The 457758-nt window shown below is 40.1% G+C and carries 467 protein-coding genes, 6 tRNA genes, 10 pseudogenes and 1 riboswitch (2 of these 484 only partly in view); of the genes and pseudogenes, 234 read left to right on the top strand and 249 right to left on the bottom strand.

The window, feature by feature from the left end:
• Positions 1-876, bottom strand: the 5' portion of a protein-coding gene (locus tag ACE1CA_RS10565) for a Tic22 family protein (protein ID WP_413279018.1). Its footprint begins 6 nt before the window's first position; only the first 876 of its 882 coding nucleotides appear in the window; the start codon lies at positions 874-876; its stop codon lies beyond the left edge, outside the window.
• A 275-nt stretch (positions 877-1151) separates the two neighbouring features.
• Between ACE1CA_RS10565 and ACE1CA_RS10560 the strand changes: the two genes are divergently transcribed.
• Positions 1152-2447, top strand: coding sequence for an ABC transporter substrate-binding protein (locus tag ACE1CA_RS10560; protein ID WP_413279017.1), 1296 nt, complete (start codon positions 1152-1154; stop codon positions 2445-2447).
• Between the two features lie 23 nt (positions 2448-2470).
• Here the strand turns inward: ACE1CA_RS10560 and ACE1CA_RS10555 are convergent.
• Positions 2471-2544: transfer RNA gene (locus tag ACE1CA_RS10555), tRNA-Pro, on the bottom strand.
• 153 nt (positions 2545-2697) lie between these two features.
• Positions 2698-3225, bottom strand: a complete 528-nt coding sequence (locus ACE1CA_RS10550) for a GNAT family N-acetyltransferase (protein ID WP_413279016.1) — start codon at positions 3223-3225, stop codon at positions 2698-2700.
• A 403-nt stretch (positions 3226-3628) separates the two neighbouring features.
• Here ACE1CA_RS10550 and ACE1CA_RS10545 point away from each other — a divergent pair, with 403 nt between their 5' ends.
• The 3 genes from ACE1CA_RS10545 to ACE1CA_RS10535 all read left to right on the top strand — a co-directional run bounded on the left by ACE1CA_RS10545 (position 3629) and on the right by ACE1CA_RS10535 (position 6235).
• Positions 3629-4348 (top strand): hypothetical protein, encoded by a 720-nt coding sequence (locus ACE1CA_RS10545; RefSeq protein ID WP_073593282.1) that lies wholly within the window; start codon positions 3629-3631, stop codon positions 4346-4348.
• Positions 4349-4594: 246 nt separating this feature from the next.
• Positions 4595-5497 (top strand): alpha/beta fold hydrolase, encoded by a 903-nt coding sequence (locus tag ACE1CA_RS10540; protein WP_413279015.1) that lies wholly within the window; start codon positions 4595-4597, stop codon positions 5495-5497.
• 63 nt (positions 5498-5560) lie between these two features.
• Positions 5561-6235 carry a Uma2 family endonuclease gene (locus tag ACE1CA_RS10535; protein ID WP_413279014.1) on the top strand — a complete coding sequence of 225 codons (675 nt, stop codon included), beginning with the start codon at positions 5561-5563 and terminating at the stop codon, positions 6233-6235.
• Positions 6236-6269: 34 nt separating this feature from the next.
• Here the strand turns inward: ACE1CA_RS10535 and ACE1CA_RS10530 are convergent, their stop codons facing one another.
• Both ACE1CA_RS10530 and tsaD read right to left on the bottom strand, forming a co-directional pair.
• Entirely contained in the window at positions 6270-6899 is a 630-nt protein-coding gene (locus tag ACE1CA_RS10530) for a Uma2 family endonuclease (RefSeq protein WP_413279013.1), read from the bottom strand.
• A gap of 169 nt (positions 6900-7068) precedes the next feature.
• Entirely contained in the window at positions 7069-8109 is a 1041-nt protein-coding gene (tsaD, locus tag ACE1CA_RS10525) for a tRNA (adenosine(37)-N6)-threonylcarbamoyltransferase complex transferase subunit TsaD (protein ID WP_413279012.1), read from the bottom strand.
• A 271-nt stretch (positions 8110-8380) separates the two neighbouring features.
• Between tsaD and ACE1CA_RS10520 the strand changes: the two genes are divergently transcribed.
• The 6 genes from ACE1CA_RS10520 to ACE1CA_RS10495 all read left to right on the top strand — a co-directional run bounded on the left by ACE1CA_RS10520 (position 8381) and on the right by ACE1CA_RS10495 (position 11810).
• Positions 8381-8878, top strand: a complete 498-nt coding sequence (locus ACE1CA_RS10520) for a Photosystem I reaction center subunit III (protein ID WP_413279011.1) — start codon at positions 8381-8383, stop codon at positions 8876-8878.
• A gap of 38 nt (positions 8879-8916) precedes the next feature.
• Entirely contained in the window at positions 8917-9045 is a 129-nt protein-coding gene (psaJ, locus tag ACE1CA_RS10515; RefSeq protein WP_413279010.1) for a photosystem I reaction center subunit IX, read from the top strand.
• 199 nt (positions 9046-9244) lie between these two features.
• Entirely contained in the window at positions 9245-9376 is a 132-nt protein-coding gene (locus ACE1CA_RS10510) for a photosystem I reaction center subunit IX (RefSeq protein WP_413279009.1), read from the top strand.
• A 222-nt stretch (positions 9377-9598) separates the two neighbouring features.
• Positions 9599-10135, top strand: a complete 537-nt coding sequence (locus ACE1CA_RS10505) for a photosystem I reaction center subunit XI (protein ID WP_413279008.1) — start codon at positions 9599-9601, stop codon at positions 10133-10135.
• Positions 10136-10270: 135 nt separating this feature from the next.
• Positions 10271-11038: a Uma2 family endonuclease gene (locus ACE1CA_RS10500; protein WP_413279033.1), complete on the top strand. Its 768-nt coding sequence runs from the start codon at positions 10271-10273 to the stop codon at positions 11036-11038.
• A gap of 202 nt (positions 11039-11240) precedes the next feature.
• A complete protein-coding gene (locus ACE1CA_RS10495) occupies positions 11241-11810 on the top strand; it encodes a Uma2 family endonuclease (RefSeq protein WP_413279007.1) in 570 nt (189 codons plus the stop codon).
• Positions 11811-11877: 67 nt separating this feature from the next.
• Here ACE1CA_RS10495 and gmk read toward each other — a convergent pair whose 3' ends face one another.
• Both gmk and remA read right to left on the bottom strand, forming a co-directional pair.
• Positions 11878-12435 (bottom strand): guanylate kinase, encoded by a 558-nt coding sequence (gmk, locus tag ACE1CA_RS10490; RefSeq protein WP_413279006.1) that lies wholly within the window; start codon positions 12433-12435, stop codon positions 11878-11880.
• A gap of 159 nt (positions 12436-12594) precedes the next feature.
• Entirely contained in the window at positions 12595-12861 is a 267-nt protein-coding gene (gene remA / locus ACE1CA_RS10485; protein ID WP_413279005.1) for an extracellular matrix/biofilm regulator RemA, read from the bottom strand.
• Positions 12862-13298: 437 nt separating this feature from the next.
• Between remA and ACE1CA_RS10480 the strand changes: the two genes are divergently transcribed.
• Together ACE1CA_RS10480 and ACE1CA_RS10475 are read left to right on the top strand one after the other, a co-directional pair.
• Complete coding sequence (locus ACE1CA_RS10480; protein WP_413279004.1) at positions 13299-14003, top strand: PEP-CTERM sorting domain-containing protein; 705 nt, start codon at positions 13299-13301, stop codon at positions 14001-14003.
• A 119-nt stretch (positions 14004-14122) separates the two neighbouring features.
• Positions 14123-15844 carry an Rqc2 family fibronectin-binding protein gene (locus ACE1CA_RS10475; RefSeq protein ID WP_413279003.1) on the top strand — a complete coding sequence of 574 codons (1722 nt, stop codon included), beginning with the start codon at positions 14123-14125 and terminating at the stop codon, positions 15842-15844.
• 232 nt (positions 15845-16076) lie between these two features.
• Here the strand turns inward: ACE1CA_RS10475 and ACE1CA_RS10470 are convergent, their stop codons facing one another.
• On the bottom strand, positions 16077-17798 hold the full coding sequence (locus ACE1CA_RS10470) for an iron uptake porin (protein WP_459563645.1): 1722 nt from the start codon (positions 17796-17798) through the stop codon (positions 16077-16079).
• Between the two features lie 212 nt (positions 17799-18010).
• On the opposite strand from ACE1CA_RS10470, the gene ACE1CA_RS10465 reads away from it, so the two are divergent.
• Both ACE1CA_RS10465 and ACE1CA_RS10460 read left to right on the top strand, forming a co-directional pair.
• Positions 18011-18997 carry a metal ABC transporter substrate-binding protein gene (locus ACE1CA_RS10465; RefSeq protein WP_413279001.1) on the top strand — a complete coding sequence of 329 codons (987 nt, stop codon included), beginning with the start codon at positions 18011-18013 and terminating at the stop codon, positions 18995-18997.
• A 71-nt stretch (positions 18998-19068) separates the two neighbouring features.
• A complete protein-coding gene (locus tag ACE1CA_RS10460; RefSeq protein ID WP_413279000.1) occupies positions 19069-19842 on the top strand; it encodes a metal ABC transporter ATP-binding protein in 774 nt (257 codons plus the stop codon).
• 28 nt (positions 19843-19870) lie between these two features.
• On the opposite strand, the gene ACE1CA_RS10455 is transcribed toward ACE1CA_RS10460, so the two are convergent.
• Entirely contained in the window at positions 19871-20287 is a 417-nt protein-coding gene (locus tag ACE1CA_RS10455) for an ArsR/SmtB family transcription factor (protein ID WP_413278999.1), read from the bottom strand.
• A gap of 157 nt (positions 20288-20444) precedes the next feature.
• Here ACE1CA_RS10455 and ACE1CA_RS10450 point away from each other — a divergent pair, with 157 nt between their 5' ends.
• Positions 20445-21230: a metal ABC transporter permease gene (locus tag ACE1CA_RS10450; RefSeq protein ID WP_459563646.1), complete on the top strand. Its 786-nt coding sequence runs from the start codon at positions 20445-20447 to the stop codon at positions 21228-21230.
• 29 nt (positions 21231-21259) lie between these two features.
• Here ACE1CA_RS10450 and ACE1CA_RS10445 read toward each other — a convergent pair whose 3' ends face one another.
• Positions 21260-21424 (bottom strand): metallothionein, encoded by a 165-nt coding sequence (locus ACE1CA_RS10445; RefSeq protein WP_413278997.1) that lies wholly within the window; start codon positions 21422-21424, stop codon positions 21260-21262.
• Positions 21425-21594: 170 nt separating this feature from the next.
• Here ACE1CA_RS10445 and ACE1CA_RS10440 point away from each other — a divergent pair.
• From ACE1CA_RS10440 to ACE1CA_RS10425, 4 genes are all read left to right on the top strand, one after another.
• Positions 21595-21667, top strand: a tRNA-Phe gene (locus ACE1CA_RS10440).
• 149 nt (positions 21668-21816) lie between these two features.
• Complete coding sequence (locus tag ACE1CA_RS10435) at positions 21817-22290, top strand: hypothetical protein (RefSeq protein WP_486517745.1); 474 nt, start codon at positions 21817-21819, stop codon at positions 22288-22290.
• A gap of 2 nt (positions 22291-22292) precedes the next feature.
• The gene (locus ACE1CA_RS10430) at positions 22293-22601 is read left to right on the top strand and encodes a DUF433 domain-containing protein (RefSeq protein WP_486517744.1); all 309 of its coding nucleotides are present in this window, start codon (positions 22293-22295) and stop codon (positions 22599-22601) included.
• Positions 22598-23023, top strand: a complete 426-nt coding sequence (locus ACE1CA_RS10425) for a PIN-like domain-containing protein (RefSeq protein ID WP_413255568.1) — start codon at positions 22598-22600, stop codon at positions 23021-23023. Before ACE1CA_RS10430 ends, ACE1CA_RS10425 begins: the two co-directional genes overlap by 4 nt.
• Positions 23024-23047: 24 nt before the next feature.
• On the opposite strand, the gene ACE1CA_RS10420 is transcribed toward ACE1CA_RS10425, so the two are convergent.
• Positions 23048-23515 (bottom strand): hypothetical protein, encoded by a 468-nt coding sequence (locus ACE1CA_RS10420; protein ID WP_413277437.1) that lies wholly within the window; start codon positions 23513-23515, stop codon positions 23048-23050.
• 239 nt (positions 23516-23754) lie between these two features.
• Here ACE1CA_RS10420 and ACE1CA_RS10415 point away from each other — a divergent pair, with 239 nt between their 5' ends.
• The 4 genes from ACE1CA_RS10415 (at position 23755) to ACE1CA_RS10400 (ending at position 26657) form a co-directional block, all read left to right on the top strand.
• Positions 23755-24579: a TlyA family RNA methyltransferase gene (locus ACE1CA_RS10415; RefSeq protein ID WP_413277436.1), complete on the top strand. Its 825-nt coding sequence runs from the start codon at positions 23755-23757 to the stop codon at positions 24577-24579.
• A gap of 32 nt (positions 24580-24611) precedes the next feature.
• Positions 24612-25469, top strand: a complete 858-nt coding sequence (locus tag ACE1CA_RS10410; protein ID WP_413277435.1) for a hypothetical protein — start codon at positions 24612-24614, stop codon at positions 25467-25469.
• Positions 25466-26347: a polysaccharide deacetylase family protein gene (locus ACE1CA_RS10405; RefSeq protein WP_413277434.1), complete on the top strand. Its 882-nt coding sequence runs from the start codon at positions 25466-25468 to the stop codon at positions 26345-26347. Before ACE1CA_RS10410 ends, ACE1CA_RS10405 begins: the two co-directional genes overlap by 4 nt.
• A gap of 88 nt (positions 26348-26435) precedes the next feature.
• The gene (locus ACE1CA_RS10400; protein ID WP_413277433.1) at positions 26436-26657 is read left to right on the top strand and encodes a hypothetical protein; all 222 of its coding nucleotides are present in this window, start codon (positions 26436-26438) and stop codon (positions 26655-26657) included.
• Here the strand turns inward: ACE1CA_RS10400 and ACE1CA_RS10395 are convergent.
• Entirely contained in the window at positions 26647-27972 is a 1326-nt protein-coding gene (locus ACE1CA_RS10395; RefSeq protein WP_459563598.1) for a GTP-binding protein, read from the bottom strand. The two genes, ACE1CA_RS10400 and ACE1CA_RS10395, sit on opposite strands and share 11 nt — an antisense overlap.
• 185 nt (positions 27973-28157) lie before the next feature.
• Between ACE1CA_RS10395 and ACE1CA_RS10390 the strand changes: the two genes are divergently transcribed.
• Positions 28158-28397 carry a DUF433 domain-containing protein gene (locus tag ACE1CA_RS10390; RefSeq protein ID WP_413277431.1) on the top strand — a complete coding sequence of 80 codons (240 nt, stop codon included), beginning with the start codon at positions 28158-28160 and terminating at the stop codon, positions 28395-28397.
• Between the two features lie 191 nt (positions 28398-28588).
• On the opposite strand, the gene ACE1CA_RS10385 is transcribed toward ACE1CA_RS10390, so the two are convergent.
• From ACE1CA_RS10385 to ACE1CA_RS10365, 5 genes are all read right to left on the bottom strand, one after another.
• The gene (locus ACE1CA_RS10385) at positions 28589-30070 is read right to left on the bottom strand and encodes a slr1306 family protein (RefSeq protein ID WP_413276456.1); all 1482 of its coding nucleotides are present in this window, start codon (positions 30068-30070) and stop codon (positions 28589-28591) included.
• Positions 30071-30661: 591 nt separating this feature from the next.
• Complete coding sequence (locus ACE1CA_RS10380; protein WP_413276455.1) at positions 30662-31615, bottom strand: asparaginase; 954 nt, start codon at positions 31613-31615, stop codon at positions 30662-30664.
• Between the two features lie 102 nt (positions 31616-31717).
• Positions 31718-32215, bottom strand: a complete 498-nt coding sequence (locus ACE1CA_RS10375; RefSeq protein WP_413276464.1) for a CGLD27 family protein — start codon at positions 32213-32215, stop codon at positions 31718-31720.
• Positions 32216-32295: 80 nt separating this feature from the next.
• A complete protein-coding gene (gene rsfS, locus ACE1CA_RS10370) occupies positions 32296-32739 on the bottom strand; it encodes a ribosome silencing factor (protein ID WP_413276454.1) in 444 nt (147 codons plus the stop codon).
• A 342-nt stretch (positions 32740-33081) separates the two neighbouring features.
• Positions 33082-34341 carry a glycosyltransferase family 4 protein gene (locus ACE1CA_RS10365; RefSeq protein ID WP_413276453.1) on the bottom strand — a complete coding sequence of 420 codons (1260 nt, stop codon included), beginning with the start codon at positions 34339-34341 and terminating at the stop codon, positions 33082-33084.
• Between the two features lie 415 nt (positions 34342-34756).
• Between ACE1CA_RS10365 and ACE1CA_RS10360 the strand changes: the two genes are divergently transcribed.
• Positions 34757-35551 carry an ion transporter gene (locus ACE1CA_RS10360; RefSeq protein WP_459563568.1) on the top strand — a complete coding sequence of 265 codons (795 nt, stop codon included), beginning with the start codon at positions 34757-34759 and terminating at the stop codon, positions 35549-35551.
• Positions 35552-35619: 68 nt separating this feature from the next.
• On the opposite strand, the gene ACE1CA_RS10355 is transcribed toward ACE1CA_RS10360, so the two are convergent.
• From ACE1CA_RS10355 to ACE1CA_RS10335, 5 genes are all read right to left on the bottom strand, one after another.
• On the bottom strand, positions 35620-36030 hold the full coding sequence (locus tag ACE1CA_RS10355; protein ID WP_413276451.1) for a type II toxin-antitoxin system VapC family toxin: 411 nt from the start codon (positions 36028-36030) through the stop codon (positions 35620-35622).
• A gap of 5 nt (positions 36031-36035) precedes the next feature.
• A complete protein-coding gene (locus ACE1CA_RS10350; RefSeq protein ID WP_413276450.1) occupies positions 36036-36329 on the bottom strand; it encodes a hypothetical protein in 294 nt (97 codons plus the stop codon).
• Between the two features lie 148 nt (positions 36330-36477).
• On the bottom strand, positions 36478-38490 hold the full coding sequence (gene tkt / locus ACE1CA_RS10345; RefSeq protein WP_413276449.1) for a transketolase: 2013 nt from the start codon (positions 38488-38490) through the stop codon (positions 36478-36480).
• A 332-nt stretch (positions 38491-38822) separates the two neighbouring features.
• The gene (gene fabF / locus ACE1CA_RS10340; protein WP_413276448.1) at positions 38823-40079 is read right to left on the bottom strand and encodes a beta-ketoacyl-ACP synthase II; all 1257 of its coding nucleotides are present in this window, start codon (positions 40077-40079) and stop codon (positions 38823-38825) included.
• A gap of 156 nt (positions 40080-40235) precedes the next feature.
• On the bottom strand, positions 40236-40490 hold the full coding sequence (locus ACE1CA_RS10335) for an acyl carrier protein (RefSeq protein WP_413276447.1): 255 nt from the start codon (positions 40488-40490) through the stop codon (positions 40236-40238).
• Positions 40491-40821: 331 nt separating this feature from the next.
• On the opposite strand from ACE1CA_RS10335, the gene ACE1CA_RS10330 reads away from it, so the two are divergent.
• Positions 40822-41718 (top strand): CoB--CoM heterodisulfide reductase iron-sulfur subunit B family protein, encoded by an 897-nt coding sequence (locus tag ACE1CA_RS10330; RefSeq protein ID WP_413276446.1) that lies wholly within the window; start codon positions 40822-40824, stop codon positions 41716-41718.
• Positions 41719-41878: 160 nt separating this feature from the next.
• On the opposite strand, the gene ACE1CA_RS10325 is transcribed toward ACE1CA_RS10330, so the two are convergent.
• The 5 genes from ACE1CA_RS10325 to ACE1CA_RS10305 form a co-directional block, all read right to left on the bottom strand.
• Positions 41879-42343 carry an Hsp20/alpha crystallin family protein gene (locus ACE1CA_RS10325; protein WP_413276445.1) on the bottom strand — a complete coding sequence of 155 codons (465 nt, stop codon included), beginning with the start codon at positions 42341-42343 and terminating at the stop codon, positions 41879-41881.
• Between the two features lie 194 nt (positions 42344-42537).
• Positions 42538-43578, bottom strand: coding sequence for a UDP-3-O-(3-hydroxymyristoyl)glucosamine N-acyltransferase (gene lpxD / locus ACE1CA_RS10320; protein ID WP_413276444.1), 1041 nt, complete (start codon positions 43576-43578; stop codon positions 42538-42540).
• Positions 43579-43653: 75 nt separating this feature from the next.
• Positions 43654-44895, bottom strand: a complete 1242-nt coding sequence (locus ACE1CA_RS10315; RefSeq protein WP_413276443.1) for a BaiN/RdsA family NAD(P)/FAD-dependent oxidoreductase — start codon at positions 44893-44895, stop codon at positions 43654-43656.
• A gap of 24 nt (positions 44896-44919) precedes the next feature.
• The gene (locus ACE1CA_RS10310) at positions 44920-45075 is read right to left on the bottom strand and encodes a rubredoxin (RefSeq protein ID WP_413276442.1); all 156 of its coding nucleotides are present in this window, start codon (positions 45073-45075) and stop codon (positions 44920-44922) included.
• Between the two features lie 22 nt (positions 45076-45097).
• Positions 45098-45292 (bottom strand): hypothetical protein, encoded by a 195-nt coding sequence (locus ACE1CA_RS10305; RefSeq protein ID WP_413276441.1) that lies wholly within the window; start codon positions 45290-45292, stop codon positions 45098-45100.
• A gap of 386 nt (positions 45293-45678) precedes the next feature.
• Between ACE1CA_RS10305 and ACE1CA_RS10300 the strand changes: the two genes are divergently transcribed.
• A complete protein-coding gene (locus ACE1CA_RS10300; protein ID WP_413276440.1) occupies positions 45679-46251 on the top strand; it encodes an SRPBCC family protein in 573 nt (190 codons plus the stop codon).
• Between the two features lie 113 nt (positions 46252-46364).
• On the opposite strand, the gene prfA is transcribed toward ACE1CA_RS10300, so the two are convergent.
• The 31 genes from prfA to rplC form a co-directional block, all read right to left on the bottom strand.
• Positions 46365-47459, bottom strand: coding sequence for a peptide chain release factor 1 (gene prfA, locus ACE1CA_RS10295; RefSeq protein WP_413276439.1), 1095 nt, complete (start codon positions 47457-47459; stop codon positions 46365-46367).
• 105 nt (positions 47460-47564) lie between these two features.
• Complete coding sequence (gene rpmE / locus ACE1CA_RS10290) at positions 47565-47825, bottom strand: 50S ribosomal protein L31 (RefSeq protein WP_413276438.1); 261 nt, start codon at positions 47823-47825, stop codon at positions 47565-47567.
• Between the two features lie 107 nt (positions 47826-47932).
• Complete coding sequence (gene rpsI, locus ACE1CA_RS10285; protein WP_459563567.1) at positions 47933-48388, bottom strand: 30S ribosomal protein S9; 456 nt, start codon at positions 48386-48388, stop codon at positions 47933-47935.
• The gene (gene rplM, locus ACE1CA_RS10280; RefSeq protein ID WP_413276437.1) at positions 48388-48843 is read right to left on the bottom strand and encodes a 50S ribosomal protein L13; all 456 of its coding nucleotides are present in this window, start codon (positions 48841-48843) and stop codon (positions 48388-48390) included. The genes rpsI and rplM overlap by 1 nt, the downstream gene beginning before the upstream one ends.
• Positions 48844-48857: 14 nt before the next feature.
• On the bottom strand, positions 48858-49766 hold the full coding sequence (gene truA, locus ACE1CA_RS10275) for a tRNA pseudouridine(38-40) synthase TruA (protein ID WP_413276436.1): 909 nt from the start codon (positions 49764-49766) through the stop codon (positions 48858-48860).
• Between the two features lie 34 nt (positions 49767-49800).
• Positions 49801-50151, bottom strand: coding sequence for a 50S ribosomal protein L17 (gene rplQ / locus ACE1CA_RS10270; RefSeq protein ID WP_413276435.1), 351 nt, complete (start codon positions 50149-50151; stop codon positions 49801-49803).
• Positions 50152-50317: 166 nt separating this feature from the next.
• Positions 50318-51268: a DNA-directed RNA polymerase subunit alpha gene (locus ACE1CA_RS10265; RefSeq protein WP_413276434.1), complete on the bottom strand. Its 951-nt coding sequence runs from the start codon at positions 51266-51268 to the stop codon at positions 50318-50320.
• A 228-nt stretch (positions 51269-51496) separates the two neighbouring features.
• Positions 51497-51895 (bottom strand): 30S ribosomal protein S11, encoded by a 399-nt coding sequence (gene rpsK, locus ACE1CA_RS10260; protein WP_413276433.1) that lies wholly within the window; start codon positions 51893-51895, stop codon positions 51497-51499.
• A gap of 136 nt (positions 51896-52031) precedes the next feature.
• Positions 52032-52415: a 30S ribosomal protein S13 gene (gene rpsM / locus ACE1CA_RS10255; RefSeq protein WP_413276432.1), complete on the bottom strand. Its 384-nt coding sequence runs from the start codon at positions 52413-52415 to the stop codon at positions 52032-52034.
• Positions 52416-52494: 79 nt separating this feature from the next.
• The gene (gene rpmJ / locus ACE1CA_RS10250; protein WP_015125759.1) at positions 52495-52608 is read right to left on the bottom strand and encodes a 50S ribosomal protein L36; all 114 of its coding nucleotides are present in this window, start codon (positions 52606-52608) and stop codon (positions 52495-52497) included.
• Between the two features lie 120 nt (positions 52609-52728).
• Positions 52729-52953 (bottom strand): translation initiation factor IF-1, encoded by a 225-nt coding sequence (gene infA / locus ACE1CA_RS10245; RefSeq protein WP_006276978.1) that lies wholly within the window; start codon positions 52951-52953, stop codon positions 52729-52731.
• A 202-nt stretch (positions 52954-53155) separates the two neighbouring features.
• Entirely contained in the window at positions 53156-53722 is a 567-nt protein-coding gene (locus ACE1CA_RS10240) for an adenylate kinase (RefSeq protein WP_413276431.1), read from the bottom strand.
• A complete protein-coding gene (gene secY / locus ACE1CA_RS10235) occupies positions 53722-55026 on the bottom strand; it encodes a preprotein translocase subunit SecY (protein ID WP_413276462.1) in 1305 nt (434 codons plus the stop codon). The genes ACE1CA_RS10240 and secY overlap by 1 nt, the downstream gene beginning before the upstream one ends.
• Positions 55027-55096: 70 nt before the next feature.
• Positions 55097-55561 (bottom strand): 50S ribosomal protein L15, encoded by a 465-nt coding sequence (gene rplO, locus ACE1CA_RS10230; RefSeq protein WP_413276430.1) that lies wholly within the window; start codon positions 55559-55561, stop codon positions 55097-55099.
• Positions 55562-55644: 83 nt separating this feature from the next.
• Complete coding sequence (gene rpsE, locus ACE1CA_RS10225; protein ID WP_413276429.1) at positions 55645-56181, bottom strand: 30S ribosomal protein S5; 537 nt, start codon at positions 56179-56181, stop codon at positions 55645-55647.
• A 92-nt stretch (positions 56182-56273) separates the two neighbouring features.
• A complete protein-coding gene (rplR, locus tag ACE1CA_RS10220; RefSeq protein ID WP_413276428.1) occupies positions 56274-56636 on the bottom strand; it encodes a 50S ribosomal protein L18 in 363 nt (120 codons plus the stop codon).
• Positions 56633-57181 (bottom strand): 50S ribosomal protein L6, encoded by a 549-nt coding sequence (gene rplF, locus ACE1CA_RS10215; protein ID WP_413276427.1) that lies wholly within the window; start codon positions 57179-57181, stop codon positions 56633-56635. Before rplF ends, rplR begins: the two co-directional genes overlap by 4 nt.
• A gap of 139 nt (positions 57182-57320) precedes the next feature.
• Positions 57321-57722: a 30S ribosomal protein S8 gene (gene rpsH, locus ACE1CA_RS10210; RefSeq protein WP_413276426.1), complete on the bottom strand. Its 402-nt coding sequence runs from the start codon at positions 57720-57722 to the stop codon at positions 57321-57323.
• 10 nt (positions 57723-57732) lie between these two features.
• Positions 57733-58278, bottom strand: coding sequence for a 50S ribosomal protein L5 (gene rplE / locus ACE1CA_RS10205; protein ID WP_413276425.1), 546 nt, complete (start codon positions 58276-58278; stop codon positions 57733-57735).
• A 147-nt stretch (positions 58279-58425) separates the two neighbouring features.
• Positions 58426-58779, bottom strand: a complete 354-nt coding sequence (rplX, locus tag ACE1CA_RS10200) for a 50S ribosomal protein L24 (RefSeq protein WP_413276424.1) — start codon at positions 58777-58779, stop codon at positions 58426-58428.
• Positions 58779-59147 carry a 50S ribosomal protein L14 gene (rplN, locus tag ACE1CA_RS10195; protein ID WP_413271178.1) on the bottom strand — a complete coding sequence of 123 codons (369 nt, stop codon included), beginning with the start codon at positions 59145-59147 and terminating at the stop codon, positions 58779-58781. The genes rplX and rplN overlap by 1 nt, the downstream gene beginning before the upstream one ends.
• Before the next feature lie 168 nt (positions 59148-59315).
• Positions 59316-59552, bottom strand: a complete 237-nt coding sequence (gene rpsQ / locus ACE1CA_RS10190) for a 30S ribosomal protein S17 (RefSeq protein WP_413276423.1) — start codon at positions 59550-59552, stop codon at positions 59316-59318.
• A gap of 6 nt (positions 59553-59558) precedes the next feature.
• A complete protein-coding gene (rpmC, locus tag ACE1CA_RS10185; RefSeq protein WP_413276422.1) occupies positions 59559-59792 on the bottom strand; it encodes a 50S ribosomal protein L29 in 234 nt (77 codons plus the stop codon).
• A gap of 2 nt (positions 59793-59794) precedes the next feature.
• The gene (gene rplP, locus ACE1CA_RS10180; protein ID WP_073593369.1) at positions 59795-60214 is read right to left on the bottom strand and encodes a 50S ribosomal protein L16; all 420 of its coding nucleotides are present in this window, start codon (positions 60212-60214) and stop codon (positions 59795-59797) included.
• Between the two features lie 5 nt (positions 60215-60219).
• Positions 60220-60966, bottom strand: a complete 747-nt coding sequence (gene rpsC / locus ACE1CA_RS10175; RefSeq protein WP_413276421.1) for a 30S ribosomal protein S3 — start codon at positions 60964-60966, stop codon at positions 60220-60222.
• Between the two features lie 119 nt (positions 60967-61085).
• Positions 61086-61436, bottom strand: a complete 351-nt coding sequence (rplV, locus tag ACE1CA_RS10170; RefSeq protein WP_459563569.1) for a 50S ribosomal protein L22 — start codon at positions 61434-61436, stop codon at positions 61086-61088.
• Positions 61437-61531: 95 nt separating this feature from the next.
• Complete coding sequence (rpsS, locus tag ACE1CA_RS10165) at positions 61532-61810, bottom strand: 30S ribosomal protein S19 (protein WP_413276419.1); 279 nt, start codon at positions 61808-61810, stop codon at positions 61532-61534.
• A 182-nt stretch (positions 61811-61992) separates the two neighbouring features.
• A complete protein-coding gene (gene rplB / locus ACE1CA_RS10160) occupies positions 61993-62856 on the bottom strand; it encodes a 50S ribosomal protein L2 (RefSeq protein ID WP_413276418.1) in 864 nt (287 codons plus the stop codon).
• Between the two features lie 113 nt (positions 62857-62969).
• Positions 62970-63284 (bottom strand): 50S ribosomal protein L23, encoded by a 315-nt coding sequence (locus ACE1CA_RS10155; protein WP_413276417.1) that lies wholly within the window; start codon positions 63282-63284, stop codon positions 62970-62972.
• Entirely contained in the window at positions 63277-63909 is a 633-nt protein-coding gene (gene rplD, locus ACE1CA_RS10150; RefSeq protein ID WP_413276416.1) for a 50S ribosomal protein L4, read from the bottom strand. The genes ACE1CA_RS10155 and rplD overlap by 8 nt, the downstream gene beginning before the upstream one ends.
• A gap of 131 nt (positions 63910-64040) precedes the next feature.
• Complete coding sequence (gene rplC, locus ACE1CA_RS10145) at positions 64041-64676, bottom strand: 50S ribosomal protein L3 (RefSeq protein ID WP_413276415.1); 636 nt, start codon at positions 64674-64676, stop codon at positions 64041-64043.
• Positions 64677-65415: 739 nt separating this feature from the next.
• Here rplC and ndhN point away from each other — a divergent pair.
• The 12 genes from ndhN to ACE1CA_RS10085 all read left to right on the top strand — a co-directional run bounded on the left by ndhN (position 65416) and on the right by ACE1CA_RS10085 (position 76600).
• A complete protein-coding gene (gene ndhN, locus ACE1CA_RS10140; RefSeq protein WP_413276414.1) occupies positions 65416-65892 on the top strand; it encodes an NAD(P)H-quinone oxidoreductase subunit N in 477 nt (158 codons plus the stop codon).
• Between the two features lie 159 nt (positions 65893-66051).
• Entirely contained in the window at positions 66052-66657 is a 606-nt protein-coding gene (locus ACE1CA_RS10135; RefSeq protein ID WP_413276413.1) for a vWA domain-containing protein, read from the top strand.
• Between the two features lie 58 nt (positions 66658-66715).
• Positions 66716-67159, top strand: a complete 444-nt coding sequence (locus ACE1CA_RS10130; protein ID WP_413276412.1) for a salt stress protein, Slr1339 family — start codon at positions 66716-66718, stop codon at positions 67157-67159.
• Between the two features lie 151 nt (positions 67160-67310).
• A complete protein-coding gene (locus ACE1CA_RS10125) occupies positions 67311-67916 on the top strand; it encodes a vWA domain-containing protein (protein ID WP_413276411.1) in 606 nt (201 codons plus the stop codon).
• 111 nt (positions 67917-68027) lie between these two features.
• Positions 68028-68633, top strand: a complete 606-nt coding sequence (locus ACE1CA_RS10120; RefSeq protein WP_413276410.1) for a vWA domain-containing protein — start codon at positions 68028-68030, stop codon at positions 68631-68633.
• Between the two features lie 111 nt (positions 68634-68744).
• Positions 68745-69953 (top strand): circadian clock protein LdpA, encoded by a 1209-nt coding sequence (gene ldpA / locus ACE1CA_RS10115; protein ID WP_413276409.1) that lies wholly within the window; start codon positions 68745-68747, stop codon positions 69951-69953.
• Between the two features lie 153 nt (positions 69954-70106).
• On the top strand, positions 70107-71936 hold the full coding sequence (locus tag ACE1CA_RS10110) for a R3H domain-containing nucleic acid-binding protein (protein ID WP_413276408.1): 1830 nt from the start codon (positions 70107-70109) through the stop codon (positions 71934-71936).
• A gap of 157 nt (positions 71937-72093) precedes the next feature.
• Positions 72094-72165 (top strand) — tRNA-Gln (locus ACE1CA_RS10105).
• 49 nt (positions 72166-72214) lie between these two features.
• Positions 72215-72997: an HAD family hydrolase gene (locus tag ACE1CA_RS10100; RefSeq protein WP_413276407.1), complete on the top strand. Its 783-nt coding sequence runs from the start codon at positions 72215-72217 to the stop codon at positions 72995-72997.
• A gap of 19 nt (positions 72998-73016) precedes the next feature.
• Positions 73017-73403: a nuclear transport factor 2 family protein gene (locus ACE1CA_RS10095; RefSeq protein ID WP_413276406.1), complete on the top strand. Its 387-nt coding sequence runs from the start codon at positions 73017-73019 to the stop codon at positions 73401-73403.
• A gap of 89 nt (positions 73404-73492) precedes the next feature.
• Positions 73493-75385, top strand: coding sequence for an alpha-amylase family glycosyl hydrolase (locus tag ACE1CA_RS10090; protein WP_413276405.1), 1893 nt, complete (start codon positions 73493-73495; stop codon positions 75383-75385).
• 12 nt (positions 75386-75397) lie between these two features.
• Positions 75398-76600: a DNA double-strand break repair nuclease NurA gene (locus ACE1CA_RS10085; protein ID WP_413276404.1), complete on the top strand. Its 1203-nt coding sequence runs from the start codon at positions 75398-75400 to the stop codon at positions 76598-76600.
• A 79-nt stretch (positions 76601-76679) separates the two neighbouring features.
• Here ACE1CA_RS10085 and xseB read toward each other — a convergent pair whose 3' ends face one another.
• Together xseB and xseA are read right to left on the bottom strand one after the other, a co-directional pair.
• Positions 76680-76931 carry an exodeoxyribonuclease VII small subunit gene (xseB, locus tag ACE1CA_RS10080; protein WP_413276403.1) on the bottom strand — a complete coding sequence of 84 codons (252 nt, stop codon included), beginning with the start codon at positions 76929-76931 and terminating at the stop codon, positions 76680-76682.
• 208 nt (positions 76932-77139) lie between these two features.
• Positions 77140-78408: an exodeoxyribonuclease VII large subunit gene (gene xseA / locus ACE1CA_RS10075; protein WP_413276402.1), complete on the bottom strand. Its 1269-nt coding sequence runs from the start codon at positions 78406-78408 to the stop codon at positions 77140-77142.
• 206 nt (positions 78409-78614) lie between these two features.
• Here xseA and recA point away from each other — a divergent pair, with 206 nt between their 5' ends.
• Positions 78615-79721, top strand: a complete 1107-nt coding sequence (gene recA, locus ACE1CA_RS10070) for a recombinase RecA (RefSeq protein ID WP_413276401.1) — start codon at positions 78615-78617, stop codon at positions 79719-79721.
• A gap of 75 nt (positions 79722-79796) precedes the next feature.
• On the opposite strand, the gene ACE1CA_RS10065 is transcribed toward recA, so the two are convergent.
• From ACE1CA_RS10065 to ACE1CA_RS10045, 5 genes are all read right to left on the bottom strand, one after another.
• Complete coding sequence (locus ACE1CA_RS10065; RefSeq protein ID WP_413276400.1) at positions 79797-80525, bottom strand: FHA domain-containing protein; 729 nt, start codon at positions 80523-80525, stop codon at positions 79797-79799.
• A 469-nt stretch (positions 80526-80994) separates the two neighbouring features.
• Positions 80995-81897, bottom strand: coding sequence for an alpha/beta fold hydrolase (locus tag ACE1CA_RS10060; RefSeq protein WP_413276399.1), 903 nt, complete (start codon positions 81895-81897; stop codon positions 80995-80997).
• A 161-nt stretch (positions 81898-82058) separates the two neighbouring features.
• Complete coding sequence (locus ACE1CA_RS10055; RefSeq protein WP_413276398.1) at positions 82059-82406, bottom strand: DUF1815 family protein; 348 nt, start codon at positions 82404-82406, stop codon at positions 82059-82061.
• A 322-nt stretch (positions 82407-82728) separates the two neighbouring features.
• Complete coding sequence (locus tag ACE1CA_RS10050; protein WP_413276397.1) at positions 82729-82941, bottom strand: DUF2839 domain-containing protein; 213 nt, start codon at positions 82939-82941, stop codon at positions 82729-82731.
• A 90-nt stretch (positions 82942-83031) separates the two neighbouring features.
• The gene (locus ACE1CA_RS10045) at positions 83032-84567 is read right to left on the bottom strand and encodes an ATP-dependent DNA helicase (RefSeq protein ID WP_413276396.1); all 1536 of its coding nucleotides are present in this window, start codon (positions 84565-84567) and stop codon (positions 83032-83034) included.
• A gap of 123 nt (positions 84568-84690) precedes the next feature.
• On the opposite strand from ACE1CA_RS10045, the gene ctpA reads away from it, so the two are divergent.
• Entirely contained in the window at positions 84691-85926 is a 1236-nt protein-coding gene (gene ctpA, locus ACE1CA_RS10040) for a carboxyl-terminal processing protease CtpA (RefSeq protein ID WP_413276395.1), read from the top strand.
• Between the two features lie 106 nt (positions 85927-86032).
• Here ctpA and ACE1CA_RS10035 read toward each other — a convergent pair whose 3' ends face one another.
• The 3 genes from ACE1CA_RS10035 to ACE1CA_RS10025 form a co-directional block, all read right to left on the bottom strand.
• Complete coding sequence (locus ACE1CA_RS10035; RefSeq protein WP_413276394.1) at positions 86033-86185, bottom strand: hypothetical protein; 153 nt, start codon at positions 86183-86185, stop codon at positions 86033-86035.
• A 15-nt stretch (positions 86186-86200) separates the two neighbouring features.
• Complete coding sequence (locus ACE1CA_RS10030) at positions 86201-87112, bottom strand: calcium-binding protein (protein ID WP_413276393.1); 912 nt, start codon at positions 87110-87112, stop codon at positions 86201-86203.
• A gap of 173 nt (positions 87113-87285) precedes the next feature.
• Positions 87286-87663 carry a histidine kinase gene (locus ACE1CA_RS10025; protein ID WP_413276392.1) on the bottom strand — a complete coding sequence of 126 codons (378 nt, stop codon included), beginning with the start codon at positions 87661-87663 and terminating at the stop codon, positions 87286-87288.
• Positions 87664-87885: 222 nt separating this feature from the next.
• Here ACE1CA_RS10025 and gifA point away from each other — a divergent pair, with 222 nt between their 5' ends.
• The 8 genes from gifA (at position 87886) to ACE1CA_RS09985 (ending at position 98713) form a co-directional block, all read left to right on the top strand.
• Positions 87886-88083: a glutamine synthetase inactivation factor IF7A gene (gene gifA, locus ACE1CA_RS10020; RefSeq protein ID WP_413276391.1), complete on the top strand. Its 198-nt coding sequence runs from the start codon at positions 87886-87888 to the stop codon at positions 88081-88083.
• A gap of 198 nt (positions 88084-88281) precedes the next feature.
• On the top strand, positions 88282-88725 hold the full coding sequence (locus tag ACE1CA_RS10015; protein ID WP_413276390.1) for a hypothetical protein: 444 nt from the start codon (positions 88282-88284) through the stop codon (positions 88723-88725).
• Entirely contained in the window at positions 88706-89749 is a 1044-nt protein-coding gene (locus tag ACE1CA_RS10010; protein ID WP_413276389.1) for a pentapeptide repeat-containing protein, read from the top strand. The genes ACE1CA_RS10015 and ACE1CA_RS10010 overlap by 20 nt, the downstream gene beginning before the upstream one ends.
• A gap of 400 nt (positions 89750-90149) precedes the next feature.
• Entirely contained in the window at positions 90150-90302 is a 153-nt protein-coding gene (locus ACE1CA_RS10005) for a hypothetical protein (protein WP_486517736.1), read from the top strand.
• Positions 90303-90467: 165 nt separating this feature from the next.
• Positions 90468-92669, top strand: coding sequence for an SLBB domain-containing protein (locus tag ACE1CA_RS10000; protein ID WP_413276388.1), 2202 nt, complete (start codon positions 90468-90470; stop codon positions 92667-92669).
• A gap of 92 nt (positions 92670-92761) precedes the next feature.
• Entirely contained in the window at positions 92762-95071 is a 2310-nt protein-coding gene (locus ACE1CA_RS09995; RefSeq protein ID WP_413276387.1) for a GumC family protein, read from the top strand.
• Positions 95072-95259: 188 nt separating this feature from the next.
• Entirely contained in the window at positions 95260-97668 is a 2409-nt protein-coding gene (locus ACE1CA_RS09990; protein ID WP_413276386.1) for a GH116 family glycosyl hydrolase, read from the top strand.
• A gap of 106 nt (positions 97669-97774) precedes the next feature.
• On the top strand, positions 97775-98713 hold the full coding sequence (locus tag ACE1CA_RS09985) for an RpnC/YadD family protein (protein ID WP_413276385.1): 939 nt from the start codon (positions 97775-97777) through the stop codon (positions 98711-98713).
• A 178-nt stretch (positions 98714-98891) separates the two neighbouring features.
• On the opposite strand, the gene ACE1CA_RS09980 is transcribed toward ACE1CA_RS09985, so the two are convergent.
• Both ACE1CA_RS09980 and ACE1CA_RS09975 read right to left on the bottom strand, forming a co-directional pair.
• A complete protein-coding gene (locus ACE1CA_RS09980) occupies positions 98892-100421 on the bottom strand; it encodes a M16 family metallopeptidase (RefSeq protein WP_413276461.1) in 1530 nt (509 codons plus the stop codon).
• 47 nt (positions 100422-100468) lie between these two features.
• Entirely contained in the window at positions 100469-101998 is a 1530-nt protein-coding gene (locus ACE1CA_RS09975) for a M16 family metallopeptidase (RefSeq protein WP_413276460.1), read from the bottom strand.
• Between the two features lie 471 nt (positions 101999-102469).
• On the opposite strand from ACE1CA_RS09975, the gene ACE1CA_RS09970 reads away from it, so the two are divergent.
• Positions 102470-103090: a TetR/AcrR family transcriptional regulator gene (locus tag ACE1CA_RS09970; RefSeq protein WP_413276384.1), complete on the top strand. Its 621-nt coding sequence runs from the start codon at positions 102470-102472 to the stop codon at positions 103088-103090.
• Between the two features lie 314 nt (positions 103091-103404).
• Here ACE1CA_RS09970 and ACE1CA_RS09965 read toward each other — a convergent pair whose 3' ends face one another.
• Both ACE1CA_RS09965 and ACE1CA_RS09960 read right to left on the bottom strand, forming a co-directional pair.
• The gene (locus tag ACE1CA_RS09965) at positions 103405-104340 is read right to left on the bottom strand and encodes an ABC transporter permease (RefSeq protein WP_413276383.1); all 936 of its coding nucleotides are present in this window, start codon (positions 104338-104340) and stop codon (positions 103405-103407) included.
• Between the two features lie 142 nt (positions 104341-104482).
• Positions 104483-105556 carry an ABC transporter permease gene (locus ACE1CA_RS09960; protein WP_413276382.1) on the bottom strand — a complete coding sequence of 358 codons (1074 nt, stop codon included), beginning with the start codon at positions 105554-105556 and terminating at the stop codon, positions 104483-104485.
• A gap of 79 nt (positions 105557-105635) precedes the next feature.
• Here ACE1CA_RS09960 and ACE1CA_RS09955 point away from each other — a divergent pair, with 79 nt between their 5' ends.
• Entirely contained in the window at positions 105636-106343 is a 708-nt protein-coding gene (locus tag ACE1CA_RS09955; protein WP_413276381.1) for a hypothetical protein, read from the top strand.
• 10 nt (positions 106344-106353) lie between these two features.
• On the opposite strand, the gene ACE1CA_RS09950 is transcribed toward ACE1CA_RS09955, so the two are convergent.
• Together ACE1CA_RS09950 and ACE1CA_RS09945 are read right to left on the bottom strand one after the other, a co-directional pair.
• A complete protein-coding gene (locus ACE1CA_RS09950; protein ID WP_413276380.1) occupies positions 106354-107829 on the bottom strand; it encodes an ABC transporter ATP-binding protein in 1476 nt (491 codons plus the stop codon).
• Between the two features lie 132 nt (positions 107830-107961).
• Positions 107962-109041 (bottom strand): BMP family protein, encoded by a 1080-nt coding sequence (locus ACE1CA_RS09945; protein WP_413276379.1) that lies wholly within the window; start codon positions 109039-109041, stop codon positions 107962-107964.
• 115 nt (positions 109042-109156) lie between these two features.
• Here ACE1CA_RS09945 and ACE1CA_RS09940 point away from each other — a divergent pair, with 115 nt between their 5' ends.
• Complete coding sequence (locus ACE1CA_RS09940; RefSeq protein WP_413276378.1) at positions 109157-109651, top strand: ureidoglycolate lyase; 495 nt, start codon at positions 109157-109159, stop codon at positions 109649-109651.
• Between the two features lie 75 nt (positions 109652-109726).
• Here the strand turns inward: ACE1CA_RS09940 and ACE1CA_RS09935 are convergent, their stop codons facing one another.
• The 3 genes from ACE1CA_RS09935 to ACE1CA_RS09925 form a co-directional block, all read right to left on the bottom strand.
• The gene (locus tag ACE1CA_RS09935) at positions 109727-109957 is read right to left on the bottom strand and encodes a hypothetical protein (protein WP_413276377.1); all 231 of its coding nucleotides are present in this window, start codon (positions 109955-109957) and stop codon (positions 109727-109729) included.
• Positions 109958-109966: 9 nt separating this feature from the next.
• Positions 109967-111184, bottom strand: a complete 1218-nt coding sequence (locus ACE1CA_RS09930; RefSeq protein ID WP_413276376.1) for a hypothetical protein — start codon at positions 111182-111184, stop codon at positions 109967-109969.
• 212 nt (positions 111185-111396) lie between these two features.
• Complete coding sequence (locus ACE1CA_RS09925; RefSeq protein WP_413276375.1) at positions 111397-112284, bottom strand: hypothetical protein; 888 nt, start codon at positions 112282-112284, stop codon at positions 111397-111399.
• A 246-nt stretch (positions 112285-112530) separates the two neighbouring features.
• Between ACE1CA_RS09925 and ACE1CA_RS09920 the strand changes: the two genes are divergently transcribed.
• The 3 genes and pseudogenes from ACE1CA_RS09920 to ACE1CA_RS09910 all read left to right on the top strand — a co-directional run.
• Positions 112531-112719 (top strand): DUF4089 domain-containing protein, encoded by a 189-nt coding sequence (locus ACE1CA_RS09920; protein ID WP_413276374.1) that lies wholly within the window; start codon positions 112531-112533, stop codon positions 112717-112719.
• Positions 112720-112768: 49 nt separating this feature from the next.
• Positions 112769-114157, top strand: a complete 1389-nt coding sequence (locus ACE1CA_RS09915) for an AtzE family amidohydrolase (protein WP_413276373.1) — start codon at positions 112769-112771, stop codon at positions 114155-114157.
• A 294-nt stretch (positions 114158-114451) separates the two neighbouring features.
• Positions 114452-114682 (top strand): annotated as a pseudogene (locus ACE1CA_RS09910) (hypothetical protein); the annotation flags it as partial.
• Positions 114683-114768: 86 nt separating this feature from the next.
• Here ACE1CA_RS09910 and ACE1CA_RS09905 read toward each other — a convergent pair.
• Together ACE1CA_RS09905 and ACE1CA_RS09900 are read right to left on the bottom strand one after the other, a co-directional pair.
• Positions 114769-115122 (bottom strand): hypothetical protein, encoded by a 354-nt coding sequence (locus tag ACE1CA_RS09905; protein WP_413276372.1) that lies wholly within the window; start codon positions 115120-115122, stop codon positions 114769-114771.
• Between the two features lie 126 nt (positions 115123-115248).
• Complete coding sequence (locus tag ACE1CA_RS09900; protein ID WP_413276371.1) at positions 115249-116658, bottom strand: aminopeptidase P family protein; 1410 nt, start codon at positions 116656-116658, stop codon at positions 115249-115251.
• A 128-nt stretch (positions 116659-116786) separates the two neighbouring features.
• Between ACE1CA_RS09900 and ACE1CA_RS09895 the strand changes: the two genes are divergently transcribed.
• Together ACE1CA_RS09895 and ACE1CA_RS09890 are read left to right on the top strand one after the other, a co-directional pair.
• The gene (locus tag ACE1CA_RS09895; protein ID WP_413276370.1) at positions 116787-117227 is read left to right on the top strand and encodes a DUF4332 domain-containing protein; all 441 of its coding nucleotides are present in this window, start codon (positions 116787-116789) and stop codon (positions 117225-117227) included.
• A 217-nt stretch (positions 117228-117444) separates the two neighbouring features.
• On the top strand, positions 117445-118989 hold the full coding sequence (locus tag ACE1CA_RS09890; protein ID WP_413276369.1) for an RNA-directed DNA polymerase: 1545 nt from the start codon (positions 117445-117447) through the stop codon (positions 118987-118989).
• Positions 118990-119019: 30 nt separating this feature from the next.
• Here ACE1CA_RS09890 and ACE1CA_RS09885 read toward each other — a convergent pair.
• Together ACE1CA_RS09885 and ACE1CA_RS09880 are read right to left on the bottom strand one after the other, a co-directional pair.
• Positions 119020-119106, bottom strand: a pseudogene (locus tag ACE1CA_RS09885) (type II toxin-antitoxin system PemK/MazF family toxin); the annotation flags it as partial.
• A complete protein-coding gene (locus tag ACE1CA_RS09880) occupies positions 119087-119272 on the bottom strand; it encodes a hypothetical protein (protein WP_413276368.1) in 186 nt (61 codons plus the stop codon). The pseudogene ACE1CA_RS09885 and the gene ACE1CA_RS09880, both read right to left, overlap by 20 nt.
• A 171-nt stretch (positions 119273-119443) precedes the next feature.
• Between ACE1CA_RS09880 and ACE1CA_RS09875 the strand changes: the two genes are divergently transcribed.
• The 10 genes from ACE1CA_RS09875 to ACE1CA_RS09830 all read left to right on the top strand — a co-directional run bounded on the left by ACE1CA_RS09875 (position 119444) and on the right by ACE1CA_RS09830 (position 126437).
• Positions 119444-120778, top strand: coding sequence for an adenylosuccinate synthase (locus ACE1CA_RS09875; protein ID WP_413276367.1), 1335 nt, complete (start codon positions 119444-119446; stop codon positions 120776-120778).
• A 79-nt stretch (positions 120779-120857) separates the two neighbouring features.
• A complete protein-coding gene (locus tag ACE1CA_RS09870) occupies positions 120858-121754 on the top strand; it encodes an AAA family ATPase (RefSeq protein WP_413276366.1) in 897 nt (298 codons plus the stop codon).
• Positions 121747-121968: a hypothetical protein gene (locus tag ACE1CA_RS09865; protein ID WP_413276365.1), complete on the top strand. Its 222-nt coding sequence runs from the start codon at positions 121747-121749 to the stop codon at positions 121966-121968. The genes ACE1CA_RS09870 and ACE1CA_RS09865 overlap by 8 nt, the downstream gene beginning before the upstream one ends.
• A gap of 11 nt (positions 121969-121979) precedes the next feature.
• Positions 121980-122186: a hypothetical protein gene (locus ACE1CA_RS09860; RefSeq protein WP_413276364.1), complete on the top strand. Its 207-nt coding sequence runs from the start codon at positions 121980-121982 to the stop codon at positions 122184-122186.
• Between the two features lie 2 nt (positions 122187-122188).
• The gene (locus tag ACE1CA_RS09855) at positions 122189-122554 is read left to right on the top strand and encodes a hypothetical protein (RefSeq protein ID WP_413276363.1); all 366 of its coding nucleotides are present in this window, start codon (positions 122189-122191) and stop codon (positions 122552-122554) included.
• Between the two features lie 48 nt (positions 122555-122602).
• Entirely contained in the window at positions 122603-123187 is a 585-nt protein-coding gene (locus ACE1CA_RS09850) for a 50S ribosomal protein L25/general stress protein Ctc (protein ID WP_413276362.1), read from the top strand.
• Between the two features lie 222 nt (positions 123188-123409).
• Positions 123410-124939: a bifunctional aminoglycoside phosphotransferase/ATP-binding protein gene (locus ACE1CA_RS09845; protein WP_413276361.1), complete on the top strand. Its 1530-nt coding sequence runs from the start codon at positions 123410-123412 to the stop codon at positions 124937-124939.
• 170 nt (positions 124940-125109) lie between these two features.
• Positions 125110-125367: a hypothetical protein gene (locus tag ACE1CA_RS09840; protein ID WP_486517735.1), complete on the top strand. Its 258-nt coding sequence runs from the start codon at positions 125110-125112 to the stop codon at positions 125365-125367.
• 13 nt (positions 125368-125380) lie between these two features.
• Positions 125381-126169, top strand: coding sequence for a YdcF family protein (locus ACE1CA_RS09835; protein ID WP_413276359.1), 789 nt, complete (start codon positions 125381-125383; stop codon positions 126167-126169).
• Positions 126170-126209: 40 nt separating this feature from the next.
• Positions 126210-126437, top strand: a complete 228-nt coding sequence (locus ACE1CA_RS09830) for a hypothetical protein (protein ID WP_413276358.1) — start codon at positions 126210-126212, stop codon at positions 126435-126437.
• Between the two features lie 41 nt (positions 126438-126478).
• Here the strand turns inward: ACE1CA_RS09830 and ACE1CA_RS09825 are convergent, their stop codons facing one another.
• Entirely contained in the window at positions 126479-126703 is a 225-nt protein-coding gene (locus ACE1CA_RS09825; RefSeq protein WP_413276459.1) for a ferredoxin-thioredoxin reductase variable chain, read from the bottom strand.
• Between the two features lie 298 nt (positions 126704-127001).
• Positions 127002-128114 carry a sulfate ABC transporter substrate-binding protein gene (locus ACE1CA_RS09820; protein WP_413276357.1) on the bottom strand — a complete coding sequence of 371 codons (1113 nt, stop codon included), beginning with the start codon at positions 128112-128114 and terminating at the stop codon, positions 127002-127004.
• 197 nt (positions 128115-128311) lie between these two features.
• Here ACE1CA_RS09820 and ACE1CA_RS09815 point away from each other — a divergent pair, with 197 nt between their 5' ends.
• Together ACE1CA_RS09815 and ACE1CA_RS09810 are read left to right on the top strand one after the other, a co-directional pair.
• Positions 128312-129721, top strand: a complete 1410-nt coding sequence (locus ACE1CA_RS09815) for a hypothetical protein (RefSeq protein ID WP_413276356.1) — start codon at positions 128312-128314, stop codon at positions 129719-129721.
• Between the two features lie 441 nt (positions 129722-130162).
• On the top strand, positions 130163-131923 hold the full coding sequence (locus ACE1CA_RS09810; RefSeq protein ID WP_413276355.1) for a glycosyltransferase family 39 protein: 1761 nt from the start codon (positions 130163-130165) through the stop codon (positions 131921-131923).
• Between the two features lie 44 nt (positions 131924-131967).
• On the opposite strand, the gene rsmG is transcribed toward ACE1CA_RS09810, so the two are convergent.
• Entirely contained in the window at positions 131968-132714 is a 747-nt protein-coding gene (gene rsmG, locus ACE1CA_RS09805) for a 16S rRNA (guanine(527)-N(7))-methyltransferase RsmG (protein WP_413276354.1), read from the bottom strand.
• A 3-nt stretch (positions 132715-132717) separates the two neighbouring features.
• Positions 132718-133419, bottom strand: a complete 702-nt coding sequence (locus ACE1CA_RS09800) for an ABC transporter ATP-binding protein (RefSeq protein WP_413276353.1) — start codon at positions 133417-133419, stop codon at positions 132718-132720.
• Positions 133420-133653: 234 nt separating this feature from the next.
• Here ACE1CA_RS09800 and ACE1CA_RS09795 point away from each other — a divergent pair, with 234 nt between their 5' ends.
• From ACE1CA_RS09795 to ACE1CA_RS09780, 4 genes are read left to right on the top strand one after another with little or no spacing between them, the layout of a single operon-like run.
• Positions 133654-134688, top strand: coding sequence for a Sll0314/Alr1548 family TPR repeat-containing protein (locus tag ACE1CA_RS09795; protein WP_413276352.1), 1035 nt, complete (start codon positions 133654-133656; stop codon positions 134686-134688).
• 14 nt (positions 134689-134702) lie between these two features.
• A complete protein-coding gene (locus tag ACE1CA_RS09790) occupies positions 134703-135149 on the top strand; it encodes a DUF3531 family protein (protein WP_413276351.1) in 447 nt (148 codons plus the stop codon).
• An 8-nt stretch (positions 135150-135157) separates the two neighbouring features.
• The gene (locus ACE1CA_RS09785; protein ID WP_413276350.1) at positions 135158-135589 is read left to right on the top strand and encodes an NUDIX hydrolase; all 432 of its coding nucleotides are present in this window, start codon (positions 135158-135160) and stop codon (positions 135587-135589) included.
• Positions 135590-135609: 20 nt separating this feature from the next.
• A complete protein-coding gene (locus ACE1CA_RS09780; RefSeq protein ID WP_413276349.1) occupies positions 135610-136134 on the top strand; it encodes a dual specificity protein phosphatase family protein in 525 nt (174 codons plus the stop codon).
• Positions 136135-136269: 135 nt separating this feature from the next.
• Here the strand turns inward: ACE1CA_RS09780 and ACE1CA_RS09775 are convergent, their stop codons facing one another.
• Complete coding sequence (locus ACE1CA_RS09775; RefSeq protein WP_413276348.1) at positions 136270-136683, bottom strand: response regulator; 414 nt, start codon at positions 136681-136683, stop codon at positions 136270-136272.
• A 481-nt stretch (positions 136684-137164) separates the two neighbouring features.
• Between ACE1CA_RS09775 and ACE1CA_RS09770 the strand changes: the two genes are divergently transcribed.
• On the top strand, positions 137165-140083 hold the full coding sequence (locus ACE1CA_RS09770; protein WP_413276347.1) for a GAF domain-containing protein: 2919 nt from the start codon (positions 137165-137167) through the stop codon (positions 140081-140083).
• Positions 140084-140136: 53 nt separating this feature from the next.
• Here ACE1CA_RS09770 and ACE1CA_RS09765 read toward each other — a convergent pair whose 3' ends face one another.
• The 7 genes from ACE1CA_RS09765 to ACE1CA_RS09735 form a co-directional block, all read right to left on the bottom strand.
• Positions 140137-145173, bottom strand: coding sequence for an esterase-like activity of phytase family protein (locus ACE1CA_RS09765; RefSeq protein ID WP_413276346.1), 5037 nt, complete (start codon positions 145171-145173; stop codon positions 140137-140139).
• 326 nt (positions 145174-145499) lie between these two features.
• A complete protein-coding gene (gene cheB / locus ACE1CA_RS09760; protein WP_459563566.1) occupies positions 145500-146645 on the bottom strand; it encodes a chemotaxis-specific protein-glutamate methyltransferase CheB in 1146 nt (381 codons plus the stop codon).
• Between the two features lie 84 nt (positions 146646-146729).
• The gene (locus tag ACE1CA_RS09755) at positions 146730-149243 is read right to left on the bottom strand and encodes a hybrid sensor histidine kinase/response regulator (RefSeq protein ID WP_413276345.1); all 2514 of its coding nucleotides are present in this window, start codon (positions 149241-149243) and stop codon (positions 146730-146732) included.
• Between the two features lie 155 nt (positions 149244-149398).
• Complete coding sequence (locus ACE1CA_RS09750; protein WP_413276344.1) at positions 149399-150865, bottom strand: methyl-accepting chemotaxis protein; 1467 nt, start codon at positions 150863-150865, stop codon at positions 149399-149401.
• Between the two features lie 4 nt (positions 150866-150869).
• Positions 150870-151916 (bottom strand): chemotaxis protein CheW, encoded by a 1047-nt coding sequence (locus ACE1CA_RS09745; RefSeq protein WP_413276343.1) that lies wholly within the window; start codon positions 151914-151916, stop codon positions 150870-150872.
• Positions 151917-152136: 220 nt separating this feature from the next.
• Positions 152137-153780 carry a CheR family methyltransferase gene (locus tag ACE1CA_RS09740; protein WP_486517734.1) on the bottom strand — a complete coding sequence of 548 codons (1644 nt, stop codon included), beginning with the start codon at positions 153778-153780 and terminating at the stop codon, positions 152137-152139.
• Between the two features lie 184 nt (positions 153781-153964).
• The gene (locus tag ACE1CA_RS09735; RefSeq protein ID WP_413276341.1) at positions 153965-154261 is read right to left on the bottom strand and encodes a hypothetical protein; all 297 of its coding nucleotides are present in this window, start codon (positions 154259-154261) and stop codon (positions 153965-153967) included.
• Between the two features lie 244 nt (positions 154262-154505).
• Between ACE1CA_RS09735 and ACE1CA_RS09730 the strand changes: the two genes are divergently transcribed.
• On the top strand, positions 154506-155087 hold the full coding sequence (locus ACE1CA_RS09730; RefSeq protein ID WP_413276340.1) for a DUF4126 domain-containing protein: 582 nt from the start codon (positions 154506-154508) through the stop codon (positions 155085-155087).
• A 112-nt stretch (positions 155088-155199) separates the two neighbouring features.
• On the opposite strand, the gene ACE1CA_RS09725 is transcribed toward ACE1CA_RS09730, so the two are convergent.
• From ACE1CA_RS09725 to purS, 4 genes are all read right to left on the bottom strand, one after another.
• Positions 155200-155586 (bottom strand): DUF5362 family protein, encoded by a 387-nt coding sequence (locus tag ACE1CA_RS09725; RefSeq protein ID WP_413276339.1) that lies wholly within the window; start codon positions 155584-155586, stop codon positions 155200-155202.
• Between the two features lie 273 nt (positions 155587-155859).
• Positions 155860-156432: a hypothetical protein gene (locus ACE1CA_RS09720; protein ID WP_486517733.1), complete on the bottom strand. Its 573-nt coding sequence runs from the start codon at positions 156430-156432 to the stop codon at positions 155860-155862.
• A gap of 76 nt (positions 156433-156508) precedes the next feature.
• A complete protein-coding gene (gene purQ, locus ACE1CA_RS09715; RefSeq protein ID WP_413276337.1) occupies positions 156509-157180 on the bottom strand; it encodes a phosphoribosylformylglycinamidine synthase subunit PurQ in 672 nt (223 codons plus the stop codon).
• Complete coding sequence (gene purS / locus ACE1CA_RS09710) at positions 157177-157452, bottom strand: phosphoribosylformylglycinamidine synthase subunit PurS (RefSeq protein ID WP_413276336.1); 276 nt, start codon at positions 157450-157452, stop codon at positions 157177-157179. The genes purQ and purS overlap by 4 nt, the downstream gene beginning before the upstream one ends.
• 145 nt (positions 157453-157597) lie before the next feature.
• On the opposite strand from purS, the gene ACE1CA_RS09705 reads away from it, so the two are divergent.
• From ACE1CA_RS09705 to ACE1CA_RS09695, 3 genes are all read left to right on the top strand, one after another.
• Complete coding sequence (locus ACE1CA_RS09705) at positions 157598-158026, top strand: Fur family transcriptional regulator (RefSeq protein WP_413276335.1); 429 nt, start codon at positions 157598-157600, stop codon at positions 158024-158026.
• 89 nt (positions 158027-158115) lie between these two features.
• On the top strand, positions 158116-158661 hold the full coding sequence (locus tag ACE1CA_RS09700) for a Uma2 family endonuclease (protein WP_413276334.1): 546 nt from the start codon (positions 158116-158118) through the stop codon (positions 158659-158661).
• Between the two features lie 92 nt (positions 158662-158753).
• A complete protein-coding gene (locus ACE1CA_RS09695; protein ID WP_413276333.1) occupies positions 158754-159656 on the top strand; it encodes a hypothetical protein in 903 nt (300 codons plus the stop codon).
• Positions 159657-159780: 124 nt separating this feature from the next.
• On the opposite strand, the gene ACE1CA_RS09690 is transcribed toward ACE1CA_RS09695, so the two are convergent.
• Positions 159781-160992, bottom strand: a complete 1212-nt coding sequence (locus tag ACE1CA_RS09690) for an McrC family protein (protein WP_413276332.1) — start codon at positions 160990-160992, stop codon at positions 159781-159783.
• Positions 160958-162967, bottom strand: coding sequence for an AAA family ATPase (locus ACE1CA_RS09685; RefSeq protein WP_413276331.1), 2010 nt, complete (start codon positions 162965-162967; stop codon positions 160958-160960). The genes ACE1CA_RS09690 and ACE1CA_RS09685 overlap by 35 nt, the downstream gene beginning before the upstream one ends.
• A gap of 161 nt (positions 162968-163128) precedes the next feature.
• Here ACE1CA_RS09685 and ACE1CA_RS09680 point away from each other — a divergent pair, with 161 nt between their 5' ends.
• From ACE1CA_RS09680 to ACE1CA_RS09670, 3 genes are read left to right on the top strand one after another with little or no spacing between them, the layout of a single operon-like run.
• On the top strand, positions 163129-163389 hold the full coding sequence (locus ACE1CA_RS09680) for a hypothetical protein (RefSeq protein WP_413276330.1): 261 nt from the start codon (positions 163129-163131) through the stop codon (positions 163387-163389).
• Between the two features lie 54 nt (positions 163390-163443).
• Complete coding sequence (locus ACE1CA_RS09675; RefSeq protein ID WP_413276329.1) at positions 163444-163788, top strand: papain fold toxin domain-containing protein; 345 nt, start codon at positions 163444-163446, stop codon at positions 163786-163788.
• 14 nt (positions 163789-163802) lie between these two features.
• Positions 163803-164189, top strand: coding sequence for a hypothetical protein (locus ACE1CA_RS09670; protein ID WP_413276328.1), 387 nt, complete (start codon positions 163803-163805; stop codon positions 164187-164189).
• Positions 164190-164288: 99 nt separating this feature from the next.
• Here the strand turns inward: ACE1CA_RS09670 and ACE1CA_RS09665 are convergent, their stop codons facing one another.
• The 3 genes from ACE1CA_RS09665 to ACE1CA_RS09655 all read right to left on the bottom strand — a co-directional run bounded on the left by ACE1CA_RS09665 (position 164289) and on the right by ACE1CA_RS09655 (position 166630).
• The gene (locus ACE1CA_RS09665; RefSeq protein ID WP_413276327.1) at positions 164289-164927 is read right to left on the bottom strand and encodes a Uma2 family endonuclease; all 639 of its coding nucleotides are present in this window, start codon (positions 164925-164927) and stop codon (positions 164289-164291) included.
• A gap of 125 nt (positions 164928-165052) precedes the next feature.
• The gene (locus ACE1CA_RS09660; protein WP_413276326.1) at positions 165053-166027 is read right to left on the bottom strand and encodes an SPFH domain-containing protein; all 975 of its coding nucleotides are present in this window, start codon (positions 166025-166027) and stop codon (positions 165053-165055) included.
• Between the two features lie 36 nt (positions 166028-166063).
• Entirely contained in the window at positions 166064-166630 is a 567-nt protein-coding gene (locus ACE1CA_RS09655; RefSeq protein WP_413276325.1) for an NfeD family protein, read from the bottom strand.
• A 150-nt stretch (positions 166631-166780) separates the two neighbouring features.
• Between ACE1CA_RS09655 and ACE1CA_RS09650 the strand changes: the two genes are divergently transcribed.
• The 5 genes from ACE1CA_RS09650 (at position 166781) to ACE1CA_RS09630 (ending at position 171071) form a co-directional block, all read left to right on the top strand.
• On the top strand, positions 166781-168634 hold the full coding sequence (locus tag ACE1CA_RS09650) for a PP2C family protein-serine/threonine phosphatase (protein ID WP_413276324.1): 1854 nt from the start codon (positions 166781-166783) through the stop codon (positions 168632-168634).
• Positions 168635-168688: 54 nt separating this feature from the next.
• Positions 168689-169423 (top strand): Uma2 family endonuclease, encoded by a 735-nt coding sequence (locus ACE1CA_RS09645; protein ID WP_486517732.1) that lies wholly within the window; start codon positions 168689-168691, stop codon positions 169421-169423.
• A gap of 118 nt (positions 169424-169541) precedes the next feature.
• Entirely contained in the window at positions 169542-170336 is a 795-nt protein-coding gene (locus tag ACE1CA_RS09640; RefSeq protein WP_413276322.1) for a Uma2 family endonuclease, read from the top strand.
• A gap of 70 nt (positions 170337-170406) precedes the next feature.
• Positions 170407-170880, top strand: a complete 474-nt coding sequence (locus ACE1CA_RS09635; RefSeq protein ID WP_413276321.1) for a type II toxin-antitoxin system VapC family toxin — start codon at positions 170407-170409, stop codon at positions 170878-170880.
• 2 nt (positions 170881-170882) lie between these two features.
• Entirely contained in the window at positions 170883-171071 is a 189-nt protein-coding gene (locus tag ACE1CA_RS09630; RefSeq protein WP_413273410.1) for a hypothetical protein, read from the top strand.
• Between the two features lie 117 nt (positions 171072-171188).
• Here the strand turns inward: ACE1CA_RS09630 and ACE1CA_RS09625 are convergent, their stop codons facing one another.
• From ACE1CA_RS09625 to ACE1CA_RS09605, 5 genes are all read right to left on the bottom strand, one after another.
• A complete protein-coding gene (locus tag ACE1CA_RS09625; protein WP_413276320.1) occupies positions 171189-171545 on the bottom strand; it encodes a hypothetical protein in 357 nt (118 codons plus the stop codon).
• A 105-nt stretch (positions 171546-171650) separates the two neighbouring features.
• Positions 171651-173096 (bottom strand): hypothetical protein, encoded by a 1446-nt coding sequence (locus tag ACE1CA_RS09620; protein ID WP_413276319.1) that lies wholly within the window; start codon positions 173094-173096, stop codon positions 171651-171653.
• Positions 173097-173159: 63 nt separating this feature from the next.
• On the bottom strand, positions 173160-174014 hold the full coding sequence (locus tag ACE1CA_RS09615; protein ID WP_413276318.1) for a hypothetical protein: 855 nt from the start codon (positions 174012-174014) through the stop codon (positions 173160-173162).
• A gap of 369 nt (positions 174015-174383) precedes the next feature.
• The gene (locus ACE1CA_RS09610) at positions 174384-174671 is read right to left on the bottom strand and encodes a type II toxin-antitoxin system RelE/ParE family toxin (protein ID WP_413276317.1); all 288 of its coding nucleotides are present in this window, start codon (positions 174669-174671) and stop codon (positions 174384-174386) included.
• Positions 174668-174856, bottom strand: coding sequence for a hypothetical protein (locus tag ACE1CA_RS09605; RefSeq protein ID WP_413276316.1), 189 nt, complete (start codon positions 174854-174856; stop codon positions 174668-174670). Before ACE1CA_RS09605 ends, ACE1CA_RS09610 begins: the two co-directional genes overlap by 4 nt.
• 128 nt (positions 174857-174984) lie before the next feature.
• Between ACE1CA_RS09605 and ACE1CA_RS09600 the strand changes: the two genes are divergently transcribed.
• From ACE1CA_RS09600 to ACE1CA_RS09565, 8 genes and pseudogenes are all read left to right on the top strand, one after another.
• Positions 174985-175188, top strand: coding sequence for a type II toxin-antitoxin system HicB family antitoxin (locus ACE1CA_RS09600; RefSeq protein WP_413276315.1), 204 nt, complete (start codon positions 174985-174987; stop codon positions 175186-175188).
• Positions 175185-175379, top strand: a pseudogene (locus ACE1CA_RS09595) (type II toxin-antitoxin system HicA family toxin); the annotation flags it as partial. The gene ACE1CA_RS09600 and the pseudogene ACE1CA_RS09595, both read left to right, overlap by 4 nt.
• Before the next feature lie 229 nt (positions 175380-175608).
• On the top strand, positions 175609-175863 hold the full coding sequence (locus ACE1CA_RS09590) for a DUF6364 family protein (RefSeq protein WP_413276313.1): 255 nt from the start codon (positions 175609-175611) through the stop codon (positions 175861-175863).
• On the top strand, positions 175860-176291 hold the full coding sequence (locus ACE1CA_RS09585) for a PIN domain-containing protein (RefSeq protein ID WP_413276312.1): 432 nt from the start codon (positions 175860-175862) through the stop codon (positions 176289-176291). The genes ACE1CA_RS09590 and ACE1CA_RS09585 overlap by 4 nt, the downstream gene beginning before the upstream one ends.
• 57 nt (positions 176292-176348) lie before the next feature.
• Positions 176349-176525 carry a DUF433 domain-containing protein gene (locus ACE1CA_RS09580; RefSeq protein ID WP_486517973.1) on the top strand — a complete coding sequence of 59 codons (177 nt, stop codon included), beginning with the start codon at positions 176349-176351 and terminating at the stop codon, positions 176523-176525.
• 2 nt (positions 176526-176527) lie between these two features.
• A complete protein-coding gene (locus ACE1CA_RS09575; protein ID WP_413276311.1) occupies positions 176528-176809 on the top strand; it encodes a DUF433 domain-containing protein in 282 nt (93 codons plus the stop codon).
• Positions 176806-177153, top strand: a complete 348-nt coding sequence (locus tag ACE1CA_RS09570) for a DUF5615 family PIN-like protein (protein WP_413276310.1) — start codon at positions 176806-176808, stop codon at positions 177151-177153. Before ACE1CA_RS09575 ends, ACE1CA_RS09570 begins: the two co-directional genes overlap by 4 nt.
• A 97-nt stretch (positions 177154-177250) precedes the next feature.
• Positions 177251-178003, top strand: coding sequence for a Uma2 family endonuclease (locus tag ACE1CA_RS09565; protein WP_413276309.1), 753 nt, complete (start codon positions 177251-177253; stop codon positions 178001-178003).
• A 45-nt stretch (positions 178004-178048) separates the two neighbouring features.
• Here ACE1CA_RS09565 and rpiA read toward each other — a convergent pair whose 3' ends face one another.
• Positions 178049-178762: a ribose-5-phosphate isomerase RpiA gene (rpiA, locus tag ACE1CA_RS09560; protein WP_413276457.1), complete on the bottom strand. Its 714-nt coding sequence runs from the start codon at positions 178760-178762 to the stop codon at positions 178049-178051.
• A gap of 194 nt (positions 178763-178956) precedes the next feature.
• Between rpiA and ACE1CA_RS09555 the strand changes: the two genes are divergently transcribed.
• From ACE1CA_RS09555 to pcrA, 3 genes are all read left to right on the top strand, one after another.
• The gene (locus ACE1CA_RS09555) at positions 178957-181575 is read left to right on the top strand and encodes a tetratricopeptide repeat protein (protein ID WP_413276308.1); all 2619 of its coding nucleotides are present in this window, start codon (positions 178957-178959) and stop codon (positions 181573-181575) included.
• Positions 181575-181856 carry a DUF3288 family protein gene (locus ACE1CA_RS09550; RefSeq protein WP_413276307.1) on the top strand — a complete coding sequence of 94 codons (282 nt, stop codon included), beginning with the start codon at positions 181575-181577 and terminating at the stop codon, positions 181854-181856. The genes ACE1CA_RS09555 and ACE1CA_RS09550 overlap by 1 nt, the downstream gene beginning before the upstream one ends.
• A 286-nt stretch (positions 181857-182142) precedes the next feature.
• Entirely contained in the window at positions 182143-184503 is a 2361-nt protein-coding gene (gene pcrA, locus ACE1CA_RS09545; protein ID WP_413276306.1) for a DNA helicase PcrA, read from the top strand.
• A 45-nt stretch (positions 184504-184548) separates the two neighbouring features.
• Here pcrA and ACE1CA_RS09540 read toward each other — a convergent pair whose 3' ends face one another.
• On the bottom strand, positions 184549-185823 hold the full coding sequence (locus tag ACE1CA_RS09540; protein ID WP_413276305.1) for an FGGY-family carbohydrate kinase: 1275 nt from the start codon (positions 185821-185823) through the stop codon (positions 184549-184551).
• A 99-nt stretch (positions 185824-185922) separates the two neighbouring features.
• On the opposite strand from ACE1CA_RS09540, the gene ACE1CA_RS09535 reads away from it, so the two are divergent.
• The 7 genes and pseudogenes from ACE1CA_RS09535 (at position 185923) to ACE1CA_RS09505 (ending at position 189021) form a co-directional block, all read left to right on the top strand.
• Positions 185923-186270: a hypothetical protein gene (locus ACE1CA_RS09535; RefSeq protein ID WP_413276304.1), complete on the top strand. Its 348-nt coding sequence runs from the start codon at positions 185923-185925 to the stop codon at positions 186268-186270.
• On the top strand, positions 186267-186446 hold the full coding sequence (locus ACE1CA_RS09530; protein WP_413276303.1) for a hypothetical protein: 180 nt from the start codon (positions 186267-186269) through the stop codon (positions 186444-186446). Before ACE1CA_RS09535 ends, ACE1CA_RS09530 begins: the two co-directional genes overlap by 4 nt.
• Positions 186443-186619 carry a hypothetical protein gene (locus ACE1CA_RS09525; protein WP_413276302.1) on the top strand — a complete coding sequence of 59 codons (177 nt, stop codon included), beginning with the start codon at positions 186443-186445 and terminating at the stop codon, positions 186617-186619. The genes ACE1CA_RS09530 and ACE1CA_RS09525 overlap by 4 nt, the downstream gene beginning before the upstream one ends.
• 70 nt (positions 186620-186689) lie before the next feature.
• Positions 186690-186896: a hypothetical protein gene (locus ACE1CA_RS09520; protein ID WP_413276301.1), complete on the top strand. Its 207-nt coding sequence runs from the start codon at positions 186690-186692 to the stop codon at positions 186894-186896.
• Entirely contained in the window at positions 186893-187060 is a 168-nt protein-coding gene (locus tag ACE1CA_RS09515; protein ID WP_413276300.1) for a hypothetical protein, read from the top strand. The genes ACE1CA_RS09520 and ACE1CA_RS09515 overlap by 4 nt, the downstream gene beginning before the upstream one ends.
• 15 nt (positions 187061-187075) lie before the next feature.
• Positions 187076-187246 carry a hypothetical protein gene (locus ACE1CA_RS09510; protein ID WP_413276299.1) on the top strand — a complete coding sequence of 57 codons (171 nt, stop codon included), beginning with the start codon at positions 187076-187078 and terminating at the stop codon, positions 187244-187246.
• A 472-nt stretch (positions 187247-187718) separates the two neighbouring features.
• A pseudogene (locus tag ACE1CA_RS09505) lies at positions 187719-189021 on the top strand (NF041680 family putative transposase).
• A gap of 82 nt (positions 189022-189103) precedes the next feature.
• Here the strand turns inward: ACE1CA_RS09505 and ACE1CA_RS09500 are convergent.
• The 5 genes from ACE1CA_RS09500 to ACE1CA_RS09480 form a co-directional block, all read right to left on the bottom strand.
• The gene (locus ACE1CA_RS09500) at positions 189104-189550 is read right to left on the bottom strand and encodes a hypothetical protein (RefSeq protein ID WP_413276644.1); all 447 of its coding nucleotides are present in this window, start codon (positions 189548-189550) and stop codon (positions 189104-189106) included.
• 49 nt (positions 189551-189599) lie between these two features.
• Positions 189600-190310, bottom strand: coding sequence for a hypothetical protein (locus ACE1CA_RS09495; protein WP_413276643.1), 711 nt, complete (start codon positions 190308-190310; stop codon positions 189600-189602).
• A 1-nt stretch (position 190311) separates the two neighbouring features.
• Entirely contained in the window at positions 190312-190638 is a 327-nt protein-coding gene (locus tag ACE1CA_RS09490) for a hypothetical protein (protein ID WP_413276642.1), read from the bottom strand.
• A 472-nt stretch (positions 190639-191110) separates the two neighbouring features.
• Positions 191111-191560: a tellurite resistance TerB family protein gene (locus ACE1CA_RS09485; RefSeq protein ID WP_413276641.1), complete on the bottom strand. Its 450-nt coding sequence runs from the start codon at positions 191558-191560 to the stop codon at positions 191111-191113.
• Between the two features lie 62 nt (positions 191561-191622).
• On the bottom strand, positions 191623-192540 hold the full coding sequence (locus ACE1CA_RS09480; protein ID WP_413276640.1) for a histone deacetylase family protein: 918 nt from the start codon (positions 192538-192540) through the stop codon (positions 191623-191625).
• A 382-nt stretch (positions 192541-192922) separates the two neighbouring features.
• On the opposite strand from ACE1CA_RS09480, the gene gyrA reads away from it, so the two are divergent.
• Together gyrA and lnt are read left to right on the top strand one after the other, a co-directional pair.
• Positions 192923-195490 carry a DNA gyrase subunit A gene (gene gyrA / locus ACE1CA_RS09475; RefSeq protein ID WP_413276639.1) on the top strand — a complete coding sequence of 856 codons (2568 nt, stop codon included), beginning with the start codon at positions 192923-192925 and terminating at the stop codon, positions 195488-195490.
• Between the two features lie 58 nt (positions 195491-195548).
• Complete coding sequence (lnt, locus tag ACE1CA_RS09470; protein WP_413276638.1) at positions 195549-197132, top strand: apolipoprotein N-acyltransferase; 1584 nt, start codon at positions 195549-195551, stop codon at positions 197130-197132.
• Between the two features lie 69 nt (positions 197133-197201).
• Here lnt and tsaB read toward each other — a convergent pair whose 3' ends face one another.
• Positions 197202-197831, bottom strand: a complete 630-nt coding sequence (gene tsaB / locus ACE1CA_RS09465) for a tRNA (adenosine(37)-N6)-threonylcarbamoyltransferase complex dimerization subunit type 1 TsaB (RefSeq protein WP_486517731.1) — start codon at positions 197829-197831, stop codon at positions 197202-197204.
• A gap of 406 nt (positions 197832-198237) precedes the next feature.
• Here tsaB and ACE1CA_RS09460 point away from each other — a divergent pair, with 406 nt between their 5' ends.
• Positions 198238-199104: an exosortase-dependent surface protein XDP2 gene (locus ACE1CA_RS09460; protein ID WP_413276636.1), complete on the top strand. Its 867-nt coding sequence runs from the start codon at positions 198238-198240 to the stop codon at positions 199102-199104.
• A 160-nt stretch (positions 199105-199264) separates the two neighbouring features.
• On the opposite strand, the gene ACE1CA_RS09455 is transcribed toward ACE1CA_RS09460, so the two are convergent.
• Complete coding sequence (locus ACE1CA_RS09455) at positions 199265-199513, bottom strand: Ycf34 family protein (RefSeq protein ID WP_413276635.1); 249 nt, start codon at positions 199511-199513, stop codon at positions 199265-199267.
• Positions 199514-199613: 100 nt separating this feature from the next.
• Here ACE1CA_RS09455 and ACE1CA_RS09450 point away from each other — a divergent pair, with 100 nt between their 5' ends.
• The 4 genes from ACE1CA_RS09450 (at position 199614) to ACE1CA_RS09435 (ending at position 203467) form a co-directional block, all read left to right on the top strand.
• Positions 199614-200897, top strand: a complete 1284-nt coding sequence (locus tag ACE1CA_RS09450; RefSeq protein WP_413276634.1) for a CCA tRNA nucleotidyltransferase — start codon at positions 199614-199616, stop codon at positions 200895-200897.
• Between the two features lie 37 nt (positions 200898-200934).
• A complete protein-coding gene (locus ACE1CA_RS09445) occupies positions 200935-201681 on the top strand; it encodes a DUF3800 domain-containing protein (protein ID WP_413276633.1) in 747 nt (248 codons plus the stop codon).
• 239 nt (positions 201682-201920) lie between these two features.
• Positions 201921-202523 (top strand): precorrin-6Y C5,15-methyltransferase subunit CbiT, encoded by a 603-nt coding sequence (gene cbiT, locus ACE1CA_RS09440; protein WP_413276632.1) that lies wholly within the window; start codon positions 201921-201923, stop codon positions 202521-202523.
• 74 nt (positions 202524-202597) lie between these two features.
• A complete protein-coding gene (locus ACE1CA_RS09435) occupies positions 202598-203467 on the top strand; it encodes a phosphatidate cytidylyltransferase (protein WP_413276631.1) in 870 nt (289 codons plus the stop codon).
• Between the two features lie 80 nt (positions 203468-203547).
• Here ACE1CA_RS09435 and ACE1CA_RS09430 read toward each other — a convergent pair whose 3' ends face one another.
• Positions 203548-204300 (bottom strand): LmeA family phospholipid-binding protein, encoded by a 753-nt coding sequence (locus ACE1CA_RS09430; protein ID WP_413276630.1) that lies wholly within the window; start codon positions 204298-204300, stop codon positions 203548-203550.
• Between the two features lie 96 nt (positions 204301-204396).
• Between ACE1CA_RS09430 and ACE1CA_RS09425 the strand changes: the two genes are divergently transcribed.
• Together ACE1CA_RS09425 and ACE1CA_RS09420 are read left to right on the top strand one after the other, a co-directional pair.
• A complete protein-coding gene (locus ACE1CA_RS09425) occupies positions 204397-205161 on the top strand; it encodes a pseudouridine synthase (protein ID WP_413276629.1) in 765 nt (254 codons plus the stop codon).
• Between the two features lie 130 nt (positions 205162-205291).
• On the top strand, positions 205292-206077 hold the full coding sequence (locus tag ACE1CA_RS09420) for a helix-turn-helix domain-containing protein (RefSeq protein WP_413276628.1): 786 nt from the start codon (positions 205292-205294) through the stop codon (positions 206075-206077).
• 70 nt (positions 206078-206147) lie between these two features.
• Here the strand turns inward: ACE1CA_RS09420 and malQ are convergent, their stop codons facing one another.
• Positions 206148-207644 (bottom strand): 4-alpha-glucanotransferase, encoded by a 1497-nt coding sequence (malQ, locus tag ACE1CA_RS09415; protein ID WP_413276627.1) that lies wholly within the window; start codon positions 207642-207644, stop codon positions 206148-206150.
• 148 nt (positions 207645-207792) lie between these two features.
• Here malQ and ACE1CA_RS09410 point away from each other — a divergent pair, with 148 nt between their 5' ends.
• The 5 genes from ACE1CA_RS09410 to ACE1CA_RS09390 all read left to right on the top strand — a co-directional run bounded on the left by ACE1CA_RS09410 (position 207793) and on the right by ACE1CA_RS09390 (position 210248).
• Complete coding sequence (locus tag ACE1CA_RS09410; RefSeq protein ID WP_413276626.1) at positions 207793-208224, top strand: NUDIX domain-containing protein; 432 nt, start codon at positions 207793-207795, stop codon at positions 208222-208224.
• Positions 208225-208289: 65 nt separating this feature from the next.
• Positions 208290-208430 (top strand): hypothetical protein, encoded by a 141-nt coding sequence (locus ACE1CA_RS09405; RefSeq protein ID WP_413276625.1) that lies wholly within the window; start codon positions 208290-208292, stop codon positions 208428-208430.
• Complete coding sequence (locus ACE1CA_RS09400; protein ID WP_413276624.1) at positions 208409-209656, top strand: Rid family detoxifying hydrolase; 1248 nt, start codon at positions 208409-208411, stop codon at positions 209654-209656. The genes ACE1CA_RS09405 and ACE1CA_RS09400 overlap by 22 nt, the downstream gene beginning before the upstream one ends.
• A 206-nt stretch (positions 209657-209862) precedes the next feature.
• On the top strand, positions 209863-210054 hold the full coding sequence (locus ACE1CA_RS09395; RefSeq protein WP_413276623.1) for a DUF6888 family protein: 192 nt from the start codon (positions 209863-209865) through the stop codon (positions 210052-210054).
• The gene (locus ACE1CA_RS09390) at positions 210051-210248 is read left to right on the top strand and encodes a DUF6887 family protein (protein WP_413276622.1); all 198 of its coding nucleotides are present in this window, start codon (positions 210051-210053) and stop codon (positions 210246-210248) included. Before ACE1CA_RS09395 ends, ACE1CA_RS09390 begins: the two co-directional genes overlap by 4 nt.
• 48 nt (positions 210249-210296) lie before the next feature.
• On the opposite strand, the gene carB is transcribed toward ACE1CA_RS09390, so the two are convergent.
• The 3 genes from carB to ACE1CA_RS09375 all read right to left on the bottom strand — a co-directional run bounded on the left by carB (position 210297) and on the right by ACE1CA_RS09375 (position 216427).
• Positions 210297-213602 (bottom strand): carbamoyl-phosphate synthase large subunit, encoded by a 3306-nt coding sequence (carB, locus tag ACE1CA_RS09385; protein ID WP_413276621.1) that lies wholly within the window; start codon positions 213600-213602, stop codon positions 210297-210299.
• Positions 213603-213970: 368 nt separating this feature from the next.
• Entirely contained in the window at positions 213971-214975 is a 1005-nt protein-coding gene (cydB, locus tag ACE1CA_RS09380) for a cytochrome d ubiquinol oxidase subunit II (protein WP_413276620.1), read from the bottom strand.
• A gap of 9 nt (positions 214976-214984) precedes the next feature.
• Positions 214985-216427: a cytochrome ubiquinol oxidase subunit I gene (locus ACE1CA_RS09375; RefSeq protein ID WP_413276647.1), complete on the bottom strand. Its 1443-nt coding sequence runs from the start codon at positions 216425-216427 to the stop codon at positions 214985-214987.
• Between the two features lie 218 nt (positions 216428-216645).
• Here ACE1CA_RS09375 and ACE1CA_RS09370 point away from each other — a divergent pair, with 218 nt between their 5' ends.
• Together ACE1CA_RS09370 and ACE1CA_RS09365 are read left to right on the top strand one after the other, a co-directional pair.
• The gene (locus tag ACE1CA_RS09370) at positions 216646-217368 is read left to right on the top strand and encodes a hypothetical protein (protein WP_413276619.1); all 723 of its coding nucleotides are present in this window, start codon (positions 216646-216648) and stop codon (positions 217366-217368) included.
• A gap of 132 nt (positions 217369-217500) precedes the next feature.
• Positions 217501-218487 carry a CHAD domain-containing protein gene (locus tag ACE1CA_RS09365; RefSeq protein ID WP_413276618.1) on the top strand — a complete coding sequence of 329 codons (987 nt, stop codon included), beginning with the start codon at positions 217501-217503 and terminating at the stop codon, positions 218485-218487.
• Between the two features lie 48 nt (positions 218488-218535).
• Here ACE1CA_RS09365 and ACE1CA_RS09360 read toward each other — a convergent pair whose 3' ends face one another.
• The 4 genes from ACE1CA_RS09360 to ACE1CA_RS09345 form a co-directional block, all read right to left on the bottom strand.
• Positions 218536-220452: an AAA-like domain-containing protein gene (locus ACE1CA_RS09360; RefSeq protein WP_413276617.1), complete on the bottom strand. Its 1917-nt coding sequence runs from the start codon at positions 220450-220452 to the stop codon at positions 218536-218538.
• A 311-nt stretch (positions 220453-220763) separates the two neighbouring features.
• Positions 220764-221588: a phosphonate ABC transporter, permease protein PhnE gene (gene phnE / locus ACE1CA_RS09355; protein ID WP_413276616.1), complete on the bottom strand. Its 825-nt coding sequence runs from the start codon at positions 221586-221588 to the stop codon at positions 220764-220766.
• A 16-nt stretch (positions 221589-221604) separates the two neighbouring features.
• Positions 221605-222318 carry a phosphonate ABC transporter ATP-binding protein gene (locus ACE1CA_RS09350; protein WP_459563575.1) on the bottom strand — a complete coding sequence of 238 codons (714 nt, stop codon included), beginning with the start codon at positions 222316-222318 and terminating at the stop codon, positions 221605-221607.
• A 116-nt stretch (positions 222319-222434) separates the two neighbouring features.
• Positions 222435-223406 (bottom strand): phosphate/phosphite/phosphonate ABC transporter substrate-binding protein, encoded by a 972-nt coding sequence (locus ACE1CA_RS09345; protein ID WP_413276614.1) that lies wholly within the window; start codon positions 223404-223406, stop codon positions 222435-222437.
• 283 nt (positions 223407-223689) lie between these two features.
• Between ACE1CA_RS09345 and ACE1CA_RS09340 the strand changes: the two genes are divergently transcribed.
• A complete protein-coding gene (locus ACE1CA_RS09340) occupies positions 223690-225264 on the top strand; it encodes an efflux RND transporter periplasmic adaptor subunit (protein WP_413276613.1) in 1575 nt (524 codons plus the stop codon).
• The gene (locus ACE1CA_RS09335) at positions 225264-228452 is read left to right on the top strand and encodes an efflux RND transporter permease subunit (protein ID WP_459563574.1); all 3189 of its coding nucleotides are present in this window, start codon (positions 225264-225266) and stop codon (positions 228450-228452) included. Before ACE1CA_RS09340 ends, ACE1CA_RS09335 begins: the two co-directional genes overlap by 1 nt.
• 32 nt (positions 228453-228484) lie before the next feature.
• Here ACE1CA_RS09335 and ACE1CA_RS09330 read toward each other — a convergent pair whose 3' ends face one another.
• The 3 genes from ACE1CA_RS09330 to ACE1CA_RS09320 all read right to left on the bottom strand — a co-directional run bounded on the left by ACE1CA_RS09330 (position 228485) and on the right by ACE1CA_RS09320 (position 229495).
• Complete coding sequence (locus tag ACE1CA_RS09330) at positions 228485-228940, bottom strand: HNH endonuclease (RefSeq protein WP_413276611.1); 456 nt, start codon at positions 228938-228940, stop codon at positions 228485-228487.
• Positions 228937-229173 (bottom strand): hypothetical protein, encoded by a 237-nt coding sequence (locus tag ACE1CA_RS09325; protein WP_413276610.1) that lies wholly within the window; start codon positions 229171-229173, stop codon positions 228937-228939. Before ACE1CA_RS09325 ends, ACE1CA_RS09330 begins: the two co-directional genes overlap by 4 nt.
• 82 nt (positions 229174-229255) lie before the next feature.
• Entirely contained in the window at positions 229256-229495 is a 240-nt protein-coding gene (locus tag ACE1CA_RS09320) for a UPF0175 family protein (RefSeq protein ID WP_413276609.1), read from the bottom strand.
• 401 nt (positions 229496-229896) lie between these two features.
• Between ACE1CA_RS09320 and fdxB the strand changes: the two genes are divergently transcribed.
• The 5 genes from fdxB to ACE1CA_RS09295 all read left to right on the top strand — a co-directional run bounded on the left by fdxB (position 229897) and on the right by ACE1CA_RS09295 (position 234967).
• Entirely contained in the window at positions 229897-230193 is a 297-nt protein-coding gene (gene fdxB, locus ACE1CA_RS09315) for a ferredoxin III, nif-specific (RefSeq protein ID WP_413276608.1), read from the top strand.
• Between the two features lie 485 nt (positions 230194-230678).
• Positions 230679-231716, top strand: coding sequence for a cytochrome c oxidase subunit II (locus ACE1CA_RS09310; protein WP_413276607.1), 1038 nt, complete (start codon positions 230679-230681; stop codon positions 231714-231716).
• 175 nt (positions 231717-231891) lie between these two features.
• A complete protein-coding gene (ctaD, locus tag ACE1CA_RS09305; protein ID WP_413276606.1) occupies positions 231892-233568 on the top strand; it encodes a cytochrome c oxidase subunit I in 1677 nt (558 codons plus the stop codon).
• 220 nt (positions 233569-233788) lie between these two features.
• Complete coding sequence (locus ACE1CA_RS09300) at positions 233789-234424, top strand: cytochrome c oxidase subunit 3 (protein ID WP_413276605.1); 636 nt, start codon at positions 233789-233791, stop codon at positions 234422-234424.
• Between the two features lie 60 nt (positions 234425-234484).
• Entirely contained in the window at positions 234485-234967 is a 483-nt protein-coding gene (locus ACE1CA_RS09295; protein WP_413276604.1) for a hypothetical protein, read from the top strand.
• 200 nt (positions 234968-235167) lie between these two features.
• On the opposite strand, the gene ACE1CA_RS09290 is transcribed toward ACE1CA_RS09295, so the two are convergent.
• From ACE1CA_RS09290 to modA, 4 genes are all read right to left on the bottom strand, one after another.
• The gene (locus ACE1CA_RS09290) at positions 235168-235761 is read right to left on the bottom strand and encodes a CBS domain-containing protein (protein ID WP_413276603.1); all 594 of its coding nucleotides are present in this window, start codon (positions 235759-235761) and stop codon (positions 235168-235170) included.
• Positions 235762-236732: 971 nt separating this feature from the next.
• The gene (gene modB, locus ACE1CA_RS09285; protein ID WP_459563572.1) at positions 236733-238550 is read right to left on the bottom strand and encodes a molybdate ABC transporter permease subunit; all 1818 of its coding nucleotides are present in this window, start codon (positions 238548-238550) and stop codon (positions 236733-236735) included.
• A 17-nt stretch (positions 238551-238567) separates the two neighbouring features.
• Positions 238568-239179, bottom strand: coding sequence for a cysteine dioxygenase family protein (locus tag ACE1CA_RS09280; RefSeq protein WP_413276602.1), 612 nt, complete (start codon positions 239177-239179; stop codon positions 238568-238570).
• 13 nt (positions 239180-239192) lie between these two features.
• Positions 239193-239990, bottom strand: a complete 798-nt coding sequence (gene modA / locus ACE1CA_RS09275; RefSeq protein ID WP_413276601.1) for a molybdate ABC transporter substrate-binding protein — start codon at positions 239988-239990, stop codon at positions 239193-239195.
• Positions 239991-240104: 114 nt separating this feature from the next.
• Between modA and ACE1CA_RS09270 the strand changes: the two genes are divergently transcribed.
• A complete protein-coding gene (locus tag ACE1CA_RS09270; protein WP_413276600.1) occupies positions 240105-240527 on the top strand; it encodes a TOBE domain-containing protein in 423 nt (140 codons plus the stop codon).
• Between the two features lie 85 nt (positions 240528-240612).
• Entirely contained in the window at positions 240613-240822 is a 210-nt protein-coding gene (locus ACE1CA_RS09265; protein ID WP_413276599.1) for a TOBE domain-containing protein, read from the top strand.
• An 82-nt stretch (positions 240823-240904) separates the two neighbouring features.
• On the opposite strand, the gene ACE1CA_RS09260 is transcribed toward ACE1CA_RS09265, so the two are convergent.
• The 19 genes from ACE1CA_RS09260 to nifB all read right to left on the bottom strand — a co-directional run bounded on the left by ACE1CA_RS09260 (position 240905) and on the right by nifB (position 257414).
• Positions 240905-241156: a FeoA family protein gene (locus tag ACE1CA_RS09260; RefSeq protein ID WP_413276598.1), complete on the bottom strand. Its 252-nt coding sequence runs from the start codon at positions 241154-241156 to the stop codon at positions 240905-240907.
• Between the two features lie 264 nt (positions 241157-241420).
• Entirely contained in the window at positions 241421-241765 is a 345-nt protein-coding gene (locus tag ACE1CA_RS09255; protein WP_413276597.1) for a hypothetical protein, read from the bottom strand.
• Positions 241766-242181: 416 nt separating this feature from the next.
• A complete protein-coding gene (locus ACE1CA_RS09250) occupies positions 242182-242496 on the bottom strand; it encodes a 2Fe-2S iron-sulfur cluster-binding protein (RefSeq protein ID WP_413276596.1) in 315 nt (104 codons plus the stop codon).
• A 48-nt stretch (positions 242497-242544) separates the two neighbouring features.
• Positions 242545-242919 (bottom strand): HesB/IscA family protein, encoded by a 375-nt coding sequence (locus ACE1CA_RS09245; protein WP_413276595.1) that lies wholly within the window; start codon positions 242917-242919, stop codon positions 242545-242547.
• Positions 242920-243175: 256 nt separating this feature from the next.
• The gene (locus ACE1CA_RS09240) at positions 243176-243925 is read right to left on the bottom strand and encodes a HesA/MoeB/ThiF family protein (protein ID WP_413276594.1); all 750 of its coding nucleotides are present in this window, start codon (positions 243923-243925) and stop codon (positions 243176-243178) included.
• Between the two features lie 15 nt (positions 243926-243940).
• A complete protein-coding gene (nifW, locus tag ACE1CA_RS09235; protein ID WP_413276593.1) occupies positions 243941-244255 on the bottom strand; it encodes a nitrogenase-stabilizing/protective protein NifW in 315 nt (104 codons plus the stop codon).
• Positions 244256-244257: 2 nt separating this feature from the next.
• Complete coding sequence (locus tag ACE1CA_RS09230; protein ID WP_413276592.1) at positions 244258-244485, bottom strand: CCE_0567 family metalloprotein; 228 nt, start codon at positions 244483-244485, stop codon at positions 244258-244260.
• Positions 244486-244536: 51 nt separating this feature from the next.
• Positions 244537-245016: a NifX-associated nitrogen fixation protein gene (locus ACE1CA_RS09225; RefSeq protein WP_413276591.1), complete on the bottom strand. Its 480-nt coding sequence runs from the start codon at positions 245014-245016 to the stop codon at positions 244537-244539.
• A 118-nt stretch (positions 245017-245134) separates the two neighbouring features.
• Positions 245135-245536 (bottom strand): nitrogen fixation protein NifX, encoded by a 402-nt coding sequence (gene nifX / locus ACE1CA_RS09220; RefSeq protein ID WP_413276590.1) that lies wholly within the window; start codon positions 245534-245536, stop codon positions 245135-245137.
• A 46-nt stretch (positions 245537-245582) separates the two neighbouring features.
• Positions 245583-246890, bottom strand: coding sequence for a nitrogenase iron-molybdenum cofactor biosynthesis protein NifN (gene nifN, locus ACE1CA_RS09215; RefSeq protein ID WP_413276589.1), 1308 nt, complete (start codon positions 246888-246890; stop codon positions 245583-245585).
• Between the two features lie 118 nt (positions 246891-247008).
• Positions 247009-248379: a nitrogenase iron-molybdenum cofactor biosynthesis protein NifE gene (gene nifE / locus ACE1CA_RS09210; RefSeq protein WP_413276588.1), complete on the bottom strand. Its 1371-nt coding sequence runs from the start codon at positions 248377-248379 to the stop codon at positions 247009-247011.
• A 119-nt stretch (positions 248380-248498) separates the two neighbouring features.
• Positions 248499-248810, bottom strand: coding sequence for a Mo-dependent nitrogenase C-terminal domain-containing protein (locus tag ACE1CA_RS09205; RefSeq protein WP_413276587.1), 312 nt, complete (start codon positions 248808-248810; stop codon positions 248499-248501).
• Between the two features lie 111 nt (positions 248811-248921).
• A complete protein-coding gene (nifK, locus tag ACE1CA_RS09200) occupies positions 248922-250460 on the bottom strand; it encodes a nitrogenase molybdenum-iron protein subunit beta (protein WP_413276586.1) in 1539 nt (512 codons plus the stop codon).
• Positions 250461-250608: 148 nt separating this feature from the next.
• On the bottom strand, positions 250609-252078 hold the full coding sequence (nifD, locus tag ACE1CA_RS09195) for a nitrogenase molybdenum-iron protein alpha chain (protein ID WP_413276585.1): 1470 nt from the start codon (positions 252076-252078) through the stop codon (positions 250609-250611).
• Between the two features lie 121 nt (positions 252079-252199).
• On the bottom strand, positions 252200-253096 hold the full coding sequence (gene nifH, locus ACE1CA_RS09190) for a nitrogenase iron protein (RefSeq protein ID WP_413276584.1): 897 nt from the start codon (positions 253094-253096) through the stop codon (positions 252200-252202).
• A gap of 161 nt (positions 253097-253257) precedes the next feature.
• Positions 253258-254136, bottom strand: coding sequence for a Fe-S cluster assembly protein NifU (gene nifU, locus ACE1CA_RS09185; protein ID WP_413276583.1), 879 nt, complete (start codon positions 254134-254136; stop codon positions 253258-253260).
• 124 nt (positions 254137-254260) lie between these two features.
• On the bottom strand, positions 254261-255460 hold the full coding sequence (gene nifS / locus ACE1CA_RS09180; RefSeq protein ID WP_459563571.1) for a cysteine desulfurase NifS: 1200 nt from the start codon (positions 255458-255460) through the stop codon (positions 254261-254263).
• A 24-nt stretch (positions 255461-255484) separates the two neighbouring features.
• Positions 255485-255832 carry a 4Fe-4S dicluster domain-containing protein gene (locus ACE1CA_RS09175; RefSeq protein WP_413276582.1) on the bottom strand — a complete coding sequence of 116 codons (348 nt, stop codon included), beginning with the start codon at positions 255830-255832 and terminating at the stop codon, positions 255485-255487.
• Positions 255833-255947: 115 nt separating this feature from the next.
• Positions 255948-257414, bottom strand: coding sequence for a nitrogenase cofactor biosynthesis protein NifB (nifB, locus tag ACE1CA_RS09170; RefSeq protein WP_413276581.1), 1467 nt, complete (start codon positions 257412-257414; stop codon positions 255948-255950).
• Positions 257415-258573: 1159 nt separating this feature from the next.
• Between nifB and cysE the strand changes: the two genes are divergently transcribed.
• The 10 genes from cysE (at position 258574) to ACE1CA_RS09120 (ending at position 265305) form a co-directional block, all read left to right on the top strand.
• Positions 258574-259359 (top strand): serine O-acetyltransferase, encoded by a 786-nt coding sequence (cysE, locus tag ACE1CA_RS09165; RefSeq protein WP_486517730.1) that lies wholly within the window; start codon positions 258574-258576, stop codon positions 259357-259359.
• Positions 259352-259627: an Asr1405/Asl0597 family protein gene (locus tag ACE1CA_RS09160; RefSeq protein ID WP_413276579.1), complete on the top strand. Its 276-nt coding sequence runs from the start codon at positions 259352-259354 to the stop codon at positions 259625-259627. Before cysE ends, ACE1CA_RS09160 begins: the two co-directional genes overlap by 8 nt.
• A 27-nt stretch (positions 259628-259654) precedes the next feature.
• Complete coding sequence (locus tag ACE1CA_RS09155; RefSeq protein WP_413276578.1) at positions 259655-259870, top strand: DUF2949 domain-containing protein; 216 nt, start codon at positions 259655-259657, stop codon at positions 259868-259870.
• A gap of 14 nt (positions 259871-259884) precedes the next feature.
• Positions 259885-261033, top strand: a complete 1149-nt coding sequence (gene nifV, locus ACE1CA_RS09150; protein ID WP_413276577.1) for a homocitrate synthase — start codon at positions 259885-259887, stop codon at positions 261031-261033.
• Positions 261008-261298, top strand: coding sequence for a nitrogen fixation protein NifZ (locus ACE1CA_RS09145; RefSeq protein ID WP_413268172.1), 291 nt, complete (start codon positions 261008-261010; stop codon positions 261296-261298). The genes nifV and ACE1CA_RS09145 overlap by 26 nt, the downstream gene beginning before the upstream one ends.
• Complete coding sequence (gene nifT, locus ACE1CA_RS09140) at positions 261276-261482, top strand: putative nitrogen fixation protein NifT (RefSeq protein WP_413276576.1); 207 nt, start codon at positions 261276-261278, stop codon at positions 261480-261482. The genes ACE1CA_RS09145 and nifT overlap by 23 nt, the downstream gene beginning before the upstream one ends.
• 176 nt (positions 261483-261658) lie before the next feature.
• Positions 261659-262279, top strand: coding sequence for a (2Fe-2S) ferredoxin domain-containing protein (locus ACE1CA_RS09135; protein WP_413276575.1), 621 nt, complete (start codon positions 261659-261661; stop codon positions 262277-262279).
• Between the two features lie 31 nt (positions 262280-262310).
• Positions 262311-262727 carry an ArsC/Spx/MgsR family protein gene (locus ACE1CA_RS09130; protein ID WP_459563573.1) on the top strand — a complete coding sequence of 139 codons (417 nt, stop codon included), beginning with the start codon at positions 262311-262313 and terminating at the stop codon, positions 262725-262727.
• 17 nt (positions 262728-262744) lie between these two features.
• Entirely contained in the window at positions 262745-263113 is a 369-nt protein-coding gene (locus tag ACE1CA_RS09125; RefSeq protein WP_413276573.1) for a hypothetical protein, read from the top strand.
• Positions 263114-263322: 209 nt separating this feature from the next.
• Complete coding sequence (locus tag ACE1CA_RS09120; RefSeq protein ID WP_486517729.1) at positions 263323-265305, top strand: SpoIIE family protein phosphatase; 1983 nt, start codon at positions 263323-263325, stop codon at positions 265303-265305.
• A gap of 10 nt (positions 265306-265315) precedes the next feature.
• Here ACE1CA_RS09120 and ACE1CA_RS09115 read toward each other — a convergent pair whose 3' ends face one another.
• Positions 265316-266242 (bottom strand): PrsW family intramembrane metalloprotease, encoded by a 927-nt coding sequence (locus tag ACE1CA_RS09115; protein ID WP_413276571.1) that lies wholly within the window; start codon positions 266240-266242, stop codon positions 265316-265318.
• A 281-nt stretch (positions 266243-266523) separates the two neighbouring features.
• Here ACE1CA_RS09115 and pgm point away from each other — a divergent pair, with 281 nt between their 5' ends.
• Positions 266524-268185 carry a phosphoglucomutase (alpha-D-glucose-1,6-bisphosphate-dependent) gene (gene pgm / locus ACE1CA_RS09110; protein WP_413276570.1) on the top strand — a complete coding sequence of 554 codons (1662 nt, stop codon included), beginning with the start codon at positions 266524-266526 and terminating at the stop codon, positions 268183-268185.
• A gap of 151 nt (positions 268186-268336) precedes the next feature.
• On the opposite strand, the gene ACE1CA_RS09105 is transcribed toward pgm, so the two are convergent.
• A complete protein-coding gene (locus ACE1CA_RS09105) occupies positions 268337-268510 on the bottom strand; it encodes a hypothetical protein (RefSeq protein ID WP_413276569.1) in 174 nt (57 codons plus the stop codon).
• A 159-nt stretch (positions 268511-268669) separates the two neighbouring features.
• On the opposite strand from ACE1CA_RS09105, the gene ACE1CA_RS09100 reads away from it, so the two are divergent.
• The 7 genes from ACE1CA_RS09100 to ACE1CA_RS09070 all read left to right on the top strand — a co-directional run bounded on the left by ACE1CA_RS09100 (position 268670) and on the right by ACE1CA_RS09070 (position 275333).
• Positions 268670-269947 carry a S41 family peptidase gene (locus tag ACE1CA_RS09100; protein ID WP_413276568.1) on the top strand — a complete coding sequence of 426 codons (1278 nt, stop codon included), beginning with the start codon at positions 268670-268672 and terminating at the stop codon, positions 269945-269947.
• Between the two features lie 53 nt (positions 269948-270000).
• Positions 270001-271512: a DNA phosphorothioation system restriction enzyme gene (locus tag ACE1CA_RS09095; RefSeq protein WP_459563570.1), complete on the top strand. Its 1512-nt coding sequence runs from the start codon at positions 270001-270003 to the stop codon at positions 271510-271512.
• 149 nt (positions 271513-271661) lie between these two features.
• Positions 271662-271835 carry a hypothetical protein gene (locus ACE1CA_RS09090; RefSeq protein WP_178381606.1) on the top strand — a complete coding sequence of 58 codons (174 nt, stop codon included), beginning with the start codon at positions 271662-271664 and terminating at the stop codon, positions 271833-271835.
• The gene (locus ACE1CA_RS09085) at positions 271832-273895 is read left to right on the top strand and encodes an AAA family ATPase (RefSeq protein ID WP_413276567.1); all 2064 of its coding nucleotides are present in this window, start codon (positions 271832-271834) and stop codon (positions 273893-273895) included. Before ACE1CA_RS09090 ends, ACE1CA_RS09085 begins: the two co-directional genes overlap by 4 nt.
• Positions 273885-274526, top strand: a complete 642-nt coding sequence (locus tag ACE1CA_RS09080; RefSeq protein ID WP_413276566.1) for a Uma2 family endonuclease — start codon at positions 273885-273887, stop codon at positions 274524-274526. The genes ACE1CA_RS09085 and ACE1CA_RS09080 overlap by 11 nt, the downstream gene beginning before the upstream one ends.
• A gap of 13 nt (positions 274527-274539) precedes the next feature.
• Complete coding sequence (locus ACE1CA_RS09075; protein WP_413276565.1) at positions 274540-274860, top strand: nucleotide pyrophosphohydrolase; 321 nt, start codon at positions 274540-274542, stop codon at positions 274858-274860.
• Between the two features lie 5 nt (positions 274861-274865).
• Complete coding sequence (locus tag ACE1CA_RS09070; RefSeq protein ID WP_413276564.1) at positions 274866-275333, top strand: DNA phosphorothioation-associated protein 4; 468 nt, start codon at positions 274866-274868, stop codon at positions 275331-275333.
• Positions 275334-275377: 44 nt separating this feature from the next.
• On the opposite strand, the gene ACE1CA_RS09065 is transcribed toward ACE1CA_RS09070, so the two are convergent.
• Positions 275378-276178, bottom strand: coding sequence for a DUF874 family protein (locus tag ACE1CA_RS09065; RefSeq protein ID WP_413276563.1), 801 nt, complete (start codon positions 276176-276178; stop codon positions 275378-275380).
• An 88-nt stretch (positions 276179-276266) separates the two neighbouring features.
• Complete coding sequence (locus ACE1CA_RS09060) at positions 276267-277865, bottom strand: DGQHR domain-containing protein (protein ID WP_413276562.1); 1599 nt, start codon at positions 277863-277865, stop codon at positions 276267-276269.
• A 169-nt stretch (positions 277866-278034) separates the two neighbouring features.
• Here ACE1CA_RS09060 and ACE1CA_RS09055 point away from each other — a divergent pair, with 169 nt between their 5' ends.
• From ACE1CA_RS09055 to dndE, 7 genes are all read left to right on the top strand, one after another.
• The gene (locus ACE1CA_RS09055; protein WP_413276561.1) at positions 278035-278316 is read left to right on the top strand and encodes a hypothetical protein; all 282 of its coding nucleotides are present in this window, start codon (positions 278035-278037) and stop codon (positions 278314-278316) included.
• On the top strand, positions 278309-279358 hold the full coding sequence (gene dndB / locus ACE1CA_RS09050) for a DNA sulfur modification protein DndB (RefSeq protein ID WP_413276560.1): 1050 nt from the start codon (positions 278309-278311) through the stop codon (positions 279356-279358). The genes ACE1CA_RS09055 and dndB overlap by 8 nt, the downstream gene beginning before the upstream one ends.
• A 161-nt stretch (positions 279359-279519) precedes the next feature.
• Positions 279520-280500, top strand: coding sequence for an HNH endonuclease (locus ACE1CA_RS09045; RefSeq protein WP_413276559.1), 981 nt, complete (start codon positions 279520-279522; stop codon positions 280498-280500).
• A 17-nt stretch (positions 280501-280517) separates the two neighbouring features.
• Positions 280518-282188: a DNA phosphorothioation system sulfurtransferase DndC gene (gene dndC, locus ACE1CA_RS09040; RefSeq protein WP_413276558.1), complete on the top strand. Its 1671-nt coding sequence runs from the start codon at positions 280518-280520 to the stop codon at positions 282186-282188.
• A gap of 91 nt (positions 282189-282279) precedes the next feature.
• Positions 282280-284280: a DNA sulfur modification protein DndD gene (gene dndD / locus ACE1CA_RS09035; RefSeq protein WP_486517728.1), complete on the top strand. Its 2001-nt coding sequence runs from the start codon at positions 282280-282282 to the stop codon at positions 284278-284280.
• Between the two features lie 28 nt (positions 284281-284308).
• Entirely contained in the window at positions 284309-284698 is a 390-nt protein-coding gene (locus tag ACE1CA_RS09030; protein ID WP_486517727.1) for a GxxExxY protein, read from the top strand.
• A gap of 128 nt (positions 284699-284826) precedes the next feature.
• Complete coding sequence (gene dndE, locus ACE1CA_RS09025) at positions 284827-285213, top strand: DNA sulfur modification protein DndE (protein WP_486517726.1); 387 nt, start codon at positions 284827-284829, stop codon at positions 285211-285213.
• Between the two features lie 85 nt (positions 285214-285298).
• Here dndE and ACE1CA_RS09020 read toward each other — a convergent pair.
• From ACE1CA_RS09020 to murA, 3 genes are all read right to left on the bottom strand, one after another.
• Positions 285299-285382 (bottom strand) — tRNA-Leu (locus tag ACE1CA_RS09020).
• Positions 285361-286236 (bottom strand): M48 family metallopeptidase, encoded by an 876-nt coding sequence (locus tag ACE1CA_RS09015; protein WP_486517725.1) that lies wholly within the window; start codon positions 286234-286236, stop codon positions 285361-285363. The genes ACE1CA_RS09020 and ACE1CA_RS09015 overlap by 22 nt, the downstream gene beginning before the upstream one ends.
• A gap of 188 nt (positions 286237-286424) precedes the next feature.
• Entirely contained in the window at positions 286425-287798 is a 1374-nt protein-coding gene (gene murA / locus ACE1CA_RS09010) for a UDP-N-acetylglucosamine 1-carboxyvinyltransferase (RefSeq protein ID WP_413275384.1), read from the bottom strand.
• A gap of 355 nt (positions 287799-288153) precedes the next feature.
• Here murA and ACE1CA_RS09005 point away from each other — a divergent pair.
• Positions 288154-288235, top strand: a tRNA-Leu gene (locus ACE1CA_RS09005).
• A 75-nt stretch (positions 288236-288310) separates the two neighbouring features.
• Positions 288311-289102 carry a TrmH family RNA methyltransferase gene (locus ACE1CA_RS09000; protein WP_486517724.1) on the top strand — a complete coding sequence of 264 codons (792 nt, stop codon included), beginning with the start codon at positions 288311-288313 and terminating at the stop codon, positions 289100-289102.
• On the opposite strand, the gene ACE1CA_RS08995 is transcribed toward ACE1CA_RS09000, so the two are convergent.
• The gene (locus ACE1CA_RS08995; protein WP_486517723.1) at positions 289097-289315 is read right to left on the bottom strand and encodes a hypothetical protein; all 219 of its coding nucleotides are present in this window, start codon (positions 289313-289315) and stop codon (positions 289097-289099) included. The two genes, ACE1CA_RS09000 and ACE1CA_RS08995, sit on opposite strands and share 6 nt — an antisense overlap.
• Positions 289316-289485: 170 nt before the next feature.
• On the opposite strand from ACE1CA_RS08995, the gene lpdA reads away from it, so the two are divergent.
• The 4 genes from lpdA (at position 289486) to ACE1CA_RS08975 (ending at position 293659) form a co-directional block, all read left to right on the top strand.
• Positions 289486-290928, top strand: coding sequence for a dihydrolipoyl dehydrogenase (lpdA, locus tag ACE1CA_RS08990; RefSeq protein ID WP_486517722.1), 1443 nt, complete (start codon positions 289486-289488; stop codon positions 290926-290928).
• 183 nt (positions 290929-291111) lie between these two features.
• Positions 291112-292008: an indole-3-glycerol phosphate synthase TrpC gene (gene trpC / locus ACE1CA_RS08985; RefSeq protein WP_413277557.1), complete on the top strand. Its 897-nt coding sequence runs from the start codon at positions 291112-291114 to the stop codon at positions 292006-292008.
• 39 nt (positions 292009-292047) lie between these two features.
• Positions 292048-292329, top strand: a complete 282-nt coding sequence (locus ACE1CA_RS08980) for a DUF5340 domain-containing protein (protein WP_413277556.1) — start codon at positions 292048-292050, stop codon at positions 292327-292329.
• Between the two features lie 178 nt (positions 292330-292507).
• The gene (locus ACE1CA_RS08975; protein ID WP_413277555.1) at positions 292508-293659 is read left to right on the top strand and encodes a pyridoxal-phosphate-dependent aminotransferase family protein; all 1152 of its coding nucleotides are present in this window, start codon (positions 292508-292510) and stop codon (positions 293657-293659) included.
• Positions 293660-293844: 185 nt separating this feature from the next.
• On the opposite strand, the gene ACE1CA_RS08970 is transcribed toward ACE1CA_RS08975, so the two are convergent.
• The 6 genes from ACE1CA_RS08970 to nblR form a co-directional block, all read right to left on the bottom strand.
• Positions 293845-296496, bottom strand: a complete 2652-nt coding sequence (locus ACE1CA_RS08970; RefSeq protein ID WP_413277554.1) for a CHAT domain-containing protein — start codon at positions 296494-296496, stop codon at positions 293845-293847.
• Between the two features lie 108 nt (positions 296497-296604).
• Positions 296605-299757, bottom strand: a complete 3153-nt coding sequence (locus ACE1CA_RS08965) for a two-partner secretion domain-containing protein (RefSeq protein ID WP_413277553.1) — start codon at positions 299755-299757, stop codon at positions 296605-296607.
• 180 nt (positions 299758-299937) lie between these two features.
• A complete protein-coding gene (locus tag ACE1CA_RS08960) occupies positions 299938-300765 on the bottom strand; it encodes a DUF928 domain-containing protein (protein ID WP_413277552.1) in 828 nt (275 codons plus the stop codon).
• A 190-nt stretch (positions 300766-300955) separates the two neighbouring features.
• Positions 300956-301147 (bottom strand): DUF2949 domain-containing protein, encoded by a 192-nt coding sequence (locus ACE1CA_RS08955; RefSeq protein WP_413277551.1) that lies wholly within the window; start codon positions 301145-301147, stop codon positions 300956-300958.
• An 876-nt stretch (positions 301148-302023) separates the two neighbouring features.
• Positions 302024-302659 carry a DUF192 domain-containing protein gene (locus ACE1CA_RS08950; protein WP_413277558.1) on the bottom strand — a complete coding sequence of 212 codons (636 nt, stop codon included), beginning with the start codon at positions 302657-302659 and terminating at the stop codon, positions 302024-302026.
• 24 nt (positions 302660-302683) lie between these two features.
• Entirely contained in the window at positions 302684-303379 is a 696-nt protein-coding gene (nblR, locus tag ACE1CA_RS08945; RefSeq protein ID WP_413277550.1) for a response regulator transcription factor NblR, read from the bottom strand.
• Positions 303380-303687: 308 nt separating this feature from the next.
• Here nblR and ACE1CA_RS08940 point away from each other — a divergent pair, with 308 nt between their 5' ends.
• Positions 303688-304452, top strand: a complete 765-nt coding sequence (locus ACE1CA_RS08940; protein ID WP_413277549.1) for a hypothetical protein — start codon at positions 303688-303690, stop codon at positions 304450-304452.
• 103 nt (positions 304453-304555) lie between these two features.
• On the opposite strand, the gene ACE1CA_RS08935 is transcribed toward ACE1CA_RS08940, so the two are convergent.
• The 3 genes from ACE1CA_RS08935 to petM form a co-directional block, all read right to left on the bottom strand.
• Positions 304556-305473 (bottom strand): NAD(+) kinase, encoded by a 918-nt coding sequence (locus ACE1CA_RS08935; RefSeq protein ID WP_413277548.1) that lies wholly within the window; start codon positions 305471-305473, stop codon positions 304556-304558.
• A gap of 49 nt (positions 305474-305522) precedes the next feature.
• The gene (locus ACE1CA_RS08930; RefSeq protein ID WP_413277547.1) at positions 305523-306497 is read right to left on the bottom strand and encodes an SDR family oxidoreductase; all 975 of its coding nucleotides are present in this window, start codon (positions 306495-306497) and stop codon (positions 305523-305525) included.
• Between the two features lie 173 nt (positions 306498-306670).
• On the bottom strand, positions 306671-306775 hold the full coding sequence (petM, locus tag ACE1CA_RS08925; protein ID WP_413277546.1) for a cytochrome b6-f complex subunit PetM: 105 nt from the start codon (positions 306773-306775) through the stop codon (positions 306671-306673).
• Positions 306776-306882: 107 nt separating this feature from the next.
• On the opposite strand from petM, the gene pdxA reads away from it, so the two are divergent.
• A complete protein-coding gene (pdxA, locus tag ACE1CA_RS08920; protein WP_413277545.1) occupies positions 306883-307968 on the top strand; it encodes a 4-hydroxythreonine-4-phosphate dehydrogenase PdxA in 1086 nt (361 codons plus the stop codon).
• A 13-nt stretch (positions 307969-307981) separates the two neighbouring features.
• Here the strand turns inward: pdxA and upp are convergent, their stop codons facing one another.
• The 3 genes from upp to ACE1CA_RS08905 form a co-directional block, all read right to left on the bottom strand.
• Positions 307982-308614, bottom strand: coding sequence for a uracil phosphoribosyltransferase (upp, locus tag ACE1CA_RS08915; protein ID WP_413277544.1), 633 nt, complete (start codon positions 308612-308614; stop codon positions 307982-307984).
• A 10-nt stretch (positions 308615-308624) separates the two neighbouring features.
• Positions 308625-309842 carry a URC4/urg3 family protein gene (locus ACE1CA_RS08910; RefSeq protein WP_413277543.1) on the bottom strand — a complete coding sequence of 406 codons (1218 nt, stop codon included), beginning with the start codon at positions 309840-309842 and terminating at the stop codon, positions 308625-308627.
• A gap of 77 nt (positions 309843-309919) precedes the next feature.
• The gene (locus ACE1CA_RS08905; RefSeq protein WP_413277542.1) at positions 309920-311185 is read right to left on the bottom strand and encodes a GTP cyclohydrolase II; all 1266 of its coding nucleotides are present in this window, start codon (positions 311183-311185) and stop codon (positions 309920-309922) included.
• 288 nt (positions 311186-311473) lie between these two features.
• Between ACE1CA_RS08905 and ACE1CA_RS08900 the strand changes: the two genes are divergently transcribed.
• Positions 311474-312205, top strand: a complete 732-nt coding sequence (locus ACE1CA_RS08900) for a gamma-glutamyl-gamma-aminobutyrate hydrolase family protein (RefSeq protein ID WP_413277541.1) — start codon at positions 311474-311476, stop codon at positions 312203-312205.
• A gap of 317 nt (positions 312206-312522) precedes the next feature.
• Positions 312523-315285 carry an adenylate/guanylate cyclase domain-containing protein gene (locus ACE1CA_RS08895; protein WP_413277540.1) on the top strand — a complete coding sequence of 921 codons (2763 nt, stop codon included), beginning with the start codon at positions 312523-312525 and terminating at the stop codon, positions 315283-315285.
• A gap of 54 nt (positions 315286-315339) precedes the next feature.
• Here the strand turns inward: ACE1CA_RS08895 and ACE1CA_RS08890 are convergent, their stop codons facing one another.
• From ACE1CA_RS08890 to ACE1CA_RS08880, 3 genes are all read right to left on the bottom strand, one after another.
• On the bottom strand, positions 315340-317757 hold the full coding sequence (locus ACE1CA_RS08890) for a sucrose synthase (protein ID WP_413277539.1): 2418 nt from the start codon (positions 317755-317757) through the stop codon (positions 315340-315342).
• 276 nt (positions 317758-318033) lie between these two features.
• A complete protein-coding gene (locus tag ACE1CA_RS08885; protein WP_413277538.1) occupies positions 318034-319557 on the bottom strand; it encodes a carboxypeptidase M32 in 1524 nt (507 codons plus the stop codon).
• 61 nt (positions 319558-319618) lie between these two features.
• On the bottom strand, positions 319619-319903 hold the full coding sequence (locus ACE1CA_RS08880; RefSeq protein WP_413277537.1) for a GlsB/YeaQ/YmgE family stress response membrane protein: 285 nt from the start codon (positions 319901-319903) through the stop codon (positions 319619-319621).
• Between the two features lie 523 nt (positions 319904-320426).
• Between ACE1CA_RS08880 and ACE1CA_RS08875 the strand changes: the two genes are divergently transcribed.
• A complete protein-coding gene (locus tag ACE1CA_RS08875; RefSeq protein ID WP_413277536.1) occupies positions 320427-321689 on the top strand; it encodes a hypothetical protein in 1263 nt (420 codons plus the stop codon).
• 223 nt (positions 321690-321912) lie between these two features.
• Here ACE1CA_RS08875 and ACE1CA_RS08870 read toward each other — a convergent pair.
• Positions 321913-321984: transfer RNA gene (locus ACE1CA_RS08870), tRNA-Gly, on the bottom strand.
• Positions 321985-322217: 233 nt separating this feature from the next.
• Between ACE1CA_RS08870 and ACE1CA_RS08865 the strand changes: the two genes are divergently transcribed.
• The 4 genes from ACE1CA_RS08865 (at position 322218) to ACE1CA_RS08850 (ending at position 326781) form a co-directional block, all read left to right on the top strand.
• Entirely contained in the window at positions 322218-323090 is an 873-nt protein-coding gene (locus ACE1CA_RS08865) for an Npun_R2479 family HD domain-containing metalloprotein (RefSeq protein ID WP_413279197.1), read from the top strand.
• A 3-nt stretch (positions 323091-323093) separates the two neighbouring features.
• A complete protein-coding gene (locus ACE1CA_RS08860) occupies positions 323094-324209 on the top strand; it encodes an ABC transporter permease (RefSeq protein ID WP_413279196.1) in 1116 nt (371 codons plus the stop codon).
• A gap of 125 nt (positions 324210-324334) precedes the next feature.
• On the top strand, positions 324335-325645 hold the full coding sequence (locus ACE1CA_RS08855) for a pentapeptide repeat-containing protein (protein WP_413279195.1): 1311 nt from the start codon (positions 324335-324337) through the stop codon (positions 325643-325645).
• Positions 325646-325887: 242 nt separating this feature from the next.
• Positions 325888-326781: a succinate--CoA ligase subunit alpha gene (locus ACE1CA_RS08850; protein WP_413279194.1), complete on the top strand. Its 894-nt coding sequence runs from the start codon at positions 325888-325890 to the stop codon at positions 326779-326781.
• A 51-nt stretch (positions 326782-326832) separates the two neighbouring features.
• On the opposite strand, the gene ACE1CA_RS08845 is transcribed toward ACE1CA_RS08850, so the two are convergent.
• The 3 genes from ACE1CA_RS08845 to ACE1CA_RS08835 all read right to left on the bottom strand — a co-directional run bounded on the left by ACE1CA_RS08845 (position 326833) and on the right by ACE1CA_RS08835 (position 331362).
• Complete coding sequence (locus ACE1CA_RS08845; protein ID WP_486517721.1) at positions 326833-328503, bottom strand: ABC transporter permease; 1671 nt, start codon at positions 328501-328503, stop codon at positions 326833-326835.
• Positions 328504-328583: 80 nt separating this feature from the next.
• On the bottom strand, positions 328584-330371 hold the full coding sequence (locus tag ACE1CA_RS08840; protein WP_413279192.1) for an ABC transporter permease: 1788 nt from the start codon (positions 330369-330371) through the stop codon (positions 328584-328586).
• Between the two features lie 40 nt (positions 330372-330411).
• Entirely contained in the window at positions 330412-331362 is a 951-nt protein-coding gene (locus ACE1CA_RS08835) for an ABC transporter ATP-binding protein (protein WP_413279202.1), read from the bottom strand.
• 67 nt (positions 331363-331429) lie between these two features.
• Here ACE1CA_RS08835 and ACE1CA_RS08830 point away from each other — a divergent pair, with 67 nt between their 5' ends.
• Together ACE1CA_RS08830 and ACE1CA_RS08825 are read left to right on the top strand one after the other, a co-directional pair.
• A complete protein-coding gene (locus ACE1CA_RS08830) occupies positions 331430-331645 on the top strand; it encodes a hypothetical protein (RefSeq protein ID WP_413279191.1) in 216 nt (71 codons plus the stop codon).
• Between the two features lie 203 nt (positions 331646-331848).
• Positions 331849-332643 carry an LmeA family phospholipid-binding protein gene (locus ACE1CA_RS08825; protein WP_413279190.1) on the top strand — a complete coding sequence of 265 codons (795 nt, stop codon included), beginning with the start codon at positions 331849-331851 and terminating at the stop codon, positions 332641-332643.
• An 88-nt stretch (positions 332644-332731) separates the two neighbouring features.
• On the opposite strand, the gene ACE1CA_RS08820 is transcribed toward ACE1CA_RS08825, so the two are convergent.
• Entirely contained in the window at positions 332732-332956 is a 225-nt protein-coding gene (locus ACE1CA_RS08820; protein WP_413279189.1) for a DUF6887 family protein, read from the bottom strand.
• Complete coding sequence (locus tag ACE1CA_RS08815) at positions 332956-333132, bottom strand: DUF6888 family protein (RefSeq protein ID WP_413279188.1); 177 nt, start codon at positions 333130-333132, stop codon at positions 332956-332958. Before ACE1CA_RS08815 ends, ACE1CA_RS08820 begins: the two co-directional genes overlap by 1 nt.
• Before the next feature lie 74 nt (positions 333133-333206).
• Here ACE1CA_RS08815 and ACE1CA_RS08810 point away from each other — a divergent pair, with 74 nt between their 5' ends.
• A complete protein-coding gene (locus ACE1CA_RS08810) occupies positions 333207-333437 on the top strand; it encodes a type II toxin-antitoxin system HicB family antitoxin (RefSeq protein WP_413279187.1) in 231 nt (76 codons plus the stop codon).
• A 133-nt stretch (positions 333438-333570) separates the two neighbouring features.
• On the opposite strand, the gene ACE1CA_RS08805 is transcribed toward ACE1CA_RS08810, so the two are convergent.
• The 5 genes from ACE1CA_RS08805 to ACE1CA_RS08785 form a co-directional block, all read right to left on the bottom strand.
• Positions 333571-333819, bottom strand: coding sequence for a YgiT-type zinc finger protein (locus ACE1CA_RS08805; protein WP_413279186.1), 249 nt, complete (start codon positions 333817-333819; stop codon positions 333571-333573).
• Complete coding sequence (locus ACE1CA_RS08800) at positions 333819-334130, bottom strand: DUF4258 domain-containing protein (RefSeq protein ID WP_413279185.1); 312 nt, start codon at positions 334128-334130, stop codon at positions 333819-333821. Before ACE1CA_RS08800 ends, ACE1CA_RS08805 begins: the two co-directional genes overlap by 1 nt.
• Before the next feature lie 333 nt (positions 334131-334463).
• A complete protein-coding gene (locus ACE1CA_RS08795) occupies positions 334464-334619 on the bottom strand; it encodes a hypothetical protein (RefSeq protein WP_413279184.1) in 156 nt (51 codons plus the stop codon).
• A gap of 207 nt (positions 334620-334826) precedes the next feature.
• A complete protein-coding gene (locus tag ACE1CA_RS08790; protein ID WP_413279183.1) occupies positions 334827-335279 on the bottom strand; it encodes a cupin domain-containing protein in 453 nt (150 codons plus the stop codon).
• Positions 335280-335381: 102 nt separating this feature from the next.
• Positions 335382-336152 (bottom strand): cysteine hydrolase family protein, encoded by a 771-nt coding sequence (locus ACE1CA_RS08785; RefSeq protein ID WP_413279182.1) that lies wholly within the window; start codon positions 336150-336152, stop codon positions 335382-335384.
• 130 nt (positions 336153-336282) lie between these two features.
• Between ACE1CA_RS08785 and ACE1CA_RS08780 the strand changes: the two genes are divergently transcribed.
• The gene (locus ACE1CA_RS08780; RefSeq protein ID WP_413279181.1) at positions 336283-337707 is read left to right on the top strand and encodes an amidohydrolase; all 1425 of its coding nucleotides are present in this window, start codon (positions 336283-336285) and stop codon (positions 337705-337707) included.
• A gap of 51 nt (positions 337708-337758) precedes the next feature.
• Complete coding sequence (gene hpxZ, locus ACE1CA_RS08775; RefSeq protein ID WP_413279180.1) at positions 337759-338142, top strand: oxalurate catabolism protein HpxZ; 384 nt, start codon at positions 337759-337761, stop codon at positions 338140-338142.
• A gap of 124 nt (positions 338143-338266) precedes the next feature.
• Here hpxZ and ACE1CA_RS08770 read toward each other — a convergent pair whose 3' ends face one another.
• The 11 genes from ACE1CA_RS08770 to ACE1CA_RS08720 all read right to left on the bottom strand — a co-directional run bounded on the left by ACE1CA_RS08770 (position 338267) and on the right by ACE1CA_RS08720 (position 348675).
• Complete coding sequence (locus ACE1CA_RS08770; protein WP_413279201.1) at positions 338267-339310, bottom strand: S66 peptidase family protein; 1044 nt, start codon at positions 339308-339310, stop codon at positions 338267-338269.
• Complete coding sequence (locus ACE1CA_RS08765) at positions 339307-339669, bottom strand: Lin0512 family protein (protein WP_413279179.1); 363 nt, start codon at positions 339667-339669, stop codon at positions 339307-339309. The genes ACE1CA_RS08770 and ACE1CA_RS08765 overlap by 4 nt, the downstream gene beginning before the upstream one ends.
• 41 nt (positions 339670-339710) lie before the next feature.
• A complete protein-coding gene (locus ACE1CA_RS08760; protein ID WP_413279178.1) occupies positions 339711-341228 on the bottom strand; it encodes a hypothetical protein in 1518 nt (505 codons plus the stop codon).
• Positions 341229-341230: 2 nt separating this feature from the next.
• Positions 341231-342688 (bottom strand): MBOAT family O-acyltransferase, encoded by a 1458-nt coding sequence (locus tag ACE1CA_RS08755; protein WP_413279177.1) that lies wholly within the window; start codon positions 342686-342688, stop codon positions 341231-341233.
• Positions 342689-342795: 107 nt separating this feature from the next.
• Positions 342796-343524: a GDSL-type esterase/lipase family protein gene (locus ACE1CA_RS08750; RefSeq protein WP_486517720.1), complete on the bottom strand. Its 729-nt coding sequence runs from the start codon at positions 343522-343524 to the stop codon at positions 342796-342798.
• 108 nt (positions 343525-343632) lie between these two features.
• Positions 343633-344103, bottom strand: a complete 471-nt coding sequence (locus tag ACE1CA_RS08745; RefSeq protein ID WP_413279175.1) for a tetratricopeptide repeat protein — start codon at positions 344101-344103, stop codon at positions 343633-343635.
• 23 nt (positions 344104-344126) lie between these two features.
• A complete protein-coding gene (glsA, locus tag ACE1CA_RS08740) occupies positions 344127-345047 on the bottom strand; it encodes a glutaminase A (protein ID WP_459563651.1) in 921 nt (306 codons plus the stop codon).
• Positions 345047-346096 (bottom strand): threonine aldolase family protein, encoded by a 1050-nt coding sequence (locus tag ACE1CA_RS08735; RefSeq protein ID WP_413279173.1) that lies wholly within the window; start codon positions 346094-346096, stop codon positions 345047-345049. The genes glsA and ACE1CA_RS08735 overlap by 1 nt, the downstream gene beginning before the upstream one ends.
• 89 nt (positions 346097-346185) lie before the next feature.
• The gene (locus ACE1CA_RS08730; RefSeq protein ID WP_413279172.1) at positions 346186-346902 is read right to left on the bottom strand and encodes an SDR family oxidoreductase; all 717 of its coding nucleotides are present in this window, start codon (positions 346900-346902) and stop codon (positions 346186-346188) included.
• Positions 346903-346979: 77 nt separating this feature from the next.
• The gene (gene puuE, locus ACE1CA_RS08725; RefSeq protein WP_413279171.1) at positions 346980-347891 is read right to left on the bottom strand and encodes an allantoinase PuuE; all 912 of its coding nucleotides are present in this window, start codon (positions 347889-347891) and stop codon (positions 346980-346982) included.
• Between the two features lie 136 nt (positions 347892-348027).
• Positions 348028-348675: a DUF1361 domain-containing protein gene (locus ACE1CA_RS08720; protein ID WP_413279170.1), complete on the bottom strand. Its 648-nt coding sequence runs from the start codon at positions 348673-348675 to the stop codon at positions 348028-348030.
• 185 nt (positions 348676-348860) lie between these two features.
• Here ACE1CA_RS08720 and ACE1CA_RS08715 point away from each other — a divergent pair, with 185 nt between their 5' ends.
• Positions 348861-351395 carry an ATP-binding protein gene (locus tag ACE1CA_RS08715; protein ID WP_413279169.1) on the top strand — a complete coding sequence of 845 codons (2535 nt, stop codon included), beginning with the start codon at positions 348861-348863 and terminating at the stop codon, positions 351393-351395.
• 189 nt (positions 351396-351584) lie between these two features.
• Here the strand turns inward: ACE1CA_RS08715 and ACE1CA_RS08710 are convergent, their stop codons facing one another.
• Complete coding sequence (locus ACE1CA_RS08710) at positions 351585-351710, bottom strand: hypothetical protein (RefSeq protein WP_413279168.1); 126 nt, start codon at positions 351708-351710, stop codon at positions 351585-351587.
• A gap of 31 nt (positions 351711-351741) precedes the next feature.
• On the opposite strand from ACE1CA_RS08710, the gene ACE1CA_RS08705 reads away from it, so the two are divergent.
• From ACE1CA_RS08705 to ACE1CA_RS08665, 9 genes are all read left to right on the top strand, one after another.
• Positions 351742-352659, top strand: a complete 918-nt coding sequence (locus ACE1CA_RS08705; protein ID WP_413279167.1) for a metal-dependent phosphohydrolase — start codon at positions 351742-351744, stop codon at positions 352657-352659.
• Between the two features lie 53 nt (positions 352660-352712).
• Complete coding sequence (locus tag ACE1CA_RS08700; protein WP_413279166.1) at positions 352713-353723, top strand: DUF5357 family protein; 1011 nt, start codon at positions 352713-352715, stop codon at positions 353721-353723.
• A 39-nt stretch (positions 353724-353762) separates the two neighbouring features.
• The gene (locus tag ACE1CA_RS08695; RefSeq protein WP_413279165.1) at positions 353763-354578 is read left to right on the top strand and encodes an ABC transporter permease; all 816 of its coding nucleotides are present in this window, start codon (positions 353763-353765) and stop codon (positions 354576-354578) included.
• Positions 354579-354625: 47 nt separating this feature from the next.
• On the top strand, positions 354626-355111 hold the full coding sequence (locus ACE1CA_RS08690; RefSeq protein WP_413279164.1) for a C40 family peptidase: 486 nt from the start codon (positions 354626-354628) through the stop codon (positions 355109-355111).
• Between the two features lie 184 nt (positions 355112-355295).
• Entirely contained in the window at positions 355296-356459 is a 1164-nt protein-coding gene (locus ACE1CA_RS08685; protein ID WP_413279163.1) for a GuaB3 family IMP dehydrogenase-related protein, read from the top strand.
• A 306-nt stretch (positions 356460-356765) separates the two neighbouring features.
• On the top strand, positions 356766-357089 hold the full coding sequence (trxA, locus tag ACE1CA_RS08680; protein WP_413279162.1) for a thioredoxin: 324 nt from the start codon (positions 356766-356768) through the stop codon (positions 357087-357089).
• 362 nt (positions 357090-357451) lie between these two features.
• The gene (locus ACE1CA_RS08675) at positions 357452-358519 is read left to right on the top strand and encodes an LOG family protein (protein ID WP_413279161.1); all 1068 of its coding nucleotides are present in this window, start codon (positions 357452-357454) and stop codon (positions 358517-358519) included.
• A gap of 926 nt (positions 358520-359445) precedes the next feature.
• Positions 359446-359772, top strand: coding sequence for an ATP-dependent Clp protease adapter ClpS (clpS, locus tag ACE1CA_RS08670; protein ID WP_459563650.1), 327 nt, complete (start codon positions 359446-359448; stop codon positions 359770-359772).
• A gap of 4 nt (positions 359773-359776) precedes the next feature.
• Positions 359777-360067, top strand: a complete 291-nt coding sequence (locus ACE1CA_RS08665; protein ID WP_413279160.1) for a DUF2103 domain-containing protein — start codon at positions 359777-359779, stop codon at positions 360065-360067.
• 63 nt (positions 360068-360130) lie between these two features.
• Here the strand turns inward: ACE1CA_RS08665 and ACE1CA_RS08660 are convergent, their stop codons facing one another.
• From ACE1CA_RS08660 to fraC, 3 genes are all read right to left on the bottom strand, one after another.
• Positions 360131-360496 (bottom strand): hypothetical protein, encoded by a 366-nt coding sequence (locus tag ACE1CA_RS08660; RefSeq protein WP_413279159.1) that lies wholly within the window; start codon positions 360494-360496, stop codon positions 360131-360133.
• 289 nt (positions 360497-360785) lie between these two features.
• Complete coding sequence (locus tag ACE1CA_RS08655; protein ID WP_413279158.1) at positions 360786-361109, bottom strand: hypothetical protein; 324 nt, start codon at positions 361107-361109, stop codon at positions 360786-360788.
• A gap of 157 nt (positions 361110-361266) precedes the next feature.
• The gene (fraC, locus tag ACE1CA_RS08650; protein WP_413279157.1) at positions 361267-361833 is read right to left on the bottom strand and encodes a filament integrity protein FraC; all 567 of its coding nucleotides are present in this window, start codon (positions 361831-361833) and stop codon (positions 361267-361269) included.
• 107 nt (positions 361834-361940) lie between these two features.
• Between fraC and ACE1CA_RS08645 the strand changes: the two genes are divergently transcribed.
• The gene (locus tag ACE1CA_RS08645) at positions 361941-363074 is read left to right on the top strand and encodes a cob(I)yrinic acid a,c-diamide adenosyltransferase (RefSeq protein ID WP_413279156.1); all 1134 of its coding nucleotides are present in this window, start codon (positions 361941-361943) and stop codon (positions 363072-363074) included.
• A gap of 245 nt (positions 363075-363319) precedes the next feature.
• On the opposite strand, the gene ACE1CA_RS08640 is transcribed toward ACE1CA_RS08645, so the two are convergent.
• A complete protein-coding gene (locus ACE1CA_RS08640) occupies positions 363320-364120 on the bottom strand; it encodes a hypothetical protein (protein ID WP_413279155.1) in 801 nt (266 codons plus the stop codon).
• 378 nt (positions 364121-364498) lie between these two features.
• Between ACE1CA_RS08640 and ACE1CA_RS08635 the strand changes: the two genes are divergently transcribed.
• Positions 364499-365407: an ATP adenylyltransferase family protein gene (locus ACE1CA_RS08635; RefSeq protein WP_486517719.1), complete on the top strand. Its 909-nt coding sequence runs from the start codon at positions 364499-364501 to the stop codon at positions 365405-365407.
• A 41-nt stretch (positions 365408-365448) separates the two neighbouring features.
• Here the strand turns inward: ACE1CA_RS08635 and ACE1CA_RS08630 are convergent, their stop codons facing one another.
• Complete coding sequence (locus tag ACE1CA_RS08630) at positions 365449-366141, bottom strand: Coq4 family protein (protein WP_413279153.1); 693 nt, start codon at positions 366139-366141, stop codon at positions 365449-365451.
• A gap of 68 nt (positions 366142-366209) precedes the next feature.
• The gene (locus ACE1CA_RS08625; protein ID WP_413279152.1) at positions 366210-366422 is read right to left on the bottom strand and encodes a hypothetical protein; all 213 of its coding nucleotides are present in this window, start codon (positions 366420-366422) and stop codon (positions 366210-366212) included.
• A 133-nt stretch (positions 366423-366555) separates the two neighbouring features.
• Here ACE1CA_RS08625 and ACE1CA_RS08620 point away from each other — a divergent pair, with 133 nt between their 5' ends.
• The 8 genes from ACE1CA_RS08620 (at position 366556) to ACE1CA_RS08585 (ending at position 374602) form a co-directional block, all read left to right on the top strand.
• Positions 366556-367227, top strand: coding sequence for a TetR/AcrR family transcriptional regulator (locus tag ACE1CA_RS08620; RefSeq protein WP_413279151.1), 672 nt, complete (start codon positions 366556-366558; stop codon positions 367225-367227).
• 17 nt (positions 367228-367244) lie between these two features.
• Positions 367245-367520 carry a hypothetical protein gene (locus tag ACE1CA_RS08615; RefSeq protein WP_413279150.1) on the top strand — a complete coding sequence of 92 codons (276 nt, stop codon included), beginning with the start codon at positions 367245-367247 and terminating at the stop codon, positions 367518-367520.
• A 643-nt stretch (positions 367521-368163) separates the two neighbouring features.
• Positions 368164-368646 carry an Hsp20/alpha crystallin family protein gene (locus tag ACE1CA_RS08610; protein ID WP_413279149.1) on the top strand — a complete coding sequence of 161 codons (483 nt, stop codon included), beginning with the start codon at positions 368164-368166 and terminating at the stop codon, positions 368644-368646.
• 430 nt (positions 368647-369076) lie between these two features.
• Complete coding sequence (gene ccmP / locus ACE1CA_RS08605; RefSeq protein WP_193981257.1) at positions 369077-369715, top strand: beta-carboxysome protein CcmP; 639 nt, start codon at positions 369077-369079, stop codon at positions 369713-369715.
• A 14-nt stretch (positions 369716-369729) separates the two neighbouring features.
• The gene (locus ACE1CA_RS08600; RefSeq protein WP_413279148.1) at positions 369730-370536 is read left to right on the top strand and encodes a pentapeptide repeat-containing protein; all 807 of its coding nucleotides are present in this window, start codon (positions 369730-369732) and stop codon (positions 370534-370536) included.
• A 90-nt stretch (positions 370537-370626) separates the two neighbouring features.
• The gene (locus tag ACE1CA_RS08595) at positions 370627-371538 is read left to right on the top strand and encodes a cation diffusion facilitator family transporter (RefSeq protein ID WP_413279147.1); all 912 of its coding nucleotides are present in this window, start codon (positions 370627-370629) and stop codon (positions 371536-371538) included.
• A 202-nt stretch (positions 371539-371740) separates the two neighbouring features.
• Entirely contained in the window at positions 371741-372649 is a 909-nt protein-coding gene (locus ACE1CA_RS08590) for a hypothetical protein (protein WP_413279146.1), read from the top strand.
• Positions 372650-372673: 24 nt separating this feature from the next.
• On the top strand, positions 372674-374602 hold the full coding sequence (locus tag ACE1CA_RS08585) for an Hsp70 family protein (protein WP_413279145.1): 1929 nt from the start codon (positions 372674-372676) through the stop codon (positions 374600-374602).
• A gap of 218 nt (positions 374603-374820) precedes the next feature.
• Here ACE1CA_RS08585 and ACE1CA_RS08580 read toward each other — a convergent pair.
• From ACE1CA_RS08580 to ACE1CA_RS08560, 5 genes and pseudogenes are all read right to left on the bottom strand, one after another.
• A pseudogene (locus tag ACE1CA_RS08580) lies at positions 374821-375117 on the bottom strand (Uma2 family endonuclease); the annotation flags it as partial.
• 14 nt (positions 375118-375131) lie between these two features.
• Positions 375132-376013 (bottom strand): annotated as a pseudogene (locus ACE1CA_RS08575) (ISL3 family transposase); the annotation flags it as partial.
• Positions 376014-376027: 14 nt separating this feature from the next.
• On the bottom strand, positions 376028-377140 hold the full coding sequence (locus ACE1CA_RS08570; protein ID WP_486517950.1) for an IS630 family transposase: 1113 nt from the start codon (positions 377138-377140) through the stop codon (positions 376028-376030).
• 62 nt (positions 377141-377202) lie between these two features.
• Positions 377203-377541: pseudogene (locus ACE1CA_RS08565) on the bottom strand (transposase family protein); the annotation flags it as partial.
• Positions 377542-377544: 3 nt separating this feature from the next.
• Positions 377545-377691 (bottom strand): hypothetical protein, encoded by a 147-nt coding sequence (locus ACE1CA_RS08560; protein ID WP_413277575.1) that lies wholly within the window; start codon positions 377689-377691, stop codon positions 377545-377547.
• A gap of 190 nt (positions 377692-377881) precedes the next feature.
• Between ACE1CA_RS08560 and ACE1CA_RS08555 the strand changes: the two genes are divergently transcribed.
• Positions 377882-378127, top strand: coding sequence for a MafI2 family immunity protein (locus tag ACE1CA_RS08555; protein ID WP_413277576.1), 246 nt, complete (start codon positions 377882-377884; stop codon positions 378125-378127).
• Positions 378128-378373: 246 nt separating this feature from the next.
• Here ACE1CA_RS08555 and ACE1CA_RS08550 read toward each other — a convergent pair whose 3' ends face one another.
• The 5 genes and pseudogenes from ACE1CA_RS08550 to ACE1CA_RS08530 form a co-directional block, all read right to left on the bottom strand.
• Positions 378374-378994 carry a DUF4276 family protein gene (locus ACE1CA_RS08550; protein ID WP_413277577.1) on the bottom strand — a complete coding sequence of 207 codons (621 nt, stop codon included), beginning with the start codon at positions 378992-378994 and terminating at the stop codon, positions 378374-378376.
• Positions 378988-380166: an AAA family ATPase gene (locus ACE1CA_RS08545; RefSeq protein WP_413277578.1), complete on the bottom strand. Its 1179-nt coding sequence runs from the start codon at positions 380164-380166 to the stop codon at positions 378988-378990. The genes ACE1CA_RS08550 and ACE1CA_RS08545 overlap by 7 nt, the downstream gene beginning before the upstream one ends.
• A 91-nt stretch (positions 380167-380257) precedes the next feature.
• Positions 380258-380602: a hypothetical protein gene (locus tag ACE1CA_RS08540; RefSeq protein ID WP_413277579.1), complete on the bottom strand. Its 345-nt coding sequence runs from the start codon at positions 380600-380602 to the stop codon at positions 380258-380260.
• Between the two features lie 81 nt (positions 380603-380683).
• Positions 380684-383644 (bottom strand): excinuclease ABC subunit UvrA, encoded by a 2961-nt coding sequence (gene uvrA / locus ACE1CA_RS08535; protein ID WP_413277580.1) that lies wholly within the window; start codon positions 383642-383644, stop codon positions 380684-380686.
• Positions 383645-383717: 73 nt separating this feature from the next.
• Positions 383718-383822 (bottom strand): annotated as a pseudogene (locus tag ACE1CA_RS08530) (type II toxin-antitoxin system RelE family toxin); the annotation flags it as partial.
• 83 nt (positions 383823-383905) lie between these two features.
• Here ACE1CA_RS08530 and ACE1CA_RS08525 point away from each other — a divergent pair.
• The 5 genes from ACE1CA_RS08525 (at position 383906) to ACE1CA_RS08505 (ending at position 387039) form a co-directional block, all read left to right on the top strand.
• The gene (locus ACE1CA_RS08525) at positions 383906-385015 is read left to right on the top strand and encodes an AAA family ATPase (protein WP_413277582.1); all 1110 of its coding nucleotides are present in this window, start codon (positions 383906-383908) and stop codon (positions 385013-385015) included.
• On the top strand, positions 385006-385851 hold the full coding sequence (locus ACE1CA_RS08520) for a hypothetical protein (protein ID WP_413277583.1): 846 nt from the start codon (positions 385006-385008) through the stop codon (positions 385849-385851). The genes ACE1CA_RS08525 and ACE1CA_RS08520 overlap by 10 nt, the downstream gene beginning before the upstream one ends.
• Before the next feature lie 146 nt (positions 385852-385997).
• Positions 385998-386168 carry a hypothetical protein gene (locus tag ACE1CA_RS08515; RefSeq protein WP_413277584.1) on the top strand — a complete coding sequence of 57 codons (171 nt, stop codon included), beginning with the start codon at positions 385998-386000 and terminating at the stop codon, positions 386166-386168.
• The gene (locus ACE1CA_RS08510; protein ID WP_413277585.1) at positions 386155-386760 is read left to right on the top strand and encodes a GNAT family N-acetyltransferase; all 606 of its coding nucleotides are present in this window, start codon (positions 386155-386157) and stop codon (positions 386758-386760) included. Before ACE1CA_RS08515 ends, ACE1CA_RS08510 begins: the two co-directional genes overlap by 14 nt.
• Before the next feature lie 42 nt (positions 386761-386802).
• Positions 386803-387039, top strand: a complete 237-nt coding sequence (locus ACE1CA_RS08505) for a hypothetical protein (RefSeq protein WP_413277586.1) — start codon at positions 386803-386805, stop codon at positions 387037-387039.
• 16 nt (positions 387040-387055) lie between these two features.
• Here the strand turns inward: ACE1CA_RS08505 and ACE1CA_RS08500 are convergent, their stop codons facing one another.
• Positions 387056-387301, bottom strand: a complete 246-nt coding sequence (locus ACE1CA_RS08500) for a hypothetical protein (protein WP_413277587.1) — start codon at positions 387299-387301, stop codon at positions 387056-387058.
• Between the two features lie 183 nt (positions 387302-387484).
• Between ACE1CA_RS08500 and ACE1CA_RS08495 the strand changes: the two genes are divergently transcribed.
• From ACE1CA_RS08495 to ACE1CA_RS08480, 4 genes are all read left to right on the top strand, one after another.
• Positions 387485-388405 (top strand): hypothetical protein, encoded by a 921-nt coding sequence (locus tag ACE1CA_RS08495; protein WP_413277588.1) that lies wholly within the window; start codon positions 387485-387487, stop codon positions 388403-388405.
• Positions 388406-388458: 53 nt separating this feature from the next.
• Entirely contained in the window at positions 388459-388905 is a 447-nt protein-coding gene (locus ACE1CA_RS08490; RefSeq protein ID WP_413277589.1) for a hypothetical protein, read from the top strand.
• Between the two features lie 112 nt (positions 388906-389017).
• Positions 389018-389395, top strand: coding sequence for a DUF433 domain-containing protein (locus tag ACE1CA_RS08485; protein WP_413277590.1), 378 nt, complete (start codon positions 389018-389020; stop codon positions 389393-389395).
• Complete coding sequence (locus tag ACE1CA_RS08480) at positions 389392-389784, top strand: DUF5615 family PIN-like protein (protein ID WP_413277591.1); 393 nt, start codon at positions 389392-389394, stop codon at positions 389782-389784. Before ACE1CA_RS08485 ends, ACE1CA_RS08480 begins: the two co-directional genes overlap by 4 nt.
• 217 nt (positions 389785-390001) lie before the next feature.
• On the opposite strand, the gene ACE1CA_RS08475 is transcribed toward ACE1CA_RS08480, so the two are convergent.
• Positions 390002-390220, bottom strand: a complete 219-nt coding sequence (locus tag ACE1CA_RS08475; RefSeq protein WP_413277592.1) for a DUF2283 domain-containing protein — start codon at positions 390218-390220, stop codon at positions 390002-390004.
• Positions 390221-390227: 7 nt separating this feature from the next.
• A complete protein-coding gene (locus ACE1CA_RS08470) occupies positions 390228-390482 on the bottom strand; it encodes a DUF4258 domain-containing protein (protein WP_073596871.1) in 255 nt (84 codons plus the stop codon).
• A gap of 182 nt (positions 390483-390664) precedes the next feature.
• Here ACE1CA_RS08470 and ACE1CA_RS08465 point away from each other — a divergent pair, with 182 nt between their 5' ends.
• The 3 genes from ACE1CA_RS08465 to ACE1CA_RS08455 all read left to right on the top strand — a co-directional run bounded on the left by ACE1CA_RS08465 (position 390665) and on the right by ACE1CA_RS08455 (position 392559).
• The gene (locus tag ACE1CA_RS08465) at positions 390665-391210 is read left to right on the top strand and encodes an isopentenyl transferase family protein (RefSeq protein ID WP_413277593.1); all 546 of its coding nucleotides are present in this window, start codon (positions 390665-390667) and stop codon (positions 391208-391210) included.
• A 56-nt stretch (positions 391211-391266) separates the two neighbouring features.
• Positions 391267-391569: a hypothetical protein gene (locus ACE1CA_RS08460; protein ID WP_413277594.1), complete on the top strand. Its 303-nt coding sequence runs from the start codon at positions 391267-391269 to the stop codon at positions 391567-391569.
• A gap of 120 nt (positions 391570-391689) precedes the next feature.
• On the top strand, positions 391690-392559 hold the full coding sequence (locus tag ACE1CA_RS08455; protein ID WP_413277595.1) for a zinc ribbon domain-containing protein: 870 nt from the start codon (positions 391690-391692) through the stop codon (positions 392557-392559).
• A gap of 10 nt (positions 392560-392569) precedes the next feature.
• Here ACE1CA_RS08455 and ACE1CA_RS08450 read toward each other — a convergent pair whose 3' ends face one another.
• Positions 392570-393460 (bottom strand): Uma2 family endonuclease, encoded by an 891-nt coding sequence (locus ACE1CA_RS08450; protein ID WP_413277596.1) that lies wholly within the window; start codon positions 393458-393460, stop codon positions 392570-392572.
• On the opposite strand from ACE1CA_RS08450, the gene ACE1CA_RS08445 reads away from it, so the two are divergent.
• Positions 393446-393637, top strand: a complete 192-nt coding sequence (locus ACE1CA_RS08445) for a hypothetical protein (RefSeq protein ID WP_413277597.1) — start codon at positions 393446-393448, stop codon at positions 393635-393637. The genes ACE1CA_RS08450 and ACE1CA_RS08445 overlap by 15 nt on opposite strands.
• A gap of 53 nt (positions 393638-393690) precedes the next feature.
• Here the strand turns inward: ACE1CA_RS08445 and ACE1CA_RS08440 are convergent, their stop codons facing one another.
• Both ACE1CA_RS08440 and ACE1CA_RS08435 read right to left on the bottom strand, forming a co-directional pair.
• On the bottom strand, positions 393691-395331 hold the full coding sequence (locus ACE1CA_RS08440) for a pentapeptide repeat-containing protein (protein WP_486517718.1): 1641 nt from the start codon (positions 395329-395331) through the stop codon (positions 393691-393693).
• 164 nt (positions 395332-395495) lie between these two features.
• Entirely contained in the window at positions 395496-396902 is a 1407-nt protein-coding gene (locus tag ACE1CA_RS08435; protein WP_413277599.1) for a CHAT domain-containing protein, read from the bottom strand.
• Positions 396903-397266: 364 nt separating this feature from the next.
• On the opposite strand from ACE1CA_RS08435, the gene ACE1CA_RS08430 reads away from it, so the two are divergent.
• Entirely contained in the window at positions 397267-398517 is a 1251-nt protein-coding gene (locus ACE1CA_RS08430; protein WP_413277600.1) for a protein kinase domain-containing protein, read from the top strand.
• A gap of 116 nt (positions 398518-398633) precedes the next feature.
• Here ACE1CA_RS08430 and codA read toward each other — a convergent pair whose 3' ends face one another.
• Together codA and ACE1CA_RS08420 are read right to left on the bottom strand one after the other, a co-directional pair.
• Positions 398634-399878: a cytosine deaminase gene (gene codA, locus ACE1CA_RS08425; protein ID WP_413277601.1), complete on the bottom strand. Its 1245-nt coding sequence runs from the start codon at positions 399876-399878 to the stop codon at positions 398634-398636.
• Between the two features lie 152 nt (positions 399879-400030).
• Positions 400031-400189 carry a hypothetical protein gene (locus ACE1CA_RS08420; protein WP_413277602.1) on the bottom strand — a complete coding sequence of 53 codons (159 nt, stop codon included), beginning with the start codon at positions 400187-400189 and terminating at the stop codon, positions 400031-400033.
• A 44-nt stretch (positions 400190-400233) separates the two neighbouring features.
• Positions 400234-400319: riboswitch (Glutamine riboswitch) on the bottom strand.
• A 207-nt stretch (positions 400320-400526) separates the two neighbouring features.
• Here ACE1CA_RS08420 and smpB point away from each other — a divergent pair.
• The 7 genes from smpB to ACE1CA_RS08385 all read left to right on the top strand — a co-directional run bounded on the left by smpB (position 400527) and on the right by ACE1CA_RS08385 (position 406705).
• Positions 400527-400994 carry an SsrA-binding protein SmpB gene (gene smpB, locus ACE1CA_RS08415; RefSeq protein WP_413277622.1) on the top strand — a complete coding sequence of 156 codons (468 nt, stop codon included), beginning with the start codon at positions 400527-400529 and terminating at the stop codon, positions 400992-400994.
• A 344-nt stretch (positions 400995-401338) separates the two neighbouring features.
• Positions 401339-401707 (top strand): ferredoxin-thioredoxin reductase catalytic domain-containing protein, encoded by a 369-nt coding sequence (locus tag ACE1CA_RS08410; protein WP_413277603.1) that lies wholly within the window; start codon positions 401339-401341, stop codon positions 401705-401707.
• Positions 401704-402120 carry a DUF309 domain-containing protein gene (locus tag ACE1CA_RS08405; RefSeq protein ID WP_413277604.1) on the top strand — a complete coding sequence of 139 codons (417 nt, stop codon included), beginning with the start codon at positions 401704-401706 and terminating at the stop codon, positions 402118-402120. Before ACE1CA_RS08410 ends, ACE1CA_RS08405 begins: the two co-directional genes overlap by 4 nt.
• Before the next feature lie 639 nt (positions 402121-402759).
• Positions 402760-403287, top strand: a complete 528-nt coding sequence (locus ACE1CA_RS08400; protein WP_413277605.1) for an LptA/OstA family protein — start codon at positions 402760-402762, stop codon at positions 403285-403287.
• 59 nt (positions 403288-403346) lie between these two features.
• Positions 403347-404075: an LPS export ABC transporter ATP-binding protein gene (lptB, locus tag ACE1CA_RS08395; RefSeq protein ID WP_413277606.1), complete on the top strand. Its 729-nt coding sequence runs from the start codon at positions 403347-403349 to the stop codon at positions 404073-404075.
• Between the two features lie 125 nt (positions 404076-404200).
• The gene (locus tag ACE1CA_RS08390) at positions 404201-405313 is read left to right on the top strand and encodes an LptF/LptG family permease (protein WP_413277607.1); all 1113 of its coding nucleotides are present in this window, start codon (positions 404201-404203) and stop codon (positions 405311-405313) included.
• 246 nt (positions 405314-405559) lie between these two features.
• A complete protein-coding gene (locus ACE1CA_RS08385; protein WP_486517717.1) occupies positions 405560-406705 on the top strand; it encodes a hypothetical protein in 1146 nt (381 codons plus the stop codon).
• Between the two features lie 96 nt (positions 406706-406801).
• Here the strand turns inward: ACE1CA_RS08385 and ACE1CA_RS08380 are convergent, their stop codons facing one another.
• Complete coding sequence (locus ACE1CA_RS08380) at positions 406802-408226, bottom strand: NADP-dependent isocitrate dehydrogenase (protein ID WP_413277609.1); 1425 nt, start codon at positions 408224-408226, stop codon at positions 406802-406804.
• 130 nt (positions 408227-408356) lie between these two features.
• On the opposite strand from ACE1CA_RS08380, the pseudogene rfaE2 reads away from it, so the two are divergent.
• The 4 genes and pseudogenes from rfaE2 to ACE1CA_RS08360 all read left to right on the top strand — a co-directional run.
• Positions 408357-408842, top strand: a pseudogene (gene rfaE2, locus ACE1CA_RS08375) (D-glycero-beta-D-manno-heptose 1-phosphate adenylyltransferase); the annotation flags it as partial.
• Positions 408843-409091: 249 nt separating this feature from the next.
• Positions 409092-409541: pseudogene (locus ACE1CA_RS08370) on the top strand (GUN4 domain-containing protein); the annotation flags it as partial.
• A 352-nt stretch (positions 409542-409893) separates the two neighbouring features.
• The gene (locus ACE1CA_RS08365) at positions 409894-411408 is read left to right on the top strand and encodes a GAF domain-containing sensor histidine kinase (protein ID WP_413277610.1); all 1515 of its coding nucleotides are present in this window, start codon (positions 409894-409896) and stop codon (positions 411406-411408) included.
• A 167-nt stretch (positions 411409-411575) separates the two neighbouring features.
• The gene (locus ACE1CA_RS08360) at positions 411576-412979 is read left to right on the top strand and encodes an IctB family putative bicarbonate transporter (protein ID WP_413277611.1); all 1404 of its coding nucleotides are present in this window, start codon (positions 411576-411578) and stop codon (positions 412977-412979) included.
• 114 nt (positions 412980-413093) lie between these two features.
• Here the strand turns inward: ACE1CA_RS08360 and ACE1CA_RS08355 are convergent, their stop codons facing one another.
• A complete protein-coding gene (locus ACE1CA_RS08355) occupies positions 413094-414764 on the bottom strand; it encodes a DUF655 domain-containing protein (RefSeq protein WP_413277612.1) in 1671 nt (556 codons plus the stop codon).
• A gap of 245 nt (positions 414765-415009) precedes the next feature.
• On the opposite strand from ACE1CA_RS08355, the gene ACE1CA_RS08350 reads away from it, so the two are divergent.
• From ACE1CA_RS08350 to ACE1CA_RS08340, 3 genes are all read left to right on the top strand, one after another.
• Positions 415010-416176: a cysteine desulfurase family protein gene (locus tag ACE1CA_RS08350; protein WP_413277613.1), complete on the top strand. Its 1167-nt coding sequence runs from the start codon at positions 415010-415012 to the stop codon at positions 416174-416176.
• Positions 416177-416233: 57 nt separating this feature from the next.
• A complete protein-coding gene (locus ACE1CA_RS08345) occupies positions 416234-416857 on the top strand; it encodes a tetratricopeptide repeat protein (protein WP_413277614.1) in 624 nt (207 codons plus the stop codon).
• Between the two features lie 96 nt (positions 416858-416953).
• Positions 416954-417739 (top strand): DUF1995 family protein, encoded by a 786-nt coding sequence (locus ACE1CA_RS08340; protein ID WP_413277615.1) that lies wholly within the window; start codon positions 416954-416956, stop codon positions 417737-417739.
• A 196-nt stretch (positions 417740-417935) separates the two neighbouring features.
• Here the strand turns inward: ACE1CA_RS08340 and ACE1CA_RS08335 are convergent, their stop codons facing one another.
• Complete coding sequence (locus tag ACE1CA_RS08335) at positions 417936-419216, bottom strand: cyanophycinase (RefSeq protein ID WP_413277616.1); 1281 nt, start codon at positions 419214-419216, stop codon at positions 417936-417938.
• A gap of 111 nt (positions 419217-419327) precedes the next feature.
• Here ACE1CA_RS08335 and ACE1CA_RS08330 point away from each other — a divergent pair, with 111 nt between their 5' ends.
• Positions 419328-419978, top strand: a complete 651-nt coding sequence (locus ACE1CA_RS08330) for a lysophospholipid acyltransferase family protein (protein WP_413277617.1) — start codon at positions 419328-419330, stop codon at positions 419976-419978.
• 129 nt (positions 419979-420107) lie between these two features.
• Here ACE1CA_RS08330 and ACE1CA_RS08325 read toward each other — a convergent pair whose 3' ends face one another.
• Complete coding sequence (locus ACE1CA_RS08325) at positions 420108-421289, bottom strand: TRC40/GET3/ArsA family transport-energizing ATPase (protein WP_413277618.1); 1182 nt, start codon at positions 421287-421289, stop codon at positions 420108-420110.
• 42 nt (positions 421290-421331) lie between these two features.
• Positions 421332-421721, bottom strand: coding sequence for a C6orf136 family protein (locus ACE1CA_RS08320; RefSeq protein WP_413277619.1), 390 nt, complete (start codon positions 421719-421721; stop codon positions 421332-421334).
• 170 nt (positions 421722-421891) lie between these two features.
• Here ACE1CA_RS08320 and ACE1CA_RS08315 point away from each other — a divergent pair, with 170 nt between their 5' ends.
• Positions 421892-422962, top strand: coding sequence for an adenosine deaminase (locus ACE1CA_RS08315; protein ID WP_413277620.1), 1071 nt, complete (start codon positions 421892-421894; stop codon positions 422960-422962).
• A gap of 110 nt (positions 422963-423072) precedes the next feature.
• Here the strand turns inward: ACE1CA_RS08315 and psb27 are convergent, their stop codons facing one another.
• The 5 genes from psb27 to pstS form a co-directional block, all read right to left on the bottom strand.
• The gene (gene psb27 / locus ACE1CA_RS08310) at positions 423073-423468 is read right to left on the bottom strand and encodes a photosystem II protein Psb27 (protein WP_413277621.1); all 396 of its coding nucleotides are present in this window, start codon (positions 423466-423468) and stop codon (positions 423073-423075) included.
• Positions 423469-423648: 180 nt separating this feature from the next.
• Positions 423649-424467 (bottom strand): phosphate ABC transporter ATP-binding protein PstB, encoded by an 819-nt coding sequence (pstB, locus tag ACE1CA_RS08305; RefSeq protein ID WP_413276816.1) that lies wholly within the window; start codon positions 424465-424467, stop codon positions 423649-423651.
• Positions 424468-424796: 329 nt separating this feature from the next.
• Positions 424797-425720, bottom strand: coding sequence for a phosphate ABC transporter permease PstA (gene pstA, locus ACE1CA_RS08300; protein WP_413276812.1), 924 nt, complete (start codon positions 425718-425720; stop codon positions 424797-424799).
• Between the two features lie 79 nt (positions 425721-425799).
• Entirely contained in the window at positions 425800-426768 is a 969-nt protein-coding gene (gene pstC, locus ACE1CA_RS08295; RefSeq protein ID WP_413276811.1) for a phosphate ABC transporter permease subunit PstC, read from the bottom strand.
• Between the two features lie 156 nt (positions 426769-426924).
• Complete coding sequence (gene pstS / locus ACE1CA_RS08290) at positions 426925-428247, bottom strand: phosphate ABC transporter substrate-binding protein PstS (protein ID WP_413276810.1); 1323 nt, start codon at positions 428245-428247, stop codon at positions 426925-426927.
• A gap of 225 nt (positions 428248-428472) precedes the next feature.
• Here pstS and bioB point away from each other — a divergent pair, with 225 nt between their 5' ends.
• The 4 genes from bioB to ACE1CA_RS08270 all read left to right on the top strand — a co-directional run bounded on the left by bioB (position 428473) and on the right by ACE1CA_RS08270 (position 433376).
• Complete coding sequence (bioB, locus tag ACE1CA_RS08285; protein ID WP_413276815.1) at positions 428473-429519, top strand: biotin synthase BioB; 1047 nt, start codon at positions 428473-428475, stop codon at positions 429517-429519.
• A 67-nt stretch (positions 429520-429586) separates the two neighbouring features.
• The gene (locus ACE1CA_RS08280; protein ID WP_413276814.1) at positions 429587-430174 is read left to right on the top strand and encodes a biotin transporter BioY; all 588 of its coding nucleotides are present in this window, start codon (positions 429587-429589) and stop codon (positions 430172-430174) included.
• A gap of 137 nt (positions 430175-430311) precedes the next feature.
• The gene (gene lspA, locus ACE1CA_RS08275; RefSeq protein WP_413276809.1) at positions 430312-430800 is read left to right on the top strand and encodes a signal peptidase II; all 489 of its coding nucleotides are present in this window, start codon (positions 430312-430314) and stop codon (positions 430798-430800) included.
• 311 nt (positions 430801-431111) lie between these two features.
• Complete coding sequence (locus ACE1CA_RS08270; RefSeq protein ID WP_413276808.1) at positions 431112-433376, top strand: transglycosylase domain-containing protein; 2265 nt, start codon at positions 431112-431114, stop codon at positions 433374-433376.
• Positions 433377-433550: 174 nt separating this feature from the next.
• Here ACE1CA_RS08270 and ACE1CA_RS08265 read toward each other — a convergent pair whose 3' ends face one another.
• Together ACE1CA_RS08265 and ACE1CA_RS08260 are read right to left on the bottom strand one after the other, a co-directional pair.
• Positions 433551-434882, bottom strand: a complete 1332-nt coding sequence (locus ACE1CA_RS08265; protein ID WP_413276807.1) for a DUF4335 domain-containing protein — start codon at positions 434880-434882, stop codon at positions 433551-433553.
• Between the two features lie 82 nt (positions 434883-434964).
• Positions 434965-435591: a DUF3038 domain-containing protein gene (locus tag ACE1CA_RS08260; protein ID WP_459563579.1), complete on the bottom strand. Its 627-nt coding sequence runs from the start codon at positions 435589-435591 to the stop codon at positions 434965-434967.
• A 784-nt stretch (positions 435592-436375) separates the two neighbouring features.
• Here ACE1CA_RS08260 and ACE1CA_RS08255 point away from each other — a divergent pair.
• Together ACE1CA_RS08255 and ACE1CA_RS08250 are read left to right on the top strand one after the other, a co-directional pair.
• The gene (locus ACE1CA_RS08255; protein ID WP_413276805.1) at positions 436376-436840 is read left to right on the top strand and encodes a hypothetical protein; all 465 of its coding nucleotides are present in this window, start codon (positions 436376-436378) and stop codon (positions 436838-436840) included.
• Between the two features lie 89 nt (positions 436841-436929).
• Positions 436930-437676: a transposase gene (locus ACE1CA_RS08250; RefSeq protein ID WP_413276804.1), complete on the top strand. Its 747-nt coding sequence runs from the start codon at positions 436930-436932 to the stop codon at positions 437674-437676.
• On the opposite strand, the gene ACE1CA_RS08245 is transcribed toward ACE1CA_RS08250, so the two are convergent.
• Positions 437673-438011 carry a DUF433 domain-containing protein gene (locus ACE1CA_RS08245; RefSeq protein WP_413276803.1) on the bottom strand — a complete coding sequence of 113 codons (339 nt, stop codon included), beginning with the start codon at positions 438009-438011 and terminating at the stop codon, positions 437673-437675. The two genes, ACE1CA_RS08250 and ACE1CA_RS08245, sit on opposite strands and share 4 nt — an antisense overlap.
• Positions 438012-438392: 381 nt before the next feature.
• On the opposite strand from ACE1CA_RS08245, the gene ftsH reads away from it, so the two are divergent.
• On the top strand, positions 438393-440294 hold the full coding sequence (ftsH, locus tag ACE1CA_RS08240) for an ATP-dependent zinc metalloprotease FtsH (protein WP_459563576.1): 1902 nt from the start codon (positions 438393-438395) through the stop codon (positions 440292-440294).
• An 83-nt stretch (positions 440295-440377) separates the two neighbouring features.
• Here ftsH and ACE1CA_RS08235 read toward each other — a convergent pair whose 3' ends face one another.
• The 6 genes from ACE1CA_RS08235 to ACE1CA_RS08210 form a co-directional block, all read right to left on the bottom strand.
• Positions 440378-441211, bottom strand: coding sequence for a Uma2 family endonuclease (locus ACE1CA_RS08235; protein ID WP_413276801.1), 834 nt, complete (start codon positions 441209-441211; stop codon positions 440378-440380).
• Positions 441212-441252: 41 nt separating this feature from the next.
• Positions 441253-442245 carry a glycerophosphodiester phosphodiesterase gene (locus ACE1CA_RS08230; protein WP_413276800.1) on the bottom strand — a complete coding sequence of 331 codons (993 nt, stop codon included), beginning with the start codon at positions 442243-442245 and terminating at the stop codon, positions 441253-441255.
• Positions 442246-442251: 6 nt separating this feature from the next.
• Entirely contained in the window at positions 442252-443982 is a 1731-nt protein-coding gene (locus ACE1CA_RS08225) for a serine/threonine protein kinase (RefSeq protein WP_413276799.1), read from the bottom strand.
• A gap of 84 nt (positions 443983-444066) precedes the next feature.
• The gene (locus ACE1CA_RS08220; RefSeq protein WP_413276798.1) at positions 444067-445674 is read right to left on the bottom strand and encodes a peptide ligase PGM1-related protein; all 1608 of its coding nucleotides are present in this window, start codon (positions 445672-445674) and stop codon (positions 444067-444069) included.
• Positions 445675-446025: 351 nt separating this feature from the next.
• Positions 446026-446580: a DUF421 domain-containing protein gene (locus tag ACE1CA_RS08215; RefSeq protein WP_459563578.1), complete on the bottom strand. Its 555-nt coding sequence runs from the start codon at positions 446578-446580 to the stop codon at positions 446026-446028.
• Between the two features lie 14 nt (positions 446581-446594).
• Positions 446595-447884 carry an aminopeptidase P N-terminal domain-containing protein gene (locus ACE1CA_RS08210; RefSeq protein WP_413276796.1) on the bottom strand — a complete coding sequence of 430 codons (1290 nt, stop codon included), beginning with the start codon at positions 447882-447884 and terminating at the stop codon, positions 446595-446597.
• Positions 447885-448111: 227 nt separating this feature from the next.
• On the opposite strand from ACE1CA_RS08210, the gene ACE1CA_RS08205 reads away from it, so the two are divergent.
• Positions 448112-449293: an acyltransferase family protein gene (locus tag ACE1CA_RS08205; RefSeq protein ID WP_413276795.1), complete on the top strand. Its 1182-nt coding sequence runs from the start codon at positions 448112-448114 to the stop codon at positions 449291-449293.
• A 71-nt stretch (positions 449294-449364) separates the two neighbouring features.
• Here the strand turns inward: ACE1CA_RS08205 and ACE1CA_RS08200 are convergent, their stop codons facing one another.
• From ACE1CA_RS08200 to ACE1CA_RS08170, 7 genes are all read right to left on the bottom strand, one after another.
• Entirely contained in the window at positions 449365-450180 is an 816-nt protein-coding gene (locus tag ACE1CA_RS08200) for an MBL fold metallo-hydrolase (RefSeq protein ID WP_413276794.1), read from the bottom strand.
• A 216-nt stretch (positions 450181-450396) separates the two neighbouring features.
• Positions 450397-450984, bottom strand: a complete 588-nt coding sequence (locus ACE1CA_RS08195) for an anthranilate synthase component II (protein WP_413276793.1) — start codon at positions 450982-450984, stop codon at positions 450397-450399.
• Between the two features lie 122 nt (positions 450985-451106).
• Positions 451107-451577 (bottom strand): diacylglycerol kinase family protein, encoded by a 471-nt coding sequence (locus tag ACE1CA_RS08190; RefSeq protein ID WP_459563577.1) that lies wholly within the window; start codon positions 451575-451577, stop codon positions 451107-451109.
• A gap of 228 nt (positions 451578-451805) precedes the next feature.
• Positions 451806-452297, bottom strand: coding sequence for an rRNA maturation RNase YbeY (ybeY, locus tag ACE1CA_RS08185; RefSeq protein ID WP_413276792.1), 492 nt, complete (start codon positions 452295-452297; stop codon positions 451806-451808).
• 52 nt (positions 452298-452349) lie between these two features.
• Positions 452350-452565 carry a DUF3285 domain-containing protein gene (locus tag ACE1CA_RS08180; RefSeq protein ID WP_413276791.1) on the bottom strand — a complete coding sequence of 72 codons (216 nt, stop codon included), beginning with the start codon at positions 452563-452565 and terminating at the stop codon, positions 452350-452352.
• Positions 452566-452793: 228 nt separating this feature from the next.
• Positions 452794-453919 (bottom strand): peptide chain release factor 2 gene (prfB, locus tag ACE1CA_RS08175; RefSeq protein WP_413276790.1). Its coding sequence is split into 2 segments (ribosomal slippage): positions 452794-453843 and positions 453845-453919, totalling 1125 coding nucleotides; the frame shifts between segments, so codons are not numbered across the junction.
• A 201-nt stretch (positions 453920-454120) separates the two neighbouring features.
• Positions 454121-454849: a Bax inhibitor-1/YccA family protein gene (locus ACE1CA_RS08170; RefSeq protein WP_413276789.1), complete on the bottom strand. Its 729-nt coding sequence runs from the start codon at positions 454847-454849 to the stop codon at positions 454121-454123.
• A 333-nt stretch (positions 454850-455182) separates the two neighbouring features.
• Between ACE1CA_RS08170 and ACE1CA_RS08165 the strand changes: the two genes are divergently transcribed.
• Positions 455183-455968, top strand: a complete 786-nt coding sequence (locus tag ACE1CA_RS08165) for an RNA polymerase sigma factor SigF (RefSeq protein WP_413276788.1) — start codon at positions 455183-455185, stop codon at positions 455966-455968.
• 37 nt (positions 455969-456005) lie between these two features.
• Here the strand turns inward: ACE1CA_RS08165 and ACE1CA_RS08160 are convergent, their stop codons facing one another.
• Both ACE1CA_RS08160 and ACE1CA_RS08155 read right to left on the bottom strand, forming a co-directional pair.
• Positions 456006-457106, bottom strand: a complete 1101-nt coding sequence (locus ACE1CA_RS08160; protein ID WP_413276787.1) for a coiled-coil domain-containing protein — start codon at positions 457104-457106, stop codon at positions 456006-456008.
• A gap of 41 nt (positions 457107-457147) precedes the next feature.
• A protein-coding gene (locus ACE1CA_RS08155) for a coiled-coil domain-containing protein (RefSeq protein WP_413276786.1) crosses the window boundary here: on the bottom strand, positions 457148-457758 show its 3' portion. The gene runs 388 nt beyond the window's last position; the window shows 611 of its 999 coding nt (coding positions 389-999); the start codon falls outside the window, past its right edge — the gene reads right to left on this strand; it ends in the stop codon at positions 457148-457150.

The following is a 457758-nucleotide window of genomic DNA, read 5'->3' as shown; positions in this document are numbered from 1 at the left end:
CCGTTGCTGATTATTAGCCGGAGTATTTGTAGGACGAGATTGATTATTTTGTTGCTGGGTTTGTTGTGGAGTTCTTGTTGGTGCAGCTTGATTTCCTGATGCCGGACGATTTTGATTATTTTGCTGCATCTCAGTTAACAAACTTCGCAATAACTCCCGTGATTCCTTAGCTGGAATTAACTCAATTCTACCCAACCATTCATCTTTACGATTCTTCCAAGCATCTATCACTCCTTCCAAAGGTACAACATCTATTTGCAGAGTGGATGCCAAATCAGGTTGTTGTTTTTTAATTCTTTCTGCTTCCGCTTGGATTTCTTCTTTACTAAAAAAGAAAGGAATAATCTGTTGATCTCCTCGTTGAGCAGCTAAATAACTTTTATTAGGGCCAGCACTAAGGACAAACAAAGGTACGCCATTAAATTCATTTACATTTTGTCCGCTTTGCCGCAACACTGTCAAAGCTGAATCAAGTTGTTGTTGAGTAGGTACATAAGCAAAATTTAGTGCCTCTGGCTTATTTTTATTTGCTTCTTCCAGCTGATAAATTTCTGCTAAAGACCTGGGGACAACCTGCATACTATTTGCTAGTTGGGGATTTTCAGTTTTGATCTTTTCTAAAAAAGCCTGAGCATCCTTTTGACTGAGGAAAATTCCCGCAACTTTCGCTGTGCTATTTTGCTGCTGATTGCGAACTTCTCGAATTAAAGTCTGACCACTTTCATTATTAATGGTAAAAACTAATACAGGTGCTAACTTTTGCAAAATTTGTTCTTGAGTAAGAGCCAGTACCTGTAAAGTACCAATAACCAGAGAGCTTAGTAATGTACCACCAACAATAGCCAGAGATGCGCCTTTGCGAAAAATTGATTTCATATACTTCTCCTAAAAGAATCTCAGAACGAAAAAGTTACACCTTCGGATACCTGACTAAGTATCGTATCTTATAGTTTTCTTGGCGCAATCTGCCACCAGTTTGTTTATCGCACAATATTAATTAACTTCCCCTTTGTCAATAGAACATTTGAAGATATTACAGCATTTCATAGTTTGAATTGTACTGATTCTGACTAGGCTGTAAAGAAAAGAGTTCCATTGAGAGAGTGAAGTTGACTAAGTTGTTAGTATTGCAGGAATTAAAGAAAAATTATATGAATCAGCCAAATAAAACACAACTACAGTTTACCAGAGTAGCAAAGTTGCTAGGTTGCGGCAAAGCCATAGCTCTAATTTTACTTGCTGCTGCTTGTCAAAATAACGCTTCTTCGGGTTCGGGACTCAAAATTGGCACTCTCCTGCCGATAACGGGAGATTTAGCTCAATTTGGCACTTCTATGCAGGATAGCGCTAATCTGTTAGTGAAAAGAGTGAATGAATGTAGTGGCGTTTTAGGTCAACCAGTACAATTAATTTCGGAAAATGACCAAACTAATCCTGCTGCTGGTGCTGCTGCTATGACTAAGTTAGCAGAGGTCGATCGCGTTGGCGGAGTAGTCGGTGCTGCTGGAACTAGTGTTTCTAGTGCTGCTGTGGATATTGCAGTACGAAATCAGGTAGTTCAAATCTCTCCTTCTACCACTGGCCCCATTTTTACAGAAAGAGCGAAAAAAGGTGATTTTCAGGGTTTTTGGTTCCGTACTGCGCCACCAGATAACTTTCAAGGTCAAGCTTTAGCTAAGTTAGCACAGGCTAGGGGTTTTAAAACTGTTTCGGTTTTGGCGCTCAATAATGACTATGGTAGAGGTTTGGTAAATGCTTTTACTTCTGCTTTTACGTCTTTGGGTGGCAAAGTTTTAAATCAGGCAAAACCTACTTACTATCCCCCGGATGCTTCTAGTTTTGAATCAGAGGTAGCGGCAGCTTTTCGAGGAAATCCCGATGCGGTTTTATTAGTTGCTTACCCGGAAACTGGGAGTTTAATCTTAAAAGCTGCTTATCAGCAAGGTTTGTTAGGGAAAAAAACCCAAGTCATGCTGACTGATGGGATGAAAGATTTGAAGATTGCTCAATTGGTGGGCAAAAATTCCCAAGGGGCGTATATTACTACTGGGATGATTGGTACTGCGGCTAGTGCTGGGGGTGTGGCGTTAAAACAGTTTAACGATCGCTACAAAACCGCTTACAATAGTCAACCTGTAGTCTATAGCCCTAACACTTGGGATGCCGCAGCCGTGCTAGTATTAGCCGCAGAAGCCGCCAAATCAACTTCTGGTAGAACCATTAAAGACAAAATTCGGGAAGTAGCTAATCCCCCAGGACAGAAAGTTTCTGATGTTTGCCAAGCACTTTCCCTGATTCGCCAAGGTAAAAAGATCGACTATCAAGGTGCTAGTGGTAATTTAGATTTTGATTCCCAAGGGGATGTGATGGGGAACTATGATATTTGGACGATCGATAAAAATGGACAGCTGAAAGTTGTTAGTACTATCAGTGTCCGGGGTTCTTAAAAGGAGTTACTTGAATTATGCGATCGGGATGAGAGGATTTGAACCTCCGGCATCCTGCTCCCAAAGCAGGCGCGCTACCAAGCTGCGCTACATCCCGGTTAGCAACTTTTTTAGTATACCATTTTCCTAGAAATTTGCTACACATTATCTTGGTGGCAGATGTGGTCATTTCGGGGACGCTGCTGCCAGGTCGATCGCATTCAGGCGAGAATGGTATGAGGAGCTAATTTAGTAGCCTTTCGGTTCGGAGTTAATTGGGATACCAAAACATCCCTTTAATGCCTTCCGGGTCGGAAATAAAACCTAAACCATGATAGAAATCGACCACATGAGGATCGGCAAATAAAGTAATGTTGCTAATATCCTCACTGCGGAGTTTTTTAATCATGTACTTCATCAGTGCTTTGCCGAGACCTTTGCCTTGAAAATCAGGGTGCACTACTACATCCCAGATAGTGGCATTAAAGGCGTGGTCAGATGTAGCTCTAGCAAAACCAATCAGGCGCTTGCGGTTGCCTTTGACTTCCCACATGGAACCCACAAGGAAACTATGTTGAAGAGCCTTTTTGACCTTTCGCAGGGGACGGCGGGACCATCCCACTGCATCGCAGAGTTCTTCTAATTCGTACAAATCAATGTCCCGATCGGTAGAAAAAAATATGCGACCATTACGGTTAGGCGAATCTCCTGTACCTGCGATCGGATATTCTTCTACTTGTTTGCCCCCAGTTGAAGAGGCATTGTCAAAATCGCTAAACCAGCTTTTCCAAAAACCCATGCAGCCGTGGTTATCGTAATAAAAGGAAGTTGGGTAGGCATACTATTGCAAGAAGGCAGAAGGCAGAAGGCAGAAGGCAGAAGGCAGAAGGCAGAAGGCAAAAATCCTTTTATCCCCTTGTCATCTTGTCTCCCCTGCTCCCTGCTTCCCTACCACCCTGCACTAGTTAGTATATCTTTACGTATCCCCCTAGTGTTTGACCTAATTGCGGGATTTAGTCGATGAGTAGGGAAATTTCTCCAAAAATCAACTCATCTGCAATTTTGACTCACTTAGGTGGTAAGTAGTCTTTGGGAGAGGTAGTGGGTCAAACTATTGCCGAGAAATCCCATCGCCTTGAAACATAAAAACAGTTGAACACTAACCAGACTTTGAATCTGGTTTGCTATTGTAATTGCCCATGATGGCCCAGGGTTTAAAATCGTCCACTCTAGAACTTCTAAAACGGTTCAATCGATCGTTCCCGCAATTTTACGAACAGTTTGTCAGTAGCGAGAGTCAATTGCAAAACTTAAGGTTAGCTTATCGACTCTTCAAAACCAAGCGGGCGGTCATTGAAATGAAACCGGAAGGCAATAAAAGTGCCCTCTACTTTGCCTACCGAAATCAATCATTTCTGTTGAGCGACATTTTCGGCGTACTAGCTGCTTATGGCTTAACTATCCATAGCCTCAGTCTGTACGGTCAAATTCGCCCTCCGATGCTGGTGTTTATTAAATTAGTTGTTTCTCGTGGTAGCAAGGCTTTAACAGAGAAAACCTCTGAAAATGTCTGTCGCGCTATTCGGGAAGCACTAGGCGGACGCTTTGAAGTTGAGGAAATGCTGGCGGTGGAATTCAATCTCGATGCTGGCTTAGAACAGGTAGAAACTGATTTCCACGTTGACCAAGTATTTCATTTACCAGCGCTGTTAATTGAAGCGGATAACCAGCCGGGATTGTTTTACAAGGTAATGTATGCGATTTGGCAAGAAGATTTGTTGGTGATTAGCGCCAATCTATTGGTATGGCGGGGACGTACTCGCTTAATACTTTACCTTTTAGGCCCCAATGAAAGCTTGATTCCCGAATATCTGGGACAAAAAATTGCCGAAAGCGTCAAGCTGAGGTTGATGGGTCGTTAATTCCTGCGGTTGATTTGAGATTAAGTTATTTTTGTGACACTCTCGTTGGAAAACCATCAATCACCTAGAAAGGGTGCAGATAACTACCAATGAAATTTTGCTTATTAAACTAAATGGAGGAAAGTAGGACAAAATTGAGTAAATTATTACTTATGGTTGCCAATTAAAGGCAGAACTGGGAAGCGGTCAAACTTCCTCTAAGTTCAGGATGAGCCAGGTAGTTCATCTTCGGGATAGGATCTATGTATGGCAAGCATCAACATCCTGGGTACAACACACGCTTATGAGTTGACGACTCCTACTGCTAGGAGTGAGGTTTTGGTATTCGTTCATGGTTGGTTGTTGAGTCGTCGCTATTGGCATCCTGTAATCGAGCAGTTGGCATCAAGTTATCAGTGCCTTTGTTATGATTTGCGGGGGTTTGGTGATTCCCAAATTGGTGAGAAAGGTCAAATTGAGGTAGATTGTCTGGAAAAGTTGTTGGTTGAAGAAAATACTAACACTGGTGTTTATACTCCGGCTGTCTATGCTAAAGAGTTAGGTTTTTTACTTAAGGAATTAAATATTTCTAATGCTTGGTTGGTTGGTCATTCGCTGGGTGGTACGATCGCACTCTGGGCAGCAGAACAGTTTCCTGAGTCCGTCAAGGGTGTTATTTGTGTCAACGCTGGCGGTGGTATTTATCTCAAGGAAGCTTTTGAGCAATTTCGTTCTGTAGGTCAACAGTTAGTCAAGTTTCGTCCGCGAATTCTCCGCTATTTACCTGGGATTGATTGTATTTTTGCTCGTGATAGTGTGGCACGTCCGGTGCCGCGTTCTTGGGGTCGTCAAAGAGTGATAGATTTTGTCATGGCGCACCCAGAAGCAGCTTTAGGAACTTTACTAGATTCAACGACGGAAGCAGAAGTTAATGTTCTACCAAAAATAGTTTCTCAACTTAAGCAACCTGTTTATTTTATTGCTGGTACTAATGACAAGGTAATGGAACCAAAATATGTGAACCATTTAGCTAGTTTTCATCCTTTATTTGAATGCTGTGGAAATAATGTAATTGAAATTCCTAATTGCGGACATTTGGCAATGATAGAACAGCCGAATGTGGTGGCGAAAGAAATTAGGAGTATTCTGACTCGGTATGAAAGTGAGTGAGCTAATATAAGAAATATTACTGCGATCGCGTAGCGTTGCGTAGCAAATCGCATCATAGCAACTATGGTTAATCAACTGCAATCGACAAATCAAACCGAAATTATTTATCCCGACTCTGACGGAAAGCCAATGGCTAATAATACAGAACAATTCGATTGGATTGTCGTTATTAAGCAAAATTTAGAATGGCTGTTTGCTGCTGATGAAAATGTATTTGTAGCAGGGGATTTATTTTGGTATCCGGTAGAGGGAAAATCCAATATTGTGAATGCTCCTGATGTAATGGTAGTATTGGGTAGACCCAAGGGAAAACGCCTTTCTTATAAACAGTGGGAAGAAGAAAATATTCCTCCGCAAGTAGTCTTTGAAATTCTATCTCCTAGCAATTCTCGTGAGGAAATGGAAGGGAAATTACTATTTTACGATCGTCACGGAGTAGAAGAATATTATATTTACCATCCCGATCGCAATGAGTTGCGCGTTTGGTTACAGGGAGAAGATGGATTAGAAGCAATATCTTTAACCGCTAGTTGGGTGAGTCCAAGGTTAGGTATTCGTTTCGATTTATCGGGTGATAAATTACAGATTTATCGTCCAAATGGTGAAGCATTTGCAACTTATTTAGATATTGAAAGACGCTTGGAAAAAGCAGAAGAAGCTTTACAGCAGGAAAGACGCAAGTCACAACTTTTAGCAGAACGCTTGCGGGAAATGGGAATCAATCCAGATGAATTATAGCGGGTTGCAACTCTTTTATCTCCAAGCAAAGCGATTACCGAAGCAAAATATCATCTAGGCGAATTTGTAAGTTTTTTAGCAGAGGAGAAACGATACGGCTAACGCCACGCTGCGCGATCGCTTCACCTAGACGAAATTGTTGTTGAATGTAATCCTCTTCTATTAGTTGGCAAATCGTAACAGTTGGTTGTTTGGGTTTACCAATAAAAGCTACGCCTCCCAAGCCTAAATAATCCACAATCCAATATTCAGGAATCCCAAAAAGAGCATATTCTTCAACTTTTCGAGCGTAATCTGTTTCCCAGTTGGTACTCACAACTTCTACTACTATTTTGATCGATCGCCCCAAAGTAATCACAGGTTCTCTCTGCCATAAAGGTTCATTACTCAGAGCAGTTTCATCTAAGACAACAATATCAGGACGACGGGCAGTAGCGACATCTGCGAAAGGACGAATTAAACAACTACGAGGAATAAACCAAGGGAGTTTTTCTGCTGTTATGGCAATCCCAATTTGAGTTGCTAGTTTACCGCTAACGGTTTCGTGAAGTCCCGTTGGTTCCATGTCCACTAACTCTCCGTCAGCGAGTTCGTAGCGAGGGTTATCACCATATTGAGCGAGAAATGTTTCAAAGGTTAAGGCTTTTTGCGTAGTGTAAATCATTGTTGATTGTTAATTATTAAGAGGCTAATTACTATAGATCCCCCCTGGCCTTATAAAGGGGGGAACAAGATTCAAAGTCCCCCTTTGTAAGGGGGATTTAGGGGGATCAAAAACGCTTAAACTCATAACTAGCAATTTTAAGTTACTAAGCTACTCCTGCCCCCCTGCTTCACGAATAAAGCTGCATGACTTGGGTGAGGGGAAGGCGCGATCGCACTCCCAAGCTCAAACTCGAAACATGACCCCGATTTAAATGATCGGCAGATGCACAACCGATCATTGCGGCATTGTCAGTACAAAATTTCATCGGGGGAAACATCACTTGTAAATTATGGGCAGCTGCTGCTTCTTGTAAGTGCTTCCGCAGTCCACTGTTCGCTGCTACTCCTCCGCCTACGGCAATAGTGTTTAGTCCATAGTCAAGGGCGCAGGCGATCGCTCTTTTCGTCAAAGCTTTGGCTACTGTATCCTGAAAACTAGCCGCAATGTCCTTGACTGGCAGCGAATGCCCTTCCTGCTCTAATCTTTGAGTTAACCGCAATACCGCAGTTTTTAACCCACTAAAACTAGAATCGTAAGGGTGAAAACCGCCATTTGGTAAAGAAATTTTGCCTTCTGGTAAAGGGAAAGCATTAGGATTGCCTTCTTTTGCCAATTTGTCGATTATTGGCCCCCCAGGATAACCTAATGCCAACAATCGGGCCACTTTATCAAACGCTTCCCCTGCTGCATCGTCGCGAGTTTCGCCTAATGTTTCATAAACTCCACAATCTTTAACATAAATTAAACTTGTGTGACCCCCGGAAACTAGCAGACAAAGGAAAGGTGGCTGTAAATCCGGGGAACTGAGGTAAGAGGCGTAAATATGCCCTTCTAAGTGATGTGTGCCTAAAAATGGCTTTTGATGCAGGATAGCGAGGGTTTTAGCCGCACTTAACCCGACTAATAAAGCGCCGACTAATCCAGGGGCGCAGGTAGCAGCAATGCCGTCAATCTCCGACCAGTTCGCACCTGCTTGTTGAAAAGCTTGGGCAATCCCTTGGTTAATGGTTTCTACGTGCTGACGGGAGGCGACTTCTGGGACAACGCCGCCGTATTGTTGGTGGACGGGGATTTGCGAGGCGATGATACTGCTGTAGACTTGTCGATCGCGCACGATCGCCACCGCAGTTTCATCACAACTGGTTTCTATTGCTAAAATTGTCGCCATTGCTTGCTCTAAGATAATTTTTGAGAACTAGTACTTCATCAGAGAGACGATCGAACAACGCAAAACAGGTAAAAAGCTTGCCTATAAAACCCTTCTTCCCTTCTGCCTGCTGAAACTAGTTTGAGAAACTTTAACTTTTGTTCACTTCAACTTTACTAAAAATACCAAGCAAGAGTATTATTTCTTCCTAGTTCAGCGTTTTCGACTGTACAAATTATCTCGGCTTTTTGTACAACAAACTTATTGTTTTGTAACAAAAGGAAATAATCCAATGCGACGCTTGTTCGCTTTACTTCTCGTAATCAGCCTTTGGTTCAGCTTTGCTCCTGCTGCTTCCGCTGCGGAATCTTCTGTATTAGTGCCTTGCAAGGATTCTCCAGCTTTCCAACAACGCTATAAAGATGCTCGTCCGACAACTGCCGATCCCGAATCTGGGAAAAAGCGTCTCGATCGCTATTCCGAAGCACTCTGCGGTCCAGAAGGACTACCACATCTAATCGTAGATGGTAACTTAGCCCATGCTGGCGACTTCTTAATCCCCAGTATTCTGTTTCTCTACATAGCTGGTTGGATTGGCTGGGTTGGTCGTGCCTATCTCCAAGCTATTAAAAACGATAAATCTCCCGAAGAAAAAGAGATCATCATCGATGTACCGCTGGCTATTTCCAAAATGCTCACAGGCCCATTATGGCCCTTGTTGGCATTAAAAGAATTGACTAGTGGTGAATTAGTAGCTGACGACAGTAAGATCCCTGTTTCACCTCGCTAACTTAGTTGTTTGCTCTGAAAATCTTGGAGGATTTTTTCATGCAATATTTCCTAAAATATCTGTCCACTGCGCCTGTTTTGGCAACAATTTGGCTGGTTATCACTGCGGGTATTTTGATTGAATTTAACCGCTTTTTCCCTGACTTGCTATTCCATCCCATGCCATAAAATATACCTTTTGGTATAGTTTTTAGATGGTTCGTTTATACCTACAGGAGTATGTTGGTTGCCGCTTTTAGCACTAGCATTAAGTAGAACTGGCAACACGCTCCGACAATTTTATCTGATGTTTAAAACTCGCGATCGTTTACAGACGTTGGTGTAGCGTTAAGTAAACAATCGCGAGTTTATTGTTTCTAACCTGGGGATGATTTTTAAATTGACAGCTTATCTTTCTCTGGCACCTGTTCTGTTGTTTGTTTTGCTATCAGTACAGGCAGTAATTTTGATTGTGTTTAACTACTATTTCCCGGACTTATTGTTTCATCCAATGCCATAAAAGAGCTTGTTCAATTCAGTTTTGCAATGCCCAAATCCCCGACTTGTCGAACAAGTCGGGGATTTAGATATCTTTTGGTTAAGCGTATTTTGTATTTTTCAATTACTAAGGTTTATGACTTTTGAGGGATTTTTCATTAGCACAGTTTTATAAAGTTAAGTAAAGAGATTTTTGTTTTGCTCAAAGCATCATCTTGGTAATTTTTTGGCTGAAAATAGAAATATGCAAACGATAGATCGATCGATTAATCAAACAAAAGACAGACCCAGAGATCCCAGAGATCGTGAATTTGTTCACCCAGCTTTTGACGACCCTCAAATAGGTAATTTAGAAACTCCAATAAATGCTTCGGCTTTTACCAAAGCTTTCATTAACAATTTACCAGTTTATCGTCAAGGATTATCACCAATTCGCCGGGGTTTAGAAGTAGGAATGGCTCATGGTTATTGGTTAATTGGCCCCTTTGCCAAATTAGGGCCATTACGTGATTCAGACATTCCTAATTTAGCTGGATTAATTTCTACAGTTGGGTTGTTGGCAATTTCGACGATCGCCATTTCCCTTTATGCTAGTAGCAATCCCCCCAATCCCACTGTAACTGTCACCACACCCAGACCACCACAAGTATTTAATACTTCTGAAGGTTGGAACGAATATGGTAGTGGTTTTCTAATTGGTGGAATTGGCGGCGCTTTGCTTGCTTATGCACTACTAGCTTTAGATTTACCTCATTTCATCAGCACTTACCTCTTCCAATAAATTAGCAAATAGCTAATTTATTCTCTTTCGTAGTAACGACTTCAGTCGCTTACCCGACTAAAGTCGTTACTACGAACTTTATTAAGCAGAAATTATATAATTTAAGCAATGAGAATTTTTACCAAAAATGATATTATGACTTTAGGAATTGACCAAACAGCAATAAATACCGCACTTCCTGACCATACGCAATTACCAGAGTCAGATGGTACTTTTGTGAAGAATTTTCAGGAGCATCCCCAAAGCATTCTGTTAAGCGATTCTATAGAATTAGTATTGCAAAATCTGCATCCTGATGGGCAATATTGTATTGGACAAGATTGTGGAATTTATTGGCGTTTAACTGAACCACCTGAAAGAGGCGCAGAAGCACCAGACTGGTTTTATGTACCCAATGTACCGCCAATGTTAAACGGTCAATTTCGCCGTTCTTATGTATTGTGGCAAGAATTAATTCCGCCATTTATAGTTTTAGAATTTGTCTCAGGAAATGGTTTTGAAGAACGCGATCGAACTCCGTTATTTCGCGTAGGAGAAGGCGAAAAACCTGGAAAATTTTGGATTTATGAACAAATCATCCGTCCAGCATTTTACGGAATTTATGAAGTTAACCGCGCCAGTGTGGAAGTATATTGTTTGGTAGCGGGAGAGTATCAGTTATTGCCAGCAAATGAAAGAGGACATTTTCCAATTTCATCTTTAGGTGTAGAGTTAGGAATTTGGCAAGGTAGGTATCAAAATGCAGAAGCGCCTTGGTTACGTTGGTGGGATGATCGAGGGAATTTATTATTAACGGGATGGGAGAGGGCGGAACAAACTCAATTGGAATTACAACAAGAGCAACAAAAAGTTGAAAGGTTAATGGCACAATTGAGAGCACAGGGAATTGAGCCGGAAGTGTGAGAGCAAGTCCCATCTAAACTTAATCAGAGTATAATTGATTGTTAACGCGATCGCGTTTTCTGCCACTACTCAATGAATAATTTAAAATAATTAGCTATAAATAAAAAAAGAAAATTGCCGATTAATAACATTATTAGAAATTGAGGGTATTAGCAAAACTACTTTGTCGGTGAAGTCAGCACAACAATTGCAGGAGCAAATTATGAGCCAAACTAGGGAGGGAGTGCGCTGGACAGTTTACGATGTAGAAGTGCTACCTGAAAATGAGTGGAGGCGCTATGAAATTATTGATGGAGAACTATTTGTGACTCGCTCTCCTCATCGCCGACATCAACAAGTTTGCGTTAAAATATCTCGACCTCTGGATGCCTGGTCAGATTTAAGCGGTTTAGGAGAAACAATTATTGCACCCGGTATAATTTTTTCAGAAGTGGATAGCGTAATACCAGATGTTGTTTGGGTAAGTAAAGAAAGACTAATTCAAATTGAAGATGAAGCAGGACATTTGACTGGAGCACCAGAATTAGTAGTTGAAGTTTTATCCCCAGGTAAAGAGAACGATCGCCGGGATAAAGAAGCAAAACTTAAACTATATTCAGAACGAGGAGTGCAAGAGTATTGGATCGTCGATCGCTTTACGCAGCAAGTTGAAGTTTATCGACGAGAAAAAGCACGATTAGTATTAGTAGCAACTTTGTTCGCTGGCGATCGAATCAGTTCGCCACTTTTACCAGGATTTAGTTGTTTAGTTAGTTGCTTTTTTCCTCAATAAAGAGAGTTTATGGCAAATTTTGCTTGAAAGTAGAGAAATTCGCCAAAAACTGTCTTGAGAAATTACATTAGCACGGCACAAAAAGTGCTGCTTCCAGATTCGCAAAAGCTTTTTCCAAGTCATCATTAACAATTTGAATATCAAACTCATTAGCAGCGTTAATCTCCTCTTGGGCACGGCGCAAACGTTTGGCGATCGCTTCTTCTGATTCTGTTCCTCGATGGCGAATTCTTTGCTCTAATTCCCGTAGTGAAGGAGGTAAAATAAAAAACTGCAAAGCTTGGGGAAAAGTTCGGCGAATTTGTCTGGCACCTTCGAGTTCAATTTCTAAAATTACCCACTTGCCCTGAGAAATCAGGTCTTCTACTTGTAAGCGAGGTGTACCATAATAATTACCCGCAAATTCTGCCCATTCCAGCAATTCGTCGTCTGCTACCATTTGCTGAAACTTTTCCACATTAACGAAATAATAATCTATTCCGTTGATTTCCCCCGGACGAGGTGGACGGGTAGTTACGGAGGTAGAAAGTACCAATTCTGGATGCTGCGTTAGGAGTTTTCGCAGCAAGGTACCTTTGCCAACTCCACTTGGCCCTGTAAAAATAATCAGTTTGCCTGCTTCCATAAGATTGATTTTAGATTTGAGATTTTAGATTTTAAATTGTCATTTGTAATTTGTCATTGGTTATTACTTAAGAATTTTTTGGTAGTTACTAATGATTCTTTCAGCCTTTGACTAGATGAGCAATCAAAATCTAAAATTTCAAATCAGAAACTGACCAGCTTAGTGTTCGTTAGCCGTAGCCTCTTTGCTAAGGACAAAGCGATTAGCGACTGTTTCCGGTTGAATGGCGGAAAGAATTACATGGCTGGAGTCAGTAATAATTACTGCTCTGGTGCGTCTTCCGTAGGTTGCATCAATCAGTTGCCCTCTATCTCTGGCATCTGTGATGATGCGTTTAATAGGAGCGGATTCTGGACTGACAATGGCGACTACTCGACTTGCAGAGACGATGTTCCCAAAACCAATGTTGATCAGCTGAATATCCATGACAGATTGACGGCCTAGCAGTATGAGGAGCTTTTACGATTATATTTCCATGATAAATCCAAAAATATGGAGTTACAAGGCTAAAAACCAAGAAAACAATTGTTTTTAGTTTTTCTTCCGGTTTTTTCACCTTTTTCGGACTTTGACTTCTGTCTAAAGGTATAGAACCGAAAAACTATTATTAACTTATAATTCAAAAAACTTAAAGAATAGGCGATTTAATAATAGCTACATTTAGCCTTTAGAATTGAGTTTTAATAAATAAATCGATAAGTTAAAGTTTTAATACAAATATTCACAATGCTCTGGGCAGAAAGAGAAGTGTTAGTTTAGTTTAGATTCAAGGTTAGTGAAGTACCTAGAGAAGCTGGAATTTTAATATTAATTGTCTTTCAGGCATCTTACCAAATAAATTTGCGAAGTGGGAATTAATAACAATGATTAACTTACGTAGTGCATTTTTTACTTTTACAGTAGTTAGTTTCGGGGTAATTTCTGTACCTACAGTGGCTAATGCTTTTACTTTAGTCGATCGCACTGGTTTTACAGATACAGAATTTGAAAACCTGCGGACAACGGGACAATTTAGCGAATTGTTCGTTGCCGAAAGTCGCATTGGTAACGCTAGTTTAGACCCCACAGAACGGGAATTTGGGATTAATGATACCATCGGTGTGCCTGTTGCTGAAGGTCAGTTTGCTTGGGGAAACAATCAATCAGTGAATTTTAAACTGGAATACACGGGAAGTTTGGTTAATTATACTGTTGGCAGTAGAACGATCGCTAGTAGTACTTTTAGTGGCCCAGTGACGGATATTTTTCTCCGTACTAAATCGGTTGTTGATAGCACTATGGTACTGAGTAATCTGGTTTTTGAGGGTTTGGGAATTAGCAATCTCTCCTCTTCTGGCGATGATGTAGATTATCTACAAATCAGTAATATAACTACTCCCTTTACTCTTACTGGTAGTTCATTGATGAGTTGGACGGGTGCTCCACCAGTGCGTTCTAATTTGGCATATCAAATTAAGGTTGGTACTACTGCACCAATGGAAAGTGTACCTGAACCTGCTACTTTAGGTGGGTTGCTGGCAGCTGGTGTTCTGTCAGTTGGGTTGAAGAAAAAACAAAAAGTTGCTTAATAAGTTAGCTGTTTAGTAATTTTTCTTGGGTAAGGTGGGGTAATCTCACCTTAATTTTTTGTAATAATGTCTGGGATCTGAGAAGATAAAAGATAGGTATTGAAGAAGAATTAGCTGTTTTGCAACCCGTTGATTTTACTACACTGACAGCTGCTTGTGAGGAATTAAGGGCTGGCTGGCTACCTTCGCGCTTGGAACAAGTATATCAGCGCGATCGCTTCACCATATCTATTGCTCTCCGCACTCTCAAAGGTCGAGGTTGGTTAGATATTTCTTGGCATCCCCAAGCGGCTAGACTCTGCATTGCTGCGCCACCACCCAAAACACCCGATACATTTACTTTTAGTCAACAGTTACGTCATCAACTTGGGGGTTTAGCTTTAATCGCAGTTGCGGAAATCGCACCTTGGGAAAGGGTGTTAGATTTTCAGTTTGGCAAACGTCCGGGAGAACCTGCACTTTGGCATCTTTATGCAGAAATTATGAGTAAGTACAGCAATGTCATTTTGACTGATGCTGACAATATTATTATTACTGCGGCGCACCAAGTCAACGAAAAACAGTCAAGTGTTCGTCCGATTTTGACTGGACAACGTTACGAAGTACCACCTTTGCTTTCTGACCCGATTCCTAATTTAAGCGAATCTCAACAGCGGTGGCAAGAACGAGTGAGTTTAGTACCGGGAAAATTAGGACGTTGTTTGCTGAAAAGTTACCGGGGTTTGAGTTCGGCGTTGGTGCAGTCGATGGTACAAGCTGCTGGTCTTGACTTCGATCGATCTACTGATACTTTAACTCAATCGGATTGGCTGAGTTTGTTTCACAAGTGGCAGGAATGGTTGGTAGTTTTGGAAAAAAGAGACTCGACTTTTATTCCTGGGTGGACTCAACAGGGGTATACTGTGTTGGGTTGGGATGTGGTTGAGCCTGCGAAAGATGTTCATAGTTTGCTCGATCGCTACTACACTAATCAACTAAACCAGCAAGAATTTACTCAACTTCGCCATCAATTAACTCAAAAACTAAATAGTATTTTGGGAAAACTACGGCAAAAGGCGCAAGGTTTTGAGCAAAGATTGCAGCAGTCCGACACAGCCGATCGATACCGTCAACAAGCTGATTTACTGATGGCACATCTGCATGAATGGCAACCAGGAATGAAGTCGATTATATTAGCAGATTTTGACACTGGCGAACCTGTAAAAATTGAGTTAGAACCCGAAAAAAATGCCGTACAAAATGCTCAAGCTCTTTATAAAGTACACCAAAAACTTAAACGTGCCAGGAATGCAGTTGCACCACTATTAGCTGAAGTCAAAGCAGAGATTTATTACCTGGAACAGATAGAAGCGGCTTTAGCACAAACTGAGTTTTATAGTAGTACAGAAGATCTGCAAACTTTAACGGAAATTCGGGAAGAATTGATTCAACAAAAGTATCTGGAAGACCCAGAATATCGTGTTGCTACTAAAGCCGAGTCAGAGTCGCATCCTTACCGATTTGAGACTCCTAGCGGTTTTGAACTGTTAGTTGGACGGAATAACCGCCAAAACGATTATCTCACATTTCGGTTAGCAGGTGATTACGATCTTTGGTTCCATACTCAAGAAATTGCTGGTAGTCATGTTTTAATGCGTTTAGAACCGGGAACGGTGGCTGAGGAAGCGGATTTACAGTATGCTGCTGACTTGGCTGCTTACTATAGTCGTTCTCGACAGAGCGATCGCGTTCCGGTAGTCTACACTGAACCCAAACACATTTATAAACCCAAAGGAGCAAAACCGGGCGTAGCGATCTATAAGCAAGAAAGGATTATCTGGGGTCGTCCACAATTAAGGTAGTGTAACTACGACAAAATTCAGGAGAACTACCGAGAACAAAAATCTACCTTTTGTAATATTATAGTTATTAAGAAAGTTTACCTTCTGCACGCATGGGAACGCGCAGTTGGGATTTCTTCTATAGAACAACAACACATTATTAAATATTAGACCAGGCTTTTAAAGTTCTGGTCTTTTACCCTTAAGTTTTCAAATTCCCGACTTCTTGAAGAAGTCGGGGATCTAGGTAGCCTTAGAATGTAAAAGTGGTGCGGATTGTACCAATAACAATGTCGCTGTTGTTGCTATTATGATCGGGAGCAGTTAACCAAATTACTCCGGGGGTAATGGAAATATTATCGGTTAACTGAAATTGGTAAAAGGCTTCGATGTGAAAAGAAACATCATCATTATCACCACCTAAGCCAGCACGAAGTAAATCTCTGGAAAGGCGAGAACTCGCATCTGCTATTGGTTCTACACCAACTATTATTCCTCCCAAACTTCCTGGTTTTAACAAATCAGGAAAAGCTAAGGTAATTGCTCCATAATAAATGTTTAAACTACCTCGGTTAATTTCTCCTTCTAATGTGGAAAGGGTGCGAGTATTTATGTAGCCACCCCAACCACCAATGACAAATCCGGGATTAATCTGCCAGGAAAAGCCAGCACCGTAAGCATTACTAGAAATGGGTAAGTTGTTGTCATTTTCAAAAGGTTGGAAGGCTTCTAAGGTCGATCGCAAATTCGCCAACCGACTACCAGTAAGTAGACTATTATTGTAGGAGTGGGCGTAAGTTAAACCAAATTTGAAACTTTCACTTGGTTTAAATGTTAATTGGGCTAACGCACCATAAGGCCCATTAAATAAACCTTCGCCTTGTCTAGGAGAAAAAGCTGTACCTGAGTCGGCGCGATACCCTAAACTAACTTCTATACTATCGGTGAATTTGTGTCTAATTCCAATCCCTGTACCTTCAGCAAGGTAATAAATTGCTGGGCGAGTACCAAAGCGAGACAATGCACCACTGCCACCATCACCGTCGAAGTAAGGATTTAGTGTATCGGCAAAGCCATCTGCACCGCTGGCATTAGCAGAAATGATTACTTCTGTGCTTTCACCAATGGGAAAAGTGTAAGACAATTCATCTAAGGCTAGGCTATTATCTGCGGTTTCATAAGGGCTAGCACCAAAGAATAAATCCCCTTCTGGTGTATTAGTGATACTAGAAAAAGCTGGTAAATTACCTGCTTGAAGCCTAGTTAAAAGTGTATCTTTTCCTGTGAAACTAGTAACAAAATTCAGTCGAGCACGATAGCCAAAAATGGGGTTTCTGTCTAATCTGTTTCCAAAAGCATCGTCTCCGGCAAAAATAGAAGCGGGGGCAAAAATCACTTCTCCTTCTAGTTTTGTGGTGGTGGAAAATTGCTGTGCTTCTACTTTGGTGACTCTGGCTTCTAAGTTATCTACTCTACCTCGTAAATTCGCAATTTCGACAGCGAATTCTTCTTGCAATCTTCGCAATCGGTCTAAATCTTCTTTACTTACTCCTTGGGGTAATGTGGCAATTAATTCTTGAATTCTATCCAAACAACTGTTCAATCCAGCGGCAAATTCGTAACGAGTCATAGCTCGATTGCCACGATATGTTCGATCGGGATATCCTTCAATACAACCATATCTTTCCACTAAGGATTGTAATGCTTGAAATGCCCAATCTGTTGGTTGTACGTCGCGCAGTTGGGAAACGGATGTTACTTGTTCTAAGCTGTTTTCTGCGGATGGATTTTCGTTTGTGTATTGGTTGATTTGTTCTAAGGTTGTTTGGGCAAGTTTGGTTTGGGAATTGCTGTTTTCTGGGGTGGTTGGGGGGGTGGTGGCGATCGCACCTGCACCTGCGGATAAAGCCAGACTTGCACTTGCACTAAGCACAGCCGATCCCTTTAGGAATTTATTGCAGAATATTTTCAACATAACTCTTCTTATCCTCACACCAAATTTAATCAAGATCCAAGTATTATAAAGCTTTTTCTGGAAAATACAAGTCTTTTTTGTTTTCTTATTGAAAATATTTAGCAATAAATCTTGCCTGTTTCTTATTAAGAATGAGTTTCATTCTCATTCAAATCATATTATAATTGGATCGATTCTCAAAAAAACTCTGCCTCAATCAAAGGAGAGAAATTGTGCATTACCCTAAATTGCAAAGATTATTTTTAGGTTTGCTGCTGCTAGTGCTACCTGCTACTGGCTGTAACCAGCCTAATTCGGTGTCTACGCCTGTGTCTACGCCTGTGTCTCCGGTAGCGCAAACTTCGCCACAAACGCCAAAACTGAAAGTGGTAACGACGTTTTTGCCGATGTATTGGTTTACCAGGGCGGTGGCTGGAGATTTAGCGCAGGTGGAGGTTTTAGTACCTCCAGGTAGTGAGATCCATGATTATCAAGCTACACCAAATGATGTGCAGGCGATCGCCCAAGCCAATGTGCTGGTAAAAAATGGTTTAGGTTTAGAGGAATTTCTCGAAAGTACAGTAAAAAATGCTCAAAATCCCAAGTTAAAACAGATTGAAGCTAGTCAAGGTATTCAACCTTTACAGGAACTTTCACCTGTGGTAAAACCAGTGGAAAAAAAAGGAGAAGGGCACGATCACGATCATGCAGAAGGTAATCCTCATGTGTGGTTAGATCCAGTTTTAGCGATTAAACAAGTGGAAAATATTCGGGATGGTTTAATTGCAGCAGATCCAGAAAATAAGGATGTTTATCAAGCCAATGCTGCTGCTTATATTAAACAGTTGCAAGCTTTGGACGAACAGTTTCAACAAAGGTTAAAATCATTTAATAACCAATGTACTTTTATTACTTTTCATGATGCTTTTCCTTATTTAGCCCAGCGATATCAACTGAAACAAGTAGCAGTAGTAGAGATTCCTGAAGATCAACTTTCTCCAGATGATATACAGAAGACAATTGCTACAGTGAAGAAGTATAATGTTAAGGCTTTATTTGGTGAACCAGGGACAGACAATAAATTGTTAAGCAGTCTTTCTCAAGATTTGAATTTAACTTTGCGAACTTTAGATCCTTTAGAAACGGGAGATAAAGATCCGCAGTACTACATTACAGGAATGAAATCAAATCTCCAAAGAATTGAAGCTGCTTGTCGCTAATCACAGTGTTGTTTGTTGTAGCGACTTTAGTCGTATACCCAAGAAAAATTTAGAGAGTTGAATAGCCAGCAATGAATTTAACAGAAGTCCCGGTTTTAAAGGTGGAGAATTTGACAGTTTACCGGGGTAATTATTTAGCCGTCAGGGATGTTTCTTTTGAGTTAAAATCGGGAACTGATACAGCAATAATTGGCCCTAATGGTTCGGGTAAAAGTACTCTAGTTCAAGCGATTTTAGATTTATTTCCTAAGAGTTCGGGAAATGTGGAAATTTTTGGTCGTCCAGTGAAAAGATTGGGAAGTAGGCGACATTTTATTGGTTATATTCCCCAGCATTTTATTTTCGATCGCAGTTTCCCCATTTCTGTAAGTGAGTTGGTAGGATTGGGTTGGCAAGAAGAAAAAAGATTCAAGCTACCTAAGTTTTGGCAACGAAATTTGGAGAAGGAAAAAGCGATCGCCAATGCGTTACAAAGAGTCAATGCTTATCATTTGCGACAACAAGCGATCGGCACTTTAAGTGGTGGAGAATTAAAACGAGTTTTACTAGCTTATTGTTTAGTTAGTCCGCGCAAACTTTTAGTTTTAGATGAAGCTTTTGCGGGAGTAGATATTTCGGGAGAAGCTGATTTTTACTATTTGTTAAATGAACTAAAAAATGAGCAAGGTTGGACAGTTTTACAAATTTCTCATGATTTAGATATGGTAAATAGTAATTGCGACGAAGTGATTTGTTTGAATCAAACTATAGTTTGTTCGGGAAAACCAGAAGCTATTCTTTCACCACAAAACCTGTTAGCTACTTATGGGCCAACTTTTAGCCGCTATCAACATCGGCATCAATAAGGAATCCCAGTCCCCAGTCCCCAGAAAATCAACTGTCTTCCTTTTCGTCTAAGTGTTCTGCAACAGCTTGGTAAAGTTCTAAAACATGATGGTCTTGGAGGCGATAAAATACATTACGTCCCCGCTTCCGGTAGCCTACTAGTCGCATCGATCGCAAAACTCGCATTTGATGAGAAACAGCAGATTCAGACATTTCTAAAGCTGCTGCTAAGTCGCAAACGCAAAGTTCTTTTACCGCTAACATAGAAAGAATTCGCAAGCGGTTGGCATCTCCCAAAAGGCTGAAAAATTCTGCCATTCTTTGGGCTTTTTCGGTGAGGAGAATTTGCCCTTGAAGATAATGAACTTCATCTATATTAATGGGATGTGGGCGATCGCAAGTTAGTTTTTCAGAATTAGGTGTCAAATTGCGTTCTATTTGATTAACGGCAGGTTCGACTGACATTTTAAAATTGTAAGTGCTAATTGGTTTTTTGATGCTTTGTTTAAATTAAAGAGGTCTGAAAGTAGTGCTTTGGCTAAATTTACTTTCCCATTACAATTTTAACTTATTAGCTGTGACTAATGTCAGCAATTTTTTGGAATTGTTGCAATTTCCTTTTATGCAGAGGGCGATCGCAGGTGGTATCCTGATGGGATTATTAGGCGGACTACTCGGTAGCTTTGTGACTCTGCGACAATTATCATTTTACAGTCACGCTGTTGGACATTCGGCATTAATCGGAGTTGTTTTAGGTGTATTTTTCCAGTTAAATCCTACTTGGATGTTGTTGCCTTTTACTCTAATTTTTGGTGTAATTGTACTTTATTTAATTGACCAAACTGATTTAGCAAGCGATACGATTCTTAATGTAGTTTTATCAGGAACTTTAGCGATCGGCATTATCCTCAGTAGCTTAATTCGTGGCTACCGAGGCGGGTTGATGAATGTGTTATTTGGGGATATTCTGGCGCTTAGTCAAGTTGATTTGATTCTCACCTGTGTTTTGCTTTTTAGTAGTGCGATTTATCTGCTATCTACTTTAAAAGAACAGGTTTTATTAACTTTGAATTTATCTGTTGCTAAAGTTCAAGGAATTTCCGTTCAGTTACACCGTTATTTGTTTGTGGTATTGCTTTCTTTAACGGTAGCTTTGGCGACGAAGGCGATCGGGATTTTGTTAGTAAATGCTTTTTTGGTGATTCCATCTGCGATCGCTAAATTACTCAGCCAAAAATTTAGCACTTTTCTCACCTTATCAATAATATTAGGTGCTCTCAGCAGTATCATTGGCATACTTTTCTCTGGTCTGTTTAACTGGCCTTCTGGCCCTAGTATTGTTTTAGTACAATTTTCGCTGTTTTTAATAATTGCCGGACTAACTAGGTTGAGAATGGCGATCGAATGATACTGCTGAGATTCTAAGTACTAACTTTCTCAACCGCAATTGCAGCCTTCGTGACCGCACCCTTTTTCTTCCGAGTGTCCATTAGCACAGGCTTGACTGCAATAATACTTACCATCTTTTTGAATAGCATCACCAATGGAAACCACACAGAGGCAAGGTTCACAGGCGCATTTCATTGTGGTAACGGTAGTCATGATTGTTTCCTCATTAGGTCTGAATTTCAGTTTAATATATGAACAGCTATTCAGATATCTTTTTAAGAATTCTTTACAAAAATATCGCCAACTTTTTTCCTAAACACCCTTGCAAAAATCTAAATATGTTTGTTATATTAATAAAGCGTCAAAAACACGCAAAACAGTTCGCCGGGATAGCTCAGTCGGTAGAGCAGAGGACTGAAAATCCTCGTGTCACCAGTTCAAGTCTGGTTCCTGGCATTAAATTTCAACCCTTGAGATGACTTTTTCTTAAGGGTTTTCAGTTTTTTTATATATTTAGTGTTGGAGTAAATTTTGGATATTTTTGGGTGTAAATCAGGATGTAAAGGATCTAGACTAAAAACATAAAATTGTTTAACACTTTTAGGATGAAAGCCACTTACCAAGAGCTAGATTTTCGGAATCTACCTCGGTATTCAATTACTGAGGCAAGTCGCTATTTGCTGATTCCAGTGGGTACACTGCGTTCTTGGATTCATGGGCGTTCTTATCCTACAGTAGGAGGTAAGCGCTACTTTCAACCATTAATTAACCTTCCCGATATGGAAGTAAAACAGCTTTCCTTTATAAATTTGGTAGAAGCTCATGTACTACGAGCAATTCGTAAGGAGATTCGCTTAGATCAAGTTCGTACTGCTTTAAATTATATTGAACAGCGATTTAATGTCCCTCACCCCCTTGCGCGGATTGAGTTTCAAACAGATGGAGTTGATTTATTTGTTAATTTAGTGGGATATCTGGTAAATGGATCGCAGCCTGGTCAAGTAGAGATGCAAAAAGTTATCGAAAATCTACGGGATTTCCCCCATCACCTTGGTATCAGAGAAGTAATATTCAACTGAAGATGCAAACAGTTCTTGAAAATCTACTGAGGCGGATTGAATGGGATGAAAACGGTGTAGCAATTAAGCTTTTTCCCTTTATTCGTTCTACTGAAAGTCTGACGGAAGAATCTCCAAAAACTTTGGTTATCGATCCTAGAATTTCTTTTGGTCGCCCAGTTTTAGTAGGAACAGAAATTCCTACGGCTATGTTGGCACAGCGATATAAAGCAGGGGAATCGATCGATAATTTAGCAGAGGATTATGGCTTCGATCGTTTGCAAGTTGAAGAAGCCATTCGATGTGAATTATCCCTATATCAAGCAGCGTGAGTAAAGCGAAAAAGCCAATTTTTTATATTGATAGAGCTTTGGGAAAGAAATATGTTGCAGATGGACTCCGTAATGCAGGCGCAAATGTAGAAATTCACGACGATCACTTCCCACAGGATGCTCTTGATACAGAATGGTTGCCAGAAGTAAGCCGTAGAGGTTGGATAATACTAACTAAGGATGATGCAATTGGTCGTAATATTTTAGAGCAAATTGCTGTTGCTAGTTCAAATGCAAAAGTTTTTGTTTTAACTTTGGGAAATAGTACTGGCGAAGAAATGGCTAATGCCTTTACACAAGCATTAGAAAAAATGGAAAACTTCGCGCAAAGTAATCAACCGCCATTTATTGCCAAGGTAAATAAGCAGGGACAAGTGAGGATGTGGCAGAAGAGCAAAGATTTACTGAAATTACTACCCTAAGAAAGCTAGCAGTATTGCCAAATTTTACTTGCTAGAACCAATATTTTTTTCTCCTAAAACGCTCCAAGGATGGGGAATATTTAAAATTTCGGGTTGGTTTTGTAATACAGTTAAACTGATGAGGAATGTTGCTCCGGCAAAGGCTAAGGCACCAGAAATAATTCTGACTAATGTAAGTGTTTTTTCTTGGGGCTCTTGGCGATCGCTTTCTACTGATAACATCTGAGTAGGAAGTTGCATTTGTGTACTCAAATCTTGTAGATTCTTCGCTTCCAAAGTAATTTCAGTTTTACTGACTTGAATAAGTTGTAGTTCTTTTAACTTTTGAATAGCTTCGAGGATTTCTATATAATTGTATGGTTTTTCCCGAAATTCGGCTGACCAGGCTTGAAAGTCTTGCAAATCAACAGTCAATTTAGGATTAGCAGAAACTCTGGGCAATAGCCATTGGTAAAGTAAAATTGCACAGTTGGTTAATTTGGTTTCTAACATAACGATCTCCTTATGATTAATATTACTAGGGGCTAATGAAGGAGACTGGGTAGGAACAGCTAATTAATTGCTATTCACAAAACTCTTAGTTCCTACTTAATATTTTTCTCTATTTTTGCTAGTTTCTGTCACCCTAGTCAATGATTTTTTACAGTTTCACTAATAATTGTTACATAAATTACAGTTTTCGATATGCTTTTGTGTACTTACTGCATAAATCTCTACAATTTGATGAAGTCATGACAAAACAACGACTGGATGTATTGTTGGTAGAACTGAATTTAACTTCCTCTCGGCAATTGGCGCAAAGGTTAATTCAGGCGGGGGAAGTGTTGGTAAATCAACAGGTAATTGACAAAGTGGGTACTTTGGTGGATACTGCTGCTCAAATTCAGGTAAAACAACGATCGCCTTTTGTATCCAGGGGTGGCGAAAAACTGGCGAAAGCTTTAAAATGCTTTACGATTTCGATCGCAGGGCGCATTTGCTTAGACGGAGGCATTTCCACAGGCGGTTTTACTGACTGCTTGCTGCAAGCTGGCGCAAAGCTAGTTTACGGCGTGGATGTCGGGTATGGACAAGTTGACTGGAGGATTCGCAACGATTCCAGAGTAATCTTAAAAGAACGCACTAACCTGCGCTATTTGACTCCAAGTGAATTGTACGGAGATGGGGAAATTGCTGATTTAGGGGTGGTAGATGTTTCATTCATCTCTTTGGCAAAAATTCTCCCTAGCTTATGGCATCTGCTTCAATCCCCCCGTGAGGTGATTTTGCTCGTTAAACCGCAGTTTGAAGTAGGAAGAGAACGGGTTGGCAAAAAAGGCGTGGTGCGGGATACTGACGACCAAGCAGACGCGATCGCGCAAGTAATTGCAGCTGCACAAGCGATAGGATGGCAATATTGTGGCTTAACCTGGTCTCCAGTCACAGGTCCTGCTGGTAACATAGAGTATCTTTTGTGGTTGAATATGAACAGCCAAAATTTACCCCCCGATCGGAAAACACTCCAACAGATTAGCAAAAACGCCAAAGAGGAACTTAGTAATACTGCCGATAACTGATTTTTCTAACCACTTAACTAACATTTAATTCAATGCGGCTTTTAAAACTATTGTTCAGATTATTAATCTACATCTTTGTTATTTGTAGCTTAATTGTCTTCACCGTTAGCCTCAAGCTGATAGCAAACTTTGTCGGTGAAGAACTGATTTATAACATTATGATTATTGGTGAATTTATAGCTGTCTTTCAGGTAGTTGAATTTGCCAATATAATTATTTTTGCAGTACTGGGTATGGGCTTTGGTTTAGCCAGCGTCATCTTACCAAAAATTTGCCAGCTTAAAACAAGTGCCATTTTATTAATCATTTTAGTGCCTCTAATTTTTAGTATTACTCCTTTTCTCAAATACAACTCTTGGCTAGAAGAAGTTGCCAGCAATCAGAATCTTACATACCAACAAGCACAAACATTAACTAATTCATTTTTAAAATCTAGAGTTAACTTGGATGGGTTTTTCGGTTTTTATTCGTACAGCGCTCAATTTCCCGTTTTACCCCGCACTAAAAAAGAGATGATTCTCGCTGTAAAATTAGAAAAAAAAGTTAGAACTGAAATCAATAGTCTAACTAGAGCTAAAGATGTTAATCTCAGCCAACAATCAATTTCTATTTTACTAGCCGCTGGTAACTGGGCAATTCGATTTTTCTACTTTTCATTATCATTATTGACAACGATCGCTCATTTTCACATAGGTCGTCAAACAATTGAAAAACAACTGTTAAAATTTCGCGCCCCTATGTTTCCCCCTACACCTCATCGTCATCAAGTGTCTCAGAACAAATCTGTCAGACAACCAGTACCTCAAAGAGGTAAACCTAAAGCACCTCCCATTCCCCATCGTAGTCAACCTGTAAAATCTGAATTCCCTCCACGTAAATTGAGTAAATGAAATCCATTAAACTAAAATTTAAGTCTTTTCCTCTGAGTATTTTCGTTACTACCTTATTAATAATTCTGAGTGGTTGGTTAATTCTAGATATCACATCACCAAAAATTCCTATTTTCGGTTTTCACAGCATTGTTGATACGCAAAATTTCCAGAGAAAAAGTATCAACAAGGAATCGTTAAGAATAGAATATAACAAGCAAGATTTGGAGGAGTTTTTAGAGTATTTAGTAACACATAATTTTTGGTTTATTTCTAGTCAAGAACTCTACAATTATTTTATATCTAACTCCCAAAAAATCCCGCCAGAACATATAGGACAAAGACCGATAATGCTGACATTTGATGATTCTTATAAGACCTTTTATACAAATTTACTGCCAGTTTTGGAAAGTATAGAAATAAAATACAATCAAAAAGTTAAAGTAGTATTGTTTATTAATCCAGGGAGAATGGCAAAAAATGAAAGTAAAACTTCATACAACATAACTTGTAATAACTTGCGAGAAGGATTGGAAAAAGGGTTTTTTGATATTCAATCTCATGGGGAAAATCACAAAAAACTTACTGATTTAAACACTAAAGATTTAATTTATGAATTGGAAACAGCGCAATTACATCTGAGGAAATGTACCGCAGGTTTAGATGCTAATGGAACAGTTGCTTCTCATATAGCTTACCCATTTGGTGCGTCAAATCAGAGAGTAGAGAAATTTGCTGCTAAATATTATAAATCGGGATATTTGTACAATAGTCGATTTTTTTGGCGAGGGTGGTTAGCAAATAAGTACCAAATACCTCGTTTAACTGTTAATCACCAAAAACCTCCCAAAGGACTGATACATATAGCAGAAAAAGCTCTTAAAATTAACAATGATTGATTGTTTAAGTCAATAGGATGTATTTGATTTGTGGAAATTTCACTTAAATCAAAATATACAAGTGAGAAATTCGATCGAGAGTTAAAATATGAGTACTGAAAAACAAGCACGAGAACAAATGGCGCAACAGCGTCTGGAAATGGAACGTCTGCAAGAGTCTATGTTGAATCGTGCAGAAGCAGAAGTTCAGCAAGAAAATCATGCTACAACTGATGATTTAGCAAGACAACAAATGGCACAAGAACGTTTAGAAACAGAACAAACTAATCAGTCAATGTTGACTCGTACAGAAGCGGAAATTAGTGAGTAGATTTGTCAAAGTGTTGCTGTAATTCTGTGCGTAAACGATAGAGAATTGTATTGGATTCTACATGATTTAGTATTTCTTGAATGACGGTATTTGCCCCTAATTCTCCCCAAGTACAGCCTTTTTCTAAGTATACTTGAGCAGCGCGACCGATCGCATAAGCCCCATAACCAGCAATCCCCGCTTGGGCGATCGCAGCACCCGCAAAAGCTGTAATATTAGAAGGGTTTTCTCCCGCAGAAATTGCCGCAGCACTTTTCCCTAATCCCCACAGGAAACTAGTGCCGATTTCTCCTAATAATAAACCACCAGAACTTAAGAGAATTGTTTTTAATAACTTGCCAGCTTCGTAACTAGTCATTGGCAAATTATACAATTTTGCTAAAGCGCGAATTAAAGCTAAATCGGTTAAAGTTCCGCCGATGATATCTAAAAAAGCGATCGGATTTACGGCAATTGCGATCGCCTTATATTTAGTAAACTGCCAAATTAAATCTTCCGCTTCCTTTTCTCGCATTTCTACAGTTTTTCGAGCAATTCTTTCTTCTATATCTCTAGCTTGAACTAAGGCATTGAGGGCGAGTAGCGATCGACCTTCTCGATTTAAAATTTTGAGAATTTTCTGCTTTAACTCACTAATTTGTGCTGGCGGACTTTCCCACTCATAACTTACCTTGCCATCTGGCATTTCTACTCTAACTTGTAAAGGTGCAGGTTCCGCTGCTATCATCACAATTTCATCAGGCGAAAGTAACTCTTTTAAAATTGAATCATCGCCACTAGCAGCACCTAATCTTTGCAAATTTGCGTAAATTGTTTGTCGATCTTGTTCGGGATAAAGGTCGATTTTATTAAATACTAAAATTATCGGTTTTTGCGCCTTTCTTAATTGACAAAGTGCTTCATACTCAGTGCGAGTAATATCTCCAGAAACCACAAATAAAATTAAATCAGCTTGACGCGCCACATCCTGCGCCATTTTCGCCCTAGCTTGACCTTCAATTTCATCTAATCCCGGAGTATCAATTAACTCCACTTGTACCTGACTACTCCCCCCCTTAATAAGGGGGGGTAGGGGGGGGATCGTCCAACGTACAGAACGAGGGTATTGAGTAACGCCGTGAAGTGGCCCAGTTTGTAATATTTTCTGCCCAATTAAAGCATTTAAAACTGCTGATTTTCCCCGACTAACTAAACCAAAAGCAGCGATACAAATTACACCTTGATCCAACTTTTCTAAAGTGCTATTTAAAACTTCAATTTCCGGGCGCAACATCGATCGCACTTTTGCCGAATGTCCAGAAATGGCGCGACGAATACTCGATCGAGCACGGTTAAAGTGTGATTCTTGGCGACTCCGCGCAGGGGAAGGTTCAGTTTCGGGGAATGGTGTGTTACTCAAGGTTAAATCGGGGAAAATGTCTACAGTTCTATTTTGGCTAATATTTAATTAATTGGGTATTTTACACTATATTTATGGTTGATTGTTGGAAGCAAGAAAATATGACGGTTAATTGGAGAGAATTTATAGTTACCACACCAGACATACTGCGTAGTAAACCAAGAATTAAAGGTATTAGAATTCCGGTAAGTTTGATTTTGGGTTATTTTGCAGCTAACCAAAGTCAGGATGAAATTATGCAAGAGTTTCCTGATTTATCAAAAGAACAAATAGCAGCTTGTTTAGATTATACGCAGGGCTGTTTCACGCTAATTTTTTCCAGTTCTCTAACCCTTCCGTAGTGAGGTGTTTAGCGGATAATTTCTAGTAAAAATGCTGAAATTATTCAAAAAGCCTGTTTTGCCCATTGGGAGAGAGTTTGAAAACAAAACGAGCCAAAATTAAACCTTAGCGTGAAACAGCCCTGCTGGGGGCTAGGGGGGATCGAAAGTTTCAGTGTTATACCAACAGATCAATTAATCAATCTCTCTAATCAACCAACTTTCTCCACAGCAGCAAGTTGTAATTGAGGTGAATTAGGCATTAATTTACCCACAACTTGCTGTACAAAAGATTGCAAAAAAACCACTCTTTGATTTTGTTGAAAAACGCTTTGTAATTTCTCTTTTAATCTTTCCACACTGAAAGCATTTTCCCCAGCATCAGCACTAATTTCTTGCTCTTGGAAATACTCAATTAAGCTCAATCCAGCAATTCTGGTTAAATAAGCAGCACTAATTCCCTGAACAACTCCCCCAGCAACAAAGGTAATTACATGACTTTTCAAAAATGAGGTAATTGTTTGGGTAGAAAGTTCCACCAACCCCAATTTTAACATCGCGCTTCCCAGAGTTCCGGCGACAGTTTGCGCTTGTTCTAAGGAGAATTTTTGCTGATAAACATTCGCCAAATCTAACACCATTTGAGCATTAATTGCGCTAGTAGCAACTAAATCTAATGTTGGTACGGGATTAGCAAAAGCAGCAGCAGCGGAAATCCATTGATATTGTTCAATTACTGGCAGAGATCGATCGCGCCTCACCCCATTCAAAACTTCCTTCGCCTCACCTTTCAAAGCAACAGCTTCTCGCCAAGTAGTCGCCCAAACTAACTGTTGACTTTGTTGTGTTAAAATCACATTCAAACGTTCCGTCAAAGCTGAAATCGCCGGAACAGATTCTTCTAACCATTCCTGCATCGATCCATCAGTTTGATATTGGCGAACTTTAATCGCTTTTGGATTAGCTGCGATCGCAATTACATCATCTTTTTCCAATATTCCCTTTGTTCTTTCCCGGATTTGTTGTAAAACAATTTCTCGATCTTCCGGCAAATACTGATCTTCCTTATTAAAAACCAAAATAAACCGCTGATTAGCAGCTTTTAACTGTTGTAAAATTTGCCATTCCGAATCCGTCAAATCGCCATTGACAACAAACAATAAAACATCAGCATTATTGGCAATTTTCAAAGCTTCTGTTTCATCTATTTTTCCAGCTTCATCAGCGACAAATAAAGCAGATGTTTCCTGCAAACTTAAAGTTTTTCCGATTTGAGTCAGCCAACTTTCTGCTAAAAGTTGTCTTAAAGTAGTTTTACCAACAGCTTTTCCACCAGCGATCGCTAAACTTAACTCTTGTCTGTTTAATTTAGTCGTTACTTCGGCAACTTTTTCCCGCAGTTTAGCGATGACATCACCATTAACCGCTTCTACTTCTAACTTATCAATTACTCTTTCAGCTTGCGCGATCGCCTTCTCCACCGTCGCCCTTTCCACCAGCGACAAATCAAAATCCACCTGAGTCTTTTTCCCCTTCTTTTGTCTGAGTAAGAATACGCCACCTAGAGCGATCGCACTCCATACAGCATACTCTCCCAACTGTCCGATCGTATCATCCACACCTTGCCACAGCCAAAGCAAAACCGAAAGCCCAACTCCACCAACTAAAATCGGTTTCCGTAAATTCATGCTCATAATTTTTTTCTATAAATACCTAAATTCCAGCATAAACCAAAAGCTCATGAACATTAGACTCCGATCTTGCACTCCTGAGCGGAGCCTCTATTTCTCGTTCCCAGGTTCAACCTGGGAACGAGTTTTGGGAGGTTCTACCTCCTTTCTGAAGTCAGATTTGACAAAGCAAAACCCCTAAAACATTTTTGTTTCAGGGGTTTTGCTTTTTAATTTGGTGGCGGGAAGTGGATTTGAACCACTGACCTTCGGGTTATGCTTACCACTACAGCTTTCGCTGCCTGGACTTCCAGTTTGGGGTCTGGACTCTCCCTTCACCCTCAGCCTAACTGTTAGGGTGCCTCCCATCGAGTCTCTACACCTTCTCCATTTCTGGAGCTTGGCTCGGGATTACCACGCTAAAGGCTTCCCCGAATTTGAGAGGCGATCGCAAACAAGTTTCCTTGCTTACAGCCCATAACAAAATTAACTTTCAAGCGTTTAGTTAATTTTGCTTTGCGAGCCCGACGAGCTACCAGACTGCTCTATCCCGCGTCGCTTCGTTGCTTTTAATTCACTCTGACTAGTATAACCATAAACTAAATCAAATTGCAACTATAAAAGCGATAATTCTCCGATAACTTCCAGCCGCTTGTAAGTACCCAAGTTCAGATAAGTCTCTGCCAAGGATTCAGCCACCGTCGGAGTAATCCAGCCCATTTGCCGCAACAAGTGAATAGCCACAGCACGTTTAGCACGTTTAGCACCATCTGTCACCTTAATCGCTAAACCCATGCCTTCACCCACACGACCAAGGCACAGAATTCCCTCTGCACCAGCCTTACTGACTATTTCCCCCTGAGTTAGCTTCATCAGTTCCGTGTCAAATTCGCCAGGGCCAGCCACCATATTTGGGTGACTAGTCATAGCCCGGACAATGCGTTCCATATCCAAATTATTTCCAGAAGACAATTGAGCATACAAAGATGCCATTTGCCCCAATTGCATCAAATAGGTAGGAGCGCCACAATCATCATGAGCTTGAATAAACTCTTCTCCCGGCATTCGCAATAACTCAGCGATTTTGCTCAAAATTAGCTGTTGTACCGGATGATTGCGCTGTAAATAACTAACAGGCGACCAGCTGCGTTGCTGACAAACAGCCAACATTCCCGCGTGTTTTCCAGAGCAATTATATTCCAGTGGACTTTGCTTGCCTTCTGGAATCGGACACTGGAGCGCGGAGGGATCGATATCACAACGCCAAAGGACATTAAAAACCTGTCGTACCTGATCGATATTCCCTTGATGGGAACTACAGATAATTGCCAAATCTCGGTCTGACAGACCGAAACGTTCTAAAGTTCCTGTAGTAGTGACTGCCAGTGCTTGGAAAGGCTTGAGTGCTGAACGAGCAAAGGTAGCAGTTTCGGAATTACCTGCTACAGAAAGTACGCGCCCTTTGTCGTCACAAACAGTGGCTTGGACGCGATGTGCTGATTCAATAATGCCTTCCCGCAGCAGTCTAACTTCTAGTTCTGCGGTTTGAGTTCTTTTTCCCCTTGTCATGGGTAAGACTGTATCACTGGAGGGGGTCGATTCGGGAATTTTAGATTTTTAATTTTCGATTTATTCCCATTATTAATTTACAACCAATTAGTAGCCAGGAAGTTAAAGAAAAAACCAAATTAGGCTACCTAAGCAGAAAATCAAGGCTAACAACGCGAAAGTTTTGTTAAGTCGCTGGAGGATTGGTTGGACTTGGTAGGTGACAATTAAGCGATCGCGAGTAATAACTTCCGGTGGTTTACTCCAGCACTGTCCATCGTACCATCCCGATTCTTCGTAAAAGACTATAGGCTTGGTCAAGCGATCGCGCACGTAACACCAACCCAAATACATCTGTACTAGTGCGAAAACCATAAACAAACTCGCGATTGCCCCACCACAAAGCATAAACTGACCCAGAGCTTTTTGGGGCGGAAAACTCGCCGCTGCTACTGGCCCTGCTACCAGCCAACTCCAACCCCAAATCCAAGCCATCTTGCGCGAATAACTTCCCCCATCAAGAGTAGCCCAGCTAAAAAACCAGGAATCCTTTAGTTCCTGGTACTCATTGATGGGTTGCTGTTCAAATGGTACCGGGCACACAGAAACAGAAGACTCCATCATCATGCTATCCACTCTTATTTGTTAAAGCTTGCTGTCAAGCCAGCACATTAAGACATTCGACAATTAAGTAATGTAAATTATTTACTATCTTGTTCTTGAGGCAAATTAACTCGTTCTGCGTGACCCCAGAATGCTTCCAGATTATAAAATTCTCGTTCTTTCGGCATCAAGATATGGACAATTACATCACCATAATCCAGTAGTATCCAATTAGCTTCTGCCTGTCCCTCAATTCTCAGCGGCTTACGGTGCCAATTTTCTTCTACTTGGCCTTGTATCGCTTGGCTGATTGCCCGCACTTGAACTCTGGAAAAGCCCGTGACCAAGACAAAATAATCAGCTAAATAAGATACATCTGACACCCGTAATACAATCAGGTCAGATCCCTTGCGGTCTAATGCTGCTTCTACAATAATGGCAAGCATTCCTTGCTCTGCATCTTGACCTGCTGCTTTATTAGCATTAGTATTTGCTACTGGGGTGGTCAAGGTGGAATTTACGGTTGGGAAATTCTCGGACATTAAACTCCTTAACGCTATGCAATTTTTTCTTGATTGAATTTAGTCTGAATAGAAGGTTCAGACTTTGGATTCGTAACCAAAAAGGGTTTTCTATAGTTTAGCGTTCATGAGAAAAATCTATTTTGCTTTTTTGCCTCTAATGATAACTTGCTTCTGACATTAAAAACACGCTACAACCGAACAAGTGTATACTTGGTCTGTCTAAAGAATGATTCCCGATCGCTCTTCATATTTCTTTATCTTTATCAATAACAAAAAACCCATCTCTAAGAACGATCGCTCTAACGACATACTAAGTAGAGATGGTTTGGTAATTTTAATTATGAGCCCGAAACAGGTGCTTTAATTAGGTAAAGGCTTTACTTTAGAAACTGGTTGCGGCATTAAAGAGCTAAAAAGTTCTTCATAACGATTCAACGCTTGTTCGGACGAGTAAAAATCGATCGCGTGTTGTCTGCCTTGTTTGCCCAATTTTTCCACTTTTTCTGGATTGTAGTATAGTTTTTCGATCGCAGAAGCTAAAGCTATCGGATCTTCTGGAGGTACCACTATTCCACCGCCGCTTTGTTGCACTGCCCTAGCCGCCGTTCCGGTACTTGGTACAGAAGCTACGATCGGGCGACCACTAGCTAATATTACAGGAATTTTAGAAGGTAAATTAAAGGCAATTACATTGTGTTTTTGGGTAACTAAACTCACATCAGCTGCTGCTAACATTTCTGGCAACTTTTCTCTAGGTTGAAATGGTATAAGTTTAACGTTATATGCTCCATACATCTGGCAATAATCGCTCACCCTGGAGAGAGCTTTTTCTTCGCCTACAATCACAAACACGATATTTGGATTCTCTCTCAGACAAGCTGCGGCTTTAATCACAGTTGGTAAATCCTGAGTCAGAGCGATATTTCCCGAATAAAGTACCACAAACTTTCCTTCCAGCTGGTGAGCTTTGCGGAAAGCATTATCCTCCTTGGGTAACGGACGAATAAAATTGACATCAACCCAATTAGGAATCAAGTCTATTTTTTCTCTCGGAACACCTTTACCAACTAAGTTTTCCACAAATCCATCAGCAATTACGCTAATCCTAGTTGCGGCGCGGTTAGCAAATTTTTCTAAAGCTTCAAAAGCACGAATCACAAATTTATTTTTTAGCAATCCCACATGAACCGCAGCTTCATGTTGAATATCTTGAACATTTAACACTACAGGGCAGTCATGCACCCATCCCGTTAAAGTAGCGGATAAGGAAACAGGGAGCGGTGGTACTGTGGTCAAAATTACATCTGGTCTAGGCCCCATTAAAGCTGGGATAAAGCTGGTTAATACAAAACTCCCGTCTAATAGTAATCTATCTAGCAAACTGGGTTTGGGACGAATCCAAATATAAGTGCGCTCAATCTTAACACCGTTTCTTTCTTCGCACTTATAAAATCTACCCCGATACCCTGGATAAATGCGTCGTTGTGGATAGTTCGGCATTCCAGTGACCACCCGAACTTCGTGACCACGTTTAACTAAGCCTTCTGCCAATTCAGTCATTAATGGGGCAATGCCGATCGGCTCAGGATAATAGTTGTAGGAATAGATTAGGATACGCATATTAAAAGTCTATGAAATTTGCTAGAGGAATGGAAAGGAGTAGTCTGTAATTTGCTTAGATAGATTTTTTACCGTGCCGGAGTTGCATGAGTTAATCCCAATGCTTCTGATACTGAGAGGTGTTCTGCTTTGTTTAGCTTTCCACCACATACTTATACCAGATGTCTTTTCCTTAAAATTAGCACATTAGGTAGTAGTAATACATCCCTGATAGTTCTTGGTGAGTCACGTTATCCTTTTGTTTAGATAGTATTAAACAAGTTTCCCATTGCTCACACCTTAACTTAAGATACCCATTGTTCGTCAAGAATTTCGCTCACACTTAAAAAAACTTTTCTTAACTACCCTGACTTGACGAACTCAGTTTTTTAGTCCAAAATGCGCCCCGTGAAAGTAAAAAATCGACCTTTGACTTATGTTGCTCAAAAAAAAGATGTCATTTTATTTGGAAGACATTGAAACGCCAACAGGTAGATCTATTAATTTAATTATTACACTTTTAGTTTTATTATCATCAGTAATTTTCGTCATTGAAACATTTAGTATTTCTCTGGAGTTACGTAACCTACTTAATTGGATTGACTCCGCAATTTTACTGATATTTGCTTTAGAATATTTATTACGTTTTTGGTGTGCAGAGGATAAATACCAATTTGTATTCAGTCTTTACTCTCTAATTGATTTAATTGCTATTTTGCCTTTTTTTATTGGCTGGATAGATATTAGCTTTATCCGTCTGTTTCGTTGGTTGCGTATTTTACGATTATTAAGGTTTTTAGACCCTAAGAATTTACCAGGTCATCTGACTACAGAAGATAGTTTAATTCTGACTCGGATTATTTTTACTTTGTTTGCGATCGTCTTTGTTTACTCAGGCTTAATTTATCAAGTAGAACATCCGATAAATTCAGAGGTTTTCCAAACTTTTTTAGATGCGGCTTATTTTTCTGTAGTAACTATGACGACTGTTGGCTTTGGTGATGTAACACCTATTTCCCAAGCAGGTCGATTTTTGACGATTATGATGATTTTTACGGGAATTGCGCTTATTCCTTGGCAGATTGGAGATTTAATTAAGCGTGTAGTTAAGTCGGCTAATGAAGTAGAAATACCTTGTCATAATTGCGGTTTGTTCTTGCACGATCCAGATGCTAATTTCTGTAAGAATTGTGGAACTAAGTTGGAAAAAGTTGTAGAGGAGCAGAACTGATAATTTTATTATTAATTATAGCCGTAAACTCAGAGGTGATGCTGGGTAGAGAGCGATCGCACTCTATTTTAACTTGACAAATTCATCCAATTCTCTATCGTAATTCCCGGTATTCTTAACATATCAGAATCATTTGAAACCAAAATTAATCCCCTTGTAATTGCCGTCGCTGCTATCAATATATCTGCATCTGGTAAAGGCATTCCCCTTTTAGTTAAGTCTGTATGAATTTCTGCTGCTGCTTCGATAATTTCTAATTCATCTAACAATAAAATTGTCATATCCTGACAAAATTCATTAAAAGTAGTCAGCTTTCGAGTTGCACTGACAGCTAACAGACCTCTTTTTATTTCATAGTATGTAATGCAGCTAATAAATAAGTCTTCGCCCTGTAATTTCAATTTCCCAAATTTAACAGAAATTTTTTGCTCTCTATTAACAATCCCTGACACTATATTAGTATCAAACAGATAACCCAACTTTACTATCTCCCTTCTACTGCGGCATTAAATGTTTCCACTTCTTCAGGAGTTAAACCATCTAATAGATGCGTCATCAATTCAATTGACATAACTCCCTTTACTCTTTTTGTCAAATTTTCATCATCAAGTACCATAAGTTGTTCAGGTAAAATATTATTTAACAAACTGGCAAATTTTTCCATTACTTCATTTTTAGTTAATTCTTCCTGATATACAGGGCGGCTTTGCATTATCCGATCGACAATATCGGATATCCGAGATAATACTGCACTTTGGCGATCGGAAGTTTGTACCATAATTACCTCTAAATGTCTTCTTAGTTGTTGAACTTAAATTAAGTATTATAAATTTTTATGCCCAAATTATACCAAAAAAAGGTGGGCATCTTGCCCACCCTACAAATATTAAAGGCATTTTACCTGCCAAATCTTATTAATCAAACTATTAACCCAACAATGCTTTAGCCTTAGCTAATACATTGTCAACGCTAAAACCGAATTTCTCCATACAAACGGCACCTGGGGCGGAAGCACCAAAGCGATCGATACTAACCATATCGCCTTCCGTACCTACGTATTTATGCCAGCCGAAACTAGCACCAGCTTCCACAGACAAACGCTTGATAACTGCTTTTGGTAAAACAGACTCTTTGTAAGCTGCATCTTGCGCTTCAAATAATTCCCAAGAAGGTAGGGAAACAACCCGAACTTTCTTCCCTTCTGCGCTGAGTTTCTCAGCAGCGGTGACACAAAGGCTGACTTCTGAACCAGTACCGATTAGGATGATGTCAGGTGTACCTTCACTATCAACTAGGATGTAGCCACCTTTTGTTACGCCTTCGATCGAAGTACCTGCTAAATTGGGAACGGCTTGACGGGTGAATGCTAACAGAGTAGGTTCGTTTTTCTTCGCTTTTTCGATCGCTACTTTATAAGCGCCAGAAGTTTCGTTACCGTCAGCAGGACGAATCACTGTTAAGTTAGGAATTGCCCGCAAAGAAGCTAAAGTTTCGATCGGTTGGTGAGTTGGGCCATCTTCACCTTGTCCCACTGAATCGTGAGTCATTACCCAAATCACGCCAGCATCAGACAACGCAGATAGACGAATTGCCGCCCGCATATAATCTGTAAAGATCAAGAAGGTAGCACCGTAAGGAATTAATCCCGATCGATGCAACGCCATCCCGTTACAAATTGCCCCCATTGCGTGTTCCCGCACCCCAAAGTGGATGTTACGGTTTTCGTAATGCCCTTTCTGGAACTCGCCAATGCCTTTGAGTTCAGTCAGGTTGGAGTGAGTCAAGTCAGCAGAACCACCGATTAACTCAGTTAAAACAGGTGCTAATTTGTTCAAGCAGGTTTCTGAATGCTTCCGGGTAGCTACACCTTTATCTTCGGGGGTGTAAGTTGGCAACACTTTATCCCAACCATCAGGCAATGCGCTGCTTAAGAAACGTTCAAATTCTGCTGCTTCTTGAGCATACTTAGCTTTGTATTCCTCAAAAGCCTGGTTCCATTCTGCTTCGTAAGTTGCACCGCGTTCTACGGCTTTGCGGGTACGATTGAGTACGTCTTCGGGAATCTCGAAAGGTTCGTATTGCCAACCCAGATTGTCACGGGTTAGTTTTACTTCGTCTGGCCCCAAAGCTGAACCGTGAACGCCTGCGGTGTTTTGCTTGTTGGGGGAACCGTAACCGATCGTAGTTGTCACCTTGATCATGCTTGGTTTGTCGGTGACAGCTTTAGCTTGTTCAATTGCTTGAGCAATTCCTTCTAAATCGGTGTTACCGTTTTCGACGTGGAGAACGTGCCAACCGTAAGCTTCAAAGCGTTTGGAAACATCTTCGGTGAATGCTACATCTGTAGAACCATCGATCGAGATGTGGTTGTCATCATACAGAGCGATTAGTTTACCTAATCCCAGGTGTCCCGCTAAAGAACAAGCTTCGCCGGAAATCCCTTCCATGTTGCAACCATCACCGAGAATTACATAAGTATAATGGTCAACAATTGTGGCATCGGGTTTGTTGAATTTAGCGGCGAGGTGGGCTTCAGCCATTGCTAACCCAACTCCATTGGCAATGCCTTGTCCGAGTGGCCCAGTAGTGACTTCTACACCTGGGGTAACGAAGTTTTCTGGGTGTCCGGGGGTTTTGGAATGCCACTGACGGAATTGCTTGATGTCCTCAATAGAAACGCTGTCGTAACCCATGAGGTAAAGCAGGGCGTACTGTAACATGGAGCCGTGACCTGCGGAGAGGACGAAGCGATCGCGGTTAAACCAATAAGGATTTTTTGGGTTGTACCGCATAAACCGATCCCAGATCACGAATGCCATTGGTGCAGCACCCATTGGCAGTCCTGGATGACCAGAGTTAGCTTTTTGTACCGCATCTACTGCGAGAAAGCGGATAGCGTTAATACAAAGTTCCTCTAGGGATTGAGTTGCAACAGCCATAATTTTTTCTTCTTAACGACGCTCGGAAATTGGGTAAGTGTATTACAAGTTTTGAGTTTTGAGTTTTGAGTTTTGCATTTTGAGTTAAATAACTTAAAACTTAGAACTTAAAACTCATAACTCGCGTAGCGAAGGCGCTCTGGATCGCCCCAAAACACTATCACCCATCATCCCATTTGCGGGATCGATGGGCAAGTATTTTTGCCTAGTAATTTGGGAATTGGCGAAGGGTTATTAGTTTGTCTCCCCATACCTTACCAATTTACCTGTATGGGTGGGTTTGGTAGAAAAATTTGTAGTCATAGCAAAAGAATTCACAGCAAAACCCGCCCCTACGAAGCAACATACTTTTTAAAGGCTAATGTGACGTTGTGACCCCCGAACCCAAAAGAGTTAGAAAGGGCAACCTCCACTTTTTTCTCGCGACTTTCATTTGGGACATAATCTAAATCGCATTCTGGATCGGGATTTTCCAAATTCATTGTCGGTGGAATCCGATCGTTAGCTACTGCCATTACCGCTGCTACAGCTTCAATGCCACCGGAACCGCCCAGCAAATGACCCGTCATCGATTTTGTGGAACTGATCGCCACTTTGTAAGCACTTTCGCCCAAAGCTGTTTTAATTGCTTTCGTTTCGTTGGAGTCATTAGCGGGTGTGCTGGTGCCGTGAGCATTAATGTAGCTAATTTGGTTTGGAGTTAACCCAGCATCTTTTAAGCATAGCTGGATTGCTCTAGCGGCTCCTTCTCCTCCGGGTACTGGGGAAGTTATATGGTAGGCATCACAAGTCATGCCATAGCCAACGATTTCGGCGTAAATTTTGGCTCCCCGGCTGAGGGCGTGTTCTAGTTCTTCTAGGATCAGGATGCCTGTGCCTTCGCCCATGACGAAACCATCACGATCGCGATCGAACGGACGAGAAGCATGAGCCGGGTCATCATTTCTGGTGGATAATGCCCTAGCTGAGGAAAACCCCGCAAATGATAAAGGCGTAACAGCTGCTTCTGTCCCACCACAGATCATCGCTTGGGCGTAACCTCTTTGTACTAAGCGAAACGCATCTCCGATCGCATTAGAACCCGCAGCACAAGCAGTTACAGAGCAAGAGTTTGGCCCTTTTGCCCCAGTATGAATTGCCGTTAACCCCGCAGCCATGTTCGCAATCATCATCGGAATCATAAACGGGCTACAGCGGTCTGGGCCACGATCTAAGAGAATAGTTTGCTGATCTTCGAGTACTTTCAGACCACCAATCCCCGTACCGATGATTACCCCCACCTGTTCTGCGTTCAGTTCGTTAATGACAAACTGCGCGTCTGCTAAAGCCTGTTTGCTTGCAGAAACCGCAAACTGGGCAAATCTATCCATGCGTTTGGCTTCTTTACGATCCATATAGTCGTGGGGGTCAAATCCTTTTACCTCACCAGCAATACGGCAATCATGTCCAGACGCATCGAATAAAGTAATCGGTTCAATGCCATTGCGTCCGCTCAATAAACCTTCCCAATACTCACTTAAAGTATTGCCGATCGGTGTAATTGCTCCCAGGCCAGTAACAACAACGCGCTTTCGCTCAAAATCTGTCATGATTCATCTATTAACTTGGGTTTCCCTACTCAGAACGCAGAACACAATCAAAAATGGTTAACCTGTGAGCCTTGCCGAAATTAGAAAGGAGCGATCGGGTTACGCATTACAAAAGCGATCGCTTTTCTCCTTCAAAAAGTCTCTCCTAAAGGTTTTTTATGCTGATGCAGCAACTTTTTTGTTGTCGATGTAGTCCACCGCTTGTTGGACGGTCAGAATCTTTTCTGCGGCATCATCGGGAATTTCAATATCAAACTCTTCTTCTAAAGCCATCACTAGTTCCACTGTATCTAGGGAATCTGCTCCTAGATCGTTTTGAAAGTTGGCTTCTGGTTTTACTGCGTCTTCGTCAACGCTTAATTGGTCAACCACAATTTTTTTTACTTTCTCGAAAGTTGTCTGTTCACTCATAGCTCTTCCTTATCGCGGTTGCTAGAACTGCCTTTCCAATCAAGATTGTTCTAAGCATTTTTTAATCTTATCTGATAAGGCGATCCCTCTATCATGTCAATAGCCAATTTTTTGATTGACACCCAAAATATCTTGGTGTAGCCGATCGTTATTCCAGTTGAGGCTGACCTAGTGGCAAGGGGACAAGGAGAAATTTGTAGATTTAGATTAAGTCGCAAAGGAAATTTTTCTGTTTCAGCAAACTCCTGTAATTTCCCAAAATTCCTAAACACGCCATCATATAGGATAGGAACCGCGATCGGGTTCTTAGTTACTTCACAATAATTGACAAATGACTCTTAAATATGCTTATTTCCCTGGTTGTGTTGCCCAAGGTGCTTGCCGGGAATTATACCAATCAACAGCGGCTCTTTCTAAAGCTTTAGGGATTGAATTAGTTGAGCTAAAGAGAGCTTCTTGCTGTGGTTCGGGTACTTTTAAAGAAGAATCTCGCTTGTTGGAAGACACTGTTAATGCCCGGAACATTGCTTTAGCAGAGGAGTTAAACTTACCCTTACTCACCCATTGCAGCACTTGTCAAGGTGTAATCGGTCATGTGGACGATCGATTAAAAGAAGCACAGCAAACTAACCCAGCTTACCTCGAAGAAATTAACGGACTCCTACAAAAAGAAGGTTGTTCTCCTTATCACGGTAATACCACTGTCAAACATCTTCTATGGGCGTTAGTCGGAGATTTTGGCTTAGAGGAACTGCAAAAGCGAGTTGTCCTAAAACTGAGCGGTCTTAAATGCGCTGCTTTTTATGGATGCTACCTACTCAGGGCACAAAAGTCCATACCTTTTGACGATCCTTTCCAGCCGGAATCAATGGAAAATGTATTCCGGGTTTTAGGGGCAACTCCTGTTTATTATCAGGGTAGAACACAATGTTGTGGTTGGCCTCTTTCTAGTTATGCCACTACCCAATCTTTTCAAATGGCAGGAAAACAAATTCAGGATGCCATTGCCGCTGGTGCAGATTGTTTGGTAACTCCTTGTCCTTTGTGTCACTTAAATTTAGATTCCCGTCAACCAGAAGTAGAAAAGGTAATTGAAACAAAATTAGGTTTACCTGTTCTACATTTACCGCAGCTAGTTGCTTTAGCTGTGGGTGTAGAACCCAAACAATTGGGTTTAGATAGACATATTGTTTCTACTCGTCCCATATTAGAAAAGTTAGGCTGGTGATGGGGAAGTTTTGAGTTTTGAGTTAAGAAAATTCACTCAGCAAAATGTTCCCCTTGATTACCCGTAGCAATAAACCCTGAGTATTTGACAAACAATTTGTAAATACTCAGGGTTTAAAATTTAAGTTATGAATTCACTTTTAATGTTTCAATTGCTCAAATTATGAGCCAGAAATTTGCGGTTGTTCGTCAGTGAGGTTGACTTTGAAAACCTTCCGACGTAATTCTTCAGCTTTAGGTAAAGTGAGAGTCAAAATCCCATTCTTAAACTCGGCTTTAGCTTGTTCGTTTTCTACATGAACTGGCAGTTGTACTATGCGTTGAAACTTACCATAACGGAGTTCGGAATGGTATAATCCTTTGTTTTCGGTCTTGGTTTCCGAGTGATGTTCGCCGGAGATGGATACAGCTTCTCTGGTTACTTCAATGTTTAGATCTTTGGCTTCTACACCAGGAATTTCTGCTCTTAAGATTACCTGATTTTCTTCATCTTTGAGTTCTATTGCTGGTGTCCAGTTGATGTTTGCGGGTTGGTGATTAATTTCCAGAAGTTCGTCAAACATTTGATCCATTTGACGACGTAGTGATTCCATGTTAGAGAAGGGTTGCCAACGTACTACTCTCATTGATAACACTCCTTTGGTCAACTTTTAAGGAAATCGGGTTAAATTTCTTTTAAAGTGAGGTTAAAGAGCTAGGTTGAACTTTTGTGGTTGTTCTTTTTGGCATCTTTAACTTACAAATATATGGTGGCTCAATTCAGAGAAATTGTCAGGTCGGGAAACCCTACAAACTTTGTACCTTTTTCCGATAATGGCGGTTAGTTTTCATTACTATGACGCTTCATTTGTCTAAAGAATTGGTACATTTCTGGTAGGCGGCTGTAGATAGCAGAAGCTTTGAGAAAGATTTTGTGAGAAACGGCAGGAATACCGGAGACAATTGTGCCTGGTTCTACATCATTATGAATGCCTGATTTAGCTGTGGCGATCGCCCCATCTCCAATCTGTGCTTGATTGGCAATTCCTACTTGTCCAGCTAATAAAACATTGTTGCCAACTTTCACTCCCCCAGCTAATCCTACTTGTGCTGCTAAGGCGCAATTAGAACCGATTTGGCAACCATGTCCAATTTGTACTAAGTTGTCAATTTTGGTGTTTTGGGCAATGCGAGTTTCTCCGACTGCTGGACGATCGATCGTACTATTACAGCCAATTTCTACCCCGTCTTCTAATACAGCACAACCAGATTGTTCCATTTTGAACCAACCAGATTTGGTGGGTACAAAACCGAACCCTTCGGCACCAATTACTGCGCCACTATGAATCACGCAATTTGCGCCGATTTTACTGCGTTCGTGAATGGTACAATTAGCGTGTAAGGTGGTACGATCGCCAATTTCTGCTCTCGGATAAATCACCACATTGGGATGAATACAAACTTCATTACCGAGTTTTACACCAGCTTGAATTACTACGTTTGGGCCAACATAAATATCTCTACCAATTTGTACCGAAGGATGAATTACTGCTGAGGGATGTATCCCCACATCGGGACGAAAAGGTTTATAAAATAAGGCGATCGCTTTAGCAAATAATAATCTTGGTTCGGCATCAGCTAACCAAGCAATTCCTCGTTCAATAGCTTGTTGCTGCAACTGTTCGTCTGGTGGCAAAATTAAGGCACTAGCGGTAGTTTCATTCACCATTGCCGCAAACTTTCCCCCTTCTATATAACTCAAAGTGCCTGGAGGTGCATCATCGATCGGGGCTAAACCAGTAATTTCTGGATCGAGGTCGCAATTTGATGCCAAGCTATGAAAAGATACGTCTAGTTTTTGGATAACTTCGCTAAATTTCATGGTATTTAAATATTGATTGAACTGCTTCCGGCGTATAGAACACAGAGAAAGAGGAAAGGCGAAAGGCAATAATTCCTAACTTCCCATTGCTTGACCTGCTAACCAAGCGGTTGTCCATGCACTCTGAAAATTAAATCCACCAGTTACACCATCAATATCTAGAATTTCCCCGGCAAAGTAAAGCCCCGGAGAACACTTACTTTCCATCGTTTTAAAATTTACTTCTTTTAAGTCCACGCCACCGCAGGTAACAAATTCTTCCTTAAAAACTCCTTTGCCGCTAATCTGGTATTCACCTTGAGTAATTTCCTGGATTAATTGATTGAGGGTTTTATTAGAAAGTCCCGCCCATCTGTCTTCCGAGGCAATATTTACACGGGCAATTAAATATTCCCACAAACGTCTGGGGAGGAGAAGCGGACAAGTGGTGGAAATTTGCCTTTGTGGTAATTGCGATCGAACTGCTAACAATTGTTTCCGTAAAAATTCGGGGTTAGAATCGGGAATCCAATTAATTATTAATTTTGCTTGGTAGTGATTTTCGTGTAAAATTCTCGCACTCCAAGCGGAAAGTTTTAAAATTGCTGGGCCACTTAAACCCCAGTGAGTAATTAAGATTGCGCCTGGTTGTTCAAAATGGGTTTTACCTGCTATTTGTAAGCGCAATTTGACTTTTTCAACGCTGACTCCAGCTAATTCTGTTAATTGTCGATCGCTAATATTAAAAGTAAATAAAGATGGGACTGGCGATACAATTTGATGACCTAATGTTTTGGCAATTTGATATCCTGAAGGGTTACTACCGGAAGCTAGGAGAAGACGATCGCAAATCATCACCTCGCCATCTTTCAACCGTACTGCAAATTTACTTAATTCTCCGGGTATTTGCCCAACTGAGGAGACTCTGACTTTTGTTCGCAGTTCTATTCCTAAACTTTTCGTGGTTTTGAGTAGACAGTTGGCGATCGTTCCTGAATCATCAGTTACGGGAAACATCCTCCCATCTGACTCAGTTTTGAGTTCCACACCTTGCGCCGCCAACCAAGCAACCATATCCTTTGGTTGAAATCGGCAAAAAGCGCCCCGCAAAGCTTTACCTCCTCTAGGATAATACTGCACTAATTCCCCAGGTTCAAAGCAAGCATGAGTCACGTTACATCTTCCCCCACCGGAAATCCGCACTTTGGTCAAGGGTTCATGACTTGCTTCTAAAATGGTAATTTCTACATCAGGATGAGCTTGAGCGCAGGTAATAGCACCGAAAAATCCTGCCGCCCCACCACCGATAACTACAATTTTTATTGGTTTTACACTCAATTTAGAATCGCTGAACGGATTTAACTACTCTTCAAGTTCTTCAAAAGCGTCTTTAGTCGCCCCACAAACTGGACATACCCAATCATCGGGGAGGTCTTCAAACGCTATACCTTCTCCATCTTGATTGCCTTCTAGTGGGTCGTAAACCCAACCGCAATCGCCACATACGTATGGTTCCATTTTGCTATTTCCTCACAAGGTTTTACCAGACGGTTTCTTGCAAATAGCTGAGGATGCCTGTAATTATACAGAACAGTATTAACACCCAAATTATGCCACCTGGAAGAAAACTGAGGATACCCATGCCTCTGAGTACCCAAACAACTAAGGTAATGCCCAGAATTAACCCAAAAATCGAAATAAATCTCCAATTCCCTGGACTCGGTGTTCTAGCCACGATGTTTTTTCCGAAATTCGTCTTTGATTATGCCACACCGCTTTAACAAGCTGTTTCTATTGTTCTGCTGGTTTATTAAACTGCTAGAGGCTTGAAAATTAGGCAAATACTATAGTACAGGTAGAAAATTTTCGATCGCATCCCAGTTTTCCCACAGAGCGATTTTGAGTTTAAATCGCCGGATTTGGTGATTAATTAGGTAATTTGCCCATCTCATTTTCCTAACAGCCAAAGATTTGGAAAAACTTTATTGTAACTTTGCACTTTCTTCAACTGAGACGGGTATTTTAATAAATAGGCAGGGAAGAACACCTAAGTTTTTAATTTGTTAGGGAACTTCGAGCCTTGGACTGTATTCCCTATTAGTAATAAATTGTTAAGCAATAATGACTACACTTTGTATATCGGAACCTACTGTGAGTGTAAAAGACGTGGTGTGGAATCAACAGCAACAGAAAGCGTTGGTGTCTGGGGAAGTTTTGCTGGAAACAAGAAATCACTCAGCTTGGGGTGGTGCTTGTACCGCTTCGATGTACTTGCCTTGTCAGCGATCGCACGCTTGGCAACAATTAACTGATTATCCCCGCTGGGTACATTACTTCCCAGACTTAATCCGTAGCGAAGTCATCAATAGAGGAGATAGTCTTACTGGTAAAGGCAAGCGCCTTTATCAGATTGGTCGCAAAGCTTTCTTAATGTTCTCTGCGGAAGTAGAAATTTACCTGAAAGTCATAGAAACATTACAGCAGCAAATTCAATTCCGTATGGAAAAAGGCAGTTTTACAGACTTTAATGCTGACTTAAAACTACAAGATTGGAGTAATGGTACTTTGCTGACCTATAGCGTCCAAGCAACCCCAACTATTCCCGTACCTTCACTTTTTATTCAACAAGCAATGCTTTTAGATTTACCAGCTAATATGCGAAAAATGCGTCAAGTTATTTGTGCTGCTACTTAAAAGTTGTTCCGATCGATCGCTTCTCACACAAATTCTGTTTATTTAAACTTAAAAATAGGAATGGGGAAGAGTTAAAAAATAACCCTTCCCCATTCCTATTAGTAATAATTCCCTTATGAACTAGCAGCAGTTAATTCTGCTAAACGTTGCTGTTGATCTTGAGAAATACAAGCTTGGATTGCGTCTTCGATATCCCCTTCCAGAAAGCTGTTTAGAGAAAAGTTATGGTTTAGGCGATGGTCAGTCACCCGGTTATCTTTGTAATTATAGGTGCGAATTTTTTCCGATCGCGAACCAGTACCAACCTGCTTCAAGCGCATCGAAGATACTTCCTCTTGCTGTTTCCGCAGTTCCATCTCATAAAGTCGAGCCCGCAAAATTTGCATCGCCCGTTCCTTATTTTGCAGCTGGCTGCGTTCTTGAGTACAAAAAATCCGAATTCCTGTAGGCTTGTGGAACAAGTCAGCGGCTGTTTCCACCTTGTTCACGTTTTGTCCACCAGCACCACCAGACCTGGCTGTAGTCATTTCAATATCCTTCGGATCGATATGTACTTCCACATCATCCACTTCTGGCATTATCGCAACAGTAGCCGTAGAAGTATGAACTCTCCCACCAGCCTCAGTCACAGGTACTCTTTGGACGCGGTGAACTCCAGCCTCAAATTTCAGCTTACTGTAAACTTGATCGCCCTTGATTTCCAAAACGACTTCTTTAAAACCGCCCATTTCCGCCAAGGACTCACTAAGCACTTGTACTTTCCAGTCTTGAGCTTCTGCGTAGCGGGAATACATCCGCACTAAGTCGCCAGCCCAAATACTAGCTTCATTGCCTCCTGTTCCCGCCCGAATTTCTAACATGATGTTTTTATCATCGTTAGGATCGCGGGGAAGAAGCAGGATCGTCAGTCTTGTTTCCAGTTGTTCAATTTTCTCTTCTAGTTCTTCTACTTCCAAAGCGGCGATCGCTTGTAATTCGGAATCGCCGTTAGCCTCTTTAAGAACTTGTTTAGCACCGACTAACTCTTCTTGAGCAGTTTTCCATCGATCGTAAGTGTCCACCACTTCTTCCAAGGAAGAACGGGCTTTAGCCACTTTTTGATATTCTGTAGGATCGCTTGCCACATCAGGATCTGCCAGTCGTCGGTTTAGTTCGTTGAAAGTTTGTTCAACAGAGTTAAGTTTATCGAGCAGGTAAGTTTCAGCCATAGTCAGTTGCCAGTTGTTGTCAGTTGTTAGTGAATTAAAAGTTAAAGGTAGGTTGTTAGTAGGTAAGGCTACAAACAACGGACTACCGACAATATGACTAGCCTGCTACTTTCTCTTTTTGCCACCGCCTCTTTGAGGTTGTGCTTGTCCTTCTTCGCCTTCCAACATTCCATATTTGCGGCGGAAGCGTTCGACTCGTCCTTCGGTGTCGATAATCTTTTGTGTACCAGTGTAGTAAGGATGGTTCCCTGACCAGACATCAACGTGAAGTTCTGGTTTGGTAGAACCAACGGTCATTACTAATTGACCGTTACAGTAAACTTTAGCCTCTGGATACCAAGTAGGGTGAATATCTGGTTTTGCCATTTTGCTTTTTCCTCAAGATCTTTTTTGTCATTTATTGTTTGTCATTTGTCATTTGTTCACCTCTTTCACTAATGACTAATGACTAATGACCAATGACTAATAACATTCTAACGTTTTGAGTACTGAGGTGCTTTACGAGCTTTGTGTAAGCCGTATTTCTTCCGTTCTTTTGCTCTAGGATCGCGGGTGAGATAACCTTCGGTTTTTAAGGGTTTACGGTTGTCTGGGTCTAGTTGACACAGGGCTCTAGCTATGCCTAACCGGATAGCATCAGCTTGTCCTGCTACTCCGCCGCCTTCAGCTTTCACGATCACGTCGTAATCGTTTTCCAATCCCAAGGTTTCTAGGGGTGCTTTTGCCAGAATCAGGAAAGCGGGGTTGAATTGGAGGTATAAGTCTCCGGGTTTGCCGTTGATGGTCATTTGACCGCTTCCGGGTACTAAACGGACTCTGGCGACGGCAGATTTCCGCCGACCTGTTCCCCAGTACATGACGCGATCGTTGTTGACGGTGCGATCGCGTAGTGTGCCGTTAGGCGTATCGCTCTGTTCTGCTGCCTGCATTATGCTTCTCCTCCGGGAATGGTATTAATCTTAACTTCTTGGGGTTTTTGCGCTTGGTGGGGGTGGTCAGGGCCGGGATAAACTTTTAGCTTGGTAAATAAACTTCTGCCTAAAGAGTTTTTGGGCAACATTCCCCGTACAGCCTCTTCGATAATTCTTTCAGGAATTCGTTGTTGTAATTGAGCGAAAGTCTCAGATTTTAACCCCCCTGGTCTACCAGAGTGGCGATAGTAGATTTTCTGAGTCCGTTTTTTGCCTGTAACTTGCACTTTTTCGGCATTAACCACTACCACAAAACCACCTGTATCCAGATGTGGCGTATATTGTGGCAGATTTTTGCCTCTGAGAATTACAGCAATTTCACTGGCTAATCTTCCCAGACGTTGGTCAGCAGCATCGATCAGATACCACTGGCGGTCTGTGGGATTTTGCGGAGGTAAGTAAGTTTTGTTCATCTGTTTATAATTAGTCAAGAAATTTTAGGATGTTCCCAGAACATAAATTTAGGTTGGTTATCAAACCAAACTTCTGGGGGAAAGGGAAATTCGGGATAACCGACGCGCAGCAAACACAATCCGTTAGGGGGTGCGGCGTATTTTACTTCGTCGCGACGTTGGTTGACCCAAAGTTGGGTAAACTCTGCTGGCGATCGCTCTCCTCTACCCACCTGCACTAGCAGTCCCACCAGTAGCCGCACCATGCCATACAAAAAGCCATTTGCCTGAATTTCTATATGGATAAATGCGCCTTCGCGATCCTTGCTATCGCACACGCTGGCGCGAACGCATTTTGCTGCTTGAACTTCTACCCAAGAGTGAGCGCGACCGGAGTTTGAACGATGGAAAGCTGTCAAATCGTGCTTCCCAATCAAGGGATCGAGGGCGGCTTGCATTTGAGTTGCGTCTAGTGGCGCATAATAATAATGCCAAGCAAAGGGTCTAACAAACAAGTTTGGTTGGCTGTCTGTATATATACTGTACCGATAACGTCGCCAACTAGCTGAGAAGCGAGCGTGCCATCTAGAATTTACTTCGGCTGAAGCCAGTATTAATACATCTTTAGGCAGTTGAGTATTAAGAACCGTTGCCCATTTTTCTGGGGGAATGGAACTTGTGGTTTCAAAGTGAGCTACTTGAGCGGCTGCATGGACACCTGCATCGGTTCTTCCGGCACCGTAAAGGGTGACTGGTCGTTTTTCGATGCAAGCGAGTACTTTTTCGATCTCTTCTTGTACCGTGCGTTGTCCTACTTGTCTTTGCCAACCGTGAAAATGAGTACCCAGGTACTGAATCACCAAGGCAACTCGCCGTGATGATTTGAGATTTTTTAGATTCCCGACTTCTTGAAGAAGTCGGGAATCTAGATCTGGAGTAGTCATAGTCAATCTCAAATCTCAAAAATCCCAAATCAGTTCACACTAGCTCAATAATTGCCATTTCTGCGTTGTCCCCGCGACGGTTTACCGTCCGCAGAATGCGAGTATAGCCACCTTGACGATTGCTGTAGCGTTCTCCGACTTGTTCAAACAAGGCGTGAACTAGCTGTTTGTCGTAAAGATAACCTATTGCTTGACGACGAGCCGCTAAGGAACCATCTTTAGCTAAGGTGATGATCCGATCGGCTTCCGATCGCACCGCCTTTGCTCTAGGAACCGTAGTTTCAATCCGACCATGACGTAACAATTGAGTTGTCAGCGCTCTTAACAGCGCCTTTCGCTGGTCAGCTGGCTTGCTTAATTGTGGGATACGACGACCGTGACGCATAAGTTTTCCTTGTCTATCTTGAAAAAAGTTATGAGTTTTGAGTTTTGAATTTTGAGTTTTGAATTATTGTACGGGCGGGTTTAGTAAACAACTTTTGTCACTCACAGATAATTTCTGAGCAAAACCCGCCCCTACGAACTCATAACTCATAACTTAAAACTATTTATTAAGCGTTAGGTTTGGCAGATTTCTCTTTCGGCAAAGTGATCCCTAAGCGTTTTTGTAAAGCTTCGATCACTTCTTCGGCTGATTTCTGACCAAAGTTTTTGATTTCCAGTAAATCTTCCTGGGTGTAATCCAGTAGGTCTGCTACTGAGTTAATTTGTGCCCGTTTTAAACAGTTATAAGCCCGAACTGAGAGGTGTAGTTCTTCGATCGGAATTTGGCTGGTCGGGTCTTGTTCGTCGGATGGTTCGGGTCCGATCGCATGAGTACTAATATCAGTTAGCGGCTGAAATAAATCCACCAACAGATTAGCCGCTTGGGACAGTGCTTCTTGGGGACTAATGCTACCATTCGTCCAAATTTCCATCAACAGACGGTCTTTCTCCTGAGAACCATCAGCCCGCACTTCTTCAATGCTGTAGTTGACCTTCCGAACTGGCATAAATACTGCGTCGATTTGGAGGAAATCCAAAGCCGCAGATTCGTCATGTCCCCGGTCTACGGAACGATAACCCTTTCCGGTTTCCATCCGAAATTCGATTTCTAATTTGGCTCCTGGTGACAGTGTTGCGACATATTGACTGGGGTCTACTACCTCCACCTCGGAGGGCAAGTCAAATTGGGAGGCAATCACTGTTCCGGGGCCTGTTGCCACTAGACGACCGATTTGCGGGCCAGAAGCGTGACTTTTGAAGACTATTTCTTTCATGTTTAAAAGAATCTCCAGCACGTCTTCCCGCACTCCTGGAATTGTGGCAAACTCGTGATTAACTCCGGCGATGCGGACGGCTGTAACGGCTGTTCCTGGTAAATTGGACAGTAGTACTCGCCTTAATGCGTTGCCAACAGTGGTTCCTTGACCTCTTTCCAGGGCTTCTAGGACAAATTTGCTGTATTGACCCCGATTTTTCTCAATGTTAGACTCGACACATTCAATGTGAAACTGCGCCACTTCGTCTCCCCCGTTCTTCCTAGCTCCATTGCCGATCAGGATTTTTAGGATAAGAGGATTTCATGATTTTAAATTTTTTAATCCTGAAATTCTGAAATCTTTAAATCCTGATACCTATTTGCTTTTAGCTGAATTGTCCAGATGCTTACCCAGCAAAATACTCACCTTGTTTTTAGGGTGAGAAGACCTGATATTCCTCTGCACACACTTTTGGAAACAGTCCCTTTTCTACACTCGGCGACGTTTGGGAGGGCGACAGCCGTTGTGGGGAATGGGAGTAATGTCGCGAATTAGGGTAATTTCTAATCCTGCGCCTTGAAGTGCTCGGATTGCGGTTTCCCGTCCTGCACCGGGACCGCTCACCATGACTTCGATTTGCCGCATTCCTTGATCGATCGCTCGTCTAGCCGCACCTTCCGCCGCTGTTTGCGCCGCAAAAGGGGTGCCTTTTTTCGCTCCCTTAAATCCACTCGAACCTGCGGAAGCCCAAGAGATCACATCGCCATTTTGATCGCTAATGGTAACGATCGTATTGTTAAAAGTTGACTGAATGAAAGCTATCCCATTGGGTACATTACGCTTTTGCTTTTTTGTCCCCGGTTTTCTTGCTGTTTGTTGTCGCGCCATATCGCTCTATCGCTGAGTTTTAACTTAAAACTTGTTGGTTGTAATATTCTGAGATACTTACACGATTCAAAATAGAAAATGCAAAATTCAAAATTAGCCGATTTTTGAACTTTGAATTTTTCATTTTGAATTCTACTTATTTCTTAGCTGGTGCTTTCTTCTTACCTGCCACAGTTAAACGTCTACCACGACGAGTCCGCGCATTAGTCCGAGTTCGTTGACCCCGCACTGGTAATCCGCTCCGATGACGACGACCGCGATAACTAGCAATGTCAATCAGGCGCTTGATGTTCATTGCTTCCCAACGCCTGAGATCGCCTTCTACTTGATAGTTACTTTCGATCGTGGCTCGCAGTGCTGCGACTTCCACATCGCTAAGGTCTTTCACACGAGTGTCGGGATTAATTTCAGTCTCAGCCAGAATTTCTTTTGACCTAGTTAATCCGATTCCATAAATATAGGTCAGACCGATTTCTACCCGCTTGTCACGCGGAAGGTCTACCCCGGCAATTCTAGCCACGCTTGCTTCCCCCTAATCTTTGATGGTTGCTCCAAAAGTTTTCTCGAACTAAAATGCTCTTAAATAGGATCTGCTTTGGTTAACCTTGGCGTTGTTTATGCTTTGGGTTGGTGCAGATGACCATAACTCTACCGCGTCTGCGAATCACGCGGCATTTTTCACAAATTTTGCGAACTGATGCTCTAACTTTCATGCCTCTTTTTGGCTTGGACTACAAACTAAGTATTATATCATTTCCTATTTTATTTGTCAGTCAATTAACGTCTCAAATAGAGTTAACTGATTTTGGCAGAGCAGCTAAATCAATCTACTCTTACTTTTTCCTTAAGCGATATGTAATTCGACCTTTGGTTAAGTCGTAAGGAGTTAGCTCTACTTTGACGCGATCGCCTGGTAAGATTTTGATGTAATTACGACGAATCTTCCCGGAAATGTGGGCTAAAACATTAAACCCATTATCCAGGTCTACTCTGAACATGGCATTAGGTAATGATTCAGTTACGGTTCCTTCCATTTCAATTAAGTCTTGTTTAGACAATGGTTTTTTTCCTCAACTCGACAATTTAGTATGATTTAAACTGTTACCAGATTGTTTTTCCCAGCAATAGAGCCAAGAAGCCCTAAACATTTTAACATAACGGAGCAAATTCTCTGGGCAATCCTCAGCTAAGGATACCTGGGAGAGATTTTTGAATGGGTTAGTTAAGAACCCATTCAATCGATCGGGGAAAAATCATGGTTTAGCAACTCAAATCGACAGCTTTTTGCAATTCTGCTGTAACTTCTTCCATCGATTGATTACCTTGAATAGAGACGAGTAGGTGACGCTCGTTATAGTAATGGATCAAAGGTGCGGTTTGTTCGCGATAAACTTCCAAACGACGAAGAATTACTTCTTCGGTATCATCTTTTCTACCGCGTTTGAGCAACCGATCGACAATGATTTGATCTGGGACTTCTAGGTTAATTACGCGATCGCATTTTTGCTGTAATTTATTGAGCAACTCATCCAAAAATTCAGCCTGAGTCACATTCCGAGGAAAGCCATCTAAAATCCAACCTGACTGAGCATCAGACTCAGACAACCTTTGGCTTACCATATCTAAAATTAATCGATCGGGAACCAGTTCACCCTTATCCTGATATGACTTAGTTTCACGACCCAAATGAGTATTTTTAGCCACCTCATTGCGTAAAATTTCCCCAGTAGAAATATGGGGAATATTACATAACTGAGCTAACTTTTGTGCTTGAGTTCCTTTACCCGCCCCAGGCGCTCCCAGAAAAATCAATCGCGTCGCTGTCACTACTCTTTCACCATTCCTTCATATCGTTGAGAAATTACATAAGTCTGGATTTGTTTTGACGTATCGATCGCCACACCTACCAGAATCAACAGAGAAGTTGCACCCAACCCTCTAAAAGTTCCCACAGTAGCACTTTCTACCGCTGTAGGTACGATCGCCACCACACCCAAGAAAACCGCACCCAAAAAAGTCAAGCGATTGAGAACTCTTTCCACATATTCGCTAGTAGCTTTACCTGGGCGAATACCCGGAATACTAGAACCCATTTTCTTCAAGTTTTGTGCCAAATCTACCGGGTTGACAATCAACGAAGCGTAGAAATAGCTAAAGAAAAGAATCAAAATCAAATAAGTAATCACATAAACTGGACTACCAGGATTCAGATAAGAAGCTGCTACCTTGTTTAAAGTTTCATTTTGGACAAAATTTGCCAAAGAAGCAGGTAAAAACAGCACAGCAGAGGCAAAAATAATCGGCATTACTCCGCCTTGATTCAAACGCAAAGGCAAATAACTGCTTTTTTCTAAATACAATTTGCGTCCTACTTGGCGACGTGCAGAAATAATTGGAATCCGGCGACTACCTTCTTGGACAAAAACAATCCCGACAATCATCACCAAGAATACAACCAAGAGAATAATTACCTTACCGATAATTTCTCTACCGCCTGTTTGAGCCAAATCAATGGTAGCGGCGAAAGACTTTGGTACAACAGAGACAATATTCAGAAAAATCAGCAGAGAAGCTCCATTACCAACCCCGCGTTCTGTAATCAGTTCCGAAACCCACATCACAAACATAGCGCCTGCGGTGAGAGCGATCACCGTTTTGGCATAAAACCAAAATCCGGGATTGCCACCTTCTGCAAATGGACTAACCCAAATAGAAATGCCGATACTTTGAATTACAGCCCAAACTACAGCTACATAGCGCGTCCACTGAGAAATCTTCCGACGACCTGCTTCCCCTTCATTTTTCTGAAGATTTTCCAAAGTAGGAAGGGCAGCGGTGAGTAGCTGCATGATAATCGAAGCATTAATGAAAGGCAGAATACCCAAGGCAAAAATACCCAAAGCAACGATCCCGCCTCCAGAGAACAAATCCAACAAGCCAACTAAGGGGCTATTTTGCACTTGCGCTCTAAATGCTTCCCGATTAATTCCTGGTACTGGTAAGAAAACACCGAATCTTACCAAAATTAACAGTCCTAAAGTGACAAGCAGCCTACCGCGAAGTCCAGCTGCTTGGGCTAATTGAGCGAATGTCTCCTGCGCCGTGGGAGCTTTTTCTCGACTGATCATAATTTCCGGTTTACCTCTTGGCGTTCACCTAGCGTGTGACGAGCATTGTATCCTGGCAATAGCTTGTCTTAGGTTAACCTCTGGCTCTAGTATTCTCTACCACTTCACAAGTGCCACCTGCGGCTTCTATTTTGCTGCGGGCTCCAGCTGTAAAAGCTGCGGCTGTTACTCGCAAAGGTGTGCTTAACTCTCCATCACCCAAAAGTTTGAGTGGCCCATTGTTACCTGTGATGATACCAGCCTCTATGAGGGAATCCAGGGTTACTTCAGTATTAGCTGGGAGGGATGCCAGTTTACTTACATTGATCGTAGTGTACTGGCGAGGGTTGATTACGGTAAAGTGTTTTAATTTGGGTAAACGCCGATACAAGGGTTGTTGTCCACCTTCAAATCCGGGTCTAGTGCTGCCGCCAGAACGAGCTTTTTGACCGCGCATCCCTTTACCAGCGCTGGCACCTTGTCCAGCAGAAACACCTCGACCTAGACGGCGACGGCGTTTTTTTGAGCCTTGTTTAGGCAGAGCATCATTTAGTCTCATAGTCTTTTTTCCTTAGTTCTTTAGTCATTTTTTCAATCGATTTTAGATTTTGGATTTAATCGAAAATCTAAATTGACCAATGACTATCCAAAGATATTTTCTAGTGGAATTCCCCGGTCTTCAGCTACTTCTGTAAAAGTTCTCAGGGTTTCTAGGGCGTTAACGGTAGCTCTGGCGTTGTTTAGTGGGTTGCTGGAGCCGAGTTGTTTGGCTAGAATGTTGCGGACTCCGGCTAATTCCAATACGGTACGGACTGCGCCACCTGCGATTACTCCTGTACCTGGGGCTGCCGGACGCATCATGACTTTGGCTCCGCCGCCTTTGCCTTTGATGGGGTGAGGAATGGAGTTAGACTTGGTGAGGGGAATTTCGACTAGATGTTTTTTCCCGTCAGCTACGCCTTTTCTGACTGCGCCGATTACGTCGCTGGCTTTGCCGACTCCGACTCCGACTTGACCGCGTTCGTTGCCTACGACTACGATCGCACGGAAGCTAAGTTTTTTCCCACCCTTAACTACTTTACTAACCCGACGGATTTGAATCACCCGTTCTTGCCAGGTAGTTTCTTTTTCTTTAGGACGGCTGCCTTTTTTACCGCGACCTTTCTCTTTTTCTGCCATATTTTTTCCTTGATTGTTTGTTATTTGTCATTTGTCAGTTGATTATTTGTCATTTGTTTTTTCTTTCACCAATGACCAATGACTAATCACAATTAAAAATCTAATCCGGCTTCACGGGCTGCGTCAGCTAATGCTTTAATCCGACCGTGATAAATATTACCACCCCGGTCAAAAACTACTTTTTGAATGCCTTTTTCCAGAGAACGTTGGGCGATTAATTTCCCAACTTCCATAGAAGCAGCACAGGTAGATTTTGAATCCAAACTTTCTCTTAAGGATGGCTCCACTGTAGAAGCAGCAACTAAGGTGTGATGTTGAGTATCGTCGATTACCTGAGCATAAATATGCTCGTGGGAACGAAATACTGCCAATCTGGGACGTTCTGGGGTACCAAAAACCTTGCGACGAATCCGACGATGGCGATTTTCTTTTGATTCTCTGCGAGTAAGCTTCATTTCTTCCCTGCCTTACCAGCTTTACCTGCTTTACGTCTGACTACTTCTCCGGCATAGCGAATGCCTTTGCCTTTGTAAACTTCTGGTGGGCGGACGGCACGAATTTTAGCTGCCAGATTACCCACTAGTTCTTTGTCGATGCCACTAACTGTGACGTTTACGTTACCTTCCACTGCCATTTGGATGCCGGGGGGTGGTTCAATTTTGACTTCGTGGCTGTAGCCGACAACTAAAACCAAATTGCCAGCGTCTACTCTAGCCCGATAACCAACCCCTTGAATTTCTAAACGGCGTTGGAATCCATTGGAAACACCTTCTACCATGTTGGCAACTAAGGTGCGAGATAATCCGTGTAGCTGACGGAGGGTGCGGGAGTCGTTTTCCCGCAGTACGTTTAAGGTTTCTCCCTCTTGCTGCACGATGATTCCTTGGGGGAGAACTCTAGATAGTTCTCCTTTTGGCCCTTTGACGGCAATTTTTTGGTCTTCAATTGCCACTGTAACCTTATTAGGTACGCTAATAGGACGCTTACCAATCCGAGACATGGCAAATTTTTCCTCTGTTATTTATCACTTGTCATTTGTCTTATGTCATTTGTCATTTGTATGAGTTCTCCATAACTAGTCGGGAAAGCGAATCTTAGTTAACTATTAACCAATGACTAATGACTTTTGACTTTTGACTTTACCAGACATAGCAAAGCACTTCTCCACCTACATTTTGGCGGCGGGCTTCGCGATCGGTCATAATCCCACTAGAAGTAGAGATGATCGCAATCCCAATTCCACCCAAAACTCTCGGTAAATCTTTGCGATTTGAGTAAACTCGCAATCCAGGTTTACTAACTCTTTTGAGAGCAGTAATAATCGGTTGGCGATTTTTTCCTTTGTATTTTAAAGAGATTACGAGATGTTTTTGTACACCTTCGCCATCCTCAACAAACTCACCAATGAAACCTTCATCTTGTAAAACTTTGGCTATTGAGCGAGTCATTCTGGTTGCGGGAACCTTTGTGGTTTGATGCCGCGCTAAGTTTGCGTTGCGGATGCGCGTTAGCATATCTGCAATTGTGTCGTTTACCGCCATCTTTTCCTCCTTATTGATCGCGGAAAGGCATCCCAAAAGCCTTGAGTAAGGCGCGGCCTTCTTCATCGGTTTTGGCTGTGGTAATAATGGAGATGTCCATGCCACGAATTTGGTCGATTCTGTCGTATTCGATTTCGGGAAATATCAGTTGTTCTCTTACGCCTAAGCTGTAGTTACCACGACCATCGAAGCTTTTGGGGCTGATGCCGCGAAAGTCTCTAATCCGGGGTAGTGCTAGGTTGATTAATCGATCGAGAAAAGCATACATTCGATCGCCCCGTAAAGTCACCATAATTCCCACTGGCATTCCTTCACGAATTTTAAAACCTGCGATCGCTTTTTTCGCTCTAGTAACTACTGGTTTTTGACCAGCAATTAAACCAATTTCAGTCAGTGAAGATTCCAAAGCTTTGGCATTACTAGCCGCTTCTCCTAAACCTCGGTTCAGGGTCACTTTAACGATCTTCGGTACCTGATGAATATTCGTGTAATTGAATTGTTCTTTGAGTTTAGGAACAATTGTTTCTTGGTAAGTGGTTTTTAGTCTTTGTGCCATTGTTTTTACCTGTTTTTCCTGGGCTTGGTCAGGAACTTTTACATTTTCGGTCTGAGATTTTAGAATTAGGATTTTCGATTAATTGTCAATCCGACAAATCAAATAATCAATCCTGTCCATCAAGTAAATCCTTAAATCCCGATCGATCTATTTGTCGATAATTTCCCCAGTTTTTTTTAACATCCGCACTTTTTTACCAGCTTCAGTAAAGGTATAGCAAATGCGACTAGCGACATTTTGCTTAGTGGAATAGTGCATGACATTAGAACTGTGAATTGGTGCTTCAAAAGTAATAATCCGACCAGATTCACCTTCTTGTTGGGGTTTAACGTGCTTAGTTCTGATATTGACACCTTGAACTACTACCTGACTTTCTTCAGGTATTGCCCGAATAATTTCTCCGACTTTACCTTTATCTTTACCGGAGATTATTTGTACGGTGTCGCCTTTTTTAACGTGCATTTTAGTACGTTCTTTTTGGGCTTTTTTAGTTTGAGCCATTACAGCACCTCCGGGGCGAGGGAAACTATTTTGGTGTAGTTTTTGTCACGCAGTTCCCGAGCTACAGGGCCGAAAACGCGAGTGCCTTTGGGGTTGCCATCGGCGTTGATAATGACAGCGGCGTTATCGTCGAAACGAATACTCATGCCGCTTTCGCGACGCAGAGCTTTTTTGGTACGCACGATGACTGCCCGCACTACGTCTGATTTTTTCACTGCCATGTTGGGGATTGCGTCTTTCACGACGGCGATAATCACATCACCCACATGACCATAGCGGCTGTTTCCGGCACCTAAAACCCGGATACACATTAATTGTTTGGCTCCGCTATTATCAGCAACATTGAGGTAGGTTTGGGGTTGAATCATAGCTTTGGGATTGGGGAATTGGAAAAAGCGTGAATTGGGAATTGGTAGTTGGTAGTTGGCAATAGTTTTGAGTTATGAGTTATGAGTTTTAAGTTAATTAATTCAAAACTCAAAACTTAAAACTTAGAACTTAAAATTACTATTTACCGATTACCGATTACCGCCTGACTACTTGAGAATTTCGGCAACTTCCCAGCGTTTGGTACGGCTTAAAGGACGAGTTTCTCTGATACGAACGCGATCGCCTTCGTTACACTTATTTTCCTCATCATGGGCTTTATACTTTTTGGTTCGCACCACGATTTTGCCGTATTTGGGGTGAGGGGAACGGTTTTCGATCGCCACCACCACCGTTTTATCCATCTTGTTACTAACAACTAATCCGACTCTTTCTTTAACAGCCATTACTCTCTACTCCTGTTCTGCTTCTGGTTTCCCTTGAGCAGCTGCTTTTTGACGTTCGCCTTCCACCATCAACAATTGAGCTAAACGATGTTTAGCGTGTCTAAACTGGTGTGGCTTTTCCAACTGGCGAGTTGCTTTTTGTAAACGCAACTTAAACAATTGTTGTTTAACTTCGAGTATTTCCTTGGCTAGTTCTGCGTCAGACAAGTCTCTGGCTTCAGAAATCTTTGATAAAGGCATCTTTACACCTGCTCCTCAGAACGCACAACAAATTTAGTTTTAATTGGCAACTTATTAGCCGCCAAACGCATAGCTTCACGAGCGGTTTCTTCAGGTACACCAGTGATTTCAAACATAATTCTTCCCGGCTTCACCACCGCCACCCAAAACTCAGGCGCACCTTTACCAGAACCCATCCGAGTTTCTGCGGGGCGCATCGTTACAGGTTTGTCAGGAAAAATCCGAATCCAGATTTTGCCACCCCGACGAATGTAGCGAGTCATCGCCCGACGACTAGCCTCAATTTGCCGAGAAGTGATCCAAGCAGGTTCTAGAGCTTGCAGACCAAAATCACCAAAATTAAGGTCACTACCCCGATAAGCCAAACCTGTCATCCGCCCGCGTTGTTGTTTACGGAATTTTGTTCTCTTAGGACTTAACATACTCTTTATCCCTCATTAGAACGGTCTTCAAACTGCTGACGGCGTTTGTTTGGCTGGCGACGGCGATTATTTCCTCCGGGAGCGGGAGCAGCTTCTACTCGTTCTTGTCCAGGAATAATTTCACCTTTAAAAACCCAGACTTTTACGCCCAAAATGCCATAAATGGTTTTAGCGGTCTGATATGCAAAATCGATATCTGCCCGTAAGGTATGCAAAGGTACGCGACCCTCTCTAGTCCATTCAGTCCGAGCAATTTCTGCGCCATTTAAACGACCGCTAACTTGGACTTTAATGCCTTCGATTCCGGCTCTTTGAGCCCGTTGAATCGCTTGGCGAACTACTCTACGGAAGGAAACCCGTTTTTCTAATTGTTGGGCGATGTATTCTGCGATTAAGTTAGCGTCAGCATCAACTTTTGTGACTTCCACAACGTTAACGCGAATCTGACGATTACCGCCAAGGGCTTGTTGTAGCCCTAATCGCAGGGTTTCAATTCCTGTACCGCCTCTTCCTACTACTACGCCCGGTCTAGAAGTACGAATTTCTAAATCGATTTGATCGGCCTTCCGTTCAATTTTGACATCGGAAATGCCAGCTTTTTGCTTTTGATTGAGTTCTCTCTCGACATACTGACGGATTTTATGATCTTCTTCTAAGATCTCCGGGTATCGAGATGGGTTAGCAAACCACCGAGAGCGATGCTCTTGGGTAATGCCTAAACGAAAACCAACTGGATGAATTTTTTGTCCCACTGATACGTCCTCAATGTGATTAAGGCAGAAGGTTGGATAGTTTTGAGTTTTGAGTTTTGAGTTGAATTTATAACTTAAAACTTAGAATTCGTAACTCATAACTAACAAGGCTGCACTAGTTATTCTTCTTCTTCAGCAACGGCAACTGTGATGTGACAAGTTGGCTTGCGAATTTGGTATGCCCGTCCTTGCGCTCTAGGGCGAAACCGTTTTAGCGTCGGGCCACCATCAGCAAAGGCTGTGCTAACGATTAGTTTTGTGGGGTCTAAGCCTGCGTTATGCTCGGCATTGGCAACGGCGGAACGCAATACTTTGAGGACTGGTTCGCAAGCTTTGTAGGGCATGAACTCCAGAATGATTAAAGCATCCCGGTAGGAGCGCCCACGAATTTGATCGAGAACGCGACGTACTTTATACGGTGACATTCGTATGTAACGTGCGGTCGCTTTGATTTCAGTATCGTAAATCATTTTTTTCTCCACTTTGTCTTTTGTCATTTGTTATTTGTCATTTGTCATTTGTTAATCTCTTGACCTATGACCAATGAGCAATGACAAAATAAAAATTATCGACGACCTTTTACATCTTTTTTGGAATGCCCTTTAAAGGTGCGAGTTGGGGCAAATTCGCCTAATTTATGTCCTACCATCTGGTCAGAAATGTAAACTGGTACGTGCTGACGACCGTTGTGTACGGCGATGGTATGACCTACCATTTGTGGCAGGATTGTGGAAGCCCTAGACCAAGTTTTGATTACTTGTTTTTCTTTTTTTTCGTTTAAGGCTTCGATTTTACTCATCAAATGATCGGCTACGAAAAGGCCTTTTTTTAGCGATCGACTCATAGTTTTTGAGTTTTAAGTTTCGAGTTTTAAGTTAGTTTTAAGTTTTAAGTTTTGAGTTTGTAGGGACGGGTTTTGCCCAGAGATTGTCTGTGAGTGACAAAGGTTGTTTACTAAATCCGCCCATCCAGAGTTTTAAGTTCATTTGATAACTCATAACTCTTAACTCATAACTCTTAACTTTCTTAAGCATTCCGACCGCCCCGGCCGCGTTTAGACGATTTGCGGCGACGACGCACGATTAATTTGCTGCTGGGTTTTTTCGGTTTGCGAGTTTTGGCACCCAAGGTTGGTTTACCCCAAGGTGTGACTGGCCCACTTCTACCGATCGGTGCTCTACCCTCACCACCTCCGTGTGGGTGGTCTACGGGGTTCATCACGCTACCTCTAACCTTGGGACGGCGACCTTTCCAACGGTTCCGACCTGCTTTTCCGGTGCTGAGGTTTCTCGCGTCGAGGTTGCCTACTTGACCAATAGTTGCGTAGCATTCCCGGCGAATCATGCGAACTTCGCCTGATGGTAATTTCAGGGTAACGTAGTCCCCTTCTTTAGCTACGACTTGGGCGGTAGCGCCAGCAGCACGAACGATTTGAGCGCCTTTACCTGCTACTAGTTCGACGTTGTGAACGTTGGTACCCAAGGGGATATTACCCAAGGGCAATGCGTTACCAATTTCAAAGGGTGAATCTGGCCCTGAGATTACTTCGGTTCCCACAGCTAAACCGTTGGGATGAAGGATGTAACGCTTTTCGCCGTCTCTGTAGAACAGTAAAGCTAACCTGGCGTTACGGTTGGGGTCGTATTCTATTGCTGCTACTTTGGCGGGGATGTTGTGTTTGTCGCGACGAAAGTCAACGATGCGGTAGAGGCGTTTGTGTCCGCCACCACGACGACGACTGGTGATTACGCCGCGATTGTTGCGGCCTTTTTTGCGATGATTTGATACTGTTAAGGATTTCTCTGGTTCGCTTTTGGTGATTTCGGAGAAATCAGAGATGGTACATTGTCGAGTACCGGGTGTGTATGGCCTAAAGGAACGGGTGCCCATTTTTTTTGCGTCCTCAGTTCTAAGAATAGTTATGAGTTATGAGTTATGAGTTTTAAGTTTTAAATTCAACTCAAAACTTAGAACTCAAAATTCAAAACTATTTAATTGGGGGATTAAACTTCTGGGAACAGGGTTTGTCTAACTTTTTCTACGTCGTCGGGTGCTATGGTGACGATCGCTTTTTTATATCGAGCTTTAAACCCAGTAAATTTGCCAACTCGACGTTGTTTTCTCGGTGGCAAAATGGTGTTTACACTCGTCACTTTGACATCAAACAAATTTTCGATCGCTGCCTTAATTTCCGGTTTAGTCGCTTTGGGAACAACTTCAAAAGTGTACTTATTCTGCTCCATGAGAATAGTTGCTCTTTCAGTTACGATCGGGCGATAAACAATATCGGCAAGATAGCGAGGATCAAACTCACTCACTGTAGACCTCCTGTATTTTTGCCAAAGCGTCGGATGTCGTCACCAACTTATCGGCCCAAAGTAAATCGTAGACATTCAAGCAATCAGCTGAAATTAATTTCAACTTGGCAATATTCCGGGCTGACAAGTAAAGATTTTCGTCTTTTTCGGAAACAATCAACAAAACTTTTGCTTCTGGTTCTACACCCCAACGAGTAAGTGCCGTTACTAACTCTTTGGTTTTGGGTCGAGGAAATTTTTCGGCAAAACTGTCAATTACTATTAAATCCGCATCCCGGCTCATTAACGCTGTTCTCAGAGCTAACCGTCGTTCTTTGCGGTTCATGTTGATGTTAAATTCTCTGGGTTTTGGCCCGAAGATTACACCACCACCACGCCACAATGGAGAACGAATCGAACCTGCTCTAGCGCGTCCGGTGCCTTTTTGTCGCCAAGGTTTGCGACCGCCGCCTCTAACTTCCGATCGAGTTTTGGTGCTGACTGTTCCTTGCCTTGCATTGGTCATTTGCCGTACCAATGCGCGGTGGACAATGTGAGAGGCATTCTCTTCTTTAGCAACTTTCAACTCTAAAGTTGCTTGCCCAACTTCTTGCCCTTCCCAGTTTTTTACTACACAGTTAACCATATTCTTTGTCCTCTGTTATTCGTCATTTGTCATTGGTTATTAATGACTGATGACAACTGTACGGGCGGGTTTAGCAGACAATTTTGCGTAACCCACAGACAATCTCTGGGCAAAACCCGCCCCTACGACTATTATTTGCCGACCTTTTTCTCTGGTGTAATACTGAGCAAAGCACCTGGCTTACCTGGCACTGCTCCCTTGATTAAAATCAAGTTACGTTCGGCATCGATGCTAACTACTGTTAGTTTGCGAATGGTGACTCGCTCTCCGCCTAAACGTCCTGCCATCCGCTTACCGGGATAGACTCTTCCTGGTGTCGTACCAGCACCCGTAGAACCGGGCAATCTATGGTTTTTAGAACCGTGAGCCATTGGCCCCCGTTTAAAGTTGTGGCGTTTTTGATATCCGGCAAAGCCTTTACCAATACTTGTACCTACAACATCCACGATTTGGTCTGGGGCAAATATATCTACTTTAATTTCTTGACCCAGTTGATATTCACTGGGATTTTCTAAACGATATTCGCGCAAATGACGCAGAGGTACACTGTTAGACTTAGCTAGGTGTCCTTTTTCTGGCTTGTTGATTGCCTTGGGACTGGCTTCGCCGAATCCGAGTTGGATGGCAGTATAACCGTCTGTTTCTTTGGTTTTAATCTGCGTTACCGGGCATGGGCCTGCTTGAACTACGGTGACAGGAATCGCTTTTCCTGTTGAGTCAAAGATTTGGGTCATGCCTAATTTGGTGCCGAGGATTCCGATCGCCACAGTACGTGGTTTCTCCTTAATTTATGCACTACAATTCGCCAGATTCCCTTTTGGAGAACCCGTTTTTCGGAATAAACTCTGGTTTAAGCAGAATTTATTTGAACTGTTTAAGATGTTCGGTCTTTTAGCTGGTTTAACCTGAGCTAAATAGCAATCAGAGCATTATTGGACTTACCAGAAGCTCAATTTCTGGAAGTCCGATCTCAGCGTAAACTTGCTATTGGAAGCTGTTTGGTAGGCCAAGCAATCGCCTGGTCATTTTTCGCTGGCACTCGGACTTAAGTAGAGAACTACTCAGTATCCTTGGTTTAGGCCAGATAGAATGTGGCTCATTGGTTTACTTGAGAGCACCGCCCACCTTTTGGTTATCCTTTGGCTCAAGCTGTTGGTGTGACAACTGGCAAAGGTTGACCGATCGCATCTATCCGGTTGGCTCCATTCAACTTTGCTTCCTACTCTTGAGTCAGAGCGAAGTTACTGAAATTTTAGCCACAATTGCTTACTATAAACTAGATTTTAAGAATTGTCTACTGATGGCAAAGATATTTTGGGGGACTGGGGACTGGGGACTGGGAACTGGGAAGAGAGAGCAAGGTTTGGATTGGTAGCCTATTGTGCTTTTGCTATGGGAATGAAAAGTAAGTTCTATTTCTGGATTGGTCGATCAAAGACTAAGATTACAATATTTGAAGCTTCATAAAGCGATCGGGCAGTTAGCCACAGACGATAAGACGAATTTATGGCATTAATTACAACTGGTAATCAACTAATTAAAGATTTGGAAAGTTCTGGGGCACTAGCACTCTATGTGCCACTAGAAGGGGGTTTTGAAGGTCGTTACCAAAGGCGGATCAGAGCAGCGGGCTATACAAGCTTGAACATTTCTGCTAAAGGTTTAGGCGATCTCAGTATGTATCTAACAGGGGTGCATGGGGTACGTCCGCCACATTTGGGGAAGAAAAGCTTAGGTAGTGGTGCAGCTGTGGGGTATGTTTACTATTTGCCACCGATTTTAAGTACTCAATTAGAACATTTACCACCTAAGTCTAAGGGACTATTGCTGTGGATCGTTGAAGGACAAATTCTTTCTCGTCAAGAGATTGAGTATTTAACGATGTTACCAAAGATGGAGCCACGAGTGAAGTTAGCTGTGGAGATGGGTGGCGATCGCTATTTCCGCTGGGAACCTTTGGCAAATACTTTACCTGCTGCGTAAAGGTACGTTGTTGCGCTTCAGCGAAGACAGCGCAACAACGTACCAGAAGCAAGCAGGGGAGAGTTAAACTTTCCTCTGCTTGTTTGCTTTTAGGTGAATGTTGATGAGCGTAAGGTTTTGATACCTTGGAACTAGAACTAATTAACGGAGATAGAATTTATGTTAGAAAATCGAGATTATACATTAATTATTGACAAAAGCGGTAGTATGGCGACAAAAGATCAGCTTGATGGGAAGAGTCGCTGGGCGGCGATGGAAGAGTCTACTATAGCTATTGCGAGTAAGTGTGAAGAATTAGACCCTGATGGGTTGACGGTTTATGTATTTTCGGGAAAATTCAAGCGTTACGATAATGTTACTGCTAGTAGAGTTAAAGATATTTTCCGGGAAAATGAACCTTCGGGACGAACTGATTTAGCAGGTGTTTTGTTAGATGCAACTAATAATTATTTTCGCCGGAAAGCTGCTAGAGAAACTAAACTTAATGGGGAAACAATAGTTGTAGTTACGGATGGGGAACCGGACGATCGCAAAGCGGTAATGCGAGTAATTATTGATGCTTCCCGCCAGATGGATAAAGATGAAGAGTTAGCAATTACTTTTATTCAAGTTGGTACGGATCAACAAGCAACTAAATTCCTAAAAATTTTAGATGATGAGTTGCAAGGTGCGGGGGCAAAATTTGACATTGTAGACACAGTTACGATTGATGATATGGAAGATATGACTCTGACTGAAGTTTTGTTAAATGCAATTATTGATTAATAGTTTTGCTGGGAAGATTCTGCAATTTAGTGATTAGCAGTATGAGGGCTAAATAATTATGGAATCAATAGATGATATATTGGCTCAGTTAAAATCTGAGTATCAAGAGAAGGATAATCCAGGGCAACAGAAAAAGCAACCTTCTGTGAAACGAGAGGATGCGATCGCACCTAAAACACCGCCACCAACATCAAGACAAAAATCTTTCTCTCCTTCCTCTCCTGAAGATGCGTTACTGTCACAAATTCAAGCTGAATTTGCAGAACAGGATAAAGCAGAAGAACTAAAAAGGCAAGAACAAATCAAAGAGGAAAAAATTAGACAAGAAAGAATTAAACAACAGGAGAGACAAGCTTTAACTAAAGAAGCCGAAGCTTGGTTGAAGAAGTTGAATCCGCGATCGTCTGAAGGTCTTTGGTTTGAAGAATTTGCTTATAGTTATTCGTCAAAATTGGAAGCAGCGATCGATTATTTGCAAGCTTTAAAAGAAACTCAATCTTAACTGTTCTAGCAGAATGCTGGTAAATTTATATACTTTGGGGTTGGGTTGAAAGTTTCTTATTGCATCTGCGACGAAGAATTCACAAAGTTAGGATAGGCTAGATAAGGAACGAAAAATTTTTTCGAGTTGTCTTGTATGGGCTGGAGGTTCTATGCTTGAAGAACGCGACTATACATTAATAATTGACAAAAGCGGTAGTATGTCTACTCCCGATCAACAGGGGAATAGAACTCGTTGGCAAGCTGCACAAGAGTCAACTTTAGCATTGGCTAGAAAATGCGAAGAGTTCGATCCAGATGGAATTACGGTTTACTTGTTTTCCGGTCGTTTTAGGCGTTACGATAATGTGACATCTGATAAAGTTGCTCAAATTTTCCAAGAAAATGACCCATCTGGAACTACTGACTTGGCTAGTGTTTTAAAAAATGCTACTGATAGTTATTTAGAGAGGAAAAAATCGGGTAAAACTAAGCCAAATGGTGAGACAATTTTGGTAATTACGGATGGGGAACCGGACGATCGCAAAGCGGTAATGCAAGTAATAATTGAAGCATCGCGCCAGATAGAGAGAGATGAAGAATTAGCAATTTCCTTGATTCAAGTTGGCAAAGATCAAAAGGCTACTGAGTTCCTGAAAGCCTTAGATGATAAGTTGCAAGCTGCGGGGGCACAATTTGACATTGTGGATACAGTCACCTTGGATGATATGGAAGGTTTCACTCTCAGTGAAGTGTTGTTAAATGCGATTAGTGATTAGGTAAAATTAGTAATGGGTAATTGATAATATTTTCTCTTATTGATTATCCATTACTTTGTTATCTAAAAATTCTTTCTCAGTCCCTAGTCCCTATTTCCCAAAGAGGTTATTATGCAAGAAGATCGAGATTATACATTAATAATTGACAAAAGCGGTAGTATGTCTACTCCCGATCAAGTGGGTGGGAGAAGTCGTTGGGAAGCTGCTCAAGAATCTACTTTAGCATTGGCGAGAAAGTGCGAACAATTTGATCCAGATGGGATTACGGTTTACTTATTTTCTAGCCGATTTAAGCGTTACGATAATGTAACTTCTGGCAAAGTTGAGCAAATTTTTAAAGAAAACGATCCTGCTGGTACAACTAATTTGGCTGGGGTTTTAGAGGATGCAGTTAATCAGTATTTTCAACGCAAAGCTGCTGGACAAACTAAAGCGAATGGCGAGACAATTTTAGTAGTTACTGATGGGGAACCGGACGATCGCAAAGGTGTAATGAAAGTAATTATTGAAGCATCTCGTCAAATGGATCGAGATGAAGAGTTAGCAATTTCGATGATTCAAGTAGGTTCAGATGCTACCGCAAGTCGATTTTTAAAAGCGTTAGATGATGAGTTGCAAGGTGCTGGTGCTAAGTTTGATATTTGCGATACTCTGACGATGGATGATATGGCAGATATGAGTTTAACAGAAGTTTTGCTGAATGCAGTTAATGATTAGTTGTTTGTTGTAAGCACTTTAGTGCTTCAGTCTGGAAAAGGTAACGACTGAAGTCGCTACAACGGAATCGACTGAAGTCGTTACAACAGACTTGGTGTTATTATATTAAGTGTGACTAATAATTCCTCTCCTTTACATTCTTTGAGGGAAGGTCACTGGTTTAAACTAATTTGCGGAGCCAGTTTCCAACACCTCCCAGCTGTAAGAAACCTAACATTGGTTTACACCTTAGCAGGTGCGGATTGTATTGATGTGGCTGCCGACCCAGCGGTGATTGCAGCGGCGAAAGAGGCGTTAGAGACGGCGGTGATTTTTGGCGAAGAAGCTCAACGGCGAGGGTTTGGGTTTCAAGGTTTGCCTTTGTTAATGGTGAGTTTGAATGATGGGGAAGATCCCCATTTTCGGAAGGCGGAGTTTGATGCTAATGAGTGTCCAACTCAATGTCCCCGTCCTTGTGAAAGCATTTGTCCGGCGCAAGCTATTGTATTCGATCGCCTTAATAATAATTTTTCTGGAGTTGTGGATCAATTGTGCTACGGGTGTGGTAGATGTATACCAGTTTGCCCTAGCAATTTGATTTTCACTCGTGCTTATGTTTCCACACCGGAAGCTGTAGCACCTTTGGTGTTACAAACATTTGTTGACGCAGTGGAAATACATACTCAAGTTGGTAGGTTAGCAGACTTCCAAAGATTGTGGCGAGCGATCGCACCTTGGCTAAATCAATTAAAAGTCATCGCTATTAGTTGTCCCGACGGAGAAGGACTTATTAACTACCTGTGGTCACTCTACGATTTGATTAAACCTTTGCCTTGTGAGTTAATTTGGCAAACCGATGGTCGTCCCATGAGTGGCGATATCGGTGCGGGAACAACTCATGCGGCAATTAAATTAGGACAAAAGGTTTTAGCCGCAGGTTTACCCGGATATGTTCAATTAGCAGGAGGTACTAATAACCACACAGTTACTAAGCTCAAAGCAGTTGATTTGCTTAATTGTAAATCAGGTGATGAAGCAACTATCTTACTCGAAAATCCTACTCCGCAATATTCCCCAAAAACTGAAACCCAAAACTATATTGCAGGGATTGCTTATGGTAGCTTCGCTCGCGTTCTGTTATCGCCAATTCTCGATCGGCTAGAAACAGCAGGGGCTAAAACCAACTCTTCAAGTGCATCGCTTATCTTACCACAACCAAGAGTTAATTTAGAAGAGCTTCCCGAACTTCTCTGGCAAGCTGTCGCTTTAGCTGATTCCCTAGTGTCCCAAATTAAATCACCCAGAAAAACTAGGCTGACAACCAATGAAATTGAAGTATGATTGTAGTATGAAATATACTCAGAAATTAGGAGTATCAAGGCTGTAAGGTCGAGCTAAGGGCATAATCTGGCATCGTCGGCAAGATTTTTGTATTACAAGCTTGACTACAGAGATTCGTGTCAACAAAACATTTTCCTTTATCGCCAATTGCTCATGCCAATTAAGATGATCGATTCCAACGGTACAAGTCAACTGAATCAACAGGCAAATCCAGAATTAACAGTTAGTGTTAAAGAAGTGACCGTGGGAACCAAACTGATTACAGACGACCTTTATAACTTACTAGAAATTTTGCCAGCAGAGATTAGACTGGCTGTGGAGCAGCACCCATTAAAAAGTACTTTGATAGAAGTAGTATTAGATTTGGGGCGGCGACCTGAAGCGCGTTTTCCTGGCAAAGCAGAATATCTTTCCGAACAGCCTGTGTCGCGGGAAGATTTGAATTATTGCATCAGTCGTGTAGGGCATTTTAGCGGCGATAACCGAGCAGGCATTGAGCAAACCCTACACCGAATTAGTGCGATTCGCAATCGTGCTGGAGAGATTATTGGTTTAACCTGTCGTGTGGGGCGGGCTATTTTTGGTACGATCGGCATGATCCGTGACTTGGTAGAAACTGGCAAATCAATATTGATGCTAGGTCGTCCCGGCGTAGGTAAAACCACCGTTTTACGAGAAATTGCCCGTGTTTTAGCCGATGAATTGGGCAAGCGGGTAGTCATAATCGACACCTCTAACGAAATTGCTGGCGATGGCGATATTCCTCACCCGGCGATTGGAAGGGCGCGACGGATGCAGGTTGCCCGTCCCGAACTGCAACATCAAGTGATGATTGAGGCAGTAGAAAACCATACGCCAGAGGTAATTGTCATTGATGAAATTGGTACAGAATTAGAAGCTTCAGCAGCACGTACTATTGCCGAAAGAGGCGTACAGTTAGTTGGTACTGCTCATGGTAATCGAATTGAAAACTTGATTAAAAACCCTACTTTGTCAGATTTAGTAGGGGGAATTCAAGCTGTTACCTTGGGTGACGAAGAAGCACGGCGCAGGGGTTCGCAAAAGACAGTTTTGGAACGCAAAGCACCGCCAACTTTTGAAATTGCCGTCGAAATGCTGGAACGGGAACGCTGGGTAGTTCACGAAAGTACTGCGGATACAGTAGATAGCTTGCTGCGGGGAAGACAACCGAGTTTGCAAGTGCGGACTGTGAATGATGCTGGGGAAGTAAAAATTACCAGGGAATTACCTACTAATCCAATTTCTACTCATCAACCGCAATCTTCGCCTGCTTGGAAACCAACAGGTTGGCGTGCTTCAGGACAAATGACTCCTGTTTCTGCAAACAAGCCAGAAGTTTTTACGGAAAAACAAAGCTTTGAGCAATTGTTGGATGCTTCTTTCCAGCAACAGGATGCTTTTAAGAGCGATTTTGGTTTCGCTGAAAATGAGTTTATGCCAGGGCCAAATGGGGAAGATTTGCCACTGCATATCTATCCTTATGGTATTAGTCGTCATCAACTGGATCAAGTAATTGATGTGTTGAAGTTGCCAGTGGTTTTGACTAAAGATTTAGATGGGGCGGATGCGGTTTTAGCGCTAAGGTCTCATGTGAAAAATCACTCGAAGTTGCGGCAAATTTCTAAGGCGCGTCATATTCCCATCCACACGATTAAGGCGAGTACGGTAGCGGAAATTACTCACGGTTTGCAGAGGATGTTGCATATCGATGTAGGTGAAGTGCTTGATTTACCGGATTTGCGGCTATTTACTAAGAATGGTAGCAATGACGAGATTGAGGCTTTGGAAGAGGCTAGGTTAGCGGTAGAACAGATTGTGATTCCGAAGGGACAACCTGTGGAGTTGCTTCCTCGTTCGGCGACGGTGCGAAAAATGCAGCATGAGTTGGTGGAACATTACCGCTTGCGTTCTTCTAGCTTTGGGGACGAACCTAATCGACGGTTGCGGATTTATCCAGCTTAAGAATCGGGTTCGTTGCGAATGCTTTAGCGCTACAGCACTGAAGTACTCACGACGAACCTACAATGGACTCAATTCTAGAAAAAAGTTTAAGAAATTTCTACTAAATTTGTTGACAAAACTAGGTAACTGAGTGTTAAGATAAACAAGGTTAACGCAATGGGGTGTCGCCAAGTGGTAAGGCATCTGGTTTTGGTCCAGACATTCCGAGGTTCGAATCCTTGCACCCCAGTTCTTCGCCCTCACTCTAAAATCACACAATTTCTGAGGAGGGTAATTTTATGTCTGAACTTAGTCCTACGATTTTAGCTCTGGATTTTGATGGGGTTGTTTGTGATGGGTTAATTGAGTATTTTCAGACTTCTTGGCGAAGTTATTGTAAAATTTGGCATCCTACTGATGAAAAGCCACCGGAGGGTTTAGCGGAAAATTTTTATCGGTTGCGCCCGGTGATTGAGGTGGGTTGGGAAATGCCTATTTTGTTACGGGCGTTGATTTTGGGTGTTGTTGAGGAGAGGATTTGGGCGGATTGGGTAGGTGTGGTGCAGCGGATTACTAACGAGGAAGGTTTGAAAGCTGCTGAGGTAGGGGCGATTTTGGATGGGGTACGGGATGAGTGGATTAGTAAGGATTTAGCGGGTTGGTTGGGGTTGCATCGGTTTTATCCGGGCGTGGTGGAGAGGTTGCGGAGTGCGATCGCCAATTCGGTTAAAATCTACATTATCACTACGAAAGAGGGGCGTTTTGTTCGTCAGTTGTTGCAAGAACAAAGTGTGGAAATCCCGGAAGAAAGGATTATTGGGAAGGAGTATAAACGCCCGAAGTATGAGATTTTACGGGAATTAATTGGGGCGGGCGGAAGTTCGGTTAATATCTGGTTTGTGGAAGATAGATTGAAGGCGTTGCAGTTGGTAGAACAGGAATCGGATTTAGCTTCGGTAAGGTTATTTTTGGCTGATTGGGGTTACAATACTCAGCAAATACGCGATTCGATCGCAAATGATAACCGAATTAAGTTGTTGTCGCTTGCTCAATTTACGCAAGATTTTGCGGCTTGGGTTTAACTATTAGTTTGTAAAAATAATGACCAATAGCAATGAGGTTTTGGAGGCTAACCAAGCTTTCTATCGCGCTTTTGAAAAGAAAGATATTGAGGCGATGAGTAATGTTTGGTCACAGGGAGTGGTGACTATTTGTGTCCATCCTGGTTGGAATGTTTTGCGGGGTTGGAAAGATATTCGCTATTCTTGGGAACAAATATTTAAAAACACTAGTTACGTTGAGATTGATGTAGAAATTGTTACCAATGAAATTCGGGGGGATTTGGCTTATGTTGTGTTGGTGGAAAATGTATTTCAGATTTTGAGTGGGAGGAGAACTCAGGCGCAGTCTTTAGCAACAAATATTTTTGAACGGATGGGGCAAAAGTGGTATTTAATTAATCATCATGCTAGTCCGATTATGCGTTAGCTTTTGATTGAGTTTTTTTTACTATAGATGTCCGCAGATAAAGATTGATGATAATTAACTGGATATAAACAAAAAGGAGGTTTAATCTGATGGTACAAACTCCTGCTTCTGAGTTAAGAATTGATAGTGCAGCAGCGAAGGCGGCGGCTGGTTTTCATACGGAAGAGGTTATACCGAATAAGTACGCAGATTTTGAGTTTTTGTTTACTCGGGCGATCGAATTTCGGCAAGAAACGATTTATTTTATTATTGTCGATCGCTTTCACGATGGCGATCCTAATAATAGTGTAGGCCCAAATCCTGAACTTTACGATCCAACTAGGCAAAAATGGGGGAAATATTGGGGGGGAGATTTACAAGGGGTTATTGATAAATTAGATTATTTAAAAAATCTAGGTGTAACGGCAATTTGGCTGTCTCCTTTGTTTGAACAAGTGGAGGAATTACAGTTTGAATTTGCAGCAATGCACGGTTATTGGACAAAAGATTTTAAAAGAATTAATCCCCGGTTGGTAAATAGTAATGAGTCTACTTCCCTGTTGGAATGCAATGTTTTTGATAGATTAATTAAGGAGATGCACAAGCGGGGAATGAAGTTAATTTTAGATATTGTTTGTAATCATAGTAGCCCGGATGTTAATGGACATAAGGGAGAACTTTATGATGATGGAGTTTTAATTGCGGATTTTTATAATGATGTGAATAATTGGTATTATCACAATGGAGAGATTACTAATTGGGAAGATGAATGGCAACTTTTATATTGCGAACTTTCGGGATTAGCTACTTTTAATGAGAGTAATATTGATTATCGGAATTATATAAAATCGGCAATTAAACAATGGTTGGATCGAGGGGTTGATGCTTTACGAATAGATACAGTAAAGCACATGACAATTTGGTTTTGGCAAGAGTTTGTTAGCGATATTCAAACTCATAAACCTTCAGTTTTTATCTTTGGTGAATGGGGGTTTGGTAAACCTTGGGATGGCAAATCTGCCAATTTTACTAATAAGTCTGGAATGTCGATTTTAGATTTTGCTTTTTGTGAAGGAGTTCGGGCGGCGTTAGCGAAAAATAGTGAAGGGGGTTTTCATTTAATCCAAAAGGTGTTGGATTTGGATTATTTGTACGATCGCGCTACCGAACTCATAACTTTTATCGATAATCATGATATGCCACGATTTCAAAGTTTGAATCCCGATCCAGAAATTTTGAGATTGGCAATTAATTTAATTATGACATCTCGTGGTATTCCTTGTATTTATTATGGTACGGAACAGTATTTGCATAATAATACAAATGGCGGAAAAGATCCATACAATCGCCCGATGATGGAAAAGTGGGATATGGATACGCAAATTTATAAAGATTTGCAGTTGTTATCGAAATTAAGAAGAATAAATCCGGCGGTTTCTTTGGGAAGTCAGGTACAAAAATATATTACTCCTGATGTTTATTGTTATGTGCGACGCTACAGAGATTCTCGTTGTTTTGTGGCGATGAATAAAGGTAATTATGTGAAGATTGATATTGCTTATATTGATTTGGAAGATGGAGAATATAGGTGTATTTTATCAGGGCGTAAGTTTGAAATTAAAAATGGGCAATTACTGGGGTTAGAACTGAAGAGAAAAGAAATGATTATCCTCAGTTATTTGGGAGAAAGAGTGAAGGGAAAAACTATTGCGAGAGTGCAATTAAACGGAGTGCAAACTAAATTTGGTGAAACAATTGTAGTGACGGGAGATTGTCCTGAGTTAGGGAATTGGGATATTAGTAAAGCTTACCCGTTGGAGTATATTAATCCTAATACTTGGTTTGGGGAAATTTCGTTTAATGAGAGTGCGGGAAAGGCGATCGCATACAAGTACGCCATGTGGCGAGAAAATCAAGAACCTTTGCGGGAAAATTTGGTTAACCGTCGCTGGATTTTAGTGCCTGAAGGTACGGTAAAATGGCAAGATAACTGGGCGTGGTAAGAATTTAGAACTATGCTGGATCTAACAAAGATTGCGCGACAAATGCAAGGTTTAAGCGAACACTTAGCGGCGGAAAGTGTTGCTAGTCGTCAACGGTTAGAGATAGCGCAAAAGTTGATGGTGGAGGCGAGTTATAGACAGGAAGAGTTGGTAGAAATTCAGGAAAAATGGCGCGATCGCTTTATTTTTTCTGTTCCTACTCCAGTGGAACCTTTAAATAGTTGTATTGATATTCCTGTTCCGCCAAAAGTTCACACGGTTATTGCAACAGATGGTTCGCAAATTTCACCGAGTCACCACGAAATTGCTTATTGTTATTTAATAAATATTGGGCGGGTGGTGTTTCATTATGGACAAGGAAGATACCCTTTATTAGATAGTTTACCGGAAGTTTTTTACCGACCGGAAGATTTGTATGTTTCCCGCCAATGGGGGATTCGAGTTGAAGAATGGATGGGGTATCGGCGGACTGTTTCGGAGGCGATCGCTTTAGCAGAATTAGTTACAAGTTGGGTAGAAAGTCAAAAAGAGGGAAATTTTCAAGTTCCGACTTTGGCGTTGGTGGATGGTTCGTTGATTTATTGGTTTTTGGAGGGTTTACCGGGGGATGCTTGCGATCGCATTTTACCGCCAATTTTAGAAGCTTGGGAACAAATTCGGTTAGCAGAAGTTCCGCTTATAGGTTATATTAGTGCGTCTCGAAGTACGGAAAGTTTGAATTTACTTCGCTTACAAGCTTGTCCTCATTCTACTCCAAATTGTGTGGTTAATTGCGGTGATGCGGATGAGAAAAAACCGCCTTGTCAGGTTTTTGATGCTTTGCGAGATCCGCCATTTTGGTTGTCTATTTTAAAACCTGGACAACGTACACCTTTATGGAAAAGTACGATGCGTATTTTAAATTTATATGGGGAAAGTCATCAAATTTATTTTTGTTATGTTCATGTGGGAAGCGAAATTGCTAGAGTAGAATTTCCCGCTTGGGTAGCTGAAAATTCTACTTTATTGAATCAAGCTTTAAGTTTAATGTTAGGACAAATTCAAAAAGGTTATGGTTATCCAATTTCGTTGTCTGAGGCGCATAATCATGCGGTAATTAAGGGGGAAGATCGCGCCCGTTTCTTTGCTTTTTTAGAACAACAAATGATTAAAGCTGGATTGAAAAATGTGGGAATTTCTTACAAGGAAACTCGCAAGCGGGGTAGTATTGCTTAGTCTGATTTCTTTGGCATTTTTAACTACAGATGAACAACAGATGTTAGCATTAACTTTTCTGTTGGGTAATGAAATTGTTTCAAAAAGTTTCTGTTTCATCTTCTAAAGTTTCGATTAGTAAATTGACTTTTTGCTTCTTTTGTGCTAGAAAATTCTGACATTTAAGTAACGCTTCAACTGCGATCGCAAACTCCTCAAACACTTCCCCCAACTCCAACTCTCCCGACTCAATTTCCGCGACTATTTCCTCAACCCTCGCCACAGTTTCCTCATAATTAAAACCCTGTTGCAGCAAAACATCTTCCGACTCTTTCCGAATAGACTTACTCATCAAAAAAACCTCTTTCTTCCTCTTCTCTTCGCGCTCTTCGCGTCTTCGCGGTTCAATAAAATAAAGACTTTGCAAAAATCGCAAATCTTTTTTTTAACGCAGATGAAAGCAGATAAACGCAGATGAACGCAGATGAAATAATTATATACTTCGACCTTTACCAGAGACTTTCATGAACTATAAAAACTACTCTTCTCCAGTCTCCAAATTACCCTCTGCGTCCTCTGCGTCTCTGCGGTTTCAAATCTTTTAAAACCTCTCTCACCTCAACCTTAACCTTTCCCTTTCCCAACTGAATCAATAACTCCTCCCCAACCTGCAAACCTTCACCTGATTTTACAATACATTCCGCCTGATTTCTTACCACAGCATAACCTCTTTGTAAAACCGATTTTGGATCTAAAGTTGCCAACTTTTGCTGTAACAATTGACAACGCTGATTAGCTGTTTCAAACTGCTGATTAGTTGCTTGAATTAACCTTTGCTGTAACCAAGAAAGCGATCGCCCTTTCTCCTCAATATCCCGATCAATCTGCAAACGCCGCAACCGATTTCGTAATAACAAAAGTCTACTTCCCTCCCTTTGAATTTGCTGATTAATCAACGTCTGCAACTGCACAACTCTTTCTTGATGCTCAATAATTAAATCAGCTAATTCAGGAACCACAATTTCTGCTGCTGCTGTGGGAGTGTGGGCGGCAAAATCAGCTGCTAAATCAGCCAAAGATTCATCTCTTTCATGCCCAATTCCTGTGACAATGGGAATGGAAGAAAAAGCGATCGCTCTCACCACTCTTTCATCATTAAAACAAGCCAAATCTTCAACTGAACCACCACCACGCCCCAAAATTATCACCTGGGCTCGACTATCTTTTTCAACTCTGGCGATCGCCGCTACAATCGAATCTGGTGCTTGTTCTCCCTGCACGATCGCTGGAGACAACAACACCTGCAAACCAGGATAACGCTGTTTCAGAGTCTTTTGAATATCTCCCCAAGCAGCTGCTTGCGGCGAAGTCACAACTGCGATCGTTTGGGGATGGGGAGGAAGCGATCGCTTTCTTTCCTCATCAAACAACCCTTCCGCCTGCAAACGGTTTCGCAACTGCTGAAAGCGTAACGCCTGTAAACCTTCCCCAGCTGGCAAAGCTTGCCAAACTCGCAGTTGATATTCTCCCCGCTGCTGAAATACACTCAAACTACCCAAAACCAGCACTTGTTCGCCTTTTTTGGGCATTTGTACCAACTCTTTCACTAAATTACCCCAAACTACGCAGCGAATCGATGCTGTACCTTCCGAGTCTTGCAGGGTGAAAAATAACCCTTTAGGATGTTGACTAGCACTAGAAACTTCTCCGTACACCCAAACCTGCGTGAGATTTGCGTCTTCTTCCAGCAATTCCTTTATGTAGTCGGTGATTCCGTCCACTGATAAGGCTGTTTCTAGTATGAGATTATGGGAAAGGTTTGAACTCATATCGTCTCAAGGCGAACTTAAAAAAGCTTAAAGCACCAGATTCCTCTGGGATGCTAGACTCCCAATTAAATAAACGTCTTAACTATTTAGATTAGTCAAATTTTGGACGTTCTCACTGGGAAATTCTAAACTAGAATAGTATATCTGTTCTAGTCCAGACTTCCAGACCAACAGTTTTTAATCCTCCTAACCCTAGAGGCGCGGTAATGACTATTGCATCAAATGATATCGCTGGCAAGGAAAAAGCCCAAAATATTGCTGGCAAGGAAAAAGCCCTAAACCTAGTACTTAAACAAATAGAGAGTCAATTCGGTAAAGGGGCGATCGTCCGTTTGGGAGATGCCACTCGCATGAGAGTGGAAACCATCCCCAGTGGCTCGTTAACATTAGATTTAGCTTTGGGTGGTGGCTTACCCAAAGGGCGGGTAATAGAAATATATGGCCCAGAAAGTTCGGGGAAAACGACGGTGGCGCTACACGCGATCGCAGAAGTGCAAAGAGCAGGTGGAATTGCTGCCTTCGTAGACGCAGAACACGCCCTAGATCCCACCTACGCGGCAGCGCTAGGCGTGGATATTGAAAATTTACTCGTTTCGCAACCCGATACTGGTGAAGCAGGGTTAGAAATCGTCGATCAGTTAGTGCGATCGGCAGCAGTTGATGTTGTAGTAATAGACTCAGTAGCCGCTTTAGTACCTCGCGCCGAAATTGAAGGCGACATGGGCGATGCTCACGTAGGTTTACAAGCTCGCTTAATGAGCCAAGCTTTGCGGAAAATTACAGGTAATATCGGCAAATCTGGCTGTACCGTCATTTTCCTCAACCAATTGCGGCAAAAAATCGGCGTTACTTACGGTAATCCAGAAACTACTACAGGTGGTAATGCGCTGAAGTTCTACGCTTCCGTCAGACTTGACATTCGGCGGATTCAAACTTTGAAAAAAGGCACCGACGAGTTTGGGATTCGCGTTAAAGTTAAAGTTGCCAAAAACAAAGTTGCGCCTCCGTTCCGCATTGCCGAGTTTGATATTATCTTTGGCAAAGGCATTTCGACAATGGGTTGTATTGTCGATATTGCCGAGGAAACTGGCGTAATTAACCGCAAAGGCGCTTGGTACAGCTACAACGGCGATAATATTGGTCAAGGGCGAGACAATACTATTAAATACTTGGATGAAAATCCTGAGTTGGCTAAAACAATACAGCAAGAAATTCGGGAAAAGCTCGATAAAGGTGCTGTTGTCTCTGCTAATTCAGTGGCACACCCAAGCGATATTGAGGAAGAAGATGAGGTTGTTGATATAGACGACTAATTTAATTAAGTGACTCTCGTCACAGCGTAGGGGTAATTCATGAATTACCCCTATGTTGTAATTTTCTCTAAAATTTTACGCGGAAGTTTGCCGACTAGTGAGAAAGCGATCGAGAATTTCTGCTTGCTGAGTTGAACTTAAATTAAGCACAGTAGATGGCGAAGTTTCTTCCCCAAGAAATGGTTTTTGCCTTTGATGAACTGAAGTATCCTTATCTACATTACACTCAGCTTTGTTCTCTCCCTCGATCTTCGCTGGTGGATTTTCTGGCTTAGGTACTTCGCAATGATTTAATGGCAATTTCATTTGCGCTACTATTTCGGAGGAAATTGGCTCCAACTTTTGCGCTGTTTGCGCTAAGAAAAAGGAAATTGTCAAGCTTCCCAGCCGAATTCGATCGCCGTCTTTGAGTAGCTGAGGATGAAAAACTGGCTCGCCGTTAATAAATGTTCCATTAGTACTATTGAGATCTATTAAGTAGAATCCTTCAGCTTCTACATATTGAATTGCTGCGTGTTGGCGCGAAATCCATCGATCTCTTAATCTTAAGGCTAAACAGCGATCGCGTCCTATAATCCAAATCTTTTGTGGCTGAAACAGAGTTTGCGTGTTCCCGCTCACTAAATTAGTGATCAGGTAAACTTCTTGCTCCTGCACAACACCCTGGATATAAGTTGGAACTCGACTGCTTAAATAAGGAAATGGCAGATTCTCTAATTGGAGAATCTCATCCAGCAGACCACGATTATGTTCATAAATTTTGAGAAACACTTGGTATAGACCAAGGCGTTTTTCTAGTTCCATAATTTAAGTACGTTTAGATTATAGTAAGTGCATCCCTTTTGACATATCCAGATTAACCGTAATTTTCCAGATATTCAATCTGAGATTACATTCAGGACTATTTTATTGTTGCGTTTGCTTGCTTATTTAATGACGGCTACTAAAAGCTTAAGTTAGCGGTTATTGCCAAACCCAGAATTAGCTTCGCTCTATTAACGATCTATTAAAATGCCTCACTTTATAATATAAACCAAGCAACTTCCTGACTCCCTGAGTAGTAACTTAACTTTATAGTTAAAATTTCTACCAGTTGAAGGTAAAGTACGGAGATTTTTTCTGGATATTACTAACTAACAAGAGCTTTACCAAGCAGAACCATGTGAGTAAAAGTTAAAGGCAAATTAATAGCAAACCTCAGATAAATTTTTCGATTTTGACTAAAAAGACTGAGCCAAAGTCTCAGTCTTTCTTAAACTTATTTTTACGAACTTTACCTTTTCTTGATAAACAATTTTTCAGTCGATCGCAGAAATTTCAACAATTCTCTATTTACTGTGTCGGGAGCTTCTTGCTGAATCCAATGTCCGCAATTGGGAATAAATTTGAGTTGAAAGGGTGCGGCAATTAATTGGTCTAAATCTTGGGTAAGTTTGTTGCTTAAGAAAGCATCCTCTTCACCCCAAAGCACCAGAGTAGGAACTGTGATTAGTTTAGTTTGTTCTTCTCGATGCTGTAACCAAGCTTGGGGTGAGAGCATTTGGCGATAATAATTAATTGCAGCTGTTAAAACAAGGGGTTTTGCTAAAGCATTTTGGTAAATATTCATGACTTCAGTCGTGAAGGGTGCTTTGCGAATGGCGTGTTCTCGAAACAGGTTGCGGACAAAAGTTTTCAGATTGTGTTGAATTAACCATTCTGGGAGTGCTGGAATCGGAAATAATAGCAAGAACCAAGTACGACGCAATTGGTCGATGTTACCGATTAAGTTTTTGACGAATTGCTCTGGGTGAGGTGCGTTGAGAATGGCTAATCGATCGATACATTCAGGAAATTTCTGTGCTAAGTGCCAACCGATCGCTCCACCCCAATCATGTCCGACGATGTGAGCGCGAGTTTTGCCAAAACGCTCGATTAAACCGCGAATATCTGCGCTTAGCGTGTCCAAATCATAGCCACTCGCTGGCTTATCTGAGTAGTTGTAGCCTCGCAGGTCTGGAACCACCACTTTAAAGTAACGTCCTAACACAGGAATTTGGTGCCGCCACGAGTACCAAAACTCTGGAAACCCATGCAAAAGAATTACTAATTCTCCTTCACCTTGGGTCACGCAATGCAAGCGAATGTCATTAGTCTCTACAAAATGGTGTTGCCATCCCGAATCAGGAACGCTCATATTAAACAGCAGGCTAAAATTGCCAATTGAACTAACATCTCAATTTTTAGATTAGCAGTTCAGTGAAGCTGAGGGAGTTGTTTCAGCGTCTAACCGATCGCACTAAACTTTAGATGGTGTAAAGTTCTGGCTCACCTGTAGAATCTGCTTCTCGAACCTGCTTAGATGGTTTGTGCTACCGTCGCAGTGTAAGACGAAGTGGATTCGGGTTGATATTTGAGCAAATTGGCGAGTTCTTGTAGCTGAGCGATCGCTTCTGCACCCTCTAGCTTCATCAATTCTCGATCGTCTCGCATCTCCGTCCAAGTGATGCCATAATCTGACACCAAAAATCTAATTAGGTGATTATCTCCCAAACTGACCATAAAAGATGCGCTAGACATCTGATCGCCGCAGGTATAGCAAGAGGCTAAATAACCTCTGCGCTCCAGCACGATCGCCAATGCTTGAAGATTCATCACCAGATCTTGGACAAACTGCGAATGTTGTTTTGCAAGTCTGATAAACACTGTTATCCTCCAGCCACCACACCTAATTTTAAACCTATTTTAGATTTTCTTAACATTTGGTCTATTCTGCTCCAGATCGTGAATTTGAAACAACTTTCCAACCAGGCAACTTGTAGGTTTGCTTTAAAGTTAACTGAACGATTATTTTTTGGTCGTATCAGGAACGACATTCCCAGCTAAGCCACAGTAATCCTAGACGCTTTGAGACCGCATATAGTTCATTCTTGCGAGATACATCGATCTCCGATGTCATGAAAACTTAACTTTGTTTGTTGTCTATAACACTTGTCCCAGATCTAAGAGTCGCAACGCCTATCAGATTCTAGTTAACTTGCCACAAACCCAAAGCAGGGCCAATAAACCGGACGCTTACCCAAACAACAACTAAAAGACCGATCCCAATCCATGAGCCTCGGCTTGTCCACTTAACAAATTGTTGTGCTTGAGTTTTAGTTACAGGAAACCAGGGAGCTATGTTAGCTTCTTTGCCGTATTGTTCCCTTAGAGCTTCCTTACGTCTTTTTGCTTCACCCATAACTGCTCGCTCCAAGAATGCTATGCCTTGGCTTAATGATAACCTTTATTGACTTTGACAAGTTTGTACTTGACAAAACTATAATTATAGCTAACTCTCTGAGGAAAACAAGTTAGGGTCTAAATAGTTGATGCGGGCGAAAGGGCTTAAGGCGGTGAGGACTTGTTGACCGTAACTGCGGTGAATGGTGCGACTGTCGAGTAGAGCTACTACGCCTTGAGTGGTGCGAACAGGTGCGATCGCTCGTTGCAAAACATTCAAAGCAGTTGGCAACAAATACAAGCGAAACCAATCTTGATGCTGTTGTTTATAATTAGCCACTCGACCAGCTACTAAAGGATTTTCCAAAGAAGGAATTGGTAAAGTGGCAATCAACAACAGGTGAGGCGCAGGTAAAACATCTTGGTGTTCCAGCCAAAATTCCCAGCCAGCCACCAAAATTCCATTGTCATCCAAACAAGTTTTTTCTACTTGGACTCGCGAACCAAACTCAGCGGCAATTTCTGCGCCAACTTGAGCTTTTAGCGGCACATCACTAACCAAAAGTACCGTCAATCCTTCTACCACAACACTAACTACTAACAATCTGCGAATTTCTTGTAATAACGCAGCTTGAAACTGGGCTGTATTTGGTAGCGGGAAACTATCTGGCACGTAAAGCTGAATTAGTTCGGTTTGACGATCCAAAGAAAACTTCAAACAAGTTAAATCTCCTAATCCTAACTGCTGGCGATAGATGGGGGAAACCGCTTCCAACTCCAAAGCGCCACCAATTAAAACTACAGGTTGCTCTAGCCAGATAGGTTTTAATGGAGTTGCGACTTCGATCGGACCGCAGTAAACAGTAAATAAACCTTGACTCCGGGCAATTTGCGCCCAATACATTTGTCCAGGGGTAGTAAATATGAGCCAAAATTTCTGCCAATTAGTTGGCAAACTGGAAAATGTAGCAGAATCTTGCTGGTCTAGACTTAAAACAGTAAATAAATAATTTAGAACCTGTTTTTCTTCACTTTCCAACAAATAGCATTCGTAGGGATTAGCAGGATGCTGGAAAATTTCCTTGGTTAGTTGTACCTTAGCATTTCGGATTGCCTCAATGCGATGGGGAAAAGCTTGGATCAAATCTTCCCAATCGCTAGGAGTAATGGTAGCGGTTAACTGTTGGCGCGTCCAAGTTTCCAAATCATCTACACCATCGAGGATAGTGGGGATACCGTGACCGAACTGAGTTTTTGTGGTGAGGCGATCGCTCAACCAAGCTTTCGGCGAAGTAATTAACAACCCAGTAAAGTTACGATCGGGGAGAGCATCACCAACAAAAATTTCCTTTTCCGTAGTTAACCAACCTTGTAATTGGGGAATTTCTACCTTGAGGAGTCGCTGCTGTACTGCTTCCGTCGCTACCACAATTACTGGCCCAGACCACATTAAAGCAGGTGCTAAATAACTTAGACGATAGCGGACATTTGCCGAAGTGGGAGCGCCCACTTGAATCAAAGCACTTCTTTCCAATCGTAAGGCACGAGCCACCAATCTAGCCATAGTTAAATGGTGGGGCCAGTATGTCTCTTTACACTCTCTAAGGAATGCTCGCAATGAATTATGGACTTCTACCTCAATCATGTTAATAGTTTTGAGTTTTGAGTTTTGAGTTTTGAGTTATCACCTTGTCCCCTGGTTCCCTTGTCTTCTTCCTGTGGGTTTTCTCGCTAGATTTTTGTAAAATATTGTTTAAAATTCGTGCCTATGAAAAACCGTTTTTTGCGAATTGTTCTTTCTCTAACTCTCTCAGTTATTTTGGGATTAGGTTGGTGGGTTCCGTCTGCTACGGCTGATACCGAAAACCAAAAGCTGATAGCAGAGGTATGGCGCATTGTCAATCAATCCTACGTGGATGAGACGTTTAACCATCAAAACTGGTGGTTAGTGCGGCAAAACGCCTTGAAACAACGCACCAAGAACCGAGAAGAAGCTTACTCTGTAATTGGCAAGATGTTAGCTAGTTTAGACGATCCTTTTACGCGACATCTTCAGCCTAGCCAATACCGGAATTTACAGGTATCTACTTCTGGAGAACTGACAGGAGTTGGACTACAGATTGCTACGGATGAAGAAACTGGGAATTTGCTGGTAGTAACGCCCATTGCGGGATCGCCAGCCCAAAAAGCTGGGATTAAACCTGGCGATCGGATTTTGAAAATCGATGGCGTTTCCACTACCCAGTTTACTTTAGACGAAGCTGCGACTCGGATGCGTGGGCTAAGGGGTAGCCAAGTAGTTTTGACGGTGAGACGGCAACAGGAAGAAGCCAAAGAAGTTACACTAGTGCGCGATCGCATTGCCCTTAACCCTGTAATTGCCGAATTGCGTACTTCACCCGGAACTGTTCCGGTAGGTTACATTCGCCTAAACCAATTTAATGGTAACGCGGTAACAGAAGTAGCTCACGCGATTTCTAGCCTAGAAAAACAAGGTGCAGATGCCTATATTTTAGATTTGCGGAACAATCCCGGTGGATTATTACAAGCCGGAGTAGAAATTGCTCGTTTCTGGTTGGATCGAGGCACCATTGTTTACACAGTTAATCGTCAAGGCATTATTGGTAGCTTTGAAGCAACAAATGCACCACTAACGACCGATCCTTTAGTAGTTTTAGTCAATCGTGGTACTGCTAGTGCGAGCGAAATTTTGGCTGGTGCTCTACAGGACAATCAACGCGCCCAAATCGTCGGTGAAAAAACTTTTGGTAAAGGTTTAATTCAATCACTGTTTGATTTGTCTGATGGTTCCGGTTTAGCGGTAACTGTCGCCAAATACGAAACGCCTAATCATCATGACATTAACAAGTTAGGGATTACTCCCGATCGCATAGTCAGCTGGGAACCAACTGCATTTGACCAAATTGCTACAGAAGTAGATCAACAATATAAAACTGCTTTCGACTTATTGACGACTGCTTCAGTTGTGGCAAATGCAGGGTAATGGGGATTGGGGACTGGGGACTGGGGACTGGGGACAAGGGGACAAGGGGACTGAGGAAGTTTTGAGTTTTGAGTTTTGAGTTTTGAGTTAAGGAAAAAGTTGTAAGTTAAATTTTCTCCCCACCTCCCCATCTCCCCATCTCCCCATCTCCCCATCTCCCCACCTCCCCACCTCCCCATCTCCCCATCGCCCCACCTCCCCATCTCCCCACCTCCCCATCTCCCCATCGCCCCACTTCCCCATCGCCCCACCTCCCCACCTCCCCTACTCCTAACTAGGGTTCTGTGACGGTAAATAAAGACGCATTGACTTGGACGGCGCTCTGATTGAGGACTATACCTAAAACAGGGCCGTTAGTAGTGAGACTAATTGCTGTACCTTGAATTAGACCGTTAAAGGCAAAGTCATTTAAGTTGATTAAGCCGGATTTTTGTGCTGCTTGTAGTTCAGGGGACAATTGATTGATAAATTCATTAACTCCAACAGGGATAATTTCTTGTAGGGATAGCGATCCAATCCCTCCTTGAAATTTTGAAATGCCAATTTTATCGCCAAGGGAGAAATCTAAGATTAGGTCTGCTTGGGCTAATTTATTGGCTCCCGCATCTCCGCGCAGAACAAATACATCAACGTCCACCACACCTGCATCTGCAACACCTCCAACCAGCGCATCTTGACCAACATCGCCAAATAGGGTATCTGCACCTTGACTACCAATGAGGACATCTGCACCTTTGCCACCACGAATGATGTCGTTGCCTGTACCTCCTACAAGATAGTCGTTGTCTTGATTACCGTTGAGGAAGTCGTTTCCTGCTTGCCCAAAAATGGTGTCGTTACCTTCTCCACCGTAAATTGTGTCGCCTAAATCATCTGGAAATTGGTTGGTGATACCGCCACCGTAGAGTATGTCATTTCCCAGATCGCCGGAAAAGAAGTCTTTGCCTTGCTCTCCAGCAATGGTATCGTTTCCTGCGCCTCCAAAGATGGTGTCGTCGCCTTTTCCTAAGAGTAAGCGATCGTTTCCTTGGTTGCCGTTAACAATGTCTGCTTGGACTGAGCCGATCACTGTGTCGTCTCCAGCTAAGGCTAGTAATCCGCCAGGTAAAGTATTTAGCAATCCTGGGGCGATCGTAAAATTATCTGCCTGGTCTGTTAACACAAAAAATGGCGGCTGGGCGGGCATATTTAACTCCCCTTTATGAAGTGGATTGAGTTCTAAATTAATAATAATGCCAGCTAATTTTTTAGTTATATTTGACTTTTTATGGCAGCAGATTAATCAAAAGTAGCCTTAAGGAGGATGAAAGGCAAATTTCAATATTTAATATTAAAGTTTGCCTTTTAGTTTAATTATATTTAACAGTTTTTTGTAGCAAATTCACGACAGGCTTTGATGCCCAAATTGGGATTGCTGCGATACTCTTCGCTGGGAATCAAAGTATTAAGTTGGCGATTCATCCGTATGAAATAGATGTATTTAGCGTCTGGGGCATAGTTTATTCCTACTCGGAGGTTGGAATAATCGTCTTCGCATATTTCATAACCAAATCTGACGACTATTTGAGCTACTAAACATTCTGCGGTGTCACCGTACTCGCCACAGGTTTCTCTCTCTTCCCAAAATTTTGCTAAGAATGGTTCAAGGAGTGGTAAGACTTTTTCAGGTACACCATTCCTGCTGGCGTAGATGACTACTGGATTGCCTTCAACAACGATATGACAAGGTGTAAGCATTTTCTTTAAATCATGGGTTCCCAATTTAGGGTAACGCCCTCTGATATCTCTGGCATAGAGGGATTTTACAGATCCTTGCTAACAACGAGAAGAATTAGGCGATCCGAAAAATTATTGTAAATTTTTGTGAAAATAACTGATTTCTGTAGCTAAAGTTACAGAATTTCCTGTTATCTTAAATAGTGAAGGTGTAACGAACAAGTTGAACAAGGAGAAAAGGTCATGTCTGCACAAGAACAAGCGCGGTCTTTGATGATGCGGCACCACCACTTGATTAAAAATCGCCAGCAATCTATGCTAGGTCGTGCGGCAGCGGAAATGGGCTTGTCTGTTGATGTGGATAATTGGGTTCATACTCAGGGAAAATTGGAACCTTCTTTCCGAGCAACTTACGATCGCAGCGATGCTTCTTTAAGCTAGAAATTTTAATTCTGACAAGTTTGCCATTCCTTTAAAATATTCACTTACCGATTCAGTCATTCTGTTAACTATTGCTATATTACTTAGGGCGTTCTTGGAAAAAGAGAACGCCTTTAAATTTTTGGTAGTTTTTTTCTGGGTAAGTCTTGAAGGAATTAAAATGCTATTTAGGCAAAGTCTACAATAGCAAATTATTTCATGACACAGCCACCAAATCCTCAGCCTAATCCTAATCCCGCACCGCCACCTACACCTGTTCAATCAAAGACTCGTTTGGGTAGGCGAACAGAGAGGATTTTAATGAATATTTGGGAACCTTTGGATTTGGTGGGTAAAGCTTTGTTGGGGGATTTGTGGAGAACGGTTTATTTATCGGTTCAGGATGCGATCGCACTCAGTATACTTTTACAAGTTCCGGGTTTAATTGGTCAATGGATTATTGGTAAAAGCTTTTCTGATTTTCTTGTTTGTCTGCAAGAAAGTGCTTGGAGTCCTTCAAGATATGCTTGCTTCATCATAGTAACTTCTGATTTTCTACTTTGGATCATTTTAGCGGGGCGCATTATTGGCAGATTTTGGGCAGATTTGCGAAACTTAAGAAAAGGTCAAGGAGGTGGTGGACATGGCTCGAATCAACCATAAAGATATTAGTCTTTATGAAGAGGCTAAAGCGGGATTTAATTCGTTAATTAAGCAAACAGTTCAAGTTGGGACTGGTTTCTTATTAATGCTTTTAGTTACTGGAGGAAAACCGCCAGCTTTTACTGTTGCTTTAAGTGTGGTTGGAGGAATTGCTTTCGTTGCTTGGAGTGAGCAAAAGCGAATGACAAATCCTAAGACTGTTGCCTCTGTTAAAAATCATGTTGCGGAACAATTTCAGAGCCAAAGTCAAGGTATGTTGATTACGCTTAAAGCTGAGGTAAATTCACCTTCAAAAGAAGATACAGAAAATTTATCTGAACTTGTCGAAAAAGAAGGTTTAAATCCGGCTGAAGATTTGGTGGGAATGATTTTAGTTGGCGTGAAAGGTGTTGATTGTGATCTTAGAGGTTTTAACCTCAGTGAGGCTAACTTGTTCCGTGCCAACCTGAGCCGCGCCGACCTGAGCTATGCCAACCTGAGCGGTACCGACCTGAGCGGTGCCAACCTGAGCCGCGCCGACCTGAGCTATGCCAACCTGAGCAGTGCCAACCTGAGCCGCGCCGACCTGAGCTATGCCAACCTGAGCGGTGCCAACCTGAGCGGTTCCTACCTAAGCCTTACCAAAATTAACGAAGAGACAAAACTTGATAGTAAGTGGCGTTTAGTTTGGGAAATAGTTAATCAAGAAGTCGAAGGTCGAGATTTAAGTAATGCCGATTTGAGCAATGCCAATCTTAAATTTGCCAAGTTGAATGGTGCCAGATTAGTTAAAGCTCAGTTGCAGAGTACTGAATTATCAAATACCAAGTTAGCTAAGGCTAATTTAATAGGTGCGGACTTGACAAATGCCCGATTATTGGAAGCCGATTTAACGGATGCTGATTTAAGTGGTACTAAAGTAAAAAATGCTGTATTCGGAGATAATTTAGGAATTTTTGCGACAATGAAGCGTGATTTAATTGAACGTGGAGCAATTTTTGTAGATTCTCCAGGCGAGGAAGCTAATGTTTTAACAGCCGTTTAAAATGTTTGGATATTCTGTTTTTTTATCTTTATTTAAATTGCTGTGTAAAATGTAAAATTTGGTTGTAAAGTCCGATCGCCAAAACCTCGCTTTAACCTATAAAATAAACTTACTGATCTTCTCGCCAAAGTCCCAACCTTAAAATTTTAACTGTAGATGAATGTAAATGAATTTTAGGAGAGCTTTATTGCTTTTTGGGAGTGCGATCGATCCCTGGGAACAATTACCAAGAAATTAAATTCTTTAGATATTTGGGGCAAAATTAGACTACTTTGCTGTAAATGTGGCAGCATATCTAGAGGTATTGGGGTGCTAGTTCCGTAACTTTGTCAGGCAGTATGGTAGGGAAACTATCCTTGGTAATGTGTATTTCTGTAAAGGTCACATAGGCATTCTGCTAATGATCCCAGGTAAAGCAACTTGGCTACGCCACGAAGGGTGCGAACAGCAAAAGTTATTTCTATTATGTCGATCGGCTATAATCTGGTTTGACAAAGAACGGTTGAAGACAAGTTATATTTTTTTTGACAAATGCGCCCAAACTATGTATTAAATGCCCCAGGTAAGAAAAAAGTTACAAAAGTTCGAGAAGTGGCAAATGCCAGGTGATTTCTTAGTTATGAACACTTGTGATTCTGCGGTCTGGAACTTGTGAGACTTAATTTGACTATCTATTACTGACAACCCGTGCAAAATTTTTAGTGACGCTGTTAAAGTAATGTTGAAAAAATCGCTTTCCCGAAAGAACAACTTGCAAGCCAAACATAAAAAAACTATTAAATTGTCTTTGATTAGCCAGAAAAGTTGGGTAATTGCTTTGTCAATGCTGGTGTTGACAATTCCTCAAGTGTCGTGGGCGCAAGCACCGGGAAGAACGCTAAACAATTGTCGTCCAGGGAGCGGTCGTTTTGGGCCGGAACCAGCTTATACTTTGGGTGCGGGCGATCGCATTGGCTTAGATATCTTCAACGTTCCAGAGTATAGTCGAGAGTATCAGGTTTTGGTCAATGGTACAGTGAATTTGGCGCTGATTGGCAGCGTCTCACTTCGAGGTTTGACCTTAGAACAAGCTTCTAATTTAATTTCTTCTCGCTATGCGCGATTTTTGCGAAGACCGATCGTAACTGTTACCTTAGTAGCACCTAGACCTGTACAAGTGGCGATCGCTGGAGAAGTGAATCGTTCCGGCTCTTACATTATTCCTCTATCTAGTGCAGGTGGTACAGGTGGTGCAGGTGGTACAGGTTTTCAATTCCCCACCTTATCACAAGCCATAACTTTAGCCGGGGGGATTACGCAGTCAGCTTCTTTGGGTCAAGTTAGATTGCTAAGACCGGGTTTTGGGACGATTAACTTAAATATTTTAGGATTAGTGACTACAGGGGAACTCTGCGAAGATATCACTTTGCGGGATGGAGATAGCGTATTTATTCCCACAGCAACGACAATTAATTTAACAGCGGCGCAGGATATTGTTAGGTCTAATATTGCTCCAGTACAAAACGTACCTTTGAATATTTTAGTTGCCGGAGAAGTGATTCGTCCTGGCCCTGTGATTGTTCAACCAGACCAAACTGGAGCTTTGCCCACTATATCACGAGCGATTCAAGTGGCTGGGGGCGTGACGCAAGCGGCGGATTTGAGTCGGGTACAACTGCGTCGCTTTACTAGAGGGGGCAGAGAACAGATTATTGGGGTAAATTTAAATCAAGTTTTGCAGGGTGGCGATCGCCGTCAGGATTTGATTTTACAACAGGGCGATACGGTCGTGATTCCCACTACAGCAACAATTAACCCCACGCAAAGTTTTACAATCACCAATAGTACGCTTGCACCATTACAAAATCAGCCGATTAATATAGTTGTGGTAGGAGAAGTGACTCGTCCTGGCCCTTATAGTGTACAACCGACACAAACTGGTTCGCCGCCTACTTTGTCACGGGCATTGCAAGCAGCTGGTGGGATTAACCAAACTGCTGATATTACTAAGGTACAGTTGCGTCGGATTACTCGTGATGGCAGTATTCAAACGATTAGTATAGATTTACAACAGTTGTTGCAGGGTGGCGATCGTCGTCAGGATATCTTTTTGCAAGAAGGAGATTCGATCGTTGTTCCCACTGCAACTGCACCCCTACCCATAGCCCAATCTTTAGAAATTGTATCTTCTAGTATTGCTGCCGATCCTTCCCAACCTTTGAACGTAGCTGTAGTCGGGGAAGTGCTGCGTCCAGGTACCTACTTGATTCAACCATTTAGACCAGCGCAGGGCGTTCAGGGGGCGCTACCTTCTTTTGCGGGATTACCTACATTGTCTCAAGCGATTCAACAGGCGGGGGGGATTACACCGTTGGCGGATATTCGTCGGATTGAAATTCGTCGTAGTACGAGGTTGGGGACACAACAAATTTTATTATCTAATTTTTGGCAATTGTTGCAGTCGGGCGATCGCTCTCAGGATTTAATTTTGCAACAAGGAGATACAATTTTTGTCCCGACAGCGCAGAATGTCGATCCATCAGAAGCGCCGCAAATAGCTTCTTCCAGTCTTTCTCCAGCTACTATCAGGGTGAACGTGGTAGGAGAAGTTGTCCGGGGTGGGATTTTACAAGTACCAGCTAATACTTCTTTAAACCAAGCTTTATTAGCAGCAGGAGGTTTTAATCCAGTCCGTGCCCGCACCTCTTATGTGGAATTGCTCCGCTTAAATCCCAATGGTACAGTAACTAAACGGAATATTACAATTAACTTTTCAAGAGGGATCAATGAAAATGAAAATCCGATTCTTCGGGATAACGATGTGATTGTTGTGAATCGCTCTTTTGCGGCAGAAGTTACAGATGGGTTGAGAATTTGGTTAGATCCGATCAGCAATTTCTTCTCTATCTTTAACTTAATTCGGATCTTTGATTCTCTATAAGTGAAATTGAGATAAGTTTTAAGTTTTGAATTAATAACTTAAAACTTAAAACTCAAAACTCAAAACTTACTGATACAGGAGGTAATGAAGAAATGAAAATTAAACCATACGCTCAACCAATATATTCAAATAATATTAATGGCAAAACTCTTCATTCTTTACCATATATTTATCCAGAGCAGGTAAACGAAGAAGATGCTAATAAGTTAGATTTAAGGCAGGTTTTGGGAATTTTGCGTCGTCGCGCTTTGGTTGTAGCTAGTGTGGCGATCGCTGTAGCAACAGTGATGGGAACAAGGGCTTGGAATACACCACCTTTGTATGAAGGGAAGTTCCGAGTTTTAGTGGAACCAATTACTGCGGAAACTAAAGTAGCGCAAAATTTTGGTGCAATTGTTTATTCTATTTTAGATTATGACACCCAAACTGAAGTGTTACGCAGTCCTAGCGTAATGGATGGAATTATTAAGCAAATAAAGGCGGAATATCCAGATATTAATTATGGTTCTTTAGTACAGAATTTGGTGATTAGTCGTTTGGGACAAACAAAAATTATTGAGGTGCGTTATCAAGATAACGATCCGAAAAAAGCCGAAAGGATTTTACAGATTCTGGCTAATGGATACTTGGATTATAGTCGGCAACAGCGTCAAAGTGATGTGCGCCAAGGCATTGATTTTGTGCAACAACAGTTACCAAATTTGCAAGCAAGAGTAAATACACTACAAGCAAGATTGCAGAGATTTAGGCAAGAATATAATTTTATCGATCCCGAACAGAAGGCGCAAGATTTAGGAACTAGAATTTCGGGAATTGAAGCACAACAAGTGGAAGCCAATACTAAGTTAAATGAGTTGCGATCGCTTTATGTTTTGTTGCAAGGACAGTTAGGATTACAACCAAATGAAGCGATTTTAGCATCGGCTTTAAGCGAAGCTCCCCGATATCAAAAATTACTTTTAGAATTGCAAGATGTAGAAACTAAACTGGCGACCGAATCTGTAAGATTTACAGAAGATAGTCCGATGCTTAGTACGCTCCGGGAAAAAAGACAAAAGCTGTTACCTTTGATTGCTCAAGAAACTCAAAGAGTTATCGGTAATACGCTGTCTCCTGTGACAGTAAATACGCAAAAACTCAGCAATCAAAACTCGATTCGCTTATCTTTGACTAAGCAATTTGTGGAAGCGGCAAATGAAATTAAAGTTTTAGAAGTGCGAAATCAAGCGTTAAAACGCGCTGAGGATTTTTTGGTACAAGAATTTAAACAAATGCCAATTCGCGCTCGTGAATATACAGATTTACAGCGAGAATTAAAGGTGACAACTGAAAGCTTATTGAGGTTTTTATCAACTAGAGAAAACTTAGAAATTGAAGCGGCGCAAAAGGCAACTCCTTGGCAATTAATTGATGCTCCCGATCAAAGTTATCCTATTTCTCCTAACAAATTTCGTAATTTGATGTTGGGAGTAATTGCTGGATTGTTATTAGGTGCTGGGGCTGCTTGGCTAGTAGAAATGCTTGATAATGTATTCCATTCGGCGGAAGATTTGAAAAACCAAACTGGAATGCCTTTATTAGGAGTAATTCCCTTTAGTAAAGTGTTGAAAAAGGTTGGTGGGGAAACTTCTGAGGTGGATGGTTTATTATTACCACAGGCAGAATTGGCGATCGCTAATGACAATAGTAAAGTCCATTCTCGGTATAATGCTTCTCAATTTGTAGAATCTTTCCGTTCTCTTTATACTAATATCCGTCTCCTGACTACGGATATGCCAATCCGAAGTTTAGTAATTAGTTCATCGACTCCCGCAGAAGGTAAAACAGTAATATCTTTAAATTTAGCTCAAGCAGCAGCAGCAATGGGACAACGGGTATTATTAGTTGATGCTGATTTACGCCGTCCCCAAATTCACAAAAGATTAGGTTTACCTAATATGCGGGGATTAACTAATTTGATTGCTGCTGAAGATTTAAATTTTCATGAGGTAATCCAAAATTACCCAGAAGAAGAAAATTTATTTGTTCTGACTTCGGGACAAATTCCTCCTGACCCAACTCGTCTATTATCTTCGGAGAAAATGCAGACATTGATGGCTGATTTTCAGTCAGCTTTCGATTTAGTTATTTATGACACTCCACCGTTAGTTGGTTTTGCTGATGCTAGTATTTTGGCAACTCCTACTGATGGGGTAATTTTAGTTGTGGGATTAGGAAAAGCTGACCGTTATCCGTTAATGCAAGCGTTGGATACGTTGAAGATTTCTGGAACGCCAATTTTAGGCTTAGTTGCTAATGGGGTGAAGAATTATACTACTCGTTGGCATAATGATTACGATCGCTACTATAATCAATCTCCTGTGAATCCAAGAGCTACTGAGCAAATTGCGATCGATCAATAGTTGTTGGTAGTTGGTAGTTGGTAGTTGGTTAGGAATTATCAGATCTGAAAAATGGAAATTGACAACTAACTAAAGACAGATGAGGTATTATCTCTTGTTTGGGGAAATTAGCATAAATTAAATGATTTCGGGCTAAAAACCATGCTATAACAAATAACAAATGACCAATGACTAATGACAAATAACCAATGACCGACGAATTTAAAATCCCTCCTTATACTTGGCAACGTGCTATTGGTTTTGGTTGGGAGAATTACTACAAAGTTCGCTATTCTAGTAATTTAGATGATGGCCCTTGGCATGGTGCGCCGTTAGGTGGGTTTGGTGCGGGTTGTATTGGTCGTTCTTCGCGAGGCGATTTTAATCTTTGGCATTTGGATGCGGGAGAACACACTTTTCAAAATATTCCGGCTTGTCAATTTAGTGTGTTTGAACAGGTAGGAAATGAACCGGGAAAAGCATATACTTTGTGTACAAAAGCGCCGGAAGATGGTAGTTTGTCAGCTTGGAATTGGTATCCAGAAATTAATTCGGGAACTTATCATGCGCTTTATCCGCGCAGTTGGTTTGTTTATGAAAATGTGTTTAAATCGCAGTTAATTTGCGAACAATTTTCGCCTATTTGGGCAGAGAATTATCAAGAAAGTTCTTATCCGATCGCAATTTTTGATTGGAGTATTCATAATCCTACCGACCAGCCAATTACTGTTAGTATTATGATAACTTGGCAAAATATTGTCGGTTGGTTTACTAATTATTTGAAAACTAAAGAAGTGCGGGTAAGAGATGATGGTAGTCCGGTTTATGATTATCAACCAAGGATAGGAGATAGTACTGGTAATTTTAATCAATGGATTGAGGAACAATATCGGGTTGGTTGTTTGTTGGATCGGGTAAGATTGGGTGAGGATGTGCGAGAAGAAGAGGGACAATGGGCGATCGCAACTCTCGCTAATCCAAGTTTAGAAATCTTCCATCACACTCGTTGGAATCCTGCTGGTGATGGCAATGATATTTGGCAAAGTTTTGCTCAAGATGGTTCTTTGCCAGATATAGAAAATGAAATACCCGCAGATCCCAGAGAACAAATTGGCGTAGCAATGGCAATTAGGGTAACAGTTAGACCGGGAAAAACGCGCCAAATTCCGTTTATTTTAGCTTGGGATTTTCCAATTACTGAATTTGCTGATGGCGTAAATTATTATCGACGTTACACAGATTTCTTTGGGCGAAATGGCAAGAATTCTTGGTCAATGATTCGCACTGCTTTGAAGCATTATGACACTTGGAAAGAGAGAATTGTTGATTGGCAAGAACCAATTTTATCGCGGGAAGATTTGCCCAATTGGTTTAAAATGGCGCTGTTTAATGAGTTGTATAATTTGACTAGTGGGGGAACTCTTTGGACTGCTGCTTCGGAAACCGATCCGATCGGTCAATTTGGCATTTTAGAATGTATTGATTATCGTTGGTATGAAAGTTTAGATGTTAGGCTTTATGGTTCTTTTCCAATAGTTATGCTTTGGCCTAAATTGGATAAAGCTGTGTTAGAAGCATATACTAGGGCAATTCCGACTTTTGATGATAAAGAGCGAATTATTGGTTATAATCAAGCGTCAGCTGTGCGGAAAATTGCTGATGCAACTCCCCATGATTTAGGTGCACCTAACGAACATCCTTGGGAGAAAACTAATTACACTAGTTATCAAGATTGTAATTTGTGGAAGGATTTACCCTGCGATTTTGTGTTGCAAGTTTATCGTTATTTTGTGTTTACTGGAAGAAAGGATATTGAGTTTTTAGAGGAAAGTTTTCCGAGTATTGTTAATACTTTGGCTTATTTGAAAACTTTTGATTTAGATGGGGATGGGATACCGGAAAATTCTGGTGCGCCGGATCAAACTTTTGATGATTGGCGGTTGCAGGGTGTGAGTGCTTATTGTGGTGGATTGTGGTTGGCGGCGTTGCAAAGTGCGATCGCAATCTGTGATATCTTAATTCAAAACCGCAGAGGCGCAGAGGACACAGAGAAGAGTTGGGAGAAGCAAAAGCTTATTTATGAGAGTTGGTATCAACAAGCTCAAAAAGTTTATCAAGAAAAATTGTGGAATGGTGAATATTATCGCTTGGATAGTGAGAGTAATTCCGATGTAGTTATGACCGATCAATTATGCGGTCAGTTTTATTGTCGGTTATTAGGATTACCCGATATTGTACCCGGAGAATGTGTTATTAGTGCGCTGAAAAAAGTTTATGATTCCTGTTTCGTAAAATTCAATAATTTACAAGCAAGTAAGCAATTTCCTAATTCACCCCTTGGCGCTGCTAATGGTGTTAAACCTGATGGTTCCCCAGAAAATCCTAAAGCTACCCATCCTTTAGAAATTTGGACAGGTATTAATTTTGGTGTTTCTGCTTTTATGTGGCAAATGGGAATGCAGCAGGAAGCATGGCAAATTACGGAAGCCGTAGTTCAGCAGATTTACCAAAATGGTTTGCAATTTCGTACCCCAGAAGCTATTACTGCTGCGGGTACTTTTCGCGCTAGTTATTATTTGCGTGGGATGGCAATTTGGGCGATTTATGGAGTTATGTAACTCGCAACAAAGACTATAGCAATTTAACGACAAAACCAGGTTTTTTAGATATCTTAATCTAATCTGAAAATGGCGAAGATAAAATCAGAATTTTTTAAATTTAAATATGATGACTAGGTTTCCACACGACCAATTTGCTAAAGAGTACTTAAAAGAATTATTAACCCCTTTAGGACAAGTAGAAACCAGCCGCAACGTTGCTGGAGAAGTGAGAGAAATTGATGTATGGTTTACCCCGTCATCAACATTAAATACAGCATCGGAAACCTTGGGATTATTAGGAAGATTTGCTACAAAACCAGCTATTTTTGAACCATTTCGCAATGCAGTTACTGCTAGCCAAGTTCGCAGTTGCATGAGTAAGTTATTTGATGTTTATGCGGATTTAGAACGTCAAGCAAAACGGTCAAATAGTCGCATCAATGACAGTGAATTACCAAACTTATGGATTCTTACTCCCACCGCCTCACCACTTTTATTAGATGGCTGTCGAGCAATTCCCGATCTAGAAAACTGGCTACCAGGAATTTATTTTATTCCTGAGTATTTTAAAACTGCGATCGTAGCCATCCACCAGTTACCCCCCACAGCAGAAACACTATGGTTAAGAATTCTTGGTAAGGGAAGAACACAAACCCAAGCAATTAATGAACTAGTTGCACTAGCAGAAGATAATCCCTTACGAATTAATGCGCTAGAGTTATTATATAGCCTGCGCGTTACCTTAGAAGCTAATCAAAATTTAGATTCAGAAGATAGGGAGTTAATTATGGAATTATCGCCACTTTATTTAGAAAGGTTGGATGCAGCTGTACAATCAGGCTTGGAGCAAGGTATTGAAAGAGGAATTCAGCAAGGTATTGAAAGAGGAATTCAGCAAGGCGAACGCTTAGTTGTGGAAAATATGCTGCGAGTTCGCTTTGGTGTTTTGGATCAGGAAATGAGGTCAATTATCGAACCTTTGTTAGAATTACCACCAGAAGAATTTACCCGATTGCTGATAGAATTATCGCGAGATGAGTTGTTAGATAGGTTTAGGAGTTGACACTATTTATGCAACTTATACCGATTCTCTGTAATATTGCGCTTAATCATTAGCCCCTCCCTGTTGACGGGGTGGGGTGAATTAAGCGCATCTTCATAGAGAATTGGTATTAGAAAATCAAAAAAATTGGGAGATAAAGCCTTAACTCCTCTCCCAAAATTTTTGATTTTTTGTGAATTTATTGTTTTGATGCAGCCGTTGTAGGTGGTGGAATTGTGATATCTACGTTGGTAACTTCTGCGGCTAAAGTTGTTAGTGGAGGTTGAATTCCAGAGGAATTACCTACTACTAAAGTGGTTAACTTTTCTGGTTGGAGGTATTTCTGGGCGACTCGCTGAACATCAGCTGCGGTGGTTGCTTCGACGTTGCGCTGATAGCGGAAGAGGAAGTCGGGGGGGTAGCCGAAATACTCGTAGCGAATCAACCGGGAGAGTGTTTGGGCGGGTTTTTGGAAGTTAAAGACGAAGGAGTTAAGTACTGAATCTTTGGCGAGGGCGAGTTCTTCTGGGGTGACTGGTTCGGTTTGGATGCGTTTAATTTCTGCGAGGATGGATTTAATGAAGGGTACGGTAGCGTCGGAACGAGTTTGTCCACCTGCGACAAAGACACCTGGGTAGTCAAAGCGGGGACTCCAAGCACCATAAACACTGTAGGCTAAACCTTGGCGCGATCGCACTTGGTTAAACAATCTCCCACCAAAACCATTCAGAACCCCACTCATCACATCTAAAGCCGGATAATCAGGATTATTAAATAAACCGCCTAAATGTCCTATTTGTACATAACTTTGGGTCATTTGAGGCTGGTTTACAAAGAAAATTCCGCCTACTTTTGCTTGGGAAACTTCTGGTAAAGGAGGAACTTTCAACTGATTATTTTTTTGCCAATCACCGAACTTACTTTCAATCAATTGACGCATAACTTTGCTATCAAAATCTCCCACAATGCCTAAAATTATGTTGTTGGGATAGAAATATTGTTGATAGAAACTCTGCAAATCGGCGCGGGAAATATTATTAACGGTGGCATATTCTACAGTCCGGGCGTAAGGGCTTTTTTCCCCATACATGAGCTTTTGAAATTCCCGACCTGCGATCGAATCTGGGTTATCATTACGCCGGGAAATATCACCTTTAACTTGAGTTTTTGCCAATTCTATTTTGTCTTCAGGAAAAGCTGGTTCGCGGAGTATTTCAGCAAACAAACTAAAAACTTCGGGCAAATCTTTACTTAAACAATTAAAACTAGCACTACCACTAACTTCCCCGATCGCAGTTTCTACAGAAGCGGCGCGTTGTTCTAACAATTGATTTAATTCATCAGGTGGATGGGTTTTAGTTCCGCCACTCCGCATTACTGCGCCAGAAATTCCAGCTAAACCGACTTTATCAGCTGGTTCCCAGCGATCGCCAGTGCGAATTGTAGCCGATCCGCTAACCAAAGGCAATTCGCGATCTTCCATCAGATACACGATCATGCCATTGTTTAATTGAAAACGAGTGTAAGCCGGAACTTTAACTGCTGGCAATGGCGGAAATGTCAATTCTGTGTAATGTTTGGCTGGAGTTGCTGCTACCGAAAAATTAAAATTAAAAAGTAAAAAACCCAAAGCAACTACCAAACCAAAAATTCCCACAACCCATTTATAACGTATCTTCAACAAAGAAAAACCTCTCCGTTTCTTAACTTTTAAACCTTTCCGTGACATGAAAAAATTCCCTCTTCGTCCTCTGCGTCTCTGCGGTTCAATCATGATTAACCCTCCTTCGGTAGCAGACGACCAATAGTGCGATTTTCTGGCACAAAAGTTGTATTAGCTACTCGTTGAATATCAGCTGGAGTCACAGCTTCTATAGTTTCCAACTCTTTGAAAAGATTTTTCCAACTACCTGTTTTCACTTCATATTCTACTAACGAAGAAGCCATCCCAGAATTTGAATCTAGCGATCGTAATAACTCTGCCCTAGCCTGAGTTTTCACTCGTTCCAATTCCTTAGCAGAAACAGGCTCAGTTTTCAATCTATTAATTTCTGACTGCAAAGCTTTCGCAACTTCATCAACAGAATGACCGGGTGCTGTTAAAGCATAAAATAACATCATGGAAGGATATTTATCACCTGGGAAACCGCTAAAACCTTGAGCAGTGAGAGCAATTCTTTGTTGTTCCACTAAAGACTTATACAAACGAGAAGTCCGTCCTTCACTTAGCAAACTCCCAATTAATTCATAGATTACATAATCGGGATGATTCATTGCTGGTTGATGATAACCTTCTAAATACCAAGGTTGAGTGGGCAAACGCAAAGTTACTTCCCTAGTTTCTGTTTGTTTTGGTTCAGGTTTTAAAGTACTTTGCGGCTTAGGTTTAGCTGGATAACGACCAAAATAAATTTCGGCAAGTCGCTTTACTTCCGCTGCTTTAACATCACCAACTACTGCCAATGTTAGGTTATTAGGAACATAGTAAGTTTGGAAAAATTCTGCGACATCTTCCCTGCTTAAATTTCGCAAATCGCGATCGTAACCAATTACCGGACGACGATAAGGATGTTCTGTATAAGCTTTATCAATGAAAGCTTCCAACATCATCCCAATTGGCGAATTTTCTACTCGCATTCGGCGTTCTTCTAGGATGACTTCTTTCTCTTTAAAAAACTCGCGAAATACGGGGTCTAAAAATCGTTCCGACTCCAAAGACATCCATAATTCGAGTTTATTAGATGGGAAACTATAGAAATAGCGAGTTGCATCGGTAGAAGTAGTAGCATTTAACCCGACACCGCCAGCTTTTTCGACAATTTGACCTAGTTCATTTTGTTTGACAAGTTCAGATGCTTGGGCTTCAAGTTTCTGAAATTCTGCTTCTAATTTAGCAACTTCTTGTTGTTTACCTGCGGCTTTAGCTGATTGAATTTGTTGCCATAAACTATCTAATTTGTCCAAGATAGGTTTTTCTGCTTTGTAATCTTTGGTGCCGATGCGTGTGGTACCTTTAAAAGCTAAATGTTCTAAAAAGTGTGCCACGCCAGTTTTACCTTCTGGTTCGTTGGCACCTCCGACATCAGCATAAGTGAGAAAAGAAACTACTGGTGCTTGGTTTCTTTCTAAGACGATGAATTTCATGCCATTATCTAACTTAAACTCGGTGATGCGCTGCATAACTCGGTCTAGATATGGCTGAATTGAATCAGCTGTTGCTGGATTTTGGGTGAGTGCCAGGGCGATTTCCGGTGTTATTCCACACCACAGCATCACAGCACATAGAAAGGAGATGAACCTAAGCATGAAAGAGGATAGAGACATTGTTTTCCCAAATCGAACTATGGGGATGCTAGTTTGATAATTGCTCCCCTACGAATGTTTTTTTAGTGACTATCTAGTAATTATGCTGATTTTTTGTGTCAGTAACAACTTAAGGAATTTACAAAATTGAAACTGAGGACGAGGAAATCACATTTTTATTGATTTAAGGAGTTTATAGATAGCATAATTTGGCGAGAAAATAGGTCTGGTTAAGATGTTTTTTCCTAAATAAAAGTAAAGTTTTGTGCGATCGCTCTAGTTTAGAGTTAAAGATTATTTTTACAAAATAGAGGCAATTATGGCAAGGACAGGTTAATATTAAGTAATTATAGCTGAATAAAATGCTAATACTTCATCTATAGGTTATTAGCAACGGGAATTAATGATTTAAGGGTCGAACTCAGCCATATTTAATCAGGTTTCACTTCAAATTAAGATAAACAAATTACTACTATGGGAATTTTGCACAGAAATCCTCAGTCTCAGTCAGAAGATGCGACACGCAACCGAATTATTAAGGCGGCACAAAAGTTATTTGCTCGTCAGGGATATGATGGCACAACGACTCGCGATTTGGCTACGGCAGCGGGAGTAGCTGAAGGAACTGTGTTTAGACATTTTGCCAATAAGAAGGCGATTTTAATTGAAGTAGCGACTCAAGGTTGGGTGGAAATTCTCACGGATTTACTGACAGAATTAAGTGAGATGGGAAGCTATGAAGCTGTAGGACAGGTGATGCGGCGAAGGATGTTGAATTTCCATAAAAATAGCGATTTAATGCGAGTTTGTTTTATGGAAGCGCAGTTTCATGAAGATTTGCGCGATCGAGTTCAGTCGGAAGTAATTGATAAAATGACGAATGTGGCAGAAGCTTTCTTTGAAACGGCGATGGAAAAGGGGATTTATCGAAAGATGAATCCGCGAATTGTGGCGCAGGTATTTGTGGGAATGTTTGCGATCGCAGGTTTCAGCCACAATACAATTATGGAACCGCAAGCTTCACCCCAACAGATGAAAGAAATGGCTGAAGGTATTGCTGATATTTTCTTAAATGGAGTTTTAGCGAAAGGTTAAACTGAATCCGATTCCTGGCTCTCCCCAAAAGTTTGGCTCTCCCGTCTTGTGGTGGAAAACTCTGGTTTTAGGGACTGGGGACTGGGGATTAGGGACTGGGAAACCTTGTGGAGTAAGCATTTGGCTAATTAATTAGGTTTACTTATCACCATGAGTACGGGAGAGCCTGATAATTGACATATAATAATTAGGTTGTTTGTGCGAGCAATCTTTCTCCAAGCAATTTTAGCAAATAAAAAGCCTTACGAACTCTGAAAGCGTTTCACATTTCAAGAATAGATTAAAATGTTAATTGGTGCGATCGCGCAAATTCCTCAACTATCACGACTTTCAGGAACGTAAGGATTACCAAGTGCAGCGGGAGGGGTAGATTTTCCGGCTAATCCTACTAAAGCTAACAAAGCGATTATATAAGGTAACATCACCAAAAATTGATAAGGAATATTCAAATTAAAGGCTTGAATTCGCAATTGTAAAGCTTCAGTTGCGCCGAATAACAAACAAGCTAAAGCAGTGTTGACAGGATGCCATCTGCCAAAAATTAAAGCAGCTAAAGCGATAAAACCTTTACCAGCACTCATGCCTTCGACAAAGAAATTCACATGAACTAAAGTTAAATAAGCTCCCCCTAAACTGGCGAGACAACCGCTAATTATCACGGCTATATAACGCACCAAACTAACAGAAACTCCCGCAGTATCAGCAGCACGAGGATATTCCCCAACCGCCCGCAAAGACAAACCCAAACTAGTGCGAAATAATAGATAGGTGGTGCAGGGAATTAAGAGGAATAATAAATAAATTAACGGGTCTTGATTAAATAGTAAAGAACCGAGAATTGGGATGTTTTTTAATCCGGGAATGGCGATCGCATTAATTCCAGGTAACTTCTGCGCTTGTCCACTATTAAATAATATTCTTGCCCAAAAAGAAGTTAAACCAACAGCAGTGAGATTAATTGCTAATCCTGATACTAATTGATCGACTCTCAAACTAACACATAGGTAAGCGTGTAAAAGTCCGACTATTCCCCCAACGATAATTGCTAATAGTAACCCTAACCAAACATTACCCGTAAAAAATGCTCCGACAGCGCTGGCAAATGCGCCAGATAATAACATTCCTTCCAACGCAATATTAATTACTCCTGAACGTTCCGAAAAAAGTCCTCCTAAAGCAGCAAAAGCTAGAGGAACTGCGAGGCGTAAACTGGCAATTAGGTAATCGGTGAAAAAGTTGAGATTGTCCATAAAATTAAAGAAAATTTAACCGTAGATGAACGCAGATAGAAGAAGAAATAAATGTGAATTTTGCCAAAATTGTAATGCTAAATTTGGGTTGATTACCAAGTTTTATGGATTTTTTTGAACCCTAAACCAATAACTCTTGCAATCATCTGCGTTCATCTGCGTTCATCTGCGGTTTAAAAAATCCCTTAAACCTTCTTTCCAAAGCAAAACTAATCGCAATAAATAACACAGTTAAACCTTGAATTGCATAAACCACAGTCACCGGAACATTTGCGCTGCGTTGCATGACATTTGCGCCGCTGCGAAGTGCGCCAAAAAATAGGGAAGTTGCCACAATTCCCGCAATATTTCCGCGACTCAAAAAAGCGATCGCGATCGCATCATACCCATACCCAGGCGAAAACTGATCGAACAACCGATGTCTCAACCCCAAAACTTCTGAAGAACCTGCTAACCCCGCTAACCCTCCTCCCAACGCCATCACCAGCATAACTGTGCGCGTTACCGACATTCCCGCATATCGCGCCGCTGTGGGGTTCATTCCCACCGCTTCGATTTGGTATCCTAAAGGCGATCGCGCCAACACCACCCACAAAGCGATCGCCGCTATTAACCCGACTAAAATTCCGGCATGGGCTTGAGTCTGCGGTAGTATAATCGGCAACCATGATGTTTTTGTAAGTAAGGGAGAATACGGACTAGGCGCACCGGGTTCTATCAAGGGCTGTTGTACCAAGTAACCTACTAAATTCAAAGCAACATAGTTAAGCAATAAAGTAGTAATTACTTCATTCACACCCCGTACAGCTTTTAAATATCCGGGAATTCCGCCCCAAATTCCCCCAAACAGAAATCCGCCCAATAACGCCAAGGGTAGGTGAATCCACGCAGGTAATCCCGGCAAATATAACCCAACCAAGGTGCTACCGAGTCCACCCATGTAAATTTGCCCTTCTGCGCCAATGTTAAATTGTCCTGCTTTTAAAGCTACCAAAACTCCTAAACCTGCTAATAATAAAGGTGCAGTTTTGGTCAAAGTGCTGCCAAAACCATAATAGTTTGTCAGTGATTCATTGAAGAGGACTGTATAAGCGGTGACAGGATTATTGCCACTTAAAACGATTAGTATTGCACCGACGAGTAAGGCGGATGCGATCGCCGCAATTGGAGATAAAATTGGTAGCAGAATTGGTAAAATTAGCTGTTTTTTTGTCATCGTTAAATTGCGGGAATGGGCAACTTTAGATTGTAGATTTAATTTAATTTATGATAATGCTAGTTACTGGATAAACATTATGAAACGGAAATTTTTAGTTAGCGTCGCCACGATCGCCATTCTGGGATTATCAGTAAGTCCGAGTTTATCTCAAACTGACATCAACGCCGAACTAAATGCCGAATTAAAACAAGCAATTTGCACTCAACAATGGCGAAAAGCAATTCGCATTTTAGACAGCATGAGAGCTAGAGTACCACAACTGGAAAGTCAATTAGTAAGTTATCGTCGCCAAATCCAAACATTAGCTAATTCTAGAGCCAGAATTCAACAAAATTGGCCTCCTGCATATTGTACTGCTAGTGCGACAAATACTCCAGTAGCTACACCCCAAACCACTGCAACTTTCACTCCACCAACGCCAGCAGCAACAGCAACAACTTCTGCAATTACAGGCGAGGTTGCTGTTACTGAAATTAGCAGTGTTTTTCGGGGTAGAACTGTGCGGGGTGTAGTGGTAAATAATACTAATAATCCGGTGACAAATGTCAAAGTAAATTTTGCTATTGTCCGCAATACTACACCCGATGGAGAACCAACAGAAGAACGGGTAATTGAAACAGGTTCGCGGGAAGTTCCTGGTACTATTGCACCTGGAGGAACAGTGAATTTTGAAGGTAGTGTTAATCAAAGAATTAGGGGTAATCCCAAAGTAGTTTCTGTGGAATGGAAAAATACAATTGATGGTTCGGAAGGTTCAAATCCACCGAAACAAAATGCTCAATGATTTGCTAAGACTAATATTTTTGCACCACTCCACCAGTCATTAAATAACCAATTTGTTCTACAGTGGCGTTAGTTGCGTCTAGAATATCAACGAATTTTCCTTCATAGATTACCGCAATGCGATCGCTCATTGCCATGACTTCTTCCAACTCGGTAGAAATATATAAAATTGCTGCGCCTCTTTCCCTTTCTGCTAACAATTTTCCCTGTACATATTCTGTCGCGCCGACATCTAAACCTCTGGTTGGTTGCATGGCAATAATTAAGTCGGGATTTCCTGAAAGTTCCCTCGCCAAAACTACTTTTTGTTGATTTCCTCCTGAAAGTTGGCTAACTTTAATGGCGGGATTTTCGGCGCGAATATCAAAGTTTTCTATTGCTGCATTGGCATGATGATTAATTACCCCATATTGCAGTAACCAACGGCGACAAAAAGGTAATAATTTAAAGACTTTGAGAATTAAATTTTTAGCAATGCTAAAACCCATGACTAACGCCATTTTTTGCCGATCTTCGGGAATGTAAGCTAGGGTTTTCTTGGTAGTTTTTTTGCTAATTGTTCCGGCGGAAATTTGGCGTAAATTAGCGATCGCATCTGCTAATTCTCGCTGTCCATTTCCATCTACTCCCGCTATTCCCAAAATCTCCCCTGAACGCAGTTGAAAAGAGACATCTTTTACTACAGGTAAATCTCTCTCATCGCGTACTTGTAAATTCTGCACTTCTAACACGATATCTCCAAAAGAATGAGGAGGTTTATTTACTTGAAATAACACCTCTCTTCCTACCATTAATCTAGCTAGTTCCTGGGAGTTTGTTTCTTTAATGTTTAAATTTGCTACTACTTTTCCTCGTTGCAAAACTGTTACGGTATCGCAGAGGTTCATCACTTCTTCTAATTTGTGACTGATGAAGACGATCGTGCGATCGCTATCCGCCAATCTCCGCAAAATTCTTGCTAAATTCTTCACCTCTGGCGGAGTTAATACAGCTGTTGGTTCGTCTAAAATTAATAATTTGGCTTGGCGATAAAGTGCTTTTAAAATTTCTACTCTTTGCTGTATCCCTACAGGTAAATCTCCGACTTTCGCTAAAGGATCGATATCTAAATTAAAAGATTTAGCTAATTGGGAAATTTCCTGACTTTTTTCTGGCAAATTTAACCTTAAATCTAGCTTAGTTCCGAGAATTATATTTTCGGTGACAGTGAGTTGGGGTACTAGCATAAAATGTTGGTGAATCATGCCAATTCCCTGCTTAATTGCGATCGCAGGCGAGGAAATTTGTACTGGTTTATTTTCTAAATAAATCTTTCCTGCATCTGGTTGATAAAGTCCGCAAAGGATATTCATTAAAGTAGTTTTGCCAGCACCATTTTCCCCAAGTAAAGCGTGAATACTACCTTGATTAACGGTTAGGTTAATATTATCATTGGCGATAAAATTACCAAAGGATTTAGTAATATTTTCTAGTCGTAAGTAAGTCATTTCATTATGAAACCGCTACAGACGCAGAGAGAAGAAAAAGAGAATTTTATTTAGAAATGGGTATGTTGTTGCGCTTTAGCGCTCTTATTACCACTGGGGTTAGAGCGCTAAAGCGCAACAACGTACCTAAAATTATGCTTGCTTTACACAACGGGTACTTTTACCATTTTCTTGACAAGGTTCAAATATTACTTTTTTGGTTAACATTGCTTGTTTGGTTTGCAGTGCTTTTTGTTGTAAATCTTTAGGAACCATTGTACCAAATTCACCTATATAAAGAATTTCTGGTCTTTCTAAACCAATTGTATAAATTTCGCCTTGGAGACTATTTTTGGTTGCTAAATCAGCTAGATAAGCAATGGCTAAATCAATTCTTTTGACAGCACTAGTTAATACTGCTTTTGGTGCTATGCTTAATTGGTCGGTTGTATTTCCGAAAGTATAAATTCCTTTTTCTGCTGCTGTTTGTAAAACTGCTGGCGAAGCATTATCTAACCACTGATAAATTACATCAACGCCTGATGAAATTAAAGCTAAAGATGCTTCTTTTGCTTTCGCTGCATCATTCCAATCACCTGTGTAACTGGGAGTTATTTGAATGTTTGGTTTAACTGATTTAGCACCTAATTGAAATCCCCGCAATTCTTCATCCGTTGCTTGAAAAGATTGTGCTGATAAATAGGCAAGTTTATTTGATTTTGTCATGTTAGCAGCAATGATGCCGCAAATATAACTTGCTTGTAAATGATCGATTCGCAAAGATGCCATATTTGCACCTTTGATTGCACCATTTACACCGACAAAAAATGTTTTGGGAAATTGGGGTGCTACTTGTTGAATTGCTGCATCAAATTGTCCCCCATGAGCAAATATTAAATTGTAACCGCGTCTGGCAAAATCGGATAAAGCTTCTGTTTGATCTGCTTGCGCTACTTTTTCGACAAAAGCGGTTTCTACTCCTAGTTTATTTTTCGCTGTATTCAACCCTTCAAAACCCGCTTGATTCCATGCTTTGTCAGTAGTAATTCCTGGCAAAACCATCGCTATTTTGAATTTTTTTGTGTCACTAACAGCGCTATTGTTGCTAGTTGTATTACCTGCTGTTGGTGGAGTAGAATTAGGATTGTTAGCACAAGCTTTGAGGAGTAAACTAGTGCCAAAAGTAACAGAAGCGTAGTAGATAAATTGTCGTCTGGGAAGTTTTGGAGACATTTTGCGATCGCCTTATTTACCAACAAACACTAAGTTAGTTATACAAGTAAATCTTTCTGTAATCTTAGACCGTATTCTGAGATACATTAACCATATCATCGATCGAGCTAAAACAATGAATCAATCACTATTATTAAAACAAATTCCTGCACAATCAATCACTGTAAAAAATTTTCGCCCTTTTGGACAAGTAATTTTTCCCAGTCAAGATGGCAAAGGTTTTGATGCAGAGGACGCACAGTTAAATTTACAGAACGGTATTCCTCGATTTTATATTATGCACCTAACTCACAGAGGACGCAAATTTCATAAAATTACTCGTCATGTTCAATGCACTCAATGTCTTGGTTCTTTAGCAGGAAAAGATTGGTTAATTGCCGTAGCTCCTCCTAATAATAACACCGATCGACCAGCGATCGAACAAATTGCCGCTTTTCACATTCCCGGAAATTGTTTCATTAAATTAGAAGCTGGAACTTGGCACGCTGGACCATTTTTTGACCATGATTTTGTAGACTTTTATAATTTAGAACTTGCTGATACAAATGTAGTCGATCATTTCACTCATAACTTTTCCCAAAGTCATCAATTAGAATTCGAGTTTGTTTAAGTTATATCATGTCCGCTTGATTACCCATGCTGTAGAGACGTTGTATGCAATGTCTCTACAGTGGGAGGGCTGTATTTATTCCTTTTCCATCACTTCCCCGTCAACTATTTCATAACCCCAACTTGGATTTTTATTTGCCAAATTTCTCGCTGCGTCATACTCACCCAAGCGACATAATTCTGCCAATAATTGATATCCTTCTTCCTTTTGTTTTTGCCATCTTTCTCGGCGCAGATTCTCTCTTTCTCTACGCGAAAGAGGTTTTCTTCCTAAACTAAACCCGTCAATTCTATCAATTTTTTTCATATTTCTAGCTCAAAAAGGAGTGATATCTACTACTTCTCCATCAACAATGGCATAACCCCATTCTGGATGTTCGGCAATTTGCTTTTCGACTAAAGTTCGACCCATTGGAGTTTTATAAGCTGCTTGTAAAGTTTCTATTCTAGGAGGTTCATTACTAAGGCTTTGGTTTTTATCTTCTCCATTTTCACCATTTGCATTAAGTTCGGTAATTGTTTGGTAACTAGAAGAATTTAAAGAGAATTGTGGTGATAATGCTGCTAATTTACTCATCACGCTTTCTTTGGTAATAGCAGGTTTATCCATAAAAGATGGAGGTAAATAAGGTGTTTTTATTCCAGATTTTTTGGCTTTAATTGCTTCATCAGCTATCCGATCGCATTTCCTCAAAAAACCCTCCCACAAATCTTTTCCTAATACCGGATTTCGCAAATCAGAACGTGCTTGAGATACAGCAACTTCTAAAGGTTCGCCTTTCTGCACATAATATTGGATGCGTTCTTCTTCAAATGCCGGATAAGCTATTCCTGGTTCAATTTCCCAATCTCGCTTGACTTTTTGACTTTCTCCTAACCGAATTCCCTGGACAAATTCATCCCAAAAAGGTGAAACTATACCTTTAGTTATGCCATCAATTGTTTTAAAAACCCATTCCGCCGGATTGTAAAGACCTTTTTCTTTGGCATATTCCAATAAAGCTTTTTGAAACTCGGCAAATTGTTCGGGAGTTTTCCAAGGGCCATTAAATTGGTAATTAGGTGTAACTTTAACAGCAATTGGCGAACGTTGCCAAGGTACAGTTTGCTCATTTTTACTCGCAGGATTCGGTTGAATTACTTCCAAGCGATCGCTAACATTTTCTCCAGAGTTATTATCAACATAATTGTTCTTTAATTCATGTAAAAGCTCATTTAACTTTTCTTCAAAAGCTTCTACATTCAACCAAAACTCTAAAGCGTTACTTTGGCGATCGACTAATCTTTCTTTCAGCAACGACCTTTCAATTAATTCTCTTCTTGCTAACTCCTGTTCCTTTCGATTTAACCCAGTTTCTTGCTCTATTTCTGCCACACTAATTCTTACCCAATCGTAAGGATTACTTAATTGCGATCGCCATTGTAAAAGCTGACAGAAAAATACACAAGATGTCACGCTACCAGTTACTTTTGTTAATTTTGGATAATAAACTGTTGTTTTGCCTAAATTGCTTAAAAATACTCCGATTTTCACTCGCAAATACTCCGCTGATTTTTAATGATTCCTTATAGCATCAAATCTTATTTTAGTTCTTTTCTTAATTGTTTTCCTCTAGTCTGCGAAGGCAGACTTCGTTTGTGTAGAAGCGGTTTCAACCGCCAAGGCAGAGTTTTTCATACTGCTCAGTTAAAGATTTTTTCCTTACCCTTAACCAAGCAGTATTGAGAATCGTAGCCAGGTAAGACTTAAATTTCCGCTACAGCCCGTTCAATCAAACGTCTTGCTATAGTTTGTGTTCCTGTGTGTTCATAGTAATTAGTGGACACATCAAGGAACGCCGCTACATAATCTAATCTGTCATCAGCAATGTCCATATAATTTTGCAAATGATATACCACATTTTCTGGTGTTAAATTATTAACCGCGACAACGCTTGACATCCAACCTGACACTGAATCAAAGCTTTCACCAATGAAGTTTAATTTGCTCCTACTATCATTACCGGGAATTACATCTTGGATACTTTGGTAAGTAGAGTTTTTTTCTAACTCCTGCGGGCTTATCTGACTAATCAATGATGAAACTTTTTTAGTAAAATGTGGGCCAAGAGGTAGCAAACCATCAAAACAAACTAAAGCCACCATACGGATGAGTGATTCCCCACTATACTCACCTAAGGAACCAACAAAATCGCCAATACAATCACTGGGAATACCGTTAAGTTGACAAAAAGCAACTAATTCAGTTACTAATTTCAGGGTTAAGTCAATAGCTTGAGCTTTGTCAGGTTTGGGGGTAACGCGGTTTAGAAAACCTAACAGGGAAACTTTTTCGCCTACTTTGTTAGCTAAAGCTGCTGTACCAAGGGCTTTATCAGTAGTGCCAACGGTTTGATAGAGCCACATAGCCGTTTGATATCCTTGGGATTTGTCGTTGTAAAGATAAACCGCTTTATCACCAATTCGCTGAATTAAGCTTTCGTCAGTTTCGCCTGTGACGGTTTTAATTGTGTTTACAAAACCAACGATATTTTGCCACTGCCCAGGAACAACAAAATCGAGAGAATTTAACAGGGAAACAGTTAAGTTATCGGTTGGTAGATCATCAACTAACTCAAAAATTGGTTTACTCACAAAATTCTCCTGATCTAGGTTCAGTATAATCTATGTCTATATTACTCTTTTAGAGGTAAAAGAGGAAGTAGATATATTTTTCAGAAAATATAACAAATTTGCGATCGGCCTAAATGTTTTCTAAGCAAACAATACTTAATAATTTTGCTAAGACCGGAATAAAGGCAAAGTAAAATGATCATTTAATTGATTTGCCTGATTTGCTGTTAAAATATAAAAATTAAAACTAACTGCAAAAGTAGCGTTATGGCAGAAACAGTACCCACTCCAACTGAGTATGTTGATACAATATCTAAATTAGTAGATTTACCGATCGCCCCCGAACATCGTCCAGGTGTAATTCAAAACTTCGAGCGAATTATGGCGATCGCCAAATTAGTCACAGAGTTTCCCTTACCAGAAAATCTCGAAACTGCACCGATATTTGAACCATAATAAAAGCAATTTTTGTACAATCAATCCACAATCTAAAACCTAAAATCGCATGGCTTACGGTTTTCCTGATGCTACTCAAATCGCTGAAGTAGTTAAACAAAAAGAAGTTTCTGCCAAATCAATTGTCGCAGCATCATTAGCCCGAATTGCTGACCAAAATTACAAGTATAATTGCTTTACTAAGGTCATAGCAGAAAACGCTTTGGCAGATGCAGAAAAAATCGATCGAGCGATTAGTGAAGGTAACGATCCTGGTATTTTAGCAGGAGTTCCTTTCGCAGTTAAAGACCTGTTTGATATTGCTGGAATTACAACTTTAGCTGGGGCAAAAATTAACGCCGAAAATCCCCCAGCTACTCGTGATGCTACCGCAGTTGCTAGGTTGAAAAAAGCAGGTGCAATCCTCGTTGGCGCGTTAAATATGGACGAGTATGCCTACGGTTTTGTGACCGAAAATAGCCACTATGGGCCAACTCGAAATCCGCATAATCTCGATCGCATTGCAGGCGGTTCTTCTGGTGGTTCCGCTGCTGCTGTCGCCGCTGGACTTGTACCCTTTACTTTAGGTTCCGATACCAACGGATCGATTAGAGTACCCGCCGCTTTTTGCGGAATTTTCGGGTTAAAGCCTACTTACGGTCGTTTATCTCGCTCTGGTGCGTTCTTATTCGCTGCCAGCTTCGATCACGTAGGCCATTTTGCGCGATCTGTCAGAGATCTTGCTGCCATTTTTGACGTTTTGCAAGGTGAAGACCCCAGCGATCCAGTTTGCACTAAAAAACCACCCGAACCTTGTTTACCACAATTAAATCAAGGAATTGAAGGTTTAAAAATTGCCATTGCAGGCGAGTATTTTGCCGAAAATGCCGAACCTGAAGTATTAGCAGCTGTTGCCAAAGTTGCTTTAGCTTTAAATACTACGGAAATAGTCACTATTCCCGAACCACATCGGGCAAGGGCAGCGGCATTTATTATTACTGCCAGTGAAGGGGCAAATTTACATTTAAAAAACATCAAATCACGCCCTCAAGATTTTGATATTGCCACACGCGATCGCTTTATTGCCGGGGCATTAATTCCTGCAAATTGGTACATTCAAGCCCAAAGATTTCGGCGTTGGTATCGCGATCGTCTCAGAGAAATTTTCACCAATGTAGATATAATTATTGCCCCAACAACACCTTGCGCCGCCCCCATAATTGGACAAGAAAAAATGGTAATTGCTGGGCAAGAAATGCTAGTTCGTCCTAATTTAGGATTATTTACTCAACCTCTATCTTTTGTCGGTTTACCAATAATTTCTGTACCAGTACAACGTCCCGGCGACTTACCTTTGGGCGTACAAATTATCGGCGCACCTTACAAAGAAGCTTTGGTTTTCCGAGTAGCTAAATATTTAGAAGATCTAGGCATTGTTTCCGCACCAGTCGTACATTAAGGGGACTGGGGACTGGGGACAAGGTGACAAGGAAGTTAATTAAATAAGGATTTACAGTATTTTTGGATTAATCATCCTTTTAGTGCAAAAACCTTGCCTTTTTGCGGGAAATTGTAGGGACACGGCATTCAAAAGATAACGCAGGAGTTGCAAATATTAAAGAATAATAGTAGATGGTGTTTTGTCTTCTTTCTTTGGGAATAATGAATGTGAATAGTTAATGAGTTAAGTTATGGATACTGAAGCGATCGATATCAACATTAAGATCCCTGGCTATCGCATTACTGAGCAATCGATCGCTTAGAAGTCCTCCAACTACTCTCTTCCCAAGCTGCTATCTCTTTAGAAAATGCTATTCTGTATAGCACTTTAGAACAAAAAGTAATAGAACGTACCCAAGAACTTTCTCAAGCTTTGGAAAACTTAAAAGTAACTCAGAAAAAGCTTGTACTTGTAGAATCCGAAAAAATGGCACCTTTAGGTAGCTTAGTAGTGGGAGTGGCACATGAAATTAATACACCAGTATAGCACTTCTCTAATGATTTCGCCTTTATTTTTGAGGTTTTTCCTGAACTAAAAACATGAATTAAAGTCGGGGATTTCGCTTAAGTTTAATTTTCTACTTTACGACTGCGACAAACTCCGATAATAATTTGATCTTGCTGACCAAAACTTATATTGATAATTTCTCCGATTTTTGTCACAATAGTAGCTTGTGTAGGAGAAACAGTAGTAAACAAACCACCTGTTTCATAAGCGCTTCTTTCTGCTTCCGCCCGCTGTCTGCCAATCAGTTGTTGCCAACCACCTAAACGCGGATTTTTATCGTTTTTCCTGGCAGTACAGGCTAACAATTCTTCTTGACTTTGTTCGTTATTGCTGGTTGATGGTTCTTTTTGAGCATAACTAGGAAGAACAGAGGTATTTAAGGTAATAGCAATGGTGATGATGAGGAGTTTTTTCATATTTAGCTTGTTGCTCTAAGTGAATTAAATAAACGATCGCAATCACTCTTAGCAACAATTTTAGATTTTCGATTTTAGATTTTTGATGAAACTCTGAAAATCCAAAATCCAAAATCTAAAATTGATTTAGCTATTAACAAGATGTTCGATCGCATCTGGATGAGTCGGCAATTCACCAGTAATTACCTCATAACCAGAATCCGTAACTAACACATCGTTTTCAATGCGAATTCCCCGCACATCAGAGAATTGCGCCAAGCGATCCCAATCCACAAACTCTTGGAAAGTTTCTCTGCGATCGGGATAATTCAAAAGGGAAGGAACTTGATAGAAACCTGGTTCAATACTTACCAACATTCCCGCTTGCAAAGGACGATCCAAACGGAGGAATTTTAAGCCAAAGCGATCGCTTCTCTTTCGCCCCAACTCATACCCCGCCAAATCGCCCAAATCCTCCATATCATGAACATCTAAACCAATTAAATGCCCAATTCCATGAGGGAAAAATGCCGCATGAACATCATTTTCTACCAACTCTTCCACATCACCTTTTAAGATGCCCAATTGTACCAACCCGTAAGTGAGAGTTTTCGCTGCCTGAAGATGAATATCCTTGTATTCCACTCCCGGCGCAACTTTAGCGATACAAGCATCATGGGCCGATCGTACCACCTCATAAATATCACGTTGCGTCGGGGAAAACTTACCAGAAACAGGCCAAGTGCGAGTCACATCAGAAGCCCACCCCAGCGCCGTTTCCGCACCCACATCCGCCAGCAACAAATCCCCCGGATTTATCGCCCGGTAATGCTGTTCGTTGTGCAGCACTTCCCCATGAACCGTGACAATGCTGTTGTAAGCACAAGTCATCTGCTGGGCTAAAATCACATTTTCCATCGCCGCCCGTACTTGGGCCTCAAACTTAGCGTGACGAGTCGCCGCCATTCCTGCGCGATGCGCCTGTACCGTACAAGCAGCAGCCTTGCGTAACTCAGCCAAAGCCCCAGCATCATGACAAAGGCGTAGTTGGACGATCGCATAAGCTAATTCCCAATCAATCCAACTTAAGGAACTTGCCGAAAACAGCCAACGACGCAGCATATTTGACTGTTGCTGTTGCAGGTAAACATCCTGAACCGGAATCGTAGCGCTACTGTATGCCCTCGACCACAATTCAGACATCGGGAAAGCAATATTTGCCCCAATCAGTTCCGCAACTTCTTCCCTGAGTAAGCTTTTCCCATGCCACAGTTCATCATCTAAACTGGGTTCATCCATGTACAATTCCAGCGTCCCTGGTGGTTCCATGCGAATCGCTACATTTTCCAGGGGTATGCCAGCAAAGTAAAGAAAATGACTGCTGGCGCGAAAAGGTAACTTATTTCCCGGAAAATTCCGAGAACTGCGAACCCCTGACCAGAGGACGACCGGAAACTTAATCATTTTAAAGAGTTTTTGCCGTCTTTTGCGGAGAGTATCAGCAAGAGAAACCCGGCTGCCATTAGTCTCCGCCAAAGAAGCTGTTTGTGTCAGCATAAAAGGAAAATTGTTAATTGACTCCGCTGGCCTTTCGATCGTGAGTTGCATTATCTGAACTAACCCTCCGGGAGCATATCTCTTTGTCAGAATAACAAAAGAGTTAAGTTTGAGAGTAGGACAAAAGAATGACTCCTCAACCCGATGCTGCCCAAAACAACATCAAGTTTAGTGATTGGTCAATTGTACAACTACCCGGATTAAGTGCCCAAGACTGCGCCCAACTCTCGGAATGTGGCATCAATACTACTGTGCAATTGTTGGTAAAAGCAAATACCTCAGAAAAGAAATTAGCCTTAGCCAATCAATTACAGAAACCCCTGCATCACATCCAAAAATGGGTAGCATTAGCAGATTTAGCCCGGATTCCCAGCGTCGGTTGCCAATACTGCGGCTTACTTTTACACGCTGGCATCGCCTCAGTCAACCAACTAGCCCAAAGTTCCGCCCACAAAGTACATCAACAAATCTTGAAATTACAAGTTTCCACCATGCAGCGTCGTGACCTTTGTCCCCCTGTTGAGGAAGTTTCTGGGTGGATTCAACAGGCGAAAACGATCGTTAGGTAGTTGGTAGTCTTTGAAAAAACCTCACATTATGATTTATCGAGTAATTCTTCATTACGCGATCGTTTTCTATTTTTAGCGTTGGGGTATTTATTTAGCTAAAATGCTTAGTTTAGTGTTACGGTGAACTTAGCGATCGGCTTAGTACGTAATACTAAGTACTACTTTTCACCAGAAGATATACTAAGACTATAAAAATAGCTAACCAAGGAATTGTATAGTGAAACTTGATGAACAATCGCTCAGATGGTCACTTAATCATTTGGTGAAGTATGGTGACACAGACTTGTTTCCAAAACTTATAGAATTTGATGTATTGCATGAAATAGAGAATGATACTGTTAATAAGCTAAAAGACATTGACTTAGGAAATTATCAATATGGAGCATCAAGAAGATTCATTGTTCCTAAAGATGAATTATCTTACAGAACAGCTACTCAGATAGATCCTTTAGATAATATTATCTTAACTGCCATACTTCATCAATACGGACACCAGATAGAAGCTCGCCGTGTTCCTATTGTTAATAACAAAGTTTTTGGTTATCGTTTTGCACCACAAGGAGACTGGAGCCTATATGAACCAAATGTTTCCTGGCTAGAATTTTGGCATAAATGTTACGAAAAATCATCGCTTTATAAATGTGCAGTTTATCTTGATATTGCAGATTTTTATAATCAAATTTATCATCATAATATTGAAAATCAATTGATCCAGTCTGGATTCCCAAACCAAATCAAAAAATGGATTATGGGTCTTCTAGAAAATGTAACTGCCAAAGTATCAAGAGGTATACCAGTAGGGCCACATTCAACCCACTTGTTAGGTGAAATGTCGCTTATTCCTGTGGATAATAGTCTTTCTATTAAGGAACTAGATTATTGTAGATATGTTGATGATATTGTTATTTTCTGCAACGATTATAAGCAAGCAAAGATAATTGTTTACCAAATGGCTGAGATACTTGATAAACAGCAAAGATTAATATTGCAAAAACAAAAAACAAAAATTTATCGTGAAATAGAAGAATTTAAAATTCATTGTCGAAGTATGCTTCAAGATAGACCAATCAATGATTTTGAAGAAGATATATTGACAGTTATTCGCTCTCTTTCAAGTCGAAATCCTTATTCTTTTATCAGCTTACAAGCACTTTCAATAGATGAAACTAAAGTATTTGAGCAAAGCCGCGTAGAAGCGATCTTGTCAGATTATCTTAAGGAGAAAGAGCCAAATTTTACACGCCTTAGATGGTTCCTCCGTCGTTTATCTCAGGTACGAGTTCCATCAGCAGTAGACTTTTGTATAAATAATATTGATGTATTGACTCCAAGTATTAGCGATATTTGCCATTACTTGGTATCAGTAAACCATAACTATACAGGAGATTGGAAAGTTTTAGGGAGCAAAGTTATTGATATTTTAAATAACGATCTCGTCAGATCTAATGAATATTTCCAAGTAGCACTACTAAGTTTATTTAGTCGTAACTCTTTGCTAAACAATACTGGAAGCTTAATATCCACTTATCATTCATCACCTCCAAATCTAAGAAGAGAAATTTTGTTGAGTGCTTATACTCTAGAGATGGGAGACTGGATCAGAGAGTTGAAGGAGAATTACCAAGGGCTAGACACTTGGAATAAACGAGCATTCATTATTGCGACTAAGTTGCTCCCTGTTGAAGAAAGAAAGTTTTTTCTAGATTACATTAAAGATGGTAGTATTCTAAATGAATTGTTAATAAAATGGGCTAAAATTTAGAGTCAAGAGTGGTGAATACTCCTAAATATGATCGAAGCGGGATACGATCACAACAGGGCGTTGCTTTGCTACAAGCCCTAAATTAACCAGCCACACTTCACCAGGTTTCGGATTCATCAATTAAATCTAACACTTCTTGTTCTACAATTTTCGATCGCACTAAATCCAACCCACCTTCATCAGCTAATTCAATAACCTCCTTAATGTATAGCCGCACTTGCTGGGCAATATCAGGTTGCCATTGACGCAGTTTCATATCAAGTTCTTGAGTTAAAGCATCCATTACAAACTTTTTTTTGAAAATATGATTTTAGCTTTTTTGGTAATATTTTCGATACTATTTATTAGCTTACCCTCTATCTAAACTGTGCTGTTCGATTATTAACCTTGACAACAGTCCCCATTTCTGGTAATAATAAAAGTTTGTGGAAACTTTAGCAATTTTAATAAACCTTTGGCTAACGTTATTGTAATTGGAGCCCAATGGGGCGATGAAGGAAAGGGCAAAATAACAGATTTACTAAGTAAATCAGCAGATGTAGTAGTACGTTATCAAGGGGGTGTCAACGCTGGACACACCGTTGTAGTTCAGGGACAAACCTTTAAGCTGCATCTGATTCCTTCTGGCATATTGTATCCAGAAACTCAGTGCATTATCGGTTCTGGCACAGTCATCGACCCTAAAGTGTTGATTGGAGAGTTGGATCAGTTAAAAGAACTGAACGTCTCCACCGAAAATTTAATGATCTCTCAGACGGCGCACGTCACGATGCCTTATCATCGCATGATTGACAAAGCATCGGAAGAACGGCGCGGAGAACACAAAATTGGTACTACAGGTCGGGGTATTGGCCCTACTTACGCCGATAAATCCGAGCGAACTGGTATCCGTATTTTAGACTTGATGGAGCCAAAAGCACTGCGGAAACAGTTGGATTGGACAATTACTTACAAAAACGTCATTCTGGAAAAACTATACAATTTGCCGCCTCTTGACCCGGAAGCGGTAATAGAAGAGTATTTAGGCTATGCGGAGCGTTTGCGACCTCATGTAGTCGATTGCTCTTTAAAAATTTACGATGCGGTACAGCGGAAGCGCAATATCCTATTTGAAGGGGCGCAAGGGACGCTTTTAGATTTGGATCACGGTACTTATCCTTACGTTACCTCTTCTAATCCGGTGGCTGGTGGGGCTTGTGTGGGGGCGGGTGTTGGGCCAACGATGATCGATCGCGTCATCGGCGTAGCCAAAGCTTACACCACCAGAGTCGGTGAAGGGCCATTTCCCACCGAATTAGGCGGTACACTAGGAGAGTTGCTGTGCGATCGCGGTGCGGAATTCGGCACAACTACAGGACGAAAACGCCGTTGTGGTTGGTTTGATGCTGTGATTGGTCGCTATGCGGTGCGGATCAATGGCATTGACTGTCTGGCTATTACCAAACTCGACGTTCTCGACGAACTCGACGAAATTAAAGTTTGTGTTGCTTACGAAATTGACGGTCAACGCTGCGAGGATTTTCCTAGCAGTTCCCGTCTGTTTGCCAATTGTCGCCCAATCTATAAAACTTTACCAGGTTGGAAAAAGTCAACGGCAAACTGTCGCACCCTAGAAGACTTACCACTTCAAGCATTGGACTATCTGAAATTCTTGGCTGAATTGATGAAAGTGCCAATTGCGATCGTCTCTTTAGGCGCAAGTCGCGACCAAACTATCATCGTGGAAGATCCCATTCACGGCCCAAAAAGAGGATTATTGCATCCTGACGGCAGACCTGTGAACGCCTGAAGTGTTAATGATGCTCTTAAAATAAGAGTAGAGGATGGTGTCAACGAGTAAAAAGGCTTAGTTTCTTGGGTAATTAACCATGAGCATTATCATTCAAGGCTCAAGCGGTCTATTGCAAATAACACACGCTGAAATTAAGCGCAGAATAGCTCATCAAAAGCTTTTTGGGTTAGAAGAATTGCAGAAATATCTTTTTCGTTTCTGTAAAACTGTATTAACTGCTGATGGAGCTACAATAGAGGGTTTCAGCCTTTACGATCTGGCACCATCCGTTCTACTCTACGGGCCACCAAATACAGGTAAAACTAGTCTTTGCTACTTACTTTTCGATCAAATAAAGCGAGAGGTTACTAATGAAATCAATTTTTATACAGTTGATGTAGGCAGAATGCTAGACCCGGCTTTAGGACAATCTTCACGTAATTTGGAACAGATATTTCAAGATTTAAAAAATATTTGTTCTGATGATGAATCATCTGTATTTTTGTTATTGGATGAACTCGATGCGTTTTGTATGAGTCGTAGTCGCGCCCAAGAGCATGACGGTGTGCGACGAGCAATGACTACACTGATGCTAGAGCTTGACAAACTTCATCCATCTACAACTAATCATCTATTAGTTTTTGGTATTACTAATGTTCCTGAGCTTGTAGATACAGCGGTTGTTCGTAGATTTTCTTTAAAGCATTTTGTTGATGCTAAATTGTCTTGGAATGAATTTAAATTTTATTTAGAATACCTCAATCAACCTCTAAAATACAATCCTCAAGAAGAAGAATTAAATAAGTTATACGAGATTTATAAAGCTCGTGAACTTACCACTGGAGACATTAAAGGTTTTTATAAAGTTTTGATGGTAGATGTGGTTTGTAATGATAATGTTTCGGTAAAAAATAGGCTGATAAACCTTTTTGAAGAAGGATTTTCAACCCGCGCTCACCTCTCACAAACTTATAAGGAGTACTTGAATGACTAAAGATTGGGAAACTGATGAAGACAGAATGATGTACAAGTTGAAGGTACATAAAAAAATGATAGGCTGGGTCATTGACAAGTTAAAAGAAGAAGGCATACTCGCTAAAAGAACTACGGGAAATGATTCCAGTGGTGATATACTAATAATTAATGAAAAGGATGCACCACGAGTTCAAGCAATAATTAAACAAATTCAAATAAAATATAACTCTTAAATATTAAGGATATGGCTTATATTGAAATCAAAACAAAAAAGAATATCTATCCTGGTGAAGCAAAAAAACTTATTGCCAAAGGTAGTGTTATTGGCGTTTTAACTACGGGCAAAATATCTCCAGACGCTAAAAAGCTATTTGATGAAGCAAACATAGCTTGGGCTGAGAATATACCAGAGAAAGAGTTTATGGAGTCTGAGGCTCAGGAGGAGGGTTAATAATGTTGGACATCAGCTTTTATGAAAAGAATGGAGAAGAACCTTACAGTGTAGAAGTTTCCGAAGAAATTTTTAAGTGGTTAGCCAAATCAGAATTTTCCACAATAGGAGAAACTGTTGCCAAGAAAATGGTGATAGAGGGAGAGGAGGTAGAGCTAAAACTCGTTGATTTAGATAAAGTTAATCGCCAAAAGTTAAAAGATTTTTTCCAAAATGCTATAGTTGATGAAGAAAAAAAAAAGCATCATGAACTTGGCGATTCTCCCTCAAAGCAAGAAGAGCAAACTTTGACTTACCGTCTGGAAAAACTTCAAGAGTTGCGGAAGTGTGTGGAAAACGAAAAATATCAGTATCTTCAGCGAGAATGATCCTGAAGATTTGATACTATTTGAATACTAAGGAACCAAAATCGGAAAATGGAACTCACAGTTGAATGTCAAAAGCGAACCGCAGAATCTAAACCTAATACTCTGCGTCGCAACGGTTTAATTCCCGCCGTTTTATACGGTCACAATGGTACAGAATCACTTGCTTTGACCCTGAACGCCAAAGCTGCTGAAACATTAGTCAAAAAAGCTTCTCTGAATAACACGCTGATTAATGTGAACATCCCTGATGCGTCTTGGAGTGGCAAAACTCTGTTGCGGGAAGTCCAAACTCATCCCGCAAAAGGATTCATCTATCACCTGAGCTTTTTTGCTGTAGCGTCACAAAAGAGTTTAGAAGTAGAAGTACCTCTGCATTTTTTGGGTGAAGCAGTTGGTGTAAAAGTAAATGGTGGAATGTTAGATCTTGTAATGACAGCAGTGACAGTACAATGTCCTCCTGAGAGCATTCCTGATGCCATTGAAATTGATGTTTCTACTTTAGATGTGGGAAATGCGCTGCATATCCGCGAAATACCTTTACCCGCAGGCGTTAAAGTAGTTGGAGATCCTGACCAAGTAGTTGTTAGCGTTCTGCGTGCTCAAGGCGGAACAGAAGAAGCATCCGCTGAGTAAATTCGGCACAACTAAAGGTATGATTTGTTTACTAGACCAGGGTTCTATTCCCTGGTTTTTTTCTGTTTGTGACAGCGTAGGGTGCGTCAGACATAAAAACTTTAAATGAACAGAGGGTTTAGCTTTTCTGACGCACCTTATAAAGTTGTAAATATGAATGAATGGTGCGTTACGTTATCACGCTTCGCACAAAGTTTTTGAGTTGTAATTTGTAGGTAAAAAATGACTGAAACTAATCTGTCTCCGGTAATTCAAGAAATGTTAAAGTCTGGATTTTATCCTCATCCAGTACAGGAACCAATTAAGTTAATTCAAACTCATGTTTCTTATGTTTTATTGACGGGAGACTATGCTTATAAAGTGAAAAAAGCTGTTAATTTTGGATTCTTGAATTACTCAACTTTGGAGTTACGAGAGCATTTTTGCCGTCAAGAATTGGCAATGAATAAACGTGGTGCGGCGGAAATTTATCTGGAGGTTTTGCCGATCGCTCAAAAAGAGCAAAACTTTGAATTGGGCGGAAGTGGTGAAGCGGTTGAATATACTTTGAAAATGTGCCAGTTTCCTCAAGATAATCTCTTGATTAACTTGTTTCATCAGGGGAAACTAACGGAAGAAATGGTGGAAGATTTGGGGAGATTGGTGGCACAATTTCATAGTAAATGTCCAACAAATGAATATATTCTTTCTTTTGGAGAAGTTGCTAAAGTTCGTCAGGCTTTTGATGAAAATTACGAACAAACAGCAAAATATATTGGAATAGCACAAACTCAAGAGCAATTTGATGGTACTAAAGAGTTTACAGATAATTTCTTTGCTACTAAACAAGAGCTTTTAACTAATAGAATTAAAAATCGTTGGATTCGGGAATGTCACGGAGATTTACATTTAGGAAATATTTGTTTGTGGCATGACAAAATTCTCTTGTTTGATTGCATTGAATTTAATGAACCGTTCCGATTTGTTGATGTAATGTATGATGTCGCTTTTGGGGTAATGAATTTTTTAGTGGGAAATCGTCCTGATTTGGCTAATGTTTATTTAAATACTTACTTGGAAGAAAGTGGTGATTGGGAAGGTTTACAAGTTTTGCCTTTGTATGTGAGTCGTCAAGCTTATGTTCGGGGGAAAATTACTTCTTTTCTGTTAGACGATCCGGGTGTTCCTGTGGCTGATAAAGAGCAAGCTAAAGTTACTGCTAGTCAGTATTATAAAATGGCTTTGGATTGTACTAAACTGGGGCAGGGAAGTTTAGTTATGATGTCGGGTGTTTCGGGTTCTGGGAAGAGTACAGTTGCGAAAAAAGTTGCTCGACTAAGTAATGCTATTCATATTCGTTCTGATGCGGTAAGAAAACATTTGGCTGGTGTACCTTTGTCGGAAAGAGGAGGGGATGAATTATATAGTCCTGAAATGACGGAAAGAACTTATGATAGATTGTTGGAGTTGGGAATTTTGCTGGCTTCGGCGGGTTATGGGGTGATTTTGGATGCTAAATACGATCGCCAATCCCTCAGAAAACCTGTAATCGCCGCAGCACAAAAACATCACTTACCTTTACAGATTTTACACTGCTCTGCACCGGAGGAAATTTTGCGCGATCGTCTTAACTCCCGCACGGGCGATGTCTCTGATGCTACTGCTAACTTATTAACCAGTCAATTGGCTAGTGCGGAGAGTTTCACAGAAGAAGAAAAAGTTTTTGTGAAAACTTTGGATACTACCCAGGATTTGGCAGCACAATTAAACTAGAGAAATACTTAAAGGGGAAAGGTAAGTTTTAGCTTTTCCCTTTACTTGGGAAATTTTTTTAGTAACCCCAGAGGCGCAAAGGACACAGGGAGAAGAAAGGGAGGAGTTCGATACTAGATAAGATTCCTAAATCTGCACTTAAGATTTCTCTGTTTTTCTTGGTAGCTTTCTTGTTACTGGGAAAACCTTTAATTTGGAGTTTGGCTTTAGCAATTATCGCTGGAATAGCTATAGGTTGGATAATTACAGGATGGGAAAGCAAAGAGTTACCTAACGAACAAAATATTTCTTCTGATTTAGCTGAACTTAAGCGAGATAAAGAGGAAAAGAAAACTAAGAAACGACCAATAAAAAGGTATCGTCGTCAACCTAAAGAAAGCTGGTTTTTCTGGAAAAATCCTCGTCGTCGTCGTAAAAAACGTCGTTAAATTTAAGGTGAAAATGTTTTTATTTCTCTCTAAGTTACTGCCAGTTTTTATTTACCCTTTGGGACTAAGTTGCCTGTTGCTGATTGTAGCTTTCATTATGATTTGGTGGCGATCAAAATGGTCGGCAGGGTTAACTTCTCTAGCGTTGATTATTTTATTTTTCTTCAGTAATGCTTGGGTTTCTGGCGCTTTGATTAGGTCTTTGGAATGGCAAAATATTCCCCAAGGTGAGTTACCAAAAGCAGCAGCTATTGTGGTTTTGGGAGGTGCGGTTATGCCAAAAGTACCCCCCCGTCCTTGGGTGGAAGTTAGCGATGAGGGCGATCGCATCCTCTATGGCGCTAAATTATATCGGGATGGCAAAGCGCCAAAACTGATCTTGAGTGGGGGACGCATTGATTGGAAAAATACAGGCGCTCCTGAGTCTAAAGATATGGCAGAATTGGCTCAATCTATGGGAGTTCCCAAGACAGCAATTCTTGAAGATCCAACTTCTTTAAATACCTATGAAAATGCTGTTAATGTCCGCAAAATTCTCGATTCCCAAGGCATAGAACGGCGGGTTTTGTTGGTGACTTCCGCACTTCATACGCCGCGATCGCTTGCCATTTTTAAACGTCAAGGCATAAATGCCATCCCTGCTCCCACCGATTTTATTACTATAGAAATAGACTCGGAAGAAACTACCTGGCAAAACGTAATACTAAATCTTCTCCCTGATGTAGGAAGATTAGCTTATAGTACTCGTGCTTTAAAAGAGTATATCGGGATTATAATCTACCGACTGCGAGGCTGGTTGTAGCAATTTTAAATTTTAGATTGGAATTTACCCCCTAACCTTTATGTCAGAAGAATTAAGACTTATTATTCCTACTCCGCCACCACCAGCAGACGAAGTGTTTGCTATTCAGCAGGTGAGCGGAGAGTTTTACCGGGAAGTACAATATCGCCAAGAGTTTGAGCGCTACTGTCAATGGTATTACATGACAGCGGAGCGCCACCGACAAGAGTTAGAGCAAATGCGAGGTGAACTATCGATTTTTAGTTGGTTCCTCAGAGGTCGGCGCTAGTGCTAAAAGGCAGAAGGCTCAATGATTTCTGCTCCACTGCGCTATTCTACTAGTTCAACCTCATTTTCGCGGAAATGAGCTTTGAATTTTTTGTCAAATTTGACCTGTATAGGAAGGTTAGCACTCACAGGTCTACCTTGCCACTCATGTATGATCGCGACAATTTCTCCTTCTAAACCCTTGATATCAAAGGCTTCACCCTTATGTTGGGGATGATGGTAAACAATGACTGACTGCTTCACTCGAATGCGATCGCCAATTTTCATAAACTCCTGTGTTTCCTTTTGAGGTACCTTCACCATGACTTTTAGTTAATTAAGCAATCACAGGGTAGCAATGAACCCGATGACAGCTTGAATAAATAACGACTTTGTTAATCTTTGCATAGAAGCGGCATCAGATCGTTCCAGTCTAAATACTCATTGTCATGGTGATACAGGAGTTTAACGCTTACATTATAGTTGTTTACCAAATCAATAATTTTAGTTGGTAGTTATTTTAAGATTGCGGCTGGTACCTGGGTAGTAGGAATGCCACTACCTACTACCAAAAACTTACTTTAGATTATCTCTTTCCGATCGTAGCTTGAATTTGATCGAACAAAGCGCCATCAGCGAAAAACTGAGTTTGGGTGCCATTCCAACCTCCCAGTTGACTAACTGTAAATAAGTTGCCAATTCTAGGGAATTTGCTACTAAATTGTGCGGCTACGTTTGTATTAACTGGTCGAAAACCTACTTGTGCAAAATCTGTTTGAGCTTCGGGAGTAAAAAGGTATTTGACAAACGCTTCTACTACCTTACGATTTTTGTGTTTGTCTACATTTTTATCAACTACAGCTACAGGGTTGTCGATCGAAATGTTGACTTGAGGAATAATGTAAGGTTCGGTTTCACCTTGTTGTTTTGCCAAGAGAATTTCATTTTCATAGTTCAACAACACATCCCCTTGTCCCTGCTTATAAAAAACGTCTGACGCTTCCCGGGCATCTCTGGGCAAAACGGGTACATTCTTATAAACTTGGGTGACAAAGTTACGTGCTGCTTGTTCGTTTCCCCCTGTTTTCACTACTGAACCCCACAAAGCTAGGAAGTTCCAACGCGCTACACCAGAAGTTTTGGGATTAGCAGTAATTACACTCACACCATTTTTGGCTAAATCTTGCCAACCTTTGATGCCTTTAGGATTGCCTGGTTTAGTTACTAATGCTACTACCGATCGGCTGACGATCGAATTATTCGGTAATTCACCTTCCCATCCTGGTTGAATCAAACCTGCTTTTTGAATGCGATCGGTATCTAACGCCAAGGCTAAGTGTACAACATCAGCCTCCAAACCATCAATCACCGCACGAGTTTGCGAACCTGAACCGCCGTAGCTTTGTGTAAAGGTGACATTCTGACCTGTTTCCTTTTTCCACTTGGCGACAAATTTGGGAATGATGCGATCGTATGCAGATTTGGTCACTGCAAAGGAAACTAAGGTAATTTGTGCATTTCCCGATTGTTGACTAACTGCTGGGTGAGACTGCAATACCCAACCTAAACTCAAACCGAAAGCTAACAACAAAGTCAGAATACGGACAAAAGGCAATTGGAACCAACGTCTTAACTTTGTTTGAGTCCCTAATTTACTAAAGCGCCGCCGTACCAACTCTAAAAGACGACTATATCCCATCTATCTAACTCCCTTCTATATAAACTACGGTAAACAAGTAGGAATACAGTATTAAGTAGCATACATAAGAGAATTACACAAAAGTCTCTGTAAAACAAGCAGTAAATTGTCTGAATTCTGCTAAGGTTATTTAGGAAAAGCAAAAAGCAGGTTGAGAGTGCGATACTCTTTAGGTTGGGGATTTTTTAAACTGGGCTATGACTTCTACTCTCACTCTCAAACAATCTCCGCGTCGTTTCCTTTGGTTGCAACGCATTCTTGCCATTGTTGCCTTAGTGAATTTACTTTTGGTTTTTTTCGATCTCAGTTATATTTCTTGGCGTGACTTTTACTTCCATCACTTTCCCGAAGTTACTCAATTTTATGACCCAGTAAAGGGAATTGAACCGCATAGAGATACGCAGAATTACCTTAAAGAAGTAGATCGATTAGAAGCATTGGTAGCAGCGGAAGGTTTGCAGTCGCCGGAAGTGGAAACAACTTTAGCTGAGTTACGGTTGTTGAGTAATCAAGCAATTGAAGATAATCCTTTTGCGATCGCGAATAAAAGTGGTTCTTTGGAGAAGATTAAGAACTTGATGCGCGATCGATTAGCTAAAAATTCTGCTCATCAAGCTTTTAATAGTTTTTGGAGTTCGGCATATTTCTCCCAAGTTGGATGGACATCAGAAATTAACTTTTTTAATTCCTCAATTCGTCCTCTAATTGAAACTAATTATTATCGACATATTGATACTAATAGTAAATTTGTCGATCGATTCTGGAAAATTGACTTACCCTTTATCATTTTATTTGCTTTCGATTACTTAGTACGGATTTTTTCTATTAGCCGTCGCGAACCTAACCTCTCTTGGTTGGAAGCCATGCTCAGGCGTTGGTACGATCTTTTCTTACTTTTACCTTTTTGGCGATGGTTAAGGGTAATTCCCGTATTAGTTCGCCTCAATCAATCAGAATTAGTCAATTTAAAACCTTTTAGGAGACAAATAAACCGAGATTTTATTGCTAATTTTGCTCAAGAAATGACGGAAGTTGTCGGAGTAAGAATGATTGATGGAATGCAAAATTCTATTAACCAAGGTACTGTGGCAAACTGGATGTTTAACTCAGAAAGCCGCCGTCCTTATATTGATATTAATAATACTAATGAAGTGAGAGCGATCGCATCCCGCTTAATTTATGTCAGCGTCTATGACGTACTTCCCCAAGTTCAAACCGATGTCGAAGCCTTACTACAATACATCATTAAAAGCGCCCTAAACCAATCCCCCGTTTACCAACAACTACAAAACATTCCCGGAGTCAATAAATTCCCCAATCAACTAGCAGAAAACATAGCCAAAGACCTCTCCCAAACAAGTTATAAAGTACTCAAAGCCGCCATTGAAGACCCCGAAGTAGCCAAACTCGTCTCCCAGCTATTTACCAACTTTGAAAAAGCTCTAGAAGAAGAATTACAGAAAAAGCATAATCTCCAAGAAATTGAAAAATTACTAATAGATATGCTCGAAGAAATAAAAATCAACTACATTAAAGACATTGAAATAGAAGGCGTAGAAAAAAGCCTAGAAGAGTCTTCTCAGTTGCGCCAAATTTTACAACAGTAATCATTTCATCGATCCGCAGATAGATTCTAACTTTCTTAGCAGAAGCACATTAGTTGTTAGATAAATAATAAGTTAAACGGCTTCCTTAAGAATAAGCGTTTTAAAAATAATAAATTTACCGATCGAGATATTGGTCAACCTTGTTGCACCGTCTTCACTCTTATCCTAAACGATAAATTGCCCTAGTAGCTATTATTTATACCCAAATTTACTCTATAAAAGAGAGCTTACGTATAACTAACTTCGTTCCAGCCTTGATTTAAGTCTTGTTTAAACTTGATTATTCAAATTATAAGGGTTTTTGTAACTTTTGTTACAGTGCTATTTGTTACCAGTAATAATTTTTGTGATTACAAATATTTAGCTATAAATCCGATTTTTGCGGTATAAAAATGTAGTAATTGTTGAATTCATCTACTTTTCTACAAAAGTGAAATGCCAATGGTCAGATCAACCAATACTTTGCCAACAAAGACTATTAAGAAGCCACAAGCGACTTCTTTTAGTCAAAGAAAACAACCGATCGTAAAGTTGATATGTTGGCTGATAGCTATATTACTGGGTGCCGTTCAAGCGTGGGCAAATCGTTTCACTGTTTTCTCAGAAGACAGCATTTCCTATATTGATGTAGCAGATGCCTACTTGCGTGGTGATTGGCAAGCAGCTATCAATGGTAATTGGAGTCCCCTTTATTCTTGGATACTTGGGTTATTTTTCTTCATTTTCAAACCATCCTCTTATTGGGAGTTTCCCACTGTTAAGCTTGCCAATTTTCTAATTTATTTGTTTTCCTTGGCTTGTTTTGAATTTCTGTTATCTACAGTAATCTCTGGCTATAAAGCTAAATCATTGTCCAAATCTTCTCAAGAAACTTTTCTGATTCCTGAATGGGTATGGTTAATTTGGGGATATACTCTATTCATTTGGTCTTCTTTAAGGTGGATTGGTGTAGAATGTGATACGCCAGATATGTTTACAGCCGGAGTTGTTTACTTGGCTGCGGCGATCGTTCTACGGATACACACCAAATCAAGTTCTTGGCGTAATTTCGTCATTTTAGGGGTAGTTCTTGGGATTGGTTATTTATCTAAATCAGTAATGTTTCCCCTAGCTTTTGTCTTTCTTACTATCGCCTTATTTTCTGTGGGAAAGATGCGCCAAGCCATACCTAAAACTTTAGTCGCCCTATTGATTTTCGCCTTAATAACGACTCCTTTTATCAGTGCAATTTCCTTACAAAAAGGTCGCCTGACAATTGGTGAAGCCGGAAAGCTAAGTTACGCTTGGTACATTAGTCCAAAGGCAAAAGATCATTATTGGCGAGGAGATCCACCTAATAGCGGTATACCCAAAAATCCCCCCAGAAAAATCTTTAATAATCCTTCTGTTTATGAGTTTGATAATCACTTAAATGTGACTTACCCAATTTGGTACGATCCTTCATATTGGAATGATGGATTACAACCGAAATTCGACATTTTAAAACAAATAAAAGTTGTTTTTTCTAATCTCAAACATTACTACAACCTGTTTTTAGCTGTTTTGGTGTTTGGATATTTAATCCTCGCTTGTATTGGTGGTTCAATTTCTAGGTCTAGGAAAGATTTAGTAGCAAATTGGAGATTGTTTACTCCCGCAATAGCAGGACTAATGATTTACATGGTAGTAACGGATTTGCCACATCTTAAACCTTTAGATACTCGCTACCTTGCTCCATTCATAGTGCTTTTATTTACTGCTACTTTGTCGAGTATACATCTTCCCAATTCTCAGGAAGTGAAAAGATTGCTAATTGGGATGACTCTGGGAATTTTTATCGTATTTGGTGGCAAGTTTTCCAATCAACTACTAGAAGATTTCAATCATGTTCTCCATCAACCTCAGCATATTTATTGGGAAATTGCTGAAGGTTTAAAAGATTTGGGAATTCAACCGGGCGATAAAGTAGCACATCTAGGATACAAGAAATATTACTGGGCAAGATTAGCCAAGGTGGAAATTGTGGCGGAAATTCCCAAAGCAGAATATTTTTGGCAACAGGATGAAGCTACTCGCGATCGGATTTTCCAAGCTTTACAAAAAACCGGAGCAAAAGCTGTAATCTTAAAAAAAGGAACAAAGCCACCAAACTCTGAATCTGTAACTAATTGGCAAGAATTGAAGAAAACTCAAACTTTTGCTTACCTTTTACCTAATCAGTAAGCAACCTAAATAAAGGGAAAGTTTTTGGTTGGTAGCTGTAATTTTTAAAGCGGTTTTTGTGTTGTGATACCTGTCGGACGTGGAAATTTTGCTGGTGTGGGCGACATTTTTCGCAAATGCAAACAATGACGAATGCTGTTACTAATTGGGGTGGTAAAAGGATCGATTAGTTCGATCGTACCTCCCAAACTCAATAAAGTCGATCGCACATCCGTCGCTTCTTCCTCCGTCCAATTACCACGATAAAGAATTGCCAATCCCCCAACTTTCAAAAATGGCAAAGCATATTCCGCACAAACTAAAGCCGATCCAACTGCACGAATTACAGCAATATCATAAACTTCTCTATATTGAGATTGCTTGCCCAATTCTTCCGCCCGACCCGTTAAAGTTTTAGCATTGTGAATTTCCATTTTTAAGATTAGATTTTCTAAAAAAGTCAATTTCTTCTGAGTAGAATCGAGCAAAGTTACCCGCCAATAAGGTTGAGTAATCGCAATAGGTATTCCCGGAAAACCCGCACCAGTGCCAATATCAATTACTTTAAACTTAGGAATCGGTGTCTTACCCAAAAATTGGGAAATTCCTCGCAAAGAATCCCAAAGATGTTTTTCCCAAAAATCAGTCGGTTCAGTAATTCGCGTTAAATTTAGTTGGCGATTTCCTTGAAGAATTAACTGATAAAGTAATTGAAATTGGCTTAATTCTTGACTGCTAGGTTGCCAATTTAATGTTTTCTGCCAGAGTTCCAACATCTCTGGTAGTTGTGGTGTTTCTATTGAGTTAGTCATTGCTTACTTAACGGTAATTGTTCCGCCTTGTTCCTCGGTACTCCTGCTTTTGGAGTCTCCCGTTCTCAGTGTAGCTGGGTCAACGGGGATTAATTCGCCGTGATTTAATGTCCAGCAGCGATCGGCTATTGTTAACAAATCTCCCGCATCGTGAGTAACAACAAATAAACTTAAATGTTTCTTTAATTTTTCTAACAAATTCACCAATTGACGACGCATCGACCAATCTAACCCAGCTGTCGGTTCATCCAACAATAATAAATGTGGCTGACGAATTAATTGCACTGCTAACGCCAAGCGTCGCTGTTGTCCCCCACTTAAAGAATTTGGGGAAGTACCTAATGATAAATGTGCTAATCCTACTTCTGTCAGTGCTTCCTGAACTCGCTGGGAACCTAATTCTGGATGTCCCAAGCGCAATTCTTCCAAAATAGTACTGCCACAGAAATAGCGTTCGGGAAACTGAAAGACTAATCCAGCCAATTGTTGCAAATGTTCAGGTGTCAATTCCTGATCTCGCCATAATACTCTGCCAGATGTGGTTTCACTTAATCCAGCTAACACTTCTAATAAGGTACTTTTGCCGGAACCACTAGGCCCGATTACTAACCCCATTTGCTGTGGTGCTAATTCCAAGTTAATGGATTTTAAAATCGGTGCTGGGGTAGCTGCGGGATGATAACTAAGTTCTCGAAGATAGAGCATTCAGTAAAAAATATGAACCATTCTGTCATCATTGTGGCATAAGGGGGACTGGGGCAGTTTTGAGTTTTGAGTTTTGAATTTTGAGTTAGGAAGAGTTGGAGAGTTTTAAGTTTTAAATTCTTCTCTGCCCCGAAAGCTCCTCTGCTCACTCGTAGGAACAGTATGATCTAACTTAGCGTCTTGGGTTTGGCATTATCAGAATTATGGTTTAGAGCAAATGAGGTGATGAGAGAGATGTTTTCTACTCCTAAGAAAATTTTTGCTGTGGGCGGGTTATCATCTTGGAAGGGTCGATCGCTCATCGGTTCGTTGACGATCGCTCTCAGTTTATCGGTAAACTTGGCTTTGGCAGGAGACCCTTTCCGCGCCACTAACCCTAAACCGATTGGGGAAAAAACTGAAAAAGCTTTTAATGCCGTGTTTCGTGATGGAAATTACAAAGCAGCAACAGAAATTTATTTGCCGGAAGCAGAAGCGCAAGAACCTAATGAACCTCTGATTTATGCGATGAAAGCTTCTATGGTTTACACTGATTGGCAAGGTGATAAGAAAAATCAGACTTTGTTGGATTCTTTTAAATCTTACGCTGCTAAAACCCGTGAAACTGCGGAGAAACTTAAGGCTACTGACCCCTTACGCGGAAACCTCTACCTAGCTGTTGGTCATGGGTTGGATGCAGCTGCGGTAGTTACGGAGAAGGGAACGCTCAGCGGCGCGACGGAAGCTTTAGGTAAATTACAGGAGGTTTACCGCAATTTAGATGAGGCGGAAAAGATTGCACCGGAGGATAAAGAGTTTAATTTGCTCAAAGGTTGGTTAGATTTACTGATTTCGGTAAATTTACCTTTTTCTAATCCTGAATTGGCAATTCAACGTTTGGAAAAAGCGGCTCCTAGTTATTTAGCTTATCGGGGAATTGCTGTGGGTCGTCGGGATTTAAAACAATATCAGCAAGCACAGGAATATGTCGATCGCGCTTTGCAGGAAACTCCCAACAATCCAGAGTTAAACTATTTAAAGGCACAGATTTTAGTTGATGCCAAGAAAGACAAAGAGGCGCAAAAGTATTTTCAGTCAGCTTTGGCTAATTCGGAACAATTACCTAAAGAAATGGTGGCGCAAATTGTCCGGGAACAATGCAAGAGTCAAAATACGATCGATGGTCGCACCGAACAAAACAAACGTAATTGCAGCGCCATCCGAAATCAAGTCAGAGCCATGACAGGAAAATGGGGGCCAAGTTTGAGTCAATTACCAAAGTTAGATTAGTTGAGATTAAAGCAATGAAAATAGAATTTAGAGAGTTCGATCCTTTTGATTTATGGATTTGGTTAGAGTTTCCTACTGTTCCTAGTCCCAAGGAAAAACAATACATTGAAGAAGTTTTTGATTCCTGGTTTTTGTTGGGAAAATTGGGCGGTTTTAATGCAGAAAATTTGCAAGTTCAAGATACTGGGATAGATATCGGTTATATGGATTATGACCAAAGTGTAGCTGATGAAAGTTTTATGGCTTTGATGCACAATATGAGTGAGGTGGAATATCAGGGAACTTGGGGGCGTTGCTGGTTTGATTTGGGAACTAGTGATGCGATCGCTCTTGATATTTTGCTCAATGCTCTGCAACAATTGAGTAAGGAGTATGTCACGATTGAAACTTTATTTATTGGAGGCGAAAACAAAGATTGGCCTGTCACCAGACAACGGGAAGCTAGTGTTTACGACAACTAACTAAACTTATGCTCAAAGAGGGTGAAATTCGGGTTCTAGCTTTAGGGATAATTTGCGATTCTCGCGATCGGGTTTTTCTGTCTCAAGGCTTTGACCCTGACAAAAAAGAAAACTTCTATCGCGCTATGGGTGGTGGGGTGGAATTCGGCGAAACCAGCGAAGCAGCCTTAAAACGTGAATTTTATGAAGAAATTCAAGCAGAATTAACCAATATCAAATATTTAGGCTGCTTGGAAAGCATTTTTACTTTCAATGGTAAGCAGGGTCATGAAATTTTATTCATCTATGAATGCGATTTTGTTGACCATAAGTTTTATCAATTAGAAAGTATTAATTTTAATGAGAAAAAACGCCAAAAAACTGCTCTTTGGGTAGAAATTAAAAAGTTTAAGTTAGGGGAATTAAAGCTGGTTCCCGAAGAATTTTTAACTTTTTTATAAAAGGAATTTTAGGATAATCAATGATTAATCAATTCAAAAAGTTATTAGGAATTGAATCCCAATCTACTACTGATAATACAACTACTAAAACTAACCCGGTTTCTGTAGATTGGGTGATTCCACGCAAACTAGCAATTGGGAGATTACCTCAAGCAGGTGACGGAGAAAAATTGAGCAAAGCTAATATTAAAACGGTACTTTCCCTTTGTAGCGAACAAGAGGGAGTTTTACCAGAGGAAATTACCCAGAATTTCCAATGTTTTCGGGTGGTTTTGCCCGATCGACATTACACCACAGAAATGACAGCAGAACAACTAGCCGAAGCTGTAGATATTGTTCACCAAAATATCCAGAATAATAGCCCCATTTTCGTCCATTGTTTAGCCGGAATTGAACGTTCCCCAACAGTTTGTATTGCCTATTTATGTAAGTACCATAAAATGGAACTTTGGGAAGCAGCTAACTGGCTAAAACAAGTGCATTCTAGCTCGCTTCCTAATGATTCAGGATTACGCGCTGTTCGGGAATTACTTCAGCAAAAATAGTAGTACCAAGAAATATCTTACCCTTGCCAAAATACAAACTTAACCTGAATAAATTTTGCATTTGATGGAGTATTTAAAAATTTTCCTATTTATCCTAATTTAAGGCAGCTTAATTTGGCTAACTAAATAATCAGATTAAGCTTCTCCTGGTACTTCTGCTGCTACATTTTCATTAATGAACTTTTCCACTAATTGTTGTAATTGATGAGCATCAAATGGTTTAGTTAAATATTCCGTAGCACCTGCTAAACGTCCTTGCACCTTATCAAAAAGCTTGTCTCTTGCCGTTAACATAATTATTGGTAAATCGCGGAATTGCGGCAAATTACGTACTGTTCGGCAAAATTCTAATCCATCGATTCCAGGCATTGAGACATCTAGTAATAATACGGAGATTTTCTCATGGTAAATCAGTGCTAAAGCGTCAACTGCATTACTAGCTACTATTACCCGATAATCTCGCCCCAAAGCTCTTTTAATCATCTCTTGCATGACGACGCTATCATCCACCGTTAGCACTGTGGAAATCTTACCTAAATTTGAAGACATAACCTCTATCTCCCGTCTTCGAGTTGATGGTTATAGCACAACTTTAACTCGTTTCCCAAGCAAACCTTAGTATTATTTATCTACAATTGTAGTTGATTATTTAATATGATTACACTAAACATAAATTATAAAAAGATAAAATATGAAATTTTGTAAAATCACCTAAAGAAAGATTAAATTTAATTTAAAAGTAATAGCAAGATTTATTACAATAAATTTAAGACCACGATATGGTGTTACGGGAATTCTTGACGGGCATGATAATAAATAGATTTAGTTAATTTATGCAAAGGACAAACGTTAAAATTGGTAGTTTAGCTAAAGTTTTACTCCTAAAAAGCTTTGGAGAACCTTATCTAAAATAAATATAAAAAATTTAGTAAGCGGACGATCGAGGTAAGAAAAATAAAAACTCTTTAACATGGATTAGCATACTGAACTATAGATAGGTTAATTTTATACATTAAATGGAGTAGAAAAGATGAAAGCATTGTCAGGGAGTCAGACAGCACTGAAGTATCATTTAACCCTGAACCACTGTGAAACTGACAATAACTCTGAGGCTAATTTTGATGACCTGACTAGTTTAGCAGCTGACATCTGCCAAACTCCAATTGCTGTAATTTGGTTACTCAAAGGTAAAAAATTGTTACTTAAATCAACATTTGGTTTGAGTACGAATGAAGCAGAACAATGTGAAGAGTTTTGTACTTTTACTACCTGTCAAACTGACTTACTAGTGATTTCAGATACCTTGGTCGATCGCAGGTTTGCCAGGGAACGAGCAGTACAGCTAAGTCCCCAAATTAGATTTTATGCTGCGGTTCCCTTAGTGACAACTCAAGGCATAATTTTGGGTACTTTATGTGTAATGGATTATGTACCGCGAGAAATTTCTAGGCAAGTTTATCGCGCATTTCAAGCTTTAGGTCGTCAGGTTGTGAGTATACTTGAGTTACGTAATCAATTATGCGTCCAAGGTAATCAATTAATAAAGGTTAAGTCCATGCCATCACAAGCACCTTGGGATGTACTAAAAATATTTGAAAGCATTACTGATGCTATTATTGCTCTCGATCGCCAGTGGCAAATTACCTATTTAAACTCTAGAGCCGAGCAGATTTTTCTTTACTCTAAAGAAGAGTTATTGGGGAAAATTTTTTGGCGCGAAATTCCTGGGTTAGAAGATTCAAATTTATTGACAGAATGCCAGAGAGTTGTAGCGCAAAAGACAACGGCTCATTTTGAAGAGTTTTACTTACCGCTAGGTATTTGGTTAGAGGTGAGAGTTTGTCCTTATGAGGATGGGTTAATAATTTATTTACGGGATGTGACAGCGAGGAAACAAGCAGAGGCGATGTTAATGGAACGATCGCGCCTCTCTATTTTTAGTGCCCAAATTGGTATTAGTTTAGGGCAAGGTGGTAATTTACTCGACATTCTCAACCGTTGTACGCAAATAATGGTAGACCATCTGGATGCTGCCAGTGCTTGCATTTGGACAGTCAACCCAGGAGCAGAAAATTTGCAATTGCAAGCGGTTGCTTTTGCGGCAAACTGTGCTTTTTCTCAGTCGAATAAACAATGTTTTACTGAAGAAAGGGAAGAACTACAAGCTTGTAATTGGCTACATCCTGATACTTCAATTATTGATTGTATTACTCAAACTCATCAACCTTACTTGAATAATAAAATTCAAACTAAAGACCCTTTGGGTGTGAGATTATGGCTGCAAAAAATGGGGACTTGTAGCTGTTCTTTGCTGAAAGCTTTTGCTGCTTATCCTTTAATTGTGGAGGATCGTTTAGTAGGTGTGATGGCGTTTTCTAATCGCCAAACTATCAGCGAAGAAACAAATACTATGTTGGAGTGGATGGCTAATGCGATCGCTATAGCGATCGACCGCACTTGGGCGCGATCGGAATTACTTTCCCGCCGAGAAAGTTTGCTGTTTAGATTAGCAAGTCAAATTCGGAAATCCTTAGATTTGGATACAATTTTGGGAATTGCGGTGCATGAAATTCGCAGTTTATTGCAAATCGATCGCTGTCATTTTTTATGGTGTTGGCCTCACCCAGAAAAACCAAGTTTAACTGTCACTCATGAGGCTTGTCATCCTGATTTACCTAGTTCTTTGGGTGATTATCCTAGTGAAAAAATTACGAGTTTAGCGAAAAAGATTTTGAATTTAGAAGCAATTCGCATTGACAATATTAATAAAGAAACTAATTTAGACGAGCAAACCCGATCGCTGTTAAATAGTTTTGGTATTACTTCCCAATTATTAATTCCTTTACAAACCCATTCTGGTCAATTAGGTGCAGTGGTATGTAGCCATTGTAGTGGTGCTCGACCTTGGAGTAATAGCGAAGTTGAATTGCTCAAAGCTGTGGTGGATCAGTTAGCGATCGCGATCGATCAAGCCGAACTTTTCGCCCAAACTCGCGCCGCTGCTTTTGCCGCCCAAAGTCAAGCCCAACAACTGAGTCATGCTCTACAAAATCTCAAACAAACAGAAGCCCAATTAGTACATACAGAAAAAATGTCCAGCTTAGGGCAAATGGTAGCAGGTATTGCCCATGAAATTAACAATCCCGTTAACTTTATTTATGGCAATTTAGACCACGCCAATGGTTATATTGCCGACCTTTTAGGATTGTTACGTTTATATCAGCAATATTATCCAAATCCTGTACCGGAAATTACCGAAGAAGCGGAAAATATTGATTTGGAATTTCTAAAAGAAGACTTACCAAAATTATTAGCTTCCATGCAGGTTGGTACAGAACGAATTCGGCAAATCGTCCTATCTTTAAGAAACTTTTCTCGTTTAGATGAAGCAGAAAAGAAACCTGTAAATATTCATGAGGGAATTGATAATACTCTGCTAATTTTACAAAGCCGTTTAAAAGGTGGACAAGGTAAACCAGAAATCCAAGTAATTAAAGAATATGGCGAATTACCTTTAATAGAATGTTACGCTGGACAACTTAATCAAGTGTTCATGAACATTATTAGTAATGCGATCGATGCCTTAGAAAATGTTCCAGAAACAAGAAAAATTACGATCCGCACTTCAGTAGTTAAAAACCATTCTGAAAGTCAGTTGTTAGCAGAGGAAAATGCTTTATCAGATGGTAATTACTTACCAGAAGTTAATAATTTTCACCTAGTAGTAGTGAGTATTAGTGATAACGGCCTGGGAATGAGCGAAGAAGTGAGAAAACGTTTGTTTGACCCATTTTTTACTACTAAACCTGTAGGGAAAGGTACTGGATTAGGGTTATCAATTAGCTATCAGATTGTAGCGGAAAAACATGGTGGTCAATTAAGATGCAATTCTGCACCTGGGAAAGGAGCAGAATTTGTATTAGAAATTCCAGTTTTTATTGGTGAATAGGGAATAGGTAGCGGGTAGATTCTTAATACCCACTACCTATTCCCAGCCTCAATCTAAACGATGAAAATTTGACCAGCAGTTAAAGCAGGTGTACCGGATAAAGTAGCGATCGCGATCGGTGTTTGCGATCCTGTACCATCGGGGTCAAAGCTCAACACACCACTAGTTGTGTTGTATAAAAGACCACCAGCATTCAAGCCATCTAGGAATCCAGCCGCACTCAGATAAATTCGATCGTCGCTACTGAAATCGGTAATTGTATCGCCGCCTTCTGCGGGAGAGATGTAGTAGAAAACATCTACACCGCCTCCACCTGTCAGCGTATCTCTACCATTTCCACCTTCGATCACATTGGAGTTGCTATTACCTACCAATCGATCGTTGAAAGCACTGCCAGTAACATTATTCACATTGCTGATATTGCTTTGTTGGGTGTTGGTAGTAACGATGCCTAAAAGTGGTTTCAGGTTGGAATTGTTGGAGGTTAAAATACCTGTGGTCGGGTTCAAAGTTGCGCCACCGATGCCGAAATCGTTGTCATTGACAACAGCGATCGTATTACCATCAACTAAAGTCAAACCTTCAACTTTGGCATCAGCACCCGGATCGTAACCAGCAGCAATTAAATCAACATACAATTGTTTGCCAACTGGTCGAATTCCGGCTGCGGTTAATTCGCTAAGAGTGGCTGTTTCAATTGTTTTACCCGCAGGTAATCTACTTAAATCTGCGGTACTTAAATTTGTGGCTCCATTCAAGTCAATTTGGTAAACTTTCTTGAAAGCTCCCGCACCCGAAAGATCGTCCCGTTCAACTACTAAGAATTTGCCATTACCTAGAGATACAGCATCGCCAATTTTATCGTTAGTTAGACTTTCGAGCCGATAGAGATATTCAGCAGTTGTAGTCTTAGTATTAGGATCGAATTCCAAAATTCTCAGGTTCAAAGAATTGCGAGAATTGCTGTCATTTGCTACATCAGGATTGTCAATGCCACTTTGGATGAAAGCGTAGACTTTGCCATTTTGGAAAGCAACAGCTTCAAAACCTCGGTTGTTACGACGTTGAGCGTAAACGCTGGGTAATGCTTCTACACCTGTGACTACTCCAGAAGCGTTAGCGCCTCTGGGTACATAACGTTCAATTAACTTGCCATTGCTGTCAAAATTTAAGATAGAAGGACGATATTCTTCCACCATCCAATAAGTGCCATTATCAGCGCGAGTAATTCCTTCTAAATCAACTCCAAATGGGTCGCGATCGAGAGTATTTCCAAACACATCTACAGGTACTTCATCGCTGTTAGCCAGTCCAGATGTACCTTGTAAATTCGGCAATCCTGTGAGAGGTTTACCATCTTTATTAGTCAGACCAATTCGTTGGAAATTGGCGATATTTCCTGTGTTTGGATTTACTTCAAATCGCATCCAACTAGGTTGAAAACTAGGTATGGGGAAAGGACGAACGCTAACGCCGTTAATAGTTGTTGGTTCGGCGTTGGGGCCGCGATCGGTATGAGTAATAAACCTCAAGTTACCGTTAGCAGCTTTTCCTTCATAAGTTAATCCAGAAAATCCACCCAAATTAATAGTTTGTCCGGCAGCTGTTTGTGCCAAAGCAGGCAAATTATCGAAGGAAACTGTTGTAGTTTGGTTTGCTTTAGCAATCCCGGTGGCTAAGTTAACATCTACGCCTCTAGCATTTTCGGTGTAGTCAACTGTATTGGAATTACGTCCTTCTCTGTAACCGACATTTAGATAATATTGAAAGCCGCTGCTGTATCTACCTTGGGAAACCAAAAATGCCACATCTGGGTTATCTCGTAAGTAGCCATTGAATTGAGCATTAGGAATCCGACCTTCACTCAATCCAAACCTAATAAAATGAGTTAACGCACTGCTAATTCTGCCTTGAGAAACTGCATCTGCTACATCCTGATAACGCTGAGCATAATAGTCAGCATTAAAATTACTCAAAATGTTATTGAATTGAGTTAATTGTTCCCTTCCTTCTGTGAGCCCATATTGCATCAAGTGTTGCATTCCACTTCTGAAAGCGCCTTGTCTTACTGCTTGAGCAACATCGAGGTTAGCTGCTAGATAAAATTCGTTAAATGTGGCGTAACTGGCACTAGAAGCACGTCCTTCTGCTAAACCTGCTTTGATGTAATGTTCGAGCGAACTTTTGTATCTCCCTGCTTGAACTTCCGCAGCCACATCCGAATTGTTAGCCAGATAATAACTATCACTAAAAAACTGTTGGAATTCGTTACTAACGCTGCGCTGTTCTTTGTAGCCAAATTGCAGAAAGTGAGCGAATCCACTTTTAAATGTACCGCTAGTAACTGCCCTGGCAATGTCGGGATTTTCTGATAGATAACCCAAGGCAAATAGGGAACTGGGATTGCGTCCTTCGTCGATGCCAAATTGCGCGAAATGATCGAAGGCGCTTTTAAACAAACCTTTAGCTACTCCATCAGCAACATCTGAGTAAGTTGCTAGATAATATTTCGCGTCAAATAGTCCTTGGAAAGATCGATCGGTACTTAATCCCGCTGGTACAGCGCCGATTCCAACTCGCGCATCTACATTCAGAGGTCTATCTAATTGCAGTAGCAAAAATTCGTTTTGATCTGGCGCTGGTGGACGACCAGCACCACCTCTGTAGTTATTGTCATTGGCAACTAAAATCGTATTGCGGTCAACTACCAAAACATCTTCGATCGTGACAAAAGGAAAGCGAAAAGTTCTGCTACCATCGCGATTCAAATCGTTTGGATCTTGGATATTTAGTAAGTCGGCTACTTCTTCTTTAGCTACATAGCCATTTGCATCTTTGCGCGACAGATCGATTTTGTAAATTTTCTTGAGTCGCGCTGCATCTCCTTGATTTTGATCGCGTTCAATGACGAGGTATTCGTTTTCATTAATAACGGTGAAATCTCCGATCGAATTACCTGCCGCTTCCATGCGATAGAATCCGACACTTCCTCGGAATTGATTCTTTTCTAAATCAAAGGAATTAATCCGTAGAGCATCTTGGGGATCGCCAGTTACCGGGCCTTCTAAAAGCGCGTATAATTTAGTTTTTTGGGGATTGATTGCTAATCCTTCGTAACCTCTGGAACGTCCGAGATTAGCTGTTGCTCTGCCAGCTAATACATCAGGATTGTCAGGCGATCGTACTACATCTGTCACTAACAAATCTTGGCGTTCGTTAACCGCAGTATCAGAAAAATCGCTAAATAATCCATCTACACCCAGCCGATAAAACTGGTCGTATTCTGCATCTGGATTACCGTTATAATTTGCTGCTAAATAAACAGGTTCATTGCGGAAAGTGTAAGGATGAACGAGTAAACCTGCGGCATGAGCGTCTTGGACTAAAGTAGTAGGAGGTAATGTCTGATTGTTAGCATCAACTGACACGATCATCCGCTTCCAAGGGCCAATTCCATCGGCATAAGTAGCAATTTCTGCTAATCCTTGTGGAGTTCTTAAATCCCCATAAGTGCGGGGGTCGCCACTGACGACAAAATCGTAAGGTTTGGTTTCAATTAATCTGCCATCTGGCCCAACATCGATCGCGTCAAGTAACTGAACTAAAGGTACTTGAGTTTTCGTTCTCAAGTATTTTAGATTGGCTACTTCAAACGACTGAATATATACAGGTGCATCTGGCCCGATGTAACCGTTTTTGTTGAGAATATCTACTAGGCGGTCTTCTAGAGGCAAGCCAATAGATTGAAAGAAAGTTGGGTGTTTTGTTTCTGGATAAATCCCGATCGTTCTGCCAGTTTCCGCACTCTTGCGTTTAGCTAAATCAATTACTTCTTGAAGTGTGGGAATTTGGAACTGTCCGTTAAAACTTTGGTCGCGGAAAGATAATCTTTCTTTCGCTCTTAAAGTCTTCAATTCTGCCAGGGTAAAATCTTCAGCAAACCAACCTGTTATTGATTGACCATCTACTACTTTTGTGGTTCTCCGATTGGCGAATTCTGGACGATCGGCAACATCGGTAGTCCCAGTAATATCATTTTCATGGCGGGCTATTAAAACACCATCTTTGGTAATCACCAAATCTGGTTCAATATAATCGGCCCCCATGTCAATAGCTAATTCGTAAGCTGCCAAAGTATGCTCTGGACGATAACCGCTTGCGCCTCGGTGTCCGATGACAATTGGTATTTCCCCAGTTAAAGAATTGACTCGCTCAAATTTTGGTGTAGCAATGGGCGCTTCTAATAGTTTGCCAGTGCGATCGAAGTGCAACAAATACGGCCCAAACTCTTCACCGATCCAAATCGTGCCATCTTTGTCAAAAACAAAAGATTCAATATCAAAATCAGCACCAGTTAATAACCGCTGTGGCGTATTTTCATTAACTATTGAGAAGGGAATTTTTCTATCCGGGTCGGAGAGGGAAATAAACTCCTCAACGTTAACCGATCCATTACCATTTCCCACACCCCTAAATCCAGGATCGAGACGATAAATTCGTAATAGATAATCAGGACTATTTGCCTTAGATCCAAAACCATTATCTGGCATAAACCAGTAGGAATCTCGATCGGCAAATTGTACTCCACTAAATCCCTGTACTGGTTGGGCGGCGAAGGGACCTCCTAAACCGGATGCTTGCGCTCCTGATGGTGGGCCACCAGCAAATGTATCGGCGGGTAAAAGTGCAAATCCTTTCAGTTCTGTCATAGTTTTTGGTTGAAGATTAATTGCGTTTCCTTGTACTGTTTCAGTAGAATTCACACCCAACAATTGATTAATTGTGGGTGCAACATCGATATTGCGAACCTGTGACAAATTTAATTTACCAATATCTGGTCCTGCTGCATAAAAAATTGCCTTCATTTCATTTAATGTCGGGTCATAACCATGAGCGCCATAAAAGTTAGGAACCGAGAAAATTGGGTTACTGTTAGCAGGGTCATCTTTACGTTGTACTACTGGTGTTTGAGTTCCATCGAAGTTATATCCTAATTTGAGTAATGCAAAAACATCGCCACTATCTTGACCAATAAATTCGTTATTGGCGTTGATAATGTCTGCGGTTGTAGGATTGGCTTTATTAAGCACGCTTGAATTTAGCTGTTAAAGGTTAAAAAGCACGTACATTTTGTTAAAGATCCGGTTAAGAGATAATTTTTATTCTTTCTAATTACTTTAACTTTTATGAACCGTTTTTTTATTAAAAAATAATTAGATTTATTAATTTATTGTAATTTGCAAATAAAAGGACAAAGTTATGCTATTGGTGAATTGATAAGCTGTTCCGCATTTAAATTGGATTGTTTGGAAACAGAAGAAAATTCGTCTAATTCTCTCCCCTGCCCCCCTGCCCCCCTGCTCCCCTGCAATCTTAATAAGTGATTTAAATGCGTGACAGCTTACTATACCAGTTATTACCAGTTTGTAATTTTCACTTGCTTAAGTAACATTCCGGCAATTTCATTAACTGGGAGAATATGTTTTGCAGCACCTAAAGCGATCGCTTCTTTTGGCATTCCAAACACTACACAACTAGCTTCATTTTGAGCGATAGTTATGCCTCCTGCTTGGGCGATCGCTAACATTCCATCAGCACCATCACGACCCATACCTGTTAACAAAACCGCAATATTTGCTGCGCCATAACATTTAGCTACAGAAGCAAAAGTAACGGTGACTGAAGGACGATGACCAGAAACAGGCGACGAATTAGTACAGAGAAATCTGCCGAAATTATCTAATTCTAAATGTCTACCTTCAGGAGGAAAATAAATGACTCCAGGTTGCGGTATTTCGCCAAACTTAGCAATTTTTACTGGTAGCTGACATTCCGATTCTAACCAATCTACTAAACCCTGCAAAAATCCCTCACTTATATGTTGTACGCAAAGGATTGGTAAGGGAAAATTTATCGGTAATTGAGAGAGAATAGTATTGAGTGCTTGTGGGCCTCCAGTAGAAGCACCAATAGAAACAATTTTAGGTTTTGAACTATGCTTTTGAGATAACAAATTAATTGCTGGAGGTTGAGAATTAGGAAGGTTTGTTTTAGTTTCCGACTTAAATGGTTGACGATTTGTTATTACGGTGCGCGTAGTGCGATCGACTGGTATTGTAAGATTACTATTGCGTCGATATCTAGTAAATACAGTCACACCAGAAAGAATTTTAATTTTGCTAATTAACTCCTGTTTTAGCAATTCATATTCTTCAATCGACGGAGAGCGAGGTTTAGGAAACACATCAACCGCACCTGCATTCAGCATTTTAAAAATAGTTTGAGTATCTTCTGCTTGCACAGAAGCACTAATTACCAAAATTGGTCTAGGAAAGCGCATCATTACTTCTTCAGTAAATTCTAACCCATTCATTTGTGGCATATGGTAATCCGTACAAATGACCTGTGGTTGAAGTTTAGGAATTAATTCTAAAGCTTCTCGACCATGACGAGCAGTTCCGACAACTTCAATATCTGGAGATGCGGCTAAAATGCGTTTTAGGATTACTAAAGCTACGGGCGAATCTTCAACTAATAAAACTCTAATTGGCATTTTGTTCATTTGTCATTTATCATTCGTCATTCATCATTTGTCATTTGTTATTCGTCTTTTTACTCATGACTAATCACCGATGACTAACGACTATTAAACGAGTCTTCTGAGAGTATCTAATAACACCTGTTGGTTAAAAGTGCCTTTGGTAATATAGGCATTAGCACCTGCTTCTGCACCCCTTTTTTTATCTTCATCGCTGGCTAAGGAAGTTACTAAAATAATTGGTATTTCGCTATATTCTTTATGTTGGCGAATTTTAGCGGCAAGCGATAAACCATCTAAATTCGGCATTTGAATGTCAGAGACTATAGCATCATAAGAGCGAGATTTTAATTTACTAAGTGCATCCATGCCATCTACAGCAGTTACGACTTCATAACCTGCTCCTTCTAGGATACGTTTTTCTTGGGTACGAATGGCGATCGAATCTTCTACCAACAAAATTACTTGTTTCCGCTCAGTTGTAGGTAGAGATTTTACAACTCGTCTCGCAACTTTTGACACCGCTTGCTTACGCACAGATTTAATCAAATCTTGAGGATTTAACACCATACAAACTTCCCCAGTACCCAAAATAGTTGCTCCAGAAACATTCCGCACCCGCTTGAGCAATTTACCTTGAGGTTTGAGCATGACATCCTGTTCGTCCAGCAATGCGTCTACAATTAATCCCAAAGTAGCATCTCCTACTTTAATAATGATACAAGGCAAATGTTGTGAATTTGTCGTTGCGTACTGAAGCGGAAGCGTTCCCCATCCCTGCTGATGATTTATTTCTAATAAATCAGCTAAATGAGTCACAGAAATAGGTTGAGAATCTACAACAATTGTATCTTGACCTTCTATAGGAAAAATATCTTCCTGTGTAATTAACCGCGCCATCATCACATATTCCACAGGAATTGCATAAGAAATATTATCGACTGAAACAATTAATACGTGCGCTGTCGCTAAAGTTGTGGGTAACAACATCCGAATTGTACAACCCATGCCGAAATTAGATTCAACTTGGATATTGCCTTTCAAATGTTCTACATTAGTCCGCGCCACATCTAAACCTACACCCCTACCTGAAACTTCAGTAACAAAAGTTCGAGTAGAAAATCCGGGTGTAAAAATTAAAGATTGAATTTGGGATGGTGTCATTGTACTTAGTTCTTCTTCCCGACAAACACGCCGTTTTAATGCTGTTTGTTTGATTTTTTCCAAATCTAATCCGCTACCATCATCGATAACTTCTATTACTACGTTAGTAGTTGTTTGTTTAGCTCGCAATATAATAGTTCCTTGAGGAGACTTACCGAGACGACATCTTTCTTCTACAGTTTCTATTCCGTGATCGACACAATTACGAATCATGTGCATCAAAGGGTCTTTCATTTCTTCAATGATGCGTTTATCGGCTTTAGTTTCGCCTCCTTCAATAATAAAATTAATTTCTTTACCTTGTTGTTTAGCTAAGTCGCGTACCATGCGCGGAAATAAATTAAAAATAGTCGCTAATGGTAACAGTCGCAGAGTTCTAATTCCATCAGAAAGTTCATCAGAAATTACTTCTAATCTTTGGACATCTTCATAAAGGGAACTGCGTAATTTCTTAACTAACGTTCCCAGTCTCTCTAGAAATTTTTCTGTAGATTGAGATAAGTCTTTTCTCAGTACTAAATCAGAACTTTTCGGCAAAGAGAATAGAGAAGCAGCAGAAGAGAAAAATGCTATTGATGCTGATTCTGTTTTGATTGTTATTCTCGAAGTTTGGGAGCGAATGCGACTATATTCTTCACATAAGTTAGCGATTTCTTCAATTTCTGCTAGTCGATGATTAACCCGAATTTTGGTGACTGTAAGTTCACCTGCTTGAGTCATTAGGGAGTCTAAATGGCGAGTTTCTACTCTAACGCTTTCAATTCGGTAAGTTTGTTCGGTGGAGGTTTTGTTAGTTGTTTCTTTTAGTGATTCTGGAGAGTTTTCTGAAATTGAAGAAATGGTAAAATTTATTTTTTTTATTTCTTTGCTGGTAACTGCATCAGATGTAAGATTTGGGGTGTTAACGTTTGGTGGATCTTCTACTTCTGGGTAAATTATTTCTACATCAGTTGCAGTAATTGTAGTTTCTGACTCTGGTAAATTTTCTCTTATTTGCTGTACAGATAAGGGTTCTTCTTCGTTAGTTTCTGCTTCTGATAATGGATGATTTTCTGTTGTATTAGGAGAAGTTTCTGGGCTATTTCCTCCCATCATGTATGCTAAAACATGAAAGGCATCGATGTGCGCTGGAGTACCTTCAACTGCTTCGGCTATTAATTGGCTAATGGCATCTAATCCTTGATAAAGTCGATCGCTAACATCAGGCGATAATTCTGCTTCATCTCGCTTGATTGTACCTAAAATATGCTCTAATTGATGGGCAAGAGTGGAAATATCTTTTAATCCCAACATTCCAGCATCGCCTTTGAGACTATGTGCTTCCCGCATAAGTTCTTCTAAATTTGCGCGATCGTGCGGATTTTTTTCTAATTTTAATAACCCCTCTTCTAATTTTTGTAAATGTTCCTCACTGGCTGATTTAAAAATAATTCTCAGTTCTTCATCATCGATAAACATTATTATTTCTCCTTTGCCATTGCTTGACCCGATCGATTTTAAAACATTAATTGGGTAAAGTATTTCTACTTGTAATTTTGTTCATTTTCCGCCAAATAGTCCGATCGCTTAGTCTAAGTTTAGGATGCCCTTTTTCAGCATAAATGTATCAACTATTAGACAACTGATTTAAGATTTACAGCAACTTCGTTGAGTTTTTGGGTACCTAGTTTAGTTTGGCTGATTCCACTGGCGTTTTGCATCGCAGCTGTACTTAACGAATTCATTGCTGAGGCTACTTGTTGAATGGCTGTAGCTTGCTGTTTGACGTTCAAGGAGATTTGTTGACTACTTTCATAAACGTTGCTGATTTCTGCCATGATGCTAGCAAAAGCATCGGCTGTTTTTTGAGCAATTAATTCTCCTTGTTCGGCGCTTTTAGTGCCTTCTTTAGTAACAATTACTGTGGAGTTAATGGCATTTTTAATATCATTCACTAAACCATTTATTTTTTCAGCAGATTGTTTACTAGCATCGGCTAATTTGCGAATTTCACTAGCCACAACTCCAAAACCTTTACCATGTTCGCCAGCACGCACGGCTTCTACTGCGGCGTTTAAAGCTAACATATTTGTTTGGTTGGCTAATTCGCTAACTAAGGTAGAAATGTTACCTATTTGGTTGGTTTGTTCGCTTAAGTTGAGAATTTGATTGGCGATCGCTTCTACTTTTTGTTTCAAACTTGCCATTTCTTGCAAAGAAAGTTCTACCGCAGAACTTCCTTCTTCAGCTTTTTCTAAAGCTTCTTGTGCGCCTTTGGCTGACATTTCCGCTTGTTCGGCTGATTGACGAGAAGATACGCCTAATTCATCAATAGTGGTGGTAGTTTGATGAACTGCGGAAGCTTGCTGAGAAGCGGCGCGTTCTTGTTCTTCTATGGTGGCAGCAATTTCTGTGGAGGAAGAAGCGATCGCACTAACGCTTTCATTAATTGCTTGAGTAATTCGAGAAGCAATCCATAAACCGATCGGAATACCTAAAGCAATAGATAATAATGTCCCTATAATTACTACTAAATTTAGCGTGTTTAACGCATCTTTAGTTTCTTGATTTTTTTGTTGTTGAATCAATCTTTCATCTTTCACAAATGCTTGTAATTCTTGCTCAATTTCCCGATTTAATTCTTGCCGACTTAAGGAATTATAATTTCGTAATGCTTCTGTTAACCTGCCAGTTCTTGCTAAATCGATCAAGTTTCTATTAAATTCAATTGACTGTTTTCCTAGTGTAATGACTTGTGTTAAACGCTGTCTTTGTTTAGCCACTTCTACTTTTTCTTGCAAGTATTCTGTTGCTTTATTAAATGAGGTTTCTGCTTCCTGAAAGCTGGTAATGTTTTGCGATTCCGGTTTTAATAATTGTCCTCTACCTGCTCTTTGAATCCTCGCTAAACTCAAAGCGAATCCATCTATGTTTCTCACAAGTTCATAACCCAAAACTTCCCTTTTATTTTGTTCCTCTACTTTGGTTACATTGTAGTAAACTAGACCTGCGATCGTAATTGAAAACAGTAAAGGTACAGAATACCCTAAAATAATCCTGTCTTTTAGCTTTAAATTACCAAACATATTGTCAAATTTCATAATCCTACACTTCCTCATTTACAATTAAATCACCTTGCTGAAAAACTTTAGCTAAATCCAAAATACTCATCATTTTTTCACAGTACTTAGCTGTACCTCGTAAATATTCACTATTTGCAGAATGCACCGCTGTCGGTACAGGTAAAATTTGCAACGGTTGCAAATACATCACATCAAACACTTCATCAACTGTCACCCCCGCAATTAAATCTTCAATTTTAATAATCATAACCTTAATATTAGCTTTATTTTCTATTTCTAATATTGGCATATTCAACACAGTACGAATATCAACTAATGTCAAAATTTCCCCTCGTAAATTCATATTACCAATAATATGCGGAGGACAACAGGGAACTGGTGTAACTTGACGAATATCAGTAAATTCTCGCACAATAGCTAAATCAATTCCAAAATATTCATTATTTAATCCCACCACAGCTAAAGGAATTAATCCAGTAAAATCTTCTTTTTGAGTTGGTAGTCTTAAATTATCTGCACGTTCCTTTAAAATAGCTTTTTCTTCGGGTGTTGCTTGTGGACAAAATAGCAATGTTTTTTTGATTAATTTGTCAATTAATTCTCCTTTTTCTAAATTTATTTTTGGTTCAAACTCTGGGAAATAACCAAGTATTTTTTCATGATTCAGTAACATGATAATATCGGCATCTACTTTGCCAATACCAGCTATAAAATGCGAAGCGCTTACATTCAAATCCCGATCGTAGAATAGCTCGATCGCCTTTTCTTGCAGAGAAATATTATGTACTTCCAGGACTTGATTCACAATAATTCCTACACGAGATTCTTGCCATTCTAAAACAATTATACTATCTGTTAAACTATAGTCTAATTGCTCATAGCCAAAGCGAATATTTAAGTCTAATACTGATAGAATATCCCCACGTAAATTCACCACACCAACAGTATCAGCTGGTACTTCAGCTATTGGTGTCAGATTAGGTAAAGAGAAAATTTCTTGTACGCAAAATGCTTCTACTCCATAGAGCGAACTGTTTATTCTAAATATCAGGTAAGGTTTATTAGTCATTGTTAACCTATTTGTATTTTTGCTAAATTTCTGAAATAAAAGTTCGATTTTAAACCCAATATAACTTTACAATTTGCCAACCACAAGAAATAGTTTTCCTAGTAGCTGTTAGTGCAGAAGCTCAACAACTGCTACTTATTTCTATTTCTACTTTAATCAATAATTGAACTTACTTATTATGCCAGCAGATCTCAGCTAATTGATTATTGATTAATTTTTCTTACAATAATTTCTTAACGTATTCTACCAACTCGCCAGCAGTTACGGAACTTTGCTGCTCCACTATAGCTGAGGATGGTAGCTGTTTGAGCAGTTCTAAAGCAGTTGCTAACATTTTTTTGGCTCTATTAGTATTTCCCTCTTTGTCATAAATAGCGGCAAGTTCTAAGTATGCTGAAATAGAAGAAGGTGCTAAATAAATAATTCTTTTGAAAAATAATTTTGCTTTTTCTAGGTCTTGCTTTTCTTCAGCAATTTGCGCTAATAAATAATAGGGTTGTACTGCTAAAGAGTCTATTGCGATCGCTTTCTGACAGTAGTAAACAGCTTGATTATGTTGTCCTAAGTTCGCATAAGCTTGCGCGAGTAAGTAATAAGCTGCAAAATGTTGAGGATGACAAGCAATTATTTGTTCAGCTTTGTTAATTGCTTGCATATAAGCTTCTTCTTGAAAAAGTATTTCTGCTTCTTCGAGCAAATTACTCGATGAATTTTCATTAAGAGAATTAGCTATATTTTTAGTGGCGATTTCTGTTGGTTTTGCGATCGCAGACTCTCCATAACGAAGTTCACCATGAGAAGATTTTGTTTGGTGTAGTAATTCTTTTACTACCGTAGGTTTCTCTGAATCTTTTGCTATTTCACTCTTAAATACTTGACTACGATGAGAACGGTATCGTTTATGTAAATCGGTTTTTCCTACCTCAGACTGCACGAAATTATTTGACTCTAATTGCTTACCTTGTCTTCGTTGATAAATTACTGATTCTGGTAATATATTAACTTGGAATTCTCCCATATCCTGACTATAAAGTTCAGTGTGTGCTGTCATTAAGTAACCACCAGGAACTAAGGTATTGTAAAATTTTTCAACTACTTTTGTAATAGCTTGGTGTTCAAAATAAACAAATACATTTCGACAGAGAATCAAATCCATATCATGAATCTCTGTATTATAGTTGGGGAAATTATCAGTTAATAAATTTCCCTGTTGTAACTTCACCATTTGACGAATGCGATCGTCAATTTGCCATTCGTTTTGTCGCTGTTGAAAATAATCTATTTGTAAATGAGGATCTACTAACCGAAAAGACCAAGGATTATAAATTCCTTGTTTGGCTTTCTCAATAGCTTTATAATTAATATCTGTTCCTATAACTAAGATATTCCAATTATCTAAGTCAGGAATCAATTCTTTAATTAAAATAGCTAAAGAATAAGGTTCTTCGCCTGTAGAACAGCCAGCACTCCAAACCCTAAGAGATTTTTTGTGATTATTTATTTTCTCTGAGCTTTGTTGTTTGGCGGCAATGATTTCTGGTAGAATTTTGGTTCTAAGCAGAGTAAATTGCCCTCGATCGCGAAAAAAGTAACTTTCTCCCGTAGTCAGCAAGCATACTAACTCTTTCCATTCCTGTTCCGCCGACCAATTTCCTACTTTAGTTTGAGAATTTCTAGTCTCTAAAAATAGATAATAGTCTTCAGGATTAGGGATTCGCAATAACTTTATCCTTTGCCAAATTTTCTTAGTTAATGTATTTTTATCCTCCTCCCTAATATGCAAACCTATATTTCTGGAAATTAATTGGATAAAACAATTGATTAACGCCTCATTCATTAAATTTACTCTTGGGGCAGCGAACATGATTTATTTTATACTGTAAATTAGACTAGTATAGTCAAAAATCTGGCAAATCAAATAGCTCTTTTTAAATTATTAACCAAAATAGATGCACTTTCCTATTTTACTATTGATTTCAATTAATGGCTATTACTAAAACTGGGAGATAAAATTGAGTTTAGTTCTCCCAGCTAGAATTGAATAAATTTTAGCGTTCTTCTACATACATCTCCGGCTCGATCGCAAAGTTATCGAGTCGTCCAGATTCATCAATCACATAACCAGCAGCGGTGTCTAAATCACTACCTTCTTCTTGCTCTCTAAATGCTTCTAATTGCTCGATGTTCTGCTCTACATCAACATTAGAAGGTATTTCCGCATCTGGTGGATTAACATTCGTATTTTGTGCAGTTTGTACGCCGTAATGATTGTTACCAGGTGCGCCTCTTCCAGGTTCAGCTTCTTTGGGATCTTCTGGCATTGTAGGATTAGGTTGGTTAGTCATAGATTGTATCCTCTGTTTCATTATTTCTATGAACTTAGCCAATTTAGGATCGCTGTTTACTCTTTCTATTGGATTAAATTATTAAGTAAAAAGGAAGAGATTGCTGCGATCGATTTAGCAGAAACAAAGTAATTTCTTCAATAATTTTCCAGGATAATTCCACCAACAGTTAGATGTAAAGTACCCCTGAATTTTGCCAAATTTAATAAAAGGCGATGGATAATTAATTTTTCAGGAAAAATCTATGGATATTTTGTTAGGAATTTGTTTAGGAATCAGTTTAAGTGCTGCTTGTGGTTTTCGGGTATTTGTGCCACCTTTAGCGATGAGTATTGCTGCTTTGACAGGAGTTTGGACACCTGGATCTGGGTTTGAGTGGATTGGTAGTTATGAAGCTTTAATAGCATTTTTTATTGCTACTTTAATCGAAGTTACTGCCTATTATATTCCTTGGTTAGATCATTTTTTAGATGCTTTAGCAACACCAGTTGCCGTAGCGACAGGGACAATTATTACTGCTTCGATGTTTACTCATTTTGACCCTGTACTTCAGTGGACTGTAGCTGCGATCGCAGGTGGAGGTTCTGCTGCTATTGTAGAAGGAATTACTAATATTACTCGCTTATTTTCCACTACTACAACTGGCGGTTTGGCAAATCCAGTTTTAGCGACATTTGAAACAGCAACTTCGGTAGTTTTGTCAATTTTAGGAATTTTGTTGCCGATATTTACTGCTATTTTGTTAGCTATGTTGTTAGGAGTCGCTGTAAACAAGATTTGGCAAATGCGTGGCATAGAACAGCAAAGTGTGACAACCACAGAGTAAAGTTTTGAGAATTGAAAGTCAGAATCCAGGAAGTTAAAAATTTTCACTATCCGTATTCTGACTTTCAAAAAATACTTGTTTGACCTCATTTCAATTGGTAATTATTAACACGCTATCTACTGACAGTAGCTAGTCCGAAAATCAAAGTAAACACTAATGCGATCGCAATAAACACCAAAGCAATGATTAACAACCAATATTGCAAAGTGTAAAGTTTTCGCAACTCACCCAACGCACCCATCAAATTTTCGATGTCATTTCCAGTAGTTTCAACAATGCGTCGGAAAGCTGAAGCAGCATTGTTAGTCCAAACGCCGATTAAGATGTAAACAATTCCATTGATGATACTACCTACGCCTACTCGCAGGTTGAGTAGTCCGCCAATCACGCCTAGAACACCACCAGCGATCAGAAAGTAAGCTACAAAGCGCATTTTATCAGCTAAATTCTTGATCAGTTCGTTCTGGGAACTACTAAATTCGTATTCGCGAGATTCCATTTCTTACCCCTCAGATAATAATTATCAAAATTTTACGGCATTTTTGGCTGTTAGGGGGTGAGGAGGAGGAATTTAGCGATCGTCAAATTTCTTAATTAAGTTTTTATGCTATTACAAAGGCGGTTAACCCAGCAGTAAAACAAACATCAGTAGAAATTGCTAAGAGATTAATTGATGTAGGGTTAGATGACCAAACTATCAGTCAAACAACAGGATTAAATTTGGAGGAAGTGCGAAATTTAAGAGTTAACTAAATCCTCTAAGATTCTCTTCTTACTTCTGAATTAGGGTAATCTCTGTTCCCACGAGCGTTTCTCGATCGCTATTTTCAATTACAAAAACTCTATATTTAGTACCAGGAGTTTTTGAGGTTTGAAATGAAACATTAACCTCAAAATTACCATCATCGTCAGTCATTGTTTCTGTTTCCAGCAATATCTCATCATCACCAATGGGAATTAAGTTGCCCAACAATTCAAGGTTAGTAGTAATTCTACAATAAATACTAACATTAGGATTTGCTTGACCAACAATTGTGAATTGATTACCAACTATGCGATCGCCATTTTCATGACTGAGGAAAACCGGGCAAGGATAAAGGTAACTTAGATAAGCATTAGCTGTTGTATTAAGGGGATCGAACCAACGTGCTACCAGAAAATCTTTAAATATTGTATCATTATTTTTATCTTCATCTTCGCTTAAACTAAATTTCTGCTCCGCGTGTCGAGCTATTTTAATAGCTTGAATTTGACACAAAATTATTTGCCAAATCATTTTATTTTTTGGTACAGACAAAAACAAAAAGAATGCGAATACTAGCAAAATTATGTTAGGTGGCATCACATTTGATTCCTCAACTTTGAATATTACAATAATTAAATCAAAAACCCAGTTTTTGAGAAAAACCGGGTTTTTAACCTTATACTCCCACCACTACTTTCAACAAACCTTCAAACAACTTAAATCCATCGGTTCCACCTAACATTTTATCCGATGCCCTTTCCGGGTGCGGCATCATTCCCAGCACATTTCCTTTGTCATTGCAAATACCTGCAATATTATTTAAAGAACCGTTGGGATTTTCACCTTCGTAGCGGAACAACACTTGACCGTTATCTTCTAAACGTGCCAAAGTATCGGCATCGGCGTAGTAATTTCCTTCTCCGTGCGCGATCGGCAAAGTAATCACTTCTCCTTTTTGATAAAGTTGTGTCCAAGTTGTATCTGTGCGTTCCACGCGCAAAGGAACGCGATCGCAAATAAAATGCAAATCTCGATTTCTCACCAACGCCCCAGGTAACAAACCCGCCTCAGTTAACACTTGGAAACCATTGCAAATTCCTAAGACTAACTTGCCTTTGTTTGCGTGTTCAACAGTAGCTTGCATTACTGGGGAGAAGCGTGCGATCGCCCCACAACGCAAATAATCCCCGTAGCTGAAACCGCCCGGAATTATCACCACATCTAAATCCGAGATATCCGTTTCTTCATGCCAAACCATTCTCGTTGGTTGTTTGAGCAAATCGCGAGTTACATAGAGGACATCACGATCGCAATTTGAACCCGGAAAAACTAACACCCCAAACTTCATACCTTCGCCTCCGCAGGAGTAGAAACCTCAGTTAACTCAAAGCAATAATTTTCAATCACTACGTTTGCCAATAAGCGATCGCAAATTATATCAAGCTGCTGTTTCGCAGCATCTTCCGACTCAGCAGTGATAGTTAGTTCAATGTACTTTCCGATACGCACCTGTTCCACATTCTCATAACCCAGATGCTTTAACCCCGACTGTACCGCTACACCAGCAGGGTCTAAAACCGACGATCGCAGAGTAACATAGATGCGAGCATGATATTTCATTATCCTATCCTCACCGATAATAGTTAATGTACCAGCTTTTTTATTTTAGAGTGGTACTCGACTCCCGATGGTTAATCAAATAACTAAGGTATTTGAGATAGCGTAGAAAAAAGGTATAGATCTGGTTAAAACTGGGATTATCAGAATGAAAACACAACATACACGCAGCCAAAAAAGAATATTAAATTTTCTCCAAAGTGTCAACCGAGCAATTTCTGCCCAGGATATCTATGTAGAATTGCGAAACCAGAACCAAGGCATGAGCTTGGCTACAGTTTACCGTGCTTTAGAAGCTTTAAAACGAGAAGGCGCACTTCAGGTACGAATGTTATCAAACGGCGAATCGCTTTATAGCTGTGTTCACCAAGACAAACACCATCTCACCTGTTTAGAGTGTGGCACATCTATTTCCTTAGATGAATGTCCAGTTCAACAATTAGAAACTCAATTGCACAACTCTTACAAATTTAAAATTTTCTATCACACATTAGAGTTTTTTGGACTTTGCAACATTTGTCAAGCGGGGCAAGCTAACATCGACAGTGAGAATCATCTCGGTTTAGATCGTGCTTAGGATCGTAAAAACAACATTTACAAGTTGCTACCAAAACAAAAAAGCGGTAGAAAATGTATAGATAAAATTCGATCGCCAAAGGAGTTTCTATGTCCTCTTTAACAATTAAAGACTTAGAGAAACTACAAGCAGAACACCCTGATTATCGCATGGAACTAGTTGACGGGAATATCATTGTTATGAGTCCATCAGGTTATGAATCAGATGAAGTAGCAACCGAGGCAGCAAGACTGCTGGGTAACTGGGTAAAACCGCGCAAGCTAGGGCGAGTAACTGGTTCTAGTGCTGGTTTTAATCTACCTAATTCAGACCTTCGCGCCCCCGATGTGTCTTTTGTTTTAGCAGAAAGATTACGGAAAAGTCCTCGTTCTTTTGCTGAATTAGCTCCTGATTTAATGGTAGAGGTAAAATCTCCTAGCGATCGTCTCAAATCTTTAAGAAAGAAGATCGAAGATTTTCTAAGTTTGGGAACAAGAATTGGCATTTTAATTAATCCAGAAAAGCATATAGTTGAAGTATATCGATTAGGTCAAGATGTGGTAATTTTGGGTGATGGTGATGTTTTAACTATTCCTGATTTATTACCTGGTTGGGAGTTAGCAATATCTGATTTATGGTCGCCGGAATTTGAGTAAGTGTGAAAAAGCAAAGAGTTGGATTAAAAAGGGTAACAGCACATGATAAAATATTTAATAAATAGGGCAGTTTTCCACAAAATCTACACCCAATGACCCGATTTATTCATGACCAATTTGCCAAAGATTACTTAGAGAAATTACTAACACCTTACGGCGTAGTTCAAGCACCTCGCAGAGTAGCTGGAGAAGTCAGAGAAATTGATGTTTGGTTTGCTCCCAGTGAGCAGCAAGACTTACCTCCAGAAGCTTTGGGTTTACTAGGAAGATTGGCAACTAGTATCTCGATTTTTGAGCCATATCGCAACGCAGCAAGCGACGAAGAAATAGGCGATTGTTTGTTAAAAATATTAGAAGTTAGAGGTGAATTGCGCCGAGAAGCGAATCGAAATAACACTCGATTACAGGAATCAGACTTACCAAAATTATGGATTATTACCCCGACAGCATCAAACAATCTGTTATTCCAATTTGGAGCAATTCCTAATCAAAATTGGGTAACAGGGATCTATTTTATGCCATCCTATTTTCGGAGTGCAATTATCGCAGTTCACCAATTACCCCTTACCACAGACACGCTATGGTTAAGAATTCTCGGTAAAGGAAACGTGCAAAAACAGGCAATTGATGACTTAGAAAAACTTACAGTTAATAACCCATATCGTGCAGCGGCGTTAGAATTGTTATACAACTTGCAACGAAACTTGCAAGCAAATCAAGTTCAAGACGAAGAAGATCAAGAGTTAATTATGAGATTAGCACCCCTTTATCAGCAAGAGCGAGAACAAGCAATGCAGCAAGGAATTCAGCAAGGAGAGCGCTTGGTGGTGGAGAACTTGTTGCAAGTACGCTTTGGTTCTTTAGATGCAGAACTTTCATCTGCGATCGATCGCCTATTATCATTACAACCAGAAGAGTTAAGCACAATCTTGCTGCAATTATCTAATTTATCCCGTGAGGAACTTATTGCTAGATTTGCACAAGATAATTCCTAAATTCAAATATCTTATGGCGATTGAAATCGCTACTACACAAACAAAGTCCGCCTACGCGGACTAAAGAATAACGGGCGTATTTAAGCCGGATTTGACATAACACTTAAATAAATCTTTTGCAGAGTTAGGAAAATAACTCTTTTAAAAAGGTTGTACCAGCTTCTTCAAGGTTGCTATTGAGGGAGAATGTTAGGCTACGAACTCGGATATTTCCAATAGTTTCATCTAACAGATAGGTAAGGGAGGTTGGATAAACTAAAATTACTTCTTGGCATTGTTTGGAAACAGCATAAGCGATAACTTGTGCTACATCATTGGGTGCTGGAGAATCGGGAGTTTTGTATTTGGTATCGAGGATGTAGCGTGGGTTTTCTGTTGACTTTTCGTAAAGAGCTATATCTGTTTTAAATGAAATGCGATCGCTAATCTTTACCTGTTCCTGAAATTTGAGAAATAGATGAGATGGCAAATTTTCTTTTAGCCATTCGGCGACAAAAAGTTCATAGAGTTTTGCCATGTCAATTAGAAAGGGTAGCATGGTGCGATCGCCTTTTTCATGACTAGGCCCTGCACCTTCAAGAAAGAATCGGCAAAGTGAATGTAATAATTGATAATCTTGGTTAAGATAATTGTAATTTCTCCCAATACAATCTTCTGGCTGAAATTCCTTGATCGTCACTAATCCTTGTAAAGCGTGATATGCTTGGCGGACTGATGGTGGAACTGGAACTTGTTCTGTCCACAAACTGTTATGAATAATAATATCAAGTGTCCAAGCAAGTATTTGATTATCTTCAATATCAACTGTCTGTTCGTCGTAATGGCATTTCAGCTTAATACTCCAAGGTTTTTGAATAGCATTTTGGATATCTATTCGTCCGCGAACAAAAGTTAAATAATCTGTTTTTGGCACATAAGCGCGGTATAATCCTTGACGTTCTCTGTCTATAATTCGTTTAGCCAATACATTAGCTATCCGGCTGTAAAAACCCTCTATAGTTTGACAATTTATTTCTCCCTCAAGAATCTGAAAGCTATTGAGATTATAAGCATACTCCCACATTTCAAAGATATTTGATACTTTTACTTTCGGTTTTAAGTAGAGGATAATTTCTGGAGTTAATGGTATATAGCCTACCCATCCCTTTGATTTTATTTGCCATTGCCCATCTGTTTTTCGTGAGGGAAATTCTACTTCTACTTCTTTTCGGTATTTCTCCCACAATAAATTCCAGGCGCGATCCATATCCATAAATGGATCTTTGTCTTTGGGGAACTCTATAGTTTGATACTCTGTTAACTCAATCACTTCTGTTCTGTTTAGGAAAATATTCATAAATTTTTTCATCCCATGTTAATTTACTTAATTCCTTATTAATAAATGAATTAGCTTTGAGATATGGCTCTATTTCCATTTTCCAGATATCCTCAATGTCTTTGATGTAATCTTCTTGGTTTTTGTCTTTATTGTCTTTATTTTTAGTCCCCAGATTTAAAAAGAAAGATACTCCAAGTTTAAAGTTTTCATCTGTAATTTTACTATTCACCAAATTTAAAGCTTCTTCTAACTTTTCTACAGGAAAGTTTGTTTCCTGATAATGGGAATACAAAATCTTAGTATTTGGAGGAAGATGAAGAAATGCAAAGCGTCGCCGCAGAGCATTATCTATGGGAGAGACAGAGCGATCGGCTGTATTCATCGTGCCAATGATCCGAACATTTTCCGGTATTTCAAATTCTCTGCCATTGCCAGCTAGTTTGATTTTTTCACCACGATATTCAAGCAAATACATTAACTCACCAAATACACTAGAAAGATTTGCACGGTTAATTTCATCAATAATTAAAACACAATCTTCATCTGAATTGTATTTATCTGCTTTCTGACAGAATTGCAAAAATATACCATCTTCCCATTTATACTTGATTTGCCCATTAACTTCTTTTGGTAATTGATCGTCTGTACTTAGTTCGTCTTGAGATTTTTCCTTAACTATTTCAGGACGAATACCTTGCATGAAATCTTCATAAGAATAGGCTGGATGAAATTGTACTATATTCCAGCGATCGCCCTTATCCTCAGTTTCAGTTAAGTGTTTAGCTAACTCTTTTGCCAAGAATGTCTTACCTGTACCTGGTGGGCCGTATATAATCACTTGCTTTTTACGTTCAATAATTCGTATCCATCGATCTAGTTCTTCTTTTTTAAAACCAAATGTTTGAATTATATCAGACAGGCTAAAAACTTCTTCCTGGTTAGTATTACTTATGTTATTGTTGATGTATCTTTTATATTCTCTTATAAACTTTTGTTCTATGTTAATGGAGCGAGCAACTTCTGAGTGATTAAATGAGTCGTTTATAGAATAGCCTTTAGCTGCCAAATAAGTTTCAAGAGTACGAACCCTAGTGGCGAGTGATCTTTTTTCTTTTCCCTTTCCCTTATTAGCCGTGCAGCTTTCTTGTAATGCTTCTTCTTTTGTACCCACTTTAACAGTAGCATGGATTTCCTCGAAATTAGCTTCTATACTAGCAGCAACTCTGTAAAATCCATCTACTAAAATGAAAAGATCATCGATATTATAAACTATAATTTGCTCGGCTTTTTGAGGTTGCATATATTCCTTTAATTCATTTAATTTTTCAATTTTAAATTCATTATCTTGATGAAATTCACGTAATCGCCAAATGTTTTTTATTTTTAAACGCACTCCATGTTGATCTTGATTAAATGTTGATTTATTTTCATTTATTTGCTCAGGTATATCCTCTATGCGATGGTATTGATAAAACGGTTGAACCGTTTGACCGCAAATATCTGGAAATGGAACAAAAGCGTCATTAAATCTACGATAAATTCGCTCACTATTATTATCTTCTTTAAAAACAAAATTTTTGCCTGATTGACATGGAATATAGATAACCGAAACCAAGTTACTCTGAGCCGTATTTTCCAATGGTATATCCTTTCGCTCTATTTTACTAAAAAGTTCGCTATCAATTTGCTTTTCAATACTGTTATAATACGCATTAATTTGCTTTAAAGTAGTTCCTACTTTCAGACTCATAGTGCCATACTTATCATCTGCATTGACTCCTAAAATACACCAGCCGCCCTTAGTGTTGGCGAAAGAAGTAATGGCTCTAACAATTTTATTAATTTTGGGTTTTCGCATCTGATCTGTTTCATTATCAGAAATGTTGTGATATTCAATGTAATAACTAGCTTTTACTTTGTCATCAACCAATTTCTGCAAATCTTTAATAGTTAAATCATGAACTGATTTATCAAAAGGATACAAATCTTGCATTAAGCCTCCTAACTTTACTATTTATTAATAAATTTAGTTACTGATAAGGGGAGGAAAAGGCGCGATCGCACCATCTACCCTACTCTACCTCAGCAGATCTCATAACCTAGCGTAGCTTATAGTACCCGTAAATTTCCATATTGCAGAGTATAACAAAAAAGATGAAAGCAAAAACTTACGATCAAATCAGAACATTGGTAGAGATTAAGGCAAACTTTGGCAAGCGTCTTATACCAAAAGGAACACTAGGAACAATTGTAGAATGTTACGAAAAACCTCAAGAAGGTTATGCTGTCGATCTTGCCATTCCCAATAACAGATGGGTGGGAGGTTTCGACTACGAAAATGTGATTCTTTTTCCCGAACAATTTGTAGTAGTAAATTCTGATGTCGAATCGCCAGATGTTGTTAGGCAATATTGAAAATAAAATCAGGAGGTAAATATTACTGAGATTAATGCTGAACAGCTTTTAGTAGTGAGAGCGATCGCCAGCCAACACGAAAACCTTAAATGTGTTGAATGTGCTAGTGCGATCGAGGATTACTTAATATCTCAAGGTATTCATGGGAAGCGCATCAAACTATACACTGGTGATGGCGCAAGTTGGGACAGCCGGATTTATGATGATAGTATCTCAGGAGATGCTATTTCAGTTAATGGTCGCCATGAAGGAATTGCAATTGCGATCGACGGTATAGAAACTATTTTTGATAACCATCATCCTGAAGGAATAGCTAAAAATGAATGGCTGGCAAATTTGCAATTTCATAGTAAAATATTATTTGGTCGCCAGTTTCAAATAACAGAAGAATCTTTTTAAAAGGTAATAGTTTTATGACTACAGAAGTTACTCAAAACATTCTATCTGTCAAAACTGAATATCTCTACAATCTTTTGGAAAGAATTAAGCAAAGACCGGGTATGTATTTAGGTAAAAGTTCGATTACCCGTCTACGGATGCTGTTAGACGGATATGGTATGGCTCGAATGGAACTTGGCTTACCTCGAACAGAACAAGAACAAGAATTTAACGGGTTTCAAGATTGGATACAGAAAAGATATAATATTACTTCATCTCACGGATGGGATAGTATTATTCTCTTTTATTCAGCAGATGAAAGAGATGCTTTAGATAAGTTTTTTGAGTTGTTTGAAAAATTCCGCAATGGAGAAAGTCCTTTAGCACATAAGGTTGTTATCAATCAGTCCGAAAAAGCGTAGAATGTAGAGACGTTATATATAACGTCTCTACATTCTACAGGTTGTTGGAAAAAGGATATTATGACCGATCGACCGAAGATGATATTATTTGGTATGAGCTTATTTCTGGGCTGCTAATTTTTGCCGCAACTCGCGGATAGCTGTGCTGGTATTGCGATCGCCTGCCACCCGAAAACATTCTACCAAAATTTCTGATATATTCATCCTGGGAAAGTAGCGGCTATTATTCACAATTTCATAGCCTTCTTCCCGATAGTTATAAATTACCAAACCTTTCCTTTTATAGATCCAAACTTCCGGTACTTTATAGGGCAAATAATCATTTACATCGGTGTAAGTAGTGACATCTATTTCTATTACTAAATCAGGCGATGGATCGACACCCCAATTAATCCGATCTTTACCAGCAACAGCCGTCCAATTATCAATATAAAAACAGTAATCTGGCTCAATTCCCCTAATTTTCGGCAAATCCATTGTAATTGGAGTAAATGCCTCATAGTCTCTTTCTAAATAATCGAGCAAAACTTTAACTACATCTGCGATTATATTCGCTTCACGTCCATGAATAGGTAAAGGTGACATTAGCAGAATTTCTCCGGGTCGATATTTGATGCGGGGGATAGATCGATCGCCCAACTGCTCAACCAATTTCTGATAATCTTCCCAACTTCCAGGTAATCGTAAAATTGCCCCTGGAGACAAATGAATTTTCTCTGGTGTCACAACAGCAAACATTTAAATTTCACCTCTTTTTTGGGGACTGGGGACAGGGGACTGGGGACTAGGGACTGGGGAAGTTTTGAGTTCAGGAGAAAGTTATAAGTTAATTAATTTTCCCTTGTCCCCTTATCCCCTTATCGCTAACTTCCCTTTACTCCTCCATTATTTGCATCTCCCACAATTGCTTTCATTCCTTCTAAAGAAGCGGGAATACTGCGGGGGTCCATAAACATTACTTTGCTGCTATCGCTGCTACCAATTTTTGTTCCCATGTCTAAATAATTTTGGGCAATCAAATATTGCAAAGCGTCTTTTGCATTAGGATCACTTTGCAGAATCTTGCTGATAATTTGCAAAGCTTCTGCTGTAGCTTGGGCTTTTAAAACTTGTTGCTGACGTTCCGCTTGGGCTTTCAAAACAATGGTTTTTTGTTGCGCTTCTGCATCTAAAATAACTGCTTTTTGCCGAGCTTCTGCGTCTAAAACTTGCGCTTCCGCCTTACCTCTGGCAGAATTAATTGCAGATTCTCTTTCTCCTTCAGATGTGAGAATTGCCGCCCGTTTTCTCCGTTCTGCGGACATTTGTAATTCCATTGAATCTTGAACTGCTTTAGAAGGAACAATATCTCTCAGTTCTACCCTCGTTACTTTAACTCCCCAAGGATCGGTAGCTTCATCTAAATCTCGCAAGAGGATTTCATTAATTTGAGAACGGGCGGTGAAGGTTTCATCTAATTCTAATTTGCCCATTTCGGATCGAATTTGCGTCAGAACTAAATTCACCATTGCTGATTGGAGATTCTCAACTTTATAATAAGCTTTTTCCAAATCTAAAATCCGCCAATATACTACAGCATCCGCCGTAATTGATACGTTATCGCGGGTAATACATTGTTGGGGGGGAATGTCTAAAACTCTTTCCCGAATGGTTGCTTTATAAACAATGCGTTCAACCACCGGAACCACAAAATTTAAACCAGGTTGTAATTTTTTCCCATTATATCTACCCCAAGATTCTACTAAGGCTTCATTCCCTTGATTAATCACCTTAACTGTACTCGAAACCGCCGAACCGCCTAAAACTAGAAATATGATGAAAGCAAAAAATGATTCCATTTTTTTATCCTCTTTGTTATTTGGGAATTTGTTGTTTTACAATTTATCGGGTAAGACAATTAAAGTTGTGCCTTCCCTGCCGATCACGTAAACTTTTTCATTAAGTGCGATCGCTCTTGTTTCATCACTACAACGCGCCCGCCACGAATTCCCTTCATATAAAACTCTTCCTGTTTGTCCGGGCAAAATTTCGCTGATTGTTTGCGCTTCTACCGCATCCCTAATTGCAGGAGTTTTTCGTTTTGGTGCCAAGCGACGGAAAAGCAAAAGTAAAACTACCGACAGCAATAACCAGAGTATAACCTGTAAAATAGGCGACGGCATTAACGGCGTAACTGCGGCTACAATCATTGCCGCTACTCCCATAATTACCGCAGTATAAGCTGTGGGTAAAACAAATTCCACCAAACACAGCCCTGCCCCAAACAATAACCAAAGTAAACTAGGACTGAAAGCAAGGGATAATGCTACCGTTGCCATCAATCCCATCAGCGAATGATACTCGGTAATCGGTAGAGGATAGTTGCTAGTGCCAACTAAACTAATTAATAAATCATCCAAAAGCATATTGATATTCATTGCCAGTACTTCTATAGTTAACATGAAGTATCTATTCTCAGAGGTAAAGCAAATGGAAAAAAACCAAAGATTTGTTGACTACAACACTTTATTTATTGCCTTTCCGTAAGAAAACGTAACTTTTTGAGATAAACTCTGATTTAATATCTAAAAATATTTTATTCATGAAGCTCTATGAATAGTTCCGAGCCGTCGATGAATCGCTATATTTGGGCATCTGACCCAGCTTTAGCCCAAATTTCCCCAGGAGTGCTAATACAAGATAGATATCAGGTAATTGCACCGCAAATTTGGCTGGATACGCAACCAGAAGCAGCACCCCACGTTCCCCAAGAGTTACCAGAAGAAATTATTTCCTATCTCCGTTTATTCCCCCAGCGGCTTCATATTCCAGAAGTGTATGGTGTAGCTGTTTTAGGCGAGGAACCAAACACAGCAGAAGTAATCTTGCTGGAAAACGTGCCGATCGATTCCGAAGGCAATCTCTACCCTGCTATTGTAGAGCAATGGCATCATGCTCAAGCAGTCAGACAAGTTTATTGGTTGTGGCAAATTCTGCAATTGTGGACACCCCTATCAGAATTGGAAGTAGCATCAAGTTTATTAATTCCTGAAAATATCCGAGTGCAAGGTTGGCGAGTTAGACTGTTGCAACTGTTTAGCGATCGCACAATCCCCAACCAAGCTCAACCAAATTTAGCAGCTTTTTGCGATCGTTGGCTAGAATGGATTGCTAGTTCTCATCCTTCAGTTGTAGACCGCCTCCGACAAATTTGGCAACAGATTGGCAACGAGCAACAATCTTTAGAAACTGTATCCTTAGAATTAAATGAGTTATTGTTAGAAAAAGCCGCCGAACTTCCCCTAAGATTACAAGTAGCTGGCGGTACAGACCAAGGGCCAAAACGTTCTAGTAACGAAGATTCTTGCTATCCTACAGAAGCAGATTTGCAATTAATAACTGAGTCACCTAACGATTTATTAATTCCCAATTTTACCTTAGTTTGTGATGGGATTGGCGGACATGAAGGCGGCGAAGTTGCCAGTTTAATGGCATTGCAAACTCTCAAATTACAAGTTAGAGCATTATTAATTGAAATTTCCCAACAAACAGAAATTGTCCCACCGAATATTATTAGCGAACAAATCACCGCTATTATTCGCGTAGTCAACGACCTGATTGCTAAACAAAATGATTCCCAAGGGCGAGAAATGCGCCAAAGAATGGGAACAACTTTAGTCATGGGATTGCAAATACCGCAAAAGATTAATCAACCAGATGGCACATTTTTAGAAAATGCTCATGAACTTTATATTGCTAGTGTTGGAGATAGCAGAGTTTACTGGATTACTGGTGATTATTGTCAGCAATTAACTCTAGATGATGATGTGGCAACTAGAGAAGTACGTTTAGGGCGAAGTGTTTACCGGGAAGCATTACGACGAGTTGATGGTGGTGCTTTAACTCAAGCATTAGGAACGCGAGAAGCGCAAATTTTGCGTCCGACAGTTCAGCGATTTATTTTAGAAGAAGATGGGATTTTATTGTTATGTTCTGACGGATTGAGTGATAAAAATACAGTAGAACAATCTTGGCAAGAATTTGCTAAACCTGTCTTAAAAAATAAGATGAGTTTAGAAACTGCGGTGCAATCTTGGATTAACCTAGCTAATGAAAGAAATGGGCATGATAACACTTCAGTAGTACTCACCCGTTGTTTAATTTCTCCAGAACCGCCTGTACTATTTGAACCTAAAAAAGTAGAAACGGAAATGCCAACTACTGCATATCCAGTAGAATCGGAATTGACAGAAGCTTCCAAAGCATTATTGTACTCGCCAGCTACTCACCCAGAAGCAGGGGAAACAGTTGATGTGCAAACCGTGAGACGGGGTAGTTGGTTAACAGTTTTGACAACTTTAGCAATTATAGTAGTAGTTGGTTTGATAGGGTTGGGCGTTTGGCGATCGCTAACTCCCCAAAATCCCCCACCAACACCAGAAACACCAGAAACTCCCAACCAGTAAGTAGGAAAGTTTGTTAACTTGAAAGCGTGCGAATCCCCTTCTCACTTGACAATCATGATTACCCAAACACCTGCCTCTCAATTATCAATTACTTGGCCCAAACTACCAGAAGATTTTCCCCTACCAGATGATCCTGTGGAAAATACAGACCAACCTTTGTTAGCTGCTGCTTTGCGTCAACCTTTAACAGCTGTTCCCGAACTGTTGCAAGACGCACTAATTGTTTCTAATTTTGCCTTATGTGCAGCGATTCAGGGGCGAACAATTTGTAAAGCGCCTGACTGGATGTATGTGCGTCCGGTACAATCTTGGCATTCCACCCAACCTCGCCGCAGCTACACTCCGCACACAGAAGGTGTAGTTCCCCAAATAGTCATGGAGTTTCTTTCCGCAACTTACGGCGAAGAGTATTCGGTGGAGTTTACCGAGGGTGTGGGGAAATGGTTTTTTTATGAAAAAGTGATTCGAGTTCCCCACTATGTAATTTTTCGCCCAGAAACCGGACGCTTAGAAGTTTATGAGTTAGATTCAGAATCTTATCGCTTGCAAACACCTGATGAAACCGGGCGTTATTTGATTCTCGGATTAGACTTATTTTTGGGAGTTTGGGAAGGAACTCACGAAGGGAGAACTGGTTATTGGTTAAGGTGGTGGAATGCCCAAGGTGAGTTACTATTGTGGTCGGAAGAACGGGCGGAACAGGAACGCCAACGGGCGGAACAGGAACGCCAACGGGCGGAAAGACTAGCCCAAAAGTTGCGAGAGTTGGGGGAAAATATAGAGTTTTAAACCTTTGTAGGGGCGGGTTTAGCAGATAATTTTGGAATCACACGAGAATTAAAACAAAACCCGCCCTCTGACCTTTGCCTTTCTTTGTTAAGCTTTTGTGAGAAAAGGGGAGAGTTTAATGGTTTCATCTTCCAAATTAACTTCTACAGGAAGCGATCGCACAACCGAATTAGCAGAATGTGGCTGGCGTTATGAGACAATAACTCAACCAGATGGTACAACATCCAATATTCTGGTTCCCTTAACCGCTGCTGAATTTCTGCACCCCCAGGAAGATTATCGATTGCCTAACAACACATTTCATGACAAGATTGCGGGTGATGCGAAAGACATTTTAACCCGTCGTTACGCCAACACTCCAAATGTAGGAGTTTTCCGAGATTTAATCGTTGAGTGGGATATCCCCGACTTGGGCGATCATTGTCCTGATACTTTCGTTGCTTTTGGGGTGAAAAATCGCGAACGCAACCGTAGCAGATTCATTGTAGCCCAGGAAGGAGTCAGACCTTCCTTAATTGTGGAAGTGGTTTCTCCTCGCTATCGCAAACCAGACCGAGAAACCAAAGTGGTAGAATATGCCCGTGCTCAGGTGCAAGAGTATGTAATTATCGATCGCCGCACTTACCGAGGTCAGGAATTAGAAGAGGTGTTAGGATATCGCCTGGTAGGTGGATTTTATCAACCAATCACGCCTGATGAAGAAGGGCGGATTCTCGCTGAAACTGTGGGAATTTGGATTGGATTGCGGGAAGGCCGCTTAGTGATGGAAGATGTACAAACAGGCGAACGTCTCAAAACTTCCTTGGAACTTGAAGCAGAAAATCAAGTTTTAGAGCAGCAAAGTGGGGAAATGGCAGCACTTTTGGCGCGTTATCGAGAAAGATTTGGGGATTTACCGCCTGATGGGGTTTGATGGGAAATGGGGGGTGTGCGATCGCCTAAAATTAAGGATGAAGATCGGGAGATGAACAATTTAATCTTAAATGAGTGAAAGTGTTTATATAAAAACCAGCATCATTGGCTACTTAACTGCCAGACCTAGCAATAACTTAATATTAATGGCTAATTTAGAAGCAACACGGGACTGGTGGGAAACTCGCCGCACTCAGTTTAATCTTTATATTTCTCAAGTTGTTTTAGATGAGGTAGCACGAGGGGATGCAGAGATTGCTACTAAAAGGCTTGAGATATTACAGGATTTCCCATTACTAAACGTAAGTGAAGTTGCTCAGAATTTAGCAGCCCAATTTCTCGCAAAAAGCAATCTTCCACCTAAAGCTGCTGATGATGCACTTCATATTGCACTGGCAACGGTTTACGGCATCGACTATCTGTTAACCTGGAACTGTAAACATATTGCCAATGCTCAAATTCAAAAGAAACTATTGCAAATTAGCCTCGCTGCTGGATTTGAGCTACCAACTATTTGTACACCTTACGAACTGATGGGAGAGTAAAAATGTGGAAAGATGAGGTTCTTGAAGAGATTTATAAAATTAGGGAAGAACACGCTCAGGCTTTTAACTACGATTTACAGGCTATTTGCGATGATTTACGGCAAAAACAGGCTGCTAGTGGTAGAAAAATTATTTCAGAACCTCTAAAACAACCCCAAATGGATAAGGAATCGCTACACCAAGCTGTCTGAAAAATGAACAAGTTACAGATTTGCGATCGCTACTTTTGTATGTTTAGGATTTGCGATCGCATCTATGCTAGACTATAACCAAAATTTAATTTATTAACCACCTAAATTCACTAATTATCATTCGTCTATTCCTTCTAATTTTAGTTCTATTGGGGGCAGATCTAACTTAATCATATATCTATTACAAATTTCAATTCCTTTACTAGTCAGCTCGTAAAGTTCAAAAAATGAAGGAATTTTTACACCCAAAATATTACTGTGATCATCTAGTGCAGCCCTAAATACCTTTGTGCTTATTTCATCCAAAACTCTATGAGCCATGCGTGACCACTCAAAAAAAGGTGGATATTCTTCCAAACGAGCATTTCGCTCCTCTGTCATTTTTTCATGAATTTTTAAATGGAAGTGTGAGAAATACAAGTTTTCTCCAACGGCGGTTATCTTTACTTCAAAATCTTCTCTAGAAACAGACATAGACATTTTTCCTCGGTATTAAATTGTAATGAACACTTCCCCTAATTTCCTGATATTAGGGGGTTTGTATGATCAGCCTAGCGTTTGGGCAAATCAGCGATTCAATCAACTCAGCATAAAAGAGTCAAGCTCATCTACATTATGGATAATTTTAGAATCGGGAACACCATAAGCTTCAGCTAATTCTATACTTGCTTGCAATCTTAATTCAAGGTTTAACTTAGGATCAAAAGCTGCTTCGGCTAAGTTTCCTAGTTTTTCATACTTGGCAATAAGATTAGCAACGACTGCTTTGTAAGCTCGATCAATTTTAGCAAGAGACTGTTGATAATATTGTTCCACTTGTCGAGCAAGTTGAGTGTCTTTTCCGATTAACTGTTTACAGAAACCAGTAACCATTCGACCAGCGATCGCACCAATAACTGCGCCAACTACAGGAATCGGAATCACAGCTTGTCCGATAGTTGCTCCAGCAGCAACAATTGCTGAATCAGCACAAGCAAACAAACTTAATTCAACGAATTGATCGCGAGTAATTTCTCCTTTATTTAAACTCTTTATCAAGCTAGCAATTTCCATTCCTGCACTGACAAATGCACCTGCTAAAGGTGCAGACATTTGGGCAAAATTAGTTAAGCCATAAATAGCAGTTGCAGATATACTACTAAGCGCCGCTCCTTTTACACTATCAAGCCCAATTTCTTGCCAATCTTCAAGGGTTAATTCGCCCTTGAAAACGTTTTTACCTTGTTTATACTTAGCGTAAAGTTTAGTAGCAAATCGAATACTACCACCAATAATCGCGCCTTTAACAGCAACTTGACCAAAATCAGCTAAAGTAGGTTGAGCTTCGTCGCGTATCCTATCTTTAATTTGTTCGTTTTCTTTTTTTAATTCATGTTCTCGGCGTTCTAGCGTATCGTTAACTTTGCCTATTTGCACTTCATCGTAGCTTGAAGAGGCAGGTTTAACAGTGTGGCTGAAAGAATTACCAGACACTTGCTCTATTTCTTGAACTTTTTCTTGTATTTTTTGAGCAGTACGGCTTGTTATTCCCTCAACTTGTTCACCTTTCAATATTTTCTCAATAGTTTCATATTGGTTTTTAGGAATATGGTAATATGAACCATCTCTGCCAAAGTTTTCGTATTTTTTCATGTGGTCAAGAACATGGTCTAAATTATTTCCAATTCCATTGACAAATTTAGACTGTACCTTAACTCCATCAATTAAATAATCTTCTGGTGCTGTTCTGCCTACTCCCTCAAAAGTTGCGCGAGTTTCAGAGGAGTTTAAAAGGGACTTAGCATTGCGGATACCAACTTCCACTTGTTCGGCAATTTCACCGTGTTTAGTGCTTGCGTTACCCAGAATTTTTTCAGGACTACCTACAAAATCACGAACTTTATCAAATTCGGCAACGGCTGTATAAAATGCTTTGTCTTGTTTACTAAGTTCCGTTGCTAATTGTTCTGCATGGCGTATATTTTCCTCGGCTACCATTGCAGCAACGAATTGGGTTGTCTGATGTCTATCTTCTCTTTGTTCCATATTTAAAAATTTGCAGCATTGTTCCCCAATTATTAGGAAACAATGCTGCACTCCAAATTATATTTACAGTTTCAGGTCTACAGTCTTTTTAAGTGACTGGCTCAGTGAGTTAATGGAATTGATTAAAGTCGCCAGTCTTTGTTTGAGAGACTGACTAAAATCCAAGTAATTCAAAGGTGCATTTTGCTTAAAGAATTGCAGTTCGCTTTGAATTAAATTAGCTAGTCTGACAGTTTCCTGCTCAAGGAGATTTACTTCTGTCTTGGTTGTGTTGGCTTTAGCTGTATGACCTTCAATTTCAACAGCGCGGTTGGTAGCTTCTCTGCCAATTTTCTCATTTTGCTTACTTAGCATGACTCCACTACCGACTAAAGTTGCACCACCGATCGCCCAACCAACTGGCCCAGCGAGTGCAAGCAATGCGTTCCCAGCTGCCATACCTCCACCTCCCGCTACAACTGCACCACCTCCCAACCAGGCTAAAGCAGCATTAGTAGCAGCTGCACCGGAAAGGGTAGCGATCGCAGTACCCGTTGAGGCTGTTCCGAAAGTTGTTGCAATTGCCATTGCTGCTGCTGGCCCAAAACAGGCAACTCCTGCTCCTGCCATGACTCCTGCACCAGCAGTACCAGCTACTATTTTAGTGTTGGGATCGGTATAGATTAGTTCCCAGTCTTTTCCAGTAATTTGTTTAAGTTGAAACTTCAGTTCTGCAACGACTTTGCTAAATTCTTTTGGCGAGTTAGCCAGCGTGTTAATGTAATTCTCGCATAGCTGAATAATCTCAACCCCACGATTTACTCGCGTTTGATAAAGACTTCCAGCAGCATTCTGTAAATACTCACAAGCTTTTTCGTACTTTTCAACTGCACGGCGCAGTCTCTCTTGTGCGTCTTTTCTATATCCGTTGTTGAACATTTACTAGCTAATACCTAACGTAAGGAAGTAGGCTTTGTTTAAACCATACATATAGCTTATTCAAATTAAGATTTAAATTATAACTGTAGAAATACTGAAGTTTTATTTGGCTATCTACCGCCTACCCGCTTTTAATCATGCTTCACTTTCTAGATTGCAGAAATAGCATCCCGCCCGGAAATCAATTTCTGGGCTAATAGCAAAACTCGGTTAAAACCGACTAAAAACTTAAACAAAAATTTCACTCCGTTTTAACAGACTTCCGCTATAAGAAAAGCGATTTGAATCGCAGGCGGACTAAGATGGTTGCCATTAACTCTGTATTAAAATATTTCCTAATTGAAGATGAAATAACTAAATAATACTTGATTATTCCGGTAGTGTAATTGGTCGCGAACCGTGTCTAACTGCAATTACGCTAACTTGTTCTGATTCTACATAATAAATAATCCGATATGAGCCTTCAATTACTTCGCGAATTTGCTCATCTTCATATTCTGGCACAATGCGACCAGAAAAAGGAAAAGCAGCAATCTGTTCCGAACGATTAGTCAAATTATCGATTATTCTATCAGCAGATTCAGGTGAGTTTTGAGCAATGTATTCCCGAATTACTAAAAGGTCTTCTATTGCGTTATCTGTCCAATAAATATTCACGTTGATAATCCAACTTTTCTCCGCACTTCCTCCACCGTTCTTATTCTACCAGCTTTAACATCAGCAAGACCAGCTTCTACACCTTGCCTAATATAAATTGCATAAATTAAGTCATCCCAAGTGCAATTTTCTGGTAATTTGTCAATCAAACGACGAGCTTCTTCTTTAACGTTTACAATTTCCATAAGTATAAACGCAACAGAAATTTTACTTGCTAAGTATAACACAAGTAAGATTAATGGGCTATAATGGTTGCAATTAATTCTATATAATAAATGAGATCGCAAAAAATTAATCATAAGATAATAAACCGATGAAAATTAAAGTCATCATTCACGAAGCAGAAGAAGGCGGATATTGGGCTGAAGTCCCCTCTATACCTGGTTGCGCGACTCAAGGCGAAACTTTTGAGGAATTGCTGCAAAATCTCTACGAAGCCATTGAAGGTTGTCTATCTGTCGATGTTGAATCAATTGATATAACTGATAAAGACAGAATTATGGAGATTGCTATATGAACTCTATGTCTGGCAAACAGTTGGCGAAGCTGTTAGAGAAAAACGGCTGGATATTATTACGAGTTCAAGGCAGTCACCACATCTACGGTAAACCAGGTAATACAGTGCGAATCTCTGTGCCAATTCACGGTAATAAAGATTTAAAAATTGGTTTACTAAAACACTTACTGAAAATGGCTGGATTGTTGGAAAATACTAATCAAGAAAATAGTATGTCTGAACAATTTACGGCTGACGATATGGATAATGAATCCCATCCTAAAACTTAATAGGTTTTATCTATGAAATATCCCCTTTACACAATGATATAGGTACTTTAGATGAAATTCTCCAAGAAACAGGTTGCAACAACTAAAAACTTAGACAACAATCTATTTATGACGTACTATAATATATAAAGTATACGTCAAATATTTTTCTATGCAAACAAAACTCACCTTACGCCTAGATGAAACCTTAATTGCCAAAGCAAAAAACTGGGCAAAATCGCGTAATGTTTCCCTTTCTGAAGCGGTAGCAGAATTTTTTGAACATCTACCAGAACCAGATCGACCTTTGCAATTGAGTACATGGACTCAAAGCTTAGTGGGAGTGATTAAATCAACTGGAGAAATCCCAAATGATGAAGCTTTACGCGAGGAGTATATCGACTATCTAGAGGAAAAATATCAGTGAAACGAGTGTTATTTGATAGCGATGTCGTGCTTGATGTTTTATTAGAAAGACAGCCTTTCTTCGCAGCTTCGGCTTTAGCACTTGATGCCGTTGGACAAGGTAAAGTAGAAGGATATATTGCCGGACATAGTATTACCAATATCTTCTATTTACTGAGAAGACATTTGGGAAACGAGAAAAGTCGAGAAGTGCTGATGAATTTGATGTCTAAAATGGTAACTGCTAGCGTAACAGATGCAGTAATTCGCTATGCTTTTTCCAGTGGCTTTAAGGATTTTGAAGATGGGGTCACTTATGCAGCGGCGGCGGGTGTAGGAGTAGATTATATCGTTACTCGCAATATTAAAGATTTTCGATTAGGAAGTATCCCCGCAATGCTACCAGAAGTCTTTTCTAATATTATATCAGTTTCAGAGGATGGAGGATGAATAGAATGACGATCGAATTACACCCAGAATATTTAACCATGCGGCGGTAGACCTTGTATTCGAGGAATGCGAATTCGAGTTAGTGATATTTTAGAAATGTTGGCTGATAATGTCAGCAAAGAAGAAATTTTAGCAGATTTTCCTGATTTGGAAACTGAAGATATTCAAGCTTGTTTGTTGTTTGCAGTCTGCAAAAACATTACAATTGGGATATTCGAGCAAATTGTAATTTAATCATGATGCAAGCAACAGAACATTTCTATATAGTTAGAAATGAGCAAATTCTGAGTGGTGAACCGATTATTCGTGGTACTCGCACACCCGTAAGAGCTATTGTGGAAAACTGGCGGTTAGGTGTTGCACCTGAAGAAATACCGCAAGCTTTACCACATTTAACTTTAGCGCAAGTTTTTGATGCTTTAAGTTATTATTTAGATCATCAAGATGAGATTAACAGCTATATTGAGCACAATCGAATTCCCGACGAATTAATTGATCCATTAGTTCGAGATTTATGAGTCAAATTTTTATCAGCCTCTATTTAGATGAGGATGTTAATGTTTTATTAGCAGATTTGCTGAGGGGGAGAGGGTTTGAGGCTACCACTGCTCAAGAAGCAAATCAATTGGGTAAAACAGATGCACAACAACTCGCCTATGCCCTCAGTCAAAAAATGGCTATTTTGACTCATAATCGGGTAGATTTTGAAGCTTTGGCACAAGTTTACTTTGCGGCAAACCAAGAACATTACGGGATTATCTTCGCTGTTCGTCGTTCACCCCAAGAAATTTTAAAAAGATTGCTTATGCTTTTGAATCAGTTCACAGCAGATGAGATGAAAAATCAAGTTAGATATATTTAATTTGCCAGGTAAATTTTGATCTAAAATAAGCCATCCCATCAATACTCTAAAATGGAAAATAAATGATCTGCTACGGTGTAATTCGCAGGAAAAAACCATGTTAGCAACCAGTATCGCTCCTTTTGAAATAACCTGGGAAAAACTTCCCGACGATTTTAAATTAGATGATGATCCAGTGGATAATATTAATCAACCAGCGATCGCAGCTGCTCTCACAGAAAGTTTACAATTAGCTGGGAGAATACCTGCCAATGCCATCACATTTACCAACTATGGAATCTGTGCTACAGTTAACGGTAAAATTGTCGTTAAAGCGCCAGATTGGGGCTATGTTCCAGCTATTAGTGTCACGCGAGAAGAGGTCGATCGCAGTTACACCCCTCGACTGGAAGGCGATATTCCGGCAATTGTCATGGAATTTATCTCTGATACAGATGGTACAGAATATTCGACCAAACCAACATATCCGCCAGGTAAATGGTTTTTCTACGAACAAGTTTTGCGCGTTCCTAACTATGCAATCTTCCATCCAGCTAACGGAGTTTTAGAAGTTTATCAACTCGATGATACCGGACGTTATAAACTGCGAGAACCCGATCCAAATAATCGTTTTTGGATAGCAGAAATGAATTTATTTTTAGGAATTTGGCAAGGAACTAGAGAAAACCGCACCGGATTTTGGTTGCGTTGGTGGGATGAAAATGAAAACCTATTATTATGGGGTTTCGAGTTAGTAGAACAAGAACGTCAACGCACTGAACAAGAACGCCAACGTGCTGAAAAAGAACGTCAACGTGCTGAAAGATTGGCAGCTAAGTTGAGAGAAGCGGGAATTGAAATAGATGATTAATTTGAGAAACCCGGTTTTATGAGAAATCGGGTTTCTCTTTTCATTTTATTTGCTAATTTCTCGAACTGATGGTTGTCCGTCTTTTACTTCACCAACTAATACTAAATCGGTGACGTTTACGAACAAACCATTTTCTAAAACACCGGGAATATTGTTCAGGGTTTTTTCTAATTCTGCCGGATTATCTATTGAGTCAAATTTGACATCAACTACGAAATTTCCTTGATCGGTAACTACTGGGCCTGCTTTTTTTACTCCCATTCTTAATTGTGGTTTACCGCCGAGTTTTTCGATCGCACGCATCACAGGCGCGTATGCCATCGGAATTACTTCTACTGGTAACAAAAATGTCGAACCAAGTTTATCTACCAACTTGGAACTGTCCACAACTACGATAAACTGATCTGCTAAAGCATCAACAATTTTCTCACGGGTATGGGCTGCACCACCGCCTTTAATTAAGTTTAAATTCGGGTCAACCTCATCGGCACCATCAATGGCAATATCAATATGGTCAACGGCATCTAGCGTTGTCAAGGGGATGCCGTATTGTCTCGCTAACACATCTCCCTGAAATGAGGTGGTAATGCCAACGATATCTGTGAGTTCGCCGGATTTTAGGCGTTCTCCCAAATATTCAATCATGAAAGCGGCTGTTGAGCCAGTTCCCAAACCGACTATAGAACCTGATTTTACGCGATCGGCTGCTGCTTTGCCGACCATTTGTTTCATCATTTTAGTAGCGTCCATCTCACTCATGCGGTAAACTCCTGTAATAAGTCCTTGGTCATCGGTCATTAGTTATCTGGAAAAAATCCATAGACAATTGACAAATGATAATTGACTGTTTAGTGTTAACTTTACTAGGGAATGGGAATTTCTCTAAGTGTTTCATCCCACAAAGTTAAATTCCCAGTCGCTCATCCTCAGTCATTACTAACTATTTCCATCAGATGCAATCGCAAGTAAACTCTCCCACAGCTGAAAATTTCTGCAATACTGGCAATCAACTGAAATCAGAAAAAAGATTCGATGAAGCTATTGCCAGCTATCAAAAAGCTTTGCAACTGCAACCAGACTATGCAGAGGTACATTACCAGTTAGCTGAAATTTATTTTTGGCAAAGGAAGTTAGGAGAGGCGATCGCATCTTGCAATAAAGCAATCGAACTACAACCAGATTTCGCCCCGAATTACAAAATTTTAGGTAATATTTTGCAAGCACAGGGCAACATCGAAGCGGCATTGGATGCTTACACCAAAGCGTTAGAATTAAATCATGAATATGCCGAAGCTTATATCAATCAAGGCAGTATACTTTCTAAGTTAGGACGTAATGAAGAAGCAATTATTAGTTTAGAAAAATCGATCGCTATTAACCCGAATATCGGTGCAGCTTATTGGAATTTAGCGAATATTTATTTGCAATTAGACAACTTGGAGAAGGTGGTTGAGTATCGGAAGCAAGCGTTTTTGATAGAACCTAAATTGGTAAATGCGGAAACTTTAAATGATTTGGGAACTGCGATCGGCAAATTAGGTAATTTTGAGGAAGCGATTAACTATTATCAAAAAGCCATTGAATTACAACCAAATTACCATTTGGCACATCTCAATTTAGGAGTTTCTTTGCGAAAAATTGGCAAATTGGATGCAGCAAAAGAGGAGTTACAAAAAGTAATTAAGTTAAGAGCAAATGATGCTGAAGCATACAACAACTTAGGCGGTATTTTGGTAGAAGAGAAACAGATAGAAGCGGGAATAGCTAACTATCAAAAAGCAGTAAATCTTAAACCTGATTCGGCTGAATATCATTTTAATTTGGGGACTGCTTTAGCTCATCAGGATAAATTTACCGAAGCAATTAAAGAATTGCAAAAAGCGGTTGAATTAGATCCAAATTTAGGTGAAGCTTACAGTAATATCGGGGCGATCGTATACCGCAAAACTAGAAAAGATGGGGAAATTAGTGGAGAATTATTCAACATAGCAATTAACAGTCTTTTAAAGGCGTTAGAAGTTAATTCAGATTTAGAACTTGCCCATCTTTATTTAGCACAATTAATCAGTAGTCCAGTCAGAGCTTCGGATTTTGGTTCTTTAAGACAAGCGTCAGAGATGTATTTAGAGAGAAGTAAAGATAGCAATCGTTTAATAGCTACATCTACATTTATTGGAACTTATATCAAATCAGGATTAGCTCAAATAGCTAAAGAAAAGTTTCTGGAAATTGAACCAGAAATTTACAATAATCTAGGAAAAATTAATAATACAGAGTTAAGCATCGTTTATAGTCATGTATTGTTCAATCTCCATTATTTACGGGATGATTTAGCAGCAAATACCCGACTTTATCAGGAAGTTGGGAAAAAGTATGCGGAGCAAATTATTGAAACTAAAGAAATTAAAATCAACAAAATTCAGCCGAAAAAACTGCCAACAAGCAATCTAAAAGTTGGGGTAATGTGTTCTCATTTTGCTAGACATTCTGTTGGTTGGTGTAGTGCAGATATCATCACAGAGTTAGGGAAATTAACGCCTAACTTGTATTTGTATTTTATGGGCGATCGCCAACCAGACGATCGCACCAAAATTTTTGAAAGTGCCGCTGCAAAGTTTTATCGCCCAAAAGCTAAAGAAAACGGCGAATTTGACATTAATCAAATTGTTCAAGATATCGCCCAAGATGAATTAGATATCTTGATTGAATTAGATTCTTCCACAGTTCCCACTCAAGTAGAAGTTATTTATCATCAACCTGCGTCAGTTTGTCTGTCTTGGTTAGGTTTTGAAGCGCCATTTACTAAAGAAAATAATTACTTTCTTTGTGACTGGAATACTCACCCAGAAGGGAGAGAAAAATACAACCGCGAACAGTTAATGAGAATGCCAGATTCTTTCGTTGCTGTTGGTGGTTTTAAATCAGTACCAATTGATAGAAAAGCAGCAAGAAAAGCCCAAAGAATTGCCGAAGATCAGGTAATTTATTTGTGTGTTGCACCTGGTTATAAATTGAACCCAGAACAAATTCACGCCCAAGTAAAAATTCTCAAACAAGTACCAGACAGCATTTTGATGTACAAAGGGCACACGGGCGATATGAAGGTAATTGAATCAGCTTATAAAGCAGAATGTCAAGCGCAAGGAGTAGGTTTTCAACGCATTAAATTTATGTCTCGTAGTGCCAGCGAAGAAGAACATCGCCAGGTGTATCAAGTAGCAGATATTATGCTTGATTCTTATCCCTACAATGGCGGAACTCACAACTTAGAAGCACTGTGGTTTAATTTACCAGTAATTACCAAAAGCGGCGAAACTTATCTTTCAAGAATGGGTTACTCTTTCTTGAAAACTCTCTCTTTAGATGAATGTATTACAAATAGTTGGGAGGAGTATATTGAACAGGGAATTAAGTTAGGAAAAGAACGAGAATTGCGGCAATCAATTAAAGAAAAATTGGTACAATCTAAACAAGTAGAAACTCTCTCTCCTTTGTGGAATCCACAAAAGTTTGCTCAAGATATGTATAAGATTTTTGAGCAACTTTTGGTTAAAAAGTTGGGAAATGAGTGATGAAAAATCAAGAACAACAACATCCATTATATAAGGGCGATCGCGAAATTGTCGATCGCTTATTACAAAACGATCCAACTGATTACAACATGGCTGAATTAGCCCGTCTAAAAATTCGCTATCGAGGTTTTCCCGGCGCGAAAGATATTCAAAGCGACTTAGAAAAAGTTTTGCAAAAATGGCAAATGGATGAAGAACAACTTTTTGCAACTACTCGGCAAATTCACGCTAAAGGTTTGGTTTATAAAATTCGTGATAATGATAGCGAAGATTGGGCTTAGTTGAAAAATATAGCAATCCTATTTAGGTTTTGAACTCCTTCTTCTCTCTGTGTCCTCTGCGTCTCTGTGGTTCAAAAAATGACTTATACTCCACGCAAACTACTAAGCTTTGAAGAATATGTAGCTGTTATAGAAATTCCTGTTGAGCAGTCGCCTGAAAAATGACGTACTATTAAAAAGCATATTCTGCGATTTTAATTAAGGGTAGGGGTGAAGTATTGCGATCGCAGTATTATCACCTAAAATGTAAATTTTTGCTCTAATGCTTCGCTCCTACAAAGCAATTATGACGACAATTTCTGATTTTCTTAGCCATCTTAACCCTAGTCAACGTCGCGCCGTTGAACATCATTGCGGTTCTCTGTTGGTTGTTGCTGGCGCAGGTTCCGGTAAAACAAGAGCTTTGACTTATCGCATTGCCAACCTCATCCTTAAGCATAGAATAGACCCTGAAAATATCCTCGCTGTCACTTTTACTAATAAGGCGGCGCGGGAAATGAAGGAACGGATTGAAAAATTATTTGCGGAGCAAATAGCTCAAAAAACTACTGGTAAAACTTTTGCCTCTTTGTCACCAGAAGAACAGACAAATTGGCGATCGCGCATTTACAAACAATACATTAAACCTCTTTGGGTGGGTACTTTTCACAGTCTTTGCGCTCGCATTTTGAGATACGATATCGAGAAATATCAAGACCCAAAAGGTCGTAAATGGAATCGCAACTTTTCTATATTTGATGAATCTGATACCAAAAGTTTAGTTAAAGAAATTGTTACTAAACAACTTAACCTAGATGATAAAAAATTCGATCCAAGTTCGGTTCGTTACGCCATTAGTAATGCGAAAAATCTAGGTTTATCTCCCCAAGAATTTGAAAAAGAACAACCCAATTTTCGGGGTAGAGTAATTGCCGATGTTTACAGTCGTTATCAGGATGCTTTAGCCGAAAATAATGCTTTAGATTTTGACGATTTAATTTTAGTTCCGGTGCGACTATTCCAGCAAAACGAATCAGTTTTAGGTTATTGGCATCGCAGATTTCAACATATTTTGGTTGATGAATATCAGGACACTAATCGGATTCAATATGAGCTAATTCGATTGTTAGTTACTAACGGAGAAAATCCGAAAAAATTTGATAATTGGGAAAGTCGATCGGTCTTTGTAGTCGGAGATGTAGACCAAGCAATTTACTCTTTTCGCATGGCAGATTTTCGGATTTTGCTGGAATTTCAAGAGGATTTTGGCGATGGTTTACCCGATGAGAAAACTAAGTCAATGGTGAAATTAGAGGAGAACTATCGCTCTAGAGAAAACATCTTACAAGCGGCAAATCAATTAATTGAAAATAACACTCAACGCATTGATAAAATATTGCGTGCGACTCGTGGTGAAGGAGAGCCAATTTTCCTGCATCGTGCAGACAATGAACTTGATGAAGCTGATTTTGTCTTACAACAAATTCGTCAGTTATCACGCCAAGATAACGGGTTTAATTTAGGTGATTTTGCGATTCTTTACCGGACAAATGCTCAATCTCGTCCTTTTGAAGATGCTTTGCTGCGATCGGGAATTCCCTACACAATGGTAGGGGGGTTAAAGTTTTACGATCGCAAAGAAATTAAAGACGCTTTGGCATATTTGCGCTTAATTGTTAACCCCAATGATACTGTCAGTTTGTTGAGAATAATTAACACTCCCCGTCGCGGAATTGGCAAAACTACAATAGATAATTTGGTAACTGCTGCTAGAGAATTAACCATACCTTTGTGGGAAATTATCAGCGATGAAGTATCAGTAAATAACTTAGCTGGACGTGCGGCGAAATCAATTAATAGTTTTTGCCAATTAATTCAAAAATGGCAAATGCAACTAGAAGTTTTACCAGCTTCGCAAATTGTCCAAGGAATTATGGAAGATTCCGGTTATATTGATGATTTGAAAAAACAGGGAACAGATGAAGCACAAGATCGCTTACAAAACGTCTTTGAATTGTTAAACGCCGTCAAACAATTTGAAGAAGAAAATGATGAACCAAGTTTAGGTAATTTTTTAGAAAATGCTTCTTTATCTTCAGATTTAGATAATTTGGAAGAGGGAGAAAAAGCAGTTTCTTTAATGACATTACACTCTGCGAAAGGTTTGGAATTTCCTGTAGTATTTTTAGTCGGAATGGAACAAGGGTTATTACCTCACACTCGCAGTTTAGACGATCCAGAAGGATTGGAAGAAGAACGACGTTTGTGTTATGTTGGCATTACTCGCGCACAGGAAAGATTGTATCTTTCTTATGCTAGAGAAAGACGGTTGTGGGGTGAACGCGCACCAGCAATTAATTCGCAGTTTTTGAAAGAATTACCCAAGGAATTGTTGAGCAGTAAAATAGACGTAGGTGTTCGCAGCGATCGCAAAAATTTAACTACCAAATCTCAAATAGAGAAACCTCAAGAAAAGAGCGATCGCACTCCTGCAACTCCAGGACAAAATTGGAAAAAAGGCGATCGTGTAGTTCATCAAACTTTTGGAGTAGGAGAAATTAGCCACGTTTTTGGTTCAGGAAATAAACTTTGTATTGCTGTCAAATTCCCCAGCGTTGGACAAAAAATCCTCGATCCAAAAATTGCTCCCCTACAAAAAGTTCAATAAAAAGTACGTTTTGTAGCAACTAAGATAGGATGGGGTTTCCCCATTCTATAATTTTTCATTCATACCTTGCATTGCTAAAATTGCTGAACCATAAGCCGCTTGAGTGTGCGTTGGTTTTAGAATTGGAACTTGTAAATAACCTTCTCGAATCTTCGTCCAAATTGAATTTTTTGCACCCCCACCAGCAGTATAAACACAAGTTAAAGGAGTTGCACCCAACTGCTTTAATAATTCATACCCCCTCGCTTCAATTCGAGCAATACTTTCTAACAAACCATGCAAAAACTCAACAGGATTTTCTGGACGTGGTTCTAATTTTGGTGGTAAATTAGGGTCGTTAATGGGAAAGCGATCGCCAGCCTTTAACAAAGGATAATAATCAAGATTACTTGGCTTTTCCGCATCAATTTGCGAACTCAAACTTTCTAATTCCGCATCAGAAAAGAAACTTTTTAACACCGCACCTCCCGTATTAGAAGCGCCACCAACTAACCACAAATCTCCCAATCTATGACTATAAATTCCATATTTTGCATCATCAACGCGACTGCTACTCAACAGTTTAATCACTAAAGTAGAACCCAAAGATGTACTAGCTTCTCCCGGAGATTTTGCACCACTAGCCAGAAAAGCTGCAATACTATCAGTTGTACCTGCACAGACAACACAATCTTTTCTTAATTTCAAATTTGCAGCTATTTCCGATGTTATTTCAGCAATAGCTGTTCCGGGAGTAAGAACTTTCGGTAATTGAAAGGGTATTTCTAAATTTTCAATCCATTCAGGATAGCAAAGTTTTTCTACATCATAACCCAGTTTCAAAGCATTGTGATAATCGCTAATTCCCAATTGTCCATGTAATAAGAAAGCTAACCAATCTGCTTGATGTAAAAAGAAAAGATCCCCCCTAGCCCCCCTTACTAAGGGGGGGATAAGATCTTGCCACCATAAGAGTTTTGCTAATGAGGAAGTTGCACTGATTACTGTATGATTCGGTGGTGCAATTTCTTTGAGTTTATCTATTAGTTTTACGCCTCTGGAATCGTTGTATAAAATTGGTGAATCAATGGGGTTGCCAGTTTGATCGCACAACAAAACTGTAGAAGATGTTCCGTTAATGGCGATCGCACAAATTCCCCCTCTAATTTCTTCCGGTATTTCCGCAATTAAAGAAAACAAAGCTTGTCGCCAAACTGCTGTTAAATTATCAGTTGAATCAGCAAAGGAATATTGTGATTCAGCTTGAATAGTTCCTGCTGAATCTATTACTATTGCCCGTGCGCCAGAAGTGCCGAAATCAATGCCAAGGTAGAGATTCATGAAAAACTCTTTGATTTATCTAGATCAGAGCAGCGTTCGCATTTATATTATGGTGAAAAGTGCGATCGCTATTTTCCTACATGATAAAATTTAATAATTATGACAATTCCATCAGAACTTAACGCACTTATTGAGCGGTTAGACCAAGAGCTAAATATAATTGAGCGGGAAGCAACAGAGGGACTGAACCGGGCAAGATTAAAACTCGGACTTTATCCTGATAACACTGTGCTGATTCAAATATTTGCGACTTTGAATAATTATGTGTTATTTGGAGAAATTGTAAGAAGACGGAGCGATTACAGTAGACTTATTTTAGCAACCGATACTGTTACAAATGAGCAAATTCAGGAGATTGGCGAAGATTTATCAGAATTGCTAGGTCGAGTGTTGGAAGGTAAAATAATTGTCAATAGGGCTAAAAATCAATTGGAGAATTGGGAATGACAGAACAAATGCCAGCTGAAAAAGAAGAGAAATTACTGGAAATTTTGGAACTTGCCAAAATAGGAGAGCAGAAAATGAAAGAGGCAAGTGAGATGGCAACAGCAATGGCTGAGAAATACCAGCGCTGGTATGAAGAGGGAATGGCTAGGAAACAGAAAGAAAAACAGGTGAAATGACACAACAAGAACTGATGGAAAAACAACTGGCTATCCTAGAAGAAATTCAAGAAATTGTGACTGTTGGGGAACAAAAACTTGAAGTGTTTATTGAGGAATCAGCAAAAGCAACAGAAAAGTGGCGATTGAAGGCGGAAGCTAAACGGGCGGCTACACAAAAACAGCAAATTTGAGACAACAGAGGGGCTTAACTTAGTCAGAGTCAGGCTGGAGCGTTTTTCCAACAATTTCTTACTTATCCAAATGTTTGCTTCTTTTAATACCGCTTTATTTTTTGTGGCTACCCAAAGAAGGCAAATTGAATCTCGTATTGAAGATCTCTCAACAAAGGTGGCTACAAATGAGCAAATTCAGGAAGCAGGAGAAGATTTAGCAATAGAACTAGGTCGAGTGTTGGAAAGTAAAATAATGGTAAAAGGGATTAAAGCTAGGTTGGAGAAGTTACAATGACAGAATCAAAATCTGATGATAAAGAACTGTTAGAAATTCTGGAAATGGTTAAAACTTTTGAACAGAAAGCTAAAGAAATGTGTGAAATATCAACGGCTAATACAAAAAAGTGGCGACTAAGGGCGGAAGCTAACCCGGATACTGCACAAAAGCTTGAAGTTTGAAAGAGTTTGGGGAAAATGACACAAAAAGAACTAGATGAAAAGCAACTTCTAGAAATACTGGAACTTGCTAAAGAAGCGGAACAAAAAGCAAGGGAAATGTGCGAGTCGATAACTGCTCATGCAGAAAAGTGGCGACTGTGGGCGGAAGCTAAACGCGCGGAGGCTGCACAGAAGCAGGAACTTTGAGAGAGTTTGGAAAAGGTAGATCGCATTTATATTATGGTGAAAAGTGCGATCGCTCCTCAAATTTCCTTTAGCATTAGTCATAAGCTGTCACGCATTTAAATCACTTATTAAGATTGCAGGGGAGCAGGGGGGCAGGGGAGAGAATTAGACGAATTTTTTTCTGTTTCCAAACAATCCAATTTAAATGCGGAACAGCTTACTACTGGAGTTTCAATAATCACTTCTCCAGAATCGCTTTGCTGTTTAAATACTTGCAAAACTTTTTGTTTCAAAGCTGCTAACTGGAGTTTAGACTATCGCACCGAAGGTGCGATGTCTAAACTTTAGAAAAGAAAAACGGACTTCTCTTGTGGCGAATAGAGGAAAATAAAAAGGGGCTAAAAAATGGAGTACAAATGTATTAATTAAATTTGTACTCCAATCGTGGTAGAAGCTAAAAGTTGTACCACCAACTTTTGCGTCTACCTTAATGATCAAAACTGACAAACTAAAAGCTTTTCGTCAAGCAGCTTATCAACATCTCACCAAAGCCAAAGATGCCACATTTGAGTTAACCGATGCCATACTACTGACACGCCATGCCTACTGTTTGGCGGATTTATCATTATCACCAGTGTTTCGACGCAGTTGGTCAAGTATTTATGAAGCTCTACAGGATTGTAGACCGCAACGTAATAAATTGATGCGACTTTATATCCAACAAATGCCCACAGATGTACGTCCGATACTGGCAGGCGACCACACCAGTTGGTCACGACCAGATGCAAAAACACTCCAAGAAAGAACGATTGAGCATCAAGCAAATAACGTTTATGGAAATCGACCGATTACAATTGGTCAGGGGTACAGTACCATTGCTTGGATACCAGAGGCCGAAGGTAGTTGGGCATTACCATTAAGACATGAACGAATTACCAGGCAGGGATTGTCCCATTGATAAAGCAGTATGGCAACTCAAACAAGTTTGTAAATATTTACCACAACGACCGATTTCACTATGGGATAGTGAATATGGATGCGCTCCCTTTATACTGAAGAGTGCCAATATTCCGGCTGATAAATTAATTCGACTTCGTTCTAATTTATGTTTATGGACTGCACCACCAGCTTATTCTGGTAAGGGCCGACCTCGTTTACATGGAAGCAAGTTTAAGCTCAATGATTCGACGACTTGGACAGCAGCAATTGAAACTCAAGAATTAGAACATCCTCAATTAGGACAATTAAGAATTAGTTTATGGAGTAACCTGCATTTTCAAACTGCTCCACATCAACCAATGCAGCTGATTCGCGTCGAGCGGATTGACCAATTGTACTCTTCTAAAATGCGAGCACCTTTATGGTTGATTTGGATTGGCCAAGAAATGCCGCCCTTGGATGAAATTTGGCAGTTATATTTGCGACGTTTTGGTGTTGACCATTGGTATCGTCTGGCAAAACAACGTCTTCATTGGACTTTACCAAAGTTAAGTACACCCAAACAATGTGAACGATGGAGCGATTTGATGCCAATTATTACTTGGGAACTTTGGCTGGCGCGTGAAATTGTTCAAGATCGACCCTTACCTTGGCAAAAAAGATTGACTGAGTTAACTCCCGGTCGTGTTGCTCAAGCCATGCCTGGAGTTTTAGCGGCGATTGGTACACCTACTAGTTCTCCTAAACTCCGGGGAAAGTCTCCCGGTTGGCAACCAGGACAACAAAGGGTGCTTCGGACTCGTTATCCTATAGTTAAAAAAGCCTTTTCTCGAACTAAGAAAAAGACAAAAACTTAATTTTTTCGACTCGGAATTCCTAATTTAATCAAGTTCTTTTGACTCAGCTAACTACTGAGTGATTTCGCTTGGTATTCTCCGTTTAGACATCGCACCTTCGGTGCGATAGTCTAAACTCCAGTGCTAAATCATCGGTAGCTGCATCAGCTTCATAAATAGATTCTGTTGCTGCATTGAAGGCATCGGCATCTAAGGCAAAATATAGAGAGTTAGCCGATCTTGCTTGTTGAAAAGCCGTTAAATAGGTTGATAACTCTGCCTCACCTGCATCCATCTTTTCTTGTAAATCCCATTGAATTTCATCCAGTTGGTTAACCAAAGCTTCGATTTTTTCCCTTAAAGATTCGTCACAGAAATTGCCAATTTCTATTGCTTTTAATGCTTGGGAAACAATTGGATCGTTTAAGTTAGTGCGTTCAATTGCAAATTGGCTGGCAATTAAAGCCGCATTTCTTTGTTGGGAAACAGAGGCTTTTTCGAGAAGTGTAGATAAATCGCGATCGAGCAATTCTAAACGATTTCCTGTCATATTTAATTTGAGATGTTGATTTTGTCGTCCAGAAAGATTGCATTCGTACCTAATCCCTCGTCTCTACTTCTTTCGTTTCTTCTGGATTCAATGCCATACTTTTAGCCGCCAATACAGCATTACGAAAATCTGTGAGGTTACGAGAATTTGTGAGTTTGACATAAGTCTTACCATGTTTTCTAATTGTATAGTATCCACAGTGCTTCGCTTTCTGTCTCTGGGTTAAGCCTGAGAGTTTCTTAACTTTTTGAAGTAGTGCATTGCCCGTAAGTTTTTCGTCTCCAATATCAGTTATTCTATTGCTGGGTTTTCTTTGTTTTGGAGATTTATTATGCTGCATTTTTTCTTGGGAATTTTGCTTAGATACCCCTAGATGTATATCGCTTTCTTGGTTAGGCTCCAACTGATTTGCAAATAACGATGAGGGATGATGTTGAGGGAATGAGCCACGCTTAATAAACGAGCTTGCCCAATGGTGTATTAGCATCGACCAAGCACCCCAACCATAATCATTATATTGTGATTTAATAATTTTTTCTCTAGTCGGTTCTTCAATATCAAAGATTGAAGGCGGAATAATTTTATGAGCATTCCATATATCTGATGGTTCAAATTCGTAACTTTTTGTTTGCTTGTTAATCAATATTTTTCCAATTTTTTCCCATTCCTTCTGCTGGTTGAAGTCAAAAGACTCAACAAGATATTCTACGATCAAATCATCTTGCTTTTCTTGGGTCAGCCTGACGTGAACAAAAGTCATTTTACTCTCTCCAGTGATAGGGAAATATTTCTGGATATTGACGGATGACATCGGGATGGAATAAATCTCGCTCTGTCACTCCTCTCAATTTTAGAGCGCGTTTGTGGGCTTTTTTCAAGTCGCCTGTGCGCCGAAATATACTTGATTCTATAAGTTCGTGGAGATAAAACTCTATATCTTGTCTGGTGATATTTCCGGTTCGCAATCGCGCTAACATCGCTCTTTCACCAGCTTGAAATAGCAGTGGGAGGTCTTGTTGTTCGAGTATAGCATCAAGATGTTGTTCTATCCGACTCAGTAACTCTTCAGTTATGCGTGGGTTAGGCACGGTGTATCATAATTTTTCTAAGTATTTTGCCATCCTACTATTGAAAGAATCACTTTCATCACCTTTCCTTACCAGTACAACAGGATTTTTTACAAGGATACAGGGATATTAATATATAAATTCTAGGCTCAATCACCAACCCAATCCCAACTGAAAAATTGATCGCATTTATACTATGGTGAACAGTGCGATCGCTCCCCAAATATTCCCTTTTACTACGCTTAAATTATTATTTATTATACCCGTATTTCTCGCTCAAGCCTCATACTAAATCCAGGTTAGCTACCTCCGTTATCTTCTGCTGCTTCTTTCTTCGTGTCTTCATGGTTCGATGTTTTAAAAGCCCCGCGACTAAAGTCGGGGGCTATACAGACAAAACCTGCCTTCGCAGGTTAAAAAATTAGAGTCCGCGAAGGCGGACTTTGTTTGTATAGCTGCGGTTTCAACCGCCCGAACTTTTTCAAACATCCTCTTAAGAAAACGCCTCTTCCTCCTCATCAATTAACTCATCAATCATATCCTGCGCCACTTCTTCGGATATATCCAAAGCTTCCGCTAACTGAGACAAAAAACTCTCCTCATCATGCTCAATTTTCTGATCGATTAACATCATTTCTGCTACTGCTTGAAACGCAACTTCCCCCAAATCATCAACAGACTCTACAGCTGTTCTAAATAAAACGCCAATCCCTTCGTCATTCAACATTCGGGTAATTTTATTGAGCATCTTCTCAAACTCATCAACTGAGTAATTCTCGAAGATATCTTGAGTATTAATAATATTAATGGCTTCCTCATTTTCCTCTTCTGAAGGTTGTCCATTAGCGTAAACTGCCACCATGACGATCGCAGCCACAGCCTCTTCAGAACTCAACTTTTGTTTGCTAGTAATATCTACCTCAAAAATTTCTTGGTACTTCACCGCTTTAATCTCCTCCCTAGTTGATTAGTTATCAGTTCTGCTCAATAAAAATGCCCACTTTACTAAACTAAACACTGTTCAATTGTTGCCACCACAGATTCAGCCAAAGTCGTTAAATCGTAACCTCCCTCTAAACCAAAAACAATCCGTCGAGTTAACTTTAAGCAATACTCTGTAAAAATGGCAAAATCATCAGGTTGCAACTCAATTCTGGCTAAAGGATCGTCAGCATTAGCATCATATCCAGCACTAACAATTAGTAAATCTGGGCGATAAATCGATAAAAATGGCATTACTTCCGATTCAAATGCCCTTTGATATTCTGCAATAGCACTACCCGGAGGCATGGGAATATTTAACACATTTTTATATTCTCCCCGTTCATTTGCATAACCTGTTCCCGGATAACAAGGCGACTGATGCAACGAACAATAAGCTAATTTAGGATGATGTTCCACAAAGTTCTGTGTGCCATTTCCGTGATGCACATCCCAATCTAAAATAGCCACTCGTTTAATTCCCGGTTGTTCCAAAGCGTAACAAGCTGCGATCGCTGCATTGGAAAACAAACAAAAACCCATTCCCCGATCGCGTTCCGCATGATGTCCCGGTGGACGCGCCAATACAAACGCCGGATCTCCTGTCGCCAAAACGCGATCGACACCATCCAACCAAGCATTTACCGCTAACAATGCCACATCATAACTAGCAGCAGAAACCGGAGTATCACCATCCAAATTTCCCCCACCACGTTTGGCAATTAATTCCACCCTTTCAATATGTTCCTGAGAATGCACTTTTTGCAGCCAAGGCATTACATCTCTGTTTGCCACTGGTGTTGGTAATTGCCACTTTAATTGGTCAGCGAATGGCACATCTTTCAAAGCTTTTACAATTGCACTTAAGCGTTGCGGACGTTCTGGGTGAAATGAACCTGTATCGTGTAATAAAAACTCATCAGAATAAATTACAGGTAACATAGTTTCTCGTAGGTAAACAACAGGGGGATTTTTCCACCTTAGCAATATAGAAGCACAGGTGCAGCAAGCTGATTTCATTTAGTAACAAATTTTTGAATATCCAGCGAAAAAAATCTCATTTCAGCCTAAATCTTTGATAATTCGATCGCCAATAATCAAACTAATTCATAACAACAAATAGTCAGCTAGAAAGTCAGTAACTATTTAACTACTAGGAAAACCATACCAGATTAAAGGAAAAGTTAATTTTGTTCAACCAAAAACGGCAAAATATGATAGAATTTTAATGGTATTTCGGCATTATTGAAACTCAATTTAGCTGAAATTTGAATTACTTGCATTTTAGCAACATATATCTCACATTTTTGGAGTTTTTCACCGTATGACCACTTCCCAGGAGCGGATTATACCCACAGATTTAGGGAACGAGATGTCCCGGTCTTACCTGGAATACGCAATGAGCGTGATTGTAGGGCGGGCACTCCCAGATGCTAGGGATGGTCTGAAACCAGTACATCGACGCATTTTGTATGCAATGCACGAATTGGGACTCACCCCAGACCGCCCGTTTAGAAAGTGCGCCCGTGTGGTAGGGGAAGTGTTAGGTAAGTACCACCCACATGGGGACACGGCAGTATATGATGCGCTAGTGCGGATGGCGCAAGACTTTTCCATGCGATCGCCCCTGATCAACGGACATGGTAACTTCGGTTCGGTAGACAACGATCCACCAGCAGCAATGCGTTACACCGAATGTCGCTTGCAAGCACTCGCCACCGAAGCAATGTTGCGGGATATTGAAGCTGAAACCGTTGATTTTGCGGATAATTTCGACGGTTCTCAACAAGAACCCGTAGTTTTACCTGCTAGAGTTCCCCAACTTTTGCTTAACGGTTCATCGGGTATTGCAGTGGGAATGGCAACCAACATTCCTCCACACAATTTAGGCGAATTAATTGATGGTTTAATCGCCCTAATTCATAACCCAGAAATTACCGATATTCAGTTAATTCGGTATATTCCTGGCCCTGATTTTCCCACAGGCGGACAAATATTAGGAACCTCAGCAATTAAAGAAGCTTATACCACTGGGCGCGGTTCCATTACGATGCGGGGTGTTGCCAATATAGAAACAATTGAACATCGTGGCAGGCCCGATCGAGAAGCGATCATCATTACCGAATTACCTTACCAAACAAACAAAGCCGCATTAATCGAAAAAATTGCCGAATTAGTCAATGATAAAAGACTAGAAGGAATAGCTGATATTCGGGATGAAAGCGATCGCGACGGTATGAGAATTGTGGTCGAACTAAAACGTGATGCTTATCCCAGAGTTGTCCTCAACAACCTTTACAAACAAACCCCATTACAAGCAAATTTTGGCGCAAATATGCTGGCGCTAGTCAACGGCGAACCCCAGCTATTAACCATAAAACAATTCCTCAACGTCTTCCTAGACTTTCGCATTGAATGTATTACCAGACGCACTCAATACGAACTGCGAAAAGCCGAAGAAAGAGATCACATTTTACAAGGGTTGTTAATTGCTTTAGCGAATTTAGATAGAATTATCGAATTAATTCGTCACGCTGCCGATGCACCTACCGCACGCCAAGAATTGATCGAAAATTATGGACTTTCTGATGCCCAAGCTGATGCAATTTTACAAATGCAATTGCGCCGTCTGACAGCTTTAGAAGCCGAAAAAATCAGCCAAGAACATGAAGAATTAGTTGCTAAAATTGCTGATTTGCGCGACATCTTACAACGTCGGGAACGCATCTTAGAAATCATCGAAACCGAAGCAGCACAGCTAAAAACCACCTTTGCCACACCCAGAAGAACAGTCATCGAACACGCCGAAGGTGAACTAGACGACACAGATTTAATTGCCAATGAAAAAGCCTTGATTCTATTAACTGAACAAGGTTATATCAAGAGAATGCCAGTCAGTACCTTTGAAGCGCAAAGTCGGGGAACTCGTGGCAAAGCAGCTAACAAAATGAAAGAGGATGATGTCGTCGAACATTTCCTCACCTGTTGCGATCACGACAGCGTTTTGTTCTTCAGCGATAAAGGCGTTGTTTATTGCTTAAAAGCTTACCAAATTCCCACTTCATCGCGCACCGCTAGAGGCGTTCCGATCGTACAAATGTTACCAATTCCCGTCGATGAAAAAATCACCTCGATGGTAGCGGTAGCCGAATTTAGCAACGATGAATACTTGGTAATGTTAACCAAGCAAGCTTACATTAAGAAAACCCAACTTTCTGCATTTAGCAACATTCGGGCAAATGGATTAATTGCGATTTCCTTAGAAGAAGGCGATCAATTACGTTGGGTAAGACGCGCCAGAATTGAAGATAGTATTATTATCGGATCGCGTCAAGGAATGGCAATTCACTTCAAAGCAGATCACGACCAATTACGTCCTTTAGGTCGCGCCACCAGAGGCGTAAGGGCAATGCGGTTAGAGAATGGCAATGAAGTAATTAGCATGGATGTTTTACCCGGTTCAATTGTTGCTAATATTGCCGAAGTAAGCGAAGTTGAACCAGAATTGGAAGCCGAAGAAACGAATAGCAATGGAGAAGAATTACTCAACGGAACTCAAGGGCCTTGGGTGTTAGTAGTCACCAATGGCGGCTATGGAAAACGAGTCCCAGTTTCCCAATTTAAATTATACAGTCGAGCAACAAAAGGCAAAATTGCGATTAAATTCCGCAAACAGAACGATAAATTAGCCTCACTTTTAATCGTCAATGAAGATGATGAATTGATGATGGTAACAACGCGAGGAATTATTATTCGTCAAGCTGTCAATGCCATTCCTTCCCAATCTCAATATGCCACAGGTGTAAGAGTGCAAAGGTTGGATGACGATGATGCGATCGCAGCTGTCGCCCTAGTTCCTCCCACAAATGGCGAAGAAGAAGAAGTTGAATAATTCTCTCTAGATCCCCGACTTCTTCAAGAAGTCGGGGATCTGAGTTCGCTTAAATTCAATGAAAAAATTAACCAAATTGCGTTTAATTATTAGCTTGGTCAGTGGCATTTTAATGGGAATGACAGCCGCGCCTTTTGGTGTTTGGCCCTTAGCTTGGATTGCTTTAATTCCCTTGTGGATTTTTACAGTAAAAAGTCAAAAATCAGAAAAATCTCTTTACTTTTACGCTATACTTTGGGCGATCGGCTATCACGGCTTAACTCTATCTTGGATTCTCGGACTTCACCCCTTAACATGGTTGGGAATTCCTTGGATTTTGAGTTTAGCGATCGCGATCGGCGCACTACTATTATTCACAATTTGGGGCAGTGCATTAGTAACAATTTGGGCAATTAGTAGCAGAGCAATTTTCCAACTCATTGCCAATAATAAATCCCCAATTCCCAACGGTTTAATTCGCGTATTAATAGGAACAACAATCTGGTGTGTTCTCGAATATATTTGGAGTGCAGGCCCATTTTGGTGGACTTCCTTATCCTTTACCCAAAGCCCGCATAATTTAGCAATTTTACATCTAAGTCAAATCTCTGGCCCAAATACAATTAACGCCTTAATAGTCGCCGTAAATGGGTTAATAGCTGAAGCTTTAATCTCCCGCGAATTACAGACAAAATCATTATATAAAGGTTATTTGAGTTTTGCGATCGTACTACTAATTACTTCCCATTTAGTCGGATGGGCAATCTACAACCAACCATTAAACGATCGACCAAACAACGCTTTAAAAGTAGGAATTATTCAAGGTAATATTGCTAACAGAATTAAATTTACCCCCGAAGGTTTGCGCCTTTCCTTAATCAGATATACCAATGGATATCGCAATTTAGCACAGCAAGGAGTAGCAGCAGTCTTAACTCCAGAAGGTGCTTTATCATCTCAATGGAGTGACCCACCATCGCCAAAAAACCCCTTTTATCAAGCTATTTTGGACGAAAAAATAGTTGCTTGGATAGGCGCACATCGTCGCCAAGGAAATAGTTTTACGAATAGCTTATTTACTGTGACTGGAACAGGTGAAATTTTCAGCCGTTACGATAAAGTAAACTTAGTAGCCTTTGGCGAATATGTACCTTTTCGAGACATTTTCGGGCGGATATTTCCCCAAGTTTCCGCAGTCGGATCGGACCAAGTTCCTGGTGTATCTAACCAAGTATTTGATACACCTTTTGGTCGTGCTATCGTTGGTATTTGTTATGATTCAGCATTTACCCGTCATTTTCAACGCCAAGCAGCTTTAGGAGGGGAATTTATTCTCACATCATCTAACAACGATCCTTACAATGCTGCCATGCAATTTCAACATCATGCACAGGATGTTTTACGGGCAATAGAAAGCGATCGCTGGGCAGTAAGAGCCACAAATACAGGTTATTCTGCTATTGTCGATCCTCATGGCAAAACTAAATGGCTCTCCCAAACTAAAACATATCAAATTCACGCCGACACAGTTTATCGCCGTCAAACCAAAACCTTATATGTCCGTTGGGGAGATTGGTTAACACCGCTTTTATTAATAACTTCCACAGTTATTTTATCGGGTACGTTGTTGCGCTTTAGCGCTAAAGCGCAACAACGTACCTAGAAAATTTACTAATTATTGTGAAACTTACTTAAATCCTGTAAAAAATCCTTCTGCCCTCTGCCTTTCCCTTCATTCCACTGGATGTTGACCGTAAAAAGGTAAAGCTTCCGACCAATGAGGACGTAACCCTTCTTTCCAATTCAAATATGCCAGTTCTAGCAAAGGAGAAACCGACGCACCTATGTTACCGGAAACTTCAATTAACTTGTAGGGATAACTCAATTTTGCCAAAGTTTGTTGCCAAACTTCCGGTTTCATCACTGTATCTGGTAACAACTCAATCTGCTTTACATCATTGGCAGATTTTTGATAAACTGCGCCAAACACCTCGCCGCGACTAGCTGGCATTTGAACTGCGATCGCTAACCGATCGTCATTAGAACTATGTGACCATGCGATCGCTGCCAAAGTAGAAATAGCAAACAACGGAATTTCTAATTGCTGCGCCAAAGTGCGGGCAGTTACTACACCAATGCGCGTACCCGTGAAACTACCAGGGCCTTTTGCCACCGCAATAAAAGCCAAGTCCGACCAAGATTGTGGTTGGATAAATCCGGCTAAATACTGATGCAAATGTGTAGATAAATCATGCCCTAAATTCCAAGTTTGGCAGCGACTACCATCCGTAAAATTACTGATACTTATTCCTAATTCTGGGCTACTACTGTGAATACCCAAACCGTATTCCGCTAACTTCATAAATTTTTCCATAAATTCAACCATTCAAAAAATTTTCTTAGCAAAACTGCTCTGTAATACTCCTAGTATAATCCTCATCTCGCTGAAAATATTACGTTAATTCACTAGATAAACTAGCTTGACTATAAATTATTTTTTATTTTCACTTAATAATCTAGATGGAAATTTAAAGATTAGAATAAATATTCCTTTATTCCTTGTAACTTGCCACTAGCCATGAGTAGTATAGATATAGCTTAGAATCAAGCATTCTGGCTACAGTCAATCGAATACTGGTCGGCACAAGCTAACTAATATTGGGTGTTAATCTTTATTCCTTACAACTAAAAAAGATCGAGATCACAAAAATAAAAGAAAACAAGATTATTATCGTATAGATTGTGGAAATCACAACAAGGAGTACAAAATGAAATTGCAACGCACAGCAACTTTTTTAGGATTAGCTTGTAGCACTGTTTTAGCCTTTTCTGCTACTGCTCAAGCTGCCAGTTTTACCAGTAACGTTAGCCAAACAACAGACCCCGAAGCTGACATTTGGTTAAACTCAATCACTCAGAATGGGACTACGTTTAACAATTTTAATCTGGTCAACCGGGCTAGGATTCTCTACAACGACCCCATAACTCGTGGAGGTAATGCAGAAGAAACTTACAATCCAGAACTAGGCGGCTCTGTTAACAACAGCGGTGCTGCCAGCACAGACCGAGGCGATCGAGCCACAGCACCAGGCGGTCGGGAAGTGTCTGGTTTAAATAACCCTACTGATGATGACATTGCTGCATATCTGGGTAACACCAACCTCAACAATATTATTGATGTTGAAGATGGTAAAACCATGAAAATAAACCTGTTTTTCCAAAATACTATTTTTGCGGACAATACAGGATTAGATAACCTGTTTTTCTGGGAACGGGGCAGAAATAGCGATATGCTGGTACAAGCCATTGATGCCGCTGGTAATTTGATCGGTAACTCTTTAAGCCTCAATCGCAATGACTCAGAATATGCAGGCTTTAGCATTGATACACTCGAAATTCCTGGTGCCCAACAAGTAGGAACCTGGGGAGTTAAACTCAGTCAATTGGGAGTAACATCTGCCGCAGGTATTCAAGTCTTTGCTGATTGGCGTATGAATGGCCCAGATTTCAAGGTGATGGCGCGATCGAGTACACCCAGCGCCAGCGTACCTGAACCTGCTACCCTCGCTGGTTTAGGATTAGTAGCTGCTTCTTTAGCTGCGTTTCGTCGTCGTCAAGTTAGTAAAGCTGGCTAAATTCTCACAATTAAGCGCTTTCAGAAGTATTGTATGAGAATTTACCAGGATACGCAAAAATTGTATCTATAATATAAATCAAAAAGGGTTCTGCCAAAATGAACCCTTTTATTTTTTATAGGAAAAGGGTTTGGATCGATCCTTTGCCCTTTCCCACATTTCAAGTCGGTACTAACTCACCAGGACGTAACTTCACCCATTTACCCATTTCTTGTTTAAAGCTAACGCAGCCGACAACATCCCATTCCATTTCCACATAATCTTGTCTGGGACGAATGTTAACATTGATGCTGGGTTCAATTGGTTCAAAGTCGGGGTCTTCTGTGAGGTGAGGTACCTCATGCTGCTTTTCTACGGCGTGGTAGGTGATGCAGCGATCGACATAATGGCAGTTAACGCAAATACACATAGCGTCTTCTCCAGAGGCTTTTTTGTTAATCTAGCTTAGGCGAGTGGGCGATCGCTTAGTCCCTTGGTTGATTTTTGTTGCGACAATGTGAAGAATTAGCATGAACCACAGAGACACAGAGAACGCAGAGACAGAATTTTCTACTTTGTCACCCGAAAATTGGCCTTTTGATTTAGGATTTTTGCCCTCATCTGCTTACATGGTGGGTGGTGCGGTGCGAGATGCGCTTTTAGGCAGAAGGCGCGATTATTTGGATTTAGATTTTGTTATCCCAGAAACAGCAGTAAAAGTTGCCCGCAAAATTGCCACTCACTACAAAGCTGGTTTTGTTTTGTTAGATCCCCAAAGACAAATTGCTAGGGTAGTTTTTCCCGATGCTACCGCTGATTTTGCCCAGCAAGAAGGTGATTCCTTAGAAACTGATTTGCGGCGAAGAGATTTTACCATGAATGCGATCGCCTACAACCCCCACACTAAAGAACTGATCGATCCCCTACAAGGTTACACTGATTTAAAGCAAAATCTCATCCGCATGGTTTCCCCTGCTAACCTGCAAGATGACCCTTTGCGCTTATTAAGAGCATACCGTCAAGCCGCCCAATTAAATTTTACAATTCAACCAGAAACTCGATCGGTAATTCGAGAAATGGCAACTTTACTCGGTACAGTGGCAGCTGAACGAGTCCGAGTAGAATTAGGATACTTGCTAAATTCTCCCTCTGGAATTCCCTGGTTAACCGCTGCTTGGGAAGATGGATTAATTAATATTTGGTTGAGTCACGCCACAGAAAAAAGTTTTCTTCAACTTGTCGCCCTTGACTCCGCAGTTACTACATTAGTAAATGTTTTTCCTCAATTGACAAGAGAATTTTCTCAAGCAATTCGTGATACCATCAAAACTCCTTGGTTAAGTCTTGCCAAACTTGCTTGCTTAGTCACAAACGATCCAATTTTGGCAGAAGCAGAATTACAAAAACTATCTTACAGTCGTGCAGAAATCAAAGCTGTCACTACTATATTGAAACTTTTACCACAGTTATGTTTACAACAAGAATTAGCTAATCAAATGTCTTTAAGAGAGCAATATTTTTTGTTTCGAGAAGCTGGAAAAGCTTTTCCGATCGTTGCAGTTTCAGCTTTAGCTAACGGAATTTCAATAGAGGTAATTTCGCCTTTAATTAACCGTTATCTTAATCCTGATGACCAAGTTGCTCATCCGATTCCCTTAATTACTGGGAATGACTTAATGACGGCACTTAATCTTAATCCTAGCCCGAAACTTGGAGAATTACTCATAGAAATTCAAATTGCTCGCATTGAAGGTAAAATCTTTAGTGTTGAAGAAGCGATCGCACTCGCCACCCACTTGCTAATTAATTCGTGATAAAATACAATATTAATTACTACATCTTATTACAATCATGACGGAATTTTTGTATGTAGATGAGTCTGGGGATAATGGATTACAGGAAGGAAGCAGCGAATTTTATATTTTAGCTGGATTAGCAATTGAATCTTTTAATATAAGAGAACTTTATTGGAAAATAAGAGAGTTTCGTCAATCAATCACTAAAAGATATGGTCTAGACTTTCAAGAAATCAAGGGTTCTGATATCTTCTATCATAGAGGGCCATTTTTTAACTCACTAGTAGCTCCTTCTAATCTAGAAGAAATCCACAAAGAAATAGTTAATATTATTTGTGAATCCCCTATTAATCTATTTGCATTTATTAAGTCAAAGAAAGAATTTAAAGAACGCTATAATCCTTTATCTAACCCCAATGCTATAAAAGTTTTTACTCAGGAAATTTGGCGAGATTTTTTATCGAGTTATGAAGAGCATTTATTAGATAAGTCTCGCCAAAATGAACAGCCTGAGAATGGATTAGTTTACGTTGATAGTAGTAATTCAAAGCAGGAAGGACATATCCGAAAAATAGTAAGGGAATATTTTCACAAAGAACCTAAATTTCCCGGAGCAGGAATTGTCGAAGATCCAGTTTTTCTAGATTCCCATAGTTCTTACTTTATCCAATTATCGGATATTTTAGCTTTTACGATTAGTCGTTTAGTCTGCGGTAAAGGGAATAAAGATGTTTTTGCGATCGATTCAGAAATTGCTTCAAAGTTGCAAACTAAAATAAAAGGAAAAATTAATTATTTATAAAATATTTAGGGAGAACCCTATTGTCGGATTCTCCCTTATTTGATTCAAAAAAAAGAATCTTTTGGCGCGGCCTACACTACCTCAACAGGTAGTTTGGTCGTACATCGTCATTATATCACACAAAATAAAGGAACTACTATAGAAAGATTATCAGCATACTCTGAATCCAAATTCCCATTTAACACTAAATGATAAGATTGCACTAGCCTTTCCGCCCTTGTCCCCGCGTCCTTCCTGCTATGCCTTCCCCAATTTGGCCTTATGTTACCCCAGGAATTCCCGACAATATGTTCGATCGCTTACCTGGCATTCCCTTAAGCAAACGAGAAGTACGATTACTATTAATCTCTCATCTGCGTTTAACTCCCGACACAGTTTTGTGGGACATTGGCGCAGGTACAGGTACAATTCCCGTAGAAGTTGGGTTACTTTGTCCGCAGGGTAAGATCATTGCGATAGAACGAGATGAGGAAGTAGCAGGATTAATTCGTGGGAATTGCGATCGCTTCAGTGTCCCCAACGTAGATATAATCGTAGGCAGCGCACCTGAATGTCTCAAAGACTTATCAGCACCACCCAATCGAGTTTGCATTGAAGGTGGTCGTCCAATAAAAGATATTCTGTTTGAAGTTTGGCGTTACTTGCCACACCAAGGCAGAGTTGTAGTTACAGCAGGCAACTTGGAAAACCTTTATAGTGTGTCTGAAACCTTTGCTCAGTTACAAGTACGGAATATAGAAGTTGTACAATCAGCTGTCAACCGCTTGGAAACGCGAGGGAATCATCAAATATTTGCTGCTGTCGATCCGATTTTTATCCTCAGTGGCGAAAAGTTAGAGTAAAAGCAAAGTGGATTTTAGATTTTCAATCCACTCTAAAGTCTAAAATCTAGAATCTAAACTTAAAAGAATGTCTCATGTCTTGGCCTAGAATACTTAGCGGAATAGTTGCGATCGTCCTAGCTTTAGGAATGATTTTCCTGGGAGGTTGGTACTTCACCCTTTGCTTCTGCATCATTATCTGGTTAGGTCAGTTAGAATACTTTCAACTAGCTAGAGCTACCGGAATCGCCCCCGCAGCTAAAACTACGATCGCAGTTAGTCAAGGATTATTGATTATTGCTACAGTTTCTTCTACCCTAGCTGACGCAGTATTACCCGTAGCCGGAACTTTTATCTGTTTTTATCTCTTATTTCAGCCCAAGTTAGCCACTATCGCAGATATCTCTACTTCCATATTAGGACTATTTTATGGTGGTTATTTGCCTAGCTATTGGGTACGCTTACGCTCTCTTGGTCATGCAGAATGCAGTAACTTGCCTTTAGCAGGCTATTGGCCTGAAAATTGGACAAACATTAAAAATTGGCCTCAAGGACTTACTGTTACTTTACTAGCCTTTAGTTGTATTTGGGCGGCTGATATTGGCGCTTACTTCATTGGTAAATTCTTTGGCAAAACTAGCCTATCTTACATTAGCCCGAAAAAGACCGTAGAAGGAGCAGTTTTTGGCGTTAGCGCCAGTGTAGCTGTAGCTGTAGCCGGAGCTTGGTATCTTAATTGGCATTTATGGCCCATTACAGGAGTCGCTTTAGGTCTGTTAATTGGGATTGCTAGTTTGTTAGGAGACCTCACTGAATCAATGATGAAACGCGATGCAGGTGTCAAAGACTCAGGTCAACTGATACCCGGACATGGAGGTATTCTAGACCGCGCTGATAGCTACGTTTTCACTGCTCCTTTAGTTTACTATTTTGTCACTCTCCTTTTACCTCTGCTACCGAAGTGAGGCAGAAGAGTTCGAGGGACAAGGTGAGAAGGTCACAAGGGAAAATTATTTAACTCAAAACTCAAAACTCAAAACTTTCCCTAGTCACTAGTTACGGAGATGCTACCTCGACAGATTAGTTGACCATGACTTAAGGTTAGTTCGTGAATATCAACATCGGGGCCTAAGTCTATGGTTAAACTATCTAAATTAGTGGAGTTTAAGCCTAAGTTTCCTTGAATTTGGGGATTATCTAAATGTAGTTGATTGCGATCGCTTATTCTCACACCCGTACTAATTGCGATCGGAGAGTTACTATCTAGCAAAATACCTGTTAGATGAATTTGATTGCCATTAACTGTTATTTGTTGCCAATGTAGCTGTTGATTTGGAAAAGCAGGGGAATTTGTACCTACTCCTTTAAGTAACATTTGGAAAAACTCATTTAAACCACCGATCAGTAGTTCGCTTTCTAAAGAAGCATTTAAGTCATCTTCCGATAAGAGTAACTCGCCTTGGGCACGGATGGGTTCTAGCAAACGTAAAGGTTTACCTTTGATTACTTGACCCAGATTAACTCGAATATTTTCGGCAACTAATCCAATTTGTTGCAGGTGTAAACCTTGGTACAAAGCGCGACTCGTAAACAGTGTTACTTTGGGGATGTATCCAGATAAGATTTGTCGATCGCCTCCCTCAATGTGAAGTTGCAGGTCTTCTACTTGTTCCACCTGCGATCGCAGCCACAATTTTACCGCAGGTGACAACACCTTACTAATAATTCGACTGCGTTGCTGTGGCAAAGTTTCTGTACTTTCTGTCACTTTCACCTCATTTGTCGGGAGACCGAACATAAACACCACCTATGACGATACATTTATTCATGTAATATTTGTACATAGTTTACTGATTCTGGAAAAAACCAGTTAGGCAAGCAGTCAAAATTGACTATGGAAAGGCTGCAAAAGTTACTGTCACAGTGGGGTATCGCCTCCCGTCGTCACGCAGAAGAAATGATCCAAGCGGGTCGAGTGCGTGTTAACGGCGAAATTGCTCGTTTGGGACAAAAAGCTGACCCGATGAGCGATCGCATCGAAGTCAATGGTAAATTGATTAAATCCAGCAATCGTCCCGAACAGATTTACCTATTGCTCAATAAACCAGCTGGAACAGTTTCCACCTGTAGCGACCCCCAAGGACGACCCACAGTTCTCAATCTGTTACCCGCCTCACTGCAAAGCGGACAGGGAATTTATCCTGTAGGCAGATTAGATGCTGATTCCACAGGAGCCCTACTATTAACCAATGATGGAGAACTCGCCTTCCGCCTGATTCATCCCCGTCACAGCGTACCGAAAACTTACGAAGTTTGGGTGGAAGGTAAACCTCCAGAAAATATTCTGCAAAAGTGGCGCGAAGGAGTTATCCTAGAGGGCAAAAAAACCTTACCCTGTGAAATCAGGGTGTTAGAAACAGGGTATAAGGGCGATCGAGCTACGCCACACTACGGTGAATGCACTCTCTTAGAAGTGATTTTAAAAGAAGGGAGAAATCGTCAAATCCGGCGAGTAGCTGAACAATTGGGATATCCTGTAATTCAGCTACACCGCACCGCAATTGGCCCAATTCAATTACAGTTACCTCAGCAGAAGCTTTTACCAGGAGAATACAGACATTTGACAGCTAAAGAAATAAATTTTTTGCAAAGTCAGTAAATCCAGGGTAGATTTTTCTGTTATCGGTGTAGAGTTTTCTTTGATGACAACTTTGCACAAAAAAGTTAAAAATATTTTACCCAACCACCTTAGCGAGTAGATGAGCTAGTAAATGTCAAGGATCGCAGCTATGAAGACCAATAACAGGGAAAATCTAAGTTCTTATTTAGAAGAACAACGAGCTAAAAAGCTTGCAGAAATGGGTGATTACCTGCGTCACCTGCGGGAAGAACAAGCCCTTTCTTTGGATGATGTAGCGTCTATCACTAAAGTTCCTGCCCGAATGCTCAATGCCATAGAACAAGGTAAACTGGAACCGTTACCAGAACCAGTTTATATTAAGGGTTTCATCAAACGCTATGCTGATGCACTCGGTTTAAATGGTTCGGAATTTGCCAGTGTCTTTCCTACAGCGCAAGTTTTCTCGATGAAAAGGCAGTTTTGGGGAGAGTTACCAGCGGCTCAATTAAAGCCTGTTCACCTTTACCTTTTTTACATTGTCTTGATTATCTTTGCGGTAACTGGATTATCCCAAATGATCGATCGCTCTGCTCAACAAGCACTAATTCCGACAACTGAAAAACCAACCACTACTAAAAAGTCTGCTAACTCTGACCAAAATCAAACTAAAGACAATGTGGCGCTGGTCAGCATTAAAAATGCTAAAAACAGTTCCGAACCTGTCAAAATTGGTTTGAATGTTACCTCTGACTCTTGGGTGAGAGTAGTGATTGATGGCAAAAAAGAGTTTGAAGGGATGCTTCCCCAAGGAACTCAGCGCACTTGGACGGCAAAACAAGAACTAGTTTTACGGGCTGGTAATGCTGGGGGAGTCATGGTTGCTTATAATGACGAGGAAGCCAAAAAACTGGGAAATCCCGGAACAGTTAAACAAGTAGTGTTCAAAGCTAATTAATAGGGGCTAGGCGAGGAGAAGTTAAAATTTTACTCTTCAACCTTCTCCTAAAATATGCCCCTAATTTTCATCAAGCACGACCAAAAGTTTCGGTCAACTTTCTGAAGATTTCAATTTCTTTATAAGTTAAACTCCCTGGTAGATAACGCCATTCCCAGTTACCTACACCTTCACTAGGAACATTCATCCTCGCTGCACTTCCTAAACCTAGAATGTCTTGTAGGGGAATAATGGCTTGATTGGCGATCGAACTCAGAGCTAATCTAATCAAATCCCAGTGAATACCTTCGGAAGAAACGCAACAGATGTAGGCGAGTAAGCCTTGCTTTTCATGTTCGGGTAGGTTTTCGTACCAACCGACAGTTGTATTATTGTCATGGGTGCCTGTATAAACTACGCTGTTGCGATCGTAGTTGAAAGGCAAGTAAGGATTACCTGCGCCAGAACCAAAGGCAAAGTGTAAAATCTTCATGCCTGGGAATTCAAAATCATCCCGCAATTTTTCCACTTCTGGCGTAATCACCCCTAAATCTTCAGCTAAAACGGGTAATTTGCCAAATTTATCCCGGATTACTTGGAATAATGCGTCTCCTGGTGCTTTAATCCATTCGCCATTAATGGCAGTTTCTTCGCCTCTTTCCACTGCCCAGTATGCTTCAAAACCTCGGAAGTGGTCAATGCGAACAATATCAACGTAATCTAGTAAAGATTGGAAACGTTCTACCCACCATTTGAAATGGTCTTTTTGCAGAGTTTCCCAATCGTAAACGGGATTACCCCACAATTGTCCGGTTTCGCTGAAGTAATCTGGTGGTACACCTGCCATTAATGCGGGTTCTTTGCTTTCTTCGTCTAAGCAAAAGTATTCGGGGTGTGCCCAAACATCAGCGCTATCGTGGGCGACGTAAATGGGGATGTCGCCGATGATTTGGATGTTGCGATCGTTCGCAAAACGCTTAAGATCGGACCATTGACGGAAAAACTCAAATTGTAAGTATTTGTGGTAGATTATTTCACTGGCTAATTCCCGCTCTACTTTCGCTAATGTAGCAGGATCGCGTTCTGCTAATTCTGGTTCCCACTTATGCCAACTTTCTGCTTCATGTGCGTCTCGTAACGCCATAAACAAAGCATAGTCATCTAACCAATAAGCTTTACTGGTACAGAATGATTTAAATCGCTGTTGGGATTTTGGGGAAGTTTGTTGAATGAAACTTTCACAGGCTTTTTTCAGCAGGGGAGTTTTGGCTTGGATTACTGATTCAAAGTCTACTTTGTCTGCGGGAAATTGTGGTAAGTTGGCAAAGTCTTCTTCACTTAATAATCCATCATCTCGCAACCGTTCCGGGCTAATCAATAGCGGGTTCCCAGCCATCGCTGAAAAACACATATAAGGCGAGTTACCATATCCTGTGGGGCCTAATGGTAGAACTTGCCACAGTTTTTGTTTGCTTTCGGCTAAAAATTCTACAAAACGATAGGCTTCTGAGCCTAAGTCTCCAATACCAAAACGACTGGGAAGTGATGTAGGGTGTAATAAAACCCCACTGGATCTAGGAAACGGCATAATTTACCTAAAAAAGGTCAAGCATGGGCTATCTGTGAGATTATCACGGCAGAGTTGTGTTTAAACCTGACTCTCGAAAGGTTTTTTCTCTAACGTTTGGCAGAATGCTCGGTTTTGTGGTTAACTGGCTAATTATTGCCAAAATCTTATGAGTTACCGCAATCCTAGTCCTACTGTTGACATTATTATCGAGTTGATCGATCGCTCGCAACGTCCCATTATCTTAATTGAACGCAAAAATCCTCCTTTCGGTTGGGCTATTCCTGGCGGTTTTGTAGACTATGGCGAGTCTGTGGAATCTGCTGCTGTCAGGGAAGCTGAGGAAGAAACGGGTGTAAAGGTGGAGTTGGTGGAACAGTTTCATGTCTATTCTGACCCGAATCGTGACCCCCGTCAGCATACTTTAAGTGTGGTGTTTATTGCGACGGGTAAGGGTGAACCAAAAGCTGCTGATGATGCGAAAAATTTGGGGATTTTTGAGTTTTGGCAGTTGCCGGAAAATCTCTGTTTCGATCACGATCGAATTATGAAGGATTACTGGCATTATCGTTTTTATGGTTTGCGTCCCAGATTAGGGTAATTTTTGAACCACGTTCGCGTAGCGGTGCGTAGCACTTAGACACGAAGGACACGAAGAGAATTTTTTTGAATCGCAAAGGACGCAAAGAGCGCGAAGAGAAGAGGAAAGAAGAAGAAATTGGGGAATACTTGTTGATGGAGCGATCGCAAATGTTGTTTTTTAGGGTGCGATCGAATTTTGATTTATGGATGCAAAGGAACTTTTAGAAAGATACGCCCAAGGTGAACGGAATTTTCAAAGTGCAGTTTTAAGTGGGGTAGACCTAAGAGGTGCTGAGCTTAGTGATATAGACTTACAAAATGCAGATTTAAGTGGAGCAGACTTAACTGAAGCAAACTTGAGCAAAGCAAAACTATATAGGGCAAACCTCAGTAAAGCATCTCTCAATAGTGCTAATTTATCTAAAGTAGGGATATCTTCAGCGAATCTAAGTTTCGCAGATATTGGATGTGCTAACTTAAGCAATGCCACCATAGAAAGCTCTAACTTAAGCAACGCCAACTTAGATAAGGCAAATCTAAATGATGCAAATCTGTATTATGCAGATTTAAGTGGAGCTTCTCTAAATAATACAAATCTAACTGGAGCTAACTTAAGTGGAGCAAATCTTATAAATGCAGACTTATATGAAGCAGATCTCAGTAGAGCAAATCTACGTGGTGCAAAGCTCCAAAATGCAAATTTTGCTGCAACTAAACTTAGGGTTACTAATCTGGAAAGTCTTGATCTTTCCGGCTTAAACTTAACTGGAGTGGAGTTAATCGCAACAGACCTTAGCAAAGCTAATTTGACCAAAGTCTGTCTAAAGGGAGCAAACTTAGAAAGGGCTAATCTAAGTGGAGCAAATTTAATTGGAGCAGATTTAAGTGGTGCAATTTTAAAAAGGGCTGATTTAACAGGTGCAAATATGTATGGCACTAGTCTTCAAGATGCCGATTTAAGTGGTGCAAGAATGCCCGATGGTAAAGTAAACAATCAGAAGACTATTACAACAGAAAATGATAAAGTAGTTTCGCAAAAACGTACAGAAAAGCAAATGTCAGCAGATCGCAAAGTTATCTTTACAGAATCGGCACCCGCGCCAGTTGGCCCTTATAATCAAGCAATTCTTGCTAGTGGACAAATGTTGTTTGTTGCTGGACAAATTGCGATCGACCCCAGATTAGGCGATGTTGTCTACAAAGATGATGTTACCAAACAAACAGAAAGAGTTATGGCTAACATTGAAGCCATTTTAACTGCCGCAGGTGCTAAATGGTCAAATGTAGTAAAAACCTCCGTCTTCCTGGCAAACATGAATGATTTTGCCGCCATGAATGCAGTTTATTCCAAATACTTTGACGAAGCAACTGCCCCAGCACGCGCCTGTGTAGAAGTCTCCCGTTTACCCAAAGATGTCTTAGTAGAAATTGAGTGTATTGCCATGATTTAAAATTGAGACATTCTTCATCAAAATCCGCCTGGGACTCAAGTCCCAGGCGGGCTAAAACGCAGCTGCAAGATCTCAGAAGAAGTCTATTACTCATTTTTAAGTAGTGGTAGGGTGAAAATTTCGGAATATTCACCCTACCACTACCCATAAAAACAGAAAAAAGTAATTAAGACAAATAAACCTTAACTCTGATGAAGTGAAGTAAAATGGAACCTACAAACTCGCAAACTCAGGCGCTTTACAGGCTGTGTTACCGACTTACTAACGCTATTTACCCTGGATGGCAATATAAAAGTATTGAACTTATCCGAATAGATGAACGAACTGGCAATTTATATGTACTTGCAGGAAACAATTTAGAATTTGAGATAAAAAGAACTGGAGGATATGAGCCATGACAGCAGCTAACTATGATGCAATGAGTCTTGATGAGTTACGCCGATATGTTCTGAGTCATCGAGAAGATATCGATGCTTTTCATAGATATATCGATCGCTCAAAAGCAGCAGGTCGTATGATAACTATAGACTTAGAAGATAAACATTGGGAAGAAAATATAACTGACCAAATTAAGCAAAAAGACAATAGGTAATAGGTAAGAGAAATTCCCATTACCTACTACCAACTACCAATTACCAACCTACATCAAATATTCCTGAATTGCTTTCACGTCTAATTGTGCAGATTGTAACCGAGAAATGGCTGCTGCGATCGCTTTTGCACCCGCTATAGTTGTCACTACTGGTACTTTATAAGCTAATGCAGTCCGTCGCAATAAACGCGCATCTGTTTGCGCTTCTTCTCCAGATGGGGTGTTAATAATCAAATGGATTTTTTCGTTTTTAATTGCGTCTACAATGTGAGGACGACCTTCATGTACTTTTAGCACTAATTCCACACCTTGTAAACCACTGTCTTTCAATACTCTACGAGTACCATCAGTGGCGGTAATATGAAATCCTAATTCCATGAATTGTTTTACCACTGGAACTACTGCTTGTTTGTCACGATCGCTCATCGATACAAATACTGTACCTGATAATCGTAGCTTTTCTCCCGCACCTATTTCCGCTTTGGCAAAGGCTTTTCCAAAATCAGTATCTATTCCCATTACTTCGCCAGTCGATCGCATTTCTGGCCCTAATATTGTGTCTGTACCTGGGAATTTATTAAATGGTAACACAGCTTCTTTGACAGCGATATGATTGGGAATAATTTCGTGTGTCATTCCCAATTCTTGCAGGGTTTTTCCTGACATAATCAAAGATGCAAGTTTCGCTAAGGGTTTGCCAATTGCTTTGGAAACAAATGGTACGGTTCTTGATGCTCTGGGATTTGCTTCTAGAATGTAAACTTTGGGGGTGTAGCTGTATGCGTCTGCGATCGCATATTGTACGTTCATCAACCCAATTACATTCAATGCTTTGGCTAATCTGATAGTTTGATCGCGAATTGTCTGCAAAATTGCTGGTGCTAAAGATGTAGTTGGTAAGGTACAAGCAGAGTCGCCTGAGTGAATCCCTGCTTGTTCAATGTGCTCCATAATTCCGCCAATTACCACATTACCAGTAGCATCGGCGATCGCATCTACGTCTACTTCTACAGCGTTCTCTAAAAACTTGTCAATTAACACTGGTTTTTCCGGTTCAACTTGTACCGCCACTGTCATATAACGCTGTAAGTCAGCATCAGAATAAACGATTTCCATCGCCCGTCCACCTAATACGTAACTCGGACGTACTACCACTGGATAACCGATTTTTCCAGCTATAGCGATCGCTTCTGATTCCGAGCGCGCAATCCCATTTGGTGCCGTTAATAATTGCAATTTTACCACAATTTCATCGAAGCGTTCTCTATCTTCGGCAATGTCGATCGAATCAGGTGATGTTCCCCAAATTTTCGTCTCGGTGATGTTGTGTTTTGTCAGGTATTCTTGCAGTGGAACTGCTAATTTTAACGGAGTTTGTCCGCCAAATTGAATGATAATCCCTGCGGGTTTTTCGGTTTCGATGATGTTGAGAACGTCTTCTTTGGTTAGGGGTTCAAAATACAAGCGATCGCTCGTATCATAGTCAGTCGAAACTGTTTCTGGATTCGAGTTAACCATGATGGTTTCAAATCCAGCATCCCGCAAAGCATAGCTGGCATGACAACAACAATAGTCAAACTCAATCCCCTGTCCAATTCGGTTTGGCCCACCGCCCAAAATCATTACCTTCTGCCTGTTTGAATCCATTACTTCTGATTCTGGTGGCAATAAAGTAGCACTATTTTCCTCTTCTGTGGTACTGACACAACCTAATTCATAAGCTGAGTAATGATAAGGTGTGAATGCTTCAAATTCTGCGGCGCAGGTATCAACGGTTTTATATACCGGAATTACCCCTAAATCTTTGCGGTAATGGCGCACGTCGTCTTCGGTGGTTTTGGTGGCAAAGGCAATTTGGCGATCGCTAAATCCTAGCTGTTTTATCGCATACATTTGCTCTTTGCCAATCTGTTGCAAAGGTGTGCGTTTCAGGAATTTCTCAGTTTCCAATAATTCCTGCATTTTATCCAAAAACCAAGGATCGATTCCCGTCAATTCGTAAATGTCTTCTACCGACATTCCTAATTGCATGGCATGGCGAACGGTGAAAATTCTTTCCGGGTTTGGCGTGCGTAATTGGGCGCGAATTTGTTCTAAAGATGGCAGTTTTTCCTGTTTGTCGCAACCCCAACCAGCCCGCCCAGTTTCTAAACCGCGCAAAGCTTTTTGGAAGGACTCTAAAAACGTCCGTCCAATTGCCATTGTTTCCCCTACAGATTTCATTTGAGTTGTTAATACTGGCTGAGTTCCGGGGAATTTTTCAAAGGCAAACCGAGGAATTTTCGTAACTACATAATCAATGGTTGGCTCAAAGGATGCTGGCGTTTTCTTGGTAATATCATTGTTAATTTCATCCAGCGTATAACCCACCGCTAACTTAGCTGCAAATTTCGCAATTGGGAACCCAGTTGCTTTGGAAGCTAAGGCGGAAGAACGAGACACACGAGGGTTCATTTCAATGACAATTACATCTCCATTTACCGGATTTACGGCAAACTGAATGTTAGAACCTCCAGTCTCAACGCCAATTTCTCGAATGATTTTAATTGAGGCATCCCGCAAGCGTTGATATTCTTTGTCGGTGAGAGTTTGGGCGGGGGCAACGGTGATAGAATCTCCGGTGTGAATGCCCATTGGATCGAGGTTTTCAATGGAACAGATAATTACTACGTTATCTGCCAAGTCTCGCATCACTTCTAATTCGTATTCCTTCCAACCCAAAAGTGATTTTTCAATCAAAATTTGGGAAACGGGACTAGCATCAATCCCTGATTGGGCAATTTCTTCAAATTCTTCTTGGTTGTAGGCAATACCACCACCAGTTCCGCCTAATGTAAATGCTGGGCGAATAATTAAAGGATAGCTGCCAATTTGTTGCCCGATCGCTCTAGCTTGATTAAGATCGCAAGCAATCCCAGAAGGGCAAACATCTACCCCAATTTTCAGCATTGCTTCCTTGAATAATAAGCGGTCTTCCGCTTTTTCGATCGCTTCCAATTTCGCCCCAATTAATTCCACGCCATAGCGTTCTAAAACCCCATTTTTCGCTAAAGCTACAGCTAAATTTAACGCAGTTTGTCCGCCCATCGTGGGCAATAAAGCATCAGGTCTTTCTTTAGCGATTACCTTTTCTACAATTTCTGGCGTTAAAGGTTCGATGTAGGTGCGGTCTGCTGTCTCAGGATCGGTCATGATTGTAGCAGGGTTGGAATTGACCAACACCACCTCATAACCTTCACTGCGTAACGCCTTACAAGCTTGCGTCCCCGAATAATCAAATTCACTAGCTTGACCAATTACAATGGGGCCAGAACCCAACAGCAGAATCTTCTTAATGTCGTTGCGACGAGGCATAGTCTTTGCTTTATCTTAGAACTATAGAAATCCCAATCATTTTAAAGGCTTTCACTCCTTTCAGCCGGGGGATTTCATTCTAGTTTTACAAGTTTTGATGACAATTGATCCCAAATCCGGGTCAGCTATCCGATTGGTGTATGATTGGGCGATTAAAATCGCTACTACACAAACAAAGTCCGCCTGCGCGGACTAAAGAATAACGGGGGTATTTAAGCCGGATTTGGTATGACGGGGAACTGGGAAATTTTTGAGTTAGGAAGGCAGATGGTAGAAGGGAAGAATTTCTATTTTCATTAAAATTTGGTTTCCAACTAGTATAGCGGAACAGAAATGATTGAGCAGTTGAATTCTCTTATCAGCCAGCCCTAACTATCGCCTACAACTTTGCCGCGAAACACGACATAGTTGTAGATTGTATAAGATAGCAAAATTGGAATCAAAAAGCCGATAAAAGTTAGCATGAAAACCAGCGAACTGGGAGAAGCAGCTGCTTGGTAGATTGTGATAGCGGGGGGAATAATTTTCGGAAAAATAACGAACCCCAACCCAATAAACGATAGCGAGAATAATAGAAACGTCCAAATCAATGGCATCGTTTCTTCACGCTTTTTCAAGCTTTGCAATAGCAAACCAATCAATAAAATTCCGCACACAGGAATCAAGCCAAAAATATAAACCAGAGGTGTGGTAAACAGATGCGATCGCGCCTGTTCGGAAAAAACTGGAGTGCTGACAGTAATGAAAATTGCACCAGCTAAGGTTGTCCAAGTGGCGATCGTCGCAGTTTTGTAATGGGTTTCTTGCAGATGTCCAGAAGTTTTGAAAATCAGGTAAGTTGAGCCTACCAACACATAAGCCTGAATTAAGGTTAGCGCCACTACAATAGAGCGCCAGGTCAACCAATCCCAAATCCCTCCAGCGAAGTGTCCCGACTCATCCACCGTAATGCCTTCAAACACGCTACCCAGAGCGAAGCCCTGCCCCAAGGCTGCCAAAAAGCTTCCAACTCCAAAGGCTATATTCCAGATGAATTTTCGATCGGCATTTTCCCGAAATTCAAAGGAAACGGCTCGCAAAATTAAGCCCACTACCATAATCACTGCCGGAAGATACAAGGCATTCAAAATCGTGGCATAAGCTAGGGGAAATGCTCCAAATAACGATCCACCCATCAAAACTAGCCAGGTTTCATTAGCATCCCAGACGTTTCCTAAACTGGTCATCAGAATACTCCGCCGTTCCTCACTAGAAGCGGTCAAGGACAGGATGCCTACCCCCAAGTCAAATCCGTCTAACAGAACATAGAGGAACAGAAACAATCCCAGAATGAAAAACCAGACCTGGGGTAAAAAATATTGTAAGGGTTCCATCTTTGCCTCCTATTGTTGAGCTTCCGCAGGGCGTTGATCGGGTTCATGTTGCGCTGGTTCGATGCCCAGTTTGGGTTGATTCCCAAATACGGGGGCAGGCAATTCTAGATTGGGACCTTTTCGCACAATCCGACTACCAAAGTACAGCGCTGCTGTAAAAAGAACTAGATATAGACTGGTCAAACCGATCAAGGAGAACAAGACTTCACCTGGGGGTAAGTTGGAAGCAGAGTTAACTGTGCGGAGTTGCCCATAGACAATCCAGGGTTGTCGTCCAACGCAGCGGACTATCCAGCCTGTTTCAACTGCTAGATAGCCCAATGGGGCAGACCAAATCCAGGCAAGCATGAGCCATTTTTGTTGAGCGATCGCCTTGGCTGCCAATTTTCCGCGCCACCATTGTAGGACACTAACTGTCATGAGGGCGGCAAAAAATAATCCGATCGCCACCATGATTCGGAAGGAATAGTAAATTAAACCGACCATTTGCGGGCGATTTTCTGGTTGCCATTCCTTTAAGCCTTTTACGGGTTGTTCCAAGGCGGGTTTGAGTTCCAGTAGATAGCTCAACGCACCTGGGATTTTTACCTCCCAATCATTTTGCTCGGCTCGATTATTAGGCAATGCTACCAGACTCCAATCCGCAGGCTGTCCAGCTGGAATCGTCTCCCACTGTGCTTCCATAGCCGCCAGTTTAGTAGGCTGATAGTGATAAACCTGTTCTGCGCTTAAATGTCCCACGAAAATTTGTAGGGGAGCAACCAGAATCAGTGCAGTCAAAATAACTTTCAGTGACTTAGAAAAGAATTCGGGATGACGTTGATTTAAGATATACCAGGCACTAATGCCACCGATTACGAATAGTGAAGTCTCCAAAGTAGCGAAAAACATATGGAGAAAACTATTGATCATGAATGGATTAGCGATCGCCCCAAAGTAGTCCTGAACCACAAACTTACCATTGACAAATGCTCCACCTGCGGGAGTTTGTAACCAAGAATTTGCTGACAAAATCCAAAAGGTCGATAAATTAGCACCAAATGCTACCAAGATAGTGGAAATCAGGTGAATGACGGGTGGCACTCGTTCCCAGCCAAACAGCATAATGCCAAGGAAACTTGCCTCCAACATGAATGCCATTGTGCCTTCAAATCCTAAAACAGTGCCAAAAAAATCACCAACTGCTTCCGAAAATGGTGCCCAATTTAAACCGAACTGGAATGCCATTGGTAGCCCGGAAGCCACCCCAATCCCAAAGTTAAGGACATAGAGCTTCGACCAGAAACGAGCATGATGATAATAATCTAAGTTGCGAGTCTTTAACCACAACCCCTCAATAATTACTAGGTAAATACCCATCCCTGTGGTCAATACAGGCCACAGCATATGAAAGATTGCTGTCAGCGCAAATTGAATTCGTGACAGTGCAACGGTATTGGAAAGCAAATCAATCATTGCAATTCAATTAAATCTCAATGTAGATATCTCAGTTGATATTTTAAGCGATTTAGCTTGACCCAAAGCAAGTGACGGCACGTCAAACCTCGATAATTTAAATTTGCTTTGGCAGTGTTGCCCCTGATTTAAGGAGAACGGCATGATAATTAAACTTTTGTTTAAATTTGATGTTATAATTTAAAAATTAGGTATTTGTAGCTTCAAGGTTTTTTATGCTTACTTTAGATACCTTTATCTCTGATGAGCTTTTGTTTGCTAACCCTCATACTTTGGTTGCAAATAAAATTCCCTCACTGGCTAGTTTTGAGGGTATAACTTCTCCCCAAGCAGTTTGGGAAATACAGAAACACGATCGCATTTCCGGTCTACACAAACGCATCTTGCCTTTAGATTTTACCAAGGTTTGGGAATATTGGTGGTGTATTCCAGGCAGAATTCTCCTCCCGGAAGATATGGAAGTTCTCCGAAGCGATCGATCCAGAATAGAAACTATTTTAGGACAGCTGGTTTGGTTATTAGGCGGACATTGCTTAGGTGTAAATAGTTACTTTGATGGCAGAAATCAACCGCTTTATGATTGGCAAGAAGTTTTACAATTTGTTGACAAATCGGGGCTAAGTGCTGATGTTATAGATATTGACTTTTTCCCGACAACTTTGCAAACAAATAATAAGCCGATCGTAGGCATCCCTTCAGAAGAATTTTCTCACTACGTCGCCATTGAACCTGCACATTTACATCTTGAGTTTTTCAAATTGCAAGCCATAGATGGCGGATTTAAGCTGCAAGAACCAAAACCTTTGTGTAGCTGTCAAATTTGGACTGGTAAACCATTACTCAAAAGTATGAAAACTGGGGAAAGTTTTACTCGGTATGATTTGTGTATTTCCACTCCTTATGATACAATAGGTATTCCTCCAGCAATATGTCTGTAGAAAGTTAAATTCTTTCTTAGCAAAAGGCAGAGTGATATTTAGCTGACTTGCGCGATCGAGTAGCCATTTTTCCGATCGACCTACAAAAATAAATTGGTCAACTGAATGTTGCATCTAATTCCATGCAAAAAAATGATGACATCGAATAACCCAAAAAAAGTTAACACTTTGGGCGACTGGGCTTATATTGCCGTAGAGAAACACTTCAACAAAACCATTAAATACGAAGAAGAAGTCCTCAAAGATAAAGACCCAGAAGCCTTACACCAAATGCGAGTGGGAATGCGTCGCCTCAGAACAGCAGCCACAGGTTTTGCACCTGCCTTAGATTTACCACCAGCAGCCCAAGAAAGACAAGTTGGGAAAATTGCTCGCACTTTAGGTGAATTGCGGGACTTAGATGTACTCAAAGAAGCCCTAGAAAATAAATACCGTCCCGCTTTACCAAAGTCAGAACAAAAAGTTACTGACACAGCATTAGATTATCTGGCAACCAAACGCAGCGACACTTTTAAACTGGTAAAAAGGACTTTAGAAGGAAAGTCAAATTATCAAAAACTAAAGCAAGCTTTTCAAGATTGGTTTAAAGAACCAAAATATCAACTAACCGCTCAATTACCAATCTTAGAAGTATTACCTGATTTACTGTTACCAGAAATTAGCGAATTTTTATTGCACCCAGGCTGGTTAGTGGGAATTGAAACTAACGAAACCGCAATTAAACCAAAGGCAAATTTAAGTATTCAGGAGGTAGAAGAACAGTTAAATCAACAAGGGGAAATGCTGCATGACTTACGCAAACAAGCCAAACGAGTGCGCTACCAAATGGAATTATTTACTAACTTTTACGGTGAAACTTTTGCAGCTTACTGTCAAGATGTCAAGAAAGTTCAAGAAGTGTTAGGAAATATCCAAGATAGCATGGTTTTAGGAGAATTTCTCACGGAAGCTTTGCAAATAGAAAAAGAAAAATTACCTGAAACTTTGAGTAAGGAACTAGCAGAAAGTCGCTACCAAGCATGGCAAGAATGGCAAGTTTTACAAGCGCGATATCTAAATTCTCAAGTTCGTCAAGGTTTCCATAAAGAACTGTTACAACCTCAAGGTTTACCAGATTAATCTAACAAGTCAGATTCCTGACTTCTTCGAGAAGTCGGGGATCTGACTCTAAAATTCTTGAAAATTAATTTGATTTCGCCCTAAAGTTTTAGCTTGAGAAAGAGCTTCCTTAGCTTTACGGAACAAGCTATCTGAGTTAATATTGCTCTGAGGAATAGTGCTGGCGACTCCTAAACTGACTGTTAATACAGGAGCCGGAAGCCCACCAATTTTAGGATCGTGGTTAATAGCTAAACTTTTGACTTTTTCCCGAATTCTTTCAGCAACTTCACAGGCAATATTAGCATTAGCATTGGGCAAAATAATCCCAAATTCATCTTCTTGATAACGAGCAACAACATCATGAGATTTTCTCACTAATTGACGCAATACCTCTGCTATTTGGCGTAAACAATTATCTCCGGCTTCAGAACCTTGGGTTTTATTGTAGATTTTGAAAAAGTCAATATCGCATAAGATTAGAGACAAAGGCGAAGTTTCTTTAGCTAATTTTTGCCACTGTTGTTCTAGATATTGTTCAAAGTAACGCCGATTAGCGAGTTGGGTAAAATCATCTATGTCTCGTAGTCGGCGTAACTCTAGGTTTTCTTTTTCTAACTGAGTAAAATTTTCAGTTAGAGAGTCATTTGTAACAATTTCTTCTTGGCTAGGTAAGAGTTTTCTGCCAAAATAAAGGCGATACAGTTCGCAGCTGGGAACTACGCGATCGCCATCCATATTCACTAACCCCATACTCTCCAATTTATAAGCCAGTTCTGGATCTAACTTCACAGGTTCTTCACTCTTAATTACCTGTTGCAAAGCTACTTCTAATTCCGGTTCTGCTTGCACTGTCGCTAGAGTATAGCGGAGATATTCTTCATAAATTCCCGATTCAGTCGCCGCCTGTTGCAATAATTCTTTGAATGCCACATCTTGGCGATATAAGTGATAGAAAGCTAATTGTAATAGATAGGGATGTCCTCCTAACAAAGTCATCAATCTTTTGGTTTTTAACTGATCCGTCCAATCTAAGTCATAACGTAATGCTAATTCCTGAACTTGTTCGGGAGTGAAAGGTGGTAATTTTAGAGGTAAGCCAATATTAAATGGCGATTGATTTAGCTTAATTGGCACATAAATTTCTGTAGAGTAAACTACTACAAAACGTAGCTTTTGCCAAACTTCAGTATATTTCCCTTGTTCGTGCCAATAGCGCAGTAAAGGCAGAAATTCTTGAGCAATTTCTGGATATTCAAAAATCCGGTTAACTTCATTTAAAACTAAAAGTAAGGGAGTTTGAATTTGTTCTAATAAATAAGACTGCCAATAAACAGTGCAACTTACCTTACTACCTATCTCCTCATTCCAATAATTATCTAATTTTGATTCTAACTCTAACTCTAAACAGAGATTAGCACTAAACCAACGCAAAAACTTATCGATATGCTCAAAAACTGCTCTGTCGGCTTGCCGAAAATCTATACTAACAGTGCAATAATTTAAGCTATCTGCATGAGCTACAACACGCAACACCAAAGAACTTTTTCCCATCTTTCGGGGAGCTTTAATTCTTACTAAACTTCCTGGTTTAGTAATTTCTTCATAAATAAGTTCTTCTACTGGTGGTCGGGGAATGTAAAATTTAGAATTGATGGCTAGAGGCGCACCTGGAAATTCTAGGGATGAAGAGTTAGTAGAATAACTAAAATCTCTAATTAATTGTTGCTGAGTTTTGGTTAGTTTACGGGGTTCTACTGTAGCACGAAAGTTATATTTTGTAATTGTCTCTCCCAAAAATTCACTGAGCAATACCCATAATTCGGAAGCAGTCTTTCGCAGATACTCATCTACATAATTGCCCTCTGCTGCCATCCGTGCATAAGTTTTTCCCTCCCAAGCTTGATGCAATACCCATTCTTGCAGCGATGTCAAGGGTTTTTTCTGAGTAGCATTTAACAATTGTACTAATTCATATATAGTCATTGTAAAAACAGATTTAAATACAACTTGCGCCCTGGTTAATCACTTATTATCATAACTATCTTTAATAAATAGTCTAAAAAAAGAAAACTGTTTGTGGGGGAAGGGAACACAGAACATACAATTTTTAGTAAACTTACTTTGGGTTAAAAAGAGATTGATTTTATATTAAGCTTGTATTATAACCTTGAAATTACACATTCGATCGAGAAAATTTTACAGAATCTCACTAACTTGGGCCAGGAAATTCCTTGTAATTTTCAGTAATCAATTATACAGTTGTTATTTAACAGTCTCAATAAAAGTTAATTTAGTTAGTTTTTGTCAAGAGAACGATTGTTAGCTTCTAAATTTTGGCGTAATTTACTGCTCAGTGCATCGATCGCTGTCACCACCACTAATAGCACTAACATCATCGTCGTAGCTTTATTGTACTCAAAACCTTTAATATAATTAACCAATTCAAACCCAATACCTCCAGCCCCTACCACTCCCAAAACAGAGGCGGCGCGAATATTGTACTCAAACATATACAGAGTGTAGCCTAAGCCCAAAGGCAGGACTTGAGGCAGAATGCCATATTGTGCTATTTGTAACCAAGAAGCGCCGCAAACCTGCAACGATTCTATAGAACGCCGATCGACTGATTCAATAGCTTCTTGATAAAATTTTGCAAGATAACCAATCGTGTAGATACCGAGAGCTAAGGTTCCCGCAGGTGCGCCGAGTCCGGTTGCTGCAACAAACAGTAATCCTAAAACAATTGAGGGAACAGAACGCACTAGGTTTTGTAAGAAATTGGCGCATAATTGTAGCCAGCGAGGGGCTAAATTTCGCGCCGAAAGGACTGCTAAAGGTAAAGAAAGAATTGCGCCGATCGTAGTTCCCCAAATTGACATTTGAATTGTCTCTATTAAGCGGACAATGGCAATGTCTAAAATTGATAAATCAGGAGGCCACAAACGGGTGATAAAATCTACTATGTAAGGCCAGCTATCTTTGAGAAGTTTTAAGTCAATTTGTAAGCCTTGTAATGCCCAAGTATAAACGGCAATCACAGCTAATAAAATTAATAGCTGTTTTACCGATTTAAAGAATAAAGGATGTTTAAATTTGAGGGTTTTAAATGTTTTTATCATTGGGTTGCTTTCAATTTTAAACAGCTTGGAGAATTTGTGGTAAGTTTTGGCATTTGCCATCATAAATAATGCGTCCGGCTTCTAAGACGATCGCTCTTTGAGCATAAGCAGCAGCTAATGCTAAATCATGCAATACTACCACAATTGTGATCCCCTGTTCCGAATTTAATTGAGCTAAGGTTTCCATTACTTGTTTAGCTGCTAGAATATCTAAACCTGTAGTTGGTTCGTCAGCCAATAGTATTTTAGGATTTTGAATTAAAGCTCTAGCAATGGCAACTCTTTGTTGTTGTCCGCCACTTAAATAAGCGGTTGTTTGATAAGCTTGTTCTTTTAATCCTAAACGATCCAAAAGTTCTAAGGCTAAACGGCGATCGTGTTTTGGAAACCCCCACAAACTTTGCCAAGCAGATAAACTCCCCAACCGCCCACAAAGCACATTTTCAATTGCTGTTAACTGGTGGATCAAACCTCCACCCTGAAACAACATTGCTACCTCAGAACAATGTTTTTGCTCTTGATTTTGTACTAAGCCATTAACTTTAATTACACCACTTTTCAAAGGAACTAAACCTACTATAGAACGCAGTAAAGTAGACTTTCCCGCCCCATTTAATCCTAATAAAGCAACAAATTCTCCCTGTTGAATTTTGCAACTAATCCCGTTTAAAATCGGACGATTCAGATTGGCACTATAGGGAGTTTTTATTTTCTCACATTCGATCGTCATCGGTAGTTGGTAGTTGATAGTTGGTAGTTGGTAGTTGGTAGTTAGTAGTCGGTAGTTGATCATTGGTCAAAATTTAGCTTTCACAAATGACCAATGACAAATAACTAATGACAAAATTATGGTTCAATTCCGGCGCGTTCCAGTGCTTCACGCATAGGTTGTAAATGAGTGGTGCTGTTAACTTTTACAAAACTTGTCGAATTGTACAAACCTCTCAACAATTGATTATTTTCTGGCTTATTCATTTCCATCAAAGCGTTGATGATTTTATCGCGCATAGCTGGAGGAACGCTATCATCAATTGCCACACCATGAGCAGGTACACCTGAAATAGAATAAAGTATCCGTAAACGACTTGCTTCTTCGGGTGTGATATAAGGTGCGCCAAGGGTGTATTCGGAAACTGCTGCTACATCTGCTTGTCCCCGTAAAACGGCTTGTAATGCTCCACTATAACCGTTTCCGTAGCTAACTTGGCTAAAGAAACCGTTAAGACGATCGCGATTTGGAACTAAATTTAACTTAACTAATTCTCCCACAGGAAAAATAAATCCGCTACCGGAAGTTGGAGAAGTGAAAGCGATTTTTTTACCTTGCAATTGTTTAAGAGTATCAGGAGAATTGCCGCTGCGTAAAGCGCTATCTTTAGGAACTACAAATATCGATCGGTAAGTGTGTCCACCAGAATAATTCGGACGTACTTCAGCTAAATACAATTTTGCATTTGCTAATTGTTCAGCTTTAATTGCAGGACGACTGCTCAAAAAAGCTACTTCGGCGCGATTTGCTCGTAAAGCTTCTACAGCAGCAGTGTCATCAGCTACTAACGCTTCTACAGGCATACCCACTTTTGGGGAGAGAAATTGAGCGACAGCATTAGCTTTTCTCTGTAAATCAGCGCTATCACCACGAGCGGGGAAAGCAATTCTAATCTTGGTCAGAGATGCTTGAGCAACTGTATTTTCTAACTTCTTAGGCACATTTGGTGCTTCTGCCCAAGACTTTTTCCCCATTGTATTTAGAGTCAAACTAGTTAGTGCTAACGCTACTACACTCACACCAAGTACAAATTTTTTTGTCACATCCATGACTAACCCTACGATGAAAACTAAGTTTTTAGACAGCGTTTTTATTATACGGATTAATTGAGATAAATTTTCACTTAGTTAGCTAATTATTGACAGATAGAATCAATAAATTTTCCAGTCTCTAGCAGTAACAAGACTTACGGGCTACCAACTATTGCCTGATTCCTGAGCAAACCTTTCTAGAGATGTAAGCTGAAATCTCCTGATTGCCGTTATTCTAGGAGGAGATTAACTTTTGTAAAGGGTTTGAGCTTGGCAGTTATGCAGGAAGTCTAAAGAAACTATGAAAAGAGCCAATACAAAAGTTTCATATTCGTATTTTTTGGCTTTTGGCTTTTGCCTTTTGCCGCTGTTAGCTACTTTAACGGGTTGTAGCAGAACGCCCAAGGCAGAAGCGGAAGCACAAAATCGGCGACCTGGAGCCCAGAGAGGAGCCGAAAGTGGGCCAACCTCTATAGCAGTGGATGTGGCGATCGCACGTCCCGGCGTTCTCCAGGAAGCACCCACATATATAGGTACAACTAGACCCGCAAGGGAAGTCTCGCTGCGATCGCAAGTTGAAGGGCGACTGCTGAATTTGAGTGTTAATGTGGGCGATCGGGTAAAGCGAGGTCAACAGTTAGCACAGTTGGACAGCACATTATTATTGAATCAAGTAACTCAAGCCGAAGCTGAACTAGCTACCCGTGACTCAGAAGTAGCACGCGCCAGAACTCAAGTTAGTAACGCCAAAGCTAAAGCCGAACAAGCTAGAGTCACGCTCAAACAAGCCCAGTCAACCGCAGCGAGGCGAGCATTTTTGCAAAAACAAGGGGCAATTTCCCTGCAAGATGCCGAATTAGCCCAAACTGAAGTCGGCACTAATAAACAAGCAGTGCTTGCCGCAGAAGAACAAATTCGCACCGAACAGCAAGCAGTTGCAGCTGCTCAAGGCAGAGTGGTTGCCCAAAGAGCCGTAATTGCTGAGTTGAAAGAGCGCTTATCTTACGCCAAACTCATCTCGCCCGTTGATGGCGTAGTTATGGAACGAACCAGCGAACCGGGAAATTTGGTACAACCGGGAGGCGAGGTTTTAAAGCTGGGAGAGTTTAGCCAAGTAAAAGTGGTAGTTCCGCTTTCAGAATTGGAATTGCCAAACGTCCAAGTCGGGCAGTTGGTACAAGTACAATTAGACGCTTTTTCTAATCAAACTTTTGCAGGCACAGTTGCCCGAATTTCTCCTGCTGCCGATCCTACAGCGAGGCAAATTCCGGTAGAAATTTTAATTCCGAATCAAAATGGGCGAATTGGTAGCGGTTTATTAGCCAGAGTCCAATTTGCTCAACAAAATGCCCCCAAGGTTCTGATTCCAACGACAGCGCTAGAAGTTTCTAGAGGTAGAGGCAGGGGAGCAGGGGAGCAGAGGAGCAGGGGAGCAGGGGAGCAGGGGAGCAGGGGAGCAGGGGAGCAGGGGAGCAGGGGAGCAGGGGAGAATAATTCTTTCTCTCCCCCCATCCCCCCATCCCCCTACCTCCCCAGTCCCCAGTCCCCAGTCCCCAGTCCCCAGTCCCCCAACCAAGGGACGATTTTTGTGGTGACGGCAGAAGGTAGGGAAGGGAAGGTGACGGCGCGTCCGGTGGTGTTGGGCGATCGCGCTAATAGCAAAGTTGAAGTAATTTCCGGTTTGCAACCGGGAGAAAGGTTTGTGGTGCGTAGTGGCAGACCGATAAAAGATGGGGATGCTGTACGTTTTAGTATTTTGTCCGAAGGTGTGGGGCAGGGAGGGGGCGGGCGCGATACTGCTAACGCAACGCTACGCGATCGTCAGTCTTCTGCACCAACTCAAGAAGAAAACACTCAACAAAAAGGTCGGCAATGATGGAAAATGTCAAAACATCTGGGTTTAGCCTGAGTGCTACTTCTATTCGTCAGCATATTGGTACTTTAATGCTGACTTTAACAGTTTTGGTATTAGGAGTTTTCTTTTTTACCCAACTGCAAGTTGATTTGTTGCCTTCTATTACCTATCCGCGCATCGGCGTGCGACTGAGTGCGCCTGGAGTTTCGCCAGAAGTAGCGATCGACGAAATTACTAGACCTTTGGAAGAAGCTTTAAGTGCTACCGAAGGAGTGGTGCAAGTTTATTCCCAAACTCGCGAAGGTCAAGTAAGTTTAGATTTGTACTTTGAACCTGGGGGAAATATTGACCAAGCACTTAACGATGCAACTGCTGCTTTTAACCGTGCTAGAGGTAGATTGCCAGAAAATATTGAAGATCCGCGACTGTTTAAAGTTGACCCTTCTCAATTGCCAGTTTATGAATTTGCTTTGCAATCTCCATCTTTAAAAGATGTCGATTTGCGGGTGTTTGCTGATGAAGAATTATCCCGTGAATTGAATGTGGTTTCTGGTGTTGCGTCAGTGGATGTTGCCGGAGGAGTTCAAGAAGAAGTTAGAGTAAAAATTGACCTGAAACGTTTACAAGCATTAGGTGTGAATTTAACTGATGTTTTAAATGGTTTAGAAGAGCGCAATCAAGATGTTTCTGGTGGTAGGTTACGTGGTGAAGATTCGGAACCTTTAACTCGAACGGTGGGACTGTTTCGCGATGCAGAAGAAATTAGAAATTTGTCTTTTTTAGTGAGAATTCCGGGAACCAGTACTACATCTACTATTTCCAGTCGTCGGGTTTATTTGCGCGAGTTTGCTGAAGTTATTGATGGGGTTGAGGAACAAAGAATTTTTGTCTCTTTAAATGGCGAACCAGCTGTTAAAGTGAGCGTGACTAAACAAGCTGATGCTAATACAATTAATGTTGTAAATGGGGTTAAAGAACGCATAGCTGCTTTGCGAAAGTCAGGGTTAATTCCTGAAGATATGCAAATCGTGGCGACTTTGGATGAGTCGAGATTTATTAATAATTCAATTTCTAACGTTACGAGTTCGGGTTTAATTGGTGCGGGGTTAGCGGCGATCGCAGTTCTGTTATTTTTAGGTTCGCTGCGCCAAACTTTAATTATCGTTTTAGCGATTCCTTTAGCGACAATTGCTGCCATTATTTTAATGCAATTATTCGGTCTTTCGATTAACGTTTTCAGTTTAGGTGGTTTGGCGCTAGGTGTGGGAATTGTGGTGGATAACTCGATCGTGATGATGGAGACAATTGCCGAAGGTGCTGGGTTAACTCCCGGAAAAGATTCCCGCAGTCGTCTCAGTTCCAAACAGTTAGTTGAAAGCGCCGTGAGTAGCAGTCAAAGTGTAGAATCAGCTTTACTTGCTTCCACAACTACTAACTTAGTTTCGGTTTTACCATTTTTGTTAATTGGTGGTTTCTTTTCCCTACTTTTCAGTGAGTTAATTTTAACAATTAGTTTCTCTGTTGCTGCTTCGCTTTTAGTAGCTTTAACAGTTGTGCCAGCGATCTGTTCGCGACTCTTAGCTATTCGTTGGACAAGCGGAGTAAGTAACTTTTGGCTATTGCGAAAATTCAACGAACGATTTGAAGCTTCGATGGGTAGTTATGGGCGATTTTTAGCTTTTGTATTGCGGTTTCGAGTGTTAATAATTCTGGCAGCTTTCCTAATTTTAGGCGGCGGTAGTTGGTGGATGGCAGGACAAATTCCTCAAGAAATTTTACCCAGAATTAATACTGGTCAAGCGAATTTGTTTGCTCAATTTCCTCCAGGAACAGCTGTAGAAACAAACAAAAAAGTGATGACAATTGTCGATGAAATTCTCCGCAAACAACCAGAAACAGAATTTGTATTTACTACGGCGGGTGGTTCAATTTTCGGCAGTAATACTAATGCTAACCCAGTGCGTAGTACTAGTACGATTACTCTAAAACCGGGAACAGATGTTGGGGCATTTGTACAACGAGTTAGCAAAGAATTTGAAAAGCTAAATTTAGCTGGAATAAGGCTGCGGGTAAGTCCCGGTCAAGTTAGGGGTATTATTTTAAGTAACTCGCCTGTGAGAGGTGCAGAAGTTGATATTATTATGCAAGGTGAAAATGAACAAAGTTTGCAACGTGCTGGAAGACAAGTGTTAGCAGCAATGGATGAAAAAGTTAGTTTAGCACAGTTTCGTCCTGATGCAGACGATCGCCAACCGGAAATTCAAATTCGCCCAGATTGGGAAAGAGTTGCTAGTTTAGGATTAAATACTAAGGACATTGGCGATACAATTCAAACAGCGATCGAAGGTTCTACACCGACGCAATTACAAAGAGGAAACCGCTTAGTCGATGTGCGAGTACAATTAGATCGAGAATCTGTAGAACGCGCTTCGCAAATCGAACAAATTCCCCTGTTTGTTAACAATAATGCCTTGATTCGTTTGGGCGATGTGGCAAGAATTGAAGAAGGACAAGCACCCGGAGAAATTCAACGCATTAACCAAAGACAAGTTTTCATTATTGCGGGAAGTTTGAACAAAGGTGCTAGTTTAAGTGAAGCTTTAAAACAAGTAGATAAGGTTTTAGCTGAAACGAGATTACCGGAAGGTGTTTCGATTTTACCTAGTTCCAACGCCGAAACAAATCGACAGTTACAAAATTCCTTAAAAATTCTGGGAAGTTTAGCAGCTTTCTTAGTATTTGTAGTTATGGCTGTGCAATATAATTCCCTGATCGATCCGTTAGTAATTATGTTGACTGTACCGTTAGCTTTAGCAGGGGGAATTTTTGGGCTTTATATTACGCAAACTGCGATCGGTGCTACGGTTTTAGTTGGTGCGGTGTTATTGGTGGGAATTGTCGTCAATAATGCGATTATTATGGTGGAAATGGCGAACCAAATTCGCGATCAGGAAGGGCTCGATCGGACCACTGCCATTTTAAAAGCTGCACCCCAACGTTTGCGACCAATTCTAATGACAACTATTACCACTGTGTTAGGTTTATTCCCCTTAGCTTTGGGAATGGGTGAAGGTTCGGAGTTTCTGCAACCTTTGGGAGTTGTAGTGTTTTCTGGGTTGTCTCTAGCAACGTTGCTAACTTTGTTTATTATTCCCTGTTTTTACACCTTGCTGCATGATTTCCCATTCGGAAAAAGGTTGTTTGGGTAAGTAAATTTAATATTTAATCCAGAAAAATCGGCTTACTCAAGCTGCTGGGGATCTTCTGAAGGAGGATGCCAGCCAGCCTGAACCCACAGCGCACGAGCTTCTTGGATAGAACGTTCTCCTCTGTAGCGTTCATCATTGAGGTCAAGGCGCTCACAAGTGGCTCGACCGATGGGAGTTGTACCGAGAATCTTTGTACCGTCTGCGCTCCAGATGAAGTGGTCAAACCACTGCTGTTGACGGGGATTAAATAAGGGTAGAATTGCTGAGGTTTCTACATCCCGACCCACTATGAAGTTATAACGACGCTGGTTACAACGACTGCAAGCCAGAGCTAAGTTATCAGAATTGTCAGAGCCACCCAAAGAACGTGGTTGAATGTGATCGATAGTGAAGCGAGAAGTGCTGATTTTTTCTGGAGAATGGCAATATTCGCACAGGTAGTCTGCACGTTTGTGTACCAATTGCCTCGTCAATTCATTAATAGTCATTGCTGGGCAACCAAGAGAGAATTGAGGTAAGTAAAGATGCGGTCTAGTTCTCCTATAGCATTGAGTTCTGTCTCCTCTTCTGGGGTTAGCGAACCTGTCTTGTTTTTTTCTAACAAATCTTCGAGGTGAGATTGTAACTCGTCGGTAAATTTGAATAGTCGAAGGTTATCAACCTTCTCAACTTTAATGCCCGTTTCCAACAAAGATTGGGGGCTAATTACTACTTGGATCATAATTTTGCGGCTCTAACATAAAGGACTAGCTTAATCCTAGATAGTTTTGGGTATGTAATGTGGGTTATATACATTAATTCTTTTAGCCTCTTTCTTGTAAACCTTTCAAATCTTCCTGAAATTCAGGTACGTCGTAATGGATGGAAATGCCACGATTGGCTAACAATTCTTGGAACTGGATTTGATTCATCCCTGCTATGCGGCTGGCTTTGCCAATGCTGACTTTTTCTTGTTGAAACAGCATAATAGCAATTTCTAGCAAGAATTCAGTTTCGGATAAGCCGCTAGCTTCTAGTATTTCGTCGGAAATTAGTAAGCTCATAATGATTGTGAAATGGATGGTAGTTATATTTTAATAGTGTAAATGAGAAAATTTCCCACTATTTAATTAAGCAATTATTCATAACTCAACGTAAAAAATCTTGAGTCAAATCTCCCGATCGTTTCTCTACAATGCTTTTGGCTAATTTAGTTGAGTGATTAAATACTAGTACCCCCATAAAAAAATACTAGTACCCTCATCAAAAAATACTAGTACCCCTACCCCAAGAAAATTTGTAAGTTCTGATTAAGGCTAAATTAGAAGCTTTGAGTAGTAGCTTAATTAGTCTAATTAGTTTGATCCGTCGAGGTGCAAAACTAGGAAAAATAGCTGTCTGATATAAACCAAATATCAGGAGACAAACACGCAGTAATTATTCTAGTTCAAAAGGAGCAACACTCATGGCGGTGCTAACAGCAACAACTTTCGGTGGTAAAACTTGGACACCTAATTTTCTGCAAGCTATTAAAATAGAAACTTGTTTGGGATGTGGCAGATGCTTTAAGGCTTGTGGACGTGGGGTGATGGAATTAAAACCAGTCAATGAACATGGCGAGTTTATCGAAGATGAGGATGAGGAAGAAAGCCTTCGCAAGGTAATGACGATCGCCAATGCAGAAAATTGTATTGGTTGTGAAGCTTGTTCGAGAGTTTGCCCCAAAAATTGCCACGTTCATAGCCCATTAGATCTGAATTAAGCTTTTTTAGTTTAACGTCAAATTCGATACATTTTGGGTAAATTTTGACAGCTGAATCAGGAGTTATTTGTTTAGGAATTGTCGCTTTGATCCCCCCTAACCCCCCTTACCAAGGGGGGAACAAGATTCAAAGTCGCCCTTAGTAGGGGGGGAACAGGATTCAAAGTTGCCCTTTGTAAGGGGGGGAACAGGATTCAAAGTCCCCCTTAGTAAGGGGGATTTAGGGGGATCGAGAATCCTTAAGCTCATAACTAGTAACTTAAGGTAAAACACAAAATTGAGCGACAATTTTTCTGTTTCTGTCAAATGTAAGTAAGATTACTTGTTGCCCTTAAGAAATAGTTACGAATAAGACAGCGATCGCTGATTGCCCTTAGCTTAAATAAGAGTAGGAAACAAGTGCTAAATGGTAGAAATTTCTCCATTTGCACAGGCGACTACTATACCTTAAGGGTGAGAGTCGCCCCAATCAAGGAAAAATATCTATGAAACAAATTCCCGTTTCACTCTTAACCTTGGTAGCAGGGGTTGTAATTGCATTTGTTAGCCTTTGGGTTGGTCAAAACCATCATTTGTTGCCAGAACAAGCTTCTGCACAAGCGCCTTTGGTAGATGGTTTCTTCAACGTCATGGTGACGATCGCCACAGCCTTGTTTATCGTGGTTCAAGGTGCAATTTTAATCTTCGCGATCAAGTATCGGAAACCAAAAGACGATGATAGCGATGGTGTACCGATCGAAGGTAACTTCTCTGTAGAAATCTTTTGGACAGCTATTCCTTCAATAATAGTGATTGTCTTAGGAATCTACAGTGTTGAAGTTTACCGCGATATGGGCGGATTCGATCCGGCAGGTTACGAGATGGTAGCACATCATCACGGTGCATCATCACCAATTGCGAAAATGCCGGGAAGTGCGATCGCCGCACCCCTAATCGCTGATTCAGAAAGCACAACCTCCGAAACTGTAGCACCTATAGATAAAAAATATGGCATTGGTGCAACACCAACTGAAGAAGGAAAAGCCGCTAGTTTGGTGGTAGATGTCACTGCTATGCAGTATGCCTGGATCTTCAATTATCCCGATAGCGGAGTTACTAGCGGAGAATTGCACGTTCCCATTGGTAAAGATGTGCTACTGAACATTAGCGCTGTGGATGTAATCCATTCATTTTGGGTACCACAATTTCGCCTCAAACAAGATGCGATTCCCGGACAACCAACACAGTTAAGGTTTGTGGCTACAAAAGAAGGAGATTTCCCGATCGTTTGTACGGAATTGTGCGGTAGTTATCACGGTGGAATGAGAGCAGTAGCTGTTGTAGAAACACCGGAAAAATTTGACAGTTGGGTGAAAGAAAATCAAGTCGCACAGCAACAAGAATCAACTCAAACTGTTGCTACTAATCCCGCTGATTTACCAACTTCAGAGTTTCTTGCGCCTTACGCTAAAGAAATGGGAATTGATGCTCATTCTTTAACTCATTTACACCCAGGCGCAATAGTTTCCTCCATGAGTAATTAAAATCTCTGACTAAATTGGTCATTAGGTCATTGGTCATTAGTTATTAGTCATTGGTCATTCCTAGAAGACAAAAATGACAAAAGACAAAAGACAAATGGCAAATAACAAATGACAAAGCAAGTTAGTCAGAGAGTTTTCTTATTAGAGGCTGATTTTAACAGACGAAAAACGGTTTATGGCACAAGCACAACTTCCTTTAAATACTCCACCAAGTATGTCAGGTGATTCCCAAAAGGAACACCCAAAAGCTTGGAAATGGTATGACTATTTCACCTTTAATGTGGATCACAAAGTCATCGGCATTCAATATTTGGTGACAGCATTTTTCTTTTACCTACTTGGTGGGTTAATGGCGATCGCCATGCGTGCGGAATTGCTAACTCCCGATCCAGATTTTATTGACCCAACTCTCTACAATGCTTTTTTAACCAATCACGGGACATTTATGATTTTCCTGTGGATTGTACCAGCAGCGATCGGGGGTTTTGGTAATTTTCTGGTGCCGTTAATGGTTGGCGCTAGAGATATGGCTTTTCCCAAGTTAAATGCGATCGCCTTTTGGTTAAATCCACCCGCAGGCGCAATTTTACTTGCTAGTTTCTTTTTTGGCGGTTCCCAAACAGGTTGGACTGCTTACCCACCGCTGAGTTTAATTACGAATAATATCGGTCAATCCTTGTGGATTCTCAGCATTGTTTTAGTGGGAACTTCCTCAATTTTAGGTTCGGTGAACTTTGTTGTCACCATCCTATTTATGCGCGTTCCCAGTATGCAGTTGACCCAAGTTCCGCTGTTTTGTTGGGCAATTTTAGCAACTTCGGTATTAGCACTTTTCTCAACTCCAGTATTAGCCGCAGGATTGGTATTACTGCTGTTTGATATTAACTTTGGCACCTCATTTTTTAAACCAGATGCCGGGGGAAATGTGGTGATTTACCAACATTTATTCTGGTTTTATTCTCACCCCGCAGTTTACTTGATGATTCTGCCAATTTTCGGCATTATGTCGGAAATTATTCCCGTACACGCCAGGAAACCGATTTTTGGTTATAAGGCGATCGCATACTCCAGTTTAGCAATTTGTTTCGTCGGGTTATTCGTCTGGGTACACCACATGTTTACCAGCGGAACACCCCCCTGGATGCGGATGTTTTTTACCATTTCAACATTGATTGTTGCTGTACCAACGGGAGTGAAAATCTTCGGTTGGGTAGCTACACTTTGGGGCGGTAAAATTCGCTATACAACAGCGATGTTATTCGCCGTCGGTTTGTTATCAATGTTCGTCATTGGTGGCATCACTGGCGTAACTTTAGGAACTGCACCTTTTGACCTTCACGTACACGATACTTACTATGTTGTGGGACATTTTCATTACGTTTTGTTTGGTGGTTCTGTTTTTGGTATTTATGCGGGGATCTACCATTGGTTTCCCAAAATGACCGGAAGAATGATGAATGAAACTTGGGGAAAAGTTCACTTCGTCCTTACTTTCATTGGCACTCATTTAACATTTCTACCAATGCACGAATTGGGATTACAAGGAATGCCTCGCCGCGTTGCTATGTATGACCCCCAATTTATCAGTTTGAACCAACTTTGTACCTTTGGTTCGATACTCTTAGGAATCTCGGTAATCCCCTTCTTTATTAATGCTCTTTGGAGTTGGATGTACGGGGAAAAAGCAGGTGATAATCCTTGGAATGCACTCAGTTTAGAATGGACTACTAGTTCACCACCGCTAATCGAAAATTGGGAAATTTTACCAGTAGTAACTCATGGCCCTTACGATTATGGTATGAATGGTCACAGTGTTACAACTGAAAAAGCAACCAGCGAATCTGTAAGTTAATTTTAATTAGTGATTTGTGCTTCAGTGGTTTTGATCCCCCTAAATCCCCCTTAAAAAGGGGGACTTTGAAACTCCTGAAAAAGGAGACTTTGAAACTCCTGAAAAAGGGGGACTTTGAAACTCCTGAAAAAGGAGACTTTGAATCTAGTTCCCCCCTTGATAAGGGTAGGGGGGATCGAACCTAGAGTTTACAAATCACTGATAATTGGTAGGAGGTAAAATGCAAGGCGCAATTGAAACATCAGAAACGATTCTCAATTCTTCTGTCGATCCAGTAGCAACAGTAGAAGCATCTCATCATGAAGCACATCCTGATTTAAGAGTTTGGGGTTTGTTGACTTTTTTAGCTTCTGAATCTTTAATGTTTGGGGGCTTTTTTGCCTCTTATTTAATTTATCGTGGTGGCGCAGCAAATTGGCCGCCCGAAGGGACAGAAGTTGAGTTATTATTACCCGCAATTAACACCATCATTCTGGTTTCTAGTAGTTTCGTGATCCATTTAGGCGATACAGCAATTAAAAAGAATAATGTCAATGGAATGCGACTTTGGTATGCTGTCACCGCTTTAATGGGGGCGACTTTCTTGGGTGGTCAAGTTTATGAATACCTCACTTTAGGTTATGGACTGACTACTAACATCTTTTCTAACTGTTTTTACTTAATGACAGGTTTTCACGGTTTGCACGTTTTCGTGGGACTGTTGTTAATTTTAGGTGTGTTGTGGCGTTCTCGTCGTGCAGGACATTATTCTGCAAGTAAGCACGTTGGTATCGAAATGGCGGAAATTTATTGGCACTTTGTCGATATCATTTGGATTGTTTTGTTTAGTTTGCTCTACATTTTGACACTGTTCTAAGCTTTGTAGGGTGCGTTATTAACGCATCCTACGTCTAACTTTCTTGATAGGTCTGACGTTATGCAAGTTACAGATAAAAGTTTTTCTTGGTACGATGTTCCCGCCGAAGTTAAAGATTTGCTGGTGTTGGCGGCGAGAAATTGGGATAATACTGTGGAGTCGGAAAAGTATATTAATGAAGCTTTAGCAAAAACTGACAATCTAGAAGTTTTAGTTACTGCTTATCGTTATTTTGTTTATAAATATAAGTATCCGCAAGCTTTACAAGTGGCGGAAAAGGTAATGAATATTATTAAAAATGCGGAAAAATTTCCTGATGATTGGGAAGAGTTGAAACCTATTTTATTAAGTCGATCGCAAGACCCCCAAGTTAGATTGTTTTTGAATGCTTATGCTGCTTCCGGTTTTGTTTTGGCAAAAATGGGAGAACTGGAAAAAGCTAAAGAAGCGACGGCGCGAGTTAAGGAAGTTGATGCTAAAAATGAGTTTGGTGCATCGATTATTTTGGATATTTTGACTCGTCCGCCTGAAGAGGAAGATTAGAAAAAAAATCCCGATCGAGCTTCAAGTGTTCGATCGGGAAAAGTCAAAAGATTGGGTGATTTGAACAAAACCTAACGAGGAAAAACAAAAGGAAAAAGTTTTACTTCCTCCTTTTGTCCATCTCTAATTCCACTCAGTTTCTACTCTAAAAGCGTGCAGGTTAGCCAATTTTTTAGGTTGTGAAACTGAGGAATTAGTTTTTAATTAACTGCTACTGCTTGTGGTTCTTGGAACTGTTCCTTAGCAGTTTTTTCTGGTTTTGGTGCGCCATAAAATACTGTTTCAGCTTCAATTTCATCTACTAAATCCCAAGCTTCTACCGCTTGTTCAGATTCAGCACCAAAATTGGCACTAGCAGCACGAGCATCAGAGATAGCTTTTTGTAGTTGTTGTTCTAAATATTCTAGTTTTGGTTGTTCAATGAAATCGCCTTTATTCAGGATATCAGTCACAGAAATTATGCCCATTAATTCGCCCTGAATTACAGGCGCACGCCATACACCTGTGTTAGCAAATAACCGAGCTACATATTCAATTCCCAAGTCAGGATTAACTACAATACAAGGCTTGCTCATAATTTCGCAAACACGCACTTGTTTTGGATCTTTTCCGTATGCCACAACTTTGGCAATTACGTCTGTTTCCGTAACTATACCATAAGCATCTTCTTGATTCCGAGTTTCCACAATTAATGCCCGTACTTCTTTGAGTCTCATTAGCCTAACTGCTTGCGCTACTGTTGCAGAACCGCGAATAGTTGCTACGTCTTGGGTCATAATGTCTTTAGCTTTCATGATTCACCGCTCCATAAATTAAGTGTGCGAGCAAAAGAATTTTTTATCAATTGCTGCAATTGTTACGAAATTGTCAAATTGCCCGAAAAGATTCGATATGATAGTAATAGGAACTTTACTTTTTATTCAGCCCCTTCAGGTTACTTGGGTTTAGCCAAGTAACTGATGTTTAGGGCTGTTTTTTTTGGGAAGAATTACGCTTTTTTGTGGTCTGATTTTAGAAAAAATCTCTTTACCTTTTGACATTGGGAACTAGCCCAGAGTGCGTATATCTTCCGCAATTTTTTACTCTTCAGGGCTTGGGTTTAGATTTTTTTTAGTAGAATCTAGCCCACTAATATATTACCAGTAATGTATGTGTAGTGCGCGACTTTATAGTTTAGAGATTTTAATGTCAAGAAACAAGAACAAGCAGCAAAATAAAAAGTTATTATTATGAACTTTTTTAGAAAATATTTATAATTTCAAACTACTCAAAAATACTAGTACCCCTTCTAATAGAAGTTACTATAATTGCCTTGTTTATTGAGAAATTGAAGAATTACGATCGCGCTAGCTCCAAGAAATATAGAATTTTTTAATGATTGTCACATCAGGCTACAGTCAAAAATTCAAAACAAAAAAATGCCAAACAATCAAAAGCATAGATAAATTTTATTAAACTTTCCCAAACCCTTACTACACCTAAATTGTAAGCGATATTAATTAATTATTAAGGCAGTAGCAAGGATAACAAAAAAAGATTAAAGTAATTTTTCTGATTGTCAAATTATACACTCTATGTATTCCAATTAGCTTTTTTATTTTAGGGACTAGAACGCCGATTCAGTATTGTAGTCGGGGATGAGAAACCGGGTTTCTTTCCCTAGCGCAGTCGATATTTTGTTACCCCAAGCCAAAGAAACCCGGTTTCTGGGATTACTGAATTGGTGTTCTAGGGACAGGGATTTCTTAAAGTCCCTGATTTTCAGTTACTCTGACATCAAAATCAATCTGAGTTGATGTAGATGAATTTGCCAAGGGAACGGAGAATCTTTTAATTTAGCCCATTTTTCTTTGAAAACCTCCGCTTGTAAATGGTAATCTTCGGTGTTATTGGGAGGAGAATTTAGTTTTAGATAAAGTGTGATTCGGTGTTGAGTTTCGCTGGTGCGAGTTAACCAACAGGGAAAGGTATTTTCTAGTTTTTCTTGATTGGAATCTTGAAAAAAGCTGATTTGGTGGGCGCGAATTCCCACAAAAGCTAGGGATTCGGGAATGGGTTCAATTACTTTTAGATTACAATCCCAATCAGTTGCTTGAATTTCTTGGGAAGTTTGAGCGATCGCACGAGAAAAGTTTTTACATCCAGTGATTTGTGCAGTGCGGAAAGTTCCGGGATGTTCAAAGATATTTTGTTTAGAATCAGATGCGATCGCTTTTCCCCGATCGATCACTAACAAGTTTTCACAAACTCGATAAGTTTCTTCTAAGTTATGGGAAACCATCAAAGTAACGCCGGGATATTCCTGCAAAACTAACTGTAATTGTTCTTCTAATTGCGCCCGTAAATAAGTATCGAGGGCGGAAAATGGCTCATCTAATAATAACACTTCGGGATTGCTGGCTAAGGCTCTAGCTAAAGCGACTCTTTGTTGTTCGCCTCCAGAAAGTTGACGGGGATAGCGATCGCCAAATCCCGCCAATCTCACTTTCGCTAATTGCATTTCTACTAATTCTTTAACTTTAGTTTGCGGTGTGTTTTTGGGTAAACCAAAAGCGATATTTTGGGCGACGGTTAAATGGGGGAATAAAGCGTAATTTTGGAACAGGAAACCAATTTTGCGATCGCGAGAAGGTACATTAATCTTTTTCTTGGCATCAAATAACACTTTCCCATTGAGAACTATTCTTCCGCGATCTGGTGTTTCCATTCCCGCAATACAGCGCAGAATCATACTTTTCCCCGCACCAGATCCGCCTAATAAACCTAAAGGGCGATCGTTACTATTAAAACTCACCTCTAAAGTAAAATCAGCCAATCTTTTTTGAATATCTACAAATAAACCGGAATTGTCGGTAGTTGGTAGTTGGTAGTTGGTAGTTGGGGTTATTTCTCTGGGTTTATTAATTCTGGTAATTTTTGATTTTTGTGTTCTTTTTTGTTCCCAAAAATTTACAGCGCTAATTGCAGAAAAGGAAATGGCAATAATTGTTAAAGCCCAAATCCACGCTTCTTGATTTGCTCCTGCTTCTACGGAAAAATAAATGGCGATCGGCAAAGTTTGCGTTTGTCCGGGAATATTTCCCGCTAACATTAATGTAGCGCCAAATTCACCCAAAGCTCGACAAAAAGCTAAAGTTGCTCCCGCCAAAATTCCCGGTAACGCTAAAGGAAAACTTACTCGCCAAAATATACTAAATTCTGAAGCTCCCAGCGTTCTAGCTACACTTGGTAAACTACCATCAATCTGTTCAAAAGCTCCCAACGCAGTTTTATACATTAAGGGAAAAGCCACAACTGTTGAAGCAATTACTACAGCGTACCAAGTAAACACAATATCAATGTTTACCATCTGTAAAATTTTACCAAGGGGGCCATTTTTTCCCAATAACATCAACAGTAAAAAACCCACAACTGTTGGTGGTAAAACTAAGGGAGAAACAAAAATCCCTTCGATGATTGCTTTTCCTTTCCCCCGATAAGCTAACATCCAATATGCCGCAGCAATTCCTAAAAAGAAAGTGACGATCGCTGCTATGGAAGCTGTTTTTAAAGAAATCCACAAAGGAGATAAATCGTTAGGCATCGTTACTTTATACTATTTCAAAACTTCTTCGCCGTTGCCGTCTCCAAATCATACTCAAATCTAGTTTTACTATTAGTTTCACCGTAAATATTAAAAGTAATTGTCGGTTCGTCGCCGATCGCTTCTACACTATGAATCGCATTCGGTGTAAAACTAATAATATCCCCAGGTTCTAAAATTTTTTCTCCTACCTTCTCAATTCGATCGGGAAATTCCGCACTATTTGTTTTGCGCCAAAAGGTATTTTTTTCTCTACCTTTGATTACTGCTACTACTCCCCAAGTTCCGTGATTGTGAATCGTGGAAACCGTACCCGGAGCAAAAGTAACTGTTTGCACTGTTAAAGGAAAACCGATTTCATCGTACAAAATTAATACCGAAACACCAGTTTGGGGAGAAGCTTCTGAATATTGAGTTTGTACCCAGTAAGAATTGAGGATTAACTGACGTACTAAACGACGAATTTCTGGTAATAAACTGCTTTCGTTTGAAGCTTGAATTATGGCATCTTCAACTTCTGTCAGAAAACGGTAAAAGCGATATTCTTCTCGCAATAATTCCCATTCTCTTACAGCTTTACAAGCTTGGCAGATGCCATTGTCATTTAGTAACCAATCCGTCGCGCTCACTCAATTTTTACCCCTATTTAGCGATACCAAATCCGTACTTTGTAAAGATACTGCGGGCATTAGCACTCTGCAAAAATTGAGCATAGTCCTTAGCATCGGCTGCGTTTTTACTATTTTTTAGCACTGCCATTGGATAAACTACTGGAGAATGCAGATTTGCAGCCGCAGTTTCTACCACTTTTACTCGATCGGATATCTTGGCATCTGTAGCATAAACAACACCCGCATCAGCGTTTCCGCTTTCCACTGCTGCTAGAACGTTACGAACGCTGTTACCATAAGTAAACTTGGGTTTTAGCTGCTCTAAAATTCCCAAATTTTTAAAGATTTCTTCAGTATATTGTCCCACTGGTACGCTGCGAGGTTCACCAACCGCAATCCGTTTGACGTTGGGAGATGTTAAACCTTTGAAATTGGTAACAGTATTGGAGTTTTTCGGCGCAATTAAAACAACAGTATTAGTTAGCAAATTTCGTCTGGTTTCTGGTACAATCAGATTCTTTTGTTGTAGATCGTTCATCTGCTTTTGTGCGGCAGAAATGAATACATCCGCAGGCGCACCGTTTTCGATTTGTTGGAGTAACGCGCCGGAGGCACCAAAGTTGTAATTAACTGTGACGTTTGGTTTCGATTTTTGGTAAAGTGACTTAATTTCGTCCAAAGCATCTTTTAAACTAGCCGCAGCAGAAACTATGATTGTGGTGTTACCTTGAGCAGCGATCGGTTTTTGATTCCACACTCCGATGCCAACTACTAAAATTAAGGCAGCAAGAATCCAACCAATAAAGGCAATAGTACGTCTTTTGGTCATTTTTTAGTAGATAAGTTTGTTTGGCTATGTCACCTAAATGACTATTAGGACTGGCTGATTGGTATGATCGAGCCAAGAATAAAAATACTATACCAACAAAGTTGGTGAATGTCTATGCCTAGAAAAGAACAAGGTTGGATTACTTTTCAATCTTCGGAAGAAGAGCGCAATCTATTAGAGCAGTATTGCCAAGAATCTCAACGCTCTAAAACTGAAGTATTGCGAGAGTTAGTTCGCAGTTTAACCCAACAATGGCAAAAAGTTTCCCAAAATTCTCCTAGTGTAATACAGGAAAAACCAACAGTTCCATCCACCTATCAAGTGTTGGGAATTAGCGCCCGCAACAACATTAGAGGTAAGGTGAAACAGGTGTTAATTGGTGATATTACCGCAGAAGTAATTGTAGAGATTGCCCCTAATGTAGAAATTGTATCTGTAATTACTAAATCTTCAGTGGAACGGTTTGCGATCGCCCCTGGAAAAGAAGTCTGCGTCGTAATAAAATCCTCAGATGTCATGATTGCAGTAGAACAATAAATATTATCAAGTCTTGACTTTATTAAATAAGTAGTGAATAATCTGCTACTATAACTGAGCAAGAAATCTATCCATAGGTAAAAAAATGAAAATTAGTGCTCGTAACACGCTGAAAGGTACAGTCAAACAGCTTATTCCGGGTGCAGTTAATACAGAAATTGTTGTAGAAATTGCTCCTGGGGTAGAAGTAACATCTATCATCACCAAAGCTTCAGCTGAAAGCCTGGGAATTACCGAAGGTAAGGAAGTTTATGCTGTGATCAAATCCTCAGATGTGATGGTAGCTGTCGATTAAAATATCAACTGCTGAGAGTAGTTTTTGTCTTTAGCTGAGAACTACCTCAGCGATTTTATCCTACAGATTTTTTGGCAATTTATTATTGATTAATCCGCACAACAATAGCACGGGCAATTTCTTTATCCAGTGCGATAGAAATATTGCCAACTTTAACAATAAAAGTAGGGTAACGCTGTTGCAGAGAAACAACACTTCCCAACTTAATTCCCATTGCTATAACTTTTTGAATAGTAGTCTCGCTGAGATTACGAAAACTACTTACTACACCCTGTTCATGAGGTTCAAGCAACTCTAGTGAAGATAGACAAACGGTAAAACCTTGATTCAACATGACCGCATAAAGATCAACAACAACTAAAACTTAGTATGATTGAAATTGCTCATTCTGCTTGTAATATAAACTACTATTTTCTAAGTATTTACTAAATTCACGAATAAGAAAAACCCCTTGTTCCTAATCTCAAAAATACTTAACTAAAATAGTAGTATTTTGATTGAAAGATGGTTAGGGGCTAGAAGAAATGTGATTGATTATGACAACTATAGGCTAACATATAAGTTACTAAATCAACTCAAGATTTGAGTGATTTAAGTATTATTTAAAATGTGTGGCAATCCAGTATAATTCCATCCATAAATGGGGATTTTCTTGCTTTAATTGAGATAAAGGATCGCGCAATAACTTGGAAGCATTGAGACAACTTACATCTACTAATCCCATATTTTCGGCAATATCTTTGAGCAAACTTTTCTCAGATTGTAATTCCGGGATTAGGTTATCTGGACAATATATAGTAATATAATAAAATCGTTTCTTTAGCCTTTTAACGGAAAATTCGACTACTTTTACATAGCAGCTTTGGAGTAATTTTCCTAATCTGGGGTGCATTCGATCGACTATCTTAGCAAACTCATGAGCTAAGTATTCTTCGCTAATCATTTTATTGGGTTAAAACCGACAAGAGTGCGTAAGTATTTTTAGGGTGCCATGCTTGAAGGAAGTAAAACTTCTCGGAAAATTAGAGTAGATTTAACAGGTATGATTGATGGATTTGTCAAATTAACACTAATGAGTAAATAAATCAATATTTCCAAACTAGCTAACAAATACCACCAAAAATGTTTCCTCATTTCATTCCTTCATCCATGTCAAAGCGACAGTATTGTTTTAGATTTGTACCAAGAGGCAGAGCCTCTATTCTTCGTTCCCAGGTTCAACCTGGGAACGAGGACAAAGGAGGTTCCACCTCCTCTTATCTGAATTGAGCGATCGCAAATCTAAAAAGGGAATTTTAGAAGCCGTAGAATTTCCAGAAGGAACTACGACTTCTATCCAGAAAAAATGCGAACAGAGTTTTAAACAAGATAAGCTTCTTGATGAGTCTTAATCGTACAATCAGAGAGCGGTTTAGCCACACAAAGTAGCACGAATTTCTTTTCTATTTGCTCATCATCCAAGAAGTTTTGGTCTTCTTGATTAACCTCACCTTCCTCAATTTTACCGACACAGCTAGAACAACTTCCAGATTTACAAGAAGATGGTAACTCTATATCTTGTTCTTCCGCCGCATCTAAAATATAAGTATCTTCATCGACCTCAATTGTTACATCCATTTCGGGAGGCTTGTTTTTTTTGCCTTTAATCAAACGTACTTTGTAGGTAGTAGCCATTTTTGGAACCTCGGACAATTCTTCAATTCAAGTAGTCTGGACATCTAGTTAACTGCAAGAAGTACCTGCGGGAGTGCAATCTCCCACTTTAAAAGACTTACCACAGCCACAAGAATCTGTTGCATTAGGATTGCTGAACTTAAATCCAGACTCAGTTAAACCATCAACAAAATCAATTTGGATTCCTTCCAACAAAGGCGCACTTGCTTTGTCAATGTAAAACAGCACTTTGTCTTCTTCAAATACCAAATCATCAGGTGCAGATTCGCTGGTGATATTCATTTTATATTCGTAACCGCTGCAACCACCATCACCTACTCCTAATCTCACAGCTTTCCGAGGCGCACTTGGATCTTCTGCATTAGAAGCTCTTAAGAAAGTGCGAAGACGAAGTGCTGCTTTTTCTGTCAAAATAACGGTCATAAAATCTCCTTCAGATGATAGTAGGTGAAAGTGTACTAACGTAAGTTGCTAGTGAGTTCCAGCATTTTTGATCCCCCTAAATCCCCCTTAAAAAGGGGGACTTTGAATTCAATAATGTTAATAGCAAAGTTTCCGCTGGTTCCCCCTTAAAAAAGGGCACTTTGAATTCAATAATGTTATTTGAATTCAATGATGTCAATAGTAAAGCTTCCGCTGGTTCCCCCCTTTTTAAGGGGGGTTAGGGGGGATCTCCTAACTAATGGCTATGATTGCCACAAACGGGACAATGAGGATCTTGGTAGGGGCGACGTTTGGCAAAATTTAGCCCTCCCAAATCCATCGTCAAAAGTTCAGATAACAGAGGCTTTTCAAAACCAGTAATTACCTTGATTGCTTCTAGGGCTGTCAAACAAGCTAACGTTCCCGAAACTGCTCCTAAAACACCAAAACTGCGGCGATCCCAATCAGGTTTTTCGGGGAAAATACAAGATAAACAAGGAGTTTTTCCCGGAATAATTGTGGTTAAATAAGCCTCCATTCCATTCATCGCCGCCTCTACCATTGGCTTACGCCAACGCACACAAGCAGCATTCAATAAATCCCGTTCTTCAAAGTTGTGAGCGCAGTCAAGAGCGATATCTGCTTGTAATACCAAAGAATCCACATTTTCTGAAGTGACATATTCAGGAATTGCCTCAATTTCTACATTTGGATTAATAGCAGAAAGAGTTTCCTTGGCTTTGATAACTCTTGGTTTTCCTACCCAATCATCCGTCATTAAAATTTGACGGTTCATGTCATCTTGGCGCAATTCGCCACCCCGGACTAGGATCAGTCTACCAACTCCAGCCACCGCCAAATATAGCGCCGCCGTACCGCCTAATCCCCCTACACCTGTGACTAATACAGTCGCTTGGCGGAGTTTTTGTTGTCCTGCTTCTCCAAAATTAGGAAGCATCATTTGGCGATGGTAGGTTTCAATTTCCGTCGGTGTAAGGTTTAACATTTGAATTCTCCTGATTTACGCTTCTAACTCAGAGAGAAGAACCACATTTTTGGGCTTTTCTTTGAACACTTTGAACAACTTTTGTTCTACCCCAGAAGAAGTGATGAACAAGTTATAAGAATCGATCAGAGCATCCTTGTATTTGTCTAATTTGTCTTCATCACTGTCAGCAGGAAAATTAGTATCAATTTCAGCCATTAGATGAGAGAATTTCTTCAAAATGTGCAAGCGATTCACATTTACCAATTGCTGATCGTAAGGGAGTTGGAAAAACTGAAAATATTGTTCAGCATCAGTGAGTTTGCGAAAATCAGTTAGGCTCTGTGTCATTTTTATTGCTCCCGTGCTTTTAGTTGTTTCTTCAGTTCATCTAGCTCGCGATAAAGCTCGTAGGTTCTGGAAGCTACTTCCATGATTTGCTCGAAGTCAGTTGGTAAACCTTCCGCTAAATCATGAAGTTCCATTTTGAGTTGTCCACCTTTGCTATTGAGGCGTTTAATTTGAGTTTTTAACTCCTCAATGCTGGGTTGGTTGGAAGTTGCAACGTCTGCTTGCACCATAGTTTTTCTCCCTTTTAGTCAATCGAAAATTCTAAATCGAAAGTCAGTTGACTAAAGCTGGGCAACATCCCCATGTTTTTTACCTAATTCAATGGCAGATTTAGCAATTTTTTCGCCTTCAGCTACCAATTTTTCCAAAGAGTCAAAGCCGAAACGTTGGGCATCGCGCAGAGTTTTTGATACCAACAGTAAGCGACCTGAGAATACTAAAGCCCAGCCAAAACCTTCATGACTTAAATCGATGACAACTTGAGAAAGTAACCCAGTTTCTTGTTCGATTAAAGATGCGATCGCACGATAGAAAGTAATAATTCTAGACTTAGTAATTGGATCTACTTCGCCATCAACAGAAATCTTCCGTTTTTGCTCTTTGCTTACAACGTAAGGTTTGAGAATCAACTCATCCGACCAATTACGGAAAGTACCATAAGGATCGTGGGCGCGGAGTTGACGGACTATTTCTTGCAGAAGTGGTGTAGTTTTAATTAACTCTTCAGCACTAACTTGGGGGGTAGCTTCCGTTGTTGTCATTGTACTTCAATTGCCTCTTGATTAAGTATCTAAATTTACCAGTCGTCATGTAAGGGAGAAGCATTCGGGTAACAATTTATTAACTCAAATATTAAACTTTGTTTCCGAATGTTCTGCCCTATTCTGCTTCAAAATCTTGGACTTTTGTTTCTCTTTGTTGCAGTGCTTTTCGCAGCCAAGGTGGAGGACTTCCTTTTAAGGTTTCTACTAACCTTGTCAGGACATCATCAATTTCGTCTTCTTCAGTTTTTGACTTAATTGGAGTGACGTTTTTGCGAATTAATCTCGCAGCTGCACTCCCGCCAATTGCTGCAACATAGACAATTGTGCAGTCAGCTAAAGCTTCTAGTTTGGGAACTAATTTATCCTCGGTGCCATCTTCTTTGAGGTCGCCATCAAATTGGATAGTATCTACTAATTTATAGCCCTCAGTTGACACTTCATAAACTGTCATTTGCTTTGCCCAACCAAAGTGAGCGTTAATATGAACTTTGTCACTTGTAGCAAATGCAATTTTCATAAGTATACTCCTTTTTTTGTTTGAATTATCGGAAGAATAGAATTATTTAATGTTTATTTTTTGTTTCTTCTTCTTCCAACAAAATGTTACCAATTCGGAATAAAACCTCTTTGGTTCCGCGATAACCAACGGAGGCAAAGTGACCGTTGCCTAAGCGATCGTAAATCGGTAAACCCTGGCGATAAAGGGGTATACCTAGTTTCTTACTAACCCTCTTACCTTGGGAATTAGTAATCAACAAATCCGAACCAACTGCCAAATTTTCCAGGTCTTCTAAATCACCAATTGTTACAGATTCTACAGGTATTTCTGCTAATAAAGGTGACTGGGTAGTAGTGATAGCAGCTTGAATTTCTGCCCCCATTTCCTGTAAAAAACAGCTAGTCGAATATAACAAATCTGGTTCCAATCCCAAAGATATTTTCTTCCGTCCAAAATAGAAGTGAGTATCTAACATGGCATCCTGCAATTGTCCGCGCTGGTGGCGATATTTTTGCGGAATAGGTTGCCCACTTAATTGGGATAGTTTGACGAGAAAATCATCAACAACTTTTAACCCTGTTAGTCGGGTAAAAACTTGATATTCGGTGCCGAATCTTTGCTGTAAAATTTCGGCTGCACCCCTCATACTTTCACCAATAGCTAAAGTGAAAGCAGAAGCACCCACACTCCGCAACTCGGCTACACTTGTTCCGCCTGTAGTGACAGCACTAAAATCACCATCAGTTAAGTGCCCATCTAGCGATTGAGAAAGGTCGGGAATTGCGATCGCTTTTAACCCAAAAGCAGTTACAATCTCCTTAATCTCCTCCACATCTCCAGGCGCAAAAGCCGAACTCACTAAAATTGTGACTTGATCTTTTTGCGTTTCACTCTTCTCTGGAATTTGACCTACAATCCCTTCAATAGCAGCAGCATAACCATCTTGCAAAGCACCCTTAAAATCAGGAGTAGAAACGTAAACTAAAGGTAACTCATTGATACTTTCATGGCGTTTTTTAATCTGTTTGATGATACCTTCCATATCATCACCTCTAGTTTCCGTTAACCCTGTTGTACAAAGACCAATTATTTCCGGTTTTGCCTTTTCCAACAGAGTTAAAATCGCCGTTTGGATGTTATCTTCTCCCCCTAAAATTGTGGTAACTTCCGTCATCGCCGTAGTGCTTAAAGGAATCGCTTCTCGGAAGTGCCGCACCAACATTACTTTAGCAAAAGCTGTGCAACCTTGGGAACCATGAAATAAAGGCATCATTCCCTTCAAACCTAAGAAAGCTAACGCTGCACCTAGCGGTTGAGATTGTTTGAGAGGATTAACAGCAACGGGTTTTTTGGGGTTAAGTACAGTAGCCATAATTCAAGAGTTATGAGTTTTGAGTGTTGAGTTTTGAGTTAATTACTAGTTTCGAGGTTTGAGTTTTGAATTAAAAATTATTTTCCATAACTCAAAACTCAAAACTTAGAACTCAAAACTAATTATCCCAAGGTGCAGGTTGACGTACTTGTTCCCAAATTGGACTGTGAAGTGCTTCGTCTAATTCCCTTGCCATTTCCACCATTCCTTCATAACCTGCGTAGGGATGATGGCGTTCTTGGTTAATATCAAGGAAAGGAATTTTTGCTTTTAAAGCTGTGTATTGATTTCTGCCTCCAGCAATCAACATATCTGCCCTAGTTTTCTCAATTACATTCAGTAACTCGGCAGCATTTCCCTTTTCCAACATCATGCCGTCTTTGCCCAGCAATTCTTTAATTCTTGCCTTATCTTCTTCGGTACTTTTCTTCGTACTAGTGGCAACTACTTCCATTCCTAAATCTTTAGCAGCGGAAATAATCGACCAACTTTTTACGCCACCTGTGTAAAGTACCACTCGTTTACCTTGTAACCGGGCGCGATAAGGTGCAAGGGCTCGATCGAGCTTTTCTGTCTCCTCAACAATCAATTTTTCCACTCGTTCTTGCAAATCTGCATCGCCAATTTTAGCGGCAATATTTCGCAAGCAACGATTCATATCATCAACGCCGTAAAACGACTCTTCAATGAAAGGAATCCCATACTTTTCTTCCATCTTTCTCCCCATGTTGATCAGCGCTTTTGAGCAGATCATCACATTGAGTTTGGCGCGATGGGCGGTGCAAATTTCCTTGTAACGGGCATCACCTGTAATTTTTGCCAGAACACGAATGCCTAACTTTTCAAATAAAGGTAGAACACCCCACATTTCCCCAGCAATGTTGTACTCCCCAATCAAATTAATGTCGTAAGGAGTGGTATATTCTGGTTCCTCAGTTCCGACAACATATTCTAATAATGATTCGCCACCGATGCGATTACCCAAGTTTTTGCTGCCAACAAAACCGGGAGAATTAACTGGAATTACCGGAATCCCAATCTTTTGGGAAGCAGCATGACAAACAGCATCTAAATCATCACCAATCAACGCAGTTACACAAGTTGAATAAACAAAAACCGCCGCTGGTTGGTAACGATTTTGCACATCTACAATTGCTTTGTAGAGCCTTTTTTCACCACCAAAAATCACATCATTTTCATTTAAGTCGGTGGTAAAACCCATCTTGTAAAGACTAGGGCCAGAAGAAAGACTGCCGCGACTTCCCCAAGAATTTCCCGCACAAGCGATCGGCCCATGAACCAAATGCGCTACATCTGTAACAGGTACTAAAGCAATACTAGCTCCATCAAAAGCACAACCACCTTGAGCAGCACCAGGTTGGGCTTGTTGCGTACAAGATTTATTCTTCTTTTGCCCGTCTTTGTGGTGATTATGTTCGCAAGCTTTCTCGTTAAGAAGTTCGTTGATTTTACCTTGAGTAATTTTCATGACTCTCCTGGTAATTGGTAATTGGTAATTGGTAATTCTTGATTAGTTCTTGGTCATTGGTAATTGGTTTTTGGTAATTGGTGATTTCCGATTACTTATTACCGATTACCTATTACCCATTAACAGAGGTATTTGCTGACATCCTCACCGCAATCATCAGCAAGGTAACAAAGGGCGCGGAGACGCAAAGAAACAAATTCGTAATACAGAGGATTTAATTTACAAAGAGGGGGGATATGAAAAGTGTGACCCAATAAAGTCACATCTCTTTCAAAAGGGCAGCAACAGGGAATAAACTTACAAAGGAAATGAGCTAATTTGCGATCGCTTACCTCTAAATTATCAACCCACTGCCGCAACGGAAATAAAATATCAAAACCAGGACGACCTCTAGGAATCGGATAATCGTGATCGTGAGTAATAGTTGCCATTGTTATCAAAACCAAGTAGAGAGGGGTTAGGGGTTAGGGGGTAGGGGTTAGGGGGTAGAGGGTAGGGGAAAGAGAATTACCCAGTCCCCAGTCCCCAGTCCCCAATCACCTCTACCGAATCAAGTCAAAGGAAATATCAGTCTTACCAGGAATGTCAGTCTTGCGATCCAACTCATCGAGGATAGTGTTAACAATCCAATTGAGTAAGTTCAAAGCACCTTGGTAGCCATAGATAGGATAGCGGTGTAAGTGATGGCGATCGAAAATAGGATAGCCAATGCGAACCAGGGGCACACCGATATCACGCCACAGGTACTTACCGTAGGAGTTACCAATCAACAAATCAACTGGTTCAGTGAAGATCAAGCTGCGTAAGTGCCACAAGTCTTTGCCACCCCAAACAGTTGCACCAGCACCATAAGGACTAGAAGCTAACAAAGCTTTTGCTTCAGCTTCAAATTTTTCGTTGCTGTTAGTAACAACAATGTGAGTAGGTTCTGCACCAACTTCCAACAAGAAGCTAATTAATCCCATTACCAAATCAGGATCGCCGTACATAGCAATCTTTTTGCCATGCAACCAAGCTTGGGAATCGTTCATTGCGTCAATAGCGCGACCCCGTTCAATTTCTAATTGGCGAGGAATTGGTTGTCCAGTAATCTTAGAAAGCGCTTGCAAGAATTCATCAGTACCGCGAATACCAACTGGACGATAAACAGCGGTTTCTTGTTTCCATTCAGTATTGATATAGCTGAGGGTCTTTTCTGTAGCGTATGCTTGGAAAGAAATCGTACCTTCAGCATTAATGGAATCTGCACCTTCTTCCAAAGTTGTCAGACCATTGTACATCACAAATTCGCCTTCATTCGGAGCATCAAAAGAATCCGAATTGTCAGCCAAAACAGTGTAATTAACACCCATCAAATTGAAGATTCTCTTCAATTCCCGAATATTGCTGGTATAAGCATCAAAACCAGGAATAAAGTTCCATTTGCCATTCTTGGTTTCTGTCTTCTTATCCTTAGTCAAGCAAGAAAGAATACCCTTCATCATATTGTCATAACCAGTAATGTGAGAACCCACAAAACTAGGAGTATGAGCGTAAGGAACTGGGAAATCTTGTGGAACAGAACCTTGAGTCTTAGAAGTGGTGATAAATGCACCCAAGTCATCACCGATTACTTCTGCCATACAAGTTGTACACAGAGCAATCATTTTTGGCTTGTAAAGAGCATAACAGTTTGCTAAACCTTCAATCATGTTTTGCAAACCACCGAACACCGCCGCATCTTCAGTCATCGAAGAAGAAACCGCAGAGAATGGTTCTTTGTAATTCCGGGTTAAATGAGTACGGAAATAAGCAACGCAACCTTGAGAACCATGTACGAAAGGTAGAGTACCTTCAAAACCAGCAGCCGCAAAAATCGCACCTAAAGGTTGGCAAGCTTTCGCTGGGTTAACTGTTAACGCTTCACGAGAAAAGTTCTTTTCCCGATATTCCCAACTTTTTGTCCATTCGCGTACCCGATCGATTTCTTCGTCCGAATGTCTGCCTTCAAATTGTTTTTTGTTCTCGAACAGTTCTTGATATTCTGGTTGGTGGAATAGGTCAAAGTGGTCGGCAACTTTATTTACATCGTTCTGAGCCATGATTTTTCTCCTATGTTTTCGCTACTGTCTGGACTTCTTCTGTAGTGTGCAGTGCGGGGAAGGTAAGAGGAGGTGACTAAAGGAAATCGAATCGAAAAGCTAAATTTCCCAGTCCCCAGTCCCCAGTCCCTAGTCCCCAGACTAGTCCTTAGTCTTCGTTCTTCCAAGGAGCTTTAATCAAACTCCAAGTTGGGTTGTTGATTGCCAAATCCATGTCGCGTGCAAACACTGCAAATCCGTCATAGCCGTGATATGGGCCAGAGTAATCCCAGGAGTGCATTTGCCGGAATGGTAACGCCATCTTATGGAAGACGTATTTTTCTTTAATTCCAGCAGCGATCAAATCTGGTTTCAAATTTTCAGCTAATTTCTCGAATTCGTAACCAGAAACGTCATCATAAATAATGGTGCCGTCTTCGATGTATTCCGCAGTACGTTTATAGTCGTCGTTGTGACCGAATTCATAACCTGTACCAATCACATTCATTCCCAAATCTTCAAAAGCTGGGACAATGTGACGTGGACGCAGACCACCAACCATCATCATTACGGTTTTGCCACCCAAACGAGAGCGATATTTTTCAACAATGGCTTCTGCTTGGGGTTGGTATCTGGCGATAACTTCCTCTGCTTTGGCTTGAATTGTTTCGTCAAATTTCGAGGCGATTTTGCGTAGAGAGTAAGCAATTTGAGTTGGGCCGAAGAAGTTGTATTCAATCCAAGGAATACCGTAAGCTTCTTCCATGTGACGGCAGATGTAGTTCATGGACCGATAGCAGTGGATGAGGTTGAGTTTTGCTAACGGGGTCATTACTACTTCGTTGAATGTACCATCGCCAGAGAATTGGCAAAGTACGCGCAAGCCGATTTCTTCTAACAGAATGCGAGAGGGCCAGATGTCTCCACCGATGTTATAGTCACCGATGATGTTCACATCATAAGGGCCGGGAACAAAACCATCAGGAGTTTGACGGTATTCGTCTGCTTTAGGTAGTACCCAGTCTCTTACTGTGTCGTTAGCAATGTGGTGTCCTAAAGATTGAGAAACACCCCGGAAACCTTCGCAACGTACAGGCACTACTGGCTTACCTGTCTCTTTAGCTTTCTTCTTGGCGACTGCTTCGATGTCATCCCCAATCAAACCAATGGGACATTCAGATTCAATGGTAATCCCTTTGCTTAAGGGGAAGAGTTCTTCCATTTCATCGATCAATTTTGCCAGTTTTTTGTCACCGCCAAATACGATGTCTTTTTCTTGGAAGTCGGAGGTAAACTGCATGGTGCCGAAGGTATCAACACCTGTAATACCGATGTAATAGTTACGACGACCAGACCAGGAATAGTAACCACAACCAACAGGGCCGTGACTTATGTGGATCATATCCTTGACTGGTCCCCAAACCACACCTTTTGCACCTGCATAAGCGCAACCACGAGTGGTCATTACTCCCGGAACCGATTTGATGTTGGATTTAACTCCGCAATCAGATTTTCCTTCTTCGTATACGTTGAGGTGTTTTGCCCGTTTCTTACCGCCTTTCTCTGGGTAAGCTTCAATAATTTCTTTAAGTAGTTCTTTTTTCTCTTCGTTCGTTGTGGGTATGTTGGTTGTTGTCATGATTGGTGCGCCTCGTTTCAATGTAGGGAGTAGGGAGGTAGGGAGTAGGGAAAGGGAGGAGGGTAGGGAGTAGAGAAATTTTTCTCCCTATCTATATTTCCTATTCCCAACAGATTACGGATTAGACTACAGCAGCTGCTTTTTGTTGGTCTGCTTGCACTGCTTTTTGGTACTCTTCTTCACCGCCCAAGATACCGAATTCAACCAACAGATCTTCCAATTCGTCCATTGTGATTGGAGTAGGAACGGTGAGTTTCTTGTTGTCGATGATCTTCTTAGCTAATGTGCGGTACTCTTCAGCTTGGTTGCTGTCGGGAGCATATTCAATTACGGTCATGCGGCGCAGTTCAGCGTGTTGAACGATGTTGTCGCGAGGAACGAAGTGAATCATTTGGGTGTTCAGACGTGCTGCCAAGGTTTCGATTAGTTCGAGTTCCCGGTCAACTTTACGGCTGTTGCAGATTAAACCACCTAAACGTACACCGCCTGAGTGAGCGTATTTGAGAATACCACGAGCAATGTTGTTTGCTGCGTACATCGCCATCATTTCACCAGAGGTAACGATGTAGATTTCTTGTGCTTTTCCTTCACGGATAGGCATTGCGAAACCACCGCACACAACGTCGCCTAATACGTCATAAGATACGAAATCGAGGTCTTCATAAGCGCCATTTTCTTCTAAGAAGTTGATGGCGGTGATGATGCCACGTCCAGCGCAACCTACACCTGGTTCTGGACCGCCAGACTCAACGCAACGTACATCGCGGTAGCCTGTGAGCAATACTTCTTCGAGTTCCAAATCTTCAACAGCGCCCCGTTCAGCAGCTAAGTGTAGAATTGTGGTTTGGGCTTTGCTGTGCAGCATCAAACGGGTGGAGTCTGCTTTGGGGTCGCAACCTACAATCATAACGCGCTGACCAAGTTCAGCCATGCCAGCGATCGTATTTTGAGAGGTGGTGGATTTACCGATACCGCCTTTGCCGTAGAACGCAATCTGTCTAATAAAATTGTCAGTCATTGCTTTGTCTCCTTAGTGTTATGCTGTGAAATTTGTCTACTTGAGAGGCGATTGATGAATCGCCGTTGTGGATTGGGCTTCAGTCGTGGGTCTGGCGGCGACCTTCCCACAGCTTTTCCTGGGGATTCTTGATAATTTTTCATGTTTTGTTTTTTTGAGTGTTAGACTGATTCAACAACTAAGCTGGGTAGTACAAGTTGTTGTAATTTTTGTTCGATCGCAATCTTCAAAGTGACTGTGCTGCTAGGACAAGAACCACAAGCACCTTTGAGCACAACTTTTACTTTGTCACCTTCAACGTCGTAGAGTTCAACATCTCCGCCATCTGCGGCTAAGAATGGTTTAACTTCTGTCTCTAGAACTTTTTGAATGAGTGTGATTTTTTGCAGGTTGGTTAATACAGGTAGAGTGTCTGATTCAACGACAGGAACTTGGATTTTTTCCCGTTCTACTCCTTCCCAAACCTCGGCAATTAAATCATCAATGTCTGATAAACAAGTAGTGCAGCCACCCCCGGCTTTAATATAATTTGTGACTTGTTCAGCACTGGTGAGTTGATTTTCCTTAATTGTCTTTTTAATCCTGGTTTCAGTAATCCCAAAGCAGCGACAAATCATGGCACTTTCGTCTTCTTCATGATGTGCTAGAGGGATACCTTTGTAGGAGAAAATCGCTGCTTCTAATGCTTCTTGTCCCATTACGGAACAGTGCATTTTTTCTTCGGGTAATCCGCCTAAGTATTCGGCAATTTCTTTGTTGGTTAAGCTTAATGCTTGGTCTACTGTCATGCCAACAATCATTTCGGTTAAGGCAGAAGAAGAAGCGATCGCACTTGCACAACCAAAGGTTTGAAACTTAGCATCTAAAATTATGTTTGTCGCTTCATCAACTTTGAGGTGCAATCTGAGGGCATCTCCGCAAGCAATGCTACCTACTTCTCCTGTAACAACTTTGATTCCTGTTTCGTTTGCTGCTTCTATCAATCCTTGGTTTTTCGGATTGTAGAACAAGTCCATTACCTTATCTGTATATTCCCACATAGCCTTGGCGATTTTTGTTGTAAATGTTGCAGTTTGAGAAAAGAATCGAAAATTTTGTCAGGGCGGGTTTTGTTGTTAATTTTTCTGTTTGCTAACGAGATTATCTGCTAAACCCGCCCCTACATTATTTAGCAGCTAGGGCTTTTTCTTGCTCTTGCAACCAGGATTCCTGGTCATTTTTGAAGGGAGATAAAGCTCTTAAACGCTCAATTACTGGTGGCAGTATTGATAAGACTTTTTCGACTTCTGCTTGTTTGGTGTAACGAGACAAGGAGAACCGAATCGAACCATGTAAAACTGAATAAGGTAAACCCATTGCTCGTAAAACATGGGAGGGTTCTAAGGAACCAGAAGTACAAGCCGAACCAGAAGAAGCACAAACTCCAAACTGATTCATGGAAAGCAGAATTGCTTCACCTTCGATATATTTGAAGCCAATATTTGTAGTGTTGGGAAGTCTGTTTTTGGTATGTCCGTTAACTACTGTATCAGGTACTGTATTAAGAATACCTTGTTCTAACAAATCGCGCAAGGCTTTTTCTTCAAATACATTATCTAAATGTTGTAGTGCTAATTCACTAGCTTTTCCTAATGCAATAATTCCCGGTACATTTTCTGTTCCTGCACGTCTTCCTCTTTCTTGATGTCCGCCAATTAATAAGGGACGGAATCTTACACCTTTTCTTACATATAAAGCACCAAGACCTTTGGGGGCGTGCAATTTGTGACCAGAAATTGTCAACATATCCACAGTGCTAGTTTTCATATTGAGGGGAATTTTCCCGGCTGCTTGCACTGCGTCTACGTGAAAGATCGCGTCTTTTTCTTTAACGATTTGACCGATTTGTTCGATCGGAAACACCACACCAGTTTCATTATTAGCATACATGATCGAAACTAAAGCTGTGTTACCTGTAAGGGATGCTTCCAACTCATCTAAATCGATTTGACCTTGACCATTTACGGAAAGATAAGTAACAGTATAACCTTGACTTTCTAGCTGTTTGCACTGATTTAAAACAGCAGCGTGTTCGACTTGAGAAGTGATAATGTGAGTCTTGTTGGGGCGTGCTGCTATAGCGGCGCGAATCGCTGAATTATTACCTTCTGTGCCACAACTTGTAAAGATGATTTCTGTAGGTTCTGCACCTAACAAAGCGGCAACTTGTTCTCTAGCTTGTTTAACTGCTTTGCCAACTTGACCGCCGAAGGTGTGCATACTAGAAGGATTACCGTAAAACTCGGTCAAGTAGGGCAGCATTGCCTCTAAAACTGCTTCATCAACTTTTGTAGTGGCATTGTTATCTAAATAAATTACTGACATAATGCTGCTCCTACATTTCTGAGATTAACGAGATACAATGACTCTTTTAAGTTCTTGGGAATAGGTGTTAAACCACTTTTGCCAATAAGGGTTTTGCTTGGTTTTATTGATGCGATTAATTAAGTGATTGTAGGTGTTAAACCAAGACTCCCAGTAATCCTCAGAAGAGGCGATCGCACTTAGACTACGAACACACCCATTATTAGTTGGACAAACCGCTTGACATTGAGGAACGCTGTAAAAACCGACGCAACCATTACATAATTTAGAGTCTATTTGGTAGGTCTGTCCTTTAACAGAAATTGCGTTAGTTGGACATTGGGGTAAACAGCGATCGCAAGCAATACAGTTATTCGTAATTGTGTAAGTCATCGCCCCTCCTTTTAGAGTTTAGAGTTTAGAGTTTTGAGTTTTGAGTTAGTTATGAGTTTTGAATTTATTCATCCCTCATAACTTATCGACGTAACTCATAACCCCCAAATGGAAGTTACACTGTTGCAGTTTGAGTGGAGAGCCACTTTTGATAGAATTCCAAAGCCACCTTATCGATTAGGTCGAAAGCTTCCACTGGTTCAATTCCAGCTTTTTGCAAAGTTTCTTGCGGACAATGACCAATCTTGGAAACTAGGACAGCTTTGCAATCTTCCAGCATCTTCATCATGCCGTCTAAAGATTCCTCTTCACCGAAACCGCCTTGGCAGTATTGTTCAACTTTGCGGTGTCCGACGAATTTGGCACTTACGCCATCAACTTCGTAAATTTGGAACTCTCTAGCATGACCGAAGTGTTGGTTAACTAAACCGCCACCTTTTGTCGCTACTGCAACTAAGATTTTGGGAGTGTTAGCAGCTTTCTTAGCTAACGCTTTGGCAACTTTGATAGCTTCTTGTTCTTCGCGAACTTTATCAATAGCTGCATGGACTTCCTGACGCTTCTCTAGGTTGTATTCAGGTGCCATTTCCAAGAACTTCTCTTTGGTAAACTCTTGAGAACGGTCTTCACCCAACAATCCCACCGCATCAGCGCGACATTGACGGCAATGGCGCATCATTTTCATGTTGCCGGAACAGTTGTCTTGTAGCGCCTTCAGTTCCTTGGGTGTGGGTCCTCTCTGACCTGTTAAACCGAAGTGGGTGCCATGTTCCGGTGCGGAAATCAGGGGCATAATGTTGTGCAAGAATGCGCCATTTTGCCGGATTACTTTGTCAACTTCAACTAAATGTTCGTCGTTAATACCGGGAATCATTACTGAGTTGACTTTGCAGAGGATATCGGCTTCTCTGAGGGCTTGCAAGCCTTCCATCTGTCTTTCGTGGAGGATTTTAACTCCTTCAACACCTCTGTAGCGCTTGCGTCTGTAGTGTACCCAAGGATAAATCTTGGTTCCTACTTCCGGGTCTACCATATTAATAGTTATGGTGACGTGATCGACATTGAGTTGTTTGATGCGATCGACATGATCGGGAAGCATTAAACCATTGGTAGACAAGCACAGTTTAATATCTGGGGCTTTGTCAGCAATTAAATCAAAGGTGCGGAAAGTCTTTTCGGGGTTAGCCAAAGGATCTCCGGGACCTGCAATTCCTAAAACCGTCATTTGAGGAATTTTTCCGGCGATTACCAATACTTTATGTGCGGCTTCTTCCGGTGTCAGGAGTTCACTAACTACTCCAGGGCGGCTTTCGTTGGCGCAATCATATTTACGGTTGCAGTAGTTGCATTGAATGTTGCAAGCTGGTGCAACTGCAACGTGCATTCTGGCGTAATGGTGGTGCGCTTCTTCGCTGTAGCAAGGGTGCTTGGCGATGCGTTCTTTAATCTTTTCGTCGAGGGTCGTTTCAGTGGAAGAAGAACTGCAACCGCAACCGCCAGATTTTTTGGTTTTAGCAGTGGCTGCATCTGATGTTGTCGTCGCTTCCGGTGTCGTCGTGAGTAAAGTTGTGGTTGAAGACATCGAATTTCCCAGTAACTTGCTGTGTTTCCGGCGTGAGTACACTTACCTGCAAAAGAAGCGAACCTTGTTTGGTCTTCTTGCTGAAATTTAAGTGCCTGACGTTATTGGATTTATAACAAGTGGTCTTCAACCAGTCCCAGTTTTTGCCCTGGATTCAGATTTATTGAATTTATTACATTTGTACTCAAGCCCTCAAACCGTTGGTTTACCTAGATCGAAAATTTTTTTTGGGGTGAGGGTACGAGTATTTACGGGTAGAGGTGTGAGTATTTCTGGTGAGGGGTGCGGGAATTGCTTGTACTCAGGCGTAAACCTTTATATATCAAAGGTTTGAGGGTTTTTCCTGCCTGGTTTTTGCTCTCCAACCCTGTACTCAAAATCTATTTAAAAGTAGCTTTGGAGCAGAGTTTTTAGTCACTCCAGTTGTGCGATTTGCAAATCACTCTTTGGTTCTGTATCTAAAATAGCACTTTAATAATTTAAATGGTAGTCATTGTGACAAAATTTGTTACACTCAATTTGGAAAGGCAAAAAGCTTTTAGTTATCTCTCGTTCCTCTCGTGTGACTGGGGACTGGGGACTGGGGACTGGGGACTGGGGACTGAGGACTGGGGACTGGGGACTGAGGACTGGGGACTGGGGGAGGTAGAACCTCCCGCAATACTGCTCGGTTAACGATTTTCCCCTTTGTAGGGGCACGCTACGCGAACGCCCCTACCCTTAACCGAGCGGTATTGGAACCTCCCGGCTTTTATTCCCAGGTGGAACCTGGGAACGAGGAAACGAGGGAACGAGGGAACGAGGAAACGAGGAACGAGGAGGTTTATCAGGAATCCCAGTCCCTAGTCAAGAGTCCCCAGTACCCTAGTAAATCTGACTTGTGAGTACAGATTTTTTTAATAATGATATTAGGCTGAAACCCTTACCAGTTAAGGAGGTTGGGGTTAGATTTTGAGTACAAAAATGCCAGTACCCCTAGTAAAAAATACTTGTACCTGATGGGAAAAATACTCGACCCCCTACCCCCAAAGTTTTTTTTATCTATTAAATAGAGAGGGTTTGAGGACTTTGAGTGCAAGGTTAATAAGTCTAATAATTCCAATCCACTCAGAACGATCGCACCCTGCAAAATCGATTTGTTATAAGCAGGAGAACAGCGTTGGTTCCTCTGTCGATGCTACTGCCTTTCACCAAACCGACTGACAAAGTATCTCAACACCAGAGTTTGAGGCGTTCTCCTAGTTCTGAGACTCCTGGATCTGGTTCAGAAAAAAGCGATTCTTCGGGATTCAAAGCAATACTGACAGATTTTCGGATTATCTTTGAGCGAGATCCAGCGGCGCGGAATTGGCTGGAGGTGATTATCTGTTACCCTGGTTTTCATGCTCTGTGTTTGCATCGCGTTGCTCATTGGTTGTACAAACACGAGGTAAGTTTTTTCCCGCGCCTGATTTCGCACGTTGGCAGGTTGTTCACGGGAATTGAGATTCATCCGGGTGCAACGATCGGTCAAGGTGTGTTTATCGATCATGGCATGGGGGTAGTGATTGGCGAAACTGCGATCGTTGGCGATTACTCGCTAATTTATCAAGGCGCTACTCTCGGTGGTACGGGAAAAGAAAGCGGTAAACGCCATCCTACTATAGGAAACAATGTGGTGGTGGGTGCTGGCGCGAAAGTGCTGGGTAATATCCGCGTTGGCGATAATGTCCGCATTGGTGCTGGTTCGGTTGTGCTGCGCGATGTTCCTACTGATTGCACGGTGGTGGGAATTCCGGGGCGAATTGTTTCTAAGCAGGGTAAAGGTTGTCCGTTAGAGCATGGCAAGTTACCTGATACGGAAGCAACTGTAATTCGCAGTTTACTCGATCGCATTGAGCAATTGGAGCAACAAGTAAAAGAACTGAAAAATTTACCGAGAATCAATCAAGAAAATTATGTTTGACTCTCATAATGTTCCCCCTTTAGCTAGTCAGATTGTCGAGATTTCTCGTCCGAATCGTTGGCAAGTTTATCATCGCTTGCAAGAGTTAATGATTTCTTGTTGGTGTCCTAATGATGGTTCTCTGCGAGTTGATGTAAATAACGGTATTGAAGCAATTTTAGTTCGCAGTACTGTGCAGCAATTTATTGCTTCTCGTGGGGAATTGATTGATTGGTTAGAGCGCTGCTGGCAAACTAAAATTCCCAGAGATTTAAGTAATTCTAGTTAATTTAATCCAAGTACGCGAGGTGTGGTTATGGATCGCAGTTTTAAGTTTAACGAATTGATAAACTTTCTCCAGTATGATTTAGAAATCTCTAGTTCTGCGATCGCAATGGCACTCCGTACTCATCAGCAGTGGCATGACCCTTTGCCGATGTTACTTTGGCAGTATGGATTAATTTCGATCGAGCAGTTAACCAAAATTTTCGATTGGCTAGAAATGCAGACCCATAAAGATTTCAAACTTTAAACTTGTGCAGTACCATGAGTGAAATTGTTCAGATTAATGATACGACTCTCCGAGATGGCGAACAAGCCGCTGGCGTGGCTTTTACTTTAGAAGAGAAATTGGCGATCGCGATTTTCCTCGACAGCATTGGAGTGCAAGAATTAGAAATAGGCATTCCAGCGATGGGGAAAGAAGAACAAAAGGCGATTTTTCAAGTAGTAAAAGCTGGGTTGTCTGCCAAACTTCTGGGTTGGAACCGTGCAGTTTTAGCTGATATTGAAGCTTCTATAGCTTGTGGTTTGCAACGAGTTCATATTTCGATTCCTGTCTCGGAAATTCAAATAGAAGCCAAATTTCAGGGACAATGGCAGTTAATCTTATCCCGACTGAAAGATAGTGTTAACTTTGCCTTAGATAAAGGTTTGTTTGTTTCAGTTGGGGGTGAGGATTCTTCGAGAGCAGATGATAATTTTTTGTTAGATGTAGCACTATTGGTTCAAGAATTAGGTGTTTCTAGATTTCGGTTTTGTGATACTGTAGGAATACTCGATCCTTTTAGTACTTACGCGAAAGTAAAACAGTTAGTTTCGCAGTTAGAAATTCCTGTGGAAATGCACACCCATAATGATTTGGGGATGGCAACTGCAAATGCGATCGCCGGAATTTTAGCTGGCGCAAAATCAGTCAATACTACTGTTAATGGATTGGGAGAAAGAGCAGGTAATGCTGCTTTAGAAGAAGTAGTCATGGGGTTGAAACGAGTTTACGCAATGGATCTCGGAATCAACACCCGCAAGTTTCAAGAACTCTCACAATTAGTCGCCAAAGCATCAGGAAATGAAGTTCCCCCTTGGAAAGCAATTGTCGGTCAAAATACCTTTGCTCACGAGTCAGGAATTCACGCTCACGGTGTATTGAAAAATCCCTTAACTTATGAACCTTTCGCTCCAGAAGAAGTAGGTTGGGAACGGCGTTTAGTAGTGGGAAAACATTCAGGGAGGCATTTACTAATTAAGGTTTTAGAACAGCATAATATTGTTCTTGAACCAGAGGAAATAGAGTCACTTTTAGAAAAAGTGCGTCAGCTTTCAGGACAAGTAAAACGCGGTTTGACTATTGAAGAATTGTTGGATTTAGTTAATACAAGGAGGATGGCTCATGGGATCGGCATCAGAAGAAAATGAACTATATGGTCCACCTGCCTTTGATATGGAAGATAAGGTGAGGGTGAAAAAGTTAATCCGTAATGATGGAACTTTTCCTAATAAAGAAATCGGAGAAACTTTAGCAAAAAAAGGAGATACGGGATACATAGTTGGTATAGGTGACTATTTGCAAATGTACTATATTTATGCAGTACATTTTGTAGAAAGAGGTGTCATAGTTGGTTGCCGGAAAAAAGAATTGGAACTAGTGGAGGAATTTTATGAAAGTAATGTTGCGTCATAATTGCGATGGACATTTAATTGCTTATGTACCCAAGAAAGATTTAGAAGAGGAAGTTGTCAGCGAAAAGGAAGTTTCGGAAGGCAAACATTTCGTTTTAGCAAATGGTTGGGAATTAGTAATTCCTGATTTGACCGATACTTTATCTTTACCAATGACTGTAGAGGCTAAGGTAATCCGCGACTAAGTTGAATTTTTGTAGGGTGCGTTACGTTATGACTAACGCACCATTCCACCTACCTGATAGCGTCACTGCGTAAGTCCTGAGTCCTTTGATTTAGGAATGTACGACTAAAGTCGCTACAACAAACTTAATGAGATAAATTCTGCGTCCACATTTGTAAAGATTTAGGAGTCACCCCGATGGATATGTGTAGTTTTCAACCTCAGTCAAGCTTCTTTTTGGAAGGACAGTTTTTAGGTTTTGAACAAAAGTCCAGTGGGAAAATTAAATCTTTGCGAATTGCGGTGGAAAATAATGTGTTGCAAGTTAAATTACCGAAAGAAACTAGGGTAAAAATTAAACAGGTTTTAATTCCTGGCGATCGCATTGAAGTATCGGGAGAAAAAAAACAAAAGGATTTTACAGATTTACCTAAATTAATAGCGTATCAAGTTAATAAAGTTAGTGAATGTTCCGAAAAGGATTGCCATAATGACTGCTTACCAACAGTAGATATTGTAGAAGCAACTCCTAAATCTAAAAAAATTAAGTTATTAATGTGTAAAAAATCCGGTTGCATGAAGCGGGGTGGTAAAAAGCTGAGTCAACAACTAGAAGCAGCTTTGTGCGATCGGGGTTTGCAAAATCAAGTAGTCATTGAATATACCGGATGTTTAAAATGTTGTTCCTCTGCACCTAACGTCCTTTTAATGCCAGGAAAAGTTCGCTGTAGCAAAATGTCTCCTGAAAAAATTGTTGATTTGTTAGCTGATAAACTCTCACCAACCATGTACAGCTATCAACAATTTCCCTTGACTTAATCCTAACCTAGTTCACCCCAATTAACCTATGATGTCTACTGTAATTTTCTACGAAAAGCCAGGTTGTACCAACAACAAAAAACAGAAAGCTTTACTCTTAGAAGCTGGACACCAAGTACAACCTGAAAATCTCTTAACTACTACTTGGACTAAAGAAAAACTACGTCCTTTTTTTGGAAATTTGCCTGTTAAAGAGTGGTTTAATTACACCGCACCTCGCGTTAAATCAGGCGACGTAAATCCTGAGTTTTTAGATGAAGATACAGCTTTAGAATTAATGATGGCAGATCCTTTATTAATTCGCCGTCCATTGATCCAAGTTGGCGATGTGCAGACAGTGGGATTTAACTTAGAAAAAATTAACGCTTGGATTGGTTTAAAAGCTGAAGTTCCTGTGCATCAAGACTTAGAAACTTGTCCCCGTACCAAAACAGCAATCTCTGATTAAAGAGATGGGGAATTACTATGAATCATTCTTCTCTACCATTTGAAGATTTACCACCTAATGCTTCCGGCTTGGACGATACTTTGCAACGTCTACAATTGGAAGAGATGCTTGCTAAATATTTTTATGATGCTTGTCATCCCCAACAGCAAGCATTGCTTTCTAATTGTGAGTGGTATATTACCACTTATAGCGAAGCACCAACGCTAATTATTGAATGTCCAGATCAAATAGTTAACTGGCAAGTTTTAAAATCTTTAGTGAAAATAGGCGTTGTACTCAAACGCATAGCCAAAAAAGGCAAAATAAGAGTTTCTTCGCCTGGAAGTAAAGCTGCACCATTTGAAATGCGAGTAGACGAGTTACCTGTTTATCGCTATCCAAATTGATTGACTTAGTAATGCCAAATTTCAGGTAAAAGGGGGATGGGAGAAAAAATATCTCTCCTTCCCCTTTGACCTTTATACTCAATCAACCCGTTTCTGGAAAAGTTACCGAGTTTTTTAGCTATGATATATTTGTTCTAAAAATTTTATCACATTATTGTCTACAATAGAAATAATTTAATAATTAAAATTGTTAATTTTTTAGTAAATTTATGAAGAAACTTTTTAGACCAGCTGTTTATTTGATGAACCAACTTAAGTATCCGCAAAAGTTTACTTTAATTACTGTATTGCTGGCTTTACCTTTATGTTTAATTATGTATTTATTGTTGTTAGAAACTAATATTCGGATTGATTTTACTCAAAAGCAAACTTATGGAATTAAGTATTTGCAATATTTACGTAACCTGAGAAGCTCTATATTTGAAAATTATTTAATTGAGCAAGAGTTAAAGTATAAGTTTAATTCTGAATTTCAGCGAAGTAAGAGTAGAGAAGCTAATCACAAAACCGAGGAAAGTTTTCAAATTTTAATAGAAAAAGATAAGGAATGGGGAAATAAATTAATAACTACTAATGACTTGAATGAAATTAAAAGTACCTGGGAGCAGTTACAAGAAAATTATCATATTTGGAGTCCAGAGACTAAGGATGTTTTTTATAATCGAGCGATCGCACAAACTTACGATCTCACCGCAAAAATTGGAGAAAGTTCTAATTTAATTTTAGACCCTTATCTAGATGCCTATTATTTCAGTGATGCTATTCTCGCTAAACTTCCTTTAATTCAAAGAACTTTAATTGAAATTAAAATTCTTGGTAATAGTATTAATCGTAATGAAGAAATCACCCCAGAGGAGCGAGGTAGATTAGTGCAGTTATCAGGTTTATTAAAAGATTATACTCAAGATTTATCTCGTAATTTAGAAGTATCTTTTAATCAATCTAATTCCAAAAAATTGCGGTTCAGAGTTAATCAGGATTTACAAGAGCTTCTACTAACTACTAAAACATTAAATAAACAACTTGATATACTCACTAGTCCATACGCCAATGTACAACCACTTAATTACATACATCAAGCCGATCAAACTTTAAAGTTAAGCTCTAAATTAGAAAATGAGATTTCCCAAAGCTTAAATAAAATTTTAGAAGCTAGAATTAAATACTTGATAATAAGACAAAAATTAATTTTAATTTTTGTTTCGTTAATTTCTGGAATAGTTATTTACCTTTGGATTGCTTTTTACAAAGCAGTTATGCTGACAGTAGAGCATCTAGACGAAGCTGCTAAACAAATGACTAGTGGTTTTGTTGGCGGAAACATCACGCTAGAAAATAAAGATGAACTTGGTCAGGTGGTGAATTCTTTTAATAAAATAGCTACTGCTTTGCGCTACTCTAACGAAGAAGTGACTCGCTTAAATGAACTACTGAAAAAAGAGAATTTACGCATGAGTGCTGAGTTAGAAGTTGCCAGACAATTACAAGAAATGATTTTACCTAAAGAAGAGGAACTTAAAGAAATTACAGAACTTGATATTTCTGGTTTTATGGCACCTGCTTATGAAGTTGGCGGTGATTATTATGATGTTCTTCAACAAAATGGTAAAGTTAAAATTGGGATTGGGGATGTTACAGGTCATGGGTTAGAAAGTGGTGTAGTGATGATTATGGCACAGACAGCTGTGCGAACTTTGCTAACCATAGAAGAAACAGATCCAGTGAAGTTTCTAAATGCTTTGAACCAAATAATTTATCGCAACACTAGTCGGATGAAATCGCCTAAGAATATGACTTTATTGCTGCTGGAATATGAGGCGGGAATAATGCGTTTAAGTGGACAACATGAAGAGTTAATAGTGGTACGAAATAATGGAGAAATTGAACGATTTGATACTTTTGATTTGGGGTTTCCTTTGGGGTTAGAACCGGATATTACGCCGTTTATTCAACAGATAGAAATTACTTTGCGATCGGGAGAAATTGCCGTACTTTATACTGATGGTATTACTGAGGCTGTAAATTGGGAAAATCAACTGTACGGGATAGAAAGATTTTATACAGTTTTGCAAAAAAGTTATCATCTGTCAGCTGATGAAATTCGTCAAGCTGTGATTGATGATGTAATGAATTTTATCAACGAACAAAAAGTATTCGATGATATTACATTAGTAATAATTAAACAAAGGTAATTTTAATTTACTACTTATTCAATGATTGCCCACTCATTTTTTGACCATTTCGCAGATAGGTGAGAAATAACAAAATTGAGAATGCCATGACAAAAAGACCGATCGCAGTTTCCGCAAAAGTATTGTAAAATCCATGTAATACAGCTGGAATTGCCCAGCCAATTAACATAATTGTAGTTTTTTGGGAATTACTCATAGCTGATAACCCCAAAAAATAACCAAAAATTCCTGCCCAAATTGCATGAAATAGGGGCAAACAAATAAAGCGAATTGTACTAACTAATAGATATTCGCCTAATAAATTTGTTGGTTCAACATTGCCAAAAAATGTTGCTGTTATGCCTTCTCCTAATCCCATTGCATATTGAATTGAATAATTTACCCCTTCAGAAATTGCAAATCCTAAACCGGACATTGCACCATAAAATGCTGCTGTGTAAGGGTCTATTACTTTACCTGTACGGATTAAAAATAAATAAACTGGCAAAGCTTTTACAAATTCTTCTAACACTCCCACCCCGAAGACAAACCCAATTAAAGTCAGTAGTCCACCTCGATCGATTCCAGCATAAAGAAAGCTAAATGGAGGAACTTGTTGCAAAAATAAATCTATGGGAATGCCAACTAAAGCGGTAAATGTTACACAGGTAATAGTATTGCTCCAAGAAAATCGCTGTGGTTTAATTAGATCGTGCAAAATTACGCCCCACATACAAGCGTAGTAAATTCCTAAAAACCCAGCTGTTTGCCGCAAAGATCCACCAACACCTGTGATGTTGATTAACCAGCTGAGTGCAAGCGGAAACAAGGCAAAAAAGAGCAAAAATTTTGCTAATCTCTGTTTGTATAAATTAGGGCTAAATGCTTCTTGGTAAGGAATAATATCGGCAAGGCTCAATGGTTCTTGGGGTGACGGTTGTTGCTGAGAGTTAGACATTTTTTATTTTCCCTGAACTCTAATTTAGAAAGTTATATTAAGGATACCTAGAAAGGTAAATAGTTACAGGACAAAAGTCAGAATATTTTAGTTTTTATGGTTCCGATCGTCTATCTATAATAGAATTTGGATATTAACAATCAAATCTTAATGTAAATATTAATATTGAAACCATTATCCTAAAACAGTAGCGAAGCAAAGTTAGCTACCACACTCCATGCAGTCACATTTCGAGCTATTCTTAACTTGAAAAACATGACGAGAATTGGACAGAGGGCATAATGCAAACAGTAGAAGAAAAGGTCAACCCGCTGGCGGGAAAACCCGCACCTGACAACATTTTGATTGATGTCACCAAACTTTTGGATGACTATTACACAGTTCATCCCGACCCTGCAAATCCGTTGCAAAAAGTTAGTTTTGGCACTTCGGGACATCGGGGTTCTTCCAGCAACGGCACTTTCAACGAAGACCACATTCTCGCCGTTTCTCAAGCTGTGGTGGAATATCGCCAGAGTCAGGGCATCAATGGCCCATTGTACATGGGAATGGATAGCCACGCTCTTTCTGCTCCCGCGCAAAAGACCGCTTTGGAAGTGTTAGCTGCTCATGGCGTAGAGGTTTACATTGCTGCTGGGGAAGGATATGCTCAGTTTACGCCGACTCCGGTGGTTTCTTATGCCATTCTCACCTGCAACCAAGGCAAAACCACTGGTTTAGCAGATGGAATTATTATCACACCTTCGCACAATCCCCCTTCTGATGGCGGTTTTAAATATAATCCTCCTTCTGGAGGCCCTGCGGAACCAGAAATTACGAAATGGGTGCAAGAAAGGGCGAATGAATTGTTAGCAAATAACAATCGAGATGTGCGACGAATTTCTTATGAATCTGCGTTGAAAGCATCAACAACTCATTTTTATGATTTCATTACTCCTTACGTCAACGATTTAGAAAATGTGGTTGATATTGATGTAATTCGATCGGCAGGACTTCGCATTGGTGCCGATCCTTTGGGTGGTTCTAATATAGCTTATTGGGAACCAATTGCCGATCGCTACAACCTAAACATTACCTTGGTTAATAACACCGTAGACCCAACATTCCGGTTTATGACCGTAGATTGGGATGGTAAAATTCGCATGGATTGTTCATCTCCTTATGCGATGGCGAGTTTAGTCAAAATCAAAGATGATTATGACATTGCTTTTGGCAATGATACCGACTCCGACAGACATGGAATTGTTACTCGTAGTGTGGGATTAATGAATCCGAATCATTTCCTTTCGGTAGCGATTTGGTATTTGTTTACTAATCGTACAGGTTGGTCGGGAGAAAGTGCGATCGGGAAAACTTTAGTAAGTAGTAGTATGATCGATCGGGTAGCCAAAGAAATTAACCGCAAACTCTCCGAAGTACCCGTAGGTTTCAAATGGTTTGTTGACGGTTTATTAAACGGGTCCTTTGGATTTGGCGGAGAAGAAAGTGCCGGAGCATCATTTTTACGCAAAAATGGTACAGTTTGGACAACCGACAAAGACGGAATTATCATGGATCTTTTAGCCGCAGAAATCACCGCCAAAACCGGAAAAGATCCAGGATTACACTATCAAGATTTAACCGCACGTTTGGGCACACCTTATTACAAACGCATTGACTCACCCGCTACTCCTGAACAAAAAGCACGCTTGGGTAAACTCTCCCCCGAAGATGTGAAAGCAGGAACAATGGCAGGAGATCAAATCACAGCAAAACTCACCAAAGCGCCAGGAAATAATGCTTCAATAGGCGGACTAAAAGTAACCACAGAAAATGGTTGGTTTGCCGCACGTCCTTCCGGCACAGAAAACGTTTATAAAGTCTATGCCGAAAGTTTCCAAAGCGAAAACCACCTAGAACAAATCTTGCAAGAAGCACAACAAATAGTCACCGACGCACTTTAGAAAAAGGCAAAGAGGAGAAGATTAAAGTAATTTTCTCCTCTCTCCAAATTGTCGAATTTTAAAGTGAAAAAATCTCAAGCAACCTACAGTAAATCTAGATATACATCTGCGTTCATCTGCGTTTATCTGCTTTCATCTGCGTTCTCAAAAATTATTCATCTTGGGAGTGGGGGTTGTGCGATCGATAACGCCGCATCCCCTTAGAAAGATAAGCAATTAAAAAAGTAATCAACCCCATCATCGCAAAATTATAAGAATGACTAAACCAATTAGCTATACCAATTACCAATAAACCCAGCAGCAAATATTTTACTTTATTAGACATTTTCTAAACTACCTTTAACGTAATTAATTTTGAACCACGTTCGCGTAGCGTGTGCGTAGCACGTAAGACACGAAGAAAGAATAAGGACTTTATTATAACTCAAAGCAGTTATGGAAAAAATTGATTAGAATTAGGCAACATAGCTATAAACAGACAGAGATGAAAAGATTCAGGCTCATCAAGAAGAAAAACTCAGCTTTAATCATTTTATTTAGCATCTCAATTTTACTCCTTAGCTGGCTAATTTCCCCAGTCATTCCCCGAATGCTGGCTACCCAGTCAAAAACTTTTAATTCTGTCTGGGAAACTGTCAATGATAACTTTTACGACCCTAAATTTAACGGCGTAGATTGGAAAGGAATACAATCTAAATATGCACCCCAAATTAGCAAAACTCAAACAACCGACGAAGCAGCAATTATCATCAATCAAATGTTGGGAGAATTAAACACCTCTCACACTAGATTTTACACCCAAAACGAGCCAGCATACTATCAAATTTTGGGGATTTTCGCACCGATGAATCAAGAATTACAAAAGCAGTTAAAGAATATCTTCCCATCAGGAAAGATTGAATACAGCGATATTGGCATTTATACCAAAAAATTGAATAACAAGACTTTTATTAACACCATTTTAGACGGTTCTCCAGCAGCTAAAGTTGGACTAAAAATAGGTGACGAAATAATTAACGCTGATGGTAAACCATTTCATCCTATTAAATCTTTTGCTGGAAAAGCTGGACAAAAAGTTACTCTCAAAATTCAGCGTAAAACTAATGCTAATAGCCAGCAAGAAATCACCGTAACGCCGAAAATGTTTGACACAACTACCATGTTTTTAGATGCCCAAATTGCTAGTACCCAAATCATTGAAAGAGAAGGGAAAAAAATCGGTTATGTTCACATTTGGTCTTACGCTGGCGACCAATATCAGCAACAATTGGAAGACGACTTAATTTATGGTCGATTAAAAGATGCAGATGCCTTAGTTTTAGATTTGCGCGATGGTTGGGGTGGTGCGCCAATGGTTGGTTTGAATATCTTTTTAGCACAACCTGGTTTTTCGTTAACTAATATCAACCGCAATGGCAGACGCAGCACTTATTATTCTCATTGGAAAAAGCCAGTAGTAATGTTAGTAAATGAAGGCAGTCGCAGTGCTAAAGAAATAGTAGCTTATGGTTTTCAAAAAGCTAAAATTGGCTCAGTAATTGGCACGAAAACGGCTGGTGCAGTAGTTGCAGGTCGCCCTTTTTTACTAGCAGATGGAACTTTACTTTATGTAGCGGTTGCCAATGTTTATGTTGATGAAAACCAACGCCTAGAAGGAAAGGGTGTAACTCCCGATATTGTAGTACCTTTTCCCATTGAATATGCTCAAGGAAATGACCCGCAAAAGGAAAGGGCAATTACCGAAGCGTTAGCAAAATTATAAAATTTGCTCGTTGTGGATTATAATAAATAAAAAGTGGTAAGGATCGTAAAATTGTGAAAGGAAATTCTCAGGGTATTTATAACGTTAAAAAGCAAATAAATTACCAATTTCAAGCTGAAACTCTACTAGCAGTCAACAGACTTTTAAAAGTATCAGCTGCTAAAGGTAGTTATCACATTGAAGAAAAACAACCTTCTCCCGGATGTCCGAGAATTCCTGACTCTTTGCAATTGCGTCCTTACCAAAAACAAGCGGTAGAATCTTGGTTTGTCAACCAAGGAAGAGGCACTTTAAAAATGGCAACAGGTAGCGGAAAAACGATTACCGCGTTAGCAATTACTAGCGAACTTTACCAAAGAATTGGATTGCAAGTTTTATTAGTTGTCTGTCCTTTTCGGCATTTAGTTACTCAATGGGCGCGAGAATGTGAAAAATTTGGTTTATCGCCAATTTTGGCTTTTGAAAATTTGCGACGTTGGCAAGATAAACTTTCAACTCAGCTGTATAATGTGCGATCGCAAAAACAACCATTCCTCTCAATCATTACCACCAACGCCACCTTAATTAGCGAAGGATTTCAATCTCAACTTAAATACTTTCCCGAAAAAAGTTTAATCATTGGCGACGAAGCGCATAACTTAGGTGCTCCCAAATTAGAGGAAAGTTTACCTCGACAAATTGGTTTACGCTTGGCACTTTCCGCCACTCCCGAAAGACACTTTGATGACTTAGGTACAGAATCTCTGTTTAACTATTTTGGCACAGTTTTACAACCTGAATTTAATTTAAAAGATGCCATCCAAGCTGGGGCTTTAGTACCTTATTTTTATTATCCAATCTTAGTCGAACTCACCGAAACAGAAACCAGGAATTATATTAAGTTAACTCGCCAAATTGGACGGGCGTTACTCTATCGTCAACAGGAAGGACAAACATCTGCTATTTCTGATGAAGAAAATGAAGATTTGACACCTTTATTAATTCAAAGGGCGAGATTAATTGGCGCAGCAGCGAATAAATTAAAAGCGTTGCGAAACTTAATGGCTAATCGTTTGGAAACCTGTCATACTTTATTTTATTGTGGGGATGGTTCGGTGGAAAGTACCCGCCAACTCAAGGCGGTGACAAAGATTTTGGGAACCGAATTAGGTTATCGAGTCAGCACTTATACGGCGGAAACTCCTTTGGACGAAAGAGAAGATTTGCGGCGACAATTTGAGTTGGGAGAATTACAAGGTTTGGTGGCAATTCGCTGTTTGGATGAAGGGGTGGATATTCCAGCAATTGAAAATGCTGTAATTTTGGCAAGCAGTAACAATCCTCGACAATTTATTCAACGTCGCGGACGAATTTTACGCCCTTTTCCCGGCAAACAAAGGGCAACTTTATTCGATATGATTGTGCTACCTCCAGAATTAGACCGAGAAGCGTTAGAAGTCGAAAGGAATCTGTTAAGAAAAGAGTTGCGAAGATTAGTAGAATTTGCAGATTTGGCGGTAAATGCAGGGGAAGCGAGAATGAAATTACTGAGTTTGCAAAAACGGTATGGATTGTTGGATATTTGAGGGGGATTAGGGACTGGGGACTGGGGACTAGGGACTGGGGATTGGGAATTCTAAGTAACCAGATTAAGTAAATTAGTATTTTTACTGTTTAGAATCCTGGGCAAATACAATAGATTAAATAAGAGATTATTTCAGAGTAGCAGTAAAAGATGAGCGAAGAACTCAACCTGAGTTATGTACAAGAACCTATTACCACTGCGCCGCCAGAAGTGCGACAAATCATTGACAGGGTGAGACAAGCGGAAAAAGATAAGCTTTATATGAAAACACCTTATAAAATTAATGAAGACATTTTACTCATCGTTAAGGATGTAATTCGATGAGATTAATTTCGATCAAACTTTGCAATTTTCGCTGTTTTTATGGCAAGAGTCCTGAAATTTCTTTTGCTTATGGAGAGGAACAAAATACTACAATTATTCACGGTAATAATGGTTCAGGAAAAACTACTTTACTGAATGCTTTTACTTGGGTTTTATATAACAAATTTACAGCGGCTTTTGCTTCGGAAGAATACTTAGTAAATAAAAGAGCAATATCGGAAGCTAACCCTGGAGAAGCGGTTGAATGTTGGGTAGAAATTGTTTGGGAACACTTCCAAAAACGCTATCGTGCTAAACGAGAATGTCGCGCTTATAAAGGTGAATTCATTGAACAAGGCGAAAGCAAATTATATATGCAAATTGCTGGCGATGATGGGAATTGGAAACTTCCTACAGAACAACCTGATGATATTATTGGTAAAATTTTACCCGAAACCTTACATCAATATTTCTTTTTTGATGGAGAACGAATTGAAAGAATTGTTCGTTCTGATAATAAAATTGAAATTGCCGAAGCAACTAAAACTATGTTAGGTGTGGAAGTTTTAAATCGTTCTATCAAGCATTTGGGGGAAGCTAAGAAAAGTTTAGAAGATGAGTTAAAAACTATTGGTGATACGGAAACAAAACAGCTATTAAAACAACAGCAGCAGAAAGAAAAGGAAATTGAACGTTTAGAAAATCGTCAAACGGAAATTTCTCAAGAATTAGCGCACCAAGAAACATTGAAGCGAGAAACTAGTACCCGCTTTCGAGACATTAGCGGCGCTAAAGATTTGGAAGAAAGACGCAAAGAATTAGAAGCGCAAAAAACAGCCAGTCGAGAAAGACTGAAAAAAAGCAAAGAAGCGCTAAACCGTGCGATTTCTACCAAAGGTTACGCGGTTTTATTGCCAGAATTAACTGCTGAATTTCGCGCAATTCTTGACGATTTAAAACAGCGAGGTGAATTAACTGCGGGAATTTCTCGTGAATTTATTAATCAATTACTTAATTCTCAGCGTTGCATTTGCGGTGCAGATTTAAGCGATGGTACAGAGTTTCATAAAAATGTTAGCAATTGGTTAGATAAAGCTAATATGGCAGCAGTTGAAGAAACAGCAATTCGCATTAGTACCCAAGTAGATGAAATCGATCGACAAGCTACAACTTTTTGGGAAGATGTGGACAAAGAACAGGCGAATATTAACCAATTTCGCCAAGAAATTTTCCAAATTGAAACTCAGTTAGAAAGTATTAGCGAACAGTTACGTAAAAACCCTGCTGAAGAAATCCGTAATTTACAAAAGCGACTGGATGAAATTGAAAGTAAGATTCGAGAATTAACTTTAGAAGAGGGAGAAAATAAGCAAAAAATCTCTGACTTTAAGGCAGAAATTGATGTGCTTTTGAAGCAGATTACTAAACAGCAATCTAACGAAGAAAAGCAGTTATTGGCGCAGCGAAGAATTGCTGCAACTCAGGATGCTATTTCTCGTTTAAATGAGTATAAATCTCGGTTAGATCAACATTTTCGCAGCCAATTAGAAAAGCGAGTGCAGGAAATTTTTAGTTCGATTTCCTTTAAAGCATATATTCCCAAACTTAGCGACAAATACGAACTAACGCTGATTGAAAATACATCGGGGAAAGAGGCGTTAGTTGGTGCTTCAACGGGAGAGAATCAAATTCTCAGTCTCTCATTTATTGGGGGAATTATCGATCGCGTGCGAGAATGGAGTAAAGAGGAAATGATGGTTCCTGATAGTAGTACTTTTCCCATTGTGATGGATTCACCTTTTGGTAGTTTAGATGAAATCTATCGTCGTCAAATTGCCAAAATCATTCCCCAATTAGCAAATCAATTAGTAGTTTTGGTGACAAAAACTCAATGGCGAGGTGAAGTAGCGGAGGAAATTACTAATAGAATTGGCAGAGAATATGTGTTGACTTATTACTCTTCTAAACCTGATTGCGAACAAGATAACATTACATTAAGTGGTAAGAATTATCCGTTAATTAGGCAAAGTCCGAACGAATTTGAATATACTGAAATTACGGAGGTGGATTATGGTTTTTAGTTCTACTTTTGCTACTGATACATGGGTAAAGGCAACTTGGGAAGAGTTTTTAGAATTAGCAGATAACCCAGAATATGAAAAGGCAAGGTTTTATTATAATCAAGGTTACATGAGGATTGAAATGGCAGCACTTGGTTCTCGTCATGGTAGACAAAATTCGGTTATTGCCTACCTAATAATTCTGTTTGCCGCTTTGATGAATTTGGAAATTGTGCAGTTAACTAACACTAGTTTTAAAAAGGCAAGTTTAAGGGAATTTCAACCAGACTTAGCTTTTTATATTGGAATAAATTTAAAAACACCTCCTCAAACTAATTCACCAGTGGATTTAGATGAATACGATCCGCCTACGTTAGTAGTAGAAATTAGTGCTACTTCTGTGGGAGATGATTTAGGAAGAAAACGGTTAATTTATGAAAGGGCGGGAGTTAGAGAATATTGGGTAGTAGATGCAAATTTACGGGAAGCGATCGCATTTTCCATTTCCGAAAGACGCAGCGGTGAAATCGAAGAATCTTTAGTTTTGCCAGGATTATCTCTAGCTTTAGTTAACGAAACCTTGCAACGCAGTCAAACAGAAGACGACACAACAATTATGCGTTGGTTAATGCAAATCTTTAACCAGGGTTAAAGGAGAAAGTTAGATGCGAAAAGAGTATCACAAACTGGTAAGAGATAAAATTCCTGAAATCATTCAGCAAAGTGGGTTGAAATGTGAAACTTTAACTCTTTCTGAATCAGAATTTCGGCAAGCTTTACGCCAGAAAGTAGTGGAAGAAGCGCAAGAAATAGCGGCATCTGATGAAGAAAACTTAATAACAGAATTAGCTGATATATATGAAGTTATTGATGCAATTATAGCAACTTACGGGATTAATCGGGAATTAATTATTGCTGAACAAATACGCCGTCGAAACGAACGAGGCGGTTTTCAAAAACGGATTAAACTTTTGTGGACTGAGTAATTAAAATGGGTGCAAATCGAGTTAGAGTTGGGAAAGATAAAGCTGATTTAGTGAAAGCTTTGACTTTGGGAAATGATACAACTGGGCCTTTTCAAACTTATGCAGATGCGATCGCATTTGCTGCCGCTTTAGGTGCGAAAAGGAAGAAGCGGGTTGCTTTGCAGGAAGTTTCTAAAAAAGAACCGGGTGCGATCGCGCAAGAGATTTTCATTTCTAGAGGGTACGATCGATTAATTAAATTATTAGCAATATCCGAAACAAAAGACATTAATATTATTTCCCCCAATGACGCAGAAGCAGAAGAAACACGCATTGCAATTTTTGAAGAATACGCCAATGGCGGATTAGAAATTTTGCAAGAAGAATTGCGAGGTGCAGCTGATTATACCGAGAGGTTGCTGTTAATGATGATTTCCGAAAGAGATCAAAAAAATCAGCCGGAAGGAGAATTTAACCTTAGTAGATTTTTGTAATTTAGATCCCCGACTTCTTCAAGAAGTCGGGGATCTGGTCTACTTTACAAATCAATTTCATCAGGATTAATACCCTGAGAACGCAGGTATTCGGCTAATTTTTCAGCGCGTTGATGTTCTTGTTCAGCGCGTTGGCGTTCTTGTTCGGCGCGTTGACGTTCCTGTTCAGTTCGTTGACGTTCCTGTTCTACTAATTCCACCGCCCAAGGTAAAATATTTCCTGCTGCATCCCACCAGCGTAACCAATAACCTGTTCGTTCTTCTTTTTTACCTCGCCAAACTCCTAAAAATAGGTTCATTTCTGCTAACCAATGACGACCTTCTTCATCAGGAAATTCTAATTCATAACGTCCATTTTGTAAGCGATATAATTCTAAAAGTCCGGTAGGAGGTTCAAAAATTGCATAAATTGGAACTTGCAAAATGCGTTCGTAAAAAAACCATTTACCAGGGGGAAAAGTTGGTTTAACCGAATATTCTCCGCCATCGGTATCTGAGAGAAATTCCATCACAACGTAGGGATTTTCTCCTTCTAAATTTGGGGTGTAACTTTTGCGATCGCCCTCCGACTCCCCAGCTAAAAGCGATCGAACAAAAACCCAATCCGGCGCTTTAATCACCAACTCACCATTAACAGTAGCGCAAAGACCAAAATTGGCAGCAATTAACATTTCTGGTTTAATAAATCCCACCAATTCCAAACTTTCTCGTAACGCCCCTGCAATTAAAGGTTGCCCAGTATTTTCCACAGGATTATCTTCCAACTTAAAATCATCAGGTAACTTCTCCCAAGTAACAGTCAAAGTTGCTAATTGATTACCTTGTTTTCTCTGAGTAGTAACCATTTTTTAACCTCCTATAATATACTGTATTCATCTTTGTCAAAAACCAAAAATCCACAAAAACATCTGCGTTCATCTGCGGTTTAAAACCCTAACTCAACAAAACAGGCAACCCCACCTTTCGAGGTTCCACAAACTTGCCATTAAAACCGATCGCACGATCCTCAACCGTCCTCGCCTCCGCCACAGCGCGACGAATTTCCGCCCGTTCCATATCATCCTCAACCCCGCCAACCAAATAAACAATTAACTTCGCCGCCAAATCCCTCCCCGACACCAAAACCCGCTTTTTATTAGCATCAAACAAAATCCCATACCACAAAGATTGAGGACTTTCCATATTACTAAAACCCCCATCAGCATCATACTTTTGCAACTTTTCAAACACCGATTCTAACGAAAAACCCTTTTTAAAAACCAAAATTCCCAAAGCTTGAAACAAAGCAATTTGCCCCACCGGACGAAACAACAAATTACCCTCACCAGCAGGTTTTTCAAAACTAAAACGGCGCAAATCAGTAGTTTCCGTTCCCCCATATTCCAACCGTTCAAAACTCAGCAGATTCGCCAAATTATCAAACACATATTTAAAATTTTCTATTCCCTCTTCTAATTCATCATCTTCAGGACGTAAAGGAATTAAACCCTTTTTTTCTAAAGGTTTCCAATGGGGAAATTTATGCTGCAAATAGCGTTCCGACATCTCCTTAAGTGCTTGCAAAGTTGTTAACACAGTAGACTTCGCAGCAACAGTTGCACTATCCCAATTAACGCGAGGATTTCTACCTTTAATATCCTTCAATAAAGGATGAGTAACTGCAACTTTTCTCGCCACAATTGAGAAACCATCATTTTCATCTAATTGGGCTAATTGTCCTTTAGTTAAAGGTACTGCCATTAAGTTAACATGAACAAAGATCGATCGCACTCTCCGCCTAGCTTCCTCATAAGTTTCCCCCGGAATCACCGCCGAAATAAACTCAATTCCAATCTTTTCCTTAGCCAAATTTTGCAAATAAACCGGGTCAACTTGATACTGTTCCCGCAAATCTTCAATAGTAATCACACTACCCGAAGGTTTCTTATCTTTTTTATAACGGGGAAGCTTTCCTGTTTGCAATAATTCCATCAAACCTTGCACGCCCATTAAGCGATGTTGACCATCTAAAGCGAAGATTGTCACATCAGGAGAAACATCCAACAAACCGACTTTATTATCTTTATCCAAAGGCATAAAGTTAGCCGCAGATTTCATCGCCCTTCCCTCATTATTCCATTCATTAGCATGAGGAATATCGACCCAAGGTTGATTAATTACTACTAAAACTGGGGGAAATTTGTGATGTTTTCTTGCTGCTAAATATTGCGCCAGAGAAGCTTGGCGAGTCCAATCTAACGGACGTTGTTGAATTTCCTCAATGCTTTCTGCGTCAATTTCTACATTTTCCGTGTGGGAGTCGAACTTTTGCCGCAGCAAAGGTAAGCGAGAGGCAAAACGAACGCGACTGGCGAACCATTCCAGAGTAACGGAACCAATATAAGCTTCACTACCCCCCATTTCGATTTTTTGTACCAAAATTTGGTCATTTCTGCCCAAATATCGGTCAAGTAGGAGGGCTATAGCTTGTTTCTCCTGATTTTCTCTCTCCAAAATTTGACTCGCCAAGTCGGTAGCGGGGTTGTTATTCATGGGTTAGTTTTTAAGTTACTGGTTCTGATTTTAAAAAAAATCTGGTTTGAAAAAATATGTGTAAACTTAGTTTTTTAAAACTTAGGGATATGTAATACTAAGATAGTAGCGAAATATGCTTATATTGCATAAAATCGTAAATATGTCAATACGTATTGTTACTAAAAATATGACCCAGACACCAACTAACAGTAATTCCTCTGATAGATTAGACCGCATTGAGGTGATTTTAGAACGGTTTATCGAACAAAGCGATCGCAATATCACCCAATTAGCCCGAGAACAAACTATCACCAACCAGGTATTAAGGCAACTAATTGAAACTCAAATTGAAACAGATAAAGCGATAAACAAAATGGTAGAAATTCAGGCATCTTTAGCCGCAGAACAAGAGAAACAAGAGAGACTTTTAGAATATTTAATCCGGCGACTTGAGGTGGGAAATGGTTAAAACTGCGATCGCTAACTTTGAATATATTTTACCTGTAATTCGGGGCATTCAAGCTGGGCGCGAGTATTATGTTTCCATGTGCCCAGTGCGAATTTTGCCGAAACTTTTCCCCTTAGATGATGAAGAAATGCCTCCAGAGTTACGGGCGAGTCGCGAGATTAATTTAGCACGAATTCCCGAAATAAGTCAATATATTTTAAAACATCCAACTACTTATATATTTTCAGCAATTACCGCTTCTATCGATGCAGAAATTGCATTTGAACCAATCGGAACGGAGGCGGAAGAACGGAAAATTGGACGCTTGCGAGTGCCAATGGATGCGCGATTTTCGATTAATGATGGCAAGCATCGGCGGGCAGCATTGGAGTTAGCATTAAAGGAGAATCCTGATTTAGGATATGAGACGATCGCACTAATTTTATTTTTGGATATTGGGTTAAAGCGATCGCAACAAATGTTCTCGGATTTAAACCGTTTTCCCGTAGTGACTGACTCTTGTTTAAATATACTTTATGACCAGCACGATCGCACCGCCGAATTAGTTCGGGAAGTGGTGAAACAAGTTACAGTTTTTCGCTGTTTGACTGATACTGAACATAGTGTTTTGTCGGCGCGATCGGGGAAGTTATTTGTGATCGATCGGATTTATAATGCTACTATTAATTTGTTGGTTAATTCTCAGCATCTCCCTTTGTCTCAACAGCTAGATTTAGCAGTGCGGTTTTGGAATATTGTCAGCGATAATATCCCTGATTGGCAACAGGTTTTATCTAAAAAAGTGGCGGCGGGAGAAGTACGAAGAGATTACCTTCATTGTCATCCAGTGGCGCTTTTAGCTTTGGGTGAAGTTGGGGCTTTTTTGCTTTCTTTGGATGGTTGGGAGGGTTATTTGCAGGGGTTGAAGGGGATTGATTGGTCACGTTTTAATGGGGATTGGCAAGGGAGGATTTTGGTTAAGGGCGGGTTTTCTAAGTCTCGTGATAGTGTTAGTTGGTTGCGGGGGTATATTTTGCAATGGTTGGGTTTGGGGGATAAATGAACCGCAGATGAACGCAGATGAACGCAGATGTTTTTGTAAGTTTTTGGTGGGCGGATTAGGTTCTTTTTTAACCACAGATGTCCACAGATGAACATAGATGAAAGATGAGGTAATTTTGTTTTGATTCGGGGTTTATTGATAAGGTGTTTTTGGAGGTAAAAATGGTTGAAGGGCAAGAGTCGGGAAATAAGAATTTAGCTTATTATTGTGAGCGTTTTGCTCAATTAAATCCAAGTAGGATCAAGAAAAAACAAAGTGGTAATGCTCCTTATAAACCAATATTACTTTTATCGGTCATCGAATTAATTAGCCAAGGTACTATCTCTGATAATCACATTTATATTTCCGATGAACTAATTAATACATTTAATAAATACTGGAATTGTTTAGCATCTAACTCAGCTTACAGAGGTGGTCTACATTATCCGTTTATTCATTTAGAGAGTGAAGGATTTTGGCAAGTAGAATTTAAACCAGATTGTATAAAAGGTAGAAAACTTGACAGTACGAAAGCACTAAGAGAAGCTGTTGAGTATGCTACCCTAGACTCTGAATTATTTACTTTAATACAAGACCCAATTGCCGTAACCAGATTAATAGATGCGTTGATAGACGCTTGGTTCTCATCGAGTAGAGAACAAATTGAGGAGATTTTACAGGTTAATCAAAATTTACAAGAAATTACTCAGGAAGAAATAAATATATCAGACTCAACAATTAACTTTCAAGAACAACCAAGAGTAGTTCTAAAAAAGTCTTTGGTTAGAAATGCGTTCTTTCGTAAGGCCGTTGTACAGATATATGATTATAAATGTGCATTTTGTCGAATGAAGGTTATAAATTCGCTTAGACAAAATATTGTAGATGGCGCACATATAAAACCATTCGCAGAATTTTTTGATAGCAGAGTTAACAATGGTTTGTCCCTATGTAAAAATCATCACTGGGCTTTTGATCAAGGATGGTTTAGTATCGACGATGAATATAGAATTATAATTGCCAGTGATTTAGAAGAAGAATCGCCAAACGCTAAACCTATGAGAGATTTTCAGGGAGAACTCATCGTTAGACCTAATTTCGAGCAATATTTTCCTAGCCTTGATGCGTTACAGTGGCATCGTTTAAATCGGTTTAGAAATTAACTAATGGGGTGTATTTTATGGTAGAAGCACAACAGATGTCACTATTTCCGCCACGCACAGTTGCCGAGTTGGTAGAAGATATAGAAAGAATAAAGAAAGAAATTCAAGACTTATATTGTTTGGATGAAATGCCCTTTATTTTAGGGTATTCTGGAGGAAAAGACAGCCAAACAGTAGTGCAGCTTGTGTGGTATGCTATTGCAGATTTACCACCTGAAAAACGCAAAAAAAAAATATACGTAATTACGACTGATACTTTAGTAGAAAATCCCATTGTTTCCGCTTGGGTAAAAAAATCTTTAGAGCAGATGAAATTTGCTGCTGAATCTCAAAAATTACCTATAGAACCTCATTTACTTTATCCCGATATTAAAGATACTTTTTGGGTAAATTTAATAGGTAAAGGTTATCCGTCACCCCGTAATAGATTTCGTTGGTGTACTGAACGCCTAAAAATTCAACCTTCTAACAGATTTGTTCGTGATGTAGTAAGGATGAATGGAGAAGTAATAATTGTTTTAGGTACTCGTAAGGCTGAAAGTACTACAAGAGCAGCTTCAATGGAAAAACATAAAGCAGGTCGAGTTAACGATCGCATTAATACTGCTTCAATTAAATCAGTGCTATATCATAGCCCTAGCCTTCCTAATTCTCTGGTTTATAGTCCAATTCAAGATTGGCGCACTGAAGAAGTCTGGATTTATTTGAATCAGTGGCAGAATCCTTGGGGAATTAGCAACAAAGATTTATTTAGTATGTATCGAGGTGCAACAGCAGATAATGAATGTCCTTTAGTAGTAGATTCTTCTACACCGAGTTGTGGAAGTTCGCGTTTCGGCTGTTGGGTTTGCACAATGGTAAATCAAGATAAATCTATGGCGGCAATGATTCAAAATGATGAAGAGAAAGAATGGATGCAGCCTCTACTAGATATTCGTAACGAATTAGATGTAGAAGATGATTTTGATAGGCGTGATTTCCGACGCATTTGGGGTCATGTTCAACTGTTTGAACGTAGTACTGAAGATAACAAGAATTTAGTTGAACCAATCCCCGGCCCATATACTAAATATTGGCGGGAACATTGGTTAAGAAGAGTACTCGAAGCACAAACCCAAATTCGCAAAACCGCCCCCCCAGAAATGCGCGATATCACTTTAATAACTGAGGAAGAACTCAGCGAAATTCGCCGCATCTGGCTAGAAGAAAAACACGAATTTGACGACAGCTTACCCCGCATCTATGAGGAAGTCACAGGCGAACCCTTCCAAGACACCCGCCCAGGAGTAGAAAGAAGATTACTCGGAAGCGACGAATGGGCAGTTTTAGAAGAAATATGTGAAGATCAAATGCACTTAGAACTGATGGCGAAACTATTAGATACCGAACGGCAATATTACACCAAAACTCGCCGTACCGGAATCTATGACACCATAGAAAAATCCTTCGATACCAGTTCTCGCCCCAAAGAAGAAGCAATAGAAAACGCCCACTACCAACGTCACTTAAAAAACGCCGTCGAATCCCTCAAAGAAAACGCCGAAAACATCCACCAAATCAGACCAGTATTAAACGGCGAAACTCCCGAATTAGACAAAAAAGACGAAGAAAAACCAACAACAGAAGACAACGAACAAGGCAAACAACTATCTTGGGCAGACCTAAAATTTAAAGAGATGGGGGGATAGGGGGATGGGGAGATAATTTAACTACATCTTCAACTCTCCCCACCTCCCCAGTCCCCAGTCCCCAGTCCCCAATCCCCAGTCCCTAAAAACCGTGATTTTCCTCGAACTTTCCTTAGAAAACTTTGGCCCTTACCTGGGAAAAAACATCATCAACTTGCGCCCAGAAAATGATGGCGAAACTCGTCCAATTATCTTATTTGGTGGCATGAATGGCGGCGGAAAAACCACCCTCATGGATGCCATTCGCCTCACCCTTTATGGAAATCGCGCCCAATGTTCTACCAGAGGCAATTTAAGTTACAGCGAATTTCTGAATCAGTCAGTACACCGCAATACCTCACCTACAGAAAACACCCGCATTGAATTAACATTTGAACATATCGAAGAAGACAAACCGAAAATTTTTAAAGTCGTCAGATATTGGACAAAAGAACCTAAAGACGGCAAAGATACATTAGGAATTTTGGTTTATGATGATTATCTCAACGAATGGTGGCCCGACAAAGCTTTAACAAACGCTTGGGATGAATATATCGAAACTCTTTTACCTTTAGGAATTTCTAATCTCTTTCTTTTCGACGGCGAACAAGTGAAAGAACTCGCCGAATTAGAAACACCTCCGCCCTTAGTTGTGGATGCAATTCGTTCCCTTTTAGGCTTAGAATTAGCCGAACGCCTCTCAGTAGACTTAGATATATTAGTAAGCCGCAAACGCAAAGAAATTGCTGGCGCAAAAGAACTCGCCACCCTAGAAAAATTAGAAACCAAATTTAAAGAATTGATTGTCGAAAGAGACAACGCCACCCAAGAACAAGGAAGCTGTCAAACACAATTAGAAGACAAACAAAAAGCCTTGCGACTAGCCGAAGAAAAATTCATTTCCGAAGGTGGAAAAATTGCCGGAGAACGCAATCAATTAGATCAACAACAAACCGAACTCAAAGAACAAGCCAACACCACTCGGCAAACAATGGTAGAATTAGCCGCCGGAGTATTACCATTAGCCTTAATAACTCCGCTGTTAAACCAAATTCAAACTCAAGCCGAAATTGAAACCCAACAACAACAGGCAAAGATAGAAAAAGAAGCCTTACAAAAGAGAAGCGATCGCCTAATCCAATATATCACCAAACTTGACCTAAAAGCCAAACAAATCGAGCAAATCAAAACCTTCCTCGACCAAGAATACCAAGAACTAGAACAAGCCGCCAGCAGTAGTGAAAAACCCTGGTTACAAGCCGACCTAGAAGTAATAGAACAACTAGAAAACCTGCTGAAATACGAACTAAAAGCCAAAGAAGAAATCGGCGCAGAAAAAATCAACCAACTCAAAGAAATTGAGAAAGATATTGAATTTTTAGAGAGACAATTAGCGATCGCCGCCTCCCCCGAAATCTACGAACAATTACAAAAAAATGTGCGCCTAGCCCAAAAAGAATTAGCCAAAGCCCAAGCCGCCAAAGAAATGGCAAATCGGCGCGTCGAAGAAAGCAAAAGAGAACTAGAAAAAACCCGCAAAGAAATCGAACAATACAGCCAAGAACACATCAAACTAAGAAACAATCAACATATCATAACTTCTGCTGCCAAAGTACAAAATACCCTCAAACTATTCAAAGAAAAACTAACCCTAAAAAAACTCAACAAACTAGAAAAAGAAGTAACCCAATGCTTCTGTTATTTGTTACATAAAACTGATTTAGTTCATCGCATAGTAATAGACACCCAAAGCTTCAGCCTTTCCCTGTATGACACCGAAGGAAAAGCCGTACCCAAACATCGGTTATCTGCTGGAGAAAAACAACTATTAGCCATCTCATTTTTATGGGGATTAGCGAGAGTATCAGGGAGACATTTACCAGTGGCGATCGACACCCCATTAGGAAGATTAGACTCCTCCCATAGACAAAACTTAATCGAGAGGTATTTTCCCGCAGCCAGCCATCAAGTAATCTTGCTTTCTACAGATACAGAGATAGGAAAAATAGAGGTAGAGAACTTGAGGAAATTGGAAGCGATCGCACGAGAATATCTATTAAAATATGATGCAAGCGATAGACAAACCAGGGTAGAATTAGGGTATTTTTGGTAGGAGTAGTTAAAGAGGAAATAAACCGCAGATGAACGCAGATGAACGCAGATGGAAGATCAATGATATTACTGAAAAGATAATTGGGTGTGCTTTTAAAGTTTCAAATACTTTGGGGTGTGGATTTTTAGAGAAAGTATATGAGAATGCTTTGGCACACGAGTTGCGAAAAACCGGATTACAAGTGCAAGCCCAATATCCAATCAAAGTTTATTATGACGGAATAGTAGTCGGTGAATTCATAGTAGACTTACTAGTTGAAGACTGTGTTCTAGTAGAACTCAAAGCCATCAGAAACCTAACACCGAAAGAAGATGCTCAATGTTTCAACTATATCAAAGCCACCCAACTAAACCTATGCCTACTAATCAACTTCGGAAACCCCAAAGTTGAAATCAAACGCATCGTCAAAAACTTTTAAACCAAATCCACATCTGCGTTCATCTGCGTTCATCTGCGGTTAAATAAAAAAAGCCAGAAAACCCCAACAAAAAAACATCAACCACATCTGCGTGCATCTGCGTGCATCTGCGGTTAAATAAAAAAGCTATGGAACCCCCAGTAAACACCATCAAACTATCCCAAACAGCTAAAGATCAACTACTAAAACTGCGCCGCCACACCAAAATAGACCAATGGAACATCTTATGCCGTTGGGGATTTTGCCGTTCCCTAGCTGAACCAAGCATACCCTCCCCCGTGCCCATTCCCGCCGATAGCAACGTCGAACTCACCTGGAAAGTATTCGGCGGCGAAATGTCCGACATCCTCATCCTCGCCCTCAAACAACGCTGTCACAACGATAAACTCGGAACAGACAAAGAAACCCTCGCCCACCAGTTCCGCCTCCACCTCCATCGAGGTATTGGCTACCTAGCAGGCGATCCCAATATTAAAAAGATAGAAGATTTAATTGCGATCGCCACCAAAAAGTGACTAGTTACCGGGTACTAGGGGCTGGGATAGATTTGAATTCTTTGCTCCCCTGCTCCCCTGCTCCCCTGCTCCCCTGCTTCAACTATGGGCGGGGAGAGAATCGAACTCTCATTCCCTCACGGGAGCTAGATTTTGAGTCTAGTGCGTCTACCAGTTTCGCCACCCGCCCTTGGATTCAGCTTTATTACTATAGCGCATAGTCTCACCTTTTAGCAAGCCCTGATATTCTTTACTACTTGCCCAGCGATCGATCTCCCTAGCCCGCAACACAGGCACCGGATGAGTCAAATTCACCGTTTGCGCCTCTTTGAGCATTTGCCCCAGTTCATTATTGCTAATGTCATCGTAAGCCCTTGCTTGAGCCAAAAACGCATCCAAATTCAACTGTGAAGCTAAACTTGGCGAACCACCCGCCAACTTCATCAACAACGAACTCACCACGCGGGGATCTTGAGTCGCCAGCAACGCCGCTCGATCGCAAGTAAACTCCGCACACCGTAACCACTGCAACATCTGCTGCTGTAACCCTTGTGCCAACATCGCACCCCAGCTAGGTAACTGCGCCGCAGCTAAGACGATGATATTGGCGATCGTCAGATAAACCCCATGATCGCACTTCAAATGACCCAACTCATGAGCAATCACCGCTTGAATTTCCGGTGGTGAAAGCAACTCCAGCAAAGAAGTATGCACCACAATAAACGGCTGTTTCCCCCGCATCGCAAAAGTATAAGCATTGGGTACTGGATGCTGGCGTACATAAAGCTGAGGCGGTTCCATATCCAGAACTTCACAAGCCTCTAACAGCATTTTGTGAAATTCTGGCAACTGTTTCTCACCCACCAGCACGCTAGCCGCAATATTTTCTAAATAAAAAAACTGTTCAGCTACCGGACCGAGTAAATTTCTCACCATCAAATCTATCCCAGGCAACTGCTTAATCGCCTGAGTTGCTTCTAAATCCAGAGGATGACGAAAATGATCTGCTTTTAAACCGAGTAAAGTAGTTTTTGGGGAAAACATGAGGCGAACTTCTTTGTAAACAACAAAATTTTATTTATAAATCTGCATTATGGGAAAAGATTGACTCTTCCTGAAAACATCTTAGATCCCATAACTAATTTTTATCCAAATTCCCATCAATCACGCTCCAAAGTAAAAGGGTAGCCTTGTCAAAGCTACCCACAATCTTTTGGTTTGGCAACCAACTTTTATCCAGCTAAAGTAGACGAATTCAACTTAGCTGATTCATCCTCGGTTTTCCCTTCTGCCTGAATCCGGCGTAAGCGGGCTCCCACTTTTTGCAGTTTCATCTCTAGATTTTCATAACCTCGATCGAGGTGCTGTAATCCTTTGATAATCGTTTTACCTTGCGCTGCTAACCCCGCCAGCACTAACGCTGCCGAAGCCCTTAAATCCGTTGCCAAAACAGGCGCACCGGACAATATGGGTACACCACGCACGATCGCATGATTACTCTTAATCCGAATATCTGCACCCATCCGATTCAACTCTGCTACATGGCGCAAGCGATTCTCGAAGACAGTTTCGGAAATTACGCTGTCTCCTTCGCTCAAAGTTAGCAAAGCCATAAACTGCGCCTGCATATCCGTAGGAAATCCCGGATAAGGCAGGGTTTCAATATCCGTAGCACTCAAGCGTTCTCTGGCAACTACCCGTAAGCAGTCAGACCCTTCGGTAAATACCTGGACACCGATCGCTCGCAGTTTAGAAATTACTGCTGTTTGATGATCTGGAATTACAGGAAACAAACTGAGATCGGAATGGGTAATTGCTCCTGCTACTAAAAAAGTTCCGGCTTCAATTCGATCGGGAATGATACTGTATTCCGTAGAGTGGAGGCTCGGAACCCCATCAATCACGATGGTTTTAGTTCCTGCACCCTTAATTCGAGCCCCCATTGCTCTACAGAAATTCGCTAAATCCACGACTTCTGGCTCTTGAGCCGCATTTTCGATCGTGGTTTCTCCTTCCGCTAACGTCGCTGCCATCATGATTGTCTCAGTGGCACCAACGCTGGGGTAATCCAAGTAAATGTGGGCACCTGTTAAGCGACGGCTTTTGCCTCGAACATAAGCATTAACCATCCCATGCTCGATTTGTACATCTGCCCCCATTAACTGTAAACCCCTGACATGAAGATCTACAGGTCTGGCTCCGATCGCACAACCACCCGGAAGCGGCACCTTTGCCACCCCTAGCCGCGCCAGCATTGGCCCCATTACAAAAAAACTAGCCCGTAGCTGACTAACTAATTCGTATGGTGCTTGGGATTGGCTGATCTCCTGGGCGTTGATGTCTAAAACGTCCCCATCTTGTTGTACCTTCACACCTAAAGCTGACAGAATCTCGCCCATCCGCCTCACATCCATCAATGACGGAACGTTCCGCAAACGGCAATCTTCTGAACAAAGCAGAGCACCCGCCATAATCGCTAGGGCTGAATTTTTCGCCCCGCTAATTCTGACCTGCCCTGAGAGGGGAGTGCCACCCAAAATTTCTAAAACCGATTGGTCTTCTTTGGTGTTGGCATTAGTGTCGGTTAAACCAGTAACGCGAGTAATTGTCCTGTCCTCCGAATTACTTCACAATTCGTGCGTCTTCATCTAATTTTGGTTAAGATTCTACAGGAAACATACCAGATGTCTATAATCGACAAGTTTTTTTTATAACTGGGGACTGGGGATTGGGGACTGGGGACTGGGGACTGGGGAACAAGGGGACAAGGGAAATTTAACTCAAAACTCAAAACTCAAAACTTCTCCCAATCCCAGTCCCTAATCCCCAATCCCCAATCCCCAATCCCCAGTCCCCAATCCCCAGTCCCCAGTCCCCAATCCCCAATCCCCAATCCCATATTGACAAATCAAATAACTTTCTGGATAATAGTAGATTGTGTGCTAAAGTAATAAAGTACAAGCGGAACTGGCGGAATTGGTAGACGCGCATGATTCAGGTTCATGTGGTGCAAGCCTTCCGGGTTCAAGTCCCGGGTTCCGCATTACCATTTTAGAATTTGGATTTTAAATTTTCGCTCGACTCTAAAAATCCAAAATCTTAAAGTCCAAAATTTCTCATGTTGACCAGTCTGCAAAATCCACTGGTAAAGCAAATTCGCAAGCTGCATCAAGCTAAAGATCGGCAGGAACAGCAGCTTTGTTTGTTGGAAGGAACTCATCTGTTAACCGAAGCGATCGCTGTTGATTATCCCTTAATCACGGTTTGTTGCACTCCCCAATGGCAGGAGAAATACCCGGAACTTTGGCAACAAGCTTCCCAACGCTCCCAGAGATTAGAATTAGTCAGTCCAGAAGTAATTAAGGCGATCGCAACCACTGTCCAACCAGACGGTGTAGTAGCCACAGCAGCCCGCGCAGCCACCTTCCGCACCCAAGTACCTTATTCTGGATCGATATTAGCTTTAGAGACGATTCAAGACCCCGGCAATTTGGGGACGATGATTCGTACAGCAGCAGCAGCGGGAACATCCGGTTTATGGTTGAGTGCTGATAGTGTAGACTTAGACCATCCCAAGGTGTTAAGAGCCTCAGCCGGACAATGGTTTCGCTTACCAATGGCAGTCACAATAGATTTAAAGGCTGTGGTGCAGCAATGTCAAAAACAAGGAATGCAAGTGGTAGCAACCTTACCAGAAGCGAATTTGACTTATTGGGAAACGGACTTTCAAAAACCTAGCTTGATTTTATTGGGCAACGAAGGCGCAGGATTATCTGCGGATTTGGTAGCCCTGGCAGATAAAAAAGTGAAAATACCCCTTAGTCCAGGGGTGGAATCTTTAAATGTGGCGATCGCAGCTGCTTTAATTTTGTACGAAGCCCAACGCCAACGATATCAGAAAAACTTATGATTGGGGGTGCGATCGTTTTTCCATAAAAGCGTCAATGTCAGCTAACGCATCCTCAAAAATTTCTAAATCTTTGTTTTTCGCAGAAGGTTTTGCCGATGGAGAATCAAACTTAGGTTTTTCTTCTGTTTCAGTCAACATACTCTCAAAATCATTAAGGGATGCCATAAAAGCTTCCGCAGCTTCTTGACGCATTTTTTGCTTGTCGTTTTCCATAAGTAACTCCTAAAGTGTAGGGGGACTGGGGACTGGGGACTGGGGACTAGTCCCCTCTTCTAAAATATGCCCAATTCTGACATGATGATTGCTGATTGAAAAAAATGTTGTCTAAATTACCCGGTCTAGTTAAGAATTAAAAAGGGCTGTGAGCAACTGGAGAAGTTCAGGTGAGTCAGGGATTTGATTATGATTTAGCCATAGTTGGTGCTGGCGTGGGTGGTCATGGTGCTGCCCTTCATGCGGTAAGCTGTGGGTTGAAAACTGCGATCGTCGAAGCTGGCGATATGGGTGGAACCTGTGTTAATCGTGGTTGTATCCCATCAAAAGCGTTATTGGCAGCATCGGGTAGAGTGCGAGAATTACGCAACGCCCACCATTTGAAAACGCTAGGAATTCAAGTTGGCAATGTAGAATTTGACCGAGAGGCGATCGCAAATCATGCCGTTAACATTGTCTCTAAGCTACGCGGAGATTTAACCAACAGCTTAAAACGCATCGGCGTAGATACAATTTTAGGCTGGGCAAAATTGGCAGGCGCACAAAAATTATCCATCTCTACCAACGATGGACAGGAAAAAATTATTACTGCCGAAAATATTATTATTGCTTCTGGTTCTGTGCCTTGGATTCCTCCCGGAATCGAAGTTGATGGTAAAACAGTTTTTACCAGCGATGATGGGATTAAATTAGACTGGTTGCCGCAATGGGTGGCGATAGTTGGTAGTGGTTATATTGGGTTAGAATTTTCCGATATTTATTCGGCTTTGGGCTCGGAAATTACCTTAATTGAAGCGTTACCAGAATTAATGCCAGGTTTTGACCGAGATATTGCTAAAATTGCCGAAAGAATTCTCATTACTCCCAGAGATATTGAAACCAAAGTGGGAATGTTGGCGAAAAAAGTTACTCCAGGTTCGCCAGTAATTATCGAATTAGCAGATACTCAAACTAAAGAAACTGTAGAAGTTTTAGAAGTTGACGCTTGCTTAGTAGCGACAGGGAGAATTCCCTTTACTCAAAACTTGGGTTTGGAAACTGTGGGTGTAGAATTAGACCGTCGAGGTTATATCTCAGTTGATGATAGAATGGCTGTAGTTTCTAGCGGGGAAATTGTGCCAAATCTTTGGGCGATCGGAGATGCTACTGGTAAAATGATGTTAGCTCATGCTGCTTCTGCTCAAGGAATTGCTGCTGTAGAAAATATTTGTGGTAGACACAAAACGGTTGATTATCACAGTATTCCTGCTGCTGCATTTACTCATCCAGAAATTAGTTTTGTCGGTATGACAGAAACAGCGGCGAAAGAATTGGGAAGTAAAGAAGGTTTTGAAGTTGCCAGCGTGCGGAGTTATTTTAAAGGTAATTCTAAAGCGGTTGCTGAAGGAGAAGCGGATGGAATTGCTAAAGTGATTTACCGGAAAGATAACGGCGAAATTTTAGGAGTTCATATCATCGGTTTACACGCTTCGGACTTGATTCATGAAGCATCAAATGCGATCGCAAATCGTCAATCAATCCACACCTTAGCATACCTAGTTCACGCCCATCCCACACTCTCAGAAGTCCTCGACGACGCATACAAACGCGCCGCCGAAGCAGTCAAAGCATAAGAAGAGATGGGGGGATGGGGAGATGGGGGGATGGGGAGATGGGGAGATGAGGGAAGATAATTTAACTATCTAATTCTTCTACTTGTTCTACTCCCCCCACCTCCCCACCTCCCTACCTCCCCAGTCCCCAATCCCCAGTCCCCAGTCCCCAGTCCCCAATCCCCAGTCCCCAGTCCCCAAAAAATGGAAATTCGTCGTCGTCCCCCAAATCCCGCAGTTGCAGTTCAAGAGTTACGCTATCAAATAGTAGCTCCTGATGCTGCACCGAGAAACATTTTGGAAGAAATAGTTTGGCACAAAGAAACCGAAGTTGACCAAATGCGGGAACGTCTACCTTTGGTAGAATTACAGAAACAAATAGTTAATCTTCCCCCACCTCGCGACTTTATTGCTGCTTTAAAATCAGCAGCCCAAAAACCTGCTATTATTGCCGAAGTGAAAAAAGCTTCTCCTAGTAAAGGTGTACTCCGGGAAGATTTTGATCCGGTAGCAATTGCCCAAGCTTACCAAAAAGGGGGCGCTTCCTGTATTTCTGTATTGACAGATACTAAGTTTTTTCAAGGCGGATTTGAAAATTTAGCGCAAATTCGCCAAGCTGTAGACTTACCTCTGTTGTGTAAGGAATTTATCATTTATCCTTACCAAATTTATTTAGCCCGTTCAAAAGGTGCAGATGCAATCTTGCTAATTGCGGCGATTCTTTCTAATCAAGACTTGCAGTATTTTGTTAAAATTGCTCAAGTCTTGAAAATGGCAGTGTTGGTAGAAGTTCATTCCTTAGAAGAATTAGACCGAGTGTTAGCCTTAGAGAAGGTCAATTTAGTGGGAATTAACAATCGCAACTTGAAAGATTTCTCAGTTGATTTACAATTAACTTGCAATCTTCTCGCTACTCGCGGTCAACAACTAAAAGAACGCGGTATTGTAGTAGTAAGTGAGTCAGGATTGCATACTCCTGATGATTTACAATTAGTAGTAAAAGCTGGTGCTACTGGCGTACTAATTGGTGAGTCATTGGTAAAGCAACCAGACCCAGAACTAGCTATTAAGTCCTTAGTTAGTGATATTAACCCTAACTAATTGATTAGCTATTTGTTAACCTAATTTAAGTTTACCTATATGGAGCCAATACCTCTTCCCTCTCCTATTCAATACGAATTAATACTGCAATTGTTAGAAAGGAAAACTAATTTTGCTGTATCTGGCAATACAGAAGTTCAAGAAAAAGTAAGACAGTTGATGATTACATTAAGGAAAGCGATTGCCCAACAAAAGCAAATAGAAGATATTTGTTGCCAAGCGAAGTTACCGACAGCGTATTTTTGGTCTTTAAATCATGTGCTTGAGCATTCACCAGTAGAGGTAAATAGTGAGATAGAGAAAAGTCAGCCGCCAGTGTAAAATTTAAGATTTTCCTGATGGCTAAATCCAGAATACAATGTATAATAAAAAGTTACCCGTTTTAGGGAAAAGGCGATCGTTTTGAGTTAAGAAAATTATTTAATTCAGAATTTTTTGAGAAATGCTAAATTCAGAATTCACAATTATAAAGATAGCAGACTGTATCTAGGAGAGACTGATGGACGATAAGTTAATATTAATGATTCCGGGGCCAACACCTGTACCCGAACAAGCTTTACTCGCTTTGGCGAAACATCCCATTGGGCACCGTAGCAGCGAGTTTATCCCGATTATGGGGGAAGTTTTGCAAAATCTGAAATGGATTCACCAAACGCAAAATGATGTGCTTGTTCTGGCATCAAGCGGTACGGGGGCGATGGAAGCGGGGATTATTAATTTTTTGAGTCCTGGCGATCGCGTTTTGGTAGGATCGAATGGTAAGTTTGGCGAACGTTGGGGAGAAGTTTGTAAAGCTTACGGCTTGAATGCAGAGATTATCACCGCTGAATGGGGTAAAGCTTTAGATACGGAACAGTTCCGCGAAAAGCTGGAAGCAGACACAGAAAAGCAAATCAAAGCGGTAATTGTTACTCACAGCGAAACTTCTACAGGCGTATTAAATGACTTGGAAACTATTAACCGTTATGTTAAAGCTCACGGCGAAGCTTTAATTATTGTAGATGCGGTGACGAGTTTGGGCGCAGTTAATTTACCTGTTGATGAATGGGGAATTGATGTGGTAGCTTCGGGTTCGCAAAAAGGTTATATGATTCCTCCAGGTTTAGCTTTTGTGAGTGTGAGTGCAAAAGCTTGGGAAGCTTACAAAACGGCGAAGTTGCCGAAGTATTATTTGGATTTAGGCAAGTATCGCAAAGATGCGGCGAAAAATAGTTTTCCGTTTACGCCACCAGTGAATTTAATTGTGGCATTACAAGCTACTTTGCAGATGATGCAAAAAGAAGGTTTGGAAAATATTTTTGCCCGTCATCAACGGTTGAAAAATGCCACTCGTGAAGCGGTGAAAGCTTTGAGTTTGCCTTTGTTTGCGCCTGATAGTGCTGCTTCTGCGGCGATTACCGCAGTTGCGCCAGTACAGGTAGATGCCGAACAAATTCGCAAGATTTTGAAGAAGCGTTATGATATTGCAATGGCAGGAGGACAGGATCATTTAAACGGTAAAATTTTCCGTATTGGGCACTTGGGTTTTGTGAGCGATCGCGATATACTAACTGCGATCGCATCATTAGAAGCAGCCTTGCTAGAACTAGGTTACGATGCCTTCACCCCCGGCGCAGGTGTCGCCGCTGCTGCAAAGGTATTTAATAGTTAGTTAAATGGTAATTGGTAGTTGGTAAATAGAATTTTTCCTACTACCCACTACCCACTAAGCTGTCACGCATTTAAATAACTTATTGAGATTGCAGGGGGGCAGGGGAGCAGGGGAGAGAATTAGACTAATTTTCTTCTGTTTCCAAACAATCTAATTTAAATGCGGAACGGCTTACCCACTATAATTCACAACCAATTTCCCACCAAAACATAAGGTGCCCAAAAATAAGGATTTCGGTAATTACGGTTATTCAATAGCCTGATTTGAGCTCGACGTAAAGCTTCAGCTTTTGAGGTTCCCGGTGTTGTCAACTCTCGATAAAATTCCGTCATTAATACCGCAGTAGACTCATCACTCACTTTCCACAAAGTTGCTAAAGTACTGCGTGCGCCCGCCCTAACTGCTACGCCTGCCAGCCCTAACGCTGCCCGATTATCGCCAGTGGCAGTTTCGCAAGCACTTAATACTAATAATTCAATTTCGCTGGGTAAATTGGGATTTCTGCTTTTAAGTAAATTATCTAATTGTTTGACATTTATCGGCCCATCCCAAGCCAAAATAAATGTTTGTTTAAAGTTAGAACTAAATTGTCCGTGAGTAGCTAAATGAACTACTGGAAAAGGCAATTCTGCCACTTGTTTTTCTAAAGTTGCGCTAGTAAAATCTTGATTCAAAAGAGTGATTCCTGGAACTTCGGCATTAATTTGTTGCAATTCTAATTTCACTCCCGGCAATGCCGAATAACCTTCTCTTTCTTCACTCAAACCTCCTGTTAATGCCCTCAATCTTTCCCGACTTAAAGGTTGAGTTTTGAGTAATTGTAACCCTGGAGTCAAGGCGATATTATACTCTTCAATTAAATATTGTTTTCCATTATGCAAAGCTGCCATTGGAATATTTCGCAAAGCACCATCTAAGACAAACACTAGAGTTTGTACGCCGCTGGTTTGTAAATCTGCTTGCATGGGGCGAATTAACCAATCATATACTTGCTGAGAAATTTGTAAACGGTTTGCTTGATTAGAATGGCGAATTGCTAAAGCTTGTTCGAGTTGATGAATGGTGCTTTCAACTTGATTTTGCGGAATCGATATTTTATAATTTTTCAGGGGTTGTTGTGGTAAACTAACAATAATTTCCAATCTATCGGGAAGAATTACTGGATAAATAACTGCTGCTTTGACATCTAGTTTGTCAATTTGTTCGGGTTTGGCATCTAAACAAGCTTCTCGGAAAAAGTTATCTAATTCAGCTAACTGCAAAGATTCGATTACTTGACGTGCTTGGAGAAGTTTTGTTTGATTAACTTCTGCTTGGGGTTGCAAAAGTAAATCAACTAATTCCCGGTAAACAGGTTCTACGCTATCCCGAAAAGTGAATTGCACTTCTGGATTAATGTTTACTAAGTCGCTGCGGAGAGATTTTAAGGTGTTAATAGCTGTGGTGTAGGATGCGATCGCATTTTCCCAACTTTTCTGTGTTTTGTAAAGTCTCCCCAATTGCCATTCCCACAAATAACTAATATCCGTCGCATTAATTGAATTTGCCTGTTGTAAAGCTTGTTTAGTTAACTCTTCTGCATCTCGAAACTGCCCGGTTTTTTCGTACAATTCCCCTAGCGTACCTAAAGCATAAGATTCGGCGCGTTTATCTGCCAAAGTTTTCGCTTCTTGAACTGCATTCGCCAGTAACTTTGCTAAACTCTGTGGTTGCGTCAATTCTAAATTAGAATGAATTGATTCTAACATAGAATTAGCTAAATTAATCTGAGAAAAAACTTTACTTCTACTTGCTGGAATTTGAGCTAGTTCGGATTGAATTTCTCGCCACAAACTTTCTGCTTCACTTGCTTGTTTAGTTTCCAAAAACAACCGCATTTCATTAACTTGTGCTTGCAGTTTGAGATTACTAGAATTAGCTAAATTAACAGCTTTTTGGTAGGCTGCTAAAGCTGCTGCTTTCCTTTGTTGTATTTGTTGCTTATCTGCTGTATCTTCTGCTACTGCTTCGATTCTTCTAGCTAAAGCTAATTCTGTATTACCTAAATTAATTAAAGCTGTAGTTAGAGCAGAAGGAAATGATAACTTTTCGGCAATCTCTAAAGCTTGTTTACCTAATTCTTGCGACTTTTCTAAATCTCCATTAGTCCGAAGAATAGCACTTAAACTGAGTAAACCTTTAAGTTTTATATCGGCATTGGTTTGTGTTTGAATATTCTGCTCCAAATCTGTTAGAATTTTAGCCGATCGCTGATAAAACCCCAAAGTTTGTAAAGTTTGCGCTTGATTGATTAAACTGCCAATTTTCCCTGGTTCGTCTCCAGCTTTTTGGTAAGCAGCGGTAGCTTGTTGTAAAGTAGAAAGAGCGTTTTCCGTTTGTCCTAACAATTGTTGTAAACGTCCTTGGGTGTTGAAAGCAGTTGCCAAAACCCGATATTTTTCCCGGTTTGAGTCTGGGATTGTCTGCAATAAATTTAAGCTTTGGTTAATTGTGGATTGGGCGGATTGGCGATCGCCTAATTTCTGGTAAGCTAAAGAAAGGAAACTTAGAGTTAATGATTGGTTTAAAGTATCTTTTTGAGCAGCAAAGTTTCGTTCTGCTTGTTGCCAAATATTGATTGCTTCAGCAAATTGTTCTGTTTCGTATAAACTTTTTCCTTGTTGTAGTAATTCCAGGGAATTGTAGTTAGAAGAAATTGCACCGCACAGACGCAGATAGGAGTTACACGGAAGAGTAAGGTTTGCTATTGCTGGAGATGGAAGAAAGAGATTTTGCCAGGATAGGGAAATCGCTAGACCCAAGCATAAAGCTAAACTGAATTTGAAAGGGTTAAACATTTTTCTAAAGTTGATTTTAGCACTTAAAACTTGTTCGTAGTGATGACTTCAGTCGTTCCTTATGTTTAGTAGAAGGACTAAAGTCCTCACAACAAACCTATTCAAAATTCACCTTGAACGACAAGCAGGTAAATTAAAAGGTGCATCATGTAAGGTAAACTTAGTATTTTCAGCAGTCAAAATAACCTCGCCTTTACTCCCAATTACCCAACCTTGCGCTTCTACTATTGTAGGAGATTGGTAACTCTCTCTTGCAACTTTACTCCCCTGTACCCCTACACTCTTACTTACTTGCGGAATGCGTAAATCTTCCCAAAATAAATCACCACTTAAAGGTTCATTCGGATTAGTAGGAATACCACCCCTTCCAGTCACATAAAAAGTACTCACTTCCTCACCAACAGGACAAGTTTGAGCAATTAAATTAGTCGCATCCACCACTTGTACTTTAGGCAATTCTGGCGCTTTCACTTCCACCTCGCCTTCAATTATCAATTCTCCACGAGCATTAATAATACTGTCTGGCGAAACTAATAATAATAAATCAGAACCACTAGGAGCAGCAATATTAATATTACTTCCACCTGTGGGAGATTCCGCATCAGTAATTATCTTACTTCCTCCTAACAAAATCATTATTTCGGTATTAATGTTAATATTTCCCTCAGTTCCCCCCGCACCTGCATCAGCAGAAATTACACTTTGACGGCGTAAAACAACATTTTGCGAATCAAGAGTAATATTTCCCCCTGTACCTTTTTGAGATGCAGCCGAAATATTACCTTGATTATTCAGCAAAACAGTAGGAGAATCTATCTTTAAATTACCAGGAATTCCCTGTCCTGTAGATAACACTGAAATTTGTGCAGGGTTAGCAGTTCCATCAACATTTTTACCAACTCCCGCTACTTCCACATTATTAGCACTAATTGTCACATTTCCCGCTTTCCCTTGCGTTAATGGATTTAATGATGCTTGGGTTAAAGAAGCAGCTGCCACTCTTGCACCATCTCTAACAGTTAAACGTCCTGTTTCTACAATTAAATCTCCCCCATTTCCTGTAGCATTTCCTTCCACTCTCGCTAATAAACTACTAGGAAAAATTCCATCGGGAGAACGACCATTTAACAGCACATTTTCAGCTTTAACAGTTAAACTACCTCCATTTCCAATTCCCGTAGTAGAAGCAGTTACTTGACCTCCATTTCCTACTGTCAATTCCCTAGATTGAACATTTAAAAAACCAGCTGCACCAGTTCCGGTTGTTAAAACAGAAATTTGTGTTGGGTTAGAACTTCCATCAACATTTTTTCCCACTCCATTAATTTCTACCTTTTCCGTAGCACGAATTGTTAAAGTCCCCGCTTTTCCTTCTCCTAAAGAAGATGCTGTCACTCTTGCACCATTGGTGAGAGTCAAACGTTGAGTTTCTATCACCACATTTCCCGCATTTCCCGTTGCTTTTGGTTCAACTCTCGCTAATAAACCGCTGGGAAAACTACCATCGGGAGAACGACCATTTAATTGCACTTCTTCAGCTTTTACAGTTAAATTTCCCCCATTACTAATTCCCTGAGTAGAAGCTGATACTTGACCGCCATTTTCAGCAATTAATTTTCTAGCTTGAATGTCTAAAGTTCCAGCTTCACCAGTTCCAGTACTTAAAACTGATATCTGAGTAGGATTAACTGAACCATCGATATTTTTTCCCACCCCCGTTACTTCTACTGTATCTTGAGCGCGAATGGTTAAACTTCCCCCTTTTCCTGCACCTAAAGAAGCAGCAGCAATTCTTGCGCCATTTGCTATTGTCAAATTTTCTGTATTTATAGTAATATTTCCAGCGCTTCCTGTGGCTTCTTGTTTAGTTCTCGCTAAAATTCCACTAGGCGCTGTACCCTCAAATGACCTACCATCAATTTGAATTTGATTGGCTTGAATGTCAATGTTTCCTGCATTTCCACTCGCAAAAGTTTCGGAAGATATTTGTCCGCCTTCACGAGCTACTAAATTTCCCGTTTGAACGTTTATTTTTCCTGCATTTCCTGCGCCTGTGGTTTGGGTAGATAATGCGCTTGGGTAAAGGATGTTTTGTTGGTTTTGGGTGACACTTTTTGCCCCAATTATTTCTATTTTATCTGTTGCTTGTACGGCAATATTCCCGGCGTTAGCTGGCGCATCTGTTAAGGAAGAAGCTGCTATTCTTGCCCCACCTTCGACGCGCAAATTTCTGGTATTAATGTTGATATTTCCACCATTTCCTGTAGCGTTTGACTCAACTCTAGCTTGCAAGGCGCTGGGAGTTCCATCTGCTAATCTACCAATAATGTCCACAGATTCAGAGGCATTTACTGTTAAGTTTCCTCCGGGTTCTGCACCTAAAGTGTTGGCTTTGATTTGGGAACCGTCGGTTAATCTTAAAGTTCTACTTTGCACGAAAATATTCCCACCACCAAAACCACTGGTATCAACTGTGGCTGTTTGGGAAAGTTGAATGTCTCCTAGTTGGGTTGTTGGTGGTTGAGTATTACTAAATAGTGACCATGAACCATTGTTAATTGCTGCTAATTCTATTCTTCCTTTTTCTGCTTTCAAGTTGCCACCGAGAAAGTTTATTTGATTAGCTACTAAGGATATAGTTTGACCCGGTTGCACTTGTAAGTTTGCGCCTTGGACTGTAATTCCTGAAGGAGAAATCGCTGAGGAATTTAGCTGTAAACCAAGGGGAACACTAACGGTTAATAAGGGCGTGGTTCCTGTAGAATTGGCGTTAAATTGAGTGCCGTCGGCAAAGTTAATTGCTTGGGCGGTACTGGCAATAAATGCGCCGCCAATGTTTAATTGAGCGTTTGGCCCAAAAATAATGCCGTTGGGATTTAAGATGAACAGGTTAGCAGTACCGTTGGCTTTAATTAAGCCATCAATGTTAGAAATTGAGTTACCTGTAATGCGAGTAATAATATTTTGAATGTCTGCTGAGTTGTTAAAGTTTGCGGTGTCTTTTGTGGGAAGGGAAAATTCTTGAAAGCTATGAAATAAATTTTTACCTGCTTGTGTTCCGCCGTTAATGAGGTAAATTACAGGTGTTCTTTGCCCTGGTGGGTTGGGATTGGGGGATGTGTCGTTAGTTGGTGTAACTGTGGAATTACTGGGTAGTGTTCTGTCGGGAATTATCTGTGCTGAGGTGGGATGAGATAGAACTAAAAAAAATAGATAACTCCCTAATTTTAGCCAAAGTCTAATATGAGCTATTTTGTTCATAAAATTTATCGCTAAAGGCGACTAATAAAAGGTTATTTCATGAATCATTTTAGCTTGTGTAGGGTGCGTCAGACCTTTGCAGCAAGGGAGGTAGAACCTCCCAGACTTTGTTCCCAGGTTGAACCTGGGAACGAGAAGCAGAGGCTCCGCCTCTTGGTGCAAGATTTTATTGAGAAAAATTTATGGATTAATCAAATTTTTTTCAGAGATTTCACTGAGGCCAGCCGATCGCAATAGTTCGCGCCACTCTATAGTTAATTGCGAATTTCCCGGAGAAGAGTACCTTAACTGAGCTAAGTAAGCTAAAGCTTCATACCAAATTTTATATTGACGGAATAAACTAGCGCGATCGCTTAATGATGCTTTCTGTATTTGTTCGTTGATAGCAGGACGCAACTGTGTCCGCCAAATCCAACCTTCGACAACTAAATCTCGCTTTCTATTTGCCGGGTCGCAGCGAATCACAAAGTACCATTGATAGCTCTTTCCCACCTCTAAACCGGGCGCATTTTTGGGAAGTTTAAAGCCAAAGATGCCTGGAACTTTCGGTGTAGTGAAATTAGTCCGGTACACCTCTTTTTCTTCAGTATCATTGAGGATAAATTCTACAGTATTAGCACCAGTCTGAGGGAGGTAGACAAAAAATGTTGGATATGCTTCTACTGTTAATCCCGTCAATTGGATAATTTTCGTCCGTGAGTTAGTAGTTTGTTCGCTAACTTTGGGGACTAAAGCTGTTAATGGTGGATTAGAAACCTGTAAATCATTGGGACATTTTAATTGTGTAGAAATTTCTGCTGGACGATTTCCACCAGATTCTCTTCTTCCGGGAGAACTAATATCTGATGGTGGTTCATAAGCAGATGAGCTATTAATCTCCCAAGGACTAGATGTATTTTGATTGGTTGGCGTAGTTTCTGCTTGAGTTGGTAAGGAACTAAAAGTAAATAATTTACAAATTAGTAACAAAGTTAAAGCGATCGAATAAGAAGAAAGTTGCTGTGCCATAATTTTTAAGTTATTTCTTTTTAATGCTTACCCTACTATTTTAAATTTTGAGCAGAAAAGAATGGGTCAGCGATCGCCAACCCATTCTCTGCTGTGGTATGAAATTTTGCGTCACCCCTCGATTCCGTCGTAACTTGCTGGTAAATACTCGCTTTGACATGATCGCCAGATCCTTGGGGATAATTAATTATTAAGCTTGTTCCAACCAATCATATATCCGGTCTAACTGTTCTAATGTTACCAAACCATATTGCCAAAGAATCATTGGCAAAGGCCCCGGGTCTTGCTTGCTGTGTCTTAACGCGATCGAGAGCGATGCGCCAGAAATTGACAGCTCTTCTTGCAAAAATTTAATAAATCTCGAATAGTTTGTGGGTGCCACTCCTACTTTCACCTCCTGTACTAGACACCATTTTCCGATCTTCGTCTTTCCGGCGTATAAATCCGGTAGACAGTATTCTTTTTGTCACTGCTCTTTGGTTATAAATATTGTTTGTCAACTTACCCAAACCCAAGTCAAATCAGACTTTGGCAGCACAGACAATACTCAAAACCTGAGTAATATAGATGATGAGTTGAGGATTAAGTTTAATTATTTTCAGCAGCTTATTGGCTAAAAATCATCTTAGAAAAACAGCTTTTTATTCAGCTTTTTACCTCAACAAAGTTGTTTTTTTATTGTGATCTTGTTTTACCTCAGTGCCTTAACTAACCTCATCTCTAACAAGGAAGATGTCTGACTAGTTCCTCTACTATATCTACAGGTGTATAGTGAGAAATTCCCAGCATCTTTAGTTCATTATTTTTGCTTTTTTGGCCTAACTCTTCTGGAAACTTTACGATCTCATGAAAAGTTATTTTCGCCAAAGTCTGCTACTTCTGCGTTTAACGCGGTTTCTTTAGTTCTGCCTGTGAATTGCTCTCACCTCACACCTAATTTCCCTTTACCTCAAGAGAAATATCGCTAAGCTTTAACTCACAACTCTTAGGTACTCTCTTGTTGGCTCCTCAAAGGGATTCACAAGTCAGAACATCAGGAATTTAACTTTTGTCAGTATTTTAAGCAAGCATACTTTACAGATAGTAACTTACTTTTTTTCCTGACTCAATCTTGCACTTTCGGTAGTTTTGCTGACTCTAAGGGCAAGTCTCTTCTGAATTCGCGCTGCCAGGACAGCGTAGCAAATTCTTGAGGTTATCTATCAATATAGACACCAATGTTAACATTTAGGTTCAAAAATTATAAGATTTCAACAAATTATGGTAAAGATTTTGTATGGTTTGCAGGTTGGGGGGAAAAATACTGAATTTTTACCTCTTGTCCGACTTTAATCCCCATTTCCGAGGCTCTACCCCCACGTAGCTCGATTACTTGGTCTATAGTTCCATCAGGGCCATAACTAGGACAGGGGTCTTGCTTACAAGGTGGGACGTTAGCGGCGATCGCTCTGACTACTCCATCTCTTAAAAAAAGCATATCTAAGGGAATTAAGGTATTTTTCATCCAAAAGCTAACTCTTTGAGGCGGAGAAAAGGAAAACAACATTCCGCGATCGTCCGGTAAACTTCGACGATACATCAACCCTAAAGACTGCTCTTCGGGAGTGCGAGTCACTTCTAGCTGCACAACTTCACCGCTAACAAAGGTAGCTTTAGCCGAAATCGGCAACATTTGACCCAAATTTTCGGCTAATTCCCGATCGTTAGAAAATTTTATCCTTTCTTTCTGGGGAATCAAAGCTGTATCTCCATTCACAGATGCAATTGCAGAGCAACCCATCAACCAAATTCCCAACCCTAAACTTAGCGCAGAGCAGAAGAAACGATCGAACAGTCGAAAACGAGTAAAAAGTTCAACAAAAAAGCCTTCTGTTTTCTGCCTTCTGCCTTTCATCACTGTACCCTTCTCCTACTGTTTTTACGTTTCTCGCAGTACGTAACCTACGCCTCTGACGGTTTGAATTAAGCGTCTTTCATTTTCTTGTTCGATTTTCAGACGCAAATAACGAATATACACCTCAATGACGTTAGATTCTCCCATAAAGTTGTCACCCCAGACATTTTCCAAAATTTGCTCTCTGGTTAAAACTTCGCGGGGATGTTCCATGAGGTACTTCAACAAGTCATATTCCTTCATCGTCAAGTCTATGACTCTGCCATTACGCAAAGCTCGGCGCGTACCTAAATCTAAAACTAAGTCACAGAATCGTAACTGTTCCGAGCTATAGTTATCCGGCTGGAGATAAAGACGGACTAACTTTAAAAACGTTTCCGATCGATAGGGTTTAAGAAAGTAATCATCTGCGCCTGCTTCTAAACAAGCAACGCGATCGTCCACACTATCACGCGCCATCATCAGTAACACAGGTGCTCTATTTCCCGCACGCCGCAGATTTTTACACACCCCTAATCCAGAATCCCCAGCTAACATCCGGTCTACTACAATTAAAGCTGGTTGCCGATCTATAGCTTGCAGCATTCCAGTATTTGCATCGTAAGCCACAATTGGTTCATAGCCTGATTCTTTTAAATCAAGGCTGACACTTTGCGCCAAGGTTTCATCTGTTTCTATGACTAAGACGCAAGGGCTGTTATTAACGGTAATAGTATTCATAACGCTCCAACTTTATAAGCATTAATACTTGACCTTACTGTAACACCTATCTGTTTTAGCACGTTTATTGGAGGAAAAGTGCTGCTTGGTATTATAATAAAGCCTACTTTTAAGCCTGCCAGGGCAATACTGAGTTAACTTTGTTAAATTTAGAACAAACAATTTGCTTTAATCGTGTAGAATATTATGTGAAAAGCAAACATCAATCCAGATTTTAACAATATCCAAGCTATTAGCAGTTTCAAAGCCTACAAATTGCTAATAGCTGATAGCTGGGTTAGAAAAAGCAACCATAACAATGTATAACTATGAATAATTTATTAATCAGCAAGATGCAAAGACCTTGCGTTTCTTATATGACGAATATTCCCGACGCTCTTGCCATTAAAGTTGAGCAAGTGACAGATTTACCCCATGCTTTGCAACACTTAGGATTGCAAGAATCGCGCCCTACATTAGTCATTGTCGGTGGTGCTAGTGGACTAACGCAGGAGTATTACACCTGTTTACAAAGACTGTTTGAAGAAAAAATAGTCCCCTTAGCAGAAAAATTTCAAGCTTACGTAGTAGATGGTGGTACTGATGCTGGCGTAATGCAATTAATGGGAAAAGCGCGTTCAAATTTAGGTGGAACATTTCCCTTAATTGGTGTAGCGGCAATTGGAACTTTAATACTTCCAGATATTGAGAATACCTTTGCCGATGCAGCACCTTTAGAACCGAATCATACACACTTTGTACTCGTTCCTGGTAATAATTGGGGAGATGAATCTCCTTGGATTGCTGATGTGGCAACTGCTTTAGCTAACGGCGCACCTTCGGTAACAGTTTTGATTAATGGTGGAGGAATCACTTTAAGAGATGCGAGTAATAGTATGAGAGTCGATCGACCATTGATCGTAGTTGCTGGTAGTGGGAGAACAGCCGATCGCATTGTAGCTGCCTTGCGAGGAGAAGTTAGCGACGAGCAAGTAATCCAAGTGGCTAAATTTGAAAAATTAACTGCTGTTGAACTAGAAGACGACTTCCACTCGATTGGAGAAGCGATCGCTCACAAACTTTCCTCCAAATAGTCACAATTAGTCACTTAATTGTAAATTTGTGGCATCAATTAAACAATATGACTAATTGTGGCTCTATTGCGTAAATTCCACAATTGCTATATATGCGTACTGCTTAAGGCAACTCGACAGAAGTGGGTTTAGCAATATGAGGCAAACCCCAACCTAACTTTTCTCGTAAAATGCGGAAAAATTCTGGTGGTTGTAAGCGAATAAACCGGGCACAGTAGTGAGACTTTTCCACCAAAACGCGATCGGTTGGTAAAACATAACATCCGGCATTTCCATCTACCACCATTACCAGACGATCTAAATTTACTGGAAAAATCGTCACAGGTTCAGTATTAGCAAACACCAAAGCACGAGAAGCCATCGAATGCGGGCAAATAGGCACTAACTGTAATACTTCCACATCCGGTGTAATCACTGGCCCACCAGCACTTAAAGCATAAGCCGTAGAACCAGTAGGAGTAGAAATAATTACCCCATCTGCGGCAACATCAACCAAGGCGTGTTTGCCCACTTTAATTTCAAAGTGGCACATACTGGTGAGAGGTTCCCGATGAATCACCATTTCATTTAAACAAAGAGCTTCCCATAACAGTGCATTGTCCCGAAACACCCGCACTGCAATCATGGTTCTCTCTTCCACTTCATATTCTCCTGCCATTACCTTTTCGATCGCCAAAGGTAATTGATTCAGGTATGTCTCGGTTAAAAATCCCATGTGACCAGTATTGACAGTCAACAAAGGAATACCAAGAGATGCCACTTGACGAGCCGCTGATAGGACTGTACCATCTCCTCCCAAGACGATGCCAAAAGACATTTCTTTGTCGAATCCTGGAGGATTTAATAGGTCGATCGGTGTATGACAAACAGGGCTTTCAGGAGTAGCATAGCCAAGAATACCACCTGCACCAGTAGTCATCACCACATCCCAGCCAGCAGATTTTAGCTGGTCTTTTAATTCGCCAGCAACACGACAAGCTATAGGTTTAACGTCGTTATAAATAATCCCAGCTTTGGGCACGCGAAAAAGTCCGTTTTTGGTCAATATGATAAACGATTTTAGTTAGAGACTAAAATCTGAAAGAAGTTTTTTTCTTCTTATTTTTCGTTTGATTAGCTTGATAATCTAACTCTTTGAGTTTCTTTAATATGCGACTAAAGTAATCTTGTAAGTAAGCTTCCAAGGTAGTCGTTTCTTCAGGATTCAAGCCAAAAACAGGATAAACTGCTTCCATTGAAGCATTTAATGGTTTATCTGTGGCTAAAACTTCAGCAAAAGCTAATCTATCAGCTAAATTCCAACTCCATTGGAAAAACCGAGCGACATGACCTGCTGTACGCAGTAAATTCATTGGTAGTCGGGTCACTTTAGCTTCTTGTCCAGATAAGCGTTCGCACAAGCGAATAATTTCTTCTGCTGTCCAAGCTCTCGTTCCCACAATGGGAAAACTTTTCTTTTCTGTTTCGGGAACAGACAGGGCGCGAACGGCAAATTTGGCTACATCTTGGGTATCCATGTAAGCGACGGGGGCGCTTTGCTGAGTTACCCAAACTGCCTGTTTGTCTAAGATGGGAACGGCATACTGACCAATTAAACCTTGCATGAAACCACAAGGGCGGAGAATGGTGTAATTTAAACCTGATTCGGCTAAAAATTGTTCGGTGCAGCGTTTAATTTCCATCAGTGGCACTTGAGGATATTTTTCTGCATCTAAGATGGAAAAGAAGATAAAACGTTCTACACCCGCAGCTTTAGCAGCTTGAATTAAGCTTACTTTACCTTGCCAGTCTACCTGTTTAATGCTTAAAGAGTCTGTAGGGCGAGCAGTAGCAGCATCAATGATTGCTGTTACACCTTCTAAGGCTGGAGGCAAGCTTGCCCGATCGCACAAGTCACCAGGAACTAACTGTGCGCCCCATTCTTTTAAAAAAGCGGCTCTTTTAGAACTTCTTACTAAACACCGAACTTGGTGTCCTTCATCTAGGGCGCGACGGGCTATCTGCCTTCCCAAGGTGCCAGTGGCACCGACAATTAATAAACTCATTCAGAATTTTAGTAAAGAATTTTAAACTTTCTATAAGATGTTATCAGAATTTGCTCGGTAATGCTTCCCTTTTTGGGGAGCAGGGTGGGTAGGGAAGGGGACAAGGGGACAAGGGGACAAGGGGAATTTTTACCTTCTGCGCCTGTGCGCCTGTGCCCCTCTGTCTTAATCTGCTATTCTTCTTTGCCTTGGATTTTGAGTAATGCAAAGCCCATTGATAAGCCTACTAGGACTAGGACAATAGCCAAGAATGCTGTATTGAAGATTTCACTGCTCATTAGTTAAACGCTCCTTTGCCTTTGTGATGATTTCAAACCCGCAAAGTTAGTATAAAACAGCTGGGGTATCTCTCCCTAGAAGAGTTGGGGTGGAGGGAAAAATGAAAATGGAAAAAAGTTTCTTTACAGAAAGTGGCTCGATACTGAGAAATGACGATTTGCGTCCTTGTTTGGCGGTGACGTTGGGCGATCCTGCGGGTATTGGGCCAGAGGTGATTCTTAAGGCTCTAGCCGATCGCACTGTGACGGAGAGTTGTCGGGTGACGGTGGTGGGTAGCCGATCGCTCTTGCAAAAAACCTATTCTCAGCTACGGCAATTCTTACCTGCTGAATCTCTAGCCGATCCTGATTCTCTGTCAATTTTGGATGTGGATGTCGAGTGCGTGGAGGATAAAATTACTGTTGGTTTTGCTAATGCGGCTAGTGGGGCAGTTAGTTTTGCCTTTCTGGAAACGGCGATCGACAAAACTTTAGCAAATCAGTTCCAAGGTATTGTCACTGGGCCGATCGCTAAATCTGCTTGGCAAGCAGCAGGACATGATTACCCCGGTCAAACTGAGTTGTTGGCTCAACGGGCTGGTGTGGGACGGTTTGGAATGTTGTTTGTGGCGCGATCGCCTCACACTGGCTGGACTCTCCGCACTTTACTTGCTACCACACATATTCCTTTATGTCAAGTTTCGGAATTGCTGACACCAGAGTTGATGAGTTGGAAATTAGATTTGTTGGTAGAGTGTTTGCAGGAGGATTTTGGCATTGCTCAACCAAGAATTGCAGTTGCAGGTTTAAATCCTCACAGTGGGGAGCAGGGAAAGTTAGGTATTGAGGAGAAGTATTGGTTAAATCCTTGGTTGGAGTGGGAGAGAAAAAGGCGATCGGATATAGTTTTAGATGGCCCGATTCCTCCCGATACCATGTGGGTAAAGCCTGGTCAAGCTTGGTTTGGTAATCAAAATAGTACTTCTTTTTCTGCTCATGATGGATATCTGGCGCTTTACCACGATCAAGGTTTAATTCCAGTTAAATTAATGGCGTTCGATCGAGCAATTAATACTACTATTGGTTTACCTTTTGTTCGCACTTCTCCCGATCATGGAACAGCTTTTGATATTGCAGGAAAAGGAATCGCTAATCCTACAAGTATGAAAGCAGCTTTACAGTTAGCAGTAGAGTTAGTGAAGCAGCGAAATTAAGGAGAAAAACTGCTTATTTTGTGCCGTAAAGTCGATCGCCTGCGTCACCTAAACCGGGAATAATATAACCATGTTCGTCTAAATATTGGTCTATTGCTGCTGTGTAAATTGGTACGTCTGGATGTTGTTCGTGAAAGTGGGCAATTCCTTCGGGTGCAGCTAATAAACACAAAAATTTTATTGATAAAGGATTCAGTTCTTTTAAGCGATCGACTGCTGCAACAGCGGAATTTCCAGTTGCCAACATTGGGTCTACTATTAATACATCTCGCTGTTCAATATCATGGGGCATTTTAAAGTAATATTCCACTGCCATTAATGTGGTTGGATCTCTATATAGTCCAATATGTCCGACTCTAGCTGAAGGCATTAATTCCAAAATACCATCTAAAATTCCCTGTCCTGCCCTCATAATTGAGACAATTACCATCTTTTTTTCTGGGGCTAACATGGGTGCAGAGGTAGGGGAAAGTGGCGTTTTAATTTCTACATATTTTATAGGTAAATCTCTAGTTACTTCATAAGCTAATAACATTCCCACTTCTTTTAAAAGATTGCGAAATTTAGCGGTACTGGTGTCTACTTGCCGCATTAGTGTTAATTTATGCTGAATTAATGGATGGTCAATTATCGTAACTTCTCTCATTATTCACCTTTTAAAATACGGTTCCGTCGCTGTCAATTTTAATTGGAGGAATCCCACCTGTTCTTAATTCTAAGGCAATTTTTCTCCCCGCATTCCAAGTTCCGCCTTGCAAAACTTTGACTAGTGGTAATTCGGTTGCACTCAAATTTAATTTTTCTCTAATTGTGTGGGCAATACGATCGAGCAGACTAACGGTTAATGCTCTCCATTCTACAATTAATTCCGACCCTACAGGATGAGTTTTCGCTAAATCTTCTGAATTCTTCAATTGTAATAATCCCATATCCAAACATAACCCACCGTTGCGATATTCAGGTAAACCTGTTAATTGGTTTAATTCAGTAATTTCTACCCCTAATTCTTGCAAGGGTTCTAATAAGGAATAGGTTAACCATTGGGAGAGTTTATGAAAGGGGATAAAGCGATCGCTTTCTTGCGTTCCTTCTAATACTGAATGAATCCAGACATCACCTAAATTAACCCCATCAATTGTTAATCTTCCAGGCCAAATTTCTCCCAATCCTGTTAAAACTGCATTTAATACTTGACTCGCCCTTAATTGCTGATTTCCTTGTTTTAATAAGTAGTCTACCATATTTCCGGGTCGGGGATTTTCCCAACCAAAAATTTCAGACTTTTGGATTAAAACTGTTCCCAAAGTTTGCAATAATTTCAATCTTCCTGATTCCCCAACTAAAAGATTATTTTCGTTAATTTGAAATCCTTGTTTTAATGCGGTTAATTCTAAACTTTGTAATCCTTTAGCATCTGCTTGCAGAAAGTTCAATTTACTTGAAAAAGCACCTGTAACAAACATCCGAAAACTAGCTACAGCTAATCCTTCCGATCGGCAAAATACTTGCCCTGTTTCCTGTTCAAAATACTGCCAACTTGCGCCAGCACCAGCATCTAATAAAACGCTAATAATTGCCAAATCAAATTTAACTTTCGCTTTTTCCAAAGGTGAAAAATTTGCCAAAGCTGCATCTAATTCAGCGATGCGAGAAACATTACCTACCTCAAAATGTCGCCAGCGACTATGGAAGGGAATTTCTAAATTAGGATAATCATCACGCATTACTTGAATAACATAATCAGCGCATTTTTCCAGCTTGCTTAAATCAACGCGAAAGTAAGGCAATTTATCATCTAATGCTAAATTAAAAATGCGATCGCACCTTTCTCGAATTGCCTCTGGACTTCGTAAATAATCAATCAATTTCTTCATCTGCGGCTAAATATTAAAGTATGTATGTTGTTGCGCTTCAGCGCTCTTAATGATAGCGCTAAAGCGCAACAACGTACCTATTCTGACAAACTTCTGCCTTTAATTTGAGAAAGTGCGATCGCATCAGGAACTTCTTTAGGAGAATAGTATCCAGCTGCTTGTTTTGCTGCAATTTCTACCTGTGCATCTTCAGGAATTCGATCGTCAGGAATAGGGATTCTTTCGATTACTTGAATGCCCGAATCAACAATAGCATTGTACTTCATATCGCTCATGGAAACTAAGCGATCGATCCGCGTAATTCCCAACCAATGCAACACATCTGGCATTAATTCTTGGAAGCGCATATCTTGGACACCAGCAACACATTCAGTGCGAGTAAAATAGGCATCTGCGCGATCGCCACCTTCCTGACGTTTTCTGGCATTATAAACTAAAAATTTAGTAACTTCTCCTAATGCCCTGCCTTCTTTTCTTAAATAAACAATTACTCCTACACCGCCAGCTTGTGCTGTTTGAATACACACCTCAATTCCATGTACTAAATAAGGGCGACAAGTACAAATATCTGACCCAAAAACATCCGATCCATTGCATTCATCATGCACTCGAACTGCTAATAATTTATCAGGGTCAGTAATTGCTGCAATATCGCCAATTATGTAAACAGTATGACCGCCAATTGGAGGTAAGAAAACCTGCAAATCTGGGCGGGTTACTAATTCGGGAAACATCCCTCCAGTTTGTTGAAAAAGTACTTGACGCAGGTAGCTTTCTTGCACTTTTAATCTTTTGGCAATTCCCGGTAAATACCAAACTGGATCGACAGCTATTTTCGTAACTACTAAATTGCCATTATCCTTTAAAATTTTGCCATCAACTTGCAAAATTCCTCGCTCTACCACATCTTGCAATTCAGGCATATTAATATGGGCTTTAGTAATTGCAATAGTCGGGCGAATGTCGTATTCTTTTTCATAGTACTCTTGAAAAATTTCTCCCACTACTGCACCAAAAGGATCGAGAGAAACTATTTTATCTGGATCGGACCAACTAGGATAAGGGCCAATATGAACTACCGGAGAAGTATTTGTTAAATCTGGACGGTGATTTGCTTGCAGCGAGCCAGATGCGATCGCCAAAGCTCGATAAACTGAATAAGAGCCAGAATGAGTACCAATTACATTTTTTTGGGCAGGATTTGCTAAAGTTCCAATAATTGGCCCGCGTTTCATCCCATCAATTTCTCCCCAATTAATTGACACTGGTTTTTGACTTGTTCTACCAGGATGAGATGTCAGAACGATATGTTTGTATTTAGATGTTGTTGTGGGTTTTTCCATAAAGTTGACTTTGTATGATAAGCTATTATCATAGCAAATACAATTAAAAATTCTTGTGTTCTACACAGCATGATTTATAAAGTTAAAAATTAATTTCAGTAACCAGTGAAATAACAAAATATAACTGTAATTTAATTTAGAGGCTCGTATCTCCTGATACAAAAAGCTCAACAGATGTTAATTTAGAATATAAACTTTATAAATAAAGTCAGACTGTATAGAATTTCCCAAAATTAGGGAATACTATCCTAGAGAACAAAACTTAGTCACCTATTTAAGCAAACATTCATGAAATTTAATCCCCCTTTAATTGGCGTTACAACATCTATTCAAAGTAAAACCAATAGCTATTGTCTGCGGCACGAATATATTACAGCAGTTCGTTTGGCAGGTGGTTTGCCGATGCTGATCCCACCGGGCGAACCTAACTTAAATAGTATTTTAGAATGGGTAGATGGGATTATTTTTTCTGGGGGTGGCGATCTCGATCCAGCAACATATAATGGTGGAGAGCATCCAGAGATTTATAATGTGAATAGGGAACGCGATCGCTTTGAATTATCCCTAGCTAAATATGCCTTAGAAACAGATATTCCTATTTTAGGAATTTGTCGCGGATTAGAAGTATTAGTAGTTGCCAGTGGCGGCAAATTAATTCCACATTTACCTGATGTATTTGGGGAAAAAGTAATTCACCGTCAAACCCAAAGTTGCCCTGTTGAACATAGCATAAACATTATTCCGGGAACTCATCTAGCTAAAATTATCGGTGCTGGAGAAACAACAGTTTTTTCCTGGCATCATCAAGCAGCTAGGAATATACCCAAGGGTTGGCGTTTAGCAGCCACCGCAGCCGATGGAGTTATTGAAGCATTAGAACATGAGGAGCATCCTTGGGCTTTTGCTATTCAATGGCATCCCGAAATGTCATTAAATGATAAACGTCAACAGCGAATTTTTCGCGCTTTTATTAACACTGCACAGCAACGTCAAGTCATGGTTTCGCAACAGGCAAGTTAATTAAATAAGTAACAGGTAGCAAACAAAACGCTTACTTACTTGTTACTGTAGACTTATTTTTGCTAGGCTGTTCTGGAAATCAAAAAATATTGTAGAGTAGAGTTGTTTAATAAAATATCTTTAATTTTGTTCGATCGGGGTTATCTACGGCACAATTAGGTAATTTTCCCTTAAAATACCTGATAAATCATTCTTTTAACAGATGAGCTTAATCGAGTGTAGGTATTATTATTCTATGGAGTTCCTATATTCACACGCACATCGTAGACGATAGCTTAATCAGTCCGATCGATCTAAAAAATTTTTCATCAATAAATATGAATCACAATAAAAGCCGATCGCTACGATTCCCTAAATCTAGAATAGCGCTATACTTAGCCAAAGTTACTTTAGTTGCTGCCGCCTACTATTTGGGAGGAAAAATAGCTGTTTCCCTTCCAGGTGTCGAACTTTTAGGTTCTTCTGTATGGCCTCCCGCAGGAATTGCCCAAGCTGCACTATTACTATTAGGAATAAGTTATTGGCCTGGAGTAGCTTTAGGGGCATTTTTCTTTGACATTTTAGGGATAAAACCTTCACTAATCCTAGCCCTGCAAGCAGCTTTTGGTACAACCTTACAAGCGGTATTTGCTGTTGCCTTGCTGCGTCGTTTAGATTTTCATAACTCCCTTAATCGCCTCAAAGATGTAATTAATTTTATCATAATCAGTGCATTTATTTCAACTCAAATAAACTCCTTTTTGGGGCCATTAAGAATGTATTTAGGTGGGCTAATTCAGTGGAGTAAATATTGGGAAGTACGGTGGCAATGGTTTCTGGGAGATGCAATGGGAATTTTGGTATTTACCCCTTTATTATTAATTCTATTTACCCTGAAGCCAAAAATTAAGTACTATAGAAAAAGCCTGATAAAATCACCAGAAAAATGGCTAATGTCCAGTGTATTGCTGATTGTGTTAGTGGTAGTAAGCTGGATTGTTTTTACAGCTAAAACTGAAGCAGCAATTTCCCGTTATCCTCTAGAATATTTACCTTTTCCGCTGATTATTTGGGCAGCTATTCAATGGGGTCAATCTGGTGCCGTTTTTGCTTCGTTCTTGGTTTCTTGCATTGCTATTTGGGGAGCGATCGATGGTGGAGGCCCTTTTATTGCTAAAGGTGCAAATATTAATCAGGCCATATTATTTTTACAAGCTTTTTTGGGGGTAATTACTGTAACTTCCCTGTTATTAGCAGCTACGGTATCCGAACGCATTGCGACGGAAAATTTACTGAGACAAAATGAGATTAAATATCGAGAATTAGTTGAGAGTGGAAACAGTATTATTGTCAAACTAGATACTAACGGAAGAATCACTTTTTTCAATGAATTTGCTCAAAAATTCTTTGGTTTTTCGGAAGCAGAAATTTTAGGAAAAAGTCCTGTAGGCACTATTATTGCCCAGAATGAAACAACCGAAAAAAATATAGTTGAATTATTAAATAATATTAGACAACATCCAGAATTATATCAGCGAAATGAGTATGAAAATATTCGCCGCAATGGTGAAAAGGTTTGGGTTTCATGGTCGAATCAAATGTTGGTAGATAGCGAAGGTAACTTTATTGGAATTGTTGCTATTGGTACGGATATTAGCGATCGTCGAAAAGCTGAATTAGCAATACAAAAGCTGAATGAAGAGTTAGAAATGAGAGTAGCAGAAAGAACGGCAACTCTAGCAGCAACAGAAGCTGAACTTAGAGGATTATTTGCGGCAATGACTGATGTAATATTAATAGTCGATCGCCAAGGATATATGCTCAAAGTTGTTTCTACAAATCCCTCACTTTTGATTAAACCTTTATCCGAACAAGTAGGAAAAACTCTACATGAACTTCTTCCGAAAGCACAAGCTGATATCTGTTTTACTCACGTACAAACTGCTTTAGCTACACAAACAACTGTTAATTTTGAATATGATTTGTCGATCAATAATCAACAGGTTTGGTTTTCTGCTAATATTTCCCCATTATCACCAGAAAAAGTAATCTGGGTGGCTAGGGATATGAGCGATCGCAAAATTTTAGAAGATAAATTACGCGATTCTTATGCTCAATTAAATACCCTTTTAGAGTCAATGACTGATGCGATCTTAGTAATTGACTCTCAAGCTAATAATATTGAAGTTGCACCGACAAATCCTCAACGTTTATATGCACCAGATATTGATATTATTAGTTCGACAATAGAACAATTTTATGGGGAAAGCGCAGAAACTTTCTTAAGCAAAATTCACCAAGCACTAGCCGCAAAACAAACCATTAATTTTGAATATAATCTTTCCATTAATGAAACTGAATTTTGGTTTTTTGCCAATATTGCACCGATATCTGAAGATTCAGTTATTTGGGTAGCGAGGGATATTAGCGATCGCAAAAAAGCTGAAGCAGAATTACGTTTAGAAAAAGAGCGATCGGAACAATTATTACTGAACATTTTACCAGAACCCATAGCTAGTAGACTAAAACAAAATAGCAGCGTTATTGCCGAAAGTTTTAATGAAGTAACCATTATGTTTGCCGATTTGGTTGGGTTTACATCACTTTCTACCAAACTACAACCTATTGAATTAGTTAACTTATTAAATCAAATCTTTTCTACTTTTGACCAACTAGTAGAAGAATTAGGTTTAGAAAAAATTAAAACAATTGGTGATGCTTATATGGTAGCAGGCGGATTACCGATTCCGCGAGTCGATCATGCAGAAGCGATCGCAGATTTAGCCCTAAATCTGCTAAATATAATGCAGCAATTTCAGTTAAATCTTGAAGAAGAATTACAAATTCGCATTGGGATTAACACGGGAATAGTAGTAGCTGGAGTCATTGGCAAGAAAAAATTTATTTATGATTTATGGGGTGATGCAGTTAATGTTGCTAGTCGCATGGAATCTCATGGAATCCCTGGTTATATACAGGTTACAGAAGCTACCTATCAACGTCTGAAACATAAATATTTGTTTGAAAAACGAGAGGAAATTAATGTTAAAGGCAAAGGCAAAATGAAAACTTATTTCCTGATTGCTAAAAAGGCTATTTGACTGAAATCTTACACCTTGACGCAGCGCCTCTGTTTTTCGTTACCAGTATTTTTATCAGTGGTTATGTTGTTCTAATAACCGTTGTGCCCTTGGTTTATAAAGCAGATAAAACAAAGATTCTAAGTAGCGTAACAAGTCTTCCCGATTTTCCTTAGAAGTAAAGTTCCAAAAACCATAAATTCGGGCCAAAGATAACAGTTTATTGGTGTGAATTTTCCAAGTGTAAGTGCTATAAACTCGTTCAATTCCTCGTTGAGAAATTTCTCGCCAATAGTCGGAGTTACGATCGCACTTAGAGACAAATTCTGCAATTTTATCTGCGGTTTCTTCTAAGTTAGTTGGGTTAATATAAAACCCGTTTACTTTGTCTTGAATAATCTCTAATGGGCCACCAAATTGAGTCGCAAAAGTTGGTAATCCCGAAATCATTGCTTCTAAAATAGTTAAACCGAAAGCTTCAAACAAAGCAGGTTGGACAAAAATGCCTTGGCGATCGGCAATGATGCGATAAATTTCTCCCGAATCATTCTTAGGTAAACGCACGCCTAACCAGCGAATTTTGCCATACAAATTGTATTGTTCAATCATCCGGTATAGCTTTTCAATTTCGCCTCTTTCTTCATTGTCGTCTGATTCTTCAACCCGCAATTTACCTGCAATTAAAATTAGGTTACAGTGTTCTTGTAAAGCCTGACTTTTGCCAAAGCATTCTGCCAAACCAGTCATATTTTTAATTCGGTCAAGACGCGCCATTGAAAACAACGGACGCTTGCTAGGATCGTCCAATTTGCCGAAAATATGTTCTGGGTCTTCTTGGGTGAATAACATTTGTTCTAGACGATCGCGATCGCTAGGGATTCTATCTTCTCGAAGATTATAAGGAAAATAAACATTTTCGTTCACCCCAGGCGGTACAACATTAAATTTCGGACTAAACAATTCAATGCCATTTACTACATGATAAAGTTCCGGCATCGTGAAACATTTGTAAGACTCATATTGTCCCACACTATCCGGCGTACCGACAATCTCTTGATAAGTACTGCTGATAATAAAATTTGCGGCATTCATCGCAATTAAATCGGCAGTGAATTGCAACGAGAAATGATATTTATCTTCTGATTCTTGCCAGTACAAATTACTGAACAAATACTTCGATTTTTCCAAAGCATGAGCAATATTACATTGAGTAACTTTCAACCTTCTAGACAACAAAAATGCTACCAAATTTCCATCCGAATAGTTACCGACAATAAAATCCGGTCTTCCTTGAAATTCTGCCAAAACTTCTCTTTCCGCATCAATAGCATAAGTTTCTAAATAAGGCCAAATTTCAAATCTGGAAATCCAATTATGCGTAATATTCGGGTTATATTCCCGGAAAGGTACGCGCAAAATCCAAGCATTTTCTGTTCCGTGAACTTTCTCTAGACGTTTATTAGAACGGGTTCCATCATTGTTAGGAATTAAGCGAGTGAGAATGATTACTTTTGATTCTACACCCAACAGATCTAACCCGGTTAAACAGATATGTTCGTTGAGTTCTTGTTCTAAACTTTTTGCTTGATCGAGTACATAAACTACTTGTCCGCCTGTGTCTGGACGACCTAAAACTCCTTCTTGTCCAAACCATCCATGAGGTGAAACTAAAACCACCCGAAAAATCATCGGAATGCGAGAAATAAATGCTTCCAAAGTTTGTGGATCTGGAGAATCAATTAATTCATCAAGTAAGTATAAAGTTTCTTTTACTCGATTAGCTGTATTTCCCCAACCCGGTTCAAATCCTATTGCTTGTAATTCATAACGAAATTTTTCGTAGGGTTCGTTAGCTGGACGATTACTAACAAATTTTAATCCTTGCTTGACGCGATCGGAAAGTTCTTGCTGGGATTTGATGCGATCGTTAATTAGCAACTGCAAATTATTATAGGAATGTAAACTGAGAAATTTGTATAAAGCCTCCAACCATTTTTGGGAATCCTGCAATAATTTACTAGAAAGAAAACGGTTAAGAAATTGTACTCCCTTACCAATATTTTTGGGGTCACGCACAGTGGGTGAATAATCGTAAAAAGGGCCAAAATCAATTTCAAAAATGTCTCCTTCATCTGGATGAAAACGGTTAACCAATAAATCTCTTATATCTAGCAATTCCTGTACAGTCAGAGGCTCAATTTTGAAGTCTTCTGTGAGTCGATAAACTTCTTGGGAGGCAATTCTAGGGCGAATTATCAAACAAAGACTGCCATCCTCAATAATAATTTCCTGAGTGTAATCTATCAATTTACCTAAATTGGAATTATCCTTAAATTCTTGATTTTTTTCATATTTGATGCAATAATTAGCAAAAGCATTCAAAATGTCATTGCGAAGTAAATATCTTTTTTCTTGTTGACGCAAATCGCTGAGAAAATGGCGCAGATCGGTTTTCTCATCACTATTAATTACCGCATTAAGCAAATTAGACATATTACCTTCCCATAGCTTACTTCTTTTATTAAGCAACATACTTTTACAGTAAATACCTGTATCCGAAGTATGATTAATGCCGAAACAAAGGATAGATTTTATCCTTTGTATAATAGGAAGTTTGAAAAGATTATGGCGGTTAAAACCGCAGCTATACAAACAAAGTCCGCCTGTGCGGACTTCTAACCTGCGAAGGCAGGTTTTGTTTATATAGCCGCGACTTTAGTCGCAGGGACAACGATAATTACGAGTTTTCAACCTTACTCTAAATGTAGGTTACAAATCATAAATTTCGCCGTATTTATTACGAATGTAACTAATAAAAGGCTCAATGCTCAAGCTGCTACCAGTTACTCGTTGAATTAATTCAGCAGTGGTGTACTTGGAACCATGATAATAGATATTTTCTTGCAACCAATTGAGAAGATTGCTAAAATTACCTTGCTGAATTTGAGTCGAAATTTCTGGATGAGCTTTGAGTGCTGCGGCGAAAAATTGAGCGCTCATAATGTTACCCAAAGTGTAGCATTGAAACATTCCGCCGATCGCACCTGTGTACCAATGTACGTCTTGCATTACGCCTTGGCTATTATTTGGAGGAACAACTTCTAAATCAGATTTGTAGCGATCGTTCCAAGCTTCCGGCAAATCTTTAACCGCCAATTTCCCTTCTAACATGGCTAATTCTAAATCAAACCGAATCATCACATGAAGATTGTAAGTAACTTCGTCGGAGTCGGTGCGAATCAGCGATCGCTCAACTTTATTAATAGCTCGATAAAATGATTCTAGCGAAACATTATCTAATTGAGTCGGGAAAAACTCTTGTAATTGCGGATAGAAAAACTCCCAAAATCCGCGACTTCTTCCTACTAAATTTTCCCACAAACGAGATTGACTTTCATGCACTCCTGAAGATGTGCCATCAGCTAAAGGTAAACCTTCAAATTCTCGATTAATCCCCTGTTCGTACATTGCATGACCTGTTTCATGAATCGCACTAAATAATGCTTGACCAAGGTGATTTTCATAAACGCGAGTGGTAATTCTCACATCACCAATAGAAAAGCTTGTCATGAAGGGATGTAAGGTTTTATCTTGTCTTCCTCGCTGAAGGTCATAACCTATTTTTTCAATTACTTTGTGACTAAAAGCAATTTGTGCTAATTCTGGGAAATGTTGCTTTAAGCAAGAATCATCAGCGGGAGTTTGGGAAGTAATAGCTTCCACAATGGGAACGAGTTCTTGGCGGAGTTGGGCAAAAAGCGATCGCAAACTAGCCGCTTTCATCCCATAATCAACCCCATCAATTAACGGGTCGGCAATATGTTCATAACCGGGAAAAAAGTTAGCATATTCCTGACAAAATTCTAAGGTTTTTTCTACGTATGGTTGCACGGCTGCAAAATTATTTTCCGGTTTAGCTTTCGCCCATGCGCCATAAGATTGTGCTTTATGTAAAGAGAATTTTGCCATAAATTGGGCAGGTACTTGGATTGCGCGATCGTACAATCGCCGAGTCAATCTAATTAAACTAGCTTCATCCGAATCATAAGGCAGACTTTCTTCATAACTACGTAAATTTTCTAACAGTTCGCCAATAGCTGAATCAGTAAACTTTTCATGGGCAATTTGTCTGAGAGTCGCCATTTGCCTACCTCTAGCAGCTGCACCTCCCGGAGGCATATAAGTTGCCTGATCCCAATAAAGCACAGCAGCGGCTGATTCAATATCTTTAATTTCAATCAGGCGAGTTTTCAATTCTTGCAGTTTAGGTTCTGTCTTTTCCAGAGTTTGCATGATTGGGTGTTGATGATTTTATCTACTTTGCATTTTAGAAGTTACTTGCCGCAAACTGTAACTATCTATTTCCTCTCACTAACCTATTAATTAGAGCCAGTATAGCTGCAAAAATTGCCGAACCAATAACTGACCAAATAATCGGAAAAGGTTTACCCCCAATATTCAAAGCAAAGAAAACAGGTAGATTAAATTCATTTGCTACCCACATCCCAATATAAGCACCGATAATACCAACAATCATGGAAGCTAAGCAGCCACCTGCTGAGTAACCGACTAAAGACTGCCCCAGGCTACCACAAATCGCCGCAATTACTAACAAGACAATTAGTTGTAAAAGTGACATATATACTCCTAACTTTCTTAGCGAAAAACAACTATCTTCAATTATTCAGGACATCCCCTAAACTTTACAACTTTTTTAATTTAAAATTACATATTCTTTATAATTAAGGTTAAGGGTTTACTTAGTAAAAATTAAAATCTTAATAATTGCTATTTACGTACTCTTTTTGTTAAGTCAGACTGATGATGCTTGGTCGATTATTACTGCGAACTCTGATGACTGTAAGAGAAAACCGATATTGGTAGCGCTAGTAAATAATTTATTGGCGAACAAGTTAAATAGATGTTATTGTTATTCAATAAATACAATAATTACCTAATTCCGATTAAACAAGTCAAGCCAAATCAGCAAAACTTTTCTCAAAAGTTGTATAATTAAGACCTATATAAGCGCCGCGTATATCAGGGAATCTCTAAAAATTATTATTAGTCAAACTTATTAAGTTTGAAAGTTTTATCAAGGAAAAGGCATCAAAAACCAAAGTCAATATTTGGAATTAGCGGGAATCAATAAGAATCAGCAAATGAAAAATAATAATGAAGAAATAATCTATAAACATCTAATTAACTGCGTTCAGAGTGAATCGCCAGCACAAATTATCGAACGCTTTCACCAGCTATTTATTGATGGTATTGGTTATCCAGAAGCGGATATTGAAGCAGCTTTATATAAGATAATTGCTAATCTGGAAAATCAGCAAGATTTCAACTACATTATTAGTCGTTGCTGCTATATTCTAATTAACCGTTGGCAAATGCAGCCAAAAAGTAAAAATGCGATCGTCGAATTAATCGAACTATTTGAAAATTCATCCTCTAGATTTACGGGAATTGCTAGTCGTTCTCATCTAGTGCAGCGGTTGCAAGAATTAACTACTAATTTTACTCAAAGTGAAGAGTATAAACTTTTGCGCCGTTTAGTTCCCGCCTTCGTACCCAAAATTGTTACAGTTAATCAAGAGGCGAAATATCCATTAGGACAATTAATTTCTCGCTACCCATTTTTATACGATCATTGTTTGCTTGGCGACGAAACTCCTGCACTGCAAAAACAAACCGTTCGGGAAATGCAGCAACAGAGACAAAAACAATTTGAAATTAGTTTATCTCAATATACACTGTATCTTTTAAAGCATCTGAAAACCGCGAAGAAAATAGATTCAGAAATCGGGGATAAAATCATTAAACCAGTTAAAAATCCCACCTTGTTAACTGACGAAAAACTTTACCTAGCATTGCAAGAATTTGTGGGGAAAGTCAAAGATTCTCACACTTATCAAGACTTGGCCCAAAATTTTCTTTCCCAAATCGGTAAAAACCAAAATTATCGAGGATTTAAATCTTACCTTTACGAATACTTAATTGATTCCGTCGATCCGAAATATGGGAAACATCAGTTTAATAATCGACTCTACCAGCACTTGAAAAACTTATCTTCCGAAAAAGACTCCCAGAGGTTAAATGATGTTTTAATTATGCAGACTTGCAGCGAATTATTTAACTTTTTGGTAGAAAGTCCCAACCATCCCAACTATTATTTATTCCTCGATTTAGTTGCCAATGTCGGTCCTCGTCGCACGATCGGCATATTACTAAAAATCGCCCTACTTTCTCAAAAAGTTAAACCACTTTTAGAAAGAAGGTTCTCGATTTTATTCACCTACTATGAATCGCAAACTGTAGAGGATTTGCGCTGGTTAGTGCAGTCTTTGGAAAATTTAAATGTAGCTTTAGTCACCAACTTTGGGGGAGTAGATTTGTCTTTTATTAAGCATAATATGAAATAAGGAGCATAGCGACTGTGTTTAAACCCAGATTTTGCGGGACAGAAGCGATCGCTCTCTATCGCCTGAATAATTGCATCCCTTTCTTCTAATGTAAAAGTACACCCACAATCGCCTAATATCACCCCATCTTTACCCAATATTTAGAACAAAGGTAATATAAATAGGGAACGACAAATAGCTTAAAACCCTTGTATTGCTTACTTTCCAACGCTTTTAGCTGGTAAGCGGGTGATGGGACTCGAACCCACGACATTCAGCTTGGGAAGCTGACGTTCTACCACTGAACTACACCCGCAGAGTGATTTTTATAGAATAGCATTTTTTGGCGATCGAGAGGACTTACGCCCATCTTCCCACAAATAAGTAAAAAAGCTAACTTTAGATTATAGCTAGTTGGGTTATTATATTAGTTAAACCATAAATTTCCCTGTCTTACGGGCTGAATTTTAAAGGAAATTATTTAGTAGCTCAGCCGGAATTAACAACTAATACCTGTAAATCACTACTAATAACAAGTGAGAAACTAGAATGTTCAACGCTACACAAATTCTCATAGACACCTTCGTAGAAAAGCTACGAGAAGGTTATCATCGCACCTACGGAGGATTAAAGACTGACTACGAAGATATTATCGGCTGGGCTGGCAACATGGCACTAGAGAATATAGCCAATAGCGATGCCCTTTATCATAACGTAGAACATACAGTCTTGGTTACATTAGTAGGTCAAGAAATTTTACGGGGTAAACATATCCGGGAAGGTGGAGTTTCCTGTGAAGATTGGTTGCATTACATCATTTCTTTGCTATGTCATGATATTGGTTACGTTAAAGGAGTTTGCCGTCAAGACAGAGAGGATGAAGGACTTTACGCCACTGGTAAAGAAGGTGGAATGGTAAAATTACCTCCTGGTGCTTCTGATGCCAGCCTCACACCTTATCATGTCGATCGCGGAAAATTATTCATAACCGAACGCTTTGGCGGACATAAATTGATAGACGCAGAAATAATTAAGCGCAGCATTGAATTGACTCGTTTTCCCGTACCATCAGCAGAAGATCATCAGAATACAGTCAATTATGCAGGTTTAGTGAGAGCAGCAGATTTAATTGGTCAACTTAGCGACCCTCGATATCTGAAAAAAATCACTTCTCTCTATTATGAATTTGAAGAAACAGGAGTGAATAAAGCCCTCAATTATCGTCATCCGGGAGACTTGCGGCGCAACTATTCTAAATTTTACTGGAATGGCGTTTTTCCATTCATCAAAGAAGCTCTCCGTTATCTACAATTGACACAGCAAGGTAAGCAAATAATTGCTAATTTATATTCCAATGTGTTTGTAGTCGAACATGAAAAAGCTGAAGAAGATAGAAGGCAATTAGTAGAACAACTTAATTAAATTATGACTTGGTGGCAAAAATTACAAAGTAACTTTCTGGCAAGATGTGGCGCACTGTTGTTGTTATTATTTTATGTGTCAGTAATTGCGGCTGATTTTGTTGCGCCTTACGATCCTTATGCTTCTCAGCCTAATGGATCGCTATTACCACCGACACAAATTTACTTGCGTACTCCCCAAGGAGAGTTTATCGGGCCGCACGTTTACCCGACAACACAAGGGCCAGTGGAATTAGCGACAGGCGATCGCAAACTCACAGTAGACTGGAAACAACCCTCGCCATTACGTCTATTTGTTCGCGGTTCAACCTATAAATTATTCCGCATATCTGTGCCTTTACCGCCACCAAGAGATGAAATCGTAATTTTTCCCGGAATTCCTTTAAATTGGCACTTATTCGGGACAACTGGAGCAGGCAAATTTAACCTTTTAGGCACAGATGAACAAGGACGCGATCAATTTAGTCGCTTAGTTTATGGGGGAAGAATTAGCCTTAGCATTGGTTTAATTGGCATAGCCATTTCCTTTCCCTTGGGAATGCTAGTTGGCGGTATTGCTGGTTACTTTGGCGGTTGGGTAGATAGCATTTTGATGCGTATAGTAGAAGTTTTAATGACTATTCCCAGCATTTATTTGTTAGTCGCCCTCGCCGCAGTATTACCACCAGGATTAACTAGTTCGCAACGATTTTTACTGATAGTTGTGATTACCTCATTTGTGAGTTGGTCTGGTTTAGCTAGAGTAATTCGCGGACAAGTTTTATCGCTTAAAGAACGGGAATTTGTCCAAGCTGCTAAAACAATGGGCGGTAATCCTCTTTACATTATTATTCGTCATGTATTGCCGCAAACTGCAACTTACGTGATAATTTCTGCTACTTTAGCAGTTCCCGGTTTTATCGTCGCTGAATCTATCTTAAGTTTAATTGGTTTAGGAATTCAGCAACCCGATCCTTCTTGGGGAAATATGTTGACCTTGGCAACAAATGCTTCTATTCTAGTGTTGCAACCTTGGTTAATTTGGCCTCCAGCTTTACTAATTGTGTTAACTGTTTTGGCTTTTAACTTGTTAGGAGATGGGTTGCGCGATGCTTTAGATCCTCGAACTCAGCAACGATGACTTTCTGGGGTGGGGACTGAGATGCCTGATAAGTAGAAGATTTCTCAATCGATCGGGTTTACTTCTCATTGTAGGAACGAAAGTCAAAATAGTCATCAATCGAAAATCGAAAAATCTAAAATCGAATGACTAAACAGCCAGATTCTTTTACCAACCAATCTGTTTCTAATTCGCCAGTAGATAGCCAAAATGGTAGTAGTAATAGCCATGTTACTTCGGTTAATAGGGGGCATACAGAAGCAGATTCATTGTTGTATAGACCTTACGGAGAGTTAGCACGTATTGCAGCAGCAAAAAAATCAACTTGGACTCCTCCACCTACATCAATCTTAGTAGTAATTGTGATGGCGATCGCGCTGATGATCGCCGGAATAATTATTAACAACTTCTGGTTAGGAATCTCCGGGTCATTAGTCGCATTGCTATTATCAATTCGGCTGTTATGGTCGCCTTTAAGCAATTGGTTGAATCAATTCTTACCCCTGAAAGAACGAGTAGTATTGTTTTTGACAATCTGTTGCATCTTAGCGATCGCTGGACTACTTTATTACCTGGGAGTTTATCGCTACATTGCCGCTTGGTTTAGGACAATTAACTGGGACGCTTCCGGTGCCTTAGCAGAATGGTGCGGTGCATTAGGACAAATTTCGATCGCCGTTCTCGCCGTCTACGTCGCATGGCAACAATACGTCATCTCTCGTGACTTAACCCTCGAACAAAACCGCCTCACCAACCAACAAAACTTAATCACCCAACAACAAACCATAGACGCTTACTTTCAAGGAGTTTCCGATTTAGCATTAGGAGAAGAAGGTTTATTAGAAGATTGGCCCCAAGAAAGAATCTTCGCCGAAGGTCGCACAGCTGCTCTACTCAGTAGTATAGATGCCGCAGGTAAAGCCAAAGTTCTCCGGTTTTTGTCCAGGTCAAGATTACTTACCCCACTGCGCCGAGATCAACATTTAGGTCGTCCAATTTTAGATGGAATGGGTGGTTATGAAGAAGACCGCGAAAATGGACTGCGAGTAATCGACTTGGGAGTAATGTTAGCTGGAGCAGACCTTTTTGGTACAGACTTGCGTTGGACAGACTTAAGCGACGCTAACTTAGTTAGAGCTAATCTTAGCGGTTGCGATTTAGTTCATGCAAATTTTGCTCGGACGATTTTATTTGAAGCTAATCTTTCCGGTGCAGATTTAAAAGGAACTAAGTTTTTTTATGGGAAGTTAGAAACAGCTTCTCCGCGCAGTCGCACCTTTATTCCTAACTTTGAAACTGGCGAATATACTGGGGCAGTAGTAGAAAATGCCGACTTTTCCAACGTGCATAGATTGTCAGAAGAACAGCGTTACTATTGCTGTGCTTGGGGAGGAGAAAAAATTAGATCTACTATTCCCGGTGGATGTGAAAATATTCCCAATTTATTAGGACGTTAGAGCATGTGGAAAATTTTGTGCAGTCTGTGAGGTAGAACCTCACCATACTCGTTCCCTGGTTCAACCAGGGAACGAAAGAAAGAGGCTGGAGGTGCCAGATCTGAGTTAAAACTGCAATTAGATGTTTATATAATTGCTCAAAAAACCCAATAACTAGCAACTTGAATTGATAATTTGTCAGTAACTAACTGTTAAACTTAAGAAGTTATGTTAAGGCGCATTAGGGTGCTAAATACCTAATTATGAAACTTAGCCCTGAAGATAAAGTATTAATTCAAGGTATTAACGAACCACTCGCAGCCGTCCATGCTGTGAGGATGAAAGCTTATGGTACTAATGTAGTGGCTGGAGTGAGCCCCGGAGATGGGGGACAAGCATTAGATGGGATTCCGATTTTTGATTTGGTAGAACAAGCTGTTTCGGAAGTGGGTGCGATCGATACTACGATTATCTTTGTTCCGCCTTATTTAGCTTTAGATGCTGCCCTCGAAGCGATCGCTGCCAACATTCATCAAATTATCATTATTAGTCAGGGAGTTCCGCCCCTCGATATGATTTCTCTGCTACGAAAAGCGGAAGCAACAAATACTTTAGTAGTTGGGTCAAATTCTCTGGGCATCCTAATACCAGACAAAATCTTATTAGGAACTTATCCCATAGAATTTTACACTCATGGTTCTGTGGGAATTATTAGCCGCAGTGGTAGCTTAACTTCAGAAGTGGCATTAGAATTGACGAAAGCAGAATTAGGTCAATCAATTTGTGTCAGTATTGGTAGTGATAGTATCGTCGGTTCTTCTTTATTGGAATGGTTAAAGATATTGAATGAAGATAAAAGTACAAAAGCGATCGCCTTAATTAGTCAAATAGATGACGGCATCCAAGAAACATCTGTCCAATACATCAAAGAAAAAGTTGATAAACCCGTAGTTGCTTACATCGCCGGACGTTTAGGCCCACCCCGCAAACGCCAACTTCACGCCAGCGACTTAATAATTTCCCTACCAATTTTAGGCACTAATCCAGAAAGCGTAGAAAACATTATTACTAGTTTTAGACAAGCTAAAATTCCCATTGCCGATCGCCCCTCCCAAGTCCCCGAACTAATCAAAAAAACCCTCAAAATAAAGACCTAAAAAGTAGGGTGCGTTAGTGACAACGTAACGCACCATTCCCAAATATTTAGGTTAAACCCCTCGCAACAAAGCCTTAGTTGCAGATTCCCCAGCTATCCTTAACTGTCGATTTAACTGTCCATTCAACACAGAAAAAATTCCCAATTGCAAGACAAAAGCAATAAAAATAGTTCCTAAAGAAGCATTTTTCAGAGTTGCCCAAGGGAAAACTGTAAACAACCAAAACAGAGGCGCTTTATCAGGAGAAAGTGATAAAAAGGCCAGAAAAATAGGCGGTAAAACTACTAAAGCGATAATTACACCAGCCGCCCATTGCATCTGTCTTTTAGCTCGCATTAACAACATTAACTGTAAAATCGTGGCATAAATCAATGTCACACTCATGACAACTGCCACAATACCTAATGCTGACCCTGAGTTAAATTCGCTAGGAGTTAACGCAATCCAAATTGACAATAGTGCTGAACTCAAAAACAGATTAATTGTTATTGCCAAAATAGCCGGACTCTTCTCTGCCCAAAGCAAATCCTTGATTAAATCGCGACTCCAAAAACCCCAACGATTGTTCATTCTTTCCCGTCGATATCGCGCCCAATCTTGTAAAGCTTGTCGCTGTGGAGACAAAGCAGCAATTAAACCCAAGAAGAGCAATTGGTTTAAAAACAGTAGTACATAGAAATTATTTTCTATTGAGTAGACCGATTTGCTCACTTGTAGCGCAAAACCTAAAGACATCACCTCCACACAAACTACAAGTGAATAACTTTGACCTTTGCTAAGAATTGTCTTAGTTGGATTATGGAAACGGCGTTGTATACCTTGCCAAATCCAGTAACTCCACAAGGCATAATTAACCAGCGAAAAACTAATAGCTGTCACAACATTGCTACCCAAAGGTAAGTAAAACCATTGCCAATTATCTAAATTCAAATAAGAAAAAGAAAAGCTATTTTCTACTGGACTGGCATTCACCACATAAGGCAAAACCGTATAAGGAGAAAATAAATTTATCCAATCTGTTGGCAGGTTAGTTATCGGCAGGAAACAAGTCATCCAGAGAAACAGTAACACTAAACCGCTACCTAACCAAGGTTGAAACCCACTAAAAGCCGAACTAAACAAACCAAATAACAAACTGGCGCTGTAAAAGAAAAAACAACTAGCAACAATAACTGCCCAATAAATCAGAATTGCCGCCAAAGGAATACCCGCAGAAATACCCGCCCAAAAATGTAAAGGTAAAGCAAAAGCAGCGAAGACATAAAGCAAAAATGGAACACCAAGAATTTTACCTAATAAAATGCTTTGGCTAGTGCGAGGACTGAGGCGAATAAAATTCAAAGTTCCGGTTTTTTCTTCCTTTGCTAAGTCGCTGATTAGCATATATGTACCTGTAACTAACAGGATAAAAATGCCAATTACACTTAAAATTGTAAATATTTCTGCCCACCAAAGTTGCCAGTTAACGATAAAATTACCGAAGCTATCTTGGAGACATTCTTGAGAAGGCCCCGTACAATATTTGTTGTAAATTTTGTTAATCACGCCTGGATAGCGATCGTCAGTAGGCAACCATCCCATAGCCATTATTAAAAAGATAAATTGCCCCAAAACTGAGATGACAGAAGCAATAATTAAATTTCGTGGTTTCAAGCGTCCTTTAATTTCTCGCCACATTTGGGGATTTAAATCACCTATTCTATCTAACCAGTTTGATTTCATGATATTTCCTCGAATTTATATGTTGTCTTTTGTCGTTTGGGTTATTGGCAGAAATTTTCTACCAATAACCATCGAGTTTTTTACAGGTTTCTTGCGGGTAAAGCTTTTCGTTCTTGCAATAAAGCTTTAGTAGCAGATTCTCCAGCAAGTCGCAGTTTTCGGGTTAATTGTACGGTTAATAATCCGATTACAGTCCACTGTGCTAAAGCGGCGACAAAGATTTGTATTACTGGAGTTTCTTCCCAATAGGTTGCTATGGGTGCTAATACGGAAAAGTACCAGAGAAAACTTAAACTTTGATCGGGATTAATTTGGAAAATTGCTAACCCAATTAAGGGGAGGAAAATGCTGGCGCTTAATGCACCAATTGCCCAAATAATGTTGTTTTTAATCCGAACAAACAACAGTAATTGAGTTAGGACAGCATAAAGCATGACTAAAGTAAATGCGAAAGCTAAACTGACTAAAGTAGCAGTTTTATACTTAAATTCTGCTGCGGAACTTAAACTCCATAAGCTGATAAAAGTAATCGCAATTCCCAAATTAACTCCTATTGCCACTAATGCCGGACTCTTTTCCCCAAAAATCAAATCTTTAATCAAAGAATTACCTGGTTTTTGATGTCGGTAACGTGCCCAATCATGTAACACTTGACGATGAGGTGAAAGAATGGCAATTAAACCCAAAAACCACAGGAAGTTCAAGGCACATAAAAACATGAAGTGTTGGAAAAGCCAATCTTTATCAGAAAGATGTTCGTAGGTGTATCCTGGTACGGTAAATCCGATTAGGGAAACTTCAAAACAAGCTGTTAGTAAATAGCTTTGACCTTTGCTGAGAATAGTTGTACTTGGGTTGCGAAAACAGCGGTTTAAACCTTGCCAAATCCAATAACTCCAAAGCGCAAAATTCAACAACGAAAACCCAAGTAGAATCGCCCATGTTGCCCCAATTGGTAAGTTATACCATTGTAGTTTTGCTGAATCTTTCAGATACTGGTAGTTATGGTAGTTATACCGATAAAAAGAACTCTCGGATATAGCGGGAATTAAATCAAATGGCGTGAGTAATCTTAGCCAAGCAAATGGATTGTTTAGAGAGGAATAGGTAAGCAAGTAATTGAACCAAAGGAAACCTAAAACTGCGCCACTACCTAACCAAGGTTGAAAACCTCCTAACCAATTACTCACTAAAGAATAGAGTAATGCTGCGCTATAAAATAAAATGCAGCAAGCAAAAACAACATAGTAAAAACCCAATATCTTACTTAATGGATAAAGACCGAAGTCGAATTCTTGATCTATGAAGTAGTGGATGTCAAAACTTTCAATTCCACCTGATATCCCTGTCCACAAATGCAAAGGTATTGCTAGTAAAATGGCGAGATAAAGCAAAATGGGAACCCCTAAAATTTTGCCTATTAAAATGCTTGTATTGGATTGAGGACTGAGACGAATAAAGTTTAAGGTTCCCCGCTTTTCTTCCTGTGATAAATCATTGATTAGCAGATATGTTCCGGCTACTAGCAGGGAAAATATGCCAATCAAACTTAAACAAACAAACACATCTCGATTCCAAAGTTCCCAGTTGATGATAAAGTTGCCTAAATTATCTGGAACACAGACAGAAGTTGAGGAATACTCATAAGCACGTTTGCCTGTACAGTAAGTGTTGGAAATGGGGTAAGTCTTTACTGTTGCACTAGGTTCATCGGGAAGTTGAGTTAGGAAATACTGAAAAATCAAAAACTGAGTAATCAGGGAAAGAGCTACACTAATTACTATGTTCCGAGGTTTGAGGCGACCTTTTATTTCTCGCCACATTTGGGGATTTAAATCGCCGATTTTGTCGATCGCATTCCCGATCATTTTTCATCCTCCATTTATTTTAGGTTTAGGGATTGTGAGATTAAGATGCTTGTTTGTGACCCATTTTTAAGAAGATGGTTTCTAAATCTTCTTGGGTACAATGGAATTCGTTTAGTGGAATGCCAGCTTTAACTAGCGATCGCAACAGCCTAGCACAATCTTCTGGATTACCGCCAAAATCAACCTTGACTTGCTTAGTTCCTGACAAAACTTCATATCCTTCTACTAATGGATAAGTTTTCAATTCTGCTAATAGCGGATCTAATTCTCCCAAAGTAGCCATGATAATTTGCTGACGACTGAGACGGCGATAAAGTTCAGCTAAACTTGCGCTTTCCACCAAATATCCCAACTCCATAATTCCTACAGAAGTACAAAGTTCTGCCAAATCACTCAAAACATGGGAAGAAATTAAAATTGTCATTCCCGCTTCCTGCAAAGTTTTGATGATTTCGCGAAACTGCATTCTGGCGATCGGATCTAACCCCGAAACAGGTTCATCTAATAATAGTAAAATCGGTTCGTGAATAATCGTTCTCGCCAAACTGAGGCGCTGTTTCATTCCCCGCGACAAAGTGTTAATTTGGCTATTGCGCTTATTAGTTAGCTGCACCAATTCCAAAACTTCATATAACCTTTGTCTGCGCCGAGGTTCTTGTAATCGATAAAGTCGGGCAAAATAATCCAAATAATCCCAAACCGTCAAATCATCATAAAGGGGAAAATCATCAGGAAGATAACCCAGTCGCTGCTTCAAAGTTGGGTTACTTCGATCGCGCATTAACCTGTCACCATTAATGTAAATTTCCCCAATACTCGGTTCTTCCGCTGCCGCCAACATTCGGATCAGCGTCGTTTTCCCCGCCCCATTCGGCCCAATTAAACCATAAACTTCCCCCGCCTTAATCTCTAAATCAACATCATTGACAGCAATATGGCGATCGAATTGCTTAGTCAGTCCGCGAGTACAAATTGCCAATTCTTGTGACATGATTGTTTGGGACAAAAAGTTTTCTCTACCTTATCTCAGCTAAGGATGCCCACCTGAACCGAGAATTTTGTCTCCAATTGGAGACAAAAATTTCCCAGATCTCGACATCCCCAACGAAAATCAATATATCCAGGTCAACTTCACCTATGCAGACTTGCTCTACATTTTGCGATCGAACCATTCCAGAAGAGGTAGAGGTGCTTTTGGGGAAGTTGATGTAGGGGCGGGTTTAGTAGACAACCTTTTTAGCCGACAAACAATCTTTGGGCAAAACCCGCCCTAACAGAGAGTAGGGGCGGGTTTTGTTGTTAATTCTTCTGCTGCGAACACAAACTTGTCTGCTAAACCCGCCCCTACAACTCAAAATTTTCCCAATCCCCAATCCCTTACTTATGAATGAGATTGCAACTTGGTATAGAGAAAACATTGCTGTGTTCTTCATATTTTGTTACAAATAATGAAGATCCTCTGTAGACACAAATCTTTATGTTAGGTGGTCTGACTGGTTTTAATAATAATCCTGGCACCGACTGGGGCGAAAAAATGCTCAACACGGTTGCCAGCCAATCCATCCGCCACTTGTTCAGTAAGAGCGAGTCTGTGGAGGTATTTGTCCGCTGCTCTCCTTCAAACAAACTGTTACAAGGTAGCATCGACAGTTTTAAAATGAGTGGTCGGGGCTTAGTGATCCGCAGACAATTTCCGGTTGAGGAGATGTCATTTGAGACGGATGCGGTTTCCATTGATTTCAGTTCGATTTTGAGTGGTAAGATTTCTTTGAAACAGCCAACACAGGCGATCGCACAAGTCACCCTCTCCGAAACTGGCATTAACGAAGCTTTCCAAGCTGAACTAGTGACAAAACGCCTGAAAAATCTCTCTTCCGATTCTTTAAACGAATTATCAGGAGGACAACCTGTTTCCTTCAACGAAGTCCAGATCCAACTAGAAAACGGCAACCGGATTCGTCTATTTGCCAAAGCCGATCTTCCCGATCGTGGTACCGTACCAATTTCCATGCTGATGACTTTAGCCGTAGAACGTCGTCGCCGCATTGCTTTTAAAGACCCTGTATTTCAAGCCGAAACTATTCCCGAATCTCTCCGCGAAATTTCTCAATCTTTGGCTTATGCTTTGGCTGAAGTGTTAAATAACATGGTCGATCTCGATCGCTTCGACCTCGATGGCGTAACCATGAGAATTAACCGTTTAGAAACTCAAGGAAAAAAATTACTCTTCAGTGGTTATGCTCAAATTGAACACTTTCCTAAAACTGGCTGATTTTTAGATTTTAGGTAATCGGAAATTTAACAGGCAAAAGGAGTAAAACTAACTTCTTTTGCCTTTTAAATTTTGACTTTTAATCATATTAGACTGTCGTTCCACCGTTACTATCGGAAGCTTGCATTTGCCGCAGAATGGCTGCTTGAATTTTGGCATCAAAATCGGGATCGTCCACCGTTGTAATAATATGACGTGGGCGATCGCTCAGTCTATCCAAATAAGCTCGAAGTGCCTTTTTGTCCTCTCGATGTCTGAGAAAATATTGTCTTAATTCATCATCAGACATAGCAGCATAGTTAACTTGACTCATCAGAACACCTCACCATTTGGAGTAATCTGGAATTCAAGGGTTTCACTATTTCCAGCCAAAACATACAGATTGTTTGTTCGATCATCAATGCAAACAAGATGTATGGGCTGAAGCATAATGTAGGTTAACCAATAGCTAAGACGGTATAAACCTCTAAGTTGGGCATTAGTGGGCATTCAAAGCACTTACTCCACACGGTAATTATTTTATCTTAAATTTGTGAACAACTGGAAAACGAGGAAGGTGAAGAATGAGCTATCACTACAGCATGGTAATTCAATGGTCGGAAGAGGATCAACTTTTCTTGGTTCATTTACCTGAATTTCCCTGGCAACAGTTTCATACTCATGGTAGAACTTATGAAGAAGCGGCTAAAAATGGTCAGGAAGTAATCGAGGCTTTTGCGGAAATGCTTCTGGAAGAAAATCAACCATTACCAGAACCGAGAATGCTTCCTGAAAAACCTTTGTTGGTTGCTTAGTTGAGGGTTGGCGATCGCATTTTGAGCCTTTCATTGATCAGCGATCGCTCTTCCGGTGAGTTCAAATATTTTCACCAAGCAACTCGGCTAAAATCTCCACCTAACTTAACATAATGTTGGAAAATGCTTATAATTAAGATGCTTTAGCGGGAGAGGGATAAGAAAAAACATCAACAGCAATAGATTTAATTGGTTTTGTTTCTCCATGCAACATAACTCTAATTTTCTCTGTTGTTTCTCGGCTAAAAACTTCTTCACCACAACGAGAACAAACCTCTGCGGGAATGTTTTCTACTAAATAAAATTTGCCCTCAATTTGAAAAATCTCATTTACATACTCTGTATGAGACTCTTCGGAATTACAAACATGACACTTAAACATTATTTCCTCCTAGTCGTGTAATTAATCCATTCATTTTCATCAGGCTCATACAAGGTAATAATCTTTGTTATCTCTGATTCTATTCGGGAAACTTGAATATGTAATGCTCTTTTGGCTTCAGTAAAACCTAGTAAAAGACAGCTTGGCGCATATTTATCATCTGGATAGTCTTCAATAATTGTTACAGTTACGCCTGCTTCTCTAATTTCTCGATCGCTAATATTCCGTTCAATAGCTCGCTTAAAAGCGTGTCTTGTAAATTCAAATGCTCCCGCTTCTAACTGTTTCTGAATATCGCCAAGGGTTTTCATGCTGTGCCTTAAGGAAAATTTAACAAAATTATGCTTTTACTTTCATTGCGAGATCCACCATATAGAATGATTTTTTGGACTTCTGCTTGGTACTGAGTAACCAGTAATCTAGACATACAGTGGACTCCCGCAATGTGTTGTGTAGATGATTTGAGGGTTTAACTGTTAATTGTATCGCAGTTATCAGGTAAAATATTTAACAAAAATAACGGCAAAAATTCCTACCTGTAATCTTTAGAAAAACTTAAGATTTTCGGTAAGAATTAATGCCGATCGCTAATCCAATCAACCAAATACCAGTCTAAAATTACACACTAAAACAGAACATACCTCCTAATTTCCTTCTTCATAATATTCCCGCTCGCCCTCTTCAGGGCAATTACCAGGAGGACAAAAACCTTCTCTAGAATAAGGTTCGCCTCTTTCCGGTGCAAAACCAAAGTTACCTACCGCCCGGAATCTAGCCCGACAGCCATTTTCTACCCACACAAAACCATCTTCAAAACCCCAATTACCCGGACAAATTGCGTTGGAATACTCTTTATCTAAAACTATTTGTAGCTACATATTCCACAGTCACATTGTTAGTTTATCCTCGTTCCCAGGTTCAACCTGGGAACGAAAAATGGAAGCTCTGCCTCGCAAGATCTCAGGAAAAGGAAAATTTCTCCCCTACTCCCAATCTCCCTTATTTTTTCAACAAGCGACCAACGCATCTGAACGACTTAAAACTCTTAAATCTTCTTCATCTAATTCTACTGGCGTACCGCTGCGAATTAGTTCCACAAAATCTTCATTAGGAACCATAAAACACAAGGCATACAATCGTTCTTTGCCTGTATTTTCTATCAAATGAATACCAGTTGGTGGAACTAAAATACTGTCTCCAGCACCAATAGAAACAGTTTTACCATCACAGCTTGCCCTACCTTCGCCCTTAAGCACAAAAAACATTTCTACAGCTAAATTATGCCGATTTGGAGGAGTTTTTCCGCCAATATCAAAAATCTCTACACATAAAGTTAAAGAAAAATTAGCTGTGGTTGGGTCGAATACAATTGCTAAACGATTAGTATCATGAGGGCTAATGCGAAAAGCTTGATAGTCTCTGGGAGACTTAACCACAGGAATTACACAACGGTTGTTCATTTTTCCCCATTCCTTGTCACTTATGATTTATTAACTGTGATTTAATAACCAGTAATCGATCGCCAGAAAAATTCTTTCCTGCTACCAACTACCCACTACCACTTACCTATCACTAATTGCTTTTAAGATAGCTTGAGAATCTGTGACAAAACCAAAACATTGTTTCACATTGTAAAGAGTAGCTAACCAGCAGTACTCAGGAGAAGTAGTAGCAGTGCAATCTTTGACTAAAATGCAATCGTAACCTAAAAAATTAGCGTCTTGTAATGTTGCCATTACACATTGGTCAGCGTTAACTCCAGCAAATAATAAAGTAGTTTTGCCCAAGTTACGTAAAATACTATCTAATGGTGTATCCCAAAAACCGCTCATTCTGTACTTATCTACAGAAATATCTTCTGGTTTTTGTTCTAATTCATCTACTACCGCAGCTGCCCAACTTCCTGCTATTAAAACTTTTGCATTATTCTTCGGCAAAGGGTCGCCCAACCCTACAGCATCACCTGTAGAATTATAAACGTGGCGCACTCCAGCACTAATATTTAATAAGTCGGGACGATTTCCCCAGTTCAACCAAATTATCGGTACATTGACTTTTCTTAATTCTGGTAAAAAGTTTTTTAACGGGTTAATTGGAGTCCTCGCAGGTGTAACATCTACGCCGATGTGCGCTAACCAACCATCTGGATGGCAGAAATCATTTTGCATATCAATTACTAATACGGCAGTTTTGGCTAAGTCTAGGCGCAAAGTTTTAGTTTCTGTTGCTACAGTAATAGGTTTGGGTGCTAAAGGTGGACGAGTGATATCAGCAATTTCGGCATTAACTGCCCAAGCATTAGGTGCTACACCCAAGGTACGGAGATTTTCCATAATTGGTATTAGTTTTGAGTTAGGTTGTTGATCGGGTAAAAACAAATTTTATTGTTATAGTGAATACTGTTGACTGTTTTACTCCCAAAACTCCTAAAATTTCTAAATTCTTAATCTTAAGGACAAGTTCGTGACTTTTACTCTTCAACAAGCTTTAATTCCGGTAGACCAGGGTTACACAACTGTAGATGTGCAAGTTGTAGGAGATACGATCGCAGCAATTTCTCCAAATTTAGAAGTTGTCGGCACAGTAGTTAATTGTGAAAATAAGTTATTGTTACCTGGTTTTTTTAATGCCCATACTCACTCTTCAGAAATGTGGCAACGGGGAGTGATTCCACCTTTGCCTTTGGAGTTGTGGTTGGCAGAACTTTATGATTTTGCACCATTAGAAGTAGAAAAAGTTTATTTGAGTGCTTTGGGTACGGCAGTAGAAACTTTATTATCAGGTGGGACTAGTGTTGTCGATCATTTAGTGCTAATTCCTGGGCAAGAATTAGAAACAATTACTGCGGCAGTTCGGGCTTATCAAGAAGTGGGAATTCGGGCTTTTGTTGCGCCTTTAATTTGGGATCGACCTTTAATTTCGGGAATTCCGAATGGGGAAAATCAATCAGAAAATATATCTGAGGGGCGATCGACTACGGAAATTTTACAAATGTTGCAGGAGGCAATAAATAAGTTTCATCAACCGGAAGCGGGAATTTATATTTTAACTGCACCAACGGGAATGCAATTGTGTTCTGATGAGTTGTTTGCTGGATGTATTGAATTGAGCGATCGCTACAACCTTTGTCGTCATTCTCACCTCTTAGAAACTAAAGCGCAACAGTTACTCGCTCAAGAAAAATATGGCTGTAGTGCAGTAGAATATTTAAACAGAATTGGTTATTTAAGTTCTCGCACTTCTTTAGCGCATTGCGTACATTTGACTGATGATGATATCAAAATTTTAGCCGAAACTCAGTCAACTGTTGTCCATAATCCTCTCAGTAACCTGCGTTTAGGTAGCGGTATTGCGCCGATTTTAAAATATCGCCAAGCGGGTGTTAATGTTTCTTTTGGTTGCGATGGTTCTGCAAGTAATGATTCCCAAGATTTACTGGAAGCAATTAAAATTGGTTCGATTTTGCACAACGTTACAGATTTAGATTATCAGCACTGGATTACCCCTCGTCAATCAGTAGAAATGGCAGCTTTGGGGGGTGCTAAAGGTTTGAATTTGGAAGAACAGCTTGGTTTTTTGAGAGTGGGTAAAAAAGCTGATTTAGTACTTTATGATTTAACTAATTTATCTTTGTTACCTCGGACCGATCCTATTGGTTTATTAATTTTAGGTCGTCCAACTCAAGTGGTTGATATTGTTTGGGTAGATGGTAAAATAGTTGTGGAAAATGGTCGAGTAACTACGATTAATGTAGAGAATTTGAAACAGGAATTATTCGCCAAAAGTCAATGGGCGAAAAATCGCAAATCAAAGACTGTGACCCAATTTGAAGCACATTATCGCAGTGTGATGGGGTTGCCTGAAGGGGAGATTAAAGGTTATTCTTAGAAAGTTATAGAGTGGAAGTTTTCCACTCCTCTTATTTTCTAGATTGAAACAATGGATATCAATATTCCTGAAGTGGTAGCTGAGGTCAAGGTTGCATTTGAGCGTTACGAAAAAGCTTTAATTAGTAATGATGTTGCTGTACTCGATGAATTATTTTGGCAAAGTCCCCAAACAATACGCCTTGGAGTAACGGAAAATCTTTACGGTTATGATAAGATTGCTAATTTTCGCAGTAACCGTTCTGCTGTTAATTTGGAACGAGTTTTAATCAATACTATTATTACTACTTACGGACGGGATTTTGCTACAGTAAATACGGAATTTAAACGTCCACCATCATCAGATAAAATTGGCAGGCAAAGTCAAACTTGGATGCGGACAAATGAAGGTTGGCGTGTTGTTTGTGCTCATGTTTCTTTTTTGATGACTTCCTAATTTCTAGCTCGCCTTAAGCTCGCCGACTAGCTTTGTTTAGATTCTTTTAACTGCATCGAATAATTGGAATTTACTCATTGCTGTCTCCCAAAACGTTCTGGAACTGCGGTAACAAACCTAGCAATCATTTACTTCCGGTAGCACTTTCTAACATTTGAATACTGCCATTATTGGCATCAATTTCTACTTCTATCCCTATTGGTAGGGTGAATTTGTTGGGAATATGACCGATCGCTGCACCATACCAAGCGGGAATTTTTAATGGTTGAATGTGGTCTTGTAAAACTTGCATTAATGTTAAAGATTGATCGGGTTTTTCGGGGTCGCATTTGGTACATTGACCGAAAATAAAGCCGGAAATTTGATTTAGTATACCTGCAAGTTTTAATTGGGTTAACATTCGATCGACTCGGTAAACTTCTTCCCTAATATCTTCAACAAATAAGATAGTTCCTTGCCAATTTGGTAAGTAACCAGAACCTACCATTGCTGATAAAACTGATAAGTTACCACCGACTAATTTACCTCGCGCTTTTCCGGGGGTTATTGTTTCTATTTGAATGGGATTAGGATTAACATTTTCCCCAGTATTCGGGGAATTTTGTATAGTGATAACTTCTCCATTAAAGAGAATTCGTTGCACATAATCTAACGTAAATTGATTCCAAGTAGATGTGGCAACTGGCCCATGAAAAGTGACAATTCCACTCTGAGTATAAATTGCTAAAAGTAAGGAAGTAATGTCACTATAACCAATAATAATTTTAGGATTTTTTCTAATTAATTGATAGTTTATTAAGGGTAAAATTCGATTACAACCCCACCCACCACGCAAGGTGAGAATTGCTTTAATTGATGGGTCAGCAAACATCGTATTAATATCAGCAGCACGATCGCTATCTTTGCCAGCTAAGTAACCGTATCTGTCTAAAATATGCGTCCCTAATTTGTAATTTAATCCTAAGTTTTTCAGGGTTACTTTAACTTCTTCTAACTCTTGTGAAGAAATGAAACTCGCAGGATTAACTAACCCGATTGTATCACCAAGTTTCAGGTTAGATGGTTTTAAAATTGGCTGGTAAAGTGAGTTAGCTTGAGCGATTTTTGGTAATTGACTGATTAAGGCGGTGAGTCCAAAAGCTTGGAAAAATTGGCGGCGATCGATCATGTATCTACCCAAACTGTCACCGCAGCTACAGCGATTAACATTTCATCATTTTTATCATTTAAAGATGCGATCGCTCTCCCTTCAACTATCATTCCCCCAGCTTCCAAAGTTAAAGTTTTTTGCCCAAAAGGTAGCACTGCTAAAACTTCTTCTTGGCGCACTTGTTCGGGGTAAGGAACAGCAACTTTTACCTCCACAATCATTTGATTTGGGTCGCTTAAACCTGCAACTTCCCAAACTCCCGGTAACGCATTGTGTGCGATCGCATTTCGCACCGCCCTAGCTGCTGCTACAGTCGGTTCCTGTCCGTGCTGATCCACACCCATTCCCATTTCAATAACTAAACGTTTTCTAGCCACTTTCTCCCCTTAATTTGCTCATTTTAATTACCTATTCTCAACTACTTTCCCAAGTCGGTTTCCTTTTTTAATTCCATCACAAATTGTACCATTTCCATATTATTGCGCTTCCAACTTAATCGCTGTTGTCGAATTACTTTCAAATGAGGTTCTATATTACTCTTACTAATTAATTTACCAAAGTTCGGTGGAACTTTTTCAGCTTGATAGTTATATATCCGCTGCATAATTAAGTTGGCAACTTCATGTTGATAATGTACAGTATCTACAAAATTTTTCATATTATCATCGATCGGTTCTGTAACTAGATTACTGTAACTAGCAAAGTCCCAAACCGGAGTTATTGTAACAATTTCGCGTTTCCAATTTTCAAATTCTGACCAAATTCCAGCCCGATTAATTAACTCTAACTGAGCAGTGTGTACCGGAGCAATAAATACTGTTAGCTTAATCTTTCTTTTTTTACAAATATCAACTATTGCTTTAAAAGCAGCTAACTCTTCTTCAGAAAGACTATAATCTTTATACAAGCTTTTTTCTACTAAATATAATTTCACTACCCTTTTAAAATTGTTATATCTGTTGCTATTTTTAGCTACACCTTTTGGTTTTACAAGAGCTTGCACCGCCAAAGGTTTAACTGTAGGCTTAGCTACAGGCGTTTTCTTTTCCTGTTCAGTTGCAATAACTTTAGATTCCTTTTTGTTAGATTTAGTGAATTGCTGTTCTTTAGTTTCTTTAGCTTTTTCTATACCCTTTTTCTTGATAATTTTTTTCTTTTTAGATTTAAGACGAGAAGAGGATTTGCGATCGATTCTTGCTGATAAAACCTGAGATTTTTTTGGTCCCTCCAACGGTGGCTGTTGTTCATCTGACTCAGGTGCGGGTAAATCAGGAAAAGCCACTTTTCTTAAACTAGCCGCGAAAGTATCCAAAGAAAAATTAATTTTGATCAATTCAGGAATTGTTACACTGTACTTATTTGTTCTAACTACAGTTACTTCTTGGGGTTTTTCTGATTGATTATCTGAAGGTTTTACTACTTTTTTTTGTTCGCCAAAAGCGAAGAAATCCAAGCTGAGTAACACTTCTTGTAAATCTGGATGATTAGCCAAAGTATCATCAAAATAGCTTTTAATATCCCGCATTTTTGCCCCAGGTAAAGCCAAATTATAAACTGGTTGTGTAGTTAAAGCTGGGTGATCTGTTGATAATTTCAAAGCTGTAGACGTACCTAAAATCACCATTTTAGGCTGAATTTTAGTGATACTGAGAGTAGCTAAATTGATTTTAAACCGTTCGGCTCTATATTTATTTCTCTGCTCCAAAGTTGTCGGTTTAGATTGATTTTTAGTCTCTATTTTTTGCCGTTCTAGTTGAAATACTGGTGGCGGCAAATCACTAGCTAAATCTGGTTGATTTTCCTCTGGTGCTGTTAAATTTTCAATGATGCCATAAGGATCGACAATTAAATTGAAAATAGCAATAGAAACTAAATTCAACCCCACCAAAGGCAGAAACAATAAGTTAAAAAGACGATAGTTTTTTTTATGAATCATCGCTAAAATTGGAAGTAAATGAACTCAGAAACTCGATTTAAAGATAGTAAACACAAAGCAGCAAGAGTAGTCAGGTATATTACCCATAATAAGTTAGGTTTAAACCATTGCAGCATTTGATTAGTATTAGGTAAAACTGTTACACTTACTACTAATGTAGCTAAAACGATTAAACTTTCTCCACCTCCTTTTAAGAAGGGAAAACTTGGGGCGAACTTCACTCCGATGACAGATAACCAACCGAGAAAACTTTCATAATTGCTGGCAATAACAATACCTTTTGCACCAATCATTGCTTGTAAAATTTGCCAAGCGTCACCAGCATTTTTTGCCCGGAAAAACACCCAGCTAACTAATACAGCTAAAAATGTAATTGTCCAACCTACTGATTTAGGTAAAGTTTTACCATGTAATCTCCACCAATGGTTAATTGATAAGTAAATTCCATGTAAAGCACCCCAAATTACAAAAGTCCAACCCGCACCATGCCACAATCCACCTAACAACATGGTAATTATTAGGTTAGTGTAGCGGCGAATTTCTCCTTGACGACTACCACCTAAAGGAATGTATAAATAGTCTCGCAAAAAATTAGAAAGAGTGATGTGCCAGCGTCGCCAAAAATCACTAATAGAAAAAGCTTTGTAAGGCGAATTAAAGTTAATTGGCAGCCTAATATTAAGCATTAAACCTAACGCTACTGCCATATCAGAGTAACCAGAAAAATCAAAATATAGTTGCAAGGTGTAACTTAATGCACCTACCCAAGCTTCAATAAAAGTGACTTGAGAAGCGTTATTAAATACAGGTGTAACCCAAGATGCTATATTATCACCAATTAAAACTTTTTTGGCTAGTCCTAAAATAAATAGAGCTAAACCCATTGCCATGTTTTTATGAGAAAATACATAATTTCTTAATTTATAAAATTGCGGGATCACTTCTTTATTGTCTGATATTGGTCCTGCGATTAGGTGAGGAAAAAATGCTACGAAAAGACTGTGAGTTAGGAAACTAGATGGTTTAGCTTTACCGTTATAAGTATCTACTAGATAGGCGAGTTGAATGAAGGTATAAAAAGAAATTCCTAGAGGTAAAATGATTTGGTTAATTTGCCAGTCTGTGTGAATTGCTTGATTTAATGTGTTAACAAAAAAGTCGGCATATTTATAATAACCTAGTAATCCTAAGTTGAAGCAAATACCCAGCCATAAAAATAATTTTGCTCTTTCAATATTTGGTTGCGCTTGTTCGATGCACTTACCAATTAAAAAGTTAAGACTGATGGAAAGTAGTAACAGTGGCAAATAAGAAACGTTCCAGTTAGCGTAGAACGCTAAAGAAGCAATTAGTAACCAAATTCTGGCAATGGTTAGTAAACCAAACTCGGTTAAAGTAAAAAAGACTATTAAGGTAATCGGCAAAAAACCGAAGATAAACGTATAAGAGTTAAACAGCACAGTTAGATATTATGAAAAGGAACAAATTACGATCGCTGTTGATTATATAATATTATTCAACCTTTTTTGCTGTTATTACAGTAATCGGTAATTTCAGCCAGAATCAATTAATTTACATAATTCTTGATAATTTCTTTCCATACTGCATAGCCTTCTCCATTTAAATGAATCCCATCATTTGTGTAACGATACGCCAGTTCATTGTCGATCGCAAAAAATGAATAAAGATCGATATATTGATAATTAAATTCCCCTGCTAAAACTTCTAATTCTTCGTTTAGTCGCAAAATCAGGTTATTATCTACTGGTTGTTTAAAGCGACTGTTCACTGGCAAAACGCTTTGAATATATACTTCCGTTCTTGGACTTGCTTTTTTAATATTAGCTAAAGTTATTCTATATTTTCTTACTATTTCCTCTAATTTTTGGTTACTGATTATATCATTAATTCCAATCATTATAAAAATCTTTTTTGGACGATTAGCTGTGACTTGATACAATCTTTTCTGCATTCCATAAACGTTATCTCCACCAATGCCTCTATTTTTAATATTAGGATTTTCAAAAATTTCTGACCATTCACAACGTTCTATTAGACTATCTCCTAAAAAAACAATATCATTGCGACTTTGAGGCATAATTTCAAACAAACTTCTTCGGTCTAAATAATAAGCAGAAAATTTAACTGGCTGGGTATTTTTATTAAAATATCTTCCTAATAAATCTTGATTCATCAAATAAGAAGTTAAACCTTTTTTGGGAATTAAGACTATGACATATAGCAAAAATAAAATATTTATGGTTATGGAAAATATCGTTCCCCAATTTTTTTTCATTGATTTAGGTGAAAGAAGCATTTTATTAATGAAAAATCAAAAATCAAATCAACCATATACTAGGAGAGAGTTGCTGTCAAGTAGCTTTACTCTATAAGAGCTATAAAATTAACTCAATCTAGCGGTACATTCTAAAATTAATTTTTGATTAATTAAGGTATGAGGCTGAATTTCTAATGCTTTATGAAAAGCTTGGATTGCCTCACGATATTCGCCTATTGCGGCGTGACATAATCCTAACCCGTGAAGTGCGCCAAAATGAATCGGATTGAGCTTAATTACCATTTTGCAGTCGGCAATTGCTTTTTTGTATTCACCAATTGAGTAGTATAATACTGCTCGTCGATTCCAAGCTTCCGCAAAGTCTGGTAAGTCAGAAATAAGTTGTGTTAATGTTATTTCTGCATCTTTAATTTCTCCAGCTTCTAATGATAATTGAGCCTGACGAATTATTTGAAATCCGATCGCACCTTTTTGCTCAAACCAGATCCGCCAAAGTTCTGCTGTGGCGCGATCGCGTATTTCTTCATTAGGGTTTTTCAAATCTTTTAATAGTCGATTGATTCGGTAATCATTCATAATTTATTAACCACAAGAAACGATTAAATAAAAACGCTAAGATTCAGAAAATTAGTGAATTTTTCTAAGAAAAATATCCCGGCTTTAGAATTACCTATATGATCGAGAGCGGGACTATAACAAGCGATCGCACCTGCTGAAGGTACGATAGATAATAAAGCACCGCTGACTCCCGATTTAGTTGGTAAACCTACCTTTACCGCAAAACTAGCTGATGCTTCATACAACCCACAAGTCATCATTAAAGCATTAACAATTTGCCGATTTTCGCTAGAAATACCTCCTTTTTCTGTTACTAATAACATTCCCAAATTTGCTAAATCGCTGACATTTCCCGCCAAACAACAAATGTGATTGTAAGTGTCGATCGCAATTTCAGGAGAATTCAAAAACCCAGATTCAAACATCACTTTAGCGATCGATCTATTCCTTCCCCCACCAGCCGCAACCACAGAATTTAGCATCGCTTTATCTAATACTAAATTACTGCCAGCACGTTCATTTAACCACTGACGTAAATTCTCACAACAAGAAAAACCATCGTCACCAGGTAATAAAGAAGCTAGTGCGATCGCGCCACTATTAATCATCGGATTTCTAGGCCAACCTTTGTCAGCTTCCAACTGTTCCATCGAATAAAAAGGTTGGTCAGAAGGCTGCATTCCCACATGAGAAAACACCCCCTCTTTTCCCATTTCTTCCAACAAACATAGCAGCACAAAAGGCTTAATTACACTCATTAAAACAAAAGGGATTTCAGTTTCTCCAAACCTAAAACTTTGTCCATTCGTGCAATTAATTTCTACAGCGAACCATTCAGGATTAACTTGAGCTAATAAAGGAATATAATCAGGTAATCTACCTCCTTGACTGTAACTTCTTGCCTGTACAGCTAAAGACTCTAATTGAGCTTGAGTTAAATTAGATAACTTCGCTGAATTCATCATCTATTTGCCAGCACTAAAGAATAGGACTCAGCCGCTTTAATAAAAGCATTAACATCTTCCTCTTTCGTATTAAACGCTGTAACTAATCTTAAAGTATTTGAATCTTCTCCTTCCCAACGATAAAACTGGAACCCTTCAGCAAAAAGACCTTCGATCGCAGGTTCTGGCAATTGAATAAAAATTTCATTCACTTCTACAGGATGACAAAGCTTTGCTCCGGGTAAATTACTTAAACCTGCAACTAATTTAGCCGCCATCTTATTAGCGTGAGCCGCATTTTTTAACCACAAATCATCTTTAATATACGCTTCTAACTGCACCGATAAAAATCGCATTTTTGAAAATAAATGTCCTCCACGCTTGCGCCGAAAAGCAAACGTTTCTGCTAATTTATGGTTAAAAAATATCACCGCCTCTGCTGCCATTGCTCCGTTTTTAGTAGCACCAAAAGACAAGACATCCACACCAGCACGCCAGGTAAGATCTGCGGGAGTACAACCTAAAGAAACTACCGAATTAGCAAACCTTGCCCCATCAAGATGTAAGCTGAGATTGTAGGCGCGAACGACTTCTGCAATTTGGCGAATTTCATCTACAGTATAAACTGTTCCCGCTTCCGTTGCTTGGGTAATACTGACAGCAGCAGGTTGGATATGATGTACAATTCCTACACCTGCTTTTTTTAATATTCCTGCCAAATCATCAGCGCTAAATTTGCCATCTTCCCCAGGAATTGTTATTAATTTAGCACCAGCAGTATAAAACTCTGGCGCACCACATTCATCAAGATTAATATGGGATTCATTGTGGCAATAAATAGCACCATAAGGCGGGGTAATTACTGATAAAGCTAAAGAGTTAGCAGCGGAACCAGTGGCTACTGGAAAAACGATTACATTAGTTTCAAATAATTCGGAAAATAGGCTTTGTAATCTTTGCGTGTATTCATCGTTACCATAAGGCATAGCAGTGCCTTGATTAGCAGCAATTAATGCTGTCATAATTTCCGGTGCTACACCTGTGACATTATCGCTACAGAAATTCATTAACTTCAGAGGTTTGTTGCAACTGTTCTATTGGAATGATAGAGAAAAAAATTGAAATCTTCCACTTAGAACAATGACAACAATTCATTTTACCAAGGGATTGGTTGGCGATCGCGGAAAAATCCCCCCGTAAGCCCATCATCCGGCAAAGTTGCCAACCAAACAATAGTATCAGCCCCTTGCTCAGTTGTCCGAGGTGCATTTGGCCCCCCCATATCCGTTTTTACCCAACCCGGACAAACCGAATTTACCAAAATATTTGTGCCTTCTAACTCATAAGCAAACATCTTAGTTAGAGAATTTAAAGCAGTTTTGGACATCCGATAAGCAGGATATCCACTTTTCATTTCTTGCAATTGTCCCGCACCAGAAGAAACATTTACCACCCGTCCGTAATTATTGATTTGCATTAAAGGAATTAACGCCTGACAAAGCAACAATGGCCCATATAAATTAGTTTTTATTGTTTGTTGAATCGTGCTAACTTTTGCTTGAAAAACAGTTGAACCCTCAGCAGAAAAATCTAAGGCAATTGCCGCATTATTCACCAGAATATCTAACTTACCAAATCGATCGCGAATGAATTGAGCTAATTTTTCCACACTTTCAGCATTAGTAACATCAAGCGGGTAACTACTAACCTCTAAACCTTCTGATTCGAGCTTTTCTGCTGCGGCTTTTCCCTTAAATTCATCGCGACTAGTGAGAATAACTGGAATGTTTTTCTTTGCCAATTGGCGACAAGTTTCAAAACCAATTCCGCGATTAGCACCTGTAACGACAGCGAGTTTTTTTGTATTGGTCATTTTGAGTTCACCCAAAGTTAGTATTACTGACAATTTTAGCCAAATAGTTTTAAATAATAGGAGAGCCGCCCCTCTGCTTAACTTTGCGGTTGATGATATTCGTGCCAATGACGTGCAATATCAATGCGGCGACATAACCACACTTGTTCATGCTGTTGCAAATAATCCAGAAATCTGGCTAAAGCCGCTGCACGTCCAGGTCTTCCAACTAAGCGACAATGTAAACCAATACTCATCATTTTTGGCGCAGTTTCACCTTCTGCATAAAGTAGATCGAAAGCATCTCTTAAGTAAGTAAAAAACTGATCGCCAGAATTAAAACCTTGATTTGTGGCGAAACGCATATCATTATTATCTAAAGTGTAGGGAATTACTAAATGTGGTTTGCCATAATCATAAATCCAGTAAGGTAAATCATCGGCGTAACTATCAGCATCGTAGAGAAAACTGCCTTCTTCAACTATTAATTTGCGAGAGTTTGGACTAACTCTTCCGGTGTACCAACCTAAAGGACGACTCCCAGTAACTTGGGTGTGAATAGCGATCGCTAATTTCAAATGTTCTCTCTCTTCTTCCTCACCAAAATATTGATAATCAATCCAGCGATAACCATGACTAGCAATTTCCCAATCAGCTTCTAACATCGCCGCTACAGCTTCCGGGTTTCTTTGTAAAGCCATCGCCACACCATAAATTGTTACCGGAATTTTCCTTTGGGTAAATAGCCGATGTAATCGCCAAAAACCTGCCCGACTACCATACTCATAAATCGACTCCATATTCATATTTCGCACCCCCGGCAAAGGAACCGCCCCTATAATTTCTGACAGGAATGCCTCCGAAGCAACATCACCATGAAGAATAGAATTCTCGCCACCTTCCTCATAATTAATCACAAATTGTACTGCCACACGCGCTCGATCGGGCCATTGAGGATCGGGAGTATTCCGCCCATAGCCAACCATATCTCGTGGATATTTCTTAGCCATTATTATTGTCTCTTTAGGTTGCCATTTTTCTGTTTTCTGTCAGTTATTAAAAATATCACAATAATACAAAAAATCCACATCTACATCTGTGTTTATCTGTGTGCCTCTGTGGATATCTGTGGTAAAAAACTTAAATTTACTGTTCTTTTAGCTTACGCTTTAATTTCATATAACGAATTCGCATCACTAACCCCAAAGTAATTTGCTTCATAATCCAATAAACCACTGTTAAAACAACGAAAGTGATAAAAATTATTAACAATGGACGTTTATCAGTCAATTCCTCCATTGTAGTAATGATTAATTTATCTGGATCAGTGACGAAATCCCAACTATTGAAACGGAGGAATCTTCCCAGATAAATTCCCACAGCACAGAAAGCATGAGTAATTAATTCAGACCATACCACCCACTTTGTTGATAGCTGTCGTTTTAAATAATTACCCTGATTAATTAACGAGATTACATAAGCTTCTGTTCCGGCAATTATCGCCAACAAATGCAGGGGAATAAAAATTAGCGTAATAACCCAAGCTGAATATCCTTCACGAATGCCGCGAATTAAGTGGATAATATCTGTTAACAGATAAGGCGCATTGGGCAAGAAAGCAGCATAAAGTAGGAAAACTACCCACCAGAGCCACGATCGCGCATTTGCTCTCCGTCGAAATAACCAAAAGCTAAGAACTAAGGGGATAAAAGCTAGAAATAGATTCCACGCAATCCAGCCGCTATATATACCCCCGGAAAGTGCTTCTTTTGTCTGGGAAATCTGAGAATTCATCTGCATCTTCGTTTTATTACACTTACCTTTACCTACGTTAACCTCTGTGTTCTTCAATTGGTAACAACAATTTCCTGATTTAATGCAATCCAAATTTTTCTTTTGCTACTTTATCTATACCAATAAAAGGTTTGTGAGTGTTGTACATTAGGGGTAAATAGTATTAATTAGCACCACTGTCGATCATGGTAAGCTTTTCTGACGATCGCACCACTCAGCCTTCTTCAACCCATCTAACCCGCAGTCTCAGCGCTTCTGAAACCTGGGGTTTTGGGTTAACTACACATCTTTTCTGGCCCAGTATAGCAACTACCATTCATCTCGCATTGGGTTCAGCAGCAATCTTAGCCTGGTTTCCAGCAACGTTAATAGGAATGCTCGCAGTTTTTCAAGTTCAGAAACTAGGCAGTCATTGGATTGATGTCGCTGGGGGAACGCCAAACTATACAACAAAACTTCTGAAACATTATCCTGGTATTGCTCGCTATGTTGCCTTGGGATATTTCTGTGGTTGGGTTTCCGCTCTACCAACTAGCGCGATCGTCCTCACTAACCTAGTTCAAGCTAATTTAGCAGCAATGCACCTATCCTGTCCCGAAATACCCCTCAAACTAGGATTCACCTTAATTGCATTTGTCTTGGCATTTAGCGGCACTAGAGCTTTGAGTATTCTACATTTGTTTTTTGTCGTACCTACAATCTTACTTCTCTTAGCCTTTTGCTTCCAAGGAATCAGTTGGTTGATCTTTTCTCCTCACAGTCCCGGCTTTTTTCCTACCACCTGGTCACAATTCAGCTTTACAGATTGGGCAAAATGGTACTTTTTCTCCACTTACGTTACTTACGGTTGCGAAACAATCACCGCTTACGTTGCTGATAGTCGTAGTCCAAAACAGACATTAAAATTTTTGCCGATCTCTGCGGGATTAATGCCACCCATCTTTTTGGGCGGTACTTGGGTATTAACTCGTCTAGCAAATGAGGGCAATAGCGATGTCTTGACTAATTTCGTGACCGCAGCTGACCCATTTTGGGGTTCATTCACCTTATTAATTGTCACCTTTTTAATTAGCGCAATCAGTCTGCTATGTTGTGCCACAGTCGTTTCCAATTGTCCACGCATCCTCTACCAACTTTCCTTAGATGGGCATCTTTCACCCGTTTTTTCCGTTGTTTCCCAAAGAGGCGTTTTTGGCCCAGCGTTGTTACTAATTCTCATATTTAGTCTCTTCTGTTTAGTTTGGGGAAATGTAGATCAAATCGTCGCCATTAGTAATATTAGTTGGTTTATCTCCTTCATGGGACTGCACTTAGGACTATGGTTGCAACGTGGCAAACCAGAGGTTTTGTTCCCGCGACTTTCACTGGGCATTTTGTTAGCTGAAGTGGTGATTCTTTTTGTCGGAGGGATTGCTTGGGGTTGGCAAAACTTTATAATTGGATTTCTATTTCCCGTAGGGATCTTACTTATCGATCGCATAATTCGCCATATTCCCTTGGCCTTTTTTGATAAAAATTGGTGGATTCGATATTATTATCGGAAGCGTACCTTGGCAATAGTTAAAGACTCGATTTTCTTACAAGTTATTGTCTTAATTGTGCTTTTATGTGTCGCATTTATCACAGGTTGGAGTTTTCAAATCTTGTTAAATCAAAAGTCTGTTGCCCACGCTGATGCTATGGTGATCGTGTTGTTACAAGTGGTTGTGTTTGTGGGAGTGGCGATCGCTTGCTGGACAAGTTTACCGCAAATTATGGCACTCTTTGAAGCCAAGGATGCAGCAGAAGCAGCTTTGCGAGAATCAGAAGCTAACTTAAGACAACAAACACAACAATTGCAACAAACTTTACAAGAACTCCAGCAAACTCAAGCTCAACTAGTGCAAACGGAGAAAATGTCCAGTTTGGGACAATTGGTAGCTGGAGTCGCCCATGAAATCAACAACCCAGTCAACTTCATCTACGGCAATCTCAACCCCGCCCAGGAATACATTCAAGACCTGCTACAGTTGCTGGAAATGTACCAACAATACTATCCCACTCCTGTTTGCGAAATTCAAGACTTAGTAGAAGCGATCGAAATTGACTTTGTAAAAGAAGATTTGCCGAAACTTCTCTGTTCGATGAAAATAGGGGCAGACCGGATTCAAAAGATTGTCTTAGCACTGCGGAATTTCTCCCGCATGGATGAATCAGAAGTGAAAGAAGTAAACATTCACGAAGGTATCGACAGCACCTTAATGATTCTGCAAAATCGCCTGAAAAAAACCTCAGATTATCCCGGCATTACTGTAATTAAAGAATATGGAGATTTACCGTTAATTGAATGCTATCCTGGACTTCTTAACCAAGTATTTATGAATATTATTTCCAACGCTATTGATGCACTCGAAACTATTGGTCGTCACCAACAAGTAGCAGAACCTTTGACAATTCGGATTGAGACTAAGAGATGGGGAAGCGATCGCATATTAATCCAAATAACTGACAATGGCCCAGGTATGTCCGAAACCGTGAAAAAACGATTGTTTGACCCATTCTTTACCACCAAACCAGTTGGTAAAGGTACGGGATTAGGAATGTCGATTAGCTATCAAATCATTACAGAAAAACACCAAGGTTCTTTGCAGTGCAACTCCGTATTTGGTCAAGGAGCAGAGTTTTTGATAGAAATTCCGCTCCATCAATCCAAAATGGGAATTTTGTCGGCGAAATGCTGAGGGTTACGAATTTTCTTTTGCTGCTTTATCCTCTCAATACAAGGTTTAGTGAACACCTAAGTTTTCTTGTCAACTTTAGAACTATAAGACGATTCTTGTTGGTGACAATCCCTACACTGTGGTACTTTCCGCAATTTGGAAAAACGCACTTCAAAATGTATTACGTAATGATTTTACAGTTTGGGTAGCTTAGGAAACATAAATGGAAAAACCGCCAGTAAAAATATTTGGACTATGAGCTTCCATCATCACCACAACTAAGGTAGAGCCATATTTCCGGGAAATCTTTGCAAGAAATGGACTAGAGGTTATCATAGAGAAAATTTGTGAATTGTATTATTGCGATATGACTACTATTGCTCAAGAGCAATCCAAATTAATTAACAAGTGTATCAATTATTTGATTACTGAATATGAGTATATTTACGGTAAAAGTCAGCCGGAATATAAGGATTTAGCTAGTTCGATCGCACAACAAACTCTAGAAAGGATCGCCAATTGTGATGCTCCATACCATAATCTAGAACATACAGTTCTAGTCGTTTTGGTTGGACAGGAAATTCTTTACGGTAAACATCTTTGTGAAGAAGAAATTTCGCCCAGAGAATGGCTGAATTTTATAGTTTCTTTGCTTTGCCATGACATTGGCTACTTAAAAGGGATTTGCCAGCAAGATCGATTAGCAGAAAATACCTTTGTGACTGGCGTTGATGATGGTACCGTTACCCTTTCTCCTAATGCCACAGGAGCTAGTTTAACAGCTTACCATGTCGATCGCAGTAAATTATTTGTAATTGAAAACTTTAGCGACCACGAACTTATCGATTTAGATAAGATTATACTCAATATTGAATTAACTCGCTTTCCCGTTCCCAAAGATGAACTACACAAAGACACAATTAATTTTCCCGGTTTAACTCGTGGTGCTGATTTAATCGGTCAATTATCCGACCCGGATTATCTTGCTAAATTACCAGCTTTATTCGCGGAATTTGAAGAAATAGGAAGTAACAAAATATTGGGATATTCAAATTCAAAAGCTTTGCGAGCAGGCTATCCTCGCTTTTACTGGCAAGGTGTATCTCTCTATTTGAAGCATAGTATTCGCTATTTGGAAGTATCCAAAAGTGGAAAAGCAATTCTAGAAAATCTACATGGCAATCGAGTTATCGTTGAAAAAGAACTAGATCGTTTTTATCAGAAAGAGCAAAATATTTATTATCGTTTTTTTAATTGGATAAATAAACATTTTGCTAAATTGTAGATTTTGCTGAGAATGACCAATCAAAGTTTATCGTCAAGCTTGTACTCAGACAAATGAATAAGTTAATTGACAACTTTTTAGGTTTAATTACATTAATTAAACCACCTCAAACCTTTAGCTGGCAAACATTAATTTACACTAGCATCTTTTTTTGGATAATAGCATTATTATTAGGCATATTAACTGGCAATGCAAAATTACAGGATACTTTTTCATTGTTAGGATGTGTAATAATAATTTCTGGCTATGCTTGGTTCACAGTTGAACGCCCTTTTATTGTTCAAGGATTTTCTTTAAGTGCATGGATTTTAGTAGGAGTAATTTGTTTATTTATTACTAGCGTACAACCAAAATTTGCCTCATTTATCTGGATAGTTTGGCCTGTATTATCAGCAATTGTTGCCGCTTGGCCTGAGTTTATTGCCGCAGGGAGAAAGTTAAACAATTTAAGAAATGAACAACGTTTTAAACTGTTAATATGGTTTTTAATTCATTTAATTTTTAGTTGTTGGATACAATTCAGTTTAATTATTCAAGGTTGGATCTTGCAATATCCTAGTCTGTTAGCTGATGATTTAAGCCAGAGTGATTTTGTTGTCACAATTAAATCTTTTTCCCGTCCAGTTACGGAAGGAGAGAAAGTATTAGAAGCAATGGAACGACAACTAAAAACTAAATTAGAAGGTAAATCTTGGGTAATAGCAGAAAACTGGTTCAGGGATACAAATCAACTAGAAAAACTGCAAAACCAAGCCAAGCAAACACTTTCTAAAATCGAAGAAAAAAACTTATGGAAATTTAATGCAAAAATTACCGATCAAAAAACAGGATATAATCTGTTGATGGTAGCAGAATGGCAAGGCCCTAGTTCCAATCCTCAAGGTTATTTGCTAAAAAAAGTTTGTCAAGTTAACTCAGTAACTCGGCAACCTGCCCCAGTTAATACAAAATTGAGGAGAGAAAGGAGAAATAATAATGCTAGGGTAGCAACAGCATCACAGGTAAAAATTACAACAATACCTGTAAAAGTTGCTAAAATTCAATGTCAACCTGTGATTAAATAAGTTATTAGACAATCATCAGCCTAAAAGTTCCTCAAAGTTATGAACATTGACGAAAATCAACCAACAAAAATTGATAGTATACTAGGCAGGGTTTTGGTAATTGCTTCTCATGTATTCCGGGAAGTAATTCGCGATCGCGTACTCTATTTAATTGGCTTATTTGCAATATTATTAGTTGGAATTGCCGGATTTTTACCCCAAGTCGCTGCTGGTACACAAGACAAAATTCTCTTAGACCTTGGTTTAGCAGCTATGGGAATTATCGGCTTAATTGTAGCTATATTTATCGGCACTGGTTTAGTAAATAAAGAAATTGAAAAACGCACAGTGCTAGTATTAATTGCTAAACCTATCAGTCCAGCAGAGTTTATTGTCGGGAAACATATTGGCTTATCAGCAATTTTAGCTGTACTGTTGATTTCCATGTTAGCAATTTATTTTTTAGTACTGTTATTTAATCAAGTCAGCTTTTCATTCTTGAGCATTTTGACAGCAGTCTTTTTCCTCTGGTTAGAATTATCTTTGATTACTGCCGTTGCCATTCTTTTGGGAGTATTTACCAGTTCTTTAATAGCTACTCTATTGACATTTGCTGTTTATTTAATGGGACATTTGAACCCGGATATTGTTAAATTAGGCAAATTAGCAAAAAACCCAACATTAGAAATATTTACCCAAGGGTTGTATTTAGTATTACCTGATTTGTCGCGATTAGATTTAAAAAATCAAGCAGTTTACGGATTGACTTTACTACCTAATAATCAAACTTTGTTCCTCAACTTCATTTATGGAATAGTTTATATTGTATTGCTCTTAGCGATCGCCACTCTCATCTTCTCTCGTCGGCAATTTTAATAGACCAGCTTATAGCATCAATTATCATCATCGGAGCTAAACAGCTTATGGCATTTCAGATTGTAGAATTCAGTGTTTTAAAAGTCTTTAAAGTGCGAATTCCCGAACTTTTTGGACTGGCAGATCATTACTATCTAGCTGAAGATACTAATTTTGAGAATTCAGTTGGTTGGGGATCAACTGGTTTAGAATTACGCGGAAATGTGAGAGTAACAGCACAAGAAGTTGAGCGTATAGAAAATTTTATGGCTGTTGCCAAATACAGTATCGCCATCAATAATTGCGAGCATTTTGCTAACTATGTTCTTCATGGAATCAATCTTTCCTCTCAACAAAATACTTGGTGGAAGTGTTTAGGCGCAGAAATTGTTAGTCGCTTGCAACCTGTGCAAAGTATTGGTAGCAATTATCATACTTTTATGGGTCAGCAAATTGCCAATGTTTTGAATGAAAATCTCAGACAAGCAAAAATAGAACAAGCAAACCGAGAACGCATTGAATTTTGGAAATCTAGGGGAGTTGATACTAAATAACGAAAAATTAGCGATCGCTCTTTTTTAAGCGATCGCCATTTCTTCAACCTAATCTTTTTTCACCGCTTGATAAGTCTTAAATCCCCCACTAAGATTACCTCCCCTGCCCCTGGAGCTCCCCTGCCCCTTAAGTCGCAAAATTTGATACCCTAGCTTAAATAACATCTTGGGAACGAGTACGAGCGTGGACATTCAAATTGGGCGAGGTAAAACAGCCCGCCGAGCATACGGTATTGATGAAATCGCACTAGTGCCGGGGCCTAGAACTTTAGACCCCAGTTTGGCAGACACTCGCTGGCACATAGGCGGCTTTGAGCGAGAAATTCCAATTATCGCCAGTGCGATGGATGGTGTAGTCGATGTACGCATGGCAGTGGAGTTATCGCAATTGGGAGCCTTGGGAGTTCTTAACCTCGAAGGAATCCAAACTCGCTATGAAAATCCAGAGCCGATTTTAGATCGAATTGCCTCAGTAGGTAAAGAAGAGTTTGTCCCTTTGATGCAAGAACTTTATGCAGTACCTATTAAACCAGAGCTAATAGAGCGACGCATCCAAGAAATTAAACAATTAGGTGGTATCGCCGCAGTTAGCGCCACCCCCGCAGGAGCCAGTAAATATGGTTTAGTAGTTGCCAATGCGGGAGCAGATTTATTTTTCGTTCAAGCTACTGTAGTTTCAACTGCTCACCTCTCCCCAGAATCAATCACTCCCTTGGACTTAGTGCAATTCTGTCAGGAAATGCCCATTCCCGTAATTTTGGGTAACTGCGTCACTTATGACGTAGCTCTCAATTTAATGAAAACTGGCGCAGCTGCAATATTAGTGGGTATTGGTCCGGGTGCTGCTTGTACTTCTAGGGGTGTTTTAGGTGTTGGTGTACCTCAAGCAACCGCTGTAGCTGATTGTGCTGCTGCCAGAGATGATTATTATCGGGAAACTGGCAAATATGTGTCAGTGATTGCTGATGGTGGTTTAATTACTGGCGGTGATATTTGTAAGTGTATTGCTTGTGGTGCAGATGGAGTGATGATTGGTTCTCCTTTCGCTAGAGCCAAAGAAGCACCCGGACGCGGTTATCACTGGGGTATGGCTACTCCTAGCCCAGTTTTACCTCGTGGGACTCGGATTCGTGTCGGTTCCACAGGTACATTAAAACAAATTCTGCGGGGGCCAGCTGCACTTGATGATGGCACTCACAACCTATTAGGAGCTTTACAGACCAGTATGGGTACTTTAGGAGTCAAAAACATCAAAGAAATGCAGCAAGTCGAGGTGGTAATTGCTCCCTCTTTGTTAACCGAGGGTAAGGTATATCAAAAAGCTCAACAATTGGGAATGGGTAAGTAGTTTTACTCAGCAAAATTTAGATAAGGAAATTTTTCTGGATGCCCTGCTAACCTACCCTAAAACTGATTCTGTGGCCTACAATAGAGAAAGCGGAGACGCATGTTTCCGTTCACTCCTCACACCACACTCCGCCCGGACTATTGTTCGGGCGGTTCCTTATTTTTAGTAGCAATTTTTTACATTCTGTAAAGTTTCGCTTTTTCTAGCCTCTCAGAGTATATCTACCTGTGGATAAGAGAAGAAAAGCTTTTTATTGTGATAGAATGCCGAATGAAATTAAATAATATTTGGTAAGGAATTGAAGGCATGGCAACAGCCGAACAAGTTACAGACTCTACTTTTAAGCAAGAAGTACTTGATAGTGACATTCCTGTTTTAGTTGACTTTTGGGCTCCTTGGTGTGGACCCTGCCGTATGGTTGCACCTGTAGTAGAGGAGATCGCCGAGCAATACGCAGGGCGAGTAAAAGTGGTTAAGGTCAATACTGATGAGAATCCCACTGTTGCTAGCACATATGGTATCCGTAGCATTCCGACGCTAATGATTTTCCAACGCGGTGCACGAGTTGATATGGTGGTTGGGGCGGTTCCGAAGACTACTTTGGCTAATACTTTGGAAAAGTATCTCTAAACCTTTAGTAACGCTACGCGGGAACTTAAATTTCTCTGAGGCAAATTTCCGAAAGTCTAGAAAATAAGCTGTTCAAGTATTTTGAAAGGTTTATCTACTATATTCGCTATGTTGGACTGATTAAGTCTGAGAAGCTCCAGAAAGCTGAATAGTTGAATTAGGAGACTGGGAAAGCTTTATTTCCCGCTTGTTTAATGAGCGTCTTCGATCGATCTGATTTAAGACGCTTTTAAAATTTGATTGGATAATAATACTGTAAAAACTTTATCTGGGGTGAAGTTGTAGAAATTTCCTGCGACTAGAGGCTACATTTGGGATGGGAAACTCGCTACAATGTAATACCCGCCAGAGCGGAATTAATTATGACTATTACACCCTCGTTCAATACATACGAGTCTTTGCCAAGAGAGTTGGCGGAATTAATCGAGCGGCTACCTACGCATAAGTATAAGAAATGGATCGAGCAATCATTGGCTACCTTATTGCGGATGGGTAGTGGTGAGATCGATCGCCTAGACTGGAAGATTTTAACAGCTTCGTTATTAGATATGGAGCGAGGCTTCCAAACCTTTTATCCCTACCGACATATTCGCAAAGTCACGTTTTTTGGTTCGGCTCGGTTGCCATCTCAGGCTCCAGAGTACCAAATGGCTGTAGACTTTGGTCGTCGCGTCACCGAGTTAGGCTTTATGTTGATGACTGGTGGGGGTGGCGGGATTATGCAGGCGGGAAATGAAGGCGCAGGGAAAGATAATTCTTTTGGTTTAAATATTCAGCTGCCTTTTGAACAGTCAGCTAATCAGTTTATTGATGGAGATCCCAAGTTAATTCACTTTAAGTATTTTTTCACGCGCAAGCTGTTTTTGTTACGGGAAAGTGATGCGATCGCAGTGTTTCCTGGTGGTTTTGGCACCCAAGATGAAGCTTTTGAGTGTCTTACCCTTTGTCAAACTGGTAGATATGGTCCTGTACCTTTAATTTTGATCGATCGTCCTGGTGGCGATTATTGGATAGACTGGGATGCTTATGTGGAAAAGCATTTGGTTAAACGTGGATTAGTTAATCCAGAAGATCGCAGCGTCTACACAATCACTGATGACTTAGATTTAGCTTGTGAAGCGATTACCAGTTTTTATCGAGTTTATCACTCCAGTCGTTACGTTGGAGAACAATTCGTCATTCGCCTCAAGTCCGAACTAAAAGATTCAGATGTTGAATGGTTAAATGAGAATTTCTCAGACATCCTGGTGAAAGGAAAAATTGAAAAGACTCAAGCTTTCCCACAAGAAACAGGCGACGAAACCTTTGATTTGCCTCGGTTAGCAATGTATTTTAATCAAAGGGACTTGGGAAGACTTTATCAAATGATTGCGACTATTAACCGGATGAATCCTACTTCTCCAGAGTCGGAACATCCCGAACGTAAGTAAAAAGAGGCAAGAAGAGTACAGGGAGATCGGGAGACAGGGGTAATACGAAGAATTCTTTATGTCAACTCTCCATACCTCTTCTTTCTTTTGCCTTGTTGAAATTACATAATTACTGAGAGTTTAAGCGATATCTAAATTTTCATTACAAGAATATTAAATATTTTTGCAAAAATAGTCTGTGTTTTACAGGATATGGTAAAATTCCCATTTAAATTCAGGATTCTGCCATAAAAAATATTTGGTAATAGTAGTAAACTACTGTTTCAGGGAAATTACGTATCTTAGCCAAAACTTTAACCTAATATTCAGCAATCCTCACCAAGACAAGCGATCGGGATGTTTGCGAGAGTAATAATAACAAGCTCATAAGTCACGCTAAAAATTTAGAGTGTCCGCAAAGCTATCCCACTTGATTTTTTTTGGTTCTAATTACTATGTCTAACAAACGAGTTAAAATTAATTTTCCTGTCTGGCGTTTTCTCAACCAACCGCTCTTTAGCTCAAAAACTAAATTAGTATTAAATCCTTATAAATTCTGGTACCTATACAGAATTGAATTACTGGAACGTTGCTTGGCTAAAAAGTGCGAATCCGAAGGTCGTCATTATAATTAAAGATTATGAACAAGTGAAGCGTTGTGTGGCTCGTTGCTCCTGAAACGGGAAAAACCTAAAAAGCACAAAGGTTAAGTTCGCACTTAACTGCTTCAATAGCTGAAAGCAAATGCGCTCTCTGTGGACTACTCTTTAAAGATGGAGATAAACTGGAAATGGGTAAAGCGGTCTGTACACTAACCGCATCAACAATCAGGCTTGTGTGGTGAAAGTCCCCAGCAAGGTTTTGAGTTGAAGGGTATGATGGTGACATCTTACTCGACCCCAAATCTACTTCGATCGATATCATTGAGTTAATTCGGGAACTGCACTATGACTAAAATTCTTTCAGCAGCAATCTTTGGGATGGCAACCGCGCCGACTCAAGCTCCTGAACGCTCTAGTCAAGTTACCCGCAAGCTTTACCCTAACTACAAAATAATTGTGCTGAATGATGATTTCAACACCTTTCAGCACGTTCATGATTGTTTGGTGAAGTATATTCCTGAGATGACGAGCGATCGCGCCTGGGAACTCACTAATCAGGTACACTATGAAGGTCAAGCTATTGTTTGGATTGGTCCTCAAGAGCAAGCGGAACTCTACCACCAGCAGTTAAGTCGCGCTGGATTAACTATGGCTCCCCTAGAAGCAGCATAAAATTATGAATAATTCCCCTGGCGGTAGGTTAGTTCTCACTCATTCCACTCACATTCCCGGTTTAATAGCCGTTTTGGATCGTCTCACTAAATATAATGGTATTCAAACCATTACTCCCGCAGTAATTGGTAGAGCCAAAGGACATTCCCCACGCTTGCAGTTAAAAATTTCCGTACCAATCCGAGGTGGTTTTAAATTAATTGCCCGCCAGGGTAAAACTTTTCAAGAGGTTTTTATTATTACTAGCTGCCAAAAAGATGAGTTAGAAGCAGCAATTTTTCAAGCTATGAAATGATCGGTAAAATTGCAGATTATCAATTGATAGTCTGCAATTTTATAATTAACTCAAACAGATATCTTACCTCCGATCGCGCTCCCAGCGATCGATCGCACTTTGCAAAAGCTCGGCACGGCTGGAATTTGGGCTGCGTCGCCGTTCGTAATCAATCAATCTTTCTACCTGTTTGCGATCGCCTTGACTTTTTTGGAGCAGTTTTTTGTAAAGCTGCGTTTCTTTATCACTACTCGAATTTTTGTAAAGCTGCGTTTTTGTACCAATACCTGTTTTTGAAGACTCTTTAGTTACGTACTTAGCTAGTAACAAAATTAAGATAACTGCGAATATTAGATAAGGTATTTTATCTGGAAAGTGCGTCACAAAGTAAACTGACAGTACGAAGATCGCTATTGCAGCTATCAAACGTTCAGGGGAAGCTTTACGCATAGTATTTTAAATGTGATGTCAGAACTGTTAGATAATTGGTATCTAATTCAAATGTTAAAGTTCAGAATAATAGCTTGTCATCAGTAGTTCCACGAAGTTATATCTTATGGTGATAAGCAAAACTGACTAATTAATGAAATGCTTGATTTACAAAGAATTTCAGCAGAGGCAATTCATGAATTGCCCCTACCTGTCCCCAAAACCAGGGTTTAAAAAATTTGTTTTGTTTTCCCTGTTCTCTTTCCTCACTAAATTGTCCCGATCAATTACCGATAGCCAAAACTAACAATTACTTTGCTACTTGTTGTAAGGAAAAGCGATGTAAAGGTAGAATAATCACACAACAAACAGTCAAAAAGTAAGAGATAGCTGCTGTTATTTGTAAACTCATAACTAGAATATCCCAATTAGGTAATTGCAGCTTTTGAGCAAAATCAGCTATGCAATAAACCATCCAGTAGGTGAAGATCATTAAAAACAGCGATCGCTCAGTCTCTTCTATCTCATTCCCTTGAGTTGGCTTGTCACTATTAATCAACCAAAGCCCGACAATAGAGCCAATAAAAGAAGCTAAAAGTAAATAATCATGCCAGTGCAAATTTTCGATTTGCATATCTCTGTTTATTCCACAAATTTCAGTTGGACATCAGTCTAAGGGATTACAGTTCATCAAACAAAGAAATAGTTACAAAACTCAATAGCCCTTAACACTTTGAAATCTATAGCCAGATCTATGAGGGGCAAATCTGTAAGCGATCGCATTTATCATTTCAAATTATGGCTAGAATTAAAATGGCAATTAAGAAATTACTGCTCAGGTTAGCCCAAAATGTAGCGTTAAACTTAATTTTATTTAATTTTCTTTCTCTGTCCTTTTCGTAACGACTCTTTTTGTTTTCTGCTACTTCTATTTTCTTGTTACTTATTAAATGTTTAATTTCTTCCCGCTCCTCAGAAATATAATTTAATAAAAAATCTAAGCCAACTAGTTCTACAATTAAATCAATTATTATAATAATCATTCTACTTACAAACAAATAAAAACCGTTTTGCAAATCGAAGAAGGCAGTCGAGGAAACAAAGCGATCGAAAAATATATAACGAATTAATTGTATTTGTACGAAATTTAGGGTAATAGATTGAATCACGAAAAAGCATAACCAGCCAACAAAGGTCGATAACAGATTTAGAATTGCTGAGTATTGAATGGCAGTTTTGGGACTAATGTTTAAAACTCTCTGTAAAATTACACTTTCTAAAGCAATTGATATTAGTATTAGTAAAGTTTGAAACACCACTGCTCGTAAAGGCAAAACCAGAGATAAATCTTCTATCATTATGGTGATACGGAAAAGAATAATTGTCGATGGGATGACCGATGACTCACGACTATTAACAACGATATATTAAATATCTGCGACAACAGCGACGAGAAGCAATCAAAATGACGAGAGTAGGAATAGGTATTCGCACAGCGCAAATGCGTGCCGAACGAATTACGGGTCAAATTCATGTTTATGACGGCGCGGGAAAAGGCAAGTCTAGAGCAGCTTTAGGCGTAGTTTTGCGTTCTATTGGGTTAGGAATTAACTCAGGGGCACAAAATCGGGTGTTGCTGCTGCGGTTTCTCAAAGGGCCGGGACGACAGTATGATGAAGACGGAGCGATCGCCGCTTTACAGCAAGGTTTTCCCCATTTGATCGATCAAGTTCGTACCGGAAGGGCGGAGTATTTTGCTAAAGAGGAGATTACCCGCTTTGACAGAATGGAGGCGCAGCGGGGATGGGATGTGGCGAAAGGTGCGATCGCATCTGGTTTATATTCTGTGATTGTGTTGGATGAACTCAATCCAGTGCTAGATTTAGGTTTGCTCTGTGTAGACGAAGTAATCAATACTTTAAAGAATAAACCAGAGGAAGTGGAAATCATTGCCACTGGGAGAGCCGCACCTCAAGCATTATTAGACATTGCTGACTTACACTCGGAAATGAAACCTCATCATCATCCCATGTCTCAGGAAAAGGGAATTGAGGGAATTGAAATTTATACAGGTGCAGGTAAAGGAAAATCTACCAGTGCGTTAGGAAAAGCTTTACAAGCTATAGGTAGGGGAATTAGTCAAGATAAATCCCATCGAGTTTTAATTATGCAGTGGCTCAAAGGTGGCACTGGTTATACTGAAGATGCGGCGATCGCTGCTCTACAACAAAGTTATCCTTCTCTTGTAGATCATCATCGTTGTGGTGGTGATGCGATCGTCTGGCGAGGACAACAACGGGAAATAGATTATGTAGAAGCAGAAAGAGGATGGGAAATTGCCCGAAGTGCGATCGCATCTGGACTCTACAAAACTATCATACTCGACGAACTTAATCCCACAGTTGACTTAGAATTATTACCTCAAGAACCCATAGTTCAAGCATTACTGAGAAAACCCCGCGATACAGAAATCATTATCACAGGTCGCTGCCTCAATCCCCCAGCATATTTCGATCTTGCCAGCGTTCACTCGGAAATGATTTGTCATAAACATTATGCCGATCGAGGCGTGGAACTCAAGCGAGGAGTAGATTTTTAACACAAGGGATTGGGGGACTGAGGAGTGATGGCTCTCCCGTACTTGTGGTGGAAAACTCTGGTTTTAGGGACTGGGGACTGGGGACTGGGGACTAGGGACTGGGAAACCTTGTGGAGTAAGCACTTGGCTAATTAATTAGGTTTACTTATCACCATGAGTACTGGAGAGCCGGAGTGATAACTCAAAACTTAAAAAACAACTAAGAACTTTCCCAAACCCAGTCCCCAGTCCCTTTGTCCCCAATCTTAAATTTCTAACTTTTTCCGCTGTCCTTTGAGCATCCACGCACTACCCAAACCAAATACCAACAAGCTGGTAGCTGTACCAGGTTCGGGAATAGAAATGGGTTTGATTGACTCAACCATAACTACTAAATCCTGAAAATCGCTATCAGAACTACCTGGAGTACTCCGCAGTAAATCGTCAAAGGCAATAATGAATTCATTGTCTGTAAAAACTCCAGGTTGTCTACCTTGAATTTGCAGACTTGTTTGATTGTTTCCTTGGTAAATTACAGCTTGTTGAGAACCATTGGGATTGCGACTATTTTCAGTGTAAAAAGTTCCTTGTTCAGTTTCTATATAAAAACCAAAAACATTACCAAAACCCGTGTATGTGTTCACGCTAGGAGATCCCTGATTTCCAGGCTGGAACCCATTAGTAAAAACAGATAAATCGCCATTGCCCAAAAAGCTTACAAATGCTCCATCTGAAACATCATTGCTTCCAGCAAATAATTGTGCTTTGACACCGCTTTGATTGTAGATGCCAAACTTGTTGATGGGAGCATTTCCAGCTACTTCAAACATGAAAGTGGCAACAGAACCGCTACTAGCAGTATTCGTAAATAGATTGAAACCTGTTTGACCGTTTACTGTATCAATTCTTGGCCCACCTACTGTAAGGCTGTCCAAAATGTTTTGTAAGGACTGATCTGGGCCATCAAAAGAAGTTCCAAAGGAAACTGCTTTTGCTACTTCGCCAGAAGCAAATACAGTCCCCAAGGCTAGTAGTCCTACTGCGGTAGATGTAAAAAACTTGTTCATGAATTCCTCTACTTGTTTAAGCATGATTACCAGTAAAAAATTTGGGAGAGTAAACTTCGCACATATTTATAGAGATTCAAAACACAACCGTTTTGTTTCGGATTTTTTTAACCCGGATTTTACTGATTTGTTGCCTGCTGCACATAACCTAGAGTAGGCTTGCTTCAGTGTATATACGTAGTTTTAGCACAATCTCGAAAGTTCCGAGTTAGGCATCTGTGTAATTAACAGCTTCCCTGTAAGTGCAACTTTACTATTTGTTCAATAAACTCTACCATTTTAAAGCAAATTTATAAAAGTTGGGTAAAGTAAAAATATAAGTTTTGTCACTTAATGTATTTTCTAATACATGAATTTACTGAAGTAACATAATTAACTATGAAGGAAGTAAAGTCAATGCAGGAGTCTAGCGTTTTGTGGAGGCGCTTGGTTGAACAGACTGAATATGCTCTCAAGTGCGGTGCATTGCAAAGTATTCCTACTCATTATGAGTTTGTGGAACAGGGTGGTGTTCGGTTTTTGGTGCGGATTTTAGCTAATTTGGTACGGAAAGATGCGGCTAAATCTTCTGGGAAAACTGATAAAAACTTTAATCCTTTTTTACCTTATGAGAAGGATTTGTTTGTGATGGATATTTCCGAGACTCATGTATGCTTGCTCAATAAGTTTAATGTGGTGGAGCATCATTTGTTAATAGTTACTCGTGCTTTTGCCGAACAGGAAATTTGGTTAGATTTGGCAGATTTTCAGGCGATGTGGTTAGCTTTGGCAGAAATTGATGGTTTGGCTTTTTATAATTCTGGAAGTTTAGCGGGAGCTAGTCAACGACACAAGCATTTGCAGTTAGTTCCTTTGCCATTGACTGATGATGGAGAGGAGATTCCGATCGCACCTCTACTAAAAACCGCTAAATTTGAGGATGGCATCGGAAAGAGTCCTGATTTACCTTTTGTTCATGCTATAGCTAAATTCGATCGCAGTTGGATCGATTCCCCTGATTTAGCAGCAGAAATGACTTTAAAATGTTATTTGAATTTGCAGAAAGCGGTGGGTTTGTTAGATGATGTGGAAAATATTGGCGATCGCCCGAACGGTGCTTATAATTTATTAGCAACTAGAAAATGGATGATGGTTGTACCGCGATCGCAAGAAGTTTTTCAAGGCATTTCTGTTAATTCTTTAGGTTTTGCTGGCGCTTTATTAGTGCGAAATCAAGAACAAAAACAATTACTTTTAGAAACTGGCCCTTTAAATATTTTAACCGCAGTTGCTAGGAAAATAGGGTGAGATCCCCGACTTCTTCAACAAGTCGGGGATCTGTGAAGCTTTTACACAGGTTGAATGTTTAACTCTGCTTGCCATTGAGAAAGAGGTTTATCCCATCCTTCTTCCCACTTTTGAGCAAATAAAGGTTTGGCGGTTTTTCCCATTTGCCATCCTTGGGCGATCGCTTCCAATAATTGAGGTAATTGTTCGGGATCGAGCAGCGTACTGGACATTAAACTGTTTGCTACTAACATGGTTGCTAGAGGATAGGGAAATTGGGACAAATGAAAAGCTTGTAAACCGATTTCACCAATTACTGATGTATCAAATCCAGTGATAATATGCCAGATATCATGGGTTTGACTTAGCCGCAGTTCCACATATTTAGCATCAGTTTCCGCAGTCATTCCGGCATGAAGGTTAGGATCGAATCCCGTTTCTTTTATTGTTGCGGCGTAGATGTAGCCTAAAGAATTTTCAGGATAGGTGAGTAATTTGTCGAGATCGTGAGGTGCGGGAATGTAGCGATCGCGAATCAACGCCGCACAAGCTCGATCGCGTTTTAAATATTCCGCTGCTAGATGGAATGCTGGTGTTTCCACTAATGCGTCACTCATTTCACCGACTGCTTCCAAACTAGATTCGCCCGTCAGCATGGAAAAAAATGACTTGAAAATTACCAGCATTTGAAAATGATTTTTTTGTTGAATTTCTGCATCAACTAGTTGATTGGCTTTAAAATTCATCAGTTGCATGATCGAAATCTCCAAATAACTAAAAAGGAACAATGGCATGAATACAATCGAAGTTACAAATTACCGATTTACCAGAGCAAATCGTTTAAAAGTCCATAAACACCAACAAAATCAATCTTGCTAAGCGCACTCAGGTAGCGGATCTCTTCGTGAATGCGTTGCACACCCGACGAAAAAACCAGTTTGAATGGTGCGATCGCTAAAACGATCCAGGGAGATAACTTGAAGCGCAGAAATCGAAAACCGATATAACTGCATTGAATCAGGTAGCAAGAACTCATGATTAACTCCTGTCTCAATTCGAGGTAAAATATGAGCATCACTCATCTTTCTCTAAGATATGAGCAACCCTCATGTTTTGTCAAGGGGAAATCTGAGAATTGCTCATGTATTTAGCGAGGGTTAGTAAATTCAATGGCTATCAATTCCTCAAAACCGTCTGGAATGAGAAGACAACCGCGACAGGCGAGGAGTCAGGAACGGGTGAACCAGATTTTAGATGTAGCGGAAGAAATGTTTATTACGCAGGGTTACAATGCGACGACAACGAACGCGATCGCCAGTCATGCCAAAGTCCCGATTGGATCGCTGTACCAGTTTTTCCCTGACAAAGCGGCAATTCTCCAAGCATTAGCTGTGCGCTACACGGAAGAACTCCATCAATGCTTGACAAATTTAGACCTTAGTGGGGATGAAACGGGAACGCTGCCTTTAGTTACCTTTGTAGATCGGATTATTGACACGACAGCGCAATTTTTTACCGCTCGTCCTGGCTATCACGCCATTTTCATGGAAGTGCAGGGGACAATGCCGGAACTGGATCTGATTGAAGATGCTGCTGATGCTCGACTGATTCAGGATTTAGCAACTTCTCTAAAACAATATTCTTTAGAGTTGGACTCTGAAGGTTATGAGGTAATCGCCTTTGTGGTGGTGAAAGCGATCGGCAATTTTTTGTGGTTATCTCTCAGTCAAGAAGAAAACTTTCGGCAACGTTTAGTCGCAGAAACGAAAAAATTAACCTTAAGCTATCTGCAAAATTATCTACCTTCCGCAACTCATTCCACCGTCACAGAATCAAACTAATTTAAATTTGTAGCGCCATGTCAAAAGGTAAAATTTATTGCTTCCGCGCCGAATGGAAAAGTTCCAAAAACTTCGATCGACAAAAGCTTCCCGATTGGTTGTGTATAGATGCGGATTGGCAAGGGTTTAAAATTTCCACAATTCCAGAGGTAGCAGATGTTGCAGAAATTTTGGGAATTTTGCAAATCAATGATAGTGCCGATCGATGGATCTCTCACTTAGAAAGCTTGGGTTTAAAAGGTGTTACCCAAGTTTGCTGTGAGGAGATGTTTGAGGACAAAGGATACACATAAATTTGTGTAATTGACGGGGAAAGCGATCGCACTCATATTTGATTGCTCAGGGTTTGTCACCAGTAAATTTTGTGTTAACATTGAGGGATAGGTAGAGAATTTTTATACCTTCCCACTCATTTGTTTTTCACTCCATAACACATAGACGATCGCTAAAGTCATTGGCCCAAAAATCATTAAAAATGTCAGCATAATTCACTCAACTGATTGCTAGTTTTTTGTTGGAGTGGCTTAGTTTCAGTCTAGCTTTACTAAGCCTTATCTAGCTGTATGCTAGAAAACATTCGACTGAAGATTTAGGTGTATATCAACAAGAGCATTTTTAACATAAATTTTAGAATTCAGAGCGATAAAAAAGGGTTCTGTGCAGAGTCGAACTGCTTTCGGCAAATTGTCGAAACCGTTGCAGACCCAGTAATTATTATCCATTATTTACAAAATTTAGGTAGTGAGGAAGACCCTAAAATTTAGTAGGGTTCTTACACCTTTGATTTCTCAATATAGTAAATAGGGAAAAATGTGGAGACTTCTACTATTATTCTTCGGTTCTCACCATAAACAATAATTCTTAGCTGAGACATTATAAAAATGTAAATCAACACGCTAAACAAACAACAGCTAAGGAAAACAAGGAGAAGTAGTCATGGCTATTATTAGATGGAGTCCTTTCATTGAAGTTGAAGCTATCCACCGTCAATTAGATAAAATAATCGACGACTTTGCTGGACTTACACCAACAGAAAACGCTATTTGGAAGCCAGGAGTTGAATTGCAAGACAACGGCGATAACTTAACACTAAAAGCTGAAATTCCAGGAGTAGAAGCCAAAGATTTAGACATCAGCGTTTTGCGGGATGCAGTTGTAATTCGTGGCGAACATCGCTACGAAAATAAAGCCGAAAACAAAGGTTACTTCCGTTCTGAATTCCGCTATGGCAAATTTGAAAGAGTAGTTAGTTTGCCTGTAGCTGTACAAAATGATAAAGTTGAAGCTAACTTCGCCAACGGTATTCTTACCCTGACTTTACCAAAGGTAGAAGAAGCAAAAAACCGTGTATTTAAAGTCAATTTAGCTGGTAACGAAGATACAACCAACACTGAAACAAATACTGATGAAACTAAGTAATAAATTGTTTCCGTTTGGTACATCATTAGCTGAATAAGTAATCAGTATCACCTCTGGGTAACAGGGGTGATATTTTTTTTGAACCGCGAAGACGCGAAGACGCGAAGAGAAGAGAAAGAAGATATGAGGAGGTTGGACTTATATCTTTTGGTACTGCGTCCGGTAGCATGAACTGTTGCGCCTGCTGTTCCGAGTGCTAAAGCAATACCACGACCTCCACCCCGACTAGCTCCCGTGACTACTTAATGTTGACATAGGTAATGGTTGGTTAGCGATCGCTCTTTTTACCATCCTCATTTTACGATCGCTGGAAAATTTCCCCAAATTCGATTAATCAATTAAATTTTCTGGCAAACTTAGATCTGGTTGACATAATTCCTGGTTGGTAAAACCAAAAATCAGTTAATTATTTGGGGGTAAAAAGAAAACTTTGGGTATAGAACTACGCAGTTACGTATATTTAGATCGATTGCAACCACAGCACGCCGCATACATTGGAACAGTGGCGCTGGGATTTTTACCATTACCAGGAGACGCATCATTGTGGATTGAAATTTCACCCGGAATCGAAATTAATCGGATTACTGATGTTGCCTTAAAATCCGCTTCAGTACGTCCGGGAGTACAAGTAGTAGAACGACTTTATGGACTTTTAGAAATTCATTCTAGCAAACAAGGGGAAACCAAAGCAGCGGGAAGAGCAATATTAGACACTTTAGGAGTACGACGGGAAGAATGTATTAAACCGCGAGTAGTTTCCAGTCAAATTATCCGCAACATTGACGCGCACCAAACACAATTAATTAACCGCACTCGACGTGGACAATTACTATTAGCAGGACAAACCCTTTATGTATTAGAAGTTGAACCCGCAGCTTATGCAGCATTAGCAGCGAATGAAGCGGAAAAATCCGCCGCAATTAATATTTTAGAAATTAATGCAGTTGGCAGTTTTGGACGCTTATATTTAGGAGGAGCAGAACAGGACATTTTAGCCGCAGCTGACGGAGCATTAACAGCAATCTCTAGTGTGATGGGTCGAGAAAATCCTAGTGCGCGGAAAGAATAAAGGAGAATTTAAGCATGGCAAATATAGAACATTTCAATTTAATTAAAGCCAACAAACTTAAATGGAGCGAATGGCGAAAAAACCACCCCAAAATTGAACCAGACCTTAGCGAAGCTTTCCTATCAGGATTGAACTTATTGGATGCTGATTTACAAGGAGTTAATCTCAATAAAGCAGACCTAAGTAATAGTTTACTGCCAGCAGTTAACCTCAGCAACGCTAATTTGAGTAGTGCTAACCTTCAGGCAGCTTTACTAGTTAAAGCCAATTTGAGTAATACAAATCTCAGTCTAGCTAATCTCAGTGCAGCTAATCTCAAAGAAGCAGAATTAATTGATGCTAATTTAATCGGTGCTAACCTGAGCAAAGCTAATCTCAAAAGTGCTGATTTAAGTAATGCTAATTTAATTGGAGCAGATTTAAGCGAAGCAAATTTAAAAGCTGCTGATTTAAGTGGTGCAAAACTAAGGAGAGCTAATCTCAGAGACGCAAATTTAAGAACTGCTAATTTAATTAGTTCTGACTTCAGTAAAGCTAACCTTTATGAAGCAGAATTAATTGATGCTTACCTCTATAAAGCTGAGTTTCACGAAGCGAATTTAAGTCAAGCTCATTTAAGCGGTGCTTACCTTTTTCGCGCCAATATGAGCTTTTGTGAACTGAGCAATGTAGATTTAAGATGGACTAATTTAAGCAAAGTTAACTTTACTGGTGCTAATTTACGAGGCGCAAATTTACGAGGTGCTAACCTTGATAAAGCAATTCTCACTGGTGCTAATCTTGAAGGTGCAATTATGCCAGATGGTTCAGTTCATCAATAGAATTTTTTTAGTTTCAAAGTTTTAAAAATTAATGAACTTTTGCTCAATTTTAGGTAAACTTTCAAGTACGAGCAGTCATGAGCAGTTGCTATGAGCAAAAAATCTCCCCGTTTCTACACTTTAATCTCTATTGGAGCCGCTTTAGCTACCATTGCTTTAAAAGCTGGCGCATATTTCCTCACAGGTTCAGTAGGATTATTATCAGATGCAGCAGAATCTTGTGTTAATTTAGTTGCCGCTTTAGTGGCATTTTGGGCAGTAAGTTATGCTGCTAAACCACCAGATGAAAAACACCCTTACGGGCATTTTAAAGCCGAATATTTTTCTAGCGGTGTGGAAGGTGCGTTAATTTTAGTTGCTGCAATTACGATCGCTGTAGCCGCCTGGGATCGTCTTTTATATCCCCAAGAATTAGAAGAAATAGGAATAGGATTAGCATTATCTTTGGTAGCATCTATTATTAATGGAATAGTTGCTATTGTGTTGTTACGTGCTGGAAAAAGCTTGCGCTCAATTACTCTCAAAGCAGATGGTCATCACTTATTAACTGATGTTTGGACTTCGGTAGGTGTAGTAATAGCTTTAATTGCTGTACCTGTGACAGGTTGGTTAATTCTCGATCCCCTAATTGCTTTCGTGGTAGCTATCAATATTGTTTGGGCAGGAATAAAGCTTTTACACGAAACTGGAGATGGAATTTTAGATACTGGATTGCCTAAAGAGGAACAACAAGTTATTAATAATATCCTAACTAAATATGATAATCAAAATATTCAGTTTCATGCTTTGCGAACTAGAGTTGCTGGGGCACGTCGGTTTGTTTCTTTTCATGTTTTAGTTCCAGGGGAATGGACTGTAAAGCAAGGTCATGCTTTGTGCGAGGAAATTGAGTTAGCTATTATTAAAGCGCTTCCGGGAACTTACGTATTTACCCATTTAGAACCTGTGGAAGATCCTACTTCTTGGAACGACCAAAATTTAGACCGGACTGTAAGTAATTAGGGGAATTAACTAGTGTGGCTTTCCGAACCAAAGTTAATAGTTTTAGGTGGGAATTTACTCATTGTTGGTTGAGCAAGTTATCAGCATAAAATAGAAGAGAAGAATTAAATTTTATATAATATTTGATAGTGAAGTGGAAAAATAAGGTATTTATATTACAAAGATTGATTGGTTTAGAAAACACTGAAATTTGGTTGTTAAAATGCAAACATTATTTACGCTTTTTAGTAAAGAACGTGGCGAACTGGAAACGGAGATTGATAAAGCAACCAGCATGAAGCAAGTGGTTCAGCTGGTACAAACCAAAATTGATAATCTGGAAAAAAATTACATTGGCGAACTGAGTGTTTCTCAGGTACGCTTGGTGAAGTTTTTTTTGGATACGCTGCGTCAGTCTATTGGTACTCTTTCGACTGCTGATGAGGCGACTTTGATTCAGCAAAATATTCAGCAAATTATCGATCGCACCAAAAAAACTTCCCCCAATAAGCTATTACTAAAAGTACTCCAAATACCGATCGGTGTCGGTATTTTCACTTCTCTATTTTCCTTAATTGATGATACCCCAGGTGTGTGGATGCCAATTTTGCTGGTAACAGTTCTTGCAGGATTGGAAGTAGCATTACAACTGGATAAAAGTGGTAAGCAAGATAATGTTGATTTAAGTCAATCTTTGGCAGCTTTACAACCAAGTATTCAGGTAGATAGCAAGTTTTTCTTGGATAATTTGGCGGATATTCTGAGTACGATCGATCGCGCAGTCGCCCAAGTTTCGGTAACAAATCAACCTGTTGGTACTGGTGGGATACAAGAAATGCCAGAAATGTTAGATTTCTTGCAAAAACTTTGGGGGGCATCATTTTTAGGTAATCCTTATATGGCATTGGAAATTAGCAAAATGGTGCCGCAAATTTTGATGGATCAAGGAATTTTGGTGCAGAATTATAAACTAAATGATCCGCAGAGTCCGCGAGAATATTTTGACTTTGAACCGAGTATCGATCGCAATTCCAAAGAATACGTCACCTTAACTCCTGCTTTGTTGAAAGGCGATAAATTACTCCGGCGAGGTAGAGTCATTGAACCAATGAACAAAGCAGCAGAAAACTAAATTTTACGGTAGGTTTTAACTGAAATGAATACACAAGTGACAGAAACGATCGGATTTGATTTAGGACATGGCGAAACAGCCTTAGCCAAGGCTAAAGTAGACAGCATCGAAACTCCAGATATGCTGGAAGTTAACAACAAAAAAATCCAAATAACTGCTATCGGTTGGCATCCAGAATTAGGCGTTTTAGTGGGAGATCAAGCCTTAATTCAAGCTGGTGTCGATCGCTTACAAATTGGCTTCAAAGAAAAACCTAACAACTCGCCTAACTATCGCAAAACCATGCGGAGTTTTGTCGAAGCTTACTACAATTTGTTGAAAGAAAGCAAACAAATTGAAGGCGGAGAAAACAGCCAATTTTACATCGGTTGTCCTTCAGGTTGGTCGCCAACTGAACGGCAAGAATACCAAACTTTACTGAAAGAATCAGGCATACCTTTAATTTCAGTTGTGCCTGAATCTCGTGCAGCTTTCATGCAAGCAAAAGAAGGCGGAAAGTTAGGATTTAATGAATTAAAATCAACAGTTTTAATCGTTGATATTGGTTCCTCAACTACCGACTTTACTCTGGTTAAAAGCTTGTATGAAATGCCCTTAGATTTCGGACAAAATACTTTAGGCGCATCCTTAATTGACAGAGCAATTTTAGCCAGAACTTTGGCGGAACATGAGGAAGGACAATTTCTAAAAGAAGTATTTGAAGAATATCCTCATCACAAATATCGCTGTGAAATTCAATGTCGCAAAGTCAAAGAAGATTACTTTTCCAACGAACAGCTATACAGCAACTCTGGCGCATTTGCCAGAGGTTTTGAATTCATCACTCCGCAAATTCACTTTATCCCCCAAGTGAATAAAGAGATTATGGCGGAAATCATCAATCAACCTTTGCCAGAATTGAATAATAAAAGTTGGGCGCAAGCTTTTCGGGAAGCGGTAATAGAAGCGAAACAAGAGTTAGCAAATCAGGGAATTATTCCGAAAGTTGTGTTAATGACTGGTGGCGCTTCACGGATGAAATTTACTCGCGATATTTGCGCGGAAATCTTCCCCGAACCTGACACAAATGTTCGCCCAGATCCTGAACCTGAAAGATGTATTGCGCTGGGTTTATCTCGTGTGGGAAGATGGGATTTACGCGCCGCTGGATTTAAAGAAGAACTCAACAAATTATGTGAGTCTCCAACACTTAAAGAGTTGATTTCTAAACATATTCCTGATTTAATTACTTTGTTAAATCAACCTTTGGCTGATGCGTTAATTGAAAATGCAGTTAAACCAGTTTTAAAAGATTGGCAAAGTAACAAAATTCGTACTTTGGCAGATGTGCAAACGGAAATGGAAAAACGGGCGGAACAGTGGTTAAAAAGCGATCGCGCCCAGCAAATCATAAATGCTCAATGTGTCACTTGGTTTAATCGCAAAATTCAACCCGACTTAGCCACAGAAACCGACCCCATTTGTCAAAGATATCAAATCTCTAAAAGCAGCTTACGTTTTGAAGAAGGAATCGATCCAGCGATAGTTAATCCAAACCTGAACTTGGGCGACGATATCTTATCAGTTGTAGTCAGCTTTATCATCAACTTAATTATTGCTGGAGGTACTGTTGGAAGTCTGCTAACCTTAATACTAACCGGACACTTTATTTTACCCATTTTGTTAGTTTATGGGGCAGCAATTTTGGGCGAAGGAGTGCGATTAAATCGGGAAAGATTGGAAGAAATTCTCAGAACAAAATTAGACATTCCTGGTTGGATTCGTTTCTTTGCCGTTGGTGAGAAAAAGATTGACCAAATGTGTAAAGAAATGAAACCCGATTTATCAGAAAACTTGCGAAAGAAAATGTTAGAAAATCAAGGTGCTTTTGATGATTTGATTAACAAAGTTGTGCAACAGTTGAAAAAAGCTTTGTATGCCAAAGCAGAAGAAGCAGTGATTTTGATTCAATAGTTTTTCAAAATGAAAGTAGAGACGTTGTATACAACGTCTCTACTTTTTTGGGTGAAGATTTATTTAGCACCATCCCACCATATTTAGTGGCGTAAGTCCTGAATCTTTGACTCACATTAGATCTGGCTTGGAAGGTGGGTTGAAGCCTCCTTACTCTGTCGCCTTTTCACCTTTTTTTCAGCAAGCCTTACTTAATCAAACAGACATGATAAAAAGTTTTACCATATAGTTGATAAATCTAAAATGAATCCTGGTAAAACTGGTTGGCAATTAATAGTAGTAGGATTGTTTAAACATTCAATTTCTGAATTAGGGCGATAAATGTAAACTTGACGGTTTTTGCGATCGATTAATAAACCAAGAGATGTACCATTATCTATATATTCTTGCAACTTATCTTTGAGAGTTTGTAAGTTGTCACTGGGGGAACGTAACTCAACGATAAAATCTGGACAAATAGGGGCAAAATTTTGCTGTTGTTCGGCGGTGAGACTTTGCCATTTTTCCAGTTTGATCGGTTCTTCCGTACTTACTGTGCTAAATTATTAGGGAAGTGCCAGAATAATAAAGCTCTTAATTCAAAATTACGGAAATTCCTAAAACCAAATCCACAACGTTTGAGCAATTTCAATTTATTATTAATACCTTCCACTATTCCGTTAGTTGTGCGATTCTCAAAATATCCGACTATCTCGGCGAACCACCGCTTGATTGTAGCGGCGCTTTTTCGATAATAATTTTGCGCTATCGCTAACCAGTCCATTAACTTTAATGTTCCCTCTCCCAAATTTTCACTTTCTTCAAATATTTGATGTAATTCTTCCTTTAATGAGTGCATTATTTCAACTAAAGGTGAAGCTCCTTTTACTTGCTCTAATTTTTCTTTTTGCTTGGGAGATAATTTATTTTCAGCTTTTAGTAATATGTATTTGCTGCCTTTTAAGCTGCCAAATAACTTAGCTCTGGCTTTAACATTTAATTCTTCTGCGGTTCTCTTTTGGTCAATTCTAGCTTGATTTAATTCTTCATGAACCATTTTTACCACATGAAATCTGTCTACTGTTACTTCTGCATTGGGGCAGATTTTGTGAATTAAGGATTTATAATTTCCGGTCATATCTATACTTACTTCTTCTATTTGTGCCAAAACTTTTTCGCCCCATTGCCGCATAACTTTCTCAATTTCTACCTGCTTTCGTGCTGGCACTAACCCGATTAACTTATGGGTTTCTAAGTCTACTAAAACTACGATAAACTTGCCTTGCCCTTTAACCAAACTAATTTCATCTATTCCTAAATATCGTAAATTGCTCAGGTCAATAGGTAGCATAGATTTAGTAAAATAAATCACCATCGACTCTACTTCTTCAGCAGTTAATCCATTGTTATTAGCGACATTTTTAATGTCACTAAGCTGTTAAGCATTTAAACAGGGATAAGAGCATTACCTTTATTTTTAAGTTTTCGCTCCCATTTAATAATTAACTGTCCTTCATTTAAAAGTTGATGTAATAAATATTCTAATTCTTCGATTGATTTAAATAGTCGATTAGCAATAAATTCTTTTGTTGAATGCCAAACTAATTCAATTAAGTTATAATCCGGGCTATATTTCGGGAGAAACTCTAAATGAATATTGGGCATTTCAGCGGCAACTTTCTGGAGATATTCTGCCTTTTTATGAAAACTAGCATTGTCGAGAATTATCACTATTTTGGCTCCTTTTTCAGCAAATTCATCGGCTTCATTGCCAGCAGCTACCCATTCACCAATCAATTCTTGATAAAACAGTTTTAGCACTTGATAAAAACTTTCTGAATTGCTTTTATCCAGAAATTCCACAAACCTTTTCTTGTCGGAATACCTCAGCCCTCCCATTACATTAATCCGACCCTTTCTTCGATCTCCTCTCACCTCTTTTCGGCTACCTTTTTTACACCAATTCTTTCTTTTTATCACGCTTAAACTAAAACCGCTTTCGTCCCAAAACCATACTTGTAAACGTTCTGGATTCTCTTTTTCTATTTTTAAATATTCGGTTATCTTCTTTTTAAATTCTTTTCTTTTTTCCGGCTCTCGCTTTCCCTCTAAGCTGTACTTCGCCCAGAGGTAAACGAACTTTTTTTGCTCTAATATTCTCCTAACTTGCGACCCACTTAATTTTATTCCTGTCGTTTCTGCTAAATATGTTGCTAACCTTTGTGCCGTCCATCTGCCAAATTCGTATCCTAATTCTTTGGGTTCTTTATCTACTGTCTCTAATAATATTTCTCTATATTTATCTGTAGCTTTTTGATGATTACCCTTCATCCTTTCATCGACTAGGCTTTCTAGATTATCTGGATCTCCATGTACGCACCAATAAGATACTTTATTTATTGAACAGCCCAGAAATTCCGCTATTTTAGCTTGAGTTTTTCCATCATTTAGCAACAGTAACATCAGAATTCTTTCTCTAATGTTTCCATTTTCTTCTTCTTTTAGGGCTTTTTGTAGCTTCTCTACTTGTTCTAAGCTCAGATGATTCTTTGCTGGCATTTCCTGACTCATTTTGCTCGGTTGACTTTTCCATTTTACCCTATTTAAATGATTAACAGCTTATGCACTACTTGTTGAGTGATAGTTTCTGCATATCTATGTGTAAAACTTTTCTTTTTTGGCACAAAATCTAAGCTTTCGCTAAAAGGTTTTTGGCAATTTTCACACTTAAATCGGCGGCGATTTACACTGAGAATTACCTCTCTATTACTCAGTGGCAAATCTTTTACTAAATACCTTTGATTTTGATGCAATCGACGACTTATTTGACCACAACGCGGACAAACAGCTGTTTTATTCTTCGATTTTACAAATAAAATTAATGTATCTTCTGTTTCTTGACTCTCTTCTACTATAACTCCTGGTAAATTTAGCAACTTAGTCAATAATCTATTCTTCATATCCTACGTCTCTTGGCACTTCTCTAATAATTTAGCACAGTAAGTACGGAAGAACCAAAATTGTTCGTCTGTCATTTCAATAGCGGGAGACATTTGCAACACCAAAGGAGTAATTTCTGACGGTGAAACTGTTGCTAGTAAATTGCTCATAAATACAAAATACTTAGGAGATTACTTCTGTAGTTTATAGCGTTTCTCGCTCCGATGAGGTACGGCTCTACGAGCTTAATTGCTTATTAATCAAGGGTTTTACTGTACCTGACTTAAGTAGGAATTGCTATAGTTTAGCTTGACTGGCGATATTACCTAAGAAGTTTCACCAGCACTTCGCGGTGTAACGGTGGGATGGAATGACAAAAGTATCAATATTTTGTGTTTTTTTGATGGTTTTATATCTGAGGAAGATCGAGAAGCTATGTCATGTGTTGAGACAGAAGTAATGGCTGATTTTCCAGAGTTTGAAATCAAGTTATCTCCGCTTCGTTATGATGCACTAAAGCAAATGAAATCACTTGATGCCTGGGTATATCGCAGAAGTGAAAATATGCTAGAAAATGGCGAAATTGAAAAAAATCAGAAGTTGTGAAAGGTGGTTTAGGGTGATTTGCGATCGCACAAATCATTCAAATAGTTTTGTAGCCAAGTTGCCAATTGGCGAACATCGTTTTCTGGAAGCTGTTTAATTGCTGCTTCAATTTCTAATAAGTTGGTCATAAATAGAAAAATGTTTGGGAAATAGTTCTGTAGTTTAGTTTAACTTGCGATCGCACTTCCAATCTCGCACATAGCCAAAGTGCGATCGCTCATATTTACGATCTTACATCTGAACTTTTCAGATTGTTTCCCCCATAATTAGAGCAAGGGTTGTAAAGAGGCGTTTGCAATTAGGAGATGCCTTGCATATCTTAGCAGCATCCAACCTCTCTAAAAGCTGGGAGGCGTGTTGGATTTTTTGGTATTCACCCTTAGATGTATCACAGGTAGCTGCTTTCAAACTTGGCTCCAAGCTATCTTTATCAATATTCTCCACATTGGAATTTTTGGGAATGCTATTTTCTTTAAAACCCTGACCATAATAATTCTTTAGAGTATCAATGTCAGCAATAAACCATGCTTCCATTGCTTGCACCATTAAATAGCAATGATCGTCATCCACTCCTGGTGAATCCCAATTATCTCTAAACTTCAAATGCTCCCAAGGCGTTTTTTTTACAGGCGCTTCCGCATCTACTAATAGTACATTAAAGGCATCTGGATGATCTGACAACGCATATTGAAAGTCGTTGAAAGCACTATTACGAGATCCACACATAATAATGTTCCAGCTAATTCCCTTACTTCGTGCAATCTCAACTAGCTTTTTCAGAAAAGTGCTAAATCCTTTGCGTAGCGAAGCTTTTGTATTCTTTGAATCTCCACCACCTTCTATGTAAATGCGGATTTCCTTTACCATCGGTTTCCTCCGATTTCACCCATTCGCCAAAGATCTCCCAGAGTATAGTTTTCTAGCCATTTTTTCAGTTGATTGGGATCAAGAGGACGCAAATGGCTTCCCTTATCGTCTCGATCGCATACCATTACTGACTCAGGATTAAGTGCAGAAACCAAAGCATCAGAATGAGTGGTAACAATTAATTGTGTTCTTTGAGATGCTTCGATTAACATTTCAGCAATTGTGGGTAGAATATCTGGATGTAAACCTATCTCCGGTTCTTCAATACAAATAAGTGGTGGTGGAGTTGGATCTAGCAGTAAAGCCATTAAGAATAAATAACGAAGTGTTCCATCTGATAAACGGGTTGCAGGAATTGGTTGACTTAGACCTTCTTCACGAATAAATATTTGAACTGTCCCGCCATAAATCTTAGTTGTAAGTTCTTCTGCTGCATCGTAAAACTTCTTTAGTTTCTCTATAATTTGTCTTGTTCCCAGTTGGTGTTGTAAGTTATTTAAAACAAGTCCAAGGTTACTTCCATCTTCTAGGAGAGGATGTTCGGGTAAGTCAGATTTTTGAGGCATTCTGGGGTCTGAATCTCGTCCTATATGCCAGTCTCTATATAAAGCAATGCTGGAAAATTGATTGCCAACATAAGTGAGTTCTGGATATTGATCTGGGTCTTTTCTTTGAGACAAAACAGACTGATCTGGGATAAGATCTTCTCGGCGAAGACGACGTAAACTTTCAGATGTAGCTTTTACATTTAAAACTGGATAACCACTTTGATAGCGGTAGTAAAAATAGACATCTCTTTCGCCTGGATGAGGTTTTTCATTCTCGATCGCTTCGTCTACAAGTTCCAATCTTTGACCTACTACAGTGAAACCAATCCGATAACGTATTGGCATACTTCCAGAGTTATTTAAAGTAGCTTCAATTTCAGCAGTCGGAATGTCCTTTGTACCTTTCCAAAGGAAATCGCTGATACCTCCTCCTTTCCGAATAGGGGTAGTTAAATCGATAGGTGTTGCCTTTAGGATTCCAATTGCTTCGATTAAATTCGACTTGCCAGATGCGTTCGGGCCAATCAAAATATTTAGAGGTTGTAGTTCAATTGTTTCACCCTCACTTCCATAGGATAGGAAGTTTTTTATTTGCAGGGTACGGATAAGTCTTTTACCTTCCATCTCATCCTTTTATTACAATCTGTAATATTATAATGGCTGTTCTCGGTGCTTAATTATTGAGTGACATCGCTTGTATTCCAAGAATGCCTGCTTAGTTTTTAAAGGCATCTGGATTATATCTTTTCATAATTTCAATAAATCTTGGAAATTCGTCTTTATCTTTTACTTCTACTGTAATTAATGTTCTAAAAATAGATTCCTCTGGTTTTTTAGCAACTAATATTTCTTTTTCGCGTTTTATAACTCCCACCATAAAATTAAAAGGTTCATCTTGCTGATTGCCTATCTTGAGATTACTTATCAAAACCTCATCACCAATTTGTAGGCAAGGGTCAAAGTTGAATTTTGCAATTTCCCAAGTTTGATATTCCTCACTACCTGGTTCTACAGTTGTGGGTATAACAGGAACAACGAGATCAATAACATATTCATACATAATCGCATTCCTTTATTTTTCCGATGTCATAATTTATAGTCTAGCAGAAAATTGATTTGATTTTTTTGATTATATATTCAGCTATGTAGTTTCCTTTGGCGGATGTTGTAACAACACTTCTTTCAAATACTGCCCCGTATAAGACCGATCGCACTCTCCCACCAATTCCGGCGTTCCCACAACAATAATTTCCCCGCCTTTATCGCCACCTTCCGGGCCTAAATCAATTACCCAATCGGCGCAACGAATTACATCTAAATTATGTTCAATTACCAAAATTGAATTGCCTTTATCTACCAATCTTTGCAAAACATCCAACAATTTGTGAACGTCATAAAACGATAAACCAGTAGTAGGTTCATCGATTAAATAAAGAGTTTTTCCTGTCGCACGGCGCGAAAGTTCGGAAGCTAATTTTACTCTTTGCGCTTCCCCTCCTGAAAGGGTGGGTGCAGATTGTCCTAAACGGATGTAACCTAAACCGACATCGACTAAAGTTTGCAAGCGAGTCACCGCTTTGGGGATGTTTTTAAATACCTCTAAAGCTTCTTCGATCGTCATATTCAGAACGTCTGCGATCGAATAACCTTTATATTTAACTTGCAAAGTTTCTCGGTTGTAGCGATCGCCTTTGCAAACCTCACATTGCACGTAAACATCCGGCAGAAAATTCATTTCAATTACATTTACCCCTTGACCTCCGCAAGCTTCACATCTGCCACCTTTCACATTGAAGGAAAATTGTCCGGGTTTATAACCTCTGGCTTTGGCTTCAATTGTTTGGGAAAAGATTTCTCGAATCGCATCGAAAACTCCCGTGTAAGTTGCGGGGTTGGAACGGGGAGTTCTGCCGATCGGAGATTGGTCGATGATGATTGCTTTATCGATCGCATTCAACCCTTTAATTCCATCCATCTCTTTTGGTAAAGGTACTTTTTTGGTGAGATGATGTTGCAAACTTGGATAAAGCAACTCATTGATTAAAGTAGATTTTCCCGAACCAGAAACACCCGTGACGCAAACGAGTTTTCCTAACGGAATTTCTACATCTATATATTTAAGGTTGTTGCGATGGCAGTTTTTCAGAATTAAACTTTTCCCATTACCTTCTCTGCGAGTTGCGGGAGTTTCAATCACTCGTTTTCCCGACAAATAAGCGCCAGTCAAAGACTCTTCTGCTGCCAACAAACTCTCTAAATTTCCTTGGGAAACAATCCTCCCTCCATGAATTCCCGCACCGGGTCCGATATCTATAATATGATCTGCGGCGCGAATCGTTTCTTCGTCATGTTCGACAACGATTAAAGTGTTTCCCAAATCCCGGAGTTTGGTGAGAGTTTTCAACAATCTGCTGTTATCTCTTTGATGCAAACCGATGCTTGGTTCATCTAAAACGTAGAGAACTCCGGTTAATCCCGAACCGATTTGAGTTGCTAGGCGAATCCGTTGCGCTTCTCCTCCCGAAAGCGTCATTGCTGGACGATCTAAAGTCAGATAATCCAACCCGACATCTAATAAAAATTGCAACCGGGCGCGAATTTCTCTCAGAACTAAGTCGGCGATTTGAGTTTGTCTTTCGCTCAATTTTAAACTGTTGATTCGTTCTTTGCAAATGGCGATCGACACTCCCGTTAAATCCAGAATTCGATATTGCCCTAACCTCACCGCCAAAGCTTCCGGTTTTAACCTTTTCCCCTGACAAACTTCGCAAGGTTGGTCAATTAAATAAGGTTCCAACTTCTGCTTTTGCAATTCCGAACCTGTCTCATCGTACTGCCTTTGCAAAATCGGAATTACCCCTTTAAAACTGCGGAAATCATCGCGGTTTTCCATCCAAATCGCCTTGTCGGAACCGTACAAAATGATCTGTTGTTGTTCCGGCGTTAACTGATTCCAAGGAGTATAAATTTTAAACCCGTGCGCTTTAGCGACACTCTGCAATAAAACTGTGTAATATGAATCTTCCTTATCCGCCCAAGGTGCGATCGCCGAAATCAAATCCGCCTCCGGGTCAGGTATCAACAACTCCGGCGCAAAAGTTCGCAAACTCCCCAAACCATGACAATGCGGACAAGCGCCATAAGGCGAATTAAAAGAAAACAATCTTGGCGATAATTCTTCCATCACCGCCCCATGTTCGGGACAAGCAAAGTTTTCCGAAAATACCAATTCTTGCGGTTGTTCCTGATAGGAATTCACCGGGTTTGTGGTATCATTTAAGTTATACATATTGTTTTCCCGCGACGCGGATACCCTACCCGATGTATCATTTAATATCTCAATAACCGCAATTCCACTGGAATGACGCAAGCAAGTCGCCAGAGAATCGGTTAAACGCTCTTGAATTCCAGGTTTTTTCACTAACCTGTCAACGACAATTTCAATAGTGTGAGTATAATTTTTATCTAACTCGATATTTTCATCAAGCTGTCTGACCTCATTATTTACCCGAACTCGCGCAAATCCTTCGGAAATTAAACTAGAAAGTAGCTTGCGGTGAGTACCCTTTTTTCCCCGCACAACAGGCGCGAGTATTTGAAAACGAGTGCCATCGGGAAGGTCGAGAATGCGATCGCACATCTGGTCAATAGTCTGGGGAGAAATGGAGCGATCGCAAATCGGACAATGAGGTTCACCCGCCCGACCAAACAACAACCTGAGATAATCATAAATCTCCGTCACCGTTCCCACCGTCGAACGCGGGTTGTGCGAAGTTGATTTTTGATCGATAGAGATTGCAGGACTAAGACCTTCAATCGCATCCACATCCGGCTTATCCAATTGTCCCAGAAATTGACGTGCATAAGCACTGAGAGATTCCACATAACGCCGTTGCCCTTCCGCGAAAATCGTATCGAACGCGAGGGAAGATTTGCCGGAACCGGAAACGCCAGTGAAAACGATTAGGCGATCGCGCGGCAACTCCAAATCGATATTTTTCAGATTGTGCTGCCTCGCACCCCGAATGCGAATCGAACTCAGATTATTCAGATTTATTCCCGTAGAAAGATGACCGTTTTGGGTGTTGGCAGCGTGGGACATGAGAGACAGAGCGTAATGTTGCTTAACGATTTTAACGCTGTCGGGATTTTTGGGTGCGGGGGGCGCTCCTCAATTAACCATAAATTTCGCTGCGATGCCCAATTCTATGAATAGTAATAATTCTTGATTCCGTGCTGAAGGTATAAACTACTCGATAATCTCCAACTCTTAGCTTAAACAATTACACTGACGTACTATCTCTCAAGATCTTAAGTTTGTGTAAAACTTAGATAGAGCCGTGCTTGTAGCAATAAGTATTTTATGAAAGTAGAATCTATTACAGTTCAAAAGTTTAAACGCTTTGATAATCTTGAGGTTTCTTTCAAAAATAAGACTCTTCAAGAAGTCACTAATCGCTTCCTAATTCTGGGAGACAATGGTACAGGTAAAACAACACTTCTTCAGGCAATAGCTTTGCCACTAGCTTTAGCTACCAAACAAATTCAAGCGGTATCTGAATTTGACTGGGTAGGTTTTTTAGCTGGTCGATTTTGGATAGGAGGTTCTCCACAGATAGAGTTAGAAATATCTTTTGAAGATGAGGAACTTGAAGCAACGCGGTTAGTAGCTAGAAAATGGTATGAATCACAACCATTTGAATTCCGTCCCCGTGATTTTGTTGAACCGGGCAACAGCCGTTTGGTCAGACTAACTCTGAATGGAGAGTATTGGAAGGTTGGAGATGAAAATAAACTTGAAGAGCGCTCTCAGTTCCAAGGTCGTTATTATGCAAAAAGACTGCTGAAAACCGATCCTTCAGCACGTTCTGAATTTTCCAGACTTCCCAGTGTTTTCTGGTTTGACCAGTTTCGTAATCTTGGTTCAAATCCAATTCGAGAAAGCAGCGGAGATGGACAAACAGATCATACTTCTAGCATTCCATTTGACTTAGGTGTAGGGCGTTTGCGTCAATATTTAATCGAGTGGGATCAAAGGAGAAGAAATTCACATAGAAATGCGTCTGATGATTATCTCAGTCAACTTCAAAACCTTTATACAAAAGTTTTTCCTGAACGCTCATTTCATGGGGTTGAGTATCAGCCTAGTAATGACTCGCCGACAGAAATGAATACATACTTCACACTTAACGATGGACATAGAACTTATGACATTGTTGAAATGTCAGCAGGGGAACAAGCAGTTTTTCCAATGCTCTATGAGATTGTTAGACAGCAAATAGCATATTCTATTGTTTTAGTTGATGAAATTGATCTAAACCTACACCCACCAGCAGCCCAACTCTTAGTTAATCAACTTCCTAAAATCGCTCCTACTTGCCAATTTATATTTACAACACATTCTGAGGCTGTAAATGATGTGATTGGAGAAGAAGAGACTTACCGCCTTCCGGGAGGTTCTCTGTGTCTGTAAATATTCTTTATTGTGAAGGAGGCAAAAATAGTCCTGATATTCGTGTTTTACTGAATATCTTGTCTGGAATATGCACTGTCAAACCTGCTGGAAGTAAGTATGGGCTTGATCGGCAGATTGTCTTTATCAAACAAGAAAACCTTTTACCTAGTTCTGTCGTAGCTGCTCTTAAAGATAGAGATTTTGATAGTGATGTATCACCACCTGTCAATTCTCCTCGGAATTGGTTAGCGAGAGTTCATAGTCAGAATATTCAGGTGGGCTGGTCTTGGGAAAGAAAAGAGATTGAAAATTATTTAATCGATCCTGAAATTGTATCGCGTGCGCTTGGTTCAAAAGCTCCGCCACTTGAAGACTACCGTACCGCACTCGAAGAATCAGCCAAAAATATCGCGGATTATACTGCCGCTAGAATTGCATTATCTCTCTCTCGTCAACGGCTTTTACCACTTAATAACTGTTGGGGAAATATGGGAGGTCAACATCCATTTCCAGATCGCCTAGCTGAGTCAGATTGTCGTGTTGGCATCACAGATGTTGTCCGTCAATATGAGCAAGCTCAGATAATTCGAGAAGATGATGTATTGAATTCCTTTGAGCAGTTACTTTCTGTCTGTCGTGTTGGTGGTGTCAGGTTTCAAAACTTTCTGACATTCTTCTCAGGCAAAGATTTACTTTGTGGAATGAGATCGGCATTAATAGGTTGGGGATTGGGAGAACCTTTCGTTTTTCGAGAACGAATTGTCAAAGGAATTGAAAACTCAACTGAGGACATTTCATCTTGGATTCCAGAGTGGACTCAGCTAAGACAAGTAGTTCAGAACTTTAGTCCTTGAGAGTTGGCAATTATGGCAAAATAGTAGCGATTGCCTACGGCACGCTACGCGATCGACATCGAAACCGGAGCTTTTGAAGTTGATGCTAGTGAAATAGTGGCTTGCGATCGCCTAGAATTCATATAGTTAGTAAATCAAATTTAAAAATGAAATACCCACTTCATACTGTTTCCAAACCAGTTTCAGGTAGCGAAGTTGAAAAACTTGCCAATGCTATTAAAAGTGGCGGTTATGTTGCTAATGAAGCAGCTTTGGCTTTAGCTAAAAAAATTGCCGATCGTCGCCATAGTCAAAAAGCTGCCAATGCCGCCCAGTAGTAAGTTTGCTGGAGTTGATTTTACTCAGCTACCTGTCGAACATTTCACCCCCGATCTTACTATTTCTGGTCAAGGGTTTCGTTGTCTGCGAGGTGAGTTCGTCACCTACTGGCGACAAGGACGCATTCAGCGAGAGATAAACGCTCGGATCAGTCAATGTTGGATTTTACGATATAAAGATAATTTGGCTGGTTACATCACCCTACTTGCAGATAAACTGGAAGTCGATCGACCAATTCTACTTGACGAAGGTGTTCAGTACCGATCGTTTCCAGCTATTAAAATTGGTTTATTAGCGGTCGATCAACGTGCTAAAGGAGCAGGTCGCCGTCTAGTTGAATGGGCAGTGGAGTACGTTGCAGCTGAAGTTTCACCTACAGTTGGCGTGCGCTTTATGACAGTTGATGCGCTTTACGACCCGGATACTATTCCTCCTTATGACGCATCTGGCTTTTATGAAAAGTTTGGGTTTCAATTTACCGATCCAAATGAGTCTTTGCCACCATCTGTGCCTTATCGCACAATGTATTTGGATCTAAAGCCATTGATCGATCTGTTGAGTATCCCAGATATTGAACCAAGCGAAGATTAACTTCGCCTCACCTTTAAAGACATTCAAGCATCGGAGTCGTCTATGTTGCTACAAGAATTGAAAGAGGAAATCTATAAGCTATCGCCGATCGATCGCCTCGCACTACTAACCGCAATTATTGAGTCCCTGCAAGAAACACCAATATCTCAATCCGATCGTTCAGCTGCGATTAAAAGAATGCGAGGTTTGTTAAAAACAGACCAGCCAGCACCGACAGATGAAGAAGTAGCTGCAATGTTAGAACGCAAAATAGAGAATAGTTCGGGCTTATGCCTTTAATTCAACAACGTAGTCATTACCAATCTAAACCTAATTGTTTAACAACTTCCTCAAGTGGAATTCCACGTTCTCCCGCTTCTTTTCGCTTCATTTGCTCAAGCAATTGTTGCCTGACCTCTTCTTTAATTTCCTTTCCCTCATCAGGATCGCCAAAATATTCATCTAGACATTGTTCGACAATATGCCGAATTAGATCGCTAAGTTGTTCAACTGTCATATCTTTGACTTGCATTTCTATCTCCTTAGCATAGAGAGTCTTCATATTTTAGCTTTTTGCGATCGGAAATTCAGTATAAGCTTTCCAAAAATCAGCATTGTCAAGGATTGTATCAAGATATCTCACATTATTTGTGCAGTAATCACCCGCTTGCCGGACACTAGGCACTGAGAAAGTATATCGCCTATAATGTGCTGATAGCTACCTCCTCTCACAGTCAATACTTAAATGAAAAATAAGGAAAAATCTGCTAATTCTCAATTCTCTGCTGGCGTTAGTTTTCAAGCCAATGGGGATGCTCGATTCGTATCGCAAAATGTTCGAGATATAGGTTCTCAGTTCAAAGCAAAAATGTCTCGGATGGCAAATTCTCCAGCTTCTTCTAGAGAGGGATTTGCTTATGAGTACATTGACGCGATCGATCAGCAGTTCAACTTAGGAGGCGGATATAAGGTTGAGGTTCCTGATATTAACGGCAAGAACTCACCTGATATTCTAATTAAGTCTAGAAGTTCAGGCAATTTAGTTAAAGAACAACAGCTAAAACTTAATTCGCGGACAGCAGATAACGCTGCTAACAGTGGAGCTTACGGAAAACAGGAAATTAGAACTCCGAAAGGACAAACCCGAAAACCAACAAATTCCAAAGTTAAAGAATCCAACGTTTCCACTTCTGAAGTTAGTAAAGGGGCTAAAAATCCTCATCAAGCAAATAGCAAATATCAGTTTAAAGCTGCAATGGCTGAAATTGCTAATGCTGCTGCTATAGGTGCAATCACTGGCGCTGTTGCTGCCACGCTGATGTCAAGTTTAGTGCATTTTTTGGCGGTTGAACGTGGTGAAATGGAAATCGATCATGCCATTGCAGCAGTTTTTATAAATACTATTGAAGGCGCTGTTATAGGATCAGCGAGTGGCGGATTGTTTGCCGCTATTCCTGCATTTATTCCTGCTTTAATTCCTGTTTTAAATATCATTTCAGTACCTCTTTTAACTGTTGGTGCATTCCAACTTGTTAATCAGGTTGGTGAAATTATCGATCGCCATACATTTGCCAAACGTAATGCAGTGCTTGAAGAAGTTCATCGACAAGATGCTGCATTCTTTGAGAGTTTTGACCAGCAAGTTATGGCATATCTTCAAAGTTAGCTTTCTCTTTTAGTTCTGAAATAAGCAATCTTTAAATTATTAGGTGACTTGTGATGAATATTGTACAAGCTCGTTGTCTTCTGAACGAAATTGAAGCTCTGCTTTACTCTGGTTCAAATTGGGATATATTTTGGCGAAATGTTTTGAATGAAATTCGCGGCGGAGATGTAGACGGTCTTTTTTATGAAGCTCTTGCTAAACTTCATGCTTTGGGTGCGTTAGACGTGGAACTCAATAACTTTATCAACATCTTCATCCGATCGCAAATTCAGCGATTTTACGATCAACTTTATAAAACTCGGAGATGGCATCTAATTAACGGTCATGTTTATGCTTATTCAGATGTTGTAAACTTCGTTAGAGAAAGTCAACCGCTAATTCAGCTTCTCCGCAAAAAAATTGAGGAAATTCATGCTGAGTCTTGCAAACTGTCTGAAGAATTCTACAAGCATAAGCATATAATAGTTTGTGGAACAGGAGTGTTGATTCGCGATGAATAGTTTAAAGTAGCAACATAGGGTTTCTTGGGTTTTCAAGTTTGATTGAACCTGAGAAACCTGCTAGGTAAATCGCTGATATAATAACAGAAAAGAAAACCAGTAAATTCTTGGTATGACGATCGCATCTAATCACAATTCAAGCATTATTCGGACAGAGCGAGGATTGACGATCGCAGGTACGCGAATCACGCTTTACGATGTAATGGATTTGTTAAAAGCTGAGTATCCACCTAAATTAATTCGTGATAAGTTAAACCTGACAAATGAGCAAATCAATAGTGCTTTGTCTTACCTAAAAATCAATCACGATCGAGTAGAAGCAGAGTATCAAGAAGTTTTAGCAAATAGACAAGAAATTCGCCAATATTGGGAAGAGCGTAATCGAGAACATTTCAATCGAATTTCTACCATGCCCCGTAAACCAGGTAAAGAGGCTTTGTGGGCAAAACTTGAGGAACAAAAAGTAAAACGTGCCTCAGAACAACCATGATTTTCTTAGTTGATTACAATCTTGATGGTTATGCGGTTGTTTTCCTGGGAATTTTGGCAAAACTTGGTTGGCTGGAATTAATTCCTATTCAATTTGTTACTTTTAAAGAAGCTGGTTTATCGATGGATAGTACCGATCGCACTGTCTGGAATTATGCTCAAGCAAACCAAATGATGATTCTCACAGCTAATCGAAACATGAAAGGAAAGGACTCGCTAGAACAAGTAATCCGCCAAGAGAATACAGCAAATTCATTTCCTGTAGTAACAATTGGAGATCTCGATCGCCTTGACGAATTTAGTTACCGAGAACAATGTGTCGATCGTTTAATCGAAATTATATTGGATATGGAAAACTACATGGGAGTTGGTCGGTTGTTCATTCCATAAAAATTTGTTTCAATTGATAATTACTAAACAAATTCAAGCATCGGAGTCATCTATGTTGCTACAAGAATTGAAAGAGCAAATCTATAAGCTATCGCCGATCGATCGCCTAGCACTACTAACCGCAATTATTGAGTCCCAGCAAGACTCAGCAATCAAAGCATTCTGTGCATAATCGCCAATTCTTGACTGCTAAAATTAGATCGCTCTCATTCCCTCTTTAAGCTACAGTAAAAGATATATTTTCTAACACTACATTAGGGACATTTCCTGCACCTAAAACTTCTGTAGCGTCCAAAATTTCTATTCCTACTAATAACTCATTTTCACCAATATTTAAAGCTATTTCTTCCGTTAACTGTAAAATGCGGCACTCATGCTTACCTTCTACAAGTCTAATGTAGAGAGCATCAATTTCAGAATCATAACTAATTTTCATAAATCCCTCAAAAGTAAAAAGTATAAACTGTGATAACGACTAACTCAGTATCAGTCTCGGCAACAATCGGTACTACCTTCTTGAGAGAGTAGAACTGACCCTGCCAATCATTATTATACTGAAAAGTCGCTTGATATTTATATCTACCATTTTTTGCATTTTGGCGATTACCTGTAATAATGGTATCAATAATTTCAGCCTCATTTGTACCCCTTTCAATCGCTTGCTCTTGAGCGTGATTAGTTAATCTAATAGATTTCATTTTTATTATCCTTTTCGGCTTTGAGCTTCTGCCTTTAACTCAACAGATTTTGCTATAAGCCTATTTAGCTTGTTTGATTGCTACACAATTCAATTTTATACTACAATAATGTTACAAGTAGGTTCTGTTACATAAAATCTGCCTTACGAAGCGACAGAAAAGTACTAAAAGGAGAGTGGTGAATGAAAAAAGTAGCGGTGTTTGGTAATACTGGAGGTGGTAAATCTACTCTCAGCAAGAGATTATCCCAAATCACTGGTTTACCACTTCACGTCTTAGACAAAATGCAATATCAATCAGGGGGTACGGAAGTTCCGCAGGAAGAGTTTAAGCGTGCCCATCAGCAAATTTTAGATGCCGATCGCTGGATTGTTGACGGATTTGGTTGTATGGAAACCCTCTGGCAAAGACTTGATGCGGCAGATAGTCTAGTTTATCTCGATTTACCGCTATATGTGCATTTTTGGTGGGTAACTAAACGATTTATCACAGGTTACTTTAAACCGCCAGAAGGCTGGCCTCAAAATAGTCCAATCTTGAGAAGTTCGCTTACTAGCTACCGCGTACTTTGGTTATGTCACAAAAAATTAACTCCAAGATATCGTGAGTATATTAAGCAAGCACAAAGTAAGAAAAGTGTTTATCACCTGCGATCGACCAAACAGATTTCGCAATTTTTTGAATCAATTGAAAATGAGATTAAGTTTAAAAATAGTGCAACAGCTTAACTAAAAGTTTCTTCACTGAGAGTTACACTAGATGAATACACAACTAATGATTTCCTATGAAATTTCCTCCTCAATTCCAACAAAATATCGAAAAATGGGCAAGAATACAGGGAGTTTCCACAGAACAGTTTATTTGGCAAGCTATCGCCGAAAAAATTGATAGTTTGAATCAAAAAGTAGTCGAAAACTCTTCTGAAGAACAGTCAGAATTAACAAATAAAAGTCAATCTAACCAAGCTAAAATCTATCGAAAAGAAGGAATTTTAGTAATAGATGCAGAATTACCAGAAAGCTTCGATCTTAATTCTTTCATAAATGAGTTAAGAGAAGAACGTATTCAGGATCATAAGGCTTTATGAAAGTCTTATTTGATACCTCTGTTTTGGTTCCTGCATTAATTGTCAATCATCCAAAGCATTTTGTTTGCTTTTCTATGGCTAAAATCACCAATCTTGTCCAAGTCCCTGAGTAATTCAATTATGAAAAACCATAACATGAATCACCCACAATTTGCAGAAACCGAAGTAAAAATTATCATTTTGTGTGAAAACTGCTCGCAAAAGTTACGTATTCCCAAGCGGAAGAAAAAACTCCGAGTAACCTGTCCTACTTGCAGACATGAATTTAACTACAAACGTTATCTCTTTGGCTTTTCCTCCAACAACAAAAAGCCGCTTATAGTTGGATTAGTTGGTAGTTTAATCGGATTTTTTCTAGTAGAAATCGTCAACTTTAACCGAGCCTTAGTTAGTAGTACAAATCCTCTAGTTGCTACAATGATAACAATTGGAGCATTTGCCATCTGTTTCGGCGCAGTTTTAGGAGGCGCAGAAGGGTTTTTCCGCAAAAATAAGACTAGATTATATTATGGTCTTAAAGTTGGCGCAATTTTGGGTTTAATTAGTGGCGTTATCTCAGGCTTTATTGCTCAAATTATCTACAGTTTTATCCTTTCATTTTTCATAGGACAAAGTATTCGTTCCCTGAGTGGGGAAATTTTTGCTCGTGCTGTTGGGTGGTGTATTTTGGGACTTTTATTAGGAATTGCTTACGGGATTAAAGAAAACACTTTCGGGGATCTAAAATTTGGCTTGATTGGTGGTGCTATTGGTGGATTTATTGGTGGTTTGCTTTTCGATCCCTTGAGTATATTAATTCAATTTGGTGGAGGTACAATAGGAAGGTTAGTAGCATTTTCGATTCTGGGGATGACTATTAGTGTAAGTATTAACTATTTTAGAGAAGTTGCGATCGCTCGCAACCGCCCAGAAATGTATCAACAAATCACTAGGAAATTGCCTCCTAACCCAAGATTACTATTACCCGATTCAACTAAAAAAGATCGGTGAAACATTGCTACTAACTATTTAAACTATCAGGATCGATCCCGTGAGAACGGAGTAGTTCTTCCAGACGCTGCGATCGCACTCGTTCCGCTTCCGCACGTTTGCGTTCTGCATCTGCACGCGCCTGTTCTGCATCAGCACGAGCTCGTTCCGCTTCTGCACGTTCGCGTTCTGCATCAGCGCGTACTCGTTCTACTTCCAGTTGAGTTTGAGCTAAAGCTTCCCGTTCAGTGGAAGTTAAAATCCAATTACCTGAATCATCATACCAACGTAACCACGATCGATTAATTCCTTGATATTCTCCCCACCACAAACCCAAACCTAATTGCAATTGTGGCATCCAAATCTTAGGTTCTCCTAACTCCAATTCTTGATAAAAACCAGCCGTGAGAACAAAAGCTTTTAAGCGATCGCTATAGCGATCGAAAACTACATAATAAGGCACCCTTAAAATCTGCTCGTAAACTTCCCATTTCGTCGGAGGTTCGCTACTTAGCCTGGTACTTCTACCCAAATCTTCTTTTTCCGTCCCAGGTGACAATAATTCCACCACCATCGGACTCACCATTTCTTGCCAAAACACATAACTTAAGCGTAAATCCTGATTATCATAAAGTTTCGGTACTCCCACCACCCCAAACCAATCAGGTCTTTTGTACCACAAATGGTGACGAATATCATAGTAAAGATTCATATCCCCAGCACTAAATATTTCTTCTGCTGGGTAGCTACCCGGACAAAAAGTTTGACTAAGTAAAGCAGGTTGATAGTAATGAAATTCGTCAGGCAAACCAGGTTCCTCCGGGTTTTCGCTAGGTAAATCATACATGGTGGGCAAAGTTTCTCTGGGAGAACGCGGTGGATCGCTTTGCTCAACAGGGTATTTGAAATGTTTGATTTGCATAACTCACCAATTAAACTCTGTACAATCATTATAGTAATTCAGTTAAGTTTTACAGAATTTATCGCCTCACCCACTAATAGTAATTATCTAGTATTTTTTGTTTTTGCCGTAGCGGTGGTAGCAATTGTAGCGGTGGTTGTAGTGGAAGAGGTTGTGGTGGTTGCGGTAATTAATTAACCCAAAAAATGGTGATTGGAAGTTCTAATATCACCCAATCACCAACTACCAAATTACTCCTGCTTATTACCATCAGGCATAGTCGCACCTCGCAAATAAGCACCTTGTAAATCAGCACCTTGTAAATCAGCACCCCGAAGATTAGCATCTTGCAAATAAGCACCTGTCAAAAAAGCACCTTTTAAATAAGCACCTTCCAACTTAGCACCTTGCAAATCAGCATCACCTAAATTTGCACCTTCCAAATTTGCATCCCAAAGTTTAGCATCCTGCAACTTAGCATTACGCAAATTCGCACCCACCAAACTGGCACTTTCTAAATTTGCATTACGCAAATTAGCCCCTGACAAATTCGCATTTTCCAAATTCGCATCCCACAATTTAGCGTCCCACAATTTAGCGTCCCACAATTTAGCATTACGCAAATTAGCCCGCCCCAAACTAGCCGCTTCTAAATTAGCATTTCCCAAATTTGCGCCTTCTAAATTGACCCCCTCCAAATTAGCATCTCCCAAATTTGCACCTACTAAATTAACGCCTTCCATAGTGGCGCTTTCTAAATTTGTCCCCCACAAATTAGCACCACCTAAATCAGCACCTTCTAATTGTGCTTCTCGTAAATCTGCGCCGCCTAAATTTGCTCCCTGTAAATCAGCCCCTCGCAAATCACACCTAGTACATTTCTTAGTAAAAAATAATCGCCGGACTGCATTTTTGCTACTAGAAATTGATAGCTGATTATCGATTTGTAGCGATCTTTCCTGGTGAAAATTGCCTAAACTAGCGTAAAGAAAACTGATAGCTCCTAAAGTAGCTAATCCCATTACAGGTGCATTCAGAGAACTTTTGATTTTCCCTGGTAACTTTCGCAATTGAATTATATAGTCAGGCGGCTGAACAATCTTTTGCAAAGCTGTTAAAGCGACAGTTGCATCAGAGTAGCGAAATTTCACATTTGGTTCCACCATTTTCATTAACCATTGCCCAAAATTCGCTGGTAATTGAGGAACTAATTTGTGAAAATTAAACCGATAATTGTCATCAATTAATTTGCCAACTTCTACAGAACGAGTACCTGTGACTAAACAAATTAAAGTTGCACCCAAACTATAAAGGTCAGAAGCAGTAGTTAAGGGACGACCAAACTGTTCTTCTGGAGGCATAAAACCGATCGTACCACCAGCCACACTACTTAAAGCTAATTCTCCACCTCGAATTCTGGCAAAACCAAAATCCACCAAGTAAGCATTTAATTCTTCATCCACCAAAATATTTTCTGGTTTAATATCGCGGTGAATAACTGGTGGAGTGCGCTGTTGCAAGTAAACCAAAATTTCCAACACAGAAATTGCGATTTGCTGGATTTCTTCTAAATTAAAACTGTATCTTTCCGCTAAAGAAGGAGCTTTTTTATACTCTTGGACTAAACAAAACCCGGATATTGTTTCAAAAGAGTCCAAATAACGCGGAATGCGGGGATGATGCAGTTGTTGTAAAACTTCTATTTCTCTTTGGTAAGTTTTAAAGCTAGACCAGTCAACACCCGAATTGGCAAACCGGAATTCTTTAACTACTACTTGTTGTTCGGAATTTAGGACGTTAGCCAAATAGGTAATACGTCCTGCTTCTCGGTTAATTCCTAGTTCTTGGACAACTTCATAGCCTTGGCTGGAGAAGTTCGGAAATTTGCTCATAATTTCTCCCCGCAAGAGATTTGTGCAGCATCACCGCATTTAGTTTGCTTGAAAGATCCTAACCGCTGCGGGGAATTTTGTCACAGGTTGGTAATTTTGTTACAAAACATAATTATTCCAGGTAAACTATCTCTAGTGTGTAGATTTTTACACTTCTAAAGCTTTCACCAAGCGTTACCAATCATGGTAAAACCAGACCAAAAGTATGGATGTTTAAAATTCCGATTTCCTAAAGCTACTAATGATGGTGGTAAATTGATGCCAGTGCCTAAATTAGGGCCGATTAATTTGCCTTTTTCTAATCGCACTTCTCCGCGTAACATTGCTGTTTGCGCTTGTCGTAAAGCTTCACTTCTGGTAGGTGCAGTTTTCAAGTAACGGTAAAATTCGCTCATTAAAGCTAAAGTTCCCGTGTCGCTGACATTCCATAAACTAGCTAATGCCGATTTAGTTCCGCTTTGAATTGCTATTCCGGCAAATCCCATTTCCGCATCTTTATTACCTATTGCGGTGCGACAAGCGCTTAAAACTAGTAAATCTACAGGTGGGTTATTCCACTGTAGTTGACGCATTTTATCTAATGTTAGTTTAGTGTCCCAGAATTGAATGAAGGAATTTGCTGGTGCGCCGGAGTTGAATTGAGCGTGGGTAGCTAAATGTACTATACCAAAAGGTTGACTGGCACGTTGCGATCGCAAATTGTCGATCGTAAACTCTTGATTTAAAAAATTTTTACCCTGTCTAGGCGCATTCGGTGCGATCGTAGTCAATTCTACAGGAACCGCAACCAAAGGAGGCAACTCTTTAAACTGCGATGCACCCATTGCTAAAACAGGCGAATTTTTCAGACTACGAGGATTTAAATCGATCATATTAAAAGCCGGAATTAGCCCAATACTATACTTCTCTACCAAAAACTTCTGCCCATCATGTAAACTCGCTATTGGCAGACTGCGTAAAGTCGGCCCCATACAGAAAATTAACGTATCAATCCGATTATTTTTCAATTCCGTTTCTAAAGGCGTAATTATCCACTGATAAAGTCTTTTCGCCGCAGGTAAATAACTATTACTATTAACTTTAGTCAGATCGGTAATCTCCGACACCAATTCTTTCGTACTACCAACCAAATTTACCTGAGTTGCCGCTGGTACGCTCTTCCGTATCGGTGCTCTTTGTGGTAAAACTAAAATCAAATCCAGTTTTTTTGGTGTTGGTACTGCGTAAATTAAAGCAGTTCTTTTGGTTGTTTGGTTTGCCAACCTTCCTAAAGTAGCTGATATTTGTTGCGCTTTCAGGGAAGATTGCGTGAGATTAGCCTTAAAATAAGTTTCATAATCACCTTCCCAAGTCTTTTCAATTGTATTAACAGTATCAATTGGATTTAAATTTTCAATCCGTTCTCCTAACGTTGGAGAGTTAGCCTTACTCGTACTACTCAAAGTTACATGGCTAACAATTCCAGTACGGGAGAACTGTACTGTAGCCACACCTTGATTATAGTTAACAAGGGTGCTACTCAGCCCCACTGCCAAACCAGTAACAAATATGACAAATGATGGGAATTTCATAGTAACGACTTACCACCAATTTAAATTACAATAATAGTAAAAATTTAACCTTAGCATCTAACGGAGGTATTAGTTACAACAGTTTTTTTCCGAAGTTTTCCCGAAAATTTCATTAACTCAGTTGTTTTGGATTTTCCGGTAAGTTAATCATCAGCAACTATGTTACTTTTTTTCCAATACTTAATCCCTGTTCCAGTTTCATCCTGAGCAGCCAATGAAATGCTGAAAATAATCATAGAGAAACCTATTCCCAAGGCCGCCATTAAGAATCATCTGCCATTAAAGTTGCATTGCTCCCAGAGTAATTATGCACTTTGCCAAATTTAATTAAAGCCATTTTACCCCAAGTTGTAGTTAATTAGCTATGAATAGAGTCCTATTAGATATTAAAGCAACTCGTCCTATGTTGGGTGATTTGCTGGACGATCGCTATCAAGTACTTCAAGTACTTAGCGCTGGAGCTTTTGGTAGAACATACATTGCCGAAGACACTTTATTACCAAATTTTCCCAAAAGAATTATTAGACATTTAAAACCCTCCGAAAATTACCCGCATTTATTACTATTTATTCGCCAGCTATTCAGCAATGAAACCAAAACATTAGAAACATTAGGACAACACGACCAAATTCCCGAACTCCTGGCTTTTTTTGAAGATGACCAAGGATTTTACCTAGTCCAAGAACTTTTTGTTGGACAGCTACTTAGTAACCTATTGACCACCAGCCAAAATCGCAGCAAATATTGGACAGAATCCCAAGTTATTCAATTACTACAAGACGTTTTGAACATCTTAGATTTCTTTCACGCTCAAGGCATCATCCATTGTGACATTAAGCCAAATAACTTAATTAAACGTAGTGACAACGGTCAAATATGTTTACTTGATTTTGGCGCAGTTCAACCAATTTCCAGACTCAAAAACAATACAAATCAAACCCAAATAAATTTCAACATTCAACCAGCAGGGTACATTCCAGCAGAACAACTTGCCTATCAACCCCAACAGAATAGCGATATTTATGCACTGGGAATGATTGCCATTCAAGCATTGACAGGAATACATCCCACACAATTAACAATTGACCCAGATAGCCAGGAAATTAGTTGGCAACATTTAGCTTATGTCAGCGATGAACTAGCTAATATCTTAAAGAAAATGGTGTGCTACTCTTATCAAGAACGCTACCAAACCGCTGCTGACGTTTTACAGTCGCTAGATAAATTAGCGAATCCAGAAACTTTACCTATTACTCCTCAAGAATTAACCTTTTACTCTTGTCCCATAGAAGATTTAGAAAATGTCCTTGACTTTAATGAAAAAATTTTAGAAGGAATAAAAGCTTCCCTGAATCAGACAACTGATGACATTATTAAGACTATCAATATTCAGCAGAGGAGATTTTTCAAATTCCCTGTACTTTCTCCTTTAATAGTAGTATTCATCATCAGCATCAGCATCAATTCTTTTGTAATAATATCGGGATTTTTTTATATTTCCCAACCTGACCCAGCGCAGATGCGACAAATGGAACAAATGGTTCAACAACCTTTAGAACAAATTACTAAGAAAGTTTGCCAAATTCCTTATCTCTGTTATTGGTTCAGTAAATAGGATTGGGATGGAGTGTGGTGTAGGGAAAACATACCCGTTACAGATGTAGAGGCGTTTCATGAAACGTCTCTACAATCAAAACTTTTGATTGGTAAAACCAATAAAACTAAACAATATCAAACTCTTTTCCATTCAGTTTTCGGTGCTTCCGTATGCGCCAATAATTTACCTTGAGAAATTACATAAATAACAGTCGCTCTTTTACGAATTGCCTCATAACGACTTTCGGCATTTAATACAATTAAATTAGCTGGTTTTCCCACCCCAATTCCATAACTATCACCTAAATTTAAAGTTTTCGCTCCATTCACAGTCACCATATCATAACAAGCATCAATTTCTGCCATTCCGGTCATCTGACAAACATGAATTGCCATCTGTGCTACATCTAACATATTTCCCATTCCCAAACTATACCAAGGGTCTTGAATACAATCATGTCCCAAACTAACATTTAGTCCTGCTTGCCATAATTCTTTGACTCGCGTTACACCCCGTCGTTTGGGATAAGTATCTGTCCTACCTTGCAAAGTAATATTAATTAAAGGATTAGCGATAAAGTTAATTTTTGTTCTTTGTAAAAACCCCATTAATTTATTAGCATAAGCGTTATTGTAAGAACCAAAAGCTGTAGTGTGACTAGCAGTTACTTTAGCACCTAAACCAGTGCGAATTGCCTCAGCAGCTACCACTTCTAAAAACCTTGATTGATCGTCATCTATTTCGTCGCAGTGAATATCGATCGAGCGATCGTACTGCTGCGCCAACTCAAAAATTCGCTGTACCGAACGAACACCATCTTCCCTAGTTAATTCGTAATGAGGAATTCCCCCAACTACATCAGCACCTAACTTTAATGCTTCTTCAATTAATTCAGCATTTTTCGGACTCCCATAAATTCCATCTTGAGGAAATGCTACCACTTGCACCGTTATCCAATCTTTCACTTCTTCTCTGACTTCTAAAAGTGCTTTTAGTGCTGTTAAAGTAAATTCGCTCACATCAGCATGAGTGCGAACAAATAACACTCCTTGCGATGCTTGCAATTTCAAAGTTTCCTTTGCTCTAGTTTTCACATCTTCTAAAGAGAGATTTTGTTTCCGTTCTCGCCAAATTTCAATTCCTTCAAACAAAGTACCACTTTGGTTCCACCAAGGTTCACCTGCTGTTAAGGCTGAATCTAAATGTATGTGAGATTCGACAAAAGGAGAACTGACTAGTTGAGTGTTAATGTTTAATTCTAACTGTCCTAGTTCCTCAATTTCTGAAGAAATCGCAACAATTAAACCGTCGTGAATTCCCATATCAACTATTTCGTTGTTGAGTAAACGACATTGGCGCAGGATTAAATCGTATGGCATTGTAAGTCTCTGAGTGGCAATGTTTTAAATTTAATAAAAAAATACACCCCCAACAATCAGAGGTGTACTAATTTCTTATTTAACTAGCCTGCGACTGGCTAAAGTGCCAGATCCCCGACTTCTTCAAGAAGTCGGGGATCTAAATTACAGCATTATTGACCGATTTCATCGTTAAGACCGATTTCTGCGGCAGAACGGCTAAATACCGTTTGTTGGCGGTTTTTAGCAGCACGTTGCTTGTTAACCATTAAGGAACGAGCCTTATCTTGAACGGTATCGGAGCTTTGGTTGTTGTTATTTAAGTTTCTCATGGTTTTCGCCTCAAAGAGTAATAGTTTTGCAGTGATGAAAATGAGGCGCGTTCCTTCGGGATTTCTCCCTACTTCCGTCTCTTTATCACTGTAAACTGATTGACTCAGAGTGCGTAAAGAGATGAACGATTTATTTCTGTATCTATTGTTACGGTTTTTCGAGAAAATGTCAAGTGGGAGTGGAAAAGTTTTGAGTTTTGAGTTTTGAGTTAAAGAGTTTCCTTGCCCCTCGGTGCGTCTGCGCCTCTGCGCCTCTGCCCCCTTACGTTGCTTCTTAATTAAACTTCATCCTGGGGAAAGTGCCACAGTGTCGGTTTTAAGCGCTAAAGTGACAAATATGAGTGAGAAAAGTGCAAATACAAAAATTGTTAGCGATAATCGCCAAGCTCGGTTTCTTTATGAGATTCTAGAGACTTATGAGGCTGGAATCGAGTTAAAAGGGACGGAGGTTAAGTCGATTCGCGAGGGGAAATGTAACCTGCGAGATGGCTATGTTCTGATTCGCAATGGTGAGGCTTGGCTGTTGAATGTCCATGTTTCCCCTTATCAGGGCAGTGGGGCGTATTTCAATCATGACCCACTTCGGACACGCAAGCTGTTGCTGCATAAGCAGGAAATTCGCAAGTTAATTGGTAAGGTGGAACAAAAGGGTTTAACTTTGGTGCCTTTGAAGATGTATCTCAAGAAGGGTTTGGTTAAAGTTTCTGTGGGTCTAGGTAGAGGTAAGAAGTTGCATGATAAGCGGGAAGATTTGAAGAAACGCCAAGATAAGCGGGAGATGGAACGGGCGATGAAGAGTTATTAGGGACTGGGGACTGGGGACTGGGGATTGGGGGACAAGGGGACAAGGGCGAGTTATGAGTTTTGAGTTATGAGTTTTAAGTTATTAATTCAAAACTTAAAACTTAAAACTCATCACTAACGAAGGGACAAGGGGACAAGGGGAAAGAAGAGTTCTCAAGAGTCTCTCTTGCTTTCCAAGTCCCCAGTCCCCATTCCCCATTCCCCAGTCCCCAGTCCCCATTCCCCATTCCCCAATCGTTACCATAGAAATTCTTGATGGTGGGTAATTAGTTTTCCTTGGGTGTGAGTCCTACGATAAAATCAAACAGTTCTGATGACTAAAAGTAAAGTAGAGTAAGCGATCGCATGAACACTCCAACTGAAAACCAAACTAAATCCAGTGATAAAAGCTTAGAAGCAATGCGGCATTTTTCCGAACAATATGCCAAAGGCACTGGTACTTACTTCTGTAGTGAACCTTCGGTTACGGCTGTTGTTATCGAGGGTCTAGCTAAACACAAAGATGAACTTGGTGCGCCACTTTGTCCTTGTCGTCATTACGAAGATAAAGAAGCAGAAGTTAAAGCTAGTTTCTGGAATTGTCCTTGCGTGCCGATGCGCGAACGCAAAGAATGTCACTGTATGCTGTTTTTAACTTCAGATAATGATTTTGCTGGAAAAGAGCAAGAAATTTCTTTAGAATACATCAAATCATTACGAGATAGCATGGCATGACCCAAGTCATCCCTGATGATTTTTGGCAAGGTGTAGCTCAATTTAATTCGGGTGATTACTACACTTGCCATGATACTTTGGAGGCTCTGTGGATGGATGCAACAGAGCCACAAAAAACTTTTTATCAAGGTATTTTACAAATTGCGGTTGGTCTTTATCATTTAAGCAATCGCAATTGGCGCGGGGCTGTAATTTTGTTGGGTGAAGGTACTAATAAATTGGGTTACTATCAGCCAGATTATGCTGAGGTTAATGTGGAAAAGTTAATTGCTGAAAGTAGGGAATTGTTAGCGGCTTTGCAAGCTGCTGGGGCAGAAAATGTGGGCGAGTTTGCCGAAAGTATTAAGGATACAGGTACTTATTTGTCAGATGGTCAGAGTTTGATTGTCCCAAAAATTGCCAAAATTGTCTAATTCTACTGATGAAAGTATACGTGGACAGCGATCGCTGAGTCAAAAGCAATTTAGACTCGTGCGATGTCTCAGAAATAATCTACTAGTTGAAAAAGGTGAAGCTTTTTACAAGCTTCACCTTTTGTCTTGCAGTCCGGGAACCTAGTGCCTTTTGGTACTAGAACGCCGATTCAGTATTGTCGTCGGCGATGAGAAACCGGGTTTCTGGGATTACTGAATTGGTGTTCTAGGTGATAGAGTTTTAGTCATTTGAGGAATTTATCAAAGTTATGAACCAAGAACAGTTTGAAATTTTGCGGGATGATGTCGATCGCTGGAAGCAAAATCCAGGTGTAGAAATCGATTTGGCAGGGGCCGATCTGTGGGGAGCTATTCTTTAACGGGGACTGGGGAAGTTTTGAGTTTTGAGTTCTGAGTTTTGAGTTAAATTTCCCTTGTCTCCTTGTCACCTTGTCCCTACGTTAGTTATGAGTTTTGAATTAATAACTTAAAACTCAAGACTTAAAACTCATAACTCGCCCTTGTCCCCTTGCTTTCTCGTTTCGAGAGCTTGCTTCCACACTCGATCGCCTGTAATAGCTAAAGGAAATGCTATGATTAACCACCATCTAGGTTAATGTTCCTAAGCTTGCGTGAATTATGATGGCTGCTGTTAAATTTTCTCTATATAATCTCTGTCGTTTCGGGTTAACGTTGTTGTTACCCTCGATGTTTGTGGGTGCGATCGCACTTAGTAGCAAAGATCAAATTTCGATCGCCCAAACTTCTCCCCCAACTGCGGACAGTCGCCCCTTGACTGTGCGTTCTGATATTCAAGAAGCAGACCAAAAAACGGGAGTGGTTACTGCTAGGGGCAACGTACAGTTATTTTACCCAGCCCGCCAAATTCAAGCTACAGCTGCCCAAGCTCAATACTTTAGCCGGGAACGGCGGATTATTCTCACGGGTAACGTTTACGTCCTACAAAATGGTAATACCATTCGTGGCGAACAAGTGGTTTATCTGATTGATGAAGGACGATTTATTGCTGTACCCCAAGCTAATCGTCAGGTAGAATCAATTTACCTCGTTTCTGACCCTAATTTAAACGCCCAACCTACACCACCACCCAAGGTTCCCACAACTGCTCCCCGTCCTCAATCTAATACTCCCACCAGAGGACGCTAGACAATGGTAGAATCAATCACAATTTTCTGATATGGCTGCCACTGGGCGGAGAAAGCGGTGTGAAAATTGTTTTACAGAATATTCATAAGTCTTACGGCAAACGGCAGATTGTTAGCCGAGTGAATTTATCCGTTAGGCGAGGAGAGATTGTGGGTTTACTAGGGCCAAATGGTGCTGGTAAAACGACTACTTTTTATATTGCTACTGGTTTAGAACGTCCTGATTTAGGAACTGTTTGGCTGGACGATCGCGATGTCACCAATTTACCCATGCACCAAAGGGCAAAGTTAGGCATTGGATATTTAGCCCAAGAACCGAGCATTTTTCGCCATCTTAGCGTCCAAGAAAATATTCTCTTAGTTTTGCAGCAAACACTAGTCCCCCGTTGGGAAAGACAAGCACGTTTAGAAGCTTTGTTACGGGAATTCCGCTTAGAAAAAGTTGCTTATACTAAGGGTATTCAAGTTTCTGGGGGAGAAAGACGCAGAACTGAGTTGGCTAGAGCTTTAGCTGCTGGTAAGCAAGGGCCAAATTTCCTATTTTTGGATGAACCTTTTGCTGGTGTCGATCCGATCGCTGTGGCAGAAATCCAAGAAATTGTGCAAAAGTTGCGCGATCGGCAAATTGGCATCTTAATTACCGATCATAACGTCAGAGAAACTTTAGCGATCACAGACCGAGCTTATATTATGCGCGATGGACAAATTTTAGCTTCCGGTAGTGCCGATGAACTTTATAATAACCCCTTAGTCAGACAGTATTATTTAGGAGAAAACTTCCAAAAATAATTGCTTTAATTCTTTAAAAATCCCAACTACCAACTACCAACTACCAACTACCAACTACCAAAACCAACTGTCTAATGCCCAAATTTAAGTCTGCCTTCTTCTATTTTCCAGGGGGAATTTCGGTGATGGATCGTTATTTGATCGCCGAATTACTACCGCCATTTTTGTTTGGAGTGGGACTGTTTTCTTCAGTAGCAGTGACGATCGGCACGTTATTTGATTTACTGCGGAAAATTAGCGATGCTGGATTAGCACCTACTACAGCAATCAAGATTTTTTTACTGCAATTACCTTACTTCATTGCTTTTGCTTTACCAGCAGCAATGTTGTTAGCTACTTTAATTACTTATAGTCGTCTGAGTAGTGATAGCGAACTAATCGCTTTACGTAGTTTTGGAGTTCATGTTTATCGCTTATTAATGCCAGCAGTTTGTTTCGGAGTAGTAGTAACGGGAATCTGTTTTTGGTTGAATGAATTTGTCGTACCAGCAGCTAAATATGAAGCTACTCAAACCTTACAAGTTGCCTTAAATAGAGAACAAAAAGATTTCCAAGAAAGTAACATTATTTATCCTGAATATAACAAAGTAACTCAACCGGATGGCAAAAGAAAAGAGGTGATGACTCGGTTATTTTATGCTGAGGAATTTGACGGAGAAAGAATGAAAGGTTTAACGGTATTGGAGCGATCGCGATCGGGCGTTAACGGCATTGTCGTCTCAGAATCAGCAGTTTGGAATCAAGCTCAAAATACTTGGGACTTTTACAATGGTACAACTTATTTAGTCGCTCCCGATGGCTCATATCAGCACATTATGCGCTTTGAACATCAACAATTACAATTACCTCGCGCCCCTTTAGATTTTGCCAGAAAAGGGCGCGACTATGCCGAAATGAATATTGCCCAAGCAACCGAACAACTAAAGTTAATTAGCTTGAGTAACGACACTAAAAAAATTCGCAAACTAGAAATTCGGATTCACCAAAAAATTGCTTTACCTTTTGCTTGTTTAGTATTTGGTTTAGTGGGATCGGTTTTAGGCATTCGACCCCAACGCACAAACAAAGCTACAGGTTTTGGGATTAGCGTTTTAATTATTTTTGTCTATTACTTATTAATGACTTTAGGCGACGTTTTTGGCTTGAGTGGGGTTCTTCCTCCCGAAATTGCCGCTTGGTTACCCAATATATTTGGTATAACTATGAGCAGTTGGTTATTATGGCGACTTGCTCGTTGATAGGGACTGGGGATTGGAGACTGAGGAGGAGAGAAATACTATGGTTAATTAATTGTGTTTTTTACAGGAAAAATTAGGCACTATTTAATGACGAGCTTCATAAAAAAAGCATAAAATACTGGTAAATAAAAGTTATCCTGTAAATATATACCTTGTGAGATCTTGTCTGGCGGATAAAGTATTACAAAAAACAAAGTACCTCTGGGCATGAAATCACTAACTGCTAGCTTACTTGGATTTCCAGCCATGTCATCTCATCAACCTCCTGCCCATCTCCGTTATCTGAAAGCAAGACTACGCCCTTTACTCCGTCCTCAAGTTTGGGGAACAATTCTGTTTTTATTGGCGGTGAGTACCCTCGCCGGAATTTACTTTGCCCATTTAGAAGAGTTTACAGCTGAGGAAAATCAAGATAATCCTACTCTGAGTAACGATAAGAGTGCTGAGAATCAGACTGCACAATCGAATATAAATCCAGAAGATAGAGCGATCGCAGCTGATATCGATATCTCTACTGTGTTAGAAAATGATTTAGCTACTAATACCGAAACCTTGGATGCTGCACCAGATAAACCAAGGGAAAATATATTTGAACAATACATGAAGCAAAGGCAAGCTAAAGATAAAGCTGCTACTTCATCTGGAGAACAAGCAAATCAGCAAGCCGGAAATTTAGACTATAATCCCTTTTCAGTCAAATTTTCCCCGCCAAATAGTGCTGGAAGAAATAATGCAGAAACTTCGACAAATTCCTTCCTTCCTAACCTGTCGGGTAATAATTCTTCGGGACTAAACTCAACCAATAGCACAAGTACAAGTTTAAATAATACTAATGCTTTGCAAACGGCATTAGACCGTGCTAATGGTTATAGTCGAGGGACAAATGTTGATGCTAATGGTAATGCAATTAATCCATTACAAGCAGCACTCGATCGCCAATCCCTAGCACAAACTAACTATAATTTAATAGCACAACCCAATCAATTAACTCCCTTATTAGGCACAGTCCCTTACACAGGAGTAACTACAATTATTCCTAACTCTGGAGTTCCTATCCAAGGAACCGTTCCTCTGACACCTTATTCTAATATTTCTGGGAACGCGACTCAAACAATACCAATTCCGACAACTGGTGTAACATCAAATATAAACAATCCTGGGTTGACAAATAATCCAATTAATTCCTATACTTACCTCAATCAACCCCAAGTACCAAATACCACCCAAACATTACCCAGCACGAGTGGTGTAACTAATTCTAATATTCCTAATTCGGCTGTTCAAACAACACCAAATCAAGTACAAAATACACCAGCACCTTTCTCAATTCCTAATAATCCTCCCGGAAGGACTATCGGTGGTGGTCAAATTAATACTTTCTCAAATCCTTAAACTTGTGGCTTTTATCGTTGTGGAGAGTTGGTAGTAGATTGACTTGTGATTAAAAAACTAGAAGCCCAGTCTGTTCAAAAACTGGGCTTACCAAGTTTAATTAAAGCGATCGATCACCGCCTGAGCAAATTCCGAACACTTCAAAGGTGGTTCTACAGGAGGTTCCATCAACCTTGCTAAGTCGTAAGTAACTTGACGGTTAGAAATCGCCCCACCAATACCTTTTTTAATTAGATCGGCAGCTTCTTGCCAACCCAAAAACTCAAACATCATTACCCCAGAAAGGATAACTGAACCTGGGTTAATCCGATCTAAACCTGCGTGTTTGGGTGCAGTACCGTGAGTCGCTTCAAAAATCGCACATTCATCGCCAATATTAGCACCGGGACCCATGCCTAAACCACCGACGATCGCAGCAGCAGCATCAGAAAGATAATCTCCATTCAGGTTCATGGTTGCCAAAATGGAATACTCATCAGGACGAGTTTGAATTTGTTGGAAAATACTGTCAGCGATGCGATCGTTCACCATCACTTTATCTTTCCATTTTCCACCACCATGAGTTTCCCAAATTGCATTTAAAACCTCTTCAACTTCCTGGCAAACTTGCGCTTTCTTTTCTTCAGTTAAAGCATCATAACCAGGATCGATTTGACGGGCATTATCTTCAATAGAAAGGTCGGGTTTTCTTTCTTTATTGCTAAGAATCCAAGATTCCCGTTCCGTCACACATTCAGCACGAAACTCACTAGTCGCTAACTCGTAACCCCAGTCACGGAAAGCGCCTTCAGTGTATTTCATAATATTGCCCTTATGCACCAAAGTTACTTGTTGCTTATTTTTGGGCAAAAGTAAAGCTTGCTTAATAGCGCGACGGACAAGACGTTGAGAACCAGTTTTACTAATTGGTTTAATGCCAATTCCAGAATCTAGACGAATTTGTTTGTTTCCATGTTCGGGAGTAGCCGGAATCAAATCATCATTTAAAATGTGGATTAACTTTTGAGCAATTTCCGTACCTTCGCGCCACTCAATACCCAAGTAAATATCCTCGGTATTTTCCCGATAGATAATCACATCTAATTTTTCGGGGGTTTTGTGTGGGGAAGGCGTACCGGAGTAGTAGCGACAGGGACGAATACAAGCGTAAAGGTCGAAAATCTGCCGCAATGCCACATTGAGAGAACGAATACCACCACCGATCGGAGTTGTCAAAGGCCCTTTAATCGCCACACCATATTCTTTAATTGCGGTTAAGGTGTCTTGGGGCAAATACTGGTAAGTACCGTAGAGTTCGCAAGCCTCGTCACCAGCATAAACTTTAAACCAGCTGATTTTCCGTTTGCCACCGTAAGCAGCTTCTACCGCTGCATCAAAAACCTGTTGCGCTGCGGGCCAAATATCCACACCTGTACCATCGCCACGAATGAAGGGAACGATCGGATTATCGGGAACAATGGGTTCACCATTCTTGAAAGTAATGCGTTCACCTGTTGTTGGGGGTGTAATTTTGTCGTACATAATGCACTAATACATCCTAAATAGCACAATATTAGAAAAGCATAGACGATACACCTAACGGTACGCTTCGCGAACGCACTGTTTGGTATTGTCAGGTACACTGTCCTTGGTGAAGGGCGAATATTTAACAATGATTTCAGGTATTTACACTTTAGCCCAGTTACAAGAAGCGATCGCAAAGACCCCAGATCGATGGCGACCATTAGTATTTACCAATGGTTGTTTTGATTTACTCCATGTAGGTCACATTCGTTACTTACAGGCAGCCAAATCCTTGGGGCGATCGTTAGTTATTGGGTTAAATAGCGATCGATCCGTGCAAACCATTAAACCAAACCGCCCTGGTATGCCACAGCGACCAATAATACCAGAAATTCAAAGAGCCGAACTACTCACCGCCTTAAAACCCGTAGATGGAGTAGTAATTTTTGCCGAAATCACCGCAACTCAACTCATAACCGACCTAAAACCTGATATCTATGTCAAAGGAGGCGACTACACTCTAGAAACTCTCCCCGAAGCAACCGTAGTGCAAGCTTATGGTGGACAGGTAAAACTAATTCAAATAGAAATACCCACCTCTACCACAGGAATAATCGATCGCATTCTACAAGCAAAAGAAGGCAGAGGGGCAGGGGAGCAGGGGAGCAGGGGAGCAGGGGGGCAGGGGGGCAGGGGAGCAGGGGAGCAGGGGAGCAGGGGGGCAGGGGGGCAGGGGAGCAGGGGGGCAGGGGAGCAGGGGAGAATTTAAAACTTAAAATTCTCCAACTCTTCTTAACTCAAAATTCAAAACTCAAAACTATCTCAGTCCCAATATCATCAACTAATCACCAAAATAAACCAATGAACCATGAACGATACTGATATAGCGCTATTAAAATCTGAACGCGATATTAACTACACTCACCTAGAAGCATTGCTGAAAGCACAAAACTTTCAAGCTGCCGATAAAATGACTCTAGAAAAGTTATGTGAATTAGCGGGAGTGGAAGCAGTACAAAGAAAATGGTTGTATTTTACTGAAGTAGAAAACTTTCCCGTTACTGATTTACAAACCATTAATCAACTGTGGTTGAATTACTCAGAAGGCAAATTTGGGTTTTCTGTGCAAAGGGAAATCTGGCTTTCTTTAGGAAAAAATTGGGAAAAACTATGGCCTAAAATCGGCTGGAAAACAGGCAATAATTGGACAAGATATCCCCATGAATTTACCTGGGATCTAAGTGCGCCCAAAGGACACTTGCCTCTATCTAACCAATTACGAGGGGTGAGAGTCATGGCTTCCTTATTATCTCATTCAGCTTGGACGACTTGAGGCTGGGGACAAGGGGACAAGGGGACAAGGGGACAACTCAGATCTTGCACCATTCTCAACCAGCCTTGAAAAACCGGGTTTCTTGACGGAAAATCTAGGGTTTCAGGGTTAGTTATTTGCAAGAAACCCGGTTTTTAGCCCTGGTGCAAGATCTGAGACAAGGGGAAATTCATTAACTCAAAACTCAAAACTCAAAACTTTCCTAGTCCCCAATCCCCAATCCCCAAAATTTATTACTATTTTCTAAAAAGATGTTTATCTGGAAGATTATTGGGGAACTTTAAGAATAGCTACAAGCCGTCAGGCAGCAGCTAGTAAATTTCACCTTAATTTTAAGCGGGTAGCAGTTGGCATGGTAAGCCCTGAAAACAATCTATTTTTAGGTTTGAATGGTGTTACACCTCAAGCAACAGAACAACAACGCCTCAAAGCATTAGCAGAATCTGGACTACTGCAAGCAGAAAACATCCTAATTTTCGATGAGGCGACACAGACAGCAGCCCATTTCTTAGATGCACCGATCTGTATTTTGGGCATTATGGACAAAGATCGGCAAGTGTTCAAGTCTGCTGTTGGTTTATCGCGCTTGGGTTTAATGAATCAGTTGGCAACATCTCGTCAGTTGTCGCGATCGGAATCTTTTTGTACTTATGTAGTAGAGAGTCAAAGAGTTTTGGCGATTAATGACGCGATCGCCGAGCCAAATCTTGTTAAAACTTTATTAGTGCAGCATTACGGTATCCGCGCCTATTTGGGAGTACCACTATTAGTCGCTAGCGGTCATTGCTTGGGTACTTTAGCAGTGATGGATAGAGTAGTACGTAACTTTTCTAGCAAGGATATCGAATTTTTAGAACTCATGGCTCGCTGGATTATGAGTGAGTTTGAGCGGAGTCGCTTGCAAGCTGGTGCTGAACCTCCAGGAGTAATAGTGAATTTAAACACCCAAATCCTTTCCTCATCTCAATCTGGCGAACAGTTAGCAGCTAATCAAATTCAAGTCAAACTGTTAGGACAAATCACTCAGGAACTCAGAACACCCCTAACCTCGGTTCTGGGAATGGCAAGCGTTTTAGGTAGAGAAATTTATGGCCCTTTGACAAAAAAACAACGGGAATATTTGGAAATTATCCAAAACAGCGGTCAATATTTGCTGTCTTTAGTTAACGAAATTTTGGCTTTGGGTGAACTAAATGCAGAAGATCCAAAATTGAATCTTTCAGCAACAGATATTGAAATGCTCTGTCAACTGGCAAGCAATTCTTTGGAGGAGGCGGCTAATCGCAGAGGACAAAAAATTCGGGTTTCTGTGGAACCGGGTAATCGGATTTGGCAACTAGATAAGGAAAAGGTAAGACAGATGCTTTATCATCTGGTGTCTAGTTTGCTGAAATCGGCGGATACTGGCTGTGTGATTCGGGTTCATGTGTCTCGGAAAAATCAAGGGTTAAATATTGCGGTTTGGGTTTCCCATCCTTGGTTGGGAGATAGTTTGCCTCATGTGGAATCTTTCTTGCATCAATCTTCAATGAAGACGATTCCTGTGATTTCTGAAAGTTTACCTGCTGAGGTGGAAGCGGAAGAAGGTTGGTCAACTTTGGTGATTCCTTCTGAACAAGAACATCCGCACATCGAATCTTCTTCATCTATTGATTTTTCTGATTTTGATGAACAGGTAATGGCTACTGATGAAGAAGTAGAAATTTCGTCGCCTGCTTTAAATAATGAATCTTGGGAAAACTTAGGTTTGTTGCTCAGTTGTCACTTAGCGCAGATGCAGGGTGGTTATATCTCGATTCAAGGTTCGCCGGAGTCGGGTTATCGCTATGTGATCCTGTTGCCCAAAGTTATGCCTGTGGATGAGTAAGTTAAGAATTTAAAATACGATATGCCAAATACTTCTGAAGGATCGGCTGTTTCACAATTTTGTAATGGTTGGTCTACTTCAGCTATACTGCTTTGGTCATTGGTCATCGATCGAGAAAATAGCTGTTGACGAATGACAAATGACAAATGACAGATGACAGGTAATTTATGAATTCTGCTTGGCAACAAATCACTTTGTCTAATTTGCCTTTGGATCGGTGGCGGAGTGCCAGCTATTTGTACCAAATAGTGGGTTGTTTAACTCCTTGGCGCAGGGGTAGCTGGCTAATGCAGTGGGGAGAGGCACTGGGGGCTTTATTGGTTTGTCTGGTGTTTGCTCTGGCTCCGTTTGTGTCTAACGATCTGGTGGGCTTGCTTCTGTTGGCTAGTGGTGCTTTCTGGCTGCTGCTGACGTTATCGGATGAGGCGGGTGCTGGTGTGACTCCGATTCATTTGCTGGTGTTGTTGTATTGGGGTATTTCTGCGGTAGCAACGGCGATGTCGCCTGTGAAAGCGGCGGCGCTGGTTGGTTTGGTGAAGTTGACGCTGTATCTGCTGTTTTTTGCGTTGATGGCGCGGGTTTTGCGATCGCCTCGTCTCCGTTCTTGGATAATTACTGTGTATTTGCACGTAGCTTTGGTTGTCAGCATTTACGGGTTACGGCAATGGATTTTTGGTGCTGCACAGTTGGCGACTTGGGTTGATGCAGAATCGACTTTAGCTAAAACGACGCGAGTTTATAGTTATTTGGGTAATCCTAATTTACTGGCTGCTTATTTGGTTCCGGCGATCGCTCTTTCAATTGCTGCTATTTTCGCTTGGCGAGGTTGGATTTGTAAGGCTTTGGCTGTGGTGATGTTTGGGGTTAATTCCTTTTGTTTGATATTAACTTTCAGCCGGGGTGGTTGGATTGGTTTTGTGGTGATGTTTTTCACTTTTTTGTTGTTGTTGTTTTACTGGTTTAGTGTTAATTTGCCCCCGTTTTGGCGCACTTGGTCGTTGCCTATTTTGTTAGGAAGTATGGCAAGTTTTGTTGTGTTGGCGGTGCTGTTTGTGGAACCTGTGCGCGATCGGGTTTTGAGTATGTTTGTCGGTCGGGAAGATAGTAGTAATAATTTCCGTTTAAATGTTTGGGCGGCGGTGAAGGAAATGATTGCCGATCGTCCGATTTTAGGTATTGGCCCTGGTAATACTGCTTTTAATAAAGTTTATCCGCTTTATATGCGTCCTCGTTTTACTGCTTTAAGTGCTTATTCTGTGGTGTTGGAGGTATTGGTTGAAACTGGGTTTATTGGTTTATTATGTTTCCTGTGGTTGCTGTTAGTTACTTTTAACCAAGGTTGGCAACAATTACGCCGTTTAAGAGAGTTTGGTAGTCAGCAAGCTTTTTGGTTAATGGCGGCGATCGCTAGTCTTTTAGGTATGTTAGCTCATGGCACTTTTGATACGGTTTTGTATCGCCCAGAAGTTAATACTTTGTGGTGGTTTATGATTGCTTTGATTGCCAGTTATTACACTAATTTGCGACAGGGGATTAGGGACTGGGGACTGGGGACTAGGGACTGGAGATAAGCAGGGGAGCAGGGGAGCAGAGGGGCAGGGGAGAATAAAATTATCATCTTGTCACCTTGTCACCTTGTCACCTTGTCACCTTGTCACCTTGTCCCCTTGTCCCCTTGTCCCTCACTACCAAGTTACTCGGTCTTTCAATTTTTCTAATAATCTTGGGCCGATGCCGGGGATGCGATCGAGATCTTCCAAAGAATTAAACGGTTTTTGTTGTCTAGCTTTAATAATTTCTTGAGCTAATTTTGGCCCGATTCCTGGTAATGCTTCTAATTCTTGTTGAGTTGCGGTGTTAAGATTAACTTTGGGAAGGTTTTGATTTTGGGGAATTGTGGGCGAATTTGAGTTTTGTGAAACTGGTTTAGATGCGGTTTCAATTTGTGGGCATTGTTGCTGTTGAGTTTTAATTTTTTGCTTGATTCTATCTGGTAAACCGAGTTGAGCATCGGTATAAAGTCGATCGAATTCTCTTTGAAAATGGGCGGCTACTTTGGGGCTTTGAATTATTACTAAAGTTTCGTCGTTATTACTATTTGCTGCTTCCGACCAATTGTGAGAACCTGCGATCGTAATTTTGCCATCAATAACCGCAAATTTATGATGCAATAAATCCCCTTTTCTTAACAAAGGTGTTCCCACAGTGTTAATCGGATTTTGCCAAGGTCGATTGTTGATTTCGTATTTACAATCATTGACTAAAGCTACACCCATCATATCTAAACCTTCACTGTAATAACGATAGGCAAAATCCGGCTCAATTAAAGTTCTAATTTTGATGTTTTGTTGATGATTTGTTTCTAAAATATTGGCTAATTGTTGTTCGGAAAAGACGAATAAGGCTAGATCGATCGATTCAGTAGCAGCAGCTAAAGTTTTACCAATTAACCCATTGCTACTTTGTTCCCAAGGGATTTTTTGAGAAGTAGGTGAAAATTGCACGGAGATGTTAACAGTTCCCAAATCTACTATTTGTGGAGAACGATAAGGTTTTTTTACTCCAAATTTACTATCTGGTTTTCCTCCTACTCCGTCTCCCCACATCAAATTAAATTCTTCGGTAAAAACCTTGGCTAATTCAGGACTATTGATTTTGAATAAACTATTATCATTTCCTAAACTGTCAGGATTTTGCAAATCTCCGTGAACGTCGGAAGTTGTAAAATTAGCTGAAGTTATAATTGATATCCGATTATCAACAACTACAAATTTGTGGTGCATTAAACCGCTACCAGCTGAACCATCGGCAGTGTCATCAATTATTGGCACTTTGGCATTTTCTAAAATTACTAAAGCATCTTTCTGATTAATTTCTGCAACATCTAATTTTTCATCTTCGTTTTGGTCTACAAGTTTGCGGTATTCTTTGTAGCGGTCTTGTTCTCTAGATGGCAGTTTTGCGATTTCATCTGCGGTAAACTTACCCCAAGGACGACTGTAGTTATTTTCCAAAATTACTCTCACTTTAACTCCGGCTTTTTGGCGATCGACCAATGCTTGAGCAATTTTAGGTAAGCGTAATTCTTGAACTGCTACATCTACTGTAGATTTAGCACTGGCAATAGTATCAACTATAACTTGTTCTAAATTATCTCCTGACCTTATTTGTTGACGATAAGGTTCGACATATTCAGGTAACTGTGCGTGATTGAAATATACTTGAACAAAGGGATCTTGGGGTAAAGGAGTAAGTTTTTGAGTTTGGGGAACTGCTTTTTGGCAAGCTGAGAAGAAGAATGCCAAAACAATTGCCGGAAAAAGTTTTGGGAGATTACAATTAGGTAAATGCAACATCGCTCATCAAAGACAATATTTGAAGTAAATTTCATTACCTTCCATTAAGCAAAATAATATCAGATTTGGGTACTAAATTGGGATCTGCCGTACTTATGGTGATAATAATGAAGTAGGGTAGGGGCAATTCATGAATTGCCCCTACTTTGGGTACAAATCTTTAGGTACAAATCGATCGCTAAATAACTTAAGTTAGAATCATCGTTATATTCTAAATTTTTGTTAAAGCTGCTAGAGTTGAAAATATGCAAATTTATTTAGATTACAGCGCTACAACTCCGCCCCGTCCAGAGGCGATCTCACTGATGCAACAAATCCTCACTCAACAGTGGGGAAATCCTTCGAGTTTGCATGAGTGGGGTCAAAGGTCAGCAACGGTTTTAGAACAAGCGAGAATGCAGGTAGCAGGGTTAATAAATGCGCCTGCTGATGGCATTATTTTTACTTCTGGCGGTACGGAAGCAGATAATTTAGCAATTATGGGTGTGGCGCGATGTTATTCTCAACCGCAACACATTATTATTTCTAGTGTGGAACATTCGGCGATTTCTGAACCTGCAAAGTTGCTGGAAAATTCGGGTTGGGAAATCACTCGTTTACCTGTGGATAATTTGGGTTGGGTAAATCCAAATGATTTGCAAAATGCTTTGCGATCGAACACGGTTTTAGTTTCAATTATTTATGGTCAAAGTGAAGTAGGAACTTTACAACCAATTGCAGAATTGAGCGAAATTGCTCGTTCTCATGGAGTATTATTTCACACTGATGCCGTGCAAGTTGCGGGAAGATTACCGATCGACGTGCAAAAATTAGGGGTAGATTTGCTTTCCCTTTCTAGTCATAAAATTTATGGGCCTCAAGGTGCGGGTGCGTTGTATGTACGTCCGGGTGTGGAGTTGGTGCCTTTGTTGGGTGGTGGAGGTCAAGAAATGAAATTGCGATCGGGAACTCAAGCTGTACCAATAATAGCTGGTTTTGGTGTGGCAGCAGAATTGGCGGCGCAGGAAATGAGTCAAGAAACACCGAGATTAATTCGGTTGCGCGATCGCCTTTTTGACTTATTATCTCATGTGGAAAATCTGCAATCTACCGGACATCCTTGGCAACGTTTACCTCATCATCTAAGTTTTTGTTTACCAAATGCTGATGGGGAAAAATTAAGCGGAAAAACGATCGTTCGCCAATTAAATTTAGCCGGAATTGGTATTAGTGCTGGTGCTGCTTGCAACAGTGGTAAACTTAATCCTAGCCCAATCCTATTGGCAATGGGTTACAGCGATCGAGCGGCAAAAGCTGGAATTCGGCTGACTTTAGGACGTTATACTACAGAAGAAGATGTAGATTGGACGGCAATGGTTTTACAGCAAGTTTTACAAAGGTTGACTCCTGAACCAGTTTTATCTAAAGTCTAGTTGTTACCTCTGCACTTACTGTAAGTGGTTCCATTTGTATAAATTAAATGGGTAATCATGTTGCCAATTTGTTCAGCTTTTTTTGCCTCAAATTGTTTATTGAAAAATGCGATCGCCCCGACTAACTTAGCTCAATCTCCTAATGTTTCAGTAGAGCAGGATTTTTGTCAAGGTAAACGGGATTATTTCAATTATAAATTAAACAATGCTTTGGCAAATTTCTATCAAGCTTTACGCCGCAATCCTAATTATGCAGATATTTATTTCTACCGAGGTAACAGCTATGTGTTATTAGGAAATTTACCGAACGCTTTCGCCAATTTTAATTTTCTTTTGCGGTTAAAACCAGATTTTCCTAATGCTCATTTAGTTTATGCTAATCGGGGAAGTGCTTATGCGCGCTCGGGCAATTATCGGGCAGCTATTGCTGATTATACCCAATCAATTAAACTTAATAATTCTACTCCTTTAGTCCGAGAAAATAGAGGATTTGCCAACTATTTTTCAGGTTATCCGCAAGCAGCGATCGCTGATTTTCAAGCAGAAGCAAGATTATTTACATTTAAATTTGCTCAAATGATGGAGTTAATTCAAGCAGTCCAACAAAAAGACGAAAGCAAATTAAAAACCAGTTGGCCGATTATTGCTCCAAACAAAAGACAAGAAATGAAAGGCTGTTAAAATTAAGGAGTTAAAATTTAAAATGGTGGAAGTGGCGTTTCTGAATCATACTATTGATGATAATAAGATAACCTGAAACCCAACTACAAATCCTCTATGTTGGAACTTCCCAAAACTTTAGAAGAAGCGATCGCTCAAGCTCAACAAGCTACCCTAGCAGCGATCGCCGATGGACAAACTAGAATCCAAGTGGAAATGGTATTTCCCGAAATTGCCTTACAAGCGCAGTCGATCGCGCTACAATTTCTCCCAGTATTCGATAATCTGCCAAATTTCCAGAAAAGCGAAGACTCCGAAGCAAAAACTCATCCGCAAGTAAAAGTGTTTTTCCCAGATGCAGGTGCAGCAGCGTTGGCGCGACGCGACTGGGGGAAAGAAATTCCCTACAAATTGGAAGATATTGGTTTAGGTAAATTGCCAATTCAAAGCAAAATTGCTGCGGAAGATGATGTATTTCTGCTAGTCGATCCCAGTTCTGTAGAAGTGGGGGAAGTGGAAAAAATTTGTCAAGCAGTTGGCGATCGACCTGTAGTTTTACTCAACCCCCACTTAGAAGATGCAGGTACAGTAGGAATTGGATACGCCGCCCGTCAACTACGGCAACGTTTACTAAGTACGCTGTTTTCCTGTTACTATGTTCGACCATTAGAAGGCGCAGCAATTTTCCGTTGTTATCCCAGTTTATGGCAAGTTTGGTTAGAAAATCAGGGCGAATATCAATTACTAATGGAACTACCGAAAAAACCTGTTGGTGAGGAGATCGATCGAATTTTAATGACAGCAACTCAACCAACAAATGGCAATTCCGGTGATGCCCCAAAACCGAAAAAACCTGGAATTTTCGCCAGTATGCAGCGCTTCTTACGTGCTTTAAATAACTAGGGTTTGCTGAAAAAAGGTAAAAGGTAAGATATGCAAAGATTTTACCCATTTTTTGTCCACAATAAATGCAAGGCTATCACAATCTTTTAGTGCAAAAACCTTGCCTTTTTGGGGAAAATTGTAGGGACACGGCATCATTAATATTTGCAACTCCTGCGTTATCTTTTGAATGCCGTGTCCCTACCCTCACCAACTTTTAACTTGAAATATACTCATACAATTTATCAGTCATCCGAATCGGCGTTACATCTAAATAAATATTGATAACTGTATAATCTTCACTGCCAGAAACACTGGTGGAATATCCCAGGGTGTCAGTTCCCTTACTGAACTTAAATTCAAAACCTAATTCGGGTTTTTCATCTTCGGCAACATTGGTAAATGCTAACCCAATTATTTCTTTGCGATCGCTGTCAATTAAGTTAAACATTAAATCCAATAAAGCTGAATTTGCCAAAATGTCAGGATACAATATTTGATGACTATTAAGTTGCTCTTTTAGATTATTTGGTTCTACTTTAGTTCCCGCTAATTTTAGCGGATGAACAATAACTTCTTTCGTTTGCAAATTAAATTTATCACCCCGATCCAAATAAGTTAGCTTCACATCTTTGATATTAAACTCTTTAATACTTGGGTTAGTAGAAGCAGCAGAAAGATCCATGACTAAAGCACCTTTATAACCAATAACTTCAGCCATGTTATTCTTCACTACTAAAGCGGTATTTTCATCTACACCAATTCCTAGACTGTAGCCTTTACTTTTCATTGCGACTAAGGAACGAGCAAATCTTCCCCGAATAAAGAAATGCTGATCTATGAAAATATCATTGCCGATAAAACCTAGTCCTTTGTCTATTTCTTTACCTTCGGTTACTCCATACTTTAAAACTTTTAAATTACTGGCATCACGAAACATAGTATTGCTCATAATTGCTGCACCTGCACTCGTTCCAGCAATTACACCGCCTTTTTTATAAATTTTCCAAATTGCATCTAATAAAGGTGTTTTTTCCCCAGTTTTGCTATAAAGCGCCTGTGTAATTCTTTCTTGGGAACCGCCTGTAAAGTAAACTCCTTTACAAGCTTCTACTTTCTTAATTAAATCGGAATCTTTAACAGCTTTCTGGTAATCCACATCGATATTTTCTACAGCAACGGGGAGAAAAATTGGCTCAGCACCATATTTTTTTAATGCTTCTACTGAATAGTTACCATTTTTAATGGGATTACTACTAGCTGTTGGGAAAACTGCAATTTTAGCGCCTTTTCCTCCAGCTAATTCAATAATTTTCTGGAAAACTTCGCCATTATCGTAACGGAGATTACCTCCAGCAATTACTAATGAAGGTGAAGATAAGGGAGATGATTTCACAGTTATTGCTATTTCTTTAGGATTTGCTAAACTAAGAGGAATTACTCTAATGAGTATGGCGATCGCTACAATCACAAATACAAACCATGACCGCTGATTCATTTTCCTTAATTGTTGCTCTTCAAATATTGACACCCTGATTTCCGTAGATTATACCATATTCATTAATTAAATTAAAAGTTCCATCTATTTGTTATATTGATTAGTTTAAAAATGAACTCCCAAATTACCTTATTCCCTCACGTTTCGCCTTGGCTTTACTGGTCGCTTTTCCCGGTTCATCGAATTTTTCTCAGCTTGTACTTTGGCAAAATTCTCATTAAAGGCGAGGAATATTTACCAGAATTTGGCCCGGTGGTGATGGCACCAAAACACTATAGCCGTTGGGACCCATTATTAATTAGTTTACTCAGTAGAGAACCCCTGTTTTTCATGACCAATGCTAATCAATTTTCAGGAATTCAAGGTTGGTTTATTCAGAGATTGGGAGCTTTCCCAGTTGACTTAAATCATCCTACTGTATCGAGTATGCGTAACGCAATTGAGTTGTTACAAGCTGGGAAAAAGTTGGTGTTATTTCCTGAAGGGGGAATTGTGCGCGATCGAATTTTGCGATCGCTCAAACCGGGATTAGCTAGACTAGTCTTACAAGCAGAAGCAAAATTACCTCAACCTACCTCCATTCCCATTATTCCCATTACTTTAAAATATCAACCTAGTGCTAACTTCTTAGCCAATGTGTTCATCAACATTAACCCACCAATTTACAGCCGAGATTATCGTCAAGAAAATGACAAGCAAACAGCCATTATCTTAACCGAAGTCTTAGAAACTTCGTTAATCGAAGGGTTAAAAAGGGGGTAAAATTTGTCCCCCTTATTCGGAAGAGAACTGGGCAAGGTCTATATTTGATTAAAGCAGAGCTTTATTAACAGCAGTTTAAGCTGAAGTTACTTTTCCCTTTTGTAGTCTAAACTTCTTGTCTATCAGCAACTAAGCTGCTTCCACAAATTTAATTTTTAGATAATCCTCTTCCATTGTGGCTCCAGAAGGTTGTAAAGTTGCTAAAGCTTGAGGTAAGACTAAATTACGGCGATGATTGCCAATACGAATATTTAGTTCATCTCCGGTTTTACTTAATTGTACTTGGTCTTTGGCAATTCCCGGTAAGTACAATTCTAAAGTATATCGATTTCGGTCTTGGACAACTTTAACTGTTGTTTCCTGGTAATAAACCTGGGCTGGGTCTTCATCTTTATACAACGTATCTTTCAATCTTTCCAAAGCTGCTAAACCGCACATTTCTTCTGAAAATAACGGCACTTCTTTCACAGGTAAAGGATGGAAATTTTCGTGGATTTCCTGACGATATTGTTGTTGGTTTTCCTTCCACCTTTGGAAAAATGGATCTTGCACTTCACTGGGAAGAATGCGATTAGCAATTATTAAATCTGTAGAAACATTGTACAAACTTAAGTAAGCATGGGCGCGTAGGGATTCCTTAATCACCATTTTTTCGGGATTTGTTACTAAGCGCACAGAAGTTTGGTTATTATCAACTAAGATCTTTTCTAGTGCTTCGATTTGCTGATAAAATTCGTAGGGCGCGTCCATTACTTCTTTATCAGGTAAAGAAAAGCCTGCGATCGGGCGAAAAATTGGCTCAACCAAAGGTCTGAGTGCAACCGAAATCCCCTGCAAAGGTTTGTAAAAACGGCGCATATACCAGCCACTAACTTCCGGCAAACTCAGTAATCGTAGCGCAGTCCCAGTGGGTGCAGAGTCAATAATTAATACATCGAAATCACCCTCATCGTAGTGGCGTTTCATCCTCACCAAACCGAAGATTTCATCCATCCCCGGTAAAATTGCCAATTCTTCCGCTTGCACCCCCTCCAAACCCCTCGCTTGTAAAACCTGCGTGATGTAACGCTTCACTGCACCCCAGTTTTGTTCCAATTCCACTAAAGCATCCAGTTCCGCACCCCATAAATTAGGACGCACTGCTTTAGGTTCATGTGCTAATTCCATATCAAAGCTATCTGCTAAGGAGTGTGCGGGGTCAGTGCTTAAAACCAAAGTCCGATAGCCGAGTTCCGCACAACGCAGTCCAGTAGCAGCGGCGACGGAGGTTTTTCCCACGCCTCCCTTTCCAGTCATGAGAATTAAACGCATAATTTTCCTCTGTTGCCTGAGAATTGTTTACATTTATTTACTTTATCGATTATGGGGCAGAAATAGGTGCTGTTTGAGGACATCTAACCGCGAACAGTTCCAATAGTCGATATGGGAGACAATTAAACCATCGGAGTTCAGCTTTAATTCACTCCACCCAGAAATGCTAATCCGAGGTTTCCAAGGTAATGGAGTAGTCCAGCTTAACGTCCAACGAGTTTCGATCGCATCTCCCTTACGGCTAATCTCATGTAAATCAAGTTGCGGCTGAATAAACCAAGTGCGGATAAAGCCAATCATTTGCTGATACCGCTTGATTCCCCGAAACTGATTCATCGGGTCTTGAAAGTAAACTTCTTCCGCATAAATACTGTAAGTCTGGTCTAAGGGAAATTTTTGGTAGTCTTGGCGCAAAATTTCGATAATGTCCATTGCAGAGTCAAATTTTCTAGGTATTATTACTATTTTTCTAGGTATTCTTACTCTATTTTCCAATCAACCGCAAAATTACTGGATACCGCCCGTTCAAAGTCGAAATATTTGTTAATAATTGGAATAATAACTAGTTTCTATGTCATCTATATCAAAAAAAAGAGGTTACTGTGGCTCTGTATGCAGAATTACACCGTCACTTAGGCGGATCGGTTGTCCCCCGGGTTCTTTGGCGCTATTTCCAACGCAGCGATGCTGATTTGGCGACTCGTTTTCCTGAGTATTCTGAGTTTGAGGAGTTTTACACTAAACCTCGGAATACGCTAGATGAGTATTTGGAACTGCATACTCTTGTGGAAAGCGTACAAACTAAGGATACTTTGCCTTACTTTATTTATCGTCTGATTCGTGGTGCTTATATTTTTGAAAATTTGGCTTATTTAGAGTTACGTTATACTCCTTTTTTGCGGACTTCTGACAAACTAAGTCAGAGGCAAAGAATTGACCAAATGGCTGATATTGTGGATATTGTGGGTATTGCTAGTCAGGTGAAGGAATATCCGATCGTCACAAGTCAGATTTTGTGTATGCACTCGCGACTTCCTTATGAGGTGAATAAGGCGATCGTAGAGTTAGCAGCACAAAAACGGCAATATGTTTGCGCTGTAGACTTAGCAGGTGGTGACGCTCATTATGCCGATCGCTTAGACGAGTTTATCGAATTATACGCTTATGCGCGATCGCTCGGTTTAAACACCACCGGACACCTTTACGAAACTAAAGAAGGTTGTTATCCCGAACTTTTACCTTATTTAATGCGAATCGGACATGGAATTCAAATTCCCTTACGATGTCCCGAACTTCTGGGTGAGTTAGCAAGTGCGGGTACTTGTTTGGAAGTTTGTCCCACTACTTACTTAAAAACTGGCAACTTAGAAGATATTCGCCAACTAAAAGTAGTTTTCGATCGCTGTTTCGCCGCAGGTGTAGACATCGCCATTTGCACCGATAACGCCGGGTTGCATAATGTCCGTTTACCCTTTGAATATGAAAACTTGCTAACCTACGACATCATCGGTTTTGCAGAATTGCAAGCTTGTCAAGATGCTGCTTTTCGTCATGCTTTTGCTTGGCCTTACGAACAGCCACCAGCCTTATTATTAAACGGACTGTTTCAAACCGCAACCCCAGATTTGGCAGATGTTGATTTGAAAGAACTGCAATTAGTCAACAGAAACTAAAACTAGGTAAAATTTAATCCGAAAAATAGAATTCAGAAACTCAGTTGAGGAATTTTTTCCAGCTTTTGTTTCTTGAATTCTTTTTTTTAGGAAAATCTTAAATCTAAATTTTAAGCTCCTTGATTAATTGCAGTTTCAATTTGTTTAAACTCAACTTCTAAACGCTTTTTCAACTTTTCGGGAACCGGACGATTGGGGTATGATGCGTAGTGTGAACCCAAAGCGTTCAATGCAGTTCGCATGGTGGTGAAAGAGCGCAAATTTTTTAAAGAACTATCCCGCCAGTAAAGTGCTGCAAAATCATTAATTTTTTTCTTGGCGGCGGCTTGTGCTGTGGCTTTTTCTGGTGCATCATTGGGTAGCTCGATCGCATTTCGCAAACTAGCTACTACATCCAAGGTATCTTGACTATATTTACCAGTTAAACCTGATGGGGTGGAACAACCTACCAAACCAATGGTAACAACTAAAAGTAAGGCAAACAGACGGGACAAATATCGCTTCATAAGTCTTTTTCACAGATGACTAGCCATGCTTCATCCTATCTTGAAATGAGTACTTTAGCTGAAATTTTTCCCATTTACCCCAAGCACGTTGTTGCGCTTTAGCGCTCTTAATACCAAGATAAGAGCGCTAAAGCGCAACAACTTACAAAAGAACAATTTTTGCCTTCTGCCTTCTAAGAATTAACCGAAACGTCCGCTTACGTATTCGCGGGTAGATTCTTCTTTGGGACTTTGGAAAATAGATTCCGTATTGTCGTATTCAACCAAATAACCTGTGCGTCCACCTTTTTCGGAAAGTTGCACGTTGAAAAAGGCAGTTCGATCGCTCACCCGTGACGCTTGCTGCATATTATGGGTAACGATGATGATGGTATATTGCTGTTTTAATTCATGGAGCAAATCTTCCACCCGCAAGGTAGAAATCGGGTCAAGTGCCGAGCAAGGTTCATCCATTAGAATAACTTCTGGTTGAACTGCGATCGCCCGCGCAATACACAAACGTTGTTGTTGACCCCCAGATAGAGATAAACCACTTTGTTTCAATTTATCTTTCACTTCATCCCACAAAGCGGCACCTCTGAGCGATCGTTCCACCAACTCATCCATATCACCTTTATACTTGTTCAACCGAGGCCCAAAGGCAATATTGTCATAAATTGATTTCGGGAAAGGATTAGCTTTTTGAAACACCATCCCAATCCGACGACGCACTTCTACCGGGTCAATATTCGCATCGTAAAGATTCCTGCCATTGTAACTGACATCTCCCTCCAATCGGAAACTATCAATCAAATCATTCAGTCGATTAAAGCAGCGCAGCAACGTACTTTTACCACAACCAGAAGGGCCAATAAAAGCCGTAATCTGATTTCTGGGAATATCCATTACCACATCTCGTACTGCCAAGAAACTGCCGTAAAAGATATTGGCATTACGCACCTGAAAAACGGTGTTAGTGGATTGAGTCGTTTGGGAATCATTTTTGGGATTAGAGCGCATATTCACCTATTTTGGTTTGGGAAATTCGTAAAATACTATTTTTTTGACCTGGGAATAATTAACTCTGCGTTTTTCCTTTTTTAGCAATGAATCATTGATTTTTCAACTATTATGCCCCTTGTCTACTCGTCAGCCAAGAAGCTAAAACTACAACGCAGAGTATTTTTGGTGAGTTTTTACCTATCGTTACTTAACTCAAAGTTTCTTCACCTATATCTTCAGAGAGATTACCGACACCCAATATCAATATTAGTGTTATTGGTGATATTTTACCTTGTGGCTCTGTTTCCTCCTAGCTGCTATTGTTTAGCCTATCAAACATTATTAGCTTAAGCTTTCCGACTAGTAACGTAGCGAGTGATGATACTAGTAATTAACACCAGTAGCACCAGAATTAGAGAAGCCGCCCAAGCCAATTGCTGTTGATTTTTGAAAGGTACGATCGCAAAATTATACACTAGCACCGCCAAAGAAGCAGTTGGTTGCAAAAAAGCCTGTGGCGGCCAAAATTGCGGCCAAAATTGCGAAAACAAAGCCGTAAACAGCAAAGGCGCAGTTTCACCAGCCGCACGAGCCACAGCCAATGTAGTTCCTGTCACAATTGCCGGAACCGCTGCTGGCAACACCACACCCCAAACCGTTTGAAACTTCGTAGCCCCCAAACCTACAGAAGCTTGGCGCACATCTTTTGGCACCAACTGCAAAGCTTCATCTGTAGTTCTGACAATAATCGGCAACATTAACACAGACAAAGCAATACCACCCGCAATGGGAGAATAAGAACCCCACCCGAATCTTGTAAAAGTCAAAACCACAGCAGCGTAAGCAAACACCCCAGCAATAATCGAAGGCACACCACTGAGAATATTAGTCGCAAATCTTACCCAACGGGAAATTTTTCCAGTACTAAACTCCGTCAAATAAATAGATGCCATAACACCAAAAGGGACACTAATTAGCGCCCCAATTCCCACCATAGTAATTGTGCCAAGAATTGCATTTCCAAAACCTCCCCCTTCTACCATTGGTGGCGGCGGCAATTCTACAAATACACTAGGGCTGATACTACTTATGCCTTGGAAAGTTACATAAATAAGTACAGCAAACAAAGGAATAACTGCCATAGCAGCAAGAATAAATGCCACCCCAGTCATAATATTATTAAACAAAGTCCGGGGAGAAAAATTGGCACGTACTAAACCACTACTATCAAAACCTCTGCTGCCATCAAACTCTGGGTTACTGTGAGTCATAAATTTCAATCTCTAAATTTGCCGCAATTCCTTCAACGTTCTTGAGTAGTTCAATCTCTCATTAAATCAGCAACCAAAACTAAATTCGCTTCACTCTTTGGACAATCAAATCAGCTAAAATATTGACAATCAAAGTCAAAACAAACAGTACCAAAGCCGCGTAAAGTAAAGCTGAAACTTGCAAGCCACTAGCTTCAGCAAATTGACTAGCCAACAGAGAAGCAATAGTATTTCCTGGCGCTAACAAAGAAACATTAATCGTATTAGCATTACCAATCAACATGGTGATTGCCATTGTTTCTCCCATAGCCCGACCTAAAGCCAACATCACGCCCCCAACAATCCCAGAAATTGCTGCCGGAATCAGTACTTGAAGAATAGTTTCCCATCTAGTAGCACCTAAGCCCAGAGACGCTTGGCGTAAATCAGGAGGTAGAGAAGTTAAAGCATCACGGGAGATAGCGGTAATGATTGGCAAAATCATAATTGATAATACCAAAGACGCAGGTAAAATACCTGGGCCTGTTAAAGGAGTGCTAAACAAAGGAAACCAACCAAACCAACTATTTAGCCATGTACCTAAAGTCTCTCGCAGCAAGGGAATTACCACAAAAATCCCCCAAATTCCATAAACCACACTAGGAATTGCTGCTAGTAGTTCAACCAAAAATACTAAAATTGTGCGAACTTTCATTGGCAAAAAGTTCTCACTCAAAATTACTGCTGTACCGACTCCAACTGGCACCGCTATCAGCAAAGCAATGAAAGAAGTCACTAGAGTTCCGTAAATTTGAGGTAATACCCCAAACTGATTTGTGACTGGGTTCCAAGCACTTTGAAAAATGAATCCCAATCCAAAAGCTTGCATTGCAGGTAAAGCTTGACTAGCTACCTGAAGTGCTATCAATAACAGTAAAAATGCGATACCTAAAGCAAATATTCGAGTTAACCAAACAAATCCAGTATCTAGGGTTTTATCCACCTCTGTAGGTGGTTGAAAGATAGTAATACTGGAACCTTCAAATTCCCTTGCTCCTGTGCTACTCATGATTGCGCTAACGAAAGGTTTATAAAAATATAGAGAGATGAGAGAGCGAACTAACTTAATGCAGCATTTTTTTTAATAATGCTGTTAAGGGCAATTTAACTACCTTCACCTTAGACTGATTTTGCTAACAAAATTGATTGTTAGTAACTTTTGTCACTAAGGAGTAGTAGCTGGCGAGGGAGTTGCACCTGGAGTGGTGGTAGTTGTACCGCCGGGAGTTGTGGCACCTGGAGTTGTGGCATCAGGAGTGGTAGTAGCTGCGCCGGGAGTTGTGGCATCTGGACTAGCAGCAGTTGTATCAGGAGTTCCCCCAGGAGGAGCGACTGCAATGTTGTAATCTGGGCTAATTGATTGAGCAACGGTAGCTACTTTGGAAGCAACTTTCGGTGGCAGAGCGATATAACCTAACTCAGGAGCAATTTTTTGTCCTTCTGTCAAGGCGTATTCTACTACCGCTTCCATGACTTTGCCTTTGGCTGCATCTTGATATTTCGGATAGACTAGCAACCAGGTATAACTGACAATGGGGTAAGAGTCTGTACCTTCTGGGTCAACAATGAAGGCTCGCAAGTTTTCTGGTAGTTGTACTGAGTCTAAAGCGCTAGAAGCTGTTTGTTCGTTGTAAGTAACGTAGTTGCCTGCTTTATTTTCTAAAGTGGCGAATTTGATGTTTTGTTGTTTGGCGTAACCGTATTCGATGTAACCAATAGAGCCTGTTGTCTGGGTTATTTGAGCGGTCACACCTTCGTTACCTTTGGCACCTACACCTGTGGGCCAAGATACAGTTTTACCGTCTCCGACTTTCGATTTCCAAGTGGAACTAATGGCGCTCAAGTATTTGGTGAATATGCCTGTGGTTCCGCTACCATCAGCACGATAAACTACTGTGATCGGTGTGTTAGGTAGGTTTACACCAGGGTTAGCTTCGGCAATTTTGGGGTCATTCCAAGTCTTGATATTCCCCAAAAAGATGTCTACTAAAACATTTCGGGATAGTTTTACGTTTTCTACTCCGGGTACGTTGTAGGCTAAGACAATGCCACCTGCTGTTACTGGTAGCATGAGTGCGCCTGGAACTTTTGCCAGTTCTTCGTCGGTCATGGCGACATCGCTAGCGCCGAAGTCTACTGTTTTTTGAATAAACTGTTGGACACCTGCGCCGCTTCCAACTGACTGGTAGTTGATTCTGGCTTTGGGATTGATTTTATTGAATTCTGCAAACCAACGTTGATACAAGGGTGCGGGGAAGGATGCACCTGCACCGGAGAGTAGTACGTTTTGGGTTAAGTCGAGTCTGGATGTAGCAGGTGTGGGAGTTCCGGGTGCTACTGCTGGACTAGCGCCAGGAGCAGCAGGAGTTTCGGTGGCTGTTGGTGTGGTTTGTGAGGGACCACAAGCACCTAAGCTGATGGTGAGAGCTACGCCAGAAATGGCAGCAGCTATAGTTTTGGGATTGGTGAGTGTAAGACGAAAAATCATTGTGTTGTGAAGTTTTAGCTTTTTTTGTTAAAAACCCCTTGCAGCATAGCTCTTTATGGTAAAGATAAGGTTAACAGTAAAGATTCCTCCTATTGGGTGAGTAGAGAGTGAAAGCAGTTGTTATTGCTTAAGTCGTGAGATGATACCTGTGGAGTAAACTAACTTTTTAGTAATAGAGGGTTAAGTGTGAGAGAAACGCCGTTATTAACTTTTGATTATTCTGCGGTGAATGAAGATTCTAATGTTGAGGAACTGCAAGAATGGTTACAAAGGCTGAGTGAGGAAATTATAGCTGGGAAAAGGCTGAGTCGGTCTGAAGCGATCGCTCTCACCCAAATTGAAGGTGAAGAAAATATTTTGTTATTGTGTGCTGCCGCTGACCAAGTGCGTCAAGCTTGCTGTGGTAATATAGTAGATTTATGCAGCATTGTTAATATTAAATCGGGCAATTGTTCCGAAAATTGTGGTTTTTGTTCTCAATCTGTTCATCATCCCGGTAATGATTCGCCTGTGTATGGTTTGAAGTCTAAAGAGGAGATTTTAGAGCAAGCAAAAGCAGCCCAAGCAGCTGGTGCAAAAAGATTTTGTTTGGTTAGTCAGGGTAGAGGAATTAAATATAACAGCCCAAAATCAACGGAATTTGAAAACATTTTAGAAACAGTGCGGCAAATTATTGTCGAAACTGATATTAAACCTTGCTGTGCTTTGGGAGAAGTGACCGCAGAACAAGCTCAAGCACTGAAAGAGGCAGGTGTAACTCGCTACAACCATAATTTAGAAGCGTCAGAAAACTTTTATTCGCAAATTGTCACTACTCACACTTGGCAAGACAGAGTGGAGACGGTAAAAAACCTGAAAGCAGCGGGAATTCAAGCTTGTACAGGTGGAATTATTGGTATGGGTGAAAGTTGGGAAGATAGGGTAGATTTGGCTTTAGCTTTGCGGGAATTACAAGTTGAATCGGTGCCGATTAATTTGTTAAATCCGAGAGCGGGGACACCATTGGGCGATCGCACTAAACTAGATCCTATGGAAGCACTAAAGGCGATCGCTATCTTTCGTATGATTTTACCAGAACAGATTCTCCGCTACGCTGGGGGAAGAGAAGCCGTGATGGGAGAACTGCAAGCAATGGGATTAAAAGCCGGAATTAATGCCATGTTAATTGGACATTATTTAACCACAATGGGACAACCCCCACAACAAGACCATGCCATGTTAGAAAAACTAGGACTGCAAGGCGGTGAAGCACCAATTCCCCAAAATTCGTAGTTCAAAAATAACTCAACGAACTATTACCAACCCATTACCAATTACCCATTACCAATTACCAATAGTTGTGTTTTCTCCCACTGAATTTTTGTGGGCCTTCATTGGTTTACTGCTTACCATTGGTGGCACCTTTTTAGAAGCATCTGTAACTGCTTTACCTTGGCACTGGAGTGAGTCGGGAATTCCCATTCACTCTTTAGGAGTCACTTATCAAATTGGTGCAGTACTATTAGTAGGTTGTCTTGGGGGCAAAAATGCAGGTGCCCTTTCCCAAATTGCTTATCTAGCATTGGGTTTAACTTGGTTGCCTGTGTTTTCCCAAGGCGGGGGAATTGCCTATCTCAAATTACCTAGTTTTGGCTATTTGTTAGGATTTATTCCTGGTGCTTGGATATGTGGTTATTTAGCATTTCGTCAACCACCGAAATTAGAATCTTTAGCCTTTAGCTGCCTTTGCGGTTTGTTGGTGATTCATTTAGTAGGTATTGGTTATTTAGTTGCTAATCACTACATAATTTTGGCGAGTACAGAAATTAGTTCTCCCATAGTTCCAGATATTCAAAAGTATTCTTTAGACCCCATCCCCGGACAATTAGCTCTTGTTTGTGCAGCTACAGTGTTAGCTTTTATCCTCAGACGTATTATGTTTTACTAGTCAGTAGTCATTCGTCATTTATCATTTGTATTTTTGCTAGAAACTCATAGGGAAAATGACTAGTTGAGACCGTATCCGCAAATAACGAATGACTAACGACTAAAGACCAATGACCAATGACCAATAACCAATGAACAATGATTAAAAATCGTTTTTTTTGGATTGCTGCCTTCCTGTGTATTGCGATCGACCAAATTACTAAATATTGGGTATTACAAAACTTTCAATTGAATGAAAGTTTGCCTTTATGGTCGGGAGTTTTTCATATTACTTACGTGAGAAATACTGGTGCAGCTTTTAGTTTGTTTAGTGAGGATGGTAGTTGGTTGCGTTGGCTATCTTTGTTCGTCAGTTTAGCTTTAATGGCTATGGCTTGGTTTGGGCCACCTTTACCTTTATGGGATCAATTGGGTTATGGCTTTATTTTAGGGGGCGCTATTGGCAATGGAATCGATCGATTTGTTTTTGGTTATGTGGTGGATTTTTTCGATTTTAGATTAATTCGCTTTCCAGTTTTTAATGTGGCAGATGTCTGTATCAATATAGGAATTGCTTGTCTATTTATTGCCATATTTCGTAAATCTCACTCGGAAGGATCGGAGAGACAGAAGGGTAGAGGGGAATAGTTTGTTAACTTTGTACCTGGGTTTTGTGAATTAATTTCACTGAGATTAATTCAAGATAAATTCGATCGCTGCAATTGCTTTTTTAGTCACATTAATAGCTTTAAGTAATCTTTATTTCCTCCCTGTTCCGATCGCTCCCCTTCTCCCCTGCTGCCTCAACTTTGGTTCATTATAAAAAAATAGGGAAAATGCCGATTTATTCTCCCAATAAATCCAAAGTTCTTTGTTCCCTTAGTCCTCAATCGTAGGGGCGATCGATGAATCTCCTCTACCCCAGTCCTTAGTTCCCTGAGTATTCAACTGAAGACGATATGACTCCTCCTCAACCGCAGAAACCTCGCCCGACGATTATGGGTGCGATTACCCAAGCAGTGCAAACGGTACAAGCGAAGGTGAATTTTTCTAAACTAGCGTTGAAACCGAATGCTAGGGTACCGGAATTGCGCGTTCAGGATGCTGATGCCGATCAAGCTGAAGTTTATCCGCTGTTGGGCGATCGCTATAAACTAGGTCGTAGTTCTAAATCTTGCGATATCGTGGTGCGTAATCCGGTAGTTAGTCAAATTCATTTGTCTTTGACTCGCATCGGACGCAGACAGAAAACTTTTTTAATTAAAGATGAAAACTCGACTAATGGAATTTATCGCGGTCAAAAGCGAATTTCATCGCGAAAATTACGTCATGGTGATATCTTAACTTTAGGGCCAAGGGAATTAGCTGGTGGGGTGAGAATTCAATATTACGATCCGCCAAATTGGTATGAAAAAGCAATAAATTGGGGTATTTATGGCATTACTGGGTTAACCGCACTTTTAGCAATTACTGTGTTGTTGGAATGGCAAAAATTCTCGGTTCATCCTTTACCAAGTGCTACCAGAGGGCCTGTAATTGTTTATGCGGGTGATGAAACTCCTTTGCGAAATCCACGTAATAATGCTCATGTGGAGTTTAAGAAATTAAGTGATTTTTCTCCTTATTTACCGAAGGCGGTAGTTGCTTCGGAAGATAAGCGTTTTTACTGGCATTTGGGGGTAGATCCGATCGGGATTGCTAGGGCAACTTTTATTATTAGTAAAGGTGGCGATCGTCAAGGTGGTAGTACAATTACCCAACAGGTAGCCCGCAGTTTATTTCGCGATTATGTCGGTTCGGCAGATTCTTTGGGGCGCAAGTTGCGGGAAGCAATTGTGGCTTTAAAGTTGGAGTTCTTTTACAGTAAAGATGCGATTTTATTAACTTACTTAAATCGCGTGTTTTTAGGCGGCGATAGCTATGGTTTTGAAGATGCTTCTGAGTATTATTTTGGTAAGTCGGCGCAAGATATAAGTTTAGCAGAAGCGGCAACTTTGGTGAGTAATTTACCTGCACCAAATAACTTTAATCCTTGTGGCGATAGTCAGGCGCGAGAAAGAGCAATTACTTTGCGAAATGGGGTGATTACTCGGATGTTGCAGCAAGGTAAAATTACTGTGGAAGAGGCGAATAAAGCGAGACGATCGCCTCTAGAAGTCGATCCGAAAGTTTGTCAGGAACAAGCTAATACAATTTCTCCCTATTTTTACAGTTATGTGTTTGAGGAATTACAGTTTTTGTTGGGTGAAGAACTTGCTAGGGAAGGGAATTTTATCATTGAAACTGCTTTGAATTTGCGAATGCAATCTAAGGCGGAATCTGCTTTGCGAAGTGCTATTAATAATGCTGGTGCTAATAGCCGTTTTTCCCAAGGTGCGATCGTTACTCTTGATTCTAGTACAGGGGCAATTTTATCAATGGTGGGGGGATTAGATTACAAACAAAGTCAATTTAATCGAGTAACTATAGCACACAGACAAGCAGCATCAACTTTTAAAGTTTTTACTTATGCAGCAGCTTTAGATCGAGGAATTTCGCCTAATAAATCTTATTCTTGTGCTCCTTTAGTTTGGCGACAACGTTATCCCGGTTGCGAAAGAACTGGGGGCGGTAGTGCAAATATGTACAATGGAATTGCCCAATCAGAAAATGTAATTGCTTTGAGAGTGGCGCAAGATGTGGGTTTAGAAAATGTTGTACAAATGGCAGAAAGAATGGGAATTAAGTCTAAACTTAATCCTGTACCTGGGTTAATTTTAGGACAAAGTGAAGTTTATCCTTTAGAGATGACTGGTGCTTTTGGGGCGATCGCAAATAACGGTGTATGGAATCGTCCTCATGCTATTGTTCGCATTCTTGATAGTAGTTTTTGTCGTAATATCAAAGATTTGAAAACTTGCCCCGAAATCTATTCTTTCGATCCTGATAAAAATGCCAATTCCCAAAGAGTTTTACGCCCAAGAGTTGCCCTGCAAATGAATGATTTATTAAGAGGAGTGGTACGATTTGGTACGGGAAGAAATGCGTCTTTGGGTTTAGGAGAAGAAGCAGGTAAAACAGGTACGAATAGCGATAACCGAGATTTGTGGTTTGTGGGATATGTTCCCAGTCAAAGGTTAGTTACTGGCGTTTGGTTGGGAAATGATAATAATTCGCCAACTAGAGGAAGTAGCGCTCAAGCAGCTTTACTTTGGGGAAATTATATGCGCCAAATTATCCGGTGATTGTGCTTTGACCTTTTTTGTGGAAGAATTAATGGGAAGTCCGATCGCAAATTCCGTACCTTTACCAACTTCAGAAGTAAAAGTAATTTTTCCCCCATGTTTTTCTTTTTTCCATCCTATCTGATGAAATATAGAAACAGTTAGGGTACAATCCCGTAATTTCTACTACTCGCTTTACTGATAACCTCGCCAAGGGCTAACTTGCAATACACCTCTAGGAGTAAACACCACCTTAAAATAAGCAACTGGTTCATTTACGCTAGTAGAATTAGGAACATTAGCAACACCCAAATTAGACAGAGGAGTTTGGTTTAAATAATCTCGTGCTGGTTGATTGCGAGGTTCATAGTTAATCACAGTTCCATCTGGGCGTATGGCAACTCGATAAACTAATTCTTCCGGGAATTTACTAATTTCTCTTCTCTGTTTGACAATTTGGTTGTAAAGACTACGATTCAAAAATTTCAGAGAAGTTGAATCTACAATTTCATTATTTTTATCTACAGTTACTCCCGAATTTGTGGGTGTTTGTCCGCTTAAATTAGCAGGAGTAGTAGGAGGTAAATTAGTCCCAGGAGTTTGTCCTAAAGTTGACTCAGTTGGTGGAATAGTTGGTACAGGAACAGGAGTTTGAGCTACTGAATTAGATTCTGTTGGTGGTATCGGCGTGGTGACAGGTGTGGAAGTAGCAACTGGAGAAGGTGGAATTTGTGTAGCTAAAGGTGTTGTGGGAGAATTAACTGGAACTTCGGTGGTAGAAGAAGTTAGAGGCGTAGTAGTTTGTCCGCCTAAATTAGATTGAGGAGGTAAGGGGGGTTCAGTGGGGGCGGGTTGTCCGGGGATAGTAGAATTTGGGGAGACAAGACCAGAATTATTTTGTGGTAAAGGTTCTCTGGGTTTTTGTACTTCAGGGATGGGAACGAAGAAGAGTGCGATCGCAGCCAATGCTAAACTAGACAAACCCAAAGCAGCGGGTGCAGCTTGTTTAACTAAATCTTCATCCGACTTAGCAAAGCGTTTTTCCACTGGCGTTAACTTTAACCCCAAACTAGGCAAAGTTTGGCTATCAGCAAAAAACTGATCTACAGCTTCCACTAAATCAAACAATTGCACCGTTGATAAATCAATTTCGATCGCCTTTGTAGGTGTAGTCACGCTATGAGAGAAAGCATTTAAATTATGGGGTTGGACAATTAACCGATGTAAATTTTGTCCATTGCGTCGCAACTGCACCAAAGGTACATGACCATTTTCCAAATGTTGATGGGGAAGACCGCTTAAAATTTCTTGAGCGTAGTCACTCACCGCTGTCACCAAACTTTCAAAAAAGTCTCTTCCCCCACTTAATGCAGGCCCAGTATAACCTGCTAAACGACATTCGGCATTGACTAAAATTGATAAAACTGGACGCATCTCTGATTGAATGATACCACCAGTGGTTTCACTCAAACCTTCTAGGATCAGGGTGCAATTAGGCAAGCTGTACTGTCGTTGGATCGTCGTCATGGGATTTTAGATTTTAGATTTTAGATTTTAGATTCACTCCAGTCGGGGGTTTGTCTCTGTCTCCAGGATTAACCATCTTACATTAAATTTCCCCGTCAAATAGACTAATCCAAAAGCGTTGCATTCCAGAAGTACCTGTACAAAAAAGTAGCTGTCCTAATAGAGCGATCGCTAATTCATTCAATTTTTCGTCTGAACTATAGGCTATCACTCCAGAGCGTCGGGGATTCATCCGACTACGAAAATGTTTGCGGAAACGTTCCAAAAAGTAAGAAAGGCGAAAATGATGTTCTACTGACAATTGTTTTTCCGACAATTGTTGATATGCCAGTAACAACTGGCGAATCAGAACTGTCATCCGGCGTGCTAAATTGCAGGCGATCGACACCAAAGCCTTAGCCTCGACTACACTCAGAGCATAACGTTGGCTGTAACGCCGCATGGGGTTAGTGCAGCGCAGTCGCCACAATGTTACCCGATTTTTAATAATTCCTTCCAGTTCTAGCTCTTTTGCTACACTGAGGATTGCTTCCGAACCGCCAATATCGAGAGCTTCAATTACCAGTAAGATCAAGTCTATTTGCTGCCGAGAGCGTTTGGGAAACTCGCGATCGTCGAAATTAGCTGGAACAGGTAAGCTTTCCAATATTAAAGGTGTTGGTTGAGCAGTAGGGGTATCTATATACATTAGGCTTGCTTGTATTTGGATTCTAATTGGCTCGATAGCAAAACCATTCTAGATAAGATCGCACCCTATTGTAGAAAGTTTTGGGTTTTGAATGGGGACTGGGGACTGGGGACTGGGGACTGGGGACTTGGGACTGGGGACTGGGGACTGGGGACTGGGGACAAGGGGAGATAATTTAAAACTCATCACTTTCTTCCTAACTCAAAACTCAAAACTCAAAATTTTCCCCAGCCAAAATACCAGGCGATTAGAAATCGCGGCTACACAGACAAAGCCTGCCTCCGCAGGCTAAAAGTCCGCGTAGGCGGACTTGGTTTGTATAGCCCCAGACTTCAGTCTGAGGGGCAATTTACACATTTGGAATGCTCCCCTCTTTCGGCTGCAAATCCTTACCTTCTTGAGGGAAATTGTAGGGACAGGGCATAAGATCGCCCCTCCGGTATCTACTACTGTCAGTATTGAGTAGCAGATCGTACATCAAACTCGGAATGATATCTCTGTGTCTACCGTGTAAATACTTAACTTGTTTGTGAAGTTTAGCTGTAGTTTGGTAGAAATTCTGATTTTTAGTCCCTCTGCTCATGCTTTTCTGTGTGTGGGTTGTGTAAAGCTGCGATGAAGAAAAGAGCTTTGCGGGGGAGAGAGAAAGCTAAAGCGCTGCATTTTAGTTAGATAAGCTTAAATTTTCTGTGAAGTGGGTAGAAAACGGCAATATTCTCCCACATTCCCGTATATTAACTGAAGAAAAAAAAAAGAGAGAGAAATAAAGTGGAGAAAAGGAAAAAAAACATAAGGAGAAAAAGAAATGGCTGATACACAAACAATTCAAGTAATTCAAGTAAACGACGCGGCATCACCAGCTAAAGAATTATTTTACAATCAAGCTAAAGAATTATTTAACAATGATGTTAAAGGGGCAGGTAAATTCCTCAATGATGCAGCCACAATGGGAATAACCATCTTAAATTCCTCACAAACAATCAAAGATGAAGAGACCAACGAGGAGACAACTATAACAACGCCATACGGGGCTAAAGTGACTACGTGGTGGCAAAATACCTTTCAAGAAGGAAAAACGTTAACCAATCGCGATGCTTGGGGAGTTGCCTATGAGATGGTCATGGTAGCAAGGGAGAAAGAAATGATTGCGGAGCAATTTGTAGAGGTAGAAGAAATGATTGCGACAATAGCAGCAACAGGAAATCAAGACAGCATAGCGAGAGCAATAGTAAATTCCCCATTAGCCATAAAGACAGCCATATGGAGGTAGTTACTTCTCGAATTAATTCATCATCACATACCCCAAGGCTTTTGTCAAGGACTTGGGGTTCTTTTTTCCCTCTTTCGTTACCTGACACCATGCCCCGCCCACGCCGCCAAATCCAACCCGGTTACTGCTACCACATCACCGTCCGCTGCAATAACCGCGAATTCAAACTCCACCAAAGAGAATGCCGTGAAGTGCTGCTGTTTGCCCTGAAAAAGGCATTGCAGAAATATCGCTTCCGGTTGTATGCGCTTTGCATCATGTCCAACCACGTCCACTACCTCCTCGAACCTGCCACCCCCGAAGACTTGCCAAAAATCATGCACTGGCTGAACTGGTACACAGCTATGTGTTTCAACCGAATGCTCAACCGCACGGGACATTTTTGGGAAAGGCGTTATTTCAGTACAGGTTTTGCCAAAGAAGACCAAAAACGCGCTCTCTGCACCCTGCGTTACATTCACGGCAACCCGAAAGCAGCGGGAATAAAACCGAATTTTTTCTATGATTTTTCCAATTATGGAACTTACGACCAACTTACCACCGACGGCATCACCGAATGGCATCCAGCATTTCTAGCCTTGGGTAAATCCTTAGACGAATGTGCCAAGAAATATCGCGGTTTCTGCAAAAGATATAAACCCCAACCAAAAGCGAAAAAACCAGCGGCTTGGGGAAGTAAAATGTTACCTTTATTGCCAAAAATCAAACCAAAAAAACAGCAATCTTTCGGCGAACAAACCATACCAAGATTATGGCAACCGAGAGATAATCAAATAGAAGAAACAGCCAGCCAATTTATCAGCGCCAACCAGCAAAAGTACGTAGTTGCGCTTTAGCGCTTTCTTTGGTTGCGGCTGGCTAATAAGCGATCGCGCACCCTACCCACTGGGTTAAATCGTTTTTCAGCTTCTTGGCGAACTTCAGCGGCACAATGTTGGCGTTCTAGCAGATAAGCATCAATTTCAGCTTGGTGGCGTAAGTAATAGCCGATCGTCGAATAAATGTCGGCAAGTTGAAGTGATGGGTACTGTTCCCTAATTTCTTCAGCTATAGCGCCTTCAAGAAAAGCCGTGACAACCGTATCCAAAGTGATGCGGGTTTTGTTGATGCGGATCGTGCCATCTGGATCGGTTTTCAGCGGAAGAGGTTCGGAGGTAGGAACGAGTACCATTTGGCAATTTAGCAATTCAAGTTGCTAGTTACAGTTACATAGATTGTTGGTTAGATCCCCCCTAACCCCCCTTACCAAGGGGGGAACCGGATTTAAAGTTCCCCATGAAATAAACAGCGAAGCATCCTCTGGCTTCCCCCTTGTTAAGGGGGACGAGAGGGGGATCAAGGGGGGAACCGGATTAAGCATCCTCTGGCTTCCCCCTTGTTAAGGGGGACGGGAGGGGGATCAATAGGGGGATCTAAAACGTCTGGGCTAATAACTAGCTTAACCGAATAGTGTTGACACCTGGAGTACCTCTGCTTAGCTACACTGGATGAAAGAAGTGTCTTTTCTTAAATTACCCTTGGGTAATCACGGCAACAAAAGGGCTAACGCATTATGAAAAATTCCTGGATGAAAAAGTCGAGCAGACAGCACCCGAAGAGAAATGTGTTTTTGACGGGAGCAATTACAGCTAGTTGGTTATTATTGCAGAGTGCGTTGCCAGGAGTTCCCCCTGTTCTAGCTTCTTCCGATCAGCAGGAAACGATGAGTTACAATGAGTTGCTGAAGAAAGTAGATGCGGGTAAAGTTACGAAAGTTGATATCGATCCGACGCAGCGCATAGCTAAGGTGGAATTCCAGGGCGCGGATCAAACAAGTTCGCCAGCAACGGTGAATTTGTTTGAGGATAATCGGGAGTTGATTGAAAAGTTGCGTGCCAAGCGAGTCCAGTTTGCTGTTCAACCAACAACTGATAATAGTGCAGCTTTGGGCTTTGTAATTAATCTGCTCTTGGTGCTCCTGATAATTTCAGGATTGTTGATGATTGTAAGGCGATCGGCTAATGCTTCCAATCAAGCAATGAATTTTGGAAAATCTCGTGCGCGTTTCCAAATGGAAGCGAAAACTGGAATTAAGTTTGAAGATGTAGCAGGTATTGAAGAAGCAAAAGAAGAACTGCAAGAAGTTGTCACTTTCTTGAAACAGCCAGAACGGTTTACGGCTGTGGGTGCGAAAATTCCTAAAGGTGTATTATTAATCGGTCCTCCGGGAACGGGAAAAACTTTGTTAGCTAGAGCGATCGCAGGTGAAGCAGGAGTTCCTTTCTTCAGTATTTCCGGTTCAGAGTTTGTGGAAATGTTTGTCGGTGTGGGTGCTTCCCGCGTCCGCGATTTGTTTAAAAAAGCAAAGGAAAATGCTCCCTGTTTAGTATTTATCGATGAAATCGATGCGGTCGGGAGAATGCGGGGAACTGGGATTGGTGGCGGAAATGATGAGAGAGAACAAACTTTAAACCAGTTACTCACCGAAATGGATGGGTTTGAAGGGAATTCGGGAATTATTATTATTGCTGCTACTAACCGTCCTGATGTTCTCGATTCTGCTTTGTTGCGTCCGGGACGTTTCGACAGACAAGTGATTGTAGATGCACCAGACCTAAAGGGTCGTTTGGAAATCCTCAAAGTCCATGCGCGGAATAAGAAGGTGTCGGATGAGGTATCGTTGGAAGCGATCGCCCGCAGAACCCCCGGTTTTACAGGCGCAGATTTAGCCAATTTACTCAATGAAGCGGCAATTTTGACCGCGAGACGGCGCAAAGAAGCAATTACCATGCTGGAAATCAACGATGCTGTCGATCGGGTAGTTGCGGGAATGGAAGGTACGCCTTTGGTGGATAGCAAGAAGAAGCGGTTAATTGCTTATCATGAGGTCGGTCACGCGATCGTCGGTACATTAATTAAAAATCATGACCCAGTAGAAAAAGTGACTTTGATTCCTCGCGGTCAAGCTTTGGGGTTAACTTGGTTTACTCCCAATGAAGAACGGGGATTAATTTCTAAGTCTCAGTTAATTGGGATGATTTGCGATGCTTTGGGTGGTCGTGCTGCGGAAGAGGTGATTTTCGGTGATGCGGAAATTACCACAGGTGCAGGTGGTGATTTGGAACAGGTAAGTAATTTAGCAAGGCAAATGGTAACTCGTTTCGGAATGTCTGATTTGGGTTTATTAGCTTTGGAAAATCAGGGTAATGAGGTGTTTTTAGGTCGTGATTTTGCCAATCGTTCTGAGTATTCGGAAGCGATCGCGGCTCATATCGATGATCAGGTAAGATCGATCGTGTCAAAATGCTATGATGATGCAAAACGGATTATTCGGGAAAATCGCACTTTGATCGATCGCTTAGTCGATTTGTTAATTGACAAGGAAACCATTGACGGTGAAGAATTGCGAAAAATCGTTTCTGAATATACCCAATTACCTGAATCACAATTTAAGCAAGATTGGTTATCGGTTTAATTGAACCCCACCCCTTAATCCCCTCCCCGTAAACGGGGAGGGGAAATCACTTCCAGGTCTGTTGTGAACACTTCAGTGTTCAACTATTCCAAATCTTCAACACTAATTCCTAAATCTGCTAACTGTTCGGGAGAAAGCGACTTTAACTTTTCTGTTAATTGAAGTCGCTTTTGTCGTTCTCGTTCCGCATCCGTTAACAACCAATTTCCCTCCTCATCACACCAACGCAACCAAGAACGATTAATTCCGTCAAATTCTCCTTGCCAAATTCCCAATCCTAACTTGAGTTCGGGAATCAAAAACAGAGGTTTTTCAGGATTTATAGTTTGTTCTCGATAACGTCCGCCGTTGAGTTTAAATGCACGTAGGCGATCGCTATACCGACTAAATACCACATAATAAGGTACTCGTAAAATTCGCTCATAAACATCCCATTTTCTCGGCGGTATTTCTCTCGTCGGTTGTCCGTTAATTTCCGTAGAATCTACTTCCGAAATCTCATCATCTTCTAACAGCGCCAGTTCCCCCAAATCTTCTTTTTCCGTTCCCGGTGAAAGCAGTTCTACAACTAAAAATGGATTTACACCTTCTTGCCAAACAACATAACTAGAACGCAAATCTGTACCTTCATATAATCGCGGTACATCTAACACCAGAAACCAGTCAGGACGCTTGTGCCACAAAGGATTTTTCACATCGTAGTACAAGTTTAAATCGGTGCCAACAAAGAGGCGTGAAGGCGGATAATCCGTCAATTGCAAGGTGCGAGTAAGTAACTGCGGTTGCAAAATATGAAACTCATCAGGCAAACCAGGTTCCTCCGGGTTTTCGCTAGGCAAATCGTACATTGTTGGCAGAGTTTCCTTTGCCGGAAGGGGAGGTTCTGTCTGAGGAATGACAGTCCGCTGTTGTGACATGACGATATGATTAGGAATTGAAATTTTTCGTTATCAATACTTTACCATATTCGCTGAATTACTGTTAATGCTGTATTAGTAAAATCAGTAAACACGCCATCTACACCCAAGTTAAAAAATTGCTCGTATTCTGCTTCTGGATTACCGTTATAATCGGGTGCTAAGTATTGCTTTTCGTTGCGAAAAGTGTAAGGATGAACGAGTAATCCTGCGGCATGAGCATCGGCAATTAAAGATGTAGGATTTAGTAATTTTCCCTGGTTATCTACAGGGATAATCATTTGTTTATTTGGGCCGATTCCCGAAGCATATTCAGCAATTTTAACTAATTCTTGGGGTGTGGTTAAGTCATGGTAAGTGCGCGAATCGCCATTCATTACTAAATCAAAAGGTTGCCCAGAATTTTCTAGTAATTGAATCAATGGTAAATGAGTTAATTGACTTAATTTTTGCAAATTTTGGGTTTCAAAAGATTGAATAAAAATAGGATCTGTAGCAGATTTATAGCCATTATTATGAAGGATTTCGATTAATGGTTCTTCTAAAGTTAGACCGATAGAAGCAAAGTAACTTGGGTGTTTAGTTTCTGGGTAAATTCCGATCGATCGACCAATTTCCTCACTTTTAACCTTGACTAGATCGATAATTTCCTGAAAAGTCGGAATGGAAAATTGATTGTTAAAACTTTGATTTCTAAAAGGCAAACGTTCTTTAGCTTTCAGAGTTTTAATCTCTTCTAAAGTCAAGTCTTCAGTAAACCAACCTGTAACTGATTTTCCATCGATTAATTTAGTAGTTTTACGATTAGCAAATTCGGAATGTTCAGCAACATTAGTAGTAGTAGAAATTTCATTTTCATGACGTGCAATCAGTACGCCATCCTTCGTAGAAACTAAATCCGGTTCAATATAATCTGCACCTAAAGAAATGGCTAATTCATAAGCAGCTAAAGTATGTTCTGGACGGAAACCGCTTGCACCTCGATGGGCGATAATTATAGGTGGAGAAGAATGAAGTTGTAAATAATTTTGCATTTTTACTTAACGCCAACCCAACTTTCGTAAAACAGGTACAACAAAAAAATGACTGACACTTAACCAGAAAGCAATAATTATTCCCATAATACTAAAAAATGCCATGCTAAAGGCAAAATTTGTCCAATTAAAACTGTTAAGAAAACTATTAGAAATTCCTAATACGCCATTTAAAGGTACAAAAATTTGCATAACTAAACTTAATAAACCTGCAAAGGTAATGGCTGTACATAAGGCAGTGACTAAAGCATAAACTATTTGATGACTTGGTAAACCTAAACCCAAAGTTAATAAGCCAGTGGTTACTGCGCTCATTAATACTAAATCTTCTGGTAAAATAGTGCCTGATGGTACTTTTTGGACTATAAAACAACCTAATCCATAACTAATTATTCCCATAATTATTGCTATTAAATAACGCCGATCTTGCCCTGATTTTCTCGCTAATATTAATCCCCAAGCAGTAGTTATACCAGCACAACTAAATAAAATAATTCCTGAGTTGAGGAAGATAGGAACTTCAGCTAATCCTGGCAAAATTTGCAAAAGTAAATCATCTAATTCTCTACCAAAAGCTGTTTTGTAGGCTAACAAATAACCAATTATTGCCCCGCAAGCACCACCAATTCCGCCTAATGTCATTTGCCATAATGTACTAAAAAAGGCTTTGGTTAAATGGGCGATCGCTTGCCAAAATAAAACTATTGTTTGGGTAATTAATTTACCAAATAATGCTAAAATAGCTAATGAGAATTTAAATAAATCTGCGGGTAATTTGCTAATAATTTTAAATAGGGCTTTAGCAATAGTTGATGTAATAGTTTGAGAGTATATTTTTCTAATTCTGGCTAATAATTCATTAGCATTAGCAGGTCTTTTTTCAATATTTGGCTGGGTCATGTCATCCAGTAAATTAGCAAAACTTGGGCTAACTTTAGCGAAATTTTGCCAATGCAATTCCCCGGTTTTTGGGTCTTCTAAATCTAACGGATATTTACCTGTAAGTAAGTGAATACAAGTCATTCCTAAAGCATAAAAATCAGCAGTTTGCCCAACAACCGCCCCAGCAATTTGCTCTGGTGGGCTATATCCCGGCGAAAATAACCTTGTTGAACTCGCCTGAGAATTAGCTTGTTTAGCACCAATTTGTTTTGCACCACCAAAGTCAATTAATACTATTTGTTCTGTACCTTCACGTAACATTAAATTGGCTGGTTTAATATCACGATGAATAATTTGCCGTTGGTGTAATTCTCTTAAAATATATACAGATTGTTTGAGCCAATTTTGCACCCATGCTTCCGGTAAACCTTGAAATTGATGATATTCTAAAATTTCTTCTAAAGTTTTCCCATAAATTTTTTCCATTACTAAACAGGGCAAAACAACTTCAGGAGACTTGCCGAAAGTAAGCTGAAAAAAGCTATTTGATTCTACTTTTGGTACTCCGGGATGGCGTAAATTAGTTAAAACTGAGGCTTCTTGTTCAAATAATGCTAAAGCTTTGGGAGAAGTTTCTAATAAAACTTTTAATACTTGTTCTTTTTTAGTTTTTTCATCCCAAACTGTGTAAATTGTAGCAAATCCTCCACTTCCTAATTTTTTCAGTGGTGTATAACGGTTGAAAAATTTTAATGGCGCGCCACAAAGACTGCAAAAATTATTCCCCATAGTTTGGGGATAAGGGCGTGGACAATGAGGATTAATGCAATGGGCAGCTGTGGCAATTTGAGACACTTGATTTTCCTTTCAGTTAACTTTAAAAGAAATTAATGATTGTTTACTGCCAAACAGGTCAAATTATAGCATAACGAATCATTATTACTCATGCCAAGTCATTGGTAAACAATGAGATGATAAAGCATAAGCATCAATAGCTGTCTCTTTTGTTTCTTCATCTAAAACTTTGATGACTTTGTTGTAAATATCTTTAGCTTGTTGGGGAGAATTACCAATACAAGTTAATCCTAGCTTCCCAAATTCTGACAGACAACCCATTAAATGAAATACAGTTCCAGTTTCCGTACTGGTATCAAAATGTAAGCGATGATCGGCGATAATATCCATTAAATCATTTGGTAATAAACCACGATAACGTTCTTTTTGTAAGTTATCAGTTGCCATGTAATATTTTGCGCTACCTTGCTGACTATAAAATACGCCAGTCGCCATATCATAACGCCCAGTTGTTAAGAATTTCAGAGTCATAAACGGGTGAGTAGTACCACCTTTTCTCAGGTTAATTTCAATTGCTTGTAAATCCCATTGTGGTATACCTGCTACATCAGGTTGACGTACAGCAATAAAGTCAACGCCGAACCTTTCTAACGCACCTTTTTCGGCGAGATTTTGTCCTACTTTTAATCCTAATTCTTGCAACTTTAAGCGATAAGATTCTTGGGCGGGGAAATAGCAACCTAAGTAAATTTGTCCACCAGAACCGCCTAAAATTTGGTCATGAGTTGAGAGAATTTCTACTTCTCCTTCGGGGGTAATTCTACCTTGAACGCTAGGACTGTGCTTTTTTTCTCCTTCCACAAATGCTTCGACGATCGCGCCTAGTTCAGGAATGCGAGTAGAAAAGTTTTCCCAGGTTTCATTTTTAGCTTGGAAACTCATGGAAGAAAAGCGATCGCTAATCACCCTAACTCTTTCTCGATGGGAAACAACGCTATCTGCCATATCAGCTATTTCTCTTAAGTCCAAAATAGCATTTCCTTCCCCCGAAAAACCCTCATTTAGCTTAACTACCATCCTTAGTAAATGCGGTTGACGTTCCCAAAGTTCCGCAGCTGCTTCTGCTAAATCATCAGCATTTTTTACCAGTTCGCTTCCATCGGGATGAGGTACGCCACTCTCAGCAAAAATTTGCCGACTTCCGCTTTTACTTCCCCAATAAAGTAAGTCGGGATCTGCGGCTAATAAAGGTACTTCTAACTGTAAAGATAAATCTTTTTCTAACTGAGTTGAATTATAACAAATCATAAAAGATTTATCTGGTCTTAATGCTTGGTGAATTCGCTGGATTAACCGGGGACGTTCTAATATTTTTTGGGTTAAAGGTTTGGCAGAAGAATCATAAGTGGAAAATAACATTAAGCGATCGCGTGCATGAGAAAAGGGAATTCCCGGTAACAATTGTAAATAATAATCAATTACTATTGGTGGCAAAGGTTGAGAAGTTATATAAATTACTCTAGTTCGGGGATTACGCAAGCGAATTAAGGAAAAAAGTAACCGTTCTTCGTAATTCAAAAACCCTTCTACTTTCTGCAATTCCTGCTGATCTAAACTCACCGAAGGAATTACGAGAATATCATAATCTCCCAGGTTAGCACCTTCAATACCTTGCCAGCGATCGCGCAACTGACTTTGCAAAAAGCGAAACTTTTCCCCTTGAGAATCTACAGAGAAATCTACAACTTGCATTGACTAAACCCTATTCTAATTTCAATAACAGTAAATTACTTAATTTTATCCGTTTCCGAGCATTTTACCAAAACAGTAAAAAAAATTATTATCTCCCGCCTAATCAATAACCAAAAGTAGTAATACTAATTATCTGTAAAATTGTGCTTAATCATTGCCCCTCCCTGTGAACGGGGAGGGGTTTGGGGTGGGGTTAATTAAGCGCATTTCCATAGAGAATTGGTACAACAATAAACTAAGTTTATGACCTTATCTAACTTTTCCGCATCTATCTAAAAGATAGTAAATTAATAGCTTTGCAGAGAAGTTAAGTATTTTTACTCAACTTCCCCTTGTTTAGATTCTAATTATTCATTCTGGCACATAAGTTTCAGATTCATCCTTTAACACTTTAGAAGTAGTAGATTTCGGTGAGTTAGTAATCACGCTAATATTGCCATCTGACTCCATAAATGCCAACTTGACTTCACTCATTTTTTGCACCCCCTGTTTCCGCAGCATACTCATTAATTCATCTTGTGTAATTAATTGTTGTTCCAAATTTTGTCGCATCATTTTTCCATTAACTACTAATGGCGTTGGTGGAGGATTTAAAAAGCGTTGAAACCACCGAAATTTGAAACCCAACCAATTTAGAGTGTAACTCCAAAAAATAATAGTACTCACCAAAATTACACCATCAGAAACAGCAGTATAGTTGCTTGCCATTGCATTTTGGGCAGCTTCAGCAAACAATACTACTACTAATAAATCCGAAATTCCTACCGTACCAATTTGACGGTTAGGAAGAAAGCGCAGAATCGCAAATAACATCAAATAAACTAGGGTTCCGCGCACAAAAAGTTCGGCAATTGAGGTACTGGGAACAAATACCTTGTACCAATTAATTTTAAACACTAAATCCATCATAGTCATTGGTTTTATTTAGGTACATCAGCAGTTAAAATTTCATTCCCTGACTCAGTAACTAACACATCATCTTCAATCCGAATGCCAATACCTCGCCACCTGTCATCTATCTCAGGTTGTCCTTCTTCCGGTTGATAAAAAGGTGAAATATAAAGTCCTGGTTCTACAGTTAAAATTTGTCCCGGTTGTAGAGTTTGCCAAGTCTCTTCGCCAAGTTTATAAACTGGCGAATCATGCACATCTAAACCTAACCAATGTCCAGTTTTGTGCATATAAAATGCTTTGTATTTTTCTTCTTTGATTAACTCTTCAATCTCACCTGTTAACAATCCCAAATCAACTAAACCTTCTGTCAAAATTCGCACTGCGGTATCATGTCCTAAGTTCCAAGGATTTCCCGGTTTTACTTGGTCGATCGCAGCTAATTGTGCAGTCAAAACTAAATCGTAGATCGTCTTTTGTTCGGGTGTAAATTTGCCATTTACGGGAAAAGTGCGGGTAATATCGCTGTTGTAATATTGATAGCAACAACCTGCATCAATTAACAACAAATCATTTTCTTGTAATTGCCGATCGTTCTCAATATAATGTAAAATGCAAGCATTCGCACCCGAAGCAACGATCGAAGGATAAGCTGGTCCCATACCACCCCGCAAGCGAAAAATATGTTCCATTTCTGCTTGGATTTCGTATTCGTAACGTCCTGGTTTAGCGAATTCTCTAGCGTGATTATGTGCTTCTACAGAAATAGCGATCGCTTTTCGCATTAACTCCAATTCCGCCTCACTTTTAATTAATCGCATCGGATGAAGTATAAAGTTAGAATCTTCAATTGCGATCGGTCCCGTACCCCGTTTTGGATAAGTTGCTATTAACCTTTGCCAATGAGAAAGGATAGTTTCATTGAATTGGCGATCGCGTCCCAAATGATAATAAATCTTGTCAGCTTTTTCTAAATATTGCGGTAACTTTTCATTTAATTCTGTAATTGGATAAGCTTCATCAGCACCATACTTTTCCTTCGCCGCATCCACCCCTACTCGATATCCCGTCCAAACTTCCTTTTCCTTATCTTTTGGTTGCACAAACAAAATAAACCGATGTTCTGCATGATGAGGTGCTAAAACTGCTACCGCATCCGCCTCATTAAACCCCGTCAAATAATAAAAATCACTATCTTGTCGGTAAGCATACTCTACATCATTGTGCATTACCGCCACTGGCGCACTGCGAAAAATAGCTGTACCATTGCCAATTTTCGCCATTAACTCTTCCCGACGCTTTTGGTACTCTGTTTGCATAGCTAGTGACTATCTAAAAAATACTATGATATTCTAATTTTAGTTAATTAGCGACAGAAACTTTAAATATATTCCAGTGCGGCAGAAATAATTATACAGTTAAAAACAAGTAAAAGCGCTTTGTATTAGCCTTATTTCTTTCTGTCTTCAACCTTCTGACATTAGATTTGTAGATTTTCCCTGACTTTCATCACCCAAACCAGTAATTTTTTAAACAACAAAAAACAATGGCACTTTTCCCTTGGCAAATCAAACCAAGATTAGTCATAGATCCACTACTTTCACTACGAGGTTTTGCTTGTTTAATGGTGGTTGTGGCACATTCTATCCCGCCCAAATTCACAATTTACTATCATAATTATGACTTAACTTGGTTAATATTCAGCCCCGGAGGTGTAGCAGTCAGAATTTTCTTTTGTCTTTCTGGTTATTTAATCGGAAAAGCGTTTTATAATCAACGTTACACCACTCAATTAAGTGGATTAATTAATTTTTGGCGGAACCGCGCCTTAAGAATTTTACCTGCTTTCTACTTTTCTGTAATAATTTTAGGTTTAATTTTTTATCCGCAAATTTGGCAATCAGAAAATAGACAATATTTATGGAGAATTTTAACCTTTACTTACGATTATAGTTTACCCTTAGATTTTCACGGAGCGCTTTGGTATATATCAACAGAAGTACAATTTTATTTAGTAATTCCGTTTATTTATATTTTCTTGCGCGATCGCATAACCAAACCCAAACAAATAATTACCCTATTTTTCAGCCTCATCTTCCTTTCCTTTTGTCTCCGACTACTAATTTGGGCGTTTATTACCACTCAAACTTCCATATCTCAACAACAAATTAACAGTTTCGTCAGCTATATTTACACTCCCTTAATTACCAACTTAGACTCTTTACTTTGTGGATTTTTAGTTAATGCCATAATCATTAAACAAAAAGCTAACCAGCCAATTAACCAATCCACAAAAAGATTTATATCCAAACCATTCTTAGCATTGTTAGTAATTTTATTTCTCTACATATTCACAGCCTATCATAGATATTACAACCAATTTCACTTATTATTTATTGCTCCCACAATAACCGCAATACTAACATCAATATTCCTTTACCTAATAGAATCTGATGCTTACCCCAAATCTTATAACTTTCCCCAAAAGGATGTTTGGGAATTGCCCTTCATAATCTTGGGTTACTTAGGCAACTTCTCTTATGGAATTTACATTTGGCATTACCCAATAGTTACGAAACTCACACCCATTTTATTTACCTCAAACAACCCTTTACAAGCCTTCTTTCTAAGGTTCATAGAAACCATAATTCTATCAACATTACTTGCCATAGCCACCTATTACCTGATTGAACTCCCAGCAATCAAACTCAAACGACAAATAACGTGAGAAGTTTGTAGTAAAGAGTTCGATCGCTTAATTACTACAAACTTAAACTATTGAATTGATTAGTAAATGTCTTAACTACCCTTTTTTGGCTCAACAGGCACAGAATTAAACTGATAACTCAAAATCTTAACTGTAGAACCATTAGCAGGCAAATCAGCAGTACTAATAGTTACAGAATCACTATTAATATTGCGAACAGACATACCACTACCATCCATCAACTTCAAAAACTCCTCCACACCCACAATATCGCAACTCTTATCATCAGCAGCCTGAGTCCGATAATGAGTAGGAATCACCATCTTTGGACTCAAAGATTTAACCGCATCAATTGCTTGATTTGGATTATAAGCTTTCGGGCCACCACCTACAGGAACCAGCAACAAATCTGGTTTTCCCATAAGAATTTTTTGCTCCAATTCAATTGGCGCTGCCGCCCCTCCCAAATGCAAAATATCAAGACCACCTTGATTCCAACGCCAAGCTACATTCGTACCAAACCTGCGTCCACCTAATGTATCATGATTGGTCTTAATGCCTTGATACCGAATTTCATTATATTGATAAACTCCCGGTTCATAAAGTATTTTAGGATTACCTGGTAATCCTTCCACCGCACCTTCATCAAACAATTGACTACTAATTAAAACCACATCTGCCTGTACCTTTGGCAAACGATAACCAGCAGTACAACCAATTGTGCGAAAAGGATTTACTAATACACGCTGATTACTACCAGTAAACAAAAAACAAGTGTGCCCCAGCCATCGAACTGATAGCGAACTATTAGTTTGGGCTTGTGTTGCTTGCCATCCTGAAGTCCAAGCAGTACCAAAAGCTGTAAGCAAACTCGCCCCCGTATAACGCAGCAACTTTCGCCGTTTCATAATTCCCTATTTTTTACACAACGATAGAGATTCTACCTTTTAAAAGGGAACTGGGGACTGGGACAGATTTGAGTTAACTCAAATCTTGCACTCAAAGGAGGTGGAACCTCCCAGATTCTCATTCCCAGGTTCAACCTGGGAACGAAGAATAGAGGCTCTGCCTCCTGGTGCAAGATGTGAGTTAAGACGTTTTCTTGCCCCTGGAGTCCCTGAGTCCTAAAGAGACTTTAGAAAGTTTCGTAGTAGTTGTTTTCCTGAATTGGTGAGAATGCTTTCTGGGTGAAACTGAACTCCTTGAATATGGGGATAATCACGGTGGCGGACACCCATAATTGTGCCATCTTCTACCCAAGCAGTAATTTCCAAAACTTCTGGGCAAGTTTCTTTGTCAATAACTAAACTGTGATAGCGAGTAGCAGTGATCGGAGTTTCTACATCTTGAAAAACTCCTACACCTTTGTGATAAACCGGAGAAGTCTTACCGTGCATTAATTCGGGTGCAGAAACGATTTTACCGCCAAACACCAGACCCATTGCCTGATGTCCCAAACAAACGCCGAGTATTGGTAAAGTTGCACCTAAATCTCGAATCAAATCTGGAGAAATTCCGGCATTTTCGGGTCTTCCTGGGCCAGGGGAAATTACTACTCCGTCTGGTTTGAGTTGGCGAATTTGGTCTAAAGTAATTTGGTCATTGCGGTAAACCTGAATATCCGCAGCTACGGGAAACTCAGAAGCTAACTCTCCCAAATACTGCACTAGATTGTAAGTAAAGCTATCGTAATTATCAATTACTAAAATCAAATTTTTATACTCCTTTAGCTAACCAATTTTTGATTTCTAACTTCAAATTTTAGATTGACCCGATCGCTAACACCAGCAGTCGAGCAAACAGAAACAATTTTAAATTTTTCTGTCTAAAATCGCTAATTAAAAATCGAAACCAGTTTTGCTTGCACTATTAGGGCGTACAGAGGAGGCAACAACAACGAACCTGCCACTAAAACAGATGCCATAGCAGTAACTAACACAGCACCCGCTGCACAATCTTTGGCAATCTTAGCCAGATCGTGGTAAGTTTGCTTCACAGTTAAGTCAACTACTGACTCAATTGCCGTGTTGATTAACTCCATTGCCAGAACTAAGCCGATCGTAATACCAATCAGAGACATTTCCACTGGACTCAACCGGAGAAAAATCCCCAGTGAAATTGCTAGAATTCCGATCGCAACATGAATCCGAAAATTACGTTGAGTAGCAAAACCGTACCTTAGTCCCGCCCAAGCATACTTAAAACTCAGTAGTAAATTAGAAGCAACCTGCCAAGCAAGTTCGCGCTTTGACTGTCCTGCCTGTTCCGTTTGATTACTCTTTAATTGTGTAATGTCACCAGACACAGAAGCGGGATTAGATGGCGATTCACCAGCCACAGAAGCGGGATTAGATGGCGATTCACCAGACACAGAAGCAGAAGTAGTAGCTACAATATGGCGATTAACGGACTTAGAATTTTTTGAGGGCATCAGCTGTTGATTCAGTTTCATGTCTAGCACACACACGGAAAAGAATAAATTAAAATCAACCCGTTCTACTACCTGCATAGACATAAGAAATACTTATTTTGTCTAAAAAGCAAGGCCAATAGTTTCCAACAAGCTAGTCTGTTGATGCAACATCCGCCTCAAACTCTCATCATCAGGATGATCCCATCCTAAAAGATGAAGTAAGCCATGAGCAGCTAACCAAGCTAACTCTATTTGCAAAGAGTGCCCTTGTTGTTGTGCCTGCCTTTGAGCAGTATCCACAGAAATTACAATATCACCAAGGTACAACGGCAAAGACTCTAGCATTTCATCTGGCTGAGGAATATCAACTTCTAAAGCCGCAAATGCCAAAACATCTGTTGGCTTATCTTGCTGACGATACTGAGCGTTCAGTGAGTGAATTTCCGCATCGTCAGTGAGGCGGAGGCTAAGTTCATAGCTTCTTGCAGAGGAATCGTCGGGTTGCAAAGTTTCTAGCCAAACGTAGAACCAGTTTTGCCAGGTTTCCTCATCAACCCCTGTTGCCAGGGATGACTCCGAAAAATAATCCTGTACATTCAGTTCTACTTCCACGCCAAATCCTCCAATTCCGAATTCCCAACCAACTTTTTCTATTGAATATCGATCAACGAGTTAAATAAGAAAGACCTATCAGCACCCCTAACAAGCCAATAGTCGTCAGAAAAAAGTGTTTGAGAGAAGTACCCCGCTTGCGTACCATGTTACGCATTGCCAGTTTTACATAACTTGGTTGCGGTTCGCCAGTAGTTGCTGGGGACGGCGTGGTAGTTTCACTGGGGGAAACTTCCGGTGGTTGGGTGGGTGAAGTTAGGTTACTCATAGTGATTTTTAATTCTACAGAATATACCAGCTACCATTTTTCCTTTTAAATGTAACAAGTTTGATTACTCTCTTCACAGCATAGGATTACCGATCCTCAGAATTTATTTAGGACAATCCACACGGAGATGGGGAGATGGGGGGATGGGGGGATGGGGGGATGGGGAGATGGGGGGACAAGAGGAAGAAAATTAACTTAATGCTGTCCCTGTTCCCTGTTCGCTTCTACCTAAGCTGAGTTATTTTCCACCAATTGATTTTCTTGGCGTAGATAAGCTTGAATGAATGAATCGAGTTCGCCGTTCATGACATCTGTAATGGCAGTAGTTTCCACATTAGTACGGACATCCTTCACCATTTGATAGGGATGGAAAACGTAATTACGGATTTGGTTGCCCCAAGCAGCTTCTACCATGTCTCCACGAATTTCGGCGATTTCTTTGGCGCGTTGTTCTTGGGCAATTACTAATAGTTTGGCTTTGAGTCTAGTTAAGGCTTTTTCTTTGTTTTGTAGTTGAGAGCGTTCTTCGGTACAGCGGACAGCAATACCACTGGGAATGTGCTTAATTTGTACCGCTGTTTCTACTTTGTTGACGTTTTGCCCACCTTTTCCGCCAGAACGAGAGGTGGTAATTTCTAAGTCTTTTTCTGGAATGTCCAATTCTACTGAGTGATCTAGAATTGGCATGACTTCTACTCCGGCAAAGCTGGTTTGTCTTTTCCCGTTGGCATTAAAGGGTGAAATTCTCACTAGGCGATGGGTGCCTTTCTCAGCTTTTAAGTAACCATAAGCGTAACGCCCCTCGATTTCTAAGGTGGCAGATTTGATTCCTGCTTCATCTCCTTGGGAAATTTCTGCTAAATGGGCTTTGTAACCTTGGGTTTCTGCCCAACGGGTGTACATTCGCAGTAACATTTCTGCCCAGTCTTGTGCGTCTGTACCTCCGGCACCTGCATTGATTGTCAATACTGCGCCTTGATTGTCATAAGGGCCGGATAATAGTTGTTGTAATTCCCAGCGTTCTAGTTCTCGGTTGAGGTTATTGAGGTTGGTTTGGGCTTCGGTTAATAATGAGGTGTCGGCTTCTAACTCTAGCAATTCTACGATCGCCTTCGTATCTTCCAAGCCACTTTTCCAATCATAAAACTGCTGTAAGTGCGATTTCAAATCATTCAATTCTTGCAGAGTTTGTTGAGCCGAGTCTTGATCGTTCCAAAATTCTGGTTGAGAGGCTATCTGCTCTAAGTCTTGAATTTTAGCAGTCAGAGCAGGTATGTCAAAGATAGTCCTGGGTTTTACCCAGGCGATGAGATAAGCTTTCGATGTCGCGTTTGATGTCTACTAGTTCGAGCATGGTGTTTTTTGTAGCGATCGACTATTTTTTATCTTAACTGTAAAAGGCTCTAAGGAAGAAAGGGGACTGGGGACTGGGAAAGTTTTGAGTTTTGAGTTCTGAGTTAGGAAGAGTTGGGGAAGTTTTGAGTTTTAAGTTATCTCCCCTGCTCCCCTGCTCCCCTGCTCCCCTGCTCCCCTGCTCCCCTGCTCCCCTGCTTAACTAGTCGCGACTATTGATAGCGATAATTAACCGGAGGATGAAAATGAACAGGTTAATGTAGGTTAGGTACATTGACAGTGCAGCTGGTAAATACTGATCGTCGCGATAGCTACGGGGTAGAACGTAGAAGTCTACCACAGCACAACCGACAAACAGAAATACACCGATACCGGAAATAGCGATTTCTAGCCAAGAGGGTGTAAACACGCCAAATATGGCGAACAGGAATTGGGCAAGACAAACTACAAGTAAGGCAATGATGCCTAGTCTGACAGTTTTTGCTAAAGCCATGCCGTCAGGATCGGATAAATTAGAACCAATTTGACGGGCGGCGATAAAGGTAACGCCACAACCAAGGGCAGCAATACCAATGCCTTGAATGCCGACATTTGGCGTTCTTAGTGCGACAAAAACTAATCCACTTAGAGTGTAGCCGGATAGCAGGCTGTAGAGAGCCAGCAGGGGCAGTGCTACACTATTTTTGCCTCTTTCGGCAACGTTCTGAGCTACGAAAAAAAGAATTAGCTCTACGATAACTGCACCGATGAAAGTTGGGAAGAATAAGTTAGGGAAGTTGTTGATTACTCCCAAACCACCATAAGTGCCTAATGCGGTTAAAACTAAACCAGCGCCAACGTAAGGGAGGGCGTTAGCGATGACATTGGGGCCTAAAAGTGCTTGGTTTTTGGATTTGCGAATTGCTTCGCGGAAGTTGCTAGTGCTGCTCATATTGCTTGTTTATGTTTTTTGATTAATCAGCTTTACTTGCGATTTAACTACATTTTTACCCAGATTTTCCGTTATCAGCTAGGAGGACGATCGCGGGTAGTTGAGCTTGGAACTAAAAAAAGATGAATTTTAGCGCGTCTTTAGCGCTAATGCTTACGTATTTATGCGGAATCTTTAGATCAATTCTGCATAAATTTCAGTGTAAGAACGATGGTGGATTTGGGTTGAACTAAAGACAATGAGTTCAGATAGGGTTAATACTTTAATTCTTGCCCTACGAGATCTTGCCTAAGAAATGTACTTATAAAAAAGGTTTTTCCCTAGAGGCTTATTATGAAAGCAACTCAAATCGATCTTAGTTCTTATGGAATGGAATTGTTAATTTCCTACCACAATAATCCCTCAGTTGCTAAAAGGAATAAGTTAGTACAAATTCATGCTGGGCTAGTACGTAAGGTTGCCCATAGATTTAGACATCAGTGTGCTGAACCTTATGAAGATTTAGAACAGATTGGTTATCTTGGTTTAATTCGGGCGATCGAACGTTTTAATCCGAATCAAGGTTGTGCTTTTAGTTCTTTTGCTATTCCTTATATTCGTGGTGAAATGCTCCACTTTTTGCGAGATAAAAGTAGTGTGGTGAAAGTGCCTCGTCGTTGCCAAGAGTTGTATAGTGATGGAGAAAAGGTTCAAAAGGAATTTTCGACTAAGTTTGGTCGATCGGCAACTGATGCAGAAATAGCTAAAGCACTTGATGTTTCTATACAAGAATGGCAAGAAAGCAAATTAGCTGCCCAAAATCGTCAACCTTTAAGTTTAGATGCTACTGTTGGTAATCAAGTAGATGTTCCTATTAGTTTAGGAGATACTTTGGCTGATTCTCGCTATCAAGCTTTCCAATATTTAGAAGAAGATCGTCAGCAATTGCATGGTGCAATGAGTCAATTAGAAGAAAAAACTAGAGCCGCTATTGAGTGTGTATTTCTCCGTGAATTACCCCGCAAAGAAGCAGCTAAAAAAATTGGTGTTAGCCCGATGACTGTAAGCAGACATTTACAAAAAGGTCTAGATCAATTAGTTTCTATGTTATCTCCTCAAACCGCTGGTTTGGCAAGCTAATTAAGGCGGGTATTAACCCACCTTAATTAAGCAAAGTTTATTTATTATTAGTTTTGGTTTTGGCTTGTTCTAAAGCAATTTCTTTGACAGCTTGGAATGAAGAGATATTGGCAGAACCTTCGATCGCTTTCACCGCCAAATCTTGCACCTGTTTCAACGCAGAATCAAGTTGTTTCGCTAAATTATTAATCCGCGCTTCTTGGTTTTGAATTGTTTCTTCTAAAGATTGAATTCGCAACTCATAAACTCGTCTTTCTCCTTCTACTTCTTTAGCACGTAAATCTGCCTTCACCTTAGTTTGATAAAGTCCCAACCCTCTACCATTGTCTTTAGATTTTTTCAGAGCAGCTTCCAATTCTCCAGGGAATGCTTCTACTTTAATTTTATATTCTTCAAATTGTTTTTCCCGTTCCGAAATCGTTTTTTCTCGTTCCGTCCATTGTTTTTCCTGAGTTTGTTGTAACTCTTCTAATTGTCTATACAAAGCTTTCTGCGCTTGCTCGTATTCGTCAACATTTAAATTGCGCTGCAATTCTAATTCATATTTATACTCAGTTGCATCGCGTAGCTGAGTTTTTGTTTGTGTCTCATTGCGTTCTTTAATAGTACGTTGCTGCTGTTCTTGTTCTTTTGTCCAAGCTTTTTTCGCTGCCAGGATTTCTTGTTCTAAAGTTTCTCGACGTTGACTAAATTCCTCAGCGAATTGTTTGGCGCTTTGTTGATATTGAGTAATTAATTCATCAAGAGTATCATCATTAATTTCCTCTAAATTATGCAACTCTTGCAATTCTTGAATTTCTGTAGTCACTAACTGCTGAATTTCTTGTAATTTAGCAGCTTCTAGCGTAAGATTTTCCGATAAATCACTAACAGCACTACCAAAACTTAATTGTAGATTAGCAAGACTATCAATTGTCTGCTGAATCTTCTGTTTTCCAGCACCATTTAATGTACAATTCATATTTTTTTTCTCTTCTGCGGGTTTGACTTCAATTACTGGTTTTGCCTCTGATAATTTTGATTCTTTGGCTAATTGTGTTAGTTGGGATTCGATCGCTTTTTTCTCCTCCAACAATTGATTAAAAGCTGTCAAAATCTCCGCCTTGGTATTTTTCTCGTTAGGTTTCTTTACTGTCATTATCAACTCTCAAAAATTTTGCAAATGTGAAAAGATCCAGTTTATTGAGCTTTAGTTGTTTGAGCAGCAGAACTTTCAAAAGCCCTCATTGCCAAGTCTTGCGCTTGCTTCAAGGCATTTTGTAATTGATTAGTAAGCTCAGTAATTTGTTCGGTTTGGCGTTGAATTTTCTGTTCCAAAGCTTGAATTTTCAACTCATAAGATTGTTTACTAGCTTCCCATTCTTTCTCAAACAAATCAGATTTGACTTTCGCTTCTTGGTTAACTTCCGAAATACCTTCGCCATAAGCTTTCTTAGTCGCTTCATCCATTTGGGCGGGAAAAGCTTCGACTTTTTTCCGGTATTCTTCAAATAATGTTTGATTAGCAGTTAAAACTCTTTCTCGTTCTGTCCAATCTTTCTCTTTTTCTTGATTAGATTGTTGTAATTCTCGCTCTAATTTGCGGCGAAATTCTTCATATTCATCGGTTTTGATTTTGCGATCGCGTTCTAATTCATATTGATAATCTGCCTCTTGACGTTGCCTTTCTGCGGTTAATAATTCAGTTTGTTCCCTGATTGTTGCGGTAAATTCCTCTTGTTCTTTTTGCCAACTTTTGCGAGTTTCGGCAAGTTCTTTATCTAAGCTTTCTCGCTGATTGGTGGCATTTT

It is taken from the genome of Floridaenema evergladense BLCC-F167 (assembly GCF_041929205.2).
Taxonomy (GTDB): Bacteria; Cyanobacteriota; Cyanobacteriia; order Cyanobacteriales; family Aerosakkonemataceae; genus Floridanema; species Floridanema evergladense.
The sequence above is the reverse complement of the archived record's forward strand: the minus strand, read 5'-3'. Positions and strand labels throughout refer to the sequence as shown.

Excerpts from the sequence above, each read along its gene's own strand:
- ACE1CA_RS10360 (WP_459563568.1), top strand. The coding sequence starts at position 34,757 with ATGTTGCTCAAAAAAAAGATGTCATTTTATTTGGAAGACATTGAAACG.
- ACE1CA_RS08655 (WP_413279158.1), bottom strand. The coding sequence starts at position 361,109 with ATGCAAATCGAAAATTTGCACTGGCATGATTATTTACTTTTAGCTTCT.
- ACE1CA_RS10405 (WP_413277434.1), top strand. The coding sequence starts at position 25,466 with ATGAAATCCATTAAACTAAAATTTAAGTCTTTTCCTCTGAGTATTTTC.
- ACE1CA_RS09245 (WP_413276595.1), bottom strand. The coding sequence starts at position 242,919 with ATGACCGTTATTTTGACAGAAAAAGCAGCACTTCGTCTTCGCACTTTC.
- ACE1CA_RS09145 (WP_413268172.1), top strand. The coding sequence starts at position 261,008 with ATGGGATCGGCATCAGAAGAAAATGAACTATATGGTCCACCTGCCTTT.
- ACE1CA_RS09250 (WP_413276596.1), bottom strand. The coding sequence starts at position 242,496 with ATGGCTACTACCTACAAAGTACGTTTGATTAAAGGCAAAAAAAACAAG.
- nifK (WP_413276586.1), bottom strand. The coding sequence starts at position 250,460 with ATGGCTCAGAACGATGTAAATAAAGTTGCCGACCACTTTGACCTATTC.
- nifH (WP_413276584.1), bottom strand. The coding sequence starts at position 253,096 with ATGACTGACAATTTTATTAGACAGATTGCGTTCTACGGCAAAGGCGGT.
- ACE1CA_RS09975 (WP_413276460.1), bottom strand. The coding sequence starts at position 101,998 with ATGCTTAGGTTCATCTCCTTTCTATGTGCTGTGATGCTGTGGTGTGGA.
- ACE1CA_RS09335 (WP_459563574.1), top strand. The coding sequence starts at position 225,264 with ATGGAAAATGTCAAAACATCTGGGTTTAGCCTGAGTGCTACTTCTATT.
- ACE1CA_RS09725 (WP_413276339.1), bottom strand. The coding sequence starts at position 155,586 with ATGGAATCTCGCGAATACGAATTTAGTAGTTCCCAGAACGAACTGATC.
- ACE1CA_RS08355 (WP_413277612.1), bottom strand. The coding sequence starts at position 414,764 with ATGTTGCATTTACCTAATTGTAATCTCCCAAAACTTTTTCCGGCAATT.
- ACE1CA_RS09075 (WP_413276565.1), top strand. The coding sequence starts at position 274,540 with ATGCGAAAAGAGTATCACAAACTGGTAAGAGATAAAATTCCTGAAATC.
- ACE1CA_RS09940 (WP_413276378.1), top strand. The coding sequence starts at position 109,157 with ATGAATCAATCACTATTATTAAAACAAATTCCTGCACAATCAATCACT.
- gmk (WP_413279006.1), bottom strand. The coding sequence starts at position 12,435 with ATGGAAGCAGGCAAACTGATTATTTTTACAGGGCCAAGTGGAGTTGGC.
- ACE1CA_RS08805 (WP_413279186.1), bottom strand. The coding sequence starts at position 333,819 with ATGTTTAAGTGTCATGTTTGTAATTCCGAAGAGTCTCATACAGAGTAT.
- ACE1CA_RS08440 (WP_486517718.1), bottom strand. The coding sequence starts at position 395,331 with ATGAGCAAATTTCCGAACTTCTCCAGCCAAGGCTATGAAGTTGTCCAA.
- ACE1CA_RS08350 (WP_413277613.1), top strand. The coding sequence starts at position 415,010 with ATGCAAATTTATTTAGATTACAGCGCTACAACTCCGCCCCGTCCAGAG.
- ACE1CA_RS09160 (WP_413276579.1), top strand. The coding sequence starts at position 259,352 with ATGTTTGACTCTCATAATGTTCCCCCTTTAGCTAGTCAGATTGTCGAG.
- carB (WP_413276621.1), bottom strand. The coding sequence starts at position 213,602 with ATGCCTCGTCGCAACGACATTAAGAAGATTCTGCTGTTGGGTTCTGGC.
- lspA (WP_413276809.1), top strand. The coding sequence starts at position 430,312 with ATGATTAAAAATCGTTTTTTTTGGATTGCTGCCTTCCTGTGTATTGCG.
- lpxD (WP_413276444.1), bottom strand. The coding sequence starts at position 43,578 with ATGAAATTTAGCGAAGTTATCCAAAAACTAGACGTATCTTTTCATAGC.
- codA (WP_413277601.1), bottom strand. The coding sequence starts at position 399,878 with ATGCCATACGATTTAATCCTGCGCCAATGTCGTTTACTCAACAACGAA.
- ACE1CA_RS09995 (WP_413276387.1), top strand. The coding sequence starts at position 92,762 with ATGAAAATTAAACCATACGCTCAACCAATATATTCAAATAATATTAAT.
- upp (WP_413277544.1), bottom strand. The coding sequence starts at position 308,614 with ATGAGAGAAGTTACGATAATTGACCATCCATTAATTCAGCATAAATTA.
- fraC (WP_413279157.1), bottom strand. The coding sequence starts at position 361,833 with ATGATAGAAGATTTATCTCTGGTTTTGCCTTTACGAGCAGTGGTGTTT.
- ACE1CA_RS10495 (WP_413279007.1), top strand. The coding sequence starts at position 11,241 with ATGAGCCAAACTAGGGAGGGAGTGCGCTGGACAGTTTACGATGTAGAA.
- cheB (WP_459563566.1), bottom strand. The coding sequence starts at position 146,645 with ATGAACAAAATGCCAATTAGAGTTTTATTAGTTGAAGATTCGCCCGTA.
- ACE1CA_RS08245 (WP_413276803.1), bottom strand. The coding sequence starts at position 438,011 with ATGGTACTCGTTCCTACCTCCGAACCTCTTCCGCTGAAAACCGATCCA.
- ACE1CA_RS08860 (WP_413279196.1), top strand. The coding sequence starts at position 323,094 with ATGACTTGGTGGCAAAAATTACAAAGTAACTTTCTGGCAAGATGTGGC.
- ACE1CA_RS09080 (WP_413276566.1), top strand. The coding sequence starts at position 273,885 with ATGGTTTTTAGTTCTACTTTTGCTACTGATACATGGGTAAAGGCAACT.
- ACE1CA_RS08905 (WP_413277542.1), bottom strand. The coding sequence starts at position 311,185 with ATGGAAAAACCCACAACAACATCTAAATACAAACATATCGTTCTGACA.
- ACE1CA_RS08270 (WP_413276808.1), top strand. The coding sequence starts at position 431,112 with ATGACTCCTCCTCAACCGCAGAAACCTCGCCCGACGATTATGGGTGCG.
- ACE1CA_RS08645 (WP_413279156.1), top strand. The coding sequence starts at position 361,941 with ATGACGAGAGTAGGAATAGGTATTCGCACAGCGCAAATGCGTGCCGAA.
- ACE1CA_RS09240 (WP_413276594.1), bottom strand. The coding sequence starts at position 243,925 with ATGTTAAACCTTACACCGACGGAAATTGAAACCTACCATCGCCAAATG.
- ACE1CA_RS09045 (WP_413276559.1), top strand. The coding sequence starts at position 279,520 with ATGGTTGAAGGGCAAGAGTCGGGAAATAAGAATTTAGCTTATTATTGT.
- ACE1CA_RS09750 (WP_413276344.1), bottom strand. The coding sequence starts at position 150,865 with ATGAAATTTGACAATATGTTTGGTAATTTAAAGCTAAAAGACAGGATT.
- ACE1CA_RS09290 (WP_413276603.1), bottom strand. The coding sequence starts at position 235,761 with ATGAAAGCTAAAGACATTATGACCCAAGACGTAGCAACTATTCGCGGT.
- ACE1CA_RS08340 (WP_413277615.1), top strand. The coding sequence starts at position 416,954 with ATGTTGGAACTTCCCAAAACTTTAGAAGAAGCGATCGCTCAAGCTCAA.
- ACE1CA_RS08940 (WP_413277549.1), top strand. The coding sequence starts at position 303,688 with ATGAATAATTTATTAATCAGCAAGATGCAAAGACCTTGCGTTTCTTAT.
- ACE1CA_RS08995 (WP_486517723.1), bottom strand. The coding sequence starts at position 289,315 with ATGGAAAACGACAAGCAAAAAATGCGTCAAGAAGCTGCGGAAGCTTTT.
- ACE1CA_RS10375 (WP_413276464.1), bottom strand. The coding sequence starts at position 32,215 with ATGGAGTCTTCTGTTTCTGTGTGCCCGGTACCATTTGAACAGCAACCC.
- ACE1CA_RS10535 (WP_413279014.1), top strand. The coding sequence starts at position 5,561 with ATGGTTAATCAACTGCAATCGACAAATCAAACCGAAATTATTTATCCC.
- ACE1CA_RS09680 (WP_413276330.1), top strand. The coding sequence starts at position 163,129 with ATGAAAGCAAAAACTTACGATCAAATCAGAACATTGGTAGAGATTAAG.
- ACE1CA_RS09320 (WP_413276609.1), bottom strand. The coding sequence starts at position 229,495 with ATGAGCTTACTAATTTCCGACGAAATACTAGAAGCTAGCGGCTTATCC.
- ACE1CA_RS09540 (WP_413276305.1), bottom strand. The coding sequence starts at position 185,823 with ATGAATCTCTACCTTGGCATTGATTTCGGCACTTCTGGCGCACGGGCA.
- ACE1CA_RS10505 (WP_413279008.1), top strand. The coding sequence starts at position 9,599 with ATGCAAACGATAGATCGATCGATTAATCAAACAAAAGACAGACCCAGA.
- rpmC (WP_413276422.1), bottom strand. The coding sequence starts at position 59,792 with ATGCCTTTATCAAAGATTTCTGAAGCCAGAGACTTGTCTGACGCAGAA.
- ACE1CA_RS10095 (WP_413276406.1), top strand. The coding sequence starts at position 73,017 with ATGACCAATAGCAATGAGGTTTTGGAGGCTAACCAAGCTTTCTATCGC.
- ACE1CA_RS09070 (WP_413276564.1), top strand. The coding sequence starts at position 274,866 with ATGGGTGCAAATCGAGTTAGAGTTGGGAAAGATAAAGCTGATTTAGTG.
- nblR (WP_413277550.1), bottom strand. The coding sequence starts at position 303,379 with ATGAATACTATTACCGTTAATAACAGCCCTTGCGTCTTAGTCATAGAA.
- ACE1CA_RS08975 (WP_413277555.1), top strand. The coding sequence starts at position 292,508 with ATGGACGATAAGTTAATATTAATGATTCCGGGGCCAACACCTGTACCC.
- ACE1CA_RS09525 (WP_413276302.1), top strand. The coding sequence starts at position 186,443 with ATGACACAACAAGAACTGATGGAAAAACAACTGGCTATCCTAGAAGAA.
- ACE1CA_RS08790 (WP_413279183.1), bottom strand. The coding sequence starts at position 335,279 with ATGAACAACCGTTGTGTAATTCCTGTGGTTAAGTCTCCCAGAGACTAT.
- ACE1CA_RS09410 (WP_413276626.1), top strand. The coding sequence starts at position 207,793 with ATGAGTTACCGCAATCCTAGTCCTACTGTTGACATTATTATCGAGTTG.
- ACE1CA_RS10545 (WP_073593282.1), top strand. The coding sequence starts at position 3,629 with ATGGCCCAGGGTTTAAAATCGTCCACTCTAGAACTTCTAAAACGGTTC.
- ACE1CA_RS09115 (WP_413276571.1), bottom strand. The coding sequence starts at position 266,242 with ATGTCTAACTCTCAGCAACAACCGTCACCCCAAGAACCATTGAGCCTT.
- ACE1CA_RS08230 (WP_413276800.1), bottom strand. The coding sequence starts at position 442,245 with ATGCAAAATTATTTACAACTTCATTCTTCTCCACCTATAATTATCGCC.
- ACE1CA_RS08675 (WP_413279161.1), top strand. The coding sequence starts at position 357,452 with ATGACTATTACACCCTCGTTCAATACATACGAGTCTTTGCCAAGAGAG.
- pstC (WP_413276811.1), bottom strand. The coding sequence starts at position 426,768 with ATGAGTAGCACAGGAGCAAGGGAATTTGAAGGTTCCAGTATTACTATC.
- nifU (WP_413276583.1), bottom strand. The coding sequence starts at position 254,136 with ATGTGGGAATATACAGATAAGGTAATGGACTTGTTCTACAATCCGAAA.
- ACE1CA_RS08730 (WP_413279172.1), bottom strand. The coding sequence starts at position 346,902 with ATGACCAATACAAAAAAACTCGCTGTCGTTACAGGTGCTAATCGCGGA.
- recA (WP_413276401.1), top strand. The coding sequence starts at position 78,615 with ATGACTATTGCATCAAATGATATCGCTGGCAAGGAAAAAGCCCAAAAT.
- ACE1CA_RS09555 (WP_413276308.1), top strand. The coding sequence starts at position 178,957 with ATGCAATCGCAAGTAAACTCTCCCACAGCTGAAAATTTCTGCAATACT.
- ACE1CA_RS09495 (WP_413276643.1), bottom strand. The coding sequence starts at position 190,310 with ATGACTTTTGTTCACGTCAGGCTGACCCAAGAAAAGCAAGATGATTTG.
- ACE1CA_RS08770 (WP_413279201.1), bottom strand. The coding sequence starts at position 339,310 with ATGATCGATCGCCGCCAATTTTTCCAAGCTTTTGGACTCACCGCCTTA.
- ACE1CA_RS09740 (WP_486517734.1), bottom strand. The coding sequence starts at position 153,780 with ATGTTCGCTGCCCCAAGAGTAAATTTAATGAATGAGGCGTTAATCAAT.
- smpB (WP_413277622.1), top strand. The coding sequence starts at position 400,527 with ATGAGTGAGAAAAGTGCAAATACAAAAATTGTTAGCGATAATCGCCAA.
- ACE1CA_RS08320 (WP_413277619.1), bottom strand. The coding sequence starts at position 421,721 with ATGGACATTATCGAAATTTTGCGCCAAGACTACCAAAAATTTCCCTTA.
- ACE1CA_RS10100 (WP_413276407.1), top strand. The coding sequence starts at position 72,215 with ATGTCTGAACTTAGTCCTACGATTTTAGCTCTGGATTTTGATGGGGTT.
- ACE1CA_RS09445 (WP_413276633.1), top strand. The coding sequence starts at position 200,935 with ATGACGGAATTTTTGTATGTAGATGAGTCTGGGGATAATGGATTACAG.
- uvrA (WP_413277580.1), bottom strand. The coding sequence starts at position 383,644 with ATGTCCCACGCTGCCAACACCCAAAACGGTCATCTTTCTACGGGAATA.
- ACE1CA_RS08460 (WP_413277594.1), top strand. The coding sequence starts at position 391,267 with ATGAAATTTCCTCCTCAATTCCAACAAAATATCGAAAAATGGGCAAGA.
- ACE1CA_RS08690 (WP_413279164.1), top strand. The coding sequence starts at position 354,626 with ATGGCATTTCAGATTGTAGAATTCAGTGTTTTAAAAGTCTTTAAAGTG.
- ACE1CA_RS08540 (WP_413277579.1), bottom strand. The coding sequence starts at position 380,602 with ATGTATGAATATGTTATTGATCTCGTTGTTCCTGTTATACCCACAACT.
- ACE1CA_RS08840 (WP_413279192.1), bottom strand. The coding sequence starts at position 330,371 with ATGATCGGGAATGCGATCGACAAAATCGGCGATTTAAATCCCCAAATG.
- ACE1CA_RS08480 (WP_413277591.1), top strand. The coding sequence starts at position 389,392 with ATGATTTTCTTAGTTGATTACAATCTTGATGGTTATGCGGTTGTTTTC.
- ACE1CA_RS09640 (WP_413276322.1), top strand. The coding sequence starts at position 169,542 with ATGGTTTCATCTTCCAAATTAACTTCTACAGGAAGCGATCGCACAACC.
- rplO (WP_413276430.1), bottom strand. The coding sequence starts at position 55,561 with ATGAGACTAAATGATGCTCTGCCTAAACAAGGCTCAAAAAAACGCCGT.
- ACE1CA_RS09660 (WP_413276326.1), bottom strand. The coding sequence starts at position 166,027 with ATGGAATCATTTTTTGCTTTCATCATATTTCTAGTTTTAGGCGGTTCG.
- rplR (WP_413276428.1), bottom strand. The coding sequence starts at position 56,636 with ATGAAGCTTACTCGCAGAGAATCAAAAGAAAATCGCCATCGTCGGATT.
- ACE1CA_RS09155 (WP_413276578.1), top strand. The coding sequence starts at position 259,655 with ATGGATCGCAGTTTTAAGTTTAACGAATTGATAAACTTTCTCCAGTAT.
- ACE1CA_RS10445 (WP_413278997.1), bottom strand. The coding sequence starts at position 21,424 with ATGACTACCGTTACCACAATGAAATGCGCCTGTGAACCTTGCCTCTGT.
- ACE1CA_RS08710 (WP_413279168.1), bottom strand. The coding sequence starts at position 351,710 with ATGATAACCTCTAGTCCATTTCTTGCAAAGATTTCCCGGAAATATGGC.
- ACE1CA_RS09125 (WP_413276573.1), top strand. The coding sequence starts at position 262,745 with ATGAATCATTCTTCTCTACCATTTGAAGATTTACCACCTAATGCTTCC.
- rpsI (WP_459563567.1), bottom strand. The coding sequence starts at position 48,388 with ATGCAGGCAGCAGAACAGAGCGATACGCCTAACGGCACACTACGCGAT.
- nifX (WP_413276590.1), bottom strand. The coding sequence starts at position 245,536 with ATGAAAATTGCATTTGCTACAAGTGACAAAGTTCATATTAACGCTCAC.
- ACE1CA_RS08325 (WP_413277618.1), bottom strand. The coding sequence starts at position 421,289 with ATGCGTTTAATTCTCATGACTGGAAAGGGAGGCGTGGGAAAAACCTCC.
- remA (WP_413279005.1), bottom strand. The coding sequence starts at position 12,861 with ATGGATATTCAGCTGATCAACATTGGTTTTGGGAACATCGTCTCTGCA.
- ACE1CA_RS08625 (WP_413279152.1), bottom strand. The coding sequence starts at position 366,422 with ATGAGTTCTTGCTACCTGATTCAATGCAGTTATATCGGTTTTCGATTT.
- ACE1CA_RS09230 (WP_413276592.1), bottom strand. The coding sequence starts at position 244,485 with ATGGTGCAAGCAGACGTTGCAACTTCCAACCAACCCAGCATTGAGGAG.
- ACE1CA_RS10455 (WP_413278999.1), bottom strand. The coding sequence starts at position 20,287 with ATGTCAGTCGAACCTGCCGTTAATCAAATAGAACGCAATTTGACACCT.
- ACE1CA_RS08815 (WP_413279188.1), bottom strand. The coding sequence starts at position 333,132 with ATGCCCACTAATGCCCAACTTAGAGGTTTATACCGTCTTAGCTATTGG.
- ACE1CA_RS08400 (WP_413277605.1), top strand. The coding sequence starts at position 402,760 with ATGATGGCTGCTGTTAAATTTTCTCTATATAATCTCTGTCGTTTCGGG.
- ACE1CA_RS09430 (WP_413276630.1), bottom strand. The coding sequence starts at position 204,300 with ATGTTCGGTCTCCCGACAAATGAGGTGAAAGTGACAGAAAGTACAGAA.
- ACE1CA_RS09915 (WP_413276373.1), top strand. The coding sequence starts at position 112,769 with ATGGCTTACGGTTTTCCTGATGCTACTCAAATCGCTGAAGTAGTTAAA.
- ACE1CA_RS10030 (WP_413276393.1), bottom strand. The coding sequence starts at position 87,112 with ATGCCCGCCCAGCCGCCATTTTTTGTGTTAACAGACCAGGCAGATAAT.
- ACE1CA_RS09085 (WP_413276567.1), top strand. The coding sequence starts at position 271,832 with ATGAGATTAATTTCGATCAAACTTTGCAATTTTCGCTGTTTTTATGGC.
- ACE1CA_RS09105 (WP_413276569.1), bottom strand. The coding sequence starts at position 268,510 with ATGTCTAATAAAGTAAAATATTTGCTGCTGGGTTTATTGGTAATTGGT.
- ACE1CA_RS08345 (WP_413277614.1), top strand. The coding sequence starts at position 416,234 with ATGTTGCCAATTTGTTCAGCTTTTTTTGCCTCAAATTGTTTATTGAAA.
- ACE1CA_RS09670 (WP_413276328.1), top strand. The coding sequence starts at position 163,803 with ATGACTACAGAAGTTACTCAAAACATTCTATCTGTCAAAACTGAATAT.
- ACE1CA_RS09055 (WP_413276561.1), top strand. The coding sequence starts at position 278,035 with ATGACCCAGACACCAACTAACAGTAATTCCTCTGATAGATTAGACCGC.
- pstB (WP_413276816.1), bottom strand. The coding sequence starts at position 424,467 with ATGCGCTCTAATCCCAAAAATGATTCCCAAACGACTCAATCCACTAAC.
- ACE1CA_RS08510 (WP_413277585.1), top strand. The coding sequence starts at position 386,155 with ATGCCGCCCAGTAGTAAGTTTGCTGGAGTTGATTTTACTCAGCTACCT.
- ACE1CA_RS09650 (WP_413276324.1), top strand. The coding sequence starts at position 166,781 with ATGAATAGTTCCGAGCCGTCGATGAATCGCTATATTTGGGCATCTGAC.
- ACE1CA_RS08255 (WP_413276805.1), top strand. The coding sequence starts at position 436,376 with ATGGCTGATACACAAACAATTCAAGTAATTCAAGTAAACGACGCGGCA.
- rplF (WP_413276427.1), bottom strand. The coding sequence starts at position 57,181 with ATGTCTCGGATTGGTAAGCGTCCTATTAGCGTACCTAATAAGGTTACA.
- ACE1CA_RS09175 (WP_413276582.1), bottom strand. The coding sequence starts at position 255,832 with ATGACTTACACAATTACGAATAACTGTATTGCTTGCGATCGCTGTTTA.
- ACE1CA_RS10135 (WP_413276413.1), top strand. The coding sequence starts at position 66,052 with ATGTTAGAAAATCGAGATTATACATTAATTATTGACAAAAGCGGTAGT.
- ACE1CA_RS08380 (WP_413277609.1), bottom strand. The coding sequence starts at position 408,226 with ATGTACGACAAAATTACACCCCCAACAACAGGTGAACGCATTACTTTC.
- ACE1CA_RS08515 (WP_413277584.1), top strand. The coding sequence starts at position 385,998 with ATGAAATACCCACTTCATACTGTTTCCAAACCAGTTTCAGGTAGCGAA.
- ACE1CA_RS09120 (WP_486517729.1), top strand. The coding sequence starts at position 263,323 with ATGAAGAAACTTTTTAGACCAGCTGTTTATTTGATGAACCAACTTAAG.
- ACE1CA_RS09100 (WP_413276568.1), top strand. The coding sequence starts at position 268,670 with ATGAAAAGATTCAGGCTCATCAAGAAGAAAAACTCAGCTTTAATCATT.
- ctaD (WP_413276606.1), top strand. The coding sequence starts at position 231,892 with ATGGCACAAGCACAACTTCCTTTAAATACTCCACCAAGTATGTCAGGT.
- ACE1CA_RS10470 (WP_459563645.1), bottom strand. The coding sequence starts at position 17,798 with ATGTTGAAAATATTCTGCAATAAATTCCTAAAGGGATCGGCTGTGCTT.
- ACE1CA_RS08560 (WP_413277575.1), bottom strand. The coding sequence starts at position 377,691 with ATGAGCAATTTACTAGCAACAGTTTCACCGTCAGAAATTACTCCTTTG.
- ACE1CA_RS08890 (WP_413277539.1), bottom strand. The coding sequence starts at position 317,757 with ATGTCTAATTTGCTTAATGCGGTAATTAATAGTGATGAGAAAACCGAT.
- ACE1CA_RS08705 (WP_413279167.1), top strand. The coding sequence starts at position 351,742 with ATGACTACTATTGCTCAAGAGCAATCCAAATTAATTAACAAGTGTATC.
- pdxA (WP_413277545.1), top strand. The coding sequence starts at position 306,883 with ATGGAAAAAAGTTTCTTTACAGAAAGTGGCTCGATACTGAGAAATGAC.
- ACE1CA_RS10530 (WP_413279013.1), bottom strand. The coding sequence starts at position 6,899 with ATGATTTACACTACGCAAAAAGCCTTAACCTTTGAAACATTTCTCGCT.
- ACE1CA_RS08410 (WP_413277603.1), top strand. The coding sequence starts at position 401,339 with ATGAACACTCCAACTGAAAACCAAACTAAATCCAGTGATAAAAGCTTA.
- ACE1CA_RS10310 (WP_413276442.1), bottom strand. The coding sequence starts at position 45,075 with ATGGAACCATACGTATGTGGCGATTGCGGTTGGGTTTACGACCCACTA.
- ACE1CA_RS08525 (WP_413277582.1), top strand. The coding sequence starts at position 383,906 with ATGAAAGTAGAATCTATTACAGTTCAAAAGTTTAAACGCTTTGATAAT.
- ACE1CA_RS08930 (WP_413277547.1), bottom strand. The coding sequence starts at position 306,497 with ATGAGTTTATTAATTGTCGGTGCCACTGGCACCTTGGGAAGGCAGATA.
- rplM (WP_413276437.1), bottom strand. The coding sequence starts at position 48,843 with ATGAACAAAACTTACTTACCTCCGCAAAATCCCACAGACCGCCAGTGG.
- pgm (WP_413276570.1), top strand. The coding sequence starts at position 266,524 with ATGCAAACAGTAGAAGAAAAGGTCAACCCGCTGGCGGGAAAACCCGCA.
- ACE1CA_RS08385 (WP_486517717.1), top strand. The coding sequence starts at position 405,560 with ATGTCATCTCATCAACCTCCTGCCCATCTCCGTTATCTGAAAGCAAGA.
- ACE1CA_RS09855 (WP_413276363.1), top strand. The coding sequence starts at position 122,189 with ATGTTGGACATCAGCTTTTATGAAAAGAATGGAGAAGAACCTTACAGT.
- ACE1CA_RS10045 (WP_413276396.1), bottom strand. The coding sequence starts at position 84,567 with ATGATTGAGGTAGAAGTCCATAATTCATTGCGAGCATTCCTTAGAGAG.
- ACE1CA_RS08200 (WP_413276794.1), bottom strand. The coding sequence starts at position 450,180 with ATGAAACGGCGAAAGTTGCTGCGTTATACGGGGGCGAGTTTGCTTACA.
- ACE1CA_RS08465 (WP_413277593.1), top strand. The coding sequence starts at position 390,665 with ATGAAAAAAGTAGCGGTGTTTGGTAATACTGGAGGTGGTAAATCTACT.
- ACE1CA_RS09870 (WP_413276366.1), top strand. The coding sequence starts at position 120,858 with ATGAGCATTATCATTCAAGGCTCAAGCGGTCTATTGCAAATAACACAC.
- malQ (WP_413276627.1), bottom strand. The coding sequence starts at position 207,644 with ATGCCGTTTCCTAGATCCAGTGGGGTTTTATTACACCCTACATCACTT.
- modB (WP_459563572.1), bottom strand. The coding sequence starts at position 238,550 with ATGCCTAACGATTTATCTCCTTTGTGGATTTCTTTAAAAACAGCTTCC.
- gifA (WP_413276391.1), top strand. The coding sequence starts at position 87,886 with ATGTCTGCACAAGAACAAGCGCGGTCTTTGATGATGCGGCACCACCAC.
- ACE1CA_RS08810 (WP_413279187.1), top strand. The coding sequence starts at position 333,207 with ATGAGCTATCACTACAGCATGGTAATTCAATGGTCGGAAGAGGATCAA.
- ACE1CA_RS09980 (WP_413276461.1), bottom strand. The coding sequence starts at position 100,421 with ATGTCACGGAAAGGTTTAAAAGTTAAGAAACGGAGAGGTTTTTCTTTG.
- ACE1CA_RS08600 (WP_413279148.1), top strand. The coding sequence starts at position 369,730 with ATGGCAAATATAGAACATTTCAATTTAATTAAAGCCAACAAACTTAAA.
- nifS (WP_459563571.1), bottom strand. The coding sequence starts at position 255,460 with ATGTCAGTAATTTATTTAGATAACAATGCCACTACAAAAGTTGATGAA.
- nifV (WP_413276577.1), top strand. The coding sequence starts at position 259,885 with ATGAGTGAAATTGTTCAGATTAATGATACGACTCTCCGAGATGGCGAA.
- ACE1CA_RS08660 (WP_413279159.1), bottom strand. The coding sequence starts at position 360,496 with ATGCGTAAAGCTTCCCCTGAACGTTTGATAGCTGCAATAGCGATCTTC.
- ACE1CA_RS09785 (WP_413276350.1), top strand. The coding sequence starts at position 135,158 with ATGCTCAAAGAGGGTGAAATTCGGGTTCTAGCTTTAGGGATAATTTGC.
- rplV (WP_459563569.1), bottom strand. The coding sequence starts at position 61,436 with ATGATTTACGATACTGAAATCAAAGCGACCGCACGTTACATACGAATG.
- tsaD (WP_413279012.1), bottom strand. The coding sequence starts at position 8,109 with ATGGCGACAATTTTAGCAATAGAAACCAGTTGTGATGAAACTGCGGTG.
- rplB (WP_413276418.1), bottom strand. The coding sequence starts at position 62,856 with ATGGGCACCCGTTCCTTTAGGCCATACACACCCGGTACTCGACAATGT.
- phnE (WP_413276616.1), bottom strand. The coding sequence starts at position 221,588 with ATGATAAAAACATTTAAAACCCTCAAATTTAAACATCCTTTATTCTTT.
- ACE1CA_RS08365 (WP_413277610.1), top strand. The coding sequence starts at position 409,894 with ATGGTAAGCCCTGAAAACAATCTATTTTTAGGTTTGAATGGTGTTACA.
- ACE1CA_RS09310 (WP_413276607.1), top strand. The coding sequence starts at position 230,679 with ATGAAACAAATTCCCGTTTCACTCTTAACCTTGGTAGCAGGGGTTGTA.
- nifN (WP_413276589.1), bottom strand. The coding sequence starts at position 246,890 with ATGGCTACTGTACTTAACCCCAAAAAACCCGTTGCTGTTAATCCTCTC.
- ACE1CA_RS08895 (WP_413277540.1), top strand. The coding sequence starts at position 312,523 with ATGAATCACAATAAAAGCCGATCGCTACGATTCCCTAAATCTAGAATA.
- ACE1CA_RS09535 (WP_413276304.1), top strand. The coding sequence starts at position 185,923 with ATGACAATTCCATCAGAACTTAACGCACTTATTGAGCGGTTAGACCAA.
- ACE1CA_RS10050 (WP_413276397.1), bottom strand. The coding sequence starts at position 82,941 with ATGGGTGAAGCAAAAAGACGTAAGGAAGCTCTAAGGGAACAATACGGC.
- ACE1CA_RS08745 (WP_413279175.1), bottom strand. The coding sequence starts at position 344,103 with ATGAATGATTACCGAATCAATCGACTATTAAAAGATTTGAAAAACCCT.
- ACE1CA_RS08910 (WP_413277543.1), bottom strand. The coding sequence starts at position 309,842 with ATGAAGAAATTGATTGATTATTTACGAAGTCCAGAGGCAATTCGAGAA.
- ACE1CA_RS08980 (WP_413277556.1), top strand. The coding sequence starts at position 292,048 with ATGGAGCCAATACCTCTTCCCTCTCCTATTCAATACGAATTAATACTG.
- rplX (WP_413276424.1), bottom strand. The coding sequence starts at position 58,779 with ATGGCTCAAACTAAAAAAGCCCAAAAAGAACGTACTAAAATGCACGTT.
- ACE1CA_RS08640 (WP_413279155.1), bottom strand. The coding sequence starts at position 364,120 with ATGAACAAGTTTTTTACATCTACCGCAGTAGGACTACTAGCCTTGGGG.
- ACE1CA_RS08885 (WP_413277538.1), bottom strand. The coding sequence starts at position 319,557 with ATGCAAACTCTGGAAAAGACAGAACCTAAACTGCAAGAATTGAAAACT.
- ACE1CA_RS09705 (WP_413276335.1), top strand. The coding sequence starts at position 157,598 with ATGAAAACACAACATACACGCAGCCAAAAAAGAATATTAAATTTTCTC.
- ACE1CA_RS10480 (WP_413279004.1), top strand. The coding sequence starts at position 13,299 with ATGATTAACTTACGTAGTGCATTTTTTACTTTTACAGTAGTTAGTTTC.
- xseB (WP_413276403.1), bottom strand. The coding sequence starts at position 76,931 with ATGAGTAAGTCTATTCGGAAAGAGTCGGAAGATGTTTTGCTGCAACAG.
- fdxB (WP_413276608.1), top strand. The coding sequence starts at position 229,897 with ATGGCGGTGCTAACAGCAACAACTTTCGGTGGTAAAACTTGGACACCT.
- ACE1CA_RS09645 (WP_486517732.1), top strand. The coding sequence starts at position 168,689 with ATGATTACCCAAACACCTGCCTCTCAATTATCAATTACTTGGCCCAAA.
- ACE1CA_RS10540 (WP_413279015.1), top strand. The coding sequence starts at position 4,595 with ATGGCAAGCATCAACATCCTGGGTACAACACACGCTTATGAGTTGACG.
- glsA (WP_459563651.1), bottom strand. The coding sequence starts at position 345,047 with ATGAATTCAGCGAAGTTATCTAATTTAACTCAAGCTCAATTAGAGTCT.
- ACE1CA_RS09435 (WP_413276631.1), top strand. The coding sequence starts at position 202,598 with ATGTCTTGGCCTAGAATACTTAGCGGAATAGTTGCGATCGTCCTAGCT.
- ACE1CA_RS09830 (WP_413276358.1), top strand. The coding sequence starts at position 126,210 with ATGTCAGAAGAATTAAGACTTATTATTCCTACTCCGCCACCACCAGCA.
- ACE1CA_RS08865 (WP_413279197.1), top strand. The coding sequence starts at position 322,218 with ATGTTCAACGCTACACAAATTCTCATAGACACCTTCGTAGAAAAGCTA.
- ACE1CA_RS09510 (WP_413276299.1), top strand. The coding sequence starts at position 187,076 with ATGACACAAAAAGAACTAGATGAAAAGCAACTTCTAGAAATACTGGAA.
- ACE1CA_RS09800 (WP_413276353.1), bottom strand. The coding sequence starts at position 133,419 with ATGCTCTATCTTCGAGAACTTAGTTATCATCCCGCAGCTACCCCAGCA.
- purQ (WP_413276337.1), bottom strand. The coding sequence starts at position 157,180 with ATGAAGTTTGGGGTGTTAGTTTTTCCGGGTTCAAATTGCGATCGTGAT.
- ACE1CA_RS09935 (WP_413276377.1), bottom strand. The coding sequence starts at position 109,957 with ATGAAAAAAATTGATAGAATTGACGGGTTTAGTTTAGGAAGAAAACCT.
- ACE1CA_RS09000 (WP_486517724.1), top strand. The coding sequence starts at position 288,311 with ATGTTGACCAGTCTGCAAAATCCACTGGTAAAGCAAATTCGCAAGCTG.
- ACE1CA_RS10520 (WP_413279011.1), top strand. The coding sequence starts at position 8,381 with ATGCGACGCTTGTTCGCTTTACTTCTCGTAATCAGCCTTTGGTTCAGC.
- ACE1CA_RS09345 (WP_413276614.1), bottom strand. The coding sequence starts at position 223,406 with ATGGATGTGACAAAAAAATTTGTACTTGGTGTGAGTGTAGTAGCGTTA.
- ACE1CA_RS09350 (WP_459563575.1), bottom strand. The coding sequence starts at position 222,318 with ATGACGATCGAATGTGAGAAAATAAAAACTCCCTATAGTGCCAATCTG.
- ACE1CA_RS08700 (WP_413279166.1), top strand. The coding sequence starts at position 352,713 with ATGAATAAGTTAATTGACAACTTTTTAGGTTTAATTACATTAATTAAA.
- ACE1CA_RS09395 (WP_413276623.1), top strand. The coding sequence starts at position 209,863 with ATGGAACCTACAAACTCGCAAACTCAGGCGCTTTACAGGCTGTGTTAC.
- ACE1CA_RS09530 (WP_413276303.1), top strand. The coding sequence starts at position 186,267 with ATGACAGAACAAATGCCAGCTGAAAAAGAAGAGAAATTACTGGAAATT.
- ACE1CA_RS09745 (WP_413276343.1), bottom strand. The coding sequence starts at position 151,916 with ATGACTAATAAACCTTACCTGATATTTAGAATAAACAGTTCGCTCTAT.
- ACE1CA_RS10090 (WP_413276405.1), top strand. The coding sequence starts at position 73,493 with ATGGTACAAACTCCTGCTTCTGAGTTAAGAATTGATAGTGCAGCAGCG.
- ACE1CA_RS09880 (WP_413276368.1), bottom strand. The coding sequence starts at position 119,272 with ATGGATGCTTTAACTCAAGAACTTGATATGAAACTGCGTCAATGGCAA.
- ACE1CA_RS10365 (WP_413276453.1), bottom strand. The coding sequence starts at position 34,341 with ATGCGTATCCTAATCTATTCCTACAACTATTATCCTGAGCCGATCGGC.
- ACE1CA_RS08545 (WP_413277578.1), bottom strand. The coding sequence starts at position 380,166 with ATGGAAGGTAAAAGACTTATCCGTACCCTGCAAATAAAAAACTTCCTA.
- ACE1CA_RS10435 (WP_486517745.1), top strand. The coding sequence starts at position 21,817 with ATGAAAGCCACTTACCAAGAGCTAGATTTTCGGAATCTACCTCGGTAT.
- ACE1CA_RS08590 (WP_413279146.1), top strand. The coding sequence starts at position 371,741 with ATGCAAACATTATTTACGCTTTTTAGTAAAGAACGTGGCGAACTGGAA.
- ACE1CA_RS09950 (WP_413276380.1), bottom strand. The coding sequence starts at position 107,829 with ATGACTTACTTACGACTAGAAAATATTACTAAATCCTTTGGTAATTTT.
- ACE1CA_RS08845 (WP_486517721.1), bottom strand. The coding sequence starts at position 328,503 with ATGAAATCAAACTGGTTAGATAGAATAGGTGATTTAAATCCCCAAATG.
- trpC (WP_413277557.1), top strand. The coding sequence starts at position 291,112 with ATGGAAATTCGTCGTCGTCCCCCAAATCCCGCAGTTGCAGTTCAAGAG.
- ACE1CA_RS09325 (WP_413276610.1), bottom strand. The coding sequence starts at position 229,173 with ATGATCCAAGTAGTAATTAGCCCCCAATCTTTGTTGGAAACGGGCATT.
- nifT (WP_413276576.1), top strand. The coding sequence starts at position 261,276 with ATGAAAGTAATGTTGCGTCATAATTGCGATGGACATTTAATTGCTTAT.
- ACE1CA_RS09780 (WP_413276349.1), top strand. The coding sequence starts at position 135,610 with ATGATTAATCAATTCAAAAAGTTATTAGGAATTGAATCCCAATCTACT.
- ACE1CA_RS09920 (WP_413276374.1), top strand. The coding sequence starts at position 112,531 with ATGGCAGAAACAGTACCCACTCCAACTGAGTATGTTGATACAATATCT.
- ACE1CA_RS10390 (WP_413277431.1), top strand. The coding sequence starts at position 28,158 with ATGACGGTTAATTGGAGAGAATTTATAGTTACCACACCAGACATACTG.
- nifW (WP_413276593.1), bottom strand. The coding sequence starts at position 244,255 with ATGACACAGAGCCTAACTGATTTTCGCAAACTCACTGATGCTGAACAA.
- ACE1CA_RS08330 (WP_413277617.1), top strand. The coding sequence starts at position 419,328 with ATGAACTCCCAAATTACCTTATTCCCTCACGTTTCGCCTTGGCTTTAC.
- ACE1CA_RS09755 (WP_413276345.1), bottom strand. The coding sequence starts at position 149,243 with ATGTTTATCGATGATGAAGAACTGAGAATTATTTTTAAATCAGCCAGT.
- rpsS (WP_413276419.1), bottom strand. The coding sequence starts at position 61,810 with ATGAGTCGATCGCTAAAAAAAGGCCTTTTCGTAGCCGATCATTTGATG.
- ACE1CA_RS08950 (WP_413277558.1), bottom strand. The coding sequence starts at position 302,659 with ATGAAAGGCAGAAGGCAGAAAACAGAAGGCTTTTTTGTTGAACTTTTT.
- ACE1CA_RS10380 (WP_413276455.1), bottom strand. The coding sequence starts at position 31,615 with ATGACAAGGGGAAAAAGAACTCAAACCGCAGAACTAGAAGTTAGACTG.
- ACE1CA_RS08335 (WP_413277616.1), bottom strand. The coding sequence starts at position 419,216 with ATGAATCAGCGGTCATGGTTTGTATTTGTGATTGTAGCGATCGCCATA.
- ACE1CA_RS10125 (WP_413276411.1), top strand. The coding sequence starts at position 67,311 with ATGCTTGAAGAACGCGACTATACATTAATAATTGACAAAAGCGGTAGT.
- ACE1CA_RS10385 (WP_413276456.1), bottom strand. The coding sequence starts at position 30,070 with ATGAGCATGAATTTACGGAAACCGATTTTAGTTGGTGGAGTTGGGCTT.
- ACE1CA_RS08970 (WP_413277554.1), bottom strand. The coding sequence starts at position 296,496 with ATGTTTAACCCTTTCAAATTCAGTTTAGCTTTATGCTTGGGTCTAGCG.
- ACE1CA_RS08550 (WP_413277577.1), bottom strand. The coding sequence starts at position 378,994 with ATGGTAAAGGAAATCCGCATTTACATAGAAGGTGGTGGAGATTCAAAG.
- ACE1CA_RS08170 (WP_413276789.1), bottom strand. The coding sequence starts at position 454,849 with ATGAGCAGCACTAGCAACTTCCGCGAAGCAATTCGCAAATCCAAAAAC.
- ACE1CA_RS10560 (WP_413279017.1), top strand. The coding sequence starts at position 1,152 with ATGAATCAGCCAAATAAAACACAACTACAGTTTACCAGAGTAGCAAAG.
- ACE1CA_RS09340 (WP_413276613.1), top strand. The coding sequence starts at position 223,690 with ATGAAAAGAGCCAATACAAAAGTTTCATATTCGTATTTTTTGGCTTTT.
- rpsQ (WP_413276423.1), bottom strand. The coding sequence starts at position 59,552 with ATGGCTGTTAAAGAAAGAGTCGGATTAGTTGTTAGTAACAAGATGGAT.
- ACE1CA_RS09850 (WP_413276362.1), top strand. The coding sequence starts at position 122,603 with ATGGAACTCACAGTTGAATGTCAAAAGCGAACCGCAGAATCTAAACCT.
- ACE1CA_RS08900 (WP_413277541.1), top strand. The coding sequence starts at position 311,474 with ATGAAATTTAATCCCCCTTTAATTGGCGTTACAACATCTATTCAAAGT.
- ACE1CA_RS09520 (WP_413276301.1), top strand. The coding sequence starts at position 186,690 with ATGTTTGCTTCTTTTAATACCGCTTTATTTTTTGTGGCTACCCAAAGA.
- ACE1CA_RS09630 (WP_413273410.1), top strand. The coding sequence starts at position 170,883 with ATGTGGAAAGATGAGGTTCTTGAAGAGATTTATAAAATTAGGGAAGAA.
- ACE1CA_RS09635 (WP_413276321.1), top strand. The coding sequence starts at position 170,407 with ATGAGTGAAAGTGTTTATATAAAAACCAGCATCATTGGCTACTTAACT.
- ACE1CA_RS08505 (WP_413277586.1), top strand. The coding sequence starts at position 386,803 with ATGTTGCTACAAGAATTGAAAGAGGAAATCTATAAGCTATCGCCGATC.
- ACE1CA_RS08215 (WP_459563578.1), bottom strand. The coding sequence starts at position 446,580 with ATGGATTTAGTGTTTAAAATTAATTGGTACAAGGTATTTGTTCCCAGT.
- rplE (WP_413276425.1), bottom strand. The coding sequence starts at position 58,278 with ATGGCACAAAGACTAAAAACCACTTACCAAGAAACAATTGTTCCTAAA.
- ACE1CA_RS08635 (WP_486517719.1), top strand. The coding sequence starts at position 364,499 with ATGAAGGAAGTAAAGTCAATGCAGGAGTCTAGCGTTTTGTGGAGGCGC.
- ACE1CA_RS08825 (WP_413279190.1), top strand. The coding sequence starts at position 331,849 with ATGTTAGGTGGTCTGACTGGTTTTAATAATAATCCTGGCACCGACTGG.
- rplN (WP_413271178.1), bottom strand. The coding sequence starts at position 59,147 with ATGATTCAACCCCAAACCTACCTCAATGTTGCTGATAATAGCGGAGCC.
- ctpA (WP_413276395.1), top strand. The coding sequence starts at position 84,691 with ATGAAAAACCGTTTTTTGCGAATTGTTCTTTCTCTAACTCTCTCAGTT.
- gyrA (WP_413276639.1), top strand. The coding sequence starts at position 192,923 with ATGACCACTTCCCAGGAGCGGATTATACCCACAGATTTAGGGAACGAG.
- ACE1CA_RS08720 (WP_413279170.1), bottom strand. The coding sequence starts at position 348,675 with ATGAATTCTCAGATTTCCCAGACAAAAGAAGCACTTTCCGGGGGTATA.
- ACE1CA_RS08735 (WP_413279173.1), bottom strand. The coding sequence starts at position 346,096 with ATGAATTTCTGTAGCGATAATGTCACAGGTGTAGCACCGGAAATTATG.
- ACE1CA_RS09460 (WP_413276636.1), top strand. The coding sequence starts at position 198,238 with ATGAAATTGCAACGCACAGCAACTTTTTTAGGATTAGCTTGTAGCACT.
- ACE1CA_RS08665 (WP_413279160.1), top strand. The coding sequence starts at position 359,777 with ATGAATAATTCCCCTGGCGGTAGGTTAGTTCTCACTCATTCCACTCAC.
- ACE1CA_RS09565 (WP_413276309.1), top strand. The coding sequence starts at position 177,251 with ATGTTAGCAACCAGTATCGCTCCTTTTGAAATAACCTGGGAAAAACTT.
- ACE1CA_RS09575 (WP_413276311.1), top strand. The coding sequence starts at position 176,528 with ATGATGCAAGCAACAGAACATTTCTATATAGTTAGAAATGAGCAAATT.
- ACE1CA_RS08235 (WP_413276801.1), bottom strand. The coding sequence starts at position 441,211 with ATGTCACAACAGCGGACTGTCATTCCTCAGACAGAACCTCCCCTTCCG.
- ACE1CA_RS09065 (WP_413276563.1), bottom strand. The coding sequence starts at position 276,178 with ATGGTTACTACTCAGAGAAAACAAGGTAATCAATTAGCAACTTTGACT.
- ACE1CA_RS08750 (WP_486517720.1), bottom strand. The coding sequence starts at position 343,524 with ATGAAAAAAAATTGGGGAACGATATTTTCCATAACCATAAATATTTTA.
- ACE1CA_RS09835 (WP_413276359.1), top strand. The coding sequence starts at position 125,381 with ATGTTTTTATTTCTCTCTAAGTTACTGCCAGTTTTTATTTACCCTTTG.
- ACE1CA_RS09730 (WP_413276340.1), top strand. The coding sequence starts at position 154,506 with ATGGATATTTTGTTAGGAATTTGTTTAGGAATCAGTTTAAGTGCTGCT.
- ACE1CA_RS10550 (WP_413279016.1), bottom strand. The coding sequence starts at position 3,225 with ATGGGTTTTTGGAAAAGCTGGTTTAGCGATTTTGACAATGCCTCTTCA.
- ACE1CA_RS08500 (WP_413277587.1), bottom strand. The coding sequence starts at position 387,301 with ATGAAGACTCTCTATGCTAAGGAGATAGAAATGCAAGTCAAAGATATG.
- ACE1CA_RS09260 (WP_413276598.1), bottom strand. The coding sequence starts at position 241,156 with ATGTTGAATCAAGGTTTTACCGTTTGTCTATCTTCACTAGAGTTGCTT.
- ACE1CA_RS08470 (WP_073596871.1), bottom strand. The coding sequence starts at position 390,482 with ATGAAATCTATTAGATTAACTAATCACGCTCAAGAGCAAGCGATTGAA.
- ACE1CA_RS08445 (WP_413277597.1), top strand. The coding sequence starts at position 393,446 with ATGTTTGATTTGCATAACTCACCAATTAAACTCTGTACAATCATTATA.
- rpsE (WP_413276429.1), bottom strand. The coding sequence starts at position 56,181 with ATGGCAGAAAAAGAGAAAGGTCGCGGTAAAAAAGGCAGCCGTCCTAAA.
- ACE1CA_RS08585 (WP_413279145.1), top strand. The coding sequence starts at position 372,674 with ATGAATACACAAGTGACAGAAACGATCGGATTTGATTTAGGACATGGC.
- prfA (WP_413276439.1), bottom strand. The coding sequence starts at position 47,459 with ATGGCTGAAACTTACCTGCTCGATAAACTTAACTCTGTTGAACAAACT.
- ACE1CA_RS08160 (WP_413276787.1), bottom strand. The coding sequence starts at position 457,106 with ATGACAGTAAAGAAACCTAACGAGAAAAATACCAAGGCGGAGATTTTG.
- ACE1CA_RS09015 (WP_486517725.1), bottom strand. The coding sequence starts at position 286,236 with ATGTTTTCCCCAAAAACTACTTTACTCGGTTTAAAAGCAGATCATTTT.
- ACE1CA_RS10065 (WP_413276400.1), bottom strand. The coding sequence starts at position 80,525 with ATGGAACTAGAAAAACGCCTTGGTCTATACCAAGTGTTTCTCAAAATT.
- ACE1CA_RS09965 (WP_413276383.1), bottom strand. The coding sequence starts at position 104,340 with ATGGACAATCTCAACTTTTTCACCGATTACCTAATTGCCAGTTTACGC.
- ACE1CA_RS08760 (WP_413279178.1), bottom strand. The coding sequence starts at position 341,228 with ATGATTCATAAAAAAAACTATCGTCTTTTTAACTTATTGTTTCTGCCT.
- ACE1CA_RS10450 (WP_459563646.1), top strand. The coding sequence starts at position 20,445 with ATGCAGAGGGCGATCGCAGGTGGTATCCTGATGGGATTATTAGGCGGA.
- ACE1CA_RS09620 (WP_413276319.1), bottom strand. The coding sequence starts at position 173,096 with ATGGAACAAAGAGAAGATAGACATCAGACAACCCAATTCGTTGCTGCA.
- ACE1CA_RS09425 (WP_413276629.1), top strand. The coding sequence starts at position 204,397 with ATGGAAAGGCTGCAAAAGTTACTGTCACAGTGGGGTATCGCCTCCCGT.
- ACE1CA_RS08620 (WP_413279151.1), top strand. The coding sequence starts at position 366,556 with ATGGCTATCAATTCCTCAAAACCGTCTGGAATGAGAAGACAACCGCGA.
- ACE1CA_RS08835 (WP_413279202.1), bottom strand. The coding sequence starts at position 331,362 with ATGTCACAAGAATTGGCAATTTGTACTCGCGGACTGACTAAGCAATTC.
- ACE1CA_RS08165 (WP_413276788.1), top strand. The coding sequence starts at position 455,183 with ATGAAAGCAACTCAAATCGATCTTAGTTCTTATGGAATGGAATTGTTA.
- ACE1CA_RS08595 (WP_413279147.1), top strand. The coding sequence starts at position 370,627 with ATGAGCAAAAAATCTCCCCGTTTCTACACTTTAATCTCTATTGGAGCC.
- ACE1CA_RS09690 (WP_413276332.1), bottom strand. The coding sequence starts at position 160,992 with ATGAATATTTTCCTAAACAGAACAGAAGTGATTGAGTTAACAGAGTAT.
- ACE1CA_RS09820 (WP_413276357.1), bottom strand. The coding sequence starts at position 128,114 with ATGGGATATAGTCGTCTTTTAGAGTTGGTACGGCGGCGCTTTAGTAAA.
- cbiT (WP_413276632.1), top strand. The coding sequence starts at position 201,921 with ATGCCTTCCCCAATTTGGCCTTATGTTACCCCAGGAATTCCCGACAAT.
- ACE1CA_RS08965 (WP_413277553.1), bottom strand. The coding sequence starts at position 299,757 with ATGAACAAAATAGCTCATATTAGACTTTGGCTAAAATTAGGGAGTTAT.
- ACE1CA_RS08475 (WP_413277592.1), bottom strand. The coding sequence starts at position 390,220 with ATGAAAATTAGTTATGATTCTGAAATTGATGCTCTCTACATTAGACTT.
- clpS (WP_459563650.1), top strand. The coding sequence starts at position 359,446 with ATGACTAAAATTCTTTCAGCAGCAATCTTTGGGATGGCAACCGCGCCG.
- ACE1CA_RS09130 (WP_459563573.1), top strand. The coding sequence starts at position 262,311 with ATGTCTACTGTAATTTTCTACGAAAAGCCAGGTTGTACCAACAACAAA.
- ACE1CA_RS09615 (WP_413276318.1), bottom strand. The coding sequence starts at position 174,014 with ATGTTCAACAACGGATATAGAAAAGACGCACAAGAGAGACTGCGCCGT.
- ACE1CA_RS08615 (WP_413279150.1), top strand. The coding sequence starts at position 367,245 with ATGTCAAAAGGTAAAATTTATTGCTTCCGCGCCGAATGGAAAAGTTCC.
- ACE1CA_RS10110 (WP_413276408.1), top strand. The coding sequence starts at position 70,107 with ATGCCAATTAAGATGATCGATTCCAACGGTACAAGTCAACTGAATCAA.
- ACE1CA_RS09590 (WP_413276313.1), top strand. The coding sequence starts at position 175,609 with ATGCAAACAAAACTCACCTTACGCCTAGATGAAACCTTAATTGCCAAA.
- ACE1CA_RS09815 (WP_413276356.1), top strand. The coding sequence starts at position 128,312 with ATGACTTCTACTCTCACTCTCAAACAATCTCCGCGTCGTTTCCTTTGG.
- ACE1CA_RS08610 (WP_413279149.1), top strand. The coding sequence starts at position 368,164 with ATGGCTATTATTAGATGGAGTCCTTTCATTGAAGTTGAAGCTATCCAC.
- ACE1CA_RS09990 (WP_413276386.1), top strand. The coding sequence starts at position 95,260 with ATGACCGACGAATTTAAAATCCCTCCTTATACTTGGCAACGTGCTATT.
- ACE1CA_RS09295 (WP_413276604.1), top strand. The coding sequence starts at position 234,485 with ATGCAAGTTACAGATAAAAGTTTTTCTTGGTACGATGTTCCCGCCGAA.
- petM (WP_413277546.1), bottom strand. The coding sequence starts at position 306,775 with ATGAGCAGTGAAATCTTCAATACAGCATTCTTGGCTATTGTCCTAGTC.
- truA (WP_413276436.1), bottom strand. The coding sequence starts at position 49,766 with ATGACTACTCCAGATCTAGATTCCCGACTTCTTCAAGAAGTCGGGAAT.
- ACE1CA_RS08405 (WP_413277604.1), top strand. The coding sequence starts at position 401,704 with ATGACCCAAGTCATCCCTGATGATTTTTGGCAAGGTGTAGCTCAATTT.
- ACE1CA_RS08695 (WP_413279165.1), top strand. The coding sequence starts at position 353,763 with ATGAACATTGACGAAAATCAACCAACAAAAATTGATAGTATACTAGGC.
- ACE1CA_RS08850 (WP_413279194.1), top strand. The coding sequence starts at position 325,888 with ATGAAACTTAGCCCTGAAGATAAAGTATTAATTCAAGGTATTAACGAA.
- dndE (WP_486517726.1), top strand. The coding sequence starts at position 284,827 with ATGGAACCCCCAGTAAACACCATCAAACTATCCCAAACAGCTAAAGAT.
- ACE1CA_RS09570 (WP_413276310.1), top strand. The coding sequence starts at position 176,806 with ATGAGTCAAATTTTTATCAGCCTCTATTTAGATGAGGATGTTAATGTT.
- ACE1CA_RS09030 (WP_486517727.1), top strand. The coding sequence starts at position 284,309 with ATGAACGCAGATGAACGCAGATGGAAGATCAATGATATTACTGAAAAG.
- ACE1CA_RS09480 (WP_413276640.1), bottom strand. The coding sequence starts at position 192,540 with ATGTTACCTGTAATTTATTCTGATGAGTTTTTATTACACGATACAGGT.
- ACE1CA_RS09735 (WP_413276341.1), bottom strand. The coding sequence starts at position 154,261 with ATGACTAACCAACCTAATCCTACAATGCCAGAAGATCCCAAAGAAGCT.
- ACE1CA_RS09605 (WP_413276316.1), bottom strand. The coding sequence starts at position 174,856 with ATGGAAATTGTAAACGTTAAAGAAGAAGCTCGTCGTTTGATTGACAAA.
- ACE1CA_RS10005 (WP_486517736.1), top strand. The coding sequence starts at position 90,150 with ATGATCCCAGGTAAAGCAACTTGGCTACGCCACGAAGGGTGCGAACAG.
- ACE1CA_RS09955 (WP_413276381.1), top strand. The coding sequence starts at position 105,636 with ATGAAACGGAAATTTTTAGTTAGCGTCGCCACGATCGCCATTCTGGGA.
- ACE1CA_RS10120 (WP_413276410.1), top strand. The coding sequence starts at position 68,028 with ATGCAAGAAGATCGAGATTATACATTAATAATTGACAAAAGCGGTAGT.
- ACE1CA_RS09060 (WP_413276562.1), bottom strand. The coding sequence starts at position 277,865 with ATGAATAACAACCCCGCTACCGACTTGGCGAGTCAAATTTTGGAGAGA.
- nifB (WP_413276581.1), bottom strand. The coding sequence starts at position 257,414 with ATGTCTTCAACCACAACTTTACTCACGACGACACCGGAAGCGACGACA.
- ACE1CA_RS10420 (WP_413277437.1), bottom strand. The coding sequence starts at position 23,515 with ATGTTAGAAACCAAATTAACCAACTGTGCAATTTTACTTTACCAATGG.
- ACE1CA_RS09695 (WP_413276333.1), top strand. The coding sequence starts at position 158,754 with ATGACCCGATTTATTCATGACCAATTTGCCAAAGATTACTTAGAGAAA.
- ACE1CA_RS09775 (WP_413276348.1), bottom strand. The coding sequence starts at position 136,683 with ATGTCTTCAAATTTAGGTAAGATTTCCACAGTGCTAACGGTGGATGAT.
- ACE1CA_RS08960 (WP_413277552.1), bottom strand. The coding sequence starts at position 300,765 with ATGGCACAGCAACTTTCTTCTTATTCGATCGCTTTAACTTTGTTACTA.
- tkt (WP_413276449.1), bottom strand. The coding sequence starts at position 38,490 with ATGGCTGTTGCAACTCAATCCCTAGAGGAACTTTGTATTAACGCTATC.
- ACE1CA_RS10415 (WP_413277436.1), top strand. The coding sequence starts at position 23,755 with ATGACAAAACAACGACTGGATGTATTGTTGGTAGAACTGAATTTAACT.
- ACE1CA_RS10410 (WP_413277435.1), top strand. The coding sequence starts at position 24,612 with ATGCGGCTTTTAAAACTATTGTTCAGATTATTAATCTACATCTTTGTT.
- ACE1CA_RS09790 (WP_413276351.1), top strand. The coding sequence starts at position 134,703 with ATGAAAATAGAATTTAGAGAGTTCGATCCTTTTGATTTATGGATTTGG.
- rpmJ (WP_015125759.1), bottom strand. The coding sequence starts at position 52,608 with ATGAAAGTTAGAGCATCAGTTCGCAAAATTTGTGAAAAATGCCGCGTG.
- ACE1CA_RS08205 (WP_413276795.1), top strand. The coding sequence starts at position 448,112 with ATGGCACTTTTCCCTTGGCAAATCAAACCAAGATTAGTCATAGATCCA.
- ACE1CA_RS09700 (WP_413276334.1), top strand. The coding sequence starts at position 158,116 with ATGTCCTCTTTAACAATTAAAGACTTAGAGAAACTACAAGCAGAACAC.
- rplD (WP_413276416.1), bottom strand. The coding sequence starts at position 63,909 with ATGGTTAACTGTGTAGTAAAAAACTGGGAAGGGCAAGAAGTTGGGCAA.
- pcrA (WP_413276306.1), top strand. The coding sequence starts at position 182,143 with ATGACGACAATTTCTGATTTTCTTAGCCATCTTAACCCTAGTCAACGT.
- hpxZ (WP_413279180.1), top strand. The coding sequence starts at position 337,759 with ATGGATATCAATATTCCTGAAGTGGTAGCTGAGGTCAAGGTTGCATTT.
- rpiA (WP_413276457.1), bottom strand. The coding sequence starts at position 178,762 with ATGAGTGAGATGGACGCTACTAAAATGATGAAACAAATGGTCGGCAAA.
- ACE1CA_RS10400 (WP_413277433.1), top strand. The coding sequence starts at position 26,436 with ATGAGTACTGAAAAACAAGCACGAGAACAAATGGCGCAACAGCGTCTG.
- purS (WP_413276336.1), bottom strand. The coding sequence starts at position 157,452 with ATGAAATATCATGCTCGCATCTATGTTACTCTGCGATCGTCGGTTTTA.
- ACE1CA_RS09390 (WP_413276622.1), top strand. The coding sequence starts at position 210,051 with ATGACAGCAGCTAACTATGATGCAATGAGTCTTGATGAGTTACGCCGA.
- rsfS (WP_413276454.1), bottom strand. The coding sequence starts at position 32,739 with ATGTCCGAGAATTTCCCAACCGTAAATTCCACCTTGACCACCCCAGTA.
- ACE1CA_RS09550 (WP_413276307.1), top strand. The coding sequence starts at position 181,575 with ATGAAAAATCAAGAACAACAACATCCATTATATAAGGGCGATCGCGAA.
- ACE1CA_RS10000 (WP_413276388.1), top strand. The coding sequence starts at position 90,468 with ATGTTGAAAAAATCGCTTTCCCGAAAGAACAACTTGCAAGCCAAACAT.
- ACE1CA_RS08880 (WP_413277537.1), bottom strand. The coding sequence starts at position 319,903 with ATGTCACTTTTACAACTAATTGTCTTGTTAGTAATTGCGGCGATTTGT.
- ACE1CA_RS08800 (WP_413279185.1), bottom strand. The coding sequence starts at position 334,130 with ATGAAAACCCTTGGCGATATTCAGAAACAGTTAGAAGCGGGAGCATTT.
- ACE1CA_RS10350 (WP_413276450.1), bottom strand. The coding sequence starts at position 36,329 with ATGGTACAAACTTCCGATCGCCAAAGTGCAGTATTATCTCGGATATCC.
- ACE1CA_RS09825 (WP_413276459.1), bottom strand. The coding sequence starts at position 126,703 with ATGAAAATTGGCGATCGCATTCGAGTGAAGCAGTCAGTCATTGTTTAC.
- ACE1CA_RS10460 (WP_413279000.1), top strand. The coding sequence starts at position 19,069 with ATGAATTTAACAGAAGTCCCGGTTTTAAAGGTGGAGAATTTGACAGTT.
- ACE1CA_RS08420 (WP_413277602.1), bottom strand. The coding sequence starts at position 400,189 with ATGAGAAACTTAAATAACAACAACCAAAGCTCCGATACCGTTCAAGAT.
- ACE1CA_RS09270 (WP_413276600.1), top strand. The coding sequence starts at position 240,105 with ATGCCTAGAAAAGAACAAGGTTGGATTACTTTTCAATCTTCGGAAGAA.
- ACE1CA_RS09090 (WP_178381606.1), top strand. The coding sequence starts at position 271,662 with ATGAGCGAAGAACTCAACCTGAGTTATGTACAAGAACCTATTACCACT.
- ACE1CA_RS08450 (WP_413277596.1), bottom strand. The coding sequence starts at position 393,460 with ATGCAAATCAAACATTTCAAATACCCTGTTGAGCAAAGCGATCCACCG.
- ACE1CA_RS08390 (WP_413277607.1), top strand. The coding sequence starts at position 404,201 with ATGGATCGTTATTTGATCGCCGAATTACTACCGCCATTTTTGTTTGGA.
- ACE1CA_RS09255 (WP_413276597.1), bottom strand. The coding sequence starts at position 241,765 with ATGATTAGCGAAGAATACTTAGCTCATGAGTTTGCTAAGATAGTCGAT.
- ACE1CA_RS09455 (WP_413276635.1), bottom strand. The coding sequence starts at position 199,513 with ATGTGTATTTGCGTTAACTGCCATTATGTCGATCGCTGCATCACCTAC.
- ACE1CA_RS09860 (WP_413276364.1), top strand. The coding sequence starts at position 121,980 with ATGGCTTATATTGAAATCAAAACAAAAAAGAATATCTATCCTGGTGAA.
- ACE1CA_RS10500 (WP_413279033.1), top strand. The coding sequence starts at position 10,271 with ATGACTTTAGGAATTGACCAAACAGCAATAAATACCGCACTTCCTGAC.
- ACE1CA_RS08820 (WP_413279189.1), bottom strand. The coding sequence starts at position 332,956 with ATGAGTCAAGTTAACTATGCTGCTATGTCTGATGATGAATTAAGACAA.
- ACE1CA_RS08180 (WP_413276791.1), bottom strand. The coding sequence starts at position 452,565 with ATGAGTAACCTAACTTCACCCACCCAACCACCGGAAGTTTCCCCCAGT.
- ACE1CA_RS10300 (WP_413276440.1), top strand. The coding sequence starts at position 45,679 with ATGACTACACTTTGTATATCGGAACCTACTGTGAGTGTAAAAGACGTG.
- ACE1CA_RS10510 (WP_413279009.1), top strand. The coding sequence starts at position 9,245 with ATGATTTTTAAATTGACAGCTTATCTTTCTCTGGCACCTGTTCTGTTG.
- ACE1CA_RS09365 (WP_413276618.1), top strand. The coding sequence starts at position 217,501 with ATGATGACATCGAATAACCCAAAAAAAGTTAACACTTTGGGCGACTGG.
- ACE1CA_RS08250 (WP_413276804.1), top strand. The coding sequence starts at position 436,930 with ATGCCCCGCCCACGCCGCCAAATCCAACCCGGTTACTGCTACCACATC.
- pstA (WP_413276812.1), bottom strand. The coding sequence starts at position 425,720 with ATGACTCACAGTAACCCAGAGTTTGATGGCAGCAGAGGTTTTGATAGT.
- ACE1CA_RS08435 (WP_413277599.1), bottom strand. The coding sequence starts at position 396,902 with ATGAAATTCCCATCATTTGTCATATTTGTTACTGGTTTGGCAGTGGGG.
- lnt (WP_413276638.1), top strand. The coding sequence starts at position 195,549 with ATGAAAAAATTAACCAAATTGCGTTTAATTATTAGCTTGGTCAGTGGC.
- rpsH (WP_413276426.1), bottom strand. The coding sequence starts at position 57,722 with ATGGCGGTAAACGACACAATTGCAGATATGCTAACGCGCATCCGCAAC.
- ACE1CA_RS10015 (WP_413276390.1), top strand. The coding sequence starts at position 88,282 with ATGACACAGCCACCAAATCCTCAGCCTAATCCTAATCCCGCACCGCCA.
- ACE1CA_RS09625 (WP_413276320.1), bottom strand. The coding sequence starts at position 171,545 with ATGTCTGTTTCTAGAGAAGATTTTGAAGTAAAGATAACCGCCGTTGGA.
- ACE1CA_RS10130 (WP_413276412.1), top strand. The coding sequence starts at position 66,716 with ATGGAATCAATAGATGATATATTGGCTCAGTTAAAATCTGAGTATCAA.
- ACE1CA_RS08570 (WP_486517950.1), bottom strand. The coding sequence starts at position 377,140 with ATGCCAGCAAAGAATCATCTGAGCTTAGAACAAGTAGAGAAGCTACAA.
- ACE1CA_RS10325 (WP_413276445.1), bottom strand. The coding sequence starts at position 42,343 with ATGAGAGTAGTACGTTGGCAACCCTTCTCTAACATGGAATCACTACGT.
- ACE1CA_RS09300 (WP_413276605.1), top strand. The coding sequence starts at position 233,789 with ATGCAAGGCGCAATTGAAACATCAGAAACGATTCTCAATTCTTCTGTC.
- ACE1CA_RS09945 (WP_413276379.1), bottom strand. The coding sequence starts at position 109,041 with ATGTCTCCAAAACTTCCCAGACGACAATTTATCTACTACGCTTCTGTT.
- ACE1CA_RS09500 (WP_413276644.1), bottom strand. The coding sequence starts at position 189,550 with ATGACAGGAAATCGTTTAGAATTGCTCGATCGCGATTTATCTACACTT.
- ftsH (WP_459563576.1), top strand. The coding sequence starts at position 438,393 with ATGAAAAATTCCTGGATGAAAAAGTCGAGCAGACAGCACCCGAAGAGA.
- ACE1CA_RS09985 (WP_413276385.1), top strand. The coding sequence starts at position 97,775 with ATGATGACTAGGTTTCCACACGACCAATTTGCTAAAGAGTACTTAAAA.
- ACE1CA_RS10085 (WP_413276404.1), top strand. The coding sequence starts at position 75,398 with ATGCTGGATCTAACAAAGATTGCGCGACAAATGCAAGGTTTAAGCGAA.
- trxA (WP_413279162.1), top strand. The coding sequence starts at position 356,766 with ATGGCAACAGCCGAACAAGTTACAGACTCTACTTTTAAGCAAGAAGTA.
- ACE1CA_RS08360 (WP_413277611.1), top strand. The coding sequence starts at position 411,576 with ATGAATTCTGCTTGGCAACAAATCACTTTGTCTAATTTGCCTTTGGAT.
- puuE (WP_413279171.1), bottom strand. The coding sequence starts at position 347,891 with ATGGCTAAGAAATATCCACGAGATATGGTTGGCTATGGGCGGAATACT.
- ACE1CA_RS09665 (WP_413276327.1), bottom strand. The coding sequence starts at position 164,927 with ATGTTTGCTGTTGTGACACCAGAGAAAATTCATTTGTCTCCAGGGGCA.
- ACE1CA_RS09135 (WP_413276575.1), top strand. The coding sequence starts at position 261,659 with ATGGATATGTGTAGTTTTCAACCTCAGTCAAGCTTCTTTTTGGAAGGA.
- ACE1CA_RS10010 (WP_413276389.1), top strand. The coding sequence starts at position 88,706 with ATGGCTCGAATCAACCATAAAGATATTAGTCTTTATGAAGAGGCTAAA.
- ACE1CA_RS09685 (WP_413276331.1), bottom strand. The coding sequence starts at position 162,967 with ATGCAAGATTTGTATCCTTTTGATAAATCAGTTCATGATTTAACTATT.
- fabF (WP_413276448.1), bottom strand. The coding sequence starts at position 40,079 with ATGACAGATTTTGAGCGAAAGCGCGTTGTTGTTACTGGCCTGGGAGCA.
- ACE1CA_RS08630 (WP_413279153.1), bottom strand. The coding sequence starts at position 366,141 with ATGCAACTGATGAATTTTAAAGCCAATCAACTAGTTGATGCAGAAATT.
- ACE1CA_RS09400 (WP_413276624.1), top strand. The coding sequence starts at position 208,409 with ATGGATGCAAAGGAACTTTTAGAAAGATACGCCCAAGGTGAACGGAAT.
- ACE1CA_RS09895 (WP_413276370.1), top strand. The coding sequence starts at position 116,787 with ATGACTCCTCAACCCGATGCTGCCCAAAACAACATCAAGTTTAGTGAT.
- ACE1CA_RS08455 (WP_413277595.1), top strand. The coding sequence starts at position 391,690 with ATGAAAAACCATAACATGAATCACCCACAATTTGCAGAAACCGAAGTA.
- ACE1CA_RS10430 (WP_486517744.1), top strand. The coding sequence starts at position 22,293 with ATGCAAACAGTTCTTGAAAATCTACTGAGGCGGATTGAATGGGATGAA.
- cydB (WP_413276620.1), bottom strand. The coding sequence starts at position 214,975 with ATGGAACCCTTACAATATTTTTTACCCCAGGTCTGGTTTTTCATTCTG.
- ACE1CA_RS09515 (WP_413276300.1), top strand. The coding sequence starts at position 186,893 with ATGACAGAATCAAAATCTGATGATAAAGAACTGTTAGAAATTCTGGAA.
- nifE (WP_413276588.1), bottom strand. The coding sequence starts at position 248,379 with ATGAAAATTACTCAAGGTAAAATCAACGAACTTCTTAACGAGAAAGCT.
- xseA (WP_413276402.1), bottom strand. The coding sequence starts at position 78,408 with ATGAGTTCAAACCTTTCCCATAATCTCATACTAGAAACAGCCTTATCA.
- dndB (WP_413276560.1), top strand. The coding sequence starts at position 278,309 with ATGGTTAAAACTGCGATCGCTAACTTTGAATATATTTTACCTGTAATT.
- ACE1CA_RS09205 (WP_413276587.1), bottom strand. The coding sequence starts at position 248,810 with ATGGCAACTATTACTCACGATCACGATTATCCGATTCCTAGAGGTCGT.
- ACE1CA_RS09450 (WP_413276634.1), top strand. The coding sequence starts at position 199,614 with ATGAACCACAGAGACACAGAGAACGCAGAGACAGAATTTTCTACTTTG.
- ACE1CA_RS08495 (WP_413277588.1), top strand. The coding sequence starts at position 387,485 with ATGAAAAATAAGGAAAAATCTGCTAATTCTCAATTCTCTGCTGGCGTT.
- ACE1CA_RS08785 (WP_413279182.1), bottom strand. The coding sequence starts at position 336,152 with ATGGAAAATCTCCGTACCTTGGGTGTAGCACCTAATGCTTGGGCAGTT.
- psaJ (WP_413279010.1), top strand. The coding sequence starts at position 8,917 with ATGCAATATTTCCTAAAATATCTGTCCACTGCGCCTGTTTTGGCAACA.
- ACE1CA_RS08265 (WP_413276807.1), bottom strand. The coding sequence starts at position 434,882 with ATGACGACGATCCAACGACAGTACAGCTTGCCTAATTGCACCCTGATC.
- rplQ (WP_413276435.1), bottom strand. The coding sequence starts at position 50,151 with ATGCGTCACGGTCGTCGTATCCCACAATTAAGCAAGCCAGCTGACCAG.
- ACE1CA_RS09770 (WP_413276347.1), top strand. The coding sequence starts at position 137,165 with ATGAAAGCATTGTCAGGGAGTCAGACAGCACTGAAGTATCATTTAACC.
- rsmG (WP_413276354.1), bottom strand. The coding sequence starts at position 132,714 with ATGACTAACTCAATAGAAACACCACAACTACCAGAGATGTTGGAACTC.
- ACE1CA_RS09845 (WP_413276361.1), top strand. The coding sequence starts at position 123,410 with ATGACTGAAACTAATCTGTCTCCGGTAATTCAAGAAATGTTAAAGTCT.
- rpmE (WP_413276438.1), bottom strand. The coding sequence starts at position 47,825 with ATGGCAAAACCAGATATTCACCCTACTTGGTATCCAGAGGCTAAAGTT.
- ACE1CA_RS09865 (WP_413276365.1), top strand. The coding sequence starts at position 121,747 with ATGACTAAAGATTGGGAAACTGATGAAGACAGAATGATGTACAAGTTG.
- ACE1CA_RS09655 (WP_413276325.1), bottom strand. The coding sequence starts at position 166,630 with ATGTTAACTATAGAAGTACTGGCAATGAATATCAATATGCTTTTGGAT.
- psb27 (WP_413277621.1), bottom strand. The coding sequence starts at position 423,468 with ATGAAGCGATATTTGTCCCGTCTGTTTGCCTTACTTTTAGTTGTTACC.
- ACE1CA_RS09905 (WP_413276372.1), bottom strand. The coding sequence starts at position 115,122 with ATGAAAAAACTCCTCATCATCACCATTGCTATTACCTTAAATACCTCT.
- ACE1CA_RS08430 (WP_413277600.1), top strand. The coding sequence starts at position 397,267 with ATGAATAGAGTCCTATTAGATATTAAAGCAACTCGTCCTATGTTGGGT.
- ACE1CA_RS09360 (WP_413276617.1), bottom strand. The coding sequence starts at position 220,452 with ATGACTATATATGAATTAGTACAATTGTTAAATGCTACTCAGAAAAAA.
- rplP (WP_073593369.1), bottom strand. The coding sequence starts at position 60,214 with ATGTTAAGTCCTAAGAGAACAAAATTCCGTAAACAACAACGCGGGCGG.
- ACE1CA_RS08715 (WP_413279169.1), top strand. The coding sequence starts at position 348,861 with ATGGTAAGCTTTTCTGACGATCGCACCACTCAGCCTTCTTCAACCCAT.
- rpsK (WP_413276433.1), bottom strand. The coding sequence starts at position 51,895 with ATGGCGCGACAACAAACAGCAAGAAAACCGGGGACAAAAAAGCAAAAG.
- ACE1CA_RS09225 (WP_413276591.1), bottom strand. The coding sequence starts at position 245,016 with ATGACAACAACGGAAGCTACCCCCCAAGTTAGTGCTGAAGAGTTAATT.
- ACE1CA_RS08875 (WP_413277536.1), top strand. The coding sequence starts at position 320,427 with ATGAAAAATAATAATGAAGAAATAATCTATAAACATCTAATTAACTGC.
- modA (WP_413276601.1), bottom strand. The coding sequence starts at position 239,990 with ATGACCAAAAGACGTACTATTGCCTTTATTGGTTGGATTCTTGCTGCC.
- ACE1CA_RS09420 (WP_413276628.1), top strand. The coding sequence starts at position 205,292 with ATGAAGACCAATAACAGGGAAAATCTAAGTTCTTATTTAGAAGAACAA.
- ACE1CA_RS09330 (WP_413276611.1), bottom strand. The coding sequence starts at position 228,940 with ATGACTATTAATGAATTGACGAGGCAATTGGTACACAAACGTGCAGAC.
- ACE1CA_RS08210 (WP_413276796.1), bottom strand. The coding sequence starts at position 447,884 with ATGCAAACAGAGTACCAAAAGCGTCGGGAAGAGTTAATGGCGAAAATT.
- ACE1CA_RS08490 (WP_413277589.1), top strand. The coding sequence starts at position 388,459 with ATGAATATTGTACAAGCTCGTTGTCTTCTGAACGAAATTGAAGCTCTG.
- dndC (WP_413276558.1), top strand. The coding sequence starts at position 280,518 with ATGGTAGAAGCACAACAGATGTCACTATTTCCGCCACGCACAGTTGCC.
- ACE1CA_RS10025 (WP_413276392.1), bottom strand. The coding sequence starts at position 87,663 with ATGCTTACACCTTGTCATATCGTTGTTGAAGGCAATCCAGTAGTCATC.
- ACE1CA_RS08855 (WP_413279195.1), top strand. The coding sequence starts at position 324,335 with ATGACTAAACAGCCAGATTCTTTTACCAACCAATCTGTTTCTAATTCG.
- ACE1CA_RS09960 (WP_413276382.1), bottom strand. The coding sequence starts at position 105,556 with ATGACAAAAAAACAGCTAATTTTACCAATTCTGCTACCAATTTTATCT.
- tsaB (WP_486517731.1), bottom strand. The coding sequence starts at position 197,831 with ATGAAGTTAGCGGAATACGGTTTGGGTATTCACAGTAGTAGCCCAGAA.
- ACE1CA_RS09970 (WP_413276384.1), top strand. The coding sequence starts at position 102,470 with ATGGGAATTTTGCACAGAAATCCTCAGTCTCAGTCAGAAGATGCGACA.
- ACE1CA_RS09370 (WP_413276619.1), top strand. The coding sequence starts at position 216,646 with ATGCTTACTTTAGATACCTTTATCTCTGATGAGCTTTTGTTTGCTAAC.
- pstS (WP_413276810.1), bottom strand. The coding sequence starts at position 428,247 with ATGATTTTTCGTCTTACACTCACCAATCCCAAAACTATAGCTGCTGCC.
- ACE1CA_RS09795 (WP_413276352.1), top strand. The coding sequence starts at position 133,654 with ATGTTTTCTACTCCTAAGAAAATTTTTGCTGTGGGCGGGTTATCATCT.
- ACE1CA_RS10060 (WP_413276399.1), bottom strand. The coding sequence starts at position 81,897 with ATGAGCGTTCCTGATTCGGGATGGCAACACCATTTTGTAGAGACTAAT.
- ACE1CA_RS10335 (WP_413276447.1), bottom strand. The coding sequence starts at position 40,490 with ATGAGTGAACAGACAACTTTCGAGAAAGTAAAAAAAATTGTGGTTGAC.
- ACE1CA_RS08485 (WP_413277590.1), top strand. The coding sequence starts at position 389,018 with ATGACGATCGCATCTAATCACAATTCAAGCATTATTCGGACAGAGCGA.
- nifD (WP_413276585.1), bottom strand. The coding sequence starts at position 252,078 with ATGACAACAACCAACATACCCACAACGAACGAAGAGAAAAAAGAACTA.
- ACE1CA_RS09265 (WP_413276599.1), top strand. The coding sequence starts at position 240,613 with ATGAAAATTAGTGCTCGTAACACGCTGAAAGGTACAGTCAAACAGCTT.
- ACE1CA_RS09900 (WP_413276371.1), bottom strand. The coding sequence starts at position 116,658 with ATGCTGACACAAACAGCTTCTTTGGCGGAGACTAATGGCAGCCGGGTT.
- ACE1CA_RS10330 (WP_413276446.1), top strand. The coding sequence starts at position 40,822 with ATGACTCTTAAATATGCTTATTTCCCTGGTTGTGTTGCCCAAGGTGCT.
- ACE1CA_RS09810 (WP_413276355.1), top strand. The coding sequence starts at position 130,163 with ATGGTCAGATCAACCAATACTTTGCCAACAAAGACTATTAAGAAGCCA.
- ndhN (WP_413276414.1), top strand. The coding sequence starts at position 65,416 with ATGGCATTAATTACAACTGGTAATCAACTAATTAAAGATTTGGAAAGT.
- ACE1CA_RS08220 (WP_413276798.1), bottom strand. The coding sequence starts at position 445,674 with ATGCAAGTTGTAGATTTCTCTGTAGATTCTCAAGGGGAAAAGTTTCGC.
- ACE1CA_RS09600 (WP_413276315.1), top strand. The coding sequence starts at position 174,985 with ATGAAAATTAAAGTCATCATTCACGAAGCAGAAGAAGGCGGATATTGG.